The 461,373-nt window shown below is 61.7% G+C and carries 393 protein-coding genes, 4 tRNA genes, 6 pseudogenes and 1 riboswitch (1 of these 404 only partly in view); of the genes and pseudogenes, 192 read left to right on the forward strand and 211 right to left on the reverse strand.

Translation table 11 applies throughout. The features are described 5' to 3' along the window. Nucleotides 1-357: 357 nt before the first annotated feature. Nucleotides 358-1,851 carry a CoA-acylating methylmalonate-semialdehyde dehydrogenase gene (locus tag CGA22_RS11035; protein ID WP_041022562.1) on the reverse strand — a complete coding sequence of 498 codons (1,494 nt, stop codon included), beginning with the start codon at nt 1,849-1,851 and terminating at the stop codon, nt 358-360. A 70-nt stretch (nt 1,852-1,921) separates the two neighbouring features. Next, nucleotides 1,922-3,271 (reverse strand): aspartate aminotransferase family protein, encoded by a 1,350-nt coding sequence (locus tag CGA22_RS11040; protein WP_041022561.1) that lies wholly within the window; start codon nt 3,269-3,271, stop codon nt 1,922-1,924. A gap of 122 nt (nt 3,272-3,393) precedes the next feature. Between CGA22_RS11040 and CGA22_RS11045 the strand changes: the two genes are divergently transcribed. The 3 genes from CGA22_RS11045 to CGA22_RS11055 all read left to right on the forward strand — a co-directional run bounded on the left by CGA22_RS11045 (nt 3,394) and on the right by CGA22_RS11055 (nt 5,642). Continuing rightward, complete coding sequence (locus CGA22_RS11045) at nt 3,394-4,314, forward strand: LysR family transcriptional regulator (protein ID WP_041022560.1); 921 nt, start codon at nt 3,394-3,396, stop codon at nt 4,312-4,314. 88 nt (nt 4,315-4,402) lie between these two features. Then, nucleotides 4,403-5,053, forward strand: a complete 651-nt coding sequence (locus CGA22_RS11050) for a TetR/AcrR family transcriptional regulator (RefSeq protein ID WP_041022559.1) — start codon at nt 4,403-4,405, stop codon at nt 5,051-5,053. A 7-nt stretch (nt 5,054-5,060) separates the two neighbouring features. Then, nucleotides 5,061-5,642, forward strand: a complete 582-nt coding sequence (locus CGA22_RS11055; protein WP_041022558.1) for an IMPACT family protein — start codon at nt 5,061-5,063, stop codon at nt 5,640-5,642. 303 nt (nt 5,643-5,945) lie between these two features. Here the strand turns inward: CGA22_RS11055 and CGA22_RS11060 are convergent, their stop codons facing one another. Next, the gene (locus CGA22_RS11060) at nt 5,946-6,389 is read right to left on the reverse strand and encodes a hypothetical protein (protein ID WP_041022557.1); all 444 of its coding nucleotides are present in this window, start codon (nt 6,387-6,389) and stop codon (nt 5,946-5,948) included. Between the two features lie 80 nt (nt 6,390-6,469). Here CGA22_RS11060 and CGA22_RS11065 point away from each other — a divergent pair, with 80 nt between their 5' ends. The 3 genes from CGA22_RS11065 to CGA22_RS11075 all read left to right on the forward strand — a co-directional run bounded on the left by CGA22_RS11065 (nt 6,470) and on the right by CGA22_RS11075 (nt 9,136). After that, the gene (locus tag CGA22_RS11065) at nt 6,470-6,820 is read left to right on the forward strand and encodes a MerR family transcriptional regulator (RefSeq protein ID WP_041022556.1); all 351 of its coding nucleotides are present in this window, start codon (nt 6,470-6,472) and stop codon (nt 6,818-6,820) included. A gap of 24 nt (nt 6,821-6,844) precedes the next feature. Then, nucleotides 6,845-7,531: an SDR family oxidoreductase gene (locus CGA22_RS11070; RefSeq protein ID WP_041022555.1), complete on the forward strand. Its 687-nt coding sequence runs from the start codon at nt 6,845-6,847 to the stop codon at nt 7,529-7,531. A gap of 246 nt (nt 7,532-7,777) precedes the next feature. Continuing rightward, nucleotides 7,778-9,136 carry an 8-oxoguanine deaminase gene (locus tag CGA22_RS11075; protein WP_041022554.1) on the forward strand — a complete coding sequence of 453 codons (1,359 nt, stop codon included), beginning with the start codon at nt 7,778-7,780 and terminating at the stop codon, nt 9,134-9,136. Nucleotides 9,137-9,217: 81 nt separating this feature from the next. Here the strand turns inward: CGA22_RS11075 and CGA22_RS11080 are convergent, their stop codons facing one another. Beyond that, a complete protein-coding gene (locus CGA22_RS11080; RefSeq protein WP_041022553.1) occupies nt 9,218-10,309 on the reverse strand; it encodes a calcium:proton antiporter in 1,092 nt (363 codons plus the stop codon). A gap of 211 nt (nt 10,310-10,520) precedes the next feature. Here CGA22_RS11080 and CGA22_RS11085 point away from each other — a divergent pair, with 211 nt between their 5' ends. Continuing rightward, on the forward strand, nt 10,521-11,474 hold the full coding sequence (locus CGA22_RS11085) for an adenosine deaminase (protein ID WP_041022552.1): 954 nt from the start codon (nt 10,521-10,523) through the stop codon (nt 11,472-11,474). A gap of 58 nt (nt 11,475-11,532) precedes the next feature. Here CGA22_RS11085 and CGA22_RS11090 read toward each other — a convergent pair whose 3' ends face one another. From CGA22_RS11090 to CGA22_RS11100, 3 genes are all read right to left on the reverse strand, one after another. Then, nucleotides 11,533-12,912, reverse strand: coding sequence for an MFS transporter (locus tag CGA22_RS11090; protein WP_041022551.1), 1,380 nt, complete (start codon nt 12,910-12,912; stop codon nt 11,533-11,535). Nucleotides 12,913-12,998: 86 nt separating this feature from the next. After that, complete coding sequence (locus CGA22_RS11095) at nt 12,999-13,733, reverse strand: ArsR/SmtB family transcription factor (protein WP_041022550.1); 735 nt, start codon at nt 13,731-13,733, stop codon at nt 12,999-13,001. Between the two features lie 160 nt (nt 13,734-13,893). Next, entirely contained in the window at nt 13,894-14,823 is a 930-nt protein-coding gene (locus CGA22_RS11100) for a LysR family transcriptional regulator (protein WP_041022549.1), read from the reverse strand. Nucleotides 14,824-14,937: 114 nt separating this feature from the next. On the opposite strand from CGA22_RS11100, the gene CGA22_RS11105 reads away from it, so the two are divergent. Continuing rightward, complete coding sequence (locus CGA22_RS11105; protein WP_041022548.1) at nt 14,938-15,951, forward strand: zinc-binding alcohol dehydrogenase family protein; 1,014 nt, start codon at nt 14,938-14,940, stop codon at nt 15,949-15,951. 186 nt (nt 15,952-16,137) lie between these two features. Then, nucleotides 16,138-16,308 (forward strand): hypothetical protein, encoded by a 171-nt coding sequence (locus tag CGA22_RS11110; protein WP_167355722.1) that lies wholly within the window; start codon nt 16,138-16,140, stop codon nt 16,306-16,308. Between the two features lies 1 nt (nt 16,309). Here CGA22_RS11110 and CGA22_RS11115 read toward each other — a convergent pair whose 3' ends face one another. Then, complete coding sequence (locus CGA22_RS11115) at nt 16,310-17,512, reverse strand: multidrug effflux MFS transporter (protein ID WP_041022547.1); 1,203 nt, start codon at nt 17,510-17,512, stop codon at nt 16,310-16,312. Nucleotides 17,513-17,606: 94 nt separating this feature from the next. Then, the gene (locus CGA22_RS11120) at nt 17,607-17,804 is read right to left on the reverse strand and encodes a heavy-metal-associated domain-containing protein (RefSeq protein ID WP_041022546.1); all 198 of its coding nucleotides are present in this window, start codon (nt 17,802-17,804) and stop codon (nt 17,607-17,609) included. Nucleotides 17,805-17,953: 149 nt separating this feature from the next. On the opposite strand from CGA22_RS11120, the gene CGA22_RS11125 reads away from it, so the two are divergent. The 3 genes from CGA22_RS11125 (at nt 17,954) to cueR (ending at nt 21,338) form a co-directional block, all read left to right on the forward strand. Further along, nucleotides 17,954-18,337 carry a hypothetical protein gene (locus CGA22_RS11125; RefSeq protein WP_041022545.1) on the forward strand — a complete coding sequence of 128 codons (384 nt, stop codon included), beginning with the start codon at nt 17,954-17,956 and terminating at the stop codon, nt 18,335-18,337. Between the two features lie 197 nt (nt 18,338-18,534). Continuing rightward, nucleotides 18,535-20,928: a heavy metal translocating P-type ATPase gene (locus tag CGA22_RS11130; protein ID WP_041022544.1), complete on the forward strand. Its 2,394-nt coding sequence runs from the start codon at nt 18,535-18,537 to the stop codon at nt 20,926-20,928. Continuing rightward, complete coding sequence (gene cueR / locus CGA22_RS11135; RefSeq protein WP_041022543.1) at nt 20,925-21,338, forward strand: Cu(I)-responsive transcriptional regulator; 414 nt, start codon at nt 20,925-20,927, stop codon at nt 21,336-21,338. Before CGA22_RS11130 ends, cueR begins: the two co-directional genes overlap by 4 nt. A 225-nt stretch (nt 21,339-21,563) precedes the next feature. Here cueR and CGA22_RS11140 read toward each other — a convergent pair whose 3' ends face one another. After that, the gene (locus CGA22_RS11140; RefSeq protein WP_041022542.1) at nt 21,564-22,457 is read right to left on the reverse strand and encodes a PA4780 family RIO1-like protein kinase; all 894 of its coding nucleotides are present in this window, start codon (nt 22,455-22,457) and stop codon (nt 21,564-21,566) included. Between the two features lie 225 nt (nt 22,458-22,682). Next, nucleotides 22,683-23,474 carry an AraC family transcriptional regulator gene (locus CGA22_RS11145; RefSeq protein WP_041022541.1) on the reverse strand — a complete coding sequence of 264 codons (792 nt, stop codon included), beginning with the start codon at nt 23,472-23,474 and terminating at the stop codon, nt 22,683-22,685. A 79-nt stretch (nt 23,475-23,553) separates the two neighbouring features. On the opposite strand from CGA22_RS11145, the gene CGA22_RS11150 reads away from it, so the two are divergent. After that, nucleotides 23,554-24,582, forward strand: coding sequence for a bile acid:sodium symporter family protein (locus CGA22_RS11150; protein WP_041022540.1), 1,029 nt, complete (start codon nt 23,554-23,556; stop codon nt 24,580-24,582). Here the strand turns inward: CGA22_RS11150 and CGA22_RS11155 are convergent. Next, a complete protein-coding gene (locus tag CGA22_RS11155) occupies nt 24,569-25,846 on the reverse strand; it encodes an acetyl-CoA C-acetyltransferase (protein ID WP_041022539.1) in 1,278 nt (425 codons plus the stop codon). The two genes, CGA22_RS11150 and CGA22_RS11155, sit on opposite strands and share 14 nt — an antisense overlap. A gap of 147 nt (nt 25,847-25,993) precedes the next feature. Between CGA22_RS11155 and CGA22_RS11160 the strand changes: the two genes are divergently transcribed. Both CGA22_RS11160 and CGA22_RS11165 read left to right on the forward strand, forming a co-directional pair. Beyond that, nucleotides 25,994-27,346 (forward strand): 3-oxoacyl-ACP reductase, encoded by a 1,353-nt coding sequence (locus CGA22_RS11160; protein WP_041022538.1) that lies wholly within the window; start codon nt 25,994-25,996, stop codon nt 27,344-27,346. 2 nt (nt 27,347-27,348) lie between these two features. Further along, nucleotides 27,349-28,203: a MaoC/PaaZ C-terminal domain-containing protein gene (locus CGA22_RS11165; RefSeq protein ID WP_041022537.1), complete on the forward strand. Its 855-nt coding sequence runs from the start codon at nt 27,349-27,351 to the stop codon at nt 28,201-28,203. A gap of 74 nt (nt 28,204-28,277) precedes the next feature. On the opposite strand, the gene CGA22_RS11170 is transcribed toward CGA22_RS11165, so the two are convergent. The 4 genes from CGA22_RS11170 to CGA22_RS11185 are packed head-to-tail and all read right to left on the reverse strand — an operon-like array spanning nt 28,278 to nt 30,526. After that, complete coding sequence (locus CGA22_RS11170; RefSeq protein WP_041022536.1) at nt 28,278-28,832, reverse strand: DUF4136 domain-containing protein; 555 nt, start codon at nt 28,830-28,832, stop codon at nt 28,278-28,280. 21 nt (nt 28,833-28,853) lie between these two features. Further along, nucleotides 28,854-29,462, reverse strand: coding sequence for a DUF4136 domain-containing protein (locus CGA22_RS11175; protein WP_041022535.1), 609 nt, complete (start codon nt 29,460-29,462; stop codon nt 28,854-28,856). Nucleotides 29,463-29,474: 12 nt separating this feature from the next. Continuing rightward, on the reverse strand, nt 29,475-30,224 hold the full coding sequence (locus CGA22_RS11180; protein ID WP_041022534.1) for a methyltransferase domain-containing protein: 750 nt from the start codon (nt 30,222-30,224) through the stop codon (nt 29,475-29,477). Beyond that, nucleotides 30,221-30,526: a MazG-like family protein gene (locus CGA22_RS11185; protein WP_024780720.1), complete on the reverse strand. Its 306-nt coding sequence runs from the start codon at nt 30,524-30,526 to the stop codon at nt 30,221-30,223. The genes CGA22_RS11180 and CGA22_RS11185 overlap by 4 nt, the downstream gene beginning before the upstream one ends. Before the next feature lie 163 nt (nt 30,527-30,689). On the opposite strand from CGA22_RS11185, the gene CGA22_RS11190 reads away from it, so the two are divergent. The 3 genes and pseudogenes from CGA22_RS11190 (at nt 30,690) to CGA22_RS11200 (ending at nt 33,453) form a co-directional block, all read left to right on the forward strand. Further along, nucleotides 30,690-30,983, forward strand: a complete 294-nt coding sequence (locus CGA22_RS11190; protein WP_041022533.1) for a hypothetical protein — start codon at nt 30,690-30,692, stop codon at nt 30,981-30,983. 558 nt (nt 30,984-31,541) lie between these two features. After that, nucleotides 31,542-31,861 (forward strand): annotated as a pseudogene (locus CGA22_RS11195) (DUF6124 family protein). A 242-nt stretch (nt 31,862-32,103) separates the two neighbouring features. Continuing rightward, nucleotides 32,104-33,453, forward strand: a complete 1,350-nt coding sequence (locus CGA22_RS11200) for an MATE family efflux transporter (protein ID WP_041022532.1) — start codon at nt 32,104-32,106, stop codon at nt 33,451-33,453. 4 nt (nt 33,454-33,457) lie between these two features. On the opposite strand, the gene CGA22_RS11205 is transcribed toward CGA22_RS11200, so the two are convergent. The 6 genes from CGA22_RS11205 to CGA22_RS11230 form a co-directional block, all read right to left on the reverse strand. After that, a complete protein-coding gene (locus CGA22_RS11205; protein ID WP_041022563.1) occupies nt 33,458-34,255 on the reverse strand; it encodes a DUF4123 domain-containing protein in 798 nt (265 codons plus the stop codon). Continuing rightward, nucleotides 34,252-35,562 (reverse strand): type VI secretion system Vgr family protein, encoded by a 1,311-nt coding sequence (locus CGA22_RS11210; RefSeq protein ID WP_041022531.1) that lies wholly within the window; start codon nt 35,560-35,562, stop codon nt 34,252-34,254. Before CGA22_RS11210 ends, CGA22_RS11205 begins: the two co-directional genes overlap by 4 nt. A 450-nt stretch (nt 35,563-36,012) precedes the next feature. Next, nucleotides 36,013-37,926, reverse strand: coding sequence for an arginine decarboxylase (gene speA, locus CGA22_RS11215; RefSeq protein WP_041022530.1), 1,914 nt, complete (start codon nt 37,924-37,926; stop codon nt 36,013-36,015). A 211-nt stretch (nt 37,927-38,137) separates the two neighbouring features. Beyond that, complete coding sequence (locus CGA22_RS11220; protein WP_041022529.1) at nt 38,138-38,509, reverse strand: translation initiation factor Sui1; 372 nt, start codon at nt 38,507-38,509, stop codon at nt 38,138-38,140. A 166-nt stretch (nt 38,510-38,675) separates the two neighbouring features. Then, the gene (locus tag CGA22_RS11225; RefSeq protein ID WP_041022528.1) at nt 38,676-39,221 is read right to left on the reverse strand and encodes an NUDIX hydrolase; all 546 of its coding nucleotides are present in this window, start codon (nt 39,219-39,221) and stop codon (nt 38,676-38,678) included. A 3-nt stretch (nt 39,222-39,224) separates the two neighbouring features. Continuing rightward, entirely contained in the window at nt 39,225-40,292 is a 1,068-nt protein-coding gene (locus CGA22_RS11230) for a DUF2333 family protein (protein ID WP_041022527.1), read from the reverse strand. A 287-nt stretch (nt 40,293-40,579) separates the two neighbouring features. Here CGA22_RS11230 and CGA22_RS11235 point away from each other — a divergent pair, with 287 nt between their 5' ends. The 5 genes from CGA22_RS11235 (at nt 40,580) to accC (ending at nt 46,869) form a co-directional block, all read left to right on the forward strand. Then, nucleotides 40,580-42,241 (forward strand): diguanylate cyclase, encoded by a 1,662-nt coding sequence (locus CGA22_RS11235; protein ID WP_041022526.1) that lies wholly within the window; start codon nt 40,580-40,582, stop codon nt 42,239-42,241. Between the two features lie 1,231 nt (nt 42,242-43,472). Next, nucleotides 43,473-44,240: a methyl-accepting chemotaxis protein gene (locus tag CGA22_RS27435; protein WP_411157116.1), complete on the forward strand. Its 768-nt coding sequence runs from the start codon at nt 43,473-43,475 to the stop codon at nt 44,238-44,240. A 290-nt stretch (nt 44,241-44,530) separates the two neighbouring features. After that, nucleotides 44,531-44,983, forward strand: a complete 453-nt coding sequence (aroQ, locus tag CGA22_RS11245) for a type II 3-dehydroquinate dehydratase (RefSeq protein ID WP_041022524.1) — start codon at nt 44,531-44,533, stop codon at nt 44,981-44,983. A 48-nt stretch (nt 44,984-45,031) separates the two neighbouring features. Then, complete coding sequence (gene accB, locus CGA22_RS11250; protein ID WP_041022523.1) at nt 45,032-45,496, forward strand: acetyl-CoA carboxylase biotin carboxyl carrier protein; 465 nt, start codon at nt 45,032-45,034, stop codon at nt 45,494-45,496. Nucleotides 45,497-45,513: 17 nt separating this feature from the next. Continuing rightward, nucleotides 45,514-46,869 carry an acetyl-CoA carboxylase biotin carboxylase subunit gene (accC, locus tag CGA22_RS11255; protein WP_024781402.1) on the forward strand — a complete coding sequence of 452 codons (1,356 nt, stop codon included), beginning with the start codon at nt 45,514-45,516 and terminating at the stop codon, nt 46,867-46,869. A 67-nt stretch (nt 46,870-46,936) separates the two neighbouring features. On the opposite strand, the gene CGA22_RS11260 is transcribed toward accC, so the two are convergent. After that, nucleotides 46,937-50,893 (reverse strand): dermonecrotic toxin domain-containing protein, encoded by a 3,957-nt coding sequence (locus CGA22_RS11260; protein WP_188258586.1) that lies wholly within the window; start codon nt 50,891-50,893, stop codon nt 46,937-46,939. Nucleotides 50,894-51,137: 244 nt separating this feature from the next. Between CGA22_RS11260 and prmA the strand changes: the two genes are divergently transcribed. The 8 genes from prmA to CGA22_RS11300 all read left to right on the forward strand — a co-directional run bounded on the left by prmA (nt 51,138) and on the right by CGA22_RS11300 (nt 61,454). Beyond that, nucleotides 51,138-52,016, forward strand: a complete 879-nt coding sequence (prmA, locus tag CGA22_RS11265; protein ID WP_041022522.1) for a 50S ribosomal protein L11 methyltransferase — start codon at nt 51,138-51,140, stop codon at nt 52,014-52,016. Nucleotides 52,017-52,046: 30 nt separating this feature from the next. Continuing rightward, nucleotides 52,047-53,282, forward strand: coding sequence for a DUF3426 domain-containing protein (locus tag CGA22_RS11270; protein ID WP_041022521.1), 1,236 nt, complete (start codon nt 52,047-52,049; stop codon nt 53,280-53,282). Between the two features lie 184 nt (nt 53,283-53,466). Next, nucleotides 53,467-54,474 (forward strand): tRNA dihydrouridine synthase DusB, encoded by a 1,008-nt coding sequence (gene dusB, locus CGA22_RS11275; RefSeq protein ID WP_041022520.1) that lies wholly within the window; start codon nt 53,467-53,469, stop codon nt 54,472-54,474. After that, nucleotides 54,471-54,791 carry a DNA-binding transcriptional regulator Fis gene (gene fis, locus CGA22_RS11280; RefSeq protein ID WP_024781407.1) on the forward strand — a complete coding sequence of 107 codons (321 nt, stop codon included), beginning with the start codon at nt 54,471-54,473 and terminating at the stop codon, nt 54,789-54,791. The genes dusB and fis overlap by 4 nt, the downstream gene beginning before the upstream one ends. A gap of 83 nt (nt 54,792-54,874) precedes the next feature. Next, complete coding sequence (gene purH, locus CGA22_RS11285; RefSeq protein WP_041023830.1) at nt 54,875-56,482, forward strand: bifunctional phosphoribosylaminoimidazolecarboxamide formyltransferase/IMP cyclohydrolase; 1,608 nt, start codon at nt 54,875-54,877, stop codon at nt 56,480-56,482. A 144-nt stretch (nt 56,483-56,626) separates the two neighbouring features. Beyond that, nucleotides 56,627-57,922: a phosphoribosylamine--glycine ligase gene (purD, locus tag CGA22_RS11290; protein ID WP_041023826.1), complete on the forward strand. Its 1,296-nt coding sequence runs from the start codon at nt 56,627-56,629 to the stop codon at nt 57,920-57,922. Nucleotides 57,923-58,021: 99 nt separating this feature from the next. Continuing rightward, nucleotides 58,022-60,796, forward strand: coding sequence for a hybrid sensor histidine kinase/response regulator (locus CGA22_RS11295; RefSeq protein WP_041023825.1), 2,775 nt, complete (start codon nt 58,022-58,024; stop codon nt 60,794-60,796). Between the two features lie 61 nt (nt 60,797-60,857). Next, complete coding sequence (locus CGA22_RS11300) at nt 60,858-61,454, forward strand: MarC family protein (protein WP_041023824.1); 597 nt, start codon at nt 60,858-60,860, stop codon at nt 61,452-61,454. Nucleotides 61,455-61,470: 16 nt separating this feature from the next. Here the strand turns inward: CGA22_RS11300 and CGA22_RS11305 are convergent, their stop codons facing one another. Then, the gene (locus tag CGA22_RS11305; protein WP_041023823.1) at nt 61,471-62,289 is read right to left on the reverse strand and encodes a hypothetical protein; all 819 of its coding nucleotides are present in this window, start codon (nt 62,287-62,289) and stop codon (nt 61,471-61,473) included. Nucleotides 62,290-62,507: 218 nt separating this feature from the next. Between CGA22_RS11305 and CGA22_RS11310 the strand changes: the two genes are divergently transcribed. After that, a complete protein-coding gene (locus tag CGA22_RS11310; RefSeq protein WP_041023822.1) occupies nt 62,508-63,170 on the forward strand; it encodes a hypothetical protein in 663 nt (220 codons plus the stop codon). 27 nt (nt 63,171-63,197) lie between these two features. On the opposite strand, the gene CGA22_RS11315 is transcribed toward CGA22_RS11310, so the two are convergent. From CGA22_RS11315 to cobG, 5 genes are all read right to left on the reverse strand, one after another. Then, nucleotides 63,198-70,259 (reverse strand): TcdA/TcdB pore-forming domain-containing protein, encoded by a 7,062-nt coding sequence (locus CGA22_RS11315; RefSeq protein ID WP_041023821.1) that lies wholly within the window; start codon nt 70,257-70,259, stop codon nt 63,198-63,200. 316 nt (nt 70,260-70,575) lie between these two features. Continuing rightward, nucleotides 70,576-72,276, reverse strand: a complete 1,701-nt coding sequence (gene cobJ / locus CGA22_RS11320) for a precorrin-3B C(17)-methyltransferase (RefSeq protein ID WP_041023820.1) — start codon at nt 72,274-72,276, stop codon at nt 70,576-70,578. Next, nucleotides 72,273-73,004 (reverse strand): precorrin-2 C(20)-methyltransferase, encoded by a 732-nt coding sequence (locus CGA22_RS11325; RefSeq protein ID WP_041023819.1) that lies wholly within the window; start codon nt 73,002-73,004, stop codon nt 72,273-72,275. The genes cobJ and CGA22_RS11325 overlap by 4 nt, the downstream gene beginning before the upstream one ends. Continuing rightward, nucleotides 73,004-73,630: a precorrin-8X methylmutase gene (locus tag CGA22_RS11330; protein ID WP_041023818.1), complete on the reverse strand. Its 627-nt coding sequence runs from the start codon at nt 73,628-73,630 to the stop codon at nt 73,004-73,006. Before CGA22_RS11330 ends, CGA22_RS11325 begins: the two co-directional genes overlap by 1 nt. Continuing rightward, nucleotides 73,630-74,943: a precorrin-3B synthase gene (gene cobG / locus CGA22_RS11335; protein ID WP_041023829.1), complete on the reverse strand. Its 1,314-nt coding sequence runs from the start codon at nt 74,941-74,943 to the stop codon at nt 73,630-73,632. Before cobG ends, CGA22_RS11330 begins: the two co-directional genes overlap by 1 nt. A gap of 410 nt (nt 74,944-75,353) precedes the next feature. Between cobG and CGA22_RS11340 the strand changes: the two genes are divergently transcribed. The 7 genes from CGA22_RS11340 (at nt 75,354) to CGA22_RS11370 (ending at nt 81,712) form a co-directional block, all read left to right on the forward strand. Next, complete coding sequence (locus CGA22_RS11340; RefSeq protein ID WP_041023817.1) at nt 75,354-76,565, forward strand: bifunctional cobalt-precorrin-7 (C(5))-methyltransferase/cobalt-precorrin-6B (C(15))-methyltransferase; 1,212 nt, start codon at nt 75,354-75,356, stop codon at nt 76,563-76,565. Next, nucleotides 76,558-77,655, forward strand: coding sequence for a cobalt-precorrin-5B (C(1))-methyltransferase (locus tag CGA22_RS11345; protein WP_041023816.1), 1,098 nt, complete (start codon nt 76,558-76,560; stop codon nt 77,653-77,655). Before CGA22_RS11340 ends, CGA22_RS11345 begins: the two co-directional genes overlap by 8 nt. Then, nucleotides 77,652-78,377 carry a cobalt-precorrin-6A reductase gene (locus CGA22_RS11350; protein ID WP_041023815.1) on the forward strand — a complete coding sequence of 242 codons (726 nt, stop codon included), beginning with the start codon at nt 77,652-77,654 and terminating at the stop codon, nt 78,375-78,377. The genes CGA22_RS11345 and CGA22_RS11350 overlap by 4 nt, the downstream gene beginning before the upstream one ends. A 311-nt stretch (nt 78,378-78,688) precedes the next feature. Continuing rightward, nucleotides 78,689-79,087 (forward strand): DUF2946 domain-containing protein, encoded by a 399-nt coding sequence (locus tag CGA22_RS11355; RefSeq protein WP_084213799.1) that lies wholly within the window; start codon nt 78,689-78,691, stop codon nt 79,085-79,087. Nucleotides 79,088-79,137: 50 nt separating this feature from the next. Continuing rightward, entirely contained in the window at nt 79,138-79,617 is a 480-nt protein-coding gene (locus tag CGA22_RS11360; protein ID WP_041023814.1) for a copper chaperone PCu(A)C, read from the forward strand. Between the two features lie 54 nt (nt 79,618-79,671). After that, nucleotides 79,672-80,064, forward strand: coding sequence for a DUF2946 domain-containing protein (locus CGA22_RS11365; RefSeq protein ID WP_041023827.1), 393 nt, complete (start codon nt 79,672-79,674; stop codon nt 80,062-80,064). 268 nt (nt 80,065-80,332) lie between these two features. Continuing rightward, a complete protein-coding gene (locus CGA22_RS11370; protein ID WP_041023813.1) occupies nt 80,333-81,712 on the forward strand; it encodes a PepSY-associated TM helix domain-containing protein in 1,380 nt (459 codons plus the stop codon). A 7-nt stretch (nt 81,713-81,719) separates the two neighbouring features. Here CGA22_RS11370 and CGA22_RS11375 read toward each other — a convergent pair whose 3' ends face one another. After that, complete coding sequence (locus tag CGA22_RS11375) at nt 81,720-82,067, reverse strand: hypothetical protein (RefSeq protein ID WP_041023812.1); 348 nt, start codon at nt 82,065-82,067, stop codon at nt 81,720-81,722. 341 nt (nt 82,068-82,408) lie between these two features. Here CGA22_RS11375 and CGA22_RS11380 point away from each other — a divergent pair, with 341 nt between their 5' ends. The 14 genes from CGA22_RS11380 to ureC all read left to right on the forward strand — a co-directional run bounded on the left by CGA22_RS11380 (nt 82,409) and on the right by ureC (nt 95,788). Beyond that, nucleotides 82,409-83,197 carry an ABC transporter ATP-binding protein gene (locus CGA22_RS11380; protein WP_041021187.1) on the forward strand — a complete coding sequence of 263 codons (789 nt, stop codon included), beginning with the start codon at nt 82,409-82,411 and terminating at the stop codon, nt 83,195-83,197. After that, a complete protein-coding gene (locus CGA22_RS11385) occupies nt 83,194-84,141 on the forward strand; it encodes an ABC transporter substrate-binding protein (protein WP_041021186.1) in 948 nt (315 codons plus the stop codon). The genes CGA22_RS11380 and CGA22_RS11385 overlap by 4 nt, the downstream gene beginning before the upstream one ends. Next, nucleotides 84,138-85,148 carry a FecCD family ABC transporter permease gene (locus tag CGA22_RS11390; RefSeq protein WP_188258587.1) on the forward strand — a complete coding sequence of 337 codons (1,011 nt, stop codon included), beginning with the start codon at nt 84,138-84,140 and terminating at the stop codon, nt 85,146-85,148. The genes CGA22_RS11385 and CGA22_RS11390 overlap by 4 nt, the downstream gene beginning before the upstream one ends. Before the next feature lie 340 nt (nt 85,149-85,488). Next, entirely contained in the window at nt 85,489-86,754 is a 1,266-nt protein-coding gene (gene urtA / locus CGA22_RS11395) for an urea ABC transporter substrate-binding protein (RefSeq protein WP_041022515.1), read from the forward strand. Nucleotides 86,755-86,914: 160 nt separating this feature from the next. Then, complete coding sequence (gene urtB / locus CGA22_RS11400; RefSeq protein ID WP_041022514.1) at nt 86,915-88,417, forward strand: urea ABC transporter permease subunit UrtB; 1,503 nt, start codon at nt 86,915-86,917, stop codon at nt 88,415-88,417. Further along, nucleotides 88,417-89,496, forward strand: coding sequence for an urea ABC transporter permease subunit UrtC (urtC, locus tag CGA22_RS11405; protein ID WP_041022513.1), 1,080 nt, complete (start codon nt 88,417-88,419; stop codon nt 89,494-89,496). The genes urtB and urtC overlap by 1 nt, the downstream gene beginning before the upstream one ends. Beyond that, complete coding sequence (gene urtD, locus CGA22_RS11410; RefSeq protein WP_041022512.1) at nt 89,493-90,362, forward strand: urea ABC transporter ATP-binding protein UrtD; 870 nt, start codon at nt 89,493-89,495, stop codon at nt 90,360-90,362. The genes urtC and urtD overlap by 4 nt, the downstream gene beginning before the upstream one ends. A gap of 164 nt (nt 90,363-90,526) precedes the next feature. Further along, the gene (gene urtE / locus CGA22_RS11415) at nt 90,527-91,225 is read left to right on the forward strand and encodes an urea ABC transporter ATP-binding subunit UrtE (RefSeq protein ID WP_041022511.1); all 699 of its coding nucleotides are present in this window, start codon (nt 90,527-90,529) and stop codon (nt 91,223-91,225) included. A 30-nt stretch (nt 91,226-91,255) separates the two neighbouring features. Continuing rightward, the gene (locus CGA22_RS11420) at nt 91,256-92,098 is read left to right on the forward strand and encodes an urease accessory protein UreD (RefSeq protein WP_041022510.1); all 843 of its coding nucleotides are present in this window, start codon (nt 91,256-91,258) and stop codon (nt 92,096-92,098) included. Nucleotides 92,099-92,275: 177 nt separating this feature from the next. Further along, nucleotides 92,276-92,578 carry an urease subunit gamma gene (ureA, locus tag CGA22_RS11425; protein WP_003197350.1) on the forward strand — a complete coding sequence of 101 codons (303 nt, stop codon included), beginning with the start codon at nt 92,276-92,278 and terminating at the stop codon, nt 92,576-92,578. Nucleotides 92,579-92,588: 10 nt separating this feature from the next. After that, nucleotides 92,589-93,122 carry a GNAT family N-acetyltransferase gene (locus tag CGA22_RS11430; protein WP_041022509.1) on the forward strand — a complete coding sequence of 178 codons (534 nt, stop codon included), beginning with the start codon at nt 92,589-92,591 and terminating at the stop codon, nt 93,120-93,122. 6 nt (nt 93,123-93,128) lie between these two features. Beyond that, on the forward strand, nt 93,129-93,662 hold the full coding sequence (locus CGA22_RS11435) for a GNAT family N-acetyltransferase (RefSeq protein WP_041022508.1): 534 nt from the start codon (nt 93,129-93,131) through the stop codon (nt 93,660-93,662). Next, complete coding sequence (locus CGA22_RS11440; protein ID WP_041022507.1) at nt 93,659-93,964, forward strand: urease subunit beta; 306 nt, start codon at nt 93,659-93,661, stop codon at nt 93,962-93,964. Before CGA22_RS11435 ends, CGA22_RS11440 begins: the two co-directional genes overlap by 4 nt. Nucleotides 93,965-94,087: 123 nt before the next feature. Continuing rightward, nucleotides 94,088-95,788 (forward strand): urease subunit alpha, encoded by a 1,701-nt coding sequence (gene ureC, locus CGA22_RS11445; RefSeq protein WP_041022506.1) that lies wholly within the window; start codon nt 94,088-94,090, stop codon nt 95,786-95,788. Nucleotides 95,789-95,926: 138 nt separating this feature from the next. Here ureC and CGA22_RS11450 read toward each other — a convergent pair whose 3' ends face one another. Then, on the reverse strand, nt 95,927-96,226 hold the full coding sequence (locus CGA22_RS11450; RefSeq protein WP_041022505.1) for a chaperone modulator CbpM: 300 nt from the start codon (nt 96,224-96,226) through the stop codon (nt 95,927-95,929). 137 nt (nt 96,227-96,363) lie between these two features. Then, nucleotides 96,364-97,302 carry a DnaJ C-terminal domain-containing protein gene (locus tag CGA22_RS11455; RefSeq protein WP_041022504.1) on the reverse strand — a complete coding sequence of 313 codons (939 nt, stop codon included), beginning with the start codon at nt 97,300-97,302 and terminating at the stop codon, nt 96,364-96,366. A gap of 294 nt (nt 97,303-97,596) precedes the next feature. Here CGA22_RS11455 and CGA22_RS11460 point away from each other — a divergent pair, with 294 nt between their 5' ends. Beyond that, nucleotides 97,597-98,862 (forward strand): Hsp70 family protein, encoded by a 1,266-nt coding sequence (locus CGA22_RS11460; RefSeq protein ID WP_041022503.1) that lies wholly within the window; start codon nt 97,597-97,599, stop codon nt 98,860-98,862. A gap of 37 nt (nt 98,863-98,899) precedes the next feature. On the opposite strand, the gene CGA22_RS11465 is transcribed toward CGA22_RS11460, so the two are convergent. The 4 genes from CGA22_RS11465 to CGA22_RS11480 all read right to left on the reverse strand — a co-directional run bounded on the left by CGA22_RS11465 (nt 98,900) and on the right by CGA22_RS11480 (nt 101,850). Then, nucleotides 98,900-99,238: a thioredoxin family protein gene (locus tag CGA22_RS11465; RefSeq protein ID WP_041022502.1), complete on the reverse strand. Its 339-nt coding sequence runs from the start codon at nt 99,236-99,238 to the stop codon at nt 98,900-98,902. A gap of 110 nt (nt 99,239-99,348) precedes the next feature. Next, entirely contained in the window at nt 99,349-100,362 is a 1,014-nt protein-coding gene (locus tag CGA22_RS11470) for an AI-2E family transporter (protein WP_041022501.1), read from the reverse strand. A 237-nt stretch (nt 100,363-100,599) separates the two neighbouring features. Beyond that, entirely contained in the window at nt 100,600-100,896 is a 297-nt protein-coding gene (locus CGA22_RS11475) for a PsiF family protein (protein WP_041022500.1), read from the reverse strand. 63 nt (nt 100,897-100,959) lie between these two features. Next, nucleotides 100,960-101,850: an esterase/lipase family protein gene (locus tag CGA22_RS11480; protein WP_041022499.1), complete on the reverse strand. Its 891-nt coding sequence runs from the start codon at nt 101,848-101,850 to the stop codon at nt 100,960-100,962. A 189-nt stretch (nt 101,851-102,039) separates the two neighbouring features. On the opposite strand from CGA22_RS11480, the gene CGA22_RS11485 reads away from it, so the two are divergent. Next, nucleotides 102,040-102,570 (forward strand): bacterioferritin, encoded by a 531-nt coding sequence (locus tag CGA22_RS11485; protein ID WP_041022498.1) that lies wholly within the window; start codon nt 102,040-102,042, stop codon nt 102,568-102,570. 107 nt (nt 102,571-102,677) lie between these two features. Here the strand turns inward: CGA22_RS11485 and CGA22_RS11490 are convergent, their stop codons facing one another. Further along, entirely contained in the window at nt 102,678-104,753 is a 2,076-nt protein-coding gene (locus tag CGA22_RS11490; protein ID WP_041022497.1) for an AsmA family protein, read from the reverse strand. Nucleotides 104,754-105,115: 362 nt separating this feature from the next. Between CGA22_RS11490 and CGA22_RS11495 the strand changes: the two genes are divergently transcribed. The 7 genes from CGA22_RS11495 to CGA22_RS11525 all read left to right on the forward strand — a co-directional run bounded on the left by CGA22_RS11495 (nt 105,116) and on the right by CGA22_RS11525 (nt 110,324). Next, nucleotides 105,116-105,565 (forward strand): hypothetical protein, encoded by a 450-nt coding sequence (locus tag CGA22_RS11495; protein ID WP_188258588.1) that lies wholly within the window; start codon nt 105,116-105,118, stop codon nt 105,563-105,565. Nucleotides 105,566-105,720: 155 nt separating this feature from the next. Then, nucleotides 105,721-106,353 (forward strand): TetR family transcriptional regulator, encoded by a 633-nt coding sequence (locus tag CGA22_RS11500; protein WP_041020091.1) that lies wholly within the window; start codon nt 105,721-105,723, stop codon nt 106,351-106,353. 259 nt (nt 106,354-106,612) lie between these two features. Continuing rightward, nucleotides 106,613-107,113 carry an urease accessory protein UreE gene (gene ureE / locus CGA22_RS11505; protein ID WP_041020090.1) on the forward strand — a complete coding sequence of 167 codons (501 nt, stop codon included), beginning with the start codon at nt 106,613-106,615 and terminating at the stop codon, nt 107,111-107,113. Beyond that, entirely contained in the window at nt 107,110-107,784 is a 675-nt protein-coding gene (locus tag CGA22_RS11510) for an urease accessory protein UreF (protein ID WP_041020089.1), read from the forward strand. The genes ureE and CGA22_RS11510 overlap by 4 nt, the downstream gene beginning before the upstream one ends. 9 nt (nt 107,785-107,793) lie before the next feature. Next, entirely contained in the window at nt 107,794-108,408 is a 615-nt protein-coding gene (ureG, locus tag CGA22_RS11515; RefSeq protein WP_041020088.1) for an urease accessory protein UreG, read from the forward strand. 31 nt (nt 108,409-108,439) lie between these two features. Next, nucleotides 108,440-109,012: a HupE/UreJ family protein gene (locus CGA22_RS11520; RefSeq protein WP_188258589.1), complete on the forward strand. Its 573-nt coding sequence runs from the start codon at nt 108,440-108,442 to the stop codon at nt 109,010-109,012. Nucleotides 109,013-109,190: 178 nt separating this feature from the next. Continuing rightward, nucleotides 109,191-110,324 (forward strand): AGE family epimerase/isomerase, encoded by a 1,134-nt coding sequence (locus CGA22_RS11525; RefSeq protein WP_041020087.1) that lies wholly within the window; start codon nt 109,191-109,193, stop codon nt 110,322-110,324. 129 nt (nt 110,325-110,453) lie between these two features. On the opposite strand, the gene CGA22_RS11530 is transcribed toward CGA22_RS11525, so the two are convergent. Then, nucleotides 110,454-111,221 (reverse strand): SDR family oxidoreductase, encoded by a 768-nt coding sequence (locus tag CGA22_RS11530; RefSeq protein WP_041020086.1) that lies wholly within the window; start codon nt 111,219-111,221, stop codon nt 110,454-110,456. A gap of 1 nt (nt 111,222) precedes the next feature. Here CGA22_RS11530 and CGA22_RS11535 point away from each other — a divergent pair, with 1 nt between their 5' ends. Further along, a complete protein-coding gene (locus tag CGA22_RS11535; protein ID WP_041020085.1) occupies nt 111,223-111,423 on the forward strand; it encodes a hypothetical protein in 201 nt (66 codons plus the stop codon). A gap of 647 nt (nt 111,424-112,070) precedes the next feature. Here the strand turns inward: CGA22_RS11535 and CGA22_RS11540 are convergent. The 7 genes from CGA22_RS11540 to CGA22_RS11570 all read right to left on the reverse strand — a co-directional run bounded on the left by CGA22_RS11540 (nt 112,071) and on the right by CGA22_RS11570 (nt 120,488). Further along, nucleotides 112,071-112,787 (reverse strand): ABC transporter ATP-binding protein, encoded by a 717-nt coding sequence (locus tag CGA22_RS11540; RefSeq protein ID WP_041023532.1) that lies wholly within the window; start codon nt 112,785-112,787, stop codon nt 112,071-112,073. Next, nucleotides 112,784-113,656, reverse strand: a complete 873-nt coding sequence (locus CGA22_RS11545) for an ABC transporter ATP-binding protein (RefSeq protein ID WP_041023534.1) — start codon at nt 113,654-113,656, stop codon at nt 112,784-112,786. Before CGA22_RS11545 ends, CGA22_RS11540 begins: the two co-directional genes overlap by 4 nt. After that, entirely contained in the window at nt 113,649-114,953 is a 1,305-nt protein-coding gene (livM, locus tag CGA22_RS11550) for a high-affinity branched-chain amino acid ABC transporter permease LivM (RefSeq protein ID WP_041023531.1), read from the reverse strand. The genes CGA22_RS11545 and livM overlap by 8 nt, the downstream gene beginning before the upstream one ends. 3 nt (nt 114,954-114,956) lie before the next feature. After that, a complete protein-coding gene (locus tag CGA22_RS11555) occupies nt 114,957-115,871 on the reverse strand; it encodes an ABC transporter permease subunit (RefSeq protein WP_041023530.1) in 915 nt (304 codons plus the stop codon). A 171-nt stretch (nt 115,872-116,042) separates the two neighbouring features. After that, nucleotides 116,043-117,179: a branched-chain amino acid ABC transporter substrate-binding protein gene (locus CGA22_RS11560; protein ID WP_041023529.1), complete on the reverse strand. Its 1,137-nt coding sequence runs from the start codon at nt 117,177-117,179 to the stop codon at nt 116,043-116,045. Nucleotides 117,180-117,544: 365 nt separating this feature from the next. Further along, nucleotides 117,545-118,828 carry an NAD(P)/FAD-dependent oxidoreductase gene (locus CGA22_RS11565; protein WP_041023528.1) on the reverse strand — a complete coding sequence of 428 codons (1,284 nt, stop codon included), beginning with the start codon at nt 118,826-118,828 and terminating at the stop codon, nt 117,545-117,547. Nucleotides 118,829-118,997: 169 nt separating this feature from the next. Next, the gene (locus tag CGA22_RS11570) at nt 118,998-120,488 is read right to left on the reverse strand and encodes an aldehyde dehydrogenase family protein (RefSeq protein WP_041023527.1); all 1,491 of its coding nucleotides are present in this window, start codon (nt 120,486-120,488) and stop codon (nt 118,998-119,000) included. Nucleotides 120,489-120,666: 178 nt separating this feature from the next. Between CGA22_RS11570 and CGA22_RS11575 the strand changes: the two genes are divergently transcribed. The 3 genes from CGA22_RS11575 (at nt 120,667) to nadE (ending at nt 123,801) form a co-directional block, all read left to right on the forward strand. Then, a complete protein-coding gene (locus CGA22_RS11575) occupies nt 120,667-121,569 on the forward strand; it encodes a LysR family transcriptional regulator (RefSeq protein ID WP_041023526.1) in 903 nt (300 codons plus the stop codon). 173 nt (nt 121,570-121,742) lie between these two features. Then, nucleotides 121,743-122,969 carry a nicotinate phosphoribosyltransferase gene (pncB, locus tag CGA22_RS11580; protein ID WP_041023525.1) on the forward strand — a complete coding sequence of 409 codons (1,227 nt, stop codon included), beginning with the start codon at nt 121,743-121,745 and terminating at the stop codon, nt 122,967-122,969. A 4-nt stretch (nt 122,970-122,973) separates the two neighbouring features. Then, entirely contained in the window at nt 122,974-123,801 is an 828-nt protein-coding gene (gene nadE, locus CGA22_RS11585; protein WP_041023524.1) for an ammonia-dependent NAD(+) synthetase, read from the forward strand. Nucleotides 123,802-123,977: 176 nt separating this feature from the next. On the opposite strand, the gene azu is transcribed toward nadE, so the two are convergent. Continuing rightward, nucleotides 123,978-124,424 carry an azurin gene (azu, locus tag CGA22_RS11590; protein ID WP_041023533.1) on the reverse strand — a complete coding sequence of 149 codons (447 nt, stop codon included), beginning with the start codon at nt 124,422-124,424 and terminating at the stop codon, nt 123,978-123,980. Between the two features lie 351 nt (nt 124,425-124,775). Here azu and CGA22_RS11595 point away from each other — a divergent pair, with 351 nt between their 5' ends. Then, nucleotides 124,776-125,363, forward strand: coding sequence for a TIGR00730 family Rossman fold protein (locus tag CGA22_RS11595; protein WP_041023523.1), 588 nt, complete (start codon nt 124,776-124,778; stop codon nt 125,361-125,363). A gap of 26 nt (nt 125,364-125,389) precedes the next feature. On the opposite strand, the gene CGA22_RS11600 is transcribed toward CGA22_RS11595, so the two are convergent. From CGA22_RS11600 to rnr, 14 genes are all read right to left on the reverse strand, one after another. After that, a complete protein-coding gene (locus tag CGA22_RS11600; protein WP_041023522.1) occupies nt 125,390-125,767 on the reverse strand; it encodes an NUDIX hydrolase in 378 nt (125 codons plus the stop codon). A 214-nt stretch (nt 125,768-125,981) separates the two neighbouring features. Next, a complete protein-coding gene (locus CGA22_RS11605) occupies nt 125,982-126,872 on the reverse strand; it encodes a transglutaminase N-terminal domain-containing protein (protein ID WP_041023521.1) in 891 nt (296 codons plus the stop codon). Further along, entirely contained in the window at nt 126,872-129,358 is a 2,487-nt protein-coding gene (locus CGA22_RS11610) for a circularly permuted type 2 ATP-grasp protein (RefSeq protein WP_041023520.1), read from the reverse strand. The genes CGA22_RS11605 and CGA22_RS11610 overlap by 1 nt, the downstream gene beginning before the upstream one ends. Nucleotides 129,359-129,647: 289 nt before the next feature. Continuing rightward, nucleotides 129,648-132,950, reverse strand: coding sequence for a DUF2126 domain-containing protein (locus CGA22_RS11615; RefSeq protein WP_188258590.1), 3,303 nt, complete (start codon nt 132,948-132,950; stop codon nt 129,648-129,650). A gap of 176 nt (nt 132,951-133,126) precedes the next feature. Further along, complete coding sequence (locus tag CGA22_RS11620) at nt 133,127-133,588, reverse strand: membrane protein (RefSeq protein WP_041024066.1); 462 nt, start codon at nt 133,586-133,588, stop codon at nt 133,127-133,129. After that, nucleotides 133,585-134,505 (reverse strand): hypothetical protein, encoded by a 921-nt coding sequence (locus tag CGA22_RS11625; protein ID WP_041024065.1) that lies wholly within the window; start codon nt 134,503-134,505, stop codon nt 133,585-133,587. The genes CGA22_RS11620 and CGA22_RS11625 overlap by 4 nt, the downstream gene beginning before the upstream one ends. 139 nt (nt 134,506-134,644) lie before the next feature. After that, on the reverse strand, nt 134,645-136,960 hold the full coding sequence (locus CGA22_RS11630) for a YgiQ family radical SAM protein (RefSeq protein ID WP_041024064.1): 2,316 nt from the start codon (nt 136,958-136,960) through the stop codon (nt 134,645-134,647). A gap of 200 nt (nt 136,961-137,160) precedes the next feature. Then, on the reverse strand, nt 137,161-138,558 hold the full coding sequence (gene dnaB, locus CGA22_RS11635) for a replicative DNA helicase (protein WP_041024063.1): 1,398 nt from the start codon (nt 138,556-138,558) through the stop codon (nt 137,161-137,163). A 136-nt stretch (nt 138,559-138,694) separates the two neighbouring features. Then, the gene (gene rplI, locus CGA22_RS11640; protein ID WP_003186385.1) at nt 138,695-139,141 is read right to left on the reverse strand and encodes a 50S ribosomal protein L9; all 447 of its coding nucleotides are present in this window, start codon (nt 139,139-139,141) and stop codon (nt 138,695-138,697) included. Nucleotides 139,142-139,159: 18 nt separating this feature from the next. Beyond that, nucleotides 139,160-140,053 carry a hypothetical protein gene (locus CGA22_RS11645; RefSeq protein WP_041024062.1) on the reverse strand — a complete coding sequence of 298 codons (894 nt, stop codon included), beginning with the start codon at nt 140,051-140,053 and terminating at the stop codon, nt 139,160-139,162. A 36-nt stretch (nt 140,054-140,089) separates the two neighbouring features. Then, nucleotides 140,090-140,320 carry a 30S ribosomal protein S18 gene (gene rpsR, locus CGA22_RS11650; protein ID WP_002551829.1) on the reverse strand — a complete coding sequence of 77 codons (231 nt, stop codon included), beginning with the start codon at nt 140,318-140,320 and terminating at the stop codon, nt 140,090-140,092. A 28-nt stretch (nt 140,321-140,348) separates the two neighbouring features. Beyond that, nucleotides 140,349-140,777, reverse strand: a complete 429-nt coding sequence (gene rpsF / locus CGA22_RS11655) for a 30S ribosomal protein S6 (protein ID WP_003186395.1) — start codon at nt 140,775-140,777, stop codon at nt 140,349-140,351. Nucleotides 140,778-141,073: 296 nt separating this feature from the next. Beyond that, on the reverse strand, nt 141,074-141,832 hold the full coding sequence (rlmB, locus tag CGA22_RS11660; RefSeq protein WP_041024061.1) for a 23S rRNA (guanosine(2251)-2'-O)-methyltransferase RlmB: 759 nt from the start codon (nt 141,830-141,832) through the stop codon (nt 141,074-141,076). Next, complete coding sequence (gene rnr / locus CGA22_RS11665; protein ID WP_041024060.1) at nt 141,829-144,447, reverse strand: ribonuclease R; 2,619 nt, start codon at nt 144,445-144,447, stop codon at nt 141,829-141,831. The genes rlmB and rnr overlap by 4 nt, the downstream gene beginning before the upstream one ends. A gap of 227 nt (nt 144,448-144,674) precedes the next feature. Here rnr and CGA22_RS11670 point away from each other — a divergent pair. Together CGA22_RS11670 and CGA22_RS11675 are read left to right on the forward strand one after the other, a co-directional pair. Next, a tRNA-Leu gene (locus CGA22_RS11670) sits at nt 144,675-144,761 on the forward strand. Nucleotides 144,762-144,938: 177 nt separating this feature from the next. Next, nucleotides 144,939-145,025 (forward strand) — tRNA-Leu (locus CGA22_RS11675). A gap of 178 nt (nt 145,026-145,203) precedes the next feature. On the opposite strand, the gene CGA22_RS27440 is transcribed toward CGA22_RS11675, so the two are convergent. From CGA22_RS27440 to CGA22_RS11735, 13 genes and pseudogenes are all read right to left on the reverse strand, one after another. After that, on the reverse strand, nt 145,204-146,088 hold the full coding sequence (locus CGA22_RS27440) for a methyl-accepting chemotaxis protein (RefSeq protein WP_411157117.1): 885 nt from the start codon (nt 146,086-146,088) through the stop codon (nt 145,204-145,206). 21 nt (nt 146,089-146,109) lie between these two features. Continuing rightward, a pseudogene (locus CGA22_RS27445) lies at nt 146,110-147,207 on the reverse strand (methyl-accepting chemotaxis protein); the annotation flags it as partial. 79 nt (nt 147,208-147,286) lie between these two features. Next, nucleotides 147,287-148,579, reverse strand: a complete 1,293-nt coding sequence (locus CGA22_RS11685) for an adenylosuccinate synthase (protein WP_041024059.1) — start codon at nt 148,577-148,579, stop codon at nt 147,287-147,289. A gap of 54 nt (nt 148,580-148,633) precedes the next feature. After that, the gene (locus tag CGA22_RS11690) at nt 148,634-149,821 is read right to left on the reverse strand and encodes an ATP phosphoribosyltransferase regulatory subunit (protein WP_041024058.1); all 1,188 of its coding nucleotides are present in this window, start codon (nt 149,819-149,821) and stop codon (nt 148,634-148,636) included. A 313-nt stretch (nt 149,822-150,134) separates the two neighbouring features. Further along, the gene (gene hflC / locus CGA22_RS11695; protein ID WP_041024057.1) at nt 150,135-151,004 is read right to left on the reverse strand and encodes a protease modulator HflC; all 870 of its coding nucleotides are present in this window, start codon (nt 151,002-151,004) and stop codon (nt 150,135-150,137) included. Further along, on the reverse strand, nt 151,004-152,173 hold the full coding sequence (hflK, locus tag CGA22_RS11700; protein ID WP_041024056.1) for an FtsH protease activity modulator HflK: 1,170 nt from the start codon (nt 152,171-152,173) through the stop codon (nt 151,004-151,006). The genes hflC and hflK overlap by 1 nt, the downstream gene beginning before the upstream one ends. Before the next feature lie 85 nt (nt 152,174-152,258). Next, on the reverse strand, nt 152,259-153,560 hold the full coding sequence (gene hflX, locus CGA22_RS11705) for a ribosome rescue GTPase HflX (RefSeq protein WP_188258591.1): 1,302 nt from the start codon (nt 153,558-153,560) through the stop codon (nt 152,259-152,261). A 12-nt stretch (nt 153,561-153,572) separates the two neighbouring features. Further along, nucleotides 153,573-153,833: an RNA chaperone Hfq gene (gene hfq, locus CGA22_RS11710; protein WP_003186419.1), complete on the reverse strand. Its 261-nt coding sequence runs from the start codon at nt 153,831-153,833 to the stop codon at nt 153,573-153,575. Between the two features lie 91 nt (nt 153,834-153,924). Continuing rightward, nucleotides 153,925-154,896 carry a tRNA (adenosine(37)-N6)-dimethylallyltransferase MiaA gene (miaA, locus tag CGA22_RS11715; protein WP_041024054.1) on the reverse strand — a complete coding sequence of 324 codons (972 nt, stop codon included), beginning with the start codon at nt 154,894-154,896 and terminating at the stop codon, nt 153,925-153,927. Further along, nucleotides 154,896-156,809, reverse strand: a complete 1,914-nt coding sequence (gene mutL, locus CGA22_RS11720) for a DNA mismatch repair endonuclease MutL (protein ID WP_041024053.1) — start codon at nt 156,807-156,809, stop codon at nt 154,896-154,898. The genes miaA and mutL overlap by 1 nt, the downstream gene beginning before the upstream one ends. After that, on the reverse strand, nt 156,806-158,236 hold the full coding sequence (locus CGA22_RS11725) for an N-acetylmuramoyl-L-alanine amidase (protein WP_041024052.1): 1,431 nt from the start codon (nt 158,234-158,236) through the stop codon (nt 156,806-156,808). The genes mutL and CGA22_RS11725 overlap by 4 nt, the downstream gene beginning before the upstream one ends. Nucleotides 158,237-158,239: 3 nt before the next feature. Further along, complete coding sequence (gene tsaE / locus CGA22_RS11730) at nt 158,240-158,707, reverse strand: tRNA (adenosine(37)-N6)-threonylcarbamoyltransferase complex ATPase subunit type 1 TsaE (RefSeq protein ID WP_041024051.1); 468 nt, start codon at nt 158,705-158,707, stop codon at nt 158,240-158,242. Beyond that, on the reverse strand, nt 158,695-160,194 hold the full coding sequence (locus CGA22_RS11735) for a bifunctional ADP-dependent NAD(P)H-hydrate dehydratase/NAD(P)H-hydrate epimerase (RefSeq protein WP_041024050.1): 1,500 nt from the start codon (nt 160,192-160,194) through the stop codon (nt 158,695-158,697). Before CGA22_RS11735 ends, tsaE begins: the two co-directional genes overlap by 13 nt. A gap of 63 nt (nt 160,195-160,257) precedes the next feature. Here CGA22_RS11735 and queG point away from each other — a divergent pair, with 63 nt between their 5' ends. Beyond that, on the forward strand, nt 160,258-161,337 hold the full coding sequence (queG, locus tag CGA22_RS11740) for a tRNA epoxyqueuosine(34) reductase QueG (protein WP_041024049.1): 1,080 nt from the start codon (nt 160,258-160,260) through the stop codon (nt 161,335-161,337). Here the strand turns inward: queG and CGA22_RS11745 are convergent. Beyond that, nucleotides 161,319-161,933, reverse strand: coding sequence for a trimeric intracellular cation channel family protein (locus tag CGA22_RS11745; protein WP_178111847.1), 615 nt, complete (start codon nt 161,931-161,933; stop codon nt 161,319-161,321). The genes queG and CGA22_RS11745 overlap by 19 nt on opposite strands. A gap of 202 nt (nt 161,934-162,135) precedes the next feature. Further along, a complete protein-coding gene (gene orn, locus CGA22_RS11750; RefSeq protein WP_041020803.1) occupies nt 162,136-162,678 on the reverse strand; it encodes an oligoribonuclease in 543 nt (180 codons plus the stop codon). Nucleotides 162,679-162,785: 107 nt separating this feature from the next. On the opposite strand from orn, the gene rsgA reads away from it, so the two are divergent. Beyond that, entirely contained in the window at nt 162,786-163,817 is a 1,032-nt protein-coding gene (rsgA, locus tag CGA22_RS11755; protein ID WP_041020802.1) for a small ribosomal subunit biogenesis GTPase RsgA, read from the forward strand. Between the two features lie 193 nt (nt 163,818-164,010). Here rsgA and motB read toward each other — a convergent pair whose 3' ends face one another. Together motB and motA are read right to left on the reverse strand one after the other, a co-directional pair. Continuing rightward, entirely contained in the window at nt 164,011-165,051 is a 1,041-nt protein-coding gene (gene motB / locus CGA22_RS11760) for a flagellar motor protein MotB (RefSeq protein ID WP_188258592.1), read from the reverse strand. A 3-nt stretch (nt 165,052-165,054) separates the two neighbouring features. Next, nucleotides 165,055-165,906 carry a flagellar motor stator protein MotA gene (gene motA, locus CGA22_RS11765; protein ID WP_041022093.1) on the reverse strand — a complete coding sequence of 284 codons (852 nt, stop codon included), beginning with the start codon at nt 165,904-165,906 and terminating at the stop codon, nt 165,055-165,057. 154 nt (nt 165,907-166,060) lie between these two features. Here motA and CGA22_RS11770 point away from each other — a divergent pair, with 154 nt between their 5' ends. The 4 genes from CGA22_RS11770 (at nt 166,061) to CGA22_RS11785 (ending at nt 171,290) form a co-directional block, all read left to right on the forward strand. Next, the gene (locus CGA22_RS11770) at nt 166,061-167,599 is read left to right on the forward strand and encodes an HDOD domain-containing protein (protein ID WP_041022092.1); all 1,539 of its coding nucleotides are present in this window, start codon (nt 166,061-166,063) and stop codon (nt 167,597-167,599) included. 42 nt (nt 167,600-167,641) lie between these two features. Then, nucleotides 167,642-168,457, forward strand: a complete 816-nt coding sequence (locus CGA22_RS11775; protein ID WP_041022091.1) for a rhodanese-like domain-containing protein — start codon at nt 167,642-167,644, stop codon at nt 168,455-168,457. Between the two features lie 19 nt (nt 168,458-168,476). Then, nucleotides 168,477-169,337, forward strand: coding sequence for an archaetidylserine decarboxylase (gene asd, locus CGA22_RS11780; protein ID WP_041022090.1), 861 nt, complete (start codon nt 168,477-168,479; stop codon nt 169,335-169,337). A 192-nt stretch (nt 169,338-169,529) separates the two neighbouring features. Continuing rightward, entirely contained in the window at nt 169,530-171,290 is a 1,761-nt protein-coding gene (locus tag CGA22_RS11785; protein ID WP_041022089.1) for a hypothetical protein, read from the forward strand. 41 nt (nt 171,291-171,331) lie between these two features. On the opposite strand, the gene serB is transcribed toward CGA22_RS11785, so the two are convergent. After that, nucleotides 171,332-172,546, reverse strand: a complete 1,215-nt coding sequence (gene serB / locus CGA22_RS11790; protein ID WP_041022088.1) for a phosphoserine phosphatase SerB — start codon at nt 172,544-172,546, stop codon at nt 171,332-171,334. A gap of 133 nt (nt 172,547-172,679) precedes the next feature. Here serB and CGA22_RS11795 point away from each other — a divergent pair, with 133 nt between their 5' ends. Next, complete coding sequence (locus tag CGA22_RS11795; RefSeq protein WP_041022087.1) at nt 172,680-174,194, forward strand: AhpA/YtjB family protein; 1,515 nt, start codon at nt 172,680-172,682, stop codon at nt 174,192-174,194. A 254-nt stretch (nt 174,195-174,448) separates the two neighbouring features. On the opposite strand, the gene CGA22_RS11800 is transcribed toward CGA22_RS11795, so the two are convergent. The 9 genes from CGA22_RS11800 to CGA22_RS11840 form a co-directional block, all read right to left on the reverse strand. Beyond that, nucleotides 174,449-175,159: a membrane integrity-associated transporter subunit PqiC gene (locus CGA22_RS11800; RefSeq protein ID WP_041022086.1), complete on the reverse strand. Its 711-nt coding sequence runs from the start codon at nt 175,157-175,159 to the stop codon at nt 174,449-174,451. A gap of 179 nt (nt 175,160-175,338) precedes the next feature. Beyond that, on the reverse strand, nt 175,339-177,603 hold the full coding sequence (gene parC, locus CGA22_RS11805) for a DNA topoisomerase IV subunit A (RefSeq protein WP_041022085.1): 2,265 nt from the start codon (nt 177,601-177,603) through the stop codon (nt 175,339-175,341). An 84-nt stretch (nt 177,604-177,687) separates the two neighbouring features. Then, complete coding sequence (locus tag CGA22_RS11810) at nt 177,688-178,674, reverse strand: esterase-like activity of phytase family protein (RefSeq protein WP_041022084.1); 987 nt, start codon at nt 178,672-178,674, stop codon at nt 177,688-177,690. Then, a complete protein-coding gene (gene parE / locus CGA22_RS11815; RefSeq protein WP_041022083.1) occupies nt 178,674-180,578 on the reverse strand; it encodes a DNA topoisomerase IV subunit B in 1,905 nt (634 codons plus the stop codon). Before parE ends, CGA22_RS11810 begins: the two co-directional genes overlap by 1 nt. A 42-nt stretch (nt 180,579-180,620) precedes the next feature. Beyond that, complete coding sequence (locus CGA22_RS11820) at nt 180,621-181,229, reverse strand: YqiA/YcfP family alpha/beta fold hydrolase (protein ID WP_041022082.1); 609 nt, start codon at nt 181,227-181,229, stop codon at nt 180,621-180,623. 463 nt (nt 181,230-181,692) lie between these two features. After that, entirely contained in the window at nt 181,693-182,049 is a 357-nt protein-coding gene (locus CGA22_RS11825; RefSeq protein ID WP_041022691.1) for a DUF6124 family protein, read from the reverse strand. 820 nt (nt 182,050-182,869) lie between these two features. Then, complete coding sequence (gene cpdA / locus CGA22_RS11830; RefSeq protein WP_041022690.1) at nt 182,870-183,685, reverse strand: 3',5'-cyclic-AMP phosphodiesterase; 816 nt, start codon at nt 183,683-183,685, stop codon at nt 182,870-182,872. 102 nt (nt 183,686-183,787) lie between these two features. Next, a complete protein-coding gene (locus CGA22_RS11835; RefSeq protein ID WP_024781420.1) occupies nt 183,788-184,240 on the reverse strand; it encodes a DUF1249 domain-containing protein in 453 nt (150 codons plus the stop codon). Further along, nucleotides 184,231-184,848 carry an NUDIX domain-containing protein gene (locus CGA22_RS11840; RefSeq protein ID WP_041022689.1) on the reverse strand — a complete coding sequence of 206 codons (618 nt, stop codon included), beginning with the start codon at nt 184,846-184,848 and terminating at the stop codon, nt 184,231-184,233. The genes CGA22_RS11835 and CGA22_RS11840 overlap by 10 nt, the downstream gene beginning before the upstream one ends. 212 nt (nt 184,849-185,060) lie before the next feature. On the opposite strand from CGA22_RS11840, the gene CGA22_RS11845 reads away from it, so the two are divergent. Next, nucleotides 185,061-185,807: a DUF3298 domain-containing protein gene (locus CGA22_RS11845; protein WP_041022688.1), complete on the forward strand. Its 747-nt coding sequence runs from the start codon at nt 185,061-185,063 to the stop codon at nt 185,805-185,807. Here the strand turns inward: CGA22_RS11845 and cytX are convergent. Both cytX and thiC read right to left on the reverse strand, forming a co-directional pair. Next, a complete protein-coding gene (cytX, locus tag CGA22_RS11850) occupies nt 185,776-187,068 on the reverse strand; it encodes a putative hydroxymethylpyrimidine transporter CytX (RefSeq protein ID WP_041022687.1) in 1,293 nt (430 codons plus the stop codon). The two genes, CGA22_RS11845 and cytX, sit on opposite strands and share 32 nt — an antisense overlap. Before the next feature lie 168 nt (nt 187,069-187,236). Beyond that, nucleotides 187,237-189,126 (reverse strand): phosphomethylpyrimidine synthase ThiC, encoded by a 1,890-nt coding sequence (gene thiC, locus CGA22_RS11855; protein ID WP_041022686.1) that lies wholly within the window; start codon nt 189,124-189,126, stop codon nt 187,237-187,239. 161 nt (nt 189,127-189,287) lie between these two features. Next, a riboswitch (TPP riboswitch) is annotated at nt 189,288-189,393 on the reverse strand. A gap of 154 nt (nt 189,394-189,547) precedes the next feature. On the opposite strand from thiC, the gene CGA22_RS11860 reads away from it, so the two are divergent. After that, nucleotides 189,548-190,987: a TolC family outer membrane protein gene (locus CGA22_RS11860; RefSeq protein ID WP_041022685.1), complete on the forward strand. Its 1,440-nt coding sequence runs from the start codon at nt 189,548-189,550 to the stop codon at nt 190,985-190,987. A gap of 182 nt (nt 190,988-191,169) precedes the next feature. Here CGA22_RS11860 and waaA read toward each other — a convergent pair whose 3' ends face one another. Further along, a complete protein-coding gene (gene waaA / locus CGA22_RS11865; RefSeq protein WP_041022684.1) occupies nt 191,170-192,450 on the reverse strand; it encodes a lipid IV(A) 3-deoxy-D-manno-octulosonic acid transferase in 1,281 nt (426 codons plus the stop codon). Between the two features lie 22 nt (nt 192,451-192,472). Beyond that, nucleotides 192,473-193,363 (reverse strand): LysR family transcriptional regulator, encoded by an 891-nt coding sequence (locus CGA22_RS11870; protein ID WP_041022683.1) that lies wholly within the window; start codon nt 193,361-193,363, stop codon nt 192,473-192,475. Between the two features lie 102 nt (nt 193,364-193,465). On the opposite strand from CGA22_RS11870, the gene CGA22_RS11875 reads away from it, so the two are divergent. The 4 genes from CGA22_RS11875 (at nt 193,466) to CGA22_RS11890 (ending at nt 196,929) form a co-directional block, all read left to right on the forward strand. Beyond that, on the forward strand, nt 193,466-193,798 hold the full coding sequence (locus tag CGA22_RS11875; protein ID WP_024781428.1) for a DMT family transporter: 333 nt from the start codon (nt 193,466-193,468) through the stop codon (nt 193,796-193,798). 147 nt (nt 193,799-193,945) lie between these two features. Then, entirely contained in the window at nt 193,946-195,121 is a 1,176-nt protein-coding gene (locus CGA22_RS11880) for an NAD(P)/FAD-dependent oxidoreductase (RefSeq protein WP_041022682.1), read from the forward strand. Further along, nucleotides 195,118-195,930 carry an aldo/keto reductase gene (locus tag CGA22_RS11885; RefSeq protein WP_041022681.1) on the forward strand — a complete coding sequence of 271 codons (813 nt, stop codon included), beginning with the start codon at nt 195,118-195,120 and terminating at the stop codon, nt 195,928-195,930. The genes CGA22_RS11880 and CGA22_RS11885 overlap by 4 nt, the downstream gene beginning before the upstream one ends. A gap of 33 nt (nt 195,931-195,963) precedes the next feature. Next, nucleotides 195,964-196,929, forward strand: a complete 966-nt coding sequence (locus CGA22_RS11890) for a hypothetical protein (protein WP_041022680.1) — start codon at nt 195,964-195,966, stop codon at nt 196,927-196,929. A 2-nt stretch (nt 196,930-196,931) separates the two neighbouring features. On the opposite strand, the gene CGA22_RS11895 is transcribed toward CGA22_RS11890, so the two are convergent. The 6 genes from CGA22_RS11895 to msbA form a co-directional block, all read right to left on the reverse strand. Further along, nucleotides 196,932-197,738, reverse strand: coding sequence for a hypothetical protein (locus CGA22_RS11895; RefSeq protein WP_041022692.1), 807 nt, complete (start codon nt 197,736-197,738; stop codon nt 196,932-196,934). Between the two features lie 73 nt (nt 197,739-197,811). Then, nucleotides 197,812-198,513, reverse strand: a complete 702-nt coding sequence (locus tag CGA22_RS11900) for a hypothetical protein (RefSeq protein ID WP_041022679.1) — start codon at nt 198,511-198,513, stop codon at nt 197,812-197,814. A gap of 5 nt (nt 198,514-198,518) precedes the next feature. After that, nucleotides 198,519-199,493 (reverse strand): glycosyltransferase, encoded by a 975-nt coding sequence (locus CGA22_RS11905; RefSeq protein ID WP_041022678.1) that lies wholly within the window; start codon nt 199,491-199,493, stop codon nt 198,519-198,521. A gap of 104 nt (nt 199,494-199,597) precedes the next feature. Then, complete coding sequence (gene hldE / locus CGA22_RS11910) at nt 199,598-201,019, reverse strand: bifunctional D-glycero-beta-D-manno-heptose-7-phosphate kinase/D-glycero-beta-D-manno-heptose 1-phosphate adenylyltransferase HldE (protein ID WP_041022677.1); 1,422 nt, start codon at nt 201,017-201,019, stop codon at nt 199,598-199,600. A 100-nt stretch (nt 201,020-201,119) separates the two neighbouring features. Next, nucleotides 201,120-201,707, reverse strand: coding sequence for an adenylyl-sulfate kinase (gene cysC / locus CGA22_RS11915; RefSeq protein WP_041022676.1), 588 nt, complete (start codon nt 201,705-201,707; stop codon nt 201,120-201,122). Between the two features lie 164 nt (nt 201,708-201,871). Then, on the reverse strand, nt 201,872-203,674 hold the full coding sequence (msbA, locus tag CGA22_RS11920) for a lipid A export permease/ATP-binding protein MsbA (RefSeq protein WP_041022675.1): 1,803 nt from the start codon (nt 203,672-203,674) through the stop codon (nt 201,872-201,874). A gap of 154 nt (nt 203,675-203,828) precedes the next feature. On the opposite strand from msbA, the gene CGA22_RS11925 reads away from it, so the two are divergent. Further along, nucleotides 203,829-205,685, forward strand: coding sequence for a bifunctional O-antigen ligase/aminoglycoside phosphotransferase family protein (locus CGA22_RS11925; RefSeq protein ID WP_041022674.1), 1,857 nt, complete (start codon nt 203,829-203,831; stop codon nt 205,683-205,685). Between the two features lie 60 nt (nt 205,686-205,745). On the opposite strand, the gene CGA22_RS11930 is transcribed toward CGA22_RS11925, so the two are convergent. From CGA22_RS11930 to glnE, 15 genes are all read right to left on the reverse strand, one after another. After that, nucleotides 205,746-206,630: a glycosyltransferase gene (locus tag CGA22_RS11930; RefSeq protein WP_041022673.1), complete on the reverse strand. Its 885-nt coding sequence runs from the start codon at nt 206,628-206,630 to the stop codon at nt 205,746-205,748. Next, entirely contained in the window at nt 206,627-207,781 is a 1,155-nt protein-coding gene (locus tag CGA22_RS11935) for a glycosyltransferase (protein ID WP_041022672.1), read from the reverse strand. The genes CGA22_RS11930 and CGA22_RS11935 overlap by 4 nt, the downstream gene beginning before the upstream one ends. Continuing rightward, complete coding sequence (locus CGA22_RS11940; RefSeq protein ID WP_084213763.1) at nt 207,778-208,662, reverse strand: DUF6625 family protein; 885 nt, start codon at nt 208,660-208,662, stop codon at nt 207,778-207,780. The genes CGA22_RS11935 and CGA22_RS11940 overlap by 4 nt, the downstream gene beginning before the upstream one ends. A 46-nt stretch (nt 208,663-208,708) precedes the next feature. Continuing rightward, complete coding sequence (locus CGA22_RS11945; RefSeq protein ID WP_041022670.1) at nt 208,709-210,154, reverse strand: PIG-L deacetylase family protein; 1,446 nt, start codon at nt 210,152-210,154, stop codon at nt 208,709-208,711. Next, nucleotides 210,151-211,047 carry an antimicrobial resistance protein Mig-14 gene (locus tag CGA22_RS11950; protein ID WP_041022669.1) on the reverse strand — a complete coding sequence of 299 codons (897 nt, stop codon included), beginning with the start codon at nt 211,045-211,047 and terminating at the stop codon, nt 210,151-210,153. The genes CGA22_RS11945 and CGA22_RS11950 overlap by 4 nt, the downstream gene beginning before the upstream one ends. Beyond that, nucleotides 211,047-212,177 (reverse strand): glycosyltransferase, encoded by a 1,131-nt coding sequence (locus tag CGA22_RS11955; RefSeq protein WP_041022668.1) that lies wholly within the window; start codon nt 212,175-212,177, stop codon nt 211,047-211,049. Before CGA22_RS11955 ends, CGA22_RS11950 begins: the two co-directional genes overlap by 1 nt. Beyond that, nucleotides 212,161-213,918, reverse strand: coding sequence for a carbamoyltransferase (locus CGA22_RS11960; RefSeq protein ID WP_041022667.1), 1,758 nt, complete (start codon nt 213,916-213,918; stop codon nt 212,161-212,163). Before CGA22_RS11960 ends, CGA22_RS11955 begins: the two co-directional genes overlap by 17 nt. A 914-nt stretch (nt 213,919-214,832) precedes the next feature. Continuing rightward, entirely contained in the window at nt 214,833-216,275 is a 1,443-nt protein-coding gene (locus CGA22_RS11965; RefSeq protein WP_041022666.1) for a lipopolysaccharide kinase InaA family protein, read from the reverse strand. Then, the gene (locus tag CGA22_RS11970; protein ID WP_041022665.1) at nt 216,275-217,027 is read right to left on the reverse strand and encodes a lipopolysaccharide kinase InaA family protein; all 753 of its coding nucleotides are present in this window, start codon (nt 217,025-217,027) and stop codon (nt 216,275-216,277) included. Before CGA22_RS11970 ends, CGA22_RS11965 begins: the two co-directional genes overlap by 1 nt. Then, nucleotides 217,024-217,758 (reverse strand): lipopolysaccharide kinase InaA family protein, encoded by a 735-nt coding sequence (locus CGA22_RS11975; protein WP_041022664.1) that lies wholly within the window; start codon nt 217,756-217,758, stop codon nt 217,024-217,026. Before CGA22_RS11975 ends, CGA22_RS11970 begins: the two co-directional genes overlap by 4 nt. Further along, a complete protein-coding gene (gene rfaP / locus CGA22_RS11980; protein ID WP_041022663.1) occupies nt 217,758-218,564 on the reverse strand; it encodes a lipopolysaccharide core heptose(I) kinase RfaP in 807 nt (268 codons plus the stop codon). The genes CGA22_RS11975 and rfaP overlap by 1 nt, the downstream gene beginning before the upstream one ends. Further along, a complete protein-coding gene (locus CGA22_RS11985; RefSeq protein ID WP_041022662.1) occupies nt 218,564-219,685 on the reverse strand; it encodes a glycosyltransferase family 4 protein in 1,122 nt (373 codons plus the stop codon). Before CGA22_RS11985 ends, rfaP begins: the two co-directional genes overlap by 1 nt. Next, nucleotides 219,685-220,743: a lipopolysaccharide heptosyltransferase I gene (waaC, locus tag CGA22_RS11990; protein ID WP_041022661.1), complete on the reverse strand. Its 1,059-nt coding sequence runs from the start codon at nt 220,741-220,743 to the stop codon at nt 219,685-219,687. Before waaC ends, CGA22_RS11985 begins: the two co-directional genes overlap by 1 nt. Before the next feature lies 1 nt (nt 220,744). Beyond that, a complete protein-coding gene (gene waaF, locus CGA22_RS11995; RefSeq protein ID WP_041022660.1) occupies nt 220,745-221,779 on the reverse strand; it encodes a lipopolysaccharide heptosyltransferase II in 1,035 nt (344 codons plus the stop codon). Between the two features lie 286 nt (nt 221,780-222,065). Next, on the reverse strand, nt 222,066-225,005 hold the full coding sequence (gene glnE, locus CGA22_RS12000) for a bifunctional [glutamate--ammonia ligase]-adenylyl-L-tyrosine phosphorylase/[glutamate--ammonia-ligase] adenylyltransferase (RefSeq protein WP_188258593.1): 2,940 nt from the start codon (nt 225,003-225,005) through the stop codon (nt 222,066-222,068). A 382-nt stretch (nt 225,006-225,387) separates the two neighbouring features. On the opposite strand from glnE, the gene aceE reads away from it, so the two are divergent. The 5 genes from aceE to msrA all read left to right on the forward strand — a co-directional run bounded on the left by aceE (nt 225,388) and on the right by msrA (nt 235,084). Then, nucleotides 225,388-228,033 carry a pyruvate dehydrogenase (acetyl-transferring), homodimeric type gene (aceE, locus tag CGA22_RS12005; RefSeq protein WP_041024263.1) on the forward strand — a complete coding sequence of 882 codons (2,646 nt, stop codon included), beginning with the start codon at nt 225,388-225,390 and terminating at the stop codon, nt 228,031-228,033. An 11-nt stretch (nt 228,034-228,044) separates the two neighbouring features. Next, entirely contained in the window at nt 228,045-229,685 is a 1,641-nt protein-coding gene (gene aceF / locus CGA22_RS12010; RefSeq protein ID WP_188258594.1) for a dihydrolipoyllysine-residue acetyltransferase, read from the forward strand. Nucleotides 229,686-230,091: 406 nt separating this feature from the next. Then, nucleotides 230,092-231,471, forward strand: a complete 1,380-nt coding sequence (locus CGA22_RS12015; protein WP_188258595.1) for an alkaline phosphatase D family protein — start codon at nt 230,092-230,094, stop codon at nt 231,469-231,471. Between the two features lie 193 nt (nt 231,472-231,664). After that, entirely contained in the window at nt 231,665-234,358 is a 2,694-nt protein-coding gene (locus CGA22_RS12020) for a putative bifunctional diguanylate cyclase/phosphodiesterase (protein ID WP_188258596.1), read from the forward strand. A 78-nt stretch (nt 234,359-234,436) separates the two neighbouring features. Beyond that, the gene (gene msrA, locus CGA22_RS12025; protein ID WP_041024603.1) at nt 234,437-235,084 is read left to right on the forward strand and encodes a peptide-methionine (S)-S-oxide reductase MsrA; all 648 of its coding nucleotides are present in this window, start codon (nt 234,437-234,439) and stop codon (nt 235,082-235,084) included. Nucleotides 235,085-235,228: 144 nt separating this feature from the next. Here the strand turns inward: msrA and CGA22_RS12030 are convergent, their stop codons facing one another. From CGA22_RS12030 to CGA22_RS12040, 3 genes are all read right to left on the reverse strand, one after another. Next, on the reverse strand, nt 235,229-236,068 hold the full coding sequence (locus CGA22_RS12030; RefSeq protein WP_041024601.1) for a 23S rRNA (adenine(2030)-N(6))-methyltransferase RlmJ: 840 nt from the start codon (nt 236,066-236,068) through the stop codon (nt 235,229-235,231). 84 nt (nt 236,069-236,152) lie between these two features. Next, nucleotides 236,153-236,884 (reverse strand): DUF4123 domain-containing protein, encoded by a 732-nt coding sequence (locus CGA22_RS12035; RefSeq protein ID WP_041024600.1) that lies wholly within the window; start codon nt 236,882-236,884, stop codon nt 236,153-236,155. Beyond that, the gene (locus CGA22_RS12040; RefSeq protein WP_041024599.1) at nt 236,881-238,938 is read right to left on the reverse strand and encodes a type VI secretion system tip protein VgrG; all 2,058 of its coding nucleotides are present in this window, start codon (nt 238,936-238,938) and stop codon (nt 236,881-236,883) included. The genes CGA22_RS12035 and CGA22_RS12040 overlap by 4 nt, the downstream gene beginning before the upstream one ends. A 262-nt stretch (nt 238,939-239,200) precedes the next feature. On the opposite strand from CGA22_RS12040, the gene CGA22_RS12045 reads away from it, so the two are divergent. Then, nucleotides 239,201-239,695, forward strand: a complete 495-nt coding sequence (locus tag CGA22_RS12045; RefSeq protein WP_041024598.1) for a DUF2165 family protein — start codon at nt 239,201-239,203, stop codon at nt 239,693-239,695. A gap of 147 nt (nt 239,696-239,842) precedes the next feature. Here CGA22_RS12045 and putP read toward each other — a convergent pair whose 3' ends face one another. After that, on the reverse strand, nt 239,843-241,327 hold the full coding sequence (putP, locus tag CGA22_RS12050; RefSeq protein WP_041024597.1) for a sodium/proline symporter PutP: 1,485 nt from the start codon (nt 241,325-241,327) through the stop codon (nt 239,843-239,845). Between the two features lie 458 nt (nt 241,328-241,785). Here putP and putA point away from each other — a divergent pair, with 458 nt between their 5' ends. Together putA and CGA22_RS12060 are read left to right on the forward strand one after the other, a co-directional pair. Then, the gene (gene putA, locus CGA22_RS12055; RefSeq protein WP_041024596.1) at nt 241,786-245,739 is read left to right on the forward strand and encodes a trifunctional transcriptional regulator/proline dehydrogenase/L-glutamate gamma-semialdehyde dehydrogenase; all 3,954 of its coding nucleotides are present in this window, start codon (nt 241,786-241,788) and stop codon (nt 245,737-245,739) included. A 173-nt stretch (nt 245,740-245,912) separates the two neighbouring features. Beyond that, nucleotides 245,913-247,715, forward strand: coding sequence for an acyl-CoA dehydrogenase (locus CGA22_RS12060; protein ID WP_041024595.1), 1,803 nt, complete (start codon nt 245,913-245,915; stop codon nt 247,713-247,715). An 85-nt stretch (nt 247,716-247,800) separates the two neighbouring features. Here CGA22_RS12060 and CGA22_RS12065 read toward each other — a convergent pair whose 3' ends face one another. Together CGA22_RS12065 and CGA22_RS12070 are read right to left on the reverse strand one after the other, a co-directional pair. Further along, the gene (locus CGA22_RS12065) at nt 247,801-248,103 is read right to left on the reverse strand and encodes a cell division protein ZapA (RefSeq protein WP_041024594.1); all 303 of its coding nucleotides are present in this window, start codon (nt 248,101-248,103) and stop codon (nt 247,801-247,803) included. Beyond that, the gene (locus CGA22_RS12070; protein WP_041024593.1) at nt 248,100-248,330 is read right to left on the reverse strand and encodes a hypothetical protein; all 231 of its coding nucleotides are present in this window, start codon (nt 248,328-248,330) and stop codon (nt 248,100-248,102) included. Before CGA22_RS12070 ends, CGA22_RS12065 begins: the two co-directional genes overlap by 4 nt. Before the next feature lie 321 nt (nt 248,331-248,651). Here CGA22_RS12070 and CGA22_RS27450 point away from each other — a divergent pair. The 5 genes and pseudogenes from CGA22_RS27450 to selO all read left to right on the forward strand — a co-directional run. After that, nucleotides 248,652-249,308 (forward strand): annotated as a pseudogene (locus tag CGA22_RS27450) (MCP four helix bundle domain-containing protein); the annotation flags it as partial. Nucleotides 249,309-249,506: 198 nt separating this feature from the next. Continuing rightward, complete coding sequence (locus CGA22_RS27455) at nt 249,507-250,211, forward strand: methyl-accepting chemotaxis protein (protein WP_411157118.1); 705 nt, start codon at nt 249,507-249,509, stop codon at nt 250,209-250,211. 253 nt (nt 250,212-250,464) lie between these two features. Further along, nucleotides 250,465-252,207, forward strand: a complete 1,743-nt coding sequence (locus CGA22_RS12080) for a potassium/proton antiporter (RefSeq protein WP_041024591.1) — start codon at nt 250,465-250,467, stop codon at nt 252,205-252,207. A gap of 36 nt (nt 252,208-252,243) precedes the next feature. After that, nucleotides 252,244-255,606 (forward strand): mechanosensitive channel MscK, encoded by a 3,363-nt coding sequence (gene mscK, locus CGA22_RS12085; RefSeq protein WP_041024590.1) that lies wholly within the window; start codon nt 252,244-252,246, stop codon nt 255,604-255,606. A 37-nt stretch (nt 255,607-255,643) separates the two neighbouring features. After that, on the forward strand, nt 255,644-257,107 hold the full coding sequence (selO, locus tag CGA22_RS12090; RefSeq protein ID WP_041024589.1) for a protein adenylyltransferase SelO: 1,464 nt from the start codon (nt 255,644-255,646) through the stop codon (nt 257,105-257,107). A 184-nt stretch (nt 257,108-257,291) separates the two neighbouring features. Here the strand turns inward: selO and CGA22_RS12095 are convergent, their stop codons facing one another. After that, nucleotides 257,292-257,570 (reverse strand): hypothetical protein, encoded by a 279-nt coding sequence (locus CGA22_RS12095; RefSeq protein WP_041024588.1) that lies wholly within the window; start codon nt 257,568-257,570, stop codon nt 257,292-257,294. Between the two features lie 147 nt (nt 257,571-257,717). Between CGA22_RS12095 and trxC the strand changes: the two genes are divergently transcribed. Beyond that, complete coding sequence (trxC, locus tag CGA22_RS12100) at nt 257,718-258,152, forward strand: thioredoxin TrxC (protein ID WP_041024587.1); 435 nt, start codon at nt 257,718-257,720, stop codon at nt 258,150-258,152. 120 nt (nt 258,153-258,272) lie between these two features. On the opposite strand, the gene CGA22_RS12105 is transcribed toward trxC, so the two are convergent. Beyond that, entirely contained in the window at nt 258,273-259,043 is a 771-nt protein-coding gene (locus CGA22_RS12105; RefSeq protein ID WP_041024586.1) for a ParA family protein, read from the reverse strand. Nucleotides 259,044-259,391: 348 nt separating this feature from the next. On the opposite strand from CGA22_RS12105, the gene CGA22_RS12110 reads away from it, so the two are divergent. The 21 genes and pseudogenes from CGA22_RS12110 to CGA22_RS12210 all read left to right on the forward strand — a co-directional run bounded on the left by CGA22_RS12110 (nt 259,392) and on the right by CGA22_RS12210 (nt 281,185). Next, complete coding sequence (locus tag CGA22_RS12110) at nt 259,392-260,120, forward strand: beta-ketoacyl synthase chain length factor (protein WP_188258597.1); 729 nt, start codon at nt 259,392-259,394, stop codon at nt 260,118-260,120. After that, nucleotides 260,096-260,905, forward strand: coding sequence for a lysophospholipid acyltransferase family protein (locus CGA22_RS12115; protein WP_041021998.1), 810 nt, complete (start codon nt 260,096-260,098; stop codon nt 260,903-260,905). The genes CGA22_RS12110 and CGA22_RS12115 overlap by 25 nt, the downstream gene beginning before the upstream one ends. Beyond that, a complete protein-coding gene (locus CGA22_RS12120; protein WP_024779865.1) occupies nt 260,886-261,143 on the forward strand; it encodes a phosphopantetheine-binding protein in 258 nt (85 codons plus the stop codon). Before CGA22_RS12115 ends, CGA22_RS12120 begins: the two co-directional genes overlap by 20 nt. Nucleotides 261,144-261,152: 9 nt before the next feature. Beyond that, nucleotides 261,153-261,407 carry an acyl carrier protein gene (locus CGA22_RS12125; RefSeq protein ID WP_024779866.1) on the forward strand — a complete coding sequence of 85 codons (255 nt, stop codon included), beginning with the start codon at nt 261,153-261,155 and terminating at the stop codon, nt 261,405-261,407. Continuing rightward, complete coding sequence (locus CGA22_RS12130) at nt 261,404-261,964, forward strand: membrane protein (protein ID WP_041021997.1); 561 nt, start codon at nt 261,404-261,406, stop codon at nt 261,962-261,964. Before CGA22_RS12125 ends, CGA22_RS12130 begins: the two co-directional genes overlap by 4 nt. Then, the gene (locus tag CGA22_RS12135; protein WP_041021996.1) at nt 261,961-263,640 is read left to right on the forward strand and encodes an AMP-binding protein; all 1,680 of its coding nucleotides are present in this window, start codon (nt 261,961-261,963) and stop codon (nt 263,638-263,640) included. Before CGA22_RS12130 ends, CGA22_RS12135 begins: the two co-directional genes overlap by 4 nt. A 167-nt stretch (nt 263,641-263,807) precedes the next feature. Further along, nucleotides 263,808-264,542, forward strand: a complete 735-nt coding sequence (locus CGA22_RS12140; RefSeq protein ID WP_041021995.1) for a glycosyltransferase family 2 protein — start codon at nt 263,808-263,810, stop codon at nt 264,540-264,542. After that, entirely contained in the window at nt 264,539-265,483 is a 945-nt protein-coding gene (locus CGA22_RS12145; RefSeq protein ID WP_041021994.1) for a glycosyl transferase, read from the forward strand. The genes CGA22_RS12140 and CGA22_RS12145 overlap by 4 nt, the downstream gene beginning before the upstream one ends. Next, complete coding sequence (gene hutH, locus CGA22_RS12150) at nt 265,464-267,008, forward strand: histidine ammonia-lyase (RefSeq protein ID WP_041021993.1); 1,545 nt, start codon at nt 265,464-265,466, stop codon at nt 267,006-267,008. The genes CGA22_RS12145 and hutH (CGA22_RS12150) overlap by 20 nt, the downstream gene beginning before the upstream one ends. After that, nucleotides 267,001-267,426, forward strand: coding sequence for an acyl-CoA thioesterase (locus tag CGA22_RS12155; protein ID WP_041021992.1), 426 nt, complete (start codon nt 267,001-267,003; stop codon nt 267,424-267,426). The genes hutH (CGA22_RS12150) and CGA22_RS12155 overlap by 8 nt, the downstream gene beginning before the upstream one ends. Then, complete coding sequence (locus CGA22_RS12160; RefSeq protein ID WP_041021991.1) at nt 267,423-268,016, forward strand: outer membrane lipoprotein carrier protein LolA; 594 nt, start codon at nt 267,423-267,425, stop codon at nt 268,014-268,016. Before CGA22_RS12155 ends, CGA22_RS12160 begins: the two co-directional genes overlap by 4 nt. Then, a complete protein-coding gene (locus CGA22_RS12165) occupies nt 268,000-270,339 on the forward strand; it encodes an MMPL family transporter (RefSeq protein ID WP_041021990.1) in 2,340 nt (779 codons plus the stop codon). The genes CGA22_RS12160 and CGA22_RS12165 overlap by 17 nt, the downstream gene beginning before the upstream one ends. Nucleotides 270,340-270,389: 50 nt before the next feature. After that, on the forward strand, nt 270,390-271,640 hold the full coding sequence (locus CGA22_RS12170) for an NAD(P)/FAD-dependent oxidoreductase (RefSeq protein WP_041021989.1): 1,251 nt from the start codon (nt 270,390-270,392) through the stop codon (nt 271,638-271,640). A gap of 1 nt (nt 271,641) precedes the next feature. After that, nucleotides 271,642-272,370: a class I SAM-dependent methyltransferase gene (locus CGA22_RS12175; RefSeq protein WP_041021988.1), complete on the forward strand. Its 729-nt coding sequence runs from the start codon at nt 271,642-271,644 to the stop codon at nt 272,368-272,370. Next, nucleotides 272,367-272,861, forward strand: coding sequence for a DUF3261 domain-containing protein (locus tag CGA22_RS12180; protein WP_041021987.1), 495 nt, complete (start codon nt 272,367-272,369; stop codon nt 272,859-272,861). Before CGA22_RS12175 ends, CGA22_RS12180 begins: the two co-directional genes overlap by 4 nt. Then, a complete protein-coding gene (locus tag CGA22_RS12185; RefSeq protein ID WP_041021986.1) occupies nt 272,858-274,054 on the forward strand; it encodes a beta-ketoacyl-[acyl-carrier-protein] synthase family protein in 1,197 nt (398 codons plus the stop codon). Before CGA22_RS12180 ends, CGA22_RS12185 begins: the two co-directional genes overlap by 4 nt. Next, complete coding sequence (locus tag CGA22_RS12190; RefSeq protein ID WP_041021985.1) at nt 274,051-274,518, forward strand: hotdog family protein; 468 nt, start codon at nt 274,051-274,053, stop codon at nt 274,516-274,518. Before CGA22_RS12185 ends, CGA22_RS12190 begins: the two co-directional genes overlap by 4 nt. Beyond that, on the forward strand, nt 274,515-275,243 hold the full coding sequence (fabG, locus tag CGA22_RS12195; protein WP_041021984.1) for a 3-oxoacyl-ACP reductase FabG: 729 nt from the start codon (nt 274,515-274,517) through the stop codon (nt 275,241-275,243). Before CGA22_RS12190 ends, fabG begins: the two co-directional genes overlap by 4 nt. Continuing rightward, nucleotides 275,243-276,469, forward strand: a complete 1,227-nt coding sequence (locus CGA22_RS12200; protein WP_041021983.1) for a beta-ketoacyl-ACP synthase — start codon at nt 275,243-275,245, stop codon at nt 276,467-276,469. The genes fabG and CGA22_RS12200 overlap by 1 nt, the downstream gene beginning before the upstream one ends. 30 nt (nt 276,470-276,499) lie before the next feature. Then, nucleotides 276,500-276,945, forward strand: a pseudogene (locus CGA22_RS12205) (excinuclease). Nucleotides 276,946-277,165: 220 nt separating this feature from the next. Beyond that, nucleotides 277,166-281,185, forward strand: coding sequence for a dermonecrotic toxin domain-containing protein (locus tag CGA22_RS12210; protein ID WP_041021982.1), 4,020 nt, complete (start codon nt 277,166-277,168; stop codon nt 281,183-281,185). Nucleotides 281,186-281,233: 48 nt separating this feature from the next. On the opposite strand, the gene CGA22_RS12215 is transcribed toward CGA22_RS12210, so the two are convergent. Further along, the gene (locus CGA22_RS12215) at nt 281,234-281,521 is read right to left on the reverse strand and encodes an addiction module antidote protein (protein WP_041021981.1); all 288 of its coding nucleotides are present in this window, start codon (nt 281,519-281,521) and stop codon (nt 281,234-281,236) included. Nucleotides 281,522-281,621: 100 nt separating this feature from the next. Next, entirely contained in the window at nt 281,622-282,536 is a 915-nt protein-coding gene (locus CGA22_RS12220; protein ID WP_041021980.1) for a LysR family transcriptional regulator, read from the reverse strand. Between the two features lie 221 nt (nt 282,537-282,757). On the opposite strand from CGA22_RS12220, the gene CGA22_RS12225 reads away from it, so the two are divergent. Then, a complete protein-coding gene (locus CGA22_RS12225; protein ID WP_223194766.1) occupies nt 282,758-283,933 on the forward strand; it encodes an MFS transporter in 1,176 nt (391 codons plus the stop codon). Between the two features lie 153 nt (nt 283,934-284,086). On the opposite strand, the gene gspM is transcribed toward CGA22_RS12225, so the two are convergent. The 23 genes from gspM to CGA22_RS12340 form a co-directional block, all read right to left on the reverse strand. Continuing rightward, complete coding sequence (gene gspM, locus CGA22_RS12230; protein WP_041021978.1) at nt 284,087-284,542, reverse strand: type II secretion system protein GspM; 456 nt, start codon at nt 284,540-284,542, stop codon at nt 284,087-284,089. Continuing rightward, a complete protein-coding gene (gene gspL, locus CGA22_RS12235) occupies nt 284,542-285,645 on the reverse strand; it encodes a type II secretion system protein GspL (RefSeq protein ID WP_188258598.1) in 1,104 nt (367 codons plus the stop codon). Before gspL ends, gspM begins: the two co-directional genes overlap by 1 nt. Continuing rightward, a complete protein-coding gene (locus CGA22_RS12240; protein WP_041021976.1) occupies nt 285,645-286,490 on the reverse strand; it encodes a type II secretion system protein GspK in 846 nt (281 codons plus the stop codon). The genes gspL and CGA22_RS12240 overlap by 1 nt, the downstream gene beginning before the upstream one ends. Next, nucleotides 286,487-287,020, reverse strand: coding sequence for a type II secretion system protein GspJ (locus CGA22_RS12245; RefSeq protein WP_041021975.1), 534 nt, complete (start codon nt 287,018-287,020; stop codon nt 286,487-286,489). Before CGA22_RS12245 ends, CGA22_RS12240 begins: the two co-directional genes overlap by 4 nt. Continuing rightward, on the reverse strand, nt 287,013-287,396 hold the full coding sequence (gspI, locus tag CGA22_RS12250) for a type II secretion system minor pseudopilin GspI (protein ID WP_041021974.1): 384 nt from the start codon (nt 287,394-287,396) through the stop codon (nt 287,013-287,015). The genes CGA22_RS12245 and gspI overlap by 8 nt, the downstream gene beginning before the upstream one ends. Further along, a complete protein-coding gene (gspH, locus tag CGA22_RS12255) occupies nt 287,389-287,862 on the reverse strand; it encodes a type II secretion system minor pseudopilin GspH (protein ID WP_317451655.1) in 474 nt (157 codons plus the stop codon). Before gspH ends, gspI begins: the two co-directional genes overlap by 8 nt. Next, on the reverse strand, nt 287,859-288,314 hold the full coding sequence (gspG, locus tag CGA22_RS12260) for a type II secretion system major pseudopilin GspG (RefSeq protein ID WP_041021972.1): 456 nt from the start codon (nt 288,312-288,314) through the stop codon (nt 287,859-287,861). The genes gspH and gspG overlap by 4 nt, the downstream gene beginning before the upstream one ends. Before the next feature lie 3 nt (nt 288,315-288,317). Further along, nucleotides 288,318-289,526 (reverse strand): type II secretion system inner membrane protein GspF, encoded by a 1,209-nt coding sequence (gene gspF / locus CGA22_RS12265; protein ID WP_041021971.1) that lies wholly within the window; start codon nt 289,524-289,526, stop codon nt 288,318-288,320. Between the two features lie 4 nt (nt 289,527-289,530). Beyond that, nucleotides 289,531-291,003, reverse strand: a complete 1,473-nt coding sequence (gene gspE / locus CGA22_RS12270; RefSeq protein WP_041021970.1) for a type II secretion system ATPase GspE — start codon at nt 291,001-291,003, stop codon at nt 289,531-289,533. After that, the gene (gspD, locus tag CGA22_RS12275) at nt 291,000-292,913 is read right to left on the reverse strand and encodes a type II secretion system secretin GspD (RefSeq protein ID WP_041022000.1); all 1,914 of its coding nucleotides are present in this window, start codon (nt 292,911-292,913) and stop codon (nt 291,000-291,002) included. Before gspD ends, gspE begins: the two co-directional genes overlap by 4 nt. A gap of 8 nt (nt 292,914-292,921) precedes the next feature. Continuing rightward, complete coding sequence (locus CGA22_RS12280; RefSeq protein ID WP_041021969.1) at nt 292,922-293,437, reverse strand: type II secretion system protein N; 516 nt, start codon at nt 293,435-293,437, stop codon at nt 292,922-292,924. 66 nt (nt 293,438-293,503) lie between these two features. Further along, nucleotides 293,504-294,970: an N-acetylglucosamine-binding protein GbpA gene (gene gbpA, locus CGA22_RS12285; protein WP_041021968.1), complete on the reverse strand. Its 1,467-nt coding sequence runs from the start codon at nt 294,968-294,970 to the stop codon at nt 293,504-293,506. Between the two features lie 344 nt (nt 294,971-295,314). Next, the gene (gene hemE, locus CGA22_RS12290; RefSeq protein WP_041021967.1) at nt 295,315-296,382 is read right to left on the reverse strand and encodes a uroporphyrinogen decarboxylase; all 1,068 of its coding nucleotides are present in this window, start codon (nt 296,380-296,382) and stop codon (nt 295,315-295,317) included. Nucleotides 296,383-296,623: 241 nt separating this feature from the next. Continuing rightward, nucleotides 296,624-298,042: an FAD-dependent oxidoreductase gene (locus CGA22_RS12295; protein WP_024779900.1), complete on the reverse strand. Its 1,419-nt coding sequence runs from the start codon at nt 298,040-298,042 to the stop codon at nt 296,624-296,626. Between the two features lie 33 nt (nt 298,043-298,075). Beyond that, complete coding sequence (gene gltB, locus CGA22_RS12300) at nt 298,076-302,524, reverse strand: glutamate synthase large subunit (protein WP_041021966.1); 4,449 nt, start codon at nt 302,522-302,524, stop codon at nt 298,076-298,078. Nucleotides 302,525-302,874: 350 nt separating this feature from the next. Then, a complete protein-coding gene (locus tag CGA22_RS12305) occupies nt 302,875-304,446 on the reverse strand; it encodes an SPOR domain-containing protein (RefSeq protein WP_188258599.1) in 1,572 nt (523 codons plus the stop codon). A gap of 10 nt (nt 304,447-304,456) precedes the next feature. Next, on the reverse strand, nt 304,457-305,557 hold the full coding sequence (aroB, locus tag CGA22_RS12310) for a 3-dehydroquinate synthase (protein ID WP_041020549.1): 1,101 nt from the start codon (nt 305,555-305,557) through the stop codon (nt 304,457-304,459). 148 nt (nt 305,558-305,705) lie between these two features. Then, nucleotides 305,706-306,224: a shikimate kinase AroK gene (gene aroK / locus CGA22_RS12315; RefSeq protein ID WP_041020548.1), complete on the reverse strand. Its 519-nt coding sequence runs from the start codon at nt 306,222-306,224 to the stop codon at nt 305,706-305,708. Nucleotides 306,225-306,228: 4 nt separating this feature from the next. Further along, a complete protein-coding gene (gene pilQ, locus CGA22_RS12320; RefSeq protein ID WP_188258600.1) occupies nt 306,229-308,301 on the reverse strand; it encodes a type IV pilus secretin PilQ in 2,073 nt (690 codons plus the stop codon). Continuing rightward, on the reverse strand, nt 308,298-308,840 hold the full coding sequence (locus CGA22_RS12325) for a pilus assembly protein PilP (RefSeq protein ID WP_041020547.1): 543 nt from the start codon (nt 308,838-308,840) through the stop codon (nt 308,298-308,300). Before CGA22_RS12325 ends, pilQ begins: the two co-directional genes overlap by 4 nt. Continuing rightward, on the reverse strand, nt 308,837-309,460 hold the full coding sequence (gene pilO, locus CGA22_RS12330; protein ID WP_041020546.1) for a type 4a pilus biogenesis protein PilO: 624 nt from the start codon (nt 309,458-309,460) through the stop codon (nt 308,837-308,839). The genes CGA22_RS12325 and pilO overlap by 4 nt, the downstream gene beginning before the upstream one ends. Beyond that, on the reverse strand, nt 309,457-310,023 hold the full coding sequence (locus CGA22_RS12335; protein WP_041020545.1) for a PilN domain-containing protein: 567 nt from the start codon (nt 310,021-310,023) through the stop codon (nt 309,457-309,459). Before CGA22_RS12335 ends, pilO begins: the two co-directional genes overlap by 4 nt. Then, nucleotides 310,023-311,087 (reverse strand): pilus assembly protein PilM, encoded by a 1,065-nt coding sequence (locus CGA22_RS12340; protein WP_188258601.1) that lies wholly within the window; start codon nt 311,085-311,087, stop codon nt 310,023-310,025. The genes CGA22_RS12335 and CGA22_RS12340 overlap by 1 nt, the downstream gene beginning before the upstream one ends. Before the next feature lie 207 nt (nt 311,088-311,294). On the opposite strand from CGA22_RS12340, the gene CGA22_RS12345 reads away from it, so the two are divergent. After that, a complete protein-coding gene (locus CGA22_RS12345) occupies nt 311,295-313,739 on the forward strand; it encodes a penicillin-binding protein 1A (protein ID WP_370444478.1) in 2,445 nt (814 codons plus the stop codon). A 387-nt stretch (nt 313,740-314,126) separates the two neighbouring features. Here CGA22_RS12345 and CGA22_RS12350 read toward each other — a convergent pair whose 3' ends face one another. The 3 genes from CGA22_RS12350 to rpmE all read right to left on the reverse strand — a co-directional run bounded on the left by CGA22_RS12350 (nt 314,127) and on the right by rpmE (nt 316,628). Then, complete coding sequence (locus CGA22_RS12350; protein WP_041020543.1) at nt 314,127-315,395, reverse strand: malic enzyme-like NAD(P)-binding protein; 1,269 nt, start codon at nt 315,393-315,395, stop codon at nt 314,127-314,129. A gap of 181 nt (nt 315,396-315,576) precedes the next feature. Then, complete coding sequence (locus tag CGA22_RS12355; RefSeq protein WP_041020542.1) at nt 315,577-316,368, reverse strand: thermonuclease family protein; 792 nt, start codon at nt 316,366-316,368, stop codon at nt 315,577-315,579. Nucleotides 316,369-316,409: 41 nt separating this feature from the next. Continuing rightward, nucleotides 316,410-316,628, reverse strand: coding sequence for a 50S ribosomal protein L31 (gene rpmE / locus CGA22_RS12360; RefSeq protein WP_024779913.1), 219 nt, complete (start codon nt 316,626-316,628; stop codon nt 316,410-316,412). A 280-nt stretch (nt 316,629-316,908) separates the two neighbouring features. Here rpmE and CGA22_RS12365 point away from each other — a divergent pair, with 280 nt between their 5' ends. From CGA22_RS12365 to CGA22_RS12410, 10 genes are all read left to right on the forward strand, one after another. Further along, the gene (locus CGA22_RS12365) at nt 316,909-319,128 is read left to right on the forward strand and encodes a primosomal protein N' (RefSeq protein WP_188258602.1); all 2,220 of its coding nucleotides are present in this window, start codon (nt 316,909-316,911) and stop codon (nt 319,126-319,128) included. A gap of 224 nt (nt 319,129-319,352) precedes the next feature. Next, nucleotides 319,353-321,089, forward strand: a complete 1,737-nt coding sequence (gene argS / locus CGA22_RS12370; RefSeq protein WP_041024764.1) for an arginine--tRNA ligase — start codon at nt 319,353-319,355, stop codon at nt 321,087-321,089. A gap of 1 nt (nt 321,090) precedes the next feature. Next, a complete protein-coding gene (locus CGA22_RS12375) occupies nt 321,091-321,786 on the forward strand; it encodes an SPOR domain-containing protein (protein ID WP_041024763.1) in 696 nt (231 codons plus the stop codon). A gap of 221 nt (nt 321,787-322,007) precedes the next feature. Next, on the forward strand, nt 322,008-322,538 hold the full coding sequence (hslV, locus tag CGA22_RS12380; RefSeq protein ID WP_025110273.1) for an ATP-dependent protease subunit HslV: 531 nt from the start codon (nt 322,008-322,010) through the stop codon (nt 322,536-322,538). A gap of 44 nt (nt 322,539-322,582) precedes the next feature. Continuing rightward, the gene (hslU, locus tag CGA22_RS12385) at nt 322,583-323,920 is read left to right on the forward strand and encodes an ATP-dependent protease ATPase subunit HslU (RefSeq protein WP_024779917.1); all 1,338 of its coding nucleotides are present in this window, start codon (nt 322,583-322,585) and stop codon (nt 323,918-323,920) included. A gap of 88 nt (nt 323,921-324,008) precedes the next feature. Next, a complete protein-coding gene (locus CGA22_RS12390) occupies nt 324,009-324,386 on the forward strand; it encodes a gamma-butyrobetaine hydroxylase-like domain-containing protein (RefSeq protein ID WP_041024762.1) in 378 nt (125 codons plus the stop codon). A gap of 275 nt (nt 324,387-324,661) precedes the next feature. Beyond that, on the forward strand, nt 324,662-326,341 hold the full coding sequence (phaC, locus tag CGA22_RS12395; protein WP_041024761.1) for a class II poly(R)-hydroxyalkanoic acid synthase: 1,680 nt from the start codon (nt 324,662-324,664) through the stop codon (nt 326,339-326,341). Between the two features lie 224 nt (nt 326,342-326,565). Continuing rightward, the gene (phaZ, locus tag CGA22_RS12400; protein ID WP_041024760.1) at nt 326,566-327,423 is read left to right on the forward strand and encodes a poly(3-hydroxyalkanoate) depolymerase; all 858 of its coding nucleotides are present in this window, start codon (nt 326,566-326,568) and stop codon (nt 327,421-327,423) included. A gap of 109 nt (nt 327,424-327,532) precedes the next feature. Next, nucleotides 327,533-329,215, forward strand: coding sequence for a class II poly(R)-hydroxyalkanoic acid synthase (gene phaC, locus CGA22_RS12405; RefSeq protein ID WP_041024759.1), 1,683 nt, complete (start codon nt 327,533-327,535; stop codon nt 329,213-329,215). 60 nt (nt 329,216-329,275) lie between these two features. Continuing rightward, on the forward strand, nt 329,276-329,896 hold the full coding sequence (locus tag CGA22_RS12410; RefSeq protein ID WP_041024758.1) for a TetR/AcrR family transcriptional regulator: 621 nt from the start codon (nt 329,276-329,278) through the stop codon (nt 329,894-329,896). A 169-nt stretch (nt 329,897-330,065) separates the two neighbouring features. Here the strand turns inward: CGA22_RS12410 and CGA22_RS12415 are convergent, their stop codons facing one another. The 3 genes from CGA22_RS12415 to CGA22_RS12425 all read right to left on the reverse strand — a co-directional run bounded on the left by CGA22_RS12415 (nt 330,066) and on the right by CGA22_RS12425 (nt 331,935). Next, nucleotides 330,066-330,977, reverse strand: coding sequence for a phasin family protein (locus CGA22_RS12415; protein WP_041024757.1), 912 nt, complete (start codon nt 330,975-330,977; stop codon nt 330,066-330,068). 10 nt (nt 330,978-330,987) lie between these two features. Next, nucleotides 330,988-331,410, reverse strand: a complete 423-nt coding sequence (locus CGA22_RS12420; protein WP_041024756.1) for a phasin family protein — start codon at nt 331,408-331,410, stop codon at nt 330,988-330,990. A 249-nt stretch (nt 331,411-331,659) separates the two neighbouring features. Next, nucleotides 331,660-331,935, reverse strand: a complete 276-nt coding sequence (locus CGA22_RS12425; protein ID WP_041024755.1) for a polyhydroxyalkanoic acid system family protein — start codon at nt 331,933-331,935, stop codon at nt 331,660-331,662. 140 nt (nt 331,936-332,075) lie between these two features. Here CGA22_RS12425 and ubiE point away from each other — a divergent pair, with 140 nt between their 5' ends. The 13 genes and pseudogenes from ubiE (at nt 332,076) to CGA22_RS12485 (ending at nt 343,289) form a co-directional block, all read left to right on the forward strand. Continuing rightward, nucleotides 332,076-332,846: a bifunctional demethylmenaquinone methyltransferase/2-methoxy-6-polyprenyl-1,4-benzoquinol methylase UbiE gene (ubiE, locus tag CGA22_RS12430; RefSeq protein ID WP_041024754.1), complete on the forward strand. Its 771-nt coding sequence runs from the start codon at nt 332,076-332,078 to the stop codon at nt 332,844-332,846. Beyond that, a pseudogene (locus CGA22_RS12435) lies at nt 332,846-333,470 on the forward strand (SCP2 domain-containing protein). The gene ubiE and the pseudogene CGA22_RS12435 overlap by 1 nt, the downstream one beginning before the upstream one ends. Continuing rightward, complete coding sequence (gene ubiB / locus CGA22_RS12440) at nt 333,467-335,071, forward strand: ubiquinone biosynthesis regulatory protein kinase UbiB (protein WP_041024753.1); 1,605 nt, start codon at nt 333,467-333,469, stop codon at nt 335,069-335,071. The pseudogene CGA22_RS12435 and the gene ubiB overlap by 4 nt, the downstream one beginning before the upstream one ends. A gap of 81 nt (nt 335,072-335,152) precedes the next feature. Then, nucleotides 335,153-335,551 (forward strand): phosphoribosyl-AMP cyclohydrolase, encoded by a 399-nt coding sequence (gene hisI, locus CGA22_RS12445; RefSeq protein ID WP_024779928.1) that lies wholly within the window; start codon nt 335,153-335,155, stop codon nt 335,549-335,551. After that, entirely contained in the window at nt 335,544-335,876 is a 333-nt protein-coding gene (locus CGA22_RS12450; RefSeq protein ID WP_003186671.1) for a phosphoribosyl-ATP diphosphatase, read from the forward strand. Before hisI ends, CGA22_RS12450 begins: the two co-directional genes overlap by 8 nt. Nucleotides 335,877-335,900: 24 nt before the next feature. Then, complete coding sequence (locus CGA22_RS12455) at nt 335,901-336,188, forward strand: twin-arginine translocase TatA/TatE family subunit (RefSeq protein ID WP_041024752.1); 288 nt, start codon at nt 335,901-335,903, stop codon at nt 336,186-336,188. 10 nt (nt 336,189-336,198) lie between these two features. Beyond that, complete coding sequence (tatB, locus tag CGA22_RS12460) at nt 336,199-336,615, forward strand: Sec-independent protein translocase protein TatB (protein ID WP_041024751.1); 417 nt, start codon at nt 336,199-336,201, stop codon at nt 336,613-336,615. Beyond that, nucleotides 336,612-337,406, forward strand: coding sequence for a twin-arginine translocase subunit TatC (gene tatC, locus CGA22_RS12465; protein ID WP_041024750.1), 795 nt, complete (start codon nt 336,612-336,614; stop codon nt 337,404-337,406). Before tatB ends, tatC begins: the two co-directional genes overlap by 4 nt. Beyond that, a complete protein-coding gene (locus tag CGA22_RS12470) occupies nt 337,403-338,110 on the forward strand; it encodes a 16S rRNA (uracil(1498)-N(3))-methyltransferase (RefSeq protein WP_041024749.1) in 708 nt (235 codons plus the stop codon). The genes tatC and CGA22_RS12470 overlap by 4 nt, the downstream gene beginning before the upstream one ends. A gap of 90 nt (nt 338,111-338,200) precedes the next feature. Then, the gene (locus CGA22_RS12475) at nt 338,201-340,117 is read left to right on the forward strand and encodes a methyl-accepting chemotaxis protein (protein WP_041024748.1); all 1,917 of its coding nucleotides are present in this window, start codon (nt 338,201-338,203) and stop codon (nt 340,115-340,117) included. 380 nt (nt 340,118-340,497) lie between these two features. After that, nucleotides 340,498-341,478: pseudogene (locus CGA22_RS27460) on the forward strand (methyl-accepting chemotaxis protein); the annotation flags it as partial. After that, on the forward strand, nt 341,470-342,333 hold the full coding sequence (locus tag CGA22_RS27465; protein WP_370444546.1) for a methyl-accepting chemotaxis protein: 864 nt from the start codon (nt 341,470-341,472) through the stop codon (nt 342,331-342,333). The pseudogene CGA22_RS27460 and the gene CGA22_RS27465, both read left to right, overlap by 9 nt. Before the next feature lie 584 nt (nt 342,334-342,917). Further along, nucleotides 342,918-343,289, forward strand: a complete 372-nt coding sequence (locus CGA22_RS12485; protein ID WP_041024746.1) for a DUF6124 family protein — start codon at nt 342,918-342,920, stop codon at nt 343,287-343,289. Between the two features lie 205 nt (nt 343,290-343,494). Here CGA22_RS12485 and mdoH read toward each other — a convergent pair whose 3' ends face one another. The 15 genes from mdoH to hutC form a co-directional block, all read right to left on the reverse strand. Then, on the reverse strand, nt 343,495-346,071 hold the full coding sequence (gene mdoH / locus CGA22_RS12490; RefSeq protein ID WP_041024745.1) for a glucans biosynthesis glucosyltransferase MdoH: 2,577 nt from the start codon (nt 346,069-346,071) through the stop codon (nt 343,495-343,497). Beyond that, on the reverse strand, nt 346,064-347,806 hold the full coding sequence (locus CGA22_RS12495) for a glucan biosynthesis protein G (RefSeq protein ID WP_177329296.1): 1,743 nt from the start codon (nt 347,804-347,806) through the stop codon (nt 346,064-346,066). The genes mdoH and CGA22_RS12495 overlap by 8 nt, the downstream gene beginning before the upstream one ends. A gap of 350 nt (nt 347,807-348,156) precedes the next feature. Beyond that, complete coding sequence (gene dtd / locus CGA22_RS12500; protein WP_041024744.1) at nt 348,157-348,594, reverse strand: D-aminoacyl-tRNA deacylase; 438 nt, start codon at nt 348,592-348,594, stop codon at nt 348,157-348,159. Beyond that, the gene (gene pip / locus CGA22_RS12505) at nt 348,591-349,562 is read right to left on the reverse strand and encodes a prolyl aminopeptidase (RefSeq protein WP_041024743.1); all 972 of its coding nucleotides are present in this window, start codon (nt 349,560-349,562) and stop codon (nt 348,591-348,593) included. Before pip ends, dtd begins: the two co-directional genes overlap by 4 nt. Nucleotides 349,563-349,837: 275 nt before the next feature. Continuing rightward, on the reverse strand, nt 349,838-350,641 hold the full coding sequence (gene hutG / locus CGA22_RS12510) for an N-formylglutamate deformylase (RefSeq protein ID WP_041024742.1): 804 nt from the start codon (nt 350,639-350,641) through the stop codon (nt 349,838-349,840). A gap of 11 nt (nt 350,642-350,652) precedes the next feature. Continuing rightward, nucleotides 350,653-351,855, reverse strand: coding sequence for an imidazolonepropionase (hutI, locus tag CGA22_RS12515; protein WP_041024741.1), 1,203 nt, complete (start codon nt 351,853-351,855; stop codon nt 350,653-350,655). 129 nt (nt 351,856-351,984) lie between these two features. Further along, nucleotides 351,985-353,523, reverse strand: a complete 1,539-nt coding sequence (gene hutH, locus CGA22_RS12520; RefSeq protein WP_041024740.1) for a histidine ammonia-lyase — start codon at nt 353,521-353,523, stop codon at nt 351,985-351,987. Between the two features lie 131 nt (nt 353,524-353,654). After that, nucleotides 353,655-355,178, reverse strand: a complete 1,524-nt coding sequence (gene hutH / locus CGA22_RS12525; protein WP_041024739.1) for a histidine ammonia-lyase — start codon at nt 355,176-355,178, stop codon at nt 353,655-353,657. A 162-nt stretch (nt 355,179-355,340) separates the two neighbouring features. Then, a complete protein-coding gene (locus CGA22_RS12530; protein WP_052435202.1) occupies nt 355,341-356,171 on the reverse strand; it encodes a glycine betaine/L-proline ABC transporter ATP-binding protein in 831 nt (276 codons plus the stop codon). Next, on the reverse strand, nt 356,168-357,019 hold the full coding sequence (locus CGA22_RS12535; RefSeq protein WP_041024738.1) for an ABC transporter permease: 852 nt from the start codon (nt 357,017-357,019) through the stop codon (nt 356,168-356,170). Before CGA22_RS12535 ends, CGA22_RS12530 begins: the two co-directional genes overlap by 4 nt. A 71-nt stretch (nt 357,020-357,090) precedes the next feature. Then, nucleotides 357,091-358,059, reverse strand: coding sequence for an ABC transporter substrate-binding protein (locus tag CGA22_RS12540; protein ID WP_041024737.1), 969 nt, complete (start codon nt 358,057-358,059; stop codon nt 357,091-357,093). A gap of 69 nt (nt 358,060-358,128) precedes the next feature. After that, complete coding sequence (locus tag CGA22_RS12545) at nt 358,129-359,595, reverse strand: purine-cytosine permease family protein (protein WP_041024736.1); 1,467 nt, start codon at nt 359,593-359,595, stop codon at nt 358,129-358,131. A 164-nt stretch (nt 359,596-359,759) separates the two neighbouring features. Next, the gene (gene hutU, locus CGA22_RS12550; protein ID WP_041024735.1) at nt 359,760-361,448 is read right to left on the reverse strand and encodes a urocanate hydratase; all 1,689 of its coding nucleotides are present in this window, start codon (nt 361,446-361,448) and stop codon (nt 359,760-359,762) included. 380 nt (nt 361,449-361,828) lie between these two features. After that, nucleotides 361,829-362,398 carry a HutD family protein gene (locus CGA22_RS12555; RefSeq protein ID WP_041024734.1) on the reverse strand — a complete coding sequence of 190 codons (570 nt, stop codon included), beginning with the start codon at nt 362,396-362,398 and terminating at the stop codon, nt 361,829-361,831. Further along, a complete protein-coding gene (gene hutC / locus CGA22_RS12560; protein WP_041024733.1) occupies nt 362,395-363,144 on the reverse strand; it encodes a histidine utilization repressor in 750 nt (249 codons plus the stop codon). Before hutC ends, CGA22_RS12555 begins: the two co-directional genes overlap by 4 nt. A 105-nt stretch (nt 363,145-363,249) precedes the next feature. On the opposite strand from hutC, the gene CGA22_RS12565 reads away from it, so the two are divergent. Next, entirely contained in the window at nt 363,250-364,614 is a 1,365-nt protein-coding gene (locus CGA22_RS12565) for a formimidoylglutamate deiminase (RefSeq protein WP_041024732.1), read from the forward strand. A 121-nt stretch (nt 364,615-364,735) separates the two neighbouring features. Here CGA22_RS12565 and CGA22_RS12570 read toward each other — a convergent pair whose 3' ends face one another. Together CGA22_RS12570 and bamE are read right to left on the reverse strand one after the other, a co-directional pair. Further along, the gene (locus CGA22_RS12570; protein ID WP_041024731.1) at nt 364,736-365,305 is read right to left on the reverse strand and encodes a lipocalin family protein; all 570 of its coding nucleotides are present in this window, start codon (nt 365,303-365,305) and stop codon (nt 364,736-364,738) included. A gap of 31 nt (nt 365,306-365,336) precedes the next feature. Continuing rightward, nucleotides 365,337-365,591, reverse strand: coding sequence for an outer membrane protein assembly factor BamE (gene bamE / locus CGA22_RS12575; protein WP_024778082.1), 255 nt, complete (start codon nt 365,589-365,591; stop codon nt 365,337-365,339). A gap of 284 nt (nt 365,592-365,875) precedes the next feature. On the opposite strand from bamE, the gene CGA22_RS12580 reads away from it, so the two are divergent. After that, nucleotides 365,876-367,768, forward strand: a complete 1,893-nt coding sequence (locus CGA22_RS12580; protein ID WP_218187544.1) for a methyl-accepting chemotaxis protein — start codon at nt 365,876-365,878, stop codon at nt 367,766-367,768. A 105-nt stretch (nt 367,769-367,873) separates the two neighbouring features. Here the strand turns inward: CGA22_RS12580 and CGA22_RS12585 are convergent, their stop codons facing one another. The 5 genes from CGA22_RS12585 to CGA22_RS12605 all read right to left on the reverse strand — a co-directional run bounded on the left by CGA22_RS12585 (nt 367,874) and on the right by CGA22_RS12605 (nt 377,488). After that, complete coding sequence (locus tag CGA22_RS12585) at nt 367,874-368,470, reverse strand: DUF924 family protein (RefSeq protein ID WP_041024729.1); 597 nt, start codon at nt 368,468-368,470, stop codon at nt 367,874-367,876. A 3-nt stretch (nt 368,471-368,473) separates the two neighbouring features. Further along, nucleotides 368,474-369,484, reverse strand: coding sequence for a class 1 fructose-bisphosphatase (locus CGA22_RS12590; protein WP_041024728.1), 1,011 nt, complete (start codon nt 369,482-369,484; stop codon nt 368,474-368,476). A gap of 231 nt (nt 369,485-369,715) precedes the next feature. Continuing rightward, the gene (locus tag CGA22_RS12595) at nt 369,716-371,086 is read right to left on the reverse strand and encodes a DUF3999 domain-containing protein (RefSeq protein ID WP_041024727.1); all 1,371 of its coding nucleotides are present in this window, start codon (nt 371,084-371,086) and stop codon (nt 369,716-369,718) included. Next, nucleotides 371,083-374,718, reverse strand: a complete 3,636-nt coding sequence (locus CGA22_RS12600) for a DUF2339 domain-containing protein (RefSeq protein ID WP_041024726.1) — start codon at nt 374,716-374,718, stop codon at nt 371,083-371,085. The genes CGA22_RS12595 and CGA22_RS12600 overlap by 4 nt, the downstream gene beginning before the upstream one ends. A 319-nt stretch (nt 374,719-375,037) precedes the next feature. After that, nucleotides 375,038-377,488, reverse strand: coding sequence for a glycogen/starch/alpha-glucan phosphorylase (locus CGA22_RS12605; RefSeq protein ID WP_041024725.1), 2,451 nt, complete (start codon nt 377,486-377,488; stop codon nt 375,038-375,040). Between the two features lie 254 nt (nt 377,489-377,742). Here CGA22_RS12605 and CGA22_RS12610 point away from each other — a divergent pair, with 254 nt between their 5' ends. Further along, nucleotides 377,743-378,180 (forward strand): YkgJ family cysteine cluster protein, encoded by a 438-nt coding sequence (locus tag CGA22_RS12610; RefSeq protein WP_024778075.1) that lies wholly within the window; start codon nt 377,743-377,745, stop codon nt 378,178-378,180. A gap of 169 nt (nt 378,181-378,349) precedes the next feature. Here the strand turns inward: CGA22_RS12610 and typA are convergent, their stop codons facing one another. Both typA and thiI read right to left on the reverse strand, forming a co-directional pair. Next, nucleotides 378,350-380,170, reverse strand: coding sequence for a translational GTPase TypA (gene typA / locus CGA22_RS12615; protein WP_041024724.1), 1,821 nt, complete (start codon nt 380,168-380,170; stop codon nt 378,350-378,352). Nucleotides 380,171-380,308: 138 nt separating this feature from the next. Continuing rightward, the gene (gene thiI / locus CGA22_RS12620) at nt 380,309-381,763 is read right to left on the reverse strand and encodes a tRNA uracil 4-sulfurtransferase ThiI (RefSeq protein ID WP_041024723.1); all 1,455 of its coding nucleotides are present in this window, start codon (nt 381,761-381,763) and stop codon (nt 380,309-380,311) included. 329 nt (nt 381,764-382,092) lie between these two features. Here thiI and glnA point away from each other — a divergent pair, with 329 nt between their 5' ends. From glnA to ntrC, 6 genes are all read left to right on the forward strand, one after another. Then, entirely contained in the window at nt 382,093-383,499 is a 1,407-nt protein-coding gene (gene glnA / locus CGA22_RS12625) for a glutamate--ammonia ligase (RefSeq protein WP_041024722.1), read from the forward strand. A gap of 118 nt (nt 383,500-383,617) precedes the next feature. Then, nucleotides 383,618-384,172: a chorismate mutase gene (locus CGA22_RS12630; protein ID WP_041024721.1), complete on the forward strand. Its 555-nt coding sequence runs from the start codon at nt 383,618-383,620 to the stop codon at nt 384,170-384,172. 199 nt (nt 384,173-384,371) lie between these two features. Next, nucleotides 384,372-384,887 carry a DUF4124 domain-containing protein gene (locus CGA22_RS12635; RefSeq protein ID WP_041024720.1) on the forward strand — a complete coding sequence of 172 codons (516 nt, stop codon included), beginning with the start codon at nt 384,372-384,374 and terminating at the stop codon, nt 384,885-384,887. Then, nucleotides 384,884-385,504, forward strand: coding sequence for a DUF4124 domain-containing protein (locus CGA22_RS12640; RefSeq protein WP_041024719.1), 621 nt, complete (start codon nt 384,884-384,886; stop codon nt 385,502-385,504). The genes CGA22_RS12635 and CGA22_RS12640 overlap by 4 nt, the downstream gene beginning before the upstream one ends. Nucleotides 385,505-385,756: 252 nt before the next feature. Further along, complete coding sequence (gene glnL / locus CGA22_RS12645; protein WP_024778068.1) at nt 385,757-386,842, forward strand: nitrogen regulation protein NR(II); 1,086 nt, start codon at nt 385,757-385,759, stop codon at nt 386,840-386,842. Beyond that, a complete protein-coding gene (gene ntrC, locus CGA22_RS12650; RefSeq protein WP_041024718.1) occupies nt 386,839-388,275 on the forward strand; it encodes a nitrogen regulation protein NR(I) in 1,437 nt (478 codons plus the stop codon). The genes glnL and ntrC overlap by 4 nt, the downstream gene beginning before the upstream one ends. Nucleotides 388,276-388,781: 506 nt before the next feature. Here the strand turns inward: ntrC and CGA22_RS12655 are convergent. Next, complete coding sequence (locus CGA22_RS12655; RefSeq protein ID WP_041024717.1) at nt 388,782-389,222, reverse strand: hypothetical protein; 441 nt, start codon at nt 389,220-389,222, stop codon at nt 388,782-388,784. Between CGA22_RS12655 and trmL the strand changes: the two genes are divergently transcribed. Then, the gene (gene trmL, locus CGA22_RS12660) at nt 389,221-389,676 is read left to right on the forward strand and encodes a tRNA (uridine(34)/cytosine(34)/5-carboxymethylaminomethyluridine(34)-2'-O)-methyltransferase TrmL (protein ID WP_024778065.1); all 456 of its coding nucleotides are present in this window, start codon (nt 389,221-389,223) and stop codon (nt 389,674-389,676) included. The two genes, CGA22_RS12655 and trmL, sit on opposite strands and share 2 nt — an antisense overlap. A 165-nt stretch (nt 389,677-389,841) precedes the next feature. Here the strand turns inward: trmL and secB are convergent, their stop codons facing one another. The 3 genes from secB to CGA22_RS12675 are packed head-to-tail and all read right to left on the reverse strand — an operon-like array spanning nt 389,842 to nt 391,030. After that, complete coding sequence (gene secB, locus CGA22_RS12665; RefSeq protein WP_041024716.1) at nt 389,842-390,324, reverse strand: protein-export chaperone SecB; 483 nt, start codon at nt 390,322-390,324, stop codon at nt 389,842-389,844. Nucleotides 390,325-390,360: 36 nt separating this feature from the next. Continuing rightward, entirely contained in the window at nt 390,361-390,615 is a 255-nt protein-coding gene (gene grxC / locus CGA22_RS12670; protein ID WP_003186737.1) for a glutaredoxin 3, read from the reverse strand. A gap of 1 nt (nt 390,616) precedes the next feature. Further along, a complete protein-coding gene (locus tag CGA22_RS12675) occupies nt 390,617-391,030 on the reverse strand; it encodes a rhodanese-like domain-containing protein (protein ID WP_041024715.1) in 414 nt (137 codons plus the stop codon). Between the two features lie 152 nt (nt 391,031-391,182). On the opposite strand from CGA22_RS12675, the gene gpmI reads away from it, so the two are divergent. The 4 genes from gpmI (at nt 391,183) to CGA22_RS12695 (ending at nt 396,379) form a co-directional block, all read left to right on the forward strand. Further along, nucleotides 391,183-392,712 carry a 2,3-bisphosphoglycerate-independent phosphoglycerate mutase gene (gpmI, locus tag CGA22_RS12680; RefSeq protein WP_041024714.1) on the forward strand — a complete coding sequence of 510 codons (1,530 nt, stop codon included), beginning with the start codon at nt 391,183-391,185 and terminating at the stop codon, nt 392,710-392,712. Between the two features lie 241 nt (nt 392,713-392,953). After that, nucleotides 392,954-394,246, forward strand: coding sequence for a murein hydrolase activator EnvC family protein (locus tag CGA22_RS12685; protein WP_041024713.1), 1,293 nt, complete (start codon nt 392,954-392,956; stop codon nt 394,244-394,246). A gap of 32 nt (nt 394,247-394,278) precedes the next feature. Further along, nucleotides 394,279-395,595: a S41 family peptidase gene (locus CGA22_RS12690; RefSeq protein WP_041024712.1), complete on the forward strand. Its 1,317-nt coding sequence runs from the start codon at nt 394,279-394,281 to the stop codon at nt 395,593-395,595. A gap of 1 nt (nt 395,596) precedes the next feature. After that, complete coding sequence (locus tag CGA22_RS12695) at nt 395,597-396,379, forward strand: divergent polysaccharide deacetylase family protein (RefSeq protein WP_041024711.1); 783 nt, start codon at nt 395,597-395,599, stop codon at nt 396,377-396,379. Nucleotides 396,380-396,427: 48 nt separating this feature from the next. On the opposite strand, the gene CGA22_RS12700 is transcribed toward CGA22_RS12695, so the two are convergent. The 7 genes from CGA22_RS12700 to CGA22_RS12730 form a co-directional block, all read right to left on the reverse strand. Next, nucleotides 396,428-397,174, reverse strand: coding sequence for a substrate-binding periplasmic protein (locus tag CGA22_RS12700; protein WP_041024710.1), 747 nt, complete (start codon nt 397,172-397,174; stop codon nt 396,428-396,430). A gap of 63 nt (nt 397,175-397,237) precedes the next feature. Then, the gene (gene hisF / locus CGA22_RS12705; RefSeq protein ID WP_041024709.1) at nt 397,238-398,008 is read right to left on the reverse strand and encodes an imidazole glycerol phosphate synthase subunit HisF; all 771 of its coding nucleotides are present in this window, start codon (nt 398,006-398,008) and stop codon (nt 397,238-397,240) included. A gap of 9 nt (nt 398,009-398,017) precedes the next feature. Further along, nucleotides 398,018-398,755, reverse strand: coding sequence for a 1-(5-phosphoribosyl)-5-[(5-phosphoribosylamino)methylideneamino]imidazole-4-carboxamide isomerase (gene hisA / locus CGA22_RS12710; RefSeq protein WP_047699828.1), 738 nt, complete (start codon nt 398,753-398,755; stop codon nt 398,018-398,020). A gap of 42 nt (nt 398,756-398,797) precedes the next feature. Then, the gene (locus CGA22_RS12715) at nt 398,798-399,052 is read right to left on the reverse strand and encodes a DUF2164 domain-containing protein (RefSeq protein ID WP_033034336.1); all 255 of its coding nucleotides are present in this window, start codon (nt 399,050-399,052) and stop codon (nt 398,798-398,800) included. Beyond that, complete coding sequence (hisH, locus tag CGA22_RS12720) at nt 399,052-399,690, reverse strand: imidazole glycerol phosphate synthase subunit HisH (RefSeq protein ID WP_041024707.1); 639 nt, start codon at nt 399,688-399,690, stop codon at nt 399,052-399,054. Before hisH ends, CGA22_RS12715 begins: the two co-directional genes overlap by 1 nt. Then, a complete protein-coding gene (gene hisB / locus CGA22_RS12725; RefSeq protein ID WP_024778052.1) occupies nt 399,690-400,283 on the reverse strand; it encodes an imidazoleglycerol-phosphate dehydratase HisB in 594 nt (197 codons plus the stop codon). Before hisB ends, hisH begins: the two co-directional genes overlap by 1 nt. Nucleotides 400,284-400,584: 301 nt before the next feature. After that, complete coding sequence (locus CGA22_RS12730; RefSeq protein WP_041024706.1) at nt 400,585-402,246, reverse strand: OFA family MFS transporter; 1,662 nt, start codon at nt 402,244-402,246, stop codon at nt 400,585-400,587. Between the two features lie 261 nt (nt 402,247-402,507). Here CGA22_RS12730 and panM point away from each other — a divergent pair, with 261 nt between their 5' ends. The 5 genes from panM to CGA22_RS12755 all read left to right on the forward strand — a co-directional run bounded on the left by panM (nt 402,508) and on the right by CGA22_RS12755 (nt 406,735). Then, the gene (gene panM, locus CGA22_RS12735) at nt 402,508-402,906 is read left to right on the forward strand and encodes an aspartate 1-decarboxylase autocleavage activator PanM (protein ID WP_041024705.1); all 399 of its coding nucleotides are present in this window, start codon (nt 402,508-402,510) and stop codon (nt 402,904-402,906) included. A 92-nt stretch (nt 402,907-402,998) separates the two neighbouring features. Continuing rightward, nucleotides 402,999-405,224 carry an AsmA family protein gene (locus tag CGA22_RS12740; protein ID WP_041024704.1) on the forward strand — a complete coding sequence of 742 codons (2,226 nt, stop codon included), beginning with the start codon at nt 402,999-403,001 and terminating at the stop codon, nt 405,222-405,224. Beyond that, the gene (gene mutY, locus CGA22_RS12745) at nt 405,221-406,288 is read left to right on the forward strand and encodes an A/G-specific adenine glycosylase (RefSeq protein ID WP_041024703.1); all 1,068 of its coding nucleotides are present in this window, start codon (nt 405,221-405,223) and stop codon (nt 406,286-406,288) included. The genes CGA22_RS12740 and mutY overlap by 4 nt, the downstream gene beginning before the upstream one ends. After that, nucleotides 406,285-406,557, forward strand: coding sequence for an oxidative damage protection protein (locus tag CGA22_RS12750; RefSeq protein WP_024778047.1), 273 nt, complete (start codon nt 406,285-406,287; stop codon nt 406,555-406,557). Before mutY ends, CGA22_RS12750 begins: the two co-directional genes overlap by 4 nt. A 102-nt stretch (nt 406,558-406,659) precedes the next feature. Continuing rightward, nucleotides 406,660-406,735, forward strand: a tRNA-Phe gene (locus CGA22_RS12755). Nucleotides 406,736-406,930: 195 nt separating this feature from the next. Here the strand turns inward: CGA22_RS12755 and CGA22_RS12760 are convergent. After that, nucleotides 406,931-407,911 carry an arsenic resistance protein gene (locus tag CGA22_RS12760; RefSeq protein ID WP_041024702.1) on the reverse strand — a complete coding sequence of 327 codons (981 nt, stop codon included), beginning with the start codon at nt 407,909-407,911 and terminating at the stop codon, nt 406,931-406,933. Between the two features lie 249 nt (nt 407,912-408,160). On the opposite strand from CGA22_RS12760, the gene CGA22_RS12765 reads away from it, so the two are divergent. The 4 genes from CGA22_RS12765 to CGA22_RS12780 all read left to right on the forward strand — a co-directional run bounded on the left by CGA22_RS12765 (nt 408,161) and on the right by CGA22_RS12780 (nt 410,847). Then, entirely contained in the window at nt 408,161-408,490 is a 330-nt protein-coding gene (locus CGA22_RS12765; RefSeq protein WP_041024701.1) for a DHCW motif cupin fold protein, read from the forward strand. Between the two features lie 65 nt (nt 408,491-408,555). After that, the gene (locus CGA22_RS12770; RefSeq protein ID WP_041024700.1) at nt 408,556-408,960 is read left to right on the forward strand and encodes a hypothetical protein; all 405 of its coding nucleotides are present in this window, start codon (nt 408,556-408,558) and stop codon (nt 408,958-408,960) included. 243 nt (nt 408,961-409,203) lie between these two features. After that, a complete protein-coding gene (locus tag CGA22_RS12775; RefSeq protein ID WP_041024699.1) occupies nt 409,204-410,262 on the forward strand; it encodes a YhcG family protein in 1,059 nt (352 codons plus the stop codon). A gap of 138 nt (nt 410,263-410,400) precedes the next feature. Beyond that, nucleotides 410,401-410,847, forward strand: a complete 447-nt coding sequence (locus CGA22_RS12780) for a hypothetical protein (RefSeq protein WP_041024698.1) — start codon at nt 410,401-410,403, stop codon at nt 410,845-410,847. A gap of 9 nt (nt 410,848-410,856) precedes the next feature. Here the strand turns inward: CGA22_RS12780 and CGA22_RS12785 are convergent, their stop codons facing one another. Continuing rightward, nucleotides 410,857-411,294 carry a hypothetical protein gene (locus CGA22_RS12785; RefSeq protein WP_041024697.1) on the reverse strand — a complete coding sequence of 146 codons (438 nt, stop codon included), beginning with the start codon at nt 411,292-411,294 and terminating at the stop codon, nt 410,857-410,859. A gap of 378 nt (nt 411,295-411,672) precedes the next feature. Here CGA22_RS12785 and CGA22_RS12790 point away from each other — a divergent pair, with 378 nt between their 5' ends. From CGA22_RS12790 to CGA22_RS12815, 6 genes are all read left to right on the forward strand, one after another. Continuing rightward, nucleotides 411,673-412,446 carry an ABC transporter ATP-binding protein gene (locus CGA22_RS12790; protein WP_041024696.1) on the forward strand — a complete coding sequence of 258 codons (774 nt, stop codon included), beginning with the start codon at nt 411,673-411,675 and terminating at the stop codon, nt 412,444-412,446. Nucleotides 412,447-412,459: 13 nt separating this feature from the next. Continuing rightward, the gene (locus tag CGA22_RS12795; protein ID WP_188258603.1) at nt 412,460-413,215 is read left to right on the forward strand and encodes an ABC transporter substrate-binding protein; all 756 of its coding nucleotides are present in this window, start codon (nt 412,460-412,462) and stop codon (nt 413,213-413,215) included. 78 nt (nt 413,216-413,293) lie between these two features. Beyond that, the gene (locus tag CGA22_RS12800; RefSeq protein ID WP_041023463.1) at nt 413,294-413,989 is read left to right on the forward strand and encodes an ABC transporter permease; all 696 of its coding nucleotides are present in this window, start codon (nt 413,294-413,296) and stop codon (nt 413,987-413,989) included. Beyond that, entirely contained in the window at nt 413,986-414,675 is a 690-nt protein-coding gene (locus CGA22_RS12805; protein WP_041023462.1) for an ABC transporter permease, read from the forward strand. Before CGA22_RS12800 ends, CGA22_RS12805 begins: the two co-directional genes overlap by 4 nt. Beyond that, nucleotides 414,656-415,909, forward strand: a complete 1,254-nt coding sequence (locus tag CGA22_RS12810; protein ID WP_041023461.1) for a methyltransferase — start codon at nt 414,656-414,658, stop codon at nt 415,907-415,909. The genes CGA22_RS12805 and CGA22_RS12810 overlap by 20 nt, the downstream gene beginning before the upstream one ends. Before the next feature lie 416 nt (nt 415,910-416,325). Next, a tRNA-Thr gene (locus CGA22_RS12815) sits at nt 416,326-416,401 on the forward strand. Nucleotides 416,402-416,528: 127 nt separating this feature from the next. Here the strand turns inward: CGA22_RS12815 and CGA22_RS12820 are convergent. Next, the gene (locus CGA22_RS12820) at nt 416,529-417,485 is read right to left on the reverse strand and encodes an alpha/beta fold hydrolase (protein WP_041023460.1); all 957 of its coding nucleotides are present in this window, start codon (nt 417,483-417,485) and stop codon (nt 416,529-416,531) included. A 435-nt stretch (nt 417,486-417,920) separates the two neighbouring features. On the opposite strand from CGA22_RS12820, the gene CGA22_RS12825 reads away from it, so the two are divergent. Both CGA22_RS12825 and CGA22_RS12830 read left to right on the forward strand, forming a co-directional pair. Continuing rightward, nucleotides 417,921-419,528, forward strand: a complete 1,608-nt coding sequence (locus tag CGA22_RS12825) for a methyl-accepting chemotaxis protein (RefSeq protein ID WP_041023459.1) — start codon at nt 417,921-417,923, stop codon at nt 419,526-419,528. Nucleotides 419,529-419,668: 140 nt separating this feature from the next. Then, on the forward strand, nt 419,669-420,826 hold the full coding sequence (locus CGA22_RS12830) for an AAA family ATPase (RefSeq protein WP_041023458.1): 1,158 nt from the start codon (nt 419,669-419,671) through the stop codon (nt 420,824-420,826). Between the two features lie 28 nt (nt 420,827-420,854). Here the strand turns inward: CGA22_RS12830 and CGA22_RS12835 are convergent, their stop codons facing one another. Together CGA22_RS12835 and CGA22_RS12840 are read right to left on the reverse strand one after the other, a co-directional pair. Next, on the reverse strand, nt 420,855-421,532 hold the full coding sequence (locus CGA22_RS12835; RefSeq protein WP_041023457.1) for an RES family NAD+ phosphorylase: 678 nt from the start codon (nt 421,530-421,532) through the stop codon (nt 420,855-420,857). Then, a complete protein-coding gene (locus CGA22_RS12840; RefSeq protein ID WP_041023456.1) occupies nt 421,532-421,942 on the reverse strand; it encodes an MbcA/ParS/Xre antitoxin family protein in 411 nt (136 codons plus the stop codon). The genes CGA22_RS12835 and CGA22_RS12840 overlap by 1 nt, the downstream gene beginning before the upstream one ends. 380 nt (nt 421,943-422,322) lie before the next feature. Here CGA22_RS12840 and CGA22_RS12845 point away from each other — a divergent pair, with 380 nt between their 5' ends. Next, the gene (locus CGA22_RS12845; RefSeq protein ID WP_041023455.1) at nt 422,323-423,249 is read left to right on the forward strand and encodes a LysR family transcriptional regulator; all 927 of its coding nucleotides are present in this window, start codon (nt 422,323-422,325) and stop codon (nt 423,247-423,249) included. Here the strand turns inward: CGA22_RS12845 and CGA22_RS12850 are convergent. The 10 genes from CGA22_RS12850 to CGA22_RS12895 form a co-directional block, all read right to left on the reverse strand. Beyond that, entirely contained in the window at nt 423,166-423,483 is a 318-nt protein-coding gene (locus tag CGA22_RS12850; protein ID WP_041023454.1) for an AzlD domain-containing protein, read from the reverse strand. The two genes, CGA22_RS12845 and CGA22_RS12850, sit on opposite strands and share 84 nt — an antisense overlap. After that, nucleotides 423,462-424,175, reverse strand: a complete 714-nt coding sequence (locus CGA22_RS12855) for an AzlC family ABC transporter permease (protein ID WP_041023453.1) — start codon at nt 424,173-424,175, stop codon at nt 423,462-423,464. The genes CGA22_RS12850 and CGA22_RS12855 overlap by 22 nt, the downstream gene beginning before the upstream one ends. Continuing rightward, nucleotides 424,172-424,609: a GNAT family N-acetyltransferase gene (locus CGA22_RS12860; RefSeq protein ID WP_177329265.1), complete on the reverse strand. Its 438-nt coding sequence runs from the start codon at nt 424,607-424,609 to the stop codon at nt 424,172-424,174. The genes CGA22_RS12855 and CGA22_RS12860 overlap by 4 nt, the downstream gene beginning before the upstream one ends. A gap of 13 nt (nt 424,610-424,622) precedes the next feature. After that, the gene (locus CGA22_RS12865) at nt 424,623-425,369 is read right to left on the reverse strand and encodes a 2OG-Fe dioxygenase family protein (RefSeq protein WP_188258604.1); all 747 of its coding nucleotides are present in this window, start codon (nt 425,367-425,369) and stop codon (nt 424,623-424,625) included. 234 nt (nt 425,370-425,603) lie between these two features. Beyond that, nucleotides 425,604-426,890 (reverse strand): OprD family porin, encoded by a 1,287-nt coding sequence (locus CGA22_RS12870; protein ID WP_041021062.1) that lies wholly within the window; start codon nt 426,888-426,890, stop codon nt 425,604-425,606. 239 nt (nt 426,891-427,129) lie between these two features. Further along, complete coding sequence (locus CGA22_RS12875; protein WP_041021064.1) at nt 427,130-427,801, reverse strand: DsbA family protein; 672 nt, start codon at nt 427,799-427,801, stop codon at nt 427,130-427,132. A 291-nt stretch (nt 427,802-428,092) separates the two neighbouring features. After that, nucleotides 428,093-428,293, reverse strand: coding sequence for a hypothetical protein (locus tag CGA22_RS12880; protein ID WP_041021061.1), 201 nt, complete (start codon nt 428,291-428,293; stop codon nt 428,093-428,095). 244 nt (nt 428,294-428,537) lie between these two features. Continuing rightward, nucleotides 428,538-429,644, reverse strand: a complete 1,107-nt coding sequence (aguA, locus tag CGA22_RS12885) for an agmatine deiminase (RefSeq protein WP_041021060.1) — start codon at nt 429,642-429,644, stop codon at nt 428,538-428,540. Nucleotides 429,645-429,647: 3 nt separating this feature from the next. After that, on the reverse strand, nt 429,648-430,526 hold the full coding sequence (aguB, locus tag CGA22_RS12890) for an N-carbamoylputrescine amidase (RefSeq protein WP_041021059.1): 879 nt from the start codon (nt 430,524-430,526) through the stop codon (nt 429,648-429,650). A 221-nt stretch (nt 430,527-430,747) separates the two neighbouring features. Beyond that, nucleotides 430,748-433,660: an aminotransferase gene (locus CGA22_RS12895; RefSeq protein ID WP_188258605.1), complete on the reverse strand. Its 2,913-nt coding sequence runs from the start codon at nt 433,658-433,660 to the stop codon at nt 430,748-430,750. A 245-nt stretch (nt 433,661-433,905) separates the two neighbouring features. Here CGA22_RS12895 and rfbB point away from each other — a divergent pair, with 245 nt between their 5' ends. From rfbB to CGA22_RS12930, 7 genes are all read left to right on the forward strand, one after another. Further along, entirely contained in the window at nt 433,906-434,988 is a 1,083-nt protein-coding gene (gene rfbB, locus CGA22_RS12900; RefSeq protein ID WP_041021057.1) for a dTDP-glucose 4,6-dehydratase, read from the forward strand. Continuing rightward, nucleotides 434,985-435,860, forward strand: coding sequence for a glucose-1-phosphate thymidylyltransferase RfbA (gene rfbA, locus CGA22_RS12905; protein WP_041021056.1), 876 nt, complete (start codon nt 434,985-434,987; stop codon nt 435,858-435,860). The genes rfbB and rfbA overlap by 4 nt, the downstream gene beginning before the upstream one ends. Next, nucleotides 435,857-436,402 carry a dTDP-4-dehydrorhamnose 3,5-epimerase gene (gene rfbC / locus CGA22_RS12910; RefSeq protein ID WP_041021055.1) on the forward strand — a complete coding sequence of 182 codons (546 nt, stop codon included), beginning with the start codon at nt 435,857-435,859 and terminating at the stop codon, nt 436,400-436,402. Before rfbA ends, rfbC begins: the two co-directional genes overlap by 4 nt. Beyond that, entirely contained in the window at nt 436,399-437,280 is an 882-nt protein-coding gene (rfbD, locus tag CGA22_RS12915; RefSeq protein ID WP_188258606.1) for a dTDP-4-dehydrorhamnose reductase, read from the forward strand. The genes rfbC and rfbD overlap by 4 nt, the downstream gene beginning before the upstream one ends. Before the next feature lie 195 nt (nt 437,281-437,475). Then, nucleotides 437,476-439,284, forward strand: a complete 1,809-nt coding sequence (locus CGA22_RS12920; protein WP_041024611.1) for an ATP-binding protein — start codon at nt 437,476-437,478, stop codon at nt 439,282-439,284. Continuing rightward, a complete protein-coding gene (locus CGA22_RS12925; protein ID WP_041024610.1) occupies nt 439,281-440,672 on the forward strand; it encodes a sigma-54-dependent transcriptional regulator in 1,392 nt (463 codons plus the stop codon). Before CGA22_RS12920 ends, CGA22_RS12925 begins: the two co-directional genes overlap by 4 nt. Nucleotides 440,673-440,709: 37 nt before the next feature. Further along, nucleotides 440,710-441,165 carry a YiiD C-terminal domain-containing protein gene (locus CGA22_RS12930; protein WP_041024609.1) on the forward strand — a complete coding sequence of 152 codons (456 nt, stop codon included), beginning with the start codon at nt 440,710-440,712 and terminating at the stop codon, nt 441,163-441,165. A gap of 126 nt (nt 441,166-441,291) precedes the next feature. On the opposite strand, the gene cysQ is transcribed toward CGA22_RS12930, so the two are convergent. Together cysQ and nudE are read right to left on the reverse strand one after the other, a co-directional pair. Further along, nucleotides 441,292-442,119, reverse strand: coding sequence for a 3'(2'),5'-bisphosphate nucleotidase CysQ (gene cysQ, locus CGA22_RS12935; RefSeq protein ID WP_041024608.1), 828 nt, complete (start codon nt 442,117-442,119; stop codon nt 441,292-441,294). Beyond that, nucleotides 442,116-442,682 carry an ADP compounds hydrolase NudE gene (nudE, locus tag CGA22_RS12940; RefSeq protein ID WP_041024607.1) on the reverse strand — a complete coding sequence of 189 codons (567 nt, stop codon included), beginning with the start codon at nt 442,680-442,682 and terminating at the stop codon, nt 442,116-442,118. Before nudE ends, cysQ begins: the two co-directional genes overlap by 4 nt. Before the next feature lie 88 nt (nt 442,683-442,770). On the opposite strand from nudE, the gene yrfG reads away from it, so the two are divergent. Then, nucleotides 442,771-443,433: a GMP/IMP nucleotidase gene (gene yrfG, locus CGA22_RS12945; RefSeq protein WP_041024606.1), complete on the forward strand. Its 663-nt coding sequence runs from the start codon at nt 442,771-442,773 to the stop codon at nt 443,431-443,433. A 109-nt stretch (nt 443,434-443,542) separates the two neighbouring features. On the opposite strand, the gene lysM is transcribed toward yrfG, so the two are convergent. Beyond that, nucleotides 443,543-443,992: a peptidoglycan-binding protein LysM gene (gene lysM / locus CGA22_RS12950; RefSeq protein WP_041024605.1), complete on the reverse strand. Its 450-nt coding sequence runs from the start codon at nt 443,990-443,992 to the stop codon at nt 443,543-443,545. A gap of 136 nt (nt 443,993-444,128) precedes the next feature. Between lysM and CGA22_RS12955 the strand changes: the two genes are divergently transcribed. The 4 genes from CGA22_RS12955 to CGA22_RS12970 all read left to right on the forward strand — a co-directional run bounded on the left by CGA22_RS12955 (nt 444,129) and on the right by CGA22_RS12970 (nt 448,980). Further along, nucleotides 444,129-445,016 carry a LysR family transcriptional regulator gene (locus CGA22_RS12955; RefSeq protein ID WP_188258607.1) on the forward strand — a complete coding sequence of 296 codons (888 nt, stop codon included), beginning with the start codon at nt 444,129-444,131 and terminating at the stop codon, nt 445,014-445,016. A 92-nt stretch (nt 445,017-445,108) separates the two neighbouring features. After that, nucleotides 445,109-445,948 (forward strand): formate dehydrogenase accessory sulfurtransferase FdhD, encoded by an 840-nt coding sequence (gene fdhD, locus CGA22_RS12960; RefSeq protein ID WP_041024670.1) that lies wholly within the window; start codon nt 445,109-445,111, stop codon nt 445,946-445,948. Next, a complete protein-coding gene (locus CGA22_RS12965) occupies nt 445,945-448,293 on the forward strand; it encodes an FdhF/YdeP family oxidoreductase (RefSeq protein WP_041024669.1) in 2,349 nt (782 codons plus the stop codon). The genes fdhD and CGA22_RS12965 overlap by 4 nt, the downstream gene beginning before the upstream one ends. Nucleotides 448,294-448,503: 210 nt before the next feature. Beyond that, nucleotides 448,504-448,980: a glycine zipper domain-containing protein gene (locus tag CGA22_RS12970; protein WP_041024668.1), complete on the forward strand. Its 477-nt coding sequence runs from the start codon at nt 448,504-448,506 to the stop codon at nt 448,978-448,980. Between the two features lie 71 nt (nt 448,981-449,051). On the opposite strand, the gene CGA22_RS12975 is transcribed toward CGA22_RS12970, so the two are convergent. Both CGA22_RS12975 and CGA22_RS12980 read right to left on the reverse strand, forming a co-directional pair. After that, nucleotides 449,052-449,471 (reverse strand): acyl-CoA thioesterase, encoded by a 420-nt coding sequence (locus CGA22_RS12975; RefSeq protein WP_041024667.1) that lies wholly within the window; start codon nt 449,469-449,471, stop codon nt 449,052-449,054. Nucleotides 449,472-449,513: 42 nt separating this feature from the next. Then, complete coding sequence (locus tag CGA22_RS12980; protein ID WP_041024666.1) at nt 449,514-450,731, reverse strand: 3-hydroxyacyl-CoA dehydrogenase; 1,218 nt, start codon at nt 450,729-450,731, stop codon at nt 449,514-449,516. Between the two features lie 300 nt (nt 450,732-451,031). Between CGA22_RS12980 and CGA22_RS12985 the strand changes: the two genes are divergently transcribed. Continuing rightward, a complete protein-coding gene (locus CGA22_RS12985) occupies nt 451,032-452,096 on the forward strand; it encodes a S8 family peptidase (RefSeq protein ID WP_052435201.1) in 1,065 nt (354 codons plus the stop codon). A gap of 461 nt (nt 452,097-452,557) precedes the next feature. Beyond that, nucleotides 452,558-452,824 carry a hypothetical protein gene (locus tag CGA22_RS12990; RefSeq protein WP_041024665.1) on the forward strand — a complete coding sequence of 89 codons (267 nt, stop codon included), beginning with the start codon at nt 452,558-452,560 and terminating at the stop codon, nt 452,822-452,824. A 181-nt stretch (nt 452,825-453,005) separates the two neighbouring features. On the opposite strand, the gene CGA22_RS12995 is transcribed toward CGA22_RS12990, so the two are convergent. The 3 genes from CGA22_RS12995 to CGA22_RS13005 all read right to left on the reverse strand — a co-directional run bounded on the left by CGA22_RS12995 (nt 453,006) and on the right by CGA22_RS13005 (nt 456,295). Further along, nucleotides 453,006-454,550: a phosphoenolpyruvate carboxykinase gene (locus tag CGA22_RS12995; protein ID WP_041024664.1), complete on the reverse strand. Its 1,545-nt coding sequence runs from the start codon at nt 454,548-454,550 to the stop codon at nt 453,006-453,008. A gap of 178 nt (nt 454,551-454,728) precedes the next feature. Then, nucleotides 454,729-455,631: an Hsp33 family molecular chaperone HslO gene (gene hslO / locus CGA22_RS13000; protein ID WP_041024663.1), complete on the reverse strand. Its 903-nt coding sequence runs from the start codon at nt 455,629-455,631 to the stop codon at nt 454,729-454,731. Nucleotides 455,632-455,890: 259 nt separating this feature from the next. Continuing rightward, nucleotides 455,891-456,295 (reverse strand): RNA-binding S4 domain-containing protein, encoded by a 405-nt coding sequence (locus CGA22_RS13005; protein WP_041024662.1) that lies wholly within the window; start codon nt 456,293-456,295, stop codon nt 455,891-455,893. A gap of 241 nt (nt 456,296-456,536) precedes the next feature. Between CGA22_RS13005 and CGA22_RS13010 the strand changes: the two genes are divergently transcribed. Both CGA22_RS13010 and rimK read left to right on the forward strand, forming a co-directional pair. Continuing rightward, nucleotides 456,537-457,019: an ATP-dependent zinc protease gene (locus CGA22_RS13010; protein ID WP_041024672.1), complete on the forward strand. Its 483-nt coding sequence runs from the start codon at nt 456,537-456,539 to the stop codon at nt 457,017-457,019. Continuing rightward, complete coding sequence (gene rimK / locus CGA22_RS13015) at nt 457,016-457,921, forward strand: 30S ribosomal protein S6--L-glutamate ligase (RefSeq protein WP_041024661.1); 906 nt, start codon at nt 457,016-457,018, stop codon at nt 457,919-457,921. The genes CGA22_RS13010 and rimK overlap by 4 nt, the downstream gene beginning before the upstream one ends. Nucleotides 457,922-457,975: 54 nt before the next feature. On the opposite strand, the gene CGA22_RS13020 is transcribed toward rimK, so the two are convergent. Both CGA22_RS13020 and ompR read right to left on the reverse strand, forming a co-directional pair. Beyond that, nucleotides 457,976-459,289 carry an ATP-binding protein gene (locus tag CGA22_RS13020; protein WP_041024660.1) on the reverse strand — a complete coding sequence of 438 codons (1,314 nt, stop codon included), beginning with the start codon at nt 459,287-459,289 and terminating at the stop codon, nt 457,976-457,978. Between the two features lie 113 nt (nt 459,290-459,402). After that, the gene (ompR, locus tag CGA22_RS13025) at nt 459,403-460,143 is read right to left on the reverse strand and encodes a two-component system response regulator OmpR (RefSeq protein WP_025211284.1); all 741 of its coding nucleotides are present in this window, start codon (nt 460,141-460,143) and stop codon (nt 459,403-459,405) included. A 358-nt stretch (nt 460,144-460,501) separates the two neighbouring features. On the opposite strand from ompR, the gene CGA22_RS13030 reads away from it, so the two are divergent. Continuing rightward, nucleotides 460,502-461,373, forward strand: the 5' portion of a protein-coding gene (locus CGA22_RS13030) for a Tex family protein (RefSeq protein ID WP_041024659.1). The gene runs 1,453 nt beyond the window's last position; only the first 872 of its 2,325 coding nucleotides appear in the window; the start codon lies at nt 460,502-460,504; its stop codon lies beyond the right edge, outside the window.

Here is a 461,373-nt window from a genome sequence, read left to right on the forward strand (position 1 = left end):
AACCACTTGCGCTTTCGATCTCTCGTTAGCGGGAGGCGAATTCTACAGCGTTAGTCGCTGCTGTCAACACCTCTTTTTCACCGCTTTCGACCGAGAAGATCGAACCGTCAACCGGGCCCAATAACGCACCCTGCCGACTCCTTCCGGACTTCGATGAACTGAAGCCCTGCGCCGCCTTTAAACGTCTAACTCATTGAAACTCAAGGAGTTTTCCGCTTCGACTGCGCCGGAAGTGGGGCGAATTATAGAGACTCAGAATCTGCCGTCAACACCTATTTTCATGTTTCTGTCATAACGGTCAAAAACCCCCATAAACAAAGAGGCCGACGCTTACGCGCCGGCCTCTTTGTCTATCCATTACAAACTGGGAAACGCGAACTGCGAAGCTTCATGGCTGGCGCGTTGAGGCCAGCGCTGGGTGATGGCCTTGCGGCGGGTATAGAAACGCACGCCATCCGGACCGTAGGCGTGCAGGTCGCCAAACAACGAACGCTTCCAACCGCCAAAGCTGTGATAGGCCACAGGTACAGGCAGCGGTACGTTGACGCCAACCATGCCCACTTCAATCTCATCGCAGAACAACCGCGCCGCTTCGCCATCGCGGGTGAAGATGCAGGTGCCGTTGCCATACTCGTGATCGTTGATCAGTTGCATGGCCTCCTCCAGGCTGTTGACCCGGACAATGCACAGCACCGGGCCAAAAATCTCTTCTTTATAGATGCGCATCTCTGGCGTCACACGATCAAACAGGCAACCACCCAGGAAGAAGCCATCTTCGTGGCCCGTCACGCTCAGGCCACGGCCGTCGACTACCAGCGAAGCACCTGCCGAAACACCGTCCTCTATATAGCCGCTGACCTTGTCGCGATGCTGACTGGTCACCAACGGCCCCATGTCCAGACCGCAAGAAGTACCGGCACCGATTTTCAGCGCCTGGATCTGCGGCACCAGCTTGGCTACCAGCGCATCCGCCACCTGGTCGCCCACGCAGACAGCCACCGAAATCGCCATGCAACGTTCGCCGCACGAACCATAGGCCGCCCCCATCAACGCATTGACGGCGTTATCCAGGTCGGCATCCGGCATCAGCACGGCATGGTTCTTCGCCCCGCCCAGTGCCTGAACGCGTTTACCGCAACGGGTCCCCTCGGCGTAGATGTACTCGGCAATCGGTGTCGAGCCGACAAAACTCAGCGCCTTCACCTCCGGCGCCTCGATCAGTGCATCCACGGCAACCTTGTCGCCATGTACGACACTCAATACGCCCTCAGGCAATCCAGCTTCCAGCAGCAATTGTGCAATCAGCAGTGTCGAGCTTGGGTCACGCTCGGATGGCTTGAGAATGAAGCAGTTGCCGCAAACGATCGCCAGCGGATACATCCACAGTGGAACCATCGCCGGGAAGTTGAACGGGGTGATACCCGCCACGACGCCCAACGGCTGAAAATCCGACCAGGCATCGATGTTCGGCCCTACGTTGCGGCTGTATTCACCCTTCAGAACTTCCGGAGCTGCGCAGGCGAACTCGACGTTCTCGATACCCCGCTTGAGCTCACCGGCTGCATCTTCCAGAGTCTTGCCATGCTCCTCGCTGATCATCTGCGCGATACGCGATTCGTTCTGTTCCAGCAACTGCTTGAAACGAAACATCACCTGGGCACGCTTGGCAGCCGGCGTCTTGCGCCAGGCCGGGAATGCTGCGGTGGCGGCATCGATGGCCTTTTGGACGGTCGCGCGATCGGCCAGCGACACCTTGTGGATAGCCTGGCCAGTGGATGGATTGAAAACGTCCGCTGTACGCGTGTTGTCGTTTATCAGTTCGCCATTGATCAGATGCGGGATGAGACTCATGGGGACTCCAGTTTTTTATCCACAGGCTCCCGCGACCAGGCGCCTGTCGTTGAAGGTGATAGGGAGGCAGTCAGTCGAGCTTGTTCAACACTTCACCAACCGCGTCGAACAGACGATCCAGATCCTGTGGCTTGCTGTTGAACGTTGGCCCGAACTGCAGGGTGTCGCCACCGAAGCGGACATAGAAGCCTGCCTTCCACAACGCCATGCCGGCCTCGAACGGACGGACGATCGCATCGCCGTCCCGCGGAGCGATCTGGATCGCGCCGGCCAGGCCAAAGTTGCGGATGTCGATCACGTTCTTCGCGCCTTTGATCCCATGCAGAACCTTTTCGAAATGTGGCGCAACTTCGGCCACGCTCTGCACCAGGTTTTCCTTTTGCAGCAGATCCAGTGCCGCCAGGCCCGCCGCGCAGGCCACCGGGTGCGCCGAATAGGTGTAGCCGTGAGGAAACTCCACCGCGTACTCAGGCGTCGGCTGGTTCATGAAGGTCTGGTAGATCTCGCTGCTGGCAATGACCGCCCCCATGGGAATCGCACCGTTGGTGACTTGCTTGGCGATGCACATCAAGTCAGGGGTCACGCCGAAACTGTCTGCACCGAACATCGAACCCGTGCGGCCGAAACCGGTGATCACTTCGTCGAACACCAGCAGGATATTGTGCTGGTCGCAGATCTGCCGCAGGCGCTTGAGATAGCCCTCAGGCGGAACCAGCACCCCGGCGGACCCGGCCAACGGCTCGACGAAGACGGCCGCGATGTTGGAGGCGTCATGCAACTCGATCAGCTTCAGCAGCTCGTCGGCCAGGGCAATGCCACCTTCTTTCGGCATGCCGCGGGAATAGGCATTGCTCGCCAGCAAGGTATGCGGCAGGTGATCGACATCGGCCATCGCCTGACCGAACAGTTTGCGGTTGCCACTCACGCCGCCCAGGCTGGTACCGGCGATGTTCACGCCGTGGTAGCCGCGGGCACGGCCGATCATTTTGGTCTTGGTGGCCTGGCCCTTGAGACGCCAGTAGGCGCGCACCATCTTCACCGCCGTATCGGCGCACTCGGAACCGGAATCGGTGAAAAACACATGATTGAGGTTGCCCGGCGTCAGGCTGGTGATTTTTTCCGCCAGTTGGAACGACAGCGGATGGCCATACTGGAACCCCGGTGAATAATCGAGGGTGCCCAGCTGTTTGGCGACCGCGTCCTGGATTTCCTTGCGAGTGTGCCCGGCCCCGCAGGTCCACAACCCCGACAGAGAGTCATACACCTTGCGCCCGTGTTCATCGATCAGCCAACTGCCCTCGGCACCGACGATCAGGCGCGGGTCGCGCTGAAAGTTGCGGTTGGCGGTGTAGGGCATCCAGTGGGCATCGAGTTTGAGCTGACTGGCCAGAGAACTGGCCGCGTGTTCGGGCATGTTCATCGACAAAACCTCGCAAGATATGAACGGTATCGGGGCAAACGCCTGGTTGCGGCTAAGTTGCCACGACGATAAAGTCGGTGAAATCCAACTTTTCTAACCTTCAGTCAGTGGATTACTAAACTATGAGCGTTCGCCGCCCCGATCCGCTGGCCCAAGTCAGCGACTTTGATATTCGCCTGCTGCGCATCTTCCGTAGCGTAGTGGAATGTGGGGGATTTTCCGCGGCGGAAACGGTCCTGGGTATCGGTCGCTCGGCCATCAGCCAACAAATGAGCGATCTTGAACAGCGCCTGGGCTTGCGTCTGTGTCAGCGTGGGCGCGCGGGATTCTCACTGACGGAAGAAGGACGCGAGGTCTATCAGTCGGCCCTGCAACTGCTCAGTGCGCTGGAAAGCTTTCGCACCGAGGTCAATGGCCTGCATCAACACTTGCGCGGCGAACTGAACATCGGCCTGACCGACAATCTCGTCACCCTCCCCCACATGCGCATCACCCATGCCCTGGCTCAATTGAAGGAGCGCGGGCCCGACGTGCAAATCCAGATTCGCATGATCGCTCCCAATGAAGTCGAACAAGGTGTTCTCGACGGCCGCCTGCACGTCGGCGTGGTCCCTCAGGCCAGCGCCCTTTCCGGGCTGGAGTACCAGCCGCTCTACAGCGAGCGTTCGCTGTTGTATTGCGCGGTCGGGCATCCCCTGTTTTATGTGGACGACCTGCAGCTCGATGAAACCCGCCTCAACAGCCAGGATGCCATCGCCCCCACCTTTCGCCTGCCGATCGACATCCAGGCCCATTACCAGGCGCTCAATTGCACCGCCAGTGCATCGGACCGCGAAGGCATGGCGTTCCTGATCCTCACCGGTCGCTACATCGGCTACCTGCCGGATCACTACGCCAACCTCTGGGTCCAGCAAGGCCGGTTACGAGCCCTGAAACCCACGACGCGGTTCTATGACCTGAGCCTGGCTTCGGTAACGCGCAAGGGTCGCCGCCCACATCTGGTGCTGGAGAGTTTTCTCGACAGCCTGGCGGCAACCCGCTAGTGGCTTTTGTGGTGGCAACACTTGTCGGATCGGTGCCGGTGCGCTATCAACGCATTTGCTTGCCCACAGACCCAGCCCGGAAACGTCCATGACCTTTGAAGTCCCAGCCCACGGTGGCAAGCCCACCGGCCGCATTCGTCAGAAGAACGAAGAGACCATCCTCAAGGCTGCTGAAGATGAATTCGCTCGTCACGGATTCAAAGGCACCAGCATGAATACCATCGCGCTGAACGCCGGACTGCCCAAGGCGAACCTGCACTATTACTTCACCAACAAACTCGGGCTCTATGGGGCAGTGCTGAGCAACATCATCGAGTTGTGGGACAGCACCTTCAATACCCTCACCGCCGAGGATGACCCGGCCGAGGCATTGACCCGCTACATTCGCGCCAAGATGGAGTTTTCCCGTCGCCACCCCCAGGCGTCGAGGATCTTCGCCATGGAAGTGATCAGCGGCGGCGAGTGCCTGAGCGAATACTTCAACCAGGACTACCGCGCCTGGTTCAAGGGCCGCGCGGCGGTGTTCCAGGCCTGGATCGACGCCGGCAAGATGGACCCGATCGACCCGGTGCACCTGATCTTCCTGCTATGGGGCAGCACCCAGCATTACGCCGACTTCGCCACCCAGATCTGCCGCGTGACCGGTCGCAGCAAATTGAGCAAGCAAGACATGATCGATGCCGGCGACAACCTGATCCGCATCATTCTCAAAGGCTGCGGCCTGACACCCACCCTCTAAGACGCTCATGCCTTTTACTCTCGTTGGCTTTTGCGAATACCGCGAAGAAATTCGTAAAAGCCGCTTCATCACCTTCGCCGCCCCCATCACCAGCCCCGCCGATGCCCAGGCCTTTATCGAACAACACAGCGACCTGAACGCCACGCACAACTGCTGGGCCTGGAAGCTGGGCGATCAATACCGCAGCAACGACGATGGCGAACCGGGGGGCACCGCCGGCCGCCCGATTCTGGCGGCGATCGAAGCCCAGGCCTGTGATCAGGTCGTGGTGCTGGTGATCCGCTGGTATGGCGGTATCCAGCTGGGTACCGGCGGACTGGCCCGGGCTTATGGCGGTGGCGCGAACAAGTGCCTGCAGAATGCCGAGAAGCTGGAACTGATCAGTCGCGTGCCCCTGCATTGCACCTGCGGGTTCGCGGAACTGGCCCTGGTGAAACTGCGGGTTGCCGAATGCGGTGGCCTGGTCAACACAGAAGGGTTTACCGCCAACGGCGTGGAATTGCAGTTGGCGGTGGGTGAAGGCCAGATCGATACGCTGCAAAAGCAACTGGCCGATTTGAGTCGCGGCCGGATCCTGCTGGAGCGTTAAGTTTTATTTGCCCACACCTGCTGTGCACCCGACTGTGGATAACCTGAGCACATCCGCCTGTAACCCTTCTGTCATGCGGCTTTGCGAGGGTTGCTCATTTTTCGTCCAGATACTCGCCTGTCCGCTAAATGAGCCAGCAAAACAAACGCTTGCAGCGAGTTATCACCTTTGGAAGAAAGCCGCCCGGTGCTTATGCCCGAGTTCGCGGCTTGCGCACAATAACTGTGGAGCAAGCTGTGGATAACCCGTTCATGGCTCACGCGACCCCAAGAAGAGCATGGCTCCCAGGCGCTTGTTCATTTTTTAACCATTCGTTAACGAGTGATCACGCTTCCAGCTTGAATCCGTGTTCTCGCCACGCATGGGTAACAGTTGGACAACACCCCACACCAGTTCGAGGACCAGGAATATCCACACCAGCGCACTGGCGCCGTGCAGCAGCGCGTAACACATCCAGGTCGCAAACAGGAATCGCCCTGCCGCGTCATACCGTCCGTACAGGGGGCGCGGATCCCGAATTCGCAGCACCGCCCATACACAAACGATCGAGCCCAGCAGATTGGCCATCAACAGGTGCATAGGCGCAAACGTTGGCAGCTCGCCAGGCAGGTCGAGCATCTGGGTCACACCCAGCAACCAGCCGTGCAGGGCGGCGAAACTCCATGGCGTGGCAAATGCTGCGGTTACGATCAGGTCGTACCAGGCGCTACCGAGCACCACGCGACGATATTGCGGTGAAGTCCACATAGGCATTGCTCCAGATAATCAAGGAGCGAAAAGACTAAAGCCTGGGGTATGCTCCAAGGTCAAGCTTTCTGGAGATTGCCATGCGAATCGGTGAACTGGCCCAGGCCTGTGCCGTCAGCCGCGACACGCTGCGCTTCTACGAGCAGCGCGGGCTGATTGCGGCGGGACGCAGCGCCAATGGGTATCGCGACTACCCCGAAGACATGGTGCAACTGGTGCTCTATATCAAGACAGCCCAACGCCTGGGCTTTACCCTCGGCGAGATCGGCAACAGCGTCGCCTCCGTGCAGCAGGCACCCGACCCGGACCGCGCCGTGGCTGAGCTGCTGCAGAACAAATTGAACCTGATCGAAACCCGCATGACCGAACTCGACGCGTTGCGTCATGAGCTGAAACAACGGCTCGGACAACGTTGTCCATTAAATCCGTGACCTTTTCTTTCAAGGATGCCCTTCATGAATTCGGCAAAAAACGCATTGATCATCGGCGCCTCCCGGGGCTTGGGCCTTGGCCTGGTGAAGACCTTGCTGAGCGATGGCTGGAACGTGATCGCCACCGTGCGCAACCTGCAGAACGCAGAGGCATTGAAGGCGTTGGGCCCGGTGCGGATCGAGAAACTCGACATGGATGACCAGCAAGCCGTCATTGCCTTGAGCCAACAGCTCAAGGGCGAAACCTTCGACCTGTTGTTCGTCAATGCCGGCGTCAAAGGCCCGGATAACCAAGCCCCCGACGGCGCGACCCTGGCCGAGGTCGGCCAGTTGTTTTTCACCAACGCGGTGGCGCCGATCAACCTGGCCCAGCGATTCGTCGGGCAGATCCGCGACGGCAGCGGCGTGCTGGCGTTCATGAGTTCGGTGCTGGGCAGCGTGACCATGCCCGACGCCCCTGAATTGGCGCTGTACAAGGCAAGCAAGGCGGCCCTCAATTCCATGACCAACAGTTTCGTCACCCAATTGGGCGACCAGACATTGACCGTCCTGTCGCTGCATCCGGGCTGGGTGAAAACGGACATGGGCGGTGAAGGGGCGGACATTGACGTCGACACCAGTACTCGCGGCTTGATCGACCAGGTCAATGCCTTTGCCGGCCGGGGTGGGCATCACTTCGTCAACTACAAGGGTGAGACGATTCCCTGGTAATTTCACGCACAACCTGTGGGAGCGAGCCTGCTCGCGAAAGCGGAGTGTCATTCAACACCGCTGTTGGCTGATGCACCGCCTTCGCGAGCAGGCTCGCTCCCACATTTGAACTCGGTTGGAGAACTGGATATGTGCACCACAACCTGAGTAAACTCCGCACCTCGTCCCCCGCGGCGACCCTGGATCAGCAGACAGGGCATCACTGAGCTGGCTAACCTGAACCCACTTTCAGAGGAGCCGGCCACCATGCCTGCGACCCGTACCTGGTTAAAAAACCCTCTCGCCATTTTCACTGCCAACGGCCTCGACGCCCGTGGCGGCCTGGTCCTGCAGGATGGCGTCATTGTCGAGCTGCTGAGCATCGGCCAGCGCCCCGCCCAACCTTGCGACCATGTCTTCGACGCCCGTGAGCATGTAATTCTTCCCGGGCTGATCAACACCCATCACCACTTCTATCAGACCTTGACCCGCGCCTGGGCACCGGTGGTGAACCAGCCGCTGTTCCCATGGTTGAAAACCCTCTATCCGGTATGGGCACAACTGACACCGGAAAAACTCGCCCTGGCGACCAAAGTGGCCTTGGCCGAACTGCTCCTGTCGGGCTGCACCACGGCGGCCGATCACCATTACCTGTTTCCCGAAGGCTTGGAAAACGCCATCGATGTGCAGGTGCAAAGTGTGCGCGAACTGGGCATGCGAGCGATGCTGACCCGCGGCTCCATGAGCCTGGGCGAAGCTGACGGTGGCCTGCCGCCGCAGCAGACCGTGCAACAAGGCCAGGTGATTCTCGACGACAGCCAACGGTTGATCGACCGCTACCATGAACGCGGCGACGGTGCGCAGATCCAGATCGCCCTGGCGCCCTGCTCGCCGTTTTCGGTCACCCCTGAAATCATGCAGGCCAGCGCCGCCCTGGCGGAGCAGTTGGATGTCCGCCTGCACACCCACCTGGCCGAAACCCTCGACGAAGAAGATTTCTGCCTGCAACGCTTCGGCTTGCGCACCGTGGATTACCTGGACAGCGTCGGCTGGCTCGGCCCACGTACCTGGCTGGCCCACGGCATTCACTTCAATCCCGAGGAGATCGCCCGGCTCGGCGCCGCCGGCACCGGTATCTGCCATTGCCCAAGCTCCAACATGCGCCTGGCCTCGGGCATCTGCCCCACCCTCGAACTGACCGCCGCCGGCGCCCCGCTGGGCCTCGGCGTGGACGGCTCGGCCTCCAACGACGCCTCGAACATGATTCTCGAAACCCGCCAGGCGCTGTACATCCAACGCCTGCGCTATGGCGCGCAAGCGATCACACCGGAGCGGGTGCTGGGCTGGGCAACCCAGGGCTCGGCAAAATTGCTTGGGCGTAGTGACATCGGCGAGTTGGCAGTCGGCAAGCAGGCCGATCTGGCGTTGTTCAAGCTCGACGAACTGCGCTTCTCCGGCAGCCACGATCCGGTTTCAGCGCTGTTGTTGTGCGGCGCGGATCGAGCGGACCGGGTGATGGTCGGCGGGCAATGGCGGGTCATCGATGGTCAGGTCGAAGGCTTGGATTTGAAAGGCTTGATCGCTGATCACAGCCAGGCGGCGCGGGAGTTGATCGCGGGCGTCTGATCGAATGCTATCGCGGGCAAGCCTTGCTCCCACAGGTATCAGGACACATCTGTGGGAGCAAGGCTTGCCCGCGATGCTTTTCTAAAGGCCGAGCAGCGACAACATGATGAACGTCGCAAACAGCACGAAGTGGGTCATGCCTTCAATGGCATTGGTCTCGCCGTCGTTGAGATTGATCGCGCTGACGATCAGGGTGATGAAGATCATCACCGTCTGCACCGGCGTCATGGCCATCTGGAAAGGCTGGCCGGTGTAAAGCGCCATGGCCTCCATCACCGGCACCGTCAGGATCACCGTCGACAGCGACGCCCCCAGCGCGATGTTCACCACCGACTGCATGCGATTGGCGAGGGCGGCGCGCAGGGCGGTGAGAATTTCCGGTGCCGCGGAGATGGCCGCCACCAGGATGGCCGTGACCACCGGCGGCGCTCCCGAGCCCTCCAGCCCCAGGTCGATGGCCTTGGACATGACTTCGGCCAGCGCACCGATCACTACCACGCCAAACACCAGCGCACCGATGGAAAACGCCAGGCTGATGGGCTTCGGCTCGGTTTCCACCGGCTCTTTGCGGCGACGTTTTTCCGGATAGCTGTAGCTGAAAAAGTAACTGTGGGGGCCCACCTGCATACGCAGGAACAGCGTATACAGCACGAGCATCGCGCCAATGGTGAACGCCGAATATTGCTTCCAGTTTTCCTGGGGAATGAACTCCGGCACCACCATCGACACGCCCATGGCGGTGAGGATCATCACACTGTAACTGCGTGCCGAATCATCGTTGTAGACCTGCTCGCCATGCTTGAGCCCACCCATCAGCGCCGCAAGCCCGAGAATGCCGTTGATGTCGAGCATTACCGCCGAATAGATCGTATCGCGCACCAGGGTCGGCGACGCTTCGTTGCTCATCATGATCGCCAGGATCACCACCTCGACCAACACGGCCGACAGGGTCAGGATCATCGTGCCGTAAGGATCGCCGACCTTTTCCGCCAGCAACTCGGCGTGGTGGGCCACACGCATCGAGGCCGCGACGATGAAGCCGATCAGTATCAGCCCACCGATCAACGCCACGACCTGCCCACTGCCCAACAGCCAGTGTTCCAGCGGGTAGGCGACCACGGCGGCGAGCAGGGCCAGCACCAGCAGCTTTTCTTGCTTGATCAACGTGAACATCACAGGCCTATCACCGTGCACGGGGTATGACCTACTAGACTGTAGGGGGCCGTGAACGTTTCGTCCGGTGTGACGTCTCCTTAATGGATCGGCGCAAGGTTCTTCGCGGGCCCCTCCTGCTCCCACAGTGGATCGGCCGGTCAGGTTTTTCCAGACATTGCGGCCAGCCCCTGTAGAATGCCCACCATCGATTCACTGATGAGAAAAGCATATGTACGACTGGCTGAACGCCTTGCCCAAGGCAGAACTGCACCTGCACCTGGAGGGTTCGCTGGAGCCCGAGCTGCTGTTCGCCCTGGCCGAGCGCAACAAGATCGCCTTGCCGTGGAGCGATGTCGACACCTTGCGCAAGGCCTACGCCTTCAACAATCTGCAGGAATTCCTCGACCTGTATTACCAGGGCGCCGACGTGTTGCGCACCTCCCAGGATTTCTACGACCTGACCTGGGCCTACCTGTTGCGTTGCAAGGCGCAGAACGTGATCCACACCGAACCGTTCTTCGACCCTCAGACCCACACCGACCGAGGCATTCCGTTCGAGGTGGTCCTCAACGGCATCGCCGCCGCCCTCAAGGACGGTGAACAGCAACTGGGCATCACCAGCGGCCTGATCCTGAGCTTCCTGCGTCACCTGAGCGAAGAACAGGCCGAGAAAACCCTCGACCAGGCGCTGCCGTTCCGCGATGCCTTTGTCGCCGTCGGCCTGGACAGTTCGGAAATGGGCCATCCGCCCAGCAAGTTCCAACGGGTGTTCGACCGGGCCCGCAACGAAGGCTTCCTGACTGTCGCCCACGCGGGCGAAGAAGGCCCACCCGAATACATCTGGGAAGCCCTGGACCTGCTGAAAATCCAGCGCATCGACCACGGTGTCCGGGCCATCGAAGACGAGCGGCTGATGCAGCGGATCATCGACGAGCAGATTCCGTTGACGGTATGCCCGTTGTCCAACACCAAGCTGTGCGTGTTCGACGACATGTCGCAGCACAACATCCTCGACATGCTCGAACGCGGCGTGAAGGTGACGGTGAACTCCGATGACCCGGCGTACTTCGGCGGCTACGTCACCGAAAACTTCCACGCCCTGCACACCCACCTGGGCATGACCCAGGACCAGGCCAAACGCCTGGCCCAGAACAGCCTGGATGCGCGGTTAGTGAAGCCTTAGCTTTCATCAACCGTCCCTTGTGGGAGCGAGCCTGCTCGCTCCCACAAGGAAATGGTGTTTAACCGCCCACGCTCTCGCTCAACTCCTCCAGCGTCTTGCCCCGCGTCTCCATCCCGAACAACCAGACCACACCCGCCGCCACGGCGAAGCACAGTGCGCCGAGGCCGAATACGCCGCCTTGGCCGGTGATGGGAAAGACCAGCCCGGTCACCAGTGGCCCCAGCAACGAGCCGATGCGACCAATCGCCGAGGCGAAACCCGAGCCCGTTGCCCGCGCCGAGGTGGGATACAGCTCCGGTGTGTAGGTGTAGAGCACCGCCCACATGCCGAACAGGAAAAACTGCATCAGCAATCCGCTACCGATCAGCAGCCCGACGTTGCCGCCGAACACCGCACTCTGCCCGTAAAGAAAGGCCATCGCCCCGCCGCCCAACAGGGTGATGACACACACCGGTTTACGTCCCCAGCGCTCCACCAGCCAGGCAGCCATCAGGAAACCGGGAATTCCACCCAGGGAAATCAGCACGGTGTAATACACCGACTGGGTCACGGCAAACCCCGACTGCTGCAACAACGCGCTGAGCCAGGACGTCAGCCCATAGAAGCCGAGCAAGGCAAAGAACCAGACGCTCCAGATCATCATCGTGCGCTGGCGATACAGCGGCGACCAGATCTGCGCCAGCGCCGAAAAGAAAGTACCCGGCGTAGTCGCCAGCCTCGGCAGGCGAATCGGCTCCGGCAGTTCCTGACTCCCCAGCGAAGCCCGGACCTTGTCTTCGATCCGGCGCAGCACGGCGTCCGCCTCATCATCCCGTCCGGCCTGCTCCAGCCAACGCGGTGACTCGGGGATGAAGAAACGAATCGCCAGGACAAACACCGCCGGCACCGCCAGGACCAGGAAGATGTCGCGCCAGCCAACCACCGGCAGCAGGAAATACGAGAGCACGCCCGCCGCGACGAAGCCCAGCGGCCAGAACCCGTCCATCAAGGCGATGTAACGGCCCCGACGCTTGGCCGGGATCAGTTCCGAGAGCATCGACTGGGCAATCGGAAACTCCATGCCCATGCCAATACCCAGCAAGATGCGAAACAGCGTCAGCGTCTCGACATCCTGGGCCGTGGAACACAGATAACTGGCGACTCCCCAGAGCACGATGCTCCATTGGAACACCGGTTTACGTCCGAACCGATCCGCCAGCATGCCCGACAGCGAAGCGCCCAGCACCATGCCGAAGAAACTGGAGCTGGCCAGCAGGCCTGCCTGGGCCGTGCTCAAGCCAAACTCGGTTTTGATCGAGCCGAGCAGGAACGTCATCATCGCCAGGTCCATGGAATCGAAGAAGAACGCCAAGGCAATGATGATGAAGATGATTCGGTGATAGCCACTGATGGGCAGTCGCTCCAACCGTTCTGCCGCGCTGTACCCGTGATTGTCCATGCTGCATCCCCCAGTCCGATAGATTCCCGGGCGAGTGTGCGCGAACCTTGCGGGTGGCTATTGCTGAATGCGACCTGTCGACAGGCCTAGAGCGCCATTTCCAACGTATCCTGCCGGGCGAACCGATGGATTTCCTGCTGGCCGAGCACGGTCACCTGCAAGGCTCGCGAGTCATTGGGCAGGCTCAGCCAGCCGGACTGCATGAACAGTTGCAGCAACGCAGCGCCCAGCGCTCCCCCCAGGTGCGGCCGGCGTTCACTCCAGTCCGGACAGGCGCAGGCGATGCGGGCATTGCGATGGGCCAGGGCCTGGATGAACAGGCCATGCCCGGCCAACTGGCTCGCGCCTTTGTGGGTGACGATCACCCGCTGCTCGCATTGCTCGATCCACCCCGCGTCCAGCAGGCGCTGGTACAGATCGGCCGCCAGGGTGCCGCCAAGATGATCATCGCAGAGCCGCGCTCGCAACAATGAGGCGGGGGCCGATGGCGCCTTGTTCGATATGACGCCGCGCTTGAAGACATCCGGAATCTGCCGTGGCGCACTGGCCAGGGTCGCGCTGGCCAGCGCCTCGACAGCCGCGCCGATCTCCGGCGCGGCCAGGCGGAAAAACCGTTTGCGCCCCCTGGCTTCCACTGTCAACAGGCCACCGGCGGACAGGCGCCCCAGATGGGCACTTGCCGAGGACGGCGACAACCCGGCCAACAAGGCCAGTTCTTCAGCCTGCCGGGCCGTGCCGTCCATCAAGGCCCACATCATTGCGCTGCGCTTGGGGTCGGCCAGCAGCGTGGCGATCTGGCTGATGCAAGGTGCATGTTCCATGTATTCACTCCCTGTTGAATCATTCGTCTACTGCTCTTGATGCGCGATGCCGCGCCGATTCAGGCGGCCGCTAGTATAAGCGTGCAGATCAAGCTTTCCTGTCCTCCGGAAACCTTTGGAGGCGATTGTTCATGAGGGAAAATTCTCTATTTACCCGCGACTATTGGCCGACTGCCGTCGAGAGCGGAAATTGCGCCGTCAATTCACCACAACGGGCCTGGAGCATCTCCCGCAACAGCTTGACGGGCTTGCTCAACTGCGCCCGATGAGCACACAGCAGGTTGAGCGGCGCGCGCTCGCAGTGCAGGTGCGGCAAAAGGATCTTCAAACGTCCGGCCAGCACATCGGTCGACACGTCCATCCACGACTTGTAGGCAATGCCTGCACCAGCCACCGCCCAGCGCCGCACCACATCGGCATCGTCACTGAAGCGGTCACCGCTGACGGTGAGGCTCACTTCCCGCTTGCCGTCATGAAAGCACCAGCGGTCATGAACCCGTGTGCCGAGCATGTACAACAGGCAATTGTGTTGAGCCAGTTGCTCAAGCTGATGGGGTTCGCCATGGCGGGCCAGATAGTCCGGCGAGGCACACAGCACCCGCCGGTTGTCCGCCGCGACAGGCAAGGCCACCAGGCTTGAATCCTCCGGTTCGCCGTAACGCAGCGCGATATCCACCGGCTGCTTGAACAGGTCGGCAATACGGTCGCCCAACAACAGCCGCACCGTTAGCCTGGGGTGCTCGCGTTGGAAGTCATCCAGCCAGGGCAGCAGCAGGTTGCGTCCCAGGTCCGACGGTGCGGACAACTGCAAGACACCGCTGACCTGGTCCTGGCCGCGGGTCAACAGCCGTCGCCCCTCATCCAGGCTGCCCAACGCCGCCCGGGCATATTCGAGAAAGCCTTCCCCTTCGGCGGTCAGGCGCAGGCTGCGGGTGGAGCGCGCCAGCAGTCGGGCGCCGAGGTGCTGCTCGATCCGTTTCAACGCGGCACTGGCCACCGCCGCCGACAGATCCATGACCCTGGCAGCGGCAGAAAGACTGCCCAGATCCGCCGCCCGGACAAACAGCTGCAGGTCATCGAATCGAAGCATGGCGACTCCATTATCAAAAAAATATTGAAAGAGCCTGTTCTTTTAGCGGGTTTTATCGCGGTGATAAATAGCTAAACATGACTGCCATTGAACCCACCTCACGGAGCCCGTTTCATGAAAGCCATCGCGTACTACCATTCCTTGCCGATCACCGACCCGCAATCGCTGCAGGATGTCGAATTGCCGGAGCCCGTCGCCGGTCCGCGCGACCTGTTAGTAGAAGTCAAAGCCATTTCGGTCAATCCGGTGGACACCAAGGTCCGCCAGAACGTCCAGCCCGAAGGCGGCGCAGCCAAGGTGCTGGGTTGGGATGTGGCCGGCGTGGTCAAGGCCGTGGGCAGCGAAGTCTCCCTGTTCAAGGCCGGTGACAAGGTGTTCTATGCCGGCTCCATTGCCCGCGCGGGCGGCAACAGCGAACGGCATGTCGTGGATGAACGGATTGTCGGCCACATGCCCAAGACCCTCGGTTTCGCCGAAGCGGCCGCGCTGCCACTGACCGCCATCACCGCTTGGGAGTTGTTGTTCGAGCGGCTGCAGATTCAGGAAGGCCAGGACGCTTCGGACCAGAGCCTGTTGATCGTCGGCGCCGCAGGCGGCGTGGGCTCGATCCTGACCCAATTGGCCAGCCAGCTCACCGCGCTGAAGGTCATCGGTACCGCTTCCCGTCCGCAGACGCAGGATTGGGTGCGGAGCCTGGGCGCCGATCTGGTGATCGACCACAGCCAACCCTTGAGCATGGTCATGAAGGAAGCAGGCCAGCCCCAGGTCACTCACGTCGCCAGCCTGACCCAGACTGACCAGCACCTGGATCAGCTGGTCGAAGCCCTGGCGCCCCAAGGCAAACTGGCACTGATCGATGATCCCAAGTCCCTGGACGTGAGCAAGCTCAAGCGCAAGAGCCTGTCCTTGCACTGGGAGTTCATGTACACCCGTTCGCTGTTCGAAACGGCCGACATGATCGAACAGCACAAGCTGCTCAACCGTGTTGCCGAACTGATCGACGCCGGCACCTTGAAGACCACCGTCGGCGAACATTTCGGCAGCATCAATGCCGAAAACCTGCGCCGGGCCCACGCGCTGCTGGAAAGCGGGAAAGCCAAGGGCAAGATTGTGCTCGAAGGGTTCTGACCGTCCAGCCTGCACTCAGGCTCAAGGCAGACTACCTGTGGCGAGGGGATTTATCCCCTCGCCACAGTGGTTACTTAAAAAGATTGAACCGTCAGTCCGAGAATTGACCATTGTCACAATTGCGATCGCATTCCGGTCTACACTCGAGGCCTTTGCAACGCAATCTTTTACGTGAGGAGGTCAGCAATGAAGATCCTGATAAAAGAAGTGGCAAAATCCCAATGGCAAGTGCGTCTTGACCAGCACGCCGTCACCTTCCGCACCGAGGCCGAAGCCAAAGCCTTCGCCACCACGCTGCAAGCGCGCATCCATGCGCCGCACCACTTCCCCGAACAGCAACAACGCGCGGCCTGCTGAATCAGCCCTGGCGGCTGGCTTGTGCCAGCGCCCGGGCATTTTGTAGGCGGCGGGTCAGCATGGCTGCGCTCACCACCAACAGTCCGCACAGGCTGATGACCATCGCCATGGGCACCGCGGTGCCGTCGTGCAGTGCCGCCACCAGCGCGGCGGCCCCGGCGGCCACGGAAAACTGCAGGCTTCCCAGCATCGCCGAGGCACTGCCGGCCCGGGCACCCTGCCCGTTCATGGCGCAGGCGGAAGCGTTGGGAAGGATGCACCCCAGGCTGGCGATACAGATGAACAATGGAATCAGCAATGGCCATAGATGCTCAGGGTGCAGGGCGCTGACGGCCAGCAAGCTCAACCCCGCCGTGAAGTAGACCCACACAGCACGGCTCAGCAGGAAGGCCGGGCCACGCTTGGACAACAACCGGGCATTGACCTGCGCCACCAGGATGAAGCCGGCCGCGTTGGTACCGAACAGCCAGCCGAAGTGTTCGGCCGGTACGCCATAGAGCTTGATGAACACGAAAGGCGAACCGGCGATGTAAGCGAACATACCGGCAATGGCAATACCACCGGTCATGGCATGCCCCAGGAAGACCGAGTCGGTCAGCAGCCTGCCGTATTGACGCAACGCCCCTGACAACGGTTGCCGAGGCACATGGGCCGGCAGGCTCTCGGGCAGCCCCAGGGCCACAGCCGTCGCCGCCACGGCGCTGAACAGGGTCAGGCCGATGAAAATCGACTGCCAGCCATGCAGGTTCACCAGCAACCCGCCAAGCATCGGCGCGAGAATCGGCGCCAGGCCCATCACCAGCATCAATTGCGAGAACACCTTGGCCGACCCCACCGCATCGCATTTGTCGCTGACCACGGCCCGGGAAATCACCATCCCGGCACATCCACCCAGGGCCTGGACGAAGCGCGCGCCGATCAGCCATTCGAGGCTCGGTGCGTAGGCGCAAGCCAGGGAGGCCAGGGTGAACAAGCCAACCCCCACCAGCAGTGGAATCCGTCGCCCGAAGCGATCCGCCACCGGCCCGTAGGCCAACTGCCCGATGGACAGCCCGAGGAAATAAGCGGCCAGGGTCAATTGGATGTGTTTTTCGTCCGTGCCGAAGGCAGTTGCCATGGCCGGGAAGGCAGGCAGGTAGAAGTCGATCGCCAAGGGACCGAAAGCGCTCAAGGCGCCAAGAATCAGAATGGTACGAAGGTTCATCGGGCGTCCGTCGGGCATCAGTCAGCAGCCCGACAGTCTAGCCCTGCCGGGCGCTCTTGAACATTCCGATAGGTCGCTAACGATTAAAAAATATTCAGGCGGGGCTGACCTCGTAGCCTTCGTCCTGGATAACTTCGATCAGCGCGTTGGCCGGCAACGAACTCTGGACCCGGACGGTCTTGGCGCCCAGGTCGATTTGCACATCGGCCGCCGGATCCCTGGCCTGTACAGCCTGGGTGATAGCCTTGACGCAGTGACCGCAGGACATACCCTGGACATTGAACGTTTGCATCAGGTGACTCCTTGAGAATGGAAGTTGCCAGCAGTTTCAAGCTTGCCATCGTGGCAAGGTCAAGTTCTGATAAAAACTGCCGGGCTGGCAATTGCTGTCGCGCTCGGCCAAGCTGCCACTATCAAGGATTCCACACCGGAGGTTCGGCCATGCGCTGGTCAGCGTTCAGCCTGTTTTGCATGTTAGGTTTTTCAGCGATGGCCCCTCAGGCATCGGCCGCCGGCGAAGATTACGGTGTGCTGATCATTTCCCGGGAACGACTGGAAGTGTCGACGTCCTGCGAGATCGGCATCTACATCCAGGATCAGCTCACCGCCCGGCTCTTCCAGGAAGACAGCACCTCCTTCAACCTGCCTCCGGGCCAGTTCTCCTTGCGCCTGAAGCTGTTGCCTGGCCAGGCACCGGGTTGCAATCCGGGCATGCTCGCACCGGGTTCCCAGGAGATTACGATCAGGGCCGGTGACATCCTGAAATACCGTATCGCCATGAATGAACAAGGGATGTACCTCAAGCAGGCCGGGCTCGGTTACTGACCTCACCCGAATCCTTTGTGGGAGCGAGCCCTGCTCGCGATAGCGGTGTATCAGTTAAAAAAATGCTGACTGACAAACCGCCATCGCGAGCAGGGCTCGCTCCCACAAGGATCGGCGAAGGTCTTTTGGATTGGCGCTTGACCTTGCCAGCATGGCAAGGTTGATCCTGTAGTCATTCACTACAGGGAGCCCGAGCAATGTCCGAATCCACCACTTTCGACCTGCCGATTGCCGGCATGACCTGCGCCAGCTGCGCCGGGCGGGTCGAGCGGGCCTTGAGCAAAGTCGCCGGAACCCGTGCTGTCAGTGTGAACCTGGCGACCGAGCTGGCACGGGTCCAGGCCTCCGAACAGAGCCTGCCAGCCTTGATAGAGGCCGTTGAACAAGCGGGCTACCATGTTCCTGTCCAAGCCCTGGAACTGAGCATCGGGGGGATGACCTGCGCCTCGTGCGTGGGTCGAGTCGAACGCGCCTTGGGCAAAATTCCCGGCGTTCACAGCGTCAGCGTCAACCTCGCCAATGAGCGAGCCCACGTCGAACTGCTCGGACAGGTCGATCCGCAAATCCTGATCGATGCGGTGAAGCGCGCGGGTTACGAAGCCATCGTCTGGCAGGCCGAGCAGCCCCATGACACTCAGCCCCGTCACCTGAATCGCGAGCGCCTGATCCTGGTGTTGGCGATTCTGCTGTCCGTGCCCCTGGTGCTGCCGATGCTGCTGCAGCCGCTCGGGGTGCACTGGATGCTCCCGGCCTGGGCGCAGTTCGCCCTCGCGACACCCGTGCAATTCATCTTCGGTGCACGCTTTTATATCGCGGCCTTCAAAGCCGTGCGGGCGGGGGCCGGCAACATGGACCTGCTGGTGGCACTGGGCACCAGCGCCGGCTACGGCTTGAGCCTGTATGAATGGGTCATTGCCCGCCCCGGCAGCATGCCGCACCTGTATTTCGAAGCGTCGGCGGTGGTGATTGCCCTGGTCCTGCTGGGCAAATACCTGGAAAGCCGCGCCAAGCGCCAGACCGCCAGCGCCATTCGCGCCCTCGAAGCCTTGCGGCCGGAGCGGGCGGTCCAGGTGATCGACGGCGAGGAACGGGATGTCGCCATCAGCGCCCTGCGTGTGAACGACCTGGTGCTGGTCAAGCCCGGCGAACGCTTTCCGGTGGACGGCGAAGTGCTGGAGGGCCAGAGCCACGCCGACGAAGCGCTGATCAGCGGCGAGAGCCTGCCGGTGCCCAAACAGCCCGGCGACAAGGTCACCGGCGGCGCCATCAACGGCGAAGGTCGCCTGCTGGTGCGCACCCAGGCCCTCGGCGCCGAAACGGTCCTGGCGCGTATTATCCGCCTGGTGGAAGACGCCCAGGCGGCCAAGGCTCCGATCCAGAAACTGGTGGATAAGGTCAGCCAGGTCTTCGTGCCGGTGGTCCTGGTGTTGGCCTTGGCGACGCTGATCGGCTGGTGGTTGTCCGGTGCGCCGCTGGAAACCGCGCTGATCAACGCCGTCGCCGTGCTGGTGATCGCCTGCCCCTGCGCCCTGGGCCTGGCGACACCCACGGCGATCATGGCCGGCACGGGCGTGGCGGCGCGCCACGGGATCCTGATCAAGGACGCCGAAGCACTGGAACGCGCCCATGAAGTGGATACGGTGGTGTTCGACAAGACCGGGACCCTGACCTCCGGTACGCCGCGCATTGCTCATTCAAAAGCCCTGGACGGTGACGAAGCCAGGCTGTTGCAAATGGCGGGCGCCCTGCAACGCGGCAGCGAACACCCCCTCGCCAAAGCCGTGCTGGACGCCTGCGCCGAGCGTGGCCTGAACGTGCCGGATGTCAGCGACAGCCAGGCCCTGCCCGGACGTGGCATTGCCGGCAACCTTGATGGACGCCGCCTGGCCTTGGGCAATCGGCGCCTGCTGGACGAGTCGGGCCTGGACGCCGGCTCGCTGGCCGAATCAGCGCAGGCCTGGGAAACTGAAGGCCGGACTTTGTCCTGGCTGATCGAACAAGGCGCGACACCGCGGGTGCTCGGCCTGTTCGCCTTCGGCGACACCCTCAAGCCTGGCGCGCTCGCGACTGTGCAAGCTTTGGATGAGCGGCGCATCGCCAGCCATTTGCTCACAGGCGACAACCGCGGCAGCGCCCAAGTGGTGTCCCAGGCACTGGGGATCGTCAACGTGCACGCCGAAGTGCTACCGGGGGATAAGTCCGCCATTGTCCTGGAACTGAAGAAAAACGCCGTAGTGGCGATGGTCGGTGACGGTATCAACGACGCCCCGGCCCTGGCCGCCGCGGACATCGGCATCGCCATGGGCGGCGGCACTGACGTGGCGATGCACGCCGCCGGCATCACCCTCATGCGCGGCGACCCGCGACTGGTGCCGGCCGCACTGGACATCAGCCGCAAGACCTACGCCAAGATCCGTCAGAATCTGTTCTGGGCGTTCGTCTATAACCTGATCGGCATCCCGTTGGCGGCCTTCGGCCTGCTCAACCCGGTGCTGGCCGGCGCGGCCATGGCGCTGTCGAGCGTCAGCGTGGTGAGCAATGCGTTACTGTTGAAATTCTGGACCCCCGAGCATTTGGAGGACAAGCGATGAACATCGGCCAAGCGGCCCGCCAGAGCGGCCTGAGCGCGAAGATGATCAGGTACTACGAGTCCATTGGCCTGCTCAGGCCGGCCCATCGCACCGACAGTGGCTATCGGATCTATGGCACCGATGACCTGCATACCCTGGCCTTCATCAAGCGCTCCCGGGACCTGGGCTTTTCCCTGGAAGAGGTCGGCAAGCTGCTGACCCTCTGGCAGGACCGCCAACGGGCCAGCGCCGACGTCAAGGCCCTGGCCCGACAGCACATTGATGAACTGAACCAGAAAATCCGCGAACTGGCCGAACTGCGCGACACCCTTCAGGACCTGGTGGAACACTGCCACGGCGACCACCGCCCGGACTGCCCGATCCTCAAGGAACTGGCGTCGGGGTGTTGCAAGGAAACGTCTAGCGCCTGATACCCAGCTCCACAGGGGATTAGCGGTGAACACGGATGTTCTGTCCCCCCAGACCAGGGTGGGAGCGAGCCTGCTCGCGAAGACGGCGGCACATTCAACACCCATGCAAGCTGACCCACCGCTATCGCGAGCAGGCTCGCTCCCACAGGGGGTTGGTGGTGAGCATCGATGGCGTGCTCGCCCGAGATCTGCTCACAAAAAACCCGGCCAAGGCCGGGTTTCGGGTCATTGCATCCAGGGCGGAGGCGGTTCTTCGGTTTTGCCGGGGGGAGCGTCGTCCGCCGCGCGTACGGCCTGGCGACGTTCCTCGTCGAGGCGAGCGGCCTCGATTTCGCGCATGATCCCGCCGACATCCGCCAGCTCCTCCGGCTCGTCGAACTCACCGGTCAGCGCGCTGGCCGGGTGCAAGGTGCCAGCCTCATACAGAGCCCACATCTCCTTCGCATACCGGGTGCGCTTGAGCTCCGGTGCAAACCGGCCGAAGTAGGACGCCATGTTGCCCACGTCCCGCTCCAGCATGCTGAAGGCATGGTTGTTACCGGCGGCATCCACGGCCTGTGGCAGATCGATGATCACCGGCCCTGTCGGCGTGAGCAGCACGTTGAACTCCGACAGGTCTCCGTGCACCAGACCGGTACACAGCATCAGCACGATCTGGGAGATCAGGAACGCGTGGTATTCACGGGCCTGATCCGGCTCCAGCACCACATCGTTCAGGCGCGGCGCCGCATCGCCATACTCGTCGGCCACCAGCTCCATCAGCAGCACGCCCTCGAGGAAGTCGTACGGCTTGGGCACACGCACACCCGCGTTGGCCAGGCGGAACAGCGCCGCCACTTCGGCGTTCTGCCAGGCATCCTCGGTTTCCTTGCGCCCGAACTTCGAGCCCTTCGCCATGGCGCGAGCCTGGCGACTGTTGCGGACCTTGCGGCCTTCCTGATACTCGGCCGCCTGACGAAAACTTCGCTTGTTCGCCTCCTTGTAGACCTTGGCGCAACGCAGCTCATTGCCGCTGCGCACCACATAAACAGCTGCTTCTTTACCACTCATGAGAGGGCGCAGCACTTCGTCGACCAGACCGTCTTCGATCAGGGGTTCAATGCGTTTTGGAGTCTTCATCAGCTTTTATTCTGGGTCCTTTATGACCAAACACGCGAATGACAGCCGTTATACGGCAATCCTTCCTCCACGGGGAGGGGTTGCCGACCTATGAACCTTCGATGCACACACTGTGCCGATAATCGACCAAGCCGAATCATAGCTGACAGCCGCGACGCCGTTGGCATTTGGATGCGCCTGTATTTGCGACAAAATTTACGACGAACTGAAATCCGGTGAGCGGATTCAGGGCTTGAACAACTCCCCCGGCGTACACCCGAACATCCCCTTGAACGCCGCGATAAACGCCGACGTGGAATCGTACCCACACGACAACGCCGCGCCGGTCACGCTATCGCCCTCCTCCAGCAATCTCAGGGAGGACAGCAGCCGCATGCGCTGACGCCAGGCACGAAAGCTCAAGCCGGTTTCACGTTGGAACAGGCGCATCAGGGTTTTTTCCGATGTACCCATTCGCTCGGCCCACATTTGCAGGGTAACGTTGCGCTCAGGTTGTTCGATCAATTCGTTACACAACCCCAGCAGCCGGTCATGCCGTGGCAACGGCAGGGAGAAGCCCACTTCCGGCAACAGCGCCAACTGATCCAGCAATACCTGCACCAGCCGTGCCTCTCGCGTATCACCCTGGGGATAATCGGCCGGCCACTGACAAAACGCCTTGATCAATTCCCGGGCCAGCGGCGTGACCTCCAGCACCCGGCAGCGATCATCGGCCCATGGGCAACTGTCGCGGTGGATATACAAGCTGCGCATTTCCGCCCGCATCGATGTCACGACCTGATGCTCCAGGTCGGCCGGGATCCAGATCCCCCACTGTGGCGGCGCGAAAAAACTGCCGGCGGCGGTGTGCACGCCGAGAACGCCACTGATCGCGTAGGAAAACTGCACCCAGTCATGCCGATGGGCTTGGGTCCACGAACCGGCGCTCAAGCTTTCGACACGGGCATACAACGGCCTGGGCAGTTGCGCCAGGTCGGGAATACGACGTTCGAGCTGCAGGTGTCCGTTAGTCGGCATTGATTGGCCTTATGTCGCAAGACGACTGTCAGGGCCGACGTTAGGCTAAGTCACCTCTTCTGACAACCTGCGGTGCCCTATGGCTATTTTCAGACACCTCAAGCGCATGGTGACCGACTGGTTCCTGTGCGGCATGTTGCTCGCCACATTGCTGGCGTATTTCTTCCCGGGCTTTGGTGCCACCGGCGGCGCCATGCATGCCGAGTGGGTCGTCAATATCGGCATCTTCGTGGTGTTTTTCCTGCACGGGGTCAACCTGTCCGGCGAGCAGATCCGGCACGGCCTGAAGAACACCCGGCTGCACTTGATGGTGCAGGTGTTTACCTTCGGCGTGTTCCCCTTGATCTGGCTCGCCAGCAACAAGCTGCTGGGCAGTCATGTGCCGTCACTGCTGATGCTGGGGTTCTTTTACCTGTGCGCCCTGCCCTCGACCATTTCCTCCTCGGTGGCCCTCACCGGCAGTGCAGGGGGTAACGTGCCGGCGGCGATTCTCAACGCGAGCCTGTCCAGCGTGTTGGGGGTGTTCCTGACGCCGCTGCTGGTCAGTCTGGTGGTCGGTCGCGGCGATGGCGGTATCGACCTGGGTTCGACCTTGCTCGATCTGTGCCTGATGTTGCTGCTGCCGCTGGTACTCGGGCAGTTTCTGCGGCGCTGGCTGGCCGGTTTTTTCGGCCGCTACAAACGCTACACCAGCATCATCGACAAGCTGGTGATCCTGCTGCTGGTCTACGCAGCGTTCTGCAACTCCATGGTGTCCGGCATCTGGCAACAGCAAGGCAACGGCGTGCTGCTCAGTGCCGTACTCGGCAGTGCCGTGCTGCTGGCAATCATCCTCTGGATGACCACCCGCACCGCTCGAACCCTGCACTTCAACAATGCCGATGAAATCGCCGCGGTGTTCTGTGCCAGCAAGAAATCCCTCGCCGCCGGGGTGCCGATGGCGGCGCTGATCTTCGGCAACAACCCTGGCCTGGGGCTGATTCTGCTGCCGATCATGATCTACCACCCGATGCAGTTGATCGTCTGCTCGATCCTGGCCGAACGTTACGCCAGCCGCCGGCGAGCGTCGGTCACCCGGCAGGACGAAACGCTGCTCAACGCTCGATAATCGCCGTCACACCTTGGCCGGCGGCCGCGCAGATGGAAATCAGCCCCCGGCCCCGCCCTGCGGCGTCGAGCAACTTGGCGAGATTGGCAACGATACGCCCACCCGTGGCGGCAAACGGGTGACCGGCGGCCAGGGAGCTGCCTTTCACGTTCAACCGGCTGCGATCGATGGCGCCCAATGGCGCGTCGAGGCCCAGGCGGGTCTTGCAGTAGTCCGCATCCTCCCAGGCTTTGAGCGTGCATAGCACCTGGGCGGCGAAGGCCTCGTGGATCTCGTAGTAATCGAAGTCCTGCAGCGTCAGCCCGTTGCGCGCCAACAACCGGGGCACGGCATAGACCGGCGCCATCAGCAGTCCTTCGGCACCATTGACGAAATCCACCGCAGCGGTCTGGCCGTCCCGCAGGTACGCCAGGATCGGCAACCCTCGCGCCTTGGCCCATTCCTCACTGCCCAGCAACACCAACGAAGCGCCGTCGGTCAGTGGCGTGGAGTTGCCTGCGGTCATTGTGCCCTTGGCGCTTTTTTCGAAGGCCGGTTTGAGCGAAGCGAGCTTCTCCAGGGTCAGGTCCGGGCGCAGGTTGTTGTCCCGGGTCAGGCCGAGGAACGGTGTCATCAGATCGTTCTGCCAGCCTTCGGCGTAGGACGCCGCCATTTTCTGATGACTTTCCAGGGCCAGTTGGTCCTGTTCCTCCCGGGGAATCTGCCAGGTCTGGGCCATCAACTCGCAGTGCTGCCCCATGTTCAGGCCGGTGCGCGGCTCATTGATGCGCGGCAGTTCGGGGACCAGGTGTTGGGGGCGCAGTTGCAGGAATACCTTGAGTTTTTCGGCGGTGGTCTTGGCACGATTGGCTTGCAGCAGGATCCGGCGCAGTCCTTCGTTGACGGCGATGGGCGCGTCCGAGGTGGTGTCCACGCCGCCGGCTATCGCGCTGTCGATCTGGCCCAGGGCAATCTTGTTGGCCACCAGCAGCACGGTCTCCAGCCCCGTGCCGCAGGCCTGTTGCACGTCATAGGCCGGGGTGGTGGGTGACAGCCGCGAGCCGAGCACGCATTCACGGCTCAGGTTCATCTCCCGGGAATGCTTGAGCACCGCGCCGGCGGCCACTTCGCCGATGTGCAGGCCATGCAGGTTGTAGCGCTCGATCAGGCCCTCGAGGGCAGCCGTCAGCAGTGCCTGGTTGCTGGCAGTGGCATAAGCCCCGTTGGAACGGGCGAAAGGAATGCGGTTACCACCGATGATCGCGACGCGGCGTAGCTGTGTCATGAAGAACTCCCCGAGTAGGTTCCAATGCGCTGATGGTCCCGAAAACCAATATTGTCTGCGCACAAGCTTAGGCTTTATCTCGCCAATCGAACGACTGATTGCCGATCGTGGTCCACACTTGGGAGCTCATCCGCCGGAGTACGTTCCATGTCTGACCGTTATATCGACTTCGCCAATTCGCCCATTGGCCTGCGCCTGGTCGGAGCCCTTGGCCTACCATCGCCGGTTCGTCTGGAACGCTGGCAGGCCGGGCGGCTACGACCAATCGAGGGCGCGCTGCTGCTGGGCGGCGGGCCGCTGATCGAACCGATCGGCACGTTCGCCAAGCGCCTGACCGACGCGATCTTCGTCTACGGCGCCGAACCGACCCTGGCCACCGAGTGGATCCCCGGCCACGGCCCGAAAATCAAGGCTGTGGTGTACGACGCCAGCCATCTGGCCCAGGCCGACCAGCTCAAGCAACTGCGGGAATTTTTCCAACCACTGATGAAAAATCTCGACCGCAGCGCCCATGTGGTCATCCTCGGTCGCGCCCCGGAAAGTCTCACGGATCCCTTCGCCGCCAGTGCCCAGCGAGCGCTGGAGGGTTTCAGTCGCTCCCTGGCCAAGGAGCTGCGCCATGGCGGCACGTTGCAACTGTTGTACGTCGGTGACGGCGCCGAAACCCAGCTGGAGGGAGCCCTGCGGTTCTTCCTGTCGCCCAAGAGTGCCTTCGTTTCCGGGCAGGTCATTCGCCTCAATGCCTGCCAGACCCAGGTCCAGGACTGGACACGACCGCTCACCGGGCTCAAGGCACTGGTCACCGGCGCGGCCCGCGGGATTGGCGCCTCCATCGCCGAAACCCTGGCCCGTGACGGCGCCGACGTGATCCTGCTGGACGTCCCCCAGGCCAAGGCCGATCTCGACGCCCTCGCCGCACGCCTGGGCGGGCGCGCCGTGACCCTGGACATCTGCGCCGAAGACGCTGCAAGCCAGTTGATCGAACACCTGCCGGACGGCGTCGACATAGTGGTGCATAACGCCGGCATCACCCGGGACAAGACCCTCGCCAACATGACGCCGGAATTCTGGGACGCGGTGCTGGCGGTCAACCTCAACGCCCCCCAGGTGCTGACCAAGGCCCTGCTCGACAGCGGCACCCTGCGGGACAATGGCCGGGTTGTTCTATTGGCTTCGATCAGCGGCATCGCCGGCAATCGCGGCCAGACCAACTATGCCGCGAGCAAGGCCGGGTTGATCGGCCTGGCCCAGGCCTGGGCGCCGCTGTTGCAGGAGCGAGGCATCAGCATCAACGCCGTGGCCCCCGGCTTCATCGAGACCCGCATGACCGCCGAGATCCCTTTCGCCCTGCGCGAAGCCGGACGGCGCATGAGCTCACTGGGCCAGGGTGGCCTGCCCCAGGACGTCGCCGAAGCCGTGGCCTGGCTCGCGCAGCCGGGCACCGGGGCGGTCACCGGGCAGGCGCTGCGGGTCTGCGGACAAAGCCTTTTGGGAGCCTGACCATGACGATCCAATGGCATGAGGTCAGCAGTACGCCGAGTATGTCGGGGCTCTACGCGAAGGCCGCGACACGTCGCAAGATCACCGGCAAGACCTTGCCGGAGACTGGGTTGCGCCAGATGCTCCAGGTGGATCAGCAGCGCCTGGCGGCTTATCGCAAGGTCTGTGGTTTTGTCGACAACGGTCTGCTGCCACCGACCTATCCCCATGTGCTGGCGTTCGCCCTGCAGATGCAATTGCTCACTGCCCGGGACTTCCCGTTTCCGCTGCTGGGGTTGATCCACTTGAGCAACCGCATCCGCGTGCTCCGCCCCATGGGCGGCGTCAGCCAGGTACGGGCCAGTGTCAATGTCGAGCAGTTGCAGCCTCACCCCAAGGGCGCGGTGTTCAACCTCGTGACCCGTATCGAGGATCAACTGGGGCCGTTGTGGGAAGCCGAGAGCGAGATGCTCTGCAAAGGCGTGCAGCTTGACGGGGCGCTGGTAGAGCCACCACCGCAGATGACTCCGGCGTTGACCGAAGTCACGCGCTGGACAGCCCCTGCGGACATCGGCCGGCAATACGCCAAGGTGTCCGGCGACTACAACCCGATCCACCTGAGTGCCATCAGTGCGCGAATGTTCGGCTTCCCCACTGCCATCGCCCATGGCCTGTGGAACAAAGCCCGGACCCTGGCGGCACTGGACGATCACTTGCCCGAAGCCAACCTCGAAATCGCGGTGACCTTCAAGAAGCCGGTACGCCTGCCCAGCGAAGTGACCTTGCTGGCGAGCGCGGCGGGGTCCAGTGGGGATTTGCGGTTGGTGGGGTCCGGAGATCTGGAACACATGATAGGGAGCTGGCGGCCGATTGCCTGAGCCAGTCGGTGGGTCAGCCTGCACTTATGTCGAATGGGCCGCCGTCATCGCGAGCAGGCTCGCGATAGCGGTGGTCACCGCGGCGGATAGTTGGACAGGATACGCCCGACCGTCTCGCGCACCGCGTTGTCGCGATCAGCAGGGTTGGGCGAGCTGCTGAGCAGTTGCTCATCGCTGCCGCGCCAGACCAGCTTGCCGTCCTTGCCATCGAGCAAGTCGATCTGCACCGTGGCGACCTTGTAGCTGACGTTGCGGGTTTCGTTGTACATCGGCCCGCCCCAGTAACCATTCCAGGGCCCGCCCCAGCCGCCGCCATAGTTGGTGGTCACTTGTTGCTGGCGATCCTCGACGATCAGGTAGGCCTGGACCAGGACATCGCCGCGCCCACCGGCGGCAGGGCGCAGGCCGCGCTGGTCGAGTTGATCGGCCACGGCCTGACGGATCCGCTGTTCGGTCAGGTCACTCCTGATCCGCGGATCATCGGGACGGTACTGCAACGCCGGTTCTTTCCAGCTCCAGCTTCGATAGGCCGCAAAGTCGCGGCTGGTATCGAAATCATGATTGACCTGGTTGGTCGCACAGGCGCTGAGCAGCAGGGCAAAGCCCAGTAGAGCAAGACGACGGAACATCACGCTTCTCCTGTTGCGTAATCAACTGGGCGGATAGGCCGACATGGCTTTCTCCACCGCCTCACGAATGGCGTCGGTGTTATCGCCCGGCCTGCCGCGCTGAGAGGTCTCGGCGCTGGCACTCCATACCGGTTGGCCATTGCGGGCGTCGAACAGGTCGACGCGAACCACCACGACCTGCTCCTGATACGTGCGCACGACCGGCACGGTGTTGTACATGCCGTAGCCAGGACCGTAGCGGTTGTAGCCGCCGTAGTAGCCCGAATCATAATCTTCCCGAACCTGGCGCAGGCGGGTCTCCAGTCGCAGGTCGGCGCTGACGAACAGGTCGGCCGGTCGGTTGTCATGCAGCGGACGCAGGCCGCGCTGGTCCAGGGCGTTGCTCACCGCCTCGGCCACCTGAGCCGAGTCCGCCCACGCGGTACCCGCCGGCAGGCGTCCGTTGAGCCAGGCCCAACTGCGATAGCGCCCATAGTCACGAGGGGCTGCCGGGTAGGCACTGCGGTCGAACACCGTGGCGGCCTCGGGCGGGGCCGGCGGCAGCGGCCTGGAGGTAGCGACATAGGGGTTGGGACCCTGGCAGGCCGCCAGCCCCAGACATAACATCAGTAACCCTGTACGGCCTTGCATTTCGCTCTCCGATCAGAGGGGACGGCAGATCCAGTGCAGATAACGTCCCAGCCCGGCAAACGCGGGATGGCGACGGTGGGCCAGTTCCATGTCCAGCAACTGCGCCAGCTCTACCCGGCTCTGGAACTCTACCGGCATGTAGTCGTGAAAAACCCGCACGCCACTCTGGCTTTCGACCTGCCACACCCCCTCAAGTTGCGCCGCCAACTCGCGCGGATCAAGGGGTTGTTGCGGCGTCAGGCTCTGTTTTTCACCGGCCATGTCGTTGTTGCGCAGCTTGCGGAAATGCCCCTTGAGCAAGTTGCGATAAACCAGCGCGTCACGGTTGTAGAACGCCAGCGACAGCCAGCCGCCGGGCGCCGTAAGTTGATGCAGCACCGGCAGGATCGTGTGAGGCTCGGCCAGCCATTCCAGCACCGCGTGACACAGCACCAGGTCGTAAGGTTCGGTGAGCTGGCCTAGTAACTCCTGCCATGGCGCCTGGATGAAGGTGGCCTCCTGGCCGGCATCGACAAACCGTTGGCGGGCACCTTCGAGCATGGGCGCGGCCGGTTCCGCCAGGGTGACGTGGTGGCCGCGCTCGGCCAGCCACAACGACATATGGCCCAGGCCGGCGCCGATGTCGAGCACACGCAACGGGCGCTCCGGCAATACTTCGAGCAGATCGGCCTGGAGCACCGCCAGGCGGATCGCGCCCTTGGCCCCACCATAGATTTTTTCGGCAAAGCGCGTGGCCAGCTGATCGAAATGACGGTCGCTCATTGGCCGAACCGCCGCTCGCTGTCCGCCAGTTTGCTGCGTACCACCGCATCCATGTCCAACCCCAATTCGCTGCACAGCAGCAACAGGTACAAGACGATGTCACCGACCTCCTGCCCGGCGTGGGCGAGTTTGTCGGCCGGCAGCTGGCGCGACTGGTCCTCGGTCAACCACTGGAAAATCTCCACCAGCTCGGCCATCTCTACACTGGCGGCCATGGCGAGGTTCTTCGGGCTGTGGAATGGCCGCCAATCGTTGCGATCACGAATGGCGTGCAGGCGTTCAGTCAGTTCAACAAGGTTCATCGGGCTCTCCTGGATGCCCATAGCTTCCGGGGGATGACAGGGGAAGGCAAGCGTCTCGATACGAAGCGGCAATTTGCCTCATAATCGAACGATCGCGGCGCCAACAGCTCCTACAATCAGGAACCCAAGGCTCGACTCGATTCTCTTCCATCAGGATGCAAACATGCAGGTAGAAAGCTTTTTCGAATGGCTCGGCCAGGCACTCGGCTCGATAATCCGTTTCATCGTCGACCTGCTGAGCGGCCTGTTCAACACCCTGGCCAACGCCGGCGGCAACTTTGTCGACGGCCTGTCCCGGGCGCTGGGCATGGACACCTCGATCATCAGCATCATCGCGCTGATCCTCGGGCTGATGCTGCTGTACTCGGCAATCCGCGCCTTCATGCGCGCGTCGATTGTGCTGGGGATTATCTGGCTGGTGTTGGGGCTGTGGTTGTTGAGTTGGATCATTAACTAAGACTGAAATTGCTCTCACCACAAGTACCACGCCGGACATTGTGGCGAGGGGATTTATCCCCGCTCGCGTAGGAGCTGTCGAGTGAAACGAGGCTGCGATCTTTTGATCTTTCACTCGAAACTCAAGTGGCAGAGGAAAGATCGCAGCCTCGCTTCGCTCGACAGCTCCTACAGAGCCCCGCGGGGATAAATCCCCTCGCCACAAAAGCCCTCTGTTTATTCCATTCCTTCAGGTGTAGGTCCCGGCTACACCGCCTTGCGCCGCTGCCTACAACTACGCCAGAATCCGCCGGCTTGTGCGCCTTGGGGCCGGGTTTTATTGTTTCCCCGTCGCTGACAAATCAGCGATCGGGTTTAGCAGCTCGGATAACATCAAGGCACGCCAGTGTCGCCATCGGAACAGTCAATCCGCATCGGATTGTCAGCACTATGGCGGCTATGCGTGGGGCACTTCGGTGCGCCGGGTTCCTTGATGCCTGGTCTGCTAACCCGCGTATAGCTGCCACCCACCTCGTTTAGCAGCGACGGATGACGGCTCCACTCATCAAGGAGTTTCACCATGTTCAAGGTAACCCCCAACCCACCGACCACCGATCCCACCGACTCAACATCCTTCGACAACGCCGCCAAACGCGCCCTCGACTTCTACCTCAAGCCCGAACCGCCTGAAACCAAGTCAGACCCACTGTTCACCGTTGCAAACGGCATCGACACCGAATGCCTACTCGCCAACCTCAGCGAAACCCTGGCCTCGGCCAACGCCATGGCCGCTGATCTGGCCTTCGACCTCGACGGCTCGCGTCCCTGGGCATCCAGCAGTTGATCGAACTGAGCGGCTTACTGGCCAACCGGGCGCTGGACAACGTCGACCCACGCTAACCGAAACAACACATCACCTTTGTGGCGAGGGGATTTATCCCCGCTGGGCTGCACAGCAGCCCCAAAACCAGGCTCTGCGGCGCATCAGGTAAACCGCGTCAGCCGAGTTTACGACTGCTGCGCAGCCGAGCGGGGATAAATCCCCTCGCCACAATGAATTCGGAACATCCCGCGTGTTCGGCACGTACTGGAAACGATCACTCAGAGAACCCGCTACAATTGCGCTCCACCAAGGAGCCCCCATGTCCAACCTGCTCGCCGACTGGCGCGACCGTCTCACCCATCGTCGGGTCTGGGCGTTGGCTGCGCCGATGATTCTTTCGAACATTTCCGTGCCGCTGGTGGCGTTGGTGGACAGCACCGTCATCGGCCATTTGCCCCATGCCCATCAGTTGGGCGCGGTGGCGGTCGGGGCGAGTTTGTATACGGTGCTGGCCTGGGCCGTGGGGTTCCTGCGCATGGGCACCACCGGGTTCGCGGCCCAGGCGGCCGGGCGCGGTGATGGCGCGGCGTTGCGGCAAGTGTTGCTGCAAGGCCTGTTGCTGGCGATAGGGTTGGCTGTGGCGCTCGGAATCGTCGGGGTGCCATTGAGTAACGTAGCGTTGCATTTCATGCAGCCGTCCGCCGAGCTCAACCAGTTGACCCGGGACTTCTTCTACACACGGCTCTTCGGTCTTCCGGCGGCGCTGGCCAGTTATGCGCTGGTGGGCTGGTTTCTCGGGGCCCAGAATGCCCGGGCACCGTTGGCGATTTTGCTCACCACCAATCTGGTGAACATCGCCCTGAACCTGTGGTTCGTACTTGGCCTGGACTGGGGCGTGGCCGGCTCGGCCCGGGCCTCGGTGATCGCCGAGTGGACCGGGGCGCTGGTGGGCCTGGCCCTGGCCCACAAAACCCTACGGGCCTGGCCCGGACGGATTGTCTGGGCGACCCTGGGTCTATGGCAGAGCTGGCGGCCGCTGTTGGCGGTGAACCGGGACATTTTCATTCGCAGCCTGGCACTGCAATCGGTGTTTTTCCTGATCACCGTGCAAGGCGCGCGCCTGGGGGACGCAACCGTTGCAGCCAACGCACTGCTGCTCAACGGTCTGTTGCTGACGGCCCATGCCCTTGACGGCCTCGCCCATGCCGTCGAAGCGTTGTGCGGCCACGCCATTGGCGCCCACGACCGCCTGGCGCTGCGCCGCTCATTGGTGGTGGCCTGCGGTTGGTCGCTGATTGCAAGCATCGGGTTTGCGCTGTTGTTCCTGCTCGCCGGGCACCTGTTCATCGATATGCAGACCGACATCCCCGACGTGCGCGACACCGCGTACCGCTACCTGCCTTATCTCGCCGCCCTGCCGCTGATCGCAGTCTGGAGCTATGTGCTCGATGGCTTGTTCATCGGGGCCACCCGCGCCCGGGAGATGCGCAACGGCATGTTACTGACCCTGTTGCTGGTGCTGCCTTTTGCCTGGGCGCTACAAGGGCTGGGCAACCATGGGCTGTGGATCACCTTCCTGTTGTTCATGGCGTTGCGCAGCCTGACCCTTGGTGGTTTCGCCTGGCACCTGGATCGGCAGGACCGCTGGCTCGCAGTCCGCGCTGAGTGATGCTTTATTCTTCATCGCCTTGCCACAACCGCCGCAGGTGCTCGAGCCGCTCGCGCTGGGAACCGCCGGTCAACGCTGGCGTTGGTCGGGCGTCGGGATATTGCAGGCGCAGCCACAACCAGCCGTCGAGGACTTCCCGTTCGGTAAAACCCAGCGTCAAGCCTTGGTCCAGGCAGTCCCAGAGCGCGCGATAATCACGCCCGGTGGCACGGGCCCAATGCCAGGCATGGCGCTCCAGCAGGCATTGCTGCAACTTGTGCTGTTGTCGGTCGCTGAGGCTGTGCTCGTTCTCCAGCGGCGCCACGGGCAGCCCCGGGTTGGACAGTTGCTGCCAGCCCTGGCTGCCGATGGCCCGGTCGGCCCAGGTGCCGCCGAACCAGCGCAGCAGGCGAATGGGCCCCAGCCAGCAACTGAGTTCCCCGGGATCGCAGCCGTCGAAGAAATAGCTGGCGGTGTGGGGGTTGTAATAACTCAACAGCGCCTTGTAGTGAGGGCCCAGGGTCACCGTCAGCATGCGTCGCAAATGCGCCAGCAACTGCGCAGCCGGCGATTCGCTCACCAACAGCAGTCCCGGCCAGGCACCCGCGTCGACATGACACAAGCTGGCCAGCGCTGGCGATTGCTGCAAATCCACCAGCAGCGGACCGTGCTCCCTGATCCCATGCCATTCGGTGTCTTCGAACAAGGCAAAGCACTGCGCTTCGGCAAACTGCTCTTGTAGGCGCAGCGCCGCCTCGGGGACACCGGGTAGGTCGAGCAGCAGCCATTGCGGCGTTGATCCGGACAAGGTTGCAGCGCTCATGGCGCGGCACCCGCGTTGCGTCGCGTAACCAGCCGGCAGGTGCATATTGGTTGGTCACAGGCATTGAAGCTGCCACCTCCGGGCAGCAGGCAGAGCAACACCAGCGGCTCGGCCGCCTGAATCGCGGATAACAACGCCGGATCGGCTTCGGACGGCCTGGGGGTTTCGTGGATTGTCGAGTCCAAGGGCGCCGCATCGGCCAGTTCGACAGCCGCCGGCATATCAAGGAGCGCGCTGATCATGGGACGATCCGGGTCGCCCTCGCAAAAACTCACCAACACCTCGGTGCCCGCCCGGAAAGTGCCCATCGCGCAGGCGGCCAGCTCGGGCGCCAACGGCAGCCAACAATGACTGGGGGTGGCCCCCTCGCCCTGATAAACCCAATCGAGCTGCACCGCCACCCGCCCGGTCATCTGCAACGCCGGCTCGCCCACTTCCACCACCCAACCACGCTGCCGACCCGCCATGCGCGGCTTGGCGGGGAGCCCGGTCGCCACGAACGGCAACCCCCAGGGAACGGCCTGGAAATGGTTGCCATACCCCCAGGCATCAGCGCGATGTTCCACCTTCGTCAGCAGCCAACGCTGGTTCCAATCGCTAAAAGGATGGGCCGTCAGCGACAGTACCTGCCCACTGTACAGCCCCATCAGGTCACTGCTGCCTTGGGCGACCTGTTCCCCCGAGGCCGTGGTTTGCACACTGAAAGCCTGAACACCCGGAGCCGTCCCGTAGACAGCCTCGTCGACCGGAGAAAAGCCGCCCGCATTGTCGGCGAACACCAGGCAGTGCCCGTTCCGAGCCTGTTCGAAATAGAAGTGGATGCCGGCCTGGGCACACACCCGCTGGAGAAATTGCAGATCCGACTCGCGGTACTGGGTACAGAAATCCTGCGGGGGATACTCCCCCTTCAAATCCAGGCACAGCTGGCGGCCGCCGATGCCATGGCCCTTGAGTACCTGGCGGATAATCTGCGGCACCGTGCAATCACTCAGCACCCGCTGGCTGAAGCGTTGCGCGAGGCAGGCCAGCTTCGGCCCGATACGCAGGCGACAGCCGGTGTCGGGACGGTGCTGCACAAGCGCGTGGAGCTGCCCGTGGATGCCCCCGCCCGACGCCCCGAAACTCAACCAGACGTTGCGGTATAACAGGCCCGCCAGGTCCGGCGGCGTAGTGCCGGGCGACAACTCCAGCTCATAGGCAAAAGGTTCGCTGATGGCTTCGCTACCCAGGAAGGCCGACACGACAAAGGGTTCGGGCAGACCGGCTATCTCCAGACGAAATGATGACTCGTTGACTGGATCGGACATCGGCGTATCTCTACAGGAGGGGCGGCCGGGGATTCTCGCTGAGAGCCATGGCGGAGTAGAGAGCCCAAGTACAAGTTAGGAAAGGGACTACATGAAATGAGGACAGTATTGAGGAAATGACCCAGCGCTCGGAATTAACAGCGGCGCAAATAAAAATGCCCTCCAGAACTATCCGAAAAAACCCGCGATGTACGGTGAATTTTCTGACAGACCCGGAGGACAATGCCGATCGATCAAAGAGCTGCCACAGAGCCCTGATGCCGTTCAGTCAAGCCACACACCTGTGGGAGCAAAGCTTGCTCGCGATTGCAGTAAGTCTGTCAGCGACAATGTTGGCTGATCTGTCGCTATCGCGAGCAAGCTTTGCTCCCACAGGGTTTGTACCGCTTGATCCTTAACTGACTGGCATTAGCTACAGAGCCCCGTGTTCAACCGGCCCTCATCCGTGCCTCAGGACGACAAGTACGACGAACGCGTCAACCCCAGGCGCAGGGCGTCGAGGAACTGGGTGCGCTCGGCGGCGCTGATACGGGCGCTGGCACATTTGTCGCGGTAATGGGTCATCAACTCCTCCGGCGACAGGTGCACGTAGCGCAGCATGTCTTCAATGGTGTCGTGGGTCTCGATACCGGCGTGGTACACGCTACCGTCGGCATTCTGGTAGATGTTCACCGAATCGGTGTCACCGAACAGGTTGTGCATGTCGCCAAGGATTTCCTGGTAGGCACCGACCAGGAAGATCCCCAGCAGGTAGTCCTCGCCGGGATTGAGCGCATGGACCGGCAGGCTGGTCTCGATGCTCTGCTCGTCGACGTACTGCTTGATCTTGCCGTCGGAGTCGCAGGTCAGGTCTTGCAGCACGGCGCGGCGCATCGGCTCCTCGTCGAGACGATGCAGCGGCAGGATCGGCAGCACCTGGCCGATGGCCCAGGTGTCCGGCAGGCTCTGGAACACCGAGAAGTTGCAGATGTACTTGTCGGCGAGCTTGTCGTTGAGTTCATCCAGCACCTGGCGATGGGAACGCTGGCGGGCCTTCAACGAGTTGTGCAGGCGACGGCACACGGCGAAGTAGCACTGCTCGGCCAGGGCTTTTTCCGCCAGGGTCAGCTTGCCGTCGGCATACTGGGTGGCCACGTCGCTCATGTAGTGGGTGGCGCGCCAGTAGGTTTCGGTGACCATCTCGATATCGGTCGGACCCAGCAGGTCAACCAGCCACTGCACGGTTTCCGGCAGTTCCTGCTTGTTGTCGATCACTGGCATGTCGTCGACGTGCCGCTCCACGTCGGTCACCTGCACCACCAGCATCGCGTGGTGCGCGGTCAGGGAGCGACCGCTTTCCGAAAAGATGTGCGGATGCGGCAGGCTCTGGGCATCGCAGAACTCCTTGAGCATACCGACCACGACACCGGCGTAATCGTCCATGTCGTAGTTGATCGAACTGGCGTTGCGCGAATGTGTACCGTCGTAGTCCACGCCCAGGCCACCGCCGACGTCGATGTGATCCACCGGCAGGCCGAGGTTGCGCAGTTCGCCGTAGTAACGGATCGCTTCCTTGAAGCCGTGCTGGTAGTCCGCCAGGTTGGCGATCTGCGAGCCCATGTGGAAGTGCAGCAGGCGAATGCCCTGGTCCAGGCCGGCAGCGCGGAAGCGCTCGACCACCGACAGCAACTGCGCGGCGGACAAGCCGAACTTGGACTTCTCGCCACCGGTGTCGGCCCATTTGCTCGACGCCAGGGACGACAGGCGCACCCGCAGGCCAACCTGTGGCTTGACCTTGAGCGAAGCAGCCTCTTCGATCACCAGGCCGACTTCGGATTCCTTCTCGATCACGATGAACACGTTGTGGCCCAGCTTCTGGCCCATCAGCGCCAGACGAATGAACTCACGGTCCTTGTAACCGTTGCAGACAATGGTGCCGCCCTTCGGCGCCAGGGCCAGCACCGCCAGCAGCTCGGGCTTGGAGCCGGCTTCCAGGCCGATGGAGACGTTCTGGGTGGCGATGATGTTCTCGATCACCGCTTCCTGCTGGTTGACCTTGATCGGGTAGAGCGCGGTGTATTGGCTCTGGTACTCCAGGCGCGCGATGTTGCTGTCGAATGCGCCGGTGAGCTGGCGCACACGGTCTTGCAGGATGTCGGGGAAGCGCACCAGCAAGGGCAACGACAGACCGCTCTGGCGCAACTGATCGACCTGTTCGAACAGATCGATGGGCGAACTGTCGGGACCGTTCGGACGAACTTCGACGCGACCGGCGTCATTGATCGCGAAATACCCGGCCCCCCAATGGCGAATCCCGTAAACACTGCGGCTGTCCGCAACTGTCCATTGGCTGCCATCGTCTTTGCGTGTGCGTCGTACGGACATCGAAGTCCCCTATTAAAGAAGTCAAAATGCACCATCCGGTCGGAGGCTGGCGCAGTCTAGAGAATGGAAATGACGATTTGCCTGCAAGCAGGGTAGACCCTGGCTGCAGCGCTGAGTTTAGAAACCCGTTCAGAACAGGCTCTGTGAAAACCCTATGGGCGACCTCGAACATCGGGTTCGGATCAAGCCGGAGTGGTTTTCACAGAGGCTGCTAGCCGCCGGATTTTTTTGCCTTGAAACCGTGCTTGACCAGTTCCGCCAGCAACAGCTCGACGTGATCACCCTGGATCTCGATGACGCCGTCCTTCAACGCGCCACCGGTGCCACAGCGTTTCTTCAACGTGGTGGCCAGTTCCTTGAGCGCGTCTTCGGCCAACGGCACGCCGGTGATCGTGGTCACCGTCTTGCCGCCGCGCCCCTTGCTTTCACGGCGCACACGGGCAACACCGTCGCCGGCAGGGATGACGGTCTGTTTGCAGATGCAGGCATCCACCGGCTGACGGCAATCAGGGCAATGACGACCGGCGTCGGTAGAAAATACCAGGCCGCCCAGGGCGGCGAAGGATGCGGCTTTTTTGGCCACCGGCAATCCTCTCGGGAGGACAAAGACTGGTCGGGGAGAGTGCCTCGACCGCGAAGCCCCACTCAGGCAGGGGCAGCGCTACTGGACCGCAGACGTCGGTTCAGCTTGAAAAGTCGCGCAGTGTAACGGCAAAAAGCCGACTTGCTAAGGGCCAATCCGCGCCAATTTACAGCTTCTTTGCGACACCACGCAGATAACGCTCGAGCGCCGCCAACGAGTCCGGGCAATAAGGCTTGTGCCGGATTTCATCCAGTACCTGTTTGATCGGCATGAAGCGCGCTTCGAGCACCTCTTCGGGCTGCAGCACCAGTGGCCCGTCCCACACCGCCGAAAACGCCGAACACCACAGGCGACTGCCGGGGTCTTCGAAGTAAAAGTGGTCATGGGCGATGAGGGGCACCCCGCTCACGCCCAGTTCCTCTTCCAGTTCCCGGGCCGCCGACTCGGCGTAGGTCTCGTCGGCCAGCACCATCCCGCCCGCCGCCACGTCCCAGAAGCCCGGGTAGATCGCCTTGCTCAGGGTTCGCCGGTGGACACACAACTCACCCGCCGAGTTGAACAGCATGATGTAGGTGCCACGCCCGATCAGGCCACGCTCGCGCAGGTCCGAACGCACCAGGCTGCCGAGCAGGTTGTCGTGTTCATCGACCCAAGCGATCAGCTCGGCATCCGAGGCCACACGGTGAGCGGCCTCCCGGGGACTTTCGCTCATGAATCAGCCCTGGTTCAGCAATTGCCGCAAGTCGATCACCGCCGCGTTGGCCCGGGAGATGTAGTTGGCCATGACCAGGGAATGGTTCGCCAATACACCGAAGCCGCTGCCATTGAGGATCATCGGGCTCCAGACCGGTTCCTGGGAGGCCTCCAGCTCACGAATGATCTGCCGCACGCTGACCGTGGCGTTCTTCTTCGCCAGCACATCGGCGAAGTCCACCTCAATGGCGCGCAACAAGTGGGACAGGGCCCAGGCCTGGCCACGCGCTTCGTAGAACACGTTGTCGATCTGCAACCACGGGGTCTCGACCACCTCTTCATCCACCTGCGGTACCTGGCCCGGAGCCGGGACTTCGGTTTTCAGCGAGGTGTTGAGCTTGACCCGGCCGACACTGGCCGACAGACGCTGGGACAGCGAACCCAGGCGAGTACCGACGTCGCCCAGCCAGTTGTTCAGGTTGTCGGCGCGGGCGTAGAACAACGCGCTTTTCTGGGCAGGATCGGACAGGCGCGCCTGATAGCGGCTCAGGGAATTGATGCCTTCCTGGTACTCCGACTCGCTGGAGGGCAGCACCCAGCTGCGGTTATCGAAGTTGAACCGCGGCTCGGCCTTGGCCAGGTCGGCGTCCTCGGCGGACTGGGATTGGGAGCGGGCGAAGTCCTTGCGCAAGGCACGACTCAGGTCGCGGACCTGCACCAGCACGCCGTACTCCCAGCTCGGCATGTTGTCCATCCACAGGCCTGGCGGAAAACGGTCGTTGGAAATGTAGCCGCCCGGCTTGGTCAGCAAGGTCCCGGCCACGGTCTTGAGGGTCTCGACGGTGGTGTAGCCGACCACCATTTGCCGGCCGTCTCTCTCGGCCGCCGCCTGGGCATTCTGCTGCACGGGAAACAGGGCGGGCTCCTGGCTCCAGTACCAGCCGATGGCGATGGTCACCAGCAGATACAAGCCGATCAGCGTGGCCAGCGCGCGGCTGAAAAACAGCCCACCCAGGTAGCTGCGAGTGGCCGATTTCGGCTCGGCGGCACGTTCAGGTGCGCTGCCCGCGCGGTTTTTCCAGTCCAGCATGGTGATGTCCCTTCAATCACTTGAGTTCACGGTTCGACCACAACCCTACGCCATCGTGCCTGATTTGAAACGCGATAAATCCTGCGCAAATCATGCTGGCCCAGGCAAGACAGTCGGATGGCAACTATAAAGGAAGCGCGGCCATCGGCCTACGAAACCGACCGGTCACAAACTGAATGTCGCTGCTGGGTAGTTTATTGACGTATGACACTCATGCGTATGAAAAGAGATGCTAGCATAGAGCCACCAGTCGACCTCAGCATGTATCTAACTAAGTAGTCAGGATAATGACCGAGCCAGAAGACCCCAGCCGTGAGCGCCTCAAGCACCACTTTGCCCAGCGGGTAATTCATCAGGCTCGTCAGATCCTGGAGATATGGCAGCGCTTGCAACGCAGTGAATGGTCCAGCACCGATCTGTCGGAGCTCAGTGAAGCCAATCTGCGCCTGCTGCGCTTCGCCGAGCGCTTCGAACAGCCGGAGCATTCCCAGCTGGCCCAGGGCATCAGCCAGTCACTGCAAGCCGTGGACGCCAATCGCGGACGGCTGAGCAGCCATCTGATCACCGAAATCAATCGCCTGATGCAGCGCCTGTCCCGTACCGGCCTGCGCCATGGGGACCAGCTCGAACAGACTTTCCTGCCGCCGTTGCGCAAACCCATCTACGTGTTGCTGCAAGACCATGACCGCGCCGAGCGCCTTGCCAAGCAGCTGGAGTTCTTCGGCCTCAGCGCCCAGGCGTTGGAGAGTGTCGCGGCATTTCGCGCCTCGATGGTCGAGCGCCTGCCGGCGGCGATTGTCATGGACGTGGATTTCAGCGGCCCCGGCATCGGCCTGAAACTGGCGGACGAAGCCCAGCAAGGCCTGGAACAGCCCTTGCCACTGCTGTTTTTCAGCCTGCTGGAAACCGATACCCCGACACGCCTGGCCGCCGTGCGCGCCGGCGGGCAGGAGTTCCTTACCGGCACCCTCGAGGCCTCGAGCCTGCTGGAAAAGATCGAGGTGCTGACCTGCGTCGCCCAGTACGAACCCTATAAAGTGCTGATCATCGATGACTCCCGCGCCCAGGCCCTGCACACCGAGCGCCTGCTCAACAGTGCCGGCATCGTGACCCGCACACTGATCGATCCGATCCAGGCCATGGCCGAGCTGGCCGATTTCCAGCCTGACCTGATCATTCTCGACATGTACATGCCCGCCTGCACCGGTACGGAACTGGCGAAGGTAATCCGCCACAATGACCGCTACGTCAGCGTACCGATCATCTACTTGTCCGCCGAAGATGACCTGGACAAGCAGCTCGATGCCATGAGCGAGGGCGGCGATGACTTCCTGACCAAACCGATCAAGCCCCGCCACCTGATCACCACCGTGCGCAACCGTGCGGCCCGGGCCCGCAACCTCAAGGCGCGGATGGTCCGCGACAGCCTCACCGGCCTGTACAACCACACTCATATCCTGCAACTGCTCGAGGACTGCTGCTTCCGCGCCCGCCGCGAAGGCAAGCCCCTGAGCTTTGCCATGCTGGACATCGACCATTTCAAACGGGTCAACGACAGCCACGGCCACCCCATGGGCGACCGGGTGATCAAGAGCCTGGCGCTGTTTCTCAAGCAGCGCCTGCGCAAGACCGATTTCATCGGCCGTTACGGCGGCGAAGAGTTCGCCATTGTCATGCCCGACACCGATATCAAAGACGCCTGCGCGGTATTGGATGAAATCCGCCAACGCTTTGCCGAAATCCACTACCCGGCCCAGCCCCATGATCTGTGGTGCACGTTCAGTGCCGGCGTGGTGGAGATGAGCGAGGACGCCGACAGCCTGATGATGGCCAGTGAGGCGGATGAAGCGCTGTATCGTGCCAAGCATGCCGGTCGCAACCGGGTACAGAGCGCGAGGCAAAGTGCCACTTTTTCATCGGAATCCACTGACTCGGTCATAAACCTGTAACTCCAGCGCAATAAATTCAGGCACTTACGATTCTGCCCCCGGTAGACCTTTGATGCGCCTGAAACTGTTGACCAACCTCAATACCCTGCTGTTATTGGCCGTGTGCCTGGGCCTGGGCGCCACGCTCTGGTGGTCCCAGGCCGCCCTGGAACGTCCTTACCTGTTGATGGAGCGCTATCTGGGGCTGTCACGGCAATTCCAGGGCGAGGTGGCGCGCAACATCGAGGACTACCTGGCCAGTGGCGACGCCTTGCGCCTCAGCGCCGCCAGCCAAGCCCTCGACACCCTGCAAAAGGAACTGGATCAATTTCCTCCGGAACTGGCCCGCACGCTCAGGCCGAGCCTGTCGAGCCTGGATGACTTCGGCAAGACCGATCTGCTGGCCGCCGGCAAGCTGGCCGGCGATCCCCAGGCCTTGCTGTTGCAAGCCGAACGTGAACTGGGCGCCAACCTGGACCAGCTCGCCCGGTACGCCAACGGCGCCCCGAGTTACCTGCCTTTGTTGTTCAGTGCATCACAACATCTGGGCCGGCTGTCTCTTGCGCGGGACAAACTGGTCAGCAGCGGGCGCAGCGAATTGGCCGCCGATGTCGAGCGGGAAGTGGCAAGCATTCGTGCGCAGGCCGGGCAACTGGACAGCCTGCCGCTGCTGGGCGTAACAACCAGCAGCGATTCCGCTGGCGATGATTTCGCCGCGCTGATGGGCCTGGAAAATCAGGAAAAAGCCGTCACCGAAGACGCCGGTATCGCCCTCAAGCGCGAACTCAACAGTCTGCTCGGACGCTACCCCGCGGAGCTGGCGCGCACCCGCGAGCTGATCCAGAAACGCACCGAACTGAGCAACGCCACCCATGTGAAAACCGCCGATGTGCAACAGGCGATCGATGCCCTGGAGCCTGTGGTGCGTGCCCAACACGGACAGATCCAGGGCGAGGTCCGTCTGATCCAGGGTGTGATGATCGGCTTGATCCTGTTGATCGCACTGCTTATCGACACCTGGCAACGACGCCTGGCCCGGACCCTGACACACCTGGCGCCGGCCCTGTCGACCTGGGCCGAAGGCGACTTCAGCCGTGATATCCATGTAGGCGCCAGCAACCGCGAACTGCAAGACATCGAAGCGTCACTCAATCGACTGCGGGCCTATCTGGCGGACCTGGTGGGAACCATTCACCTGAACGCCGAACAGGTCGCCGGCAGCAGCCGGGCCCTGGCCGAACTCAGCGCGGAGATGCACAGTGGCGCGGAGTATCAGGCCGACGACACGGCGCTGATCCGCGACTCCCTGGGCGAGCTTGAAGCGACCATTCAGCAGGTGGCCGGCGACGCCAGCCAGGCCGCCGACGCCAGCCGCAGCGCCGGGCATGCCGTGGAACAAGGGCAGAAAGTCATCGGCCTGAGTCTTACCGGGCTGCACGCGCTGGTGGGCGAAGTACAAGGCAACGCGCAGATGATCGAACAACTGGCCGAAGAGTCGGCCACCATCGGCGGCGTGCTGACGGTGATTCGCTCGATTGCCGACCAGACCAACCTGCTGGCTCTCAATGCGGCCATCGAAGCCGCCCGCGCCGGGGAGATGGGCCGAGGTTTTGCGGTGGTGGCCGAGGAAGTCCGCTCCCTGGCCCAACGCACGGCGGGGGCCACGGCCGAAATCCAGGCCTTGATCGCTCGTCTGCAACTGGCCGCGCGTCAATCAGTCGATGGCATGCGCGCCCAAGTCGAACACGCAGAAGCCACTGCCAACCAGGCCCAAGCGGCCGACGGCGCGCTGGATAAAATCGTCGATGCCATCCAGACCATCGCCGACACCGCCATGCGCATCGCCGAAGTCACCGCCCAACAGAGCGGCGCCGTCAGCGAAATCCGCGATCACAGCGAGCGGATTCACCAATTGGGCGGGGAAAACCTGCTGCGTATCGGCCAGGGACGGGAACAGGGCGAAAACCTGCTGGTTCTGGGTGGGCGCCTGCATACGGCGGTACAGGCGTTTCGTGTTTGACTGCCACCGACAATCCCCGTGTGGGAGCGAGCCTGCTCGCGATGGCGGTGGGTCAGCTTGCATCAGTGTCGAATGTGCCGACGTCTTCGCGAGCGGGCTCGTCCGGGGCGCTCCCACAGGTTCAGGATGGTCTGCGCCGACATAGGTGACCGGATCTCTAGGCATGGTCACAAATTTTTCGCAAACATCGCTCATCGTGCTGGCTATTGCCGAGAACTGGACAGTCATTAAGGCTTTGCGGCATAGTCGCCGGGTTCTGATACCTGCTCACAGATAACAAGGAACAGCCGATGGCGACCCTTTTGGTCCTGCACGGACCCAACCTGAACCTGCTGGGCACCCGTGAACCGGGCGTCTATGGGGCCGTGACACTGGCCCAGATCAACCAGGACCTGGAGCAGCGAGCCCGCGCCACCGGCCATCATTTGCTCTACCTGCAAAGCAATGCCGAATATGAATTGATCGACCGCATCCATGCCGCCCGTGGTGAAGGCGTGGACTTCATTTTGATCAATCCAGCAGCTTTTACACATACAAGTGTCGCATTACGTGACGCGCTGCTGGCGGTGAGCATCCCATTCATCGAAGTGCATTTGTCCAACGTGCACAAACGCGAACCTTTCCGCCATCACTCCTACTTCTCCGATGTAGCGGTGGGAGTGATCTGCGGCCTTGGCGCCAGCGGTTACCGACTGGCCCTGGAGGCCGCCCTAGAGCAGCTTGAAAAACAGGCAACAGCTTGAACAACAAGCGTTAAACGCCCCTGACCGACCCTTGGGAGTTGATGATTCATGGATATCCGTAAAGTTAAGAAACTGATCGAATTGCTGGAAGAGTCCGGCATCGACGAGCTCGAGATCAAGGAAGGCGAAGAGTCCGTACGCATCAGCCGCCACAGCAAGACGCCAGCCCAGCAGTTCTACGCCCCGGCACCGATGCAGGCTCCGGCCGCCGCACCAGCGCCAGCCGCACCTGCCGCCGCCGCTGCTGCTCCAGCCGCTGCCGCCGCGCCAGCACTCAACGGCACTGTGGCCCGTTCGCCAATGGTAGGTACCTTCTATCGCAAGTCTTCGCCAACCTCGCCGTCCTTCGTTGAAGTGGGCCAGACCGTGAAGAAAGGCGACACCCTGTGCATCGTCGAAGCCATGAAGATGATGAACCACATCGAAGCTGAAACCAGCGGTGTGATCGAGTCCATCCTCGTTGAAGACGGCCAGCCGGTTGAGTACGACCAACCGCTGTTCACCATCGTTTGAACCGCGGAGAGCCTTTGATGACTGCGAAGCTGGAAAAAGTCCTGATCGCGAACCGCGGTGAGATCGCTCTGCGGATCCTGCGTGCCTGCAAAGAGATGGGCATCAAGACCGTCGCCGTTTACTCCAAGGCCGACAAAGAGCTGATGCACCTGGGCCTGGCGGACGAATCCGTCTGCATCGGCCCGGCTTCTGCCGCGCACTCCTACCTGCACATCCCGGCGATCATTGCCGCTGCCGAAGTGACCGGCGCCACCGCCATTCACCCAGGCTACGGGTTCCTGGCGGAAAACGCCGACTTCGCCGAACAGGTCGAGAATTCCGGTTTTGCCTTCATCGGCCCGAAAGCCGAGACCATCCGCCTGATGGGCGACAAGGTGTCGGCCAAGCACGCCATGATCGCAGCCGGCGTACCGACCGTTCCGGGCTCCGACGGCCCGCTGCCTGAAGACGAAGAAACCGCTCTGCGCATCGGTCGCGAAGTCGGTTACCCGGTGATCATCAAGGCCGCCGGCGGCGGCGGTGGTCGCGGCATGCGTGTGGTACACAAGGAAGAAGACCTGATTTCCTCGGCGAAACTGACCCGCTCCGAAGCAGGCGCGGCGTTCGGCAACCCGATGGTCTATCTGGAAAAATTCCTGACCAACCCACGCCACGTCGAAGTTCAGGTGCTGTCCGACGGTCAAGGCCAGGCCATCCATCTGGGCGACCGCGATTGCTCGCTGCAACGTCGTCACCAGAAGGTCCTCGAAGAAGCGCCGGCACCGGGCATCGACGAGAAGGCCCGCCAGGAAGTCCTGGCTCGTTGCGTCAAGGCCTGCATCGACATCGGCTACCGCGGTGCCGGTACCTTCGAGTTCCTGTACGAGAACGGTCGCTTCTACTTCATCGAAATGAACACCCGTGTTCAGGTGGAGCACCCGGTTTCGGAAATGGTCACCGGTATCGACATCGTCAAGGAGATGCTCAGCATCGCCGCCGGCAACAAGCTGTCGTTCACCCAGGATGACGTGGTCATCCGCGGTCACGCGCTGGAATGCCGGATCAACGCCGAAGACCCGAAAACCTTCATGCCAAGCCCAGGCACGGTCAAGCACTTCCATGCACCGGGCGGCAATGGCGTTCGCGTCGACTCGCACCTGTACAGCGGTTATGCCGTTCCGCCGAACTACGATTCGTTGATCGGCAAGCTGATCACCTACGGGGCGACCCGCGACGAAGCCATGGCGCGCATGCGCAATGCGCTGGAAGAAATCGTGGTTGACGGGATCAAGACCAACATCCCGCTGCACCGCGATCTGGTACGTGACAAAGGCTTCTGCGAAGGCGGCGTCAACATCCATTACCTGGAGCACAAGCTGGCCCACGAGGCTTGATGTCCCAAGTGATGTAAAAAAAGACCCCGGTCCGTTGGCCGGGGTCTTTTTTTTGCCTGCCGAGCGATCAGCTCAGCAGCACCGTCGAGAAAGCTTGCGCTTCGATCTGCGCCGAAGTCACCGGCCTCCCCTGCCCAGTGCTGATGGCACCACTGGGATTGGCGACCAGGGGCTCGTTGCGCACGCGCCTCATGAACCCCCGTGCCCGCACCGACACCGGATCGGCACTCTTTTTCGCTCGCGCCAGCACCGGTATGTAGTAGCGTTCGACCTGGCCGCGCGATGTCTTGAACACCGACGTCACGCCACTGCGCAGGTCCAGCGCGACACCGTAGGTACTGCCGAAACAGGAAGAGTACGACCAGTAATCCCACGTGGGTTGCAGGCCCTGGCGCCGCATCGCCGACCTGACCCGCCCGCCGATGTCAGTGCCAGTCAGCCAATCCCCACCCACCAGGGTGGCACGAATATCCTGCGCCACTCCGCCCAGACGCTGCGTTATGTCTCGCAGACAGCGCTCGATCAGCGCGCGGATATTGTGATCAAAGTGAATGACAGCCCCCATTCCAGTGGTCGGGTTGTGCAGCGAAGCGATCACGCAGGTCTGCGCGTTCAGGGAGAACAGATAATTGTCCGCGACCGCCTCGCTGAACCTCGCCACTACCGCCTCGCCCTGCAACGCCCCCCTTGAGACATCCGGAAAGACATGACCAGGAAACGCCGCCCGCAAGTCATCCACTCGCCCAAGGTAGGACACCTCGCCGTTTCCACCCAGCAAGCCCGGCTTATCGTAGATCCACTTGCCATTCGACATCCTGCGCAGGGGCTCCTGATAAAGCGCCCCGGGACTCCTGGCATCCACCAGGCGCAGACCATTAAAAGAGGGATGCGTCTTCACCTGGTAGTACCTGCCTTTATGCTTGATAAAGTGGATGTCCCGTGGTTGTGAAGCACTGGACGGGCTACGCCAGGTGCCCTTGAAAATGCCCTCTTCAGTCACCTCCACCAGGTTTTCAGGCACTCTCTTGACGGCCTGATGCGCCTTGAAGCGTATGGGTCGTAGCGTCAGATCACTCTCTTTGGTGGCGACGAGGGCTGCATACCTCAAGCGCTGGACGGACAACGATACAGGCTTCACGACGTGCCACAGATGCCTGACAGCGCCCATAATCTGCGGCCCAAACAGGGCGAACAACGCTCCCCAGGCCGCGAACATCCAATGCCACAGCGCGCTTTCCGTGTCGCCCTGGACATGCGCCTCGATGGCCTGCCCGGAACTGACGGTAATGAGGGCGATATCCAGCAGCAGGACAAAAGGGGGATACACCATGCATACCGGCGCTGACGCAAAGAGCAGACCCTTGATGACCTGGCCCTCGATCACTTCGGTACGGCTGGTGGTGACATCCTCCACATCAGTGACGCTGCGCTCGATATAGGCATCGAACTCGGCCCGGATGTCGATCACCCGATTGAGTTCGCGCAACGCATCGACGCGAGCGCTCGCCGTCGCCAGGGCCACCAGCGAGCGCCTTACCTTTTCCCTGGCGGTGAGCGCCACCCGCCCCACGACATAATCATGCAGTCGCGCTGCAACCCCTCCGGAAAAATCCCGGTACCGGCGAAAGGTGACGCCGTCCGGCGCGTCTGGCGTGTACAGCCAGGATGAACGTTTCGGATCGAAGTAGGTGAAAACGTAAACGCCCAATACGACATGCCCATCGACGGTAAACCTGACCACGCCCTCGCGCCTCACCACAGTTCCCGGATATTCAGGGCCGAACACCGGCACCGACTCCCCGAGCAGGGTGACTTGCCGGGTGAGCCACCAGAACTCCGAATCGTTCAACAGGCCCTTGCCCTTCGCGACGCGCAGGTCACGGTCCATTCGGATCAGCAGCATGTGGCGGTAGGTATTGCGACGCTTGATGTAGGCAGGCGAATCGACGTCGAGGAACTTGGCGCGGGTTTCCTTCCCATAGCGCTCGCCCACATAAGCCCGCCGGATATAGAGTGCCAGCTCGGCACTGCGGACCTGCCTCAGGTCCTGCCCGACAGAGGAACGCACACCTTTGCGGGGGTCATCGATACCCGAGTTGTCGTCATACCCATGGATCACCAGATCCAGCAGGCTCGCGGTCTTCGTGTCACGACCCGCGAGCCCCGGGCTGTAGTCGATGAGGATCGTCGCGGGATCGACCGGTTCAAGTACCCCCCTCCTGCGCAGATAAGGCGTGATCGCCTTGGCGACCGTGCGCTTGGCGAAGTCCACGAAGACTTCGAAGTCCGCAAGCTGCTCGTTGAATGCCCGCTGATGCACCAGGAGCTCCTGGCTCAAACTGCTGATGTTTCGACGGGAATCAAGCGGCAGCGCGGAGTACCAGCGAGGCGACTCGTCCAACTGCACCTGCGCCAGGTTATGGGCCAGCCCCATGGCCACGATGTTTTCCAGACATGCCCTGAACCCGGTCCCCCCGGCCCTGAGATCCTTGCCCGAGTCCCAGGAAACCGGCTTGTCCACCACGTGGGCAAAGTATTCTCGGGCCGTCTCGCGATCATCCGGGGACAGCTGCTGCGCCAGGTATTCGCGCCCAGCCTCGTTTCGGGTCCATGTGCCTATTTCCACACTCACCGCCCACAGCGACGGCAACTCGATCCATTCCTGGCCATCTGGCTTGGCGGGCGCATACAGCAACAGATCGCCCTGCATGTCCTCGCGGAAAAACAGCAGCAGATCGGCACAGCGCAAGCCGTTTGGCAGCACCAGGCCGGTGACATGCAGCAGGCGGGCGCGCCGTACCGAAGGTTCGCCCTCTCCCCACAGGGCTTTGACCGCATCATGATTGGCCGCCTTCAAATGCCCCGCGCAACGCGCAATGAATGCGCTTTGCTGCAGTCGGGCCGCGAGCCAGTCGAACATGGCGCGTTTAAGATCCGTCCGATCATATCGATCGGCCAGCGCCTGCAAGTACCCCGCAGGCGCATCCACGTCCGCCAATAACCGGCTGATGAACGCCGATGAAAGGGGCTGATTGCGCAGCATCGCGCCATTTTCCACCAGGAGCACCGACACGGCATCCGACCTTACCGGGCCGGCCACCAGCAGGTCGCTCAGACTGTGACGTTGTATCGGCTGGTCAACGACCGTTTTCCATTGCAACGTCACTCGAACGCTGTCCGGCTCGACGGCCATGTCCAGTTCATGCCTGACATACGCTTTGGCCTGTTGTCGGGCGAAGGCCCGCAGCGAGCCCAAGCCATCGAGCAGTTCGTCGACCAGCGCCTGCGCCTGTAACGTCCGCTCCTGAAGCAGCTGTAGCGACGCTCGCCCGGGCTCATCCAACACCCGCAGCCAATGAAGCAATTGCAAACGTGCCAATGCATCAAGATCCCGGCGCTCCTGCGCAGTGGCCAGTGCCGTCGCTTCACTCATGCGACCCCAACCGTCCTGGAGCTTTTCGATGCGCTCGCGCAGCTCATCGACGTCCAGGCCCACCAACTGATCGGACTGAAAAATCCTGTCGATGGCCGCCATGTGCTCATTGAGCTTCTGCTGGACCAAGCCCTCGAGCGAGACGTCGCCGGTTGTCATTCGCCAATAACGACGCAGGTAGTCCTTGTAGTGCTGAATGCCCCCCCAGGCGACAGATTCCACCACCTGGACAATGACCTCCTGACGCTCCGCCGCAAACCCCCTGTCGGGCCCGCCAGGCCAACGAAACGCCACGTCGTATTCCTGGTCAGGCTCGAGCGGTTTGTCGTCGATCATCCGTTGCAGCACCGTGTCCATCAGCGTGCCGATGAAATGCGGGTCTATATTGCCTTCCTGATAGCGGGTACGCAGTTCGACCAACAGATACTCCTCCAGCACCTCCAGCAAGGTCATCTGGGCCTGCAGTCGCGGGTCGATAACGGCCTTCCAGCGCGCCAGTCGTTCCAGAACGACGTGTGCGGTTTCCGCCTGCGGAACAGCAACCGGTCCCGCGCCATTCACCTTGCTTTGCCCTTCGGCAGTGTTGTCCATCACGTTCCTCCCTGTTGTGTGGACCCTCACCTTATCCGCCGCATAACACCTCCATGTCATACATATATATATCGAAACACCACGCCCGACAGCAGCCGCGACCTGAGCTCGAATCAGCCGCACGGGCCGCCGGGCTTATCCACTTTGACGGCGACCTGGCGTACACTGCGCAGCTTTCGCAGCCTGGTGGCCACACAGACCGCCAGGGCTGCTTCCTGTAGATTTATTTCCAAAGGTGCCCGCCATGCCTTGGCTGCAAGTACGTCTGGCCATCAGCCCGGAACAAGCCGAAACCTACGAAGATGCGTTTCTTGAAGTAGGCGCCGTATCGGTCACCTTCATGGACGCCGAAGACCAACCGATCTTCGAGCCGGAACTCAACACCACACCGCTGTGGTCCCACACCCACCTGCTGGCCCTGTTCGAAGGTGGCACCGAAGCGACCAGCGTGTTGGCCCATCTGGAACTGCTGACCGGCAGCCCGCTGCCCGAACATCACAGCGAAGTGATCGAAGACCAGGACTGGGAACGCAGCTGGATGGACAATTTCCAGCCGATGCGCTTTGGCCAGCGACTGTGGATCGTGCCGAGCTGGCACGCGGCGCCGGAGCCGGACGCCGTCAATCTGCTGTTGGACCCGGGCCTGGCGTTCGGTACCGGCACCCACCCGACCACCGCGCTGTGCCTGGAATGGCTCGACGGCCAGGACCTCAAGGGCTGCGATGTGCTCGACTTCGGTTGCGGGTCGGGCATCCTGGCCATTGCCGCGTTGCTGCTGGGAGCCAGGGAAGCAGTCGGCACCGACATCGACGTCCAGGCCCTGGAAGCGTCCCGCGACAACGCCGGGCGCAACAACATTGCCGAAGCATCGTTCCCACTCTATCTGCCGCAGGACCTGCCCCAGGTCCAGGCCGACGTCCTGGTGGCCAATATCCTCGCCGGACCGTTGGTCTCCCTGGCGCCGCAACTGTCGAGCCTGGTCAAGCCGGGCGGGCGACTGGCGCTGTCGGGCATCCTGGCTGAACAGGGCGAGGAAGTCGCCGCCGCTTATGCCGCCGACTTTGACCTGGACCCTATTGCCAATCGCGATGGCTGGGTGCGCATCACCGGACGTCGGCGCTAGAATGGCCGCCTGTATCCACCGGATTGCCGCATGACTGACAGTTTCGTCACCCAGTGCCCGCATTGCCACACCAGTTTTCGCGTCAGCCATGCTCAATTGAGCGTGGCCCGCGGGGTGGTTCGCTGCGGCTCGTGCCTGCAAGTCTTCAACGCCGCACGGCAATTGCTGGAACAACGGACAGCCAGGGAGCCCGCTCCCACCATCGCCGCGCCCATCCGACCTGCCGCCGTCGAAGCAGCCCCCCGGGCGATCAGCCAGAAGCAGTGGACCGCCGCCGAGCTGGACCTGGATGACCTGGACAAGGAACTGGCTCGCCTGGAACGGCGTGACAAACGGGCACCGGACTCCTTCGGCCGACGCCGCGAAGATAACCTGAGCGCACAGCGGGACCACCTCTCCGGCGAGCAGGAACCCTGGTCCGACAGCCTGTACAGCGAGTCTCCCGCCGAGCGCGCGGAAGCCGTGGCCCAGCCCCCCATCGAACCGTTCGCCCCCCATGAGCCCGTCCGGCCACCACGCACCGAGCCATCCCTGTCCCTGCCCCTGACGCTTGAACCACTCGAGCCGGACGATGAACCTGGCGCGCCGCTGCACCTGGCGCCGGATGATGAGCCCGACGAACACCTCGAGCGCCTGTCCGCCACCGACGATATCGACGACATCGATGAAGAGCCGGCCCCGTCGCGCAAGAAACGCGAACGCCAGGAGCCCGGCATACGCGCCGAAGTCCTTCAGGACCTTGACGACGATCCGTTGCAACTGGACTGGCGCAAGCGTCGCTCGCCCTGGGGTCGCCGCCTGTTGTGGGGACTGTTGATCCTGCTGGCCGCCGGGGCCTTGGCGGGCCAGTACATCGCCTACCATTTCGAGGAACTGGCCCGCCAGGACCAGTACCGCCCGTGGTTCCTGCAGATTTGCCCGACCATTGGCTGTGACGTGCCATCCAAAGTCGATATCGCCAAGATCAAGAGCAGCAACCTGGTGGTACGCAGTCATCCGGACTTCAGCGGCGCCCTGGTGGTGGACGCGATCATCTACAATCGTGCGCCCTTCTCCCAGCCTTTTCCGCTGCTGGAACTGCGCTTCGCCGACCTTAACGGGCACTTGATCGCCAGCCGTCGCTTCAAGCCCGGAGAGTACCTGGGCGGCGATCTGGAGGGCCTGGGGGAAATGCCGCCCCAGACCCCCATTCATATCGCCCTGGACATCCTTGACCCGGGCCCCAAGGCAGTGAACTACAGTCTGAGCTTCCACTCGCCCGAGTGAAGCCGCCGGGGCCAGTCGATTGACGGCAGCTTTCTGACCCACCCCAGCCGGACCAAACCGCTGGCGATAACAAAATAGCTGTTCAGATTTTATCCAATTCGATCTTTATCCAGTCATCGAGAGCGGGTATCATGCCAACCCTTTTTCGAAGTCTCATGATCCGGCCCCACTTCAGGGAAGTCCTATGTCGGCGGTACGCATCGGCCCATACACACTGCAGAACGGTCTGGTTCTCGCCCCCATGGCGGGCGTCACCGATCAGCCCTTTCGTCAGTTGTGCAAACGGCTGGGCGCCGGTCTTGTGGTTTCGGAAATGGTCACCAGCGACATGAGCCTGTGGAACACCCGCAAGTCACGTCTGCGCATGATCCACGAAGGCGATCCCGAGCCCCGCTCGGTGCAGATCGCCGGTGGCGATGCACAGATGCTGGCAGAGGCGGCCCGGGCCAACGTGGCGCTGGGGGCACAGATCATCGACATCAACATGGGCTGCCCGGCCAAGAAGGTCTGCAACAAGGCTGCCGGCTCGGCGCTGTTGAAGGATGAGGCCCTGGTTACCGAGATCCTGCAGGCGGTCGTCGCCGCAGTCGATGTGCCGGTGACCTTGAAGATCCGCACCGGGTGGGACCGGGAGAACAGGAATGGCCTGACGGTGGCGAAGATCGCCGAACAGGCGGGAATCACGGCGTTGGCGGTCCATGGCCGCACCCGTGCCGACCTGTATACCGGCGAGGCCGAGTACGACACCATCGCCGCGATCAAGCAGGCGGTGTCGATACCGGTGTTTGCCAACGGCGATGTCGACTCGCCAGAGAAGGCCCGGTACGTGCTGGACGCGACCGGTGCCGATGGCCTGTTGATCGGCCGGGCCGCTCAGGGGCGGCCCTGGATTTTCCGTGAGATCGAACACTTCCTGCGCACTGGCGAAAAGCTCGCTGCGCCGCAAATGTCCGAGGTGGAACGAATTCTGCTGGAGCATCTGGCCGCGCTGCATGCCTTCTACGGAGAAGTCATGGGCGTGCGCATCGCGCGCAAGCATGTCGGCTGGTATCTCGCAACCCTGCCGGGCGCCAGGGAGTTTCGCGCCCGCTTCAATCGTTTGGATGGTACGCAAGCACAATGCGCCGACGTTCAGGCCTTCTTCGCTGAACGTTACAAGAGCCTGACAGGGGACGAAGGGGTGGCCGCATGACGATGATGACCGAGACTTTAGTGAGTGGAATAACACCCGTGAGCGACAACGTGAATTTGAAACAGCACCTCAATACGCCTAGCGAAGAGGGTCAGACCCTTCGCGGGAGTGTCGAGAAGGCGCTGCACAATTATTTCGCCCACCTTGAGGGCGCTGCCGTCACGGATGTGTACAACCTGGTGCTTTCCGAAGTCGAGGCGCCACTGCTCGAAAGCGTGATGAACTACGTCAAGGGCAACCAGACCAAGGCCAGCGAGATGCTGGGCCTGAACCGCGGTACCCTGCGCAAGAAACTCAAGCAGTACGATCTGCTATAAGCATTCAATCAAACCAGAAAGGCGCCCGCGTAAAAAACGGTCGCCTTTTTTGCTGACTTCCCTTGCTTTTGATGGAAATTGAAATGACCGACCAGACCACCCGCCTGCCGATCCGCCGCGCCTTGATCAGCGTCTCCGACAAGACCGGGATCCTCGAATTCGCCCGCGAACTGCAACAGCTGGGCGTCGAGATCCTCTCCACCGGCGGGACCTTCAAGCTGCTGCAGGACAATGGCGTCGCCGCAGTGGAAGTCGCGGACTACACCGGGTTTGCGGAAATGATGGACGGTCGGGTCAAGACCCTGCACCCGAAAATCCATGGTGGGATCCTGGGCCGTCGCGGTATCGACGACGCCATCATGAACGAACACGGCATCAAGCCGATCGACCTGGTGGCGGTCAACCTCTACCCGTTCGAAGCCACCATCAGCAAGCCGGGCTGCGACCTGCCGACCGCCATCGAGAACATCGACATCGGCGGCCCGACCATGGTCCGCTCGGCGGCCAAGAACCACAAAGACGTAGCCATCGTGGTCAACGCCAGCGACTACGCCAATGTGCTGGAAAACCTCAAGGCCGGTGGCCTGAGCTACGCCCAGCGCTTCGACCTGATGCTCAAGGCCTTCGAACACACCGCAGCCTACGACGGCATGATCGCCAACTACATGGGCACTGTGAACCAGGCCGCTGAAACCCTGTCGACCGAAGGCCGCAGCGAATTCCCGCGCACCTTCAACACCCAGTTCGTCAAGGCCCAGGAAATGCGCTATGGCGAGAACCCGCACCAGAGCGCGGCGTTCTACGTGGAAGCCAAGCCTGCCGAAGTCGGCATCGCCACCGCCACCCAGCTGCAAGGCAAGGAACTGTCGTTCAACAACGTGGCCGACACCGACGCCGCGCTGGAATGCGTGAAGAGCTTCGTCAAGCCAGCCTGCGTGATCGTCAAGCACGCCAACCCGTGCGGCGTGGCCGTGAGCCCGGACGCCGAGGGCGGTATCCGCCAGGCCTACGAACTGGCCTATGCTACCGACACCGAATCGGCCTTCGGCGGCATCATCGCCTTCAACCGTGAACTGGACGCCGAGACCGCCAAAGCCATCGTCGAGCGTCAGTTCGTCGAAGTGATCATCGCGCCTTCGGTCAGCGAAGAAGCGCGCGCCATCGTGGCCGCCAAGGCCAACGTGCGCCTGCTGGCCTGCGGCCAATGGTCGGCAGACCGTGCGCCGGCCTGGGACTACAAGCGCGTCAACGGTGGCCTGCTGGTACAGAGCCGTGACATCGGCATGATCGGCAGCGCCGACTTGAAAGTCGTGACCCAGCGCGCCCCGAGCGAGCAGGAAATCAACGACCTGATCTTCGCCTGGAAAGTCGCCAAGTACGTTAAGTCCAACGCCATCGTCTACGCCAAGAACCGCCAGACCATCGGCGTCGGCGCCGGCCAGATGAGCCGCGTGAACTCGGCCCGCATCGCCGCGATCAAGGCCGAGCACGCCGGTCTGCAGGTCCAGGGCGCGGTCATGGCATCCGATGCGTTCTTCCCGTTCCGCGACGGTATCGACAACGCGGCCAAGGTCGGTATCACTGCGGTGATCCAGCCGGGTGGTTCGATGCGTGATGCAGAAGTCATCGCTGCCGCCGATGAAGCGGGTATCGCGATGGTCTTCACCGGCATGCGTCATTTCCGCCACTGATACACCCATTGATCGTACCCACGCTCTGCGTGGGCACGCAGCCCGGGACGCTCCGCGTCCCTGGACGCAGAGCGTCCGTAGAGGCATTCCCACGCAGAGCGTGGGAACGATCAGCCCCAATCAGCGTCATCCGAGGTTTTTGAAATGAATGTTTTGATCATTGGCAGCGGTGGCCGTGAACACGCCCTGGCCTGGAAAGTGGCCCAGGACCCGCGCGTGCAGAAGGTTTTCGTGGCACCGGGCAATGCCGGGACCGCCATCGAGGCCAAGTGCGAGAACGTCGCGATCGACGTGCTGGCCCTGGAGCAACTGGCTGACTTCGCCGAGAAGAACGTCTCGCTGACCATCGTCGGTCCGGAAGTGCCGTTGGTCGCCGGTGTCGTCGACCTGTTCCGCTCCCGTGGCCTGGACTGCTTTGGTCCGACCGCCGGCGCCGCGCAGTTGGAAGGCTCGAAAGCCTTCACCAAGGATTTCCTGGCCCGGCACAAGATTCCGACTGCTGACTACCAGAATTTCACCGAGATCGAACCGGCCTTGGCCTACCTGCGGGATAAAGGCGCTCCAATCGTCATCAAGGCCGATGGCCTGGCCGCCGGTAAAGGTGTGATCGTGGCCATGACCCTGGCCGAAGCCGAAGACGCCGTGCGCGACATGCTGGCCGGCAATGCCTTCGGTGACGCCGGCTCCCGGGTCGTGATCGAAGAGTTCCTCGATGGCGAAGAAGCCAGCTTTATCGTCATGGTGGACGGCAAGAACGTCCTGCCGATGGCCACCAGCCAGGATCACAAGCGTGTCGGCGATGGCGACAGCGGCCCGAACACCGGCGGCATGGGTGCCTATTCCCCGGCACCGGTCGTCACCGCCCAGGTGCACCAGCGCGTCATGGACCAGGTGATCTGGCCAACCGTGCGCGGCATGGCCGAGGAAGGCAACGTCTACACGGGTTTCCTCTATGCTGGCCTGATGATCGACAAGGCTGGTAACCCAAAAGTCATCGAATTCAACTGCCGTTTCGGCGATCCTGAGACCCAGCCGGTGATGTTGCGCCTGCAATCGAGCCTGGTACTGCTGGTCGAAGCCGCGTTGGCCCAGGCGTTGGACAAGGTCGAAGCCCAGTGGGATCCGCGCCCAAGCGTTGGTGTCGTATTGGCAGCCGGCGGTTACCCGGGCGACTACGCCAAAGGCAGCGCGATCCGTGGCCTGGAGGCCGCGGCGCAGCTGGAAGGCAAGGTTTTCCATGCCGGGACCGCGCTGAAGGACGGCCAGGTCGTCACCGCCGGCGGTCGTGTGCTGTGCGCCACCGCCATGGGCGCCAGTGTCGACGCCGCTCAGCAGCAGGCCTACAGGCTTGCCGCCGAAATCGATTGGGAAGGTTGCTTCTACCGTAAGGACATTGGTTATCGTGCCATTGCCCGCGAGCGTGGCGAAAATCTGCAATAACCCGGCCTTTCAGCCAGGCAGGGCTCCGTGGCCCTTGCCTGTCTGTCCGGGCGCCGCGCATAGTTATAATCTGGCATCAACCTACGAAGGGATTTCGCCGTGCGCTGGCTCAGGATCGCCATAGGCTTTACCGTCACCCTGCTGACGCTGCTCTGCCTGCTTCCGGCCCAGGCCGCGCCAGGCAGTGGCTGGGCGGTATTGCTCGACGAACAGGGCGACCTGAAGCTGAGCGACATCCGCTCCGCCCGCTACACCAACCAATTCAGCCCCATCGATCTCGACCGTCTCCAGGCCGCCGAGCCCGATGGCGCCCTGTGGCTGCGCTTCCGGCTGGCACCCGACAAGCATGAGCAGATCCTGCGCATCTTTGCCCCCGACCTGTCGCGCCTGAATCTCTATGTGCTGGACGGCGATGCCCTGGTCGACCAGCAGATCACCGGCAATGCCCTGGCCCGCAACGAGCACCCGGTGCCCAGCAGCGACTTCATGCTGGCCCTGCCCCGCAGCGACAAGCCACTGGACGTTTACCTGCGACTGGCATCCCGGCACCAACTGCGTCCGTACATCACCCTGCAGCCAGCCATCATGGCGGCGGCGGATCAGAACCAGACCCTGATCTATGGCTTGCTGTTCGGCTGCATTGCCATGCTGATCCTGCACAACCTCACCCGCTACGCCTATACCCGTTCTCGCAGTTGCCTGTGGCTGGCGGCCTGTGAGGGGCTGCTGATGCTGAGTCTGGCCCTGTTGCTGAACCTGGCGGGGGGCTGGCTGCCCGATTGGCCGGCGGTGCAGACGCCGGGCGCCTACCTGGCCCTGTTGTTGACCGCGCCTTGCGGCCTGATGTTCGCCTACCGCTTCTTTGCCCCCCTGGGACCGCATCCGCTGAACCGGCTGCTGCTGGGGGACATCGTATTCATCACGCTGTGCAGTCTGTTGCTGTTGTTCGTCAACACCCTGCCGCTCAATATCATGACCTATGCGCTGGTGGCCCTGGCCGGCCTGAGCATGCTGTTCGTCAGCGCCTGGCACTGGCAGAAGGGCTACCGCCCGGCACGGCTGTTTGTCGCGGCCATGGTGGTTTTCAACCTGGGTACGCTGATCATCCTGCCCGCCCTGCAAGGCCTCACGGAGGTCGCGCCCCAGGGCCTGATCGTCACGCTGCTGGTGTTCATCTGCATCAGCGGCCTGCTGATGAGCGCCGCCTTGGGTGAACGCCAGCGCTCCATCAACGAGAGCCGCTTCAGCATCAGCCGCGACCTGGCCGCGAGCAATGCCGAGATCAACGCCAAGGCGGAATTCCTGGCCAAGATCAGCCACGAGATCCGTACCCCGATGAACGGTGTGCTGGGCATGACCGAACTGCTGCTGGGCACGCCACTGTCGGTCAAACAACGCGACTACGTGCAGACCATCCACAGCGCCGGCAACGAGCTGCTGACGCTGATCAATGAGATCCTCGACATTTCCCGGCTCGAATCCGGTCAGATCGAACTGGATGATGTGCAATTCGATCTCAATGCGTTGATCGAGGATTGCCTGAGCATCTTCCGCGCCAAGGCCGAGCAGCAGAATGTCGAACTGATCAGCTTCATCCAGCCCCAGGTACCCCGGGTGATCAGCGGTGACCCGACGCGCCTGCGCCAGGCACTGCTGAGCCTGTTGGAAAACGCCTTGAAGAAGACCGACGAGGGCGAGGTGCTGATCGTCGTGGCCCTCGACGAGCGCAGCAGCGAACCGCGCCTGCGCATCGCCGTGCAGGACAGCGGACTGCCCATGGACGCCGAGGAACGCGACACGCTCATGCATGCCGAGCTGCACAGCAAGAACTTCCTGTCGGCCACGCGCCTGGGCGGCAACCTGGGCCTGGTCATCGCCCGCCAGTTGATCATGCTGATGCACGGGGAATTCGGCATCAAGAGCGGAGGCAACCAGGGCAGCACCCTGTGGCTGACCCTGCCGCTGGATCCGGATCGCCTGGAGCACCCGACCTCCGATCTCGACAGCCCGCTGCAAGGTGCGCGGGTACTGGTCGTCGATGACAACGAGACCTGCCGCAAGGTGCTGGTGCAGCAATGCAGCGCCTGGGGCTTGAATGTCAGCGCGGTGCCATCGGGCAAGGAAGCCCTGGCGCTGCTGCGCACCAAGGCTCACCTGCGGGACTATTTCGACGTGGTGCTGCTGGACCAGAACATGCCCGGCATGACCGGCATGCAACTGGCGGCCAAGATCAAGGAAGACCCAAGCCTGAACCACGACATCCTGTTGATCATGCTTACCGGCATCAGCAATGCTCCGAGCAAGATCGTGGCACGCAACAGCGGGGTCAAGCGCATCCTCGCCAAACCGGTGGCCGGCTATACCCTCAAGACCACCCTTGCGGACGAACTGAACCAGCGCAACAAAGGCCACGCACCCAATGTCCCATCGAGTGCCGGTCCCGCTGCACCGGTGAAAGTCCCCAGTGACTTCCGCATCCTGGTGGCTGAAGACAACAGCATTTCCACCAAGGTCATCCGCGGCATGCTCGGCAAGCTCAACCTGCAACCCGACACCGCCAGCAACGGCGAGGAAGCCCTCAAGGCCATGAAGGAACGGCGCTACGACCTGGTCCTGATGGATTGTGAAATGCCGATCCTCGATGGATTTTCCGCCACCCAGCAGCTGCGAGCCTGGGAAATGGGCAACCAGCGAACCCGCACGCCCATCGTAGCGCTCACCGCCCACATCCTGGCCGAGCACAAGGAGCGGGCCCGCCAAGCCGGGATGGACGGCCACATGGCCAAACCGGTGGAGCTGTCGCAACTGCGCGAGCTGATCGAGCACTGGGTCGCCCAGCGCGAGCAACAGAACCGCACGGCGCAAACGTCCTGAGCCGACAGACGCCACACTGCCTGATAGACTTCCGTCCTCTTCCCCGCCCTGAGCCCCGATCATGCTCCATGTGCTGTTCAGCGTTTACCTGAAGATGCTGGTGCTCTACAGCCCCTTCTTCGTGTTGTCATGCTTTATCGGCCTGACCCGTGGCTATTCGCGCAAGGAGCAGCGACGCCTGGCCTGGAAGGTCGCGATCGCGACGCTGGTCTCCAGCGTCCTGCTGTATTTGTTCGGGCGGGTGATTTTCAGTGTGTTCGGAATCACCGTGGATGCGTTCCGTATCGGCGCCGGCAGTGTGCTGTTCATTTCGGCGCTGGGCATGGCCCAAGGCAAGTCGGCTGTACAGACCGACAGTGTCCAGCAGGACGTGACCATTGTCCCGCTGACCATTCCGTTGACCGTCGGTCCCGGCACCATCGGTGCGCTGCTGGTGATGGGCGTGAGCCAGCCGCACTGGGACGACAAACTCATGGCCATCATCAGCATCGCCCTGGCCAGCTTCACCGTCGGTGTCGTGCTCTACCTGTCCAGCCGCATCGAACGGATCCTGGGTGACCAGGGCTTGCAGATCGTCAGCCGCCTGATGGGGCTATTCGTCTGTGCGTTGGCGGCACAGATCATCTTTACCGGCGTAAAAGGCTACCTGGCGCCATAGCCCCACCGACCTGTCGTCAGCCTTGCTTGCGGCGGTTGAAGCGCTTGCGCAGTACTTCCCTGCGATGTTCGCCCAGGTATTCCTCGATGTCCGACCTGAACTCTTCGTAACGGGCCGGGTTGAACGTCACGAAGGATTTACCGCGAAAGATTTCCCGCGCCGACGATTGCCAGTTCACGAACAGAACACCGCCGTTACTCGAAGTGCCGGTCTGCCTTATGGAGGCGGACGAGGCGATCAGGATACCGTTGGCCAACTGCTCGCAGGGAATGACGGAGAGGCGGGCGCCCTCGGGCGTCTTGACCTGGCTGTTGAACAGATTGAGGGTTTGCTTATCCTGCTTCAGCCCGTCGATCGTGGTGTTCACCACAGCACCGAGCACCGACGCTGCCGGGACACTGGCCTTCACGCCATCGATGATCCCTTTGACGATATCGCTGATCACGAAGTCCATGTCCACGCGCTGGGAGCTCTCGGAGTAGCGGGTATAGCCGTCATCGGCCACGAAACATCCGAGGTCATGCAGGCAGCGGATAAACGCGTCATACCACGCCAAGGTGTTCTTGCCGCCCGGCACCTCAAAGTTGGCCTCCATGATCGCCATGGTCATCAGGTTCTCCATGATCGCCATGTTGGTGAGCGACATGTTGGCGCCGTAGCCTACCAGCGCGTTTCCCAACATCAGCGCGTCCAGGTCCTTGGTCGGGCTGTCCAGCAACGCTGCGGATCGACGCACACGGCGGCCGGGAGAAACCAGCGCCTTGCGCCTGTTGATGCGCGCACCGATCAGTTCAATACTCTGTTCGATACTTACTTCACTTTCAAACTGTTCCATATAACTTCCTTGGTTATGTAATGACCGCTCCTGCGGACAAGCTGCAATCTAGTTCACCCTCCAGACAAACTGCAACTTCAAGCCCATTACAGCATATGTAGCTCCCTTACCTCCCGCCCACTCCCAACAAATATCCAGATTTAAATAAGCGCACTCACTCACTTGAATTCAGCGACCACCATTGTATTTATAAAGGACAACTTTTACGGAGACCATCCATGAGTAACGAATCACTGACCGGTCTGGTCACCGGCCCTAACCTGCTTTCCTATATCGAGACGCTTTCGCCGCAGGATCACAACGACATCGCGGACTGCAATAGCATTGCCACCCGATCAGCCGACCTTGGTCATAACCGCTATACCGACTCCAAAGGCTGGTTCGAAGAGTATGTCCGCACATTGAATTTCCTCGGCTGGTCGCTGTATGACGACACCATCTTCACCCGCACCCGGCACCTCGTTTCGGGCTCGGTGGCAGACTTCCTGGTTCAGGGCGCCCAGGCCATGAAGGACTCACGGCAGGCGAACGCAATGATCGATACCCTCGATGCCCTGAAAGCCGATCAGCCGGCAACGCTGTCCTTCGACAGGGAAACCCGCCAAGGCGAAACGTTTCAGATCATCCCGGCCCGCTACGACTCACGGAACGACGTCCATATCGCCGTCTACAAGCTCGAACTGAGCGTGGATATAAAGAAACACAACTTTCTCTTTTGGGACTGGGAAAAGCGCTCGGCAAAAATTACCCAGCAACAGGCATTCTTCAAACTGGACAGGATTCATTTGAACAACAAAAGAACCCTTATAAAGAAGAAGCTGGGCGAACACCTCATGCGGCGATTCAACTTGAAAAGGAATCGCCCCATGAGCATTCAATAATCAGCTCCGCTTTATTGAGCGACCTGATTAACCCACCGCATTACTTTCCACCGCTTTCGAAACGCTCAGCAGATCCTTCAGCATGATGCTGTTGCGGGGATTCGGTTGGGCGTCCAGACGCCGTATCAACTTTGAAACGGCATAACGTCGATGCCCCTCGAAACTGAGCAAGACCTCACCCCGCAAGTTGATATCGCTGGCATACACCTCACGAACAATCACACTGTGTCCACTATCAGGATCAATGATCACCAAGTGCTCATCGACAATGCTCAGCAACAGTCTGTCCGGGTCATCCAGCTCCCAGATCAACTTGCCAGGTTCGGCAGGTGCGTCGTCCAGGGAAGGCCGACAGTTGAGAACGACCGCTTCGAGCCTGAGCCAGGCCGCCTTGGTCAGCCGGTAGCTGACACTTCCCTGCCCCATGCGCAGGACCAAGGTGGTCACATCGTCCGGCAGCAGATCGTCGATCTTGATCTTTTCCCCGCTGACGACCAGTACCTCGCCGTCACGCCGGACGTAGTCGAGGGGCCCCGCCTCTTCCATGGCCGGGTAGCTCAACAGCTTGCCATGGCTGTGTTCATGAAGCAGCACGTTGCCCGGCCGCTGGGGCCCCAATAAATCGAAGGCCCCAGGGATCTCGGCCCTGGGTACCCGAATCAAGCGTTTGCGCTCAGTGACGAACCATTGCAGCTCCTTGGGATCCTCCACGGTCAGCAACGCGCTACGAAACGGCCGGTCCGCCAATTGTTCGAGCCTCTCCTGCTTCCGGCCATCCTGGGCCATGACCCATTCACGAGTCACGCCGGTGATCAACGCTGGCGCTCGATTGCGCAGCGACACCACGACACCTTCGGGCGTCACACCACGCAGCCCCGCACCTTCGACCGTCACCTCGACAAATTGCCAAGGCGCCCATTCACGCCGCGCCCTCGGCAACGCGTCGGCCTGCAACACTTGCGCGCCCCGTCCAAAGATCGACTCAAGTTTCTGCGGGTCGATGAACGCCTGGCGATGGACTTCACCCTTGGACACATCGAATAACCAGGCCGCCTCGCCATCCGGAGTGACGCTCAGCAAGCGCATTTCCCTGCCATGCCCCGGTTCAGCCAGTAGCAGCCTGTTGCCGATGTACCACGCACATAACTTCGCGTCACCGCTGAAGTTGGTCAGGCCGACAAGGGCCAGACACTCGGTGGCGCGTCGTCGGGCCAGCGGCTCCAGTGCAGACCACCAATGGGCCCGATTCTTGAACCATGGCTCGTTCATGCCTCCCAGGCTCAGCTCGCCCTGGTCCGTAAGGGTGTAGAACAGTCCGTCGGAAGTCAGCACCAGATAGCCATCGTCAAGGGCGATGATATTGTCCAGCTTCTCGTACTGCTTCCACTTGCTCGACCATTGCCACTTGCCCCCCACCAGGGTGCGCCGCCGGCGGCACAGTTCCTTTCCGGGCCTGTCGTATACGATGAACACATCGCTGCCGTCCCTCGGCGTGAGCAACGTCAGATCCGTCATGTTCTTGATCGAGTCCGGCCAGCCGCGCAGATGGTTATGTTTCGGCGCGGGGCGGATGATCAGTTGGTCACTGCGGCGAACCCAGGCGATGTCCCGCCACTGCGCATCGATTTTCCAGCAGACCGAAACAAAGGGCGCCGGCTGCCAATCGACGGTGACGTAAGTCGCCTCATTATCGACATACGGTGTGAAGGGGTAACCACTGCCCAGAACCTGGGTCCAGTCGGCCAGTGTTTCGCTGGCACTGAACACCGATTCCAGCGCCGGCCCTTCCTCCCGAGTCATCGAACTCAACAGCAATTGCCCATCATGGATGACATAGACCAGCACATCGCGGGTCTGGTCCGCACGGGTGATTTGCTGTTCGACATGAATCACCCCTTGATCATCCGCCTCGACGCTGCGGATGGTGGTCGCCGCATTCTTTGCGCTCCGTAGCCAATAACGATGACTCAATAGCCCGGTGGTCGCATCGACTTGCCAGATGATCAGGCCCTTCGGTTCATAAAAGTAGGCACTGTCGCCTGCCACCGCCCCCAGCAGCGCATCATCAGTCCCCGGGATATCGCTACGGATGTACAGGAAACGGTCCTCCTTCGCGTCATACCAGGCCGTGACGTAACGGGGCTCGTCGGACTTCTCGAAGGGAATCAGGTAGCGATGGACCGGCGTATAGGGCATCACCAGGCGATGACCTTGCGCCAGGCGCTTGAGGTGTGGCTGCAATGCCTGTCGATCCATGCCCGCAGGCACATCCTGCTCGATGAGCGTGAGTTTGCGTTCGCCCAGCTCGACATGGAACACCTGATTGCCAGCGATCCGCAGCAGCACATCATGAAGGCCCGTTCCCGTGAAGCTCACCTGGACGGCGCCCACGAACAGTTTCGCGTAACGTTCGATCCGGATGTCGCCCTCAGAGGCCCAGGGCGCATCCAGCACCCAACCCGAGCGCTGTCGGTTCAACGACTCGAGTGTGAGGCTCACGCCGGGATTGAGGCCCACTGCGCAGCGCTTGCCCGCGCCTCGGATCCGATAGCTGATCTTTCCGTGCCACACCGTCGGGAGCACCGGCACCACCAGCGAACGCTCGGTCTCGTCGAGCAACACGTCGATCACGGTTGGCCGGTAATCCGGGAGCATGCGGTACAGGATGTAGTCGCTCGGAAACGAATAGAACGAAAACAGGAACAGCCATCCGCCATCCGCCTTCTTTTTCTCCAGCCGCCGGGCCGTGTCGAACCCGGTGTCATGGCGCAATCCCGCGAATGGCAGCGCCTTGTACTCATAGCGGTAACAGGTTCTCGGCACGCAAGGCAGTACGACGGCCTGATCGGTGGACGGGGTGAACCTGACTCGCTCGGTCAGGCGCAGCTCCCGGCGGATATCGATCGCCTGGTCATAATCGTCATCGAACGTCGGCACGCCGAAATGATCCCGCAACGGATACAACCTCGGGCTATCCAGCGCCAGTTCGCCGCGGACCAGGTCCAACGTACCAACGATCAGCGACGAATGTGGCAACCAGGCGTCGCTGCGAGCGTCAAACCGATAGGCCTGGAGATGGGCCTTGGTCAGTTCGTCGAAGAACAGCCCGACCTGCCTGGCCTCTTCGGCGATGGCGGCGAAGCCCTGGGCCACTGCCGTCACGCCTACCGCCAAGCCCCCCAGGATCACGGCAGCCCCGCCAAGAAACGCTCCCGCAGTGGTAGCGCCGACCGTGAGCGCTCCCGCCGACAGCACCAGCCCGGCCGAATCGAAAGCCAGTTGAGTGCCGAACCGGGTGCGCTCGATCCCGCTGGACGCGGTCGACAACTGATAGATATCGAACCCGACATTCGCCAGTTGCAGCAAGCCTCCGGTCGCCTCGCTGACGCTGGACCCCACCGCCGCCTTGACCACTGGCGCAACCGTGCGGGCAATCAATTTCTCTTCCGCCAGCGCCTGCCGGACCAGGCCTACCAAGCCTGCCACATCGGTCACGTTGCCATGCACCAGTTGTGCGTAATTGACGTAGACATGCAGCCGCACTGCCAGGGACAGAGGGCGGTCCGGCCCTTCCCGCTCAGTCAACGCGGACATCAGCGCCTGTATGCTGAAACCGGCATTGAGGGTGTGGACGCTGCCCACTTCGGCAGGCCCGCTCGGGACCAAGGGTTTGTTGGCCAGGGCCAGAAAACGCTCCGAGAGATAGTTCTTGATCCGCAGGAGTCGATGATCGTCGGAGATGACCCATACCAGTTGCTCGGGGTCTTTCGGATCGATCAGGTTGATCCGATACGACCCGTCCGAGGTGATTTCCAGGGTTTCGAACAACGGCACAAGTTGCGGCGCCAATCGGTTCTGCTGCCGGAGCTGGGCCGTGACCTCGGCAATGCGCTGTCCCCACCAGTGACCATCCAGCGCCAACAGGCTGCTGCCGAGCCGAGGATTGTTCATGAGCGATTGCCCGCGGGCACCGGCCAAGCGCTGCCTGACTGGGGGTTGCGAATGGCCAGGCAAGGCGCCGGGTTGCAGCAGCTCCAAGACCCGGATCGAACCGGGCAATGAGGTTTTCGACACCCGCTCACCGTCCAACTCGATCAGTTCGAACGTCGGACGGGCAGCATCCCCATACGCCGCATAGTGAACAGCCATTTCCTGCTGGATAAAGAACCGCTCCAGCGCCTGCCTGAATCGAGTGGCATGCTCGAACTCGAAGACGCCGAAATTCGGATCGTAAAAGTGATAGGTGCTGCGCTCGCCGTCGAAGGTCCTGGCCACCAGCATGGCGTGGTTGTCGGAATTGAGCATCAACGTGCCGGTGGTCGTCCTGGCTTGCAGCGTCTCCACGACCCGCTTCAGATCCGAGCGCCCCAAGGCACTGCCGACGTCACTGAGCTGCACTTCGCGCAACGCTTCCACACCTTGCAGAAACGTCACGCAATCGCTTGCCTCTGGCTCTATGGCCCCCAGATAGAAGCGCTCGCGCAGGGTGTTGACTGCCGCCTTATCCGTTGCCATGGCCGCCGCCATGACCAGGGTCAGCGGATAGCAACGCCCGCCGACCCTGTCACCTTCGCCTTGAAGCAACAAGTCCTGGGGGACAAGCTTGATCGTGTCAGCCTCGAAGCCATCGAGGACAGTTGCCAGGCGCTCGGTGATCCGGTCGCGGTACTCAAGCTTCGCCACCTGCTGGATCCGGGCAACGTGCCGACCCCACTGGCGCAGTGTCAGGGGCTGCTCCAGCGCCTTCTTCTTCAAGCCCAGGGCGGTTTCGGAATGCCCGGGCGGCTCACCACTCGGGTCGGCCAACCCGGCCTGGAAAGCCGGCGCCTGAAGCTTGAACAGGACACACTCGATCGTCGCGTAGTTGCCCGCGATGCCGCGCTCGTCGAGGTTGTTGGCCAGGTTATCCAGCTGTGGGCGAGCCGCCTCGAAGCTGCGGTTATCCAGCGCCTGCGCGCCGATCAACGCCCCCACCAGCAGGCGTTGCAACGGGCTCAGTTGAGCCACTTCGAAACTGCCCTTGGCCAGACGACCCAACAGTTCAACGATCGACAAGCGCTGGGTCTGCGTATCGCTCAAGGAGGCGGGGGGCAGCAACCTCGCGCTCTGGTCGCGGATCGACTGGCGCTCGGCAAAACTCAACACGATGGCCTTATCGAAAGTCACCATGCCGGTATGACCGCGCTTCATCGCATCCATGAAGGTATCACCCAGCTCATCGGCCAGATGTTGCAGCAACTCGGTGGATAGCACATGACGGCCCTCCAGCAGCGGCCAGCCTTCATCGAACTGGAGCGAGCGGTACTTGAGCAGCTCAGCCATGTCACCGGCGTAACGGGCCGCGAAACGGCCTTCCTTCCAGCGCTTTTGCTCGTTGGCGAGCCATTGCGCGGTATCGCTTTCGTTCTCCTTCCAGGAGTGGTCCTGCTCTTCCTCGGTGGCCAGGTTAACGCTGGTGACCGCCGGGATGGCGGCTTCCGCTCGCCACCGTTCAGCCGTTCGAGGCGTGAAATGCGCTCTCAGGTGAGCCGCCATGCCCTCGAGCATGGCGCCAGGTCCGGTCAGGTAGATCGTCACTTCGCTCTGGGGGCGGATTCCATCGCTGTAGTAGGTAGCGGCGGCCTGCACCAACAAAGACGTGGTCATTTCCACTTCCGGTGGCAACTCATGCAAAGCACCAAACACCTGGGTCGCCGCCTGATTTGCAACACGGGCCATGGCGTCGACATCGGTAAAGGCGACGTTCTGCTCATCGGCCAGGCGAGCGGTGGCATCGACGATTTCATAGTTGAGCCTGAAACGATCGAGCACGGCCTTGACCATCGCCGAACCCGGGTGGGCCATCAGAAATGCGTTGCTCAACGAGTTCCGTACCACAACGGCGCGCAGCTCGTATGGACGAGCCAAGCGCTCCACCGGCATGCGGAAAACGCGGTTCAACTCGGGTTTGCTGTCCGCGAAGCCCTTGAGTGCCTCACGACTTTCCAATGGAATCTGCTCCAGATAATCCATGTACTTGTTGCGCAAGGTCTGACGACCCGGCATCCAGTCGGGATTGCGATCAAGCAGCAACTGCAGCGTGCCCAGGAGCGCATCGGTCTTGAACCCGCGAATGTCGACTGACCCCAGTTTTTCCAGCAAGGGTGGCAGACAGTCGACGTCGGCATATCGGCCGCCCTCCCTGAGCAGCGCCTCGGCGCGCACGACATCGGAGGCTGAGGCAAAATTGCCACGCAGGCTGATCTCGCGTTCGTAGATGTCTTTCAGTTGAAGCCCTTCACCCCGAGCCAGATCACGCAGCGCCAAGTTCCCTTCGGCCAATGCCTGCAGGCTGCGCTGGTTATCGGCCTTCAGGGTATTCAGCCGCGCCTTGTCCTGGCCATAGGCCCGAACCAGCAGGTCCACTCGCGCATCATCGGCACTGCCGCCGTTTTCCACGGCCTTCTTGATATGGGCATACATCTGCTGTTTGAGGACGATGGCACGTTCTTCATAAAGGTCACCCAATTCGAATGCATCGGTACTGTCCTTCCCTCCGCTGGACATGGCATCCGCCTTGGCGGCTTCGACAATAATCCGGTTGGTTTCATAGGCCAGCAGTGCATCACTGTCATACCAGAGATAAAGTTGATGCCCCTCGGCGCCCATCACGCGCTTCCAGATATTGATGTAGTCGCGTTGAATGACGCCAATACCTCCGCCGAGCCAGGCAAAGTGCAGTTTTTTCGGCACTTCCGTGGCCGCTACTTTCAATTGATCGAGACTGTTTTGCAGGCGCGTTTCAAAATCCTCTACCTGGTTTTGAATGTGCGCCAGATCCACAGCAGCGGAGCCGCCAGTTGGCGTCAGCTCAGCGGCGCGGCGCCGACGACTGCCCCGCAATGCCGTCAACGCCTGTTTGAGCAGCCCCAGCGGTTCCAACAGGTATGACGCATCCTGCACGGCAATGCAGCCGGAGTAATATCGGAGCACCGCATCATATTGATCATCACCCTTGTAGGGCACTAACGCCTGTTCAAGATCCTTCAGCTTTAGTACACCCTTGAAATCGACATAACCAGCCGTCGATGAAAACCTGCTCTCACTCATAACAACACTTCCATTTATCGTATATGAATAGCCGAAGCCACTTCCAGGCAACGGCAGCCCACACATGCACTCAGGCACCTGGGCATTAAACTTTAAAGAATGACACTCTCGATAAGCGCGAATAAAAGTAACCTAGCGCCCAGCCACGACTCAACCAATAAGAAAACCAATAAATTTCCAAATAAGAAACCAACTTCATGTTACAGGCACAGTATGCCCGTAACTTGATGTCATAGAGCGGTTATATATAACTAAAGAGATCAGTAACCAATCGATTCGAGAAACGACGGCAGCCCGAGCGGGCTGCCGGGTTGCGTCAGAGCGGCTTGCTGCCATACCAGCGCGGCGTGTACACCCACTCGCCACCGTCGGCACGGGGAAACACGCAGGTGGTCGAAGACCCGACCAGGACCATGGTGCGCATGTCGACCTGATCCGGGGTCAACTGCCCCAGCGTCGTGACGCGCAGGGTCTGGCCCGGACGGCCGATGTCACGCCCCAGCACCACCGGCGTCTGCGCGGTTCGATGCTGGGCGACGATCTCCAGCGCCCGCCCCAGTTGCCATGGGCGGGAACGGGAGATGGGGTTGTAGAACGCCAGCGCGAGATCCGCTTGTGCCGCCAGGTCCAGGCGTTTCTCGATGATCGACCAAGGCTTGAGGTTGTCCGACAGCGACAGCACGCAGAAGTCATGCCCCAGCGGCGCGCCGGCCTGGGCGGCCGTGGCCAGGGAAGCGGAGACACCCGGCAGGATCTGCAGGTCGACAGCGTGCCATTGGGCATTCGTCGACTCATGCAGCGCCTCCAGCACCGCCGCGGCCATGGCGAACACCCCCGGATCGCCGGACGACACCACCACCACGGAACGTCCCTGGGCCGCCAGCTCGAAGGCGTGGCGGGCGCGTTGCAGCTCTTCGCGGTTGTCGGTGCAGTGTTGCACCTGATCGGCCCGGAACGGCCCGGCCATACGCACGTAGGTTTCGTAGCCCAGCACATCGTTGGCGCGGTCGAGTTCGGCGCGCACCGCCGGCACCATCAACTCGGCCGCGCCCGGGCCCAGGCCGATCACCGCCAGGCGCCCACGTGGACGGCCGATCCGTTGCGGGTCCAGGGGCCGTTCGGCCACCGCGATGGCCAGGCTGCCCATGACCCGAATCGACGCCGGCTGGCCGAGGGCCTCGCTCAACCATCCCGCGATGTCGCCGTCGGCGCTGGCAAAGCGCAGCGGCACGCCCAGGCTTGCAGCGGCTTCGTGTAACTCTGGGCGTGTCATGTCGCTGTCCGCCGCCAACAGGCAGGCCAGCGACTGCACCGCGAGGCCGGCCTGACCCAGGGCATCGCCAATGGTGGCCGCTACGTCCATCACCCCGACGTCCAGCGCCACGGCTACGTTGCGTGGATAGATACGCAATTCATCGACTGCGGGCACACCGGCAGCGCTGTCGATACGGATGGCCAGGCGCGCCTGTTGGTCCTGGGGCAAGTGCGCCTGATCCAGCCACGGCGCGGCCCCTTCAATGCGCACCGGCTCACCGGCCAGCAGATCGGAGACGAAGCGCTTGCCCTGCTCCAGATCGTCGAGACGGTAGCCGCTCGGTGGATTGAGCAGGCAAGTGCCGAAACGCAATTCGCCGCTGGTGGTGATCGCCGGGGCGACTTGCAGCGCGGCAGCGATGTCCCGCGCCATGACATTGACCCCGCCCAGGCCGCCGAGCAGTGGCACCACGGCGCTGCCGTCTTCAGCCACCGCCAGCACGGCGGGCTCGACGCCTTTTTCCAGCAGCAGCGGCGCCAGGGTGCGGATGACGATGCCCGCCGCGCACAGGGCGATGATCGGCGTGTCTTGCTGATAGAGCTCGCGCAACGTCGCGCCGAACTCCAGGTAGTGACGGTCCACGCCCTCGACCCGCCCGGACAGGCCGTGGATCAAGGCGTCGGGATAGCACTGCTGGACCCGCCGGGCCGTTGCGAGGCTGCCCGGGCCGAGGATGACGATTGCCGGTGCCTTGGACGTCATCCCTGCCACCGTTCGCCCGGCACGATGATCAACGAAAAATACGGCGAGGACATCGGCTCGACTTCATCCAGCGGCACGATTTTCTGATTGGCCATGGTCGCCCGTTCGACGTACAGGGCCCGGCCATCCAGGCCCAGTTCCCCGAGCACCTGGCGGACCTTGGGGAAGTTGCGCCCCAGCTTCATGATCACCGCCGCGTCGGCATCGGCCAACCGGCGCTTGAGCTCGTCATGGGGCAGCACGCCAGAGAGCACCGACAGGCTCTGGTTGCGGTACACCAGCGGCGCGCCGAGCACCGAGGCACCGCCCAGCATCGAGCAGACGCCGGGAATGACTTCGGCGTCGTAGCGCTCGGCCAGACGATCGTGCAGGTACATGTACGAACCGTAGAAGAACGGATCGCCCTCGCAGATCACGGCCACGTCGCGACCGGCATCCAGATGCACGGCCACCTGTTCGGCGGCGGTGTCGTAGAAGTCGGCGATCACCTGCTCATAGGACAGCGGCGCCGGCAACACTTCGGTGGTGACCGGGTACACCAGCGGCATCAGCGTCTGCGTCTCTTGCAGGTGCATTTCGATGATCCCGAAGGCGTTGCCCTTCTTGCCTTTGGCGACGAAGTACGCCACCACGGGGGATTCGCGCAACAAGCGCAGGGCCTTGAGGGTGATCAGTTCCGGGTCACCGGGGCCCACGCCGAGGCCGATCAGACGTCCACGCTGCTGCATCATTCAATCTCCGTAGCGAGGGCATTGACGGCAGCCGCAGCCATGGCGCTGCCACCGAGCCGGCCTTGCATGATCACGAACGGCACGCCACGGCTGTTGGCCGCCAACATCGCCTTGGACTCGGCGGCGCCGACGAACCCCACGGGAAAGCCCAGGATCAACGCCGGTTTCGGTGCGCCGGCGTCGAGCATTTCCAGCAGGTAGAACAGCGCGGTGGGCGCATTGCCGATCACCACGACGCTGCCTTCCAGATGTGGACGCCACAGCTCCAGGGCCGCCGCCGAACGGGTGTTGCCCAAATCGCGGGCCAGCTGCGGCACGCTCTCGTCGCGCAGGGTGCAGATCACCGGGTTGTTGGCAGGCAGGCGAGCGCGGGTCACGCCTTCGCTGACCATCCGCGCATCGCACAGGATCGGCGCACCGGCAGCCAGGGCCTGACGCCCGGCCATACCCGCGCCTTCGGAAAACTGCAGCCCATCGACCGCCTCGACCATGCCGCAGGCATGGATCACCCGTACCGCGAGTTTTTCCAGATCGGCCGGAATGCGCGCCAGGTTGGCCTCGGCGCGAATGATCGCGAAGGAGTTGCGATAGATCTCCTGACCGTCGCGGATGTAATCAAGCATCAAAGGGGGCTCCGGGGGCGAGCGTCGAGCCATTGGCCGACCGCTTCAATAGTCAGATTGTGTGCCTGCAACGCGCCGAAACCCGGCAGCGTGGCATCGCGAAAATAGAGGTCGTAACGACCGGGAGCGACCGCCAGCAAGGTGACAGGCGCAATATGGGCCGCCGCGCAGGAACGCGGGCAACCGGACAAATGGACCTTGGTCCCGTGGCTATGGCGTTGCAGTACGTCGGCCAGTCGCCGGGCATCGGCCTTGGTGTCGGCCAGGGCCTTGCCGCAGCCACTGGAGCCGGTGCAGGCGATGAGGTGCGCCAACGGTTGTTGCGCCGAACACAGCAGGCCCAACCCTTCGAGCCGCGCCAGCACGTCGTCCGCGTCCTCGCGGCGTACGTTGGGCAACAACAGGCTTTGCCACGGGGTGAAACGAAGGCTGCTGTCACCCTTCTCCCGAGCCAGTTGCGCCAGGCCTCGCAGCATGACCGCGTCGAGTCGGCCAAGGGGCGCGGCGCCCCCCACGTAGACTCGTTCGTCATGTTGTGGCTGGATACCGAAGTGCAATCCATCGATGGCACCGTCGCGCTGCCAGCCGGAACACCGTTGCAGCGAGACCCGGCCGGCCAGTTGCCGGATGAATTCCGTGTCGGGAAGCTCTGCCAGCAGGTGGCGCATGCGCGTCTGGTCTGGGCGAGCCAGATCGAGAAACAGCTCCAGCACCGCCAGCACCAACCCATGTCCATCGACCAGGGGAACCGCGCCTGCCGGTTCATCCAGGGGCGAGCCCGCCAACCCGAACGCCAGCCAGGGCTCGCCGTGACCGATGAACGCCGACAACCACAGGTCATGGTGATGATCGAGCATCGCCAACGCCTCGCCGCCGTCCAGTTGCACGGCGAACTTGGCCGACAACTCATGGAATCGGTCGTGGGTCTGCAGGCTGAGCAGGATCTGCGCGGCCAACAGGCGGGTGTCCAGCAGCATCTGCCGGTCGATGCCGGCCGTGGGGCTGAGCATCAGGTTGCGTACATCGTCGCCGGCCGATGTGTGCGGGCCGAGGCCGGCGGCCAGCAATGACTCGATCAGTGCGGCGTGCTCAGGGCCGATCCCGCGGATCTGCAGGTTGGCCCGGTTGGTCGCCTCGATCGCGCCACTGGCGAACCGCTCGGCCGCCAGCGCCACCGCGTCGGCCTGATCGGCCTGGATGGCGCCGCCATCGAGCTTGATCCGGCAGATGCCCCCGTCCAGCGCCTGGACGACACGCAGCAACCCCGGGCAACCCGAGGGACGTATGGCGTTGGAGGATGGACGTTCGTTCAAGGGCAAACCGGTCAATGGGGCACGCCACATCGGCGAAGGACCGCCATTATGCCTGCTTTGCCGGGGAGCATGAAAAGCTTGCCCGTCGGATTATGTGCAGTGCCGTCGGGAATGTGAGGCGGGAGCTTGCTGGCGATAGCGTTCTGGCGGGCAAGGTGGGTTGAATGGGCCGACGCCATCGCGAGCAGGCTCGCTCCCACAGGGGATCTGCGGCTGGTACGAAATAGAAGAACAATCCCCGTCCAATGTGGGAGCGAGCCTGCTCGCGATAGCGGTCTGTCTGTGACGGTGATGTTGAATGGGCACCGCCATCGCGGGCAAGCCTTGCTCCCAGCGGCGCGGTATGATGGCGGCCCGGTTCGCGGGACTGATGTGCCCGTTAAGCAAACCTACCCATTCGAGGAACAGAGATGACCCCCTGGCTGACCGTAGTGGGCATCGGCGAAGACGGCTTCAAGGGCCTGGGCCGAACGGCCCGCCATGCCCTGTTGCGGGCGACGCGCATTATCGGCAGCGCTCGTCAACTGGCGTTATTGCCGGTGTGCATTCGCGGTGAACGGGAACTGTGGCCAAGCCCGTTTTCCCTGGAACCACTGCTGGCGCGACGGGACGAGCCAGTGTGTGTGCTGGCCAGCGGCGATCCGATGTTCTATGGCGTCGGCGCCAGCCTCGCCAAACATCTGCCAAGCGAGCAGATGCTGGTCATCCCGGCCCCGTCGTCATGTTCGTTGGCGGCGGCGCGCATGGGTTGGCCGCTGCAGGAGGTGGTGACTGTGTCGCTGGTGGCGCGCCCCTTGGCGGCACTCAATGCTCATTTATCCACAGGCGTCCGGCTGTTGTTGCTGAGCAACGACCGCCACACGCCAGGCGCAGTGGCGTCATTGCTGCGCGAACGCGGGTTCGGCCCCAGCCCCATGACCGTGCTGGAACACCTGGGCGGCCCGGCAGAGCGGCGGATCGAAAGCTGCGCGGCACACTGGTCCGAGCCGGACGTCACCGACCTGAACCTGATCGCCGTCGAATGCCGGGCCGAACCCTCGGCGTTGCGCCTGTCACGCCTGGCCGGTTTGCCGGACACCGCGTTCGAACATGACGGCCAATTGACCAAGCGCGACGTGCGCGCCATCACCCTGGCCCGCCTCGCCCCGATGCCTGGCGAATTGCTCTGGGACGTGGGCGCCGGCAGCGGCTCCATCGGCATCGAATGGATGCGCGCGCACCCGGCCTGTCGAGCCCTGGCCATCGAGGCCGACGAAGGCCGCCAAGGCTTGATCGAACGTAACCGCGACACCCTAGGCGTGCCCGGCCTGCAACTGATTCGCGGACGAGCGCCCCAGGCCCTTGAGGGACTGGAGCGACCGGACGCCGTATTCATTGGCGGCGGCGTCACCCGTGAAGGCGTGCTGGAAGCCTGCTGGGCCCGACTCAAGCCAGGCGGCCGGTTGGTCGCCAATGCCGTGACCCTGCAAAGCGAGATGACGCTCATGAACTGGCGCGAACTCCATGGCGGCGAACTGACCCGCGTCCACATCGCCCAGGCCCAACCACTGGGCGAGTTCGACACCTGGCGCCAGGCGTTGCCGATTACCCTGCTGGACCTGGTAAAGCCCCTCGATGCGTGACGAAACCGCCGAACAACCCGCGCCCCTGCGCAGCGGCCTGACCACCGGCAGTTGCGCCACGGCCACCAGCCTGGCGGCGGCGCGCCTGTTGCTGCAAGGCCATTGCGCCGATGCCGTGGAGATTGTGTTGCCCAAGGGCAAACAGGTGCAGATGCGCCTGGAGTTCTGTCGCCTCACCGGCCAGGGCGCCGAGGCCGGGACGATCAAGGACGCCGGCGACGACCCCGACGTGACCCACGGTGCGCTGTTGTTTTCCCAGGTGCGCCTGACCACCGAACCGGGCGTGCGCTTCATTGCCGGGCGCGGCGTCGGCACCGTGACGCGACCGGGCCTGGTGCTGGCGGTCGGTGAACCGGCGATCAACCCGGTGCCGCGCAAAATGATCGGCGATCACCTGGACCGGCTGGCCGAAGAAACCGGCTATACCGGCGGTTTCGAAGTCACGGTCAACGTCGAGGGCGGTGAAGCCCTGGCGTTGAAAACCATGAACCCGCGCCTGGGCATCCTCGGCGGCCTGTCGATCCTCGGCACCAGCGGCATCGTCCGGCCTTTCTCCTGCGCGGCCTACATTGCCTCGATCCATCAGGGTATCGACGTGGCGAAAACCAACGGTTACCTGCACATCGCGGCCTGTACCGGCAATGCCAGCGAAGACACCATGCGCCGGGTCTACAACCTGCCGGAAATCGCCTTGATCGAAATGGGCGACTTCGTCGGGGCCGTGCTCAAGCACGTGCGCAAGGTCCCGGTGGACAAGCTCAGCCTCTGCGGCGGCTTTGGCAAAATCAGCAAACTCGCCGCCGGTCACATGGACCTGCACAGCCGTCATTCGAGCATCGACCTGCCACAGCTGGCCGACTGGGCCGCCGCAATCGGCGCCGACGAGGCTTTGCAGCAAGGTATCCGTGGGGCCAACACCAGCCAGCAGGCCTTGGCGATGGCCAGTGCCGCGGGCATCGCCCTCGGCGACGCGGTGTGTGGGCACGCCCTGGCCTTCGCCCGCAGCGTCGTGCCGCCCCAGGTTCAAGTCGAAGTCTTCGCCATCGACCGCCAGGGCGGAATCGTCGGTCACGCCGGAGCCTTTACATGAAACGCATCCTGCTGCTGGGCGGCGTCACCGAAGCCTTGGCCATCGCTCGCACCCTCGGCCCCCAACACATCTACAGCCTGGCGGGCGTGGGCCGTGTCCCCACTGACCTGACCTGCCAGGTGCGCGTCGGCGGCTACGGCGGTGCTGAGGGCCTGGCGCAGTTCATTCGCGACCAGGGCATCAGCCTGCTGTTGGACGCCACCCACCCCTACGCCGCCCGGATCAGCCACAACGCCGCCCACGCCGCCCGCGCCTGTGGCATCCCCTGCTGGGCCCTGCGCCGCCCGGCCTGGCAGCCCCGCCAGGGCGATGACTGGCGCGAAGTGGCCGACTGGGCCGAACTGATCCAGGCCCTGAAACCCTTCCACCGTCCCCTCTTCACCCTCGGCCGCGAACCGCTGCAACACCTGCATGAAATTCCCCCGGAGCAATTCTGGACCCTGCGCGCCCTGGACGTTTACCCCGGTAACGAACGCTGCGAAGTCATCGGCGCGCGAGGGCCGTTCCATATCGACGGCGAGCGGGAGCTGTTCGAGCGGCGGCAGATCGATGTACTGGTCAGCAAGAACAGCGGCAGCACTGCAACCGAGCCGAAGCTGGAAGTGGCGCGGGAACGCGGGGTGCCGGTGTTGGTGTTGAGGCGGCCGGTGTTGGCGGGGGTGGATCGGGAATTCTGGACGCTGGATGAGATGTTGTCGGCGCTGTCGATGTTTGCACCCTGAGCCCCCTGATAATTTTTAGCGAGTGTCAGATCGAGCTTAAACCTGTGGCGAGGGAGCTTGCTCCCGCTGGGCTGCGCAGCAGCCCCAAAAAATATGAACGAGGCTCTCCTGACACACCGCAGCATCGGGTTTCAGGGTCGCTTCGCGCCCCAGCGGGAGCAAGCTCCCTCGCCACAACAGCGCTCACTTGGCGATCTATTGCTACTGTTAACACGAGCCCTGCGACCCTACACCGCACATGGCTTTTTTACTTCCAGCCTGCGATCAGGCTAAATACCGCCACCTGATCGCCCAACCGAGCGGATTCTCCCATGTCCCGACAACGGCTTGCATTTGCCTGGATCGCCTGCTTCGCAGTGCTGTTCAACATGCTTGCCATGCCGCTTTCCGGCAGCGCGGCCGCACAGGGCAATGCGCCGGCCGAGCAGTTGTTGTGGGGTAGTTTCTGTTCTTCCAGCGGCACGAAGATGGTGGCGATTTCCCTGGGCAAGCTCGAACAGGGCACGCCCCGCAACGACGACCATTCGACCATGCAGCATTGCTGGTGCTGCGCAGGCTCCGCGTCGTTAATAGCGCTCACTGGACAGGCTCCGCGGCTGTACCTGGCCCCACAGCCTGCCCACCACGGCCTTGTCCACTCAACGTTCGACAGCCCCACGCCGCGCCAGCAATGGCCGAGTCTCAATCCCCGCGCCTCGCCTCTGGTCTGATTCCCACCGCATAAAACAACTGCGTCCTGAATCGTTCCGGAGAATCACCCATGTTGAACAGACTCATCCTGCTGGCTGCCCTGCTGCTTCCCGTCGGCTTCGCCCAAGCTCATCAGTACAAGGTCGGCGACCTTGAGATTGCCCATCCCTGGTCCCAGGAACTGCCGCCCAACGCGCCGACCGTGGCCGCGTACTTCGTGATCCACAACACCGGGGCAATGGCAGACAAACTGCTCAGCGTCGACACGCCGATTGCCGGCAAGGCCGAGCTCCACGAGCATGTGAAGCAGGACGATCTGATGAAGATGCAGCCCGTGCCCACGGTTGCGATTGCCCCCGGCGCCACCGTCACTTTCGCCCCCATGGCTTACCACGTCATGCTGCTGGACCTGAAAGACCGCAGCCTGCTGAGTGACGGCAAGCGCTTCACCATGACCCTGCATTTCGAAAAAGCCGGGGATGTCACGGTCGACGTTGCGGTGCAGAAAAAAGCTCCCGACGGCACCAAGACCGAAGCCCACATGCACTGATAGCTGCCCATGGGTCTTCCCCGCGCGAGGTCTGCCATGCCCCGCCGCCAGCCGATGAGCCTGGCACGCGGCAGCTGGATCAGCCTGTTCGCCATGCTGATGATCTTTATCGGTCCACTGGTTTCCCAGTCGATGCCGATGGATCAGCGCATGTCTTCGTCCATGACGATGAGCATGGATATGGACATGTCCGCAGGTGCTCACGCCGGACATGAAGCACCGGCAGCCGAACACGACGCGCCTCGGAACGAGCATCACGCGCTGTGGGAAAAATGCGGCTATTGCAGCCTGCTGTTCAATTGCCCGGCCTTGCCCGGAGCGCAGTCCCTCGCTGTTTTCAACACCCCGACGGCCAACACCTACACCAGCCCTTCCCCACGCCTGGGCCATGCCCGGCCGTCATTCTTCCCGGGTGCCCGTACCCGCGCACCTCCCCTCGACGCATAGACCCCGACATTTACCACCCCGGTCGCACAAGACAGCCCCAGGCTGCCCGACCGTGTCGTTTACGTCTGCTCGATGGAGTCATCATGTCCAGTTCTTTGCCGTGACATGAGTCAAAAAAAATCGAGCGCACAAACCCTGTGGGGCGCGCCTGTTCGCGATGCGGTCCATCAGTCATTCCGGTGCTGAATGGACTGCCGCTTTCGCAAGCTGGCTCGCTCCCACAGGGATTTGACCGTACAAATACATTTGCCAAGCGGAGCGCTTTTCGATGAGCCAACCGAAACCGAATTTCTACAACCTGGCCTGGCGCTGGCATTTTTATGCCGGGCTGTTCGTCGCGCCGTTCATGGTGATGCTGGCCCTGACCGGCATCATCTACCTGTTCAAACCGCAACTCGATCCACTGATGTACGGCAGCCTGCTGAACGTACCGGCCGGTCATCACACGATGGCCGCGGACGACCTGCTCCAACAGGTCCGCCAGGCCTACCCCGAAGCCCGGATCAAACAGTATCTGCCACCGGCCGACGCCGAGCGCAGCGCGCAGTTCGTGGTGATCGACAAGGGACGGGAGCTGAATGTCTTTATCGACCCATACCACGGCGACGTCCTCGGCGAACAGGATGCCAAGAACAACCTGCAAGCCATGGCCAGGGCCATCCACGGCGAACTGCTGATCGGCACCGTCGGTGACCGGCTGGTGGAAATGGCTGCCGGTTGGGGCGTAGTGCTGGTGGTGTCGGGGCTGTACCTGTGGTGGCCCCGCGGGCAATCCTCGGCCGGGGTCCTGTGGCCGCGCTGGAGCGCTCGCGGTCGGCTGTTCTGGCGCGACCTGCACGTGGTCGTCGGCTTCTGGGGCGCGGCGTTGCTGCTGGTGATGCTGCTCAGCGGCATGACCTGGACCGGCTTCTGGGGCAAGCAATACGCCGAACTCTGGAACCGCTTCCCGGCCGCGATGTGGAACGACGTGCCCAAGTCCGACGTCGAAGCCGGCAGCCTCAACAACGCCCACCGCCAGACCGTGCCCTGGGCCATGGAGAACACCCCGATGCCGATGTCCGGCGACCATGCCGAACACATGGCCCACGGTGGCATGCACGAGGGCCCTGCCGCGCCGACCATCCGCCTGCAAGCGGTGCAGGACATCGCCGCCGAACACAAGGTCACGCCAGGCTACAGCATCACCCTGCCGACCACAGAAACCGGGGTGTTCACCATTGCCGTGTTCGCCGACGATCCGCGCAATGACGCGACCCTCCACGTGGACCAGTACACCGGCAAGGTCCTGGCCGATGTGCGCTGGGCCGATTACAGCGTCGTCGCCCGCGCCACCGAAACCGGCGTCATGTTGCACGAAGGTAAGATGTTCGGCCCGGTGAACCAGATCGTCGTGCTGCTGATCTGCCTGATGATCCTGCTCAGCGCGGTGAGCGGCATGGTGATGTGGTGGAAGCGCCGGCCACAGGGCCGTTTCGGCGTACCGCCCATGCGTCACGATCTACCGACGTGGAAGACCGGGGTGTTCATCATGCTGACCCTGGCGGTGGTGTTTCCGTTGGTGGGGGCATCGCTGGTGGTGATCTGGGTGATCGACCGCCTGTTGATTGCGCGCAGGACCCAGGGCATTCGCGGCGATGCAATCTCTTGAGCCACGGTCAAGGCCGGAACAGGTCGCCACAGGATTCCGGCTGGAGGACACCATTGCAGACGTGGAGTTTTTCCACGTCGACAACCTTGATGTCGTCGATCTCGTTGGGCGTGCCGCCGCCGTAGTCATTCCTGCACGTCACGGTGATCCGGCACCGCCCGTTGCCCTGCGGCTCGATCATCGGGCGAGGCGGGCGACCGGTGTCCATCGCACTCACCGTGGCCTTGCAGCTGAAGCTGATCGGGTTCTTCGCCCATGCCTGCTCACACGGATGCCCGGAGGCTACGGCCAAGCGAATAGCGATACACCCGAAGACCAGTGCGCCAATAACAGTCACAAGCCTGGTCGTGGTCATGGCGTTTCTTCCCTTTTTGGGGAATAAGCAGGCTAACCTGCCTCAACCCTTGGGGCTACTGTCAGGTCTGACAGGTCCGTGTCGGCTTGCCAGGGGAGAGGCTGGACACACAGCCTGAGGAGGTTTCATCTTCAGGCTGAAGACAGTGCGTTAACGGGAGACGGCGCGAAACCTCTACAATCGCGCCCGCTGCCGAACTAGACACAATCCGCGAATGTGGGAGCGAGCCTGCTCGCGATAGCGCTGGGTCAGCCAGAGAAGAGGCGACTGATCCACCGCTATCGCGAGCAGGCTCGCTCCCACAGGGATTGGGTCGTAACCCGATCATTTTGAGTACACGCATGACCTCGCTGACCCTCTCTCACCTCGCCTGGACACCCCTGGGCCACGGTCACTGCCATCACCAGTTCCAACTGCGTGACGCCACGTTGCAGGTGGCGGCCGGGGAGTTCGTCGGGCTGATCGGGCCCAATGGCAGCGGCAAGACCAGTCTGTTGCGGTGCGCCTATCGGTTCAGCCCGCCGGAGAGCGGCGAGGTGAAACTCGACCACCACAACGTCTGGCGCCAGTCGTCACGCTGGTGCGCGCAACGTATCGCCGTGGTCCTGCAGGAATTTCCCGACGCCTTTGGCCTGACGGTCGAGGAAGTGGTCGCCATGGGCCGCACGCCTCATAAAGGCCTGTTCGATGGCGATAACCACGAGGACCGGCGCCTGGTCATCCAGGCCCTGGAAGCGGCAGGGCTGCAAGGCTTCGGCGAACATGCCTTCGCCACGCTCTCGGGCGGTGAAAAACAGCGGGTGATCCTGGCCCGGGCCCTGGCCCAGCAACCGCAACTGCTGATCCTCGACGAACCGACCAATCACCTCGACCCGCGCTATCAACTCGAATTGCTGCAACTGATCAAGCGCCTGGGGATCGGCACCCTCGCCAGCATCCACGACCTGAACCTGGCTGCCGCCTTCTGCGATCGGCTCTACGTCATCGAACACGGCCGCATCGTCGCCAGCGGTGCCCCCAAGGATGTACTGACCACCACGCTGCTGCGTGACGTCTTCGGTGTCGAAGCCCTGGTGGATGAACATCCCCTTGCCGGCTACCCACGAATCACCTGGATAACTCAACCATGACCCTGCGTTCCCTGCTGCTTCTGTCGCTGCTGCTGTGCAGCGCCCACGCCCTGGCCGAAGCCACCCGCTATCCGCTGACGATCCAGAGCTGCAACCGTCAGGTGGTGTTCAACGAAGCTCCCCGGCACGCCGTCAGCCACGACATCAACATGACCCAGATGATGCTCGCCCTCGGGCTCAAATCGCGCATGGTCGGCTACAGCGGCATCAGCGGCTGGAAATCGGTGACGCCCGAGATGGCGAAGATCCTCGATGGCCTGCCGGAACTGGCGGCCAAATATCCCTCGGTGGAAACCCTGCTCAACGCCAACGTGGATTTCTTCTTTGCCGGTTGGGACTACGGCATGCGCGTGGGCGGCGACCTGACGCCGCAGACCCTGCAACCGCTGGGTATCCCGGTGTACGAACTGACCGAATCCTGCGCGTTCGTGATGAAACGTCCGGCGGCTTCGCTGGAAGATACCTACAACGACCTGCGTAATCTTGGGAAGATTTTCGACGTCCAGGACCGCGCCGATGCGCTGATCGCCACGATGCAGGCCCAGGTCGCCGAAGTCCGCAAAGACCTGCCAGCCAACCGGCCCCGGGTGTTCCTCTACGACAGCGGTGAAGACCGGGCCATGACTTCCGGCCGTCTGGGCATGCCCCAGGCCCTGATCGACGCCGCGGGCGGGCGCAATATCCTGGACGACGTGGAAACCAGCTGGACCCGGGTGAACTGGGAGAACGTGGTCGAGCGCAACCCCGAGGTCATCGTGATCGTCGATTACGGCGAAGTCAGCGCCGAGCAGAAACAGCAATTCCTGCTGGGCAGCCCGGCCTTGCAATCGGTGGATGCGATCAGGCACCGACGCTTCATCGTGATTCCCTACGTCCAGGCCACACCAGGCATCGACAACGTGGTGGCGGTACAGACCCTGGCGCAGGGTTTCCACCGCCGATGAACCCTCGTCGCTATGCCGGACTGTTGATCTTCCTCGGCGCGCTGATGCTTGTGTCGTGCGTGGTGTCCCTGGGCTTCGGGCCGGCGCGGGTGCCGGTGGCCGTGGTCTGGGACATCCTGCTGAACAAGGCCTTCGGCATGGGGGAAGTCTATTGGACGGCCGGCCAGGAGCACATCGTCTGGCTGATCCGCGTGCCGCGCCTGCTGCTCGGCGCGCTGGTGGGCGCGGGGCTGGCATTGATCGGCGCAGTGCTGCAAGCGGTCACCCGCAACCCGCTGGCCGATCCACACCTGCTCGGGGTCACCTCCGGCGCGACCCTCGGGGCGGTCATCGTGGTCCTGCATGTCGGGGAAATCGTCGGCCTGCTGACCCTGCCCCTCGCCGCGTTCATCGGCGCATTGCTGAGCATGCTGCTGGTGCTGGCGATTGCCAGCCGCCAGGGCCGCCTCGAAAGCGATCGCCTGTTGCTGTGCGGCGTGGCGGTGTCATTCGTGATGATGGCGGCGGCCAACCTGCTGTTGTTCCTGGGTGACCATCGCGCCAGCTCCGCGGTGATGTTCTGGATGCTCGGCGGCCTGGGCCTGGCGCGCTGGGAACTGCTGGCGGTGCCCGCCGCCAGTGTCCTGCTGGGACTGGTCCTGCTGCTGGGCATGGCTCGGCCGTTGAACGCCCTGATGGCGGGCGAACAGACCGCCGTGACCCTGGGCCTGAACGCGGCGAAGGTGCGGTTGTGGATCTTCCTGATCGCGTCGCTGATGACCGGCGTGCTGGTGTCCATCAGCGGCTCGATCGGTTTCGTCGGGCTGATGGTGCCGCACATCGCCCGGCGCCTGGTGGGTGCCGAGCATCGTCGCTTGCTGCCGGCCTGTGTACTGCTGGGCAGCCTGTTTCTGGTGTGGGTGGACGTGGCCGCCCGGACCCTCATCGCCCCGGAAGACCTGCCGATTGGCGTGGCGACGGCAGCCATTGGCGGGCTGTTTTTCATCGGCCTGATGCGGCGGCGCTGAGCTTCCGAATCTTCTATCCACAGCAATTCCCCTGTGGGAGCGAGCCTGCTCGCGATAGCGCTAGATCAGTCGCACTTTCTCTGGCTGACCCAGCGCTATCGCGAGCAGGCTCGCTCCTACATTAGGGCATCAGGGGCCTGCGATTTCTGCGCACCGATGTGGCGCATCTGATCGCACCAGCGCACAAGCGACGGTCGCTCGTGGTGCGTCGTCCTGCGCTCCCCAGCGCATCTCCCCCACATTTACCGGCCTTGCCACGACCGGGCACACCCCTTGCAAAAGCCCTGTTCAGCGTCTGCATCTGCCCTCGAAAAAAACACCAATTCACGGAGATCGCACCATGAAACGTCGTAGCTTGATCAAGGCTTTTACCCTTTCGGCCAGCATTGCCGCGATGGGCATGGCCTGGACCGTCCAGGCTGCCGAGACCATCAAGGTCGGCATCCTGCATTCGCTGTCCGGGACCATGGCGATTTCCGAGACGTCCCTCAAGGACATGGCGCTGATGACCATCGACGAAATCAATGCCAAGGGTGGTGTGAACGGCAAGCAGCTCGAAGCGGTGGTCGTGGACCCGGCCTCGAACTGGCCACTGTTTGCGGAAAAAGGCCGGCAGTTGCTGACCCAGGACAAGGTCGCCGTGGTGTTCGGCTGCTGGACGTCGGTATCGCGTAAATCGGTGTTGCCGGTGTTCGAAGAACTCAATGGCCTGCTGTTCTACCCGGTGCAGTACGAAGGCGAAGAGATGTCGCCGAACGTGTTCTACACCGGCGCCGCGCCGAACCAGCAGGCGATTCCGGCGGTGGAATACCTGATGAGCGAAGAAGGTGGCAGCGCCAAGCGCTATTTCCTGCTGGGCACCGACTACGTCTACCCGCGCACCACCAACAAGATCCTGCGGGCGTTCCTGCATTCCAAGGGCGTAGCGGACAAGGACATCGAAGAGGTCTATACCCCGTTCGGCCACAGCGATTACCAGACCATCGTGGCGAGCATCAAGAAGTTCTCGGCCGGCGGCAAGACCGCGGTCATCTCCACGGTCAACGGCGACTCCAACGTGCCGTTCTACAAGGAACTGGCCAACCAGGGCCTGAAAGCCACCGACGTACCGGTGGTGGCGTTCTCGGTGGGCGAAGAAGAGCTGCGCGGCATCGACACCAAACCGCTGGTGGGCAACCTGGCGGCATGGAACTACTTCGAATCCGTGGATAACCCGGCGAACAAGAAATTCGTCGCGGCCTGGAAAGCCTACGCCAAGGCCAAGAACCTGCCGGGCGCCGACAAGGCCGTGACCAACGACCCGATGGAAGCCACCTACGTCGGTATCCACATGTGGGCCCAAGCGGCGGAAAAGGCCAAGTCCACCGACGTCGACAAGGTTCGCGAAGCCCTGGCCGGCCAGACCTTCGCCGCGCCATCGGGCTACACCCTGACCATGGACAAGACCAACCACCACCTGCACAAGCCGGTGATGATCGGCGAGATTCAGGCCGACGGGCAGTTCAACGTGGTCTGGCAGACCGAAGGGCCGGTTCGCGCCCAGCCGTGGAGCCCGTTCATCGCCGGCAACGACAAGAAGCCCGACTATGCGGTGAAGGGTAACTGAGCCCATGGGTGTCGGCCCCGGATCCCGGGACCGACACACGACTCCCTGTGGGAGCGAGCCTGCTCGCGATAGCGCTGGATCAGTCAGCACAAACGTGACGGGTAAGGCGCTATCGCGAGCAGGCTCGCTCCCACAAAAAGCACTGCGCAAGGCCGAGCATATGCCCACTGCCCTTTACCGTCTGATTCTCGCCCTGGCGTTATTACTGCCACTGGCCACCCACGCGGGCGAAGCCGAAGACTTCGTCGCCGCCAACCCGACCCAGCAGGCCAAACTGCTGGAAACCTGGGCCGCGCAGCCCGAGCCCGGGCGTGTCGAACTGCTCAACGCCTTGCAACAAGGCCAGTTGACCGTCGACGGCCAGCCCAAGACCCTGCGCCTGAACAACCGCTTGCGCGGGCTGATCGAAACCGCCCTCGCCAGTCATCAGCTGCTTGCCAGTGATCCCGGCGTACGCCTGGGCGCAGCGCAGCAACTGCAAAAAAGTGCGCGCCCGGCGCAACTGGCTTTTCTCGACCGGCAGCTGGCCGGCGAGCAAGACGAAGATGTCCACGCCGCCCTGAGCCTGGCCTTGGCAAACCTGCAATTGGTGGACGCCAATCCGAGCGTGCGCCTGGCGGCCGTCCGGTTGCTGGGGGAAACCGGCGACCCGCTGGCCCGCACCCGTCTCGAAGGCGTCCTCGAACCTGGCGCCGAAACCGATGCCGGCGTGCGTACCGCCGCCGAGACCAGTCTCGCCCAGGTCAAGCGCAAACTGCTGGTGGGCGAGTTGCTGGGCCAGGCGTTCAGCGGCATGTCCCTGGGCTCGATCCTGTTGCTCGCAGCCCTCGGCCTGGCCATCACCTTCGGCCTGCTGGGGGTGATCAACATGGCCCACGGCGAGATGCTGATGCTCGGTGCCTATTCCACCTACGTCGTGCAGATGCTGTTCCAGCGCTTCGCGCCGAACGCCATCGAGCTCTACCCGCTGATCGCCCTGCCGGTGGCATTTTTCATCACCGCCGCCATCGGCATGGCCCTGGAACGCACGGTGATCCGCCATCTCTACGGACGACCACTGGAAACCCTGCTCGCCACCTGGGGCATCAGCCTGATGCTGATCCAACTGGTGCGCCTGGTATTCGGCGCGCAGAACGTCGAAGTGGCCAACCCGGCCTGGCTGTCGGGGGGGATCCAGGTGCTGCCGAACCTGGTGCTGCCGTACAACCGCATCGTCATCATCGCCTTTGCACTGTTCGTGGTGCTGCTGACCTGGTTGTTGCTGAACAAGACCCGCCTGGGCCTGAACGTGCGGGCCGTCACCCAGAACCGCAACATGGCGGCCTGCTGCGGCGTGCCCACCGGGCGCGTGGACATGCTCGCCTTCGGCCTCGGCTCGGGCATCGCCGGGCTGGGCGGCGTGGCCCTGAGCCAGATCGGCAACGTCGGCCCGGACCTGGGCCAGAGCTACATCATCGATTCGTTCCTGGTGGTGGTGCTCGGCGGCGTCGGCCAGTTGGCCGGGAGCGTATCCGCCGCGTTCGGGCTGGGCATCGCCAACAAGATTCTCGAACCGCAGATCGGCGCCGTGCTCGGCAAGATCCTCATCCTCGCGCTGATCATTCTGTTCATCCAGAAACGTCCGCAAGGCCTCTTCGCGCTCAAAGGACGGGTAATCGACTGATGAACCAGCCCCTGATGATCACGGCTACGCAAAAGGCCGGGCCTAAAGTCACCCTCGCCGTCGGTGCACTGATCCTGGCCGTCCTGTTGAGCCTGCCACTGCTGTCGTTGCTCGCGGTGGACCATCCACTGCATGTCTCGGCCTACACCCTGACGCTGGTGGGCAAGATTCTCTGCTACGCCATCGTTGCCCTGGCGCTGGACCTGGTCTGGGGGTACGCCGGGTTGCTGTCCCTGGGCCATGGCCTGTTCTTCGCCCTGGGCGGCTACGCCATGGGCATGTACCTGATGCGCCAGGCGGCCGGTGATGGCTTGCCGGCGTTCATGACGTTCCTGTCGTGGACCGAATTGCCCTGGTACTGGACCGGCACCGACAGCTTCCTCTGGGCCTTGTGCCTGGTGGTCCTGGCGCCGGGGCTGCTGGCGTTGATGTTCGGTTTCTTCGCCTTTCGCTCGCGGATCAAGGGTGTGTATTTCTCGATCATGACCCAAGCCCTGACCTTCGCCGGCATGCTGCTGTTCTTCCGCAACGAAACCGGTTTTGGCGGCAACAACGGCTTCACCAATTTCCGCTCGATCCTGGGTTTCGGCATCACCGAGCCCGGTACCCGAGCCGTGCTGTTCCTGCTCACCGTGCTGTTGCTGGTGGCGAGTTTGTTCATCGGCTGGCGGCTGGCGCGCAGCAAGTTCGGCCGGGTGCTGACCGCGCTGCGGGACGCGGAGAACCGCCTGATGTTCTGCGGCTACGATCCCCGGGGCTTCAAGTTGTTCGTCTGGGTCTTGAGCGCGGTCCTGTGCGGCCTGGCCGGGGCGTTGTATGTGCCGCAGGTGGGCATCATCAACCCCAGCGAAATGTCGCCGACCAACTCCATCGAGGCCGCCGTATGGGTGGCGCTCGGCGGGCGCGGCACGCTGATCGGGCCGCTGCTGGGCGCCGGCGTGGTCAACGGCATGAAGAGCTGGTTCACCGTGGCCTTCCCGGAGTACTGGCTGTTTTTCCTGGGTGCGCTGTTCATCGTGGTGACCTTGTACTTGCCCAAGGGCGTGGTGGGTCTGCTGAAGAAACGAGGCGAACAATGAGAATCACAGCGAGTGCCGAATTCATGCTCGAGCCGGCTTTTTTTCCAACCGACCCCAACAAGGACGCCGGCAGCAGCCGCGACGCCATCGGCCTCGGCCAGGCCGCGGGCGATGGCCTGAATACCCGTCACGGCACGATCCTGACCCTGGAAGACATCAGCGTCAGCTTCGACGGTTTCAAGGCCCTGAACGATCTGAACCTGTACATCGGCGTGGGCGAACTGCGTTGCATCATCGGCCCCAATGGCGCAGGCAAGACCACGCTGATGGACGTGATCACCGGCAAGACCCGCCCCAGCCACGGCAAGGCCTGGTTCGGCGAGACCCTGGACCTGACCGGCATGAGCGAAGTACAGATCGCCCAGGCCGGTATCGGCCGCAAGTTCCAGAAGCCCACGGTGTTCGAAGCCCTGAGCGTGTTCGAGAACCTGGAACTGGCGTTGAAAACCGACAAGTCGGTATGGGCCAGCCTGCGGGCAAAGCTGACCGGCGAGCAGCACGATCGCATCGGTGAAGTGCTGGAAACCATCCGCCTCACGCCATCGGTCAATCGCGCGGCCGGGCTGTTGTCCCACGGACAGAAGCAATTCCTGGAGATCGGCATGCTGCTGGTCCAGGACCCGCAATTGCTGCTGCTCGACGAACCCGTGGCGGGCATGACCGACGCCGAAACCGACTTCACCGCCGAGCTGTTCAAATCCCTGGCGGGCAAGCATTCGCTGATGGTGGTGGAGCATGACATGGGTTTCGTCGGCACCATCGCCGACCACGTCACCGTCCTGCACCAGGGCAGCGTGCTGGCTGAAGGGTCGTTGGAGCAGGTCCAGGATAATGAGCGGGTGATCGAGGTGTATCTCGGTCGCTAGCGCTGTGAACACATTTCCTCTATGGAAGAGGGCCTGTGGGAGCAAAGCTTGCTCGCGACGAACGATAACGCGGTCTTCTGCTGGACCGAGGTGCTGCTATCGCGAACAAGCTTTGCTCCACAGAAAGCCATTGCTCCACAGAGAATTTGAGGGGAATTCAAACCATGCTGCAAGTCGACAAGCTCCACCAATACTACGGCGGTAGCCACATCCTGCGGGGCCTGTCGTTTGACGTGAAGGTCGGCGAAGTCACCTGCCTGCTGGGTCGCAATGGCGTGGGCAAGACCACCCTGCTCAAATGCCTGATGGGGCTGCTGCCGGCCCGGGAGGGTGCGGTGAACTGGGAAGGCCAGCCGATCACCACCTTCAAGCCGCACCAGCGGGTCCACGCCGGTATCGCCTATGTGCCACAGGGCCGGGAGATCTTCGGACGGTTGACGGTGGAAGAAAACCTGCTGATGGGCCTGTCGCGTTTTCCCGCCTCCGAGGCGCGGGAGGTGCCGGCGTTCATCTACGAATTGTTCCCGGTGTTGCTGCAAATGAAACAGCGCCGTGGCGGTGACCTGTCCGGCGGCCAGCAACAGCAACTCGCCATTGGCCGGGCGTTGGCCAGTCGTCCACGACTGCTGATTCTCGACGAGCCCACCGAAGGCATCCAGCCGTCGGTCATCAAGGAGATCGGCGCGGTCATCAAGAAACTGGCGGCCCGGGGCGACATGGCAATTTTGCTGGTGGAGCAGTTCTACGACTTCGCCGCCGAGCTGGCCGATCAATACCTGGTGATGTCTCGGGGCGAGATCGTGCAGCAGGGGCGCGGAGAAAACATGGAAGCCGAGGGTGTGCGCGGGCTGGTTACGATCTAGTCTGTAGCGTCCGGACAATAATCAGAAATCATGAACCTACCTTTATCTGCACCTGCCCTGTTCACGCCCTGCTGGCACGCCGAGCTGGAACTGGCTTATGCCCGCTTTGGCGACAGCACGCGCCCGGTACAACGCCGCCATAAAGGCCCGCTGCGGGTGCAAAAGCATTTGTACGCCGAAGGGCCCGAGGTATGCCAGCACATCATCGTCCATCCGCCGGGGGGAATTGCCGGCGGTGATCGACTGGAGATCTCGGCTCACGTCGGCCCCGGCGCCTGGGCACAGTTGACCAGCCCCGGCGCGGCCAAGTGGTACCGCGCCACGGCGCCTGCCCGTCAGCAACTGAGCCTGAGCGTGGCAGCCGGGGCGACACTGGAGTGGTTGCCCCAGGAGACCATTGTCTTCAGCGCCGCCCAGGCCGAACTCGACACGTCCATTGATCTGCAGGGTGACGGACGCCTGTTTTACTGGGACATGGTTGCCCTCGGCCGACCCGCCAGCGGCGAGCGCTTCGACCTGGGACACTTTCAATCACGGCTGGACATTCGCCGCGACGGGCAGTTGCTGTGGCATGAGCGCCAGCGCATCGTCGGTGGTGACGGCTTGCTGGACTCACCCATTGGACTGGGCGGCGACCCGGTGTTTGCGACGCTGCTGGTGACCGGAGAAATCGATGGCGAATTGCTGGAACAGTGTCGCTCCCTGAGCCACGCCGTGCGTGGGGACCTGACGCAGTTGCCGGGGCTGGTCGTGGCGCGGTGCCTGGCGAGCGAGGCGTTGCTGGCGCGGGGGTGGCTGGTTGAGTTGTGGCGACTGCTGCGGCCGGCGCTGCTGGGTCGAGAAGCCGTGCCACCTCGGATCTGGAGCACCTGAATTGCTTTTCTGTGGAAGTAATGAGTTCTGTGGGAGCAAAGCTTGCTCGCGATGCAGGCGCCTCGATACAGAAGAAGACTGCGTTATCGTTTATCGCGAGCAAGCTTTGCTCCCACGGGTTCCCATCCAAGGGTTGAGCTCAGCGCAAATTATTTATCTGCCTTTTATGGACTGCACATGGACCTGACCCCACGCGAAAAAGACAAGCTGTTGATCTTCACCGCCGGCCTCGTCGCCGAACGGCGGCTGGCCCGTGGCTTGAAACTCAATTACCCGGAAGCCATGGCCTACATTTCCGCGGCCCTGCTCGAAGGCGCCCGCGACGGCCAGACCGTGGCCGAGTTGATGCATTACGGCACCACCCTGCTGAGTCGCGAACAGGTGATGGAAGGCATCCCGGAAATGATCCCGGAGATCCAGGTCGAGGCGACCTTTCCCGACGGCACCAAGCTGGTCACCGTCCACCAGCCCATCGCCTGAGGACCGCGCCATGACTTATCGGATTCGAGACGCACGTCCGACGGACCTGCCCGCCATCCGCGACATCTACAACGATGCGGTGCTCAACACCACGGCGATCTGGAACGAACAGGCCGTGGACCTGGGCAACCGCCAGGCGTGGTTCGATGCGCGGCAGTCCCAGGGCTACCCGGTGCTGGTAATCGTCGACGGCGAAGAACAGGTACTCGGCTATGCTGCCTTCGGCGACTGGCGCCCCTTCGACGGCTTCCGGCACACCGTGGAGCATTCGGTATACGTGCGCAGCGACCAGCGCGGCAATGGCCTCGGTCCACGGTTGATGACGGCGTTGATCGAGCGCGCAAAGGCGTGTGGCAAACACGCCATGGTCGCCGCCATCGAAAGCGGCAACGCGGCGTCGATTCGCCTGCACGAGCGGGCCGGTTTCCTCATAACCGGACAGATGCCCCAGGTGGGGACCAAGTTCGGTCGCTGGCTGGACCTGACTTTCATGCAGTTGATCCTCAATCCCGGGGCGCCCGCGCCTGTTTCCAACAAGGAGTGACATCAGATGAACGCCGCCCAGTTGCGTCGAGTCCACGCCGAAAGCTTTGCGCATTACCGCCAGGGCCTGATCGATCTGTTGCTCGACGCCGTGGGGTACGGCGCCAGTGTCGGCTTCATGGCCGATCTCGATGCGGTCCAGGCCCGCGCCTATTTCGACGAAGTCCAGGCCAGCCTCAACCAGGGCAGCCTGTTGTTGTGGGTCGTGGTCAAGGACGAACAGGTGCAGGCCAGCGTCCAGCTTGCCCTGTGCCAGAAACCCAACGGCCTGAACCGCGCTGAGGTGCAGAAGCTGCTGGTCCGGGGCGAGGCCCGCCGGCGGGGCCTGGGGCAGCAGTTGATGAGTGCCCTGGAGCTCGGTGCTCGCCAGTACAAGCGTGGCCTGTTGTACCTCGACACCGAGGCCGGCTCCGAGGCCGAGGCGTTCTACCGCGCCATGGGCTACACCCGTGTCGGTGAACTGCCCGATTACTGCCAGAGCCCGGACGGGACCTACACCCCGACCGCCATCTACTACAAGCTTTTAGGACAACCGCAATGATTCCAGGCCAATACCAGGTCCAGCCCGGCGACATCGAACTCAATGTCGGCCGCCGCACCCTGACGCTGACCGTCGCCAACAGCGGCGACCGGCCGATCCAGGTCGGTTCGCACTATCACTTCTTCGAAACCAACGACGCCCTGACCTTCGACCGCACCGCCAGCCGCGGCATGCGCCTGAACATCCCGGCCGGCACCGCGGTGCGCTTCGAGCCGGGGCAGAGCCGCGAGGTGGAACTGGTGGACCTGGCCGGGCATCGCCGGGTGTTCGGGTTTGCCGGGCGGGTCATGGGCGACCTCTAGGTCGCAGCTCGTTCCCACGCTCTGCGTGGGAATGCATCTCGGGACGCTCCGCGTCCCACAAGCGGACGCAGAGCGTCCATGGCGGCATTCCCACGCAGAGCATGGGAACGATCAGGAAAGCACATGAAGATCTCGAGACAAGCCTACGCCGACATGTTCGGCCCCACCGTCGGTGACAAGGTCCGCCTGGCCGATACCGAGCTGTGGATCGAAGTGGAAAAGGACTTCACCACCTACGGTGAAGAAGTGAAATTCGGCGGCGGCAAGGTGATTCGCGACGGCATGGGCCAGGGCCAGCTGCTGGCCGCGGAGGTGGTGGACACGTTGATCACCAACGCGCTGATCATCGACCACTGGGGCATCGTCAAGGCCGATGTCGGCCTCAAGGACGGGCGCATCGCGGCCATCGGCAAGGCTGGCAACCCGGACATCCAACCCGATGTGACCATCGCCATCGGCGCCAGCACCGAAGTGATTGCCGGCGAAGGCATGATCCTCACGGCTGGCGGCGTCGACACCCACATCCACTTCATCTGCCCACAGCAGATCGAAGAGGCCTTGATGAGCGGCGTCACCACCATGATCGGTGGCGGTACAGGCCCGGCCACCGGGACCAACGCCACCACGTGCACCTCCGGCCCGTGGCACCTGGCGCGCATGCTCCAGGCCGCCGACGCCTTCCCGATGAACATCGGCCTCACCGGCAAGGGCAACGCCAGCCTGCCGGAGCCGCTGATCGAACAGGTCAAGGCCGGCGCCATCGGCCTGAAGCTGCACGAAGACTGGGGCACCACCCCGGCAGCCATCGACAACTGCCTGAACGTGGCCGACCAGTACGACGTGCAGGTGGCGATCCACACCGACACCCTCAACGAATCCGGCTTCGTTGAAACCACCCTGGGCGCCTTCAAGGGCCGCACCATCCACACCTACCACACCGAAGGTGCGGGCGGCGGTCATGCGCCGGACATCATCAAGGCCTGTGGGTTCCCTAACGTGTTGCCCAGCTCCACCAATCCGACCCGGCCGTTCACCCGCAACACCATCGACGAACACCTGGACATGCTGATGGTCTGTCACCACTTGGACCCGAGCATTGCCGAAGACGTGGCGTTCGCCGAAAGCCGTATCCGCCGCGAAACCATCGCCGCCGAAGACATCCTCCATGACCTCGGCGCGTTCTCGATGATCAGCTCCGACAGCCAGGCCATGGGCCGCGTCGGTGAGGTCATCCTGCGCACCTGGCAGACCGCGGACAAGATGAAGAAACAACGCGGCGCCCTACCCGGCGACGGCGAAGGCAACGACAACTTCCGCATCAAGCGCTACATCGCCAAATACACCATCAACCCGGCGATCACCCATGGCATCAGCCATGAAGTGGGCTCCGTCGAAGTGGGCAAGTGGGCCGACCTGGTGCTGTGGCGCCCGGCATTCTTCGGCGTCAAGCCGACGCTGATCCTCAAGGGCGGAGCGATTGCCGCGAGCCTGATGGGCGACGCCAATGCCTCGATCCCGACACCGCAACCGGTGCACTACCGGCCCATGTTCGCAAGCTTCGGCGGCTCGCGACATGCCACCAGCCTGACCTTCATCAGCCAGGCGGCCGCCGATGCGGGCCTGCCGGAACAGTTGGGCCTGAAGAAAAGAATCGCCGTGGTCAAAGGTTGCCGGGATGTGCAGAAAACCGACCTGATCCACAACGACTACCTGCCGGACATCGACGTCGATCCGCAAACCTACCAGGTCAAGGCCGACGGTGTGTTGCTGTGGTGCGAGCCGGCCGAGTCGCTGCCGATGGCGCAGCGGTATTTTCTGTTTTGACTGGGTGGCGAAGAGACTCCGTGGGAGCATAGCTTGCTCGCGATACAAGCACCTCGACACCAGGGAAACCGAGTTGCATTCATCGCGGGCAAGCCTTGCTCCCACAGAAAGCCTGCTCCCTTCGCCCAATGAATTGCATCACTCCACCAATCGCCCCAACCGCTGCTTGAGCATGCGGTTCTCGGTGCGCAGTTGCTGCACTTCCTCCAACAGATCCAGCGCCAGGGCGACGCCTTCCCATTCCAGCTCCAGCTCGCGGCGCAGCTTGGCGGCACGCCGGGCCAGGACCAGTTCGTAGTCGGTGAAACGCCAGTCCGTCGGGGCCGCGCCGTGGGGTTCGAGGATGCCATGGGCGACGATTTCGATCACATGGACATCCTGCAATGCGGCAGCCTCGCAGAACTCCATCAGGTTCAGTTCAATGATCGGGTTGTTCATGGTCTGCTTCTCCCAATGCTTTAACTGTCAGCTGTCGAGTCTAGACCTGTGGGAGCAAAGCTTGCTCGCGACAGGGCGCCTCAAAGCCTGAAAAACCGAGGTGTCTTCATCGCGGGCAAGCCTTGCTCCCACAACGGTCAGAAATTCTCCCGTGGATCGAACGCGGCTTTCTTCGCCAGCTCTGCCCACAACGCCTTGACCGCCTCGTCGCTGGACTTGGGCATCACGGCCTTGAGCTGGACGAACAGGTAGCCACGCTCACCGGCCTTGTTGCGCAGGCCATGGCCCTTGGCGCGCATGCGCTGGCCGTTCTGGCTGCCGGCCGGGACCTTGAGATTGATCTTGCCGGTGAGGGTCGGGACGGCCACCTCGGTGCCCAGCGCCAACTCCCAGGGCGCCAACGGCAGGGTGATGATCAGGTCCTGGCCTTCGACGTCGAACTTGGGGTGCGGAGCGAAGCGAATGGTCAGGTACAGGTCGCCATTGGCCCCGCCACCGATACCCGGGGCGCCCTGGCCCTTCAGGCGGATCCGCTCGCCGTCGGTCACGCCCAGCGGGATCTTCACGTTCAGGCTTTTGCTGGTGTTGCTGACGTGCTGGCCCGCCCCGTTGTACTGCGGCACCTGGAAGCTGACCTTTTTCGACTCACTCGACAGGGTTTCTTCCAGGAAGATCGGTAATTCCATTTCCACGTCCTGCCCCCGACGGCCGGCACTGCGACCTGACTGTCCGCCCCCGAATCCTGATCCGCGATTGCCGAAGATCGAACTGAAGAAGTCTGAGAAATCCCCGGTGTCCTGGCCACCGAAACCGCCGCGGCTCTGCCAGCCCGGCGGCCCCTGGAACGGTTGGCCGTGCTGGCCATATCGCCGCAGATCGTCGTACTCGGCGCGCTTGTCGGCGCTTTTCAGCGCTTCATAGGCTTCGGAGACATCCTTGAACTTGGTCTCGGCGTCCTTTTCCTTGCTGACATCCGGGTGGTATTTGCGCGCCAGTTTGCGATAGGCGGCCTTGATCGTGCTGTCGTCAGCCGTCGGCTCCACACCCAGGATCTTGTAATAGTCTTTGAAGTCCATCTAAGCATCACCATCCGTTATCGATGTCGCACCGCCGTCCACAGCATGCCCGGATCACCGGGCACCGGGTTGATCCATCTCATGATTGGGACCGGGTGGCGCTTCAGAAGTTTATCGGCAACCGGCGGCGGTTCTTGTGTCCGCCCTGTGGCTGCCAGTCTCATGCCGACAAGTTTGGGGGTCCAACGGTGTCTTTCAAGGCCGCCGGCACGAATTAGCGGATAACCGGCCTTCGAATCCGCGCTGCACTGGCATACACTGCGCGGCCGTTTTTTCGACCGGAACCTGAAAGACATGAAAAACGTATCCCCGGCCCGTGCCTGCGGCATCGACTTCGGCACGTCCAACTCCACCGTCGGCTGGCTGCGCCCCGGCATGGAAACGCTGATCGCGCTGGAGGACGACAAGATCACCCTGCCCTCGGTGGTGTTTTTCAATCTGGAGGAGCGTCGCCCGGTCTACGGCCGCCTGGCTCTGCACGAATACCTGGAAGGCTACGAAGGCCGACTGATGCGCTCGCTCAAGAGCCTGCTGGGCTCCAAGCTGATCAAGCACGACACCAGCGTGCTGGGCACGGCGATGCCGTTCAAGGACTTGCTCGGCCTGTTCATCGGCCAATTGAAGAAGCGCGCCGAGGCCACCGCCGGTCGGGAGTTCGAGGAAGTGGTGCTGGGTCGCCCGGTGTTTTTCGTCGATGACGATGAGCTGGCGGACCAGGAGGCCGAAAACACCTTGGTAGATGTGGCCCGCGCCATCGGCTTCAAGGAAGTCTCGTTCCAGTACGAACCCATCGCGGCGGCATTCGATTATGAATCGACCATCGAAAAAGAAGAGCTGGTGCTGATCGTCGACATCGGCGGCGGTACTTCGGATTTCTCCCTGGTACGCCTGTCTCCCGAACGTCGCAGCCACGACAACCGCCACGCCGACATCCTCGCCACCGGCGGCGTGCACATCGGCGGCACCGACTTCGACAAGCAGCTTTCGCTGGCCGGCCTGATGCCGCTGTTCGGCTATGGCAGCCGGATGAAAAGCGGCGCCTACATGCCCACCAGCCACCACATGAACCTGGCGACCTGGCACACCATCAACGCGGTATACGCGCAGAAATCCACCCTGGCCCTGAACAGCATGCGCTACGACATCGAAGACACCGGCGGCATCGACCGGCTGTTCAAGTTGATCGAACAGCGCGCCGGGCATTGGCTGGCGATGGAAGTGGAAGAAACCAAGATCCAGCTGACCCACGCCGATCAACGCCACCTGGCCCTGGACCGGATCGAGCCGGGCTTGAGCGTGGACCTGAGCCGCGCACTGTTCGAATCGGCTATCGACGGTCTGCTGGAGCGGGTTCGCGCCAGCGTCACGCAACTGCTCGGTGACGCCAACATTGGCGTCGATCAGGTCGACACGGTGTTCTTCACCGGCGGTTCCAGCGGCATCCCGGCACTGCGCAACAGCGTCTCGGCCATGCTGCCCCAGGCGCGGCATGTGGAAGGGAACATCTTCGGGAGCATTGGCAGCGGGTTGGCGATCGAGGCGATGAAGCGCTACGGTTGAGCGCGACAATCACCTCGTATCCGGCGCGAGTCGATCTCTACGCGTCTGGCGCGGCCAACCCATCGACCCACGTCTTGAAGAGATCCGCATAATTGTAGAAACCGACGACCGTGCGCACCAGATCACCGCTCTTGTCCAGCATGAGAGTGGTGGGTGCGGACTGGACATCGTAGTTGCGCTCTACCTCGCCTTCGGGATCGAAGGCCTTCTCCAGGAACAGGATTTTCCCGGCCTGGGCTTGAGCAGCTTTTTCGAGACTGGCGATCATACTGTCCGAACTTTTCTTGCCTTTCGTGCAGAACAACACAACAACGGGCATGTTGGCGCTCAGTACCCGCTCCTCGAAATTGCTTTGATCCACCGATATCAAAGTCATGGCCCAGCTCCCTCAAGAGTACGAATGAATGCTTCGCCCAGGAAGCTAATCAATAACCATGAGGGCCGGTCTACTGTCAGAAATTACAGTGCAGATAAATGGTCTGCCGCCTACACCATTCCCAGCTGCTTCAACTCGCTCTTGAGGTACGCATAGTAAATCGGCCCCGCCACCACCCCCGGCAGGCCGAACGCCGCTTCGAACACCAGCATCGCCATGAGCAATTCCCAGGACCTGGCGCTGATCTGCCCACCCACGATGCGGGCGTTGAGGAAGTATTCGAGCTTGTGGATCACGATCAGGTAGCCCAGTGCCGCCACGGCGACCCAGATCGACAGCGACAGGCCGACGATGGTGATCAGGGTGTTGGACATCAGGTTGCCGATGACCGGCAGCAACCCCAGCAGGAAGGTCATCACGATCAGGGTCTTGGTCAGCGGCAGCTTGATGCCGAATAGCGGCAGCACCACTGCCAGGAAAATCCCGGTGAAAAAGGTATTGAGCAGGGAAATCTTGATCTGGGCGAAGACAATGTTGCGGAACGCCTTGACCAACAGGTTCAGGCGATCGAACAGTGCAGCGGCCAGGGGCTTGCGCTTGGTCAGGTCGGGGACGCGTTGCAAGGCGATGATCGCCCCCAGCACCATGCCGATCAGCAATGTCACGAACATGTGGGCCGCGTCCTTGCCCACCAGTTGCAGGTCGCTCAGGTGCTTGCTCATCCAGTCGCCGATTGCCACCCGGAACTCGGCGGCGCTGGCCGGCAGGTAGGCGTCGATGAAGGGGGGCAACTGCCCGCGGGCGCGGTCGACCACCGTCATGAATTTGTCCAGGGACGCACCGGGGTTTTCCGCCTCATGCAGCAGGAAACTGATTGCCCCGGCGAAGATCAACGTGAGGACACTCACCACCAGGGTGCCCAGCAACGCCACCGCGAGCCAGCGGGCACGTCGGCCTTCGATCAATCGCTGCAGTTGCGGGGTGAGCATGTTGACCAGCTCGAACACCAGCAGCCCGGCCAGCAGGCTTGGCAAGAGGCGCAGCGGCAATACCAGCAACAGCCCACCAAAAATGATCACCCAACTGATCACCAACAACACATGACGCTGAGAAAACGTTGGCATACAGCCTCAGAACCAAAACGGCGTGAAAGGATCGGCAGTCTGCCAGCCTTCCGCCGACAGCACTAGGGATTGTATCGGCCGACTTTGGTCGGGGTTCAGGGGATTTTGCAGTGCCCGTGAAGGCCCTGTGGGAGCATGGCTTGCCCGCGACAGGGTCACCTCGGTCTCAACGTAAACCAAGGCGCCTGCATCGCGGGCAAGCCATGCTCCCACAGAAGCTCGCGACAGGTACCTCCTTTATTTGTTCTTCAGGCAATTACTCATGAACGCTTTACGCTCGTCGCCCTTGAGCGCCTTGGTGGTAGCGTCGGCGTTGCAGGTCTTCATGCGTTCCTGCGGCGTTCCCCCCCGTACTTCAGGCGGCTTGGTCTTCAGGCAGGTGCTCATGAAGGCCTTGCGCTCATCGCCCTTGAGCGCCTTGGCGGTGGCATCGGCGTTGCAGGTGGTCATCTTGGTCTGTTGGGCCGTCGCAGCGAAGCCTTGGGAACACAGCAGCAAACCGATCATCAACAAAGGGACACGCAACATCTTCATGACGTTTTCTCCTGAATGCCGCACGATCGTGACGGCGATGAATCCAGTGTAGACAACGCTGCTCTATACACCGGCCGCTTTCAAGCGCTCTGCATGCTCGACAAACAACCAGATCGGCTCGGCCCCCTTGCCCACCAGTCCCAGGGACTGATTGACGATGTCGAAGTGGTCGAGTGGGTAGTCATCGCCGATGACCGTACCCAGGTGCGAACTGAAGCGCCCGACCATGCCATCGCACTGCCCCGCCTCACGCACGAACGTCCGGGCGAACAGGCGACAGCTGCGATTCGTGCCGTCGAAGAGGTTGCGCCCCTTGTCGGTCTTGCCGGGCTGCAGGATCCCGGACCAGGAGTAGTAACGCACGCCATCGACCTCTGCCGCCCCCTGTCCACCCCAGGTTTCAGGCAGTCCCTGTGGATAACGCTCGTTGAAGCGCGCCACCCCGGCGGTGGTGAGGGACTCATGGGAGGCATGAAGGTCCACCGGCAGCTTCGGCCCGCGATAGCCGGTTTCGAGCAGGCTCATCAGCGCGTTGATCAACCGCAGCACCGCGCTGAGCAGGCGCCCCCTGGCACTGTTCGGCGGGTAGTGGGCCAGCAGGTAGTCGGCCAGTTCGGAGCCGTGATTGGGACCGGCCACCGACGTGACGGACGCCACCAGGTCCGGGCGCTTGGCCGCCGCATAGCGGGCACTGAGAGCACCCTGGCTGTGGCCGATCAGGTTGACCTTGGGCGCGCCGGTCTGCCGCAGCACCTCCTCGATCCGCGCCAGCAATTGCTCGCCGCGCACCTCCGACGAATGCAGCGGCGAGACCTTCACCGCCACCACCACCGCGCCACCCCGGCGCAACGCCGAAACGATCCCATACCAGTACGGATACAACACCAGGCGAATGAACCCGAGCATGCCTGGGACCAGCACCAGCGGGTAGCGAGTGGCGCAGCGTTGCGACATGGATGGACGTCCTTGTGATCGATGATGGGTAGAAGACCAGTCTAGGCGCTCTTCATGACGCCTGATCATCATTGTAGGAACTGGCAACATTGCATAAAACTTTTGCCGCGCTCATCACTCCCAACGTTGTAAGCGATCGCGCCCCGAGAGCGTGACGCCCCCAACCGGATCAGCCTCCAGGAGAACGAGATGAGCGACATGCACTTATCCGATGTGACGACCCTGCGCGAACGTGCGCGGCAGAACGTGCAGAACGGCGCAGTGACCGAGGGCTACAACGCCGATCGACAGGAAGTCGTGCGCCTGCTCAACGAAGCACTGGCCACTGAGCTGGTGTGCGTGCTGCGTTACAAGCGCCATTACTTCATGGCCACCGGCCTCAAGGCCAGCGTGGCGGCCAGCGAATTCCTCGAACACGCCAACCAGGAAGCCGAACACGCCGACAGGCTGGCCGAGCGCATCGTGCAACTGGGCGGCGAGCCGGAGTTCAACCCCGACCTGTTGACCCGCAACTCCCACGCCCAGTACGTGGCAGGCAACACCCTCAAGGAAATGGTCTACGAAGATCTGGTGGCCGAGCGGATCGCCATCGACAGCTACCGGGAAATCATCCAGTACATGGGCGATAAAGACCCGACCACCCGGCGTATCTTCGAGGACATCCTGGCCCAGGAAGAAGAACACGCCGATGACATGGCCGATATCCTGGCCGATTTGTAACCCCCCATCGCGAGCAGGCTCGCTCCCACATTCGATAGGTGTACACCCTCAATGTGGAAGCGAGCCTGCTCGCGATGAGGCCAGCCGCCTCACCGCAACTCCCTGAACTACCGTGTCGGCTTGACCGTCACCGGTGCCTTGCCCGCCTTCATCTGCTCGAGCAGCGGCGCACACTGGTTCGGCTCGCCACCGCTGGGGGCCACCAGGGCCAGCAAGCCTGCCGCCGGTGCGGCGATCACACCCAGCGCCACCATCCCGGCACCGCGCAACATCAGCGGCACGGCCTTGACCCCGGCGGAGGGTTTGGCGAACTTGCCCCGCACATACAAGGGCGAGCGCAGGGAAATCAGCCGCCAGCCCTTGGACTCCGGAGAAATGGTCAGGTCCAGTTGTTCCGTGGCCATGTTAGCCGTGCCGTCGATGTAGATGATCGCGTTTTCCGTGTCGAACACGAACAAGCGAGTGGTTGCCAGGCCGGTCTTGATATCGAAGTCCGCCGCGGCGCAGTTGATCTTCACTTCCTTGTCGCCAAAAATTTTCCCTATCACGTAGTTACCCACGTTCAACCCCGCCAGCTCCATCAGCTCGCGACTGATGGCGCCGTCGTTGATGAGCATTTTCAGCGTGCCGTTGGAAGTCCCCAGCAACGCCGCGACCGAATTGCCGCGCCCGCTGATATCGGCGTCTCCGTTGAGCTCACCGAAACTGGTTTTCATCGGTTCGAAACCGGGGAACAACTGCTTGAGCTTGAATCCTCGTGCCGTCAGCTTCGCCTGCCCCTCAAGGGGATGGGCTTGACCGTTGAGGCGGATCTGCGCATCGAGCCGGCCACCGGCGACGCCGAAACGCAGGGGTTCGAGGCTCAGTTGGCCGTCGTTGAGCACCAGGTGCGTGTAGAGGTCGGTGAATGGCAGCTGCGCGCTGTGGACGATGCGCTTGCCGGTGAACTCCACGTCGGCGTCCATTGCGCTCCAACGCTCGGTGCGGAACTCCTCCACGGGCAACACCTTGTCCGACGGCTGTTTGCTGGCGCTGCCACGGGCCTTCTGTTCGGTGTTGGAATCAGCGCCGATCAGCGGCGCCAGATCGCTGAACAACAGTTGGTTGGATACCAGCGTGCCACTGAGTTTTGGCCGTGGCTGGCTGGCAACGTAGGCCAGGTCACCGTGGATATCGCTGTCGCCGATCTTTCCGTTAAAGGCCTCATAGCGAAACAGCGCCCCATCCGGTTCATGGAGTTTGGCAATCAGATGACCGTCGGTCTCATAGGGCGGCGAATCCGGCAAGGTCACGCCGGTCAGTGGATACAGATGAGCAAGGCTGGTGCCGGCCAGTTTCAGGCGCAGATCCAGGGCACCGAGATTCATCGGGTCGGTGAGCGTACCGGCCAGCTCGACGCGGGTATCGGCGGTCTTTACCTGAGCCTGCAAGGGAAAGGGTTGCGATGCATTCTGCAACGCCAGCAGGCCGCCGACCTTGCCGGAACCACTGAGGTTCTGTCCGTGATACTGCCCGTCGACCTTGAAGGCGAACCCATAGTCCTGAGCCGTCGCGCCTTGATCCTGAACCTTTTTCGCGGCCTTTTCGCCGACGATATCCTTGAACGGAATGGACTTCCCCAGCGGGTCGATCAGCAGGTCGAGTCGGGTCTTCAAGGTCTGGTCGTCAAGCGTGACGTGCCCCTTGTCGAAGCCGATGGCCCCGATGTCCACCACCCAGCTTGACGGTTTGGCGTCCGGGTCCTTCGGATCGAACTGGAAGGTCCAGTTGGCGCGTCCATCAGCCAGGCGTTGCAGGTTGGCGTCGGGTTCGGTCAGGTCGACTCGGGGAATCGTCACTCGCCGGGCCAACAGGGCCAGGGGGGAGATGCGCAACTCGACACGCTTGAGCGTGGCCATCTGCGGTTTTTTCGACCACTCGGGGTTGCCCAGGCTCAAATCCTCGGCCACCACATGAGGCCACGGCACCCAGGCCCGCCAGCCCCCCTCTTCGGGCTCACGTTGCCAGACCACCGCCAGGTTGCCGTTGATGGCGAACGGGCGATGCAGTTCCTCGGACACCTTGGCGTTGAGCGTCGGTTTGATCCGGTTCCAATCGAAGAACACGATGACCAGCACCAACACGGCCAGCAGGACAGCAAGGCTGGCCAAGCTCCAGGCAAGGATTTTTGAAGTGCGTGTCATGCACAAGGCTCCTGATGACAAATCGGCGTCCGTACCGCAACACCTGAAAAACCGAACCTGTCGTCGGTTCGTTATATGAGTGAGACTGGTGAAACGAGCAACAGGTTTACCCTACAGGGCGAAAAACCTGACCGATCCGCCAGCAAGTTGTTACCGCCCCCGCACATTTGCGTGGCGCCGATGGGTACGAAATACCCACCATGGTGCAAAACCGCCCCTCGGAAACGCCCGTTCTAGAGCCTTCCCACAGAACAATCAATTCCGTTGATTATTACCATTGCGTTTAGGAACTTTTATATCGACTTATCGAGAGTAGCATTGCCCTCGTACCCACTTTTTAGCCCTCCCGAGGAGCAACGATCATGAAACGCCAATTACTGATGAGTCTTTCCCTTTCACTGCTGGCCTCCACCGCTTTCGCCCTGCCAGCTTCCGAACAGGCTACACCACAGGTCAAGGACAGCCACTCGGTCTACAGCCAGACTGTTGCCGAAGACGGCTTCAACCAAACTCGTCAAGGCCAACTCGCCGAAGATGGCTACAACAACACCCCTCAAGGCCAACTCGCTGAAGATGGCTACAACAACACCCCTCAAGGCCAACTCGCCGAAGATGGCTACAACAGCACCCCCCAAGGCCAACTCGCTGAAGATGGCTACAACAACACCCCCCAAGGCCAACTCGCCGAAGATGGCTACAACAACACCCCTCAAGGCCAACTTGCCGAAGGTGGTCGCCAGCGCCTGGAAGAAAAAGGTCTGGTTGAAGACGGCAGTGAGCGGACCCTCGAACGCAACAGCAAAGTGAGCTGAGCCCATGGTGGCCCGGAAAAAAGCCCGATTCCTGCAATCGGGCTTTTGACTTTTCAAGCCCCCCGCTTCCCCGTGTAATCCCCTCTACCGTTCGACGTTGATAAAGCCGATTTGCTAAAGTGCGTCGCTCCCATGGCTCAGAAACCAGTCCTGCGATGCTGCCCCGCGCCGAACAGAAACAACAGACCCGAATTGCCCTGATGGATGCGGCCCGTCATTTGATGGAATCCGGCCGGGGGTTCGGCAGCCTGAGCCTGCGCGAAGTGGCCAAGACAGCGGGCATTGTACCCACCGGTTTCTACCGGCATTTCGACGACATGGACCAACTGGGCCTGGCGCTGGTCAGCGAAGTGGGCCAGACCTTCCGCGAAACCATCCGGCTGGTGCGTCACAATGAATTCGTCATGGGCGGCATCATCGATGCGTCGGTGCGAATTTTCCTCGACGTGGTGCAGGCCAATCGATCGCAGTTCCTGTTCCTGGCCCGCGAACAGTACGGCGGCTCCCTGCCGGTACGCCAGGCCATCGCACAACTGCGCGAAGCCATCAGCTCGGACCTGGCCGCCGACCTGGCATTGATGCCGAAACTGCAGCATCTGGACCTTGCCGGGCTGAGTGTAATGGCCGACCTCATCGTCAAGAGCGTGTTCGCCACCCTGCCCGACATCATCGACCCTCCCGCCGAAGCGCCCCCCGACCACCTCACGCCCCAGGCGAAGATCACTCAGCAACTGCGGTTTATCTTTATCGGCCTCAAGCATTGGCAAGGCCTGGGCAGCACAGAGTAATCCCCCTGCGGGAACGAGCCTGCTCGCGATGGCGGTGGATCAGTCGACTTCCATGCGGCTGATCCGCCGCCATCGCGAGCAGGCTCGCTCCCACAGGTTCGCCGAGCGCCGCAAAACAGTGCACATCTCTCGCCGCGCGCACTGGTTCGGAGCGTCCTGAAAGCCCGCCCCAATCATCCCACGCCCATTTCCTACACCATCTTCGATTGGCAAGCCCCTTGCTCTAAACACAGCACCGTTCATTGCTGGAAGCACTCCGATGCTGGTGATTCATCGCAGAATCGACACTCAACCCCGCTGGGATGCCGAGCTTCATTTGACGTTCGATGCCCGCAGCAAAAGTCGCCTGCGCTGTTTCAGTGCCGAGGGTGAAGACGTGGGATTGTTTTTGGAGCGGGGCCAGCCGCCGCTTTACGACGGCGAATACCTCCAGGCCGAAGACGGACGTATCGTGCGCGTCTGCGCCCGCCCCGAACAGCTGCTGCATGTCACCTGCGCCAATGGCTTCGAGCTGACGCGGGCGGCCTATCACCTGGGCAATCGCCATGTGGCCCTGCAAGTGGGTGATGGCTGGTTGCGCCTGCTGGACGATTACGTGCTCAAGGCGATGCTCGAACAACTGGGCGCCAGCGTCACCGCCATCGAAGCCCCTTTCCAACCGGAACACGGCGCCTATGGCGGCGGCCATCATCATTCGCGGCACGGCGACGAAGACTTCAACTATGCACCGCGGCTGCATCAGTTCGGCGTGCGCACATGAATCCGGCCTGGGCGCTGTTGCGTCTGGCCAGCCCGCAGTTGCCCATCGGCGGCTACAGCTATTCCCAAGGACTGGAGATGGCGGTGGATAACGGCCAGATCAAAACCGCCGACGACGCGCGCCGATGGATCGGCGATCAATTGCTCCTGAACCTGGCACGTTTCGAAGCGCCCCTGCTGCTCGCTCATTGCAGCGCCGCCGCAGCGGACGATTGGGACGCCCTTGGGCAACACTGCGAAGCACACCGCGCCAGTCGGGAGACTCGCGAGCTGTATCAGGAGAGCCGGCAGATGGGCTATTCGTTGCAGCAACTGCTCGGCGGCCTGCCGGAACTCGACGGTGCCGCCCGACAATTTCTCGAACAACGCAGCGAACCCCACCTGGCCCTGGGCTGGGCCCTGGCCGCCCGCGCCTGGGACATCACGCCCCAGGACGCGCTCGCCGCCTGGCTGTGGAGCTGGCTGGAAAACCAACTGGCGGTGCTGATGAAAACCCTTCCCCTCGGCCAGCAAGCCGCCCAGCGCCTGACCAGCGAACTGCTGCCGCTGCTGCAACAGGCCCAGCACAACGCCTCGAACATCAACCCCGAGCATCACGGCAGCGCCGCGTTTGGCCTGTCCCTGGCGTGTATGGCCCATGAGCGCCAGTACAGCCGTCTGTTCCGTTCCTAGGAGACCAACATGAACACACAACCCCTGCGCGTCGGCATCGGCGGCCCGGTGGGCTCCGGCAAGACCGCCCTGACCCTGGCCCTGTGCCTGGCCCTGCGCGAGCGCTACAACCTGGCGGTGGTCACCAACGATATCTACACCCGCGAAGACGCCGACTTCCTGGTCCGCAACGAAGCCCTGGCGCCGGAGCGGATCATCGGTGTCGAAACCGGCGGCTGCCCACACACGGCCATTCGCGAAGACGCCTCGATCAACCTCGAAGCGGTCGACCAGTTGAACCGGCGCTTCCCGGGGCTGGATCTGATCCTGGTGGAGTCCGGCGGCGACAACCTCTCGGCAACCTTCAGCCCGGAACTGTCGGACCTGACCCTTTACGTGATCGATGTATCGGCCGGGGACAAATTGCCACGCAAGGGTGGGCCGGGCATCTGCAAGTCCGACTTGCTGGTGATCAATAAAATCGACCTGGCACCGCTGGTAGGCGCCTCCCTGGAGATGATGGACAGCGACACCCGGCGGATGCGCAACGGCAAGCCATTCGTGTTCAGCAACCAGAAAACCGGTCAGGGCCTGGACGAGATCATCGCGTTCATCGAGCGCCAGGGCCTGCTGACAGCTGCCTGATTTTTCGAACGTTCAACAAGGAAGCCTTTTCATGACACTCAAACGTATTCTCGGCACCCTCGCTCTGCTGCTGGCCCCGACCCTGGTCTTCGCCCACCCCGGCCATGGCGACAATGGCCTGATCGCCGGCCTCGGGCACCCTATCGGCGGCCTGGATCACCTGCTCGCCATGCTCGCGGTCGGCTTGTGGGCGGCACAACAACAAGGCACCGCACGCTGGGCGCTGCCCTGCACGTTCATCGGCACGATGCTGATCGGCGGCTTGTTCGGCTTCGAAGGCCTGCAACTGCCGGCACTGGAAAGCGGGATTGCCGCCTCGGTGCTGGCCCTGGGCCTGGCGGTGGCGCTGGCCGTGCGTCCGCCATTGAGCCTGGCGGTTGCCTCGACGGCATTGTTTGCGCTGTTCCATGGCGTGGCCCACGGGCTGGAGTTGCCGGACATGTCGAGCCCATGGGCTTATGCGGCCGGGTTCGTCGCTGCGACGGCGGCGCTGCATGGCGCAGGTTTCGCCCTGGTTCGTGCGCTGCCGCGAGCCGCAGCGCCTTTGGTGCGGCTGGCGGGGGCGGTTTCGGCGGGGGTTGGTGTCTGGTTGTTGGCAGGTTGATGTATTAGTGCCTGTACGGGCCTCATCGCGAGCAGGCTCGCTCCCACAGTTGATGGACGTACGCCGTCCATGTGGGAGCGAGCCTGTTCGCGATGGCAGACTTGCAAGCGTTACCTATCTGAAGTCGGTCACTCTGCTACCATGTCGCGCATCGCCCCTGCCGTGACGACGTCCGCCCATGCCCGATGCTTCCCGCCCCGCTCCTTCGCCTGAATTGATCGCCCTGTTCGCAACGGTGCGCCAGCATTTTCACCAGGTGATCGTGCCCATGTGGCAGGGCCCGGGCTGGAATGCCGAGCTGGCACTGCCCTATGAATCCCTGGATGCCACACACACGCCGCTGCCGCCCCAGCGCTACCGCGCGATGGCCTGCGCCAGACAGCTGTATGTGTTCGCCAGTCTGATCGGCGAAGTGCCAGGGGCCGAAGAACGGGCCGCGGCGCTGTTCCGCTCGCTGCAGCGGCACTTCCACGATGCCGAACACGGCGGCTGGTTCTACAGCATCGACCCGCAAGGCACCCCGCTGGACACTGGCAAGGATCTCTACACCCACGCCTTCATCCTGTTCGCCTGCGCTCATTACTGGGGCAAGGTTCGCGAGCCGTTGGTGGAGTCGGTGCTCAACGCCGCCCTGGAAGTCATTGCCCGGCGCTTTGCCATGGGCGACGGCCTCTACGAGGCCAGCCTCAGGCGCGATTGGTCAACGCTCGGATCCGGCCCGTTGCAGAACCCCCTGATGCACCTGGCCGAAGCTTTCCTCGCCACCCTCTCGGTTCGCGAAGACGCCAGCGTTCGCCAGGCATTGCTGAGCCTGTGTGATGGGATGTTCAAGCGTTTCACTGAGCCGAAACTGGGCGTGATGATGGAGAAACCGCTCAAGGCTGTGGATAACTGGTTTGAGCCGGGACACCAGTTCGAGTGGTATTTCCTGCTGGCCTCGTCGCCCCTGCTGCAGGGCAGCAAATTGCATGCTGCCCTGGAACAAAGTTTCGGCTATACCGAGCAACAAGGTGTGAACCCGCAGTCCGGCGCGGTGTGCGCCATGCTGGGCCCGGCGCCGGACGCTGTCGCGCGCGACGCCACCCAGCGCATCTGGGCCCAGGCCGAGTATCTGCGCGCCCTCACCCTGCGCCCGGGAAGCCAGGACGTGTTGCTGCGTCAGCTACAGGCTCTGCAACAGCATTTCCTGCATGCCAAGGGGTGGAACGAATGCCTTGATGCCGATGGCCTCGTCAGTCGTCGGGACATGCCCTCCACAACCCCCTATCACCTGATGACGAGCTATCGCGGATTGGCCGATTACCTGGGCTGACCGGTCGATTGCTATCGCGGGCAAGCCTTGCTCCCACAGGTTCGAGTCATTCCCGGAGCAAAGTATGTTCCCACGGTACTGAGCTTTCCGTGGGAGCAAGGCTTGCCCGCGATGAACGATAACGCGGTCCTATCCCTTGTTATTTCTCTCAATGGCAAATCCGGCCCAGGTCTGGCTTACCGGCATCAGTTCCAGGCTGTTGATGTTGATATGCGCTGGCGTGTTGAGCACCCAATAAATCGTTTCGGCAATGTCCTGCGGCTGGATCGGCTCGGCCCCGGCATAGGTCGCGTTGTAGCGCTCCTGATCACCGCCGAAGCGCACCAGTGAGAACTCGCTCTCACACAGGCCAGGCTCGATGTTGCTGACCCGCACACCGGTACCTTGCAGGTCGCAACGCAGGTTCAGCGAGAACTGTTTGACGAACGCCTTGGTCGCGCCATACACGTGGCTACCCGGATACGGGTAGTTGCCGGCGATGGAACCCAGGTTGATGATCCCTGCGCCACGGCCGTGGGCAATCAGGCGCGGCAGCAGCAGGCGCGTGCTGTAGAGCAGCCCCTTGACGTTGGTGTCGACCATGGTGTCCCAGTCATCGAGATCGCACTTGGGCGCCGGATCGACCCCCAGGGCCAGTCCAGCGTTGTTGATCAAGCCACGCAATGTAGCGAAGGACGGCGGCAGGTTGGCGATGGCCTCCTCCATGGCCTTGCGGTCACGCACATCCAATACCAGACCATGGACTTCAGTCTGTTTCGACAGCTCGGCACACAGCGCATTGAGGCGCTCTTCACGGCGTCCGGTCAGCACCAGTTTCCAACCGGCCTCGGCAAAACGACGGGCACAGGCTTCACCAAATCCGGACGTCGCCCCGGTGATAAACAGGGTATTGGACATCATGTTCTCCTTGATTGGGCTTGAGACAGCCATTGAATGGGATCGGCCACAGCATGCCCGGCCCGACAGCGAGCGGCAACTGCCCACCGTGGATGTTGATCCGGGCGGGATTGATCATAAAACGATCAAACGGCGCCAACCCTTGCAGGGTAAGGGCTACAGCCTGTTGCCCGCACCTTATCCACAGGCACGTCCACAGTAATCGGGGGCAAGTGAAAACACCCCAGGCCGCTGTGCGTAAGGCTTTGCGAGGCATCTGGAAAATTTTTTCCCTTGACCCTGCATGTGAGCTTGTGCAGATCGGATTCTCTGCTATAAGCCACGGTCCATGGGGCGATGGCTCGAAGCCAGCAACCACGGCCCTCAGAGCGGTCTTTCCAGAGTTTAATCACAGACTTATCCACAGGCTTGCCCACAGATTTCCAAGCCTGTTCCAGCGCTCATAAAAGGGTTGACAACCTCCACTCATGCTTGCCTGAAAACGCCTGTTCAAAAAACGATCACCGCTCTGCAAGCCACGTATTTAAAGGCGTGCAGCCAGCTACTCCCACGTTACCCACAGCCGGCTCCACAGCAAACGGGGACAAGTCAAAACCGTGACAAAACAACTATTTGCGGCGACTTTATGTCGCGGTTTGGCAAGGGTTGTGGATTGTTGTCCACAATTCTTGCGCCACATCAATTTCCCTGTGGGAGCGAGCCTGCTCGCGATAGCGGTGGATCAGGCACAGAGATGCCGACTGTTTCATCGCTATCGCGAGCAGGCTCGCTCCCACAGGGGTTGGTGGGGTTCTCAAGGCAATAAAAAACCGGCGATCACTCGCCGGTTTCTTTGTTGCCCTATCGGCGTCAGTGCCCGCCCAGATACGCGTTGCGCACCTCTTCGTTGGCGAGCAGTTCCTTGCCGGTACCGGTCAGGCGGATTTCGCCGTTGACCATCACATAGGCCCGGTCCGACAACCTGAGGGCGTGGTTGGCGTTCTGTTCCACCAGGAAGATGGTCATCCCGGTGGACGCCAGTTCCCGCAGGGTGGCGAAGATCTGTTTCACCACGATCGGCGCCAGCCCCAGGCTCGGCTCATCGAGCAGCAACAACTTCGGCCGGCTCATCAACGCCCGGGCAATGGCGAGCATTTGCTGCTCGCCACCGGACATGGTCATGGCCCGCTGGTTGCGCCGCTCCTTGAGCCGCGGGAACAGCTCGAACATGCGCTGCATGTCTTCGCTGGCGTATTTGTCGCCGATAGGGATGGTCCCCATCAACAGGTTCTCCTCGACGGTCATGTCGGGGAACACCCGCCGGCCTTCCGGCGACTGGGCGATGCCGTTGGAGGCGATGTAGTGGGAGGATTTGTGGGTGATGTCCACACCCTGGTAGATGATCTGCCCACTGGCTGCGCGCGGCTGGCCGAAGATCGACATCAGCAGCGTGGACTTGCCGGCGCCATTGGAGCCGATCAGGCTCACCGTCTCGCCTTCGCCAATCTGCATCGAGACTTTCTTCAGGGCCTGGATCGGCCCGTAGAACACGTCCAGTTCCTTGAGTTCGAGGATCGGTCCACTCATACCAGTTCCTCTTCATCGGCACCCAGGTAGGCCGCGATCACCTTCGGATCGTTGCGAATCGCCTCCGGACCGCCCTCGGCGATCACGTTGCCGTGGTCCAGCACCACGATGTGGTCGGAAATGCTCATTACCATGCCCATGTCGTGTTCGATCAGCACCACGGTCAGATCGTGCTCGTCACGCAGCAGCCGGATCATCGCGCTCAGCGCTTCGGTTTCCTGAGGGTTGAGGCCCGCGGCCGGTTCGTCGAGGCAGATGACCTGCGGACGGGTGCACATGGCCCGGGCAATTTCCAGGCGGCGCTGCTGGCCATAGGAAAGCTCACCCGCCAAGCGGTTGGCACAGTCGACCAGGTCCACGACCTCCAGCCAGTAGAAAGCATGATCCAGCGCGTCGCTTTCGGCCTTGCGATACCCCTTGGTGTTGAGGATGCCGGCCACCAGGCTGCGGTTGACCCACATGTGCTGGGCCACCAGGAGGTTTTCCAGCACCGACATTTCCCGGAACAGACGAATGTTCTGGAAGGTGCGCGCCAGGCCGGCACGGTTCACCAGGTGGGTACCGCCGAACATCTTGTAGTACAGCCGACTGGCAAAGGATTTCGGCGAGACGAAGTCGGTGGGACGAAACGCTTCGCCCAACAGCTTGATGACATTGGTCCGCTCGCCGCGCACGTTGAGCTCGATCTTGCCGCCCGAGGCCTTGTAGAAGCCGGTCAGGCAGTTGAACACCGTGGTCTTGCCTGCGCCATTGGGGCCGATCAGGGCGAAGATCGAGTTGCGCTTGACCTGCAGGCTGACGTCGCTGAGGGCCTTGATGCCACCGAATTGCATCATCAGGTTTTCGACCTGGAGTACGACTTCACTCATGGCGCTGCCCTCCGTCATGCGCTAAGGCACCTTTACGCGGCTTCACACCCGTACGGCTGATGCGGATCAGGCCGCGAGGTCGCCAGATCATCATCAACACCATCAGTACGCCGAACAGCAGCACGCGGTATTCGGAAAAGCTGCGCAGCAGCTCTGGCGTAATGGTGAGCACGAACGCCGCGATCACCACGCCCACCGTCGAGCCCATGCCGCCCAGGACCACGATCGCCAGGATCAGCGCCGACTCGAAGAACGTGAACGACGATGGGTTGACGAACCCTTGATAGCTGGCGAAGAACACCCCGGCCAGGCCGGCGGTGGATGCACCGAGGGTGAATGCCGACAGCTTGACCAGTACGTGGTTAAGGCCCATGGAACGGCAGGCGATCTCGTCTTCGCGCAGGGCTTCCCAGGCGCGTCCGACCGGCATGCGGGTCAACCTGTGCTTGATGTAGAGCACCAGCAGCACAACGATGAACAACACGATGTAGATGAACAGGAATTTCAGGTTCGGGTTGTAGTCGATGCCGAAGAACTCGTGGAACGGCACGCCTCCATCCTTGGCCTTGCGACCGAACTCCAGACCGAGGAAGGTCGGCGATGGCACGGGCATGCCGTTCGGCCCGCCGGTGAACGACAGCCAGTTATTGAGTACCAACCGGATGATTTCACCGAAGCCCAGGGTCACGATCGCCAGGTAGTCACCGTGCATTCGCAACACGGGGAAGCCCAATATGCATCCCGCCAGCGCTGCCGCGAGCGCCGCCAGTGGCAGCACGGTCCAGAAACCCAGCCCCAGGTACTGATAACCCAGCGCCAGGCCATAGGCGCCGATGGCGTAGAACGCCACGTAACCCAGGTCGAGCAGGCCCGCCAGGCCGACCACGATGTTCAGGCCCAGGCCGAGCAGCACGTAGATCAGCCCGAGGATGACCACCGTGAGCACGTATTTGTTGGCGAAAAACGGAAAGACGATGGCGATCACGATCAGCGCCGGGATGATCCAGCGCAGGCGCGACTTGTAGTCCGGTGGCAGGACGTGCACGCCGGAACCGGGGCTTTCGAAGCCCTGGAGCACCTTCAGGCCCTTGGACGTTTGCAGGAACAGGCTCAAGGCAAAACGCCCGACCATCACGATCGCCACCAGCCAGCCGACGCGGGCCGGTTGCAGGTTGAAGCTGTAGCCGTCGAGCACCACGCCGACAATCGGCCCGAACACGATCAGCGAGATCAGGCCCGCCAGGATCGCGTCGATGACGCTCTGTTTGATATCAATCGGTTTATTGGCAGCAGACATTACTTATACCTTCGCCACGAGTGGGCGACCCAACAGGCCTTGGGGACGGAAAATCAGGATCATCACCAACAGGGAGAAACTGAATACGTCTTTGTAGTCGGAGTTGATCAGACCGGAGAACAGCGACTCGGAGATTCCGAGGATGATCCCGCCGAGCATCGCCCCAGGCAGGGAACCGATGCCACCGAGGACCGCCGCGGTGAACGCCTTGATGCCGATGATGAAGCCGGCATAGAAGTCGAACGTGCCGTAGTTCATGGTGATCAGCACACCGGCCAGGGCCGCCATGGCCGCCCCGATGATGAACACGTAGGAAATCACCCGGTCGGTGTTGATCCCCAGGATCGAGGCCATCTTGCGGTCTTGCTGGGTGGCACGACACATGCGTCCCAGCTTGGTGTACTTGATGATGTAGGTCAGCAAGGCCATCCCGGCGAATGCGGCGATCAGGATGAAGATCTTGGTGTAGGTGAGCTGGACGAAGCCGGTGCCGATATCGACGCGCATGGCGCCTTCAAGCAGTGTCGGCACACCCTGTTGGCGGGCGCCCTGGCTGATCTGCGCATAGTTCTGCAGGATCAGCGAAATGCCGATGGCACTGATCAGCGGTGCCAGGCGGGTGGAGTTGCGCAGCGGTTTATAGGCGACGCGTTCGATGACCCAGCCGTATACCCCGGTGACCACGACCGTGAACACGAGGGTGCCGAGGATCATAAGCGGAAAGGATTCAATACCGAAGTAAGCCAGCAGAGCCAGACTGATTGCCGCGAGGTACGCGGAAATCATGTAAACCTCGCCGTGGGCGAAGTTGATCATGCCGATGATGCCGTAGACCATTGTGTAGCCGATGGCGATCAGACCATAGACCGACCCGAGGGTCAGGCCGTTGATCAGTTGCTGCAGGAAAATACCATCCATAACGCAATCTCACGCATTTGAAAGACTGCACGCACACCGCAGCGACGGACCGGGGTTCAGCCGCCGAGGCTACACGGAGGGCGCACAGCTTTCGGGAGAAAAAGGCAGGTACTGCATGGACGCGAGGAACTGCCCGGCACCCAGGGGCGCCAGGCAGATCAACCGCTCATGTCACTTCTGTTTTTCCAACTGATGGTATTTGCCGTCCTTGTCCCACTGGTAGACCACGTAGTCGGAGATCTTCAGGTCGCCCTTCTTGTCCCATTCCTTCTTGCCCATCACGGTCTGGACCGGGTTGCTCTTGAGCCACTCGGCCGCGGCGTCGGTCTTGCTCGACTTGGCACCGTTGAAAGCGGCCGCCAGGGTCTGGACGGAAGCGTAGGCATACAGGGTGTAGCCTTCCGGCTCGGTACCCTTGGCACGGAATGCGTCTACCACGGACTTGCTGTCCGGCAGCAGGCGTGGGTCGGCACCGAAGGTCATGTACACGCCATCGACGTATTGCGCGCCGCCGGCGGTGGTCACCAGTTCGTCGGTCACGATGCCGTCGTCGGACATGAATTTCACGTCCTTGAGGCCTTGCTCACGCAGTTGGCGAACCAGCGGGCCGGCTTCCGGGTGCAGGCCACCGAAGTAGACCACGTCGGCACCAGCGGCACGGATCTTGGTGACCACGGCGCTGAAGTCTTTCTCGCCACGGGTCAGGCCTTCGTACAGCACCGGGGTCACGCCACGCTTGGTCAGTTGCGCCTTGGTGGCATCCGCCAGGCCCTGGCCATAGGTGTCCTTGTCATGCAGCACCACGACTTTCTTGCCCTTGAGCACGTCGACAATGTAGTCGCCGGCGACAATGCCCTGCTGGTCGTCACGACCGCACATGCGGAACATTGCGTTCAGGCCACGCTCGGTGACAGCCGGGTTGGTGGAACCTGGGGTGATGGCCATGATATCGGCGTCACCATAGACCTCGGAGGCCGGGATGGTCGACGAGGAGCAGAAGTGACCGACCACGGCATTTACCTTGTCCTGGTCGACAAAACGGTTGGCCACGGCCACGGCCTGCTTCGGCTCGCAGGCGTCGTCACCTTTCACCAGCACGATCTTCTCGCCGTTCACGCCGCCCTTGGCGTTGATTTCGTCCGCTGCCGCCTGCGCCCCTTTCATGTACTGCTCGCCAAACGCTGCGTTGGCGCCGGTCATGGGACCCGCTACACCGATCTTGAAGTCAGCATGGGCAAACGCGGAAACACCCATCGCTGCGGTAACGGCGAGGGCCAGAAAGCCTTTCTTGTAAAACGTCTGGGACATGAGGTGGTGCTCCAAGGTTTTTTTTAGTTGGCACTGCGACTTCACTGAAAAGCTCAGAGCAAGGGCCGTGCCATCGGTTTTTTATTCTGAAAAAAGTCGCTGCTTTATTGTTATTTCGACTGTTTCGGGCCCTTTTTCACAGGGCGTGCAACCGTCTAAATCGCACGAGGTGCAACCTTTTGCCTAGCCGAGTACAACCCTCCTTGAGCCATCATTGCAACCATCGCCCGAAAGTACGTGCAACCAGTCTGTAACAACCTGCGTCACCGAACTGCACACTGTCGGTGCACAACTGCTACAACCCGCACCATTACAGGCTAGACGTTACGCCAGAAAACGTCGGTTTCGGCAACACTTTTCAACACTCAAATGACGATCCGCAAGCACTGGCCCGCGTGATACAGCGAAAAACCCGCCTCATACAGGCAACTGCGCACCCCCGCCCCGGTCACCGGTTGCATCGGCGCAAAGGGAATCGGTAACGCTTTCGCGTCGCCATGGCACAGGTAATCGGCAAAGGCCTTGCCCACCACCGTACCGGTGGTCACGCCCCGCCCGTTGTAGCCTGTGACCGCCACCAAACCGGGCGCCGGCTCGAACAGGCGCATCAGATGGTCGGGGGTGAAGGCGATGCAGCCGGTCCAGGTGGACTCCCACTCCACCGACTTGAGGTAGGGGAAGTAGTGCTGCTGCACCCGGTCCGCCCAGGCCTTGAGGAACCAGGTGGGCTTGCGGTTGCCATTGCCCAGGCTGCCCAGCAACAGACGACCGTCCTTGTCGCGGCGAATGCTGCTCAATACCTGACGGGTGTCCCACGACCCCTGGCCGCCCGGCAAGATGCGTTGTGCCGCCTCGTCGGTCAACGGGACGGAAGCCACCTGGTAGTAATAGCCGGGGAAGAAGTTGCGCCGCAGTTCAGTCCATTCGCCTTCGGTGTAGGCATTGGAGGCGATTACCACTTGCTCGGCCAGTACCGAACCCTGGGCCGTCTGTACCGACCAGCGCTGGCCCTGGCGTTCCAGGCGGGTCACGGGAGAGTGGTCAAACAATTGGCCGCCCAGGTCCGTCGCCGCCTTGGCCAATCCGCTGACGTAGGCCATCGGATTGAGCGTACCGGCGCGTCGATCCAGCAAGGCCGCGGCGATTTTCGACGTGCCTGTGGCGTCGACACAGGCCTGGCCGGTGAGCAGTTCCACCGGCGCGCCACGGCGCTTCCATTGTTCTTCACGACTGCGCAGGTCCGCCTCGCCCCGGGCGTTATGGGCCATGTGCAGCGTGCCTTCGCGGCGCAACTGGCAATCGATGTTGTACTTGTCGACAAGGCTGAACACCAACGCCGGAGCTGCACCCAGCATGCGGTTGAGCTGGCTGCCGACAGCTTCGCCGAAGCCGGCCTCGATCTCGTCCGGCGGAATCCACAGGCCCGCGTTCACCAGCCCGACATTGCGCCCCGAACCGCCGTGTCCGGTCCGTTGAGCCTCCAGCACCGCGACACGCTTGCCTTGTTCCAGCAAATGCACCGCCGCCGACAACCCGGTGAAGCCTGCGCCAATCACGCAGACGTCTACCGTGACCGCCCCCGTGAGCGCAGTGTTTTCAGGCCTTTGCGGCGTCAGTTTTTCCCATAGACATTCTTCGCGTAACGGCATTGCCAGACTCCGGAAATGAAACCCAACCATCACACCTTTCAAGGGTGGGAGCGAGTCTGCTCGCGATGGCGACGCTCATTCAACACTGATGTCGATTGATCGACCGCCATCGCGAGCAGGCTCGCTCCCACAGGGATCTTCATGGAAGGAAGATCCCCTTCACTCAACCTCAGTCGAACGTAATCCCCTGGGCCAACGGCAACTCCAGCGAGTAGTTGACGGTGTTGGTCTGGCGACGCATGTACGCGCGCCACGAGTCGGAGCCGGATTCGCGACCACCGCCGGTTTCTTTCTCACCGCCGAAAGCACCGCCGATTTCAGCGCCGCTCGGGCCGATGTTGACGTTGGCGATGCCGCAATCGCTGCCCACGGCGGACATGAACTGCTCGGCTTCACGCACGTCAGTGGTGAAGATGCAGGACGACAGGCCCTGGGGCACGGCGTTGTTCAGGTGCAGGGCCTCGGCGAAGTCCTTGTAGCCGATCACATACAGGATCGGTGCGAAGGTTTCGTGGCGGACCACGTCGCTTTGCTCCGGCATCTCGACGATGGCCGGCGACACGTAATAGGCATTCGGGAACTGGTCTTCGAGCTGGCGCTTGCCGCCGAATACGCGGCCCCCTTCGCTCAAGGCCTGCTCCAGGGCGTCCTGCATGTTGTCGAAGCTGTGCTTGTCAATCAGCGGCCCGACCAAGTTGCCTTCCAGCGGATGACCGATGCGCACTTTCGAATAGGCGGCCTTGAGACGGGTGACGATTTCTTCTTTCACCGACTCATGGGCGATCAGGCGGCGCAGGGTGGTGCAACGCTGACCGGCGGTACCGACGGCGCTGAACAGAATGGCGCGCACGGCCATGTCCAGGTCGGCACTCGGCGCCAGGATCATCGCATTGTTGCCACCCAGTTCAAGGATGCTGCGGGCAAAACGCGCGGCGACTTTCGGCGCCACTTCCCGGCCCATGCGGGTGCTGCCGGTGGCGCTGATCAACGCCACGCGCGGGTCATCCACCAATGCTGCACCGGCATCGCGACCGCCGATGATCACTTGGCACAGATACTCGGGCGCATCGCCGAAGCTCTTCAGTGCCCGCTCGAACAGCGCCTGGCACGCCAGGGCGGTGAGCGGGGTCTTTTCCGAAGGCTTCCAGATCACCGAATCGCCGCACACCAGGGCCAGTGTGGTGTTCCAGGCCCAGACCGCGACAGGGAAGTTGAACGCGCTGATCACCCCGACCACGCCCAGCGGATGCCAGGATTCACGCATGTGGTGGCCCGGACGCTCGGAGGCGATGGTCAGGCCATACAATTGACGGGACAGGCCGACGGCGAAATCGCAGATGTCGATCATTTCCTGCACTTCACCCAGGCCTTCCTGGGTAATCTTGCCGGCTTCCCACGACACCAGCTCGCCGAGATCGGCCTTGTATTCACGCAGCAGGTCGCCAAACTGGCGCACCAGCTCGCCGCGACGTGGGGCTGGCACCTGGCGCCACAGATCGAAGGCATGTTGAGCGCGGCTGACCTGCTGCTCGACTTCGGCCGCGCCTTCCCAGTTCACCGCGCCGATGCGACTGCCGTCGATGGGCGAATGCACCGGCTGTGTGCCGTTCTGGTACAGGGCCGGGGCGACCCCCAGGCGATCAAGCAATGCAGCAACCATGGTTAATTCCTCAAGCGAAAGACAAAAAAACGGCAGCCGGACGATCACGGCTGATCAGGACTGTAGTTGTAGCTGGCCCGAGTCTTGCCAACAAACGACCTTTAAGCGAGATATCATTCCGTTTATTCATGCTGCCCCATGAACGGATACATCGAGCCACCGCAAATAGGCCTCACCGATGCTCAATAAACGCTACTTACCGTCGATTACGGCGCTGCAATGTTTCGAAGCGGTGACCCGTCACCTGAGCTTCACCCGTGCCGCCGAAGAATTGCACCTGACCCAGAGTGCCGTCAGCAAGCAGGTCGCGCAGCTCGAGGAGCTCTTGCAGCACCTGCTGTTCCGCCGCGTGCGCCGGCGCTTGCAACTGACACCGGCCGGCGACTTGTACCTGGGCGAAGTGCGGAAAATTCTCACCCAGGTCGAAATGTCTACCCACTACCTGCGCTCCTACGGTGGCGACACCGAAGTCCTGCGAGTCTCCACGCCCCCGACCTTCGGTGCACGCTGGCTGGTGCCGCGCCTCAAAGGCTGGCGCCTGCGGCATCCGAAGATCCACCTGGACCTGTGCAGCGAGCAGGAGCCCGACGACTTGCTGCAGGGGCGCAGCGACATGGCTTTCTATTTCGGCCAGGGCTCACGACCTGGCACCGAATCCCTGGAGCTGTTCGGCGAAGAACTGGTGCCGGTCTGCGCGCCGGGCTGCCTGCCGGATACCCCCTTCACCAACCCGACGCAACTGGCCGACCTGGTGCTGTTGCAGAACGCGTCACGCCCCCAGGCCTGGCATGACTGGTTCGCCGACCAGGGGCATCACACCGAACACAGCTATCACGGGCCGCGCTTCGAAACGTTCTACATGTGCATCCGCGCCGCCCAGGTCGGTTGCGGCGTCGCCCTGCTGCCGCGCTTTCTGGTGGAGGAAGAACTGGCAGACGGCAAACTGGTCATCCCGTGGCAGCACGCCATGCCCAGCACCAACGCCTATTACATGGCTTATCCCGAGCATTCGGCAGAGGTGCCCAAGGTCAGGTACTTTGTGGAGTGGATGTTGGAGCAGATGGCTGATGCGAAAAAATAACCACCCACACACCCTGGCCACAGAAGAGTCCTCTTACCACAGATAAATCTCCTGCCATCAGGAACGCTGCAACCAAAAAACACTGGCAATCACCCCAAGGGTTATGCGCCACTAGCACCACAAACCGCTGTCCGACGCTGCCCGCTGCAGCGAACTGTCTGGAGATACCCGTCATGAGCGAGAGTGTATTTGCCGATCGCATCGTGCAGAACCTGCTCGACACCGACTTCTACAAGTTGACGATGATGCAGGCGGTCCTGCACAACTACCCCAACGTCGAAGTCGAATGGGAGTTTCGTTGCCGCAACAGCGAGGACCTGCGTCCCTATCTGGCGGAGATCCGCTTCCAGATCGAACGCCTGGCCGAGCTCAACCTGAGCGCCGATCAGCTGGGTTTCCTGGAGCGCATCAGCTTCCTGAAGCCGGATTTCCTGCGTTTCCTGGGCCTGTTTCGTTTCAATCTGCGCTACGTGTACACCGGCATCGAAAATGGCGAGTTGTTCATCCGCCTGCGCGGGCCGTGGTTGCATGTGATCCTCTTCGAAGTGCCGCTGCTGGCCATCGTCAGCGAAGTGCGCAATCGCTATCGCTACCGCGAGGTCATCCTGGAGCAAGCACGGGAGCAGTTGTATCGCAAGTTCGACTGGCTGAGCGCCAACGCCAGCACCGAGGAATTGTCAGAGCTGCAAGTGGCGGACTTCGGTACCCGTCGCCGGTTTTCCTACCGCACCCAGGAAGAAGTGGTGAACGTGCTCAAGCACGATTTCCCCGGGCGCTTCGTCGGCACCAGCAACGTGCACCTGTCCCGGGAGCTGGACATGAAACCTCTGGGCACCATGGCCCATGAGTGGATCATGGCCCACCAGCAACTGGGCCCGCGGCTGATCGACAGCCAGATCGCCGCCCTCGATTGCTGGGTGCGCGAGTACCGGGGCCTGCTGGGGATCGCGCTGACCGACTGCATCACCATGGACGCCTTCCTGACGGACTTCGATCTGTTCTTCGCCAAGCTGTTCGACGGCCTTCGCCATGATTCGGGTGACCCGGTGGCCTGGGCGGAGAAAGCCATCGCCCACTACCACAAGCTGGGGATCGACCCGATGAGCAAGACCCTGGTGTTCTCCGACAGTCTGACCCTGCCCAAATGCCTGGAGATTTTCCGTGCATTGCGTGGTCGCATCAATGTCAGCTTCGGTATTGGCACCAACCTGACCTGCGACATCCCGGGCGTCGAGCCCATGAGTATCGTGCTTAAAATGATCAGCTGTGACGGGCAACCCGTGGCCAAGATTTCAGACGAGCCCGGCAAGACCCACTGCAAGGATCCGAATTTCGTCGCCTACATGCGACACGTTTTCCAAGTACCTGCCACCCTTTCTGGCATATCAAGCAAGGAGTGAATTCATGCAAGCCGTACAGCGTGAGATTGCTGAACAGCTCAAGGTCCAGCCACCGTTCGCCGATGACGCCGCCCTCAAGGCCGAAATCGCGCGCCGGGTCAGCTTTATCCAGGACTGCCTCGTCAACTCCGGGCTCAAGAGCCTGGTGTTGGGGATCAGCGGCGGGGTCGATTCGTTGACAGCCGGCCTGCTGGCCCAGCGCGCCATGCGCGAGTTGCGGGAAAAAACCGGTAACCCGGCTTACAAGTTCATCGCCGTGCGCCTACCGTACGAAACCCAGTTCGATGAGCACGAAGCACAAGCCTGCGTGGACTTCATCGAGCCGGATGAACGCCACACCGTCAACATCGGCCCGGCGGTCAAGGCCCTGGCCAAGGAAGTCCTGGCATTCGAAGGCAAGACGCCGGGCGCGCGGGATTTCGTGCTGGGTAACTCCAAGGCGCGGATGCGCATGGTGGCGCAGTACGCCATCGCCGGTGCCGAGCAAGGCCTGGTGGTCGGCACCGATCATGCGGCTGAAGCCGTGATGGGTTTCTTCACCAAGTTCGGTGACGGCGCCTGTGACCTGGCGCCCCTGAGCGGCCTGGTGAAGAATCAGGTCCGGGCCATCGCCCGTGACTTCGGAGCGCCGGAATCGCTGGTGGAAAAAGTCCCCACCGCCGATCTCGAGGACCTGTCCCCGGGGAAACCCGACGAGGCCGCCCACGGCGTGACCTATGGGGAAATCGATGCCTTTTTGCACGGCCAGACCATTCGCGAAGAAGCGGCCCGGATCATCTGCGAGACTTATCGCAAGACCGAGCACAAGCGGGTGTTGCCGTACGCTCCATAGCCGATCCGAAAAGCCTGTGGGAGCAAAGCTTGCTCGCGATTGCGGTAAGTCAGTCGGCAACAATGTTGACTGATCTGTCGCTATCGCGAGCAAGCTTTGCTCCCACAGGGTTGTACCGTTTGATCCTTAACTGACTGGCATTACCCTGCATGGGGCGCTTTTTTATGCCTGAAGAATTACTTCAGGGTCACGGTGCCTTTCATCATCGAGATGTGGCCCGGGAACGAGCAGAAGAAGCCATACTTCTCAGCGGCATCTAGCTTCGACACGTCAAAGGTCACCGAATCTTTCTCATTGGCACCGATGATCTTGGTGTGGGCGATGACACGAGTGTCCCCTTTCTTCAGGTAGTTATCGTCGATACCGGCGCCCAGGCCATCGGTCGCGATCGGCTGCATGTCGGCTTCTTTGCTCAAGACCCAGTTATGGCCCATGACATTTTTTGCCAAGTTGCCCGAATGGGTCAGCTCAACGGTGAAGGTCTTGCAGCTCTTGTCGATCTCGATGGCCTTGGTACTGAAGGACATCTGATCAGTCGAGTCGATGGTGATCTTGCACTCCGCTGCCATCAGTTGGCTGCTGGCCAGTGTCAACAGGGATACTGCTACAAGTTTGGCAAACATCATAAATCTCCAAGGCATGGTTAGAAAATTCCTTCAAAGGGGAAGACTGCCTCAATTTCAGACAAGTTCCTATGACCTGAATCAAAAATTGTATACAACTTAAGGCTATCAGCCTGATGGATACAATCAACCGGCCAGACGCACGACGTCCGCCTATGATCAGCCCCATCAACCCAATGGAGGCCTGTCATGAACTTCAACAGCCTGTTATGCAGCCTGCTCGCCGCCTATGCCTGCGGCGCCAGTGGCACCTACGAAAAACCTGCGCGCGAGGCTTGATGCCCTTGCGTACTTTGCACAGGACAGCGGCCAGGCTTTACTCTGCTGCGATTACCGACTCAGGAGTAAAGCATGTCCATCGCGTCTGTTTGTGTATTCTGCGGCGCCAGCACCGGCTCCAATCCCGCCTACCGTGAAGCGGCGCAAGCCCTGGGGCGAGCATTGGCCGAACGCAAGCTCACCCTGGTCTATGGCGGCGGCGCCGTCGGCCTGATGGGCATCGTTGCCGACGCGGCCCTGGCGGCCGGGGGCGAGGTCATCGGCATCATTCCGCAAAGCCTGAAGGACAAGGAAATCGGCCACGGTGGCCTGACCCGCCTGGAAGTGGTGGACGGTATGCACGCCCGCAAAGCGCGCATGGCCGAACTCAGCGACGCCTTCATCGCCCTGCCCGGTGGCCTCGGCACCCTGGAGGAACTGTTCGAAGTCTGGACCTGGGGCCAGCTCGGCTACCACGGCAAACCGTTGGGCCTGTTGGAAGTGAATGGTTTCTACAACAAACTCACCGGGTTCCTCGACCATATCGTCGACGAAGGTTTCGTCCGCGCAGCCCATCGCGACATGCTGCAAGTGAGCGAGTCAGCACATGACCTGCTCGATGCGCTGGATGAATGGCAACCCTCGGTACAGCCGAAATGGGCCGAGCAGAAAGCCCTCTGAGAACCGGCGCGAGGGCTCTTTGGCCCTCACCCTTGCAAGGCTTTGGCAATCGAGGCGCGGTAACCTTCAGGCAGGTTGGCCGGTAACTGGTCCGGCTTGAAGAGCCCGATCTCCTTGTGCTCATGGCTGACCGTCGGCACGAAGCCGCCCACCAATTGGCAGCGGTAAGTGGAGATGAACACGTGCCTGCCGGGGATGACTTCGAACAGATAGGAATCCAGCGACTCCCCTACGCTCACCTCCACCGCGAGTTCCTCGATGATTTCCCGGGCCAGGCATTGCGGCGCCGTTTCACCCAATTCGATTCGCCCGCCGGGCAACTCCCACTCATCCCGCTCGTTGAGCATGAGCACGACCAGGCCATCGGGGGATTGCAGCACGCCTTTGATGGAAACCGGAAACATATCGCCCTCCAATAAATCACAGCGCCTATGAACCATGCGGCCCCCATGGAAGCACGCAGTTCCTGTGGGAGCAAAGCTTGCTCGCGATGGGCCTCGCGGTTTTCAGTTCAGCCGCTACATCCCGATCGCGGGCAAGCCATGCTCCCACAGAGCAAGCCATGCTCCCACAGGACAAGCCATGCTCCTGCAGCCTTCTCTCAGACCAAGCCCTGCATCACTCCAGCGGCATCACCGTCACTCGCACTTCGGGATCGTGGTTACCGCCCCCCAGGATCACCCCGCGCAACGGCGACACGTCGGAGAAATCCCGGCCCCAGGCCAGGGTGATATGTTCCAGGGCGGGCTGTACGTTGTTGGTCGGATCGAAATCTACCCAGCCCAGCGTCGGGCAAAACACCGAGATCCAGGCGTGGGACGCATCGGCGCCAATCAGCCGGGGCTGGCCGGGCGGTGGCTGAGTCAGCAGGTAGCCGCTGACGTAACGCGCCGCCAGCCCCCGGGAGCGCACGCAGGCCAGCATCAGGTGGGCAAAGTCCTGGCATACGCCGCGCCGTCGCTCCAGCACCTCCACCAGCGGCGTCGCCACCTGGGTTGCTTCGGCATCGAACGTGAACTCGTCGAAAATCTTCTCCATCAAGGCCCGGATGCAAAGCATCAACGGGCGGCCGGGCGGAAAACAGTTTTCGGAAAACTCGACGAAGCTGCGCTTGAGGTGCACGTAAGGTGACTCGAAACGGTAGCGACACGCGTCCAGCAACGCCTCGGACAACGGCCGGCTGCTGTAGGTCAGCGCCTGGCAGGTCGACTCCCAGGCCGGCGACAGGTTGAAGTCCAGCTCGGGACGGGCCAGCACCTCGATACTCAAGCGGGCGTTGACCAGCAACTCGTCATGGGGCCGTTCGAAAGCCAGGCGGGTCAGTGGATTACCGAAGACATCCAGTTCATCCCGACGGGTCGTCGGCTCAGGGCTGATCAATAACTGCCGATCGGTGCACCGCTGCCAATCACAGGGTCGTGGCCACAGGTGGGCAAGCTGCTGGGCCAGGGACACCGGGCTGTCGTAGTGGTAATGGGTGTCGTGAAGAATCTGGTAGCGGGCGCTCATCATACGGACACCGTGCGTTGGCTGACGTCATCGACGTGGGCAAAATGACGCAAGGCCAGGCGATCCGACACCTGGCCGCTGATGTCCGCCACTTCCTGCAACAGGTCGGCCAGGCCATCGAGCGCTGCGCGCAGGCTGGCTTCGCCGAACAGCGGATTCTCCAGGCACCGCAGGTCAAAGCGCGACAGGCGCGTCACCAACTCCGGCAACGCGGTTTCCCTGGGTGCGCCAAAGTCATCGTTCAGGCGCTTGAGGGTACGGGTCACCAGTTTCAACTGGAAGAGCACCGCATGGGGGTTCTGCTCGTCCAGCAGCAACAGGTCGAGCACCGGGATCAGCTGGGCGACCGCCAGGTAACGCAAGCGGTAGGTGATGCTGCTGTTGCCCAGTTCCAGCAGCCACTCCAACCCGGCCTGATCGAACACCGCCTCGCCCCGCAGGAATGCGGCCAGACTGCTGCTGAGAAATTGCAGGCGCTCCAGGCGCCGGCCGATCATCAGGAAGCGCCAGCCCTCGTCACGGGTCATGTCGTCCAGAGCGAAGCCGGAAAGCGCCGCCAGGGACATCACCAGCCGATTGAGGAAATCCAGCAGTTCGCCGAAATCCGCTTCGTCGGTTTCCAGCTCCAGAGCCTCGCGCTGCAACTCCACCAACGCCTGCCAGTTCTCCCGGGACAACTTGCCACGCACCTGCGAGGCCGCCCACTGCAGGCGCTGCAGGTTGGAGCGCAGGCTGAACGACCAATCGTCGCCCAGCAACGCCGCCAGCAGGCGCTCGGGCAGCTCGCCCTCTTCGGGCAGCAGCATCAGGCTTTCCCCCAGGGAGACCGCCGATTGCAGGGCCTGCGGATCATCGCCATCGACATAACGCGCCAGCATGATCCGCAGCAGGCGCGCGCTGTCATCGCAGCGTTCGCAATAACGGCCGAACCAGAACAGGTTTTCCACCACCCGGGATGGCAGGTACGGATCCCGCCGGACCAGGTCGTGAACGCCCACGGTACGCTGGGCCTTCCATTGTTCACTGCCAGGTGCCTGCTCTCCCAGCACCCAGGTGTCCTTACTGGCGCCGCCACGCTGCATCGACACCACTTCGGCATCGGCCTCGGCCGCCACGCGGGTCAAGCCGCCCGGCAGCACCCGATAATCGTCCTCACCGGACACCGCATACACGCGCATGCCAATGGCCCGCGGCTGCAACTGGCCATCCTCGGCCTGCCAGATCGGGGCCTGGGACAATTGCGCCAGTTCCTGGGCCACATAGGCGTAGGGCCGCGCCTGGATCCGCGCCGCCAGGCGGTCGCGCTGCTCCTCACTCAGGTCACGACCGAACACCGGCTTGAAGCTCTGGGAAGGGAACGCCGGCTTGATCAACAGTTGAGGCAGCTTTTCCAGGGCCTGGGCCAACACCGGCGGCTCGCCGCACCACCAGGTGGCGATGGAGGGCAGCAGCAGGTCTTCACCGAACAGGAACTGGCAGATCTTCGGCAGGAACCCCAACAGGCCCGGCGACTCCAGCACGCCGCTGCCCAAGGCGTTGGCCACCAGCACCCGACCTTGGCGCACCGCCTCCAGCAGCCCCGGCACACCCAGGGCCGAATCGGTACGCAGCTCCAGCGGATCGCAAAAATCATCGTCGAGCCGGCGCATGATCGCGTGGACCCGACGCAGCCCGCTGAGGGTCTTGAGGTAGACCGTGGCGTCGCGAACGGTCAGGTCGCTCCCTTCCACCAGCGGATAGCCAAGCTGGCGCGCCAGGTAAAGGTGTTCGAAATAGCTTTCGTTGAAGCGCCCCGGCGTCAACAGCACTACCAGGGGCGGCTCGCCCTCACTGGGGGCCTGCCGGGCAAGGGTTTCCTGCAAGGTGCGAAAGAAACCGGACAGGTGCTGGACCTTCAGATCGCGATAGAGGTCGGGGAAGGCGCGAGAGACGATCATGCGGTTCTCCAGCGCATAACCGGCCCCGGAAGGTGCCTGGGTCCGATCCGCCGTGACCCACCAACGCCCGTCGGGTGTGCGCGCCAGGTCCACGGCATACAAATGCAGGAAAATCCCGTCCGGCGGGCTGATGCCCTGGCAGGGCCAGAGGAAGTTGTTGTGCCCGAATACCAGCTCCGCCGGCAACAGGCCCTCGCTGATCAGCCGCTGCGGCCCGTAGAGGTCGGCCAGCACTGCGTTGAGCAACCGTGCGCGTTGGGCAATACCGGCCGACAGTTGCTTCCATTCCTGCGCATCGACGATGTGGGGCAGCAGGTCCAGCTCCCATGGCCGGTCGGCGCCCTTCGGATCGGCATAGACGTTATAGGTGACGCCATTTTCCTGGATCTGTCGCGCCAGCAAGGCCTGGCGCTGCATCAACTGGGCCGGCGTGCTGCGCTGCAACTGGTCGAACAGCCGCCGCCAGTGGGGACGCACCGCGCCGCTGTCGTCCAGCAGTTCGTGATAAGTGCCCGTTGTCAGCGGGTAACGGTCAAGCAGGTCAGGCATGGAAAGCTCGGCAGACGGCAGTGAAAGGTGAGACTAGCGCAAGGGCGTGATGCCCGGATAGATGCCATGGCTTGGCATGTGAACCGCTGGACCGGCGCAATACCTCTGTGGGAGGAGGTTTTCTGTGGCGAGGGGATTTATCCCCGCTCGGCTGCGCAGCAGCCCCAATCCAGGTACCGCGGTGTGGCAGGCATTAATTATGGGGGGGCTTCGCCCCAACGGGGATAAATCCCCTCGCCACAATAAATCCCCTCGCCACAGAAAATCCCTTCGCCAAAGGTATACCTCTTCAGTTTCCTTGTGTGTTCAGGGCTCCTTGAAAACGTCGCAGATCAAGCGTCAGCGGGAACTCGTCATCCACCTCCAGATTGGGTATCGGCAGTTTCCCAGGTGTGTGCCCCAGACGGAAGAAACGCGCCATCCGCCGGCTCTCGGCCTCGTTGGCATTCACCGGCAGGCTATCGTAATTGCGCCCGCCCGGGTGGGCTACGTGGTACTGGCAACCGCCTACCGAACGTTGCATCCAGGTGTCGAGCAGATCGAAGACCAGCGGCGCGTGGACCGGGATGGTTGGCTGCAGGCAACTGGCCGGCTGCCAGGCACGGAAACGCACCCCGGCAACGAACTCTCCGACCCGGCCGGTGGATTGCAGCGGTACAGGTACACCGTTGCACGTCAGCAGATACCGTTGCGGGGCCAGGCCGCTGAGCTTGACCTGCAAGCGCTCCAGGGATGAATCCACATAGCGCACGGTGCCTCCGACTGCGCCCTCTTCCCCCAGTACATGCCAGGGTTCCAGGGCCTGACGCAATTGCAACTCGATACCGCCCGCCGCGTAGTCACCCACTTTCGGGAAGCGGAACTCCAGGTGCGCGGCGAACCACTCGGCCCGCAGCGGGTAACCGGCGGTATTCAGTTCGTCGATGACATCGGCGAAGTCCTGTTCGATGAAGTGGGGCAACAGGAACCGGTCATGCAGCTCGGTGCCCCAGCGCGCCAGTTTGGCCGGTGCATAAGGTTCGCGCCAAAACCGCGCCACCAGCGCCCGCAACAGTAATTGCTGGACCAGGCTCATGCGGGCGTGCGGCGGCATCTCAAAGGCGCGCAACTCCAGCAGGCCGAGACGCCCGGTGGCGCCGTCCGGTGAATACAGCTTGTCGATACAGAATTCGGCACGGTGGGTGTTGCCGGTCACGTCGATCAGCAGGTTGCGCAATAACCGGTCGACCAGCCAGGGCGGACATTCCTCGCCGGGCTCCGGCATCTGCGCAAAAGCGATTTCCAATTCGTACAGCGCGTCGTTACGGGCTTCGTCCACCCGGGGCGCCTGGGACGTCGGGCCGATGAACAATCCGGAAAACAGGTAGGACAAGGACGGATGGTTATGCCAGTAGCTGATCAGGCTGCGCAGCAGATCGGGGCGTCGAAGGAATGGTGAGTCGGCCGGTGTTGCACCGCCGAGGACGAAATGGTTACCGCCGCCCGTACCGGTGTGCCGACCATCGATCATGAACTTTTCGGTGGTCAGCCGGGTTTGTCGTGCCTGTTCGTAGAGGAATTCGGTACGCTCGACCAATTCATCCCAGGACGCCGAAGGTTGCACGTTCACTTCAATCACCCCCGGATCGGGCGTGATACGGAAGTTGCCCAGGCGTTGATCGAACGGTGGCTCGTAGCCTTCCAACAGCACCGGGCACTGCAGTTCCTCGGCGGTGGCTTCGATGGCGCTGACCAGTTCAAGATAATCCTCGACCCGCTCCAGTGGCGGCATGAACAGATACAACCGACCTTCGCGGGCCTCGGCACAGAATGCGGTGCGGGTCAGCCAGTCGGCGGACACGTCGATTTCCGGCACCCGATCCTCTTCAATCAGCGCCTCGCCGTGACGGGCCAGCTTTTCGGCACCGGGCAGCTCAGGCAAATCCTGATTAGGGTCGGTCGGGTGGATGAACGGATACTCGGCTGCCGTTACCCAAGGCTGGGACGCCAGCGGCAAGCGATAGCCCAGGGGCGAATCCCCCGGCACCAATCGGCAGTGGTTGTCCCGCAGGTACCAGCGACCGCTCTGCCATTGATCGCCCTTGGCGGTGCGGGCCAGTGGCAGGACCTGGCCAATCACTTTATCCAGGCCCTGGCTGAAGACCTTGCGCAACCGTGCCCGCTCCAGCGCATCGTCCAGGTGCGGATCCTGGGCGCTGACATTCGAAGGCAACGCGCCTTCGCGCCAGAGGTAATAGAAGTTGTCTTCGTAGGCCGGAAACACGAAGCGCGCGGGTATGTTCAAACGCTCAGCCACGCTGGTCAGAAAACGTCCGGCCATCTCGCCATCGGCGCCGTAGTCCCGCTGCTCGTCCGCGATCAAGCTGCTGTTCTGCCAGATCGGCACGCCGTCACGCCGCCAGTAGCAGTTGAGGGACCAGCGTGGTAACTGTTCGCCGGGGTACCACTTGCCCTGGCCGAAATGCACCAGCCCCTGGGGCGCGTAGTGCTTGCGCATGCGTTGGAACAACTCGGCGGAGAGCCGGCGCTTGTCCGGGCCGAGCGCCGCGGTGTTCCACTCGGCGCCGTCCGGATCATCGATGGACACGAAGGTCGGCTCGCCGCCCATGGTCAGCCGCACATCGCCTTCCAGCAGGTAAGCGTCGATCTGTCGGCCCAATGCCTGGATCGCCCGCCATTGCTCCTCGGTGTAGGGCTTGGTCACCCGCGGCGCTTCCCAGACCCGCTCCACGGACATTTCATGGCTGAATTCGCACTCGCAAGGCTCCACCAGGCCCGTGATCGGCGCCGCCGATGAAGGATCGGGGCTGCAAGCCAGCGGGATATGCCCTTCGCCAGCAAACAGGCCGGACGTCGCATCCAGGCCGATCCAGCCGGCGCCGGGCAGGTAGACCTCGCACCAGGCATGCAGGTCGGTGAAGTCCACTTCGGTACCGGACGGACCGTCGAGGCTTTTCACATCGGCGGTCAATTGAATCAGGTAACCGGAGACGAACCGTGCGGCCAGGCCCAGGTGTCGCAACAGTTGCACCAGCAACCAGGCCGAGTCGCGGCAGGAACCGGACGCTTGCGCCAGGGTATGCTCCGGGGTCTGGACACCGGGCTCCATGCGGATCAAATAGCTGATGTCATCGTGCAGGCGCTGGTTGAGCGCCACCAGGAAATCCACCGCCGGCAGCGGCGTGCGGTCGATGCCATCCAGGTACGCCTTGAATTTCGGCGTCAGCGGCAACGTCTCCAGGTACGGCATCAGCTCGTGTCTCTCATCGGCCCCGTAGGTGAATGGAATCTTTTCGGCGTAGGGTTCGAGGAAAAAATCGAACGGATTGAACACCGCCATTTCCGCCAGCAGATCGACCTCGATCCGCAATTCTTTGGTTTTCTCGGGGAATACCAGGCGCGCCAGGTAATTGCCTTGGGGATCCTGCTGCCAGTTGATGAAGTGCTGCTCAGGCGAAACCTTCAACGCATAGGAAAGAATCCGCGTACGGCTGTGGGGCGCGGGGCGCAGGCGCACGATCTGCGGGCCGAGTTCAACGGCCCGGTCGTAACGGTAATGCGTGACGTGATGCAATGCGACATGGATCGACACGGCGTGCCTCCTGCAAACCTGGGCGGAATAGAAAGCGGCGCAAGACTTATGCCATGCAGGCTGGCCGGACACTTTCTTCGTCTACTCAAGGCAGTAGAGCACTAAAACCGAACGATGCCCGACTTCCCGTGCACAGAAGTGCACATAAATGTGGCGGGGGATCGTAGCGAATCGACTCAGCGGCGCGAGCGTGAGGTCTTTATCGCTTGGGAGAGGCGTTCACGCTGATGGCGAATTTCGACCAGTTTGCTGCGCATTTCGCGGTGCCGTTTGCTGTTGAGCAACAGCAAGCCTAATAGCGGAAACAACACAGCCAGCCCATAAAGCACTTGATGAGGGGCGAAGTAAATCATCGGCAGCACAAACGCCAGGCAGGCAACAAACACCCCCACCAGCAGCCACACCCAGCGCGGTCGTCCCCACAGGACCATCAGGTTACCGTGGGCCACCAGCAGGGTGACCACAGCACCAGCCAGCATGATGTAGATGCCGCTGTCCTTCAGAGGCCATGATCGGAAATAGGTGACGAACGCCAGCGCAAGAGCCAAGGCAACGGAAAGGTAAGCGGTGAAGATGGCCGCGATGAAGCCAAGGAAGTGCCGCTGGAAGAACACCCGGAGCGTCAGTTCCTTGTTCATTCATCGAACTCTTCGTACAGACCAATGGCGATGGTTTTGACATTGCCTGACAACGCACTTCCGGTCAGTCCGATGGCAGCTCCGAGGGAGTCCTTGATCTGGGTGATGGTGCCGTGCCTGAGCTCCGCGGTCGTATAGCGCTTGGGCAAGGACCCAGCAAGTTGCTTCAGCTTGAGCATCTTTGACGTCAGGCGCGGGTCGTTGATGCTCAATAGCTCCTTGGTCAACTTGGCTCGTTCCTGCCTGTTCAATCCCCTCAGGACTTCCCGCATGGTCTTGCCCGTCGAAGCCTTGGCGACCCTCACCAACTTGATCGTCGTCAATGCCGAAGCACCCACGCCCACCAGCGACGCCGCATCCAGACCTATCGAGACGTTCTGGTACCAACCTTCGCTGTCCAGCCAGTCGTTCACTTCGGGTTTGGCGACTTCAAGCGTGGTACGAGCAAGGCCGTTGACGCATTGCAGACTGCTGGCCCCCGCCGCCGTCCAGGCAATGGCGACCATGACACCGCTGGCACCGGCACTGAAGGGTATCAACAGGGTCCCGCTGGCGATCACCGACCAACTGATCAACGCACCCGCACAAGACAGAGTAGTGTTCACCGCTTCCATAACCAGGCGCGATTCGCGGGGGTTGCTCTGCACCTGCTGGGCGAATTGCTCCGGTGTTATGTACTTCTGCGCCTCGCGCAGGATGATCCGCTTGGGCTTGATGCTGCAGATCGGCTTGAATTCCCGCAGGGTCACCACGTTGAACTCCGCATCGATATACACCACGCCAGCGCCAACGATGCCAGGGTCGGCGTCAATGGCGGCGAACAGCCTTGGCAGGTTGATCTGGCTTTCGATGCGTTGGCGGGCCATGAACTGGGAAAGGCTGTTGTCCATGCCGATGCCGGGTAACGGGGTGCTCATGGGGTCGTCCTTGGGGTCTATAAGACAAGGGTTGGCAGCACTGAACTGTGGCGGGCGCCACGATAGCAAAGGAGTAGCACTGCCGCTAGAAAGCAAAACGCCAGCACTTAGGCTGGCGTTTGCGACAGGGCTTGGGCGATCAGCGTGGCACGACCGGTTTGCGCGCCGGCTTCGGCCCTTTGCCCTTGGCGGCGTCCTTGCGCTCCTTGGCCGCCTGCTGGTTGCGGGCGAACGCGGCGGCCTTGGCCTGTTCGCGCTTGTCCCACGAGTTGCCGCCGTCGCTGGCACGTGGCGGCAGACCGGTGTGCTGGGTCAGAATCCGGGTGGTGTCCTTGCCCACCTTGTGGCTGCCGGCCGGCGTCGAGTTCTTGCGACGGGCACTCTGGTAGCTGTCGGTAGCCGGCTGGTGCAGCGGAATCAACTGGTGCTTGCCCGGCCCGATCAGGTCGGCACGGCCCATGCGGGTCAACGCTTCACGCAGCATCGGCCAGCCCTTGGGGTCGTGATAGCGCAGGAAAGCCTTGTGCAGGCGGCGCTGCTCTTCGCTCTTGACGATGGTCACCCCATCGCTCTTGTAGGTGACCTTGCGCAGCGGGTTCTTGCCCGAATGGTACATGGCCGTGGCGGTGGCCATCGGCGACGGATAGAACGCCTGCACCTGATCAGCCCGGAAACCGTTGCCCTTGAGCCACAGCGCCAGGTTCATCATGTCTTCGTCGGTGGTGCCCGGGTGTGCGGCGATGAAGTATGGAATCAGGTACTGCTCTTTCCCGGCCTCCTTGGTGTACTTCTCGAACATCCGCTTGAACCGGTCATAGGAGCCGATACCCGGCTTCATCATCTGGTTGAGCGGACCTTCCTCGGTGTGCTCCGGGGCAATCTTCAGATAACCGCCGACGTGGTGGGTCACCAGCTCCTTGACGTACTCCGGCGACTCGACGGCCAGGTCGTAACGCAGGCCGGAGGCGATCAGGATCTTCTTCACCCCAGGCAACGCTCGGGCGCTGCGGTACAGCTGGATCAGCGAGGAATGGTCGGTGTTCAGGTTCGGACAGATACCGGGGAACACGCAGGACGGCTTGCGGCACGCGGATTCGATCTCCGGGCTCTTGCAGGCGATGCGGTACATGTTCGCGGTCGGGCCGCCAAGGTCGGAAATCACCCCGGTGAAGCCCGGGACCTTGTCGCGGATCTCTTCGATCTCGCGAATGATCGACTCTTCTGAACGGTTCTGGATGATCCGGCCTTCGTGCTCGGTGATCGAGCAGAACGTACAGCCGCCGAAGCAGCCGCGCATGATGTTCACCGAGAAACGGATCATCTCGTAAGCCGGAATCTTTTCCTTGCCATACGCCGGGTGCGGAACGCGTGCGTAAGGCATGCCAAACACGTAGTCCATTTCCTCAGTAGTCATCGGAATGGGCGGCGGGTTGAACCAGACATCGACCTCACCGTGCTTCTGCACCAGGGCCCGGGCGTTGCCTGGGTTGGTTTCCAGGTGAAGCACGCGGTTGGCGTGGGCATAGAGCACCGCGTCGTTACGGACCTTTTCCACCGAGGGCAGGCGGATCACGGTCTTGTCGCGGGTCATTTTCGGGCTCGCCAGGATCTGCACGACCTTGGCTTCGCTCGGGTCTTCAACTGCACTTGAAACAGTCGCCCCTTTTTCCTGCTCGATGGCGCAGGCTTGAGTGTCCTGGGTGTTTACATACGGGTTGATGATCTTGTCGATCTTGCCCGGACGGTCGATGCGGGTGGAGTCCACCTCGTACCAGCCTTGCGGCGTGTCGCGACGGATGAACGCGGTGCCGCGTACATCCGTGATGTCTTCGATCTTGTGGCCGTAGGACAGGCGCTGGGCGACTTCGACAATTGCCCGCTCGGCGTTGCCATAGAGCAGGATGTCGGCGCTGGCATCGATCAGGATCGAGTTGCGCACCCGGTCCTGCCAGTAATCGTAATGGGCGATGCGACGCAGGGACGCCTCGATGCCGCCGAGCACGATGGGCACGTGCTTGTAAGCTTCCTTGCAGCGTTGGCTGTAGACCAGGCTCGCACGGTCCGGCCGCTTGCCCGCCAGGCCGCCCGGCGTGTAAGCGTCATCGGAACGGATTTTCTTGTCGGCGGTGTAGCGGTTGATCATCGAGTCCATGTTGCCGGCCGCGACGCCGAAGAACAGGTTCGGCTCGCCGAGCTTCATGAAGTCGTCTTTGGACTGCCAGTTCGGCTGGGCAATGATCCCGACGCGAAAGCCCTGGGCCTCCAGCAGCCGGCCGATAATGGCCATGCCGAACGATGGGTGATCGACATAGGCATCACCGGTCACGATGATGATGTCGCACGAATCCCAGCCGAGCTGATCCATCTCCTCCCTGCTCATGGGCAGGAACGGCGCCGGGCCGAAACATTCGGCCCAGTACTTGGGATAGTCAAATAACGGCTTGGCTGCTTGCATGTCGATGACCGGTATAAAAGATGAAAAATCGCGGGGGCGGAATATAGCACAAAAAATAGCCAATTCCGACGGCTATGGTCGGAAATCGGCGGCGGCGCATCGTCGGATCGCCGCCCGGAGCAGACTCGCTCCCACAGGGGGAATGCATTCCAGCGTGGGAGCGAGCCTGCTCGCGATGGGGGCCTGTCAAACGCTACAAATCATTCGTCATCATCGAAGTTATAGCTGCCCGGCGCCAGGTTCTCGAACCGCGTGTACTTACCAATGAACGCCAGGCGGATAAAGCCGATGGGGCCGTTCCGCTGCTTGCCGATGATGATTTCGGCAATGCCCTTGTGCTCCGTCTCGGGGTGATACACCTCGTCGCGGTACACGAACATGATGACGTCGGCGTCCTGTTCGATCGCTCCGGATTCCCGCAAGTCGGAGTTCACCGGACGCTTGTTGGGACGTTGTTCCAGGGACCGGTTCAGCTGGGACAAGGCCACGACCGGGCAGTTGAATTCCTTGGCCAGGGCCTTGAGGGAACGGGAGATCTCGGAAATCTCGTTGGTCCGGTTGTCACCACTGGAACCCGGGATCTGCATCAGCTGCAGGTAGTCGATCATGATCAGCGCGACATCACCGTGCTCCCGCACCAGGCGGCGGGTCCGGGCGCGCATTTCCGAGGGGCTGATGCCGGCGGTGTCATCGATGAACAGTTTGCGGTCGTTGAGCAGGTTGACCGCCGAGGTCAGGCGCGGCCAGTCGTCGTCTTCCAGTTGGCCGGAACGGACCTTGGTCTGGTCGATACGCCCCAGGGACGACAGCATACGCATGATCAGCGATTCGCCTGGCATCTCGAGGGAATACACCAGGACCGCCTTGTCGCTGCGCAGCACGGCGTTTTCCACCAGGTTCATCGCAAAGGTGGTCTTGCCCATGGAAGGACGGCCGGCAACGATGATCAGGTCGGCCGGTTGCAGGCCGCTGGTCTTTTCGTCGAGGTCGGTGTAGCCGGTCGACAAACCGGTGATGGCATTGTCGGTGTTGAACAGGGTGTCGATACGGTCGATGGCCTTGGTCAGCAACTCGTTGACCCCCACCGGACCGCCGGTCTTCGGCCGGGCTTCGGCGATCTGGAAGATCTGCCGTTCGGCTTCGTCGAGGATCTCTTCGGCGGTGCGGCCTTCCGGATTGAAGGCACTGTCGGCGATTTCGTTGCTGATACCGATCAACTGACGCAACGTCGCCCGCTGGCGGACAATTTGCGCATAGGCCTTGATGTTGGCGACGGACGGCGTGTTTTTCGCCAGCTCGCCCAAGTAACCAAGGCCGCCGACCTGGGAGGTCTGGCCTTCCTTGTCCAATTGCTCGGACAGGGTGACCACGTCGATCGGCATGTTCTGATCGGCCAGCTTGGCGATCGCACGGAAGATCAGGCGGTGGTCATGTCGGTAGAAATCGCCGTCGGAGACTTGATCGAGCACGCGTTCCCAGGCGTTGTTGTCCAGCATCAGACCACCAAGCACGGCCTGTTCGGCCTCGATGGAATGCGGCGGCACCTTCAGGGCGGCGGTTTGCAGATCGTATTGCTCGGGAGCGGTGATTTCGTTCATGGCCACTTGATTCTTTGGGAAACCCAGGGGGTTATGAAAATCAGGAATTGCAGAAAGACAAAGGGCACGACCTGTAAACAGGATCGTGCCCGATGTTACCGGCTAGCCCCCGAGGGTGCCAGCCGACAGCTATTGCTTAGGCTGCTACCACGACAACGCGTACGGTGGCTTCAACTTCGGCGTGCAGGTGCACGGCTACGTCGAATTCGCCTACGTTGCGGATGGTGCCGTTCGGCAGACGAACTTCGCTCTTCGCAACTTCAACGCCGGAGGCGGTCAGTGCGTCAGCGATGTCGTGAGTACCGATCGAACCGAACAGCTTGCCTTCGTCGCCAGCGGTGGCAGTGATGGTCACTTCCAGCTCGGCCAGTTGGGCAGCACGGCTTTCAGCCGATGCCTTACGGTCTGCGGCGGCTTTTTCCAGCTCGGCGCGACGCTCTTCGAACGCAGCCAGGTTGGCAGCGGTCGCAGCGGTAGCCTTGCCGAAAGGCAGCAGGTAGTTACGGCCGTAACCGGCCTTAACGTTTACTTTGTCGCCCAGGTTGCCCAGGTTGGCGATTTTTTCCAGAAGGATCAGTTGCATGTGAAAATCCTCTAACTTTTAACCTTCACCGTTCGCGCTGTCGGCGTCTTTCGGCGCCATACGACCGCGAAAATCAATCAGGCTGTCGACGATGGCCAGGACCACCAGCAACGGATAGATCAGCTGCATGAACAGCAACAACGTGACGTACAACCCCACCAGCCAGAACCTGGCCAGTCGCTTTTGCGCCACCAGCCCGTGAATCAGGGCCAGGGCGGCGAAGACCAGCGGTACGCTGCACAACGGCGTGAGCATGGCCATCTGCGGACCGAAGTTCGGTCCCAGAAGCATGCCCGCCAGCAGCAACATCGCCAGCCCAAGCGGGAAACGGATGGCACGAAATTCGCGACCAAAACCACCCGGGTTGTACAACAACGCCTGCCAGTAGCGCCCGACAATCAGGCTCAGCACACTGACGATCTGCAACAACGCCGCAATCAGGCCGGTCAGGACCGGTGCGATCAGGGACACGAAACGCGCCTGCTCCTCTGCCGACATCTGCCGGTAGAGATCACCGAGGGCCTCGGGCAGGATTTTTACCAAAGCCTGCGACAGCATCTCGATCTGGGGCGCGAAAGCCACCCCGAGCACCACTGAAAACACCACCCCTATCGCTATGCTGACCAGCAGCACGCGGTTCCAGGATTCGCTGGCGCGCAACACCAACGCCAGCGCCGAAGACCCCATAAGCACCATCAGTGCCCGCGGGTCCGCGGCATACAACCACCAGAGCAAAGCCGGTAGCAGTCCCAGAGCAAGAACGCCCGAGGCGTCCCTCAATCCGCGCCGCAGGAGCACAAGGCTCCCGGCGGCAGCACCCAACCAATACAACAACGGCAATGCCGCACATCCGGCCACTACCAGAGTGGCCTGCATACGGCCGCGCATGATGAACTCAGCTATGGCGCGCATGCATTCAATCCTTTGCTACTTGTCGACTGCCCGGTCTCAGCGGCCGTGGCTGTCGGTGTAGGCCAGCAGGGCCAGGAAGCGGGCGCGCTTGATAGCGGTGGCCAGCTGACGCTGATAACGAGCTTTGGTACCGGTGATGCGGCTTGGAACGATTTTGCCGGTCTCGGATACGTAGGCTTTCAGAGTGTTGAGATCTTTGTAATCGATCTCTTTCACGTCTTCAGCGGTGAAGCGGCAGAATTTACGACGACGGAAGAAACGTGCCATGTGATTGGCTCCTTAAAAGGTCCGTGGATTACTCGTCAGCGTTATCGCTGTTGTCGCTGTCGCTATCGCTGTCATCGCCATCGGCGCTGTCAGAGTGCTCAGGACGGTCGCGACGCTCACGGCGCTCACTGCGGTTTTCTTCAGCCTTGAGCATCTCGGATTGGCCGGTGACGGCTTCTTCGCGACGGATGACCAGGTTACGGATCACTGCATCGTTGTAGCGGAAGTTGTCTTCCAGCTCGGCCAGGGCCTTGCCGGTGCACTCAACGTTCAGCATCACGTAGTGAGCCTTGTGAACATTGTTGATTGCGTAGGCCAGTTGACGACGGCCCCAGTCTTCCAGGCGGTGGATTTTGCCGCCGTCTTCTTCGATCAGCTTGGTGTAACGCTCAACCATGCCGCCGACTTGCTCGCTTTGATCCGGGTGGACCAAAAAGATGATTTCGTAATGACGCATGAATGCTCCTTACGGGTTGTAGCCTGCCGCTTAAAAACGGTCAGACAAGGAGTGAATGACACTTATGGACTTGTGGACGCTAGACACATAAGTGCCTGCCATCACAGCAAGGGGCGCAATTGTAGAGAAGGGTCGAGGCAGGTGCAAGGCAATTGGTGATTATTTGAACAACCACTACAACACATGACACTGTGGGAGCGAGCCTGCTCGCGATGGCGGTGGGTCATCCAGCGCAAATGCCGACTGATACACCGCTATCGCGAGCAGGCTCGCTCCCACAGAGACTTGCAGCTGCCTTACTTTTTGGCGGCAGCCTTGACGCTACGCTGGCGCAGCGCCTCGAACAGGCACACGCCGGTCGCGACCGAGACGTTGAGGCTGCTGACGCTGCCGGCCATCGGCAGCTTGACCAGGTAGTCGCAATGTTCGCGGGTCAGGCGACGCATGCCTTTGCCTTCCGCTCCCATGATCAGGATCGTCGGGCCGGTGAGGTCCTGTTGATACAGGTCCTGTTCGGCCTCGCCCGCCGTGCCGACCACCCACAAGCCGCGCTGTTGGAGTTTTTCCAGGGTGCGCGCCAGATTGGTAACGGCCACCAGCGGAATCACCTCCGCGGCGCCGCAGGCGACTTTTCGTACAGCCGGCGTCAAGGTAGCCGACTTGTCCTTGGGCACGATCACCGCCAATGCCCCGGCCGCATCCGCCGAACGCAGGCAAGCGCCGAGGTTGTGAGGATCGGTCACGCCGTCCAGCACCAGCAGCAAAGGCGCGCCTTCGGTGCGATCGAGCAATTCTTCGAGCATCGCTTCGCCCCAGACCTGGCTCGGGCTCACCTCGGCCACGACGCCCTGGTGCACGCCTTCGACCCAGGCATCCATTTCGCGCCTCTCGGCCTGGCCGACCGCCACGCGATTTTCGTTGGCCAGTTCGACCAGGGTCTGGACCCGGGGCTCACTGCGGCTTTCCGCCAGCCAGATCTGCTTGACCCGCTTGGGGTGATGACGCAACAGGGCTTCCACGGCATGCACGCCGTAGATTTTTTCCAACTGACTCATGACTTGGCCTTGGGTTTACGGGCGCCGCCACTTTTAGCCGGGGCCGAGCCCGCTTTTGACGGGCCTTTACGGTGTTTGCTCGGTTTGCTGCTTGCGCTTTCGGGGGCCGACCGCCCGGTCTTTCCTCCCGACGCGGCCTTACCGCCTTTCTTGGCTTCGGCCAGCAATGCCTGCTTCATTTCACGACTCTTGCGCACTTCGGCATTTTTCGCCGCGGCATCGCTCGGACGATAGGCCTCACTGGCTTTTTCCTTGGCCGGGCCACGACGACCGGACTTGGTCGAGGCCGGCTCGGCAGCGGTCTTGGCCGCAGGGGCAGACGTTTCGGCACCGCGCTTCTTGCGTCCGATAGGCGCGTCGATGGTCTTTTCCGCCATCTCGAAGTCGATCTTGCGCTCGTCGAGATCGACGCGCATCACCCGCACTTCGACGGTATCGCCCAGACGGAAACTGCGCCCGGTACGCTCGCCCGCCAGACGGTGATGCACAGGGTCGAAGTGGTAGTAATCACCCGGCAGCGCGGTGACATGCACCAGGCCTTCGACGTAGATATCGGTCAGCTCGACGAACAGGCCGAAACCGGTCACGGCAGTGATCACGCCTGGGAACGACTCGCCCACGCGATCCTTCATGTACTCGCACTTGAGCCAGTTCACCACATCGCGGGTCGCTTCGTCGGCGCGACGCTCGCTCATCGAGCACTGCTCGCCCAACTGCTCCAGGGCCGCTTCGTCGTACGGATAAATGCGCGCCTTGGGGATGGTCATCGCACCGGCACGCTTGACGTGCGGGGTGTTCATCTTCGAATGGATCACGCTGCGGATGGCCCGGTGCGTGAGCAGGTCGGGGTAGCGACGGATCGGCGAGGTGAAGTGGGTATAGGCCTCGTAATTCAGGCCGAAGTGGCCCTGGTTATCGGCGCTGTACACCGCCTGGCTCAGGGAGCGCAGCATGACGGTCTGGATCAGATGGAAATCCGGACGATCCTTGATACTGGCCAGCAACGCCTGGTAATCCTTGGGCGATGGACCTTCCTTACCCTTGTGCAGGGACAGGCCGAGTTCACCGAGGAAGGCGCGCAGTTTTTCCAGGCGCTCCGGCGGCGGACCGTCGTGGACCCGGTACAGCGCAGGGATTTCGTGCTTCTTCAGGAATTCAGCGGTGGCCACGTTGGCCGCCAGCATGCATTCCTCGATCAGTTTATGCGCATCGTTGCGCACGGTCGGCCGGATTTCGGCGATCTTGCGCTCGGAACCGAAGATGATCCGGGTTTCCTGGGTTTCAAAATCGATTGCACCGCGCACATGACGCGCGCCCAGCAACACCTTGTACAACGCATAGAGCTGCTTGAGATCCGGCAGCACCTCGTTGTACTCCCCGCGCAGCTTGCGCGACTCAGCGAGCTTCGGCGTTTCCAGCATCGCGCTGACCTTGTTGTAGGTCAGGCGGGCATGGGAATGGATCACCGCCTCGTAGAAGCAGTAGTCGGTCATCTCGCCGGACTTGGAGATGGTCATCTCGCAGACCATGGCCAGGCGGTCGACATGGGGATTGAGCGAGCACAAGCCATTGGACAGTTGCTCGGGCAACATCGGCACGACGCGCTCGGGGAAATACACCGAGTTACCGCGCACCTGGGCTTCGGCATCCAGTGCCGAACCGAGCTTCACGTAGCTGGAAACGTCGGCAATCGCGACGTACAACTTCCAGCCGCCAGAGAACAGCCGCAACTTGCCCGGCCGGGCTTCACAGTAGACCGCGTCGTCGAAGTCCCGCGCATCCTCACCATCGATGGTAACGAACGGCAGGTGACGCAGGTCGATGCGCTTCTCTTTGTCCTTTTCTTCGACTTCCGGCTTGAGCTTGGCGGCTTCTTTCAGGACCGCTTCAGGCCAGACGTGGGGAATGTCATAGGTACGCAGGGCAACGTCGATCTCCATGCCCGGCGCCATGTAGTTGCCGACCACTTCCACCACATCGCCTTGCGGCTGGAAGCGCGGGGTTGGCCAGTGGGTGATCTTCACCTCGACGAACTGACCGACCTTGGCGTTGGCGTTGCGGCCCGGGGTGACCAGCACTTCCTGCTGGATCTTCGGGTTGTCCGCGACAACAAAGCCGATGCCGCCCTCTTCAAAGTAACGGCCGACGATGCTCTCGTGGGCACGGGACACCACTTCGACGATCACGCCTTCACGGCGACCGCGGCGGTCCAGGCCAGACACGCGGGCCAGAGCCCGATCACCGTCGAACACCAGGCGCATCTGCGCCGGGCTCATGAACAGGTCGTCGCTGCCGTCATCGGGAATCAGGAAGCCGAAGCCATCGCGGTGACCGGCGATACGCCCCAGGATCAGGTCGAGCTTGTCCACCGGCGCGTAGGTTCCGCGCCGGGTGTAGATCAACTGGGCGTCGCGCTCCATGGCACGCAGACGGCGGCGCAGGGCTTCGAGTTGATCTTCGGTCGTCAGCCCGAACTCTTCGACCAGCTCTTCACGGCTGGCAGGCGAACCCCGGTCGGCGAGATGCGCCAGGATCAGTTCGCGGCTGGGAATAGGGTTTTCATATTTTTCCGCTTCACGAGCGGCCTCGGGATCGAGGGACTGCCAATCGGCCATTAGAGAGTTTTCACCTTGTCTATATGCGGGTTAGTTTGGCATAGGCGTAATGAAACGGGAAATTTCAGGCATCCGAAGCCCTTTCTAAAGGTCTTTTACCCCGTTCTTCAAGCTGGGGAAGGCACCGCTCGTGAAATTTACCGGTTTTTTTATCAAGAGGGGTTTACAGTTAAAAACACGCTCCGTATAGTGCGCGCCATCGACGACGCACACACGTTGCCGATACTGCCCAGATGGTGAAATTGGTAGACACGCCAGCTTCAGGTGCTGGTGACCGCAAGGTCGTGGAAGTTCGAGTCTTCTTCTGGGCACCAATTTCGAGCGACAGATCAACGATCTGCAAGCTCCCCAAAAACCCGCGAAAGCGGGTTTTTGCATTTCTACCCTCCTGAAATCTACTTTCACAATTACTAAAACAAAAACAGGGGTTTACAGATCAAAACGCGCTCCGTATAGTGCGCCACATCAACAGCGGCAACGCTGAAGATGCTGCCCAGATGGTGAAATTGGTAGACACGCCAGCTTCAGGTGCTGGTGACCGCAAGGTCGTGGAAGTTCGAGTCTTCTTCTGGGCACCAATTCAAGCTTCAAGACAAAGTCTTGAACCTCACAGAAACCCGCGAAAGCGGGTTTTTGCGTTTCTGGCTGAGAATTGCTGAAGCAGCAGACCCAGGGGATGAGGCGGCTGTCAGGCCGCCATCGCGAGCAGGCTCGCTCCCACAGGGAAACGCGTACACTCAAAAGGCTGGTCGGCTGTCAGGCCCTGAACTGTCCCAGACTCGCCTTCAACTGCGCCGCCAAGCTGTCCAGCACCTTGCCACTCGCCGTCGTCTCGACCACAGCTTGAGCCGCTTTCTCGGCTTGGACGTGAATGGTCTCGACCCGCCCGCGCACCGCCTGCGCCCCTTGGGCCTGATGAGCCGCCGCCTGAGTCGCCAGGCCAATGGCCGCATGCACCTGCTCCACAGAGGCCTGCACCGACTGCTGCAAACGAGCACTGTCACGCAACACCAGCAGCCCCTCACTGGCCTGCCGCCCCGCCTGGCCGATCGCAGCCACCGCCTCGCGAGCCCCCTGTTGCAACGCCACGATATGGGCCTGGATGTCACCGGTCGAACTCTGGGTCTTGCTCGCCAGCGCCCGTACCTCGTCCGCCACCACCGCAAAACCACGCCCGGTTTCCCCGGCCCGCGCCGCTTCGATGGCCGCGTTCAACGCCAGCAGGTTGGTCTGCTCGGCGATGCCGTGAATGACCGTCAGCACCACTTCGATCTGTTCGCTCTGCTGGGCCAGTCGTTCGATCACCTTCGCCCCGGTGTCCACCTGCCCGGCCAGCGCTTCGATCAAACCGCTGACCTTGGCCGAAGTACGGGTGTTTTCATCCGTGGCCTGACGGATCTCCACCACCTGCTGCAAGGCCGCCTGCATCGCCTGGCTTTCCGACTGTGCTTCGTCAGCCATTTGCGACAGCGCTCGCAAGCTCTCCGCCACCTCATCACGCTGCATCCCGGCCGCCGCATCGGCGCCGGAGTTGCGTAAGGTCATGGCACCGATTTCCACACCGGTGCGCTGGGCGACATCGCCTGCCTCCCGCACGATGGGTTGCAACTTATCCACAAAGCGATTGACCGCCGAGGCCATGTCGCCAATTTCATCCTTGCTATTGATCTGCACACGTTTGGTCAGGTCACCCTCGCCCGCCGCCAGATCGTTCATAGCCACAATCAGCAGCTTCAAGCGATTGACCACCCGACGCCCCAGCACCACGGCCAGCAGCAACAGAACGCCGAAGCCCACCAGCGCCAGACCGAGGCCGATGCGCCAGCGCAAGGTACTTGCCGCTTCCTGCACCGTGCTGGAAGTGTTGGTCTGCATTTGCGTGGCGGTGGTCTGTGCCGACTGCAGACGGCCGCGCATGGCGGCGGCACTGTCGGCGGCGGCCCCCTTGAGGCTGTCACCGACCAGTTGATCGCTGCTGGCGATCAATGCCGAGAAGCGCTGATCCAACGCCTTCAGATCGGATTCCACCGAAGCTGTGGAAACCCCCATCAACACTTTGCCGATTTCCACCCCATTGGGATTGATCGACGCCTCGAGGTAGTAGACCGACGGATCAGTCTTCGCCGCGTCCAGCACCTTGTCCAGCGCCCGCTCACCCTTGCCCTTCTCCAGCAAGGCCTTGTTGATCGCGTTATCCCGGTTCAGGTAACGGGTCAGGTGCTCACCGTTGGCATCGTCATAGATGACGAACAACACGTTGGGGTTGCGCTGGGCCCGGCGGGCGAATTCGGAGAGTGTCGGTATGTCACTGTCCCACATGGCGCGGGGAGCGACGGAAGCCAGGAGCTGCGCCATATCATTGGCGGAGTCCTTGAGCGCTTTTTCCAGCGTCGTCCGCAGCTGCGACTGCTCATCTTTCAGGCGCGTGGACAAACCCGCGTTCAATCGCTGACGGGTATTGGCGGACAGACTGTCCAGGCTCGACGTGACCTCCCGCCCAGCCTGCTCCAGCTCACCGGAGAGTTTCTGGCTGTCAGCCCCCAGGCGTGCGCCCAGGTCGGTTTCAAGCGCCGTGACCGTGCTGCGAGTCAGCGCAACCGCCACCAACACCTGCACCAAAAGGGCGATACCAAGGGTAACGAACACAGGCCGTAGCAAACGGCTTTGTAACAGTGAGAGAACGGCCGACACGGAAAATCCCTCTACGAACGCCATTAAATTGATGGCACTCGTCAAGATGTGCCAGTAATGGAGTTGCATAGCAAGTGTTGTGCCGTCGGCAGGCAGAAACGACAAAGGACCCAAATCAGGGTCCTTTGTCTTTTACATCAGCGAGTTATCAGGCGAACGGGTGACGCAGAACGATGGTTTCGTTGCGGTCCGGCCCCGTCGAAATAATGTCGATCGGTGCACCGACCAACTCTTCGAGGCGCTTGATGTAGTTGCGGGCAGCCACCGGCAGTTCTTCCAGGGCCTTGACGCCCACGGTCGACTCGGTCCAGCCCGGCATCTGCTCGTACACCGGCTCCAGGCCGATGTAGCTGTCAGCGTCGGTCGGTGCGTCGATGACCGCGCCGTCCTGGTTCTTGTAGCCCACGCAGATGTTGATGGTTTCCAGGCCGTCCAGCACGTCCAGCTTGGTCAGGCAAAGGCCCGAGATGCTGTTGACGTCGATGGCGCGACGCAGGATGACGGCATCGAACCAGCCGCAACGACGGGCACGACCGGTGGTGGCACCGAACTCGTGACCACGCTTGGCCAGGAAGGCACCGACGTCGTCGAACAGCTCGGTCGGGAACGGACCCGAACCCACACGGGTGGTGTAGGCCTTGGTGATGCCCAGGATGTAGTCCACGTACATCGGACCGAAACCCGAACCCGTGGCGATGCCGCCGGCAGTGGTGTTGGAGCTGGTGACGTACGGGTAGGTGCCGTGGTCGATGTCCAGCAGCGAACCCTGGGCGCCTTCGAACATGATGTCCTTGCCCGCGCGACGCAGTTCGTGCAGCTCGGCGGTGACGTCGAGCATCATCGGCTTGAGCAGCTCGGCGTATTCCATGCACTCGTCCAGGGTCTTCTGGAAGTCGATGGCCGGCTCTTTGTAGTAATTGACCAGGACGAAGTTGTGGTAGTCCAGCAACTCGCCCAGCTTGGCGGCGAAACGCTCGCGGTGGAACAGATCACCGATGCGCAGGCCACGACGGGCCACCTTGTCTTCGTAGGCCGGGCCGATGCCGCGACCGGTGGTGCCGATCTTCATCTCGCCACGGGCCTTTTCACGGGCCTGGTCCAACGCAACGTGATAGGACAGGATCAGCGGGCAGGACGGGCTGATACGCAGGCGCTCGCGCACCGGTACTCCCTTCTCTTCCAGCTTGACGATTTCCCGCAGCAGGGCATCGGGGGCAACCACGACACCGTTACCGATCAGACACTGCACGCCTTCGCGCAGCACGCCCGACGGAATCAGGTGCAGAACGGTTTTTTCACCGTCGATCACCAACGTGTGACCGGCGTTGTGGCCACCCTGGTAGCGCACTACGGCGGCAGCATGTTCGGTCAGCAGATCAACGATCTTGCCTTTGCCCTCATCACCCCATTGGGTGCCCAGGACTACGACATTCTTACCCATAACACTTGTCCTCATTCGCGCAAACTTGGTGCCGGCCGCAGCCGGCGGGAAAACTCAAGAAGCCAGCGGCAATACTTGCCAAAGCCCGTTCTGCTGAATCAATTGCCGGTCGCAGTCCGCTTCACGGGCGGCGGCCAAAGGCTGCCCAGGCAAAGCCTGGACGACACGCTGACCTTCACTGCGCAACTGGCAGACAGCCTGCCAGAGTGCCGCATCCGTACTGTCAGGCATCCAGATACCGCCGGACGGTAGCTCGATTTCAGCACGCCCCAGGGTCACCAGGGTTTTCAAATCGGTAGAGAAACCGGTCGCCGGACGGGCGCGACCGAAGTCGGCGCCGATATCGTCGTAACGACCGCCCTGGGCAATGGACTGGCCCACGCCCGGCACGAACACGGCGAACACCACGCCGGTGTGGTAGTGGTACCCGCGCAACTCGCCCAGGTCGAAATACAACGGCAACTCAGGAAAACGCACCGACAGACGCTCGGCGATTGCCAGCAGATCGTCCAGCGCCGCCAATACAGGCGCCGGCGCATGGGCCAGGCGATCACGCGCCGCCGTCAGCACCTCACGGCCGCCGCACAGATCCACCAGCGCCCGCAGCATGTCGGACAGATCGGCCGGCAAGCCTTCGGTCAGGCTGACGACCTCATCGATGGCCTTGCGCTGCAAGGCATCGAACAATTGTTGCTCCACTTCACCGGACAGACCGGCCGCACGGGCTAGGCCGCGATAGATGCCAACGTGGCCCAGATCCATGTGGACATCCGGTACATCGGCCAGTTGCAGCATGGCCAGCATCAGGCTGATGACTTCCACATCGCTGCTCGGGCTGGCATCGCCATACAACTCGGCACCCAGCTGGATCGGACTGCGCGAAGACGACAAGGCACGCGGCTGGGCGTGCAGCACACTGCCGGCATAGCACAGGCGACTTGGCCCTTCACGGCGCAGGGTATGGGCGTCGATACGCGCTACCTGGGGGGTGATGTCGGCACGGAAACCCATCTGCCGGCCCGACTGCGGGTCGACGACCTTAAAGGTGCGCAGATCCAGGTCCTGGCCCGCGCCGGTCAGCAGGGATTCCAGGTACTCGATATGCGGGGTGACGACGAACTCGTAACCCCAGCTCTGGAACAGATCCAACACCTGCCGACGCGCTACTTCGATGCGCGCAGCTTCCGGTGGCAGTACTTCTTCGATGCCATCTGGCAGCAGCCAGCGGTCTACCGTTGCCATTACGCCATTCCCCTATGGTCCGGGCGGCCAGCCTTCGGGCAAGCCTTGAGTGAAGCAGAAAGCGCCCATGCCCTACGCAAAAAGCGCGCAAGGGCGACGTGACGAATGGCCCGGAAACGGCCTCGTCCAGCACTTTCCTCGAAAAACCTGTCGAGTCGTTCAACCCGACGCCTGCAACCAAAACCGCAATCGAACGTGCAGACGCAAAAAAGCCGGGAATTTCCCGGCTGCCGCATCATACACCCGTTTTCCCAAAGGATCACCCCGCCAGACGTTTTAGCCGCCGGGCGGAGTGTCTCAGGTCAACGTTGCATCAAGGCTTGGCCTTTTCCAGGTAGCGGAAAAAGTCGCTGCTCGGGTCCAGGACCAACACGTCGGATTTGTGCGCGAAGCTTTCACGGTAGGCATGCAGGCTACGGTAGAACGCGTAGAACTCCTGGTCCTGGCCGTAGGCCTTGGCATAGATCGCCGCGGCCTGGGCATCGCCATCACCGCGAACTTCTTCCGATTCACGATAGGCTTCTGCCAGCAATACGCGACGTTGACGATCGGCGTCGGCACGGATGCCTTCGGCCAGTTCGTTACCCTTTGCGCGATGCTCGCGGGCCTCACGCTCGCGCTCGGTGCTCATCCGCTCGAAGACGCTGCGGTTCACTTCCTTCGGCAGATCGATGGCTTTGACCCGGACATCGACCACTTCGATACCCAATTCCTTTTCCGCCATGGTGTTCAGCGAACGGGTAATGTCGGCCATGAGCGCATCACGCTCACCGGACACCACCTCATGCAGGGTGCGCTTGCCGAACTGGTCACGCAAACCCGATTCCAGGCGACGGGACAGACGTTCGTCGGCGATCTGCTTGAGACCCGAGGTAGCCGTGTAGAAGCGCTCGGCATCCTTCACGCGCCACTTGGCATAGGCATCGACCATGACCGCTTTCTTTTCCAGCGTCAGGAAACGTTGCGTCGGTGCATCCAACGTCATCAGGCGAGCGTCGAACTTGCGCACCTTGTTGACGTACGGCACTTTCACATGCAGCCCTGGCTGGACATCCGTCTCGACCACGCGACCGAATTGCAGCAACACTGCGCGCTCGGTCTGGGACACGATGTAGAAGCAGTTCCAGGCAGCGATCGCCACGACGACGCCAACAATAAGGGCGATCAGCGATTTATTGCTCATCAGCGACTCTCCCTGGTACGTGCTTGCTGTTGCTGTTCCACCGCAGCGCGAGCATTCGCTTCATTGCTGGAGGATGCCGTGCTGGCCGGCGGCGTGCTGGTGTTGCGACCGCTCTCGACCATCTTGTCCAGCGGCAGGTACAGCAGGTTGCTCTGGCCGTTCTTGTTGCCGGTCACGAGGACCTTGCTGGTATTGCTGAAGACTTCCTGCATGGTGTCCAGGTACAGACGCTCGCGAGTCACTTCAGGGGCCTTGCGATACTCGGCCACCAGCTTGGTGAAGCGATCGGCTTCACCCTTGGCGCGGGAGACCACTTCGTCGCGGTAACCGTTGGCATCCTCGATGATGCGCTGGGCCTGGCCACGGGCTTCCGGCACGACGCCGTTGGCATAGGTTTCGGCCTGGTTGCGCGAACGCTGCTCGTCTTCACGGGCGCGGATCACGTCGTCGAAGGCTTCCTGGACTTCACGCGGCGCCGCGGCGCTCTGCACGTTGACCTGGGTGACAGTGATACCGGTGCGATAGGTGTCGAGGAACCGTTGCAGGCGCTCCTTGATTTCGCTGGCCATCAGCTCACGACCCTCGGTCAGCACCTGGTCCATGGCGGTGGAGCCCACCACATGGCGCAATGCACTCTCGGTGGCATGCTGCAAGCTGACTTCCGGCTGGTCGACGTTCAGTACGAAGTCCTGCAGGTTGGTGATCTTGTACTGCACGGTCAACGGCACCTCGACGATGTTCTCGTCTTCAGTGAGCATCTGGCCCTGCTTGGTGTAGGCACGCTCACGCGTGACGTTTTCCATGTACTTCTGATCGATCGGCGGGAAATAGATGTTCAGGCCCGGGCCGACGGTTTCGTAGTACTTGCCGAAGCGCAGCACCACGGCTTGCTCCTGCTCGTCCACGACATAGACCGCGCTGTACAGCCAGATAGCCGCGAGCACGACCAGGCCGATGCCGAGCAGACCGATACCGCCGCCCTTGCCTGGACGACCACTGCCGTCGTCACCGCGTTTTTTACCACCACCGAACAAACCGTTCAGGCTTTCCTGCAGCTTGCGGAAGGCCTCGTCGAGATCCGGCGGCCCCTTGCGGTCGCCGTTGTTACGACGCTTGCCGCCCCAGGGATCCTGGTTATTCGAGTTGCCACCCGGCTCATTCCAAGCCATAGCGCTCTCCATCTGATAAAGCAAAGACGCACCCACGGCGCGCCGGCCAATGCTACAGAATGCCTGACACAGCTTTCTCAGGCTTTTATTGCAAAGTGTGTTGCTCGATGAACTCCATCGGTTTCAGTCCTTCACGACTGACCAGCCGATTCAGCTCCGACCGCGGCAGGCGAACCGCCAGCAGGCAAGTGCCTTCTTCGTCATGTTCTTCTTTTTGCACCGCGCCCAGCTCGAAGAACTGGGCACGCAGGCGGGCAAACCGTTGCGGCAACTTCAGGGTGCCAACGAACAGGTCGCTGCCCAACAGCTCCGCCACGGCCTGCTCGAGCAGTTCGAGGCCGGTACCGTCCCGGGCCGACAACCAGACCCGCTGCGGCTTGCCATCGGCATCGCGCTGGATCTGCGGCTCCACGCCTTCGAGCAAATCGAGTTTGTTGTATACCTCCAGGATCGGCAAGTCCTGGGCTCCGATCTCGCCGAGCACCACCATGACCTGCTCGATCTGCAGCATCCGGTCCGGCTCGGCGGCATCGATCACATGCAGCAACAGGTCGGAGTTGCTCGACTCTTCGAGCGTAGCCCGGAAAGCCTCGACCAGTTTATGCGGCAAGTGGCGAATGAAGCCCACGGTATCGGCCAGGACGATCGGCCCGAGGTCGTCCAGGTCGAGCCGGCGCAAGGTCGGGTCGAGCGTGGCGAACAACTGGTCGGCGGCGTAGACATCAGACTGCGTCACATTGTTGAACAGCGTCGATTTGCCGGCGTTGGTATAGCCCACCAGGGAAACCGTCGGGATGTCCGCGCGCTTGCGGCCGCGCCGCGACTGCTCGCGCTGGCTGCGGACCTTTTCCAGACGCCCCTTGATCTGGCGCAGGCGAATCCGCAACAGGCGCCGGTCGGTTTCCAGCTGGGTTTCACCCGGACCGCGCAGACCGATACCGCCTTTCTGTCGCTCAAGGTGCGTCCAGCCGCGAACCAGCCGCGTGCTCATGTGCTCGAGCTGGGCCAGTTCGACCTGGAGCTTGCCTTCATGGGTACGGGCGCGCTGGGCGAAGATATCGAGAATCAGGCCCGTACGGTCGATCACGCGACACTCGAATACGCGTTCGAGGTTACGTTCCTGACTGGGCGTAAGGATGTGATTGAAGATCACCAGATCGGCTTCTTCGGACTTGACCAGGTCGCGGAGCTCCTCGACCTTGCCGCTGCCGATCAGGAATTTGGCGGTTGGCCGATGACGCGGCACGTTGAAAAACGCGACGGTCTCGGCGCCGGCCGAAAGTGCCAACTCCTGAAACTCCTGCGGGTCTTCGCGCGCCTCAGGGTCCTGTCCATCCAGGTGAACGAGAATGGCCCGCTCACCACCACCGTGGCGCTCAAAGAACAAAGGAGACTCCTATCAGGCGTTACCCGGTTCAGCGTCACCGCCTTCGGATTCGGTTGCGCTTGGCAGACGAATTGGACGAACCGGCACGACTGTCGAGATAGCGTGTTTGTAGACCATCTGGCTGACGGTGTTTTTCAGAAGGATGACGAACTGGTCGAAAGACTCGATCGTGCCTTGCAGTTTGATCCCGTTGACCAGATAGATGGACACCCCAACTTTCTCTTTACGTAAAGTGTTCAAGTAAGGGTCTTGTAGCGAATGCCCTTTTGACATGTGCCGCACTCCTTTAAGGATCAATAATAAAAATCGGAATCAGATGGCTTTGGCCGTCACACCCCCAAGGATAGACGGCAATTGCAAGGACTCAGCTCAATATGGAGACGGTCCCCAGGTATTTCAAGGCGCGTGGCAGATTGTCGCAATCGAGACTGTCCAGCCAATGCAGGTCAGTCCAGCTGCGCAACCAGGTGAACTGGCGCTTCGCCAACTGGCGCGTGGCAATGATCCCACGTTCCTGCATCTCGGCTGACGTCAGCTTGCCGTCCAGGTAGTCCCAGACTTGTCGATAACCCACCGCACGTATAGACGGCAACCCGGGATGCAGGTCACTTCGCTCACGCAGGGCTACGACCTCGTCTATGAACCCCTGTTCCAACATTAATGTGAATCTTTGTTCAATTCGCCGGTGCAACACTTGCCGGTTCGCCGGGGCGATGGCCAGATTCGCGACAGTATAGGGTAATTGTTGCAGTCCCGAAGCGGCTGCTTCAGTACTTTGCGCAGATTGTCGCTGGCGCAGGGCCGTCATGCTCTGGCCACTGACCCGGTAAACCTCCAGGGCCCGACTCAGGCGCTGCGGGTCGTTGGGGTGAATACGCGCCGCCGACTCCGGGTCGATGAGCGCCAATTGCTCGTGCAGGGCCTGCCAACCAAGGCGTGCGGCTTCTTCTTCGATTTGCGCGCGCACGTCGGGATCGGCCGCCGGCATGTCGGCCAGCCCATCGATCAGGGCCTTGTAATACAGCATCGTCCCGCCCACCAGCAGCGGAATCTTGCCCCGTGCGGTGATGTCGGCCATGGCCTGGAGGGCATCACGTCGGAAGTCCGCCGCCGAATAGGCGTCGGCAGGGTCCAGGATATCGATCAGCCGATGGGGAAATTCCGCCAGCAATGCCTTGGACGGTTTGGCCGTGCCGATGTCCATGCCCCGGTAGACCAGCGCCGAATCGACGCTGATCAGCTCGCAGGGCAGGACCTTGGTCAGCTCGATGGCCAGGTCGGTCTTGCCGGCGGCAGTCGGGCCCATCAGGAAAATCGCGGGGGGCAGTTGGCTCATCAACGACCACGCAGGAACAGTTTGTCCAGGTCGTCCAGGCCCAGTTGGGTCCAGGTCGGCCGGCCATGGTTGCATTGGCCACTGCGCTCGGTGTTTTCCATGTCCCGCAGCAAGCCGTTCATTTCCGGCAGGGCCAGTCGCCGGTTGGCTCGGATCGCGCCGTGGCAGGCCATGGTGCCGAGCAACTCGTTCAGGTGCGCCTGGATGCGGTCGCTGGTGCCGTACTCCATCAGGTCCGCCAGCACGTCACTGACCAGTCGATTGGCCTCGGCCTGCTTCAGCAACGCCGGGATCTGCCGGATCGCCAGAGTTTCCGGGCCCAGGCGTTGCAGTTCGAAGCCCAGGCGCTGGAACCAGCTCACGTGCTCTTCGGCACAATCGGCTTCGCGCTGGCTGACCGCCAGGGACTCAGGCACCAACAACGGCTGGCCGCTCAGGCCTTCGCTGGCCATGGCAATCTTCAGGCGCTCGTACATGATCCGCTCGTGGGCAGCGTGCATGTCCACCAGGACCAGGCCCTGGGCGTTTTCCGAAAGGATATAGATGCCCTTGAGCTGCGCCAGGGCATAACCCAGCGGCGGGATATCGCCCTGGCCGTCGGGCAATGCCGCCGCCCCGGCCTCCGGCAAAGGCTTGAAGAACTCGCGATAGGCCGCCTGGGCCTCGGCCGCCGGCACGTTCGATTGCGGGCGTGGCGTGTACTGATACTGATAGCCGCTGCCGGCACCGGTGCCGGCGCTGCTATAGGTCGGCTGGGCCTGAGGCTGTTCGAGCAAGGCATTGGCCGCCAGGCTCATTTCGCCCTGGGGCCCGAACTCGCCGGCATCCAGCCCCGTTGGACGCACCATCCCCGCCACCGCAGCGGGCGCCGCGAGTTGGTCTTCGGGACGCACGTCGCCCAAGGCGCGGTGCAAGGTGCCATAGAGGAAATCGTGCACCATACGCCCATCGCGGAAGCGCACTTCGTGCTTGGTCGGGTGCACGTTGACGTCCACCACCGACGGATCGACCTCGAAGAACAGCACGAAGGTCGGATGCCGGCCGTTGAACAGCACGTCGCGGTAGGCCTGGCGCACCGCATGGGCCACCAGTTTGTCGCGCACCGCCCGGCCATTCACATAGAAATATTGCAAGTCCGCCTGGCTGCGGGAAAAGGTTGGCAACCCGACCCAACCCCACAGGTGCAGGCCGTTGCGCTCCACCTCGATGGGCAATGCCTGCTCCAGGAAGCCTGCGCCGCACACCGCGCCTACCCGGCGGGCACGGGCCGCGTCATCACGGGCCTCGTGCAGGCTGAGGATGGTCTTGCCGTTATGGCGCAGGTGGAACGCTACGTCAAAACGCGCCAGGGCCAGGCGCTTGATGACTTCCTGCAGATGATCGAATTCGGTTTTTTCGGCCTTGAGGAACTTGCGTCGGGCCGGGGTATTGAAGAACAGGTCGCGCACTTCCACCGAAGTGCCGACTGGATGGGCCGCGGGCTGGACGCGGGACGCCATGTCCCGGCCTTCGGTCTCGACCTGCCAGGCCTGCTCGGCATCCCGGGTACGGGAAGTGAGCGTCAGGCGCGACACCGAACTGATGGAGGCCAGCGCTTCGCCACGAAACCCCAGGCTCATGACCCGCTCGAGGTCTTCCAGGTCGCGGATCTTGCTGGTGGCGTGACGCGCCAGGGCCAGCGGCAGGTCGTCGGAAGAAATACCGCCACCGTCGTCGCGCACCCGCAGCAACTTGACGCCACCCTGCTCGACATCCACATCGATGCGCTTGGCCCCGGAATCGAGGCTGTTCTCCAGCAATTCCTTGATGACCGACGCCGGGCGCTCCACCACCTCACCGGCGGCGATCTGGTTCGCCAGCCGGGGGCTGAGCAGTTCGATGCGCGCGTTGCTGCCGATCACTTCATCGCTCATTGCTTGGACGCCACTTCGTTGCCGGGAATGGTCAGGGTCTGGCCGATCTTCAGCTCATCGCTCTTGAGGTTGTTGACGCTGCGCAGGGTCGCGGGCGAGACCTGGTAGCGCACGGCGATCATCGCCAGGGTTTCGCCGGCGCTGACCCGATGGTCCCGCGGCCCCTGGGCGATCTTGCCGGAGTCGCGCAGCCAGGCAATGTAGGTGCCCGGCGGTGGATTCTGCTGGAAGAACTGGCGCACGCCGCTGCTGATGGAACGTGCGAGCGCCTGCTGATGGCTGGACGACGACAGCTTGGAGGCCTCGTTGGAGTTCGAGATGAAGCCGGTCTCCACCAGGATCGACGGGATGTCCGGGGACTTGAGCACCATGAACCCGGCCTGTTCGACACGCTGCTTGTGCAGGGGCGTGACACGGCCAATGTTGCTCAAGACCTTCTGGCCGACGTTCAGGCTCGACGTCAGCGAGGCGGTCATCGACAAATCGAGCAACACACCGGCCAGCATCCGGTCCTTGTCATCGAGGCTGACATTGCCGGCACCGCCGATCAGGTCGGAACGGTTTTCGCTGTCGGCCAGCCAACGGGCAGTCTCGGAAGTCGCGCCACGGTCGGACAGGGCGAACACCGAAGCACCGAAGGCCGCCGCCGAAGGGGCCGCGTCGGCGTGGATGGAAACGAACAGGTCGGCGCCTTTCTTGCGGGCGATTTCGGTACGGCCACGCAACGGAATGAAGTAGTCGCCGGTACGGGTCAGTTCGGCGCGGAAGCCTTTCATGCCGTTGACCTGGCGCTGCAGCTCGCGGGCGATGGACAGCACCACGTCTTTTTCATGCTGGCCCCGCGAGCCGGAGGCACCCGGGTCTTCGCCGCCGTGACCGGCGTCGATCACCACAATGATGTCGCGCTTGCCGGCCGGTGCCGGTGGCAGCTTGATCGCAGGCTCGGTCGGCGTGACCGGCACCGCCGGCACCGTGGCGACATTGGTCGGCGCCGGTGGAGGCGGCGCGGCGTCGGCCGGGTTGTCGAACAGGTCCACCACCAGCCGGTTGCCGTACTGGGCATTCGGGGCCAGGGTGAAACTTTTCGGGGTCACGGCTTTTTTCAGGTCGATGACCACCCTCAGGTCAGTCGGCGTACGCTGGGCCGAACGCATCGCGGTAATCGGCGTGTTGGCGGTGGCCACGTTCAGCGGCGCGCCAAGGGATGCGCCATTGATGTCGATCACCAGGCGATCCGGGGCCGTCAGGGTGAATACGCTGTGCTGCACCGGCCCTGTCAGGTCGAACACCAGCCGAGTATTGTCCGGCGCTCGCCAGAGGCGAACGCTGTTGACCTTTGTCTCAGCCACAGCATCGACGGCCAGTGCCGTAAGCAACAGTCCTACGACAGCAACCACCGCGCGAAAGCGCATACCAAACCCCATCATCAATTAGTTTTCCAGTGCCAACGCGGCACACCACGACTCGCCTCGCGAGCCTTGCGGCGTCAGTTTCAGCGAACGCCCGCCGTTCTGCGCGCCAATGGTAATGGTCAGGTCAGGCTTTGGCAAAAAGCCTGCACCCTTGTCGGGCCATTCGATCAGGCACAAGGCGTCATCTTCGAAATAATCGCGAATGCCGAGGAATTCCAGTTCTTCGGGGTCTACCAATCGATACAGGTCAAAATGGAAGGCCCGGATATCGCCGATCTCGTAAGGCTCGACCAATGTGAACGTAGGGCTTTTCACCGCGCCAACGTGTCCGAGGCCGCGAATGATACCCCGGGACAAGGTGGTCTTCCCTGCGCCGAGGTCGCCGACGAGGAAAACCAGACCGTGTCCCGCCGTGATATTCGCGATACGGGCACCGAATGCCGTCATGGCTTGTTCGTCAGCCATGTACAGGGTTACTTCAGACAAGGTGATTGCTCCTCCAACAACTGACGAATGGCCGGAATCAGATCGGTCGCCGCCAGCCCCCGGCCCGACCGACCGGCTTGAGCACCGGCGTTGGCGTGCAGCCACACCGCCAGGCAAGCCACCTCGAAGCCCGCCAGCCCCTGGGCGAGCAACGCACCGACCACCCCGGCCAGCACATCCCCCAGGCCAGCGGTAGCCATGGCTGGATGACCCTGGCTGCAAACGGCCAGGCGACCGTCCGGGCTGGCAATCAGGCTGCCGGCACCCTTGAGAATCACCGTGGCTGTATATTTTTTGCTCAACGCGTGGACAGCCGCCGGGCGATCGGCCTGCACCTGGGCGGTGGAGATATCCAAAAGCCGTGCAGCCTCGCCCGGATGCGGCGTGATCACGCAGCCTTCGGGCAGACTGACCGCACCGACACTCAGCAGATTCAATGCATCGGCGTCCCACACCTGGGGCAACGACGCATTAGCCGCCGCCGACAACAGACTGCGGCCCCACGCAGCCTGGCCCAGCCCGGGGCCGACCACCAACACACCGGCCTGCTCAAGCAACGCCATCAATTGGTTAGCCGAATGAGTGCCCAGCACCATGACTTCCGGCAACCGGCTCAACGCGGCGCCGACATGCTCACTGCGGGTGGCCATGGACACCATGCCCGCGCCGCAACGCAGGGCGCTTTCGGCGCTCATCTGGATAGCGCCGCCAAATCCACGGTCGCCGCCGATCAACAGGACATGCCCGAACGAGCCTTTGTGGGCAGCAGGCGCGCGAGGCGCCAGACGCGGCAGATTATGGGGGGAGAGCAATCGGGCAGTGACCGGCATCGCTTCAACGATGTCAGGATCGGCGTGGAGGTCGGTGAAGACCAGTTCACCGACCCGGTCCGCGGCATCGCCGGTGAACAGGCCCAGCTTCAGGCCGATGAAGGTCACGGTCAGATCGGCGCTCACCGCTGTGCCCAGCACTCGACCGGTATCGGCACACAGCCCCGAGGGGATATCCACCGCGGCGACCGGAAGGCCACTGACGTTGATCGTGTCGATGGCCCGGACATAGGGCTCGCGCACCTCGCCGCTCAAGCCTGTACCGAGCAAAGCATCCAGCAGCACACCACGCAATTCGGATTCGTCCGACCACGGCTCCACCGGCACACCGACCGCGACGGCCTCGGCATGGGCGTTGGCGGCATCGCCCTGCAGGCGTCGGGGTTCCCCCACCGTCAGCACCCGCACCGACCAGCCTCCACGCCGGGCCAGGGTCGCCACCAGATAGCCGTCGCCAGCGTTGTTACCGTGGCCGGCGAGTACGGTCAGTTCGCTGGCGTCGGGCCAACGCCGGACGATGGCCCGCCAGGTTGCGCGGGCCGCTCGTTGCATCAATTCGAAGCCGGTGGTGCCCGCCGCAATCAGCTGTGCGTCAAGGGCCCGGACCTGCGCGGCACTGTACAGTGCGTCGGGAAAATCATCTTTAGTGTGCGGCATGCGTCTACGGGCTCCGATGTCTGGCAGAATTATACGCATCTCAGCTCCGGTTTCTCTCGCCTCATGCCTGCCATTCCTACCGATCTCCCCGCCCTCGCCCAATCCATCAAGGACTGGGGCCGTGAGCTGGGTTTCCAGCAAGTCGGCATCAGCGGACTGGACCTTGGCGAGCATGAGCAGCACCTGCAGCGCTGGCTCGAAGCGGGCTACCACGGCGAAATGGACTACATGGGCGCCCACGGCAGCAAGCGCTCGCACCCCGAGGAACTGGTGCCGGGCACACTGCGGGTGGTCTCCCTGCGCATGGATTACCTGCCGGGCGACACGCACATGGCGCAGATGCTCGGCCAACCGGAAAAAGCCTACATCTCGCGTTATGCGTTGGGCCGCGATTACCACAAATTGATCCGTAAACGCGTGCAACAACTGGCAGAAAAAATCCAGGCGGTCATCGGCCCCTTTGGCTACCGCGCCTTCGTCGACAGCGCACCGGTCCTGGAAAAAGCCATCGCCGAACAGGCCGGGCTCGGCTGGATCGGCAAGAACACCCTGGTGCTGAACCGCAAGGCCGGCAGTTATTTCTTCCTGAGCGAACTGTTTGTCGACCTGCCACTGCCGGTGGATCCGCCCCACACCAGCGAACACTGTGGAAAATGCACGGCATGCCTGGACATCTGTCCGACCAATGCGTTCATCGGCCCCTATGTACTGGATGCCCGGCGCTGCATTTCCTACCTGACCATCGAGCTGAAAAGCGCCATTCCTGAAGAACTGCGCCCCTTGATCGGCAATCGGGTGTTCGGCTGTGATGACTGTCAGATCGTTTGCCCGTGGAACCGTTTCGCCCGGCCGTCCGCAGAGAATGATTTCAAGCCACGGCATAACCTGGACAATGCCGGGCTGGCAGCGCTGTTCCTGTGGGACGAAGAAACCTTCCTCAAGAGCACCGAAGGCTCGCCGTTGCGCCGCGCCGGCTATGAGCGCTGGCTGCGCAACCTGGCGGTAGGCCTGGGCAACGCACCGTCAACGATTCCAGTGATTCAGGCACTGGAGACACGACGCGACCACCCCTCGGAACTGGTCCGTGAGCATGTGAAGTGGGCGCTGCGCCAGCACGCGCAACGTCAGACCTCGTCGTTATAGACGAACTTCGGCATTTCCCAGTGGAAGCGGATCGCCAGGAGCCGCAGCAGGAAACCGCCAAACAAGGTGATGAGCACGGCCTGTTCGCTTGGTAATGCCAGGTAGACGCACAGCAGATAACACCATGCGGCGGCAAACGAGACGCTGGCATACAGCTCGCGACGGAAGATCAGCGGAATATCGTTACAGAAGATGTCCCGCAGGATCCCGCCGAACACGCCGGTAATCACCCCACTGACCGACGCCACCAACATACCATGCCCCATTTCCAGGGCCGTCATGCAGCCGATGAGCGTGAATGCCACTAGGCCCACGGCGTCGAGAACCAGGAACATCGAGCGCAGATGACGCATCCAGCGCGCCAGGAACACCGTCAGCATCGCCGCCGCCGTGGTCAGCACTAGGTATTCCGGGTGCTTGACCCAAGTCAGCGGGTAATGCCCGAGCAACACGTCGCGCACCGAACCGCCACCCAGCGCCGTGACGCAGGCGATCAGCACCACGCCGAACCAGTCCATGCCTCGACGCCCCGCAGACAGGGCGCCGGTCATGGCTTCGGCGGTAATGGCGATCAGATAAAGCATCAACAACATGATGGCGGTCCTGGCAGAAAGGCGCGCAGTCTAGCCATTTCGGACCGGCACCAAAAGAGGGCAACCGCTGGCTGTGCCAAACACCGACCTGTGGCGAGGGGATCTGTGGGAGCAACGCTTGCTCGCGATGCAGACAACACCCTTCACTGCAGGACCGTGTCATCGTTCATCGCGGGCAAGCCTTGCTCCCACGGATCCCACACAATCAGAACTTGATGAAATGCTTGCGGTAATGCTGCAACTCGGCAATGGACTCGCGGATGTCGTCCAGGGCCAGGTGACTGCCGCCTTTCTGGAAGCTGTCACGCACCTGGGGCGCCCAGCGAGCGGCCAGTTCCTTGAGGGTAGAGACGTCCAGGTTGCGGTAGTGGAAGTAGCTTTCCAGGGATTTCATGTGGATATAGAGGAAGCGCCGGTCCTGGCAGATGCTGTTGCCGCAGATCGGTGACTTGCCCTTCGGTACCCACTGCTCGAGGAAGGCGATGGTCTGGGCCTCGGCCTCGGCCATGCTGATCTTGCTCTCGCGTACCCGCTGGGTCAGGCCCGAGCCGCCGTGCTGGCGGGTGTTCCATTCGTCCATGCCAGCCAGGATCTCGTCGCTATGATGGATCGCGATCACCGGGCCTTCGGCCAGGGTGTTGAGGTCACTGTCGGTGACGATGGTGGCCATTTCGATAATGACGTCGGTGTCGGGGTTCAGACCGGTCATTTCCAGGTCGATCCAGATCAGGTTCTGCGGATTTTGCATAGAAAGGGCTCCTCGGAGTAGCTGCGCAGTTTAGCCTAGCCGGGCCTGCGGGCGTGCTAAACTCGCCGCCGTTTTACCTAATCGCTGCATTTTCATACGGAACACCCATGGCCAAACGCCAACTCAATCGTCGTCAGAACTGGCGCATCGAAAAAATCCAGGGCGAGCGCGCAGCCCGCGCCGCCAAACGCGAGTCCAGTGCGGTGCAAGCCCTGGAAGGCGGCGACCTGGGCCCCGAACAAACCGGCCTGGTGATCGCGCACTTCGGTGTACAGGTCGAGGTCGAGGCCCGTGAAGGCGAACTGGCCGGCCAGGTATTCCGTTGCCACCTGCGCGCGAACCTGCCCGCGCTGGTCACCGGCGACCAGGTGGTCTGGCGGGCCGGCAACCAGGGTATTGGCGTGATCGTGGCACAGTTGCCACGGCACACCGAGCTGTGTCGCCCGGACAGCCGCGGCCAGCTCAAGCCGGTGGCGGCCAACGTCGACATGATCGTCATCGTGTTCGCCCCGCTGCCCGAGCCCCACGCCAACCTGATCGACCGCTACCTGGTGGCGGCCGAACATGCCGGTATCCGCCCGTTATTGCTGCTCAACAAGTTCGACCTGATCGATGAGCAGAATGCCCCGGCGCTGAACGCCCTGCTGGCGGTCTATCGGCAACTGGGTTACCCGGTGCTGGAAGTCTCGGCCCACCACGGCAATGGCATGGAGCAATTGCAACGGCAACTGGACGGGCGCATCAGCGTGTTCGTCGGCCAGTCCGGTGTCGGCAAGTCTTCGTTGGTCAACAGCCTGCTGCCGGAGGTCGAAACCCGCGTCGGGCCGCTGTCCGAGCTGTCCGGCCAGGGCACCCACACCACGACCACCGCGCGGTTGTTCCACTTCCCCGGCGGCGGTGAGCTGATCGACTCGCCCGGCATCCGTGAATTCGGCCTGGGCCATGTCAGCCGAGCCGATGTGGAAGCCGGGTTCATCGAGTTCAACGACCTGATCGGCACCTGCCGCTTCCGCGACTGCAAGCACGACCGCGAACCCGGCTGCGCCTTGCTCAAGGCACTGGAAGACGGCCGCGTGCAGCAGCAACGGATGAACAGCTATCGCTCGATCATCGCCAGCTTGCCAGAAAGCAGTTATTGATCTGAAGGTGAGCCGGGCGCAATTGTGGCGAGGGAGCTTGCTCCCGCCTGTGGGAGCAAGGCTTGCCCTAATGCCAGTCAGTTAAGCCACAAACGGTGGGAGCACAGCTTGCTCGCGATGGCGGTAAGTCAGTCAGCAACAATGTTGACTGGTCTGTCGCTATCGCGAGCAAGCTTTGCTCCCACGAGCCCAATCACTGCGCAGGCGTTCCCGGCGGTTTCGGCGCGGCGTCGTCGAACAGGTTCAGGCGTTCGCGCAACTCATGGGCCGGTACCGGCTGCTGATCGGCCGGCAAGGCGTTCGGATCAACCGCAGCACCCGGCGCCGCCGCCGGTGCTTCGCCCGGGGCGCCCTGGCCCTGGGCCGGATCGGGTGCCGGATCGTCGGTCTGCGAACCTTCGATGGCCTTCTGAGCCTTCTTGGTCAACACCACGATATCGATACGCCGGTTGACCGGGTTGAATGGGTCCTTGCGGTCGAACAACGCCGAGGAGGCATAACCGACCACCCGCGCCACCTGCTCGTCCGGATAGCTACCGGCCACCAGGGCTCGACGTGCCGCGTTGGCGCGGTTGGCCGAGAGTTCCCAGTTACCGAAGTCGCCCTTGCCGACATATGGCTTGGCATCGGTATGGCCACTGATGCTGATCTTGTTCGGCACCGCCTTGATGGTGTCGGCCATGGCCAGCAGGATGTCCTCGAAATAAGGCTTCAGACGTGCGCTGCCGGAATCGAACATCGGCCGGTTCTCGGCATCCGTGATCTGGATGCGCAAGCCATTCGGTGTGATTTCGAACAGGATCTGGTCCTTGAATTTCTGCAGCTGCGGGTTCTCGTCGACCTTGTTCTGCAACTCCTGCAACAGCAGCTCCAGACGCTCGCGCTCGACCTGCTCGGCCATGCCTTCGACCTGCTCGGAATCCACCGTCACCTTGTCGGGCTGCGGCTGGGACTTGACCTCGGGGTTGAGGGTGGTCTCCGGCGCCAGGGTCGGCGAGCCACCCAGGTCGATGATGTAGGGCGTGCCACTTTCGGTGAAGCCGACCGGGTCCTTGAAGTAACCGGCGATGGCGATCTTCTGTTCCGGGGTCGCGGTGGACAGCAGCCACAGCACCAGGAAGAACGCCATCATCGCCGTCGCGAAGTCGGCGAAGGCGATTTTCCAGGCGCCCCCGTGGTGTCCAGCGGCTATGCGCTTGACACGCTTGATGATGATCGGCTGGTTATTTTCCATAACTTAACGACCGCGAACCGCTTGTTCCAGCTCGGCGAAGCTTGGACGGTGCGCCGGGTACAGGACCTTGCGGCCGAACTCCACCGCCAGCGAGGGCGGCATGCCCGAGGCTGAGGCCACGAGCGAGGCCTTGATGGCCTCGTAGGTGTTGAGTTCTTCCTTGGCATCATGGGCCAGGGAATGGGCCAGCGGGCCGAAGAAACCATACGCAGCCAGGATACCGAAGAAGGTACCGACCAGTGCCGCACCCACGTGCAGGCCGATGGACTTCTGGTCGCCGTCGCCCAGGGAAGCCATGGTCACCACAATACCCAGTACCGCGGCGACGATACCGAAGCCGGGCATGGCGTCGGCGATGCCGGTCACAGCGTGGGACGGATGCTCCAGGTCTTCCTTGAGGCTGTACAGTTCCATGTCGAACAGGCCTTCGAGCTCATGGGGAGCCATGTTGCCGGACGACATGATGCGCAGGTAATCACAGATGAACGCCGTCATGCGGGCGTCCTTGAGCACTGCCGGGTACTTGGCGAAGATCGGGCTGGCGGCGGCGTCTTCGATATCGCCCTCGATCGCCATCATGCCTTCGCGGCGGCTCTTGTTGAGGATCTCGTAGATCAGCCCCAGCACCTCGAGATAGAAGGTGTGGTTGAAGCGCGAACTGAACATGCCCAAGGATTTCTTGAGCACGTGCATCGTCATGTAGCCGGGGTTGGCCTGCAGGAATGCGCCAAGGGCCGCGCCACCGATGATCATCACCTCGAAGGGTTGGATCAGGGCGGCAATCTTGCCATGGGAGAGCACGTATCCGCCAAGCACGCTCGCGAACACGACAATGATGCCGATAATTTTAGCCATAGATTGAAGGTACTTATTTAAGTCGGGTTCAAGGTCATATTCGGAAGCTGGAAAATCTCTTCTTCTCCTTATCGGCAAAACTGCGCCAGACTATAGCCAGTTCTGGCGAAAAGCCAGTTTGCCCCGTTGCAGCATGTGATGATCACGTCCAGCCATGGCTAACGAAACGAAGGTTCCAACCCCACGCCCAACCACGCTCGAAGGCTGGGTAAAGCTGCTCGAGGGCGTGCATTTGCCGGTGCCCCAGGCCAGTCATGACCAGGTCTGCAGAGCCATTGCCGACAGCCGCCGCTCATTGCGCGACATCGCCGAGTTCATGCAGGACAGTCCTGCCCTGGCCCTGAGCGTCATCCGCGAAGCCAACCATCACACCCACGGCAGCCTCACCGAACCGGCGGAAAACCTCGAAGTGGCGATCAATCGCCTCGGCCTCAAGCGCACCGAGGAGCTGCTCGCCCGCCTGCCCTCACTGCCGGAGCAAGAGATACCCGTTGCCCTGCGCCAGTTGCAATTGATCAGCCAGCACGCCACGCAACAGGCCAATGGCTTTTTTGCCAGCCGCCTGGCACGGCTATGGCAGGACATCCATTGGGGCAGCCTGTTGTTCTTGTCACCGCTCTGGCCCCTGGCCCTGACTCACCCGCGGTTGCTGGGAGAATGGGAGATGCGGGTGATCCACCAAGGCCAGTCGGCCAGCAAGGTGGAACGCGAACTGTTCGGCGTCAGCCTGCTGAAAATCTGTCTCGCCGTGGTAGAAGCCTGGCGCTTGCCGATATGGGTGGCGCAAGGCTATCGCCTGCTGCTCAACGAACGCCGCGAGTTGGTGAAGGTGCTGCGCATCGCCCGAGACAGCGAACACCCGCTACGTCAGCAGAACAGCCTGGACGACGACCCGACCCTGCGCCGCTGGCTCAACCAACCGGCCAACACCGTGCTGCTGGCGAATGGCCTGGCACTTTCGGCACACCAGGCCTGGGATTGCCCCCACAACGTCCGCTGGCAATACCTCACCAGCCTGTATCTGCAGATGCCCATGGATGAGCTTCAGCAACAATTGCACCAACAGGCCGCCAACAGCGCCCGCCTCCACGCCATGCCGGACCTCTGGCACCCCGCCGTGGCCCTGCTCTGGCCTCCCGGTAGCCGTCGCGTCCAGGCTACCGGGGCTTCCGTCGCCCAACCCAGCGTCGAAGACCTGGCCCTGTGGCGCAAACGATGCGCTGCATTGCTGGTGGAACCAAGCCCGTTCAGCAACGCCATGCACCTGACCACCTCGGCACGGGATGCACTGGTGGCGTGCGGCATGCGCCGGGTGATGATCCTGATGGCCGACCGCAGCCAGACCAGCGTGCGCGTGCACCAGATCGCCGGCCTGCCCCCTGAGGCAGCAGCCATGAGTTTCTCCATCAGCCAGAGCAAGGTATTGCAACGCTTGCTGGCGCAGCAGGCACAGGTTCGCCTGAACCCGCAGAACAATGCCCAGTTCTCGGCACTGCTGCCGCCGGGCCTGCGCGCCCTGTTCAAGGGCGAGCACATGCTGCTGCGCTCCCTGACCTGCAATGGCCGGGTGATCATGCTGGTGGCTGTGGACCAGGGCGGCGGGCCCTTCGCGGATATGACGGTGCAAGCCTTCGGCAGAACCGTGCAGTGCATCGAACGGGCCCTGCACACCTTTACCAACCGTGGCCGCTGAACTTGGTACAATCCCTTCTTTTTGCGCCCCTGGAGACCTCACATGCCTGACTTCTCTGGCTTGCCGCTGGTGATCGAGCCCAGCGACCTGCTCCCGCGCCTCGACGCCCGCGAATTGATTCTGGTGGACCTGACCAGCGCCGCCCGCTACAACACCGGCCACATTCCTGGCGCACGCTTTGTCGACCCCAAGCGCACACAACTGGGGCAGCCGCCAGCACCGGGACTGTTGCCGGCCAAAGCCGATCTCGAGGCGCTGTTCGGCGAGCTCGGGCACAACCCGGATGCGGTCTACGTGGTCTATGACGACGAAGGTGGCGGCTGGGCGGGACGTTTTATCTGGCTGCTGGACGTGATCGGCCATTCGAAATACCACTACCTCGACGGCGGCCTGCTGTCGTGGCTGGACGAAAGCCTGCCGGTCAACACTGAGGTACCGACCTCCGTCGGCGACCCGGTGCAACTGACCCTGCGGGACGAGCCCACCGCCACCCGCGAATACCTGCAAAGCCGCCTCGGTGCCGCCGACCTGGCGATCTGGGACGCACGTGGCCCGTTGGAGTATTCCGGCGAGAAAGTCGTGGCGGCCAGGGGCGGTCATATTCCCGGCGCGGTCAATTTCGAATGGACCGCGGGCATGGACAAGGCGCGCAGCCTGCGTATCCGCCAGGACATGCCGCAGATACTCGAACAACTGGGCATCACGCCCGACAAAGAGATCATCACCCACTGCCAGACTCACCACCGCTCCGGTTTCACCTATCTGGTGGCCAAGGCGCTGGGTTACCCACGGGTCAAGGGCTACGCCGGCTCCTGGGGCGAATGGGGCAACCACCCCGACACCCCGATCGAGATTTGAAGGTTCCTAAGGACATTTAATGAAAAACCGTTTGTTCATCATCACTCAATACCTGCTGCCCCACCACCTGCTGTCACGCCTGGCCGGCTGCATCGCCGAATGCCGCGTACGCTGGTTCAAGAATGCGTTCACCCAGTGGTTCGCCAAGCGTTATCAAGTGGACATGTCCCAAGCCCTGGTGGAAGACCTGACCGCCTACGAGCACTTCAACGCGTTCTTCACCCGCGCCTTGAAAGAAGGCGCACGGCCGCTGGACGAAACACCGGGCGCGGTCCTCAGCCCCGCCGACGGCGCCGTCAGCCAGCTCGGCCCTATCGAGCACGGCCGGGTCTTCCAGGCCAAGGGCCACAGTTTCAGCGTGCTGGAACTGCTGGGTGGCGACTCGGCCAACGCCGCGCCGTTCATGGGCGGCGATTTCGCGACCATCTACCTGTCCCCCAAGGATTATCACCGCGTGCACATGCCGCTGGCCGGCACCCTGCGCGAGATGGTCTACATTCCGGGCCGTATTTTCTCGGTCAACCAGACCACCGCCGAAAACGTTCCAGAGCTGTTCGCCCGCAACGAACGCGTGGCCTGCATCTTCGACACCGAGCGCGGGCCGATGGCCGTTGTGCTGGTGGGCGCGATGATCGTGGCCTCCATCGAAACCGTCTGGGCCGGGCTGGTCACGCCACCCAAGCGCGAACTCAAGACCTTCCGCTACGACGAAGCCGCCCGCGCACCGATCCACCTGGAAAAAGGCGCCGAACTGGGCCGCTTCAAACTGGGCTCGACCGCCATCGTGCTGTTCGGGCCAGACCAGGTGAAATGGGCCGAGGACCTGGTGGCCGGCTCGCCGGTGCGGATGGGCCAGGGCTTGGCGCTGCCCAAGGCTTGAGCCACCACCGCCCTTGTGGGAGCGAGCCCTGCTCGCGATAGCGTCAGGCCAGTCACCTCCATACCGACTGATCCGCCGCCATCGCGAGCAGGCTCGCTCCCACAGTCGCCCAAACAGATCGGGCACTTCTTTCCGCCACACCTGCTAGAGTTGGAGACATCCTTTTCATTTCCAGCCGGAGCCGTCCACGGCATGAATGAGACCAGCCCTCTCCCACTGTTGCGCGTTTCCACTCCGACGCAATCACGCCTGTCGTTCTGCGAGGCTACGCCACGGGATCTCAAGCGCTGGATTGCCAACCTGCCCAAGGCCAACATCGGCGAAACGGCTCGCCTGCTGTACCAGGCCATCGGCGAACTCAACCTGCTGCTCACCCCCAGCGAGAACCGCCTGCAATTGCTCGAGTTGCTGCGGCCCGAGGTGTATTACGTCTGCAAGCACCTGGAGCGGCATTTCCTGCAACAGGCCATCGTGCTCGATGACCGCTCGCGCAAGATCGTCAACCTGTGCCAGGCCCTGCAAAGTCATCTGGCGATGGGCTACAAACAAATCGTGGCGCGCATCGCACCGAAGTTCACCAAGGACCGGGCCCGCCTGCTGAGTACCGCATTGCAAAGGGCGATACATGCCCTCAACGGTCCGCTGCTGCGCGCCACCGAGTTGTACAGTCCGGTGCCGGAAGGTCTATGGCTTGATCTGCACCAGTTGTACCGGATCGCCTGCCAGTACCGGTTGCAACACCAGAGTGTCAACGACGACCTGGTCAGCCAGGTCCAGCAACTGAGCGCCGAGCAAACCTACGTCGTGGCCCTGCTGCTGGGCGCATCACGCAGCAACCAACTGCGCCAGGGCCAGATCGCACGACTGGCCGAAGTGCTGGAAGCCTGGAGCCAGCGGATCAAGCTGGATCCGACCAGCACCGCCACCAGCCTTTTCGCCGTCGCGCCGGAGCTGGATGTCGGGCCACGCTACCGTTCCAAGTTCAGGGCCGAGCAACAACCGGGCCTGCTGGGTGTTGACCTCGAACCGCTGGTGCGCGCCATCGCCACTCATCTGGAGCGGCCTGCCGAGCACACCCTGCCGGTACCTGGCGGCATGAGCAGCGATACCTTGCAGCATCTGCAAGCCGCCTGGGGTGAAGCCGTCGAACGCAGCTTCCAGCGCACCGAGGGCAATGGCACGCTGACCATTTGCGTGGGCATGAGCGCATTGCACTACTACCTCGGCGGCGAACGTTCCTTTAGCGAAATCCTGAAGACCCCCGTCACCCGCAAGGCCCGCTTCGAAGCCTCGCCCAGCAAGACCAGCGATACCTGGAAGCAAGCTTTCGACGCCGCCCCCACCGGGGACAGCGACATGTTGCCCTACGAAGAAATCGAGTACCCGGTCAACCCAGCCGATGAAGAGGGCAGCGGGTCGGATAACCAGCATCACTTTCCCACCTACGAACTGCCGATCGTCAATCACAGCCCCGGGGGTTACTGCCTGGGCTGGCCGAAAGAAGTACCGGAACAACTGCAGGCCGGGGAAATGATCGGCATTCGGGACACCAATGACCAAGCCTGGAGCGTCGCGGTGGTGCGCTGGATCCGCCAGGTTCGCGGCGGCGCCATGCAGATGGGCATCGAACTGGTCGCTCCCTATGCCCAGCCTTGCGGCGTGCAATTGGTCCGGGAGAAAAACGAACCTAGTCATTACCTGCGGGGGTTGTTGTTGCCGGAGATCAGCGCCATCGAACTTCCCGCGACCATGATCGCCCCCCGCCTGCCGTTCCAGGAGGGGCAGCAGGTTCTGATCAACACCAACGGCCAGGAACTCCGGGCTGGCCTGGACCGGCGGGTGACCAGTACCCACAGCTTCAACCAGTTTGCCTATCACCAGGAGGATGCCGGCCCCGCCGAGGGTGGCGATGACCGGGATGGGGATTTCGATTCGTTGTGGAAGTCGCTTTAACAGACAACCAAGCAACCCTGTGGCGAGGGGATTTCCTGGATTCAGAGCTGCCCGTCACGATCTCTGAAGCCCAGCAGGTACAACACCCCATCCAGCCCAAGGGTCGATATCGCTTGCCTGGCCGATTGCTTGACCAGCGGCTTGGCCCGGAACGCCACGCCCAGACCGGCGATCGCCAGCATCGGCAGGTCGTTGGCGCCGTCACCCACGGCGATGGTCTGTTCCAGGCGCAGGCCTTCTTTTTCAGCCAGTTCGCGCAGCAGGTCCGCCTTGCGCTGGGCATCGACGATGGGCTCGACAGCAACGCCGGTCACCTTGCCGTCCACCACTTCCAGCTCGTTGGCGAACACGTAGTCGATGCCGAGCTTGGCCTGCAACTGCTTGGCGAAGTAGGTGAAGCCACCAGACAGGATCGCCGTCTTGTAGCCCAGGCGTTTGAGTTCAGCGAACAACGTCTCGGCACCTTCCGTCAGTCGCAGGGAGGCACCGATGGCGTCCAGCACGCTGACGTCCAGCCCTTGCAGTAACGCCAGGCGTTCCTTGAAGCTGGCGCGGAAGTCCAGCTCGCCGGCCATGGCTCGCTCGGTGATGGCCGACACCTTGTCGCCTACGCCCGCAGCCTTGGCCAGTTCGTCGATGACTTCGGCTTCGATCAATGTCGAATCCATGTCGAACACCGCCAGGCGACGGTTACGACGGAACAGCGAGTCTTCCTGGAACGCGATGTCGACGTTCAGTTCCTGGGCCACACTCAGGAACTCGGCACGCAACGCCTGGGGATCGGCCGGCTCGCCGCGCACGGAAAACTCGATGCACCCCTTGCCCTTGTCGGCCGGGGTGTCCAGCGGCATGCGCCCGGACAAGCGGTCGATGTGATCGATGTTCAAGCCGTATTGGGCGGTGATCGAACTGACGCGCTGCAACTGTTCGGCGGTGACCTTGCGGGTCAACAGGGTAACGATGTGACGCTTCTTGCCCTGGCCGGCTACCCAGTGCTGGTAATCCGCTTCGGACACCGGCGTGAAACGGACCTGTTGATCGAGCTTGTAAGCGGTGAACAGGATGTCCTTGAGCACCGACTTGCTCTGTTCGGCATCCGGAATTTCAACCAGGATGCCAAACGACAGCGTGTCGTGGATCACCGCCTGACCGATGTCGAGAATGTTCACACCACCCTGGGCCAGAACGCCGGTAATGGCCGCAGTCAGACCCGGACGGTCGCTGCCAGTGATGTTTATCAGGACGATTTCGCGCAAGGCGCACCCCCGCAGGTGGAAAAAAACCGCATTCTACCCACTTTCAGTGACCATCGGGCACCGCCAGTGCTTTGCCGGTCATGGGGCTGTCGCTATACTGCGCGTCAATTTCACGGACAAAGAGCCGAGCTCAGTGAACCGGCCCACGCCAGTCAAAACCGACAACTTCTTCCTGCTGATCTTCCGTGCACTGCGCCATCGTCGCGTGCCGATTGCATTGCGCATTGCCAGCCATAACGTGATCCTGGTCGCCCTGGCCCTGGTCATCTATGCCTGCGTGATGGGGCTGCAGTTCAAGCAGGCGATGCACGAGCAGGCCGATGCCCTGGGGGAGAGCCTGACCACCCAGACCGCCACGTCCGCCACCGAGCTGCTGGTGTCCAACGACATCCTCAGCCTCAATGTGCTGCTCAACAACCTGACCAAAAACAAGCTGGTGGCCCATGCCGCCATCTACAGCGTGGACAACCGCATCCTCGCCGAGGCCGGCCAGCGTCCCAAGCCAGGCCTGCTGGGCGAATCCGGCGGCATGTACCAGAGCAAGATCACCTTCCAGGACGTGACCGCCGGACAACTGCGCATCAGCCTGGACATGGACCAGTTCCAGCAACCGATGACCATCAGCCTGCAAAGCATGGGCATCCTCAGCGCGATACTGCTGGCATTGGCGCTGGCCTTGAGCCTGCGTCTGGGGCGACACCTCTCCACGCCACTCCTGCAACTGCGCGTCTGGCTCCGGGACATCGACGAACACACCCCGGCCACCCAGCGCCAGGACGAAATCGGCGATCTGGCGCGGCAACTGCACGCCAGCTTCGCGCCGGAACCTGCGCCCGTGCCGGAGCCCGAGGACATCGACTACGTTGACGATGAAGCCGAACCGGAGTTCGAAGTGCGCAACCTGCGCGATCCCGGCTTCGACGAAAGCCAGCCGATGCCGACGTCCAGGCCCGCGCCTCGCCACGTGGTACGGGCGGTTGAAGACGAAGAGGACGACGACGCCTTCGCCGACCTGCGAGACGAGTCGATTGCCGGGCAACCGCAACCGCTCGCCAGGCCTGCCGCCTCGAACCAGCCACAACACAGCGCCGTGCTGGCCGTGCAATTGGGCGCCCAGGACCAACTGCGTCGCCTGCCCCAGGCCCGCCTGAAGGAACTGCTCGAACGCTACCGCGATTGCCTCGACCAGGCCGCCTCGCTCTACCAGGGTGAACTGCACACCCTGAACGACGGCAGCACCCTGATGCTGTTCCATACCGAGGACAGCGGTGACGATTACCTGACCAACGCCATTTGCTGCGGTGAACTGCTGCGGGCCCTGGGTCATCAATTACAGATCGAAGTCGCCGACAGCGGCATCACCCTGCAACTGCAATTGGGCCTGACCCTGGGCGACGGCCTGTTCGGCCTGAGCCAGATCGACCTGTTGCTGACCGAAACCGCCCAGGACGCCCTGGCGTTGTCGCAGCACAGCCGTAACCTGCTGCTGGTAGAGCGCAAGATCAACGACGACGCCCTGATCCGCCAGCGCACCCGCATCCGCCCCATCGCCAGCCCCGAAGGCGCGTGCTGTGTGGAGCGCTTGATGGAACCGTACCCATCGATGCTGGAACGGCAACTGGCGCGGATGCATGAGCGCCAGGCCTGAGTTCCGGTCGCTGGAATGACGAAGCCCGCAGATGAGGGATTGTCTGCGGGCTTTTTTGTGGCCTTCACCGGCCTCATCGCGAGCAGGCTCGCTCCCACAGGGACAGCGCTGAACCTGTGAAGGATTACCTGTGGTTTTGGACCTGTGGGAGCGAGCCTGCTCGCGATGAGGCCAGCACAACCGCCGAAGATCTATCCTGCAGAAAAAACAAAGCCCGCATCAACGCGGGCTTTGTCTTGCATCCAGTCCGGTGATCAGAACCTGAACACTTCCATGTCGGTACGAATCGGCAAGGCCATCGGGATCTTTGGCGACTTTTCCGGCTCGGCAGGCTTGGCCTGGGTAGGCGCCGCCTTGCGCGGTGCAGCCTCGACCAGCGGAGGCTGGTTGGCCAACGGCTTGAGCGCCACGGACAACTGCTCGGCCAGACGTTGCAGCAGAACTCCCTGGGCCTGAACCTGCGCAGCGGTGCTACCGGCATGTTGCTCTTGCAGATGAACGATACGGTTCTCACGAACTTTGCCGCGACGGTCGATCAACCGCCATTGGGCATCGAGCACCGCCGGTTGCGCTTCGCCCGAATCCAGGCGGGTGATCGACAGCAGCACCTGGACATCCGGGGTAAACCCTTGGGTGGCCGGCGCCAATACCACGCGCTGGCTGTCCAGGTGCCCGGCCACTTGGCGCAGCAGCAACTGGTCGATGTCCGAGGAGAGACTGCCGGCCCAGCGACCGTCAGTGGCGGCCTGCAAGCTACCGTCAGGTTGGCGTTGCAGCAGGGTTTCACGTTGCAGGTAGTCGGCGATCGACACCGGCCCCAGCAATACAGCCATGCCCGTGCTTTGCGCAGGCTGGGCCGGGTTGCCACTGTCCAGCTGATACAGCGACACTGGCTGATGGACGCTGCAACCCGCCAGGCCAAGCAGGCCGGCGAGCCATAGAATAGGAAGGCGCAGAGCAGTCATCGTTCCATCCAGGTGGCGGCCACAAGGCTTACCACAGTGAAAAAGTACTCGGTCATTATGAAGAACGCTCGGCCACGCCGGCGCTTGAAAGGGCCTATCATCCGTGAATATGCGTTCCGACTCCAGCGCGAAAGCATCGATCTGCGGCTTTTAATCGCAGACCGAGCCGTCTAGCACGCTTAATTGAGGTTTTCGACGAGCAGCGCATCGACCCGCTGAAAACCCCTTGGAAGCTTGTTGCCCCGCCGACCACGTTCACCTTTGTAATGCTCAAGATCGTCTGCTTTGAGTGAGAGCGTACGCTTTCCAGCCTGTAGCACAAGCGTGGCACCCTCCGGCAACACTGCAATATCCGTGACATATTCCTCACGGCTGGCGACCCGTTCGCCGGAAATCCCGATGATCTTATTACCTTTACCTTTACCCAATTGTGGCAGATCACTGATTTTGAACACCAGTAAGCGCCCTTCGGTCGTCACCGAAGCCAGCCAGTTGTTATCGCGATCGAAAACCGGGCGCGGCGCAATGACCTTGGCGTTGTTTGGCAGGCTCAACAGTGCCTTGCCCGCCTTGTTCTTGGCTTGCAGGTCTTCACCCTTGACGACGAACCCGTAGCCGGCGTCCGATGCAATAACGTATAGCCCGTCATCATCAGGCATCAGCACGCACTCAAAAGTTGCACCCGGTGGTGGCGTCAGACGACCGGTCAGCGGTTCGCCCTGGCCGCGAGCCGATGGCAGGGTATGGGCCGCCACCGAATAACTGCGCCCGGTGGAGTCGATAAACACCGCAAACTGGTTCGAGCGCCCAGGCGCCAGGGCCTTGAAACCGTCCCCGGCCTTGTAGGAAAGCCCCGCCGCGTCGATGTCGTGACCCTTTGCAGAGCGCACCCAGCCTTTTTCCGACAGCACGACGGTCACTTTCTCGTTCGGCAGCAGATCGTGCTCGCTCAGGGCCTTGGCTTCGGCACGCTCGACGATCGGCGAACGACGGTCGTCGCCATAGGTTTCGGCGTCCTTGAGCAGTTCGGTGCGCACCAGCTTCTTGAGCTTGGCCTCGCTACCCAGCAGGGCGAGCAGCTTGGCCTGCTCCTTGAGCAATTCATCCTGTTCGGCGCGCAACTTCATCTCTTCCAGCCGCGCCAGTTGCCGCAGGCGGGTGTCGAGGATGTAGTCGGCCTGGATTTCACTCAAGGCAAAGCGCTCGATCAGGCTCGCCTTCGGGTGCTCCTCGGTACGGATGATGTGGATCACTTCGTCCAGGTTGAGGTAGGCAATCAGCAAACCGTCCAACAGGTGCAGGCGCCGCTCCACCTTGTCCAGGCGGAACTGCAGACGTCTGCGCACCGTTTTGACACGGAACTCCAGCCACTCCACCAACAGCGCCCGCAGGTTCTTCAACTGCGGCTTGCCGTCCAGGCCAATGATGTTGATGTTGACCCGGTAGCTGGACTCCAGATCGGTGCTGGCGAACAGGTGTTGCATCAGAGCGTCGTGGTCGACCCGGCTGTTGACCGGAATGATCACGATACGGCACGGGTTCTCGTGGTCCGACTCGTCACGCAAGTCGGCGACTTGCGGTGCTTTCGACGGTTTTGCCTGCATCATCGCGGCAATCTGCTCCAGCACCTTGGCCCCGGAGACCTGGTGCGGCAGCGCGGTGACGATGATGTCGCCGTCCTCGATGTGATACACGGCGCGCATGCGCACCGAACCGCGGCCGCTTTCGTAGATTTTCAGCAAATCGGCGCGCGGGGTGATGATTTCCGCTTCGGTCGGATAGTCAGGGCCCTGGATGTGCTCGCAGAGCTGCTCCACCGTGGCTTTCGGTTCGTCCAGCAGACGCACGCACGCCGTGGCCACTTCCCGCAGGTTGTGGGGCGGTACGTCAGTGGCCATGCCCACGGCGATGCCGGTGGTGCCATTGAGCAGGATATTCGGCAAACGTGCCGGCAAAACCAGAGGTTCATCGAGGGTACCGTCGAAGTTCGGGCCCCAGTCCGCCGTGCCCTGGCCCAGCTCGCTGAGCAGCACTTCGGAATAACGCGACAGCCGCGCCTCGGTGTAACGCATGGCCGCGAACGACTTTGGATCGTCCGGCGCCCCCCAGTTACCCTGGCCATCCACCAAGGTGTAGCGGTAGCTGAACGGCTGGGCCATCAACACCATGGCTTCGTAGCAGGCCGAATCGCCGTGGGGGTGGAACTTGCCGAGCACGTCACCGACGGTCCGCGCCGACTTCTTGTGCTTGGAATCGGCGTCCAGCCCCAGCTCACTCATGGCATAGACGATCCGCCGCTGGACCGGCTTCAAGCCGTCGCCGATATGCGGCAAGGCGCGGTCCATGATCACGTACATGGAGTAATTGAGGTAGGCATTTTCGGTGAAGTCAGCCAGCGATCGGCGCTCTACGCCGTCCAAGCTGTCTGCAAGAATGTCGCTCATGCGGGCCTCATCAGTTCGTTGTCTGGCGCAACGGCATGCTGCCATCGCGCTGGGTAGATTCAAATAGGTTCAGGGGCAGCCGGCTCATGGCGAAGCGCTCCAGCCGCCATCGGGTGCGGCGAAGCGCCAGATGATCGGCCGCTCTTCGCCGTCGGCCCGCGGCCCGTCATTGTTGTCCAGGCCAACCCAGGCGCCCTTGGCGTCCACCACCAGGGCTTCGGCCAGCCCATAGGCCTGGGAATAGCGACGATTGTCCTGCAAGGCCTCGGCGGCGAACGACCAGCAGCGCTCGACTTCGGCGGTCTGGGGGTCGCGGCGGCAGATCTGAAAGGCGTTGCGCTCCAGGGTGAACAGCTTGCCGTCGAACAGGGACAGGTCGGCAAAATCCCGGGATACCGCCTTGGCATTGGAAAACTGCGCCGGCTGCATTTCCTGCCCTGCTTCGCTCAACAGCACACAATGACCGTCACAGTCCCACACCGTTTGCTGACGCTTGATCAACAGCAAGCCACGCCGCTCTCGCTCCGCCGCCAGCCATAGCCGATCGCCGACCGGGTTCACCGCCAGGCCTTCGAACAATGCATTGAAATGCAGCAACATCCCGCTGGCACGAGCCTCGCGGATCATTGTCGGCGCAATTCTCAACCAGGAGACGTCGCCCACCGGCGGCACCTGCAACACCGCGGCATGGGATTCACTGACCACATAACGATTACCGGCGCTGTCGCAGCTGATGCCCTCGAAATCCAGCTCGCCACCGCGCAGGAATGACGCCGCCCAGGTGCGCGATCTCAGCCCCCAGGGCAAGCCGCTGTCCGGCGCCTGCGGCACGTCGATGATCAACGCCTGGGCAGGCCAGGCCCCATCACCGGAGGTGTCGAGGCGATAAATGCGGTCATCGTCGCGATCCGACACCGTCCACATCTCATCGCCGCAGAGGGCCAGCCCGGACAGATTGCCGCCGCGCATGCCGTCGACAGCGTGCTCGGCCAGCAACTTCAATTCCGGCGCAGGCCCAGCGAAGACGGCCCCCGCCCACAGCAACAGTGCCAGGGCGAAACCCTTGCGCATCAGGCCAACACCTCGGCCAGGTCGCCCTTGGACTCGAGCCAGGACTTGCGATCACCGGCGCGTTTCTTCGCCAGCAGCATGTCCATCATCTCCGACGTCGCGGCGAAATCGTCCAGGGTCAGCTGTACCAGGCGACGGGTGTTCGGGTCCATGGTGGTTTCGCGCAGCTGCGGCGGATTCATCTCGCCCAGCCCCTTGAATCGGGTGACCTGCGGCTTGCCGCGTTTCTTCTCGGCCACCAGTCGATCAAGAATGCCGTCTCGCTCGGCTTCGTCCAACGCGTAGTAGATTTCCTTGCCCAGGTCGATGCGGTACAGCGGCGGCATGGCGACGTAGACATGACCGGCGTCCACCAGCGGACGGAAATGCTGGACGAACAAGGCGCACAGCAAGGTTGCGATGTGCAGGCCGTCGGAGTCGGCGTCGGCGAGGATGCAGATCTTGCCGTAGCGCAGTTGGCTCATGTCCTCGGCGCCCGGATCGACCCCGATGGCCACGGCGATGTTGTGCACTTCCTGGCTGGCCAGCACTTCGCTGCCGTCCACTTCCCAGGTATTGAGGATCTTGCCTCGCAACGGCAGGATCGCCTGGAATTCCTTGTCCCGCGCCTGCTTGGCCGAGCCACCGGCGGAATCACCTTCCACCAGGAACAACTCGGAACGCATCGGGTCCTGCCCGGCGCAATCGGCGAGCTTGCCGGGCAACGCCGGTCCCTGGGTAATGCGCTTGCGCTCGACCTTCTTGCTGGCCTTGAGACGACGACCGGCGTTGTTGATCGCCAGCTCCGCCAGGGCCAGGCCGGTTTCCGGGTTGGCGTTGAGCCACAGGCTGAACGCATCCTTGACCACACCGGAGACAAACGCCGCCGCTTCTCGCGACGACAGGCGTTCCTTGGTCTGCCCGGAGAACTGCGGCTCCTGCATCTTCATCGACAATACGAAGGCAATGCGCTCCCACACGTCCTCCGGCGCCAGCTTCACCCCACGGGGCAGCAGGTTGCGGAATTCGCAGAACTCACGCATCGCATCGAGCAGGCCCTGGCGCAACCCGTTGACGTGAGTACCGCCCTGGGCCGTGGGAATCAGGTTGACGTAGCTTTCCTGGACGCTCTCGCCACCCTCGGGCAGCCACAACAGCGCCCAGTCGACCGCCTCTTTGTTGCCCGCCAGGCTGCCGCAGAACGGTTCGTCGGGCAGGCGTTCAAAACCACTGACCGCGTCCACCAGGTAAGAGCGCAGGCCATCTTCGTAATGCCACTCGACTTTCTCACCGGTGGCCTTGTCCTCGAAACTGACCAACAGCCCCGGGCACAACACGGCCTTGGCCTTGAGCACATGCTTGAGGCGGCTGACGGAAAACTTCGGCGAATCGAAATACTTCGGGTCCGGCGCGAAATACACGCTGGTGCCGGTGTTGCGCTTGCCGACGCTGCCGACCACTTCCAGCTCGGTGGCCTTGTAGCCGTCGGCGAACGTCATCTGGTATTCGTTGCCGTCACGCTTGACCCGCACCCGGACCTGGGTCGACAAGGCGTTGACCACGGAAATACCCACCCCGTGCAGACCGCCGGAGAACTGGTAGTTCTTGTTGGAAAACTTGCCGCCCGCGTGGAGCTTGGTGAGGATCAGCTCGACACCCGACACCCCCTCTTCGGGGTGAATGTCCACCGGCATGCCACGGCCATCATCGCTGACCTCCAGCGAATGGTCGGCGTGCAGGATGACCTGCACCGATTTGGCGTGCCCGGCCAAGGCTTCGTCGACGCTGTTGTCGATGACTTCCTGGGCGAGGTGGTTCGGCCGACTGGTGTCGGTGTACATGCCGGGACGCTTGCGCACCGGGTCGAGGCCCGAGAGGACTTCGATGGCGTCTGCGTTATAAGAGCTAGCGCTGGGAGTGGCCATGGGGTCTCGTCGTCAGTGTTCGAATGAAAAAGGGGCGATGGTTCACAGCGAGGTGAAGTCGATCGCCTGGTACAAATCGGCGCCAATGCCGGCAAAACTCAACAGCGCCGGCAACTGTTGGGCAAACCCCTGGAAACTGTGGTCGCCGCCGGCCTGGATGCGCAAGGCACAGGCACGGTAGTACTGCTGGGCGTGGCGATAATCCAGCGTTTCGTCACCGGTTTGCAACCATACCTGATACCGCTGCGGATCCCGGGGCGCCGGCACTTCCAACGCGGCCAGGGCCGTGACGTGGTCGTGGGTCAACTCCCAGGTTTCATCGGTGTATAAATTCTTTTGCGTGCCCAGGTAGCCGTCAAACATCCGATGGGGGCTGACCGCAGGGTTGATCAACAGTGCCTTGAGGCCGTGGCGCTCGGCCAAGTGAGTCGCATAGTAGCCGCCGAGCGAGCTGCCGACCAGCAGCGGCCGTCCCAGTTGCGCAATTGCCTGTTCCAATTGGGCCATGGCTTCGCGGGGGTGGTGGTGCAGGGCTGGCACTTGCAGCTGATCGCCCAGGCCCAGGCGGGTCATCACGTCGATGAGTTGACGGGCCTTGGTTGAGGCTGGGGCGCTGTTGAAGCCGTGGATGTAGAGGATCGAAGCTGACATGCCAACTCCCTGGGTTTGGGGGCAAAGGCCGGAGTTTACGGGAGATTGGGGGTGTTTGGGGGACATGCTTTCCGTTACTAGGGATTTATCCCAGCTTTTTGTGGGAGCGAGCCTGCTCGCGATGGCGGCCTTGCGGTTGGTGAGGTTTTTTGGTCGAGTACATATCCGTTGCTGCGGTAGCGGCGGCTTACGGTTCCGCCCTTACGGCGGGTTACTTTGGCAAACGCCCCAAAGTAACCAAAGGTCTGTGCCCCACCACTCGGCACCTCGCCTACGCTCGGTGTGCCCTCACTCCGGCATTGCTCCGTGGGCCCGCCGCGAAGGGCCATCCATGGCCCAGCGCGGCTAACCCGGCATCCATGCCGGGTTACCCACTACGCAATGCCTGCGTTCGGCCAGCGTGGTTAATGGGGCGTTCAAGATCAAAAGCAAAAGCAAAAGCAAAAGCAAAAGGTTGTCTGACCTATCGAGGGTCGACGACGTCCAGCGCTCGGTTTGCCAGCAGCTCACTGAGTTCGACCATCTGCTGGACGCCGAAGGCTATATGCCGGTTGGAGCCTTCCAGGTTGAAGGCGAGGTCGCTGAGCATCGCATTGGCGGAAGCCAGGGTCTCGCTGAGGTTGGCCAGGAGGGTTTCGCTGTCCAGGTCTTCGACGAGGGTGAATAGCTGACCGGGGGATGGTTTCTTTTTGGCCTGGGGTTCTGGGGCGAGGTAGAAGTTGAGGGCGCGTTCGGCGGCTTCGTCGAGTTTTTTAGCGTCGAGACCGGTGTGGGGTGCGGTGGGATCGGTTTTTGGGGGATTGGGGGTAACTTTGAACATGGTGAGGTTCCTTTTACCAAGTGGAGCCGCCACGTCTCGTTTTCCAGTCGAGAGGTGGCAGCTATGCGAGGGCTGGAAAAACCGAGGTAAAAGGAAAACCCGGCAGACTCGAAAGTCTCCCACGCACAGCCGCCATAACGCAGAACTGCACAGCTAAAGCACGGCAGTATCTCACGTGGTGCGCTGTTACGCCTTTTACTCTTCGGGTTTTCCAGGCCCGGCCGCTGATTGCAGCGACCAAAAAAGGTTAGCGAGAACCCTTCCCACCCGGCAACCGCCAGAACTCGTCGGAAAATTCCGCCTGAATGTCCGACCATTCCCACAGATTTAGGTCGGCAGTAAAGCCGCCATCGCGAGCAGGCTCGCTCCCACAGTGGGACGAGGTATGGCCCAAGAGACAGGTCGGCCTTCAGGACGCCTTCGCGGGCAAGCCCGCTCCCACAGGGGCCCAAGGTCAGCCGCAAGAACAGGCCGGCCACAAGGCCGCCTCGCCGTTGCTTTTGCTTTGCTTTGCTTTGCTTTGCTTTGCTTTGCTTTTGATCTTCGGGCCCCGTTAACCACAACGGCCGAACGCAGGTATTGCGTAGCGGGCAACCCGGCATGGATGCCGGGTTAGCCGCGCTGGGCCATGGATGGCCCTTCGCGGCGGGCCCACGGAGCAATGCCGGAGTGAGGGAACACCTCGCCTTGGCGAGGTGCCGAGTGGTGGGGCCAAGCCTTTTTGGTTACTTTTGGGGCGTTTGCCAAAAGTAACCCGCCGTAAGGGCGGAACCCTAAGTAGCCGTTACCGCAGCAACGGATATGTCCCCGGACAACAACCTCAATAACCATTGGCCCCATAATCAACCACAAACTCAAACCCCACCACCCGCTCAACCCCCGTCTCCAACCGCCCATCCGGCAGAAGCCGCAACCACCGATACCCCGGCGCCTGCTCACCCACCGCAAAATCCACAGACCCAGGCTCAAACTGAATACAAGTCGAAGGCGAAGCCAACAGACGCACCCCCTCACGCACCTGATCGACCTCCTGATGCACATGCCCCCAAAGCACCGCCCGCACCTGCGGAAACCGATCCAGCACCGCAAACAACGCATCCGGATTGCGCAACCCAATGGGCGCCATCCACTCACACCCGATCGACACCGGATGGTGATGCAGACACACCAGATGATGCCGCTCCGGCGCCTCGCTCAAGGCATTGGCCAACAGGATCAACTGCTCCTCCGCCAGGAACCCCGGCACCGAACCCGGCACCGCAGAGTCCAGCAGCGTGATGCGCCAATTCCCGATATCCACCACCGGATCGAGCAGCATGCTCTGGACCGCGGCCTGGAGCATCACCTGCGGCTCATCATGGTTACCCGGAATCCAGCGCGCCGGCGCGTCGATCCGGGCAGTCATCTGCCGGAACGCCTCATAGGATTGCAGCGTCCCGTCCTGGGACAGATCCCCGGTGGCAAGCATCAGGTCGATGTTCGGCTGCTGCTTCAGGACCAGGTCAATGACCGCACGCAGGCTGTCGCGGGTGTTCATGCCCAGCAGCGAGGTGTCGGCCTCGGCGAACAGGTGGCTGTCGGACAGCTGGACCAGCAACACCGGATCGGCGGTGGTCAGGGTGGATACGCTCGGCAAATCGCTCGCTCCCAGGCGCGATCACGCCATTGGATGAAGTCGCAATTATGCTGGGGATGATCGAAAGGGGAAACCCGCGAACCGGAACCGGTTCACAGACAGCTAGCGAACCACTTCGAATTCGTGACCCAGCGCCAGGCAATGACTCAGCCACTCACCCAGGAACAGATTCAACTGGGCCTTTTCGTCCGGCTGATGCATCGAGGCATTGGGGTAAGGATAGATGCCACGAAAGCGTCTTGCATGCTCGGCGCTCACCACTTCGGCCATGCGCGCATCGTGATAGACCTGAACCTCCAGCTGCGGCACCGGCAGCCAGGGCAGGCTGTGTTCCTGGCGCACTTGCAAGGTGGTGGTGTACGGACAGGTCTGCAGCACTTCGAGCGCCAGCACACCGAGCATCTGGTCGCCATGGGTCACGGCGATGCGACGCGGCGCAGGGTCGTTGCGCATGTCCGGCAACAAGCGCATCAGGCGGGCGTAGTTGGCCTCGCAGGCGGCTTGCAGCCCGACCAGATCGACACGATAGCGATCGCGCAGCTTGCTTAAGACCATAGCCCCCTCACTTCATCGCGATTCAAGGCCAGCCATTGCAAGGCAATGATGCTGGCCGCGTTGCAGATACGCCCGTCGCGCACCGCCTGCAGGGCATCCTCGAAAGCCCAGGCCTTCACGCGAATGTCTTCGGCTTCCTCCAAGAGTCCATGCAGGCCACCGGCCCCCGTGCTGTCGCAACGCCCCAGATAAAGATGCACGAATTCATCGCTGCCACCCGGCGATGGAAAATATTTGGTCATCGGCCAAAGCGCAGCGAAGTCCAGCCCAGCTTCCTCCTGCGCTTCACGATGAGCAACTTCTTCCGGTTGCTCGTCCTTGTCGATCAGGCCCGCCACCAGCTCTACCAGCCAAGGGTTGGGGGTCTTGCCCATGGCGCCGACACGAAACTGTTCGATCAACACCACCTCATCGCGTTGCGGGTCGTAGGGCAAGACGCACACCGCGTCATGGCGCACGAACAACTCACGGCTGATTTCACGGCTCATGCCGCCGGCGAACAACTCATGGCGCAGCCGGACGCGATCGAGCTTGTAGAAACCCTGGTAGCAGCTGTCGCGTTTGACAATGTCCACGATGGTCGGTGTGGCGTTGGCGAAATCAGTCATGGCAGTCCTCGTCTGGAGCAATCGATTCGAGGTTCCTACCTCGGCTTCGCGCCATCCTAACGCGCCCGTACCCTTGATGCAGCCCCTTTCCTCTCATCGGGATGGACGGCGGCAGGTGAAAGAATTCTAATGAGTTTAGTGGCGAACTGATTGCCCTGCTGACAGTCGAAGCGGGTAACTTTTTGCCTTTCCCTGTTTCATGAAGGACGCCCATGTCGCTTTTCAGAATTGCTTCGCTGGCCGCCATTGCCCTGACACTGGGTGCTTGCCAAAGCCTGTTCCAACCCAACTACCGTGCGCCACTGGAAACCACCCGCGATGCCTCGGAGCAATTGCAACCAGGCTGCGCCAGCGCCGACTGCCCATTGGTGAACATCGACACCGTGCACTTTCCGGCCGAGCCCGCCCTGGACGGGATCGTCGAAAAGCGCTTGCTCCAGATGACCCGCACCACGCCTGACGCCCCGGTGGCGCCCACGCTGGCGGCGTATCGCGAGCAGTTCCTGCGCAGCGCCCCGCCGCGTACCAGCAGCTACTTGCAGGCCAAAGTACGTGAGCAACATGACGGCCTGGTGATTGTCGAGCTGTCCAGCTACCTGGACACCGGCGGCGCCCATGGCACACCGGGGCGCGGCTTCATCAATTACTCGCGCCAGCAGCACAAGGTGCTGACACTGTCGGACATGCTGCTGCCGGGGCAGGAAGAAGCCTTCTGGAAAGCGGCCCAAGTAGCCCATAACAGCTGGCTGATCAGCACCAAGCTGGATCAGGAACCGGAGTTCCTGAAGCAGTGGCAATTCCAGAAAACCCAGAACGTGGCGCTGACCTACGGCGGGGTGATCCTCAAGTACGAAACCAGCACCATTGCGCCTTACGCCCTGGGCCACATCGAACTGAAGATCGCTTACCCGCGCCTCAACGGCATTCTCAAGCCCGAGCTGTTTCCCGGCCGTAGCTGAAAGCCCGGCCCAGCACCAGTTGCAGCAGCCCTGCCAGAACCAGTGACGGCAGGGTTGCGCCGATATCCGGGTAGAAATTGGCCAGCAGGTGATAAGTGCTCACCCCACCCAGCCAGGCCAACAGCGCCGGCCAGCGCAACGAAGTGGATACCACCTGACTGCGGCGTTTGCGCAGGATGAAGTGGTCCACCAGCACCACGCCGAACAGCGGCGCGAACACCGAGCCAATCAGTAGCAGGAAGTTCTGGTACTGCGCCAACGGCGCGAAGCAGGCGATCAGGGTGCAGATGACACCAATCGCCAACGCCAGGTGCTCGACCTTCAAGCCCGATAACATGCCGCTGGACACCGCCGCCGAATGGATGTCGGCGAACGCGTTTTCCGACTCGTCCAACAGAATCAGCAGCAGTGGAACGCCCAATCCGGCGCCTGCCAGGGCCAGCAACAGCGCATTGACTTCACCGCTCGGTGCGAACGCCAGGGTATAGGCCACGCCCAGGCTCATCAGCCAGAAGTTACCGATGAAGAACCCCAGCGCCGTGCCGCCGAAGACATTCCTGGCGCGTTTGCCGAAGCGTGAGTAGTCGGCGATCAGCGGCAGCCAGGACAACGGCATGGCAATCGCGATATCGAAACCCACGGCCAAGGGCATCGAGCCGTCGCCGGCCTGGGCCCACAGCGCCGCCAGGTCAGCCTTGGCGAACAGGTTCCAGGTCAGCCAGGTGCACGCCGCCAGCAGCAACCAGATGCCCCACTTGCGCAGCACTTTACGCACGAAGGTCAGCGGCCCGCTCACCGCGAGCAAGGTGGCCAGGGCACCGAAGAACAAGGTCCACAGCAGCGGGTTCGCCCCGAGGCTGCCTTCGCTGAAGGCCCGGGCGCCCAGCAGGCTGGCGGCGTCGCGCATGACGATGATCTCGAACGAGCCCCAGCCGATCAGTTGCAGCAGATTCAACACCGCCGGCACGCTCGCGCCCTTGCGGCCCAGGCTGAGCTTGAGGGCGGCCATGGCCGACAGGCCGGTGTCGCTGCCGATCACCCCGACGGCCGCCAGCAGCAGGACGCCCATCAGTGTGCCTAGGAAGATCGCCAGCAACGAACCGCTCAGGCCCAGGCCCGGCGCCAGCAAGGCACCGACCTGCAAGACCATCAGGCCGATGCCGAGGGAGAACCACAGGGAGAATAGATCGCGGGCGCCAAAGACGCGTTTGTCCGTGGGGACGGCGATGTCGGGGGAGTAGGTGCTGGGTTGGATGTTCAAGGGGGTTGTCTCAGAGAGATATTTGTTGTTTTAGCGACCGCTATCGCGAGCAGGCTCGCTCCCACAAGGGGCCGGCGGCAGGCACAGGATTGTGCACACCGCGATCCACTGTAGGAGCGAGCCTGCTCGCGATGGCGGCGGCGAAAGCACCGCCGCCATCAGCTCGGATCACACTTTCTTGTAAAGCTGACTGCCTTCCTGCTTGAACCGCTCAGCCTGCTCCGCCATCCCTTGGGCGACGTCCACATCCACCGCCTCGATGCGTTGGTTGGCCGCGTACTCGCGGACTTCCTGGGTAATCTTCATCGAGCAGAACTTCGGCCCGCACATCGAGCAGAAATGCGCGACCTTGGCCGAATCCTTCGGCAGGGTTTCGTCGTGGTACGAGCGAGCAGTGTCCGGGTCCAGGCCGAGGTTGAACTGGTCTTCCCAGCGGAACTCGAAGCGCGCCTTGCTCAGGGCGTTGTCGCGGATCTGCGCGCCCGGGTGGCCTTTGGCAAGGTCAGCCGCGTGGGCGGCGATCTTGTAGGTGATGATCCCGGTCTTCACGTCATCCTTGTTCGGTAACCCCAGGTGTTCTTTCGGGGTCACGTAGCAGAGCATGGCGCAACCGAACCAGCCGATCATCGCCGCGCCGATACCGGAGGTGATGTGGTCGTAGCCCGGCGCGATGTCGGTGGTCAGCGGACCGAGGGTGTAGAACGGCGCCTCGTCGCAGCACTCCAGCTGCTTGTCCATGTTCTCCTTGATCAGCTGCATCGGCACATGGCCCGGACCTTCGATCATGCATTGCACGTCGTGCTTCCAGGCGATCTTGGTCAGTTCGCCGAGGGTTTCCAGCTCACCGAACTGCGCTTCGTCGTTGGCGTCGGCAATCGAGCCCGGACGCAGGCCATCGCCCAGCGAGAAGCTGACGTCGTAGGCCTTCATGATTTCGCAGATGTCTTCGAAGTGGGTGTAGAGGAAGTTTTCCTTGTGGTGCGCCAGGCACCACTTGGCCATGATCGAACCGCCACGGCTGACGATACCGGTGACGCGCTTGGCGGTCATCGGCACGTAGCGCAACAGCACGCCGGCGTGGATGGTGAAGTAGTCGACGCCCTGCTCGGCCTGTTCGATCAGCGTGTCGCGGAACAACTCCCAGGTGAGGTCTTCGGCCACGCCGCCGACTTTTTCCAGGGCCTGGTAGATCGGCACGGTGCCGATGGGCACTGGCGAGTTGCGGATGATCCACTCGCGGGTTTCGTGGATGTGCTTGCCGGTGGACAGGTCCATCACCGTGTCCGAACCCCAGCGAATACCCCAGGTCAGCTTCGCCACTTCTTCTTCGATGGACGAACCCAGCGCGCTGTTGCCGATGTTGCCGTTGATCTTCACCAGGAAGTTACGGCCGATGATCATCGGTTCCAGTTCAGTGTGGTTGATGTTGGCCGGGATGATTGCGCGACCCCGGGCGATTTCGTCACGGACGAATTCCGGCGTGATGATCTTCGGCACACTGGCGCCAAAGCTGTGGCCGGCGTGTTGCTGGTCCAGCAAGCCAGCGGCGCGGGCCACTTCCAGCTTCATGTTTTCGCGGATGGCGACGTATTCCATCTCGGCGGTGATGATGCCCTTGCGCGCGTAGTGCATCTGGCTGACGTTGGCACCGGGCTTGGCGCGGCGTGGATTGTGCACGTGGGCGAAGCGCAACTTGGTCAGCTCCGGGTCGGCCAGGCGCTCCTGACCGAAGTTGGAGCTCAGGCCGGCCAGGCGCTCGGTGTCGCCACGGGCCTCGATCCACGGCGAACGCACGTCGGCCAGGCCTTTGCGCACGTCGATGATCACGTTCGGATCGGTGTACGGGCCCGAGGTGTCATACACCGTCACCGGCGCGTTGATCTCGCCGCCGAAGTCGGTCGGCGTCACGTCGAGGCTGATTTCGCGCATCGGCACGCGGATATCCGGGCGGCTGCCCTGGACATAGATTTTTTGCGAGCGGGTAAAAGGCTGAACCGATTGCTGATCGACCTGGGCCGAATCACTGAGGTTGATCGCGTTTTTTGATTTTGTCGTCATCACGGGCTCTCCAGACACACATCCAGGCAGTGGATTTTTGTCGGAGCGAACCTGTAGCGAATGGACGCAATCCTGCACGACAGTGCGGATGCTGTGCTTGATGCACGAGTGTGTTCGAGGGTCGAACAACATCCCGGACGAAGCACAAGAGGACTCGCCGGGTGACGAGAAATCTTGTTCCCTACGCAGGCGCTAACCTGATCAGGTTCAACGGGATCCGAAATTATTCGATCTCAGCCTCATAGCAAGGCACCCCGACAAGAACCCGGCCAGTCTAGACACAACCACCGCAGAACGCCATCACCGCAGCAAAAGGCGTGATGAATGGCGCATATACAGGATTGTTGCCGTGCCCGTGCGCAACTACACTCGCTACGCCGCGCCTCTTGTGCGCAATCATTTGAGAAGTAGGGATCGCCTCATGCTGCGCAAACTCTCACTGGCCCTTGCCGTGTCTTGTGCGTCCAATGGAATGGCCTGGGCTGCCGAAGCGCCCTTATCCACCCGGACCGATCTGGTGAGCGTGTACCAGGAAGCGGTGGACAACAACGCCGACCTGGCCGCCGCCCGCGCCCAGTATGGCGCCCAGAAAGAAGTGGTGCCCCAGGCCCGCGCCGGGTTGTTGCCCAACCTGTCGGCCGGTGCCGACCTGAACAACACCCGTACCGAACTCGACCAACCGGCGCTGACCGCCACCCGCAGCGCCACGGTTTACCAGGCCACGTTGTCCCAGCCCATTTTCCGGGCCGACCGCTGGTTCCAGTTGCAGGCGGCAAAATCCGTCAACGAACAAGCGTCGCTGCAACTGTCGGCCACCGAGCAGAACATGATCCTGCAGAGCGCCGAGAGCTATTTCAACGTACTGCGCAGCCAGGACAACCTGGCCTCGACCAAGGCCGAGGAAGCGGCTTTCAAGCGTCAACTCGACCAGTCCAACGAACGCTTCGACGTGGGCCTGTCGGACAAGACCGACGTGCTGCAATCCCAGGCCAGCTACGACACTGCCCGCGCCAACCGGATCCTCGCCCAGCGCCAGGTCGAGGATGCGTTCGAAGCCCTGATCACCCTGACCAACCGCCAGTACAACTCGATCCAGGGCATCGTTCACACGTTGCCGATCCTGCCGCCGGTGCCGAATGATGCCAAGGCCTGGGTCGACACCGCGGCCAAGCAGAACCTCAACCTGCTGGCCAGCAACTATGCCGTCGACGCCGCCGAAGACACCCTGCGCCAGCGCAAGGCCGGTCATGCGCCCACGCTCGACGCGATAGCCCAGTACAAAAAAGGCGATAACGACGGCCTCGGTTTTACCAACCCGAGCCCGACCGGCCAGCGTTACGGTGGCGATGCCGAGCAGCGCACCATCGGCCTGCAGTTGAGTATCCCGATCTACAGCGGCGGATTGACCAGCTCCCAGGTGCGCGAGTCCTATTCGCAACTCACCCAGACCGAGCAGCAGCGCGAAGGCCTGCGCCGGCAGGTGGTGGAGAACACCCGCAACCTGCACCGCGCAGTGAATACCGACGTGGAACAGGTCCAGGCCCGACGCCAGTCGATCATCTCCAACCAGAGTGCGGTAGAAGCCACGGAGATCGGTTATCAGGTGGGGACTCGCAACATCGTCGATGTGCTGGATGCCCAGCGCCAGCTGTACACTTCGGTGCGCAACTACAACAACGCCCGCTACGACTACATCCTCGACAACCTGCGCCTCAAGCAGGCCGCCGGCACCCTCAGCCCGGCCGACCTGCAGGACCTGTCACGCTACCTCAAGCCCGACTACAACCCGGACCGGGACTTCCTGCCGCCGGACCTGGCGCAGGCGGCGTCGCAGCAGTTGCGTTCGCGGCCCGCGCAGTAAGCAGCAGTAACCTTTGTGGCGAGGGGATTTATCCCCGCTGGGCTGCGCAGCAGCCCCAAAACCTGATAGTGCAGTGTGTCAGGTAGTTTGAAGGGGGGGGCGCTTCGCACCCCAGCGGGGCGGTGCGACGTTTCGCTAAATCCCCTCGCCACAGATAAATCCCCTCGCCACAAGAGCAACGATCACCGTTCGGAGATCAACCGCCCCAACCCCTCCAGCAGCCGCTGCAACGCGCCCTGATTGGTGCGCATCACCTTCAGTCCCGCCTCGGCCATGCGCTGTGCATCCCGGGGCAGTTCGAACAGCCGTTGTATGGCCCAGGCCAGGCTCTCGGCATCTTCGACTTCCTGCAATGCCCCGGCGCTGCGCAGTTGCGCGGCGATTTCGAGGAAGTTGAACAGATGCGGCCCGCTGAGGACCGGTTTCGACAGCGCCGCCGGCTCCAGCAGATTGTGGCCGCCATTGGGCACCAGGCTGCCGCCCACGAACGCGCTATCGGCCAACGCATAGAGAAACAGCAGTTCGCCCATGGTGTCGCCCAGCAACACCGAGACTTGCGCGGTAACGGGCTGTGCGCTGGAACGGCGGACCGTGGCAAAGCCTTCGCTTTCACACAACCGGTGCACGGTGTCGAAACGCTCGGGATGACGCGGCACCAGGATCAGCAACGCGTCGGGATAACTGTCGAGTAGCCGACGGTGCGCGGCCAGTACCACCTCGTCTTCGCCCTCATGGGTGCTCGCGGCGATCCAGACCGGGCGATCTGTCGCCTGCCATTGGCTGCGCAAGGCACTGGCGCGTTCGAGCAGTTGCGGGTCGATGGTCAGGTCGAACTTGATCGAGCCGGTGACCTCGACGGTCTTGGCCCGGGCGCCCAACTGGCGGAAACGTTCGGCCTCGGCTTCGGTCTGGACGGCAAACAGGCTCATCTCGGCCAGCATCGGCCGAGTGAGTCTGGGGAAGCGCGCATAGCCCCGGGCCGAACGCTCCGACAAACGCGCATTCGCCAAGGCCACGGGAATACCGCGCCTGGCGCATTGATGGATGTGGTTGGGCCACAGCTCGGTTTCCATGATCACGGCCAGCGTCGGCCTCACCCGATCGAGAAAACGCCTGGCAGCGCAGGGCAAGTCGTAAGGCAAATAACAATGCTGAATGCGCGGTTCATTGGCGAATAACGCCTGGATCCGCTCCGAGCCCGTGGGCGTCATGCAGGTCACTGTGATGGGCAACTGTGGATAACGTTGCAATAGGGCGCGAATCATCGGCGCGGCGGCGATGCTTTCGCCCACCGAGACCGAATGGACCCAGATGCCGCCCTGGGCCATGACCGGCAGCCCCCAGGAAAACCGCTCGCCGATGCGCCGGGCATACGCCGGCGCCTTGCGCGCCCGCAACCACAGCCGAATCGCTACCAATGGCAGCCCCAGGTAAAACAATGCGCTATAGAGTGTTCTGTTCATGGCGGCGGAGTTTATCGGTTTTTCAGCCGATCGCCTGCAACTGCACGGCAAAACGTTCCGCCAGCCAGCGTGCGGCCGGGCCCAAGGGCTCGTCGCGACGCCAGACCAGTTCCACCACCAGGGCCGGCGGGGTCCACTCACTGTTGAGTTCGACCATGTCGCCCAGGTACGCCGGATACTGCACCACGTGCCGCGGCAGCCAGGCCCAGCCCAGGCCACTTCTCAGCCACTCGGCCAGGACGTAGAAACTGTCGGCGCGCCAGACCTGCGGGCTGGCCTGCTCGCTGCCGGGGTAGACGCTGGACTGGGTCGCCATCAATAACTGCCGGTGCCGGGCCATTTCCCGGCAGGACACGTAGTCGTGGCTGGCCAGCGGGTGCCCCTTGCTACACACGGTGACCATCTCGACGCTGCCCAACACCCGGCGCTCCAGCGCTTCGGGGATCTGGTCGTGGTAAAACAACAAGCCCAGGTCAGCGCGACGCTCCACCAGTTTGCGCGCCACATCGCCCTGGGCGGCACTGGCCAGTTGCACCTCGAGGGTGGGGAATCGCTCGGCCAACGCCGCCAGGCTGTCGATGACCGGTTGATAGGGCATGGCCTCGTCCTGGGCCAGGCGCAGCGACGCTTCCTGTCCGCGCATCAGGGCCAGGGCCCGGCCATTGAGGCGTTCGCACTGACGCAACACCTCCCGCGCTTCCTCCAGCAATGCCTCGCCGGCATCGGTGAGCTTCGGCTGGCGGCCGCTGCTGCGCTCGAACAGGCTCACGCCCAAGTCAGCTTCCAGCAAGGCAATCGCACTGCTGACGGCCGATTGGGCCTTGCGCTGATCCCGAGCCACGGCGGAAAACGAACGCTGTTCGGCAACCCCTACGAACAGTCGCAATTGCTCAAGATTCCACTCAACGTTCATGACCCAACCTATCTCTTTAACAGATAGGTAATGACTTTACCGCATCTAGCCAAGCACTAGAATGGCGACATCGAAAGACGCAACAGTCAAAGAGGTTTCGCCATGAATGCCTACTACTACCTCGCTATCGCCATCTGCGCCGAAGTCATCGCCACTGTTTCGATGAAAGCAGTGAAAGGCCTGAGCACGCCCCTGCCCCTGGTGCTGGTGATCGCGGGCTACGGCATCGCTTTCTGGATGTTGACCCTGGTGGTGCGCAGCGTCCCGGTGGGCGTGGCGTATGCGGTCTGGGCCGGCATGGGCATCGTCATGGTCAGCGTTGCGGCACTGTTCATCTACGGGCAGAAGCTGGACGTGCCGGCGATGCTGGGGATGGCGCTGATCGTTCTGGGGGTCGTGGTGATCCAGCTGTTCTCCAAGACTGCTGGTCACTAAGAAACACGAAACACCTCTGCATGAAATACGATTGTGGCGAGGGGATCTCCCTCGCCACAGTTTTGACGATTGCCCCTGAATGGGTGGCCAAACTCAGCTCATCGAGTCTGTATACTGCGCCTTCGTCTTGAACACTGAGGTCGCTGCATGCCATCCGTTATTTCCACCGACGTGCTGATTGTCGGCGCCGGAGTCGCCGGCCTCTGGCTGAATGCGCGCCTGCGTCGACAGGGTTATTCGACCGTGCTGGTGGAAAGTGCCAGCCTCGGCGGTGGGCAGAGCGTCAAATCCCAGGGCATCATCCATGGCGGCGCCAAATATGCGCTGCATGGTGCTCTGACCGGCGCCTCGGAAGCCATCGCCGACATGCCGCGCCGCTGGCGCGAAGCGCTCGCTGGCGACGGCGAGCTGGACCTGTCCGGCGTGCGCCTGCTGTCCGAGGCCCATTACCTGTGGTCTCCCGGCACCCTGGCCGGCAATCTCACCAGTTTTTTCGCTAGTAAGGCCGTGCGCGGACGGGTCGATCAGGTCAAGGGCGACCAACTGCCACCGGCCCTGCAGGACAAACGTTTCAAAGGCAAGGTCTATCGCCTGGCCGAACTGGTGGTGGATGTCCCCAGCCTGATTGCACGCCTGGCGGAACTGGCCGGCGACAGCCTGCTCGCCGGCCAGCACATCGAGCCGCTGCGCGAAGCCGGCGAACTGGTGGGCCTGAAGGTGGACGGTCGTGAGATCCGTGCCCAGCGCATTGTCCTCAGTGCCGGGGCCGGTACCACCGACCTGCTCACGGCCCTGGGCCTGGACCAGCCGGCCATGCAGCGCCGGCCCTTGCACATGGTGCTGGTCAAGGGACCGAGCCTCAAGCCGCTTTATGCCCATTGCCTGGGGGGTGGGCCGAAGCCGCGTATCACCGTCACCACTCACCCGGCCGCCGATGGCCAATGGGTCTGGTACCTGGGTGGCGATATCGCCGAAGCCGATGGCGTGGCCCGCGAACCCGCCGCACAGATCGCCACCGCGCAAAAGGAACTCGGACAATTGCTGCCCTGGGTCGACCTCACCACCGCGCAATGGGCCACCCTGCGGGTCGATCGCGCAGAACCGCTGCAATCGGGCCTGACCCGCCCGGACAACGCCTTCCTCGCCGAGCAGGATCGCCTGTTGGTGGGCTGGCCGACCAAACTGGCCCTGGCCCCGGACTTTTCCGACCGGGTGATTGCCGCATTGCAGCAGGGCGGTATCACCCCCAGCCACCCGGCCCCGCTGCCGGACCTGCCGAAACCGCCCATGGGCGTGCCAGCCTGGGAGCAGCTGCTGCCATGAGCCAGGCGACCCTGCACGATTTCTATCGCCCCCTGGGCAACCACGGACCGCTGGTCTCTCCACTGGGCCTGGGCACCGTCAAGCTCGGGCGCGACCAGGGGGTCAAGTACCCCAACGGTTTTCGCATTCCCGATGACGACGAAGCACGCATGCTGCTCAAGCTGGCGCGTGACCTGGGCATCAACCTCATCGACACCGCACCGGCCTATGGCCGCAGCGAAGAACGCCTCGGCCCGCTGTTGCGCGGTCAACGCCAGGACTGGGTGATTGTCAGCAAGGTCGGCGAAGAGTTCAGCGACGGGCAGTCGCGTCACGACTTCAGTGCCGCCCACACCCGCCTCTCGGTGGAGCGCAGCCTCAAGCGCCTGGAGACCGACCATATCGACCTGGTACTGGTGCACTCCGACGGTAATGACCTGGCGATCCTAAACGACAGCGAGGTCTACCCGACCCTGGCGGCGCTCAAGCGCGAGGGCAAGATCGGTGGCTTCGGCTTCTCCGGCAAGACGGTCGAGGGTGGCCTGAAGGCCCTCGAACAGGGTGACTGCGCCATGGTTACCTACAATCTGAACGAACGAAGCGAAAGCGCGGTCATTGACTACGCTACCGAGCACGGCAAAGCCATCCTGGTGAAGAAAGCCCTCGCCAGCGGTCACGCCTGCCTGAGCCCGGGCGTGGATCCAGTCCAGGCCAGCTTCGAACTGTTGTTTGAGCACCCAGGGATCGCCAGTGCTATTGTCGGCACCATCAATCCGCTGCACCTCGCCCATAACGTCGCGACCGTAGCCAAGGTCCTACGTAAAAACTGACGCCGCTTCACGCGGTTTTTAGCAGGAGCCGATATGCCGCGCACGCTCATCAGGAAGAACCCGAGCAACTTCAAGACCCTGCCGCTGTTCGTCGAAGCGACGCCCGAAGGCCTGACCTACCAGAGCGTCGGGATGCCGCTGAACTTCGCCCAGACCTTGCAGCGCCGCCGCCCCGTGACGGTGGCCGATGCCGAACGTTTTTCCGTGGAGCTGGCGAACCTGGGGGTCTCGGTGCGCCTGACCCTGCAGTGGCAAAACCGCGACTATTGGGTGTTGGTGCGCCAGCGTCGGCAGGATCGCGGCGACGTGGTGCTCAAGCTGATTTCCGGTTATGTCCCGGCCCACGAATTGAATCTGCCGTTACTCACTGCCATCAGTGAAATAGCCGAGGAATGCCTGCTGGAAACCCCTGAAGGCTGGCTCGGCGGACGATTCAACGACACCTGGCTGCCAGCACCCTACGCCACGGCCTTGCATTATCGCGAAGCATTGCCGTTTCGCCTGACGCCGCTGTCGGGCTCGGCCCGTCCGGTGCGTAGCGCCAATCTGCAATTGATCGAACGACCGCGGGCCTACGTGCATCTGCCGACAGCGTCACTGCAGCTGATTTACGATTTGCGCCTGGAAGTCCCAAAAGAAGCCAAGTCCCTGAGTCTGTTTCATGTGGATGAACGACTTGAGGGCGATCAACTGGTGGCGCGCCTGGATCGCAAACGGCCGGACCTGTACCTGATGCCGCTTGAGGACGGCAAGCCAACGGGTGAGCTCTACACACTCAAACGCGATCAACTGGTCCCTGCCGGCACACGCGGCCTGCATCTGGCCGAAAGCTTCGCCAGCCAGGAAGGCTGGGTGGTTCGCGAAGAGCGCATCCGCTGGAAGGACTGGACCGCGCAGCAGGGTCTGACGCCCCCTCCTCCCCATCGCCAGGGTCTGACCAAACTACGCAAGAAGGCCCTGGGCCTCATGCGCATGGTTCGCGGGACGCTGCAAAAATAGCGTCACGCCGAACGCCGTTTATCGATATAGGTACGCCAGCGGGCGAGCAAATGGAAATAGCGATTTTCGCGCTTACCCATACCCCGTTTGGGCGAGAACGATTCCTCGGCGAAGGCGCCGTCGATTCGCACCCGTGACGCGGTGGTTGGCAGGGTGCAAACCTTGACCCCTGACTGCTGAAGGGCATATTTGAGCAGTCGTTCGGAATGCAGCTTCCTGCCTGTCGCCTGGCAAAAATCGAAAATGCGCTCGATACGCTTGCCGTAGGCACGGTAGGCATCACGCCCACAGATCGAAAAACGATCATTCAGACCGCCCCACCATTGCCAATCGGGGATATAGGCGTTCGCCCTGCGGGCAACGGAATGATCGAACACGTAAGCCGGAAGCGCCGTGTGGTAGAAATTGTCGGGACGTACGAACACGACAAAATCCGGATCGAACGGCTCCATCATTTCCGTCACGGTGTGCAGGGAGTTGAGCTGATAAATCAGGTTCCTGAGCGAAGCGTATCCATCTGCCCAGGTATCGCCCAGGGACTTGACCCGCTCGAAGTCCCAACGTTCCAGAACCCCCTCGGTGGAATGGAGCTGGCCGGTCATGGTGCTGAACGGCGCGTAATTGTCGGTACTCAGCTCACCCCGCTCGCCAGAACGCGGGTTGTGCACTTCATCGATTTTGTACAGGTGGTAGAAACACTGCACTTCGCTTCCCGCAGGGATCTGCCCCAGGACGTTCTCCCGGATGGAGGGAAAGCAAATTGCCGAGTTTCTCGGGATACCAAAAAATGCCACCGCAACTTTCAACACGCGTTCTGTCCCGACCATAAAGAAGAAAATCCCCGCAGCGGCGCATCAGCTGGTTCGACGTGACCCACCGGACTCAGCGACGACGGAACCACCGATGCCACCAACGGCTACGTTGCAACGGCACGACCGTCACGTCAGCTTCCAGCAGCCATTGCCGCTCATAATCCCAGGCGTGTCCGCCCCAGAGTTTTCCTGCTTCGTTGGAGAAACCCAGGGTCATCAACTGATAGGTATAGCCTGCGTGCCCACGCAACCAATCAAAGACCACTAGCGCATTGAAGCCCGTCGAGGGACCGACATAGCGCTTGCCGCCAGGTCTGTCGACCGGGTAGTTCCACAACGGAGGCAGCGGAATGCGCTCGCGATATAAGGTGACACCCGGCAGCGGCGACATGGGCGCCGTGCACCCCACCAGCATCGTGAAGCAGCGCGCCGCGGCCAGCTCGAACAATTGCTGCACTTCGGGCTTGTACGGCAGACCAAAGAAATACGCATCGGGGGCGTTGAAACCATGCACCAACACATTAACGCTCTGTCGGTTGAGCAGCGCCGAGTTCAGGCAGGTGTTGAACGTCACGACTACATCGTCACTACCGATACCGAGCGCCTGGAAGTCCGCCGCCGTGATCGCCGGATTGTTCGCCACCAGCAGCACTCGGGATGCTTTGCCCAGGCAATCCTTCAATGCCTGGGGGATCGCGTCGAATACCGACTGATCGCCACCAGGCAGCCGGTCAAGGGCCATCTCGCCGGATTGAGCCGCGCGCTTGTCCATGTCGTCTACCCCGGCACCCGCATACCATAGCGAAGCTTGACCCACCAGCGGATGAGCGCCGAGGGCGGCTGCCAAGGACGCATCTCTCGCTGGATTTCTGCAGCCAGATCCTGCCCGACGCGAGCGAATGAATAGCGGCTTTCGGCGAAGGCCTGGCCCTTGCTGGCGATCCGCGCCGCCAGTTCCGGCTCACGCTGCAGCAACTCCAGCTTCTGCACAGCTTCGCCCTCGGAATGGTAGAACACCACGTTCTCCATGTCCTCGAAACCGAGCAACTTATCCTCTTCACCCTGGCTCCAGGCCAATAGCACACACCCGCAGGCCATGGCCTCGAAGTTCTTGATCATGAACTCCCCCATGCCCAGGTCGGCGCTGACGAAGATCCTGATGCGATTGAGGGTTTCCAGGTACTCGCGACCCGACGCGGTACGCGTCACGAGCATGCCAGTACGCCTGGCCAGAGACTCGAGCAAGGTTTTACGCTGGGCATATTCGGTGCTCTTGAGGCTTCCGAGGAACCCGACGGGAATATCGCGAACGCTGCCCGTGTTGTGCAGCATCTGTTCGTCATAACCCTTGGATACGAACACCGCATCGATGTCCTCGGCCTGCATCCGGCGGGCAACTACGGCACCCGATACCAACGCACGACAACTGGGCAACCGACGATACAAACGTGAGTAGACGCTTCTGTATTTACTTTCGCGCATATAGTTCTGATAAGCGTCATGCTCGAGGAAGATCAGACCCGGAATGCACTTCAATACGCTCAACTGCCGGACCAGGCGCTTGACCCGCGAGAAAATCACTACCCGATCGAAGTCCTGATAATTAACCGACGCCAGGAATGGGCCGAGATTCATCTGCTGCTGTTTACTCAAGCGATAGATGACGCAGTCGTCGCAATTCTCCCGTGCCACCTCATAGAGGCGATCAAGGATCACACGCTGTTCATCCATCACCAAGAGCATGACTTTCATACTAATCGACCACAAACGAAATAAGGTAGGGGGATGGACGGGGCTATCGTCCAGAGTGGACAGACGCTCCGCTCGCGCCTGCCGGGGGTGAATCCAGGTTTAATTCAACGACCGCGAATCTTCTCGACGATGGCCGTAGTCGAACTGTTTTCTACCAACCCCAAGACCTTCACGGTGCCGCCATAAGCCGCGACGATATCAGCCCCCACGACTTGATCGATCCCGTAGTCACCGCCCTTTACCAGCACATCGGGCTTGACCTGGCGCAGCAGGTTTTCCGGTGTACCCTCGCTGAAGCTGATGACCCAGTCCACCGCACCAAGGCCGGCCAGAACCGCCATTCGCCGGTCCACACTGTTGATCGGGCGGCCCGGCCCTTTTAGACGGCTCACCGACGCATCGTCATTGACCGCTACGATCAGGCGATCGCCCTGGGCCCTGGCCTGTTCGAGGTAGGTCACGTGGCCGGCGTGCAGGATGTCAAAGCAGCCGTTGGTGAAAACGATTTTTTCGTTGTGGGCACGGGCGTCGTCAACCGCCAGCAACAGTTGCTCCAAGCCCAGCACACCGCGCTCGGAACCTTCCTCGCGTTGAATGGCGCGACGTAGCTCGGGGGCGCTGATGGCGGCCGTGCCAAGCTTGCCAACAACGATGCCCGCCGCCAGATTCGCCAGGGCCACCGCGTGGGGCAGTTCCTCACCGGCAGCGATGGCAGCAGCCAGGGTCGAGATCACGGTGTCACCAGCGCCCGTTACGTCGAATACTTCTCGAGCGCGGGCTGGCAGGTGCAACGCAGGATTACCAGGGCGCAGCAGGGTCATGCCATGCTCGCCCCGGGTCACCAGTAACGCGCCCAAGTCGAGTTCTTGCATAAGCTGCGCGCCCTTGCTCACCAGCTCGTGCTCATCGGCGCAACCGCCGACGATGGTTTCAAACTCGCTGAGGTTCGGGGTGATCAAACTGGCGCCACGATAGATGGAAAAGTCCTTTCCCTTGGGATCGGCCAGGACCGGAATGTTTCGGGCACGGGCGGCCTCGATCAGCGCTCGGTGGTTTTTCAAGGCGCCTTTGCCGTAGTCCGACAACACCAGCACCTTGACGCCTTCAAGCAGGCTTTCAACATCAGCGACCAGCGCCAGGGGGTCGGTGGCAAAAGGCTCTTCGAAATCGATCCGCAGAAGTTGCTGGTGCCTGCTCATGACCCGCAGCTTGACAATGGTCGGTTGGTGCGCGATGCGTTGGAATTTCGCCCTCACGCCCGCGCCCTTGAGACTGTTACTCAGGCTGTCGGCAGCCTCGTCGTCCCCGGTCACGCCCACGAGGGAGGCCGGGGCGCCCAGGGCGGCGATGTTCAGAGCGACGTTGGCGGCTCCGCCGGGACGATCCTCAATGTGCTCGACCTTGACCACCGGCACCGGTGCCTCAGGGGAAATCCGTGAGGTACCGCCATGCCAATAACGGTCGAGCATGACATCGCCGACCACCAATACAGGGGCTTGATCGAATCGCGGCATGGACAACTTCATGGAGCATCCCACATACAAAATGAACAGGGACGCGATATTAGCACAGGGTTGAACGAAGACTTATCCGCGACTGCAACAGGATCACGGTGTGCGTGCTCGATCAGCCCAGCAGCAATGCCAATAGGCGCTGACAAGCCTGAGCCAGCTCGACCTCATCGGTATTGATTTCACAGTCAGGCTCAAGCGGCACTTCGTAAGGACTGTCGATCCCGGTAAAATTCTTGATCCGCCCAGCACGGGCTTCGCGGTACAGCCCCTTGGGATCGCGCTCGGCACAAACCCCGAAAGGCGTGCTCACATAAACCTCGACAAAGGTGCCCTGGGAGAATAATTGTCGGGCCGCTTCCCGGTCTGCGCGAAAAGGAGAAATTGCCGCAACGATGACGATCAACCCCGCATCGACCATCAGGCGCGCCACCTCAGCGATGCGCCGGATATTTTCCTTACGGGACTCGGCATCCATGCCCAACCCTCGGCACAGCCCCTGGCGCAAGTTATCGCCGTCCAGCAGCGACGTATGCAAGCCTCGCTGGTTGAGCTGCACTTCCAGGGCGTTGGCCAGGGTCGACTTGCCCGCTCCCGAGAGCCCGGTCAGCCAGATGCAACGTGGTCGCTGGGCTTTGATGAAGGCCCGATCCTGGGGCGTGACAACTGACGCAAGGGAGCGTATCCGTGACTGTTGCTTCATACCTTTGACGCCTCATCCATAGCCGTGCATCTCGTGGTCACGTGAGCGGACCCGCCGGGCCAGTTGACGGCCCGCACTCAGCATAGCTTCCCGTACCAGCAAGGCTGCGTACGGCCAGCAGGCACGGTTCAAACGACACCCCGCTGTCGAAGCGAACCTGTAGCTCAGGCAATATCCTGACCCGGGGCATCCAGCCCCATAGCATTCAAGCGCGCGTAATAGCCGTTCTGCGCCAGCAGTTCGCCGTGAGTCCCACGTTCGACGATGCGCCCCTGATCCATCACCAGGATCAGGTCGGCTTTTTCGATGGTCGACAACCGATGGGCAATCACCAAGGTCGTCCGGCCCTTCATGACCTGATCCAGCGCGGACTGGATATGCCGCTCGGACTCGGTATCCAGGGCCGAAGTAGCCTCGTCGAGAATCAACAGCGGAGCATTTTTCAAGAGAGCCCTGGCGATAGCCAGACGTTGACGCTGACCACCGGAAAGCAGCACACCGTTTTCACCGACCTGGGTATCCAGGCCTTGAGGCAATTGCCTGATGAAGTCCATGGCATAAGCGTCCTGCGCCGCCTTCTCGATATCGACGCGCGGCGCACCGGCCAGGTCGCCGTAGGCAATATTGTTGGCAACCGTGTCGCTGAACAGCGTTACGTGCTGAGTCACCTGGGCAATATGACGGCGCAGGTTCAACAATTTGTACTGCTCGATTTCAACGCCATCAAGCAGGATCTCACCGTCATTGTGGTGATAGAAACGAGGGATCAGGTTAGCCAGGGTGGACTTGCCGCTGCCCGAGCGCCCCACAAGCGCAACCATTTGTCCTGGCTCCACCGAAAAGCTGATGTCATCGAGTACCTGCCTGTCGGTGTCAGGGTAGGTGAAGCTCAGATGGCGCACATCGAGCCGCCCGCTAACGGCATCACGCTCTACGGTACCGGTGTCGGTTTCCGGCGTGACATCCAGTTGTTCGAAAATACTTTCCGCACCGGCGACGCCTTTCTGGATCGTGGAGCTGACTTCCGACAACTGGCGGATGGGCTTGGGTAGCAGACCCGCCAAGGTAATGTAGGCCACCATGTCGCCCGCCGAAGCATCGCCGCGCAGAAACAGGACCAAGAACATCAGCGCGGCCATCGCACTGTAGATCACCAGTTGCAGCAATGGCGTGTAAATAGCTCCGGTACGCGTCATTCGCAACTGTTTGTCGGTGTTGCCCTGGCTGGCCTCGAGGAAGCGCTTCTGCTCATAGACCTCACCTCCGAAACTGCGCACCACGCGATAGCTCTGGATGGTCTCGGAGGCGACATGTGTCACATCCCCCATCGCCGCCTGGATTTTTTTGCTCTGCTTGCGAAATTTCTTGCTCGCGGTGCGGACCATGACCGCAATCAGCGGCAAGATCGCCACCATCACCAGGGTCAGGCGCCAGTTCATGAACAACAGCGAGGCGAACAGGAAAACTACCGTCATGCCTTCACGGATAACGACCTTGATCGCATCTGTTGCCGCCCCGGTTACCATCGTCACGTTGAAAGTGATGCGGGAAATCAGATGACCCGAGTTATGTTTGTCGAAATAGCGATTGGGCAACGTGAGCAGGTTGTTGAATAGCTGCACCCGCAGATCATGCACCAGTCCCAGCGAAACCTTGGCCAGGAAATAGTTGCCCAGATACGAACCCAACCCCTGCCAGGCAGCAATCAAAATGATCAGCAACGGCACCGCCTGTAATAACTGCAGGTCCCGCAGGTAAGGCACTGTGGGAAACAGCACCGCGTTCGGATTGGAGAGGCCGTCGACAAAGTACTTGAGGATGTAGCCGAGCATCGGCTGGGTAGAAGCGAAAATCAGGAAACCGACGATGCTCAACCCGAACAAGCCGATGTAAGGCTTCACGTAGCCGAGCAGGCGGAAATAGACTTTCAAGCTTGAGGGGCTTGCTGGGGAACTGGAATCGGCCATATCACGCGAATGTCGATAAAAAGGTCGCTGACTTTAACACAGCTTCTTCGGTGTTCTGGCAAACCGGTAAGGCTGTTATTGTTACGCCGCTACGAAATACTCCATAGCCATCACCGAGAATGGTCCACTTGATTACAGAAATGAATTCCTGAGCATGCTATCCAAGCACTACGCCCCCGCCCATAGGGTTTTCGATTTCATCTGCCTGTGGATTCTTCCGCTCGGCTTCCTGCTGCTTTTGTGCGCCTTGTTCTTTGTGCCTGGGCGCAGCCAGCACCATAAATTATTCTATGGGCTGTTCAGCATACCTGCCCTGATAGCCTTATGCCTCAGGCCAGGCATGCTGAAAGAACTGGCCCGTGAGCCGATTTTCGTCGCCCTGGTCGTTTTCGTGAGCTGGGCGCTGATCAGCTTGTCGTGGGGGCCCGAGATCGACAATATCGGGCGCCCGATCAAAACAGTACTGCATACCCTGCTACTGTTTGCCGGGTGTCATCTACTGGTGCGCTATCGTGGAGACCTGCTTCACCCTCTGTTGTTCTGCGCAGCGACGGTAGCCCTGGTCGCCTCGCTCTATAATTTGTACATGTTTGCCAGGGTATATGAGCCGGGAATGCGCTTGATCGGCTCCGGCGCCCTCGATAATCCGCTGCTCAGCTCTCACCTGTACGGGTTCTTTTGCGTTTACTGGATCAGTCTGGGCATGCTCTGGAAAAATCGCCAGATACTCTGGCTTTCTGTGCCTGCCACCCTGGTCATGCTGGCAGCCGTCGCCGCTACCGGCTCAAGAACGCCCTTGGTCGCATTGGCCGCTGCCATTATCTGGATAGGTATCCTGTGTTGGAATCGTCGCTCGATTGCGTTGTTCGGGCTTCTGGTTCTGGGCGCAATCATCATGAGCGTATGGTTCAACAGTATGATTTTTGCCCGTGGAGACTCATTTCGCCTGGAAATCTGGCAGATAGTCCTGCAAATGATCGCCCAGCATCCCTGGATTGGGCACGGTTACGGGGCGGACCTTGAGATTGATCCAGGCTTGGGCTACATGCTCTCCGAGCCCCATAACTTTGCCCTTGGCGTGCTGTACTACGTCGGAATCGTCGGGCTGGTACCATGGATTTTCTTCCAGGCCTGGGGATTATTGAGCAGTTGGCGTTACCGGAATCATCCCTTGTTTATCGTGGCCTCCACTTGGCTGGTATACGGCATGAGCGCAGCGCTCACAGAGGGCGGAGGCATCCTGTCCAGGCCGAAGGAGCATTGGTTCCTGCTGTGGATTCCACTGGCCCTGATCGCTGCCCTGAGTATCAATTACCGCGCCAGACGCCTGCTGGATACGCCTGTGGAAAGGTTGACTCCGCAAGCCTTGGAAACGCTCTCGGCGGGGGCCCAGGTGATTGAATCTGACGGGCTTGGCCCAAAGGTCCTGCGTTTGTCCGGGGGAGATTTCCTCAAACTGTTCCGAGCACGTCGTTGGTACACCTCCGGCGGCTTCAATCCTTATTCCGAACGCTTTATCGTCAACAGTCAGTTGCTGCGAAACCTGGGCATCCAGAGCCCGACGATACTCGCGCTGTACCATTTGAACGACAGCAGCAGTGCGGTGCACTACGTCCCCTTGCCAGGAATGACCGTTCGCCAAGCGATGAAAGACGCTGCGACGCCTGCGCAACGCCACTCCCTGGTCCAGGGCTTTGGAAGATTCCTCGCGCAATTGCATGAACGAGGCGTCTACTTCCGATCCCTGCATATGGGCAATGTACTGGTCCTGGAAAACGGTGAATTCGGCCTGATCGATATTGCCGACATGTACGTATATCCGTCTTCGCTCAGGCTCGCGCTTCGCCAGCGCAACTTGCGCCATATGCAGCGCTATAAGGAGGATTACGGCTGGCTTTTTGAGCAACACCTTGATGCGCTGCTTGATGGTTACGCCATGATCGCCTCGAAACCGGCGGTCGATGACCTGCAAAAGCGCATTCTATCGAGGGACAGACCGGCCCGGGCGTGACGATCCCGTCGTTCGACGTTGAACGACGATATCAGCCATCTCGAATCCTTTGAGCGCGGTTCAGTGCTTTTCCAGCGGACAAAAAAACATGCGCCCCAGGCCGCGCCAGGTTTTTTTGTTCCAAGCCCTGAAAGGAACCTGCCTCAGTAGCTCACGAGCGAACACGTGGTCGCGGTTCGACATTTTCAGGAACATGGAATTAAGGAACTTGTAGCGCACCTCGTCATAAAGCGGATGATCGCTGAACAAGGCGTAGGTACGCAGAATGCTATCGGTCATGAACCGATGATTCTTGTAGGAGTTGGTCGCGTGCTTGCGATAGCGCGCCATCAACACACTCAGACCGTCGATAAAATAACCGGCACGGGTCACCTTCAGTTCGATCAGCAGATCCTCCAGGCGAATCAGTGGATCGAACCCTCCGACTTTCTCCAACGCCTCGCGACGAATCATCAACGTCGGCGCAGGCGGGTAGGGTTTTCGCTCCATGAACATGTCTTCGAAATCAAGCCGCCGGAAAGGCACGTCTCGACGCTGGCGACTCTCGGGATAAAGATTGCCATCAGCATCGATCAGCTCGATATTACCCGCACATATACCGACTTCAGGTTTGCCGTCCATGTACGCCACCTGAACGGCGATCCGCTCGGGCAGCATAATGTCGTCGGAACCAAACGGGACGATAAGGCTGCCGCTGGAGCGGGCAATGGCATCATTTAGCGTATTGGTCAGGCCCTGGTTCTGCTGGACGCGAAAGTCGAAGCCATGCGTCGCCTGTAATCGCTGTATACGTTCGACACTGTCATCGGTAGAACCGTCGTCGATCACCAGCAGCTCAATGTTCGGGTAGGTCTGCCCAATCACACTGAGGATGCACTCTTCGATATAGCGACCGTGGTTATAGGATGCGATGATCACAGTGACGACGGGCTGTGCGGCACTCATGGCTGCTCCTTGCGGGCTTCATCCAGGCCGCTCTCTATCAATTCAAGGTATTGCCGACGAAACACCTCAATGTCGTGCTGCGCGACAAGGTAACGGTAGGCTCGCTCGCCGCAGGCTTTGAGCTCGGCGTCCGAAAGCCCCAAGTAGGTGTCGAGCGCCACTATCAGGCTCGGCACATCGGCAGGTTTTACCGACAGGCCACCCGCCCCTTGGATCAAGGGCAACATGGCCGGCACATCCGAAGCAATCACCGGTAGATGCCCGCTCATGCCCTCCAGCAACGCCAGGCCCAAGCCTTCGGCCAGCGATGGCATGGTCCAGATATCGAATGCGCGCACATATTGCAGAGCATTTTCCTTGAAGCCTAACAGATGCACCCGATCGCTCAGACCCAACTGTTGGATCAGCGCGGCCAACCGGGACTCTTCCCGTCCGGCACCAATAATCGCCAGTTGGGCGGCAGGATACTTATCCTTGAGTGTAGCGAAAGCCTGAAGCAGGTAAGTGTGCCCCTTGACCGGCACCAGCCGACCCAGAGCACCAATCAGTCTTACCGAAGGATCGATACCTAGCAATTCACGGGCACGTTCGCGTGAATGCTGCAAGGCTTCAGCCTGCTTGACGTCGATGGCGTTGGTAATGGCATAGGTATTGGAATCGGTGAAACCACAACGACAGTCCAGCAGATATTGTTTGACCGCCGGCGAGACACCGACAAATCGCCAATGACGATCTACCTGTCGCTCGGTCTGGCGGCGGCGATAAAACCGGTCATATTCCCCGAACCCATGGGCAATACCGATGCACAACGGGATCTTCAGCCACCGATTGAGCTGCAGCATCATGTTGACGGGTTTGAACCGGTTGCACACGACCACGTCGAATTTTTCCTTGCGGCAGAATTGATACAGCTGCCACATCGCGCGAATACGCAGCCCCTTCAGAGCCTTGTCGGTAAATTCGAAATAAATCGAATGATCGGCTCGACTCACCGCGTCGCCAGGACCCGGGCGCCCACGCAGGAAAGCTGCCGTCACCTCGTAGCGCTCGCTGGGCAGTGCTTTGACGATCTGCTCCGCCAGATCCGCAAAGTCATGTTGCTTGACGTTATAGTCCGGCTGCAACTGCAGCACTTTCAACCGCTGACTCATAGTTCCCCTTGGTGAAAACCCGTCGCATCAATCGTCCAGACAGGCGTTGTCGCCAGTCGCTGGATCCAAGCAGGATCCGGCTCGGGCAATGCCGACCATTCGTTGCGCTTCCAGCATACGAAATGAAAATACGGGAAAGTACGCTCTCCATCCCGATCATTGGTCAGACAACCATCGCACCAGCGCCAGCGAAGAGGGAAGTTCTCAGAACCGTCGTGCCACTTTATGCATCCACCCGGCGTGCTGAAGGCTTCGATGAACTCACTGCGTCGACGCCACGGATTAAACTTACCCACCAGCGAAAACAGCGGTTCTGGAAAGTTCTTGCGCCACAGGAAAATCCGGCTGAACGCGCCTTCATCCAAGGCATGGTGCCGATCATCGGTAAAGCGCTCTTGCCAGTTCTTGATCAACTTGAACACTTCACGCCCTGGGGCCGTGTTGCGTATGAGGCACAAGTGCCCGGCAACGCGACGTTCATGAGTTGAAAACAGATCACGACTGGCCAGGCGCTCGACTGTGAAATATTGCCGAAGATCACCGTACACCACATCAATATCGCCAAAGCCCCAGAAATCGTAGCCTTCCAGGCGATCGACATGAATGTATCCGAGGGCCGGCTTGATGTCGCACAGTTTGTAGGCCTGCGCGGGTCTGAATTCGATATCCAATCGCTGGGAAACCAGCTGGCAATATGCGTCGAACGTCGTGGTTTCGACTGCCACGTTAGAGGGCAGATTTTCCGGAACACCGCAATCGCTGAACAACAGCCAATCTATATCGGGGTTATGTCGACAGCTTTCGAGAAATAACGGCATCCAGAAAGGCCAACGGCCAAAATATGGAATGATGAATAGGATACGGGGGCAAGGGTTGGTCACTAAAGGCTCACGTTAACCAGGACAAGGGCGTCGAGCCCGTTCTGTGTCATTTTTGTTTGATCTGCGCAGTAGAAGACGTCATTAACCAGAAAAGCTCGTGACGCCTGACGGCCTTACGAAAAAAATCGTTCTCGCCATAGGCAGAACTGACCCTGTTGGTCAAAAAGCCTTGTATCAAACGTCTCAACCGCCGCTTCAAAGGCAGAGGAGGTTGCAGATCATGCATCATGCCCAGCGCCATGGCCTTGTCCCGCTGAAGTGTCAGCGACAGTGACAGACTCAAGGGTTGCATTGTCCGATCAGGATCAAAGACCGGCGGCAACGCCACGCCTTCCCCTGTATCACCCATGGGCCAGCGGTCATTGTCATGCAGGTGATTGGCATACCCCAGCAACGTGGTTGGCTGCCATTCCAGGCCTACCAGCGCCTCCATCACTGCGTCATGGGCGCAGACGTGATCAGCATGCGGGTCGAGTGTCGGGTGCGGCAGCACAATCACTTCGGGACGCGCCTTGAGCAGCAATTCACGCAGGTCCGCTATCAGGTTATTCCAGGTGGGCGCACCGTCAGTATCGCCCGGCAGCACAAACGGATTCATCCGGCGGAACAGCCGGGTGTCACTCAGATCAGCTTCGCGAGAGCCCTGGGGTTGACCGGGCGCCGATTGCATGGCCGCTAGCTGGAGGCAGAAATAGCCCAGCTGTACACATTGCGTTTCAGGCACCCCGGCCCAACGGGGTACGGCAATGCTGTCCCAGGCTCGCAAGCGGCCTTTGAGTCGTGCCGCTTCGACACTATCCAGGCCCATCTGCTGATAATGCTCGGCTTCGATTTCACCGGCGGTCAGGGTCACGATCCAGGTTTCGTCTGCCTGACTGTACAGCCCATAGGCGGCCAACTCGGCATCGTCGGCATGGGGCGCAATGACCATCACCCGTTGACCCTGCAGTTGCGGCGAGGCGAAGGACCAGAGCGTCGGCTCCCCCCGTACTCGACAAAAGCGCCCACGCAGGCGCAACTCGCCTCTGGACAGAGCAGGTCCCTGCTCGCTGAGGTTGAGATAGCGCAGGCCATTGACACCGCGCTCGAATGTTTGTCGATCCGGGGCATCACCACCCGACAATTCGACAACCGGATCGATAAAGCGCCCCAGCCAGGTGCTTCTGACCCGCAGCGCCAGGATCAGCGTGGCGCCGTCGTCCAGCATCACGCCCTCATCCAGCCGCAGCCGCCCGGCATTCAGATGCACTTTCGGTTGCTGGGTAAATGGCGGGAAGCTGTATTGGTAATCGTCCTTGGGCGAATAGAACAGGTGATCGGCAAACCACGCTTCATGAGCGACCCAACCCAATACCGCCAGCACCAACGGCAACCACCAGGCGACCAGTACGCCCAGCAAGACCAGCGTCACAAGCGCCAATAACAACCCCACGCGCTTGTTGCGACGATGGCGCTTGAGCAATTGCTGTTTGCGACTAACGGGTGGATTCATACGGTAAACACCGGCACAGGGTTGCACCAACGGTCCTTGTACTCCCGGTCCGCCCGGCCGAACGAAAAACGCAACGGCTTGCCGGCGGCACGGGCATGCTCCCAGGCGCTTTGGGTATTGAGGAAACTCAGCACGCTGCCTGGACTGAATTCGCGGGTTTGCGGGTCCACGCCACCGTTGATGTACTCGACGCTGATCCACTCCGGCGCTTCGACCCGATACACCAGTTGAATAGCGATCGGGGCATCGTTGAGAAAGATCACCGAACCGATCAGCAGTTCCCGTAGCAGCTCGATTACCTCGCCCATGCGCTCGGCACCGGTCGCCGCAAAACCCCAGCGGCGCAGGAACAGGTCGCAGTAGATCGACGCCAGTTCCGCGCTGGAAAACTCATCGACCGAGCGCACCACTCCACCGGCCTCTTCCAGCAAACGCAGCTCGCGACGCTGGTTGTAGCGAAACTTCTTGGACAGCTCTTCCGGCGTACGCGCCATGGCCAGCTGTTCCTGCTGAACTTTCAGGCCGCTGAAACGCCCTTCGTTGAGGGCCGACAGATAACGTCCGCGATGACGCAACGGCGCCTGTGCATCGGGCGCCGCCGGCAGGATCAGCTCGGCGTTGCCCAGGTCGAACAAGCCTTTCTTGCCGCTGCGCTTGAGCACGTCCTTGGACAGCGCCAGATCCTGGCCCCAGGTCGCAATGGCCGCCTTCAACTCCCCCTGATGTTCGTATGCCAGGTAACGCACGGGAATATCGGCCAGGTCCGCCAGGCGCTCAACCACCAGGGGATGGGTCGCCACACTGCCACCAAAGCGCTGCCAGGCCTGGGCATAAGCCGAAGCGTCTATTGTCATCCAGCCGCGCTCACGCCAACCTTGGAATCGATTGAGCATCAAGCCCTCGGCGCCAGTTCGGTGACTTGGGGCAAACGCCAGAATGCCTCGCGCACCGCACGGTCGGAGAAGCGTTCACGCAGGCGGTCAAGCATCAGCTCGGCACATTGACGCCGCTGCAGATCATCCATGACCGCCAGGTGCTGCAGCCCCTGGGCCAGGTGCTCGGCGTCGCCCAGCGGAAACAGAATACCCACGCCTTCGACCACTTCCTTCGCCCCGCCACAGGCCGTGGCCAGCAACGGCACACCGGCGGCCATTGCTTCGAGCAACACCATGCCGAACGGTTCGTGATCGGAACTCAGTGCGAACACGTCGAAAGCCCGAAAGTAACGGCGCGCCTCAGGCACCAGGCCGAGAAACAGCACGCGGTCGGCGATCCCCAGTTCCAGCGCCAGCTCCCGCAGGTCCTGCTCCAGACGCCCTTTGCCGAGGATGGCCAGTTGACTGTGGTCGGGCAAATACGCCAGTGCCGCGGCAAACCCCCGCAACAACGTGGCCTGTCCCTTGTCCGGATGCAGGCGGCCGACGTTGCCGACGATCCAGGCGTTCGCCTCCAGCCCCAAGGTATGCCGCGCCTCGTCCCGGGACACCAGGCCAGCCTCAGCGGCCTCCAGGTCGATGCGGTTGTAGAGAGTCTGGATCCGGCCCGCCGGCCAATTCGGCAGACAGTGGCGCATGTCGTCACGCACCGCATCGGAGACCCCGAGCAAGCTCAGGCGCTTGCGGAAAACATGAGCGAACAGCCGGCGAGTACGCCGCCGGTAATCGCCGAAGGCATGGTGCACGCCAATCACCCGCAGCCCAGTGCCGAGCAGGGCGATGTAGATAGGCTTGAAGCGGTGGGCAATACAGAAACTGAAATTGCGCGAAGCGGCGATCTTGCGCAGATCGCCAATGGCGCCCAGCTTCAGGCCTCTCACGGCACTGGAGCTGTATTCCATGAACAGCACCTCGTCCGAGGCGCAACCAGCAGCAACCTCGGCATCGGCGACCCCGGTGAGAAACACCGTGGTCACGCGATAGCCGGTACCCGCGAACAGGCTGGCGTATTGACGGGCACAGTCGAGGAACGGCCCGTCATAACCGTGGCAGAACTGCAGCACATGTCGCTCAGCCGAGCGTGTCATAAGCGTCTACGCCGTCTTTGACCACCAGAATGTCTTCCATGATCAGGTATTGCAGATCCGAGCCATAGAACATGTTCAGCGCATCGGTCGGCGAACAGATCATCGGTTCGCCGCGGCGGTTGAGCGAGGTGTTCAGGGACACACCGTTGCCTGTCAGGACTTCCAAAGCTTTCATCATGTCGTAGTAGCGCGGATTGTATTCGCGCTTGAGCACCTGGGCCCTGGAAGTACCGTCTTCGTGGACGACTTCCGGCACACGGGTTTTCCACTCTTCGGCCACTTCGAATGTGAAAGTCATGAAGGGGGCGGGATGATCGACCTTGATCATCTGGGGCGCCACGGTGTCGAGCATCGAAGGGCAGAAAGGCCTCCAGCGCTCGCGGAACTTGATCTGTTCGTTGATGCGATCCGCCACGCCGCTGGCGCTCGGGCAACCGATGATCGAACGACCGCCCAGGGCTCGCGGACCAAATTCCATGCGCCCCTGGAACCAGGCCACCGGGTTGCCGTCGACCATGATTTTGGCAATGCGCTCGGGGGTATTGTCGATCTTGCGCCACGCCGGTTTGCTCGGATGACGGGCGCAGGCGGCGATCACATCTTCGTTGCTGTAGGCCGGGCCGAGGTAGACGTGTTCCATCTTCTCCACGGGCACGCCACGGGCATGGGACACATAGGCGGCCGCGCCCACCGCGGTACCGGCGTCGCCGGAAGCCGGTTGCACGAACAGCTCCTTGACGTCGTCACGGGCGATGATCTTCTGGTTCAGCTTGACGTTCAACGCGCAACCACCGGCGAAAGCCAGCTTGCCGGTTTCCTTGAGCACGTCGCCCAGGTAGTGATCGATCATCTGCAGCGCGAGTTTCTCGAACAGCGCCTGCATGCTGGCCGCGTAATGGATGTATGGCTCGTCGGCGATATCGCCTTCGCGCTTGGGACCGAGCCATTCGATCAGCTTCGGCGAGAAGTAGAAGCCCTTGCCCTTCTCTTTATAGCGGCGCAGGCCGATCACGTTGGCGTAGTCGGTGTTGATCACCAACTGGCCGTTCTCGAACGAGGCCAGGCGCGAGAAATCGTACTTGCTGGCATCGCCGTAGGGCGCCATGCCCATGACCTTGAATTCGCCGTCGAGCATTTCAAAGCCGAGGAATTCAGTGATCGCACCGTACAGGCCGCCCAGTGAGTCCGGGTCGAAAAATTCCTTGATCTTGTGGATCTTGCCGTTTTCGCCGTAGCCGAAGAAGGTCGTGGCGTACTCGCCCTTGCCGTCGATGCCCAGAATCGCGGTTTTTTCCTGGAAGCCCGAGCAGTGATATGCGCTGGAAGCGTGGGCCAGGTGGTGCTCGACCGGCTCGATCTTGATCTTCTTCGGATCGAAGCCCAGTTGCTCCAGGCACCAGACGATCTTGCGGCGATAGCGCTTGTAGCGACGATTGCCCATCAGGATCGCGTCGAGAGCACGGTCCGGGGCATACCAGTAGCGCTTGGCATAGTGCCAGCGCGCTTCGCCGAACAGGCTGATCGGCGCGAACGGGATCGCTACCACATCGACGTCAGATGGCTTGATGCCAGCTTGCTCCAGGCAGAACTTCGCCGACTCATAGGGCATGCGGTTCTTTGCATGCTTATCGCGTACGAAGCGCTCTTCCTCGGCCGCCGCGATCAGCTTTCCGTCTATGTACAGCGCTGCGGAAGGATCATGGCTGAGGGCGCCGGACAGGCCAAGAATCGTCAATGCCACAGGGTCTAGCCTCTTATGTCTGCATACGGGCGAAAAGCGCCGCGAAAAATTGATGTGCCACTCGCCGGGGCGCTAGGCAGCTAAAGGGCGGGATTATAGCGTAAAAGCGTCGGTAAGCCGCTAGCGGCGAAGACAGACCGGTAAGTATTTGAATACCACCAGCCGTGTGCCCTGCAACGGGTTGCTGACGATTTCAGGTGCCAGTCCGTTAGCCCGCAAAAACAGGATGCGGGCATGTTCGGCAAGGGCCCGTCCATTCACACTCATTAAAAATGACCTGACCACTCAGGTTATCTGGATGTACAACAAATAAGATCGCCCACTGATTCATTTCGTTCAAGGCGCCCCCTTCATATACCCCAACCAGCGCTCCAATAGTTGAAAATATTTTTAACTCTTATATCCATTCCGAGACTTGAAAAGCCGTCCGTCGCCACTGTCGACATTGACAGTAGCAAGTTTGAAAATCGGAAAAACCCAAAGCAACAAGACAACCTTACCAATACCAGGCCCCATTCATGACCACCGATGCGATCACTTATTGGCGGCACGGCTACCGAATCTCATGCCTATGAGCCTGACCACGGGAGCCGCCACTTAGAGTGGGACCTGAAATTGATGGATCAGTTGCTTTACGATAGATCTTTAACAGGACCAGAAGTAGCCCCATGTATTCCAGCCACTCCCTCGTCAATGCGTTCAAAAGCGGCATTCGATCAATGCCTGGTATCTTTGCCGCTTATTTCACCCTTGGCTGCTGCGAGCGTTTCGCAGCAACCATTCTTCGATTATGAATCGCATATGCCCCATAGGTAACACTTTGAAGCAAAATCAAGCAGCGCCCTGAAATTCAAGAAACCACTCCAAGTTGATGTCAGCCCAGGCAAAGACATATCTTCCCAGCCCAACTTCACTCATTCTCGTATCTTTGGTAGTCGCCCATTTATCACCCGATACAACGCACTGCCCTCAGGCCAGTTGCGCATGAATCGCGCCCGATCCCGGGCATAGGCAGGGGCGAAGCTCGCGAGGGTGCGGTGCTGGCACATGGAATCCAGGTCGATCAGTGCCCAGCGATCATGCTGCCAGAACAGGTTGTGTCCCTTGAAGTCGCCATGGCTGATGCGTTCGCGGATCAAGTCGGCGAACAATCGGTCCAGCGCCAGCAACTCGGATTCCGGCGCATCACCGCTTTCCACGTAGGGAGCAAAACGCTCGATGATGTCCGGCCCCGACAGATGCTCGGTCACCAGGTAGGCACCACGACGCAGCCACAGGAAGCGCTTTTCCAGCAACGCCAGGGGTTTGGGAGTGGCGATGCCGAGAAATGCCAGGCGATGGCCCTCGCGCCACGAGTGCCAGGCGCGGCTCGGACGCCAGAAGCGCTTGAGCCAATGGGCGAAGTTTTTGATGTTGTAACGCTTGATGACCAGGGTACGACCGTCGACCTCGACTTTGCCGACACTCGCCGCCCCCCCGGTCTTGTACAAGTGGCCCTGATCCAGCAAGGCATCCGCCCGCTCCAGCACTGGCACCATGGCCGCCTCTTCGTCGCGCCGGATCGCGCGCAGACCGAACGCCCCACGCTGCACGCTGAACAGACTGCATTCGCGCCCGACCTTTTCCATGAAGTCGTTCAGCCGCCAGGCCTGCACCTTGTCGATCTGCTTTTGCAGCGCTTCCATGGGCAGCGCGTGTTCGGCGTTGCTCAGCAGATAATGCACCAGCAACTCTTCGGTGAACGGCTCGATGGACTTGGGTAACTGGGCGAAAAACACCCCAAGATTTTCCAGCACTTTCTGTCGCGACAAGGGTTGTCCCGGCGTCTCGGCACGGATGCCGGCACCGTCGATCAGGTAAAGTTTACCGTCGTGGCGCAGCAGGTTGTCCAAGTGCAGGTCTTCCTGCCACAAGCCTTTGCCATGCAGTTGTGCGATGGCCCCCAAGGCCTCGGCCAGCACCGCCGCCTGCTCGTCGGCCAGCAGAGGCTGATGCTCGACCAGTTTCCAGGCTTCCCCCAGGCTTTCGGCGCCTTCGAGGAACTCGAACAGCAACCAACCGCCCTCGCCTTCTTTCAGGCCGTCGGCCAATAACAACGGCGTCGTCAGACCCTGTTCCGCCAGCAGGCGCACGCCTTGCAGTTCGCGTTGGAAATGCCGGGCCGCCTTGCTGCCGACCAGCAGTTTGGCCAGCACCGGCCGGCCGCGCCAGACGCCGGCGCCGACATAACGCTGGCCCGGCAACACCCGCAACAGCGACAGCAACTGCAATTGCCCCGGGCCGGCGGCGTCGGCCAGTTCCAGGCTCAGGGGCAGGTCGGGACTACGACCGACCCTTTTCAACTCGGACAAATGCATCAACGGGCTTCCTTGTGGCTGCGCCGAGCGGTCAGGCGGGTCAACCAGCGGTCGACCAGAGCGGCGTCCGGCGGCTGGTCCAGGTAGGTAGCCAGCAACTGGCGGACTTCGCCTTCATTCCAGACCGACGCGCGACGCAGCAAAGGCTCAAGATCCTTGACCCTGTCGCGCTGACCGAACAGCAGCGGACGGGTCTTCTCCAGGTCGATCAGTTGCGCCTGATAGCCGTCGGCCGTCGCTTGCAGAAAGATGTGTTTGGGATAAAAGCAACCGTGGACCTGATGCATGCCGTGCAGGCGTCGCGCCAATTGACCACAAGCCTTCAGGATGGTCGAACGTTGTGTCGCTGTCAGCGTCGGCCAGTCCTGCAACAGCGAATCCAGGTCATCCCAGCCTTCCAGGGCCCGCGTCAGCAGGATCGCCCGCACTTCACCATCGATCTTGCGCTGGCCGTAGAACACCGCTTGCAGGGCCGGAATGCCCAACTGGCGATAACGGCTGATGTTGCGAAACTCCCGAGAAAAACTCGGCTCACCGAAGGGGTGGGACAACGTCCGCGTCAGGTAATTGCTCTGGCGCTTGAGGTAATAGCCCCGCCCTTCAAGTTCCAGACGGAACACGCTGCTCCAGCCGTCTCCCGAGGTGTTGGGTTCGTCCACCGCGTCCAGTTGCCGCGCCCACAGGGCCTCGAAACTGTCCAGACCGTGGCGCTCCAGCAATGGCCGGTCTTCAGCGGCCAGAAAATCATTCATTCACGCCCCTCGAAAAATCTCACCACGTGACGGATACGTTTCTTGTCGCACGTATCGAGTCGGTCGCGTTGGCGATATTGCAGGTAGAAACGCAGGCGCTGGGTGGCCGACAAGTGATACTTGGCGACTTTGTCCAGGCACGCCAGGTCCTTGGTGATGCGGTACTTGAGCCAGAAGCCACGCCAGAAATCACCGTTCGGGCAGTCGATCAGGAACAGCTGCGACTGGTCGTCGATCAGCAGATTGCGCCACTTCAGATCGTTATGGGTGAAACGATGCTCGTGCATGGTCCGCGTGTAGCCAGCCAGTTGCCGGCTCACCCCATCGACCCAGGCGCGATCGGCCAGCCGCGGGTCGTGACGATCCGCCAGGGCCGAAAGGTCTTCGGTGTGGGGCAGTTCACGGGTGATCATTGCCCCCCGGGCATAGGCCGCGCCGTGACGCTCCAGGCCCCATGCCACGATCTCGGCCGTAGGAATGCCCCACTTGGCGAAGCGCTTGAGGTTCTGCCATTCGGACTTGACCCGCGGCTTGCCCAGGTAACGGCGCAAGCCCTTGCCGGCCCCGACGTAGCGTTTTACGTAATAGTTCACACCATTGCGCTGTATGCGGATCACCTCCGACAACGGGTCACGGGTCAAGCGCTCCCCCTGCAAGGCAAACACCGCGTCGAGGCTGCCGAAATCCTGCGCCAGCTCGACGTAGGCCGGCTCCAGTTTCCAACCCGACATCAGAGCGCATCCCCGTACCGCTGTTTGCGGGCATAGAGCTTGTTGGCCTTGGCGTCGAGCCAGTTCAACAGTGCGGCCTCTTGCGCAAGTATCTGGCGCAGCGGCTGCTGAAAGTAACCTTTCAAAAAGCGCAGCTTGTCGCGACGGGTCAGGCCAATGTCCAGCGCCGAGAAATACAGCGCAGCCAGGTCCTTGTTGCGCCAGCGGGTGGTGATGGCCGGACGGGTCTGGGCGCGGTGCAGGTCGATCACCGACAGCTTGAAATCCTGAGGGGTCACCGGCTTGTCGGTGTGCAGCAGAAAATGGCAGATGTAGCAGTCGCGATGGTTGACCCCGGCACGGTGCATCATGCCGGTCATGCGCGCCACTTCGGCGATCAGGGCCCGCTTGAGCGCCGGTTGCGGCGGATGCTTGATCCAGTCGATGCTGAAGTCTTCGAGGCTGACGGTCGGCGCCAGCTCCTCGGTGACAATGAAGGAGTGCTGGTCCGCCGGATTCTGGCCCTTCTCGCCATACGCAACAGCGGTCATGGTCGGCACACCGACTTCCTGCAGGCGCTGGATGGCCTTCCACTCCTGCCCCGCACCGAGGACCGGCAGCTTGGCGGTGACCAGGTTCTTGACGATCTCGCCCCAGCCGATGCCACGGTGGATCTTCACGAAAAAGCCGCGCCCGTCCACCTCCGTGCGCAAGGTGCGCCGGGCTTCCAGTTCACGATAGACCTCGCCCTTGAGCGCCTCGACTTCGGCGAACGCATCGCGCCCGGCCCAAAGGCTCTTGAACGGTTCGGCCAGCATCAATTTCATTACGGGTGCTCCGCCAATATCACATCGGCCGCGTGCTGCGGCATGCTGTAGAGGTCGGCCGTTTCAGCGAAGGCCAGACCATTGCGGCTCCAGGCTGCCCGCGCATCGGCATCACTCAGCATCCGCTCCAGGTATTCGGTGAGCTGTGCCTGCTCGAACGGTTCGTCCAGCACCAGCCCACTGTCGGCCTCGGCGATGTAATGGGCGTACCCGCACACCGCGCTGACCAGCACCGGCAACCCGGCCACCAGTGCTTCAAGCAGCACGGTGCCGGTATTCTCGTTGTACGCCGGATGGATCAACAGGTCGGCGCCCAGGAGGAAACGCGGGATATCGCTGCGCCCCTTGAGGAACCGCACATTGTCACCGAGCCCCAACGCGGCGCTCTGCAATTGGAATACTTTGGGGTCGTCCTGGCCGATTACAAACAGCCGGGTACGTTTTTTCAGTTCGGCAGGCAGCGCGGCGAGCGCCTTGAGGCTGCGATCCACGCCCTTGGTCTTGAACCCGGACCCGATCTGCACCAGCAGCAGGTCGTCATCGGCCAGCTCGAACTCGGCACGGAACGCGGCACGAATCGCGTCGGCATCGGCGGGTCGGCGGCGGTCCTGGGCAATGCCCGGCGGCAACAGATGGAAGCGCTCCAGCGGCGTGCCGTAATGCTTGATGAACAGCGGCTGCTGGACTTCGGAAATCATCAGCACGTCGGTCTTGGCGTCCCTGGCAAACACCGCGCGCTCGTACTCGGCGAAATGCCGGTAGCGTCCCCAGCGCCGATACAGGGAATTGCGCAGGGTCTGCGCCTTGTCTTCGAAACAGCCATCGGCGGCGTAATACACATCCAGGCCGGGCATCTTGTTAAAGCCGATCAGACGGTCCACCGGGCGCTTGGCCAGGTCGGCTTCCATCCACGCGCTGAGTTTCTCGTTGCGACGGTGGTTGAACAACGCCTTGACCGGCGCCACCAGCACTTCGAAACCCGGTGGGACGTCACCTTCCCAGATCAGCGTGTAGACACGGATCTGATGACCACGCCGCTGGCACTCCAGGGCGATGCGCATGAAATCACGTTGCAGGCCGCCGAAGGGAAAGTATTTATAAAGGACAAAAGCCAATTGCATCAGCGCGGCTCCTCAGCCAATAACGTGCTCAGGTGGCTGGCAACACGCTCGGGGTTCAGTCGCGTAAAGCACAAGGGCCGCTCGCGTTTCAGGTCAAACCGACGGGCATCTTCGGCGGTCGGCGGATAAGTGCATTGTTTCTGCATGCAGGGCGCACAGGGGAAATCGCTGGCGAGATGGATCTGGCCCTTGCCATAGGCGCCGGTCAGCACCGGGTTGGTAGGGCCGAGCAACGAAATAGTCGGCACGTCCAAGGCGGCGGCCAGGTGACCGAGGCCAGTGTCTACCGCCACACAAGCCTGGGCGCCGGCCAGTACCTTACCCATCCCGCCCAGATTCAGCTTCGGCAGCACCAGGGCGTTGCGCAGCCCCTTGGCGATACGTTCGGCCCGAGCCTTTTCCAGCGGATTGCCCCACGGCAACTTCACCACCACGCCAAACTGGCCCATACGCTCGGTGAGCTGGCGCCAATACAGCTCCGGCCAGTGCTTGGATTCCCAGGTCGTGCCATGCAGGAACACCACGTAAGGATACGCCCGCGGCAGTTCCACCAGACGATCGACGTTCAGGCCGTAGTTGCCCAGGCTCTGGGGCAAGTCATAGCCCAGCGCCACGGCGAACAATTGTCGCACGCGCTCCACCGCATGCTGACCGCGCGCCACCGCCAGGCGACGGGAATAGAAGCGCGCAGCCAAGGGCTCGCGGGCCGAGTTCTTGTCCAGGCCGGCCACCGGGGCCTTGACGTAGCGGGTCAGCCAGGCGCTTTTCAGCAGACCTTGGGCGTCGATGACCAGATCATACTTTTCGGCGCGCATGCTTTGCTTGAAGCGGCGCCACTCGCCACTCTTGATGGTTTGCCAGAGGTTCTTGCGCCAGCGACGGATTGCCACCGGGATGACTTTACCCACGGCCGGGTGCCAGGTCGGAATCTCGGCGAAACCTTCTTCCACCACCCAATCGAAGCGGATGCCGGGAATCGCTCGCGCCGCGTCGGTCAACGCCGGCAGCGTGTGGACCACATCGCCCAGCGAAGAGGTCTTGATCAGCAATACCCGCAACTTACCGGACCTCCACGGGGGTGCCCTGCAAACGTGCCAGGGCATCGTTCACCGACAGCGGCATGAGCTGACGCAGGCAATTGTAATGACCGAAGCGACAGGTACGGTCGAAGCACGGGCTGCACTCGATGCCCAGGCGCACGACTTCGACCTTATCGGCCAGCGGTGGCGTAAAGCCCGGCGAGGTGGAGCCGTAGACAGCCACCAACGGGCGGTTCAGGGCAGCGGCCACGTGCATCAGCCCGGAATCGTTGGACACCACCGAATCGGCGCAGGACAACAGGTCGATGGCCTCCGCCAGGGACGTGTCACCACTGAGGTTTACCGACTCTTCCCGCAGACCCGGAATCAGCCGCGAGCGGATGTCTTCGCCCACCGAGTGATCGTTTTTCGAGCCGAACAGCCAGACTTGCCAACCTTCGCGGATTTTTGCTTCAGCCACCTGAGCATAATGATCCGCCGGCCAGCGCTTGGACTCACCGAACTCGGCACCGGGACACAGCGCCAACACCGGACGGTCCAGGCTCAGGCCGAACTTGGCCAGCGCGGCTTCGCGGGTCACCGGGTCGATCTGCAGATCAGGGCGTGGGTAGGGCTTGGGCAATTCGGCACCCGGCGCATAGGCCAGGGCCATGAAACGCTCGATCATCAGCGGATAGCGATCTTTGTCCAGCGTGCGCACATCATTGAGCAGGCCATAGCGGAATTCGCCGCGCCAGCCGGTACGCCTGGGGATGCCGGCAAAGAACGGCACCAATGCGGATTTCAACGAGTTGGGCAGCAGGATCGCCTGGTCATATTGACCGGCCAGGGACTTGCCGATGCGCCGACGGGTCGCCAGCTCCAGCACACCGTGACCGAGCGGAAAGCTCAAGGCCTTGCGTACTTGCGGCATGCGTTCCAGGATCGGCCGACTCCACTCGGGGGCCAGGACGTCGATCTCGCATTGCGGGTGGAGCTGTTTCAGACACTGGAACAGTGTCTGCGCCATCACCATGTCACCGACCCAACTGGGCCCAACGATCAGAATATTCATGTGTTTTCCAAAAACGATACGGGGAGGCCTACGCCTCCCCGCCTCGAGAATCACTGTGGCCCAGGTCGTTGCCTTCTGCCTTCAATCTACAACACATCACGAATCCATTGTGGGAGCGAGCCTGCTCGCGATAAGGCCGGCACAGCCAACATCACTGTCGCCTGACACGCCGTCTTCGCGAGCAAGCCCGCTCCCACAGGGGCCTTCATCTACCCCCAGTGCATCAAACTCCACAAATCCATTGTGGGAGCGAGCCTGCTCGCGATGAGGCCAGCACATTCAATACTCAGCTCAGCCCCAACTCACGCCAGATCCGCAGCACCTGTCGGCGCTCATCCACAAACTGGTCGCCAGTGATCACCCCAGCCTCTTTCTGCAAGGCCTGGCGGTGGGCGGCGGAGCGGTAGGCTTTATAGGCCTCGCGCAGCAGGGTGGCATCTTCGGGTGGCATCAGGCCAACCTCTTGCAACCCCTCCAGGATGCGGATGTTATCGGTGTAGCGCGCCAGCGATGGGTGTTCCTCGGACCACGCCAGGGCCGCGTATTGCACCATAAATTCAATATCGACGATACCTCCGGCGTCCTGCTTGAGATCGAAGGGTGCCGTGGCCTCGAAAGCGTTTGGTGCAGTCCCGGCGGCCGTGGCTTTGCTACCCAGGTTATCGCGCATCTTGGCCCGCATCTCGCTGACCTCCTGGCGCAACGTCGGCAGGTCGCGTTTGCGCCCCAGCACCTGGGCCCGGACCTTCTCGAAGGCCTGGCCCACATCCTGGCTGCCCACCAACACCCGGGCCCGCACCAGCGCCTGGTGCTCCCAGGTCCAGGCTTCATTCTCCTGATAACGGGCAAACGCCCCAAGGGAACTGACCAGCAACCCCGACGCCCCGGACGGCCGCAGGCGCATGTCCACTTCATATAGCTGCCCGGAGTTGGTCTGGGCCGTCAGCAAATGGATGATTCGTTGGCCGAGCCGGGTGAAGAACTGTGCACCGTCGATGGGTTTAGGCCCATCGGTTTCCGCCTGAGGGTCGCCATCGTGAATGAACACCAGGTCCAGATCGGAACCATGCCCCAACTCCAGGCCGCCGACCTTTCCATAACCGACAATAATGAAGCCCGGATCGCACAAGCTACCGTCCGTGCGCGACGGTACGCCATGCTTGGCCGCCGTCTGGCGCCAGGCCAGGGCCAGGACTTGCTCGAGAATCGCCTCGGCCAGCCAGGTCAGGTAGTCGCTGACCTTCATCAGCGGCAGGCTGCCGGCGATTTCCGACGCGGCCACCCGCAGCCGGTGCGCCAATTTGAAATGCCGCAGGGCCTCCATCTGTTGCTCCAGGTCATCCTCGGGAATCCGCGTCAGGCGCTCGCGCAACTCCGCCGCCAGCTCCGGCGCCAAGGGCGGCTTGAACAGACGGCCTTCATTGAGCAACTCATCCAGCAGCAAGGGGAAACGGGTGATCTGCTCGGCGATCCATGGGCTCGCCGCACACAGCGTCAGCAAGCGCCGCAGAGCACCGGGGTTTTCCGTCAGCAACACCAGATAAGCCGAACGACGGGCCACCGCCTCCACCAAGGGCAAAACCCGCTCAAGCACCAGGTCTGGATCGGCATGTTCCACCGCCTGGGCCAGCAGGCGCGGAATGAAGGCATCCAGGCGTTCACGCCCCAGACGCTGCATGGCACGCAATTGCGGACTGGTGCGCAGGACAGCCAACGCCTTCAGCGCCTTGGGCGCGTCGACGAAACCACCTTCCTCCAACTGGCGACACGCGGCCTCTTCATCCTGGCTGTCTTCCCACAGCGGCAACCATTCACCGCCCACCACCACTTCGCTTTCGCTGCCCTCTTCTTCATCCGGATCAGCAATGACCTGGCCAAAATGCCAGGCCACGCGTCCACGCCAATACATCAATTGCTCGTGGAACGCCGGCCAGTCGGCAAAGCCCAGCATGAATGCAATGCGCGCCTGATCCTGGGGGCTGTCCGGCAACATCTGGGTCTGGCGGTCGGCGATGGCCTGAATCGCATGCTCGGTATACCGCAGGAATTCATAGCCCTGGCGCAGCTCGTCGATCACCTTGGCTGGCAGATAGCCTTGGCCTTCCAGGGTGCCCAGCACTTTCAGCAGTGGCCGCTGTTGCAGACTCAGGTCACGCCCGCCGTGAATCAGTTGGAACGCCTGGGCGATGAACTCCACTTCACGGATACCGCCCGACCCCAGCTTGATGTTGTCAGCCATGCCTTTGCGCCGCACTTCCTGCTGGATCAGTTGCTTCATGGTGCGCAGCGCTTCGATCGCGGAAAAATCCAGGTAACGGCGATAAACGAACGGACGCAGCATGTCGAGCAACTGCGCGCCCGCCACCTGGTCGCCCGCCACCACACGCGCCTTGATCATCGCGTAGCGTTCCCAGTCGCGCCCCTGGTCCTGGTAATACTGCTCCAAGGCGTTGAAGCTCAGCACCAGCGCACCGGCCGAGCCGTAGGGGCGCAGGCGCATGTCGACGCGGAACACGAAACCATCGACGGTCATCGGGTCCAAGGCCTTGATCAGACGCTGGCCAACGCGGATGAAGAACTCCTGGTTATCCAGCGGCCGTTTAACGCCAACGGTTTCGCCGCCCTCGGGGTAGGCGAAGATCAGGTCGATGTCCGACGACAAGTTCAACTCCACCGCGCCCAGCTTGCCCATGCCCAGGATGACCATGTGCTGCGCGGCGCCGCTGCGCCGGCCGGTGGGCGTGCCGAATTGCTGGCTAAGGCGCAGGTACAGCCATTGGTAGGCCTGGTCGATGCAGGTATCGGCCATGTCCGAGAGATCGCGACAAGTCTGGACGAGATCGGCCTTGCGGTTCAGATCGCGCCAGATGATTCGCACTTGTTGGCGGGTACGCTGGCGGCGCAGGACACGCCCCAGTTCATCCTCGCTCTCGGCGGCCTGCACCGCCGCGCCGATCTGCGTGCACATTTCGCCGGCGGCCAGACTGCGGTCCAGTTCGCCACTGCGCACCAGTTCCAGTAGCATCGACGGCTCGCGGAGGCTCTGCTCGATGACAAAATCACTGGCGGCCGCGACGCGATGAAACTCTTTCCAGCGCTCAGGCGTCCAGTTGGACAGTCCGAGGTCGTCGTCCAGCAACGCAACCGCCGCACGGAACGACTGCTCGGCACGACTGACCAATGACTGGAGAATTGCCGGTATTTCGGCAAGCAGGGGCAGGCTCATGGTCTATCCTTGATCGGCGCGGGAAAGGCTGGATGTAGTGTTTTTTCAAAAGCCACTACCTGATTGACTGTCGAACAAAGATGATAAATAGCTGAAAATCTGATTTTATTGGCAGCCGACATCAAGTTTTTACCTGTTCGAGTTAGCAAAAGACCAACAGTAACGATTATTCTCACAACGAAACGAGGGGCCAAAAGCCTTTCATGTGTAGTTTTACTACTCGTCTATACATCCGAGAGGCTGAAACAGCCGACGATTTGTAGTAAAACTACACGCCGCCGAAACAACCTTCGGCAATCCAAGAATTTATATCGTCTGCCCACAAGGCCAGTCGCAAACTCAGGCAACCGATTCTGGTAGCCTTTCCGCCCTGGAGCAAGCCATGCAAGACCTCGATCCCGTCGAAACCCAGGAATGGCTGGACGCCCTGGAATCGGTTCTCGACAAAGAAGGCGAAGACCGTGCTCATTATCTGATGACCCGTATGGGTGAACTCGCGACCCGCAGCGGTTCGCAACTGCCCTACGCCATCACCACGCCGTACCGCAACACGATCCCCGTTACCCACGAAGCACGCATGCCTGGCGACCTGTTCATGGAACGCCGCATTCGCTCGCTGGTGCGCTGGAACGCGTTGGCCATGGTCATGCGCACCAACCTGAAAGATTCTGACCTGGGCGGTCACATCTCCAGCTTCGCCTCCAGCGCGACGCTGTATGACATCGGTTTCAACTACTTCTTCCAGGCCCCGACCGACGAACATGGCGGCGACCTGATCTACTTCCAGGGTCACGCATCGCCAGGCGTCTACGCCCGTGCGTTCATGGAAGGTCGTATCTCCGAAGACCAGATGAACAACTTCCGCCAGGAAGTGGACGGCAACGGCCTGTCTTCGTACCCGCACCCTTGGCTGATGCCTGATTTCTGGCAGTTCCCGACCGTTTCGATGGGTCTGGGCCCGATCCAGGCGATCTACCAGGCGCGCTTCATGAAGTACCTGGAAGCCCGTGGCTTCATCCAGCCGGGCAAGCAGAAAGTCTGGTGCTTCATGGGTGACGGCGAGTGCGACGAGCCGGAATCCCTGGGGGCAATCTCCCTGGCCGGCCGCGAGAAGCTGGACAACCTGATTTTCGTCATCAACTGCAACCTGCAGCGCCTCGACGGCCCGGTTCGCGGCAACGCCAAGATCATCCAGGAACTCGAAGGCGTGTTCCGTGGCGCCCAGTGGAACGTCAACAAGGTCATCTGGGGCCGTTTCTGGGACCCACTGCTGGCCAAGGACGTCGACGGTATCCTGCAACGTCGCATGGACGAAGTCATCGACGGCGAGTACCAGAACTACAAGGCCAAGGACGGCGCGTTCGTCCGCGAGCACTTCTTCAACTCGCCTGAACTCAAGGCCATGGTTGCCGATCTGTCCGACGACGAGATCTGGAAACTCAACCGTGGTGGTCACGACCCGTACAAGGTCTACGCGGCGTACCACCAGGCGGTCAACCACAAAGAGCAGCCAACCGTCATCCTGGCCAAGACCATCAAGGGTTATGGCACCGGCGCCGGCGAAGCGAAGAACACCGCGCACAACACCAAGAAAGTCGATGTCGACAGCCTGAAGCTGTTCCGCGATCGCTTCGACATTCCAGTGAAGGACAGCGAGCTGGAAAACCTGCCGTTCTTCAAGCCGGAAGAAGGCAGTGCCGAGGCCCGTTACCTGGCCGAGCGCCGTGCCGCACTGGGCGGTTTCGTACCGCAGCGTCGCGCCAAGAGCTTCAGCGTTCCGACTCCGCCACTGGAAACCCTCAAGGCGATCCTGGACGGCTCGGGCGACCGTGAAATCTCCACCACCATGGCGTTCGTGCGGATCCTCGCGCAACTGGTCAAGGACAAGGAAATCGGTTCGCGTATCGTTCCGATCATCCCGGACGAAGCCCGTACCTTCGGTATGGAAGGCATGTTCCGCCAGTTGGGCATCTACTCGTCCGTCGGCCAGCTCTACGAGCCAGTCGATAAAGACCAGGTGATGTTCTACCGCGAAGACAAGAAAGGCCAGATCCTCGAGGAAGGCATCAACGAAGCGGGCGCCATGAGTTCCTTCATTGCCGCCGGTACTTCGTACTCCAGCCACAACCAGCCGATGCTGCCGTTCTACATCTTCTATTCGATGTTCGGCTTCCAGCGGATCGGCGACCTGGCCTGGGCGGCCGGCGACAGCCGTACCCGTGGCTTCCTGATCGGCGGCACCGCTGGCCGGACCACGCTGAACGGCGAAGGCCTGCAGCACGAAGACGGCCACAGCCACATGCTGGCCGGCACCATCCCGAACTGCCGCACCTACGATCCAACCTACGGCTACGAGCTGGCGGTGATCATCCAGGACGGCATGAAGAAGATGACCGAAGAGCAACAGGACGTCTTCTACTACATCACCGTGATGAACGAGTCCTACCAGCAGCCAGCCATGCCGGCCGGCGTGGAGGCGGGCATCGTCAAGGGCATGTACCTGCTCGAGGAAGACACCCGCGAAGCGGCGCACCACGTCCAACTGATGGGCTCCGGCACCATCCTGCGCGAAGTACGTGAAGCGGCGAAGATCCTGCGTGAAGAGTTCAACATCGGTGCCGACGTCTGGAGCGTTACCAGCTTCAACGAACTGCGTCGCGACGGCCTGGCCGTAGAGCGCAGCAACCGCCTGCACCCTGGCCAGAAGCCGAAACTGAGCTACGTCGAAGAATGCCTGAACGGCCGTAAAGGTCCGGTCATCGCGTCCACCGACTACATGAAGCTGTTCGCCGAGCAGATCCGCCAGTGGGTTCCTTCCAAGGAATTCAAGGTGCTGGGCACCGACGGTTTCGGCCGTAGCGACAGCCGCAAGAAGCTGCGTCACTTCTTCGAAGTCGACCGTAAGTTCGTTGTGTTGGCAGCCCTGGAAGCCCTGGCTGACCGTGGCGATATCGAACCAAAAGTGGTGGCCGAAGCCATCGCCAAGTTCGGCATCGATCCGGAAAAACGCAACCCACTGGACTGCTGAGGAGAATTTCCGTGAGCGAACTCATTCGCGTACCTGACATCGGCAGCGGTGAAGGTGAAGTAATTGAACTGTTTGTGAAGGTCGGCGACCGTATCGAAGCCGACCAGAGCATCCTGACGCTTGAATCGGACAAGGCCAGCATGGAAGTGCCTGCGCCGAAGGCCGGGGTCATCAAGAGTCTGAAAGTGAAGCTGGGCGATCGCCTGAAAGAAGGCGATGAACTGCTTGAGCTGGAAGTCGAAGGCGCCGCTGCGGCGCCTGAAGCAGCGGCGCCTGCTGCTGCCCCGGCCCCGGCTGAAAAACCTGCTGCCGCCCCGGCTGCCGCAGCCGCTCCGGCTCCAGCCGCTGCGCCGGCCGCTGCCACGGTCCAGGACATCCATGTTCCGGACATCGGCTCGTCGGGCAAGGCCAAGATCATCGAAGTACTGGTCAAGGTCGGCGACACCGTCGAAGCCGACCAGTCGCTGATCACCCTGGAATCCGACAAGGCCAGCATGGAAATCCCATCGCCGGCTGCCGGTGTGGTGGAAAGCGTCGAAATCAAGCTGGAAGACGAAGTCGGCACCGGTGATCTGATCCTGAAGCTGAAAGTGGCTGGCGCCGCCGCGCCTGCCGCTCCAGCGCCGGCACCTGCTGCTGCACCGGCCAAGGCTGAAGCCGCGCCGGCTCCGGCTGCCGCGCCTGCCGCCAAGGCCGAGGCCGCGCCAGCCCCTGCCGCAGCACCTGCACCAAGCGGTGCCAAGGTGCACGCCGGCCCTGCGGTACGTCAGTTGGCCCGCGAGTTCGGTGTCGAGCTGTCCGCCGTCGGCCCGAGCGGCCCACACGGTCGCGTGCTGAAGGAAGACGTGCAGGCCTACGTCAAGGCCATGATGCAGAAAGCCAAGAATGCACCGGCCGAAGGCGCCACCGGCGGCGCGGGCATCCCGCCGATCCCGGCAGTGGACTTCAGCCGCTTCGGCGAAACCGAAGAAGTGGCAATGACCCGCCTGATGCAAATCGGCGCGTCGAGCCTGCACCGCAGCTGGTTGAACATCCCTCACGTGACGCAGTTCGACCAGGCCGACATCACCGAGCTGGAAGCCTTCCGCGTTGCACAGAAAGCCGTGGCTGAAAAGGCCGGCGTGAAGCTGACCGTGTTGCCGTTGCTGCTCAAGGCCTGTGCGCACCTGCTCAAGGAACTGCCGGACTTCAACAGCTCCCTGGCGCCAAGCGGCAAGGCTGTGATCCGCAAGAAATACGTGCACATCGGCTTCGCCGTCGACACCCCGGAAGGCCTGCTGGTACCGGTCATCCGCAACGTCGATCAGAAGAGCCTGCTGCAACTGGCTGCCGAAGCCGCTGCCCTGGCCGAAAAAGCCCGGAGCAAGAAGCTCACCGCAGACGACATGCAGGGCGCCTGCTTCACGATCTCCAGCCTCGGCCACATTGGCGGCACCGGCTTCACGCCGATCGTCAACGCGCCGGAAGTGGCGATCCTGGGTGTGTCCAAGGCCACCATCCAGCCTGTCTGGGACGGTAAAGCCTTCCAGCCCAAGCTGATGCTGCCGCTGTCGTTGTCCTACGATCACCGGGTGATCAACGGCGCCGCCGCTGCACGCTTCACCAAGCGTCTGAGCGACCTGCTGGGCGACATTCGCACCATCCTGCTGTAAGCCAGACGGCCCTCCTCACGGAGGGCCTTCCGGATCGCTGTTTTCCGAGCCACGCTCGTACCTCAACCCCGCCGATGGCGGGGCTTTTTTTGCCCGCTATAAACGCACCAGAACCTGTGGGAGCAAAGCTTGCTCGCGATATCGGTGGATCAGCCAATATCGTTATCGACTGAACTCGCCCAGATCGCGAGCAAGCTTTGCTCCCACAGGGTTATCTGCCTTGACTGACAAGCATCAGGCCGTTTGCAGGCGACCTTTCCTACGTCATCTATCAGTCATTACCCACAACTTGTGTCCCCTTCCCTATCAGTATTTATTCAGCGTCGAGCTTTAGCATCGGCACGCAGCGACAACTTTTTGCTCGCACAAGTACTTTTAAAATGCTGCATTTCGAATGGACTCGAACATGTTCAAACCTACCGTCGGCCCAATTGTCGGCCACACCACGAGCGATCACGCCCGAATATTCCTGCGCGGCAACAACGACCCCAAGCTTCCGGTATTCGCAGGGCTTCGTTACAGGCGCCAGGGCGATACGGGGTGGACGAATGAACACTTCATTCAATTGCATGCCTATCGCGACATGACCGATGTGATCGTTATGAGGGACCTGCAAGCCGGCACCGCCTACGAATACCAGGCTGGATGGTTCACCGCGCCTCACAAACACGCTCCGCACGTGTCTCGACAATGGCCCGTGGAGATCTATCGGCTGCGCACACCGACTGCGAAAGCTGGCACTCCTCACGCTTATATCGTGGGTTCTTGCCGGTATCTGCGAATCACCGCCGGCGTTCCCTCGCTTCCAGAGCTCGGGGACCGCACGTTCGCCGGCATCCAGCGCATCGTGGACCAGGCCAATCCACCGATCAGCGGCGTATTGATGGCGGGGGACCAGGTTTATCTCGACGATCTGAACATCGTGGCCCCGGACCGGAACTACAACGACATCCTGTTCAAATACCGCACGGTCTTTTCCCAGCCCCACATCAGTAAATTGATGTCCAGCGTACCGACCTACATGATCCTCGATGACCATGAAATCGAAGACAACTGGCCCGCCAACCGACAAGTCGACGACGACATTCTCTACGCCAATGCCATGAGCGCCTACGGCCTCTATCAAGCCAGCCATAGCCCGGCCCATGCACTATCAAACGACGGCATATTGAGCAGATCGTTGCCGCACTACTGGTATCAGTTCGCTCACGGCGATATCGAATGGTTCGTCACCGACAGCCGGACACGACGCAACTTGTCGGCAGCCGACCGACGCATCCTGGATGTCGAGCAGGAGCAATCGTTGCTCGAATGGCTGGTGAACAGCACCGCCCGGGTCAAATTCATCGTGACCAGCGTCATGTTCTACCCCGACCGCACACTCAACGATGGCGACGCCTGGCAGGCCTTCCCGCAACAGCGCCTGCGACTGTTGGAGTGCATTCGTCGCCACGGGATAAAAAACGTGATCTTCGTATCCGGTGACGTCCATGGCTCCATGACCAGCCGACTGTGTCACAGCCAGGATTCCGACTTCGAGGTGCATACCATCGTCGCCTCGCCGTTCTGCAACAGCGAACTGCTGCCTTATGCCGTCGCCTCGAATTTTATTTTCAAGCCCCCCATGGCCCGGACCGAAAACGGTGACTACCACTATGAGCTGACCGGCCCAGTGATCAGCCAGGACAACTTCGCACACCTGCATGTCGCGGCCCAGAGCATTCACGTGACGTTTCACGACCGTGACGGTTACCCTTTACAGGTGGTCGATATCCCGTTGCGCTGACGAACGGTATTGCTCTCCAGGACCTCTGATCGGCTGGTGACTGGAGAAATTCGCTTTTCTGCCGATAAGGTTTATAGCACTTAGCCTTCATCTCTCTTGTCAGCCAGTGTCGCAATGATGCAACCTTGCGGCAATCCTTGATAACGAGGGGCGTCAGCCCGGCGCGATCAGCATTCTCGAAGCGAGTTTCCCCATGAAAAGCCAACCCGATGCCGCCAGCCGTATGGCGGCCGAGGTAGTGACGCAGTTACCGGTGCCCTCGCGGCTCGGTATGCTGCGTTTCGAGCGGCTGAATGAAGCGAGCTGGGCACTGCTGTTCCTCGACCCCAATTGCGAACGTTACTTCGGCCTGCCGGCGGTTGAGCTTTGCTCGCTGGTCAGCTCGCCCTACGCCAGCCTGATGGAGCCTGAAGCACGCTATCAACTGCATGATGCCATTCAGGAGCAACTGGCCCAGGCCCCGCATTACCTGATCCGCTATACGCTTCATACCGCCAAGGGGCCCATGAACCTGCTGGAAATGGGTGAAGCGTACAAACAGCACAATCGCCACCTGCTGCGTGGCTATCTGCTGGCGGTGGACAGCTTGCTGCAAAGCGAGCCATCGATGCCGGCCCTGGATCTGGAAACCCAGAACTCGCGCCTGCAGATAGCCCTGGAGCTGAACCAGCGCGCCCAGCAGGAACAGCTTCAGCATCTGGACCGCGTGCGCGCCCAGCAGGACCTCATCCTGCTGCTGACGCGCCAGCGCTACAGCGCCAATAATTCCTTGCTGGAAGCCGCTGAACTCATCACTCGCAGCGCCTGCGACATCTACCAGATCGATTGCGCCAGCATCTGGAACCTGGAGGACGGCAAACTGGTGCCGATTTCCGCCTATAACCGCGCTTCCCAGGAATACTTTCGGCCGGGCGTGATTGACGCCAACGAGTATCCCGACTACATGGAAGCGCTGCAGACCTGCCGCGCCATCGATGCCCATAACGCGACACGCGATCCACGCACCCGGGAAATGGCTGAAAGCCTGCGTGCGCGCAACGTCAACGCCATGCTCGATGCCAGCGTGCGGATCGACGGTCAGGTGGTGGGCGTGCTGTGCCTGGAGCAAGTGGGCGCCACCCGTGCCTGGCAGTCGGACGAGATAGCCTTTGCCGGTGAACTGGCGGACCAGTTCGCCCAGGTCATCAACAACCACAACCGCCGCATTGCCACCAGCGCCCTGCACTTGTTCCAGCGTGCCGTGGAGCAAAGTGCCAACGCCTTCCTGCTGGTCAACTGTGACGGCGTGGTGGAGTACGTCAACCCGAGCTTCACCGCCATCACCCAATACACCACCGAGGAAGTCCACGGCCAACGCCTGTCCGAACTGCCAGCCCTGGAAAACCTCAGCGAGCTGCTGTTCGACGCGCCCTCGGCCCTGGCCCAGAGCAATAGCTGGCAAGGCGAGTTCAAGAGCCGACGCAAGAACCTGGAACCCTACTGGGGCCAGCTATCGATTTCCAAGGTCTACGGCGACAATCGCGAGCTGACCCACTACATCGGTATCTACGAAGACGTCACCCAGACCAAACTGGCCCAGCAGCGCATTGAACGCCTGGCCTACACCGACAACCTGACCAACCTGGGCAACCGCCCGGCGTTCATTCGCAACCTCGATGAACGCTTCGCCCGGGACAGCAACTCGCCCATCAGCCTGCTGCTGGTGGACATCGACAACTTCAAGCGAATCAATGACAGCCTCGGTCACCAGACCGGTGACAAACTGCTGATCAGCCTGGCCCGGCGTCTGCGCAACAGCCTGAGCCCCAGCGGCAGCCTGGCACGCTTCGCCAGTAATGAATTCGCCGTGCTGCTGGACGACACCGACCTGGAGGCCGGGCAGCAGGTCGCCAGCCAGTTGCTGATGACGCTCGACAAACCGATGTTCGTCGATAACCAACTGATCAGCGTGACCGGCTCCGTGGGCCTGGCTTGCGCCCCGCTGCATGGCCGCGACCCGCAGACCCTGATGCGCAACGCCGGGCTCGCCCTGCACAAGGCCAAGGCCAACGGTAAGCATCAGGTCCAGGTCTTCACCGAAGCGCTGAACGCCGAGGCGAGCTACAAACTGTTCGTGGAAAACAACCTGCGCCGCGCGCTGACCCAGAACGAGCTCGACGTGTTCTACCAGCCCAAGCTGTGCCTGCGCAGCGGCCGCCTGCTGGGCATGGAAGCGCTGCTGCGCTGGAACCATCCGGAAAAAGGCATGATCCGACCGGACCAGTTCATCAGCGTGGCCGAAGAAACCGGCCTGATCATCCCCATCGGCAAATGGATCGCCCGCCAGGCCTGCCGCATGAGCAAGCAATTGACCGCCGCCGGCCTGGGCAACCTGCAGGTGGCGATCAACCTGTCGCCCAAGCAGTTCTCCGACCCGGACCTGGTCGCCTCGATCGCCAGCATCCTCAAGGAAGAACAACTGCCCGCACGGCTACTGGAGCTGGAGCTGACCGAAGGCCTGCTGCTGGAAGCCACCGAAGACACCCACTTGCAACTCGACCAGCTCAAGCGCCTGGGCCTGACCCTGGCCATGGACGACTTCGGTACCGGTTACTCGTCCCTGAGCTACCTGAAGAAATTCCCGATCGACATCATCAAGATCGATCGCAGCTTCATCCATGAGATCCCGGACAACCAGGACGACATGGAAATCACCTCCGCGGTGATCGCCATGGCCCACAACCTGAAGCTCAAGGTCGTGGCCGAAGGGGTCGAGACCGCCCAGCAACTGACCTTCCTGCGCCGCCATCGCTGCGATGTCGGCCAGGGCTACCTGTTCGACCGGCCAATCCCAGGCGCTGAGCTGATCGAGAAGCTCAAGCGCTACCCGCGCGGTCCAATTGACTGACAGCGCTGTAACACTCAGGCACACTGACAGTCTTATTGCTTGAGCTCGCTCAACTCAATCTGACTGAGAGGACTGATGATGGCCCTGCGCTCGGAAATTCTGGTGAACAAAAACGTGCTCCCTACTCAAGAACAAGCTCTGCCTGGCCGTGAAACCCCGATCAAGGTTCCGGATCAACACTTCGTCAACGGCAATCCGCTGCTCGGCCCGTTTCCGGGCAACGTGGAGTTCGCGATTTTCGGCCTGGGCTGTTTCTGGGGCGCGGAACGTCGCTTCTGGCAGCGTGACGGGGTCTACAGCACCTCAGTAGGCTACGCCGGCGGCTTCACCCCCAACCCGACCTACGAAGAGGTCTGTTCGGGCCTGACCGGCCACAGCGAAGTGGTGCTGGTGGTCTACGAACCGGAAAAGGTCAGCTACGAAGAACTGCTGGCAATGTTCTGGGAACTGCACAATCCGACCCAGGGCATGCGCCAGGGCAACGACATCGGCACTCAATATCGCTCGGTGATCTATTGCACCAAACCCGAACAACTGGAAGCGGCGAAGAAGAGCAAAGCGGTGTTCCAGGCCGAACTGACCAAGGCCGGCCTCGGGGAAATCACCACCGAAATCGATGAAGCGCCGACGTTCTACTATGCCGAGGCTTACCACCAACAATACCTGGCGAAGAACCCTGAGGGGTACTGCGGGATTGGCGGGACAGGCGTGACCTGCCCGATCTGACTTTCCAACCTCAGAAAGCTTCGCGAGCAAGCCCGCTCCCACCCGGCTCCGGGGTGAACACCCTATCCATGTTCACCACCAATCCCCTGTGGGAGCGAGCCTGCTCGCGATGGCGTCCTGCCGGACCGCATCGAACTCGCCGGATCAACTCTCGGCAATCAACCAATCCATCTGCCAGCCACCTTGGGTCTGGCCGAGCTTTTTCGACAGCCACGGCAGCAACTCACGCAATTCCTCCTCCAGCCCCCACGGCGGGTTGGCAATCGCCAGGCCGGAGCCGTTCAGGCTGTCGGGCGTGGCGAGCGGATGCACCAGCAGTTCCACTCGCAACAACTTTGGCGCGCCCGTGCCAGCCAGGTCCTGGTAAAAGCGACGCAGCATCCGCTGATCCTTCACCGGGTACCAGATCGCTGCCACCGTCTGACGCATCCGGCCAATGGCCTCCTTGAGGGAGGCGGCGCAGCGTTGCATTTCGTCGAGCTTCTCGAAGGGCGGATCGATCAGCATCAAGCCGCGCTTTTCCGCCACCGGCAGCAAGGCACGGGGCACATGCCAACCTTCACCCAGATGCACCGCCACACGGCGATCACCCTTCATGTTGTCCTTGAGCAGCACACCGTCCTCAGGGTGCTTTTCATTGAGCAAGACCCGATCCTGCGGGCGCGTCAGACGCCGCGCCAGCTCCGGTGAGCCCGGGTAATAGCGCAACTGTCCGTCCGGATTCATCTCGCGCAGCACGTTCATGTAGTCGGCGGTCAGCGGCGGCAGATCGTCCTGCCCCCACAAGCGCGCGATGCCTTCCAGGTATTCACCGGTACGATTGGCCTGGTCGCCCTGCAAGTCATACAACCCGATGCCCGCATGGGTATCGAGGTAGGCAAAGGGCTGCTCCTTGCGCGCCATCAGCGCGATAAGGCGGGTCAAGGTCAGGTGTTTGAACACATCGGCGTGATTGCCGGCGTGGAAGGCGTGGCGATAGTTCATGGCGGCTCCTGCGAAGGGCGACGAGTTTACCTCGAAGCGCGTCGAACGTCAGGGTTTCGCAGCCGAGCGGGCGCAGGCATCCGCTCAGCCGAGCTCTTGCATCAGGTACCCATGCAATTGCGCTTTTACCCCATGAACCGGTCCATGCGCCTCAAGAAAATGTGCAACCTTGCGCCGCAGGATGCGCTCATGGACCCGCTCGGACAGGTATGGATGCTCTTCGCCCAACCACCTGAGCAGGTTGTCCAGCAGGCCGTCCGTCGTGTCGCCCGCCAACGTTTTCAACAGCGCGGCCGGCACCTCCCACCAGGGAAAAGTTCGTGGTGGCCGTTGAACATTTCCCACGATTTCCAAGGCCCGACCGTTGATCAGACAACGGCTGATGACCGGCAGCAACTGTCCGGCATCGACGTCGTCGGATTGCAGGAGGGGCAGCACGAAACGTCCATCCCAGAAGCGAAAAAAAGCCGATTGGCCACCAGGCAACAATACCTGGGTGAGCCCACGCAAATGTTCGGCGAGAACCTCCTGAGCCACCGAAGACACCGCCAGCCACCCCCAATCGAGCGAATCGGTCGTCGCGATCCATTGAAGAAACACACTGTCCACAGCGACCGCGCCAACATAAGGCATGACGGGATCCCAATCAGCATAAGGCGTCTGCGCCCAGATCGGACTGGGCCCCGACGTCGTCGAGCGTCTCCAGGTCGCCAACGGCATGGCGCTGCTGGCATTGCTGAAGATGGCGAAGAGCTGTTCGGACGCTTGCAACGGGCGCTGCCGAAGCCAGGCGTGGGGCGATTGACCCGTACTCATGGACGCTCCTGAATATCAGCCAGCCTGGAAAACCCGGGCAACGGTGTGCAGACGCCATCCTTGCACCGCTCACATTCCTCGCAGAACGGTGCCTGGCCTTGCAGGCTGAGGATCTGCGCCAGCGACAGTGGAGCGGCCACGGCGGCGACAAGCTTTTCGGGGCGACCCGGCGAACCCGGCGCGGCGCTTGTGGCCGCCATCGGCCCACCCCCGACCTCGATGGGCACGCTGCTGAAAATCCCCCCCGCACCGATGCTGATCCAGTGCCCTCCGGCCTGGATGGTGGCGCTGGCGCCGCCATCCAACACAATCTGCTGGCCAGCGCTGACATGGAAATGCTGGCTCGCACTGAAGGCCTGGCTGGTCACGCGAATGTGTCGTTCGCCAGTCACCACCAAATGATCGTCCTGCCTGACTTCGACCTGGCGCCGCCCATGGGTGATACGCAATTCTTCGGCCTTGAGCTCATGCCGCGCCGTGCCGGAAACGACGACGCTGCGCTCGTGATCGACCTGCACACGCTGGTCATGGAGCACATGCTGGGTCCAGTTTCGCTGGGCCCGCAGGTAGATTTCCTCGGCCCCCTTGCGATCCTCGATGCGCAACTCGTTATAACCGCCCCCGCCGGGGCTGCTCTGGCTGCGCAATATGCTGCGGGTCTTATCCGCCGGCAAGTCCAGCGGTAAAGGGTTGGCACCGTTGGGCAAGCAACCCACCACCAGTGGCTTGTCCACATCGCCATCCATGAAACCCACCAGCACCTCCATGCCGACCCTGGGAATCATCACACCGCCATATCGATCATGGACCCAGCCGGTGGCCACCCGCAGCCAGCAACTCGAATGTTCGTCACGCTTGCCGTCGCGGTCCCAGATCATGTGCACCTTGATCCGGCCGAACTCGTCGCAATGAATTTCACTGTCGACAGGCCCGCTCACCACCGCAGGCTGATAGCCGTGGGCGGGAGGTTTCTCTTGAAGCAGCGGCGGACGAAAGAAAACGTCCCACGGCATCGCCAGAAAGGTATTGCTGTAGCCCTGGAACTCATCCTCGCCATCCGTGACCATGTCCTCCAGCACTTGCGGCTGGCGACCGCGGTGGGTGATCTGGGTCAGGAGCCACAGGTCGTTCCACTGTGCCCGCGGGTGCCCATCGATTTGCATGAAATGCCCACTGACGAGGGCGCATTGGTCGCTACGCCCTTCGGCCAGGCGGAAATCAGCGCCATGCCGCTCCAGGGCGCGCCGGGTCAGGTACCGACCCTGCTCACGGTCGGAAAAAAGACCGGGATAGCGATAGTCTTCCAGCACGGGTTGCTGCTGGCTATCGAGGCTGGTTTGCAAGGACAGGCCGGGGTTACGGAAATCGTAGTCGCTCAGTGTCACGACGCTGGTCCGGGTCTGGAGTCGAACAGCCAGCCGCTCGATCGCCGGCTCCCCGGCGGCCATGCCACTGCCTGGCAGATACCGCGTCGACTCGGGCAAACGGGGGAACACCGTCTGGTCGTCACCGAAGACCAACAGGTGGCCGTCAGGGCGGTGGCGGAAGTGGTAATGAATACCGACCTCGGCACAGATCCGCTCGATGAATGCCAGATCACTTTCACCGTATTGCACACAGTATTCCCGCTCGGGATATTGCCCGCCGAGACTGAACTGAAACGCATCGCCATGGATGCCATGGTCCTTCAAGACCCGCGTAATGATCGACGGCACACTCAAGTGCTGGAAAATCCGCCGGTTGATGCGGTGACGCAGATACGCCAGACGCGGCACCAGGCTGATCTGGTAGCGGGTCAGGCGCTTGCCCGAATCACCCTGGGCTACGCTGTAGACCTGGCCATGGATGCCACGCCCCTGTTGATCGAAGGTCAGGTAGGCCTGGCGATGCAGCAGGGTTTCCAATGCCAGGTCCGCTCGTTCACTCACCAGTTCCAGGTCGAAGCGATAAGGTTGGCTGATGGTTTCCTGGCCCGTGAACTCAAGCACCTTGAGTTCATTCGGCCCGCTGTCGAGCGTCAGGGTGAAACGCGGTTGGTTGGCAGGCGAGAACATCCGATGTATCTCAGCAGAATGAAAGGCGGGGGATTCTGCATGAGCCATGCGGAGAGTTGATGGGGGGCCATGAAAAACAGATTTGCCTTACAAGCAGGGCGATAAAAGCCGCAAAAGCGCGCTGTATTTTCCGATAGACACTTTCTGTTTCACCACCAGCCGTCGCACAGATGAATCAGCGCTTTCTTACATCATGCCGGCCCTCGGTACTTCATGTCGGCGTGATAACGTGCCTTTGTCGCAAAAAGCAAAGGACGCACCCATGACGGCTCGTTACGCAAAAATCGCAATGACCCTGGCACTCGCCGCATTCGCCTTCCTGACGGTGTTCAACAACGTCACGGACTATCGCTCCAATTTCAACTTCGTCCAGCATGTGTTGAGCATGGACACCACCTTCCCGGACAACGCCGCTCGTTATCGCGCCATCGCCCAACCATGGCTGTGGCATGGAGCCTACTGGCTGATCATTCTCGGCGAAGCGCTCACGGCCGGGCTGCTGGGCTACGGCGCCCTGAAGCTGTGGGTAGCACGCCGGGCTGACGGCAGGGTTTTCGCGCAGGCCAAACGCTGGGCTATCACCGGCCTGACAGTGGGATTCTTCGTCTGGTTCTTTGGTTTCATGGTCATCGGTGGCGAATGGTTTCTGATGTGGCAATCAGAAATCTGGAATGGCCAGGATGCGGCGTTCAGGTTCTACATGGCACTGCTAGGGGTGCTGATCTTTCTCAATCAACCCGATGCGGATCGGAGCTGAGCTGCCGCTATCGCGAGCAAGCTCGCTCCCACACGAATTAGCAGTGTTCTCGGGAAATCGGGCAATAAAAAACGGCCCGTCTCCATTGGCGACGGGCCGTTTCTTGATACAACCTTCAGCGAGCCATCAGGGCCCCGCCGAACAGACTTACTGGTTCAGGCGAAAATCTTTTTCGGCCGCTTCGAAGCGCTGCAGCATACCGGCGGTAGGCGTGCCCATCTTGCTGACGAAGTAGATGGCCAGGCTGGCGAAGATGAAGCCCGGGATGATTTCGTACAGGCCCAGCAGCTCGAAGTGCTTCCAGACGATCACGGTAACTGCCCCCACCAGGATCCCGGCCAATGCGCCGTTACGGGTCATGTTTTTCCAGATCACGGAGATCAGGACAACAGGACCGAACGCGGCACCGAAACCGGCCCAGGCGTAGCTCACCAGACCCAGTACACGGTTGTTCGGGTTGGCAGCCAGGGCAATGGCGACCAACGCCACCAGCAGCACCATGGCACGACCGACCCAGACCAGTTCCACCTGGGAAGCGCTCTTGCGCAGGAAGGTCTTGTAGAAGTCTTCGGTCAGGGCGCTGGAGCACACCAACAACTGGCAGCTCAAGGTACTCATCACGGCTGCCAGGATGGCCGACAGCAGCACACCGGCAATCCATGGGTTGAAGAGGATCTTCGCCAACTCGATGAACACGCGCTCCGGGTTCTCGGTCACAGGGCCGGCCACATCCGGATGTGCAGAGAAGTACGCGATGCCGAAGAAGCCGACGGCCACGGTGCCGCCCAGGCACAGGATCATCCAGGTCATGGAGATACGACGGGCCTTGGCGATGGACTTGACCGAATCAGCGGCCATGAAGCGCGCCAGGATGTGCGGCTGGCCGAAGTAGCCCAGGCCCCAGCCCATCAGCGAAATGATGCCGATGAAGGTGGTGTTCTTCAGCATGTCGAACGACGTCGGGTCTTTCGCCTCGATGGCCAGGAACGTGGTGTCCACGCCGCCGGTGGCCAGCAGTACGATGATCGGAGTCAGGATCAGCGCGAAGATCATCAGGGTGGCCTGTACCGTATCGGTCCAGCTCACGGCCAGGAAACCACCCACGAAGGTGTAGGCGATGGTCGCTGCGGCACCGGCCCACAATGCGGTCTCGTAGGACATGCCGAAAGTACTTTCGAACAGGCGGGCACCGGCCACGATGCCGGAGGCACAGTAGATGGTGAAGAACACCAGGATCACCACCGCGGAGATGATCCGCAGCAGGCCGCTCTTGTCTTCGAAACGGCTGGCGAAGTAATCCGGCAGCGTCAGCGCATCGCCGTTATGCTCGGTCTGCACCCGCAGGCGCCCGGCGACGAACAGCCAGTTCAGGTAGGCACCGATGACCAGGCCGATGGCGATCCAGCTTTCCGACAGGCCGGACATATAGATGGCACCGGGCAAGCCCATCAACAACCAGCCACTCATGTCCGAGGCACCGGCGGACAATGCGGTCACGACGCTGCCCAGGCTGCGGCCGCCCAGGATGTAATCGGAAAGGTTGTTGGTGGAGCGATAAGCCATCAGGCCGATCAGGACCATGGCTGCGATGTAGATCACGAAGGTGATCAGGGTGGGATTACTAACACTCATGAGTTACGCCCTGGCTTTGTTTTTATGTAGCGGTGGCAGTAGAAAGCGTCGACAACAGATGTGTGGCGACGATTTGCAGGCCCGCGAATTTATGACTGATGTTTCCCCAGGAAAGCCATCAGCCGATGCCCCTCGGCTTGGATCCGGTTGCACCTTGGCCGTGAATGCTATTCAACAAACGAAATAAGGTGCAACCAGTTTCGTTCAAATCAGTTGCACCTGATCGGTTTTCTCGAAAAAACCGGTTTTTTTGCTCCCTTTTAGTGCAGACCACCAGGTCCGGATAGAAGCCAAAGCACTAAGGCAGGGCGAGATAGACGTGCCGCGGTTTTATTCCTGACGGACTGCCTGATATTTCGTCAAAAAAAGGGTTGCACCCGGTTGCACCTCAATCAGCTCACAGCTAATCTTGCGCCAGCTGATACCACGCCGTACGTGGTAAACATGAGGATAAAAATATGGCTACCACCACCCTTGGGGTCAAACTCGATGACCCGACCCGCGAACGCCTCAAGGCGGCCGCAACCTCGATTGATCGCACGCCTCACTGGCTGATCAAGCAGGCAATTTTCAATTACCTGGAGAAACTCGAGGGTGGTGCAACCCTGACGGAGCTGAACGGCTCGGTCCGCGCAGAGGGCGACGACGCTGGCGATGTCCAGGTCGACCACGCCCACCAGTGTTTCCTGGAATTTGCCGAGAGCATCCTGCCGCAATCGGTGCTGCGCGCCTCCATCACCGCCGCTTACCGCCGCCCTGAGCCGGAAGTGGTGCCGATGCTGATCGAACAGGCTCGCCTGCCGGCCGAAATGGCCGAAGCCACCAACAAGCTGGCGGCGTCGATTGCGGAAAAGCTGCGCAACCAGAAGAGTGCCGGCGGTCGCGCCGGTATTGTCCAGGGTCTGTTGCAGGAGTTCTCCCTGTCATCCCAGGAAGGCGTGGCGCTGATGTGCCTGGCCGAGGCACTGCTGCGTATCCCGGACAAAGGCACACGCGATGCGTTGATCCGCGACAAGATCAGCACCGGCAACTGGCAGCCGCACCTGGGCAACAGCCCGTCGCTGTTCGTCAATGCCGCGACCTGGGGCCTGCTGTTGACAGGCAAACTGGTCGCCACCCACAACGAAGCCGGCCTGACATCGTCCCTGAGCCGTATCATCGGCAAAAGCGGCGAGCCGATGATCCGCAAGGGCGTCGACATGGCCATGCGCCTGATGGGCGAGCAGTTCGTCACTGGTGAAACCATCGCCGAAGCCCTGGCCAACGCCAGCAAATTCGAGTCCAAGGGTTTCCGCTATTCCTACGACATGCTGGGTGAAGCCGCCCTCACCGAACATGACGCCCAGAAATACCTGGCCTCGTACGAACAAGCCATCCATTCGATCGGCAAGGCCTCCCACGGCCGCGGGATCTATGAAGGCCCTGGCATCTCCATCAAGCTGTCGGCCCTGCATCCGCGTTACAGCCGCGCTCAGTACGAACGCGTCATGGACGAGCTGTACCCGCGCCTGCTGTCGCTGACCCTGCTGGCCAAGCAATACGACATCGGCCTGAACATCGACGCCGAGGAAGCCGACCGCCTCGAACTGTCCCTGGATCTGCTGGAGCGCCTGTGCTTCGAGCCGAAGCTGACCGGCTGGAACGGCATCGGCTTCGTCATCCAGGCGTACCAGAAGCGCTGCCCGTATGTGATCGACTACGTCATCGACCTGGCCCGCCGCAGCCGCCACCGCTTGATGATTCGCCTGGTAAAAGGCGCCTACTGGGACAGCGAGATCAAACGTGCCCAGGTCGAAGGCCTGGAAGGCTATCCGGTGTACACCCGCAAGGTGTACACCGACGTTTCCTACATCGCTTGCGCGCGCAAACTGCTGTCGGTACCGGAAGTCATCTACCCGCAGTTCGCGACACACAACGCCCATACGCTGTCGGCCATCTATCACATCGCCGGTCAGAACTATTACCCGGGCCAGTACGAATTCCAGTGCCTGCACGGCATGGGCGAACCACTGTACGAACAGGTTGTAGGCAAGGTATCCGAAGGCAAGCTGAACCGTCCGTGCCGCGTGTACGCACCGGTCGGTACCCACGAAACGCTGTTGGCCTACCTGGTTCGTCGCTTGCTGGAAAACGGCGCCAACACCTCGTTCGTCAACCGCATCGCCGACCAGTCGATTTCCATCCAGGAACTGGTGGCCGACCCGGTCGCCAGCATCGAGCAGATGGCGACCCTGGAAGGCGGTTTCGGCCTGCCGCACCCACGTATTCCACTGCCGCGCGACCTGTACGGCAGCGAACGCGCCAACTCCAGCGGCATCGACATGGCCAACGAACATCGCCTGGCCTCGCTGTCCTGCGCCCTGCTGGCGACCGCTCATAACGAATGGAAAGCCGCGCCGATCCTCGGTTGCGCCGCCAGTGAAGAAACCCCGACCCCGGTACTGAACCCATCCGACCACCGCGACGTGGTCGGCCAGGTGCAGGAAGCCACGGTGGCAGACGTCGACAACGCCATCCAGTGCGCCCTCAACGCCGCACCGATCTGGCAAGCCACGCCGCCGGCAGAGCGCGCTGCGATCCTCGAGCGTGCCGCCGACCTGATGGAAGGCGAGATCCAGCCACTGATGGGCCTGCTGGCCCGTGAAGCCGGCAAGACCTTCGCCAACGCCATCGCCGAGGTCCGTGAAGCGGTGGACTTCCTGCGCTACTACGCAGTGCAGGCACGCAACGATTTCACCAACGATGCCCACCGCCCGCTGGGCCCTGTGGTCTGCATCAGCCCGTGGAACTTCCCCCTGGCAATCTTCAGCGGCCAGGTCGCCGCCGCGTTGGCCGCCGGCAACCCGGTACTGGCCAAGCCGGCCGAACAAACGCCGTTGGTTGCCGCCCAAGCCGTGCGTCTGATGCTCGAAGCCGGCATCCCGGAAGGTGTGCTGCAACTGCTGCCGGGCCGTGGCGAAACCGTCGGCGCCCGATTGGTGGGCGACGAGCGGGTCAAGGGTGTGATGTTCACCGGCTCCACCGAAGTCGCCCGCCTGCTGCAACGCAATATCGCCGGCCGCCTGGATAACCAGGGTCGCCCGATCCCGCTGATCGCCGAAACCGGCGGCCAGAACGCCATGATCGTCGACTCCTCGGCGCTGACCGAACAGGTAGTGATCGACGTCGTGTCGTCGGCCTTCGACAGCGCCGGTCAACGCTGCTCGGCCCTGCGAGTCCTGTGCTTGCAGGAAGATTCCGCAGACCGTGTCATCGAAATGCTCAAGGGCGCCATGGCTGAATCGCGCCTCGGCAATCCCGAGCGCCTGTCCGTCGACATCGGTCCGGTGATCGACGCCGAAGCCAAGGCCGGCATCGAGAAGCACATCCAGGCCATGCGCGACAAAGGTCGTACCGTGTACCAGATGGCTATCGCCGACAGCGACGAGTGCAAGCGCGGCACCTTCGTGATGCCAACCCTTATCGAGCTGGAAAGCTTCGATGAACTGCAACGCGAGATCTTTGGTCCGGTGCTGCACGTGGTGCGCTACAAGCGCAAGGAACTGGACCAGTTGATCAACCAGATCAATGCCTCCGGCTATGGCCTGACCCTGGGCGTGCACACCCGTATCGACGAAACCATCGCCAAGGTGATCGACAACGTCCATGCCGGCAACGTCTACGTGAACCGCAACATTGTCGGTGCCGTGGTTGGTGTCCAGCCGTTCGGTGGCGAAGGTTTGTCGGGCACCGGTCCGAAAGCCGGTGGTCCGTTGTACCTGTACCGTTTGCTGTCGACACGTCCTACCGATGCGATCCAGCAGTCCTTCGTCCGTGGCGATGCCGTCAGCGCACCGGACGTGCGCTTGCGTGAAGCCATGAGCAAACCGCTGACCGCCCTGCAAGCCTGGGCCGACAGCCAGAAGCTTGCCGAGCTGAGCGCCCTGTGCGTGCAATTCGCGGCCCAGTCGCAAAGCGGTATCACCCGCCAGCTGACCGGCCCGACCGGCGAACGCAACAGCTACGCCATCCTGCCACGCGAGCACGTGCTGTGCCTGGCCGACGTCGAAGGCGATCTGCTGACGCAACTGGCTGCCGTACTGGCCGTGGGTGGCTCGGCCGTATGGCCGGAAACCGACACGAGCAAGGCCTTGTTCGCACGCTTGCCGAAGGATATTCAAGCACGCATCCAGCGGGTTTCCGATTGGACCAAGGACGATGTGGTGTACGACGCCGTCCTGCATCACGGCGACTCGGATCAACTGCGCAGTGTTTGCCAGCAAGTGGCCAAGCGCGCCGGCGCCATCGTCGGGGTCCATGGCCTGTCCCAGGGCGAAACCGGCATCGCGCTGGAACGCCTGGTGATCGAGCGGGCGTTGAGCGTCAACACCGCTGCGGCGGGCGGTAATGCCAGCCTGATGACCATCGGCTAAACGCAGCGGCGAGTTTCAAGCGGCAAGCGGCAAGTAAGAGCCAAAGCAGTCCTGCTCTTACTTGAAGCTTGCCGCTTGAAGCTTGTGCTGCTCTATCACCCCCATCAATCATCCTGTTCAGCCTCTATTCCCGGTTCTAGACTCGGCCCCATTCCAAAGAAAGGTAGGCCGCCATGTCCGAGACGCTGCTCAGTTCCCGTAATCTGGCTTTCGAGCTGTATGAAGTCCTCGATGCCGAGGGCCTGACCCAGCGCGAGCGGTTCGCCGAGCACAATCGCGAAACCTTCGATGCAGCCATTGGTACGGCTCGCAGCATCGCCGAGAAGTATTTCGCCCCCCACAACCGCAAGAACGATGAAAATGAACCGCGCTACGAAGACGGTCAGGCCATCCTGATTCCAGAAGTGAAACCGGCCGTGGACGCCTTCCTGGAAGCTGGCTTCCTCAACGCCGCACGCAGTTTCGAGGCGGGAGGCATGCAGCTGCCCACGTTGCTGTCCCAGGCCTGCTTCGCCCATTTTCAGTCCGCCAACGCCGCGTCGACCTCCTACCCGTTCCTGACCATGGGCGCGGCGAACCTGATCGAAAGCTTCGGTGACGAGGAACAGAAACGCCGCTTTCTGCAGCCGATGATCGAGGGTCGCTTCTTCGGCACCATGGCCCTGACCGAGCCCCATGCGGGCTCTTCGCTATCGGATATTCGTACACGTGCAGAGCCTGCGTCCGACGGCACCTATCGACTCAAGGGCAACAAGATCTTCATTTCCGGTGGCGATCATCCGCTGTCGGAAAACATCGTGCACATGGTCCTGGCAAAACTGCCGGACGCACCGCCCGGCGTTAAGGGCATCTCACTGTTTATCGTGCCCAAGTTCCTGGTCAACGACGACGGCAGCCTCGGCCAGCGCAACGACGTGCTCCTGGCCGGTTTGTTCCACAAGATGGGCTGGCGCGGGACCACGTCCACGGCATTGAACTTCGGCGACAACGGTGAGTGTGTCGGTTACCTCGTGGGAAAACCGCACCACGGGTTGAGCTACATGTTCCAGATGATGAACGAGGCTCGGATCGGTGTCGGGATGGGCGCGGTGATGCTCGGTTACGCCGGCTATCTGTACTCCCTCGAATACGCCCGCGAACGCCCACAGGGCCGGGTCCCCGACAGTAAGGATCCGACCACCGCCCCCGTGGCGATCATCCAGCATGCCGACGTGCGCCGCATGCTACTGACCCAGAAGGCCTACGTTGAAGGCTCGTTTGACCTGGGCCTGTACGCGGCGCGGCTGTTCGACGACACCACCACCCTAGAAAGCGAGGCCGAACGTCGACGGGCCCATGAGCTGCTGGACCTGCTGACCCCGATCGTCAAATCCTGGCCCTCGGAGTTTTGCCTGAAGGCCAACGAACTGGCGATCCAGATCCTCGGCGGTCATGGTTACACCCGCGAGTACCCGGTCGAGCAGTATTATCGCGACAACCGCCTGAACCCGATCCACGAAGGCACCCACGGCATCCAGTCCCTGGACCTGCTGGGCCGCAAGCTGGCGCAGAACGGCGGCGCCGGGCTCAAGCAACTGATCCGCCTGGTGGCCGACACCACCGAACGCGCCCAGGCGCATGAATCATTGACGCCCCTGCGTCAGCCACTGGAAGCCCTGGTGGCGCGCCTGCAATCAGTCACCCTCGGCCTGCTGACGGACCTGGCCCAAGGCAAGATCAACAGCAGCCTCGCCAATTCGGCGCTGTACCTCAAGGTGTTTGGTCATATGGTCATCGGCTGGCGCTGGCTGGAGCAGGCCATCCGTGCCGAGGAAGGCCTGATCAAGGGCAACGTTACCGATCACGACTTCTATCAGGGCAAGCTGCAAGCGGCCCGGTACTTCCTGACCTGGGAAGTACCGGGCTGCCACCACGAACTGGCGCTGCTCGAGGCACGGGATGACACGTGCCTGGCGATGCGGGACGAGTGGTTCTGAGGTGGGTCGATCTTCCTCTAGCGGCTGTACCCGATCCCACAATGGTCGCCCCGCAATAAGATCGCGGGGCGGGCAGACATAACAATCACGCCTGCTGAATCGTCTTGGAAATGACATCGACCGTGGCATTGACCTGCTCCTGGCAACGGTCGAGTTCTGCCTGGTGCTGCTTCTGCATTTCCATCTGCTGCGAGCACAGGTTCATGGCCGCCAACACCAACAGACGATCACCGATCAGCGTCGGGTATTTTCTCTTGGTATCGGCCAGGGCAGCCTTGAGCATTGCAGCGGCGTCCAACAGGGTCTGTTCCTGCCCGGCCGGCGCCTTGATCGAATAGTCTTCTCCCAGGATCGAGATAACCGTCACCCCATCGGCATGGTGCTTCATGCGCTGACAGGACCGGTGCTGGCCCGCTCGATCAACGCCTGGATACGGGCGGCGGTCGTGCCGTGGAGTTCTTCCTGTTCCATCAGGCTCAATTGCAGGCTTTCATTTTCATCCTTGGCCCTGGCAAGTTCCGCGCTCAGGGTTTCGTTCAGGCCGGTGAGGTGGCGATTCTGTTGCACCAGGTCATTGACCAGTTGCTCCAGCTGGCTGAGGGATGTTTCCAACATATTGATTTCCAGGCTTTTTCAGGGGCGCGTACGATAAAGAAAAGTCACCGCCGATACCATGCTTGCAGAGCGACGATGCTTCGCTGGCGAGCTGTAAAGACTGCGAATGGGGAATCTGGTTCCTGCCCTTCGTCGCACAGCAATGTAGCGCTGCGACAAAAGAACGCAGCGCTCTCAAGACTTCACTCCCCTGACCGATAAATCAGTGATCATCAGTCATAGACCGCACGGACGCGCCTCTTCCCGGTATCTTCCATGTCCCTACGTAATATGAATATCGCGCCGCGAGCGTTCCTGGGCTTTGCCCTGATCGGCGCCCTGATGCTGGCGCTTGGGGTGTTCGCCCTGACCCAGATGAGCAAGATCCGCAGTTCCGGCGAGAACATCGTCGAGAACAGCGTTCCCAGCATCCAGGCCCTGGACGAATTCACCCAGCTCACGCTGCGCCTGCGCGTCTTGTCCTATCGCTTGCTGGTTAACCGCGAGCCGGATATCCAACAGAAAACCTTTGAGCTGTTCGAACAACGCAACCAGCAGATCCGCGCAGCCCAGACCGCCTATGAAAAACTCATCAGCACCCCTGAAGAGCGGGCCGCTTATGAGCAATACGTGCAATTGCTGGGTCAGTACCGTCAGCTCGAAGAGCGGATGAAGACACTGTCACGTAACAATCAGATCGACGAGTTGCGCACACTGCTCAACACCGAGCTGTTGAGCAACTCCGACGCCATCAATGCCATCATCAACCGGCTGACGGAGATCAACAATCAACAAGCCGAGGCGCTCAACCAAGGTGCGGCACAGCAGTACTCAACGGCATTCAACTGGGTCGTCACCCTGCTGGTCCTCGCCACCGGCCTGACCCTGCTGTTCGCCTGGCTGCTCACCAACAGCATCACCCACCCGATTGGCAGCGCCCTGAGTGCCGCCGAGGAAATCGCCAAGGGCAACCTGACCCGACCGATCACCGTGGATGGCAATGACGAAGCCGGTCGCCTGCTGCGGGCGATGTCGAGCATGCAGGAAAAGCTGCGCGATACCCTGCAGCGGATCTCCGGTTCGGCCACCCAACTGGCTTCCGCTGCCGAAGAGCTCAACAGCGTCACCGACGAAAGTGCTCGTGGCCTGACCCAGCAGAACAACGAAATCGAACAGGCCGCCACTGCGGTCAACGAAATGACCAGCGCCGTGGAAGAAGTGGCGCGCAATGCGGTCAGCACGTCCGAAGCGTCGAAACACGCCACCACCTCCGTGGGCGATGGTCGGGACCTGGTGCAGGAAACCGTCAGTGCCATCGAGCGCATGAGCGCCGATGTACAAGGTACCGCCACCCTGATCGGCAATCTGGCCGATGAATCCCGCGACATCGGCAAGGTGCTGGATGTGATCCGCGGCTTGGCGGACCAGACCAACCTGCTGGCCCTGAACGCCGCCATCGAAGCCGCCCGCGCCGGTGAGGCCGGTCGCGGCTTTGCCGTGGTAGCGGATGAAGTACGCGCCCTGGCCCATCGCACCCAGCAGTCGACCAGCGAGATCGAACGCATGATCGGCAGCATCCAGAGCGGCACCGAACAGGCCGTGGACTCGATGCGCAACAGCACCGAACGCGCCGAGTCGACGCTGAACATCGCCCGCGGCGCCGGCATGTCCCTGGACACCATCAACACCGCCGTCGTCGAAATCAACGAACGCAACCTGGTAATCGCCAGCGCCGCCGAAGAACAGGCCCAAGTGGCCCGTGAAGTGGACCGCAACCTGGTGAACATCCGCGACCTGTCGGTGCAATCGGCCACCGGCGCCAACCAGACCAGCGCCGCCAGTGCCGAACTGTCGCGCCTGGCGGTGGACCTGAACAGCATGGTGGGACGCTTCAGTCTCTGACCTGTTCGCGTTGCGGGCTTTGCTCTCTTCTGTGGGAGCAAGGCTTGCCCGCGATGAAGGCACCACGTTTCCTGGGCCCTGCTTCGGCCTCATCGCGGGCAAGCCTTGCTCCCACAGCAGCGAAAAATCTCCGCCCCCTGAAGGCAAGCCAAAGCTTTTTTGACAGCATCACATTTCAACAGGTTAGAATCGCTGGCACGCAGACTGCATGGTCAGTTTGTGCCCGTCTTTCAGTTTTCCCGGAGTACTGCCTTTGACCGCGACGACCATCAACAGCCTGTTCTTGATCGGCGCGTTGCTGGTGGGTGCGAGCATCCTGGTCAGTTCTCTTTCGTCCCGCCTGGGTATCCCGATCCTGGTGATCATCCTGGCCGTGGGCATGGTCGCCGGTGTCGATGGGGCCGGTATTCTTTTCGACAACTACGCCACGGCCTATCTGGTCGGCAACCTCGCGCTGGCCGTCATTCTGTTGGACGGCGGCTTGCGTACGCGGGTCTCGAGTTTTCGGGTGGCCCTGTGGCCGGCGCTGTCGCTGGCGACGATCGGGGTGTTGATCACCACCGGATTGACCGGCCTGGCGGCGGCGTGGCTGTTCAATCTGAACCTCATCCAAGGCCTGCTGATCGGTGCCATTGTCGGCTCGACCGATGCCGCGGCAGTGTTCTCGCTGCTGGGCGGCAAAGGCCTGAACGAGCGGGTCAGCGCCAGCCTCGAGATCGAGTCCGGCAGCAACGACCCCATGGCGGTGTTCCTGACCGTGACCCTGATCGGCATGCTCGCCAGCGGCCAGACCGATCTGGAATGGAACCTCGTAGGGCACCTGGTGCGTGAGTTCGGCATCGGTGCGGTGCTTGGCCTGGGCGGCGGCTGGCTGATGCTGCAGTTGGTCAACCGCATCAATCTGGCCAACGGCCTCTACCCGATTCTTGTCATCAGCGGCGGCCTGGCCGTGTTCGCCCTGACCAACGCCCTTCACGGCAGTGGCTTCCTGGCGGTGTACCTGTGCGGCCTGGTCATCGGCAATCGCCCGGTGCGCAGCCGCCACGGCATCCTGCACATGCTCGACGGCATGGCCTGGCTGGCGCAAATCGGCATGTTCCTGGTGCTGGGGCTGCTGGTGACGCCCCATGACCTGTTGCCGATCGCCCTGCCCGCCCTGGGCCTGGCGTTGTGGATGATCCTGTTCGCACGCCCCCTGTCGGTCATTGTCGGCCTGCTGCCCTTCAAGGCCTTCCATGGTCGCGAGAAAGCCTTCATCTCCTGGGTCGGCCTGCGCGGCGCGGTGCCGATCATCCTGGCGGTGTTCCCGCTGATGGCCGGCCTGCCCCATGCCCAGCTCTATTTCAACCTGGCGTTCTTTATCGTACTGGTGTCGTTGCTGGTCCAGGGCACGAGCCTGCCATGGGTTGCCAAGTTGCTGCACGTCACAGTCCCGCCGGAGCCCTTGCCGATTTCCCGGGCAGCGCTGGAGGTTCATGTCACCAGCGAGTGGGAGCTGTTCATTTATCGCCTAGGGGCGGAAAAGTGGTGCATCGGTTCGCCCCTTCGAGATCTGAAAATGCCCGAAGGCACACGTATCGCGGCGCTGTTTCGTGGCCAGCAACTGCTCCATCCGTCGGGTAGTACGGTGCTGGAAACCGACGATCTGCTCTGCGTGATCGGTCATGAACATGATCTGCCAGCCCTTGGAAAACTCTTCAGCCAGGCGCCGCAACGGGGCCTGGATCTGCGCTTCTTCGGCGACTTCGTACTCGAAGGAGATGCCCAGCTGGCCGCGGTTGCCGCGCTGTACGGCCTGCAACTGGATGGCATCGATCCCGACATGTCCCTGGGCCGCTTCATTGCCCAGAAAGTCGGTGGCGCGCCGGTGGTCGGCGACCAGGTGGACTGGAACAACACCTTGTGGACCGTCGCGGCCATGGACGGGAACAAGATCGGCAAAGTGGGCGTCAGATTCCCCGAAGGAAGTCGCCCGGGTCCCGGCTTGTTCCTCTAAACTGCTCCCATTCTTTAATTTGCTCGTCCGGTCTCTATGCCTACCCTGCGCTCCTTCTTAGCCATCGCCCTGCTGGGCCTGAGTCTTTCCGTCTGCACGCTGCAAGCTGCTGAACCGCCCACGAGCGACTCGGTACAGGCCAGCCTGGACAAGATCGCCGACCGCAAGCTGCCGGAAGCCGATCAGAAAGCCTTGCAGGCCGTACTGCAAGACACCCTGGCGCAGCTCGCCAGTAAGGCCGACTACGAGCAGAAGCTGCTCGCCCTCAAGCAACAGTTGGCCAGCGCACCGAAACAAAACATCGAAAACCAACGCGAGCTGGCGCGGCTCAAGAACACCGCCGTGGTGCCCGTGGCGCAACGCTATGCCAACCTGCCGATTCCCCAGCTCGAACAAATGCTGACGGAACGTTCGACTCAGCAGGGCGACCTGCAAAAAGCCTTCGCCGATGCCAACAGCCTGATCATCACCGCCCAGACCCGCCCCGAGCGTGCCCAGGCCGAAATCGCCAGCAGCCAGACCCGCATCCAGCAGATCAATAGCATCCTCAAGGCCGGCAGGGACGCCGGCAAGACCCTGAGCGCCGAACAACGCGACCAGCTCAACGCCGAACTGGCGGCCCTCAACGCGCTGATTCCGTTACGTCGCCAGGAACTGGCCGGTAACAGCCAGCTGCAGGACCTGGGTAACGGCCAGCATGACCTGTTGATGGAAAAAATCTCCCGCATGGAGAAGGAAATCCAGGACCTGCAAAACCTGATCAACCAGAAGCGCCTGGCCCAATCCCAGGAGACGGTGACGCAGCAGTCCATCGAAGCCCAGAAGGCCGGCGGCAGCAGTCTGCTGGCAACCGAAAGTGCGACCAACCTGAAGCTCTCCGATTACCTGCTCAAGAGTACCGACCGACTCAACGAGGTGACCCAGCAGAACCTGCAGACCAAGCAGCTGCTCGACAGCGTCACCCAGACTGACGCGGCCCTGGATGAGCAGATCAGCGTGCTCAAAGGCAGCCTGTTGCTCTCCAAGATCCTCTACAAGCAGCGCCAGACCCTGCCGCGCCTGAAGCTGGACCAGAACCTCGCCGACCAGATCGCCGACATCCGCCTGTATCAGTTCGAAGTCAGCCAGCAACGGGAGCTGCTGAACAATCCGAGCGCCTATGTGGACAGCCTGTTGGCGTCCCAGCCGTCGGAGCAAGTCACGCCGCAGCTGCGCAAGACCCTGCTGGACCTGGCCCTGACCCGCGTCGACCTGCTGGAACGCTTGAGCCGCGAATTGAGCGCGGTGCTCAACGAATCCATCACCCTGCAGCTCAACCAGAAACAATTGCTCAGCACCGCGCAAAACCTGCGGGCAACACTCGAAGAGCAGATGTTCTGGATTCCCAGCAACAAACCGCTGGATTTCGAGTGGATGCGTGGCGTGCCGGCTCGCCTGGAAAAACAGGTCGACTCGTTGCCCTGGACTTCGAGCCTCAGTGAATTGGCCGACGGCCTGACACAGCGACCACTGCTGTTCCTGCCCCTGGCCTTGCTGATCGGCGCACTGCTGTGGCGGCGCAAGCATCTCTATGCCCGGTTGAACAAGGTTCACCAGGACGTGGGCCACTTCAAGCGTGACAGCCAGTGGCACACACCGCAGGCGATCCTGATCAACATCCTGCTGGCGATGCCGGTCGCCCTGGCGCTGGCCCTGTGCGGTTTTGCCTTGCAGATCGATGCCCGCGGCCAGAACGCCAACCTCGGCGCGGCGCTGCTGCAGATCGGCCAGGCCTGGCTGGTGTTCTATACCGCCTATCGCATCCTGGCACCCGGCGGCGTGGCCGAACTGCACTTCCGCTGGGAGAAACCGCAGGTCGAATTCCTCCAGGGCTGGATCCGCCGGCTCGGGCTGGTAGTACTGGCGCTGGTGGCTGTGGTGGCGGTGGCCGAGTTGCAGCCTTCGACCCTCGCCGACGATGTGCTGGGCATGCCCGTGGTACTGACCTGTTATGCCTTGATGGCCTGGCTGCTCAGTCGCCTGTTGCTCAGCAGCCCGACACACCGCAATGCCTCCCTGTTCCGCAAGGCTGTCGGGGTGATTTTCACCGCCCTGCCCATCGCGCTGTTCGTGGCGGTGTGCTTCGGCTACTACTACACCGCCTTGAAGCTCAGTGACCGGCTGATCAATACGCTGTACCTGCTGATGTTCTGGCTGGTGATCGAGGCCACGTTCGTCCGTGGCCTGTCGGTAGCGGCTCGGCGCCTGGCCTACCAGCGCGCCCTGGCCAAGCGCCAGGCGGCCAAGGAAGCCGGCGATGGCGAAGCGGTGGTCGAGGAACCGACCCTGGACATCGAGAAGGTCAACGAACAGTCCCTGCGGCTGATCCGCCTGGCCCTGCTGGGCGGCTTCATCGCCGCGTTGTACTGGGTCTGGTCGGACCTGATCAGCGTGTTCTCGTACCTGGACAACGTGACCCTCTACGAATACACCAGTGGCACCGGCGTCAACATGAGCATGGTGCCCATCAGCATCGGCGACTTGCTCGGTGCGCTGATCATCATCGGCATTACCTTCGCCCTGGCGCGCAACCTGCCTGGCCTTCTGGAAGTGTTCGTGCTGTCGAAACTGAACCTGGCCCAGGGCAGCGCCTATGCCACCACCACGCTGCTGTCCTATGTGATCGCCGGCGTCGGCTTCGTCACCACCTTGTCCACCCTGGGCGTGAGCTGGGACAAGTTGCAATGGTTGGTGGCCGCGCTATCGGTGGGCCTGGGCTTCGGCATGCAAGAGATCTTCGCCAACTTCATTTCCGGGATCATGATCCTGTTCGAGCGTCCGGTACGGATCGGCGACACCATTACCATCGGCAACCTGTCGGGCACGGTCAGCAAGATCCGCATCCGCGCGACCACCATCACCGACTTCGACCGCAAGGACATCATCGTCCCGAACAAGACCTTCATCACCGGGCAGCTGATCAACTGGTCGTTGACCGACACCGTTACCCGGGTAACCCTGAAACTGGGCGTGGACTACGGCTCGGACCTGGATCGGGTCCGGGAACTGCTGCTCAAAGCTGCACGGGACAACCCACGGGTGCTGAAGGAGCCGGAACCGATCGTGTACTTCCTGAACTTCGGCGAGAGCACCCTGGACCATGAGTTGCGCATGCACGTGCGCGATCTCGGCGACCGTAACCCGGTGCTGGACGAGATCAACCGCTTCATCAACCGTGAGTTCAAGAAGGAGCACATCAACATCTCCTTCCGCCAGATGGAAATCTACCTGAAGAACCTTAGCGGCCAGGAATACAAGCTGGTGCCCGCCGAGCCCGAGAACAAAACCATCACGCCCGCGCCTTCTTCGGTGACCAGCATCAAGCCGGTAGCGGAGCCGCCCCAGGACACACTCGACTGATCGCGGGGTGCCAGCAGGCATCGCGCCGGAGACGGCCATGAAAACGCTGGAAACCTTGTCCTTCGATAACCGCTTCGCCCGCCTGGGCGACGGTTTTTCGGCCCATGTGTTGCCCGAACCCATCGACAACCCACGACTGGTGGTCGCCAGCCCGGCCGCCATGGCGCTGCTGGACCTGGACCCGGCCGAAGCCCAGGCGCCGCTGTTCGCCGAACTGTTCGGCGGGCATAAGTTATGGGCCGAAACCGAGCCTCGGGCGATGGTGTATTCCGGACATCAGTTCGGCCACTACAACCCGCAACTGGGTGATGGCCGGGGATTGCTGCTGGGAGAGGTGTACAACGAGGCCGGCGAACACTGGGACCTTCACCTCAAGGGCGCGGGCCAGACGCCGTTCTCACGGATGGGCGACGGACGAGCGGTGTTGCGCTCCTCGATCCGTGAATTCCTGGCATCCGAAGCCCTTCATGCCTTGGGCATCCCCACCACCCGCGCCTTGTGCGTGATCGGCTCGGACACCCCGGTGTGGCGCGAAAAACAGGAGCGCGCCGCCATGGTGCTGCGCCTGGCACCGAGCCATGTGCGTTTCGGCCATTTCGAGTATTTCTACTACACCAAGAAACCCGAGTTGCATGCCACGCTCGCCGAGCACGTGCTGAACCTGCACTTCGCCGAATGCCGTGAACAGCCGGAACCGTACCTGGCGATGTTCCGCGAAATCGTCGAACGCAACGCCGAACTCATTGCGAAATGGCAGGCCTATGGTTTCTGCCATGGCGTGATGAACACCGACAACATGTCGATCCTGGGCATCACCTTCGACTTCGGGCCGTTTGCCTTCCTCGATGACTTCGACGCGAACTTCATCTGCAACCATTCCGATGACCAGGGGCGTTATTCCTTCAGCAACCAGGTGCCCATCGGCCAGTGGAACCTCAGCGCCCTGGCCCAGGCCCTGACGCCGTTCATCAGCGTCGAAGCCCTGCGCGAGACCCTGGGCCTGTACCTGCCGCTTTACCAGGCCCATTACCTGGACCTGATGCGCCGTCGCCTCGGCCTGACCACCGCGGAGGAAGATGACCAGAAACTGGTGGAGCGCCTGCTGCAACTGATGCAGAACAGCGGCGTCGACTACAGCCTGTTCTTCCGCCGGTTGGGCGATCAATCGCCTGAACAAGCCGTCGCCAGGCTGCGGGACGACTTCGTCGACCTCATGGGCTTCGACGCCTGGGCCGCACTTTATATCGCCCGCGTCGGCCGTGAAGGCAGCGTCGACCAGGAACAGCGCCAGATCCGCATGCACGCGGTGAACCCCTTATATGTACTGCGCAACTATCTGGCACAGAACGCCATCGATGCCGCCGAGTCAGGCGACTACGAAGAAGTCCGCCGTCTGTACCAGGTACTTAGCCGTCCGTTCGAGGAGCAACCGGGCATGGACAGCTATGCGCAACGGCCGCCGGAGTGGGGCAAGCATCTGGAGATCAGTTGCTCGTCGTGACCCAGCTCAATAGCTGGAATCGGCCTTGAGCCAAACGCTCCCTTGTGGCGAGGGGATTTATCCCCGCTGGGCTGCGAAGCGGCCCCAAAAAGCTGCAATTGCACGCAGCCTGACAAGACTTGATCGGTTTTAAGGAGTGCTTCGCAGCCCAACGGGGATAAATCCCCTCGCCACAAAAGCTGTCTCACCCGACTTTATCGTTCCCCTGTTCGGGCGTCTCGATTCCCGGCTCTGCCTCGGTGGCATCCTTGTCAGTGGGTTTGGCCGGCGTTTTTTTCTCGGGATAGCCGGGCAGACCGCGGGCGTCTTCGGGGGTCAGTTCGTCTCGTTCGTGACGGCGATCAATGGCATAGGCGGGAGCGGCGTTCGGGTCTTCGTCGCGACCGGCGGTGCCAAGTACCCAGCCGTCGTCGTTGGGGTTGTCCTGCGGTGCGCGCGTGACAGGTTCTCGAGGATGGCTCATGGGACCTCCTTGGGTTGCGAACAGATGCGTTGTGGTCTTTTTGAGGCCATCGAAGGGCGTCAGTGCGGCGCATCTGATGAATGGCAACCTTGATAAACCGCCTCGGCGACACCAGATCAGCGTCATGACTGTCTTTTGGAGCCCACCATGCCTGACCCGATGCTGATTCCCTGCCCCCATTGCAACGGGCTCAATCGCCTGGCTGCCGAACGTCTGGGCGACCAGCCCAAGTGCGGGCGCTGCAAGGGCCTCGTGCTATTGGACAAGCCGTTCGAACTGAAACAGGGCGACTACGCCAGCCAGATCAAGGGCGACCTGCCGCTGCTGGTGGATGTGTGGGCGGACTGGTGCGGGCCCTGCAAATCCTTTGCGCCCGTGTTCGAACAGGCCGCCGCGCAACTGAGCGGCAAATGCCGGCTGGCCAAACTCGACAGCGAAGCCAATCCACAGCTGTCGGCGCAATTGGGGATTCGCTCGATTCCCAGCCTGATCCTGTTCAGGAATGGCAAGGAGGTCGCGCGCCAGAGCGGAGCGTTTCCCTTGCCGCAATTGCTGAGCTGGTTGCGCAGTCAGGGGATCTGAAGCGACTTCATTGTGGGAGTGAGCCTGCTCGCGATGCGCAGGCACATTCAACGTCAATGTACCTGTCAGTCCGCTATCGCGAGCAGGCTCGCTCCCACATGGGCGGCAGAAGCCTGTTGATCAGGCGTTTTCCAGCAACTCATGCAACTCCACGAACTGCAGGGTCAGTTTGTGGCGCGCGTCCAGATGGATCAGCGGCAGGCTGGCCTGGTGGGATTCACGCATGCGCACCGAGCTGCTCAGGTACACCGGCAGTACCGGCAAGCCCTCGGCGATCAGTTCGTCGAGCATCTGTTGCGGCAGACTGGCCCGGGACTGGAACTGGTTGACCACGATGCCTTCAATCTCCAGGCCCTCATTATGGTCCTCCTTGAGCTCTTCGATTTCCGCCAGCAGGCCATACAACGCCTGGCGGGAAAAACTGTCGCAATCGAAAGGAATCAACACCCGATCAGCGGCAATCAACGCTGAAACCGCATAAAAGTTCAGGGCCGGCGGCGTATCCAGGTAAATCCGATCGTAATCCTCGTCCAACTCTTCGAGCAATTTGCGCAGTTTGTTGATCTTGTGCTTCGCCTCAAGCTTGGGCTGAAGATCGGTCAGTTCAGCCGTGGCGGTGATGACATGCAGGTTATCGAACGGCGTTTCATAGATATCGACCTTGTTCTTCTTCGAAAAGGGTCCGGACGACAGGGTTTGCTTGAAGAAGTCGGCAATACCCATGGGGATGTCGTCGCCGGTGAGACCGGTCAGGTATTGAGTGGAGTTGGCCTGTGCGTCCAGGTCCACCAACAACGTGCGATACCCTTCGCTGGCGCTGACCGCCGCCAGGTTGCAGGCGATGCTGGACTTGCCCACGCCACCTTTCTGATTGAATACCACGCGCCGCATGTCAAAACCTCCGTGTATCAAAGATTCCCGAGTGTAGTAGGCGATGACACCGCTTCGCTACCTTCAGCATGGATGGACTACAGCGTTAGTGGCTTTTTCCGGTAAAGAAGCGTCAATGCGCGCGGAGGATTACGGAAGCGGCCGACAGACAGGCTCGTCACAATCGCAATAATGAGATGTCCGAGCCGGGACGAACCCACCGTCAGGTTTTCCCGCTTATGTGTAACCATTGTTTGCTACAAGCCAACGGCACCGGGATAATGCGCGCCATTTGGGTCGCAAGACCATGCTGGGTTGGACGCGGCTCAAACCACTGAACCGTGACAATAAAAAGCCCGCAGGGGTGGGATGAATTTTTTGATCAATTTCAATATCGCCCAATGGCGCGCATGGGCCCCTGGGCTCGAAAGCGTGGACGACTGGCAGGCGTGGAGCCGACAGCCGGTGATATTGCCCACCAACGATGCCGCCCCTGATGTCTCGTTCCTGCCGGCCATGCAGCGCCGCCGTCTCAGCCGCCTGGCGCGGATGGCCTTCAGTGTCGGCTGGCCCCTGGCCGAAGGCCGGCCGAACCTGCCGTTGGTCTTTATTTCCCGTCACGGTGAAACCCCGCGCACATTCGAGATTCTCAAGGACCTGGCAGCCGACCAACCGTTGTCACCCACTCAGTTCAGCCTGTCGGTACACAACGCAGTGATCGGCCTGTGGTCGATCATGCGCAACGAAACCAGCGAGATGACGGCCCTGGCCGCCACGGGCGACGGGCTGGAACATGGCGTACTGGAAGCCGCCGCGCTGTTGAATGAAGGTGCGCCGGCGGTGCTGCTGGTCATCACCGAAGAACAACCACCCCAGGTCTATGCGCCTTGGGTTGACGATGTGCCGTTTCCCTATGCAATGGGGTTGCTGCTGACCCGGGGCGACGACTGGCAACTGGCCTTGTCCACCCCGCCGGTTCAACCGTCCGGCAGTGACTGGCCCCATGCCCTGGATCTGCTGCGTACGCTGCTGAACAACGAAACCACCTGCCAACATGCCTGGAAGAATCGTGTATGGACCTGGCAACGCAACCGGTGACGGGCAAGCACCGCGACGCCTATTACTGGCGCCTGCTCGCGACCGCTGCAAGCTTCGCCCTGTTCGGGCTGGGCGGGCTGTGCCTGCGGTTGCTGGTATTTCCGCTGCTGGCCTGGTGGCCCGGCGATGCCCAGGTCCATCGACAACGGGCCCGGCGCACGGTTGGACGGCTGTTCTGGTTCTTCATCCGGTTCATGACCCGCACCGGCGTGCTCACCTATCAGATCGACGGCGCAGAAAAGCTTGGCCGGCCCGGGCAGATGATCATTGCCAATCATCCATCGCTGATCGACGTGGTGTTTCTGATCGGGTTGGTGCGCGACGCCAATTGCGTGGTCAAGCAAAGCCTCTGGGACAACCCCTTCACCCGCGGCCCGTTGCGCTCGACCCAATACATCAGCAACGACGGCAGCATGGACATGCTCGACGCCGCCAGCGACGCCCTGAAAGAGGGCCAGACCCTGATCGTGTTCCCCGAGGGCACGCGCACCCAGCCCGGCCAGGCGCCGGCCTTTCATCGGGGCGCCGCGGCCATTGCCCTGCGGGGTGCGAAAATGCTCACGCCCGTGACCATCAAGGTCAGCCCGACCACCCTGACCAAGGCCGAACCCTGGTATCGCATTCCCCAACGCCGCGTGCACTTCAGTTTCCATGTGGGGGCCGATATAGATCCAAAGGCGTTCGCCACGCTCGGCCCCCCGCCCCTTGCTTCGCGCAGGCTCAACGACTTTTTGCATCACTATTTCATCAAGGAGCTCGCCGAAGATGAGCGATCTGCACCGTGACATCAAACAGCTGATCATCGACGCCCTCGGCCTGGAGGACATCGAGGTCGACGACATCGGTGACCACCAGACTCTGTTCGGCGAAGGCCTGGGCCTGGACTCTGTGGATGCCCTGGAGCTTGGCCTGGCGATCCAGAAACAGTACGGCATCAAGATCGATGCCGACGCCAAGGACACCCGCAACCATTTCAGCAATGTGGCAAGCCTTGCGGCCTTCGTCACTGCAAAACGCGCTTGAGACCGGACCATGCAAACTCGTGACGACATTTTCAACACCCTGCGCGATGCCCTGGTGGAGCTTTTCGAACTGGACCCTGAGCGCGTGACGCTGGAATCGAACCTGTATCAGGACCTGGAAATCGACAGCATCGACGCGGTCGATCTGATCGACCACATCAAGCGCCAGACCGGCAAGAAAATCGCGGCCGAAGAATTCAAGACGGTACGCACCGTCAACGACGTGGTCGAGGCGGTCTATCGACTGGTCCAACCGGCCGCATGAGCCGGCTGATTGGCCTTGGCCTGCTATTGGCGGGCCTGCTGTATCCCTTTGCGGTGTATTTCGGCATGGAGCACTTCGCCCCCTGGCAGTTCGGCCTGCTGCTGGGTAGCCTGTGGCTGGCCCGGGCATTGTTCGCTAACCGAGGGCTCGGCAAAGGCGGGCCAGGCAACCTCTGGATGGCGATCACGGCGATCATGTTCTGCGGGTTGCTCGCGCTGTTCGATAACCCGCTCCTGCTGCGTTGGTATCCGGTGCTGATCAGTGCCTTCATGCTCGGGATGTTCGTCCTGAGCCTGAAATACGGCCCGCCAATGATCGAACGCGTAGCCCGCCTGCGTGAACCGCAACTGCCGGCAAAAGCGGTGGTGTATACCCGCCAGGTCACGGTGGTCTGGAGTGTGTTTTTCCTGTGTAACGGTTTGCTCGCCGCCGCCCTGACCCTCTGGGCGCCGCTGAGTTGGTGGATGTTGTACACAGGCCTGATTTCCTACGGATTGATGGGGCTGCTGTTTGCCATTGAATGGCTCATACGACAAAGGGTAAGAGGCCGCCCATGAATTGGATAAAACTTGAGCAGATGTTGCTCAAGGCTCAGCCGGAGCGCGCAGTTGCAGTCGATCCGGTAATCAGTCATTCGCAACTGCGGGACGAGGCGCTGTGCCTGGCCGCAGGCCTGCACGCCCGCGGTGTAGAGCGCATGGCCGTGCACCTGGAAGACGCCGCCGACCTGGCCATCGCCCTGCTCGGTGCCTGGCGTGCCGGCGTGCGCGTCCTGCTTCCGGCCGACCTGCAGGCCCAGACCCGCCAGCGCTGGTCGGCCGAGGTCGACCTGTGGCTGACCGACCAGCCTGGCGACACCCATCCTGGCGACTTGCGACAGGCCCCCTTGGCGCCTGTCGAACTGGACCTCGACCAATGCTGGCTGAGCCTGTGTACCTCCGGCTCCAGCGGCGAGCCCAAGCGCATCGAGAAAAACCTGCGCCAGTTGAGCAATGAGGTCCAGGCCCTGGAGCAGTTGTGGGGCGCCGAGCTGGGCCCGGCCTGCATCATTGGCAGCGTCGCCGCCCAGCATATCTACGGCCTGCTGTTCCGGGTCCTGTGGCCGCTGTGCGCCGGACGACCGTTCGTGCGCCGGCAATTGGCGTTTCCGGAAGACCTGCAACGCGCCAGCCGCGAGCACCCGGTCTTCGCCTGGGTCGCCAGCCCGGCGCTGCTCAAACGCATGGGCGACAACCTCGACTGGACGGCCCTGAGCAGCGTGCGTCGGGTGTTTTCCTCCGGCGGTGCCTTGCCGGCCGAGGCCGCCCAAAGCCTGCAGCAGCGCCTGGGTCAATGGCCGACGGAAATATTCGGCAGCTCGGAAACCGGCGGTATCGCCTGGCGCCGGGGTGCTGAACGGTGGCAGCCCTTTGCCGGCGTCGAGCTGAGCCAGGACAGCGACGGTGCCTTGCTGGTCGCTTCGCCTTATCTGCCTCCCGCCCATGTGGAACATACCGCCGACGCCGCACGGATTGACGCCGATGGCCGCTTCGAACTGCTCGGACGCCTGGACCGCATCGTCAAGCTGGAAGAGAAGCGCATCTCCCTGCCGATGCTGGAGCAGGCACTGATGGCCCACGACTGGGTGAGCGAAGCGCGGCTGGGGGTGGTGCGAGAGAATCGTGCTTCCCTCGGCGCCCTGCTGGTACTGAGCGAAAGCGGCCTCCATGCCTTGCGTAACCAGGGTCGTCGCGCCGTGACCGAAGCCTTGCGTCGCCACCTGAGCGGGCATTGCGAAACACTGGCCTTGCCACGGCGCTGGCGCTGGCTGCGCCAGTTGCCGCTCAATGCCCAGGGCAAGCTGCCCCAGGCCGAGGTCGAAGCCCTGCTGGCGGCACCGCGTCCAAAGGCTCCCGACGTGCTGGAACAGGTCGAGACCGACGGCGAATGGAGCCTGCAACTGGTCGTGCCGCCGGACCTGGCGTACTTCAGCGGCCACTTTCCCACGGCCCCGGTGTTGCCCGGCGTGGTGCAGGTCGACTGGGCCCTGAGCCTGGGCCGACAACTGCTGGACCTGCCGCCGCGCTTCGTCGGGATGGAAGTGTTGAAGTTCCAGCAGCTGGTACGTCCCGGTGATGAAGTCCAGCTACACCTGCGCTTCGACCGCGAGCGCGGCAAGCTGTACTTCGCCTACCGCAATGATACGGCGGCGTGCTCCAGCGGGCGGATTGTACTGGGGGCCGCCCATGACTAATGCTCACACCGTCCTGTGGCGAGGGGATTTATCCCCGCTCGAGTGCGAAGCACTCGCCAACGAATTGTGGTGCTGCACAGGACTTGGGGTCGCTGCGCAACCCAGCGGGGCGGTGCGACGCTTCGCTGAATCCCCGCGCCACAAGGGCTCGGTGGAAGGCAAAAGACATGCATAACCCCTGCGCCGTCATCCCCGTCTACAACCACGAAACCGCCATCTCGGCGGTGGTCCAGACATTGCTCGCCAATGGCCTGCCCTGCGTGTTGGTCGATGACGCCAGCAGCCCAGCCTGCGCGGCGGTGCTGGAGCGGCTGGCGGTGGATGAGCGGGTTCACCTGGTCAGGCTGGCGGTCAACCAGGGCAAGGGTGGCGCCGTCATGACCGGCCTGCGGGAAGCCGCGCGCCTGGGCTTCAGCCATGCCTTGCAGGTGGACGCCGATGGACAGCACGACCTCGGCGACGTGAATACCTTCGTCGACCAGTCCCGACTGCACCCGGACGCGGTGATCTGCGGCTACCCACAGTACGACGCCAGCGTGCCGAAAGGTCGCCTGTACGCTCGCTACCTGACCCACGTCATGGTCTGGATCAACAGCCTGTCCCTGCAGATCCGCGATTCCATGTGCGGCTTTCGGGTTTACCCCCTGCCAGCGACCCTGGCGCTGATCAACTCGGCGAACATTGGCAAGCGCATGGATTTCGATTCGGACATCCTGGTGCGTCTGGCCTGGCGTAACCAGCCGATGTGCTGGCTGCGCACCCGGGTCCACTACCCCCAGGACGGGGTTTCGCACTTCCGTCTGTTCCACGATAACGTGCTGATTTCCAGCATGCACACCCGCTTGTTCTTCGGCATGCTGGTACGTGCCCCCCTGATTCTCTGGCGACGGTGGCGGACATGAGTCTCCAGGCAGATAAGACCCATTGGGCCGATCGTCAGGAGCGCGGCAGTTTCTGGCTGATGAAACTCACGGCGTTCGCTGCCAAAGTATTGGGCCGTCGCCTGCTGAGCCCGGTGCTGTACGGCATCGTCCTGTACTTCTTCATTTTCGGTCGCAGCGCTCGCCAGGCAGCCTGGCAATATCAACGGCGACTGGCCGACTGGAGCGGTCGCATCGAGTTGCGCCCCACCCATGGCAAAGTCTTCGGGCAGTTCATGGCGTTTGCCGACTCGTTGCTGGACAAGCTCGACGTGTGGAACGGCAAGCTGAGCATCGACCAGATCGAAATCGTCGATACCGCACTGCTGCGCAATCACCTGCGTGGCGCTCGCGGGCAGATGCTGGTAGGGGCGCACCTGGGCAATCTGGAAATGTGCCGAGCCCTGGCCGAACTGGGCGAAAAGGTCACCATGAACGTGCTGGTGCACACCAAGCACGCCGAACAATTCAATCGCCTGCTGGGCGAAGCCGGTGCCACGCACCTGCGGCTGATCCAGGTCAGCGAGCTGGATCCGGCGGTGATGCTGCAACTGAGCGAGCGCCTGGAGCGCGGCGAGTGGCTGGCGATTGCCGGCGACCGCGTCCCGCTGCACGGCGGGCGCAGCGTAACCGTGGACTTCATGGGCCACCCGGCCGCTTTCCCCCAAGGGCCGTGGTTGCTGGCCGGCCTGCTGAAATGCCCGGTCAACCTGCTGATGTGCCTCAAGCACGAGGGGCGCTATCGCGTCACCCTCGAGCCCTTCGCCGATGCCGTGGTGTGGAAACGCACCGAACGCGAGCACGTGATCGCCCACTGGGCCGGTCGTTACGCAGAGCGCCTGGCGCAGTACTGCCTCCAGGCCCCCCAACAGTGGTTCAACTTTTACCCTTTCTGGAAGACCGATGACGATGCCCACTCTTGAGCCGGTAACCTTCGGCGAACGCCCCCTGCGCATCGAAGACGTGCTGGCCCTGGCCAACCGTCAGGCGCCGACACAGTTGCAGGATGATCCGGCGTTTCGCCAGCGCATCGCCAAGGGTGCGCAATTTCTCGACTCCCTGTTGGACAAGGAAGGGGTGATCTACGGCGTGACCACCGGTTACGGCGATTCCTGCGTGGTTGCCGTGCCGTTGCAGCACGTCGAAGCCCTGCCGCGCCACCTGTATACCTTCCATGGCTGCGGTCTGGGCAAACTGCTGGATGCCCAGGCCACCCGCTCGGTGCTGGCCGCGCGCTTGCAGTCGCTGTGCCACGGCGTCTCCGGGGTCCGGGTTGAATTGCTGGAGCGCCTCCAGGCCTTTCTCGAACACGACATCCTGCCGCTGATTCCGGAAGAAGGTTCGGTGGGCGCCAGCGGCGACCTGACGCCGCTGTCCTATGTGGCCGCGACACTCTCCGGTGAACGTGAAGTCATGTACCGTGGCGAACGCCGGCTGGCCGCCGATGTACACCGCGAACTGGGCTGGACACCGCTGGTGCTGCGGCCCAAGGAAGCACTGGCCCTGATGAACGGCACCGCCGTGATGACCGGCCTCGCCTGCCTGGCCTTCGCCCGGGCCGACTACCTGCTGCAACTGGCGACCCGCATCACCGCGCTGAACGTCGTCGCCTTGCAAGGCAACCCCGAGCACTTCGACGAGCGCCTGTTCGCCGCCAAGCCACACCCGGGGCAGATGCAGGTCGCCGCGTGGTTGCGCAAGGACCTGGCGATCGACGCGCCGACCGCACCGCTGCATCGCCTGCAGGATCGCTATTCCCTGCGCTGCGCGCCCCATGTGCTCGGCGTGCTGGCCGACAGCCTGAGCTGGCTGCGCGCGTTCATCGAGACCGAACTCAACAGCGCCAACGACAACCCGATCATCGACGCCGAAGCCGAGCGGGTGCTGCACGGCGGGCATTTCTACGGTGGGCACATCGCCTTCGCCATGGACAGCCTGAAGAACCTGGTGGCCAACGTCGCCGACCTGCTCGACCGGCAACTCGCCCTACTGGTGGACGAGCGCTACAACCATGGCCTGCCGAGCAACCTGTCCGGCGCCAGCGCCGAGCGTGCGATGCTCAACCATGGTTTCAAGGCCGTGCAGATCGGCGCCAGCGCGTGGACCGCAGAAGCCCTGAAAAACACAATGCCGGCCAGCGTGTTCTCGCGCTCCACCGAGTGCCACAACCAGGACAAGGTCAGCATGGGTACCATCGCCGCCCGGGATGCGATCCGCGTGCTGGAGCTGACCGAACAGGTCGCCGCCGCGACGCTGCTGGCGGCCAACCAGGGCGTGTGGCTGCGCAGCCGTGCCGAGGACGCGCGACCGCTGCCACCGGCCCTGGCCGCCATGCACGAACAACTGGCGGGGGATTTCCCGCCGGTCATCGAAGACCGCGCCCTGGAAGCCGAACTGCGCCTGTGCCTGCAACGCATCGCCGAGCAACACTGGAGGCTGCATGCGTAGCCAGGGCGTGCTGCATGTCGAGACGCAGATTGTCGTGCCGTTTTTCGATGTCGATTCGATGCATGTGGTCTGGCACGGCCACTACGTCAAATACCTGGAAATGGCCCGCTGCGCCTTGCTCGACCAGATCGGCCACAACTACAACGACATGCTCGCCGCCGGGTACGCATGGCCCGTGATCGACCTGCAACTGCGCTACGTGCGCAGCGCGGTGTTCGGCCAGGCCCTGACCGTGCGTGCCAGCCTGGTGGAGTGGGAGAACCGGTTGAAGATCAACTACCTGATCAGCGACACCCTCACTGGCGAACGCCTGACCCGCGCCAGTTCGGTGCAGGTGGCCGTGGACATCACGACTCGCGAGATGCTGCTGGCCTCGCCCCGGGTGTTTATCGACGCCGTCGAAAGGAAACTGTCATGAAACGCCTGTCCCTCTGGTGCTTACTGTGCTGCCTGTCGCCCCTGGCCCAGGCCTTCGACTTGCAACAACTGAGCGAACAGCTGGCCCGCCCGGATGTCATCCACGGCCAGTTCATCCAGGAAAAACACCTGCGCGCCCTGCCCCAACCGCTCGTCAGCAAAGGCCATTTCGTTCTGGCGAAAAAACAAGGCCTGCTGTGGCTGCTGCAGACGCCGCTGCAACAGGATTACCGGATTACCGCCCAGGGCATCGCTCGAAGGGACGGCAACGCCTGGCAAATGCTGCCGAACAAGAGCGCCGGCGCCGAGCAGAACCGGCTGTTCCTGGCCGTCTTGCAGGGTGACAGCAGTGGCCTGCTGCGGGATTTCGAGCTGAGCCTGTCGGGCGAACCGCAGCAGTGGAAGTTGACCCTGACCCCGCGCTCGGTGTTGCTCAAACAGGTGTTCAACCAGATCAACATTGACGGCGGCGAACTGGTACAGCGCATCGAGCTGCTGGAAACCCAGGGCGACAGCACGGTGCTGCGCATGCAGGACAGTGTCGCCACGCAACCCTTGAGCGAAACGGAGCAACATGACTTTGCCGAGTGAACGGAGGTTGCCACGGCTGTTCCTGATACTGCTGCTGGCAGTGCTGGCGCTCGCCGGTTGGCAATGGCGCAATGGTGCGCCTCTGTCGGTCAATCTCATGGAACTGGTGCCGGGCACGTCCCCCGATGCCCTGGAGCTTATCGCTGAACAACGCATGCAGGAGCCGCTGAATCGCGAGGTGTTGGTACTGGTCGGTCATGCCGACCGTCAGCAAGCCATCGCCCTGGCGCAAACCCTTGGCGAGCAATGGCAGGCCAGTGGTCTGTTCGACAAGGTCCAGTGGACGCTGCAAGCCGATTTGCCGGCGCTGCGCACGCAACTGCTGAACGGACGACTGGCGATGCTCTCGGCCGCGGACCGTCAGCAATTGATCGAGCAGCCCCAGGCATTCATCCAGCAGCGGGTGCAGGCGCTGTTCGACCCGTTCAGCGGCTTCAGCCTGGTACCGAGCCAGGACGACTGGCTGGGCCTGACCGGGCGCATCCAGAACAGCCAGCCCCAACGCGGCGCCATACAGCTGGATGTGGGCAGCGGTGCCTTGATCGCCGACGCCGATGGCAAAAGCTGGGTGATGCTACGGGCCCGCACCCAAGGCAACGCCTTCGACATGAACCTGCCGCTGCAAGTGGCCGATCTGCTGCAACACAGCCGCGACCAGGCAGGCCTGGCCCAGGGGCAACTGTTGGCGGCCAGCGGCTTGCTGTACGCCGCCAGCGGCCAGCAACAGGCATCAAAGGAAATCACCTGGGTCGGCGGTGGCGCGACAGTGGGTATTCTGTTGCTGCTGTTGCTGGCCTTCCGACGCCTGCGGGTATGGCTGGCGTTCATGCCGGTGCTGGTCGGCATGCTGTTCGGCGCGGTGGCCTGCGTGGCGCTGTTCGGGCGCATGCATGTCATGACCCTGGTGCTGGGTTCGAGCCTGATCGGCGTGGCGGTGGACTATCCGCTGCACTACCTGTCAAAGAGCTGGAGCCTCAAGCCGTGGCACAGCTGGCCGGCCCTGCGCCTGACCCTGCCGGGGCTGAGCCTGAGCCTGGCGACCACCTGCATCGGCTATCTGGCCCTGGCCTGGACGCCCTTCCCGGCCCTGACCCAGATCGCGGTATTTTCCGCCGCCGGGCTGGTCGGCGCCTACCTGACGGCAGTCTGCCTGCTGCCGGCGCTGCTCAAGGGCACGGACCTGCGCCCTGCCCAATGGCCGCTGCGCTTCTGCGAGCAGTTGCTCAAAGCCCGCGAAGCACTGCTGGCGCGGGTTCCCACGCCGATCCTGCTGGCATTGCTGCTGATCTTCTGCGCCGGAGGGCTTTGGCACCTGAGCACGAAGAACGACATCCGCCAGTGGATCGGCACGCCCCAGCACCTGACCGACGAGGCCCGCGACATCGCCCGTATCACCGGTTTCCAGCCCACCAGCCAGTTCTTCCTGATTCGCGCCGACAATCAATCCCAACTGCTTGAACGCCAGACCGCCCTCAACGAGCGGCTGGACCAGTTGGTCGGCCTGGAAAAACTCCAGGGCTACCTGTCGCTGAACCAACTGGTCAGCCCGCCGGCCGAGCAGCAGAAAGTCCGTGAGGCCCTGGCCCGACTCCCGGCGTTCTGGCAACCGCTGCTGGACCTGGGCGTGCCGGTCGCCGCCTTGCAGGCAGAGCTGGCCCGATTGCAAACCTTGCCGGTGGAAGACATCGATGCCGCGCTGTCCGGTCCGTTGGCCGAACCGTACCGCACCCTCTGGCTCGGCCCGACCGCGCAAGGCGTGGCCGCGACGATCAGTTTGCAAGGCTTGAACAATGCCGCATTGCTGCGATTGCAGGCGGTGGATTTGCCCGGCGTGCAATTGGTGGATCGCCTGGGCGATCTGAACCAGGTGTTCGCCGCCACGCAGATCAGCGCCGCCGAGCTGAAGCTCGCTTCCTGCGTGCTGATCGTGCTGGTGTTGGTCTGGCCGTTCGGCGTCAGGGCAGCTCTGCGCATCGTCGCCCTGCCGCTGCTCGCTGCGCTGTGCAGCCTGGCGAGCCTGGGCTGGCTGGGGCAGCCGTTGACCCTGTTCAGCCTGTTCGGGCTGTTGCTGGTGACGGCCATCGGCGTCGATTACGCGATCCTGATGCGCGAGCAGATCGGCGGTGCCGCCGTGAGCCTGCTGGGGACCCTGCTCGCGGCGGTCACCACCTGGCTGTCGTTCGGCCTGCTGGCGCTTTCCAGTACGCCGGCAGTGAGTAATTTCGGCCTGGCGGTGAGCCTGGGGCTGGCGTTCAGCTTCATGCTGGCGCCATGGGCCGGGCGCCAGACGCATGCAACGCCCGCGCTGGAACCCGCCCAATGACGATTACCCACACTCTCACTCGAACATCGCTGCCTGGGCAAGGAGTCCAAATGTCTGCAACTGAAATGGAACGCCGCCAGGTCGTCATCATCGGCGCAGGGCCATCCGGCGCCATCGCGGCCGCGCTGCTCAAGCGCAAGGGCCACGATGTGCTGGTCATCGAACGCCAGCATTTCCCCCGGTTCTCCATCGGCGAGAGCCTGCTGTCCCATTGCCTGGACTTCGTCGAAGAGGCGGGCATGCTCGACGCGGTGCAGGCCGCAGGCTTCCAGCGCAAGAACGGTGCGGCTTTCGCCTGGGGCGAGCGCTACAGCGCCTTCGATTTCGGCGACACCTTCAGCGAAGGCAAACCCACCACCTTCCAGGTACAGCGCGCCGACTTCGACAAGCTGCTGGCCGATCAAGCCGCCTTGCAGGGGGTGGAGATCCGTTATGGCGAAGCCATTGCCAGCGTCGATTTCAACCTCGCCAAACCACAACTGGGCGTGCAACGCGAGGACGGCAGCGCGTACCGGATCGAGGCCGAGTTCGTCCTCGACGCCAGCGGCTATGGTCGAGTCCTGCCGCGCTTGCTGGACCTGGAGGCACCGTCGAACTTCCCGGTGCGCCAGGCCGTATTCACCCATGTCGAAGACCGCATCGATGCGCCGACTTTCGACCGGGAGAAAATCCTCATCACCACCCACCCGACCCAACGCGATATCTGGTTCTGGACCATTCCGTTCAGTGGAGGACGCTGCTCGGTTGGCGTGGTCGCGGCGGCGGAGCATTTTGCCGGCCGCACCGACGACCTCGACGCCTGCCTGCGGGGCTTCATCGACGAGACCCCGAGCCTCGCCCGGGTGCTGGATAACGCCGTGTGGGATACCCCGGCACGGACCATCGGCGGCTACTCGGCCAATGTCAAAACCTTGCATGGCCAAGGCTTCGCCCTGCTCGGCAACGCTGCGGAATTCCTCGACCCGGTGTTCTCCTCCGGCGTGACCATCGCCATGCGCTCGGCAAGCATGGCGGCCGGCGTGCTGCATCGTCAGCTGCAAGGTGAAAGCGTGGACTGGCAAAGCGAGTTCGCCGAACCGCTCAAGCGTGGCGTCGACACCTTCCGCTGCTACGTCGAGGGCTGGTACGCCGGCACCTTCCAGGACGTGATCTTCTATACCGAAGGTTCTTCCGACATCCGCCGCATGATCAGTTCGATCCTGGCCGGTTATGCCTGGGATCAACGCAATCCGTTCGTCAGCGAACCCAAGCGACGCCTGCGCATGCTCTCGGAAATCTGTGCGAGCCCGGCCCATGAGTGAGATGAACTACCTGAGCGACAGCTACGTCGAAGAAACCCGCTTCGGCTTCTGGTTCCTGCGCAGCCACACCTGGCAGCACCATGTGCTGCGCGTGGCGATAAATGACTTGCGCGGTCTGTTCAGCACGCCGTTGCCGGCCGAGCCGGTGCTGCTGGACGCCGGTTGTGGCCAGGGCAAATCGTTCCAGTACCTGCGCCAGGTGTTTGCGCCACAGCGGCTGATCGGGGTCGATGCCGATCCCCACAGTCTGGCGTTGAGCGCCGAGGAAGCGGCCCGCCAGGGCATGGCCGTAGAATTGATCGGCAGCGATTGCGCAACCTTGGCGGTACCGGATGCCAGCGTCGACCTGTTGTTCTGCCACCAGACCTTCCATCACCTGGTGGAACAGGAAAAGGCCTTGGCCGAGTTCTATCGCGTGCTCAAGCCCGGCGGCTACCTGATGTTCGCCGAATCCACCGAGGCCTATATCGATACCTGGGTCATCCGCTGGCTGTTCCGTCATCCCATGCATGTACAGAAAAGTGCCGCGCAATACCTGGAGATGATCCGCCAGCAAGGGTTCCGCTTCGACGCCGACAACGTGTCCTATCCCTACCTGTGGTGGAGCCGCGCCAGGGACTTCGGCCTGTTGGAACGTTTTGGCCTGCGCCGCCCCAGGCCGTTCGGCGAGCGGGAAGAAACCCTGGTCAACGTCGTGGCCCGCAAGCCCGTAGAAGGGGTTGGCGAATGATCCGCGCCTGCTTCAATGGCCTGCTGATCGGCTGCCTGTTGCTGCTCGGTGCCTGCGCCGGTCAGGCGCCATTGCCCGAGCGCACGCCCACCCTGGCGCTGCCGCTGCAATTGCACATCGAGCGCCAATTGGCCGGGCAGCGCCAGGACTGGTTGCTGGTGATCCAACGCGAAGACGCCGGCATTCGCTGGTCGATGATGGACCCGCTGGGTATTCCCCTGGCTCGTCAGCGCCTGATCGACGGCCAGTGGCAAGCCGACGGCCTGCTGCCCCCCAACGCTGAAGCCCGGGAGCTGTTCGCCGCGCTGCTGTTCGCCCTGACCCCTGAAACCGAGCTGCCCGGCAATTACCCGAGCGCCCGGCAACAGGCTGCGCAACGAACCCTGGATTCCCGCTGGCAGGTGCGCTACAAGCAGCCGCTGGACTTTCAACTGAGCCTGCCCCAAGGGCCCCACTACCGCATCACACCGCTGACCGAGAGCACTCCATGACCGCCTATTTGAATGCCCTCGGCGTGATCTGTGCCCTGGGCCGCGATAAACATGAAGTGGCGCGCAACCTGTTCGCCGGCGACTGCTCGGGCCTGCGTGTCGAAGCCGGGTGGGTGGCCGAGCGTGCCTTGCCGGTTGCCTCGGTAACGGGTGAACTGGCCCGCATCCCCGAGACCCTGGCCGCCCATGGCAGCCGCAACAATCAGTTGCTGCTGGAGGCCGGGTTGCAGATCCGTCCCGAGATCGACCGGGCCATCCAGGCCTATGGTCGTACGCGCATCGGCATTGTCCTGGGCACCAGCACCTCGGGGATCGACGAGGCCAGCCAGGGCATCGCCCATTATCTGCGCGAACAGCGCTTCCCGGACGGCTACGACTACCAGCAGCAGGAACTCAGCGCGCCGGCCAATTTCCTCTCCGACTGGCTCGGCCTGAGCGGTCCGTCCTATGTGATTTCCACCGCCTGCACCTCCAGCGCCCGCGCCTTGATGAGCGCCCGACGCCTGCTCGACCTGGGCCTGTGCGATGCGGTGCTCTGTGGCGGTGTGGACAGCCTGTGCAAGCTGACCCTCAACGGTTTTTCGGCGTTGGAAGCGGTATCGAACGAACGCTGCAATCCGTTTTCGGTGAACCGCAGCGGCATCAACATCGGCGAGGCGGCCGTGCTGTTTCTCATGAGCAAGACGCCAGGCAATGCAACGCCGATTGCCCTGCTCGGCGACGGCGCCAGCTCCGATGCCCATCATATTTCCGCTCCGGAGCCCAGTGGTCGCGGTGCTCGTCAGGCCATGGAAAAAGCCTTGTTCTGCGCGGGTCTCGAGGCCAGCCAGATCGACTACCTGAACCTGCACGGTACCGCCACGCAACACAACGACGCCATGGAAAGCCATGCGGTGGCCGGCCTGTTTCCCCACGGGGTACTCTGTTCCTCCACCAAACCCATGACCGGCCACACCCTGGGCGCGGCCGGAGCGTTGGAAGCGGCCTTCTGCTGGTTGAGCCTGAGCGTCGAAAACACCACCGGGGCCCTGCCGCCTCATGTCTGGGACGGTCAGGCCGATCCTGAACTGCCGGCCCTGGCCTGGACCCGCGCCGACAGCCGCCTGAACCCGACCGCCCCCCGTCGCCTGATGAGCAATTCGTTTGCCTTCGGCGGCAACAACGTCAGCCTGATTATCGGAGATGCCCCATGATTGACTGGCCACTCGCCGAACTGCTGCCCCACGCAGGCGACATGATTCTCATCGACCGCGTCGTGGCATTCGATGACGAGCAGATCCATACCCGCGCCATCGTCAAACCCGGTGGCTTGTTCAACCGCGCCGACGGTGGCCTGCCGGCCTGGGTCGGCATCGAGTTGATGGCCCAGAGCGTCGCCGCGTTTGCCGGTTGCCATGCGCGCCAACGTGGCGACGCCGTTGAACTGGGCTTTTTGCTCGGCACCCGCAAGTTCGAGTGCAACGTCGACAGTTTTCCAGTCGGTACCGAGCTGGATATCCGCGGTATGCGCTCGCTGGAAGACGACAACGGCATGGGTGTGTTCGAGTGCCATATCGAAGCGCCCGGCATCCATGCTACCGCCCGATTGAACGTGTTCCGCCCACCCCAGTCCGCCCACTACCTCCATGAACCGTCCGCAACAGGAAACCAGCCATGACTGAATCCGTATTGGTCACCGGCTCCAGCCGTGGCATCGGCCGCGCCATCGCCCTGCGCCTGGCCCAGGCCGGGCATGACATCGTGCTGCACTGTCGCAGCGGTCGTGCCGAGGCCGAAACCGTCCAGGCCGAGATCCAGGTCCTCGGTCGACAGGCCCGGGTCCTGCAGTTCGACGTGTCCGACCGTGCCGCCTGCAAAGCCATTCTCGAAGCCGACGTCGAAACCCACGGCGCCTACTATGGCGTGGTGCTCAATGCAGGCCTGACCCGCGACGGTGCGTTTCCAGCCCTGAGTGAAGACGACTGGGACACGGTGATGCGCACCAACCTCGACGGTTTCTACAACGTGCTGCATCCGGTGATGATGCCGATGATCCGTCGTCGCGCCGCCGGACGGATCGTCTGCATCACCTCGGTGTCGGGGTTGATCGGCAACCGCGGCCAGGTCAACTACAGTGCGTCGAAGGCCGGACTGATCGGCGCGGCCAAGGCGTTGGCAATCGAACTCGGCAAGCGCAAGATCACCGTCAATTGCGTCGCGCCAGGGCTGATCGACACCGCCATGCTCGATGAAAACGTCCCCGTGGAAGAACTGATGAAAATGATTCCCGCCCAGCGCATGGGCACGCCGGAAGAAGTGGCCGGCGCGGTGAACTTCCTGATGTCCGCCGAAGCCGGCTACATCACCCGGCAGGTCCTGGCCGTCAACGGAGGCTTGTGCTGATGAAGCGCGTTGTCGTCACCGGCATGGCCGGCATCACCTCCGTGGGCAGCGATTGGGAGACCATCGCCGCCAACTTCGCCGCCAACCGCAGCGGCATTCGGCGCATGGACGAGTGGGACCGTTTCACTGAGCTGAACACCCGCCTGGCCGGCCCCATCGATGATTTCCAGGTCCCGGCCCACTGGACCCGCAAGCAACTGCGCAGCATGGGCCGAGTCTCGCGGTTGGCGGTAGCCGCGGCGGAACAGGCCCTGGCCGACGCCGGCCTGTTGGGCGACGAGTCGATCAAGGACGGACGTATGGGCGTATCCTGCGGCTCGTCGACCGGCAGTACCGACGAGGTCAAGGCGTTCGGCAACATGCTGCTCAACAGCGTGGCCGAAGGCCTGAACGCCAACTCCTATGTGCGGATGATGCCCCATACCACGGCGGCCAATATCAGCATTTTCTTCGGGCTGACCGGACGGATGATTCCCACCTCCAGCGCTTGCACCAGTGGCAGCCACGGCATCGGCTATGCCTATGAGGCGATCAAGTTCGGGCGCCTGCCGTTGATGATTGCCGGCGGCGCCGAAGAACTGTGCCCGACCGAAGCGATGGTCTTCGACGCGCTCTACGCCACCAGCCTGAAGAACGATGCACCGCAGACCAGCCCACGCCCTTACGACAAGGGCCGCGATGGCCTGGTGATCGGTGAAGGTGCCGGCATGCTGGTCCTTGAGGAACTGGAACATGCCCTGGCCCGCGGTGCGCGAATCCACGCCGAAATCGTCGGCTTCGGCAGCAACGCCGACGGCCAGCATGCCACCCGTCCCGAGCTGGTCACCATGCGCCGGGCCATGGAGCTGGCCTTGGAAGATGCGGGCCTCGAACCCTCCGCCATCGGCTACGTCAACGGCCACGGCACCGCCACCGAACAGGGCGACATTGCCGAAACCCTGGCCACCAGCAGCCTGTTCGGTGAGCGCATGCCCATCAGTTCGCAGAAAAGTTTCCTGGGCCACACCTTGGGCGCCTGCGGGGCACTGGAGTCCTGGTTCAGCATCGAGATGATGAACCGCGACCGTTATGTGCATACCTGCAATCTCGACGAAGTCGACCCTCAATGCGGCCAGCTCGATTACCTGCGCAACGAATTCCGGTCGATGAGCAACGAATACGTGATGAACAACAACTTCGCCTTTGGCGGGGTCAACACTTCGTTGATCTTCTGTCGCTGGCACTGACGCCCGTTCCCTCTGGTCAAGGAGACCCTGATGTCGCTGAAGAAAATCGCCGTTACCGCCGCCCTGTTGCTCAGCACCCTGCCGACCCTCAGCCAGGCCCGTGATACGGCACTGTTCCTGCCTTTCGACAAAGTCGTCGCCGAAGCCATCCGCACCGGCAAGATCGACGGCAGCGTGAAGTTCTATCTGGCGGGCAACAAGCCCGCCGGCAACGTCACCGTCGTCAGTCCGGGAGCGGTGACCAACAAGAAGACCAACGCCTTCAACAAGTCCGACGAAGTGGCCTGTGAATGGGTGCTGCAATCGGCGCTGATCAGCCTGCACCAGGCGGCCAAGAACGCCGGGGCCAACGCCGTCACCAACATCGTCGCTTCTACAAGAGCAACGAACGCAAAGACCCTGCGACCTATGAATGCCATGCCGGCGCGATCATGGCCGGCGTTGCATTGAAGGGGGACCTGTCGAAGGTGCAATAAGCCCTCGGGCATTGATGTAGCCTGGTCTGCCGCCATCGCGAGCAGGCTCGCTCCCACAAGGGTTCTGTGCCAGGCACAGGCGTTTGGCTCACTGAGAATCCACTGTGGGAGCGAGCCCTCCTACCCAGTCAGACACCGCCCCGTGCGGTATCTATCTACCACCTCGTCATCCCCTTTCTTCAATAGGTTGTTCTTCCGCACACTTTCCCAGGAAGAACACATGTTGGAAAACACCCCCTCACGGACTGAAAGCCCCGCAAATCCGAGTACCCCGCTGATCAGCCTGCTGGAAACCTCGCAGCAACAGATGATCCGCCTGAACGACGCCGTGCCACGTGCCTCGGCGGTGCTGGCGAAGCACCTGGATGATGGATTCGGCAGGGCGTTTCCCACCCTGCCTGACGGCATCAGCGCCAAAGAGGTCTTCGTGTGTCGACGCAAGGAAGGAACCAGGACCACGATCCGTCTCGACAGGCTTTTTTGGCGCGCAATCGCGGGTAAGTTGAATGCGCAGGAGTTCTTCGACGATTCAAACGACATTGACCTCGTCACCCATAAAAACTACGCCACGGATATGCCCGCCCCCCTGAACGACAGTAACGCAAAGGAAACAATCAAGGGCCTGATCAGCATCACGCCGGGTTCGTGCAAACAACTGTTGACCCAGGCATTGGACGACTTCTGGGCCGGACCTGCCGATTTCAGTCAGGGTCGTAGCGTCAGCACCTGGCTGGCCGATGAATGGGCCGTACAGCTCAAGGCCCAGGCGGACCTTCACAAGCTGGACGGAACGCTGAGCCCGTCGATGCACAAGGCCTTGGTGGAGCGCGCCTTGTCGGCGCCGGACGCGGCGTCTCGTGGGCAACTCCCGGAATACCAGCGGCCCGGCGTCCATAGCCTGAGCGTGATCCCGCCAGGGTGGGCTGTCAGCGTCCCGGTCCCCATGGCCGTGGTGCTGACCCAACACGACAATGCCAACGAGTCGGGTGGCGCAGTGTTGTATCGCCTGGGCGAACCGCTGCACATTTACGAGGACCTTGCGGCGCTCAAGGCCGGTCTGCAAGAAGACAGCGACCCCGGAGACGAGATCGTAACGGCACCGATTGCCGAGCACTTTCTCGTCCGCTTGATCACCGAATTGCGGACAGCGCAAAGGAACGCCGTAGGCAGCGTTTTTCTCAATGGCCCTGCGGAAGCGGAGGAGATCGACGCCTGGATGAGCAGGCTGGATGCAATGGCGGAATTGGGCAATCGACTGGATCTGGCTGCCGCCATGGATGAGCGTGAGCTGCGACTGAGCCTGAAAAAGCTCGATGACTGGTTGCACGCCAATCCCCACGTCACCGGCAGTGACCGTCTGGCGTGGTGGGAGGCGACCCAGGCAGTGCAGACAACCCTGGTGGAAACGGTCCCTGCGCCAGACCCCGTGACACTGGCCACCTCGGATGCCCTGCACGCCCGGACCCGCACCTTGTTGGCCGGTGTCATCCGCGAGAAATACCCGCCGGTCGATCCTGAAGACGTGTCACTGAGCATCAGGAAACAATTGATCGATCCGCATGCCCCCACGGGCGGGTCACCGTTCGGGTCCGGGATATCCCAAGGCAGCGTCAGAGGGGTCATCGACGACCGCCGCTCCCTGACAGAGTGGGCGATGTCCAACCTGACCCTGGATGAACGCAATGCCCCTCGGCCCGCCATAGAAGGACCGCTGAGCTTCGCGCAGATTGTAGAGGTCATCGATCGGGCCAATGTCGGCGCCCGGCTGCCGACCGAGCTGCAAGTTGTAGCCCGGCAAACGCAGGCGCAATGGATGGCCTTGAAAGCCAAACAGATGCGAGCCCAGGTTTGGGCCGCCCATATCTCCGGCGACCTGAGACTCGACCGCGACAATACCGGGTTGAAACTGGTACTGGCGGCGCTGGACAGCCCCGTGTCGACAGGGCGTGTCAAGGTTGGCGGGCACGAGGTGGTGGTCCGTCAACTGCACTGGGGTGATAGCGTACTGAAAGAAATACTGGCGTTTGGGGTCAAGGCCTCGGCGAGCCGCCCCTCGCTGACGCTGTATACGCCAGGGGCGCCGGACGGCAAGACGTTCCGGGACGTGGATGCGGCCAGCAGCCGAGCACTGGAAAGCACGCTGGTGCAGACCCTTACCGCCACACCGCAGATGACCCGCTGGCTCATTTCGCACCTGCCGCTGCTGGAACAGGCCGAGCAGCTTGCCAGCCTGGTGCCGATGTCGGAGAACCTGACGTTCGAGGAGAAGATCAGGAAAGTCACGCGCTCGGTCTTCACCTGGACGAAGGAGCGGGCACAGAATGACTTCGCGAAGAAAATCGCCGCGCCGGTGGTGGAAGCGAACCTGTTCAAGGTGCTGCACGAAACGCAGATCTCCCACGGGATTAAAACCGCGGAAATGCTCACGGTGTCCAATGCCGAGCGCGACAGCGCGTCCGCACAGGAAGGGCGCCGAAACGCCGTCATGCTGTTGACGGGCGCCATGTCGATGTTCCCGGTGGGCCGGCTGGGCGGCATATTGGGCCGCGCGATCCTGCCGACCATGGCGGGCGGTGCCGCGCTGTCTGCGATTGATGATGAGGGCGGCAGCGTCCGTCAATGGGCCACCGATTTCATCGGTGGATTGGGAGAAGTCATCGCCGAAGCCGGGCAGGACCTGATCATGGCCCGCGCGGGACGTCGTCGAAAACAGGCACGCCCGGGCCTGTCGCCTCTCCCCCGCATGCCGGACCCCGAGCTGGAGCCCTATCGGCTCAAGGGCTTCAACGGGCATGGGTTGATCGCCGAGGGACGCCATCGGTACAGGGGTGCCGACGGGCAGGGCTACCTGAAGCTTGGAAACGGTTATTACAAAACGGCGATCCAGGCCGGCGAACGGATCATCTACGCGCCGGACAACCGCTCGAATCAGCGAACGGTCACGTGGGAAAATGACCGCTGGCACATTGAGAAGCGCCATGGGTTACGTGGAGGTGGCCCGTTCCACAGCCTGCTCGGGCGACGCCCTGAAACGCCACGACAACGGACCTGCAATGCCTTGGTGGAGGGCGTGCTGGTGATGAACCGCTACCCCTCCTCTGAAGCGATCAGTACCGCAGAAGCCATCTTCGACTCCATGCCTGAAGCACTGTCCGAACGCATCCTTCGCGAGAGCATGGCAGATGTCGGTGCGGCCGACATCAACGCTTACCGCACACGAATCGATGACATGACCTGGGGGCGGGGCGATCTGTCCAGACGCAAAGCGATCCAGATGCAACTACTGGACAAGATGAATACATGGAGCATCGTTGTCCTGAGCAGCAAAAGCATCGAAGAAAACGTGTCCAACATCGACCTGAGCGATACCCAGAAAATAAAAATATACGACACGATACTGGCGCACAGAGACATGTTCTTCACCGAAGACCGGATCAAGGTCAATACAACGGTCATCACCGATAACATTACCGGCGCCATATTCATGACCTTCACCTCCAAAGGCGGGCGGAAGAAGGCAGCCATGGAGAAAATAGCCAAGGATACGCGGGACATGTTGAATGCCGTGGAAACCACGATGGATGCCAGGATACAGGCGCGATTCCCGGGAAATGATCCAGAAACGAAGGCGGCCCGGGAAAAATATACCGCCTCGGAGGAGTCCTATGACGAGTTGATCGCTGCCCTGCGGGAAGAGAAGCAGCGCAGGCACAAGCCCGGCTTGCTGACGGAGATCAGAAACAATCGAGTGCCCTACATCATCGCCAACAAAGGCCGGACCCAACGCAACGTCATGTTGCTCACCGGCGAAGACATCACGAACTTCAGCCGTACACTGGCCAACTACGAACCGTTCGATATCGAGATCGTGACCCAGGCTCGAACCCACAAAGTGGAGGGTACACCGTCGGCGGTCACGCCCCCGGTTTCACCTCCTCCATCGCCGGCACCGGACACCTTCACCGTCACCACCAGCCCATTGGCCGAAACCCAGATGTCCTACGCCAGCTTCTCGGAGGCGGCTAAAACCAGAGTCCGAGTCATCACCGAAGATATTCGCGCGGGAAGGGTAACCACCAAGAAGAGCAACCGATATTACTGGTACACCATGGCCCAGCTGACCCCGGGCGGTGGCAAAGGCGCATGGCGCGCCGCGTTTGAACGCGAGGGCGATAACTGGACACTCCGAGGGTTCTACGATTACCACGCCAACGGCCCTGCGACGGTTTGGGAAGGCTAAGAAAGAGGGCGCCGAAAGGCGCCCTCTTTCTTGCAGGTTGGCCATCTATCAAGTGCTGGCATGCAGCTTCAACCCCAACGCTCTGACAACTTTCAAAATGGTTCCAAATTCAGGATTTCCTTCCCCCGACAAGGCACGATAAAGATTCTCACGTGATAACCCTGCATCACGAGCCACTTGGGTCATTCCGCGAGCTCGTGCAATGGTCCCCAGGGCTTTTGCGATGAATGCGGGATCGTCTCCGGCCTCCTCCATGCATGCATCCAGATAATTGGCCATGTCCTCTTCGGTCTTGAGGTACTCGGCAGAGTCCCAACGAGTGAACTGTTCGGTCATGGGTTTTGCTCCTGCCAGGATTTCGCTATGAGCCTGGCTTGTTTGATATCACGAGTCTGACTGCTTTTATCACCGCCACACAGAAGAATTCAAGCCAGCATCAAGCCGTCCTTTCAGAACCGGAAATACCCGTATTTTCAGCCAATAACGCCACAAACGCCTTCGCCATCGGCGAACGCTGGTCCTTACGCTGTACCAACCACACCGCCGACACCGCCGCGGGGTCGAGCAATGGCCGGTAGACCACGCCATCGACCCGTATCCGCTGGTAAGACGCCGGCAATACCGAAACCCCCAGCCCTGCCGCCACCAGGCCGATGATGGTCATGGCTTCGCCGGCTTCCTGGGCGAAGTGGGGGCTGAAACCGGCGTCACGGGCCAGGCTCAGCAGTTGTGCATAAAGGCCGCTGCCGTAGCTGCGGGGGAAAAACACAAAGGGTTCCTGAGCCAGTGCCGAGAGAAACAATCCCTCGTCGCTGCTCTGGGCCAGCGGGTGCTTGGCACTGAGCACCGCCACCAGCGGTTCGCGGCTGAGTTCGATTTCGCTCAAGGCGTCGGGCAGCGGCAGGGGCCGCATGATGCCGATCTCGATCGTTTCGTCCAGCAACGCATCGGCCACCTGGGTACTGCTCATTTCCCGCAGGTTCAGATGCACGGCCGGGAAGCGCTGGCGAAACGCAAAGATCGCCTGGGGAATGGTGGAGTTGAACGGCGCCGAAGAGGTGAAACCGATCTTCAGCTCACCCAGCTCCCCCTGTTGGGCGCGACGCGCCACGTCGGCGGCCCTGTCGACCTGGGCCAGCACCCGCCGTGCCTCTTCGAGAAACAGCCGCCCGGCTTCGCTCAACTCCACCCGACGATTGGTGCGCTCGAACAGCCGCGCGCCGATCTCCTGCTCCAGGGCCTGGATCTGCTGGCTCAGGGGCGGCTGGGAAATACCTAAAGCCAACGCGGCGCGGCCAAAATGCAGCTCTTCGGCCACGGCGATGAAGTAACGCAGGTGACGCAGTTCCATGGGCGATCCAATAGGTCGTGAAACGTCTCAAACAGGTCGAACAATATATTGGATAGAAACGTTAGCCGGCTATATGCTTTTTTCATTGCCTGCCTGATCGTGCTCTTGCGAGGTCCATCGTGAAAACTGCTGTCGCGCCACTGGCCCATGAAATCCCCTCCCGCGTGCAGGACGACGTCGTTACCGAATTGAAGGACATCTACATAGAAAAAGGCACGCCGATGTTCATGCGCACGGTACTGGCGCTGTTCTGTGGCGGCTTTGCAACCTTTGCCCTGTTGTATTGCGTACAGCCGATGATGCCGTTGTTGTCCAGGGAGTTCTCCGTCAACGCGGCGCAAAGCAGCCTGATCCTGTCGGTGGCGACCGGCCTGCTCGCCGTCGGCCTGTTGATCACCGGACCGATTTCCGACCGCATCGGTCGCAAGTCGGTGATGGTCACCGCGCTGTTCGCCGCCGCACTGTGCACCGTGGCCAGCGCCATGATGCCGACCTGGCATGGCGTATTGCTGCTCCGGGCCTTGGTGGGGTTGTCGTTGAGCGGATTGGCCGCCGTCGCGATGACCTACCTGAGTGAAGAGATCCATCCCAAGCACATCGGCCTGGCGATGGGGCTGTACATCGCCGGCAACGCCATCGGTGGCATGTGCGGGCGCCTGATCACCGGCGTGCTGATCGACTTTGTCAGCTGGCACACCGCGATGCTGGTGATTGGCGGCCTGGCCCTGATCGCCGCGGCGGTGTTCTGGAGGATCCTGCCCGAGTCGCGCAACTTCCGCCCGCGCTCGCTGCATCCACGCAGCTTGCTGGACGGCTTCACCCGGCACTTTCGTGATGCTGGCCTGCCGTTGCTGTTTCTCGAAGCCTTCGTACTGATGGGCGCGTTCGTGACACTGTTCAACTACATCGGCTACCGCCTGCTGGCCGAGCCTTATCATCTGGACCAGGCCCTCGTGGGACTGCTGTCGGTGGTGTACTTGTCGGGCATCTACAGCTCGGCCAAAGTCGGCGCGCTGGCGGACAAGCTTGGCCGACGCAAGATGCTCTGGGCCACCATTGCCTTGATGCTGGCCGGTCTCGCCCTGACCATGGCGACGCCCCTGGCGCTGGTGATCCCAGGCATGCTGGTCTTCACGTTCGGTTTCTTCGGCGCCCACTCGGTCGCCAGCAGCTGGATCGGCCGCCGTGCTCTCACCGCCAAGGGCCAGGCATCGTCGCTTTATCTGTTCAGCTATTACGCCGGCTCGAGCGTGGCTGGCACCGCCGGCGGCGTGGCCTGGCACCTGGGTGGGTGGAACGGTGTCGGCCTGTTCATTGGCGCGTTGCTGCTGGTGGCGTTGTCGGTGGCGGTAAAACTGGCGAAATTGCCAGTGTTGCCAGGAAACATGCCGGTCTGAACACCTCCTGTGGGAGCAAAGCTTGCTCGCGATTACGGTGAGTCAACCAGCCACAATGTCGGCTGGTCTGCCCCATCGCGAGCAAGCTTCGCTCCCACAGGGTTTGCGCCGTTTGATTTTTAACTGACTGGCATCAGGCACATGTCCAGCCAATCACTGCCGCAATACCACCCGCGCTTCCAGCACGCCATCGCGCGCTTCCAAGGCCAGCGATCGCACGGTCGCGCCGTCCCGTTCGTGACGATCCAGCCAATGGAGCAGCGGGTTGGCATCGCCAGTGACGGTGAGCCGTAACGAATCGCCCTCGATCTCCATTTCGGCTATTTCCAGGCCCGCCGCCGTCGCACTGTCGTTGACCCGTACCGACAATGGACGCAGCGCGGCGCTGGTGTCCCGGTCGGGTTCGGCGCGCTGGATTCGTGCATTCAGTTGCGCCTGTTGGCGATACTGTCGCTCAGCACTCTCCAAGCGTAGGCGAGTGGGTTGCCAGATCGAGGCATAACCCAAAACCACCAGGACAACCACGGCGAGGCCCAGCAACAACCGTTGCTCGCGGCCAGACATGCTTCCCCAGGCCTGCTTCAGGCGTGCCCATCCACCGAGGCTCATCAACTGTCCTCCAGGGTGAGGGTCGCCTGTACCCGGTTGTTCTGCTTGCTGGCACTGCCCAAGGTGAGGGGCAGGCCGTTCTGCTGCCCGCGTTCACGCAATTGCTCAAGCTCGATGAAGCTGTTGGCGGTCAGCTGGATTTTCCAGCCTTCGTGCTCTCGGAACTCGATCTCCTGCACCTCGACAGGGCTGGCGCCAACCACCTGCTCAGTCAGGCGGACCAACCGAGCGACCTGGGTGACCTGGTTTTGACCGCGACGCTGCTGCAACGCCTGGAACTGCGCCGCCAGGTCAACGACAGGGTCCTGCCAGGGATACAGCGACCTGAATTGCTGCTCACCTTGCGCGTACAGACGACGGGTTTCATTGTGCAGAAAACCGATGCGGGCTTCGTCGAGCGCCCAGGTCAGCACAAACATGCCCAGCACGGCCATCGCCGCACCGCGCCAGGGCAGACGCTGACGCCGCCGCCGGAACTCGCCCTGCAACAGGTTGATGGGATGTCCCTCAGTGCCCAGCAGCCACTCGTCGATGCCAGGGCGATCAGTCGCCTCGTCCAGCCAGTGGATGTCCTCGGACAGACTCGGCTTGAGCGTTGCCAAGGCTTGGGCCGACAGAGCCATCCGCGCCGGCAGCGCTCCCCCCAGCAGCCAGCGACCGAACCAGCGCACCCCGAAAGCCTTGTCCTCGGCGATCAGCTCGGCATCGACATGGATCGCCCGGGCATCGATGCCATGGGCGTCGAGCAACGCCAACAGCGCCTGGAACCGGGCCCGCTGAATCACCAGCAGCGGATAGCGTTGCTGACGATCCCGTAAACCGATGCCGATGTGCAGCGCCTCCAGGTTCTCGCTCAGTTGCTCTTCGACGGCGAATGCCAAGGCCTGGGGTCGGGGCTGGCGGCGGGAGGGCCAGGGATCGCTACGCATCCAACTGCACATTTCCATCGGCAACAACACATCGACAACCCGCCCGTTCAACTCGCGAGCGGCTTCGTGCAAAGGCAGGCAACGGCGTTCACCCGAGGGCGACCACACGCAGCAACGCCAATTGGCACAGGGGGCACCCATGCCTTCGGCGGTCAGGTAAAGCCAGGTTTTCATCAAGGAAGCTCACTGGGGCTGATGGGTAAAAAGCGGCGCTGGCGAACAGTCCAGTGCCCGGTCACAGGATCACGTTCGATGTCCGAGGCCAGGCGCAGGTGGCGGTCCGCTTGAGTCACGTTCACGGTGATCCGGAACCAGCGGCTGCTCACGCCCAAGCCATGGCTGCTCAGGCCCAGGCCGGACAACAACGGGTCGCCGGTGAACGCCTGGACACTGGCGTAGGGAGTGTCGGCACGCCGCGCGATCACGGCGTTTGCAGCGCCGGCGTCCATGCCGTCCAGGGCCATCAGGACATGCTGCGGTGCGGTGTTGATATTCAGCTGCGCGTCCATGGGCAGCACTGCCACCCAAGGTTCCAGGCGTTGCAGGGTCTGACCGTCGATACCGGGCAACAGTCGCAGCTGACTCAACTCCTGGACGGCTCCGACCTGGGGCAACGACAACTCCGGTAAATCCAGCAGGGTGAGCAACCGGGCCCAGCGTCCCAAGGTCACTTGATCGATCTGCCCGCGAGCCAATAATGGATTGAGGTTCAGACGCCCGGACAGGTCTTCGATATCAACGTCGATCCCGGTGTCGTCCAGCGCCAGGGCAGGCGCCAGCCGGGCCCAGTCCTGGCTCAGGCCGACGGGCCCGGCCTGGGCGTCCACGCTGTCTTCCAGCACGGCGCGCGCCCAGGCTTCAGCGGCCAGCCCTAGTTGACGCAAGTGGACCTGTTGCAGCTGCTGCGCGCTGCTGTGCAAAAACAGGCGATGGCTGCGCAACATCCCACCGACCAGCAGCAACGCCAGGCTCAACACCAGCAGCACACTGATCAATGCCACCCCGCGTTGATGCGTCATGGCAACGCTCCCGGCAACAGCAGGACCCGACGGATCTGCTCGAAGCGCCCCGTCGACACATTCAGTTCCAATGCCAGCGGCCAGCCATCGCCCGCGGTTTCGCCATGCCAACCCCGTTGCGAGTCAAACAGGCGCCAACTCAGGCTGCGGACATCATCGAGCAGTTTCTGCCGCTGCAGAGTGGTCGTTCCTTCGCCAAAGCTGTCGCGCCACAACGCTGCGCCTTCGAGTCGATAGCTCACCGTCTGCCGCTCGCTGCGAGGCTGGTCCAGTGGATTGCGCCAATGACTGCGTTGCAATTGCAGGTGACCCGGCCCGAGCACGACAGAGCCGGCCACGGCCTGCCACGCGTCGCGCTCGATCACGCCCACGGCACGCTGCAAGGCCCTGATTTCCCGCTCATGCTGACCGGCCCCTTGCTGAGTACGCACGACAGCGTCGAACAGGCGCCAACCGGCGAGGCCGAGCAGCGCGAAGAGGGCGATGGCGATGACCAGTTCCAACAAGGTGAACCCCGACTGTCTATTCATGATGGTTGCGGATCCACCCGGTCACTTGGTGTATGGCGGACGAGCCGGTGGCGCGGCTGACCTGGATCTCGACTTGAAGCAGACGTGGGTCGCGGGCCGGGGCGATACGCTGTTGCAGGGTCCAGTCGCGACGATCCATAGACCGGGTCAGGTGCTGTCGGCCCGGCGCGGTGGCGGCTTGCAGGCGCAGCTCGCTCAACTGGTTGTCGGCCAGCCAGGCACCGAACAGACGGTCCTCGAGCGCGACACTTTGCCTGAGCACGAACTGGCTGGCCGACAGCGCCGCCGCTGCCACCGTGGCAAAAATCGTCAGGGCGATCATGACCTCCAGCAAGGTAAATCCCTGGCAAGCGGCCGGTCTGCGAAACTCACTCATCGATCGACGGCTCCGCCAGACCATCGCTCGACACCTGCGCAATACGCTGGCCGGCGACGTTCACCCGCAACCTGAACGGACTGATCTCATCGCTGCTGAGCATCAGCAATTGCGGTGCGCCTGGCATCTCGTCGAGGACCCAGGCATGACCGTCCTGCTCCAGCCCCAGCGTCATGCCTTCCGGTAACCGGTGCATTGCCGCCACCGCTGTCCAACCTCGGGCGTCGAGTCGCAATGCCTGATAGCCGCGAGGCTGTACCCACACACCGTATTCCAGCCCATCCAGCACCGCCCGCTCGCGCAACTGCTGCACCACACGGATGAAGTCCAGGGCCTGCTGCCGGGCCTCACGCGCCGGACTCGGCCCGATGGCGAGGCTGACCGTACCCGCCAATACCCCGATCAGGACAAGGACGACCATCAGTTCAAGCAAAGTGAACCCCCTGCAGCGACGGCCCATGCTCATTCGCCCCAGTTGCCGATGTCGGCCGCTGTCCCCTCACCGCCCGGCGCGCCGTCGGCACCCAGCGAGTACAGGTCATAGCTGCCATCGGCGGCCTTGAGACCAGGGTTGAGATACTGATAGGGCGTGCCCCAGGGATCGATCGGCAGGCTTTTCAGATAGCCCTGGGGATTCCAGTTTCTCGCCGCAGGCGTGCCGGACGGACGTTTACTCAGTGCATCGAGGCCCTGTCGGGTCGACGGGTAATGGAAATTGTCCAGCCGGTACATTTCCAGTGCCGTGGAAATCGCCTGTATATCGGTGCGGGCGGCCGTGATCTTGGCTTGATCGGGTCGGCTCATGAACTGCGGCACCACCATGGCGCCCAGCACGCCGATGATGACCACCACCACCATGATTTCGATCAGCGTAAAGCCGCGTTGCAGGCATGCAGGCCGGTTGTTTTGAAGTTTCATCGATCAATTCACCAATTGGTTGAGGCTCAAGATTGGCAGGAGAATGGCCATGACGATCAGCAGCACAACGCCGCCCATCACCACCAACATGGCCGGTTCGAAAAGGCTCACCACCAGCGCAATCCGCGCTGCGAGGCTGGCCTCCTGTTGTTCGGCGGCACGGGCCAGCATGCGATCCAGTTCGCCGGCCCGTTCGCCGCTGGCGATCATGTGCAGCATCAGCGGCGGAATATCGCCGCCGAGTTCCAGGCCTCGGGTCAGGGTTCCGCCCTCGCGCACGGAACGGGCAACATCGGCCATGCGGGCGCGGATGGTCAGGTTGCCGATGACCTGTGCGGCGATGTGCAGGGCCTCGACCAGGGGCACGGCGCTTTGGCTCAGAATCGCCAGGGTGCTGGCGAATCGGGCGGCTTCCATCGCCCGCAAAACGTCGCCCAACAGCGGCAACCTGAGCAGCAGACGGTGCCAGCGCAGGCGCCATACCGGTTGGCGCAGGCTCCAGCGCCATAGCCCGAGCCCCCCGGCCAGGGCCACGAGCATCAGCACCCCATAGCGGCGCACCCCATCGCTCACCGCGATCAGCGCCTGGGTGAGCCAGGGCAACGGCTGGCCACTGTCGATGAAAATCTTCACCACATCCGGCACCACGTAGCCCAGCAGGAAAGCGACAATCGCAACGCAGGCCAGCAGCAGAATCAGCGGGTACACCAGCGCCAATTGAATGCGCTGGCGAGACGCCTGGCGCGCCTGGGTATAAGTCGCCAGTTGCTCCAGTACCTGGCCCAAGTGACCGGACTGTTCGCCCGCCGCGACGGTGGCGCAGAACAGCTCGGGGAATGCCTGGGGAAACGCTTTCAGTGCCGTGGCCAATGCGTGGCCTTCCATTACCCGAGTGCGCACCGCCGACAACAGGTGGACGACCCGACGCTTCTGGCTCTGTTGCGCCACGGCCCGCAGGGCTTCTTCGAGGGGTAACCCGGCCTGGATCAGCGTGGAGAGCTGCAACGTCAACAACGCCAGGTCAGCCGGGCTCAGACGCCCCCCGGCGAAGCGGGCGCCCAGGGTGGCTTGCCCCTCGCCCTCGCGCAGTTCCCAGGGCAGCAACCCGCGCTCGCGCAATAACTGACGGGCATGACGGGCGCTATCGGCTTCCATCCGCCCCTTGCAGCGCCGGCCCCGGGCATCCTCGGCCCGATAGTCGAAAGTCGGCATCGTGCTAATCCTCCTGGGTAATGCGCAGCAGTTCATCGACACTGGTCAGGCCTTCCAGGACTCGCTGACGCCCGTCCTGGAACAGACTGCGGGAGGTCTTGCGCGCCTCGAACGCCAGCGCCTGTTCGGTAGCCCCCTGATGAATCAGTTGCGACAACGGGCTGCTGATACTGACCAGCTCATAAATGCCGAAACGCCCTCGGTAACCTGCCTGGCATCCATCGCAGCCCCGGGCCCTGAACAGCCGAGGCCCGACATCAGCCTCGAGCCCGAGGCGCCGACAGGTGGCGGCGTCGGCTACATAGGGGGTCTTGCAAGACGGGCACAGGGCCCGCAACAACCTTTGCGCGACGATGCCGGCCAGGGACGAGGCCAGCAGATAGGCATCCACGCCCATGTCCACCAGCCGCGTGATCGCGCCGACGGCGCTGTTGGTATGCAAGGTCGACAGCACCAGGTGACCGGTCAGGGAGGCCTGGACGGCGATTTCCGCCGTCTCGCGGTCACGGATCTCGCCCACCATCACCACGTCCGGGTCCTGGCGCAAAATGGCTCGCAAGCCACGGGCGAAGGTCATGTCGACCTTCGGGTTGACCGGCATCTGGCCAATGCCCGGCAGGTGATATTCGATCGGGTCTTCGACGGTGAGGATGTTGCGGCTCTGGTCGTTGAGGCTGCTGAGCGCTGCGTACAGGCTGGTGGTTTTCCCAGAGCCCGTGGGCCCCGTCACCAGCACGATACCGTGGGGTTTGGCGAGCAACCGACGCAGGCTCGCCAGAGTATCGTCCGGCAGCCCCAGGCGCGGCAGATCCAGGCGCCCGGCCTGCTTGTCGAGCAGGCGCAACACCACCCGCTCGCCATGGGCCGACGGCAGGGTCGAGACCCGTACATCGACTTCATGCCCGGCCAGCCGCAGCGCCATCCGACCGTCCTGGGGGACTCGTTTTTCAGCGATATCCAGGTGCGCCATGACCTTGATCCGCGATACCAGCAGGCTGGCCAGCTCGCGGCGCGGACGCAGCATCTCCCGCAGTTGGCCGTCGACCCGCATGCGGACCGACAGGTATTGCTCGTACGTTTCCAGGTGCACGTCCGACGCCTGTTCGCGGACCGCTTCGCTGAGCAGCGCGTTGATCAAGCGGATAATCGGCGCGTCGCCCTGCTGCTCCAGCAAGTCGGCGGTCTGTGGCAGTTGATCGGCCAGGCTGAGCAAGTCCAGCTCCTCGTCCAGACCCTGAGCCACCTGCTCGGCAGCGCTCTGGCCCTGGCGATAGACACAGGCCAGACGCGTCGCGAATTGCGCCGGCTCCAGCACCTGGATCGGCAGTTCCCGGCCACAGAGCCGGCGAACCTCAGCCAGCGCGGTCAGCGGCGCATCGCAACGCATCACCAGGCTCACGGCAGCCCCTTCGCCGTCCAGCAGCACGCCGTGGCGCCGGGCGAAACCGAAGGGCAGCGGGGCCAGGGACTCGCTCACAGCTCACCCCGATTCTGCGGCAACGGATCTGCCGATGAAGCCTCCATGGAGGGCTCGAACAACTGGCGAGCGTCTCGGGGCAGCAACAGCGAATTATTCTGCCGCGAGCCCGGCTTGCTCAGCTCCCGGAGCGCGTCGTAGCGCTGGCGACTGACATCTGCCAGATCTTCCTTGCCGCGCACGATGGTGGGCCGCAGGAACACCATCAGGTTGCTTTTGGTCTGGGTGTCGCGGGTCCAGCGAAACAGTGCACCCAGGTATGGAATGTTGCGCAACAGCGGCACGCCGCTTTCCTGGGAGCGGACATCGTCGCGGATCAGGCCGCCAATCACGATGATCTCGCCGTCGTCCGCCAGGATCGTGCTCTTCAGGGCACGTTTGTTGGTGATCAGGTCCGAGGAATCCACGCCGGCAACAGACGGGGCAATGTCCGAGACTTCCTGCTGGACCTCAAGGCGCAGGGAGGAGCCCTGATTGATGTAGGGCTTGATCTTGAGACTGATGCCGACGTCCTTGCGCTCCACCGTGGTAAAGGGATTGTCCGCGCCGCTGCCGTTGGTGGCGTAGGAACCGGTCTTGAACGGCACGTTCTTGCCGACAATGATCTCCGCTTCCTGGTTATCCAGGGTCAGCAGGCTGGGAGTGGAGAGCAGGTTGCTGCGGGTATTGCTCGCCAGGGCCGATATCAGTGCGCTGAAGCGATCGCCGCCCAACCGCAGGAGCACGCCATCGACATCCTTGGGGTTCAGCTCGCCGATGATCGGAGTCTTGGTTCCCGAAAAACTGATGACCCCCTCCGCGCTGCCACTCTTGATCCCCCACTGCACCCCCAGCGCTTCGGCGATGTCTCCGGAAATTTCAACAATGGCGGCGTGGATGAGCACCTGGGCCCGGGGTTGGTCCAGCTCCCGGATAATATTTTCGATGGTGCGAACCTGGGCCGGCTCGGCGATCAACACCAGGGCATTCTGGCTTTCGTCGGCCTTGATCACGAACGGACTGGCGGCCGCGCTTTCCCGCAGGCCGGCCTGGGCTGGTGCGGCCTTCTTGTCTTGCCCGACGCCCTCCAGTACCTCGGCCAATTGCTTGGCATCGCTGTGGCGCAGGCGGATGACCCGTGCAGTGTCCTCGGCCGCGGAGGCTGGAACATCCAGGGTCCGAGCCAGTTCGGCCAGGCGTTGACGCACCCGCGGTGCGCCGATGATCACCAGGCGATTGCCACGCGCGTCGGCGATCACCGAACCCGCGGTGTCGCCCTCGCGCTTACTGCCGGAGGCTTCCAGGATCGACGCGATATCCCCGGCCCTGGCATGACGTAACTGCACCACCACATGATTGCGGTTATGTCCCGAGTCCAGCTGCTGAGCGACCCGGGTGATGCGCTGCACATTGGCGGCCGTGTCGGTCACCACCAGCGCGTTGGAGGAAACCGACGGTCCGATGTAGCCAGCACCCGATACCAGGGGGCGGATCAGACCGGCTACGTCGGCCGCAACGCTCGACTGCAGGTCGATGACCCGGGTGACGAACTGCGATGGCGCCGGGTCTTTCGTGTCGCCGCCGGCCCGGGTCCTGCCATCGGCAACCGGAGTGATAAGGATCCGCTCGCCTTGATCGATCACGGTGAAGTTGTGGGCATCGAGTACCGAATAGAACAGCCGACGCACGCCCTCACGGTCCAACGCCTCGCGGGACATGACGGAAATGCGCCCCGACACCCTGGGATCGAGCACCACGGTCTTGCCCAGGATCGCGGAAATTTCTTCGACCACGTCGCGCAACTCGGCATTGTTCATCGCCAGTTGCCAACGCGCCTCCTCGGCCCGTGCCACGTCGGCAAACATCAGTGGGCAGGACACGGCAAGACAGAGCAAGGCGTGGGATACACGGCTGCGGATAACGCTGTTCATGAATTCGATCACTCTGAATGCCCGGCCACCGGGCGTATGTATTGCGAGGAATGGGCTGTTGCAGGGCGCTCATCGTCGAGACCCACCCGGCGCAGCCAAGGCTTTGCCGCTTGTTGCAGGGCCAGGCGTTCTTCACGCCCGTTACGCCACAACATCACATGATCGGTCTCCACCCGGCGCAGCACGCTGCCACTGGGCAAACGCTCGCCCACCCGGTAGATGCGCGCGCCTGCGGCATCTGCCAGCAGCGCCCGCGACAAACCCTGGGCGACGACAAAACTGGCTTGCAAGGTCATCGGCTCGGCGCTGGGCGCGTGGGCGCCTGCAGGCGTGAGGCCGAATACGGTCGCCACGGCCTGGACGTTGGGCGGACTGCCAACCGGAACGACCGGCGAATCGGCAACCACCGGCACTTCACGGCCCAATGCCTGGCGAAAACGCCACTCCTGCCCGGCGAGGAATACGCCATACAACAACGGCACGAGCCACATCACGTGTCGTGCGAAGGAATAACTTGAATGCATCACCGCGCTCTCGCTTGAAGGCGCCAGTCCACCGCTACGGATTGCCTGGCGCCGTCCTGTCAGGACTTACAACTTGTCCCAGGCGCTTTGCCAGGAAGCACCGACACCGGGCTCGAAGCCATTCGCCGTCGGGCTGTATTGCTTGCAGTAGCCGGACGCGGGGAACGGCTTGCACTCGAAGACCTCGTTGGTCTTGGGCTGCAACACCTTCGTGCCGGCGGTGTATTCACCGAGGTTTTCAGGGAACACGAAATCGTATTCGACGTCTGCGCCCTCACCGGTCAGGGTGACACTGCGCGTGTCCTGGCGGGTGGTCCGCCCGTCCTCGGTGGTGCCCACCAGCGTCAGGGTGTGGGCGCCCGGGGCACTGCGCACGTCCATGCTCAGCCCGGTATTGCCTTCGCCTGCGGATTGGCTCACGACACCGACCGGCTTGTTCTTCTCATCGAGCAACGTGGCTTCCAGGTTCATCCGGCGGTTCGTCTGCGCAGCGAACGTCAGGTTGACGCGGCCCTTGTCGAGTACATAGTCCGGCTGCAGGGAAGCAATCGTCATGCTGGCGCCAGCGTCTTCCTGCATGTCCAGTTGCACTTCATACCGGCTCACGCCGCTTTCCTTCTGGGCGTACAGGTTGTTGGTACCTCGGACCGGGGTGATATTGCCCTCGTCGTCACGAATACCTGCACGAATCAGGGGGTGGGCTTCGTTGATCGCTTCAGCCAGTTTGAACGACCAGTTCTCAGGCCTGCCTTCCTCGACGGAGTCAATGCCGATCGTCACGCTGTACTGGGGGTTCTCGCCACCGGCGGAGAACGCCCGCGCCTTGACCTTGTCGCCCACCAGCAGCGGCGTCGACGATGCAATGCTGCCCACCGGCGACCAACCACCCGGCAACGCGGCTTCGGCAAGGATGTTCACATCCGCCGGGTCGTAGAATGCATTGTCGGTGTCACCCACCGTCCAGACCGCCAGGATCACATGATGTCCCGTCTTGCTGTCGGGTATGACGCAGTTGTGCCTGGCACCCGGCTTCGGAGTCTGGTTGCCGCCCTCCACGGTACAGAACGGCGTACTGTCGAACGAAGCACGCTTGAGCGCTTCATTCGGGTTCCAGCCATCGCGGGTAATGAAATACTCATGCCGGGTCGCCGGGTGCACGGCGGTATATTGCCACTGGAAGGCGATGTTGCGGTCGCGGATCTCGGTCAGGTGCCAACGGGTGGCCGACTGTGCGTCAAGGGCGGAAAACAGCGGGTGGCCACCGCTGGCAATTTTTCCGTCAAAGGGCCCTTGCAGGGGCGCACCGCCCGCTCCGTTGGGGAACCCCTTGAAGGTTTCACCCGTGCTCTGGGGCTCGAATTGCGCGCCACCGCAGTTCTTGTTTTCACCTTTCTGGCACAACAGAGCACGCGAAGGCGGTACTTCAAGGAAGCCATGGGCAAGCGCCCCCTGGGATACCATCAAGGTCGACAAGAGGACTAAGGATGAAGCACATCCCGTCAATACCCTGCTCTTGGTGAAGTTGTTTTTCATATAAGTTCCAGACTAGTCATTCGAGATTGGGAAAGACGTATCACCGTCATCTTGAAAGGCACGCAGGAGTGCTCAGCGCCGCACCTTTCAAGCGCCGAACCTTATCGAAAACTTAAAGTTTGCTATGTAGGGTAAATCTCTCTAGGTAGAAGGAAGGATCTCTGAATCCATTTTTCTTACATGACGAAAGAAATCTCTTACACATAAGACATTAACCGAAATAAACAACAAACACGCCAAGCCAAACAACCAGTTAGTTGACCTTGAATAGATAACAGCACGCATAAAAAAGCCTGTCCGACTCGGAGCCGGACAGGCTACTTTAGTGGGGTCCGCGCAGGCCGCTAGTCGTGATATTGCGCCGACAGCTCATGCACCGCCCGCAGGAATGCACCGGCATGTTCCGGATCGACTTCCGGAGTAATGCCATGGCCGAGGTTGAACACATGGCCGCTGCCCTTGCCATAGCTGGCGAGGATACGCCCGACTTCAGCGCGGATGGCTTCGGGCTTGGCGTAAAGCACGGTGGGGTCCATGTTGCCTTGCAGCGCGACCTTGTGACCGACCCGCTCGCGGGCGTTGCCGATGTCGCAGGTCCAGTCCAGGCCGAGGGCGTCGGCACCGGCATCGGCGATGCTTTCCAGCCACAGGCCGCCATTCTTGGTGAACAGGATCACCGGGACCTGGCGCCCCTCATGTTCGCGGATCAGGCCGCTGACAATCTTGCGCATGTAGGCCAGGGAGAATTCCTGGTACGCCGCCGCCGACAGGTTGCCGCCCCAGGTATCGAAGATCTGCACCGCTTGCGCACCGGCCAGGATCTGGCCGTTGAGGTAGGCCGTCACCGACTGCGCCAGCTTGTCCAGCAACAGGTGCATGGCGTGCGGGTTGTCGTAGAGCATGGCCTTGGTCTTGCGGAAGTCCTTCGACGAGCCGCCTTCGACCATATAGGTGGCCAGGGTCCACGGGCTGCCGGAAAAGCCGATCAGCGGCACGCGGCCATTGAGTTCGCGGCGGATAGTGCTGACCGCGTCCATAACGTAGCCCAGGTCTTTCTGCGGATCGGGAATCGGCAGCGCTTCGATATCGGCCAGGGTGCTGACGACTTTCTTGAAGCGCGGGCCTTCGCCGGTCTCGAAATACAAGCCCTGGCCCATGGCGTCGGGAATGGTGAGGATGTCGGAGAACAGGATGGCCGCGTCCAACTGCGGGTAGCGATCCAGCGGCTGCATCGTCACTTCGCAGGCGAACTGAGGGTTCATGCACAGGCTCATGAAGTCGCCGGCCTTGGCGCGACTGGCGCGGTACTCCGGCAGGTAGCGGCCGGCCTGGCGCATCATCCATACCGGGGTAACGTCTACGGGTTGCTTGAGCAGGGCGCGAAGGAAACGGTCGTTCTTCAGGGCAGTCATGTCGGCATCCGGAAAAAAAGTGCGGGCATTTTCTCAGAGCGCGACGCAAAAGGCACGGCAAGAGCCGTGCCTTTTATCTATCGGGGCAATTTGTCGCGGTAGAACCCGGCCTACTCAACACTTGAGTGATCGTTCCTACGCTCTGCGTGGGAATGCCTCAAGGGACGCTCCGCGTTCCAAAGGGGACGCAGAGCGTCGCGGGCTGCATTCCCACGCGGAGCGTGGGAACGATCAACGGCAGTCAGACTTGCAGGTAATCCAGGATCCCTTCAGCCGCATTGCGGCCTTCGAAGATCGCCGTCACCACCAGGTCGGAACCGCGGACCATGTCGCCACCGGCGAAGATCTTCGGGTTGCTGGTCTGGTGCTTGTACTGGCCTTGTTCCGGGGCCACGACACGGCCCTGGCTGTCGGTCTGGATGCTGAACTGCTCGAACCAGGGCGCCGGGCTTGGACGGAAGCCGAAGGCGATGACCACGGCGTCGGCCGGGATGATCTCTTCGGAGCCGGGGATCGGCTCGGGGCTGCGACGGCCACGGGCGTCCGGCTCGCCGAGACGGGTCTCGACCACTTTCACGCCTTCGACCTTGTCTTCACCCACGATGGCAATCGGCTGGCGGTTGTAGAGGAACTTCACGCCTTCTTCCTTGGCGTTCTTCACCTCTTTACGCGAACCGGGCATGTTGGCTTCGTCACGACGGTAGGCACAGGTCACCGACTTGGCGCCCTGGCGGATCGAGGTGCGGTTGCAGTCCATCGCCGTGTCACCACCGCCGAGCACCACCACCTTCTTGCCCTTCATGTCGACGAAATCTTCCGGCGACTTTTCAAAGCCCAGGTTGCGATTGACGTTGGCGATCAGGAAATCCAGGGCGTCGTAAACACCCGGCAGATCCTCACCGGCAAAGCCGCCCTTCATGTAGGTGTAGGTGCCCATGCCCATGAATACGGCATCGTATTCTTCGAGCAGTTGCTCCATGGTCACGTCCCTGCCCACCTCGGTGTTCAGGCGGAACTCGATGCCCATGCCGGTGAAGACTTCGCGACGATTGCTCAGCACGGTCTTTTCCAACTTGAACTCGGGGATGCCGAAGGTCAGCAGACCGCCGATTTCCGGGTTCTTGTCGAACACCACCGGGGTCACGCCACCGCGCACCAGCACGTCGGCACAGCCCAGGCCCGCCGGGCCGGCACCGATGATGGCGACCCGCTTGCCGGTCGGTTTGACCTTGGACATGTCCGGGCGCCAGCCCATGGCGAACGCGGTATCGGTGATGTACTTCTCCACCGAGCCGATGGTCACCGCGCCGAAGCCGTCGTTCAGGGTGCAGGCGCCTTCGCACAGGCGATCCTGCGGACACACCCGGCCGCAGACTTCCGGCAGGGTATTGGTCTGGTGGGACAGCTCGGCGGCCTGGAGGATGTTGCCCTCGGCCACCAGCTTCAGCCAGTTGGGAATGAAGTTGTGCACCGGGCACTTCCATTCGCAGTACGGGTTACCGCAACCCAGGCAGCGGTGGGCCTGGTCGGCCGACTGCTGGGGTTTGAACGGTTCGTAGATCTCGACGAACTCTTTCTTGCGTTGACGCAACAGTTTCTTCTTCGGATCCTTGCGCCCGACATCGATGAACTGGAAGTCGTTATTCAGACGTTCAGCCATTGTTAAAACCTCATCAAACTCTTCAGGCGCATATCACTGCGGGTTGGCACGAGTGCTGGAAAGCAACGACTTCAGGTTGGCAGCCTTCGGCTTGACCAGCCAGAAACGACGCACGTAGTCATCAAGGTTTTCCGCGAGTTCACGACCCCACTCGCTGTCGGTTTCCTCGACGTACTCATTCAGCACGCGTTGCAGGTGGCTGCGGTAGGCTTCCATCGCCTCGCCGCTGATCCGCTGGATTTCCACCAGCTCGTGGTTGACCCGGTCAACGAAGCTGTTGTCCTGGTCGAGCACGTAGGCGAAACCACCGGTCATGCCAGAGCCGAAGTTGTAGCCGGTCTTGCCCAATACACAGACGAAACCACCGGTCATGTATTCGCAGCAGTGATCCCCGGTGCCTTCCACAACGGTGTGGGCCCCGGAGTTACGCACGGCAAAACGCTCGCCTGCGGTGCCGGCGGCGAACAGCTTGCCGCCCGTGGCGCCGTAGAGGCAGGTGTTGCCGATGATGGCACTGTCCTGGGTCCTGTAGACGCTGCCTTTGGGCGGGACAATGACCAGCTTGCCGCCGGTCATGCCTTTGCCCACGTAGTCGTTGGCATCGCCTTCCAGGTACATGTTCAGGCCGCCGGCGTTCCAGACGCCGAAGCTCTGGCCGGCAGTACCCTTGAAGCGGAACGTGATCGGCGCCTGGGCCATGCCCTGGTTGCCGTGTAAACGGGCGATTTCGCCGGAGATCCGCGCACCGATGGAACGGTCGCAGTTGCAGATGTCCAGGCTGAACTCGGCACCGCTCAGGTCGTTGATGGCCGAAGCGGCCATGTCGACCATCTTCTCGGCCAGCTCACCCTTGTCGAACGGCGGGTTGCGGTCGACCTGGCAGAACTGTGGCTTGTCTGCCGGGATCAGATCGCTGCCTAGCAACGGGGTCAGGTCCAGGTGATGCTGCTTGGCGGTCTGGCCTTCGATCACGTCCAGCAGATCGGTGCGGCCGATCAGCTCTTCGAGCGAGCGCACGCCCAGTTTCGCCAGCCATTCACGGGTTTCTTCGGCCACGTAGGTGAAGAAGTTCACCACCATGTCGACGGTGCCGATGTAGTGGTCTTTGCGCAGCTTCTCGTTCTGGGTCGCCACGCCGGTGGCGCAGTTGTTCAGGTGGCAGATGCGCAGGTATTTGCAGCCCAGGGCGATCATCGGTGCGGTACCGAAGCCGAAGCTCTCGGCGCCGAGAATGGCCGCCTTGATCACGTCGAGGCCGGTTTTCAGGCCACCGTCGGTCTGCACCCGGACCTTGCCGCGCAAGTCGTTACCGCGCAGGGTCTGGTGGGTTTCAGCCAGCCCCAGTTCCCAGGGCGCACCGGCGTATTTGATCGAGGTCAGCGGCGATGCACCGGTACCGCCGTCGTAGCCGGAGATGGTGATCAGGTCGGCATAAGCCTTGGCCACACCGGCGGCGATGGTACCGACGCCTGCTTCCGCCACCAGCTTCACCGAAACCAGTGCCTTCGGGTTCACCTGCTTGAGGTCGAAGATCAGTTGCGACAAGTCTTCGATCGAGTAGATGTCGTGATGGGGCGGCGGCGAAATCAGGGTCACGCCGGGGACCGCGTAGCGCAGCTTGGCGATCAGGCCGTTGACCTTGCCGCCAGGCAACTGGCCGCCTTCACCGGGCTTGGCGCCCTGGGCAACCTTGATCTGCAGCACCTCGGCGTTGACCAGGTACTCTGGCGTTACACCGAAACGGCCGGTCGCGACCTGCTTGATCTTCGAGCTCTTGATAGTGCCGTAGCGCGCCGGATCCTCGCCGCCTTCGCCGGAGTTGGAACGCGCACCGAGGCGGTTCATGGCTTCGGCCAGGGCTTCGTGGGCTTCCGGCGACAAGGCGCCCAGGGAAATACCGGCGGAGTCGAAGCGCTTGAGCACCGATTCCAGGGGTTCCACTTCGCTGATGTCCAGCGGCGTGTCCAGGGTCTTGACCTTGAGCAGGTCGCGGATCATCGACACCGGGCGGTTGTCCACCAGCGCCGTGTATTCCTTGAACTTGCCGTAGTCGCCCTGCTGCACAGCGGCTTGCAGGGTGTTCACCACATCCGGGTTGTAGGCGTGGTATTCGCCGCCGTGGACGAACTTCAGCAGGCCGCCTTGCTGGATCGGCTTGCGCGGACTCCAGGCTTCGGCAGCCAGGGCTTTCTGTTCGGCTTCGATGTCGACGAAACGCGCACCCTTGATGCGGCTCGGCACGCCACGGAAGCTCAGCTCGCAGACTTCTTCGGACAGGCCGATGGCCTCGAACAGTTGCGCACCGCGGTACGAGGCGATGGTCGAGATGCCCATCTTCGAGAGGATCTTGAGCAGGCCCTTGGTGATGCCCCTGCGGTAGTTCTTGAACACCTCGTAGAGATCGCCCAGCACTTCACCGGTACGGATCAGGTCGCCGAGCACTTCGTAGGCCAGGAACGGATATACCGCCGAGGCACCGAAACCGATCAGCACCGCGAAGTGATGCGGATCACGGGCGGTGGCGGTTTCGACAAGGATGTTGGAATCGCAACGCAGACCTTTCTCGGTCAGGCGATGGTGCACCGCACCCGTGGCCAGGGACGCATGGATCGGCAACTTGCCCGGCGCGATGTGACGGTCGCTGAGCACGATCTGGGTACGCCCGGAGCGCGCGGCTTCTTCAGCCTGATCGGCCACATTGCGGATGGCCGCTTCGAGGCCGACGCTTTCGTCGTAGTTCAGGTCGATGACCTGACGCGCGAACCCCGGACGGTCGAGGTTGGTCAGCGAGCGCCATTTGGCCGGGGAAATGACCGGCGAGCTGAGGATCACCCGCGAGGCGTGCTCCGGCGACTCCTGGAAAATGTTGCGCTCGGCGCCCAGGCAGATTTCCAACGACATCACGATCGCTTCGCGCAGCGGGTCGATCGGCGGGTTGGTCACTTGGGCGAATTGCTGGCGGAAATAATCGTATGGCGTGCGCACGCGCTGCGACAGCACAGCCATCGGTGTGTCGTCGCCCATGGAGCCGACCGCTTCGTAGCCCTGCTCGCCCAGCGGACGCAGCACCTGGTCACGCTCTTCGAACGTCACTTGGTACATCTTCATGTACTGCTTGAGCTGATCGACGTCGTAGAAAGCCGAACCGTGGTCGTTGTCTTCCATGGTCGCCTGGATGCGCAGGGCGTTCTTGCGCAACCATTGCTTGTACGGATGACGGGACTTGAGGCGGTTGTCGATGGCGTCGGTGTCGAGGATCTGGCCGGTCTCGGTGTCCACGGCAAAGATCTGGCCCGGGCCTACGCGGCCCTTGGCGATGACGTCTTCAGGCTGGTAGTTCCAGACGCCGATTTCCGACGCCAGGGTGATGAAACCGTTGGTGGTGGTGACCCAGCGCGCCGGGCGCAGACCGTTACGGTCCAGCAGGCACACGGCATAGCGGCCGTCGGTCATGACGATACCGGCCGGGCCGTCCCACGGTTCCATGTGCATGGAGTTGTATTCGTAGAACGCCCGCAGGTCCGGGTCCATGGTCTCGACGTTCTGCCACGCCGGCGGAACCAGCATGCGCACGCCACGGAACAGGTCGATGCCACCGGTCACCATCAGTTCGAGCATGTTGTCCATGCTCGAGGAGTCCGAACCCACACGGTTGACCAGCGGGCCGAGCTCTTCGAGGTCCGGCATAAGGTCGTTGGCGAACTTGGTGCGACGGGCCAGGGCCCAGTTACGGTTGCCGGTGATGGTGTTGATCTCGCCGTTGTGGGCGAGGAAGCGGAATGGCTGGGCCAGCGGCCATTTCGGCAGGGTATTGGTGGAGAAGCGCTGGTGGAACACGCAGATCGCGGTTTTCAGGCGCTCGTCGCTCAGGTCTGGATAGAAGGCGGTGAGGTCCGCCGGCATCATCAGGCCTTTATAGATGATGGTCTTGTTGGAAAAGCTGCAGATGTAGTGGTCGGTGTCGGCGGCGTTGGCCACGGACGAGCGACGACGGGAGCTGAACAGCTTGATCGCCATCTCCTGGTCGCTCAGGCCTTCGCCGGCGATGAACACCTGTTCGATTTGCGGCAGGCGCGCCAGGGCCAGGCTACCGAGGACACTGGTATCGATCGGCACTTTGCGCCAGCCGACCAACTGCAGGCCGGCGGCCAGGATCTCGCGGTCCATGTTCTCGCGAGCTGCCTGGGCCTTCACCGGGTCCTGGTTGAAAAACACCATGCCCACGGCGTACTGCTTGGGCAGCGTGACACCAAACGTTTCCTGGGCAATGGCACGCAGGAACTCATCAGGCTTTTGAATCAGCAAGCCACAGCCATCGCCGGTCTTGCCGTCGGCGTTGATCCCACCACGGTGGGTCATGCAGGTCAGGGCCTCAATGGCCGTTTGCAAAAGGGTATGGCTGGGCTCGCCCTGCATATGGGCTATCAGGCCAAAACCACAGTTATCCTTGAATTCATCTGGTTGGTACAGACCTGCTTTCATAGACACTTTCTCACCAGGCTGCCCCTTATCGAGGCAAATTTCTTTTCAATTCAACCACTTGCACTCCACGCCGAACGTACGCCGGCTTTGCGGGGGCAAAAGGGAGGTCATTGTACATGCCGACACAGACGCTCACAAATTTGACGACGAAACGTCGAAAATTCATGTCGCATTTGTGAAAGGTTTAAAGCTATATGCTGTGCTAGTCAAAACTTTTTTGGGTTCGACCGCTACGACTCAAACGCTACTGTGACGCAGACACCACAAGGCGCGCGGCCTGAAAGGTCGCTCGCTCTTGCGGAAATGTTGAGGTTGCCGGGAGAGGCGGCCTGGGTAAGGCCGCCGAATCTTCAGCGAGTTGCAGCCAGTTCCTGTTGGACGCTGGCGACAGTGCGAGGCCAAGGTTTACCAGCCTGAACCTTCGCTGGCAAGGCCTTGATGGCGGAAACAGCTGCATCACGGTTGGCAAAGCTGCCGTAAGTGATGACATACAGCGGCTTGCCGTTGAGGACTTTCTTGAAATAACGATACTCGCCGCCCTGCTCCTTGACGAAGTTCTGCGCGGTGGCTTCGGAGCTGGTGCCGAGAATCTGTACGACGTAGTTGCCCGGTGCCTGGCCGGCGTACCAGCTGCCACCCGCGGCCTTGGCCGGTGCAGCAGGCTTGGCCGCCGGGGCAGGCGTCGGCTTGGCAACCGGCGCAGGGGCAGGCTTGGCCGTCGCCACCTGGGCCGGAGCCGGGGTCGGCTTGGCGGCCGGAGCAGGTGCTGGTGTCGGAGCCGGGCCGGCAGGCACGCCCGCAGGCGGGGCCGTGGTGGTCACGGTCGGCGGCGTGTCGCCATCGTCGATCGGTGGTGCCGCGCCATCGTCACCCTCGGTGATCCCACCGGCAGCTTCGGCCAGGGGCCCGCGCATGACCGGTTGCGACTGGCCGACCAACGGTAACGGCATCGGCTGGGTGCTGCCGGCGAATTCCACCGCCGGCGCGCCGCCGTTGGGTTTCGGCGCCCCCTGACCGAGGGGCAGTTGTGCCTGTTCGTTGGCAGGCGCGCCTGTGGTCGGCGCCTTGTTGCGACCCGGCATCAGCCAGGCGGCGACGACCGCGACCACGACGACGGCGGAAATCGCCAATACGTGTTTCTTCGGCATGTTGAACCCCATAGTTGGACGCTTCACCGCTGAGCGGCTGGCAATCATGACTTCGATCAAGGCATCCCGAGCGACCTGGTTGATGTTGCCAGGCCAGCCGCCGGAGCCTTCGTGAATCTCAGAGATCTGATCGGCGGTAAAAAGTTCGATACCCCGGCCCGCGCCTTCAAGGCGTTGATCCAGGTATTCACGGGTTTCTTCTTCGGTGTACGGCGCCAGTTCGATGATATGGAAGCGCTCTTCCTCGAGCTCCAGCTGTTCCAGCTCGGCGATCAACGACGACTCGCCAAACAGGAAGACATGGGGACGCCCTTCCGGCGCCCCGGCCGCCAGCGCCAGCAGGGCTTCCAGGGCCGACTCGTCGAGCTGCTCGGCGTCATCCACCAGCAGGTAGACTTCCTGCCCGGTCAGCGCCAGCTGGACGATCTGGTCGAGAATCGCACCTACTTCGGCCTGGGCCAGGTTCAACGCCTGGGCCACCTGGCGCAACACACCGGCGGCATCACCGGCGCCACGGGCCGAGACCACCACGCTTTGCACCGACTGTTTGTTGGTGCTGGCCACCAGGGCCTGGCGCAGCAAGGTCTTGCCGCTGCCCTGAGGACCGGTAACGACCAGTAGCAACTGGCTGTAGCGCGCCAGGTGATGCAACTGACCCAGCACCGGCTTGCGCTGGGCCGGGAAGAATTTGAAGCCGGGGACCCGTGGAGCGAAGGGGTCGTGACTCAATTGGAAATGGCCGAGGAAGGCCTCGTCGGCATGCAAACTAGTCATCGGAATCTTATTAACCTTTAAGCTGAGCCAGGGCGTGGTAATCCGCGCCCAGCGTGGCCTGTAGAACCTCTTTCGGATAATCGTCGGTCACCACCGCTTCGCCCATGCGGCGCAGCAGCACCAGACGCAGACGACCATCGATCACTTTCTTGTCGATTGCCATGTGTTCGAGAAAATCGGCCTCGGTCATTTCCTCGGGAGGCACCACCGGAAGCCCGGCGCGCTGGAACAGCCGAATGCCGCGATCACGCTCCTGCTCGCTGATCCAGCCCAGGCGCGCGGACATTTCCAGGGCCATGACTGTACCGGCCGCCACCGCCTCGCCATGTAGCCAGACACCATACCCCATGTGGGTCTCGATGGCGTGTCCAAAGGTGTGGCCCAGGTTGAGCGTGGCCCGTACACCCGACTCACGCTCATCGGCACCGACCACCGCGGCCTTGGCTGCGCAGGAGCGCTCGATCGCGTAGGTCAGGGCAGCCTGGTCCAGTTCCCGCAGACGGTCGACGTTCTCCTCGAGCCAACCCAGGAACGGCTCGTCGCAGATCAGCCCGTACTTGATGACTTCCGCCAGCCCTGCGGACAGCTCACGGGCCGGCAAGGTATTGAGGGTAGCGGTATCGATCAGCACCACGTTGGGCTGATAGAAAGCGCCGACCATGTTCTTGCCCAGCGGATGGTTGATCCCGGTCTTGCCGCCCACCGACGAATCGACCTGGGACAGCAACGTGGTAGGGATCTGGATGAAGTCGACGCCACGCTGGTAGCAGGCCGCGGCAAACCCGGCCATGTCGCCGATCACGCCACCGCCCAGGGCCACCACCGTGGTGCGCCGGTCATGCCGCGCGGTCAGCAGGCCGTCGAAGATCAACTGCAGGGTTTCCCAGTTCTTGAACGCCTCGCCATCGGGCAACACCACGGAAATGACCGAAAAGGCTGACAGACTGCGGGTCAGGCGCTCCAGATACAAAGGGGCGACGGTTTCGTTGGAGATGATCGCCACTTGCCGCCCGGCGATATGTGGCGCCAGCAGTTGCGGCTGGTCCAACAAGCCTTCGCCAATGTGAATCGGGTAGCTGCGCTCGCCCAGGTCGACCTTTAGTGTCTGCATGTGTCCCCACGGTGAAGATGGAATCAGGCGTCCTGCCTGCAATTAACGAAAAGTCCACGGTGTCTGCTATGACGCCACTCGAAGGCCATCTGCCACGGCCCGGCGGATGACGGCGAGACGCCGAGGATAGCGCATTTCCCGTGGCGCATTAACGGGGAGGCAGTTGCTGCAGACGTTCGAGAATCTCCAGCACCACCATTCTCGGTGGCCGCTCGTCGGTTTCCACCACCAGGTCGGCGATCTCCCGGTACAGCGGATCACGCAGCTCCAGCAGGTCCCGCAGGGTCTTGGCCGGATCGGCGGTACGCAACAGCGGACGGTTGCGGTCCCGGGCGGTACGCCCGACCTGCTGCTCGACGGAGGCGTGCAGGTAGACCACCCGTCCACCGGCATGCAGTTCCCGACGGTTGGCTTCGCGCATCACGGCGCCGCCACCGGTGGCCAGCACCACACCTTCGAATGCACACAGCTCGGCGATCATCGCCTGCTCGCGATCACGAAAGCCTGGTTCGCCTTCCTTGTCGAAGATCCACGGGATATTCGCGCCCGTGCGCAATTCAATTTCCTTGTCGGAATCTTTGAACGGCAGGCGCAGCTCTTTGGCCAGCAAACGGCCGATGGTGCTTTTTCCAGCGCCCATCGGCCCAACAAGAATCAAATTTCGCACAGAATCAACGACTCACAGCAATCGCCTGGTTGTTCATGATACGCGGAGTGAGGAATACCAGCAGCTCGGATTTTTTCTCCGAAACCAGATCACGCCGGAAAAGGCGGCCAAGATACGGCACATCGCCAAGAAATGGCACCTTATCTACAACCTTGCTCTGAGTATTTGAGAAAACCCCGCCAATCACAATGGTCTCGCCGTCATTGACCAGCACCTTCGCGTTGACTTCGTTCTTCTTGATCGGCGGTACTTCCTGCACCTTGTTCAGGTAGTCCGGCTCATCCTTGGTGACCTTGACCTCCATGATGATGCGGTTGTCCGGGGTGATCTGCGGGGTCACCTCCAGCGACAGCGAGGCTTCCTTGAACGACACCGAGGTGGCCCCACTGGAACTGGCTTCCTGGTAGGGGATTTCCGTGCCCTTGAGGATCTTGGCAGTCTCCTTGTCCGACGTCACCACCTTGGGCTGGGAGACGATTTCCCCGTTGCCGGTTTTCTCCATGGCTGTCAGCTCCAGATCCAGCAGTACGTTGTCGGTGATGAACGCAATGCCGATACCCGAGGTATTGCCCGCCGCGCCCATGTCGACGAACGGCTGATTGGTACTGGTACTGCCCGGTGTGCCGATGGTGGTGGAGCTGCCGTTGGTCACGCCCGAAGAGTTCCAGTTGCCCTGGTTCTGCACCGAGCCGCCCCAACGCACCCCCAGGCTTTTGTCGTAATCGACGTTGGCCTCGACGATCCGGGCCTCGATCATCACCTGGCGCACCGGAATATCCAGCTGGGCCACGATCCGACGCAATTCATCGAGCCGGTCCTGGGTCTGGTAGGCAATGATGTTATTGGTTCGCTCATCCACCGTGATCGTGCCACGTTCATCGGCTTTCGCTTCGGCGCTGGTCACCGATTGGAACAGCTTGGCGATGTCCGCCGCCTTCGCATAGTTGACCTGCAACAGCTCTCGCCGCAGCGGCGCCAGGTCGGCAATCTGCTTCTGGGACTCCAGCTCCTGGCGCTCGCGAGCCGCGATCTCATCGGCGGGGGCAACCAGCAACACGTTACCGACCTTGCGCTTGTCCAGCCCCTTGGTCTTCAGCACCAGATCCAACGCCTGGTCCCAGGGAACATTCTGCAACCGCAAGGTGATTCCCCCTTGCACCGTGTCGCTCGCCACCAGGTTCAGGTTGGTGAAATCGGCAATCAGTTGCAGGACCGAGCGCACTTCGATGTCCTGGAAATTCAGGGACAGCTTTTCACCGCTGTAGGCAGCCCGGTCGGTGTCGCGCTTGCGCAAGTCTTCGACCGTCATGGGCCGGACGCTGACGGTCAGTTTGTTGTCGGTCTGGTAGGTCGAGTAATCGAAGGTGCCGCCGGGCTCGATGCTGATGGTGGCCCGGTCGGAACCGGCGCTGGCATTGACGAACTGCACCGGGGTGGCGAAGTCCTTGACGTCCAGGCGCACCCGCAATGGTTCCGGCAACTGGGTCCTGGCGAAGTTGAGGATGATCTTGCCTTCCCGTTCCTGGATATCCGGCGCAATGGACGGGTCCGACAGGTCGATCACCACGTTACCTTCACCCTGGGTCCCGCGCTGGAAGTCCACGCCACGAATGGCCCGGCCCACCGGCGCATTGCTCCTGGCTGGCACCGCACTGGCAGCCGCCGGACGTGGGGCCTGGACGGTAGATTTCGGCTCCGCGCCCTTACCGACCACCACGAACAGATTATTACCCTCGACCCGAGCGTTATACGGCACCAATTGGGTGAGGCCGATGATCAGCCGGGTGCGGTCCCCCGCCTCGACCACGGTGGCGCTGCGTGCATTGCCGCTGCCCAGGTCCTGGGTCTTGCGCGCCAGCTGGTTCGTCACCCCTGGCAGGTCCAGGGCAATCCGGGCCGGTTGTTCGGTGGTATAGCCACGGGGCGTGGGGGGCGGCCCGTCGAAAGAGAGCTTCAACTCGACCCGATCCCCCGGCAAAGCCGCGACATCCAGGGTCTTCAGGTTCGCCCCGAGGACCATCGGTGACATCAGCGCCATCCATAGCGAAACACCGAGGGCGGTAAAAATCCTGTTCATTGTTCGAGTTCCACTGAGTGCTCTTTCAAAGGAATGGTCCGTGGTCGCTCCAGCCAGGCACCTTCGCCATCGGGAACGATTTCGACCACATCGACCTCGGTGGCAGTGACGGCGACAATTCGCCCGTCGTTGCGCCCCAGGTAGTCACCGACCCTGAGCCGATGCACCCCGCCCGCACCGCGCAGCAGCGCATAGGAGCCACTGGCATTGGCGATCGTGCCGACCATTTCAAACTGTTCGATATTGAAGCCTTCGAGGTACTGTTTGACCCGGTTCGGATCGGGCCGGACATTGCGCGAACCTTTTTGCCGTTCGGCCTGATCCACCCGGACCTGCCGTGAGAACGGGCTGCGCAGGTCGGACGCGCTGTAGGTGAAGGTTTCGTTTGGCTTGAAGGTTGGCGTCGGTTCGATCTTGCCGGGCGGGCGCAACCGCACCTCATTCATGTAGGCGTCCAGGTCCTCGAAGCCACTGTCGTTGTTACAACCGGCCAGCACAACCAGCCCGGCCAGCAGGCCCATGCAGCGGAGCGGCTTCATGGCTGCGCCCCCTGCTCGTTGTACCGGTAGGTCTTGGCCTGGATGCTCATGCGCAGCTTCGAGCCCGACTCAGGGTCCGCGGGGGCAATGTCAAAATCGTGCAGCGTGACAATGCGGGGCAGCCCGGCAACCCCGCTGACGAATGTCGCCAGGTCATGGTAGCCACCGGTCACGGTGATCTGGATCGGCAACTCGATATAGAACGGCTGGGTCACTTCGGGCAGCAGCTTGATCTCCTCGAACTCCAGGCCGCTGCCCAGGCCGGTGCGGGTGATGTCTTCCAGCAGCCCAGGCACCTCGGTGTCGCTGGGCAATTGCCGCAACAGCACGCCAAAGGAGGTTTCCATCTGCTTCATCTGCTCGGTGTAGCGTTCCAGGTTCGCGGCCATGTGGGCCTTGCCCGCGAACTGCGCCTTGAGGGTATTTTCTTCCTCGCGCACCTGCTGCAACTCATCCTCCAGGTCGCTCACGGCAAAGTTATAGCCCAACCCCAGGACCACAACCACCAGCAGGACGCCGGCCAACCATTTGACAGGCATCGGCCAGGAGCCGACGTTGTTGGTGTCCAGATCACGGAAGTCGACCTTGCGCAGCGCGTCGAACCACTCTCCCGGCCTCATTGGGCGTCCTCCGCGTCGGCCGGCTGGGTCTGGCGGACCGTCAGTTGGAACACATTGGCCTGGTCGACCTGTCCTGCCGTCGTGGCCTTGACCTCCGTCAGGCTGGGCGCGTCGAACAGATCCGACGCGTCCAGGTTGCGCATCAGGTCCGAGACCCGGTGGTTGGATTCCGCGGCGCCCTTGATGGAGAGCGTCTTGTCTTCCATTTTCACTTCGGTGAAATACACCCCGTCCGGCAACGTCCGTACCAATTGGTCAAAGATGCGTCCGCTGACCGGCCGATTTCCTTGTAGGTCCTGGATGATGCGCATGCGCTCCACCAGTTGTTGGCGACGGGCTTTCAGCTCGCTGATTTGCTTGATGCGCTCGTCCAGCACAGCTATCTGCTCGGAAATGTGCCCGTTACGCGCCAGCTGGTGATTAATGGCACTGTGCAGGTACTGAACCCCGATCAAGGTCACCCCCACCGCACCGACCAGCGCCCCCACCAATGCCAGCAGGAAGCGTTTGCGGCGCTCTTCACGCAGCTCTTCGCGCCAGGGAAGAAGGTTGATCCGGGCCATCAGTCAAAACTCCTGAGGGCCAGACCGCAAGCGATCATCAGCGCCGGCGCATCACTGGCCAGGGCACCGGCATTGACCTTGCTGCCCAGGGCCATGTTGGAAAACGGGTTGGCCACCTGGGTCGGCGTGCCCAGGCGCTGTTCGATCAGGCGGTCCAGCCCGGCGACTGACGCCGTGCCACCGGCCAACAGGATGTGGTCCACCGCGCTGTACTGGCCCGAAGCGAAGAAAAACTGCAGGGACCGCGATACCTGCTGCACCAGCGCCTCGCGAAAGGGCTGCAGCACCTCGCTGAGGTAATCGTCCGGCAAACCGCCCTGCTTCTTTGCCAGGCCGGCCTGCTCGAGGGTCAAGCCATAGCGCCGCTGGATTTCCTCGGTGAGCTGGCGACCGCCGAACAGTTGCTCACGGGTATAGATGATGCGACCGTTGTGCAGCACGCTCAGGGTGGTCATGGTGGCGCCGATATCGATCACCGCAACGGTCAAGCGCTCCTGGGACGCGGCCAGTTGCGTGGCGAGCAGGCCAAAAGCGCGCTCCAACGCGTAGGCCTCCACATCGACTACCCGGGCCGTCAGCCCCGCCAGTGCCAGCGCAGCCTCGCGAACCTCGACGTTTTCCTTGCGACAGGCCGCCAGCAGCACCTCGACCCGCTCGCTGTTGCGCGGCGATACACCCACGACCTCGAAATCGATGGCCACTTCATCCAGTGGATAAGGAATGTACTGATCCGCCTCGATCTTGAGCTGGTTCTCCATCTCGTCGTCGGAAAGCCCGGCATCCATCTCGATGGTCTTGGTGATCACTGCCGAACCCGCCACTGCCACCGCCACGCTTCGCGAGGGCGTCCTGGCCTTGACCAGAACCCGGGACAACGCCTGCCCGACCCCCTCGAGCTCGGCGATGTTCTTCTCGATCACGGCATTGGCCGGCAACGGTTCGACCGCATAGGATTCGACACGGTAACGGTCACCCTGGCGGCTCAACTCGAGCAGCTTCACCGATGTGGAGCTGATGTCGATGCCCAGAAGCGTATGGGCCTTTTTATTGAAGAGTCGTAGCACTACCAATTCCCTATGACTATCCGTGAGTTACGGACTCTCTAATATGCATTGCGTTCAATCACCCCAGCCCGACGGACGTCCGGATGGCGTTTCCGACGGAAAAAAATGCTTATAATGCGCAGCGTTTTTTTCGCTTTGCTGCAAGCATGGGTCCTTCCCTGCACCTGGCGCCTTTTTCATTCTTTGCCTGGATATCCAAAAGCCTTGATTCGTCTGCTGAAATTTTTCGGATGGTCCGTCATCGCCGTTTTCTGCGGACTGCTCTTGGGTCTGAGCGGTGCGTTTCTTTACCTTAGTCCGGGATTGCCATCCGTGGAGGCGCTGAGAAGTATTCAGTTGCAGATTCCTTTGCGGGTGTACAGCAGCGACAACAAGCTGATCGCCGAATTTGGCGAAATGCGCCGCACGCCGATCCGTTTCGCCGACATTCCTCCCAATTTCATCAATGCGTTACTCAGCGCCGAAGACGACAACTTCGCCAACCACTATGGCGTCGATCCGGGCAGCCTGATGCGTGCCGCCAGCCAGTTGGTCAAGAGCGGGCACATCCAGTCCGGCGGCAGCACCATCACCATGCAGGTGGCCAAGAACTTCTTCCTGACCAGCGAGCGCAGCTTCTCGCGCAAGACCACCGAAATTCTCCTGGCCCTGCAGATCGAACGGCAGCTGACCAAGGATGAAATCCTCGAGCTGTACGTGAACAAGATCTACCTGGGCAACCGCGCCTATGGCATCGAGGCGGCGGCCCAGGTGTATTACGGCAAGTCGATCCGTGATGTGAGCCTGGCGCAGATGGCAATGATCGCCGGCCTGCCCAAGGCACCGTCGCGCTTCAACCCGCTGGCCAACCCGGCGCGCAGCAAAGAGCGGCGCGACTGGATCCTGGGGCGCATGTACAAACTCGGCAAGATCAGCGAAGCCGACTACACCGCTGCGATCAACGAGCCATTGAACGCCAGCTATCACGTGCCGACGCCGGAAGTGAACGCACCGTACATCGCCGAAATGGCTCGGGCCGAGATGGTCGGACGCTATGGCAGCGATGCCTACACCGAAGGGTTCCGCGTCACCACCACGGTGCCGAGCAACCTGCAGGAAATGGCCAACACCGCGCTGCACGAAGGCCTGATGACCTACGATCAGCGCCACGGCTACCGTGGCCCCGAATCGCGCCTGCCGGGCAAGACCAAGGAGGCCTGGGCCCTTGAGCTGACCAAGCAGCGCACCATCAGCAGCCTGGAACCGGCGATCGTCACCCAGGTGGAGAAGGACGGTATCAAGGTCCTGACGCGCAACGGCGAGCTTGAGGAACAGGTGAAATGGGACACCATGAAATGGGCCCGTCCGTTCCTCAATACCAACAGCATGGGTGCCGCCCCCCGACAGCCGTCGGACGTGGCCCAGGTCGGCGATCTGATCCGGGTGCAGCGCCAGCCGGACAACACCCTCAAGTTCAGCCAGATCCCGGCCGCCCAGGGCGCCCTGGTGTCCCTCGATCCGCAGGACGGCGCGATCCGCTCCCTGGTGGGTGGCTTCGCCTTCGAGCAGAGCAACTACAACCGCGCGTTGCAGGCCAAGCGCCAGCCGGGCTCGAGCTTCAAGCCGTTCGTCTACAGCGCCGCCCTGGATAATGGCTATACCGCCGCCAGCCTGGTGAACGACGCGCCGATCGTGTTTGTCGACGAGTACCTGGACAAGGTCTGGCGACCGAAGAACGACACCAACACCTTCCTCGGCCCGATCCGTCTGCGCGAGGCGCTGTACAAGTCGCGCAACCTGGTGTCGATCCGCCTGTTGCAGGCGCTGGGTGTGGATCGCACCATCGACTACATCGCCCGGTTCGGCTTCAACAAGCAGGACCTGCCACGCAACCTGTCCCTGGCCCTGGGCACTGCAACCCTGACCCCGATGGAAATCGCCACGGGCTGGAGCACATTCGCCAACGGCGGGTACAAGATCACCCCGTACATCATCGACAAGATCGAAAGTCGCAACGGCGAAACACTGTTCGTGGCCAACCCGCCGCGGGTGCCCACCGGCGATCAGGCCAGCGACGGCATCGCCGCACCGTCCGCCGAGACGTTCACGGTGAACCCGACTCCGGGCGAAGCCTCCGCCGCCACTCCAGCGACCCAGGCACCTGCGGTCGCCGAGCGCATCGTTGACGGGCGCACCACCTACATTCTCAACAGCATGCTGGAAGACGTGATCAAGCTCGGCACCGGTCGTCGTGCACTGGCCCTGGGCCGTACCGACCTGGCGGGCAAGACCGGTACCACCAACGAATCCAAGGACGCCTGGTTCTCCGGCTACAACGGCGACTACGTAACCACTGTCTGGACCGGTTTCGACCAGCCCGAGAGCCTGGGTCGCCGCGAGTTTGGCGGCACCGTGGCGCTGCCTATCTGGATGAGCTACATGGGCGCCGCCCTCAAGGACAAACCGCCTCACACCCAGCCGGAACCGGAAGGCATCCTCAGCCTGCGGGTCGACCCGGTCAGCGGTCGTGCGGCCACTCCAGGCACTCCGGGTGCGTATTTCGAACTGTTCAAGAGCGAAGACACCCCACCGTCGGCCAACGAGCTGGGCAACGGCGTTGCGCCAGGCAGCCCGCTGCCGGCGGATGAAGCGGCACCGATCGATCTGTTCTGACGGTGGCGCCCTCAAGGTGTGATCGTTCCCACGCTCCTGCGTAGGAATGCCTCTACGGACGCTCCGCGTTCGGCTCTTGATGGAACGCGGAGCGTCCCAGGCTACATTCCCACGCAGAGCGTGGGAACGATCAATAAACGGCGTTGCGCCAGGCAGCCCGCTGCCGGCGGACGAAGCGGCGCCGATCGATCTGTTCTGACGATGGCGCCCTCAAGGTGTGATCGTTCCCACGCTCCTGCGTGGGAATGCCTCTACGGACGCTCCGCGTTCGGCTCTTGATGGAACGCGAAGCGTCCCAGGCTACATTCCCACGCAGAGCGTGGGAACGATCAATAAAAAACCCCGGCTCACAGGAGCCGGGGTTTTTCGTTGAGGCGTTACAACGGCTTAGCCGTTGAACACGTCATCCACGCTCTTGAGCGGGTAGTTTTTCGGGTACGGCAGGGTTGCCACGCCAGTCTCGATCGCAGCCTTGGCCACGGCGTCGGAGATGAGGGTGATCAGGCGGGCGTCCATTGGCTTCGGAATGATGTACTCACGACCGAATTCCAGCTTGATGCCACCGTAGGCGTCGCAGACTTCCTGAGGCACCGGCAGCTTGGCCAGTTCGCGCAGGGCGTTGGCGGCCGCGACTTTCATCTCTTCGTTGATGCGCTTGGCGCGAACGTCCAGGGCACCGCGGAAGATGAATGGGAAGCCCAGCACGTTGTTGACCTGGTTCGGGTAGTCCGAACGGCCAGTCGCCATGATCACGTCGTTGCGGGTGGCGTGAGCCAGTTCCGGGGAGATTTCCGGATCCGGGTTCGAGCAGGCGAACACGATCGGGTTCGGCGCCATGCGCAGCAGGTTTTCCGGGCTCAGCAGGTTCGGACCCGACAGGCCGACGAATACGTCGGCACCGTCCAGTGCGTCCGCCAGGGTGCGCTTGTCGGTCGCGTGGGCGAAGACAGCCTTGTACTGGTTCAGGTCGCTACGACCGGAATGGATCACACCGGTACGGTCGATCATGAAGATGTTTTCGATCTTCGCGCCCATGCTCACCAGCAATTTCATGCAGGAGATGGCCGCAGCACCGGCGCCCAGGCAGACGATCTTGGCTTCCGGCAAGGTTTTGCCAGCGATTTCCAGGGCGTTGATCATGCCGGCCGCGGTCACGATTGCGGTACCGTGCTGGTCATCGTGGAACACCGGAATGTCGCACTGTTCGATCAGAGCGCGTTCGATTTCAAAGCACTCAGGCGCTTTGATGTCTTCCAGGTTGATGCCGCCGAAGGTGATGGAGATACGCTTGACGGTGTCGATGAAGGCTTGCGGGCTTTCGGAGTCGACTTCGATGTCGAACACGTCGATACCGGCGAAACGCTTGAACAGCACACCCTTGCCTTCCATGACCGGCTTGGAGGCCAATGGACCCAGGTCACCCAGGCCGAGAATCGCGGTGCCATCGGAAATGACTGCAACCAGGTTGCCCTTACCGGTGTATCGGTAGGCCAGTTCAGGATCGCGAGCGATTTCGCGGACTGGCTCGGCTACGCCGGGGCTGTAGGCCAGCGACAGATCGCGGGCAGTAGCGGTGGCCTTGGTGAGCTCGACACTCAGCTTTCCTGGACGAGGATGAGCGTGATATTCGAGAGCGGCAGTTTTCAGATCAGACATGTGGGCATTCCGCTTTTTACTGTGTTGGACAGACGGACCGCCGAGGATACGCGCCTCGCAAAGTCCCTACAAGACTGACCGGTCACCGCTGTCAAGCGCCCTGCCCTACGACTTTGGGCCAAGGGCCGCGAAACACAAGGGCTCAATGCATACAATCGACAGAAAAAATGTCTACAATTTTTTATCCCGGCACCGGACTCAGCATCGTCGGGTCGGTCAACGGCAGCAGCCAGCGATCCTGCCCCTGCCTCTGCCCAGCGTTGCCATGGCGAGACCGCTCGACCACCCAGCCACGAGCTTCGACCTGCCTGCCGGCAAGGCGCTTGAGTGAAGCGATATCGAAGCGTTCCAGCAGATTGGGCGCAATGCGCAATACAACCGAATTCTCCAATTGCAGCCAAACACCGCCACGATTGCGCCTGACCGCGCTGACGCGCCCGCTCAGCACCGCGAAACCGGACGCCTTGACCTGCCCGGTCTTGAGCACGGGTGAACGCTTCCACAGCCCGAGACGCGCGTCACGCGCCTGGCGCTCGGCGGCCCGCTGACAATCCGCCAACCCGACATTCGGTGCCACCGCCACCTGGAAGCCCAGGCCCTCGGCGAGCATCTGCGCCTCGATATTGCGTCCATCGGCACCATAGGCATGGGCCAGCGTCCGACCGTAGCGATCCTTGCTCTCCCTGCCTGGAACCAGCCCTACGCGCCCGTCACTGGCGGCCACCAACGCTTCCAGGCGACGGCGGGCCGCAACGGCAAAGGGCTCGTCGGAACGCCCCCGCCGACCCAGCTCAGGTGTGTTGAGGCCGATCAAGCGTACGCTGCGACCATCTGCCAGGCGCAGGGTATCGCCATCCACCACCCGCCGGACCGTCACCTCGGTCGCGTCCATCGGTGCCGGGCAGAAGGCCTGGGCGCTGCCCAGCCAAATCGCGGACACAAAAAAGGCGCCCACAAGGGACGCCTTTTTCATCACTTCGCAGCCGTCGAAACGACCAGACAAAATGATCAGTCTCAGGCCTTTTTGGCGCCGAAAGCACCGAAACGGTCGGCGAACTTCTGAACGCGACCACCGGTATCCAGAGTCTTTTGCTTACCGGTGTAGAACGGGTGGCATTCGTTGCAAACGTCGATCGCCAGGGCTTTGCCGTAGGTCGAACGGGTTTCGAACTTGTTGCCGCAGCTGCAGGTTACAGCAATGGCTGGGTATTCCGGATGGATATCGGCTTTCATGGTGTTTTCCTCAGGCTAGCGTGCCGCCACCCAACACTATTGTTGAATACCGCACGTAATTAGGGCGCGAATTCTACCAGACATCGACAATCACGCAAGCTATGCCTTGTACCAACCGTCTGCTAGGCTCCCGGCCTCAAGCACAATCCTTGTGGGAGCGAGCCTGCTCGCGATGGCGGTGGATCAGCAGCATGAATGTTGACTGGCACGCCGCCATCGCGAGCAGGCTCGCTCCCACATGTGCATGGTCCTTTAACCGCTTGTGTCGAGATATCCCCGCGTGCCCGACGCCATCCTGCGCCTCGCCCTGCCTTCGCCCCTGCGCCGCCTGTTCGACTATCGCGCCCCGGCCGGAGTCCCACGTGCCCGGCTGCAACCGGGCATGCGCTTGCGGGTGCCGTTCGGTCGGCGGGAAATGATCGGCATTCTGGTGGAAGTCACCGACCACAGCGAAGTCCCCGCCGACAAGCTCAAGCCCGCCCTGGCGCTGCTCGATGCCACGCCGCCGCTGCCGGCCTCGTTGTTCAAGCTGTGCCTGTGGACGGCCCAGTATTACCAGCACAGCCTCGGCGATACCCTGAGCTGGGCGTTGCCGGTGTTGCTGCGCCAGGGCGAACCGGCCGAAGCACGCCAGGAGCGGTTCTGGTCGGTGGCGCCAGGGGCTTCGCTGGATGACCCGCGCATCGCCCGCGCGCCCCGTCAGCGCGAAGCCCTGGCGACGCTGGCCCAGCACCCCCACGGTGTGGCACATCAACTGTTGAGCAAGCTGATGCTCAGCAAGGACAGCCTCGACCTGCTGCTGGCCAAGGACCTGGTCCAGGTGGAAGTCCGCCGGCATGCCCCGGGCGCCCGTCATGAACATTGGCTGGCCCAGCCGGAGCTGCCGCTCAATGCCGAACAGCGAGCGGCTTGCGAAGCGATCCGCGCCGGCTTCGACAGTTATCACGCCTTTCTGCTGGCGGGCGTCACCGGCAGCGGCAAGACCGAAGTCTATCTCCAGCTCATCCGCCAGACCCTGGAAGCAGGCAAGCAGGCCCTGGTGCTGATTCCGGAAATCAACCTCGGCCCCCAGACCCTCGCGCGTTTCGAACAGCGTTTCAACGCCCGGATCGCCCTCGTGCATTCGGCGGTCAATGACCGCGAACGCCTGGAAGCCTGGCTGGCCGCCCGGGACGGCGAGGCCGATATCATCATCGGCACCCGCTCGGCCCTGTTCACGCCGATGAAGAACCCCGGGCTGATCATCATCGACGAAGAACACGACGGCTCGTATAAACAGCAGGAAGGCTTGCGCTACCACGCCCGCGATCTGGCCCTGGTGCGGGCTCGCCAGGAGGACATCCCCATTGTCCTCGGCTCGGCGACGCCGTCCCTGGAGAGCTTGCACAACGCCTACACCGGTCGCTACGGGCTCCTGCGCCTGAACGAACGGGCCGGTGGCGCCAAACAGCCGCGGTTCCTGCGCCTGGACGTAAAGAGCCGCCCACTGGACAGCGGCATTTCCGGGCCGATGCAGCAAGCCATCGGCCAGACCTTGGCTGCCGGCCAGCAGGTCCTGGTGTTTCTCAACCGCCGCGGGTTCGCCCCGACTCTGCTGTGCCATGACTGCGGCTGGATGTCCGGCTGCGAACGCTGCGATGCGCGGATGACCGTGCACCAACGCTACGGCGAGCTGCGTTGCCACCACTGCGGCCACACCGAACGGGTACCGAGGCATTGCCCGCAGTGCGGCAAGGTGGACTTGCGCCCGGTGGGTGCCGGCACTGAACGCGCCGAAGAACGGCTGGGCATCCTATTTCCCGATTACCCGGTGCTGCGGGTGGATCGCGACAGCACGTCGCGCAAGGACGCGATGAACCAGCTGTTCGCCACGATCCAGAAGGGCCAGCCCTGCATCTTGGTGGGCACGCAGATGCTCGCCAAGGGACATCACTTCCCCCGGGTCACGCTGGTGTCGATCCTGGACGCCGATGGCGGGCTGTTCTCCGGGGATTTCCGCGCCAGCGAACGCATGGCGCAACTGATCGTCCAGGTTGCCGGGCGGGCCGGGCGGGCCGAGGAGCCGGGCAAGGTGATTATCCAGACCCACCTGGCGGACCATCCGCTGCTGATACAACTGACCGAGCAAGGCTACTTCGCCTTTGCCGAGCAGGCCTTGAGCGAACGCCGCAGCGCCGGCCTGCCGCCGTTTGCCCATCTGGCGCTGTTGCGGGCCGAGGCCCACAAGCCGGGGCAGGCCGAAGGTTTTCTTGACGATGCCTGCAGCGAGGCCGAGCGCTTGCTGGCCGAGCAGAACCTGAGCGGAATCGAGTTGCTGGGCCCGGTACCGGCGCCGATGGAACGACGTGCAGGGCGGTATCGGGCGCAACTTTTGTTACAAGCCAATGCCCGGGCGCCACTGCATCGCCTGCTGAGCGCCTGGCTGCTGGTACTGGAACAGATGCCCAGCGGACGAGCGGTACGCTGGTCGCTGGATGTGGATCCGGTGGATTTGTACTGAATGGAATATCGCCATCGTCGGATCGCCGCCCGGAGCAGGCTCGCTCCCACAGGAAATCGCATTCCAATGTGGGAGCGAGCCTGCTCGCGATGGCGTCCGAATAGTCACCACCGGCCCCCAACCGACCCGCTACAGTTGGCAAGCCCGTCTTCCCCACGGATAATGCCCAGTTTTTCCACCAGCGCATCGAAGCGCCGCCGCGCCTGCGGTTGAAAGAGAAGACCATGAAAGACACCATTCGCCAGCTCATCCAGCAAGCCATCACCCAACTCGTCGCTGAAGGTGTGTTGCCAGAAGGCCTGTCGCCGGCGATTCAGGTCGAAAACACCCGCGACAAGACTCATGGCGACTTCGCCAGCAACATCGCGATGATGCTGGCGAAACCGGCCGGCATGAAACCACGGGATCTGGCCGAGAAAATCATCGCCGCGCTGCCGGCTGACGAAAACGTCAGCAAGGCAGACATCGCCGGTCCCGGGTTCATCAACTTTTTCCAGAACACCCAGGCCCTGGCCTCGCGCCTGGACGCCGCCCTGGCCGACGAACGCCTGGGCGTGCGCAAGGCCGGCCCGTTGCAGCGCACCGTGGTCGACCTGTCCGCCCCGAACCTCGCCAAGGAAATGCACGTCGGCCACCTGCGCTCGACCATCATTGGCGATGGCGTGGCCCGGGTCCTGGAGTTCCTGGGCGACACCGTGATCCGGCAGAACCACGTCGGCGACTGGGGCACCCAGTTCGGCATGCTGATGGCCTATCTGCAGGAAAACCCGATCACCAGCGACGAACTGTCGGACCTGGAGAACTTTTACCGCGCCGCCAAGCAACGCTTCGACGAGTCGCCGGAGTTCGCCGACCGTGCCCGTGGCCTGGTGGTCAAGCTGCAGGCCGGCGATGCCGAGTGCCTGGCGCTGTGGACCCGGTTCAAGGACATCTCCCTGTCCCACTGCCAGAAAATCTACGAGCTGCTGAACGTCAAATTGACCATGGCCGACGTGATGGGCGAAAGCGCCTACAACGACGACCTGATCAATGTGGTCAACGACCTTCGGGCCAAGGGCATGCTGGTAGAGAGCAACGGCGCCCAGTGCGTGTTCCTCGACCAGTTCAAGACCGCCGACGGCGAGCCGCTGCCGGTGATCATCGTCAAGGCCGACGGCGGCTATCTCTACGCCACCACCGACCTGGCGGCCGTGCGCTATCGCAACGGCGTGCTGAAGGCCGATCGGGTCCTGTACTTCGTCGACCAACGCCAGGCCCTGCACTTCCAGCAAGTGTTCGAAGTGGCCCGCCTGGCCGGCTTCGTGCCTCGCCCGATGGAAATGGAGCACATGGGCTTCGGCACCATGAACGGCGCCGATGGCCGTCCGTTCAAGACCCGCGACGGCGGCACGGTGAAACTGATCGACCTGCTGACCGAAGCCCAGGAGCGCGCTTACACCCTGGTCAAGGGCAAGAACCCCGACCTGGCCGAAGACGAACTGCGCCAGATCGCCAAGGTCGTGGGCATCGACGCGGTGAAGTACGCCGACCTGTCCAAGCACCGTACCAGCGACTACAGCTTCAACTTCGACCTGATGCTCAATTTCGAAGGCAACACCGCGCCGTACCTGCTGTACGCGTACACCCGCGTGGCCGGTGTGTTCCGCAAGCTCGGCAAAAGCTTCGATGAGGTGGATGGCCGGATTGTGCTGGAGGCCGCTCACGAACAGGAGCTGGCCGCGAGGCTGGCGCAGTTCGGCGAAGTGCTGAACAACGTCGCCGACAAGGGCACGCCCCACACCCTGTGCGCGTACCTGTATGACGTGGCCGGTCTGTTCTCCAGCTTCTACGAGAACTGCCCGATCCTCAGCGCCGACACCCCGGAGCAAATGCAGAGCCGCCTGCGCCTCGCCGCGCTGACCGGACGCACCCTCAAGCAAGGCCTGGAACTGCTGGGCCTGGAAACGCTGGAGCGCATGTAAGTTGGCTGCCAAGAAAAAACCTGCACCCAAACGCGGCGCCAGTCGTTACCAGGCCCCGGCCAAGAAGCCGATTCCGGGCTGGTTGTGGATGGCGATCGGCCTGAGCGTCGGCGCCTTCATCGTGTTCCTGATGAAACTGGAGCCGGGCCAGGGCGATGACGTCAAGCGCGTTCGCCAGGAGCAGCAGAAAGCCACGCGCATCGCCGAGGCCAACAAGACCCCACCGAGCCCGACACAACCGGTGAAGCCGAAATACGACTTCTACACCCTGCTGCCGGAATCGGAAGTCATCGTGCCGCCCGATGCGGTACCGGAAAAGACCCTGCCGACGCCACAAGTGCCCGCCACGCCGGTCACACCGGCCGAAGCCGCGAAGATCGACACCGCCCGTGCCCAGGCCGCCCTGGCCGGCATCACGCCGCCACCGGCGCCACCGGTGCAGAAAGCCGCGCCGGTGACGAAGTTCTTCCTCCAGGCCGGCTCGTTCCGCAAGGAGGCCGACGCCGACAAGGTCCGGGCGCAGATCATCCTGCAGGGCCAATCCGTGTCGGTGGAGTCCGGGACCGTGAAAGATGAAACCTGGTACCGGGTCATGGTCGGCCCGTTCAGCAACCGCGAAGAACTGACCAAGGCGCAGAAACAACTGGCCAGCAGCGGCTTCAGCAACCTGTTGTTACAACAACGCCAGAGCCGCTAGGGTCATGATCGTTCCCACGCTCCGCGTGGGAACGCCTCAGGGGACGCTTCGCGTCCAGTGACGCGGAGCGTCACGGGCTGCATACCCACGCGGAGCGTGGGAACGATCAACGGCCAGATGCCGCTCGTCCCCTCCCTCACCCCGCAGTTGAAAAACCCCACGCCACCCCCATATGAGTTTTCATCCGGGCATTTTCGCCCCGCTGCGTGGAGACTCTTCCCTTGACCACCATCGTTTCAGTCCGCCGTCATGGCAAAGTCGTCATGGGCGGCGACGGCCAGGTTTCACTGGGCAACACCGTGATGAAAGGCAATGCGAAGAAAGTCCGTCGCCTGTATCACGGCCAGGTCATCGCCGGCTTCGCCGGGGCCACTGCCGACGCATTTACCCTGTTCGAACGTTTCGAAGGCCAGTTGGAAAAACACCAGGGCCACCTGATCCGTGCCGCCGTGGAACTGGCCAAGGAGTGGCGCACCGATCGCTCCCTCAGCCGCCTCGAAGCCATGCTCGCGGTCGCCAACAAGGACGCCTCGCTGATCATCACCGGCAACGGCGACGTGGTTGAGCCCGAAGATGGCCTGATCGCCATGGGTTCCGGAGGCGCCTACGCCCAGGCCGCCGCCAGTGCACTGCTGAAAAAGACCGACCTGTCGGCCCGCGAAATCGTCGAGACCGCCCTGGGCATCGCCGCCGACATCTGTGTCTTCACCAACCATACCCAAACCATTGAGGAGCAGGATCTCGCGGAATGAAGCCCGTACCCCGGCTCATTCTTGCTTGAGGACCGCCAACTACTATGTCCATGACTCCCCGCGAAATCGTCCACGAACTCAACCGCCACATCATCGGCCAGGACGATGCCAAGCGCGCCGTCGCCATCGCCCTGCGTAATCGCTGGCGCCGAATGCAGCTGCCCGAAGAGCTGCGCGTCGAAGTGACCCCCAAGAACATCCTGATGATCGGCCCGACCGGTGTCGGTAAAACCGAGATCGCCCGTCGCCTGGCGAAACTCGCCAACGCGCCCTTCATCAAGGTCGAGGCCACCAAGTTCACCGAAGTCGGCTATGTCGGTCGTGACGTCGAGTCGATCATCCGTGACCTGGCCGACGCCGCCATCAAGCTGCTGCGCGAACAGGAAATCACCAAGGTCCGCCATCGCGCCGAAGACGCGGCTGAAGAACGCATCCTCGATGCCCTGCTGCCGCCGGCGCGCATGGGTTTCAACGCCGACTCCGCCGCGACCCAGGACTCCAACACCCGCCAGCTGTTCCGCAAGCGCCTGCGCGAAGGCCAGTTGGATGACAAGGAAATCGAGATCGAAGTGGCCGAAATGGCCGGCGTCGACATTTCCGCGCCACCGGGCATGGAAGAGATGACCAACCAGTTGCAGAGCCTGTTCGCCAACATGGGCAAGGGCAAGAAGAAAAGCCGCAAGCTCAAGGTCAAGGAAGCGCTGAAACTGGTGCGCGATGAAGAAGCCAGCCGTCTGGTCAACGAGGAAGAACTGAAGGCCAAGGCCCTGGAAGCCGTCGAACAGCACGGCATCGTGTTCATCGACGAGATCGACAAGGTCGCCAAGCGTGGCAATGTCGGCGGTGCCGACGTCTCCCGCGAGGGCGTGCAACGGGACCTGCTGCCACTGATCGAAGGTTGCACGGTCAACACCAAGCTGGGCATGGTCAAGACCGACCACATCCTGTTCATCGCCTCCGGTGCGTTCCACCTGAGCAAGCCAAGTGACCTGGTGCCGGAACTGCAAGGCCGCCTGCCGATTCGTGTGGAGCTCAAGGCGCTGTCGCCGGAAGACTTCGAACGCATCCTGAGCGAGCCCCATGCATCCCTGACCGAACAATACTGCGCGCTGCTCAAGACCGAAGGCCTGAATATCGAGTTCACGCCGGAAGGCATCAAGCGCCTGGCGCAGATCGCCTGGCAGGTCAACGAGAAGACCGAGAACATCGGTGCTCGCCGCCTGCACACGCTGCTTGAGCGTCTGCTCGAGGAAGTGTCGTTCAGCGCCGGCGACCTGGCGAGCAAACACGACGAAGCGCCGATCCTCATCGACGCCGAGTACGTCAACAGCCACCTGGGTGAATTGGCTCAGAACGAAGACCTGTCGCGGTATATCCTCTAAAAGCGGCAAGCTTCGAGCTGCAAGCTGCAAGCGGGGGGTGATCCGCTTGTAGCTTGTAGCTTGTAGCTTGTAGCTTTAAGCTGCTTTCATGACCAGACTCCCCACCGCCATCAACCTGCACAAAGCTTCGAAGACCCTGACGCTGAAATACGCGCCGGACGAGGAGTACCACCTGCCCGCCGAATTCCTGCGGGTGCATTCGCCTTCCGCCGAGGTCCAGGGCCACGGCAAGCCCATCCTGCAATACGGCAAGCTCAACGTCGGTTTGTCCAAGATCGAACCCGCCGGCCAGTACGCACTGAAATTGACCTTCGACGACGGTCATGACAGCGGATTGTTCACCTGGGAGTACTTGTACCAGTTGGCCGTGCGCCAGGACGAGCTGTGGAACGATTATCTTGCCGAGCTCAAGGCCGCCGGAAAAACCCGCGACCCGAACGAAACCGTCGTCAAGCTGATGCTCTAGCTCAAGGGCTGGCGCTTTAGGGCGAATTTTCTAGATTCATCTGCTTGAATGTCCACCCGGCAAGGTCAATGACTGGCCTGCTTGCGAAAAAAATTAAACTCGGGTAACCAATGGAGCTGGCAAGTTCCCTGCAAAGGAACCTGCGAGTTCCCTTGCACATGTTTCCTCATTGGCCACGATGCGGAATTAACGGTCACCCGAGCAGCGTACCTGGTATTGGCTGTGTGGCTTTATGGCACGGTTCCCGGTACTCGTCTGACAATGGAGCGTCGTAGATGAGCAACAAGAACAACGATGACCTGAAGTACCAGGCCTCGGAAAATACCCTGGGCTTGAACCCCGTCGTCGGCTTGCGCAGAAAAGACCTGCTGGCCTCTGCTCGCATGGTGCTGACCCAGACCCTCAAGCAACCGCTGCACAGTGCCAGGCATGTCGCCCATTTCGGCGCGGAGCTCAAGAACGTCCTGTTCGGCAGGTCCGCATTGCAACCTGCCGCCGATGACCGCCGCTTCAACGACCCGGCGTGGAGCCAGAACCCGCTCTACAAACGCTACATGCAGACCTACCTGGCCTGGCGCAAGGAACTGCACGCCTGGATCGATGACAGCAACCTGTCTCCCCAGGACATCAGCCGTGGGCATTTCGTGATCAACCTGATGACCGAGGCCATGTCGCCGACCAATTCGGCGGCCAACCCGGCGGCGGTCAAGCGCTTCTTCGAAACCGGTGGCAAGAGCCTGCTGGACGGCCTGTCCCACTTGGCCAAGGACCTGGTGCACAACGGTGGGATGCCGAGCCAGGTGGACATGGGCGCATTCGAAGTCGGCAAGAGCCTGGGCGTGACCGAAGGCGCCGTGGTGTTTCGCAACGACGTGCTGGAGCTGATCCAGTACCGCCCCATCACCGAACAGGTCCATGAACGACCTCTTCTGGTGGTCCCGCCGCAGATCAACAAGTTCTATGTATTCGACTTGAGTCCGGACAAGAGCCTGGCGCGCTTCTGCCTGCGCAGCAACGTACAGACCTTCATCGTCAGTTGGCGCAATCCCACCAAGGAACAGCGCGAGTGGGGTCTGTCGACCTACATCGACGCGCTCAAGGAAGCGGTGGATGTGGTCACGGCCATCACCGGCAGCAAGGACGTGAACATGCTGGGCGCCTGTTCGGGTGGCATCACCTGCACCGCGCTGCTGGGCCATTACGCCGCCCTCGGCGAGAAGAAAGTCAATGCCCTGACCCTGTTGGTGAGCGTGCTCGACACCACCCTGGACACTGACGTGGCGCTGTTCGTCGACGAGCAGACCCTCGAAGCCGCCAAGCGTCATTCCTACCAGGCGGGTGTGCTTGAAGGCCGCGACATGGCGAAGGTCTTCGCCTGGATGCGCCCCAATGACCTGATCTGGAACTATTGGGTCAACAACTACCTGCTGGGCAACGAGCCGCCGGTATTCGACATCCTCTTCTGGAACAACGACACCACACGGCTTCCGGCGGCGTTCCATGGCGACCTCATCGAAATGTTCAAGACCAACCCGTTGACCCGGCCCAATGCACTGGAAGTGTGCGGCACGCCGATCGACCTCAAGCAGGTCACCGCCGACATCTTTGCCCTCGCGGGCACCAACGACCACATCACGCCGTGGAAATCCTGCTACAAGTCAGCGCAGCTGTTCGGTGGCAAAGTGGATTTCGTGCTGTCGAGCAGTGGTCATATCCAGAGCATCCTCAACCCGCCGGGCAATCCCAAGTCGCGCTACATGACCAGTGAGGAAATGCCCGCCAAGGCCGAGGACTGGCAGGAAAACTCCACCAAGCACACCGACTCCTGGTGGCTGCACTGGCAAGCCTGGCAGGCCGAGCGCTCGGGCAAACTGAAAAAGGCCCCCACCGTCCTGGGCAACAAGACCTATGTGGCGGGTGAAGCGGCGCCTGGCACGTATGTGCATGAGCGGTAACGGATGCGACTGGCCTGCCGATACCCTGATGTGAGGCAGGGCTCGCCCGCTGCGAACCCAACCCCATACCCGCAGCAAATCCCCTGTGGGAGCGAGCCTGCTCGCGATAGCGCCAGGCCAGTCAAATCCATACCGACTGACCCGACGTCATCGCGAGCAGGCTCGCTCCCACAAGGACTCGGGAAAAAATGAAAGATCGCGACATAACCCACAGGGCTTGAAGCATGCCGCAACCGTACATCTTCCGTACCGTCGACCTGGATGGCCAGACCTTGCGCACTGCGGTACGCCCCGGCAAGCCTCACTTGACGCCGCTGCTGATTTTCAACGGCATCGGCGCCAACCTGGAGCTGGTCTTCCCGTTCATCGAGGCCCTGGACCCGGACCTGGAAGTCATCGCCTTCGACGTGCCCGGTGTCGGCGGTTCATCGACACCCAGCCGGCCCTATCGCTTTCCCGGCCTGGCAAAGCTTGCCGCGCGCATGCTCGATTACCTCGACTATGGGCAGGTCAGCGTGGTGGGGGTGTCATGGGGCGGCGCCCTGGCCCAGCAATTCGCCTACGACTACCCGGAGCGCTGCAAGAAGCTGATATTGGCGGCCACAGCCGCCGGAGCGGTGATGGTGCCGGGCAAGCCGAAGGTGCTGTGGATGATGGCCAGTCCCAGGCGCTACGTTCAGCCCTCCCATGTGCTGCGCATCGCACCGCTGATCTATGGCGGCTCGTTCCGCCGCGATCCGAACCTGGCGACGAGCCACGCGGCCAGGGTTCGCTCGGCGGGCAAGCTCGGTTATTACTGGCAACTGTTTGCCGGCCTGGGCTGGACCAGTATCCACTGGCTGCACAAGATCCATCAGCCAACCCTGATCCTGGCCGGGGACGACGATCCGCTGATCCCATTGATCAACATGCGCATGCTGGCCTGGCGCATCCCCAACTCCCAGTTGCACATCATCGATGACGGCCACCTCTTCCTGATCACCCGGGCCGAGGCCGTGGCGCCCATCATCATGAAATTCCTCGAGGAAGAACGTCAGCGTGCGGTCATGCATCCGCGTCCCACGCCGCAGGGTAGCGGCTGATAGCCCCATCGCGTCTGGCAGGACGCCGGAACGCGCAACTTCCGAAACAGCGACTATGTTGTCTGGTTCGGTGTGTTTGTTTTTAGCCTGATGATGAAGGAGTTGACTCATGCGCGACAAACCGGCGAAGGGTTCCACGCCCGCCCCTGCCAGCTTCATGAATGCGCAAAGTGCGGTCACCGGCCTGCGCGGCAGGGACCTGCTGTCCACCTTGCGCGATGTTGCCGCCTACGGCTTGCGCAACCCGGTGCACAGTGCCCGGCACGCGTTGAAGCTGGGCGGCCAGTTGGGTCGCGTGCTGCTGGGGGAAACCCTGCATCCCATCAATCCCAAGGACAAGCGCTTCGCCGACCCGACCTGGGAACTCAATCCCTTTTACCGGCGCAGCCTGCAGGCCTACCTGAGCTGGCAAAAGCAGGTCAGGAGCTGGATCGACGATTGCGACATGACGCCAGATGATCATGCACGGGCGCACTTCGCCTTCTCCTTGCTCAACGACGCCGTAGCACCCTCGAACACCTTGCTCAACCCGCTGGCGGTCAAGGAGTTCTTCAACTCCGGCGGCACCAGCCTGATCCGCGGCCTCAGTCACCTGGTCGACGACTTGCTGCACAACGATGGCATGCCACGGCAGGTCACGCCCCATGCCTTCGAGGTTGGCAAGACCCTGGCAATCACACCCGGTGCGGTAGTGTTCCGCAATGAGATGCTGGAGCTGATCCAATACCGACCCATGAGCGAAAAGCAGTATGCCAAGCCGTTGCTGATCGTGCCGCCGCAGATCAACAAGTTCTACATTTTCGACCTGACTCCTTCCAACAGCGTCGTCCAATACGCCCTGAAGAATGGCTTGCAGGTGTTCATCATCAGTTGGCGCAACCCGGATGTGCGTCACCGCGAATGGGGCCTGTCCAGTTATGTGGAAGCGACCGAAGAAGCCATGAACGTCTGCCGGGCGATCACCGGTGCCCGAGAGGTCAACCTGATGGGGGCCTGCGCCGGCGGCACGACCATCGCCGCCTTGCAGGGCCACCTGCAGGCCAAGCGCCAACTGCGCCGGGTCGCCAGCGCCACGTACCTGGTGAGCCTGCTGGACTGCGAGATCGACAGCGCGGCCACCCTGTTCCTCGACGAGCAGGCCCTCGAAGCCGCCAAGCGCCGGTCCTACCAGAAAGGCATCCTCGATGGTCGTGACATGGCCCGGGTATTCGCCTGGATGCGGCCCAACGACCTGGTATGGAATTACTTCATCAATAATTACCTGCTGGGTAAAGAACCACCGGCCTTCGACATCCTCTACTGGAACAACGACTCCACCCGGCTGCCGGCGGCCTATCACGGCGAACTGCTGGACCTCTTCAAGCACAATCCACTGACCCGCCCCGGGGCGCTGGAAGTGTGCGGCACGCCGGTCGACCTGCAAAAAGTGACGGTGGACAGTTTCAGCGTGGCCGGTATAAACGACCACATCACCCCATGGGACGCGGTGTATCGTTCGACGCTGCTGTTGGGAGGCGAGCGACGTTTCGTGCTCTCCAACAGCGGGCATATCCAGAGCATCATCAATCCACCGGGCAACCCCAAGGCCAATTACGTCGAGAACCCGCAACTGAGCGGCGACCCGCGGGCCTGGTACTACGACGGCAAACACGTCGACGGCAGCTGGTGGCCTCAGTGGCTGGAATGGATTCAGGCGCGCTCCGGTGCCCGGCGTGAAACCCAGATGGCCCTGGGCAACGCAAAATATCCACCGCTGGAGGCGGCGCCCGGAACCTATGTACGGGTGCGCTGAATGGCTCACCCCACGGTCGAGCTGTCGGCCGTGGCACGACTCCATCATTAAGAAAACCGGATGAAAACCCGCGACCGCATTCTTGAATGCGCCCTGCATCTGTTCAATGAAAAGGGCGAACCGAACGTTTCCACTCTGGAGATCGCCAACGAAATGGGCATCAGCCCCGGCAATCTCTATTACCACTTCCATGGCAAGGAACCCCTTGTCCTGGGGCTGTTCGAGCACTTCCAGGCAGAACTGTCACCGCTGTTGGATCCCCCCGCCGACGCGCAACTGGCACCGGAGGATTACTGGCTGTTCCTGCACCTGATCGTCGAACGCCTGGCCCAGTACCGGTTCCTGTTCCAGGACTTGTCGAACCTGGCCGGGCGCCTGCCGAAACTGGCCAAGGGTATCCGCCAGTTGCTCAATGCCCTGAAGCGGACCCTGGCATCCCTGCTGGCGCAACTCAAGGCCCAGGGACTTCTGGTCAGCGGCACCCAGGCCCTGGGGCAACTGGTGGAGCAGATCACCCTGACATTGCTGTTCTCGCTGGACTACCAGCGGATCCTTGATCGCGAAGGGGAGGGTCGGCTGGTGGTCTACCAGATCATGATGCTGGTGGCCCCGCATCTGTTGCCGGCGGCCAAGGTGGCGACCGAACGGTTGGCGTTGCGGTATCTGGAAGACCACGAATAGCCCTTTCTGTGGGAGCGAGCCTGCTCGCGAAGGCGGTGGGTCAGCAGCATGGAGGTCACTGATACACCGTTATCGCGAGCAGGCTCGCTCCCACAAGGGCCCTGTGACACCCATGAACAAAAACGCCCGACCTTCGCAGGCCGGGCGTTTTCTTGTGTGCCCTGAAAAATCAGGACTGACTGGTAGGCGTCGATGGAGCCGGCGCTGGAGTCGGGGTGGCAACCGGAGTCGGCGCCGAGACGGAGTTTGCCATGCTCGTCGGGGTCGCCGGTTTTGCGACGGCTGCCGGTGCCTTCGGTGCCGCTGCTTTTGGCGCGGCCGCTTTCTTCACGGCAGGCTTTTTCGCGGCGGCAGGTTTGGCTGCGGCTTTTACTGCAGGCTTGGCCGCCGGTTTCGCTGCCGCTTTGGCCGCAGCAGGTTTTGCCGCCGCGGTTTTTGTCGCAGGTTTCGCCGCGGCTTTGGCGGCAGGCTTGGCTGCCGCTTTGGCCGCTACCGGTTTGGCCGCTGCCTTGACTGCGGGCTTGGCCGCAGCGGTTTTTGCCGCTGGCTTGGCCGCGGCTTTCACCGCAGGTTTGGCCACGGTTTTTGCCGCCGCTTTCACCAATGGCTTGGCCGCCGCTTTGGTGGCCGGCTTGGCCGCTGCAGTCTTGGCCGCCACTGGTGCGACCTTGGCCCCGGTGAGTTTTTCGATCTGCTTGGTCAGGGTGTCGACCTTGCTGTGCAGTGCCTTGACTTCATTGCGGCTTGGCACGCCCAGGCGGGAGATCGCGCTGTTCAGGCGCTTGTCGAAAGCCCCTTCCAGTTCGTCCCACTTGCCCAGTGCACGATCCTTCACGCCGCTCATGCGCGACTTGGCGGACTCGGCAGAGTCCTTGGCCGCATCGACTTGTTTGCCGACCGCCGTCTTGGTGAGTTTTTCGGCCTTCTCGCCGTCCTTAACCAGGGACTCGAAGAGTTTGCTGCCGTCAGTGTCGATCTTCGAGTACACGCCTAAACCAGCAAGCCAGATTTTGCGGGAATATTTTTCAATCTTCCCGGCCCACGAGCTGCTTTCTTTCTCGGTTGTTTTTTTGCCAGCCATCCCGTTCTCCTTAATGTTTACGCGTCACACGTTCGAGCAGTGCCGTCAGCTCATCGAGCTTGGCAGAGAGTGCCTCAACGTCATGTTTAGACGGAATGCCGATACGATTCAAGGCACTTGCAACACGGGCGTCGAATACCTTCTCGACTTTATCGAGTTGTACTTCGACCCGGGCCTTGAACGTATTGACGTCGGCCCTGGCTTCAATCAATTCGCTGTTGGCCGCTTCAAGTTTCCCGGCAATATTCTTTTTGCCTTTTGTTTCAATAACTTCGCCAGCCTTTACCAACTCCTGGAAGTACTCGCTGCCTTCCTGGCCGACCTTGGTGTAGGCGCCCAGGCCAGCCAGCCAGATCTTGCGCGCGTACGTTTTCACGCCGCTGAGCGTGGAAGGTTCGACGTCGGTTTTTTTCTTCAGAATAACTTTGGCCATGGTGCACCTCACTCGAAAACGGGTTGGAGGAACTGCCCGCATGCGGACGGGCTCAGGCACAAAGTAGGGAGAATAATTAGAAAGGGCACCCTAACAACCCATCCAAATACTGAACGCGCTGACTTTCTCTGTGGGAGCGAGCCTGCTCGCGAAGGCGGTGGGTCATTCAATGATGATGTTGTGACTTTGACACCGCCATCGCGAGCAGGCTCGCTCCCACAGGGGGAGTGCCAGACATGATTTCCGGTGTCAGGCCAACGCCTTGTCCAGCGCCTTTTCAATCTCCGTCTTGATCATCCCGCTCATGGCCGACATCAACAGGCCCAGCTTCACGTCGACGCGAATCAGGTCCTCGCCGACGTCCACTGTGCCCTCCACTCCAGACCCCTTGAACTCCAGCGTGTCGCCGACCCATTGCGGCTTCAGGCCATAGCTGTCGGATAATTTCTGCGCCAACTGGTCGGCCTTCGCGCGGGCCGCTTCCTTGCCCAGGTCATGGGTACGCTCAACACTGATTTTGGCCATTTGCTGACTCCTGTTATATCGGCAATTGCCCGGACTGCGTCAAAACGTCCCGGCGGTGGTTCATCTTACCTTCAGCCTTGCCAAGACAAAGCCCTCCACCGGGATTAGAATGTCCCGCATTCTTTTTTGGTGACAGCGATATGACTGATCAGCGCAAAGGCAGCGATGCCGAACCCACCACTCACTTCGGCTTCAAGAACGTGCCGGAAAGCCAGAAGGCGGAAAAAGTCGCTGAGGTTTTCCACTCGGTAGCCGCCAAATATGACTTGATGAACGATCTGCTCTCGGGCGGCATGCACCGCCTGTGGAAGCGCTTCGCGATCGAGTTGTCGGGCGTGCGCAGCGGCAACCGCGTGCTGGACATCGCTGGCGGTACGGGCGACCTGACGAAAAAATTCTCCCACATCGTCGGGCCGACCGGCCATGTGGTGCTCGCCGACATCAACGAGTCCATGCTCAAGGTCGGTCGCGACCGCCTGCTGGACCTGGGTGTGGCCGGCAATGTCGAGTTCGTCCAGGCCGACGCCGAGAAACTGCCGTTCCCGGACAACCACTTCGATTGCGTGACCATCGCCTTCGGCCTGCGCAACGTCACCCACAAGGAAGACGCCCTGCGCTCGATGCTGCGGGTACTCAAGCCCGGTGGCCGCTTGCTGGTGCTGGAATTTTCCAAACCCACCAACGCGCTGATGTCCAAGGCTTACGACGCCTACTCGTTTGCCTTCATGCCATTGATGGGCAAGCTGATCACCAACGATGCGGAAAGCTATCGCTACCTGGCCGAATCGATCCGCATGCACCCGGACCAGGAAACCCTGAAGTCGATGATGGTCGATGCCGGTTTCGACCGCGTGACCTACCACAACATGACCTCGGGCATCGTGGCCCTGCACCGCGGTATCAAACCCTGATGCTGCTCGCCGGCCTGCTCGCCAGCGTCGAACTCGGCATCAACCGGGTATTGCGCCTGGACAGCACGGCGCTGGCGCGCCTGGCGCATCTGGGCGGCAAGGTGATTGCCGTCGACTGCCGAAGCCCGGCGTTGCAGTTGTTCATCCTGCCCAGCGACGAAGGCCTGATGCTCGCTTCCCATTGGGAAGCCGAGGCCGATTGCACCTTGCGCACCCCGGCGTCGAGCCTGCTGAACCTGGCCCTGAGCAAAGACAAGACGGCGGTGTTGCATAGCCCCGACGTCGAGCTCGAAGGCGACAGCGGCGTGCTGCTGGACCTGGCGGCCATCCTGCAGGACCTGGAGCTGGACTGGGAGTATGAGCTGTCCCGCTGGCTCGGCCCGGTGGCCACCCAGTTGATCAGCGGCCATTTGCGCAGCCGCACGCGCTGGTATCGGCAGGGCTTCGCCAGCCTGGGGCAGAATCTGAGTGAATACCTGGCCGAAGAATCGCGTACGCTCGTAGGAAAACGCGAAGCCGAAGCTCGTTTTAATGAACTGGACCAGATCAAACTTGATCTGGAACGTCTCGAGGCGCGTTTCGAGCGCCTTTCCCGATCCCTTGAAACCAAGCGATAACGCATGAAGCTGCTTGCCGTCCGCCGTTTGTTGCGCATCCAGCGCGTCGTGATCCGTTACCGCCTCGATGACCTGCTGTTCGCCCTGCCCCTGCCCTGGTTTCTCCTGGCACTGCGCTTCGCGCTGCCGTGGCGCTGGTTCCCCCGGCGAACGCTGGACCTGAGCCGTGGCGCCCGCCTGCGCCTGGCCTTGCAGGACCTGGGACCGATCTTCATCAAGTTCGGGCAGATCCTCTCGACCCGCCGCGACCTGTTGCCCGAAGACATCGCCGATGAGCTGATGCTGCTGCAAGACCGCGTGCCACCGTTCGATTCCAAACTGTCGGTGGCCCTGATCGAGGAGCAACTGGGCAAGAAGATCCATGAAGTCTTCAGCCGTTTCGATGTCGAGCCCCTGGCTTCGGCCTCCGTGGCCCAGGTTCACGCCGCGCAGCTCAAGAGCGGCGAAGAAGTGGTGGTCAAGGTCATCCGCCCGGGCCTCAAGCCGGTCATCGCCCAGGACCTGGCGTGGCTGTTCATCCTCGCCCGCGCCGCCGAACGAGTGTCCGCCGATGCACGCCTGCTGCACCCGGTCGACGTGGTGCTGGATTACGAGAAGACCATCTACGACGAACTCGACCTTCTGCGCGAGGCCGCCAACGCCAGCCAGTTGCGCCGCAACTTCGAAGGCTCGCCGCTGCTGTACGTGCCGCAGGTCTATTGGGACTGGTGCCGCCCCAAGGTCCTGGTGATGGAACGCATCTACGGCATCCAGGTCACCGACCTGGCGACCCTGGCCGACCAGCGCACCGACATGAAAATGCTCGCCGAGCGCGGCGTGGAGATTTTCTTCACCCAGGTGTTCCGCGACAGTTTCTTCCACGCCGACATGCACCCCGGCAACATCTTCGTCAGCACCGTGCAGCCGTGGAGCCCGCAATACATTGCCATCGACTGCGGCATCGTCGGCAGCCTGACGCCCGAAGACCAGGATTACCTGGCCCGCAACCTGTTCGCATTCTTTAAACGCGACTACCGCCGCGTCGCACAACTGCACATCGACTCAGGCTGGGTACCGGCCGAGACCAAGCTCAACGAATTCGAAGCGGCGATCCGCACCGTGTGCGAGCCGATCTTCGAAAAACCGTTAAAAGATATTTCCTTCGGCCAGGTGCTGATGCGCCTGTTCCAGACCGCGCGTCGCTTCAACATGGAGGTTCAGCCACAGCTGGTGCTGTTGCAGAAGACCCTGCTGAACATTGAGGGCCTCGGTCGCCAGTTGTACCCGGACCTGGACCTGTGGAACACCGCCCAGCCCTTCCTCGAACGCTGGATGCGCGAACGCGTCAGCCCCAAGGCCCTGCTGGGCAACGTGCAGAGCCAGCTCGAACAGATTCCGCACCTGGCCAACATGACCCGGGACCTGCTCGAACGCATGTCCCAGCCCCACGCCCAGGACCCCGCCCCCCCGTGGAAACGTCGCAAGGACGACTGGTTGCTGCGTCTGCTCGGCGCCGCGCACCTGGGTGGCGGCGCTGTACTGGCAGCCGGCGGACCGTTGAGCGAACTGGGGCATTGGCCTGCCGCCGTGATGGTGATCGTTGGTTTGTATCTGGTCGTTCGTCGATAGCCAGCACCGGTTCGCACTGGCACACTGTTTCAACGCTGGGCCCACCGAGTTGAGGTGCAAGGCCCATGGTCGGAGTCGAAGATGAAAAACTGGCAGGACGAAATCAAATGGGACGCTGACGGCCTGGTGCCGGCCATCGCCCAGGATCACAAGACCGGGCGCGTCCTGATGATGGCCTGGATGAACCGCGAAGCCCTGGCCCTGACCGCCAGCGAGAACCGCGCCATCTATTGGTCACGTTCCCGTGGCAAGCTGTGGCGCAAGGGCGAAGAGTCCGGCCACGTGCAGCATCTGCATGAAATGCGCCTGGACTGCGACGGCGACGTCATCATCCTGATGGTCGAACAGGTCGGTGAAATCGCCTGTCACACCGGCCGTCAAAGCTGCTTCTATCGTGTCTTCGAGAACGGCGACTGGAAAACCGTCGATCCGGTGCTCAAAGACCCGCATGCCATTTATTCAGGACATACCCATGAGTGATACCCTGACCCGCCTGGCCCAGGTGCTGGAAGAGCGCAAAGGCGCAGCGGCCGACAGTTCCTATGTCGCGAGTCTGTACCACAAGGGCCTGAACAAGATTCTGGAGAAAGTCGGCGAGGAATCGGTCGAGACCATCATCGCCGCCAAGGACGCCGCTATCAGCGGTGACTGCAGCGACGTGATCTACGAGACCGCCGATCTGTGGTTCCACAGCCTGGTCATGCTGGCTCAACTGGGGCAGCACCCACAGGCTGTACTGGATGAACTGGACCGTCGCTTCGGTCTGTCCGGGCACGTCGAAAAGGCCTCGCGCCCGTCCGCCTGATCAACTATCGAGAGGAATAGCCACATGGGTATTTTTGACTGGAAACACTGGATCGTCATCCTGGTTGTCGTGGTGCTGGTGTTCGGGACCAAGAAACTGAAGAACCTGGGTACCGATGTCGGCGAATCGATCAAGGGCTTTCGCAAAGCCATGAACGACGACGAGAAGCCGGCCGACCCGACGGCAGCCCCTGCCCAGCCTGTGCCGCCCGCCCAGCCCGTACAGCCTCAAGCAGCACAACCTGTGAATGCGCCGCACACCATCGATGTGCAGGCACAGAAAGTCGAAGAGCCGACCCGCAAAGACTCGTGAGCACTGACTAATGTTTGGGATCAGCTTCACTGAACTGCTGCTCGTCGGCCTCGTCGCCCTGCTGGTGCTGGGCCCCGAGCGCCTGCCAGGTGCTGCGCGCACCGCCGGTCTATGGATCGGGCGTCTGAAGCGCAGCTTCAATGCGATCAAACAGGAAGTTGAGCGTGAAATCGGTGCCGACGAAATCCGTCGGCAACTTCACAACGAACACATCCTGTCCCTGGAACAGGAGGCGCGCAAGATCCTCGCGCCGACCCAGCAGGAGCCGACACCGGTCCAGCCCACGGCCGAACAGGCAACGGCGCCCCAGGTGCCGGTGGCGGAGCCCGCTGCGGTGCCGGCTGAGCCAGTCGCGCCAGTAGAGACAGCCCCAACGGCGCCGACACCGGCCCCCAACGACCCCACACAGCCGCCGCGAGCATCATGAGCAATATCCCAGAGAACGATCAGCCGATGCCGCTGGTATCGCACCTCACCGAGTTGCGCACCCGCCTGCTGCGTTGCGTGGCGGCGATTTTCATCATCTTCGCCGGGCTGTTCGCCTTCACCCAGCAGATCTACACCTTCGTCTCCACGCCTCTGCGCCAGTATCTGCCGGCAGGCGCGACCATGATCGCCACCGATGTGTCGTCGCCGTTCCTGACACCGTTGAAGCTGACGATGATGGTCTCGCTGTTCCTGGCGATCCCGGTGATCCTGCACCAGATCTGGGGCTTCATCGCCCCGGGCCTGTACAAGCATGAAAAACGCGTCGCCGTGCCGTTGCTGGTTTCCAGCATCCTGCTGTTCTACACCGGCATGGCCTTCGCCTATTTCCTGGTGTTCCCGCTGATCTTCAAGTTCTTCGCCGCCGCCACCCCGGCCGGCGTAGAGATGATGACCGACATCACCAGTTACCTGGATTTCGTCATGACGCTGTTCTTCGCCTTCGGCGTGGCATTCGAAATCCCCGTGGCGGTGGTGTTGCTGGTGTGGATCGGCGTGGTCGACGTTACATACCTGAAGAAGATCCGTCCGTACGTGATCATCGGCTGCTTCGTGGTCGGCATGATCCTCACCCCGCCAGACATCTTCTCCCAGACCCTGCTGGCGGTACCGATGTGGTTGCTGTTCGAGATCGGCGTGCTGTTCGGCGGCCTGGTGCGTAAACGTAGCGAAGAGTCGGAAACTGAAACGGCCGATGATCACAACGACCAGCCGCCTGCGACCCAACCGTGAACCTGCTGCTGCTCGAAGAGGCCGATTTCATCGGCCCGGACCGGGTCGTCCTGAGCGATCGCCGCCTGACCCACATGCAGGAAGTCCATCGCAGCGCCGTCGGTGACAGCCTGCGGGTCGGGCGCATCGGCGGGTTGATGGGCACGGCCCAGGTACTGCGCCTGGAAGCGCGCGAAGCCGAACTGCAAGTGACCCTCGACCAACCGCCGCCGGCCAAGCTGCCGCTGACACTGATACTGGCCTTGCCGCGGCCGAAGATGCTTCGGCGGGTGTTCCAGACCATTGCCACCATGGGCGTACCGCGCGTGGTGCTGGTCAACAGCTATCGCGTCGAGAAGAGCTTCTGGCAGACGCCCTTCCTCGAGCCCGAGGCCATCCGCGAACAATTGATCCTCGGCCTGGAACAGGCTCGGGACAGTGTGCTGCCGGAGATCATCATCGAAAAACGCTTCAAGCCCTTCGTTGAAGATCGCCTGCCGGCCATCGTCAGTGGCACTCTGGGCCTGATCGGCCACCCTGGCGATCATCCGCCTTGCCCCCGGGCGCTGACGGAACCGGTCACGCTGGCGATTGGCCCCGAAGGCGGTTGGATTCCCTACGAGATCGACCTGCTGGGCAAGGCCGGCCTGCAACCGGTGCAACTGGGCGAACGGATCCTGCGGGTCGAGACCGCCGTTACGGCATTGCTCGCAAGACTGTTCTGATCCCCTCGCCGCTAAAGTCCTACAGATTCCGCCCAAGCTGCCGATATAGCTCCCCATAAAACCAATTTGGTCCCTCAAGGGAGTATCAGCATGTTCCGGTGGCTTGCCCAGAGTCTGGGAAACGTAAGCGTCAATCGCAAACTCGGCTTCGGCTTCGGCCTGGTGCTGTTTCTCACCTTGATGATCGCCTTCACCGGTTGGTCCGGCCTGAGCAACGTCATCAGCCGCGGTGACAAGCTGGGATTCATTGCCAGCCTGAACGACTTGAGCAAGGACCTGAGCCTGGCCAGCGGCGATTACAACGCCACCCGGGGCGAGAAAGGGCCGCAACAGGTCAACGACCTGCTGGGCAGGCTTGAGGCCGGGCTGAAGACCGCTCGCCAGTTGATCGAACAGCCGGCCGATGTGGCCATGATCGATAATCAACTGGCCGCCGTGGCCGAGTACAAAAGTGCCTTTGCCGAAATGACCCGCGCCACCGTCAGCCGTGAAGATGCCCGCAGCAAGCTCGGCGCCAGCGCCGACAATGCCGTGGCCCGAGTGGCCGAGGTGGAGAAATCACTGTTGCAAAGCGGTGACGTCACCCCATTCAACAGCGTGGTGACCCTGAGCAAAGCGGTCCAGCAAGCGCGATACCAGGTCCGCGGCTACACCTACAGCGGCAAGAGCGAAGCCCAGCAGCCGGCCCTCGAGGCTATCGATGCCGTGCTCAAGCTGCTGGCACGCCTGCCGGACCAACTGCCCCAGGAGCATGCCGCCAACCTGCAACAGGCGAGCGATTCGTTCAATCTGTACCGTGCGGCGGTCGCGCAGTTCCGTGACTCGCAGATCGAGAACGGTGCCGCTCTCCAGCGCATGAGCGAGCAAGGCCAGGTGCTGATCGATTCCAGCCAGAAGCTGACCGTATCCCAGACAGCCGTGCGTGACCACGACGTCGCCCAGGCCAAAACCGTCCTGATCGCTGCCACCGCACTGGCCCTGTTGTTCGGTGTCATTGCCGCCCTGCTCATCACCCGGCAGATCGTCCTCCCGCTCGGCCAGACCCTGCAGGTCGCCGAATGGGTGGCCGCAGGCGACCTGAGCCACGACCTGAACTCTGGGCGTCGCGACGAAATGGGCCAACTGCAACGCGCCATGCAAAGCATGACGGTGAACCTGCGGCAATTGATCGGTGGCATCGGCGAAGGTGTCACCCAGATCGCCAGCGCCGCCGAACAACTTTCCGCCGTAACCGAGCAGACCAGTGCCGGGGTCAACAGCCAGAAGGTCGAGACCGATCAGGTTGCCACCGCCATGCATGAAATGACCGCCACGGTCCAGGAAGTGGCCCGCAACGCCGAAGAAGCCTCCGAAGCCGCCGTCGCCGCGGATCAACAGGCCCGCGAAGGTGACAAAGTAGTCGGTGAGGCCATCGCTCAGATCGAGCGCCTGGCACGGGAGGTGGGCAACTCCACCGCCGCCATGGGTGACTTGAAGCGCGAGAGCGACAAGATCGGCAGCGTCCTGGATGTGATCAAGTCTGTCGCCCAGCAGACCAACCTGCTGGCCCTCAACGCCGCCATCGAGGCCGCCCGCGCCGGTGAAGCCGGACGTGGGTTCGCCGTGGTCGCCGACGAAGTCCGCAGCCTGGCCCAACGCACCCAGAAGTCCACCGAGGAAATCGAGGAACTGATCGTTGGCCTGCAAAACGGCACCGAACAGGTCGCGACCATCATGGACAACAGCCGCAGCCTGACCGACAGCAGCGTCGAACTCACCCGCCGAGCCGGCGGCTCCCTGGAAAACATCACCCGCACGGTCTCGGCCATCCAGTCGATGAACCAGCAGATCGCCGCCGCGGCCGAACAGCAGAGCGCCACGGCCGAGGAAATCAACCGCAGCGTGTTGAACGTGCGCGACGTCTCCGAACAAACCTCCGCCGCCAGCGAAGAGACTGCCAGCTCCAGTGCCGAGCTGGCGCGACTCGGCATTCATTTGCAGACGCTGGTGGGACGGTTCAAGGTCTAGAGATACACAATCCTTCCCCTGTGGGAGCTGAGCTTGCTCGCGATGAAGGCGACGCGGTCCTTCTGCAAGATCGCGTTATCGTTCATCGCGAGCAGGCTCGCTCCCACAGGATTGGGGACTGTTGTCGGGAGTTGAGCCTGAGCAAGCTGCCCCCACGGCGGACGGATTTGCGACTGATTCTTAACCGAACAAGAGCACGCCCCCTCCCATCCAATCCCTCACCTATTTCCTACAGATCTGCATTGCATGGTCGATACTCTCCTCATAAGACCTACAAAAAGGTCCGTGGGAGTATCAGCATGTTCAGTTGGCTAACCGAAAGGCTGGGAAACGTAAGTGTCAATCGCAAGCTGGGTGTCGGTTTCGGCCTGGTCTTGCTCATGACGGTCCTGAGCACTTATGCCGGCTGGAACAGCCTGAGCAGCGTGATCAGTCGTGCGGACAAGCAGGCCGCCATCGCCCATCTCAATGAGGCGGCCAAGGACCTTCGAATCGCTCGCCTCGAATACGAAATGCGTCGCGGCGAACAGGGCGCCGCCACCGTCAACGACCTTCTGGGCAAGCTCCAGGAGGGCGTACAAGCCGCTCTCAAGCAGTTTGTACGGGCCGTTGACCAGCAGATGTTCAATCAGCAGATGGCAATCCTCGATGAGTACAAACGCGCCTTCAATGACCTGACCCAAGCGACAGAGAGCCGCGAATCGGCCCGGTCCAAACTCGGTGCCACCGCCGACAACGCTGTGGCCAAGGTGGCGGACGTCGAGAAGTCCCTGCTGCAAGGCGACAGCGTCGCGCAGTTCAACAGCGTGATCGAACTGAGCAAACTGATCCAGCAGGCACGCTTCCAGGTTCGCGGCTACACCTACAGTGGCAAGGCCGAAGCCGAACAACCGGCATTGGATGCCATCGACGACGCCCTGAAAAACCTCGAAAGCCTGCCGAGCAAACTGCCGGAACAGCATATTGCCAACCTGCAACAAGCCACCGAGTCGCTCAAGGGTTATCGCGCCGCCGTCAGCCTTTTCCGCGACTCACAAGTTGCCAGCACCGCCGCGCTCAAGAAAATGGTGGATCAAGAAACCCGTCTGAACGAACTGAATAATGAACTGACTGTTTCGCAAGTTGAAAAACGCGAGCAGGAGACGACACAGGCGAAGAATACCCTGATCATCGTCGCCCTCCTGGCACTGGCGTTCGGCGTGCTTGCCGCATGGCTCATCACCCGACAAATCGTGGTTCCGCTGCAACAGACGCTGGTTGCAGTCGAACGGGTCGCCTCGGGTGACCTGAGCCATAACCTTGAGGTCAGCCGTCGCGACGAGATGGGCCAGCTCCAAGGCAGCTTACAGCGGATGGTCGTCAACCTGCGGGAGTTGATCGGCGGAATCAGAGACGGTGTGACCCAGATCGCCAGCGCCGCCGAACAGCTTTCCGCCGTGACCGAGCAGACCAGCGCCGGGGTCAACAGCCAGAAGGTCGAGACCGATCAGGTCGCCACCGCCATGCATGAAATGACCGCCACGGTGCAGGATGTGGCGCGCAACGCCGAGGAAGCCTCCGAGGCCGCCGTCGCCGCCGACCAGCAAGCCCGCGAGGGTGAGCGGGTGGTGGGTGAAGCCATCGCTCAGATCGAGCGCCTGGCCAACGAAGTCGGCAACTCCACCGCCGCCATGGGTGACTTGAAGCGCGAGAGCGACAAGATCGGCAGCGTGCTGGACGTGATCAAGTCTGTCGCCCAGCAAACCAACCTGCTGGCGCTCAACGCCGCCATCGAAGCCGCCCGCGCCGGTGAGGCCGGGCGTGGGTTCGCCGTGGTCGCCGACGAAGTCCGCAGCCTGGCCCAACGCACCCAGAAATCCACCGAAGAGATTGAAGAACTCATCCTCGGGCTGCAAAGCGGAACCGAAAAGGTTGCGAGCATCATGGACAACAGCCGTGGCCTGACCGACAGCAGCGTCGAACTCACCCGCCGGGCCGGCAGTTCCCTGGAAAACATCACCCGCACGGTCTCGGCCATCCAGTCAATGAACCAGCAAATCGCCGCCGCGGCCGAACAACAGAGCGCCACGGCCGAAGAGATCAACCGCAGCGTGCTGAACGTGCGCGACGTCTCCGAACAAACCTCCGCCGCCAGCGAAGAGACCGCCGCCTCCAGTGCCGAACTGGCACGCCTCGGCGTTCATTTGCAGACGTTGGTGGGGCGGTTCAAGGTCTAGACAATACCCCCTCGCCGGTGGGAGCAGAGCTTGCTCGCGATGAAGTCGACGCGGTCCTTCTGCAAGATCGCGTTATCGTTCATCGCGGGCAAGCCTTGCTCCCACAGATAGTCATCAGGCAACCACAATCCAACAGACAACACCGTCCCCTGTGGGAGCGAGCCTGCTCGCGATGAAAGCGCCGCGGTTCTTCCGTCAGACCGCGTCATCGTTCATCGCGAGCAGGCTCGCTCCCACAGGATTGGATGCTGTTGTCGGGAGTTGAGCAGGGCTACATCGTCTTGCGCCATTGCCTACAACTGCGCCAGAATCCGCCGGCTTGTGCGCTTGGGGTCTGGGTTCTATCGTTTGCGGGTCGCTGTCGGTTCAGCGATCGGGTTTAGCAGCTCGGACAATCCTAGACGTACAGTTCTCCACATTCGTGTTCAGACTTCAGTGTCTACACGTCTATGTCATGGCGGTTGTGCGTGGGAGACCTCAGGGTCTGCCGGGTTCTAGGGGCCGGTCTGCTAACCCGCGTACAGTCGCCACCTTTTTTGTTTAGCAGCGAATTCTGGCGGCTCCATTACCCTAGGAGCATCACCATGTTCAAGATCACACCCAATCCTCCGGAAACGGACCCCACCTCTTCCTACACCGGCTTCGACCCCGAAAAACTCCAGGAAGCCACCGAGCGGGCATTGGATTTCTACCTGAAACCGAAACACGCGGAACCCGAGAAGGCACCGCCCCCTGGCCAGCTCTTCACCGTTGTGGACGATATCGACGCCGAATGTCTGTTGGCCAACCTCAGCGAGACCCTGGCTTCTGCCAACGTCATGGCCAGCGACCTGGCGTTCGAGCTGGATGGCTCGCGACGGCATTTTGCCTTGGGCCTTCAGCAGTTGATCGAGTTGAGTGGTTTGCTGGCGAATCGGGCGCTGGATCGGGTCGACCCACGAGCTGAAGCCGAGTGATGTTGTGGCGAGGGGATTTATCCCCGCTGGGGTGCGAAGCAGCCCTGAAAGTTGGCGCCTCGGTGTATCAGATAGATTGAGGTTTATCGTTTTGGGGCTGCTACGCACCCCAGCGGGGATAAATCCCCTCGCCACAGGGGGTGATGTTCACAAGACACCCAACAAAAAGCCCCGCCTCCTTTTGGGAAGCGGGGCTTTTTGCGCATCAGGCCACTTGAGTCTGTGCACTCACCGGCTGAAGCGGTAGCAGCGGTGCATGGGGATCGGCCTTGACCGATGCACGCCATGCCGCCAGCCATTCGGGATGGCTTTCGCTCCAGATCTGCTCATGCAGTCGGGACAGGGCCACCGGATCGCTCAGCAGCGCCAGTCGCTCGCCGTTGTTGAGCCCGGCCGGGCCGACCTTCAAGGCATGACGAACACGCTCGACCCGCAGCCATTCGATCGGCTCGGCCTGGCCATGCCGGGACGTCGCCAACGCATACGCCAGGGCGTTCTGCTGTGGGTCGACCACCGCGCGAATGAAACCGTCGTTCAATGCATGCCAACGGTTCTCGTGGGTGTACTGGTCTGTCGACAGCAGCTCCTGTGGTGGTGCGTATTCCTCAGGGATCAGGAACAGGCTTTCATCACGGGACTTCAAGCCCAGGCCTACACGGCTGGAGATCACCGACACCGGGATCGACAGCATCAGAGAACCGACGATCGGCACCAGCCACCACAGGAAGCTCGGGTTCAACCAGATCACCAGCAGTGCCCAGAAGAAACCCAGCAAGGTCTGCGGACCGTGGCGCTTGACCGCTTCGCTCCAAGGCGTCGAGTCGTCGTCACGTTGCGGCGAGTTCCAGGTGGCGGCCCAACCGAGGAACGCGGCGAGCACGAAACGGGTGTGGAAAATCATCCGTACCGGCGCCAGCAACATGGAGAACAACATCTCCAGCAGCATCGACACCGTCACCTTGAACTTGCCACCGAACTCCTTCGCACCTTTGGCCCAGATCAGGATGACGCTCAACAGCTTGGGCAGGAACAGCAGCACGATCGTGGTGGAGAACAGGGCGATGGCCTTCTCCGGATGCCATTGCGGCCAGAGCGGATACAGCTGGCGTGGCTCGAGGAAGTATTGCGGCTCCATCAGTGTGTTCACCGCCAACAGCGCAGTGGACAGCACCAGGAAGAAGAACCACAAGGGCGCCGACAGGTAGGACATCACCCCGGTCAGGAACACCGCACGGTGCACCGGGTGCATGCCCTTGACCAGGAACAGCCGGAAGTTCATCAGGTTGCCGTGGCACCAGCGACGGTCACGCTTGAGTTCGTCCAGCAGGTTCGGTGGCAATTCTTCGTAGCTGCCCGGCAGGTCATAGGCAATCCACACGCCCCAGCCGGCACGGCGCATCAGCGCAGCTTCGACGAAGTCGTGGGACAGGATCGCACCGGCGAACGCGCCTTTACCGGGCAGCGGCGCCAGGGCGCAGTGCTCGATGAACGGCTTCATGCGGATGATCGCGTTGTGGCCCCAGTAGTGGGATTCCCCCAACTGCCAGAAGTGCAGGCCGGCGGTGAACAGCGGACCGTACACCCGGGTGGCGAACTGCTGCATGCGCGCATACAGCGTGTCCATGCCCGAGGCCTTTGGCGCGGTCTGGATGATGCCCGCGTCCGGCGTGGCTTCCATCAGGCGCACCAGGCTGGTCAGGCACTCGCCGCTCATGACGCTGTCGGCGTCGAGCACGACCATGTACTTGTAGTCGCTGCCCCAACGACGGCAGAAGTCGTCGAGGTTACCGCTCTTGCGCTTCACGCGACGACGGCGACGACGATAGAAGATCTTGCCCAGGCCGCCGGCTTCGCGGCAGACGTCCAGCCAGGCCTGCTGTTCGGCGACGCAGATATCGGTCTCGTTACTGTCGCTGAGCACGAAGAAGTCGAAACGGTCCAGGTCACCGGTGGCCTTCACCGACTCGAAAGTCGCGCGCAAGCCGGCGAACACACGGGGTACGTCTTCGTTGCAGATCGGCATCACCAGGGCGGTGCGGGCGTCCTTGGGGATCGGCTCGTTGCCGGCACTGGCGCCGGAAATGCGGTACTTGTCGTGACCGGTGAGCAATTCCAGGAAGCCCATCAGCGCGGTCCAGAACCCGGCCGATACCCAGCAGAACAGAATCCCGAACATGATCAGGATGCTGGTTTGCAGGGCATATGGCAGCACTTGCGTGGCCGTCTGCAGCAATGGTTGGTGCAGGACTTCGTCCAGGTCCACGAACGACCAGCCTTGATACGGCATGATGCCTTTCATGTACCAGCCGGCAACGATGGTCTGGCCCAGCATGAGAATCAGCAGGATATAACGGCGGATCGAGCCCACGGTCCGCCAACGGGCATGGGGCAGCACCCGCTCGTCCTTGGGCGGCTTCGGCGGGTTGGTGCGACCGGTCATCCGTCGCCAGCCACGCACCAGGATGTTGGTGCGCCATGGCTCCGGCACGACTTTGGTCCGACGAATCGGCGGCGTGGCTTTCAGGCGCACGCGACCGCTGGAGTCGAGCCCCAGCATCTCTGCATCCTCGAGCTCTTCGGCAGTGCTCAGGACCAGGCGACGCCCCACCGAGGCTTGCGCCGCCTCGGTGGAATCGTCAACGTCAAAGGTCGAAGACGAAAGACGTTCATGCAATTCGCTGAAGGACTTGCAGCCCGCCAACTCGGCGCGCTGCTGGTCGGTCATTGGCAAATGGGCCAGATATTCGCTGAGCGTCTCTGGCGGTACTGGCGTATTACTCATCGGCTGGCAACTGATAGCTCCAGGTCTCGGTCAGGACTTGTTCAGTCGGTTCCGGTTCCTGCGGGGTTGGGGTCGCCTCAGCGGCGTCGGACGCCTTGACGGCCTTGGCTTCTTCTTTGGCTTGTTCTTTGGTTTTGTCTGCTTCTTTCTCGCCTTGTTGCTTGGCGATCTTGTCGGCCTTGGCCAGGGTGGCGGTCACGGAGTGCGACGCGGCTGGCGCTTCGACAGGCGTCAACGGACGGACCAGTGCCGCGCGCATTTCGGTAGCCTGCTTCGCATCCTTGATCTTCAAGCGCAAGGTCAGGCGCCAGCCCTTGGTTTCAGGGTTGTAGCGCACACTGTTCTCTACGATCTCGGCGTTATCGCCGACGCTCACCTGGCTACGCACTTCGGCGTCTTCCGGCAGAGCCTGCAGGGATGGGCCTTCGAAATCCACCAGATAGGCGACGCTGCCGTCCGGCTGGCGAATCAGATTGGACTGCTTCACGTCACCTGTGGAGCGCAGGGTCTGCTTGACCCAGGCGCTGTCCGGCGAGTGCAGGCTGGCTTCGTCCAGCGTCCAGTGCAGGCGATAGGCGAAGTCCAGTGGCTGGCCTGGCTCAGGCAGTTTTTCCGGGCTCCAGAAGGCAACGATGTTGTCGTTGGTTTCATCGGCGGTCGGGATTTCCACCAGATCGACAGAACCCTTGCCCCAGTCGCCTTTCGGTTCGATCCAGGCGCTCGGACGCTTGTCGTAGCGGTCGTCCAGGTCTTCGTAATGACTGAAGTCACGACCACGCTGCAGCAGGCCGAAACCACGCGGGTTTTCCACCGAGAAGTTGCTCACGGCCAAGTGTTTCGGGTTGTTCAGCGGACGCCAGATCCACTCGCCGTTGCCGGCGTGAATCGACAGGCCGCTGGAATCGTGCAGCTCGCGGCGGTAGTTCAGCACTTTGGACGGCTGGTTGGCACCGAACAGGTACATGCTGGTCAGCGGGGCGACCCCCAGCTTGTTGACGCGATCGCGCAGGAACATGCGGGCCTTGACGTCGACGACGGTGTCGGTACCCGGACGCAGGGTCAGGCGGTAGGCGCCGGTGGCCCGAGGCGAATCCAGCAGGGCGAAGATCACCAGGTGCTTGTCGGTGGGTTTCGGACGCTGGATCCAGAACTCGCGAAACCGTGGGAATTCTTCACCGGACGGCAACGCGGTATCGATCGCCATGCCGCGGGCGGACAAGCCGTAGGTCTGGCCCTTGCCGATGACGCGGAAATAGCTCGCGCCCAGCATGGTCATGATTTCGTCCTGCTTGTCGGCCTTGTTGATCGGGTACAACACGCGGAAACCCGCGTAGCCCAATTGCTCGGTGGACTTTGGATCGAACTGGACGTCGCCGAAATCGAAGCGCGTCGGGTCGTATTTGATTTCTTCGACGTTGGTCGCGGTGACTTCGTTGATTTTCACCGGCGTATCGAAGTGCATGCCCTGGTGATAGAACGACAGCCTGAACGGCGTCTTCTGGTCGGCCCATTCGGCTTTTTCGGTGCGGAAACGTATTTTTTGATAGTCGCCGAATTTCATCTCGCGAAATTCGTTCGGCAGATTGCTGCGCGGGGCTTCGAATTTTTGCCCGGCCAGTTCTTTAGCCTTCGCCGATACATCATCCAGGCTGAATGCCCACAGCTGGCCCGCACCGAGCAGGCACAACAGCGCCGAGCCCGCTACCAGAGCGCTTTTAAACCGTTTGGCAGACATTTTTGGTGCATTACAGGGACTAACAATCACGAGCAACCCTCGCCGAAAACAGATCAAAAAACCAACGGCCAGATAAAGTATCCGCTTGGTCACGGCATTGAAAAACCGACCTTGCGGAGCACCCTTGCCAAGTTGGCGAGCATTGTTCCGACTCCGATGGGGCAAAATGATTCCCCAAACGGCTCAGGACAAGTCTCTACCTAAGTCAAATGGACCAGCGAACGCCGATCCCCCGTAGCGCGCGATTATCTAGCAGGCCGCGTGACAACGCATCAGGGGCAACGAAGTATTTATCGAGAAAACTCCCTGTTTAACCTCGAAACAGGACCGAAAAGGTGTTTCAAACGCTTTCAGACCTGTAACAGGAAGGTGACCGGGCCATCATTGACCAGATGCACTTGCATGTCCGCGCCGAATCTACCTGATGCCACAGTGCCATGCACCTCTTTCGCCTGGCTGACCAGGTAGGTGAACAGCTCCTCTCCCAACGCCGGAGGCGCGGCCGTCGAAAAACTCGGGCGCAACCCGCTTTTGGTGTCCGCCGCCAGGGTGAACTGTGATACCAGCAACAGACCACCCCCGACGTCCGCCAGGGACAGGTTCATCTTGCCGTCGGCGTCACTGAACACCCTGTAGTTAAGCAGCTTGTGCAAGAGTTTGTCGGCACTGGCCCGGGTATCCTCGGGTTCGACCGCCACTAGGACCAGCAGCCCCTGGTCCACGGCCCCCACGATATCGCCTGCGACCTCGACCCGGGCGCCACGAACCCGCTGCAACAGCCCCTTCATGCTTCTTCGGGTGGCAGGTCAAGTAAGCGCCGGGCCATTTGCCCGGCGGCGCGCACCAGTGCATCGGTAATACCCGGCTCCGAAGCCGCGTGCCCCGCATCGCGGATCACCTGCAGCTCACTGTTGGGCCAGTTCTGATGCAGTTCCCAGGCGTTGTCCAGCGGGCAGATCACGTCATAGCGACCATGCACGATGACGCCCGGCAAATGGGCGATCTTGCCCATGTCGCGAATCAGTTGGTTGGGTTCGAGGAAGGCGTTGTTGGTGAAGTAATGGCATTCGATCCGGGCAATCGACAGCGCACGCTGCGGTTCGGAGAAGCGGTCGACCACCAGTGGGTTCGGCCGCAGGGTCGCTGTACGACCCTCCCAGATCGACCAGGCCTTGGCCGCATGCATCTGGGCGATCTGGTCATTGCCGGTCAAGCGCTTGTGGAAGGCGCTGAGCAGGTCGTCGCGCTCATCCTGGGGAATGGGTGCAATGTAATCCTGCCAGTAATCGGGGAACAGGCGACTGGCGCCAGCCTGATAGAACCACTCGATCTCCTGGGGGCGGCAGAGAAAGATGCCGCGCAGGATCAAGCCGTGGACCCGCTCCGGATGGGTCTGGGCATAGGCCAGGGCCAGGGTAGAGCCCCAGGAACCACCGAACAACACCCATTTCTCGATGCCCAAGTGCTTGCGGATGCGCTCCAGGTCTTCGACCAGATCCCAGGTGGTGTTGTTTTCCAGGCTGGCATGGGGCGTGGAACGGCCACAGCCGCGCTGATCGAAAGTGACAATGCGGTATAGGTTCGGATCGAAGTAGCGACGGCTCTGCGCATCGCAACCCGCCCCCGGCCCACCATGAATGAACACCACCGGCAGGCCTTCCGGAGAGCCGCTTTCATCGACATAGAGCGTGTGGGTGTCATCGACAGCCAGATCGTGCCGGGCATGGGGTTTGATCTGCGGGTACAAAGTCTGCATTGGGCGCTCCGTAAGGGGTCGAGTCATCCCTGTAGGGACTCTATTTAATCTGCCGTCCGGCATCATAAACCCGAATCGCCTCAATGAGCATGCCCCCGCCCAAACAATGCAGCCCCTGTTTGGTCAGGGGATATGGTTAACCCTGTGGCGAGGGGATTCATCCCCGCTGGGTCGCGCAGCGGCCCCAACAGCGAGCGAGCCGCGCCGACCATCTGGGACTGCTGCGCAGTCCAGCGGGGATGAATCCCCTCGCCACAAGGGTTTTGCAATGACTTTTACTTGCCGTACGTTGTCTGCCCCCAGGCCAGCAGGCCCTCGAGCAACTCTCGGAGGACAACCCGGGTCGGGGTCGCCCGGTCTTCCCGATAATTGAAGGGTTCGAACTCTTCCATGTAGGTGCTCTGGCACAGTTCCAGTTGCACTGCGTGGATGTGTTCGGCCGGGTTGCCGTAATGCCGGGTGATGTGTCCGCCCTTGAAACGCCCGTTGAGCACATGGGTGAATGCGCCGTGACGGGCACAGATGGCTTCGAGCTGGCTCGCCAGCACCGGGTCGCAGCTGGCGCCATTGAAGGTGCCTAGGTTGAAGTCCGGCAGCTTGCCGTCGAACAGGTGCGGGATCACCGAACGGATCGAATGGGCGTCGAACAGCAAAGCGTAGCCGAACTCGGCCTTGAGCCGCGCCAGTTCTTGTTGCAGCGCCTGGTGATAAGGCATCCAGATCTGCTGCAGGTACGTGGCCCGCTCCTCGGCCGAGGGTGCCAGCCCTTCGCGAAACAGCGGCACGCCATCGAACAGCGTTGCCGGGTACAGGCCGGTGGTGGCGCCGACGTACATCGGCGTATCGTCGGAGGGTCGGTTCAGGTCGACGACGAACCGCGAGTACTCGGCGGACAGGGTACTGGCGCCCAGCTCAGCGGCAAAATCGTAGAGCCTGGGAATGTGCCAGTCGGTGTCCGGCAGGCTCTGGGCTTCATCGATCAACCCGGTCTTCACCGCCGGGGTCAGGCGCAGGCCGGCGTGGGGCATGCTGATCAACAACGGCACGCGTCCCTGGGTGAAATTCAGGACCTTCTCCACAAGTATTCTCCTCAAGCGATTTCAACGCCGTGGCGCACGACGCGTTTTTCCAGTTCACCACCCAGCCAGTACGAAAGGTCGGCCGGACGGTCGATGTGCCAGGCGACAAAATCCGCCACCTTGCCGACCTCCAGCGAACCATGGGTGCGGGCCATGCCCAGGGCCTGGGCGGCATGAATCGTTGCGCCGGCCAAGGCTTCTTCCGGGGTCATCCGGAAGCAGGTACAGGCCATGTTCAACATCAGGCGCACCGACAGCGCTGGTGAGGTGCCGGGGTTGAGGTCGCTGGCCACAGCGATTTTCACGCCATGCTTGCGCAGGGCGTCCATCGGCGGCAGTCGGGTTTCCCGAAGGAAGTAAAACGCCCCCGGCAGCAGCACGGCCACGGTGCCGGACTCAGCCATGGCGATAGCATCTTCCTCGGTCATGAACTCCAGGTGATCCGCCGACAGCGCCTGATAACGGGCCGCCAGGCTCGAACCGTGCAACGATGACAGTTGCTCGGCGTGCAGTTTCACCGGCAGGCCCAACTGCTGTGCAGTGACGAACACCCGCTCGACCTGCGCCGGGGAAAACGCCAGGTATTCGCAGAAGGCATCCACCGCGTCCACCAGCCCTTCGGCCGCCAGGGCCGGAAGCATTTCGGCGCAGATGTGCTCGATGTAGTCGTCGGCGCGGTCGGCGTATTCCGCCGGCAAGGCGTGGGCGGCCAGGCAGGTGCTGCGCACGCTGACCGGCAGTTCGGCAGCGAGACGGCGAACGACCCGCAGCATCTTGCGCTCGTTGGCCAGGTCCAGGCCGTAGCCGGACTTGATTTCCACCGTGGTCACGCCGTCGCGCATCAGGCTTTTCAGACGCTTGGCGGCACTGGCGAACAGTTCGTCCTCACTGGCGGCCCGGGTGGCGCGTACCGTACTGGCGATGCCGCCACCGGCCGCGGCGATCTCGGCGTAGCTGACGCCTTGCAGACGCTGTTCGAATTCACCGCTGCGGTTACCACCGAACACCGTGTGGGTGTGGCAGTCGATCAGGCCCGGGGTAACCCAGGCCCCCTTGAGGTCGTTGACCGCCGGATAGTCACCGGCCGGCAGTTCCGCGCGCGGGCCGATCCAGTGGATGTGTTCGCCGTGGGTGACGATGGCGGCGTCTTCGATGATCGAGTAGACGCCCTGGGCCATGGTGGCGGCGTGGCAGTTTTGCCAGAGGGTTTTCATTGACGTCCTCCGTCAGATCGTTCCCACGCTCTGCGTGGGAATGCAGTCCGGGACGCTCCGCGTCCCTTGTCGAGCGGGACGCAGAGCGTCCCATGAAGCATTCCCACGCGGAGCGTGGGAACGATCGGGTCAGCCCTGGAAACTCGGCAACAGGTTCGCCACGACCAGCTCGTTCAGGCAACGGCTCGCCAACAGCTCACTGGCGGCGTTGATGTCCGGCGCAAAGAACCGGTCCTTCTCGTAGAACGGCACTTCGGCACGCAGGAGGGCACGAGCCTGTTCCAGCTTCGGCGAAGTCTTCAAGCCGTTACGCAGATCCAGGCCCTGGCAAGCCGCCAGCCATTCCACCGCCAGGATGCCACGGGTGTTCTCGGCCATTTCCCAGAGGCGCTTGCCGGCGGCCGGGGCCATGGACACGTGGTCTTCCTGGTTGGCGGAGGTCGGCAGGCTGTCTACCGAATGAGGATGGGACAAAGCCTTGTTCTCACTCGCCAAGGCAGCCGCGGTGACCTGGGCGATCATGAAACCCGAGTTGACCCCGCCGTTACCCACCAGGAACGGTGGCAACTGCGACATGTGCTTGTCCATCATCAGGGAAATGCGACGCTCGCTCAGGGAGCCGATTTCGGCAATCGCCAGGGCCATGTTGTCAGCAGCCATCGCCACGGGTTCGGCGTGGAAGTTGCCACCGGAAATCACGTCGCCCTCGGCGGCGAACACCAACGGGTTATCCGAGACGGCGTTGGCCTCGATCACCAGCACCTCGGCCGCCTGGCGGAACTGGGTCAGGCAGGCGCCCATCACTTGCGGTTGGCAACGCAGGGAATACGGATCCTGGACCTTGTCGCAGTTCTGGTGCGAGGCGGACACTTCGCTGCGCTCGCCCAGCAGGTCGCGGTACGCGGTGGCGGCATCGATCTGGCCCTTCTGGCCACGGGCGGCGTGGATACGCGCGTCGAATGGCGAGCGGGAGCCAAGCACGGCTTCCACCGTGAGGCTGCCCAGGGCCAGGGCACCGGCAAACAGGTCTTCCCCCTCGAACAGGCCGCGCAGGGCGAATGCGGTGGATACCTGGGTGCCGTTGAGCAACGCCAGGCCCTCTTTGGCGGCCAGGGTCAGCGGCGCGAGACCAGCGACTTTCAACGCATCGACGGCCGGCAGCCATTCACCTTTGTAGCGCGCCTTGCCTTCGCCCAACAGCACCAGGGACATGTGGGCCAACGGTGCCAGGTCGCCGGAAGCCCCGACTGAACCCTTGAGCGGGATGTGCGGATAGACCTCGGCATTCACCAGCGCGATCAGCGCATCGATCACTTGCCGGCGAATGCCGGAAAAGCCCCGGCTCAGGCTGTTGACCTTGAGCACCATGATCAAGCGCACCAGCGCATCGCTGATCGGCTCGCCCACGCCGGCGGCATGGGACAGCACCAGGGAGCGCTGCAGGTTTTCCAGGTCTTCGCTGGCGATGCGGGTCGAGGCCAGCAAGCCGAAACCGGTGTTGATGCCATAGGCAGTGCGGTTCTCGGCGAGGATCTGCTCCACGCACGCCACGCTGGCTTCGATTTGTGCCGCAGCGCTGGCGTCGAGGCTCAGGGTCACCGGTTGCTGATAGATGTCGCGCAATTGAGCCAGGCTCAATTGACCGGGAATCAGGTTTAAGGCAGTCATTTATTGCTCCTTTTGAGAGTTTTGTTTTTCAACCCGCCAGTCGCTCCGGAATGTTCCGTTATCCGTCACCCCCGCTTTTTGAGCGATGCTTTATGGGCAAGAGGTGCCTTGGCACGCTGGCGCTTTTTTGATCAATTCAAATTCGGTAATACGCTGTGCAACAGGTTCGGTTCTTTAAGCAGCCCGGCGGCGCTGGCGATGTCCGGCGCCAGCCAGCGGTCCTGGTCATAGGCAGCCACGCGCTCGCGCAGCAATTGCCAGGCGATACCGGTGCCGGCGCCGAAGCGCTGCGCCTTGAGGAATTCAAAGGCCTGGGCCGCCAGCAGGTATTCGATGGCGAGAATCTGCGTGCAGTTTTCCAACGCCCTGTGCAGCTTCAGGGCCGCGTTGGTGCCCATGCTCAAGTGATCTTCCTGCAAGCCCGAGGTCACGTAATTATCCAGCACCGCCGGTTGCGCCAATTGGCGATTCTCCGCGCACAAGGAGGCGGCGACGTACTGCACGATCATCATCCCCGAATTCACGCCGGGGTTGGCCACCAGAAAGGCCGGCAGTCCGCTGACATGCGGGTTGATCAACCGGTCGAGACGGCGCTCGGCGATGGAGCCGATTTCCGCCATGGCAATCGCCAGCAGATCCGCCGCCAGCGCCACCGACTGGCCGTGGGGATTGGCCTGGGACATGACCCGGAAGTTATCCGGCGTGCCCAGCAACAGTGGGTTATCGGTGGCGGCGTTGAGTTCGGTTTCGATCTGCTGCCGCGCATGGGCCAGTTGGTCGCGAGCAGCGCCGTGCACCTGGGGAATCGAGCGGATGCTCAAGGCATCCTGGGTGCGAATGCCCAGGCTTGCGGCAATGACCTCGCTGCCATCGAGCAAGGCCCGCAGATTGGCCCCGACCTGTTGCATGCCGGGGTGCGGCTTGAGGGCGATGATCTCGGCGTCGAACGCGGCGATCTGTCCACGCTGGGCCTCGAAACTCATCGCGCCGATCACATCGGCCCATTGCACCAGCCGCGTCGCATCGGCCAGGGCCAGGCAACTGAGGCCGGTCATGCACGGCGTACCGTTGACCAGGCACAGGCCGTCCTTTGCCCCCAGTTGAACCGGTTGCAGGCCTTCTGCGGCCAGGGCCTGTTGCGCCGCAACGATCTGGCCGCGATAGCTGACCTGGCCGACGCCCAGCAGCGCAATGCTGATGTGAGCCATGTGGGTCAGGTAACCCACCGATCCTTGGGACGGCACTTGTGGGGTGATGCCGCGATTGAGCAGCGCCAGCAAGGCTTCGACCACCCGACGATGAATGCCGGACTTGCCCTGGCTGTAGTTGAGGATGGCGGCGCAGAGAATCGCCCGGGTCTGCTCGTCCGCCAGCGGCGCGCCCACGCCACAGGCATGGCTGAGCAGAGTGTTGCGCGACAGCTGGCTGAGCTGTTCATCCTTGAGCGACACATTGCACAAGGCTCCCAGGCCGGTGTTGACGCCATAGGCGCGCTCGCCGCTTTCGACGATGCGCTGCACGATGGCCTGGGCATTGTCGATCCCCGCCCAGGCCTGGGCCGACAGCTCGAGCTCGGCACCGAAGCGGGCGACGGCGACCACGTCCTGCCAACGCAGGGGGGCGTCGGCGATGATGATTTTTTCAGCCTGGGGCATCTAAAGCCTCATACACATATTAAGTTGCCAATACCCTTGAGTCGCAGCGGGATTATCCGTGGGAGCAAGGCTTGCCCGCGATGAATCCAATGCGCTCTCTGGAACCGAGGTGCCTGTATCGCGAGCAAGCTTTGCTCCCACAGATTTTGTGACCGGCGCGCCCTACACCACCGCCGCCCGACGCTGCACGAACCGATCGACATACTCATCGGCCGGCGAATGCAGGATCTCCCGGGGCGTGCCGACCTGGATCAGCTTGCCGTCCTTGAGAATCGCGATGCGGTTGCCGATGCGCACGGCCTCGTCGAGGTCGTGGGTGATGAAGACGATGGTCTTGTGCAGGGTCTTTTGCAGTTCCAGCAACTGATCCTGCATTTCGGCGCGGATCAGCGGGTCGAGGGCACTGAAGGCTTCGTCCATCAGAATGATGTCGGTATCCGCCGCCAAGGCCCGTGCCAGGCCCACGCGCTGGCGCATGCCGCCGGAGAGCTGGTGCGGGTATTTGTTCTCGTAGCCTTTCAGGCCCACGGTGTTGATCCAGTGCAGCGCCCGCTCGGCACACACCTGCTTGCTCTCGCCACGCACTTTCAAACCATAGGCGACGTTGTCCAGCACACTCTTGTGGGGCAGCAGGCCGAAGCTCTGGAACACCATGCTGATCTTGTGCCGGCGAAATTCGCGCAGGGCGTCCATGTCCAGTTGCAGGATGTCTTCGCCGTCCACCAGGATCGCGCCGCTGGTGGGATCGATCAGGCGGTTGAAGTGCCGCACCAGGGTGGATTTGCCGGAGCCGGACAGGCCCATGATCACGAAGATCTCGCCGGTACCGATGCTCAGCGACAGATCGTTCACACCGACCACGCAGCCGGTTTCGGCCAGCACCTGGTCCTTGGTCTTGTTCTGGCGGATCAGGTCCAGGGCGTCCTTGGACCGATTGCCGAAAATCTTGAAGACGTTCTTGACTTCGATTTTGCTGATGGCTGCGTTGTTCATTTGCTCACCTCATGTCGAGGGCGACCATAGGCCTGGGTAATGCGGTCGATGACCACGGCGAGAATCACGATCGCCAACCCGGCCTCCAGGCCGCGTCCGACGTTGAGGGTCTGGATGCCCACCAGCACGTCCTCACCCAAGCCGCGGGCGCCGATCATCGAGGCGATGACCACCATCGACAGAGCCATCATGGTGGTCTGGTTGATCCCGGCCATGATGCTCGGCAGGGCCAGGGGCAGTTGTACGCCGAACAGCTGTTGCCAGCGGTTGGCGCCGAAAGCGTTGATGGCCTCCATCACTTCGCCGTCTACCTGGCGGATGCCCAGGTCGGTGAGACGAATCAGGGGCGGCGCTGCATAGATCACGGTGGCGAAGATCGCCGGGACCTTGCCCAGGCCGAACAGCATCAACACCGGAATCAGGTACACGAAGCTCGGCATGGTCTGCATGATGTCCAGCAACGGCATCAGCACCGAACGCAGGCGATTGCTGCGTGCCGAAAGAATGCCCAGCGGGATGCCGATCAATACCGAAATCAACGTCGCCACCAGCATCAGCGCGAGGGTCTGCATCAGTTTGTCCCACAGGCCCACCGCGCCCACCAGAAACAGCAGGCCGACGATCACCGCCGTGGCCACGACCTTGCGGGTGGCGTGCCAGGCAATGCCACCGACGATGGCCAGCATCAACCACCAGGGCGCCATGCGCAGCAGGCCTTCGAGATTGACGATGGCCCACAGCAGGGTGTCGGAGATGTGCCGGAACACATCGCCATAATTCGTCACCAGGGCGTCGACCCAACCGTTGACCCAGTCGGCGATGGAAAAGGTAAAGCTTTCGGGAAACATAAGAGACTCTCGATCAGGGGGATGCGGTGAATGTCCCGGCCAGCCCGAGGGGTGGCCGGGAGGTATTCGACCTACAGAGCCGCGTCGATTTTCTTGGCAGCGTCTGCGCTCACCCAGGCGTGCCAGACTTCAGGATGTTCCTTCAGGAAGATCTTCGCCAGTTTCGGCGACTCGATCCGCTCTTTGGCCATGCGTCCGAGGTTCTGGTTCAGGATATCGATGGGCAGGTTGACGTTCTCCAGCACCGCCACCAGTTCCGGGGCCTCATCGTGGAAGGTCTTGGACAGGCCGACCTTGATGCTCACGCTTTTATCCACACCCGGTTTTTCTTCCAGTTTTACCAGGTCCACCTGGCCCATCAACGGGGTTGGCGACCAGTAGTAGAACAGGATCGGCTCGCCACGCTTGTAGCTCGACAACACGGCCGCATCCAACGCCGGGCCGGTACCTGGACGGAAGTTGGTGTAGGTATTTTCCAGGCCATAGCTTTTCAGCATTTCGCTGTTGTCCAGCTCACAGGTCCAACCGGCCGGGCAGTTGTAGAAACGGCCCTTGGACGGTTCTTCCGGGTCCTTGAACACGGCGGCGTACTGACCCAGGTCGGCGATGTTCTTCAGGCCCGGGGCCTTGGCTTCCAGCTTGCGCTTGGCGTCGCCTTCAACCACGTAGCGCGGCACGTACCAGCCTTCGATGGCACCCACCACCGGCGCACCGACGCCGACCACTTTGCCGGCCTTCTCGGCCTTGTTCCAGACTTCGCTGCGGCCGACCCATTCTTCGGCAAACACTTGGATGTCGTTGCTGCTCAGGGCGTTTTCCATGGTGATGGAGTTGCCCGGCAGGCTGTCGGTCTTGCAGTCGTAGCCTTTTTCCAACACCACTTGCAGGACGTCGGTCAGCAGCATGGCGCTTTCCCAGTTCAGGCCGGCGAATTTCACCGGTTTGCCCGACTCGCACCAACCCGCCGCCTGGGTGGCGCCGGCGCTGGCCAGCAGGCCCATGGAAAGCAACGTGGTCAGCAGGGTCTTGTTCGATTTCATTGTGTGACGCTCCTAATCAGTGAATTGGCTTACGGCAGTCAAGAGGCATCCAGCCCTGTCAACGTCCCATCAGACCGCTTGGATGCGGCCCGCCCTGCTCGGTTGTGCGTCAACCGCGTCCTGCTCGAGCGGCAGGATCAATTGATCGGGTACAGCGCTGTGCCACTTCTTTGCAGCGACGTAATACAACGCCGCCGGGACCACCAGGCCGATAATCCACGAGATATCCACATCGCCCATCGCTGCCACCAGTGGCCCGGTATAGAACTTGGTGGAGATGAACGGCAATTGGACCAGTACACCCAGCGTGTAAACGCTGATGCCCAGGGCGTTCCAACGGCCGTAGCGACCGTTCGGGTCAACCAGTGCCGGCACGTCGTAGCGCTCGCGAGTGATGCAGTAGTAGTCCACCAGGTTGATCGCGCTCCAGGGCGTAAAGAACGCCAGCAAGAACAGGATGAAGGACTTGAAAGCACCGAGGAACGAGTGCTGGCCAAGCAGCGCGATCAGGGTCGCGGCACCGACGATCACCAGCACGAAGAGCAGACGCTGCAAGCGCGTCACGTTCAGCTGGCCACGGAAACCGCTGATGATGGTCGCAATGCACATGAAGCTGCCGTAGGAGTTCAACGTGGAAATGGTGACCTTGCCAAACGCAATGCTGAAGTACAGCAGCGCAGCGGTGGCGCCGGTCCCTCCCAGGCCGACGATGTAGGCCACTTCGTGACCCGCGAACTGTCCGTTGGCCGAGGCGGCGGCGAATACGCCGAGGATCATCGCCACCTGGGCGCCGATGACCGAACCGGCGCCCGCGGCAAAGAAGGTTTTCACCGAGGACGTCTTGCTCGGCAGGTAGCGCGAATAGTCAGCCACGTAGGGGCCGAAGGCGATCTGCCAGGATGCCGCCAGCGACACTGCGAGCAGGAAGCTGCTCCAGCTGAAATGGCGGATTTGCAGGAGTGCGCCAACGTCCGTCTGGCTGATCAGGCGAGCGAACAGGTAAACAAAGGCGATCACACCAATAATGCTGGCGACACGGCCAATGAAGTGGATCACCCGATAACCGAGCACCGTGACCAGCACGATGACGCTGGCGAAAACGAGGATGCCGACACTGTCACTGACGCCAAATAACTGGCCCAGCGCCTGGCCGGAAAGTACGGTTCCCGTGGCGGTGAAACCCAGGTACATCAGGCACACCAGCACGATCGGAATGGCCGCGCCGTAAACACCGAACTGCACCCGGCTGGAAATCATCTGCGGCAGGCCAAGTTTGGGTCCTTGCGCGGCATGCAACGCCATGACGCCACCGCCGAGCAATTGGCCGATCAGCAAACCGATCAACGACCAGAACACATCACCGCCCAGCACCACTGCCAATGCGCCGGTGACAATGGCAGTGATTTGCAGGTTGGCCCCCATCCAGAGGGTGAATTGGCTCAACAATCGGCCGTGTCTCTCCGCTTCCGGGATGTAGTCGATCGAGCGCTTCTCGATCAACGGCTTACTGCTTGCACGTGTGCTGCTGGTGGCCATGGTTCAACCTCTGTGGATTGTTCTGGTGGTGACTCTGGTGATGCTTTTCTGTGGGAGCGAGCCTGCTCCGGGCGGCGATCCGACGATAGTGGTCTGCCAGTCGATGCATGTGTCGAATGTGCCGACGCCATCGCGAGCAGGCTCGCTCCCACAAGGGGCCTGCATTACTTGCCGGTAATCATCGGCAGGTTCAGGCCCTGTTCCTTGGCGCAGTCGATCGCGATCTGGTAACCGGCATCGGCATGACGCATCACCCCGGTACCCGGGTCGTTGTGCAGTACGCGAGCGATACGCTCGGCCGCCTCATCGGTACCGTCGCAGACAATCACCATGCCCGAGTGCTGGGAGAAGCCCATGCCGACGCCGCCACCGTGGTGCAGCGACACCCAGGTCGCGCCGCTGGCGGTGTTGAGCAAGGCGTTGAGCAACGGCCAGTCGGAGACCGCGTCGGAACCGTCCTGCATGGATTCGGTTTCACGGTTGGGGCTGGCCACGGAACCGGAGTCCAGGTGGTCGCGACCGATGACGATCGGCGCCGACAGCTCACCGCTGCGCACCATTTCGTTGAACGCCAGGCCCAGCTTGGCGCGTTGGCCCAGGCCGACCCAGCAGATACGCGCCGGCAGACCCTGGAAGCTGATGCGCTCGCGAGCCATGTCCAACCAGTTGTGCAGGTGGGCGTCGTCGGGGATCAGTTCCTTGACCTTGGCGTCGGTCTTGTAGATGTCCTGCGGGTCACCCGACAGCGCGGCCCAGCGGAACGGACCGATGCCGCGGCAGAACAGCGGACGGATATACGCCGGTACGAAGCCTGGGAAGTCGAAAGCATTCTCGACGCCTTCTTCCTGGGCCATCTGACGGATGTTGTTGCCGTAATCGAAGGTCGGCACGCCCATTTTCTGGAAGGCCAGCATGGCTTTCACGTGCACCGCCATCGATTGCTTGGCGGCTTTCACCACGGCGGCGGGTTCGGTCTTGGCGCGGGCACGGTATTCGTCCCAGGTCCAGCCGGCCGGCAGGTAACCGTTGAGTGGGTCGTGGGCGCTGGTCTGGTCGGTGACCATGTCCGGACGCACACCGCGACGAACCATTTCCGGCAGGATTTCAGCAGCGTTCCCACACAGTGCGATGGAGATTGCCTTGCCTTCGGCGGTGTATTTCTCGATACGGGCCAGGGCGTCATCCAGGTCGGTGGCCTGCTCGTCGACGTAACGGGTCTTGAGGCGGAAATCGATACTGACTTGCTGGCATTCGATGTTCAGCGAGCAGGCGCCAGCCAGTGTGGCGGCCAGCGGTTGTGCGCCACCCATGCCGCCCAGGCCGGCGGTCAGGACCCAGCGGCCCTTGAGGTTGGAGTCGTAATGCTGGCGACCGGCTTCAACGAAGGTTTCATAGGTACCCTGCACGATGCCCTGGCTGCCGATGTAGATCCAGCTGCCGGCGGTCATCTGGCCGTACATGGCCAGACCCTTGGCGTCGAGCTCGTTGAAGTGCTCCCAGCTGGCCCAGTGCGGTACCAGGTTGGAGTTGGCGATCAGTACGCGAGGGGCGTTGCTGTGGGTCTTGAACACGCCCACTGGCTTGCCGGATTGCACCAGCAGGGTTTCGTCGTCATTCAGGTTGGTCAGGCTTTCGACGATCTTGTCGTAGCACTCCCAGTTGCGCGCCGCGCGACCGATGCCACCGTAGACCACCAGCTCCTTGGGATTCTCGGCCACTTGTGGATCGAGGTTGTTCATCAGCATGCGCAGCGGCGCTTCAGTCAGCCAGCTCTTGGCGGTCAGCGTGTTACCGCGAGGGGCGCGAATTTCAACGTCACGGTATTTTTCGGGTTTGCGGGTAGCGTCGGTCACAGCAAAAACTCCTCAGCGATCAATCCAGACCAGCCCGGGCAGTGGGCAGCGATTTCTACGAACGTTGCGTTGAATATCGGTGACTCATACGCATACGTCTTTACTTGTATGTACAAGCATATGCAATCAAGCGGCCAACTCGTTGGAGGCCCGTTCAGAAATCTTTTTGGAAACAGCTGGAAAGCACGGAATTGAAGGGCTGGCGAAGGGGATTAAATTTTCGGAGGGGGATTTGCAGACGCAGGTATGAGGAGAACAAAAGCGTGACGTTGCGCCACACTGGGGCATTCGGTAACAAATTGGTGCGGCTGAAGAAACAGTAAGGCGTGCTTTTGTGGCGAGGGGATTTATCCCCTCGTCACAAGGATGTACCGCTGAGACTAGCGGGCAGTCAGTTCGATCACGCAGCACGGGCCGTCCGTGGAAATCTCCAGCAGTCCGGTGTTACCGCTCAATTGCAAACAATCGTATAGGGCCAGTTCCGCAGCGGACTCGCCGGTCTTGACGTGCAGCGCCGGGTCGGCGCTGAACACCAGCACCGTCCCCGCCTCACTGAAGAACCGCTGCTCGCCCGCCAGCCACTGTAACCGTGCCCGGTAACGCTGGGGCGAGTAGATCAGGTTGAAGTCACGAATCGGCCCGCCCAGCAACGTGCAATGAACGTGGCTCTCGCCGCTGAACGCGAAAGGGGCCAAGGGATGCAACGGCCGTGTGGCCTGACCATCGACGGTCAGGGTCATGCCATCGCCCTGCAAGACGCTGATAACGCGCTCGTAACCGGCGAAGGTGGAAAAACCGCCCGACTCACCGATGTCGGCAATCGATAGCCGCCAGCCGAAACCCTCCAGGCCGGTGCCGGCGTCGCGGGTAATTTCCTCGGTGCTGCCACCGCCGTTTTTCCACGGCATGCGCGGGTAATCCACCGCACGTAGAACCTTCAAGTCATTCACTTGTGAAACCGCCCTTCCAGACTATGACGGGAACCGGGATGAATCAGCCGCGCGGCGGTGACCGGCTGACGCCCGGACCAGGTACGACGGCGGATCAGCAGGCACGGCTCGCCTTTTTCGATCTGCAGTAACTTGCATTCATTCGGCTCGGCGAGGATCGCTTCCACCACATGCTCGCCTTCGGTCAGCGGCGCGACCTGGTTCAGATAGGCATAAGGTGTCTGCAGAGTGAAGTCCTGCTTGAGGTAGTCGGGCGCCACCAACGCGTTGACGAAGCGGTCCTCGATCTGCACCGGAATGTCGTTTTCGAAATGCACGATCAGCGAGTGGAACACCTTCTGGCCTTCACGCATGTCCAACGCCAGGGCGCGCTCGGAGCCGGCGGCCTCTTCCTCCAGGGTGATGACCTTGCAGGTGTGGCGATGGCCGCGAGAGGCGATCTCGTCAGCGATGTTGTGCACTTCGAACAGCGCGGACTGGCTCTTGGGCTCGGCCACGAACGTGCCGACGCCCTGCATGCGCACCAACAGGCCATCGGCGGTCATTTCCCGCAGGGCACGGTTGATGGTCATGCGGCTGAAGCCCAACTGATTGACCAGCTCGCTTTCCGACGGCACGCGGTAATGCGGCGGCCAGTTTCCACTGTCGATCTGCTGAGTGATCATCTGTTTGACGCGGGCGTACAAGGGTGCCGGACTGTCACCCAGGTTTGCGGCCAGCGGCGGTTTGGCAGGCGGAGTCGGCACGGCGGTTCCCTGTTCTGCTTATAAAGATTGCTAGCTTGCCGGAGTTTACCGGGCAGGCAAACGTCTGTATATGTATATACAAATTACGCACGATGAGGTTGAACCATGTCCGCCTTCTTTGCCGAACGCGCGCTGTTGCCTAGTGGATGGGCCAATGATGTACGTCTTGAAGTCGACGCCCAAGGCGTCCTGACCCATATCCAGGCCGACTCCCACGCAGACGGCGCCGAACGGCTGGACGGTCCGCTGTTGCCGGGCATGCCGAACCTGCATTCCCATGCGTTCCAACGGGCCATGGCCGGGCTGGCGGAGGTGGCGGGCAATCCCAATGACAGCTTCTGGACCTGGCGCGACCTGATGTACCGCCTGGTCGGAAAAATCAGCCCCGACCAACTCGGCATCATTACCCGACAGCTGTACATCGAAATGCTCAAGGCCGGTTACACCTCGGTCGCCGAATTCCATTACGTACACCACGACACCGACGGCACGCCTTACGCCGACCCGGCGGAGCTGGCCTTGCGCATCAGTCACGCTGCCAACACTGCCGGCATCGGACTGACGCTGCTGCCGGTGCTCTACAGCCATTCAGGTTTTGGTGGGCAGGCGCCCAATGACGGGCAGCGGCGGTTCATCAACAGCACCGAAAACTACCTGAAGCTTCAGTCTCGCTTGCAACCGATCCTGGCCGGGCAACCGCTGCAGGCGCTGGGGTTGTGTTTCCACTCCCTGCGCGCCGTCACTCCCGGACAGATCCAGGAGGTACTGGCCGCCAGCGACGCCCACTGCCCGGTGCATATCCACATCGCCGAGCAGCAGAAAGAAGTCGACGACTGCCTGAGCTGGAGCGGTGCCCGTCCACTGCAATGGTTGTATGAAAACACCGAAGTCGATCAGCGCTGGTGCCTGGTTCACGCCACCCACGCCAACGCCCAGGAAGTCAGCCTTATGGCCAGGAGCCGAGCGGTTGTCGGCCTGTGCCTGACCACCGAAGCCAACCTGGGGGACGGTATTTTTCCGGCGGTGGACTACCTCGCCCAGGGCGGGCGCCTGGGTATCGGCTCGGACAGCCATGTGTCATTGAGCGTGGTGGAAGAACTGCGTTGGCTGGAGTACGGTCAGCGCTTGCGGGATCAGCGGCGTAACCGTCTGTATCGGGCTGATCAGCCGATGATCGGGCGCACGCTGTTCGATGCGGCGCTGGAAGGTGGAGCCCAGGCACTGGGGCAACCCATCGGCGCCCTCGAAGTCGGCAAACGTGCCGACTGGCTGGTACTCGACGGCAACGACCCCTACCTGGCCACGGCCCAAGGCGACGGCATCCTCAATCGCTGGCTGTTTGCCGGCGGTGATCGCCAGGTACGGGATGTCATGGTGGGCGGCAAGTGGGTGGTGCGTAACGGGCATCACGCCGCGGAAGAAGACAGCGCCCGGGCATTTACCCAGGTATTGCGCGAACTTCTAGGCTGATCGCAAATCCCCCTGTGGGAGCGAGCCTGCTCGCGATGAGGCCTCTACATTCAACAGAGATGTTGACTGAAGGTCCGTCATCGCGAGCATGCTCGCTCCCACAGGGGTTATTTCCTGGCAGTCAATTCGACGTCCTGGCCATCTGCCGATCCGATGCGCGCCAGATCAGTCGTGTCGTGTCATAACCCTGCTGGCGTGCCTTGCTCAGCAGTTCTTCGCGCACCACACTGTTGACCGTCGGCGTACGGGACAACAGCCACATGTAGCGTCGGCTAGGGTCGCCAACGATGGCGGTCTTGTAGTCATCGCTGACGTACAACACCCAATATTGTCCCTTCGACACGCCCGGCAGGATCCGCGAGATCCAGGTGTCGAACTCGACCCAGAGCTTGTCGGTCTTGCCCGGTAGCTGGGGCGTAGCGGTGCCCTTGATTTCTTCCCACTTCCAGTCAGAGGTCAGGCAGCGATTGAACACACCCAGATTGCCGTCCGGCTTGAGGGTGTAATGAGCTTCGGATTGCGCGCAGTTGCGCTGGAAGTACATTGGCAGGCGGGCCAGCTCGTACCAGGTCCCTTGGTAACGCTTGAGATTGACACTGTCGACGGTCTTGGGCGCCAACGGGTCTTCGCCAGAAGTGGCACAGCCGGCCAATACCAGGCCAGCTAAAAGCACTAACAATAACCGCATCATTATTTTTCTCCCGTGGGCACGTAGCCCCGGTTTACTTCAGGCCTTGGCCGGAAAACATCAATACTTTCTCACCGGCATACTGCACGCTGATAAAGCTTTTCTGGTCGCCCCAGGTGCAACTGGACATGCCGAGCGCCCCCGAACAGTCGGTCGGTTTTCCCAGTAACGTTTCGACTTCGGCCTTGGACATGCCGGCCGACAGCTTGGAATAGTTTTCCTGGTTGACCTTGCTGCATGCGGTCAACAAGACGCACAAAGACAACAACGCGATAGATCGCAGGGACATCGTGAAACTCCTGGAGCGGAAGGGAGGTGGCAGGGTGCCAACCTGAAGCTTAGAAGAGAAAACCCCTATCTGGTTCCCCGGCAACCCCGGTATTTATTGGGTCAAAAGCGGGTATTTCGTCGGTAAATCAACCAGTTTGTGACTGCATCGTGCATTTCGTCGGGTTTGCGCCCTTGGCCCCTGAACCCTGGCGCTTGCGGGCCGATAAAAAGAACAGCGCGAACCCCTGCCTTATGGCAAATTGACGCCCCTTCCTGACCAGCTCCTGTGCGGTAGCGTTCTTAATGACCAGAAACATGAAATTCAGCCACAAAATCCTGCTGGCCGCAGCCCTTGTGGTAGCCGTTGCGTTCGCCTGTTTCATCCTGTTTAACGACTACCGTCAGCGTCAAAGCCTGCACAACAGCACCGAAACTTCGATGCAGGAACTCGGCAACCTGACCAGCCGTAATATCCAGACGTGGGTCGAAGGTCGTATCCAATTACTGCAATCGCTGGCCCAGCAGATCGCCGTCGACGGTAACAGCGCCGCCAGCCTCAAGCGTGCCATCGACCTGCCCGCCTATACCGGCAACTTCCAGCTCAGCTACTTCGGGGGCGTCGACGGCGTGATGTTCTCGGTGCCGGCCGGGAATCGCGCCGCCGACTACGATCCTCGCGCCCGTGGCTGGTACAAGGCCGCCAACAGCGCACAGCAAACCATCGTCACCGAACCGTATATTGCCGCCTCCTCGGGCAAACTGGTGATCACCGTCGCGACCCCGGTACAGCGTCAGAACCAGATGATCGGCGTGGCGGGTGCGGACATCGACTTGTCGAGCGTCAGCGCCATCATCAACTCGCTGAACTTCGGCGGCCACGGCCATGCATTCATCGTCAGCGCCGACGGCAAGATCCTGATCCATCCCGACAGCAAACGCATCCTCAAGACCCTGGCCGAGGCCTACCCCAACGGGGCACCGCAGGTCAGCCCGGGCATGAAGGAAGTCGAACTCGACGGCAAGACCCAGTTCATTTCCTTCACCCGGGTCAACGGCGTGCCAGGAGCCGATTGGTACGTGGCACTGGTGCTCGACAAGGACACGGCGCTGGCCATGCTCAGCGAGTTCCGTACCTCGGCGCTGATCGCCATGGTCATTGCCGTAGTGTTCATCATCACCCTGCTGGGCATGTTGATCCGCGTGCTGATGCAACCGCTGCTGACCATGGGTCGTGCGATGCATGACATTGCCGAAGGTGAAGGCGACCTGACCCGACGCCTGACCATTCATGGCCAGGATGAGTTCGGCGCCCTGGGTACCTCCTTCAACCGTTTTGTCGAGCGCATCCACACCTCGATCCGTGAAGTGGCCTCGGCCACCGGCCAGGTCAATGAAGTGGCACTGCGTGTAGTCAGCGCCTCCAACTCGTCGATGTTCAATTCCGACCAGCAAGCCTCACGCACCAGCAGCGTGGCCGCGGCCATCAACCAGCTCGGCGCCGCCGCCCAGGAGATCGCCCAGAACGCCGCCCTCGCCTCGCAACACTCCAGCGAAGCCCGTAACCTGGCCGAAGACGGTCAACAGGTGGTGGATAAAACCATCACCGCCATGCAACAACTGTCGGCCAAGATCAGCGATTCCTGTGGCAACATCGAAACCCTGAACAGCAATACGGTGAACATCGGCCAGATCCTCGAGGTCATCACCAGCATTTCCCAGCAGACCAACCTGCTCGCCCTGAACGCCGCCATCGAAGCGGCCCGCGCGGGTGAAGCCGGGCGTGGCTTCGCCGTGGTGGCCGATGAGGTGCGCAACCTGGCCCACCGCACCCAGGACTCGGCGCAGCAAGTGCAGAAAATGATCGAAGAGTTGCAAGTTGGCGCACGGGAAGCAGTGCTGACCATGACCGACAGCCAACGCCAGAGCGAGAGCAGCGTCGGTATCGCCAACCAGGCCGGCGAGCGCCTGGGCAGCGTGACCCAGCGCATCGGTGAGATCGACGGCATGAACCAGTCCGTGGCCACCGCCACCGAAGAGCAGACCGCCGTGGTGGAGTCGATCAACGTCGACATCACCGAGATCAATACGCTGAACCAGGAAGGCGTGGAAAACCTGCAAGCCACGTTACGGGCTTGTGCCGACCTTGAGCAGCAGGCGGCGCGGTTGAAGCAGTTGGTGGGCAGCTTCAGAATCTAGTGCTCTTGCGGGCCCTATCGCGAGCAGGCTCGCTCCCACAAGGGATATGCATTCCAACGTGGGGGCGAGCAGGCTCGTGATGACGGCATTAGCTATATCGAAAAATCAGAATCTGGACCTGGGCCCCTTCAAAAACTCCACTTCCTCAGCCGTAGACTCCCGCCCCAACACCCCGTTGCGATGGGGGAACCGTCCAAACCGGGCAATGATTTTCTGATGCCGCTCGGCATAGTCCAGATTGCTTTCGAACACCGCCCGATCCGCTTCCGGCTGCTCTCGAACCAGGTCGATAAACCGGGACACGGCCTCATTCTGCACGGCGAGGTTTTCGCAGTGCTCGAGCACCAGGTAGATGAATACGCGCTGGATGGGCTTGAGCTGCCGGTCGAAACCCGCCGCCAGCCCCTGGGCCACCAACGCTTGGGCGCGAAGATCGCCGGAGAAGGCCTTGGGTGTGTCGCGAAAAATCATCCGCGGGAACTGATCGAGCAGCACCACCAGGGCCAGCCAACCTTCCGGGCGTTGCGCCCAGTCGGTCAATCCGCCGGCCAGGGCCTGATCGACCTGATCGCCAAAACGCTCGCGCGCCTGGCGATCATGGTGTTTGCCGAACCACAGCTTGTTCTTTTCAGCCGCTATTTCGTCCGGTGTCTCGGCTGAACCAAACCACCAATCGAGTAACGGCTGCCAAGGCTCGGCCATGATTTATTCCTTGTGGTAGGCCGTGGCGCGGGCCACTTCTTCCTTCGAGCCGAGGAACACCGCCACGCGCTGGTGCAGGCCTTCAGGCTGGATATCGAGGATGCGCTGATGGCCGTCGGTGGATGCGCCGCCGGCCTGCTCCACCAGGAACGACATCGGATTGGCTTCGTACATCAGGCGCAGTTTGCCCGGTTTGGTCGGCTCACGACTGTCCCGTGGGTACATGAACAGGCCGCCGCGGTTCAGGATGCGGTGGACATCGGCAACCATCGCGGCCACCCAGCGCATGTTGTAGTTCTTTTTCAACGGACCTTCTTCACCGGCCAGCAACTCGCCGACGTAGCGCTGTACCGGGGCTTCCCAGTGGCGCTGGTTGGACATGTTGATGGCGAATTCCTGGGTGGTTTCAGGAATGGTGATGTTCTCGTGGGTCAGCACGAAGCTGCCCATTTCACGGTCCAGGGTGAAGCCCTTCACGCCGTCGCCCAGGGTCAGTACCAGCATGGTTTGCGGGCCGTAGATGGCATAGCCGGCGGCCACTTGCTGGGTGCCTGGCTGCAGGAAAGCCTTTTCGTTCAAGGCTTCGTTCTGGCTCAGGTACTCGTTCGGGCAACGCAATACCGAGAAGATGGTGCCGACCGGGGCGTTGATGTCGATGTTCGACGAACCGTCCAGTGGGTCGAATACCAGCAGGTAGGCACCCTTGGGGTATTTGCCCGGGATCTGGTAGGCATTGTCCATTTCCTCGGACGCCATGCCGGCCAGGTGACCGCCCCATTCATTGGCTTCGAGCAGGATCTCGTTGGAAATCACGTCGAGTTTCTTCTGCACTTCGCCTTGCACGTTTTCGGTGCCCATGCTGCCCAGGACACCACCCAGCGCGCCTTTGGATACGGCGTGGCTGATTTCCTTGCAGGCACGCGCCACCACTTCGATCAAAAAGCGCAGATCGGCAGGGGTATTGTTGCTGCGGGTCTGCTCAATCAAATAGCGACTCAAGGTAACGCGAGACATGGACGGCTCCGAAGAATAGGGGGCGGAAAAACCTGCGCAGTTTAGCGCGAGTCGGGACTTAATTCCTCCTATGAGACGGGGAATGGAGGATTGAGTTCACATCCCGCCCCACCCGGTGTGATCGGGAGCGGTGTAGGAGCTGCCGAGCGAAGCGAGGCTGCGATCTTTTCTCTGCCACTTGAGCCTCAAAAAGATCGCAGGCTTCGCCAGCTCCTACGAGATGCCATCGGCTCAGGATTTAACCGGCGGCTTGCGCAGCAGGCTGAAGGCCATCGAGCCGAGGAACAGCACGCTGAGCACCAGCACCGCCCACAGGCCGATTTTCTTCCAGTTGGTCCCGACCACGGCCGGTGCCGTCTCGGCCGCCGGCGTCGAGGTTGTGGCTCCATTCACCGTCGCCGCACCCAGGGTCGCCAGGCGCGAAGGACGGTAATCGGGCACCAGCGTCGTCAGTGGCAAGCTGGCCGCCTTCACCGTCGCGCTGCCCAGCGCCAAGCTGTAGGGCCCTTCGCCACGCGCGAGGAACACCACCTGGGTCGGGCGCACGGCAAAGCGCAGGGCCGGCGCTTCGGTACCAAGACCGCCGCCGCGCTCGTCCACCGTCAGCTTCAATTGCTGGACGGTCTGGCCGGACAACTGCAGTTGGTTCTGCACCACGTCCTGGCCATTCTGAGTCAGCCGATACAGCAAACCATTGCCCATCGGCTGCCACGGATGACTGCTCTCACGGCGCCCGGCCAGGCTCACCGGTGCCAGGCTGTTGGCCTGGTTCAGCTCGACCTGCACCTCTTCGATATTCAGCCCCATGGGCAACTGCCAGGTGTATTCACCGGCCTTCGTGGTGCTGCCGGCCAACGGCTGCGACCAGGCCAGTGGCAACGGCAGGCTTTCGCGACTGGCGCTCTGCAACTGCGCTGAAGTCAGTACCGGCGCGGAAGACGGCGAATCCCACAACAGCCGCAGGTAACGCGCCGACTGTCCTGGCAGGTTCACTTCATGCTGCTCGACCCGCTCATCGGCAAAGGTCAGGCGCGCCACCTGCCCTTCGCCCCACGCCTGCCAGTTCTGCAGGTCGTCGCTGGCTTCGATGGTAAACCGCTGGAAGCCGTCGCGTTCGCTGGTCCAGTCGAGGATCAACTGCTGCAAGGGTGCCTTGATCGCACTGGCGTCCAGCAGCCAGCCGCGCAACGCCTCTTCCCCCGCCTCGAGACGACTGGCCGGCTGGACTTCCACCAGCGTACCGTTGGCGTTCGACTGCACCCGCACGCTGGGCGCGCGCTCGTTGTCATCGGCCGCGTTGTACAACGGGAACCATTTCACGTCGGTGACGGTGCGCTGTTCCCGGCTCTGCGCCGTCTCGCGGACCAGCGCATACGCCTGGGGCTGCCCGGCCGCGTTGAAGACCCGCAGGTCGCTCAGGTCGGTTTGCCGCGCTTGCAACTGGACCTCCAGCGGCAACGGCAGGCGATACCACGGCCCTTCACCAATCAAGGTCAACGGCACCTGATGGGTGAAGTCCGCCGGTTTTTCCTGGGCCGTAGCCGACAATGCCACCCACAATCCGACCACACCCAGGCCGATCCGACTCAACTTGCGACTCAAGATGACACTCCCTCACTGACAGGCATCGGCGGCTCGGCCTCTGGAACCGTTTCCGGCCGTTTGGGCGGCAGCGGTGCGAAGTAACCCACCACCAGCAGCAATACACCCACGCCGATAAACGACACGATCCGCGCCAGACCACCACGGTTACTCAATTCGACAAAGAACAGCTTGGCCACCACCACGGCAATCAGCGCCGCACCGACCAGCCACACCTCGCGGCGATGCCGCAGGTGCCCGCCGATCATCAGGCCCAGGGCGATCAGGGTCCAGACCAGGGACAACCCGGCCTGCACGAACATGGATTCGAGCAGCGCATCGAGTTCGAACGGCACGTCCAGCCAATGGTGGGCGCTGCGCATCACCAGGGCGGTGAAGAACGCGAACAGCGAGACCCCGGCGATCAACTGGGCGACGTGCTCGGCATGGGCCCAACGGATCGCCAATTGCGCCAGCGCGCTACGGGCCCATACGTAGACACCGAACAAGGCAAACAACAGGCCCAGCTCCAATGGGTTGAGCAGCGGCACATACGGCAACGGCTCGGCGATGCCATTGCTGAAAGTGTTGGCCAGCCAGAACCACCCCAGCATCAACAGAGCCAGGGGCGCCGCCGCGTAGACGCGGTACTCCCGCGGTTGGGCCGATACTGGCCATGGCCAGGCCCGCGGCGCGGCCATCAGCACCAGGTACAGGCTCGGCAGGATCGCCCAACCCAGCCAGCGCCAGGCGTTGTATTGCTCGGACAACAGCAACAGGCCATAACGCAGCTCCAGCGCCAACACACCGATCAGCAACCAGCAACCGAGCACATGGGCGGTGCTGCGAACCGGCTCCGGGAGCATCGAGGCCAGGCGCTTGAGCGACAGGAAATGCACAGCGAACAGGATCAGCCAGGCCAGCCAGCCGAAATCCGCCGCCGGGTGATAACGGCTGTGCCAGGTCGCGACCAGCACACAGCCCGCCGCGGGAATCAGCAAGGTGCACAACAACCCCAGCGCCGGCCACTGCAAGCGCAGCGCCAGAATCGCCCACACCGCGACACTGAGGGCCGCGACAATCAGCAGCAAGCCGCCCTGCAAATGGGCCGGGGCAAAGCGCAGCACTTCGCTGACCCACGTCAGTGCCCACCAACCCGCGCCCCAGACCAACAACAGCTCGGACAACCGCTGCAAACTCAAGACATCGAATACCGCGGCCGGATGACCCCGCTGCAGACGCCACGCCCCCACCAGCGCCGCCAACCCCAGCACCATCGGCGTCCAGAAGCCACTGTGGGCCAAAGGCCGCAGACCTTCACTGTCGAGCGGTCCCAGCAAGGCCGGCCCCGCCATCAGGAAGGCCGCCCCGCCCAGCAATTGCAGGAGCAGGCCGAATATAAAACTCATGCGTTGTTTCAGATACAGGCTCAACCAGATGATCAACAGGCCACTGGCGGCCCACACGCCGCTCGCGGTTTGCCAGGGCAGGACGAACAGCACGGCGAGGTTGATCAAGGCCAGCCCCGCCAGCAACACCACCGACAGGCCACGCAGCAACCGAACGTCGTTGCGCACCATTTCGTCGCGGGCGGCCAGCAACATGCCGCCAATCAAGGCCAGGCCGATCAACGAGGCACTGAGCAAGCCGCTCCAGCCGGCGGCGAACACCGCCGCCGAATCTCCGTCAGCACCGCGCAAACGCATCAGGAACAGCGCGCCCCCCAACAGTTGCACACCGAATGCCGTAAACAGGAAGCTGCGCGATTGCAGGCGCAGGCCGACAAACAGCGTCACCAGACCGGCCAGCGCCCAGGCGATGGCGGTACCGTGGGTGAAGAAGAACATCGGCGCCAGCAGATAGAGCGAGCCCAGGCCCAACACCGCCAGCACCGGCTGCACCTGACGTTCCCAATTCGCGATGTGCCCGGGCGCCGCCTTGCGCAATTGATAGAAGCTGAACAGCAACGCGGCGCCCAGCATCAACGCCCCCAATGGGGCGCCCTGGAGCAGGCTGCTCTGGCCGATCTGCAACTCGCCGAAGAAAGCCCGCGCCGCGCCCAGCTGCAGCAACAAGGCAAACGCACGCGCCAATGGTCGCTGCTGACGCAGCCCCAGCCAGAAAATCCCCGCGCCTTCCACCGCCCATGCCGCCGTGGTCCAACGGGCGTCGAGGCCCAGAGGGATCGCCAGGCTGGTAAAAATCACCCCCAGCGCCAGGCAGGTTTCGGCCAACAACAGGGCGCGTCCCCTCATCAATACACGGGCCAGGCCCATGTAAATCATGCCCAGGAACAAGGCACTGAACGCTGCGGCCAGATCCAGGAACATCACCAGCGTGAGTTGCAAGCCGAAGCCCACCAGCGGCGGGCCGAACAGCATCGTGCCGTCCACATAATCGCCCTTGCGCGCCGACCAGCGCAGCAGCGCTTCACGGCTGTCATCCTCGGGAGCGTCGCTCATCTCCAGCAGTTTGCGCCGGGTGAACAGCAAGCCAATCGCCAGGTACATGAGGAAGAAGACGATCAGGAACGGCTCGGTGCTGAAGAACAGTGCCGGCGTGTATGAACGCAGGCCCCAGGCGATACCGATGCCGAAGGTACCGACAAAACCGATCAGGTTGAGCAGGCGCCAGGCCTTGAACCAGGCAATCGCGAGAATGCCGGTATTGAGCAGGATGAAATAGCTGAACAGCGCGACATGGTTACCGCTGCCGGTGGAGGTCAGGATCGGCGCGGCAAAGCCCCCCAGCGCGGCGGCAGCGGCCAGCCCGAGGGCGTTCTGGGTCACCGCCAGGATCGCCGAGAACACCGTGACCGCCACCAGCAACCCCAACGCAGCCTTGGAATCGAGCAGCGGGTGCAGGCGCATGGCCGCGAATACCGTCAGGTACAACACTGCGATGCCGGTGCCCTGGAGCATCAGCGCATAACTGTTGTTGCGCTGGCGCAACCACCAGCCCAGGCCCAGCAAGCCCAACGCACTGGCCGCGACACCGGCGTAACGCAGCTCGATCGGCACCACCATGCCTTCAGTGGCATAACGCAGCAGAAACGCCAGGCCGAGGAACAACAGCAGCACGCCAACCCGCAATACGGTATTGCCACCGAACAGCCAGTTACGCGCACCGGCCACGGCACGCTCGATGAAACCGGGGCCACGAGGCGTAGGCGGCGTAACAATCGGTTCCAGGGGCTCCGCTGCGCGGGCCTCGCGCCGTGAGGTGACTGGCGTGGGGGTCCAGATATCGTCGGGAAGCGGCTGACTGGCCTGGGTGACCATCGCAGGGGCCGGTGCCAGGTCGGGCGGTAGTTCCCAGACCAACTCCGGCTCGGGCTCTGCCTCGCTTCGGGCTTCGGGTTTCGGAGCCTGGGCCACCACGATTTCGGGTGCGGGTATGGGTGCGGACGCCGGTGCGCTCGGCGCCAATACCGTACCGCGCTCAAGCACGGCGAGACGTGCTTCCAGGGTCAGCAGGTCTTGCTGGGCCGCTTCCAGCAGACTCTGTTGTTTGTCGGCCTGGGCCCCAAGGCGACGCAACCGCAAGACCAGGGCGATGCCAAGCCCCGACAACGCACCTATCAGCGCATCGGCGAACGACTCATCCACCACCCAGCCGATTGCCAGGCCCAACAGCGTCAAAATCCATTGCATGGTTGATATCCCTGAGCGGCCCATTGCGGGCGTGACCGGGTGATGCGGTGCCTGGCTCAGTCTAGTGGAAACCACACAACCCTTTGTGGGAGCGGGCTCTGTGGGAGCGGAGCTTGCTCGCGATGAACGATGACGCGGTTTGCAGTTGAACCGTGTCGACTCCATCGCGAGCAAGCTTGGCTCCCACAGGGCTCGCTCCCACATGGGTCATGAGGGCTTCCAGTCCTGAGTCCGGCACACAGCCCGGCAAAACTGGCGCTCAGTATATCGACGAAGCCCACTTGCCGTTGGGCTTCGCTCACATTTCTTACAGCAAATGCTAGTCGAGGGCTTTCCAGATGTCGGTGGCGTACTCGCGGATGGTCCGGTCGGAGGAGAACCAGCCCATGCGCGCGGTGTTGAGCACCGCCGAACGCCACCACTGCTTGGAATCGTGCCAGCGCTCCTCGACCCTGGCCTGGGCGGCCCAGTAGGCATCGAAATCGGCGCAGACCAGGAAGCGGTCATAGTCCACCAGCGAATCCACCAGGCCGGTGTAGCGCATCGGATCGTCCGGCGAGAACACCCCGCCGCGAATCGCCTGCAACACATCGCTGAGGCGATGGGATGCAGCAATGTCCGGCGCGGCGCTGAATTCACCGTTGCGCTTGCGCGCTTCCACCTGCTCGGCTGTCAGGCCGAAGATGAACATATGCTCACCCCCTACCCGCTCATGCATTTCCACGTTGGCGCCATCCATGGTGCCGATGGTCAGCGCGCCGTTGAGGCCGAACTTCATGTTACTGGTGCCCGACGCCTCGAAACCGGCCGTGGAGATCTGCTCCGACAGGTCCGCCGCCGGGATGATGCTTTCGGCCAGGCTGACGTTGTAGTTGGGCAGGAACACCACCTTGAGCAGGCCACGCACGGTCGGGTCGTTATTCACCACCCGGGCGATGTCGTTGGTCAACTTGATGATCAGCTTGGCCTGGTGGTAGCTGGCGGCGGCCTTGCCGGCGAAGATTTTCACCCGCGGCACCCAGTCCACTTCCGGCTCGGCGCGAATTGCCTGGTACAGCGCCACGGTGTGCATCAGGTTGAGCAGTTGGCGTTTGTACTCGTGGATCCGCTTGACCTGCACGTCGAACATCGCCGCCGGGTTCACGGCAATGCCCAATCGCTCGTGGATCAGGTAGGCCAGGGCTTTCTTGCTGTGCAGCCGCTGTTCGGCGAACTGCTTGCGGAAGGCCTGCTTATCGGCGAACGGCTCCAGCTCGATCAGGCGCTCCTCGGGGTTGTCGAGCACGCTCGGGCCCAGGGCATCGACCATCATCGAGGTCAGTTCGGCGTTGGCCTGGAACAGCCAGCGGCGGAAGGTGACGCCGTTGGTCTTGTTGTTGATCCGTTCCGGGTAGAGCTTGTGCAGCTCGGAAAACACCGTGCTGCGCATCAGTTGCGTGTGCAACCCGGACACCCCGTTGACGCTGTGGGAACCGAGGAACGCCAGGTTGCCCATGCGCACCCGACGGCCGTTGTCTTCTTCGATCAGCGACACCGAGCGCAGCACGTCGAAATCGTGCACCCCCTTGGCCCGCAGCGAATCGATGTGCTGGGCGTTGATCAGGTAGATGATCTGCATATGCCGGGGCAGCATGCGCTCCATCAACCCCACCGGCCAGGTTTCCAGGGCTTCGGGCAGCAACGTGTGGTTGGTGTACGACAGCGTGTCCTGGGTGATCTGCCAGGCGGCGTCCCAGGCCACGTCGTAGACGTCCACCAATTGGCGCATCAGCTCGGCCACGGCGATGGACGGGTGGGTGTCGTTGAGCTGGATCGCTGCGTGATCGCCCAGGGTCAGTACCGAGGTATGCATGTTGCGATGACGGCGCAGCAAGTCCTGCAACGAGGCGGCAACGAAGAAATACTCCTGGCGCAGGCGCAGTTCCTGGCCAGCCTCGGTGCTGTCGGCCGGATAGAGCACGCGGGAAATACTTTCGGCCCGGGCGACCTCGGCCACGGCACCGAGGTGGTCGCCGGCATTGAAGCGCTCCAGGTGCAGGTCTTCCACGGCCCGGGCGCGCCATAGGCGCAGGGTGTTCACGCTCGCCCCTCGCCAGCCCACCACCGGGGTGTCATAGGCAATGGCCCGCACGGTTTCACCCGGAGACCAGACCTGCCGGGTCTTGCCGGTCTCGTCGGTGACGGTCTCGACGCTACCGCCGAATCCGATCGGGTAGACCACTTCCGGCCGTTCGAACTCCCAGGGGTTGCCGAAATCCAGCCAGTGCTCGGTCTGCTCCTGTTGCCAGCCATCGACGATCGCCTGGCGGAACAGGCCGTGCTCGTAACGAATGCCGTAACCATGGCCGGCGATACCGAGGGTCGACATGCTTTCCATGAAGCACGCCGCCAACCGGCCGAGGCCGCCGTTGCCCAGCGCCGCATCGGGCTCCAGCAGGCGGATGCGCTCCAGGTCCACACCCAGTTCGGTCAAGGCTTCGCGGGCGGTGTCCAGCAGGCCGAGGTTGCTCAGGCTGTCGTAGAGCAAACGCCCGATGAGAAATTCCAGGGAGAGGTAATAGACCCGCTTCTGGCCTTTGCGATAGATCTGCCGCGTGTGGTCCATCCAGTGCTCGACCATGTGGTCGCGGGCAGCAAGGGCAATGGCTTCGAACCAATCGTGATCAAACGCATGATCCGGGTCCTTGCCGACGGCATAAGTGAGTTTGGTCAACACGGCATCGCGAAATGCGGCCACTTCGGCCTCGCGAACAAGTGGTTCTTGAGTCATGAATAAGACCTCGAACGAGCATGGAATTGTCTGAGCCTAGACGGTCTGACAGAAGGCAAAGGCTCTTGGTTCGGTGGTTTTTCTCCCAGTGACGGAGAATTGCCGCCAGGGAATTGCCGATGGACGAATGAATGCAGGGGCCGTGCCGCCGAAGGCGGGGTTTTGCCAGGACGAAAAAAAACCGGCGGATGGTCGTTCAAAATTTCACCAGTCCCGGTATGATCGCGCGCCCTGATGCATGCTGGTACACCTAGATGATGAAGCCCAACCTGATCGCCGCCGCGGAGATCGACCGACTCGATACCTGGGCCAAGTATTCCGCCCCGATGTGCGGTTCCTGCGTGTCGAGCTGCTGCACGCTCCCGGTCGAGGTCAAGATCAAGGACCTGATCCGGATCGGCATCGTCGACGAATTCGAACTGGGCGACCCACCGAAAAACATCGCCAAGCGCCTGCAAAAGGAAGGGATCGTCGAGCGTTACAACCAGAAGTCGGAGATCTTCACCCTCCAGCGCATGAGCAACAACGATTGCCTTTATCTGGACCGCAAGAGCCGCCTGTGCACCATTTACGAGAAACGCCCGGACACCTGCCGCAATCATCCGCGGGTCGGCCCACGGCCGGGGTATTGCGCGTACAAGCCAAAGGAAGTGGAGCGCGAGCGTAATCCGCGGACGTTGGATCGGTTTTGATCGGCTGACGCTATCGCGAGCAGGCTCGCTCCCACATGGACGGTGCTGAACCTGTGGGAGCGAGCCTGCTCGCGATGAGGCCCGAATAGCCAGCACAAAATCCCAGGCATAAAAAAACGCCCCCGGTCTCGCAACCGGGGGCGTTTTTCATTCAGCCGGGGCTAGACGATCAAGCCTTGGCTTTCTTGGCAGCGCGGGTACGCTCGCTTTCGTCCAGGATCTTCTTGCGAAGACGGATGGACTTCGGCGTCACTTCGCACAACTCGTCATCCTGGATGAATTCCAGGGCCTGTTCCAGGGTGAAGCGAACAGGTGGAACCAGGGCGATGGTTTCGTCTTTACCCGAAGCACGCATGTTGTCGAGCTTCTTGCCCTTGGTAGGGTTGACACCCAGGTCGTTGTCGCGGCTGTTCAGACCAACGATCTGGCCACCGTAGACTTCCTGGCCGTGCTCGACGAACAGCTTGCCACGCGCCTGGAGGGTTTCCAGGGAGTAGGTCAGCGCCTTGCCGGTTTCTACCGAAACCAGAACGCCGTTCTGACGGCCGGACATGTCGCCGGACTTCATCACGTCGTAACGATCGAAGATCGAGGTCAGGATGCCAGCACCGTTGGTCAGGGTCAGGAACTGGTTACGGAAACCGATCAGACCACGAGCAGGGATGTTGTATTCCAGACGAACACGGCCTTTGCCATCCGGCACCATGTTGGTCAGGTCGCCCTTACGCAGGCCCATCTCTTCCATCACCTTGCCCTGGGATTCTTCCGGCAGGTCGATGGTGACGTTTTCGAACGGTTCATGCTTCACGCCGTCAACCAGACGGATGATCACTTCAGGACGGCCTACAGCCATTTCGAAGCCTTCGCGACGCATGGTTTCGATCAGTACCGAGAGGTGCAGCTCACCACGACCGGAAACCTTGAACTTGTCGGCCGAGTCACCTTCTTCAACGCGCAGTGCAACGTTGTACAGCAGCTCTTTGTCCAGACGTTCCTTGATGTTGCGGGAAGTCACGAACTTGCCTTCTTTACCGCAGAACGGCGAATCGTTGACCTGGAAAGTCATGGAAACGGTTGGCTCATCAACAGTCAGCGGCTTCATCGCTTCGACCGTGTCCGGGTGGCACAGGGTGTCGGAGATGAACAGCGCTTCCATACCGCTGATGCAAACGATGTCGCCAGCAGCTGCTTCTTCAACATCCACACGGTGCAGACCGTGGTGGCCCATCAGCTTCAGGATACGACCGTTACGCTTCTTGCCGTCGGCACCAATGGCCACGACCGGAGTGTTCGGTTTGACGGTACCACGAGCGATACGGCCAACGCCGATAACACCCAGGAAGCTGTTGTAGTCCAGGGCCGAGATCTGCATCTGGAACGGACCGTCACGGTCAACATCCGGCGCCGGTACGTTGTCGACGATCGACTGGTACAGCGGGGTCATGTCTTCAGCCATGTCGGTGTGGTCCAGACCGGCAATACCGTTCAGGGCCGAGGCGTAGACGACTTTGAAGTCCAACTGTTCGTCGGTGGCACCCAGGTTGTCGAACAGGTCGAAGATCTGGTCCAGAACCCAGTCAGGACGCGCGCCCGGACGGTCGACCTTGTTGATCACGACGATCGGCTTGAGACCGGCTTCGAACGCTTTCTTGGTCACGAAGCGGGTTTGCGGCATAGGGCCGTCCTGGGCGTCGACCAGCAGCAGCACGGAGTCGACCATCGACATCACGCGCTCTACTTCACCACCGAAGTCGGCGTGGCCCGGGGTGTCCACGATGTTGATGTGGTAGCCGTTCCAGTTGATGGCGGTGTTTTTCGCCAGGATGGTGATGCCACGCTCTTTTTCCTGGTCGTTGGAGTCCATCACGCGCTCGTCGTTGAGCTCGTTGCGCTCCAGGGTGCCGGATTGACGCAAGAGTTTGTCTACCAGGGTGGTCTTACCATGGTCAACGTGGGCAATGATGGCGATGTTGCGTAGATTTTCGATCACTTGTGTATCTCGATCAGAGGATTCGGTGTGCTGACAGGTCGTGGCAGCGATTTACGTTGAGTCCGACAAAGCCGCTACAGCTTGTCGGCGGCGTCGGGGGGCCGGTGACGCAGGCCACAGGCAAACAGCCCCGGGCACTTAGCTCGGTCGATAAACGCGCACATTGGCATGCCCCTCACTGAGCAGATGGTGGGCATGCAGGCGACTCATCACGCCTTTGTCGCAATACAGCAGGTACTGGCGAGTAGGGTCCAGTTCCTTGAAACGCGCGTTCACTGCATAGAACGGCATCGTTTGTACCTCGATACCGGCGACGCTCAACGGGTCGTCTTCAGCGTCATCCGGGTGACGGATGTCGATGATGATCTGACCGGCCAGCGCTTCGCCGACTTCTTCAATCTTGATGTCCTGGCCCAGTTCGTCGATCACTCGATCGATCGGCACCAGCCTGGCGTTTTCGAGCGCACGCTCGAGCACCGCCATGTCGAATTCTTTCTCTTCATGCTCCACGCGCCCGCGCTTGGCGGCCGTCTTCGGATTGACCGAGATGACCCCGCAGTACTCCGGCATGTGCCGGGCAAATTCGGCAGTGCCGATCGCGTTGGCGGTGTCGATGATGTCCTGCTTGTGGCTGGCGATCAGCGGGCGCAACACGAGCTTTTCGGTCACGCAGTCGATGACCGACAGGTTCGGCAGCGTCTGGCTCGATACCTGGGAAATCGCCTCGCCGGTAACCAGCGCATCGATGTGCAGGCGGTCGGCGATGCTGGACGCGGCACGCAACATCATACGCTTCAAAATGACGCCCATATGACTGTCATCGACTTTGCCGAGGATTTCTCCCAGAACTTCTTCGAACGGCACACTCACAAATAACACGCGCTGGGAGCTGCCGTACTTCTTCCAGATGAAGTGCGCCACTTCCATCACACCCAGCTCATGGGCACGCCCGCCGAGGTTGAAGAAGCAGAAATGGCTCATCAGGCCACGCCGCATGATCTGGTAGGCCGCGACCGTGGAGTCGAAACCGCCGGACATCAGCACCAGCGTCTGCTCCAGGGCACCCAGCGGATACCCGCCGATGCCGTTGTGCTGGCTGTGGATGACGAACAACCGCTGGTCGCGTATTTCAATGCGTACTTCAACTTGCGGGTTTTTCAACGAAATACCGGCGGCGCCACACTGCTGGCGCAATTGGCTGCCGACGTACCGGTCCACGTCCATCGAGCTGAACGGGTGCTTGCCCGCGCGCTTGCAACGTACCGAGAAAATCTTGCCCGCCAACGCATCGCCATAATGCAGCTTGCATTTGGCGACGATGTCGTCGAAATCCCCCAGCGGATATTCATCCACCTGCAGGAAATGCGCGATGCCTGGCATGCAGGTCAGCCGCTCCGTCATTTCCTTCAGGATCCTGGGTTCGCTGACGCGGGTTTCCAGTTCGAGATTGTCCCACACGCCATTCACCACCACGACCGGATCCAGATCACGGAGCACGGCACGGATGTTCTTGGCCAACTGCCGGATGAAACGCGTCCGGACCGGGCGGCTCTTGATGGTGATTTCGGGGAAGACTTTTACGATTAGTTTCATGAAAACAGCGCGCGAACGGCCAGCCGAAAAAGGGGGGCGCGGATTATAGCGGAAATTGCTCAAGGTTTGACCAATTAATGTGTAGATGGTTTTGAGCGCACCAAAACGGGTCGCCGACCATCCTTTGCGCTACATTACAGTGCGTAATTGTCTGACAATCCGTAGTTCAGGCCCTCTAAAGGCGTGGATTTGGTGCAAAAAACCCAAGCTGGGGCACTGGCATGCAATTTGCTCCCTTGTGAGGCAGGTTGCCATGGCAGAGTATTCGCGCCGGCATCACTCACATCTACGGGCATACCATTACCCGCCCGAAGCCACCCGGAGGACATATGTCGAAGTCGGTTCAACTCATCAAAGATCATGACGTCAAGTGGATTGATCTGCGCTTCACTGACACCAAAGGCACTCAACATCACGTAACCATGCCGGCCCGTGATGCCCTGGATGACGATTTCTTCGAAATCGGCAAGATGTTCGACGGTTCCTCCATCTCTGGCTGGAAAGGCATCGAAGCGTCCGACATGATCCTGATGCCGGACGACGAAACTGCCGTCCTGGACCCATTCACCGAAGAGCCGACCCTGATCCTGGTCTGCGACATCATCGAACCTTCGACCATGCAAGGCTATGACCGCGACCCACGCGCCATTGCCCACCGTGCCGAGGAATACCTGAAGTCCACCGGTATCGGCGACACCGCTTTCTTCGGTCCTGAGCCTGAGTTCTTCATCTTCGATTCGGTCAAGTTCAAGTCCGACATCTCCGGCTCCATGTTCAAGATCTTCTCCGAACAAGGCTCGTGGATGTCCGACCAGGACATCGAAGGCGGTAACAAGGGCCACCGTCCGGGCGTGAAAGGCGGCTACTTCCCAGTACCACCGTTCGACTTCGACCACGAAATCCGTACCTCCATGTGCAACGCACTGGAAGAAATGGGCCAGACCGTCGAAGTTCACCACCACGAAGTGGCGACTGCCGGCCAGAACGAAATCGGCGTGAAGTTCAACACGCTGGTCGCCAAGGCTGACGAAGTCCAGACCCTGAAGTATGTCGTGCACAACGTTGCCGATGCCTATGGCCGCACCGCGACCTTCATGCCGAAGCCACTGTACGGCGACAACGGTTCGGGCATGCACGTTCACATGTCGATCTCCAAGGACGGCAAGAACACCTTCGCAGGCGAAGGCTATGCCGGTCTGTCGGACACCGCCCTGTACTTCATCGGCGGTATCATCAAGCACGGTAAGGCCCTGAACGGCTTCACCAACCCGTCGACCAACTCCTACAAGCGTCTGGTCCCAGGCTTCGAAGCTCCGGTGATGCTGGCCTACTCGGCTCGCAACCGTTCCGCCTCGATCCGTATTCCTTACGTGAACAGCCCTAAAGCCCGCCGTATCGAAGCCCGCTTCCCGGATCCGGCTGCCAACCCGTACCTGGCCTTCGCCGCACTGATGATGGCCGGTCTGGACGGTATCCAGAACAAGATCCACCCCGGCGATGCCGCCGACAAAAACCTGTATGACCTGCCGCCTGAAGAGGCCAAGGAAATCCCACAGGTTTGCGGTAGCCTGAAAGAAGCCCTGGAAGAGCTAGACAAGGGCCGTGCGTTCCTGACCAAGGGCGGCGTATTCAGCGATGACTTCATCGACGCTTACATCGCACTGAAAAGCGAAGAAGAAATCAAGGTTCGCACCTTCGTACACCCACTGGAATATGAGCTGTACTACAGCTGCTGATCCAGTAGCGCTCGCACACGCGGCGTGAAACAAGAGAGGCCTCCTTCGGGAGGCCTTTTTTGTGGGTGCAGGTTACGTGCATGATGATCGCCGCCTCCCAGACAAAAAGAGACTGCTCATGAACTTGCGCCTCACACTTGGCCTTGCCCTCTCTGCCGCGCTACTGACAACCACCGCCGAAGCCACGCCCGCCCCGGACGCCCTTACGCCATTGCTTAACGCCATTGGCGAACGCATCGCCATCGCCGACCAAGTGGCACTGAGCAAATGGGATAGCCATAAACCGGTAGAAGACCGTCAGCGCGAGCGAGAAGTCATTGCCGCCGCCGTCGCCCAGGCACCGGTCTACAAGCTGTCCGGTGAAACCGTGGAAGCGTTTTTCAGCGCCCAGATAGAAGCCAACAAACTGGTGCAGTACATCGACCTGTCCGACTGGACCCTGGAAGGCAAGGCCCCGGACCTCCCACGCCCGGACCTGGTGGGGCAAATCCGCCCACAGCTTGATCGACTGCAAAAACGCCTCTTGCAACAACTGGCCGATTTCGCTCCCTACCGTACCGACCCGCAGTGCCCGCAATGGCTGGCCCGGGCCACCCACAACGACAAACAGCACCCGGTGCACCGGCTTGCCCTGATCCGGGCGACTGCGGAACTGTGCATAGCCAAAAACTGAGGCAATACACATCCCCCTTGTGGGAGCGAGCCTGCTCGCGATAGCGGTGTGTCAGGCAATAGCAATGTTGCTGAGCGATCGCCATCGCGAGCAGGGCTCGCTCCCACAAGGGGACTTCAGTGTTTGAACTCCCTGGGTTGGGCCAATCGCCGCCTTGTCCTATGCTGCATCCAACACTTTCAGTTTCCGGTCGATTTTTATGGGTCGTGTCTTTCCTGGCGTTTTGTTGCTACTGGCACTGCCCGCAGCAGCCCAGATCTACAAATACACCGACGCCGACGGCAATACCGCCTACAGCAACCAGCCACCCCAAGGCGTACCGGCACAGACGGTGGAGTTGCCGCCGCTCAACAGCATCGAACATCAACCCCCAAGCAACCCGGACACGCCGGCGACCCCCGCCAACAGTGAGGCGCCGCGCAAGGCCTACGACATACTCGAACTGACGGACATCCCCACCGAAGAAGCCCTGCGCGCCAACAATGGCACCTTCACCGTTGGCGTCCGGGCGCAGCCGCGCCTGCAAAGCCCTCATCAGTTCCGGCTGCTGCTGGACGACCAGCCCTACGGCCAGCCCTCCAACGTGCCGCGCCTGCAACTGGTGAACATCGACCGGGGCGAGCATCGTCTGGCGGTCCAGGTCATCGACGGGGATCACCTTGTGCAACAGAGCGACACCGTCACCTTTACCGTGCAGCGGGTGCACCGGCCATGATCCGTTGGATGCTTGTGCTGTGCCTGTCGCTGGTCGCCTTCCCGGGGGTAGCGCAGGTCTATACCTACGTCGACGCCCAGGGCAATCGTGTCTTCACCGATCAACCGCGCCCCGGCAATGCGAAGAAGGTCCAACTGCCACCGGGCAACCGGATGACCACGGCGCCCGCCGCCACCACCTCGGCACCGGCCTCCGCAGAGCAGCCCACGCCCCTGTTTCATTACGAAATGCTGCGGCTGCTGATCCCGGAACCGGATGCCACGATACGCAGCACAGCGGGGGACTTGATCGTCACCGCTACCAGTGAGCCGAGGCTGAAAAAGGGCCATCGCTACCGTCTGCTGCTCGACGGCCGGCCCACCGGCGAACCAGGACCAAGCCCGGTGTTTGCCTTGAACAACATCGATCGAGGCACTCATCACCTGGCGGTGGAAATCCTCGATGAGCAAGACCGCATCGTCGAGCGCACCGCCAACCAGCCCTTCCACATGCAGCGCACGTCGCTGGCGCAGAAGCGCCGTATCAAACCCTGCGCTACCGCCGACTATGGCCAGCGCCCCGAATGCCCCCTCGCCGACAAACCCGAAGAAGAAAGCAGCATCCTGCCATTCTTCTAACGCCGTCATGACGATGCACTATATTGGTGCATAACGTTGCGCCACTACTCAGCTGCCAACCCATTTTGGTTCGAAAGTACCCGGTAAAACTGGCAGAACGCCACGCAATCGGGCGAAAAAACCTCTTTTCAGGCTCTAAACGCTTCTTTTCGGAGCCTTGGTTTGGTTTTTGCATTTTCCTTCTATCAGCGCATTCATTGCGCGCGCAATTTGGGACCGGCCCCGAATTGCCACGCATCAAAAGAGGTCCCGATGACCATTAGCGACGCACTACACCGCTTGCTACTCGATAACCTCACCACCGCGACCATTCTGCTCGACGCCGAACTGCGCCTCGAGTACATGAACCCGGCGGCGGAGATGCTCCTGGCCGTCAGCGGCCAGCGCAGCCATGGACAGTTCATCAGCGAGTTGTTCACCGAATCCGCCGAGGCACTCAACTCCTTGCGCCAGGCCGTGGAGCAGGCTCACCCGTTCACCAAGCGCGAAGCGATGCTCACCGCCCTGACCGGCCAGACGCTGACGGTCGACTACGCGGTGACCCCGATCCTGAGTAACGGCGCCACCCTGTTGCTGCTGGAAGTCCACCCTCGTGATCGCTTGCTGCGCATCACCAAGGAAGAGGCGCAGTTGTCCAAGCAGGAGACCAGCAAGATGCTGGTGCGTGGCCTGGCCCACGAGATCAAGAACCCCCTCGGTGGTATCCGTGGCGCTGCGCAATTGCTGGCCCGGGAGCTCCCTGAAGAAAGCCTCAAGGACTACACCAACGTCATCATCGAGGAAGCCGACCGCCTGCGAAATCTCGTGGACCGCATGCTCGGCTCCAACAAGCTGCCCTCCCTGGCCCTGTGCAATGTCCATGAAGTACTGGAGCGAGTCGGCAGCCTCGTGGAAGCCGAGAGCCAGGGCTGCATCACCTTGGTGCGCGACTATGACCCGAGCATTCCCGATGTCTTGATCGATCGTGAACAGATGATCCAGGCCGTGTTGAACATCGTGCGCAACGCGATGCAGGCCATCGGCAGCCAGAACGAGCTGCGCCTGGGCCGCATCAGCTTGCGCACCCGCGCCTTGCGCCAGTTCACCATCGGTCATGTGCGCCATCGCCTGGTGACCAAGATCGAAATCATCGACAACGGCCCGGGCATCCCCACGGAATTGCAGGAAACCATCTTCTTTCCCATGGTCAGCGGCCGTCCGGACGGTACCGGGCTGGGCCTGGCCATTACCCAGAACATCATCAGTCAGCATCAGGGCCTGATCGAGTGTGAGAGCCACCCCGGCCACACCACCTTTTCGATCTTCCTGCCACTGGAACAAGGAGCCACATCGACATGAGCCGTAGTGAAACCGTGTGGATCGTCGATGACGACCGTTCTATCCGCTGGGTCCTGGAAAAAGCCTTGCAACAGGAAGGCATGACCACCCAGAGCTTCGACAGCGCCGATGGCGTGATGAGCCGCCTGGCTCGTCAGCAACCGGACGTCATCATCTCCGACATCCGCATGCCCGGGGCCAGCGGCCTGGACCTGCTGGCGCGGATTCGCGAGGAGCATCCCCGGCTGCCGGTGATCATCATGACCGCCCACTCCGACCTGGACAGCGCCGTGGCGTCCTACCAGGGCGGTGCCTTCGAATACCTGCCCAAGCCGTTCGACGTCGATGAAGCGGTGTCGCTGGTCAAGCGCGCCAACCAGCACGCCCAGGAACAACAGGGCCTGGAAGAAGTGCCGGCCCTGGCCCGCACACCGGAAATCATCGGCGAAGCACCGGCGATGCAGGAAGTGTTTCGCGCCATCGGGCGCCTGAGCCACTCCAACATCACCGTGCTGATCAACGGCGAGTCCGGTACCGGTAAAGAACTGGTGGCCCATGCCCTGCACCGCCACAGTCCACGGGCGGCATCGCCCTTCATCGCGCTGAACATGGCCGCGATCCCCAAGGACCTGATGGAGTCCGAACTGTTCGGTCACGAGAAAGGTGCATTCACCGGCGCGGCCAACCTGCGACGCGGACGCTTCGAACAGGCCGACGGCGGCACCTTGTTCCTCGACGAGATCGGCGACATGCCGGCCGACACCCAGACCCGTCTGTTGCGCGTGTTGGCGGACGGCGAGTTCTATCGGGTGGGCGGTCATACGCCGGTCAAGGTCGATGTCCGCATCATCGCCGCGACCCACCAGAACCTGGAAACCCTGGTTCACGCCGGCAAATTCCGTGAAGACCTGTTCCATCGCCTGAACGTGATCCGCATCCATATCCCGCGCCTGGCGGATCGTCGCGAAGACATCCCGACCCTGGCCAGGCATTTCCTCAGCCGCGCCGCCCAGGAGTTGGCGGTGGAACCCAAGCTGCTCAAGAGCGAGACCGAGGAATACCTCAAGAACCTGCCGTGGCCCGGCAACGTGCGCCAGCTGGAGAATACCTGCCGCTGGATCACGGTCATGGCCTCGGGACGTGAGGTGCACATCGGTGACCTGCCGCCGGAACTGTTGAGCCTGCCGCAGGATTCGGCTCCGGTGACCAACTGGGAACAGGCCCTGCGCCAGTGGGCCGACCAGGCCTTGGCCCGTGGCCAGTCGAGCCTGCTGGACAGCGCCGTGCCGAGCTTCGAACGCATCATGATCGAAACCGCCCTCAAGCACACCGCCGGCCGCCGCCGCGACGCCGCCGTGCTGCTGGGCTGGGGTCGCAATACCTTGACCCGCAAGATCAAGGAATTGGGGATGAAGGTCGATGGCGGGGATGATGATGAGAGCGATGAGGGCTGAGCAGCCTTTGGCTTTTCGCTGAAATCTGAAGGCCAATCGCGAGCAGGCTCGCTCCCACATTGGACATCGGTGTCCGCGCAGTTATGTGGGAGCGAGCCCTGCTCGCGATGCTTTTGAAAGCGCCATGCACCACACCGATGCACCACGAACCGCAACCGAGCGCCTCATACGGGGCCAGGCCGATCGATTCACCTCGAAAAACCCTGCCGCAAAAAAGCCAAAGCCCCGGAATACGGGGCCTTGCGCGACATCAGAAGGTTTTATGTGACAAGCCATTTAAAACTGGCACGCCCCCTGCAATAAACCAATCACTACCCAGTTTCGGGGACCTTGGTACAGGCAGGCCGGGGATTCCCCATTTTATCCGGGCTCATCCGAGCCCACCGTTTTGGGGGCCTTGATACAGGCAGGTCAAGGTTTCCCTTCTTTACACCCAGGGCTGGATCCTCTCGATCGCCCTCCCGTTTTGGGGACCTTGGTACAGGCAGGCCGGGGATTCCCCTCTTTTATTGCTCCTGGAGACGGACCTCCAGCCGCCAGCGGGCGTCCACCTCGCTGCCGGTCCACTCACCTCGCAATGGACGCGCCGCCACCAACGTCAGCAGCAACCCCTTGTCACTCAAGCGCACCCGCCAGTTCACGTCCTTGCCGTTGAGCTTCAATTGCCCCTTCTGCGCCGGACCTTCAGCTTCGAATAACAGCGCCACGGAGCCATCGACGATTTCCCCGTGCAGCTTGGGTTCGTCATTGAACCAGGCCACCAGCACCCCATCGCCCACCTCGATCCGCTCCAACACACTCGGTTCGGGGTTGGTCAGGCGACCGATCATCAAGCCAATCATCAGGCCAAAGATTGCCAGCGAGCCCATGACACGCGGGAATAGCTTCGAACGCTCATCGGTTTGCAGCGTAGAATGCGCGTCATCTTTGTTATCGGAGCCGTGCATGTTTCACGTCATCCTTTTTCAACCGGAAATTCCACCGAACACCGGCAATGTCATCAGGCTCTGCGCCAACAGCGGCTGCCACCTGCATTTGATCGAACCGCTGGGCTTCGAAATGGACGACAAGCGCCTGCGCCGTGCCGGCCTCGACTACCACGAGTATGCCACCTTGCAGCGCCATGCAGACCTCGCCAGTTGTCTGGAAAGCCTCGGTCATCCGCGCCTGTTCGCCTTCACCACCAAGGGTTCGCGGCCCTTTCATGACGCCAGTTTCGTCGCTGGCGATGCGTTCCTGTTCGGGCCTGAAAGCCGAGGCCTGCCGGCCGACGTGCTGGACGCACTACCCGCAGAGCAGCGCTTGCGCCTGCCGATGCGAGAAGGCTGTCGCAGCCTGAACCTGTCCAACACGGTGGCCGTGGCTGTTTACGAGGCTTGGCGGCAGAACGGGTTCGCCTGAACCCATAACGCCAGAAACTCCTGTGGGAGCCGAGCTTGTGGGAGCCGAGCTTGCTCGCGATGGAGTCGACACGGTTCAACTTTAAACCGCGTCATCGTTCATCGCGAGCAAGCTCGGCTCCCACAGGGCTCGCTCCCACAGGTTTTGTAGCCAGCTGTCGGACGCTTATTGAACCGTCGCGCCGCCTTCTTCCTGCATGCGCTGCAGCTCTTGGGCGTACAGGGCATCGAAGTTCACCGGAGCCAGCATCAGGGCCGGGAACGAGCCACGGGTCACCAGGCTGTCCAGCGCTTCACGGGCATACGGGAACAGGATGTTCGGGCAGAACGCGCCCAGGGTGTGGCTCATCGAAGCGGCATCCAGATTCTTGATCAGGAAGATCCCGGCTTGTTGGACTTCAGCGATGAACGCCACTTCGTCACCGTTCTTCACAGTAACCGACAGGGTCAGCACCACTTCGTGGAAGTCTTCTTCCAAGGCCTTCTGGCGGGTGTTCAGGTCCAGGCCTACGCTCGGCTCCCACTGCTGGCGAAAGATCGCCGGGCTTTTCGGGGCTTCGAAGGACAGGTCACGCACATAAATGCGCTGCAAGGAGAATTGCGGTGCGGCTTCTTCTTCGCTGGCAGCTGTGTTCTGTTGGTCAGTCATCGCAGATCCTTCTCACTTTCAGGTTCTTTAGGGGATTCAGGCCTTGAGCATCGCGTCGAGCTTGCCGGCGCGCTCCAGGGCAAACAGGTCGTCGCAACCGCCCACGTGGGTGCTGCCGATCCAGATCTGCGGCACGGACGTGCGTCCGGCCTTCTGGGTCATCTCGGCGCGCAGTTGCGGCTTGCCGTCGACCTTGATCTCTTCGAAAGCCACGCCCTTGTTCTGGAGCAGGAACTTGGCTCGGGAACAATAGGGGCAGTAATCGCTGGAATAGACAACGACGTGGGGCATCTCACTTCACCAGGGGCAGGTTGTCGGCTTTCCAGGTCGCCACGCCACCGGACAGCTTGGCGGCAGTGAAACCGGACTTCATCAGTTCGCGGGCATGGGTACCGGCCGTCTGGCCCATGGCGTCGACCAGAATGATGGTCTTGGCCTTGTGCTTTTCCAGCTCGCCGATACGTGCGGCCAGTTTGTCCTGGGGAATGTTCAGCGCGCCGACAATGTGACCGGCGGCGAATTCCTTGCCCGGGCGAATGTCCACCACCACGCCGGCATCCTTGTTGACCAGCGCGGTCAGTTCGGCGGTGCTCAGGCTGCGGCCGCCGCCCTGCATCGTATGGGCGACCAGCAATGCCAGCAGTACGACGAAGATACCGACGAGAATGTAGTGGTTAGTGGCAAATTCAATCAGGTGAGCAACCATCGAAGGAGGTTCCAGGGCGTTAAAATGTCGGCCAGTATACACAGCACTCAGGGTCGGCCAAACCCCGCCCGGCGGTGACGGCACCGGAACTTACCTTTAAACTGCCCGTCCCTTTTCCATCGTCTTCTTTTAACCAGCCACGAGTGGATTCCATGACTACCACGCCTAAACCTTTGGTCCTGATGATTCTCGACGGCTTCGGTCACAGTGACAGCCACGAATCCAACGCTGTGTATTCGGCCAACAAGCCTGTACTGGACCGCCTGTGGGCCACCGTGCCGAACGGCCTGATCTCCGGCAGCGGCATGGACGTCGGCCTGCCGGACGGGCAGATGGGCAACTCCGAAGTCGGCCACATGAACCTCGGCGCCGGCCGCGTGGTTTACCAGGACTTCACTCGCGTCACCAAAGCGATCCGCGACGGCGAGTTTTTCGAGAACCCGACCATCTGCGCCGCCGTGGACAAAGCCGTAGCGGCCGGCAAGGCCGTGCATTTCATGGGCCTGCTGTCCGACGGCGGCGTGCACAGCCACCAGGACCACCTGATCGCCATGGCCGAACTGGCCGTCAAGCGCGGCGCAGAGAAGATCTACCTGCACGCCTTCCTCGATGGCCGTGACACCCCGCCGAAAAGCGCCGCCTCTTCGATCGAGTTGCTGGACACGACCTTCCAGACGCTCGGCAAAGGCCGCATCGCCAGCATTGTCGGCCGTTACTACGCCATGGACCGCGACAACCGCTGGGACCGTGTCGCCCAGGCCTACAACCTGATCGTCGATGGCAACGCCGAGTTCAGCGCCGCCACCGCTCAGGAAGGCCTGGAAGCCGCCTACGAGCGCGGTGAAAGCGACGAATTCGTCAAGGCCACTACCATCGGTACACCGGTCAAGGTCGAAGATGGCGACGCCGTGGTGTTCATGAACTTCCGTGCCGACCGCGCCCGCGAGCTGACCCGGGTCTTCGTCGAAGACGACTTCAAGGAGTTCGAACGCGCTCGCCAGCCAGAACTGGCCGGTTTCGTGATGCTGACTCAGTACGCCGCCAGCATCCCCGCACCGTCGGCCTTCGCCGCCGGCAGCCTGGAAAATGTCCTGGGCGATTACCTGGCCAAGAATGGCAAGACCCAGTTGCGCATCGCCGAAACCGAAAAATACGCCCACGTGACGTTCTTTTTCTCGGGCGGCCGCGAAGAACCGTTTCCGGGCGAAGAGCGCATCCTGATCCCATCGCCGAAAGTCGCCACCTACGACCTGCAACCGGAGATGAGTGCCCCGGAAGTCACCGATCGGATCGTCGACGCCATTGAAAACCAGCGTTACGACGTCATCGTGGTCAACTACGCCAACGGCGACATGGTCGGTCACAGCGGTGTGTTCGAGGCGGCGGTCAAGGCCGTGGAGTGCCTGGACACCTGCGTTGGACGCATCGTCGAAGCGCTGGAAAAGGTCGGCGGCGAAGCGCTGATCACGGCCGACCACGGCAACGTCGAGCAGATGTCCGACGAATCCACCGGCCAGGCCCACACTGCCCATACCACCGAGCCGGTGCCGTTCATCTATGTCGGCAAGCGCGACTTCAAGGTCCGCGAGGGCGGCGTGCTGGCCGACGTGGCGCCGACCATGCTGATGCTGCTGGGCATGGAAAAGCCGGCGGAAATGACCGGAACTTCGATTCTGGTCTGACATCTCGGCCAACCCCAACCCACCCTGTGGGAGCAAAGCTTGCTCGCGATGGCGATCGGACGGCCAGCATTTTTGTTGAATGTACTGGCGTCATCGCGAGCAAGCTTTGCTCCCACAGAGGTTTGGCGGTGATTTGGTGCCTGACACCAGCCCAGTTATCACACAGCCCCAAATGGGCGTTTTTTTTGCGGCGTGGGGCGGGCATACTAGGCCGTCCCTTTCCCTGGTATCGCCCGCCTCTATGCTTCGCGTCCTGATAGCCCTCGCTCTGACCTGCCTGCTCCAACCGGCCTTCGCTGACGAGCGCGCGCAAACCCAACAGCAGTTGGAAGCCACGCGCCAGGACATTGCCGAGCTGAAGAAGCTGCTGGGCAAGCTGCAGGAAGAAAAAGCCGGCGTACAGAAAGACCTGCGTGGCACCGAGACCGAGATGGGCAACCTGGAGAAACAGGTGGATGCCCTGCAAAAAGAGCTGAAGAAAAGCGAATCCGAGCTGCAGCGGCTCGATGGAGAGAAAAAAAAACTCCAGAGCGCGCGCACTGAACAGCAACACCTGATCGCCATCCAAGCCCGCGCGGCCTATCAGAGCGGCCGTCAGGAGTACCTCAAGCTGTTGCTCAACCAGCAGAACCCCGAGAAATTCGCCCGCACCCTCACCTATTACGACTATCTGAGCCAGGCACGCCTGGAACAACTCAAGAAATTCAACGAAACCCTGCGCCAACTGGCCAACGTCGAAAAAGACATCGAACTGCAGCAGGCCCAGTTGCTGGTGCAGAAAAGCAGCCTCGACACCCAGCGCGAAGAACTCGAGAAAGTTCGCAAGGAACGCGCGGTGGCCCTGGCCAAGCTCAATGACGATATGAAGGCACGGGACAGCAAGCTCAAGGCTCGCGAGCAGGACCAGGCCGAACTGGCAAACGTGCTGAAGACCATCGAGGAAACCCTGGCCCGCCAGGCGCGAGAGGCAGAGGAAGCGCGACAGAAAGCGCTGATCGCCCAGCAGGAAGCCGAAAAAAAGCGCCTGCGTGAAGCCCAGGCCGATGCGGACTCGGACGATGCACCACGCAAACCCGCGAAGTCCAGCCCTGGCGCATTGGTTTCCAGCGATGGCGAAACCTTCGGCGGCGCCTTTGCTTCCGCCCGGGGCAAACTTCCATGGCCGGTCAATGGTCGATTGCTTGCGCGCTTTGGTGAAACCCGCGGCGACGACACCCGTACCAAGTGGGACGGTGTGATGATCAGCGCATCCGCCGGCAGCCAGGTGCATGCCGTTCATGGCGGGCGGGTAGTGTTCGCCGACTGGCTGCGCGGCGCCGGCCTGCTGGTGATCCTCGATCACGGCAACGGTTACCTGAGTCTGTATGGCCACAACCAGACGCTGCTCAAGTCGGCGGGGGATGTGGTCAAGGCCGGAGAGTCCATCTCCACGGTCGGCAACAGTGGCGGGCAGGATACGCCTGCACTGTATTTCGCAATTCGTCAGCAGGGTCGCCCCAGTGACCCGGCCCAATGGTGTCGTGCGCAAGGATAAGCGCGCCCATCCAATTAAGGAGTTCGTTCGACATGCTGCATTTGTCCCGCCTCACCTCGCTGGCCCTGACGATCGCCCTCGTGATCGGTGCACCCCTGGCTTTTGCCGCCGGACCGGCACCATCGGCGCCTGCCGCCACGGCCGCCACCACCAAGGCCCCGTTGCCACTGGACGAACTGCGCACCTTTGCCGAAGTCATGGACCGGATCAAGGCCGCCTACGTCGAGCCGGTGGATGACAAGATGCTGCTGGAGAACGCCATCAAGGGCATGCTCAGCAACCTCGACCCGCACTCCGCCTACCTGGGGCCGGAAGACTTTGCCGAATTGCAGGAAAGCACCAGCGGCGAGTTCGGCGGCCTGGGCATCGAAGTCGGCAGCGAAGACGGCTTTATCAAGGTGGTCTCGCCGATCGACGACACCCCGGCCTCCAAGGCCGGGATCCAGGCCGGTGACTTCATCGTCAAGATCAACGGCCAGCCGACCCGCGGCCAGAGCATGACCGAAGCCGTAGACAAGATGCGCGGCAAGATCGGCCAGAAGATCACGCTGACCCTGGTGCGCGATGGCGGTACGCCATTCGACGTGACCCTCACCCGGGCGGTGATCCAGGTCAAGAGCGTGAAGAGCCAACTGCTGGAGTCGGGCTACGGCTACATCCGCATCACCCAGTTCCAGGTCAAGACCGGCGAAGAAGTCGCCAAGGCCCTGGCCAAGCTGCGTAAGGACAATGGCAAGAAACTCAACGGCCTGGTCCTGGACCTGCGCAACAACCCTGGCGGCGTGCTGCAATCGGCGGTGGAAGTGGTGGATCACTTCATCACCAAAGGCCTGATCGTCTACACCAAGGGCCGTATCGCCAACTCCGAGCTGCGCTTCTCGGCCACCGGCAACGACCTGAGCGACGCCGTGCCGCTGGTGGTGTTGATCAACGGTGGCAGCGCCTCGGCCTCGGAAATCGTCGCCGGCGCCCTGCAGGACCAGAAACGCGGCGTGGTCATGGGCACCACCAGTTTCGGCAAAGGCTCGGTGCAGACCGTCCTGCCACTGAACAACGACCGTGCTCTCAAGATCACCACTGCGCTGTACTTCACGCCCAACGGCCGTTCCATCCAGGCCCAGGGCATCGTTCCGGATATCGAGGTGCGCAAAGCCAAGATCACCAACGAGCAGGACAGCGAGTACTTCAAGGAAGCCGACCTGCAAGGTCACCTGGGCAACGGCAACGGCGGCGCCGACAAACCGAGCGGTTCCGGCGGCAAGGCCAAGCCGATGCCGCAGGATGACGATTACCAACTGGCCCAGGCCCTGAGTCTGCTCAAAGGACTGAACATCACCTCCGGCCGCTGAGATGGGCCTGCGTTTCATCCTCGGGCTGTTGTGCTGCCTGGCAGGCGCCGCCATTGCGGCGCCCGACACGCCCGTGGCTTCACCGCACAAGGCCTACTTGAGCCTGATCATCGACGACCTGGGGCAAAACCTGCCCCGGGATCGTCGGGTATTGGCCCTCCCCGGACCGGTCGCCACCGCGATCATGCCCGACACGCCCCACGCCGCCGAATTTGCCCGCGAGGCTCACCGCGCCGGCAAGATCGTCATGCTGCACATGCCCATGGATCCGGCGACCGGGCCATTCGCCTGGCATCCCGAGCTGTCGATTGAAGAGCTGGGAAAACGCCTCGACGCCGCGTTCGCCGCCGTGCCCTATACCAGCGGGATCAACAACCACATGGGCAGCCGCATGACCGCCCAACCCCAGGCCATGGCCTGGCTGATGGCGGACTTGCAGCAGCGCCACAAGTTCTTCGTCGACAGCCGAACCAGCGCTCAGACCGTCGCGGCCGCCGAAGCCCAGAAAATTGGCCTCGCCAGTGTGTCGCGGGATGTATTCCTCGACGACGAGCGCACCGAAGCCGCCATCGCCCATCAGCTCCAGACCGCCATCGACCTGGCTCGCCGTCAGGGCTCGGCCGTGATGATCGGCCATCCCTACCCGCAAACCCTGGCGGTGCTCGAACGCGAACTGCCCCGGCTCAAGGCAAAGGGCGTCGAGTGGATCGACATCAAGTCGATGATCAGCCTGCGCAGCAATCGGGCGATGGTGGGGCATGGGAGGGATGGGGTTTATCGATAAGCGCGGCGCGGCAATCCGACGATGGGGCCAGACCGGCTAGCGCACGGCTCAGAGATAGCGCGCCATGATCGCGTCCACGGCACCTTCCTTGCGCAGCTCATCCAGGGCTTTTTGCAGCCGTGCGACCACGTCGTCGGACACGTCCTTGTTCAGCGCCAGGTACAACTCGGCACTGTTGAATCGCAGCACGGTCTTGAGATCGCTCACGCCTTCCTGACGGGCCAGGTAGCGGCCGGCCGGGTCGCCAGTGGCCCACAGGTCGATTTGACCGTTGACCAGTTTCCTGGCGTTGTCCTGGTCGCGCAGCACGACCACTGGCTTCAACCCTTGCTTGCCCAGTGTTTCGGCAATCGCATCGCCCTTGTAGGCGCCGATCCTGTATGGGCGCGCCTGCTCCAACGAGTCGAGGGCTATCTTGCTGTCCGCCCTGGCAAGCATGATCCAGTCGTCCGGACCGATGGGGCCGACCCATTTGAAAAGCGCTTCACGCTCCGGCAACCGCGCCATGACAAACACACCGTAGCCGGGATTTTCCAAGGCGAGTTTGTAGATGCGTTCCCAGGGAAAACGCAGCGTCAGGCTGTAGGTGATATCGGCGCGCTTGAAGATCTCGCGGACGATGTCCACGGCAATGCCATGAATGTTCTCGTCCTGGGCGAAGTTCTTGCCGTTCTTGGCCATGTTGTACGGTGGGAAGTTTTCCGTCAGCAGCACCAGCGACGTATCGGCCGCGCGAACGGTCCCTGCGAGCAGCAAGGTGGCGCTGGCAAAGGCAAGAACGAGGCGTTTGAGCATGTCGGGCTACCGCAATCCATGGTGTGCCCAAGAGTGCCTTGGGCCCGCCATGGTGTCCAGCAATCAGCGAATGCAGATACCGCGCTGCGCCATGTAGGCCTTGGCCTCCGGCACGGTGTATTCGCCAAAGTGGAAGATGCTCGCCGCCAGCACCGCGCTGGCGTGGCCTTCGAGAATGCCGTCGGCCAGGTGTTGCAGGTTGCCGACACCGCCGGAGGCAATCACCGGGATTCCCAGGGCATCGCTGATGGCGCGGGTGACGCCCAGGTCGAAACCATTCTTCATGCCGTCCTGGTCCATGCTGGTCAGCAGGATCTCACCGGCGCCCAGGCCTTCCATCTTCTTCGCCCACTCAACGGCGTCGAGGCCGGTTGGCTTGCGGCCGCCATGGGTGAAGATTTCCCAGCGCGGAGGCTCGCCCGGACCGGAAACCTTTTTCGCATCGATCGCCACGACAATGCACTGCGAGCCGAAACGCTCGGCAGCCTCGCCGACGAATTCAGGATTGAAGACGGCCGCGGTGTTGATGGACACCTTGTCCGCACCGGCGTTGAGCAGGTTGCGGATGTCCTGCACGGTGCGCACGCCACCGCCGACGGTCAGAGGAATGAATACCTGGCTGGCCATGCGCTCGACGGTATGCAACGTGGTATCGCGGCCATCGACGCTGGCCGTGATGTCCAGGAAGGTAATCTCGTCCGCGCCCTGTTCGTCGTAGCGACGGGCGATTTCCACCGGGTCGCCGGCGTCACGGATGTTCTCGAACTTGACGCCCTTGACCACCCGGCCGTTATCCACGTCCAGGCAAGGGATGATGCGTTTGGCCAGCGCCATGATGAGTCCTCAGCCTGTGTAGGAATCGCAGAAGGCCTGGGCCTCGGCGACGTCCAGGGTGCCTTCATAAATCGCGCGACCGGTGATCGCACCGATGATGCCGGGAGCCTTGGCGTCGAGCAGCGTCTTGATGTCGCCCAGGTTGTGGATACCGCCGGAGGCGATGACCGGAATCTTCGTCGCGGCGGCCAGGGCAGCGGTGAACGGGACATTGCAGCCCTGCATCATGCCGTCTTTGGCGATGTCGGTGTAGACGATGGCAGACACGCCGTCAGCCTCGAAGCGCCTGGCCAGGTCGATCACCTGCACGGTGCTGACTTCGGCCCAGCCGTCAGTGGCGACGAACCCGTCCTTGGCGTCCAGGCCAACGATGACCTTGCCCGGGAAGGCGCGGCAGGCTTCGGCGACGAACTCAGGTTCCTTGACCGCCTTGGTGCCGATGATCACATAGCTGACGCCGGCCTTGACGTAGTGCTCGATGGTTTCCAGCGAACGAATACCCCCGCCGATCTGGATCGGCAGGTTCGGGTAGCGCCTGGCAATGGCGGTGACCACTTCACCGTTCACCGGCTGCCCTTCGAAGGCGCCGTTCAGGTCGACCAGATGCAGGCGACGGCAGCCACCTTCCACCCACTTGGCGGCCATGCTCACCGGATCATCGGAAAATACCGTGGAGTCTTCCATCCGGCCCTGACGCAGACGTACGCAAGCGCCGTCCTTGAGATCGATAGCGGGGATAATCAGCATCTGGCAAACCTTCAAATACGAATGTTCAGCTTGGCTCGGGAATCAGTTTTTCTCGAGCGCCCACAGGTCGCTTTCGATGCTTTCGAACCTTTCCTTAAGGTGCGCCTGCACGTCGAAAATCGCCCTGTTGTAATAGTGCGGAGCAATTTCGCGGGTAAACAGGTCAAGAATTTCCGCCGCCTCGAACGAACCCAGGTCCAGTTCGAAACGATCCTCCATGAACCGCTGGATCTTGCGGTTCGCCTCACTCTCCTGCTCGGGCGTGAGGGTGAGGATGGGCGGTTTCTTGCGCGCCATTACCAGCGGCCGTCCCACGCGGCGAAATTCTGCAGCAATTGCAGGCCATGGGTATGGCTCTTCTCCGGGTGGAACTGCACGGCGAATCGCGACCCATCGGCCAGGGCTGCGGCGAAATCGACGCCATAATGACCGCTGCCCACCACCTGCCGCGCATTGCCGGCAGCGATGTAGTAGCTGTGCACGAAGTAGAAGCGCGCCAGATCCGGAATGTTGTGCCACAGCGGGTGGTCCACCGCCTGCTTCACTTCATTCCAGCCCATGTGCGGGACTTTCAGGTGTTCAGCGTCTTCATGCAGGTCCTTGCCGAAGAACTTGACCTGGCCCGGGAACATGCCGATGCAATCGACACCGGTGTTCTCTTCGCTGCGCTCGAGCAAAGCCTGCATGCCCACGCAGATGCCCAGGAACGGACGATCCTGGCTGACTTCGTGGACCAGCGAGTCGAAGCCCAGGCGACGGATCTCGGCCATGCAATCGCGAATCGCACCGACACCGGGGAATACCACCCGGTCGGCTTCGCGAATCACCTCGGCATCGCTGGTGATCAGGACCTTGCCGGCGCCCACATGCTCGAGGGCCTTGGCCACCGAGTGCAGGTTGCCCATACCGTAGTCGATAACCGCAACGGTCTGCATTACAGCACGCCCTTGGTGGAGGGCATCTGCCCGGCCATGCGGTCATCGAGTTCCACGGCCATGCGCAGGGCGCGGCCGAAAGCCTTGAACACGGTTTCGATCTGGTGGTGGGTGTTGTGCCCGCGCAGGTTGTCGATGTGCAGGGTCACGTTGGCGTGGTTGACGAAGCCCTGGAAGAACTCCTGGAACAGGTCGACGTCGAAACCGCCGACGGTAGCGCGGGTGTACGGCACATGCATCTGCAGGCCCGGACGGCCGGAGAAGTCGATGACCACCCGCGACAGCGCTTCATCGAGCGGCACATAGGCGTGGCCGTAGCGACGAATGCCCTTCTTGTCGCCGATGGCCTGGGTAAAGGCCTGCCCCAGGGTGATACCGACATCCTCCACCGTATGGTGGTCGTCGATATGCAGGTCGCCCTTGCTGACGATGTCCAGGTCGATCAGCCCGTGACGGGCGATCTGGTCCAGCATGTGCTCAAGGAAAGGCACGCCGATATCAAACCGGGCCTTACCGGTGCCATCCAGGTTGATCGAGGCTTTGATCTGGGTTTCCAGAGTGTCGCGCTCGACAGACGCCTTACGTTCGGCCATCACCAGCTCCGCAAAATCATTGGGCGAAAAAGGCAGCCATTATAGGGGCGCGAGCGACAAACAGAAACACGGGAGACGATATCACTGACGGGCTGAACCCCGCGCCGTCGGCGATAGACATGTCCATACAAGTGAGCGATGCAGTTTTTTGCCATCAGCCAGAAACAAATGTGGGAGCGAGCCTGCTCGCGATAGCGGCGGATCAGTCAACAATGATTCGACTGACACGCCTCATCGCGAACAGGCTCGCTCCCACAGGGGTCACCCGGAACCGATGGCTCCGGGATCACCTCGATGTTGCTTAGTGAAACAACACCGCCGTCTTCTGCAGGGTCACCCACACGCCCCACGCCAACGGAATACCCACCACCAGCCAAGCGGCGACTGCCAGGAGCTTGGTGCCCGGTGCGGCTTTCCATTCCAGCGAAGTGCTGCTGTCGGCGCCTTTGTCATGGCCCAGCGCCTGTTCGGCGGCCAGTTCGGCGTCGGTCATGAAGTACTTGTCGGCGACCGGGCGAACCATCAGGTTGCACAGGAAGCCCAGCACCAGCAGGCCGGAGAGGATGTACAGGGTGATGTCATAAGCGGCGGCGCGTTCTACGCCGATGCTCAACTGATACTCACGCAGGTAGTTCACCAGTACCGGGCCCAGCACGCCGGCTGCCGCCCAGGCGGTCAACAGGCGACCGTGGATCGCACCGACCATTTGCGTACCGAACAGGTCCGCCAGGTAGGCCGGCACTGTGGCGAAACCGCCGCCGTACATCGACAGGATGATGCAGAACGCCGCCACGAACAGCGCGACGCTGCCCAGGTGGCCGAGGCTCGGGATCAGCGAGTACAGGGCAACACCCAGGGCGAAGAACACGAAGTAGGTGTTTTTACGGCCCAGGTAATCCGAGAAGGATGCCCAGAAGAACCGCCCACCGATGTTGAACAGGCTCAGCAGACCGGTGAAGCCGGCGGCGATGGCGGCGATCTGGGCCAGTTGCGTGGCGTCCAGTTGACCGAATGGCAGGTCGTTGCCGAGCAATTTACCGCCGAACACTTCCTGCAGCAGTGGCGAAGCCATGCCCAGGATGCCGATACCGGCGGATACGTTCAGGCACAGCACCAGCCATACCAGGCGGAACTGCGGGGTTTTCCAGGCGACGTTCACGTGAACGTGGCGATGGGTGATCATCGCGTTCGCGGCTTTCTTCGGAGCCGGAGTCCAGCCCTCTGGCTTCCAGCCGGTCGGCGGTACGCGGTACGACAAGGCACCACCGATCATGAACACGAAATAGATCGCGGCCATGACCAGGAAGCTCTGCCATACGCCCACGCTGGTTGGCGAGGCGAAATGGTTCATCAGCGCTGCAGCCAGCGGAGCACCGACCATCGCACCGCCACCAAAGCCCATGATCGCCATGCCAGTCGCCATGCCGCGCTTGTCCGGGAACCATTTGATCAGGGTGGACACCGGGGAGATGTAGCCCAGGCCCAGACCGATACCGCCGATCACGCCGGAACCGACCCACATCAGCCAGATCTGGTGGGTATAGATACCCAGCGCGGAAATCAGCAGGCCACCGCACCAGCACAAGGCCGACACGACACCGGCCTTGCGTGGGCCGGCGTGTTCCAGCCAGCCACCCCAGATGGCTGCCGAGCAACCCAGGAAGATGAAGAACAGGGTGTAGATCCAGCCGAGCATCGAGATCGGCCAGTCGCATTGGGACGAAAAGACTTGCGAGATGAAGCTCATGTCCGGTGCGCAGGCTACCGGCTTGGTGATGCCCAAGGCCTTGGACAGTGGCAACCAGAACACCGAGAAGCCGTAGGCCATGCCGATGCAGAGGTGAATGGCCAGCGCGGCCGGTGGAACCAGCCACCGGTTGAAGCCGGACTTGGCGATGATACGTTCCTTGGAGAGGAACGCAGGCTGGTCGGCAACGCCGCCCGCCGTGATGCTCGTGCTCATTGTGTTTCCCCCAATTGTTAGAATGGTTTGCCAGCCACACATCACCCTCAGCCTTATTTGCACGCAGGCACGACTGTATTTTGCGGTGAAGCTCCCTGTTGGTGTGACATCAAGTCGCAGAAAGACGGGCGAACGGGTAAAGGTTACCATTTGCTCGTGACAGAAAAACCAAAGTGACATCACCTTTTTCATGTCATTTGTCTTATCGCGTCCTCGTTTGCTTTCTGTAGGGCGAAAGTCATTTATTTTTCAGGAATTTCCATGCCCATAATTGTCGAGCACCTGATTGAAGCCACCGGCCAGGATCGGCAGGACCTGACGAAAATCTACCTGGACGCCCCGCCACGGCTGCTCGAGCCATTCAGCGATGCCACGCAATTGATCGAGGACTACCTGCAAGATGGCTCATTGATCGCCGCTCGCTTCAACGATCGACTGCTGGGTGCTGCACGCCTGCAACGGCACCAGAACGCCTGGCACTTGTCCCAGATATGCGTACGAAATGTAACCCGTCGCCGTGGCGTAGCTGAGCGACTGGTCATCGAAGCGCAGCGGATGGCCCGGCAAGAGGGTGCCGAACTGCGCTTGCTGGCCCCGGCCGGGCACTTGATGGCCCAGGCCCTGGCAGCCAAATTGAAGCTGGCGCTGGACGAAGGTTGAGCGCCAGGGAAAACGATCACCCCAACGCACCAGCAATCCACAGCGTTATACTCGCAGGCTAAATTCTGAACTCAACCTACAAGGACTCGCCCATGAAAGCGTTCGGCAAAATCCTGGGTCTGGTACTTCTCGGGCTGTTGCTGATCATTGTGGCCTTGGGCTTTGCCCTGACCCACCTCTTCGATCCCAACGACTACAAGGAAGAGATCCGCCAGATAGCCCGCGACAAGGCCCACATTGAGCTGACCCTCAATGGCGACATCGGCTGGAGCCTGTTCCCATGGTTGGGTCTGGAATTGCACGAGGCCAGCGTCGCAACCCTGGCCAACCCGACACAACCTTTCGCCGACCTGCAGATGCTCGGTCTTTCGGTGCGAGTCATGCCGCTGCTCCGCCGGGAAGTGCAGATGAGCGACGTGCGGGTCGAAGGCCTGAACCTGCGTCTCAACCGTGACAAGAACGGCCACGGCAACTGGGAAGACATCGGCAAGGCGCCCGCTCCCACAACGACAGCGGGCACCCCGGCACCGGCCGATCAACCGGCTCCACCCGCCAGTTCCCCAGCGGAAAAACCAGCCCAGCCGACCCGCCTGGACATCGACAGCCTGACCGTGAACAACGCCCGGGTCGAATACACCGACGAGCAGACCGGCAAGCAGTTCGGCGCCGAAAGCATCCAACTGAGCACCGGCCCGGTCCACGACTCCACCAATATTCCGGTCAAGCTGACCGCCTTCCTGTCCAGCAGCCAGCCAGCGGTGCGCGTGCGGACCGAGGTCACCGGCGAACTGCGCTTCGAACGTGCCCTGCAACGCTACAAGTTCGAAGACCTGAAACTGTCTGGCGAAGTCACCGGAGATCCGCTACAGGGCAAGATCCTGAATTTCAACGCCCAGGGTCAGCTATTCCTGGACAAGGCCGCGAACGTTGCCGAATGGACCGGCATCAAGCTGTCCCTGAACCAGTTGCGCGCCTTGGGCGAACTGAAGGTCAACGACCTCGATAAAACCCCGCAGTTGAACGGCGGCGTATCGATCGCCCAGTTCGACCTGGCGAATTTTGTCGACAGCATCGGCCAGAAACTGCCGGCCATGGGCGAAGGCAGCCTGACCAAGGTCGAACTGGTCAGCCGCATCGCCGGTACCCCCACCAGCGTCGAATTCAACAACATCAATCTGAAGGTCGACGACAGCAGCTTCAGCGGTCGTATCGCCGTGGAAGACTTCGCCAAGCAGTCCCTGCGCGCACAACTCAAGGCCGACACGTTCAACGTCGACCGCTACCTGCCGCCAAAGTCCGCCGAGACCAACAGCGCCAAGGCCGCCCGCGAGGAGGAGGTCAGCAACACCGAGGCCAGTGCCATGGCCGGCGCCGGCACCACGCCGTTGCCGAACGCTCCGACTCAGGGCGCCTGGAGCAACGACCGGCTCTTTCCGGTGGAACGCCTGAGCAAACTGGACCTTGATGCCGACCTGACGTTCGGCCAACTGACCCTCGACAAACTGCCGATCCAGAATGCAGCCCTCAAGGCCACCGGCCAAGGCGGCCTGTTGACCCTGGAAAACCTGCGGGGCGACCTGTTCAACGGCAACTTCGAGGCCAAGGGCACGCTGGATGTACGCCAGCCCACGCCACAGTTGAGCCTGCAAACCCGGATCAACCGGGTACCGGCCGAGAAAATCATCGAGAGCCAAGGCAAGAATCCGCCGGTCAAAGGGCTGGTGACACTCAACAGCGCCGTGACCGCCAGCGGCAACAGCCAGAAGGCCATGATCGAGAGCCTCAACGGCAACGCCGGATTCGTCCTCAACGACGGCGTGCTGCTCAACGCCAACCTCGAACAGCAACTGTGCAAGGGCATCGCCCTGCTGAACCGCAAGAGCCTCAGCGGCGAACCCCGGGGCAAGGACACACCGTTCCAGCAACTCGATGGCAACCTGACCTTCCACAATGGCGTGGCCAGCAACCCGGACCTGAAAGTCCGCATCCCCGGCATGACCGTCAAGGGCAACGGTGACATCGACCTGCGCGTACTTGGCATGGATTACCGCGTCGGTGTCATCGTCGAAGGCGACAAGAGCGACATGCCCGACCCGGCCTGCCAGGTCAACGAACGCTACGTCGATGTCGAATGGCCGCTGCGCTGCCGTGGCCCGCTGGAGCTTGGCGCCAAGGCGTGCCGCCTGGACAACGACGGGCTGGGCAAGGTCGCGGCAAAACTGGCCGGCGACCGTCTTGGCGACAAGATCGACGAGAAGCTGGGCGACAAGGTCAGCCCCGAGTTGAAAGACGCGCTCAAGGGGCTATTCAAGCGATGAAAGCCGAGCAGTTTTCCACCGCCGTCCTGGACTGGTTCGACCGCCATGGGCGTCACGACTTGCCGTGGCAACAAGGCATCACTCCGTACCGGGTGTGGGTCTCCGAGATCATGTTGCAGCAGACCCAGGTCAGCACCGTGCTCAATTACTTCGACCGGTTCATGGCCTCGCTGCCCACCGTCGAAGCCCTGGCCGCTGCGCCGGAAGACGAAGTGCTGCACTTGTGGACCGGCCTGGGCTATTACACCCGTGCGCGCAACCTGCAGAAAACCGCGAAGATCGTCGTCGACCAGTACGGCGGCGAATTCCCCCGGGACGTGGAAAAACTCACCGAACTGCCGGGGATAGGCCTGTCTACCGCCGGCGCCATCGCCAGCATCAGCATGGGCCTGCGGGCGCCAATCCTCGATGGCAACGTCAAGCGGGTGCTGGCGCGCTTCACGGCCCAGGAAGGCTACCCGGGCGAACCCAAGGTCGCCAAACAGCTGTGGGCCACCGCCGAGCGCTTCACCCCCCAGGACCGGGTCAACGCCTACACCCAGGCAATGATGGACCTGGGAGCCACGCTCTGCACCCGCAGCAAGCCCAGTTGCCTGCTCTGTCCCCTGAAGTCAGGTTGCGAAGCCCACATGCTGGGCCTGGAAACCCGCTACCCGATCCCCAAGCCACGCAAGGAAGTCCCCAAGAAACGCACGCTGATGCCAATGCTCGCCAACCGTGAAGGCGCCATCCTGCTTTACCGTCGCCCTTCCAGCGGCCTGTGGGGCGGATTGTGGAGCCTGCCGGAACTCGACGACCTTGACGACCTGCAACATCTGGCCCTGCAACACTCCCTGGAGCTGGGCAAGCACCAGGAAATGCCCGGCCTGGTTCACACCTTCAGCCACTTCCAGTTGGCAATCGAACCCTGGCTGGTCCAGGTCCGGGAAAACGGCCATCACGTGGCCGAGGCCGACTGGCTCTGGTATAACCTCGCCACCCCGCCGCGCCTGGGCCTTGCCGCCCCGGTCAAAACCTTGCTCGAGCGCGCGGCCGCCGTATTGAACGCAGGAGAGCTGTCATGACCCGCACCATCATGTGCCGTAAATACAAAGAAGAACTGCCCGCCCTGGAACGAGCCCCCTTCCCGGGTTCTATCGGCCAGGACATCTACGACAACGTCTCGGCCAAGGCCTGGGGCGACTGGCAGAAACACCAGACCCTGCTGATCAACGAAAAACGCCTGAACATGATGAACGCCGACGACCGCAAGTACCTCCAGGGCGAAATGGCGAAGTTCTTTTCCGGCGAAGAATACGCCAAGGCCGAAGGCTACGTGCCGCCGTCCGAATAAGCTGTCCGGACCGGGGGCGAATCGTAAGCGACGGTAATAATTAAATATTTTTTGAAAACTTGCTTGACGCCCCCCTGAAAAACCCGTTTAATGCGCCCCGTTGCCCAGATAGCTCAGTCGGTAGAGCAGGGGATTGAAAATCCCCGTGTCGGCGGTTCGATTCCGTCTCTGGGCACCAAATACCGAAAACCCCGATCAAGAAATTGATCGGGGTTTTTTATTGCCTGGTGTTTTTCTCGGCGGATCATTCTGATGACAGGACCTTGGCCGTGTGAGCGACGCAAGGGGTTTCATGTTTCGCCGCTCAGAGCGTTGTTGCGCGCTCGTCTCTTCAGAGGCTGTTCAATCTACCCTTGGCGACAGGGGTAGCAGATCAACGTCCAGAAGGAACCTGCCTCCCAGGCCAAACCAAGGCAGGAATCGCGCGGATGTAGATCAACTCACTGACCAGTTCCACCAGGGTCTGAGTGATGACCGCAGCCGCTGCGAGCCCTCTGATGTCTTCGGGGAGGGCCAGCGCCAGGGGTAGCACCACCAGTGAATTACGTGTGGCACTGCTAAACGCCACCGATCTTGCCGTTGTCGCGGGCAACTTGAAGAGCCGGGCTACCCAGGCCCCCAGCAGCGGCGCCAGGAACATGAAGCCGACGTAAACGGGGATGACCGGCAATAACCTGTCCACATCCCTTACAACAAACGCAATCTGCGAAGCGATTACCACGACCAATACAGCGGCCATGGCAGGCACGGGCATCCAGGCCCAGGCGTTGTTCCATCTTTCTATGAAGGGGGACTTCTTCATCCCGGCAGCGGTGGCTATCGCCAGCACCATCGGCAAAACGATCAGCACTACAAAGGCCTCCACGAACGGACCAATAGAGATCACAACAGCTGAGTCGCCACTGAGCATGAATGCCAGGTACAGGGGTAACAGCATAAGTTGCAGAAGCAGCAGTACCGGTGTGGCTGCCAGAGTCAGCTTGGAATCACCCTTCCCGATATGAGTGAACACGACGACGTAATCGATGCACGGCGTGAGCAGAACCAGTAGGGCGCCGACAAGGATCGCCGGGTGATGGGTGAGTCCCCTGGTCAGCGCCCAGACCAGCAACGGAATGACGATGAAGTTTGCCATCAGAAGGGCCAGCATGAAGCGCCTGTTGCCAAGCCCTTCGCGAAGATCGAGAAACGGGATCTGGAGAAACATGGCGTACATGAGCACCGCGATGACAGGAGTCACCAGCGCACTCAAGACCTGGGAAGCAGCAGGCGCGACAAGGCCGGCGACGGCCGCAACGATGACAGCACCGAAGTAGATCGAAATCTGATGCTGTTCCAACTGCTCTTTGTTCAAATTATGCCCTTATGACTCGCGAGTTTCTTCGGCTGGCAACCTGAACCCAGATCCCCTCCATGGCGATGCCGGCATCTTACCTCACCCTCATCCGCACCGCGTTCGCCATGCGCTCATAGAGCCCGACCAGCTCCCGCGACGCATCGCGCAACTGGCGCGAGGCCTCGACGGCGCACTCGGCTCTTTCGCCGCCTCTGTGACTCGGCTACATTCGGCTCCCACTTGCCCTTTCCCAACAAACGAGCCGACATGGACATTACTGACCTTCCCTTTGGCACCACCGACTGGTCAACCATCGAACCCACCGAACACAAAGGTGTCACCGGAACGGCGTATTGGCGGACACAGCAGTTCGGGAATATCCGGGTGCGGATGGTTGAATACACGGCGGGGTATCTGGCTGACCACTGGTGCACCAAGGGGCACATCCTGCTTTGTCTGAAAGGTGAGCTGAACACCGAACTGGAGGATGGACGGCACTTCGTGCTCAAGCCTGGCATGAGCTACCAGGTGGCTGACCAGGCCGAGCCCCACCGGTCTTCGACATCCCAGGGCGCCACCCTGTTCGTGGTGGATTGAGGTTCGAAGCATTGGCCTTGAGGCTGTAGGATATACAGCCTTATCTCACGTCAGGAATCCGGCCCATGGCATCGGCGAACAAACAGCAGAAACGTAACCAGCGCGCCAAGGCGAAAGCCAAGCAGAACCGCGTTCAACGTGCCGCTGCGCCGAACGACTTCCTTGACCCGAACGATGAGTGCATCGATCTGGAAACGGTGGATCTGTCCGATCTGTTCAACCAGATGCGCACTGCTGAAAAAGTCAGCCAGCAGGCTATGTGCGTGGCCTTCCTCGGCCATCCACTGCTGGCGCTGGTACTGGAGCAGGAAGGTGAAGAAGAAGCCACGGATTTCATCTTCACCGCCTTGATCGAATATCGTCGCCTGACCACGGGTGTTGACGAGCAAACCGCGCTGGACTGGGTCGAAAGCCCCCAGTTCCAGGCCGATTACGTCGCTGCATCCCGGCAGTTGACGCAAGGCGCCTGATTAATTTCGCTGATTACCGCGGCTGCCTGATCGACTGGGCAGCCTGCGTCAGAATTCTCCACACACTGATACTTTCTTCGGACAGCGCCTACAGGTTCTGACGCAACTGACATAACCCCGCCTCAAACCGATCCTGCATGAATCCGTCGCTTTTCATCCAGGCCAATCAGCCTCGTCCGGCATCATCAAAATACCGATTGGAGCATCCTTTTCTGGACCGCCCACCACTTCGGCTGATATTCGATGAGTCCACTTCTACCCCAAGACGATCCAAAGCTTGCGCCGCTGATCAACGAACTCGGTGAGCTGATCCAGCAGGCACGCCGTAAAGTGCTGCGCGCCGTTGACACCCTGCAAGTACAAACCTGCTGGCAGATTGGCCGGCATATCGTTGAATTCGAGCAGCAAGGAGCAGAGCGGGCGACCTACGGGAAAAAGCTGCTGCAGACGCTGGCCAAAGAACTTACAACCAGATTCGGCAAAGGGTTTGATGAGCGCAATCTGCGGCACATGCGGGATTTTTATCAGACATTCTCAAATTGGAACGCAGTGCGTCCCGAATTGAGCTGGACCCACTACCGCACGCTTCTACGGGTGGAAAACGATAACGCCCGGCACTGGTACATGAACGAAACCGCCACGCAAAACTGGTCCACCCGCGCCCTGGAACGCCAGATCGGAACCTTCTACTACGAGCGCCTGCTGGCAAGCCGCGACCGGCCCAAGGTGAAGCAGGAGGCCTCAGCCAACCTGAAGGCATTCGATCTCGGCCCCAGGGATATCGTCAGGGATCCGGTCGTCCTGGAGTTCCTTGGGATACCCAATGCCGGCCTCCTGCTGGAAACCGACCTGGAACAGGCCCTGATCGACCAGCTACAGGGCTTCCTTCTCGAACTGGGCAAGGGCTTCGCCTTCGTTGCTCGTCAGCAGCGCATCAGCACCGAGAGCAAGGATTTCTACATCGACCTCGTCTTCTACAACTACCTACTCAAGTGCTTTGTGATTGTCGACCTCAAGCGCGGCGAACTCAGCCACCAGGACATCGGCCAGATGGACATGTACGTCCGCCTCTACGATGACCAGAGGCGCGGCCCGGACGACAAACCCACCGTCGGTATTATTCTCTGTGCACAGAAGGACGAGTCGGTAGTGCGCTACTCCGTGTTGCAAGGCAACGAACAACTTTTCGCCAGCCAGTACCAACTTGTACTCCCGACAGAAGAAGAACTACGCAATGAACTGGATCGTGAGCGGGCGCGACTTGAGGAACGACAACCGGGCACAGCGGCCGAAGGCATCTGACCCTTACGCTGATCCGGAGGTGTGTTCCAAGGCATTATCCGAGTACGAAGCGGTAAACTACCCGTCGAACAGACTACCGCCCCGCCCAAATGGCTTGAGCCGGGTACTGCCACCTGACGAATTGGAAATCGAAGCCCAATGGCCTCATTGAATAAGCAGCAGAAACGCGCCAAGCGTGCCAAAGACAAAGCAAAGCAGATCCGCATGACCGGGCGCAAATCCATTCCAATGTATGGAGACCCAGCCCACGCCACCGCTCAGCCGCCCGTGTACGTACTGGAGCTGTTCGCCAAACTGCGTGAAGCCGAAGCCATCAGCCGAAGCGAATTGCTCGACACACTGCTTTCTTCCCTGAGCGTGATGATCAGCGAACGTCCGGGTCTGCTGGACCTGAAGAACGCCGAGAACGAAAGCATGGCGGCAACCAACCTGGCCGCCGACATGCTGGTGGATTACCGCATGTGGGCCGACGACATGGACCGCGAAGCGGCACAGCGCTGGCTCAGCACCCCCGAATTCATCAAGGACTTCGGTGACGCGCTGGACCGTTATCGCCAATCGATGGAAGAGCCCGCCGGCGAGTAAGCCGATTGGTTATTCGTCACCGTTCCAATGGAACACCAGATTGCGTGCGGCCCCGCTGCCTATGCTGGCGGTGTCGCGGCGTTCCTCGCCATTGCGTGTCGCCATCACGGTGTACTTGCCCGGCGGCAGTTGCACATAAACCAGCGGCCCCGCTTCATCCAGCGTCAGCAGCGTTTGCCCTGACGCGTTATGGATCGTGACATGCACATCAGGGATGTATTTGTTTTCCGGTCCGACCGCGAAGGTCATGTGCAGGTTGTAGCCCTGCGCCTGCCCGATGGCCCGGGCTTCGTCCTCGCCGATACCACCGGAGAGATAGGTGATGCCGTTTTGCTGCAGCGGCTGAACCTGCACCCCGGCGCTGTCTATTGGGGTGAGGTTGGTGGCGTTAAGTAGGATGGGGAACAGCAGTGCACCAATTGCGATAAGACAATGGAGGGTTTTCATGATGGCAACTCCTGACTCTGGAAAGCCATCTCATTTGATTGCTTAAAAAACGTTCGGGTTTAGATCAATTGGAAGTTGGCTCAAATGCGGTTCGGAATGAAACGTTCATCCGGTTAACCCTTCCAACCCCCGCCCAAAGCTGGCACCATCGCGCCTTTTTTTACGCGACTCCCCGGGATTTTTTACCGGCAAACACGGTTCAAACAGCCGTTCGGTTGTTGATGGCGCGACAGTCTGCTGTGCCGATGCGACAAGCTGCCGCACATCACCGGTTTACCGCCCGTAGCACTGTTGGCTGCCGTTCGGACGCATGCTAGCTTGGCCGCCTCGCCAGGAAGGCTGCCAACAGCAAGGGAGCACATATCATGAGGACCGCACATGGCCCAGGCCACGCCCGCGCTTGAAATCCGCAACCTGCACAAACGCTACGGACAGCTGGAGGTGCTCAAAGGCGTCTCGCTGACCGCCCGCGACGGCGATGTGATCTCGATCCTGGGCTCCTCCGGTTCCGGCAAGTCCACGTTCCTGCGCTGCATCAACCTGCTGGAGAACCCCAATCAGGGGGAAATCCTGGTGGCCGGTGAAGCGCTCAAGCTCAAGGCCGCGAAGAACGGTGAACTGGTGGCCGCCGACGGCAAACAGATCAATCGCCTGCGCAGTGAGATTGGTTTTGTGTTTCAAAACTTTAATCTCTGGCCACACATGAGCGTGCTCGACAACATCACCGAAGCCCCACGCCGGGTGCTCGGCCAGAGCAAGGCCGAAGCGGTTGAAGTAGCCGAAGCCTTGCTGGCCAAGGTCGGCATCGCCGACAAGCGCCATGCCTATCCCGCCGAGCTGTCTGGCGGCCAGCAGCAACGCGCCGCCATCGCCCGCACCCTGGCAATGCAGCCCAAGGTGATCCTGTTCGACGAGCCCACCTCTGCCCTTGACCCGGAAATGGTCCAGGAAGTACTTAATGTGATCCGCGCCTTGGCCGAAGAAGGTCGCACCATGCTGCTGGTGACCCACGAAATGGGGTTCGCCCGTCAGGTTTCCAGCGAAGTGGTGTTCCTCCATCAGGGCCTGGTCGAAGAACAAGGATCGCCACAGCAGGTCTTCGAAAACCCGCTTTCGGCGCGCTGCAAACAATTCATGTCCAGCAACCGCTAACGGAGCAGTGCATATGCAGACTTACAAGAAATTCCTTTTGGCCGCAGCCGCCAGCCTGGTGTTCTCGGCCAACGTCATGGCGGCCGAAAAACTGAAGATGGGCATCGAAGCGGCGTACCCGCCGTTCAACAACAAGGACGCCAGCGGCCAGGTCGTGGGCTTCGACAAAGACATCGGCGATGCCCTGTGCGCCAAGATGAAGGTCGAATGCGGAGTGGAGACTTCCGATTGGGACGGCATCATCCCGGCCCTGAACGCCAAGAAGTTCGACTTCCTGATTTCCTCTCTGTCGATCACCGAAGAGCGCAAGCAGGCCGTGGACTTCACCGACCCGTACTATTCCAACAAACTGCAATTCATCGCGCCGAAGAATGTCGAGTTCAAGACCGATAAGGCTTCGCTCAAAGGCAAGGTCATCGGTGCCCAACGCGCGACCCTCGCCGGTACCTGGCTTGAAGACGAGCTGGGCAGCGACATCACAGCCAAGCTCTACGACACCCAGGAAAACGCCTACCTGGACCTGACCTCCGGCCGCGTCGACGCGATCCTGGCGGACAAATACGTGAACTACGATTGGCTGAAAACCGACGCCGGCCGTGCTTACGAATTCAAGGGTGATCCAGTGGTGGAAAGCGACAAGATCGGCATCGCCGTGCGCAAGGGTGACGACGACCTGCGCAACAAGCTGAACGCCGCGCTGAAAGAAATCCTTGCCGACGGCACCTATAAAAAGATCAACGACAAGTACTTCCCGTTCAGCATCTACTGATGCGGACATGCCTGGTCGGCGCTGCTGCACCGCAGCGCCGCCCCTTAGCAAAGCCTGCCGCGATATGAACACATACCCATGATGATCGACCTCTACGGATTCGGCCCGGCGCTTGCCGCCGGCGCACTGATGACCGTCAAACTGGCGCTCTCGGCCCTGTGCCTGGGACTGGTGCTCGGCTTGCTCGGCGCCCTGGCCAAGACCTCTAACCACAAGCCGCTGCAATGGCTTGGCGGCACCTATTCGACCCTGGTCCGCGGCGTCCCGGAATTGCTCTGGGTGCTGCTGATCTACTTCGGCACCATCAATCTGATGGGGGCCTTGGGCAAGTACTTCGGCAACCCGGACCTGGCCCTCAATCCCTTCTCCGCCGGTGTCATCGCCTTGGGCTTGTGCTTTGGCGCCTACGCCACGGAAGTGTTTCGTGGCGCGATCCTGGCGATTCCCAAAGGTCACCGCGAAGCCGGCGTGGCCTTGGGTCTGTCGAAATGGCGGATCTTTACCAAGTTGATCATGCCGCAGATGTGGCGCATTGCTCTGCCCGGCCTGGGCAATCTTTTCATGATCCTGATGAAGGACACCGCACTGGTCTCGGTGATCGGCCTGGAAGAAATCATGCGCCACGCACAGATCGGCGTGAGCGTATCCAAGCAACCGTTCACCTTCTACATGGTGGCCGCTTTCATGTACCTGGGCCTGACCGTTCTCGCCATGATCGGCATGCATCTGCTGGAGCGACGCGCCGCCCGTGGCTTTGCCAGGAGCACCCAATGAACTGGGAAGTCATCATCAAGTGGCTGCCGAAACTGGCCCAGGGCGCGACCCTGACCCTGGAACTGGTTGCCATAGCCGTGATCGCCGGCCTTCTGCTGGCGATTCCGCTGGGCATCGCCCGCTCCTCGCGCCTGTGGTACGTGCGGGCACTGCCCTACGCCTACATTTTCTTCTTCCGAGGCACGCCGCTACTGGTCCAACTGTTTCTGGTCTATTACGGCCTGGCGCAATTCGACGCCGTACGCAGCAGCGCATTGTGGCCGTACCTGCGTGATCCGTTCTGGTGTGCCACCGCCACCATGACCTTGCACACCGCCGCCTACATCGCCGAGATCCTGCGCGGCGCCATCCAGGCCATTCCAAAAGGCGAGATCGAAGCCGCGCGAGCCCTGGGCATGTCGCGGCCCAAGGCATTGTTCTACATCATGCTGCCGCGCGCCGCGCGCATCGGGCTGCCGGCCTACAGCAACGAAGTGATCCTGATGCTCAAGGCCAGCGCCCTGGCGAGCACCGTGACCCTGCTGGAACTCACCGGCATGGCCCGCACCATCATTGCCCGGACCTACCTGCCCGTGGAGATTTTTTTCGCGGCCGGCTTGTTCTACCTGGTGATAGCGTTCCTGCTGGTGCAAGGCTTCAAGCAGCTGGAACGTTGGCTACGCGTCGATGCCTGCCAGGGGCGCTGAAGCCAACGTGCTGACGGGCGCAGCGTTGCTCGCCCGTTTCATCGAGCTGGATGGATTTCTCACGACACACCAGGCGCTGTGGAAACCCCGCCCGTTTACCCACTTGCAACTGCCTTGGGAAGCGTCCTACCCGGAGCTCGCCCAGTGGCTACGCCTGCGTTCGCTGGAAGACGCGGAGAACGACCATCACCAGCCCTGGCTGATTGAACAGGCGCCAGCGCCGTTTCCGCAGTTGGCGACGCGTTCCCACGCATTGAGCGCCGTCGCAGAATTACCCGGCAGACGGCTCGAGGCGCCAGTCCAGCGCCTCAACGTCGACGTACCCGGCCGCAAGTGGCAGCAGATCGAAGCCTTCGCCAGCCGCCTGCAATTCACCACCGAACCGACCCATTGGCTCGATTGGTGCGCCGGCAAGGGCCACCTCGGCAGGCGCTTGCTGCACGGCGACCAACAGCTGACCTGCCTGGAATACGATCCCGCATTAGTCGTCAATGGCCAGCAACTGAGCCAGCGTCACCACCTGGCCGCCACGCACCTGCAACAAGACGTACTGGCACCGGAGGCGGCCCAGGCGATCCAGGCCGAGCACACGCCAGTAGCGCTACACGCCTGCGGTGACCTGCATGTCAGGTTGATGCAACTGGCCAGCACCGCCGGTTGTACCCAGTTGGCTATTGCCCCTTGCTGCTATAACCGCATCAACGCTGACCGGTATCAGCCGCTGTCCGACGCCGCCCGGGGCTCCGCCCTGCAGTTGTCCGTCGACGATCTCGGCTTGCCACTGACCGAAACCGTTACCGCCGGGGCCCGTGTGCGCAGACAACGCGATCTGTCCATGGCCCGGCGCCTGGGTTTCGACCTGCTGCAACGGCAGATCAGAGGCCGCAACGAGTACCTCCCCACCCCCTCGCTACCCACCGCGTGGCTGGATAAATCCTTCACTCAGTACTGCATCGATCTGACAGCCCTGAAAGACCTGCCCCTCGTCGGCTCGCCGGATTGGGCCGCTTTGGAAGCAGCGGGTCATCAGCGTTTGGTCGAGGTACGTAACCTGGAACTGGTGCGCGGACTTTTCCGACGGCCACTGGAGCTATGGCTAGCGCTGGATCGAGCACTTTTCCTTACTGAAAAAGGCTACAAGGTTCGCCTTGGCACTTTCTGCGAAACGCCCGTTACACCGCGAAACCTGATGTTGCTGGCAGAGCGTTGCCAAGGTAAAACAGCCTGTGGATAACTCTGTTGATGGAATATGCCAGGGTCCAATAAATCCGCGTTTTCTTGAGCAAATCACAACTGGTCATTTTTTGTTCATCAGAATAAAAAACCATTAAAACAGTCATTTGCATGCAAACGAGAAGGCTGTCACAAAATCGCAAGACGCCATCCGTCCAGTCGTCTCTGTTGTGCATAAGCGCCCAAGCTAATCGGCATAACGGTCGAAATCAGTGCAGGAAATGCGCCTGCAATTACATCTCTACCGGCACCAAACAGGTCGAAGCCCGCTACAGGACATCTCGAACAACCGCACCTGCCAAGCCCTATACCAACCCCGAAAGCTTCCGGTTCGCACCCGACCTGCGGTCCCGGCAAAAATAGTCAGAATTCAGGGGTTTACAGAAATCACTCAATCGCTATAATCGTCGCCCACACGCCGGTATAGCTCAGATGGTAGAGCAACTGACTTGTAATCAGTAGGTCCCGGGTTCGATTCCTGGTGCCGGCACCATACAAGACGAAGCCCTCGCAGAAATGCGGGGGCTTTGTTTTTATCCCAACGTAACAAACGTCATACTTTCCGAGTTCCCTTTCGCCCACCAGTCCATGCCGCTGCACAGTGGCGTCATCGACACTCGCTATTGGCGATCTTGCAGAAAATCCAGAATTGCCTGAGTAGTAGCCTCCGCTTTTTCTTCCAGTACCCAATGACCCGTGCTCTGTAAAATCAGTGAATGCGGTCGGTAACTGATATGGCTTACCTGCTCGGCCAATGTCTTGCCTCTTGAGTGATCTCCGCCGATGCTGAGAACTGGAATGGCCAGTTTGTTCTGAGCAAACGCCTGGTTGTCATTTGCGTCGCTTTCCACCCAGGCTGAATAGAGTTTGAACGCCGCCTCCATTCGTCCAGGCCGGGAGTAATCCATTACCAGTGCGTTGCGCACCTCTTCATCAACTTTAGGGTTTCCTGGATATACGAACTCATCAAAGAACATATCCAGATAGTTTTTTTCCTGCCCTCGAATCATCTTTAAAGCGGTTTCGCCGAAGAAGCGAAAATGCCATTTACTGGCGATACCATTCGCTGGATTGCCGTTATAGGGGATTTCCCACCCTGGAATGCCCGGGATGAATCCATCCATTAAGATGAGACGTTTGGTCTCCTGTGGATATTGCGCCCCATAGGCATAGGCGATGATCAGCCCCATGTCGTGACCGATAACATCCACCCGCTCCAACTTCAGGACGGCGACCAACTCATGAAGGTCGCGCGCCATATTCTTTTTATCGTATCCATCCTTCGAAATATCCGTTTCCCCGGCGCCACGATAGTCTGGAACGACAAGCGTATAGCCCTCGCGCAGAAGCCTTGCCATTAACGGCTCCCAATTTCGCCAGCTTCCCGGAAATCCGTGAATCAGCAGAACCGGCCTTTCGCCATTGCCACTCACCAGGTAGTGCATGCGGATACCGTTTACATATGCGTATTCACTTCTGAATGTCGCACCGTCAACGACGATGTTACCTGCTGGGTCTGACGGAGCGGACGTTGCTGATGTAGCCAATAAAACGCTTGGATGAATAAGCGTGCTCATTCTGACACCTTACTTAGGCCAGACGCTCCGGAACGTGACTCCCACCTTGACTCCTTAAACTAACCAAGCGGATCGAGCGTTAGCGGCGAGGCCTTAACAAATTGGAATGTTTTCAAGTGACTAGCGTGGGGAGTTAATCAATCTACTGCCACTGTCAGAAATGACAGTGCCGATAAACGGCAGAAAGGACACTGGAACACGCTCAGCATGGACTATCCGGCACGCTTTTAGCGCTCCCAGGCCTCCTGAATATGCAAGCGATCCGCACGTCGGAACTCAGGGCTATGAATGCCCAATCCCTCACCGCAAATCGCCGGGCGGGATTCATTTAATTTTTTCCTGGCCGATACTCTCAATAGACGCATCACCCGTCCCAAGGCCCCGCTGCCGCTCGACTACACTTGCCCAGACATCCCGCTCCAGGAGCAATCGACAATGAAGATCCGCACCAAGATCATAGCTTCTGGGTTGGTCAGTCTTTTCTTTGCTCTTCTACTCGGCGGTATCGGGTTGTGGGGGCATCACTCCATGACCGAGTCCCTGGTGGAGAACGAGACCAGTATTTCAGCCATGCGCAAGCACATGGAAGCGGACATGATGCACGATGCTATTCGTGCCGATGTCTTGGCTGCGCTGGTGGCAACGCCTGGGAACGCTCAGGAAGCCAAGGAAGTGCAGGAGGCTTTTGACGAGCATTCGCAACGGATGCGCAAGGTAATTGCCGAGAATGCCGAGGCGAAGCTGCCGGAGGTGGTCGCCAAGGCCATTGTCGAATTGAAACCGCAGGCCGATACCTACATCGAGAAAGCCCGGCAGGTGATCGGTAAGGTGCTCGGTGGCGCCAAGGATGTACAAGCGCTGCGGACGGAGTTCAACGCAGCGTTTTCGGCGTTGGAGGAGCGCAATGAAGCAGTGAGCGAGTTGATCGAGAATCAGGCCCAGGCTTCTCGCGAGCATCAGGATGACAGCATCCAGTCTTCGGGGCGCTGGCTGGTGGTGACGTTACTGGCCACCTGCGTGGCACTGATACTGTTGTCCTGGAGCTTGCTCAAGGCTGTGCTCACACCGTTGAACAAAATCATCCTCAATACCCAGGCGATTTCCCAGGGCGATCTGCAACGGTCCATGGGGGCGCATGGCAGGGATGAGCTGGGTCAATTGCAGAGCGTCATTGAACAGATGCAAGCCAACCTGCGGCAGATGATCGCCACGATCCGCAGTCAGAGCGACGAGTTGCACGGCACGTCCCGGACCTTGGGCGACACCGCCAGGCAAATTGTCTCCAGCGCCGATCAACAAGCCCAGAGCGCGACCAGCATGGCGGCGAGCATGGAGCAGATGATGGCAAACATCAGCCAGATCCATCAGCACGCCGACAGCGCCCGGACGATTTCGGCGCAGTCGGAACAACTGGCAAGCAGCGGCGGACAAGTGATTCTCGGAGTGGTGGAAGGCATGAGCCGCATCGCCGAGGTGGTCAATCAGTCCTCCAGCAAAATTACGGCCCTGGACGCTTCGTCCGAAGACATTCATTCCATCATCCAGGTGATCAAAAGCATCGCCGAGCAAACCAACCTGTTGGCGCTTAACGCCGCCATCGAAGCCGCCCGCGCCGGTGAGGCAGGCCGTGGTTTTGCCGTGGTTGCCGATGAAGTGCGCAACCTGGCGGCGCGCACCACCCAGTCCACCCAGGAAATCACTGCGATGATCGAGCGCATCCAGACCAGTGCCCGGGATGCCGTGTCCAACATGCAGGCTTGCGTCAGTCGCGTGGATGAAGGGGTGAACCTGGCCCAGCAGGCCGGGGTATCCATCAGCGAAATCCGCACCGGCGCCCGTCATGCCGCCGAAGTGGTCGAGGAAATTTCCCAGACGATTGCCGAACAATCGAAGGCCAGTGATGAGATGGCTCAGCGGGTGGAATCGATTGCCGCCCAGTCACGGGAAAACACGCTCTCTATTCACCACCTGCAGCAAACCGCCAACCAATTGAACACTGCGGCGGGGTCGATGCAGTCTTCGGTGCAGCAGTTCAAGATCTAGTAGCCTCCCCCAAGGGCTGCATGGCAGCCCTTCTGCCTTCTACTGAGCCACTCCGAGTGTCGTCCTCAATCCGATAGAAAAACCTATGCTAAATTATGGGCGAGCAATAATTATGGCTGATCCATAAACGGAGTAATTGCATGAGCAGCATTTTTCAGCGCCCGGAACTGGCTGAAAGCATGGCAAATCAGCTCCTCAATCCGGGGGTCCTTGATGAAGGTTTGCGCTCAGGCTTGTTCCTATCCGGGCTGCGTAGAACCGGTAAAACCACGTTCTTACGGAACGATCTGATTCCGGCTCTCGAAAGAGAAGGTGCGCTGGTTATTTACGTGGATCTATGGAGCAATACCCTCGCCAACCCGGCCACATTACTGCATGACGCTATCCGTAAAACGCTGCAGGAGTTGCAAACACCCGCGTCGAGCCTGCTTGAGCAGCTCAAGCGGGCCAGTGCTGTCGATGTCGGCGCGGCAGGGTTCAAGTTCGGATTCAAACTTGAGAGTATCGGCGACGTCGAAGGTACGACCCTCGCCCAGGCCTTGACCGAGGTGGTCGACCAGGCGCGGGTAGATCTGGTACTGATTGTTGACGAAGTGCAACACGCTATCGCCTCAGAAGACGGTAATCAGATGTTGCTTGCACTGAAAGCCGCACGTGATGCTATAAACCCTCGCCCCAACACACCAGGGTACTTTCTATTTATTGGCACCGGCTCCCATCGAGCCCAAGTCAGCGAGCTCACCGCAAAACGTAATCAAGCATTTTCCGGAGCGACTTCCACACCCTACCCAGTTCTGAAGGCCGACTATGTCGAATACCTTCTGAACCGCCTGGCGGTCACCGTTAGCCGACATAAACTGCCGTCGCTGGAGATTGCCGCTGAAGCCTTCAATACGCTCGGCAATCGTCCGGAAGAAATGCTCAAAGCACTCCGCCAGGTACTGCAGCAAGACGGAAACCCAGATCTGTTCCTGCCCGTCATTGCCAGCACACTACGCTCTGCGGCGGCAAATATAGAACTGGAAAAGGTTGAACAGCTGGGCAGTTTGGCTCAGGCCATTTTCAAAAAAATCGCTTCGACAGAAGGCGATGCTCGTGGCATTTTTTCCGCTGACGCTGCAGCGGAATACTCAAAATTCGTAGGTCGCGACGTCCGTATCGAGGAGATTCAACCCGTGGTGATTGCGCTGGTGGCAGAGAACATCATTATGCGCCGCGGACATGGAATCTATGCGATTACCGATCCGTTTGTTCAAGAGATTTGGCAGGAAGAACAAACGTTGATTGACGCGAGTTGACCCAGCGCTACCAGCACCAGCACTCAGCTCATACCTGACTTACCTCAAACACAAACGATATCTCCCGCTTCTGGGCGCTCCAGACATACCGGATATGCTTGCCCTGCACCGGAATCGAAACCGCTGGCGGGCGAAATGCGGCGACGCATTCGTGACCGGGCAGGCGGACGCTGTTGTAGAGCAGGCCCCAGGATAATGTTTCTCGCAGTTGCCGGGCGAATACCTGGGACAGGCCGTAAGCGGTGGGGTCCGGGTCGTGGAGGTGGGGGTAGTCGTGGCGGATGTCGTGCAAGGGCTTGATGACCTGGTTGACGTAGGTGCGCATGGTCAATTCCAGGTCCGGCTCATTGGTTGCCCCGAGAAAACGCGCCTGGTGATAGCAGGTCTCGGCAATGGCGGCTTCCTGGCTGCTGGCGGCATAGTAGACACCGAAGGTGCCGTCGCTGAAGCGACTGCTTTTGCCGATGTGGGTGAATGCAGCCATCACCGGCGAGGAACCGGGTCCGGAAACCCGGTCTTCGGGACGTACCCGTGACAGCACGCCGGCCTCCTCCATCAATCGATCGTTGGTCAGCGCTTCAAGGGCATAAGCCGTGGGCAAATCCTCGGGGTCGAGCACGTCTTCGAATAGCGTGATCGGCGGGAAGCAGCTATTGACGATCCGATAGGCACCCTTCCATTGCGGCTCCGTCAGAGGTGGTGTCATCAGCCTCGCACTCCGTCGAGGTAGCGCCGCACATCGGCTATATCCACCACCCGCCCGGCCAACATGTAGGACAGCGCCGACTGGCCATTGAACGGCGCAGCGGCGTTGGGACTGCTGACCCATTGATAGGCCCGGTCCCGGCTGTTGCTGAAGATGATGCTCAGCGCCTTGTGGATCCCCATGAGATAGGAAATACGCTCCAAGGTGTCACGGGGCAACCTGACGTTGGCGGGTAATTGTTTGTACTTGTAGAAGGTCGTGTTCCCCACCTTGCCCAGCAACGTGCGCTGTTGCTCGACGCTGCAGCCCCACAACTCCATGAGGTTGAAGAAAAACTTCAACGCGATTCGCCCCGCATCCGGGGAATCCAGTTGTTGCTGTGCGTTGAGGGTGATAGAGGAAGTAGCCATGGGATTTGGGCTCCTTTTTACGGGTGATGCTTAGAGAATAGTACACATATGGATATAAATTAAGATTTAATTCGCAAACAAACAACTCAAAGTTGAATTTCAGGTTCTGCTGATACCCGTCAGTTGAAATCAAGGCTCCGACGGGTTTTATCGCTTTATTGCCTGGCCTCAGCCCTGACAAGAAGAATTACACAAGCCAACACACGCCAAATCAGCAAAAAACCAAAATCCCACATAAGCTCCAGACAGCACCTCCCGGAGCTTTTCACCATAAAACCGCGACAACCGTGGCAAGCTGCACGATGATAGCCGCATGCACTGCCTGACCCGGGCCAGGTGCACAACAATAGCGAGCCCACTTAAGCAGAGGGCATTACCTCATGGATAGCAGAACCCTACGCAACCTCATGCGCATCGTGCAGACCGGCTCGTTGTCGGCGGCAGCGGAACATTCGTGCCTCACGGTGCAGGCATTGGCGGCGCAGTTGAACAAGGTCGAGGAACAATTCGGTTTCCGGCTGTTCAGGCGTTCGAACAAGGGCCTGACGTTGACGAGCCAAGGCTCGGAACTGACCCCTTTCATGGATCAGGTGCTGGTGGCCACACGGCAGCTCGAAGAAAAAGTCACGGAGCTCAAGAAGCCGCGACAGCGCACGTTGAAAATGGCGCTCAATACCACCCTGCCGGCGGAGTTCAACCGGCGGATGATCGATCGGTTGATAGCCGTCTTCCCCCAGTATCAGCTGGAATTCAGTTACGCCGAATCGATGGAGAACCTGAGCAAACTCAAGAATGAAGATTTTGACCTGGCCATCCTGATCGGGGCGCAGCAGAGCGGCTTTTCCAGCATCACGATGCCTGATGTGCAGGTGCGGGTGGTGGGTGCCCATTGTGGCAATGAAGGCGATTCCCTCGGTTTGCTTGGAGACAGGTTTCAGGTACGTCCCGCCGAAGAGTGTCCGTACTCCCACAGCTTCCTCCGTTTTCTCGATGCGGGGCTGGGCGAATACGGCTCAAGTCAGCGGATGGTGTATTCCTGCAGTGAAACGCTGACGTTGTCGTTGATTACCCAACTCGATGGCCTGGGGCTGGTATCCCGGGATGCGGCACTGCGCAATGGCCTGACGATCTTCCCGGACTTCGAGGACTATCTCGAGGTTCGCCTGGCGGTGAACAATCCTGAACTGTCCGGCCAGGCGCTGCACGATGTGGTGGACCTGGCGCTACAGGAACGAACCGAGCGCGATATACGCCGCCGTGCCCACCGCCACACTGAGAAACAGGTTACGGCTGAAATACGCACATAGCAGCGTCGGAATCGCCGCGTAGAACTCCGGGCGGTCGAGTTGTATCTGCTGATCCTTGATCAACAACGGGGTGAGGCTGATGGCAGCGACGATCGCCACCGGCAGGTATTCCAGGGCACGGGCGATGAATGGCGGCCAGTGTTCGGTGTTGACCTGCAACGGCAAGGCCCGCGGCAGGAAAGTCACGACCATCATCAGGCCCACGACCAGGATCAGGAACGTTTGGTCAGGCATACGCCCACCCCGCAGCCAACGAACGTGGCAATGAAGACATTGAACGGCGAACTGCCCAGCAGGCTCAGCCCGCCCATGCAGACAACAGCCGCCAGGGCTGCGATCAGCTTGTTACGGGTATTGCACAGCGAAACCAGCACGTAGAGCATCATCGCGGTCAAGGCATAGTCGAGCTGATACTTGATCAGGTGCGCCGCGTATTGCGCGCACACGGCGCCCAACAAGCCGCCAAGCACCCATGACGTATGGCAAAATAGGTTGAAGCCGATCAGATAGCGCACACTCACCGGCGCTCCGCTACCCAGCTTCACGCTGTGGAACGCGAACGACTCGTCCGTAAGCCCGGACGCATAGCACCAACGCTCGAAACGACTGAGCCCCAACGCACGCAATGCCTTGGCCATGTAGACCGACATCAGCATGTGTCGCGCATTGATCAGGAATGTAGTGAGCACGATGGTGGTCAGCGACGCCCCGCTGGAAATCAACGCCAGCGCCGCGAACTGCGAAGCGCCCGCGTAGACGAACAGGCACATCGCCACCGGCAACCACAAGGGTAGCCCGGCATTGACCGCCATCAGACCGAACACAAACGAAACCGTAAAATAACCCGCTACCACCGGACTGGCTTCGGCGAAGGTACGCGAGGCTTGTGGTTCGACCACCAGCGGCTGGCTGGAAGTCTTGCTCATAGATCCCTCTCGAAAGTGATTTCACCCCGCGGTTCGCAGAACCCCTGGGCTGCCCAGAAACGCTTGCCGGCCAGGTTAGCATCGTCGACGAACAGGAACATGCGCAGCACGCCCACCCGTTTCATGTCGGCGGATGCCGCTTCCACCAGGCGCTGGCCCAGGCCCCGGGTGCGATGCCTTGGGCTGACCGCCAGGTGATTGATGGTGCCACGGGTACCGAGCATGCCGCCAATCACCGCGCCCACCACGCTGCCACCGGCATCGATGGCCAGGTACGCTGTGGTGGTTTCCTGCAACAACACCCCTCGCAGGAACCGGGCATCCTGCCATTCGCAGAACGACACTTCGTCGAAACCGCGAAAAAACTGCTCCATTCGCTCGGCATCCCTGACCATCGCCCGGCGCAACAGTACCTGCGGCTCCGGATCGTCCATGGGTACCAGCTGTTCAGCGAACAATGTCAAAAGCGGTCCCGGGCCGCGAGAAGGAAATCGCCAGGATCTGCCTGAACGCCATTTCATGACTGTGGATATTGCGAGCCGGGGTCACGTAGTGACGCATGTCGCGATCGAGGAAAAACGTCGTATCGAGGATGTCCTCATAGGTCATCGCCGCCAATTGTTCTTCCTGGGCGGTATACAACCGGCTCTCCGCGCCCGCCACATTGTGACGGCCCCAGAAATGTACGCCACTGAACGGATACCCGTCGCAGTGAATCCCTTCGGGAGTGATTTCCAACTGTTTGCCCGGCTTGATCTCGATGCGGATCTGATGGATCTGGCACTGCCAGATTTCATCATGCAGCTCTTGCGGCAGGACGTTCTTGTACACCTCGAAGTCCGTGTCGATCAGGCTGCGCATCACTGGCGAATTGATCACTTCGTTGGAGAAATCCTGGAAGTGCCGCTCCAGCCCGCCGACGTAGCTGTTGTTGGCCTTGGACTGGATATAAGCCCGATGTTCGAGCTGCTTGAGCTCGCGGGTCTGGGGGTTGTATTCGAAGTCGCTGTAACGGCGAAAACGCATGCCTGACTCGGCCTGGCCGTAGTAGCTGTCCGGTTCCATGTTGTCCCAGCTTTTGGTCAGCCGGACAAAGTCGCCGAAATGACCGTAGAGATTGAAGTCTCCACCGCGGACGTTAACGTATTTGTCACGTCGTAGCGCTTCGCCCACTTCCCTGTTCAGAACGATCATTTTTATTAGGTCTCCACTGCATTGAGCGGCCTAATCTAGTAGGTGCAGAATTTCCGTCCATGAAAAAGAATTTGAGTCACTTCAAGTCGCACTTGAAACGAAGGGTGAAGAGCCACTAGTACGACTTTTTATCGGGAAAACAGTCGATTACAGCAATATTTCTGGCGCCAAAAGCCAGAAACCCCCGAATTTGGATTCGAGGGTTTTTTCTGGCTCAGCTGATGCGATCAAGCCTCAGAAGACATTGATCGGGTAATCCACGAACACTCGCAGCTCGTTGCCGCTGACGTTGTACTCGCTGGATTTTTGCGAAACACGCAGGACGGAACTGCGCAACCTCACGCTGAGATCCTTGGCCGGACCGTTCTGGACCACGTATTTGAGCTGGTTGAAAATCTCGCGCTCGGTGCCTCCTTCACTGGTGGAGGTGGTGATGTTATCGCCACGCACGTAAGCGACGTTATAGGTCAGGCCGGGAACGCCGAACGTGGTGAAATCCAGGCCGTAGCCCAGTTGCCAGCTACGTTCATCTTCAGCGTTGAAATCGGACCAGTAGGAGTTGGCCAGGTAGATCGTGTTACCGCCGTCCCCCACCCGATTCTGTTCACGCTGATAGCCACCGTAGGCATACCCCAGGTTGCTGTCGCCCGTGCTGCGCTGGTGAGCGAGCGTGAAGCTGTGCGGCCCGGTAGCGAAGGTGGCGGCCAGACTCCAGATCTTGTTGTCATCGCCAGTGACGTTGTTCTCACGAACGTAGTCGTTGTCCAGCTTGGTGCGGTAGCCATTGAAGTCCAGCGTCAGGGACTGATCCTTCGCCAGTGGGAACACGTAGTTGGCGTTGACGTATTGCTTCTTCAGCACATCTTCGACATCCGAGGCGTAGAGCGCGGCCTTGAATTGCTCGGTGAACTGATAACTGCCGCCCAATACGTTGATCGACTTCAGTCCGCCGCTGTCGCGACCTTCGGCGCTCTTGCGCGATTCAGCGGTGAAACGGCCGGCGTTCAGTTCCAGGCCCTTGATCTCTTTGGACGTGACCAGCGTGCCGGTATAGCTTTCCGGCAACAGCCGCGAGTTGTCGTAACTCAACACCGGCAAGGCCGGCATCTGGTCACCATAGGCCAACACCGTGTTGGAGACGCGGAACTTCACCGCTGCACCGAACTTGGACAGATCATCCGCCGCGTTACCGCTATCGCCTTGCTTGAAGAAGTCGATGCCGCCCGCACCGCTGCGGCCTTTGCCACCATCCAGACGCAATGCGTACAGGCCAAAGGCGTCCACCCCCACACCGACGGTGCCTTGGGTAAAGCCGGACGAGAACGTACCGATGGCCGCCTGTCCCCATTCGGCTTTGTCCCGGTTGCCATCTTTGTAGTCACGATTGATATACGCGTTGCGCAACAGCACTTTCAGGCTGCTGTCTTCAACGAATCCATTGGACTCAGACTGGTCGCTGGCCATGGCTTGGGTCGTGCTCAAAATCCCCAGTGCGATCAAACCGATGCGCGTGTTCAACATAATTGTTTTCCTTGTAATGGGTTGATACGCACTGCGACCGGCAGCCGAAATGGCGCTTTTTGCGCTCTTTTCGAACTCTTGCCCCTGAAATAATGAAAAGGCCCGCCCACGAGAAATCGTGTCGGGCCTTTTTATTATTTAAGAGTCATGGCTGTTAGCCACAGGCGTGGGACGAATCCTAGCCGCGCCTTCAAGAATGTGTCAATTTCGTTAATCGTCTGTAATCAGGCGAAAAACGTCTAAGACCCCGGACATCCATCCAGGCTGCAGACCGGGGTCGGAGAAGAGGCCTGCACCGGCAAGGACAGATTCAACCACTCGGCGAATGCCTCGGGTTTGCCAAGCCAAGGACCAATGTCCACTCGTGTGAACTGCCCATCCTGTTGCAGGACCAGGGTCGGGAAGCCCTGGCCACCGACCTGGGCCAGCAAGGCACGGCTGGCCTTGATATGAGCCTCCACATCAACCACGGTGAAAACCGACTGGAATGCCTCGGATTCAAGTCCGATGGCCTGGGCCAGTTCCAGCAGCACCGCTTCATCGGCAATTCTGCGGCCTTCAACGTAATGTGCGGTTTGCAAGCGCTCCAGCAGGTCCAACCCCCGTCCACCCAGTTGCTCGGCAGCGAGAATCGCTGCGATGGGTGGCGCCGAGTCGAACACCGCACGTTCGTCCCGCAGCAATCCCTCGAAATAGGCCTCACCAAACGGCTGGCCGGTGTATTCGGCGATCCGCCGGTCATGGGGCATGACGTAATTGCGCAATTGGGGTGAGACCGGTTGGCGATTGGCACCGGTCATCATGCCGCCGCCATGGGCGATCACCGGCAGTACCGCACGGGCGGCTTGCACCAGCGGCTTGGCACCGTAGCACCAGCCGCAGAGCGGGTCGTAGATGTAATGAAGGGTGATCATGGAAACTCCGCTAGCCGTCAGGACTGAGTAACGGCAGCGTAGCCTCAGGGAGGTCGCGGAAAAACGTCGGAATGGCTTTCAGTCTGTTTCGTGAATCGGTCGAATCCCGTGCCCCCCTGTGGGAGCGAGCCTGCTCGCGATAGCGGTGTACCAGCTGGCATCGATGCAGCTGATCCGTCGCTATCGCGAGCAGGCTCGCTCCCACAGGGTCTGTTTCAGTCTCTGGTCCGTGCACACAAAAAAAGCGCTGCCATCCCGGCCAGCGCTTTTTATCAATCCGTCGAATTCTTATCCTTGCATGACATCCCACAACGCTTCCAGCTCCGCCTCGCTGAACAATCCAGCGGGGTAGCGCTCCATGATCAGCCGACGCGGATCAGGTTCTCTGATCTGACGCGTTCCATTGGACTTCAACCACTGCGCCAGGGCTTGAAGCGACTCACCATTAACGGCCAAGGGATGGCATGTGCGCTCGCTTATCATATTCATTCCAGCGCCCTCTCCTGGTTGATGAGCGGCAAATTTATCCAAGGTTTATTACAAATCAACGCAGCTCCGCTCTTCGGAACTGCCGGGATGCAGATACAAGAGCTATGCCAATGTATCCGGTACCGCCAATAAACAGGCGCAAAAAAGCCCGCACCCCAATCGGGCTGCGGGCTCGCTTGAATGGATCCAAAAACGCCGACGCAGAGCCGGCGCAGTCAATATCATCAAGCTGTTACATCGCCACTCATTTTGTGTACGGCGCCGGTTGCTGTTGAGTAAGGCAATGGATATTTCCGCCCCCCAGTAACAGTTCACGACCCGGAACCATGACCACTTCGTGCTGTGGAAACAGGTCCTGCAGAATCTCCCTGGCCGTGGCATCCAGCGGATCGTCGAAGCTTGGCGCGATGATGCCGCCATTGACGATCAGGAAGTTGACGTAGGAGCCGGCCAGTCGCACGCTCGGATTGCGCTCCTGGGAACCCTCCACCGCATCCACGCCGGCGCATTCTGCCTCGGTGGCATACAACGGCCCCGGAATCGGCATTTTGTGCACCATGAAAGAGCGCCCTTTGGCGTCGGTGCTGTTTTGCAACACATCCATCGCAGCGTGACAGCGTGCGTAATTCGGATCCTGTGGATCGTCGGTCCAGGCGAGCAACACTTCCCCTGGACGCACGTAGCAGCAGAAGTTATCCACATGGCCGTCGGTTTCGTCATTGAACAGGCCATCCGGCAGCCAGATGATCTTGTCCACCGCCAATTGGGCGCTGAGCACCGCCTCGATTTCCTCGCGGCTCAAGTGCGGGTTACGGTTGCGATTGAGCAGGCATTCCTCGGTAGTGATCACGGTGCCTTCGCCATCGACGTGGATGGAACCACCCTCGAGCACGAAACCTTCAGTGCGGTAACGCGGGCTGCGCTCGATCTCGAGGATCTTGCTGGCTACTTGCGAGTCCCGGTTCCACGGTGAGTACAGCCCGCCGTCAAAACCGCCCCAGGCGTTGAAATCCCAGTCGACACCGCGTACGTCGCCATTGTCATTGATAACGAACGTCGGGCCGGTGTCCCGGACCCAGGCGTCGTCGCTGGACATCTCCACCAGGCGGATATTCGGTACGTCGAGGCGCGCCCGGGCGTTTTCATATTGAGCCGCAGACACCGCCACGGTCACCGGTTCAAAGCGGGCGATGGCCTTGGCGACCGCGACGTGGGCAGCCTGCGCGGGCTTGCCGCCCAGGCGCCAGTTGTCCGGGCGCTCGGGCCAGATCATCCAGACCTGGGTCTGGGTTGCCCACTCGGCAGGCATGTAAAAACCATCCGCGCGGGGAGTGCTGTGCAACGTTGTCATGAATCAGGACTCCAGTGAGCCATCGAGGGTTTTGATCGCTCCGTACAGGTTCGGACGGCGATCCCGGAAAATGCCCCAGGCACTACGAATACGCTCCAACTCATCGAGATCGAAGCTGTGTACCAATACACCTTCTTCGGTCTCGTCCAGTTCCTGGACTTTTTCACCGAACTGATTGGCGATGAACGAAGAGCCGTAGAAGGTGATGTCGTAACCGTCCTGTTCCTCATTGCCGATACGGTTACTGGCCACCAGCGGCATCACGTTGGCGCCCGCATGGCCTTGTTGCACACGCTGCCAGTGATCCCGGGACGAAATGGTCTTGTCGTGCGGCTCACTGCCGATGGCAGTCGGGTAGAACAATATTTCCGCGCCCTGCAGCGCCATGCTGCGGGCACATTCGGGAAACCACTGGTCCCAGCAGATGCCCACGCCTATCTTCGCATAACGGGTATTCCAGACCTTGAAACCGGTATCCCCAGGGTTGAAGTAATACTTCTCATGGTAGCCGGGACCGTCCGGAATGTGGCTCTTGCGGTACACACCCAGGTTCCGACCATCGGCGTCGATGATTGCAACGCTGTTGAAACGCGCACGTCCGGCCAGCTCGAAGAAGCTGATCGGTAGCACAACCTGCAGCTCTTTCGCCAGCTTCTGGAAATGCTTGATGGCTACGTTCTCTTCAACCGTGGTGGCCAGCAGCAGGTAGTCCGGATTCGTCTTCTGGCAGAAGTACGGTGTCTCGAACAGTTCCTGGATCAGGATGATCTGGGCGCCTTTGGCTGCGGCCTCGCGAACCCGATTTTCAGCGGTCTCGATGTTGGCTTCAAGGTCCCAGGAACAGGCCATCTGGGTGGCGGCGACGGTAACGATACGGCTCATGAATCATCTCCGGGCGATGTGCAGCGGACGACAAAGAGGATTACAGCGGGCACGAAGCAACCATAGCTCCGGCAACGGAGACTTTATAGCCGATAAAAATCGAACTTTAAAGTTGAAAAATTATTCAAGGCAAAAAAAATCGCGAATATCACCGATAAAAATCGGAAAATATTCGCGATCAATCTGGAGAAGCAAGCCTGCCGGGAAGCATCAGCCTCGGGTCAGAGTCCTTCGTCCAACACTTTCGCCAGCATATCGACGAAGAAATCCACACTCTGACGGGTCGTGACCATCGGTGGCTTGATCTTGAGAATGTTCAGGTAATCACCGGTGGGTTGCATGAAGATGCCCAACTCCCGAAGACGGTTGCACAGCGTCGCGGTTTCTTCGGTCGCTGGCTCCAGGGTTTCACGGTTGCGGATCAGCTCCAGGCCCAGATAGAACCCGGAACCATGCACCGCGCCGACCAATGGGTATCGATCGATCAGGGCTTGCAGTCGTGCCTTGAAGTGACCGCCCACCACCCGGGCGTTCTCCCATAGCCCTTCTTCCTCCATGACATCCAGCACGGCAATGCCGATCTGGCAACTGACCGGACTGCCACCGGACGACGAGAAGAAATAACCTTCGGCTTCCAACGCCTCGGCGATTTCCCGGCGGGTGATGACCGCACCCAGCGGCTGCCCATTACCCATGCCCTTGGCCATGGTAATGATATCCGGCACCACGCCCTGCTCTTCGAAGCCCCAGAAAAACTCGCCCATACGCCCGTAGCCGACCTGCACTTCGTCAGCGATGCACACGCCGCCTCGCTCGCGAACCAGATCATAGACCTGCTTCAAATAGCCAGGTGGCAACGCGATACCGCCGGCATTGCCGTACACCGGCTCGCAGATGAAACCGGCCAGCTGGCGCTTCTGCTCGGCAATTTTCGCCAGGTTGTGCTCGACACTGCGCACGTAGTCCGGCGCGCTGTCGGGGCCACGGAATTCACCGCGATAAGTATTGGGCGCGGTCACCGGGTGCACCCAGTCCGGGCGGCTGCTCAGGGCTTTGGGGTTGTCGGCGATGGACGTCGAGACCGCATCCGCCGCCACCGACCAGCCATGGTAGGCCTCCAACACACTGAGCATGTCCCGTCCGCCGCTGTAGGCCCAGGCCAGGCGGATCGCCAGGTCGTTGGCCTCGGTGCCGCTGTTGACCAGGAACACCCGATCCATGTTCGACGGCGCCAGTGACAATAACCGTTCGGAAAACTCGGCAATCGCCGCGTAGTGAAAGCGGGAGTTGGTATTGAGCAGCGACCACTGCCGGGCAGCCACGGCCGCCATGCGTGGGTGGCCGTGCCCCAATACCGCGACGTTATTGAGCATGTCGAGGTAGGAGCGCCCCTGCATGTCGATCAGGTGGTTGCGCCAGCCACGCTCGATGCGCGGCGGGTCGACGTAGTAATGTTTCTGGGTACGGGCGAAGCTGGCATCGCGACGGGCCAGCAACACCTTGGCGTCGACTTCCTCCTCGGCATCGCAAGCCAGCCCGAGCAATACCGCCGGTGAAGGGCACAACGCCTGCCAGGCGGGGGCTGCGGACGGGGTGCAGAACAACGGAGGGTTCAGGTGCGCGCCTCGGCATAACTGCACCCGCAACGGGCCAGCCACTTCGCCCAATACCTGTCCCTTCACCAGTGCGGCCCCGGCATGCAGCGGCGATGCCACACCCCATAACCGAATGCTCAACTGTGCACTGTCCAGTTGCAGCATGCCGTCGGCGGTCTTGTGCAATACCCCGGCAAACGGAGACTCGAGCGGCGTGCCGTGAGGTACATGCAGCTCCACATGCAGCGGGCAGGTATCGGGCTCCACAGCACTGTCCGGCCGGGTGCGCGACAGCCGGTACTGGCCGTAACGGCTGGCGGCCAATCCGTGAACGGTGGCGGCTTCGCTTAACAGACGCTGGTCGATACCCGGCTGCTCCCAGTTACCAGCCTCGAAATGCGGGCTCAGCACCCCCAGGTCGATCAGGGCGAACTCGCGGCCCACCAGGGTCGGCAACAGCGGTACAAAACCTTCACTGACAATCGGTGGCAGATTCTGGCCAACGGCGCTCAGGATTGCCGCTTCCATCAGTTCGAACGGCACCGATTGGGCAACCCGGAAGATTTCCCATTCATGCTCCAGATTAGCGCGGCTGTAGGCGTTGTCCGGGTCGATGGAAACCTGTTGTTCGCCACTGAGCACCAGCACGGCGGCGCGCGCCACAATGAGTGGCCAGAGCGCCAGCAATTCTTCACGCTGCAACGGGTTCGTCCCGTGATAAGCCTGGACCGCCGGCAGGATGAAGAGCGGATCCCCATTGGCGTGATGCAACAACGCAGCACACGTCACTGACAGCTCGGTGATGCGCCAGGTGCGGATCAGGTCGCCGAAATCGATTACGCCTTGCAATTGCCACTGGCGCTGGGCATCGCGCTGCCAGACGACATTGTCATCGGTCAGGTCCATGTGGATGGCTTGCACCGGCAGGTGGGCCTTGAGCGGATGCAGGCGTCGTTCGGCCTGTTGCGCCACCTCGGCGATCAGACCGCGACGTTGATCGTCCTGAATGACCGGCAGCAGATGGCCGATCAGCGCATTGGCATGGCGGGCGTCCCATTGCAGGGTGCGCTCCAGGCCCGGATGATCGAACGTGGCCAAGGCCAGATCGACTTCCGCACACAAGCGACCCAGGCCGCTCACCAGCTCCAGCCCCAGATGCTTGAGTTGGGTCAGGGGCTGGCCGTCGATGTACTCCAGCAGCCGAACGTGAACCGCCTGCCCGTCGACGTCGAGCGTCAACAGATCCTGGCCGTTACTGGCCACGATCACCCGTGGCACTTTTACCGCACCGTGGCTGGCCAGTTGCCTGAGGGCCGCATGCTGGGCCTGGAGCTCCTGGACAGCGTAGTCGCCATGGCAAATTTTCAACACAAACCGCCCGCGCTCGCTGTCGACGCGGTAATTGAGATCCTGCTGGCTGCCAAGGGGTCGCAGGTCACCGCTGAGTCCATAGTTCAAGCGCAGCAGCACCAACGCCTGCTCGGCGCTGATCTGTGGGCTTGGCAAACTGGCACGGTGAACCAACGTAGCGAGCGGCATACAACGACCCCTGATGTGGTTTTTATTGAACACCTATCACGCCATTGAGTTGGAGAATAAGCAACCCCTCTTTGTTGGAAGAGCGGGCGTCCGCAGGTCTTCTTGCCTACCTTTGGCAAGTTCCATTACAGGGGCGACCTCCAGATTCGGGGACACCGCCCGAAATATCCCACTTGCACCGTCATCCGCATGTCGACAAGCTATGCTCCATATTTTGTCGTTTCATGGAAAAAAGGCTTAACCGGATGCGCATTCTCATCACTGGCGGTGCCGGTTTCATCGGCTCGGCCCTCGTAAGGCATTTGATCCTTGATACCGAACACCAGATCCTGAACCTCGATAAACTGACGTACGCTGGCAATCTCGAATCGCTGAGCAGCGTCGATCACAACAGTCGTTATGAGTTCGTACAGGCCGATATCGTCGATCAAGCCACAGTCAGTGCAGTGCTGGCGCGGTTCAAGCCCGATGCAGTCATGCATCTGGCAGCGGAGTCCCATGTGGACCGTTCCATTGATGGCCCGGCGGACTTCATCCAGACCAATATCGTGGGCACCTACAGCCTTCTGGAAGCTACCCGTGCCTACTGGCAGACCCTGCCTGAACCGCAGAAACAGGCGTTTCGTTTCCACCATATCTCCACCGACGAAGTGTACGGCGACCTGCACGGCGTAGATGACCTGTTCACCGAAACCACCCCGTATGCACCCAGCTCCCCTTATTCCGCCAGCAAGGCGGCGTCCGACCATCTGGTCCGTGCCTGGCAGCGTACCTACGGCTTGCCCGTGCTGCTGACCAACTGCTCCAACAACTACGGGCCGTTCCACTTCCCTGAAAAGCTGATTCCGCTGGTGATCCTCAACGCCTTGGCCGGCAAGCCATTGCCGGTCTACGGCGACGGGCAACAGGTGCGGGATTGGCTGTATGTCGAAGATCATGCCCGGGCACTGCTGAAAGTCGTCACCGAAGGCGTGGTCGGCGAGACCTACAATATTGGCGGCCACAACGAACAAAAGAACATCGACGTCGTGCGCAGCATCTGCGCGTTGCTCGAAGAGCTGGCGCCGAGCAAGCCCGACGGGATCGAGCACTATGTCGACCTGATCACCTTCGTCAGGGACCGCCCCGGCCACGACCTGCGCTATGCCATCGATGCAGGCAAGATCGAACGGGAACTGGGCTGGACGCCCAGGGAAACCTTCGACACGGGCCTGCGCAAAACCGTGCAGTGGTACCTTGAGAACCTGCAATGGTGCCGTCGTGTCCAGGACGGCAGCTATCAGGGCGAGCGCCTCGGCTCGCTCGACGAAAAGGAATCCATCGCATGATGAAGGGCATTGTTCTGGCAGGTGGTTCCGGCACACGCCTGCACCCGATTACCCTCGGGGTTTCCAAGCAACTCTTGCCGGTTTACGACAAACCGATGATCTACTACCCGATCTCGGTACTGATGCTTGCGGGTATCAAGGACATCCTGGTGATCTCCACCCCGCAGGATCTGCCGCAATACCGCAACCTGCTGGGCAATGGCAGCCAATTCGGTGTGCAGATCAGCTACGCCGAACAGCCGTCACCCGATGGCCTGGCCCAGGCGTTTCTGATCGGCGAACAATTCATTGGCAGCGATCCAGTGTGCCTGATCCTGGGCGATAACATTTTCCACGGACAGCATTTCGGCGAACAACTGCAGACCGCAGTCAATCGGCAGCAGGGTGCGACCGTATTCGGCTATTGGGTCAAGGATCCGGAGCGTTTTGGCGTGATCGACTTCGACGCTGAAGGTCATGCCCTTTCCATTGAAGAAAAACCCGCCGAGCCCAAGTCCAGCTATGCGGTCACCGGCTTGTATTTCTACGATAACGACGTGATCCAGATCGCCAAGTCGATCAAACCCTCCAAACGCGGCGAACTGGAGATCACCGACGTCAACAACGTCTATCTGCAACGCGGCGACCTGCATGTCGAGCGATTCGGTCGTGGTTTCGCCTGGTTGGACACCGGCACTCACGACAGCCTGCTGGAAGCCTCGCAATACGTGCAGACCATCGAACATCGCCAAGGCCTGAAAGTAGCGTGCCTGGAAGAAATCGCCTACCAACAGGGCTGGGTCAGCCGCGAGCACATACTTGAGCGTGCCGAGTACTTCGGCAAGACCGGCTACGGCCAGTACTTGTTCAAGATCGCCGGAGAAACACGTTGAACGTCATCGCCACCCGATTGCCGGAAGTCCTGATCATCGAGCCGAAAGTCTTCGGCGACGACCGCGGCTTTTTCTACGAAAGTTTCAATGCCCGGGCATTCGCAGAAGCCACTGGCTGTGACCTGCAGTTCGTCCAGGACAACCATTCGCGCTCGACCAAGGGTGTGCTGCGCGGCCTGCATTATCAGATCGAACAGGCCCAGGGAAAGCTCGTGCGTGTCATCGCCGGCGAGGTACTGGACGTGGCGGTGGACATTCGCCGCAGCTCGCCCACTTTCGGCCAGTGGGAGAGCGTGCATCTGTCGGCGCAGAACCAGCGGCAGCTGTGGGTTCCGCCAGGCTTTGCCCACGGTTTTATGGTACTGAGCGAGTCAGCGGATTTTCTCTATAAAACCACGGACTACTACGCGCCTTCGGCCGAACGTTGCATCCGTTGGGACGATCCCGACCTGGCTATCGACTGGGAATTGGCGGGGCGACCCACCCTGTCGCCCAAGGACCAGAACGGCAAGTCCCTGTATGAAGCCGACCTGTTCCCATGAGTAAGTCCTTGCGAATCCTGATCATTGGCAAGAACGGCCAGGTGTCCCGGGCACTCCAATCGCGCCTGGCAGACAGTGGCGAGATGATTGTCCGCGGCAGCGATCAGCTTGACCTGGCACGCCCGGATCAACTGCGCTCCCACATCGGTGCCCTGCGCCCCGACCTGATCATTAACGCCGCCGCCCACACAGCCGTCGACCAGGCCGAGAGCGAGCCGGAACTGGCCTTTGCCATCAACGCCACCGCACCGGGAATCCTGGCCCTCGCAGCAAACGAGCTGGGCGCCCCGCTGATCCACTACTCCACCGATTATGTCTTCGATGGCCGCAAACCGGCGCCCTACACAGAGGAAGACACACCCAACCCGTTGAGCGTCTATGGGCGCAGCAAACTGGCCGGCGAGGAGGCCATCCGCCAAGCCGGCGGCCAGCACCTGATATTGCGCACCAGCTGGGTGTACTCGACCGAAGGCCGCAACTTTCTCCTGACCATGCAGCGTCTGCTCCAGGAAAAACCACACCTGCGGGTGGTAGCCGATCAGGTCGGAGCGCCAACCTGGGCTGGAACCATCGCCGACAGTACTGCCAAGCTCATCGAGCATTGGCAGGCCGGTCGGTGCGGCACCTGGGGCACCTATCACCTGACCGCCCAGGGCGAGACGTCCTGGTTCGGCTTTGCCCAGGCCATCGGTGAACGATTGATCGAACAGCACAAGTCTTGTGCGGTCATTGAGCCCATCCCGTCCGACGAATACCCGACGCCGGCCCCACGCCCCCTGAACTCGCGCCTGGATTGCACACGTCTGCTCCAGGAATGGGGGGTGAGCCAGCCAGACTGGCGAAGCGCGTTGCAGCAGTGTCTTGCCGAGCGACACTAGTGTCCGGTCTCGGAAATAAGCTGTTCATTTTTGGCGGCGTCTTGGGTGCCCGGCCGGCGTTGCCACTCCTCGCCATAGCCCTGCTATGACTCGTCGCGGCGCCCTGGCCGAACACCCAAGCCACTCGCCAAAAAAGAACGTATTTCCGAGACAGGACACTAGGCATAATGCGCTTGTTCCTACAGGCGCACGCTCATGAATTCAACGCTTCCCCGCAGACCCCGCTGGCGCAGCCTGGCCTTGCTTGCACTGTGCCTGGCACCGTTGCTTTGGCCGCTGGAGCATCTGGCCGAGCGCTATTACCGTAGCGAACTGGCCGGGCAGAATCGCCAGACCCTGGACCTTTACGTCGCCAACCTGCTGGGCACATTGCACCGCTATGAAGTCTTGCCGCAGATTCTCGGCGACCTGCCGGCACTGCGTGCGACGCTATCTGCCCCGAACGATGAATTCGCCCAAAGCAACGCCAACCAGCTCCTGAAAAACATCAGCACCCAGACCGGCGCCGAGGTGATGTACCTGATGGACGCCACCGGCAAGACGCTGGCGGCCTCGAACTGGGACAAGCACGACAGTTTCGTCGGGCGCAATTTCGCCTTCCGGCCGTACTACATCGAAGCCATGGCCGGACGCCTGGGGCGCTTCTTCGGCCTGGGCACCACGTCGGCCAAGCGTGGTTATTTCTTCGCCGCTGCCGTGCGTGAGCGCGACCGCGTCATCGGTGTGCTGGTGGTCAAGGTCGACCTGGACCACACCGAAAGCCTGTGGGGCAAGACCCCGGAACAGTTGCTGGTGACCGATCACAACGGGGTGGTCATCCTGACTTCACGACAGGAATGGCGATTCCGCTCGACCCGCCCATTAAGCGACGAAGAACACAACGCAATCAGTGCCGTGCAACCCTACCCGACCCGCGATCCGAAGCCGCTGAACCTGGATCCACAGGCCTGGCTGACCCAGACCCAGACCATCGAAGAAACGGGATGGAGCGTCAGCATCCTCGCTCCACGTACCCTGATCGACCGCCCTGTGCGCACCGTCGTCGCCACCGGCGGTGCAGCGCTGCTGGTCTTGATGCTGTTGCTCGGCTTGATGATGCAACGCAGGCGGCACTACCTGGACCGGATTGCCTTCGAAGGCAAGGCGCGCCACGAGCTGGAAGGCCGGGTGGCCGAGCGCACCAGCGATCTGGAAGGACTGAACCGGCGGCTGAAGCAGGAAGTCCTGGAACGCGAGCAGGCGCAACAGGAGCTTGTCCGCGCCCAGGATGACCTGGTGCAGGCCGGCAAGCTGTCGGCATTGGGCACCATGTCGGCCAGCATCAGCCACGAACTCAACCAGCCGCTGGCAGCGATTCGCAGCTACGCGGAAAACGCCGAGATATTGCTCGACCATCAGCGCACCGAGGACGCCAGGGGCAACCTCAAGCTGATCAATGAACTGACCGGGCGCATGGCGTCGATCATCGCCCACCTGCGGGCCTTTGCCCGCCGCGACCGCCATGCGCCGGAAAGCGTTGCCCTGCAACCGGCCCTGGACGATGCCCTGGCGCTGCTCGCCAAGCGCCGGCGCAGCATGGAAGTGGAGCTGATCCGCGACCTGCCGGCTGCCACGCTGTGGGTCGAGGCCGGAGAGACCCGCTTGCGTCAGGTCCTCGGCAACCTGCTGGCCAATGCCCTCGACGCCCTGACCGAAAAAGGCCCTCCACGCAAACTCTGGCTCAGTGCCCAGGCCACCGAAACCGGCGTCAACCTGTACATCCGCGATAACGGCCCGGGCTTTTGCATGGAAGCCCTGGGCCGTGCCGGCGAACCCTTCTACACCACCAAGACCCGTACCCAGGGCCTGGGGCTGGGGCTGGCGATCTGCGACACCCTGATGCGCGCCTTCGGTGGCGAACTGTCGTTCGCCAACCACAAGGAGGGCGGCGCCCTGATCACCCTCAAATTGCGTGCCGGCGCGCCTGGGGTAAGCTTGCAACCATCCGAGGACCGTAGCGTATGACCATCGACAACCGGATTGAGGTGGTGCTGATCGACGACGATCCCCACCTGCGTCAGGCCCTGAGCCAGACCCTCGACCTGGCCGGCCTGAGCCTCCTGTCCCTGGCCGAGGCCAAGGGCCTTGCCGGGCAACTGCCCCGAGACTGGCCGGGTGTGGTGGTCAGCGACATTCGCATGCCGGGCATCGACGGCCTCGAACTGCTGAATCAGCTCCACGCCCAGGACCCGGAACTGCCGGTGCTGCTGATCACCGGTCACGGCGATGTGCCGCTGGCGGTCCAGGCCATGCGCGCCGGCGCCTATGACTTCCTGGAAAAACCCTTCCCCAGCGACCATCTGCTCGACAGCGTGCGCCGGGCCCTGGCCTTGCGCCGCCTGGTGTTGGACAACCGCAGCCTACGCCTGGCCCTCAGCGACCGTCATGAACTGAGTGCCCGCCTGGTCGGCCAGTCAACACCGATGCTGCGTCTGCGCGAGCAGATCGGCGCATTGGCGGCGACCCGCGCCGACGTACTGATCCTCGGTGAAACCGGCGCCGGCAAGGAAGTGGTGGCCCGCGCGCTGCATGACCTTTCGAGCCGACGCAACGGCCCGTTCGTGGCGATCAACGCCGGGGCCCTGGCCGAATCGGTGGTGGAAAGCGAACTGTTCGGCCACGAGCCAGGAGCCTTCACCGGCGCGCAGAAACGTCGCATCGGCAAGTTCGAGTTCGCCAATGGCGGCACACTATTTCTCGATGAAATCGAAAGCATGAGCCTGGACGTCCAGGTCAAGCTGCTACGGTTGCTGCAAGAACGCGTGGTAGAACGCTTGGGGGGCAATCAACAGATCCCGCTGGACATCCGCGTCATCGCCGCGACCAAGGAAGACCTGCGCCAGGCCGCCGACCAGGGACGCTTTCGCGCCGACCTGTATTACCGCCTCAACGTCGCACCGTTGCGTATACCGCCGTTGCGCGAACGGGGCGAAGATGCATTGATGCTGTTCCAGCACTTCGCCGATGAAGCCAGTGCGCGCCATGGCCTGCCACCCCATGAGCTGCAACCGGCGCAAAGGGCGCTGCTGCTGCGCCACAGCTGGCCGGGCAACGTCCGGGAATTGCAGAACGCCGCCGAACGCTTCGCCTTGGGCCTTGAACTGGCTCTGGACAACAGTGCGCCGGATGGAACGCCCGGCGCACCGGTGGAAATGATCAGCGGCGGCTTGAGCGAACAGGTCGAGAATTTCGAGAGAACCCTGATCGCCGCCGAGCTGGCCCGCCCCCACAGTTCGGTACGCAGCCTCGCCGAAGCCCTGGGTATTCCGCGCAAGACCTTGCACGACAAGCTGCGCAAGCATGGGCTGACCTTCGGTGACAACAGCCATGGCGTGGCCGATGAGTCCGATTGAATTATCGTTGTCCTCCCTTCAAGCAAGAGGCCCCGCAATGAACCGCGACAGCCGTTACCTGGAATCGATCCTGCACCACGACATCCCGTTGACCCGCGACATGGGCCTCAAGGTGCTCGATTGGCAGGCCCGACAACTGCGCCTGTTCCTGCCGCTGGAGGCCAACGTCAACCACAAGAGCACCATGTTCGGCGGCAGCCTGTATTGCGGCGCCGTGCTCGGCGGCTGGGGCTGGCTGCACCTGGCCCTGCGCGACGAAGGCATCGAGGACGGGCATATCGTGATTCAGGAAGGACAGATCAGCTATCCGTTGCCGGTCACCCGCGACGCGGCGGTTCTCTGTGACGCGCCTGAGGAGAAGGTCTGGAAACGCTTCCTCGCCACCTACCAGCGTTACGGACGGGCGCGGTTGACCCTGCAAACGCGAGTGGTGAATGAGGGCAGCGAAGAAGCGGCGGTGCGGTTTGAAGGGCAGTACGTGTTGCACCGCTGACCGGGCTGTCAAAAACCTTTGTGGCGAGGGGATCTCCGTGGGAGCAAGGCTTGCCCGCGATAGAAACGATGCGGTCTTTCGGACATCGGGGCATTCGTTTCGCGAGCAAGCTTTACTCCCACAGACTCAGGAACGAGCGAGCGCCAGCAGTTGCTCACGCCACGCCGCTTTCGCCGGCAACGCCAGGAACGACGCATTCAACAGCGATTCCCGCGGCGGATAGCAGAACCGCTCGCCGCTCAAGTCCAACACCTCGCCGCCCGCGCCTTCCAACACCCCCTGGGCCGCGGCAGTGTCCCACTGGGACGTCGGCGCCAATCGTGGATAGCAATCCGCCGCGCCTTCGGCCACCAGGCAAAACTTCAATGAACTGCCGATGCTGGTGAGCTGCAACTCCCCCAGGCTCTGGCTCAGACCGCTCAAGAGACGCTCCTGCTCCGGGCTGCTATGACGGCGGCTGGCGACCACGGTGAGCGCTTCGCCCGGCGCCGGTACGTTGCGCACCGCTACCGGCACAGGCTCGGCGCACTTGTCGCCACGCCAGGCGCCCAGCCCCGCGCCGCCAACGTAGAAGCGGTCGCTGGTGGGCATCGATACCACGCCAAACACCACGTGCCCCTGCTCGACCAGCGCAATGTTGACGGTGAACTCCTCGCTACCGGAAATGAACTCCTTGGTCCCATCCAGCGGATCCACCAACCACCAGCGTTGCCAGCCGGCGCGCACATCCTGGGCGATATTGGCGTCCTCTTCGGACAGGATCGGGATCTCCGGGGCCAGGGCCGTCAGCCCGGCCACGATGACATCGTGAGCGGCCATGTCCGCGGCGGTAACCGGCGACTCGTCGGCCTTGTGGACAACCTGCACGTTGGCACGCCAGAAAGGCAGGATCGCCGCCCCGGCCTTGAGCGCCAGTTCGACCACCGGGGCCATCAGGGGATGAGGGTAATTCATGCCAGGAACGCTCCGCGCAGGGTCAGCAAGTCACGAGCCAGGTACAACGCCGCCAAGGCGCGGCCCTCGGTGAATTGTGGATTTTGCGCCAGGGACGACAATTCGCGCAGGTTGACCTTGTCCACGCGCATCGGCTCAGGCTCATCACCTTCCAGCCGTTCTTCGTACAGGTCCGTCGCCAGCACCACTTGGATTTTCTGGCTCATGTAGCCGGGAGACAACGACAGCTCGGTCAGATGCTCCAATTGGCGCGCGCCAAAACCGGCCTCTTCCTTGAGTTCCCGCTCGGCCGCCGCCAGCACGTCCTCACCCGGCTCGATCAAGCCCTTGGGCAGCGACAGCTCGTAAGCGTCGGTACCGCCGCAATACTCTTCCACCAACACCGCGTGGTCGGCATCGAGCATCGCCACGATCATCACAGCGCCGTAACCCGGCCCCTTGCCCGCCAAACGCTCGTAGGTGCGCTCCACGCCATTGGAAAAACGCAGCTTCAGCTCCTCCACACAAAACAAGCGGCTGGTGGCGACGATCCGTCGATCGAGTATGGTGGGTTTCTGGCGCATAAACGGCTCCCTGGGCGATAGCAGGCTACTATACCCGGCCTATCCTGATTGTTTGTGGCGGATATCCGATTACCGCTGGAGAAGTTTTATGGCCTTGCTGCCCTGGCACGAGATCGACACGGTGCTGCTGGACATGGACGGCACCCTGCTGGACCTGCATTACGACAACCACTTCTGGATGGAACACCTGCCCCAGCGCTACGCCGAACTGCATGGCGTGAGCCGGGCCATGGCCGAGATGGAACTGCAACCGCTGTTCGAACGCAACGCCGGCCAGTTGCAATGGTACTGCCTGGATTTCTGGAGCACAGAGCTGAAGCTGCCGGTGCGCGAACTGAAACTGGAAACCGCGCACCTGATCGCCTTGCGCCCGGATGCCGATACCTTCCTGGCGGCGATCCAGCGAGCCGGCAAGCGCGTGGTGATGATCACCAATGCCCATCGCGACTCGCTGTCCCTGAAGCTGGAACGCATCGAGCTTGCCCCTTATTTCGAGCGCTTGATCAGCTCCCACGACTACGGCTTCCCCAAGGAAAATCCGCAATTCTGGGACGCGCTGAAAGCCGACCTGGACTTCGACCCGGCTCGCAGCCTGTTCATCGACGACACCCTGCCGGTATTGCGCAGTGCCCGGGATTTCGGCGTAGCACACCTGCTGGCCGTCAGCGAACCGGACAGCCGCAAGGGACCGAAGGATACGGGGGAGTTCGAGGCGCTGGGGGACTATCGGGATCTGATTGCAGGACTTTGAACAGCGTTGCTCCCATCGCGAGCAGGCTCGCTCCCACAAGGGATCTTCGGTTTCCAGCGATCCCTGTGGGAGCGAGCCTGCTCGCGATAGGGGCTATACGGTCCTGGATCTACTCAGGAATGCGCAACGACTGTCCCGGATAGATCTTGTCCGGGTTCTTGAGCATCGGTTTGTTGGCCTCGAAGATTTTCATGTACTTGTTCGCATCGCCATAGACCCGCTTGGCAATCGCACTCAAGGTGTCGCCTCTTTCGACCGTGACGAATCTGGCCTCCTTCGCCACCGGGCCGGTCACCGTGATCTGGTCATCGACACCGCTGATACCGGCCACATTACCCAATGCCAACAGGATCTTTTCCTTCTCTTCCTGACTCGCGGCTTCACCCGTGGCTACGACTTTTTCGCCCTCGACCTTCACCTGGATCTTCGAAGTATCAATGCCCGTCAGCGCGTCCCGCACGTGCCGGGTCAGCGCTTCACCATTGGCCTGGGCCTTGTCGGGTGTCAACGCATCAAGAATTTTCTCACCGGCATCTTTCAAAAAACTGAAAAGGCTCATCGTATTCTCTCCCTGGGTTTGAATGTCCAGACGTAACAGCCTAGACCCGAACGAAACGAACCTCGTGCCCGGCCGACCAATGACCGCGTCACGCGCAAACGCTAGAATTCAAATCTCCCCGCGCCCTGGAGCGAAGATGGACATCAAGCAGCTGAAATTTCTCATCGCGCTGGACGAAACCCGCCACTTCGGCCAAGCCGCCGCACGCTGTCACATCACCCAACCGACCTTGTCGATGCGCCTGCGCAGCCTCGAAGAGGAACTTGACCTGCCGCTGGTCAATCGTGGCCAGCGCTTCGAGGGCTTCACCGCGCCAGGGGAACGAGTGCTGGCTTGGGCGCGAACGGTGCTGGCGGCTTATGACGGCCTGCAGGCCGAAGCGGCAGCCTGCCGTGGCAATCTGGTCGGCACCTTGCGCCTGGGTGTGGTGCCGCTGTCCGACTTCGACCCGTTGTCGATGATGCAACGCCTGCACGCCGAGCACCCGGACCTGCGTTTCGAACTATCGTCCCTGAGCTCCGAACAGATCCTCGAACAACTGGCGAACAACCGCATCGATCTGGGCGTTTCCTACCTCGAGCGCCTGGACAACGAGCGCTTCGAATCCTTGCCGTTCAGTCCTACCCGCATGGGCCTGCTCTACGATCAGCGCTTTTTCTTTTTCGGTGAACAACCACTGACCTGGCAAGCACTGATCGAATTGCCCTTGGGCATGCTTACCAGCGGCATGCATTTTCGCCAGTCCATCGACCACAACTTCCACAGCCGCGGCCTCGCACCCCGTCCGGTGTTGCAAACCGACGCGGTGCACCAGTTGCTGCAAGCCGTCCACGGCGGGTTGTGTTGCGCGGTGATGCCATTGAACAGTGGCCTGGATGTGCTGACCGAAGACCTGCGCATGCAACCCATCGTTGACGCGCAAACCCTGGTCCCGCTGGGGCTCATCATGCGCCGCGGTGCCCCACGCTCGGCGTTGGCAGAGGCCTGTTTCGCCCCCTATCAGAAATCAACAGTTACAACTTGATCGACGCCATCTATCGATAGATCGGTAATAGCGATTAGACGTGGCAGATTGCCGCATTTAGTCTTATCACTATTCGAATCGTCGGTGATGCCATGAAAGCCAAGCCTCCGGTCTGTCCGGTGCCCGCCGCGCAAACGCCCGCGCCCAGCGCCAGCCAGAGCTATCACTACAGCAACCTGGATCATTCCCAAACGGACAGCACAGCCCTGGCCGAGGAAGTGGCGCTGGCGATCGCCTATAACGGCATCAGTCAGGCAGTCATGCTGGTCACCCCCACCGATCTTGAGGATTTCATCATCGGTTTCAGTCTGGGCAGCGGCATCATCGAAGACCCGTCGGACATCTATGACCTGCAACTGAGCGGCACCGGCTCCGCACAATATGCCCAAGTGACCATCGCCAACCGCGCCTTCTGGAACCTCAAGCAACAACGCCGGCAACTGGCCGGTACCAGTGGCTGCGGCCTCTGCGGCGTGGAAGCCGTGGAGCAAGCGTTGCCGGACCTGAAAGTACTGCCCGGCGCACCGCTGCCACCCGCGCAATGGCTCGATGGCCTGCGCCAACGCATCGGCCAATTCCAGCCCCTGGGCCAGCACTGCGGCGCCGTCCATGCCGCGCTGTTCATGAATGGCCAGGGCGAGTTGCTGCTGGGCCGCGAAGACATCGGCCGCCACAACGCCCTCGACAAACTGATCGGCGCCTTGGTCCGGCAACAGATTCCGGTGGTCGATGGCGTTGCGATCGTCACCAGTCGCTGCAGCCTCGAACTGATCCAGAAAGTGTTACGGGCCGGCATCCAGACGCTGGTGAGCCTGTCGTCGCCCACCGGCCTTGCCGTGCAATGGGCCCGTAGACACAACCTCAATCTTATTCACCTGCCGCAAAAAAGTGCGCCGCGGGTCTACAGCCCTGCGATGGAGAAACACGCGTGAGCAAGCATCAACAAGCCGACCAGAAACCCGTACCGCGCTATAAGCCCTACAGGGGCCCGGCCGGTGGTTGGGGAGCGCTGATCAGTGTTACCCAGGCCTGGCTGACCAGCGATAATGCGCTGAAAAACCTCCGCATGATGCTCAAGACCAACCAGAACGGCGGCTTCGACTGCCCGGGCTGTGCCTGGGGCGATTCGCCGGAAAGCGGCATGGTCAAGTTTTGCGAAAACGGCGCCAAGGCGGTGAACTGGGAAGCGACCAAGCGCCGTGTCGATGCTGCATTTTTCTCCCGGCACAGCGTCACGTCATTGCTGGAGCAAAGCGACTACTGGCTCGAATACCAGGGCCGCCTGACCGAGCCGATGAGCTACGACGCCGAAACGGATCGCTACAAGCCCATCAGCTGGGAAGCGGCGTTTGCCCTCATCGCCAAGCACTTGCAAGGGCTGTCCAGCCCGAACCAGGCCGAGTTCTACACCTCCGGCCGGGCCAGCAACGAAGCGGCGTACCTGTACCAATTGTTCGTGCGCGCTTTCGGCACCAACAACTTCCCCGACTGCTCGAACATGTGCCACGAAGCCAGCGGCGTAGCGCTGTCGCAGAGTGTCGGCGTGGGCAAGGGCACGGTGACATTCGATGATTTCGAGCATTCCGACGCGATTTTCGTCTGGGGCCAGAACCCCGGGACCAACCACCCCAGGATGCTCGAGCCGCTGCGCGAAGCAGTGAAACGCGGTGCCCAGGTGGTTTGCATCAATCCACTCAAGGAGCGTGGCCTGGAGCGCTTCCAGCATCCGCAGAACCCGTTCGAGATGCTCACCAACGGCAACAAACCCACCAACACCGCGTTTTTCCGGCCAGCCCTGGGCGGAGACATGGCCATCTTGCGCGGCATGGCGAAATTCCTGCTTCAATGGGAACGTGAGGCGCAAAACACCGGCGCTCCCGCCGTGTTCGACCACGCGTTTCTCAACGAGCACAGTGCCAATGTGCTGGAATACCTGGCCGTAGTCGACGACACCTCATGGGAGCAGATCGTCGAGCAGTCGGGCCTGACCCTGGTGGAAATCGAGCAGGCGGCGCGCATGTACGCCAACAGCAAGAACGTGATCATGTGCTGGGCGATGGGCATCACCCAGCATCGCCACTCGGTGGCGACCATCCAGGAAATCGCTAACCTGATGATGCTGCGCGGCAATATCGGCCGGCCCGGCGCGGGCCTGTGCCCGGTTCGTGGCCACAGCAACGTGCAGGGCGACCGGACCATGGGCATTAATGAGCGCCCACCCGCGGCGTTTCTCGACACGCTGGAGCGGCGCTTTCAGTTCAAGGTACCGCGGGAAAACGGCCACAACGTGGTCGAGGCGATCCATGCCATGGCCGCGGGTCAGGCGAAAGTGTTCATCGGTCTGGGTGGCAACTTCGCCCAGGCCACCCCGGACAGTCACCGGACTTTCCAGGCCCTGAGCAACTGCGACTTGACCGTACAGATCAGCACCAAGCTCAACCGCAGCCACCTGGCCCACGGGAAGGAAGCATTGATTCTGCCGTGCCTGGGGCGCACCGACATCGACCGGCAAGCCGCCGGCTCGCAAGCGGTCACTGTTGAAGACTCTTTCAGCATGGTCCACGCGTCCAATGGGCAACTGGAACCCCTGTCGAACCAGATGCGCTCCGAGCCCTGGATCATTGCCGGCATGGCCGCCGCCACCCTGGGCGCCCGCCCGGTGGACTGGAGCTGGCTAGTGGCCGACTACAGCCGCATCCGCGACCTGATCGCCGACACCATCCCAGGCTTCAGGGATTTCAACGAGAAACTGCACAACCCCGGCGGTTTCTACTTGGGCAACAGTGCCAGCGCACGTCGTTGGAGTACCCCGTCGGGCCGCGCCAACTTCAAGCCCAACCGATTGCCAGCTGATCTGGTGCATGAGCGCACCCGCGCCACCGGTCAGTTACCGGACCTGATCCTGCAATCCATGCGCTCCCACGACCAGTACAACACCACCATCTACGGCCTCAATGACCGTTATCGTGGGGTGAAAGGTCAGCGTGACGTGCTGTTCGTCAATGAAGCCGACATCATTCGCCTGGGCTTCAAGCCAGGGCAGAAGGCCGATATCGTCTCGCTCTGGGATGACGGTCGTGAGCGGCGGGTCAAGGGTTTTACCTTGCTGGCATTCGACATCCCTGCCGGACAGGCTGCCGCCTACTACCCTGAGGTGAATCCATTGGTACCGCTGGAAAGCACAGGCGACGAAAGCGATACCCCAACCTCGAAGTTCGTGGCAATCCGTCTGGAGGCGGCGAGTGAGGATGGGTTGATCCTGGCCAAGTCGGCCTGACCATTTCTTTTCACCCGCCCACAAAAAAGGCCGTTTTCCATAGAAAACGGCCTGTCCGAAGTAGCTAAAGACCGGTGCAAATACATTAAGTTCCGACCGAAAAACAATAACTTAGAGAATTGTGCACAACTCGTGTTACTCGTCGGATTTCGATTGTCACCAAGCGAAGCCAGCCTCAGGATCGCGCCGTCATCCCTTTGAGGCTCCTCTATGAAGTTCTCCTCCATTCTCTTGTTGTCCCTTGGCCTGATCAGTGGCGTCGCGTCTGCCGGCGGCACCGCCGAAGCAGGTGTGGGCGGCGCATTGGGCGGGGTTTTGGGTTCGGTTGTTGGCCAGTCCCTGGGCGGCAATACCGGTTCGACCATCGGTGCGGCCCTGGGCGGCGCGGGCGGTAGTGCCGTCGGCGCAGACAAGCACAGCCGTGGCGAAGCGGCGATCGGCGGCGCGCTGGGTGCGGCCGGCGGTAACGTGGTTGGCCGTAGCGTCGGTGGCAGCACCGGCAGCCTGATCGGTGCGGCAGCAGGCGGTGGCGCCGGCGGCGCACTGGGTAACTACATGGGCAAGGACGATGACGATGATCGTCGCTATGAAGGTCGCCGCGGTGACCGCCGCTACTACCGTGACGGCCATCCGGGTCGTGGCCATGCCTACGGGCATCGCAAGCATCACCGCTACTACCGCGACTAACCAAGCGGGCTGATACCAGCCGAATCTGGAGATCGCAGCCTACCGCTTGCCGGAGGCTGCGATTTTTCGTTTCAAACCAGCAACTGTTCCAGGGCTGCACGCAACCGATCCGGAATCGCCACCGGCCGATTCGACGCCCGGTCCACGAACACGTGGACAAAGCGCCCCGCTGCGCAGGCCTCTTCCTCTCCCGCCTTGAATACCGCCAGTTCATACTGCACCGAACTGCTGCCCAACTTCCCGACCCGCAGGCCCACGTCAATTCGCTCGGGGAATGCGATGGACGCAAAGTAGTCGCAGGCCGAACTCACCACAAACGCCACGACCTCCCCACCCTGGATATCCAGGCCGCCGACCTCGATCAGGTAGGTGTTCACCGCCGTATCGAAGAAGCTGTAGTAGGTGACGTTGTTGACGTGACCGTACACGTCGTTGTCATGCCAACGCGTAGTGATGGCTTGCAGGTGAGGGTATTCGGTACGTTGGGGCATCAGTTGTCCTTTTCGGTTGTCAGTGGTCGTTGCGGGGGGTGGTTACCGCTGCGCGAATCCCTTGCCTTGGGCCGCCAGCTCCCCGATCAGACGCGCAGGCCTCCACTGGTCTCCCTGCTTGGTTTCGAGCTCCAACAGTCGCGCGTGGATATCCTCAAGTCCTTGCTGGTCAGCCCAGGCCATCGGACCACCTTTGTCCGCCGGAAAGCCGTAGCCATTGAGGTACACCAGGTCGATGTCGTGGGCCGACCCGGCAATGCCTTCCTGCAGGATCTTCGCACCCTCGTTGACCAATGCCAGCAGGCAGCGCTCGAGAATTTCCCCACTGTCGATCTCCCGGCGCTGAAAACCCAGTTCCTCACTGACTCGCTGCACCAACGCATCGACCTCTACGTCGTGCTCGGCCTGTCGGCTGCCGGGCTCGTAATGGTAATACCCGTTGCCGCTTTTCTGACCGAACCGTCCGAGCTCGCACAAGCGGTTGTCTACCTGCACCTCAGGGGCATCCTGGCCTTTGCCCGCCAGTTCCCGTGCACGCCACTCCAGGTCGATCCCGACCACGTCGTACATCCGGAAGGGCCCCATGGCAAAGCCGAAGCCCTGCAACGCCGCGTCGATCTGATGAGGAAACGCGCCCTCCAGCAACATCTTGCGAGCTTCCAACACATAGGGGTGAAGCATCCGGTTGCCGATGAATCCATGGCAATTGCCCGACACCACACTGACCTTGCCCATGCGACTGCCCAGCGCCAGGGCTGCGTCCAGCACCGACCTGGAGGTCTGCGCGCCGCGAACGATTTCCAGCAGCTTCATGATGTGCGCCGGACTGAAGAAATGCAGGCCCAGAACCTGGCTTGGCCGGCGCGTCGCGGCGGCAATGGCATCGATGTCCAGGGCCGACGTGTTGCTCGCCAGGATGGCCTCGGGTTTGAGCAAGCCATCCAGCTCTCTGAAGATCTGCTGCTTGAGCTCAAGGTTTTCATACACCGCTTCGATCACCAGATCCACGTCACGGATCGCCGCGTAGTCGCCTGCGCTGATCACTCTGGCAATACGGGCATCGGCTTCACCCTGGTCGATACGGCCCTGGCGCACGCCATGGGCATAGGTCTCGGCCACGGCTGCGAGCGCCTGTTCGAGCATTTGCGGATTGTTGTCGACCCACCGCACCGTCACTCCGGCATTGGCCAGGCACATCACGATGCCCCGCCCCATGGTGCCTGCACCGATCACGGCGGCGTGCTCAATCGTCTGGCTCATGTCTGTTCTCTCGTCGGCGATCCAAAGACAGCCTTCACCTTAGTCAGCCGCAGGCAGTTTTTGAAATTTATTCGTGTGATGAGCGGCATTCAGCGGATGGATGCAGATCACAGGCGCACTGGTGGATGTTGCCCTTGAAAACAGCCACGGCTGCCTTTTCCTTTGCCATGAGGTGATACAAAACCGAGCACTTTGATGCCTCGTTCCGGCGCCGTTCGCGGGTTAAGGTGCACCGTCAATTCACGCGCTACATCGGGCCAGGAGGCCCGATGATCAAGAGCTCTGTTCAAGGACCGAACCATGCCACATCTGTTTTCCGCGCTACGCGTCCTGGCCATCACGTCAGCGTCACTGCTGGCCGGCTGCCTGACCATTCCTGAACAATCCGGCGTGGAGCCGGCCGTGTTCGAAACCCCCGAGTATCTCGCGCAACAAGGCCTGTCCGTCGTGAAGGCTTCGGCTTTGTATGCTCGTGGCGGCACCGGCCAGAACGTGACCGTGGCGCTGGTCGACTCGGGACTCAACACCCACCTGCAAGAGTTCGAAGGCAGGTTGGATGATCCGGGATACGACTATGTCGAGGATCGTCCCGGCACGGTCGACCGCGTCGGCCACGGCACCCAGATGGCGGGCATACTCGCCGCCAACAAGGACGATCAGGGCATGCACGGGATCGCCTTCAACGCCCGGCTGATCCCCTTTCGCTTCGGCGACAACAACGAGCCATTTTTCTTCGACAGCGAGATTGCTCGATCCTGGCAAAGTGGCTTCGACAAGGGCGCCCGCCTGTTCAACAACTCGTGGGCCAACGCCATTCCCGCAACCGAAATCAACGAATCACGTTACAACCAGGTAATGCCTGACTCACTGGGCGTTGCCCGAAAGCTGGTATCGGAAGGCGCCGTGTTTGTCTTTCCGACTGGCAACGAACTCAAGCGCGAGCCCTTGGCCGAACCAGGGTTGCCGGCGGCATTGCCTGAGCTGGAAAAAGGCTGGATCGCGGTCGTCGCACTGAAGAACGACGGCAGCGCCATCAACGGCAAATCCAATTATTGCGGGGTCGCGGCGGCGTGGTGCATCGCCGTTCCCGGTGGGGACGCAGGTGCCCAGGCAGGCCTGCTCACCGTTGCCAAGGATGGACGTTACGTACATACCGCCGGCACCTCCCCGGCTGCCGCGTTAGTCACCGGCGCATTGGCTGCGCTGCAAAGCCTTTATCCACAACTCAGTCCGCAGCAGGTACGTGAGCACCTGCTGGCGACGAGCAATCGCACGGGTATCTACGCCAACAGCGAGGCCTATGGTCGAGGGTTGATGGACCTTGAGGCGGCTTCTCTACGCGCTCCTGAATCAATGGTTGATTGATAAACTTCAAAGGGAAAAAACCATGTCACACAAACTGACCATCCTCGTCATCACCGCATCCCTGCTATTGGGCGGATGCATGAAAATTCCCGAGATACCGCCACTGCTTGCTCACTGTACAGCCCCGACCATAGCGCCTACGGCTTCTTCATTGCTTGGCTGACCCTGCGCAGCGTCATATTTCGTTCACCGAGTGTCTGGTAGGGCCGTGATCTATGACGGCCTTATCAGAAGCAGCCTACCGCCTCTTGGGCAGTACCTACAGCGCACCTGTAGGACCTCATGGAGAACGACGCAGAAAATGGAGACAGCCAGCAAGCATCACGAATAAGGTGCTCATCCAAGCGTCAGACGCCGGTAAACGTCCTACGCAACCTGTCCCTCCAGGCCATATTGCAGCCCTCGAATAGAGCTCTCTATAGTCCACGGCGCGATTCAAAAGTCGTACCGAAGAGGCTCAAATGCAAATACCCAACCCGCCCGTCGAGCAATACCAGCGGCTCAACAGCACACCTGTGCTGGTCATCGACACCGAGGCCGATCTCCAGCACCTCTGCGACGCCGCCGCCCAACGAATCCAAGCCTCCAGCAACCTGCTGGAGACCCTGCATTGCCTTTGCTTCGAGCATGCCGATGTAAAGGACATTCCCAGCATTGTCCATGCGCTTTATCTGTTGGTTCAGGACGGCAGCGAACTGCTGGAGGTGGTACGGCAGCGATTGCGCTAGGCACAAGGGCCTGCGGGATCGCCAGAGGGCCAAGTAGCAATATCCTGGCTGTTTCTCGCTTCCTGACAGATGGAATAATTCCAGTCCTCAGCCAAAGCAGACGTGCGTGAGGGATGGACACGAATAGCCGCCCACAAAAAAACCGCCCCGAAGGGCGGTTTTTCTATTCACGGACCAAATCTTACAACTGCGGACCAGCCGCCTTGATCGCGTCGCTCACTTCGAACTTCTTGAAGTTTTCGATGAACAGGCCAGCCAAGGCCTTGGCGGCTTCGTCGTAGGCGGCCTTGTCGGCCCAGGTGTTGCGTGGGTTCAGCAGGCCGGTCTCAACGCCTGGAACGGCCAACGGCACGTCCAGATTGATGATGTCCAGGTGTTCGGTTTCGGCACCAATCAGCGCGCCGCTCTGGATCGCCGCGATCACCGCACGGGTGGTCGGGATGTTGAAGCGTTTGCCGACACCATAGCCACCGCCGGTCCAGCCGGTGTTGACCAGGTAGACCTTGGAGCCAAAGCCACGGATACGCTTGATCAGCAATTCCGCGTATTCACCGGCCGGACGCGGGAAGAACGGCGCGCCGAAGCAGGTGGAGAAAGTCGACTTGATGCCGCTGCCCGAGCCCATTTCGGTCGAGCCTACCAATGCGGTGTAACCCGACAGGAAGTGGTAGGCAGCTTGTTCTTCGCTGAGGATCGACACAGGTGGCAGCACGCCGGTCAGGTCGCAGGTCAGGAAGATCACAGCGTTAGGCTCGCCACCGAGGTTCTTCGGTGCGCGTTTTTCGATCAGTTCGCGCGGGTAGGCGGCGCGGCTGTTCTGGGTCAGGCTGTCGTCGGCGTAGTCGGCTTTCTTGGTGACTGGGTCCAGGACGACGTTTTCCAGTACGGCGCCGTGCTGGATGGCTTTCCAGATCACCGGCTCGTTCTTCTCGGACAGGTCGATGCACTTGGCATAGCAACCGCCTTCGATGTTGAAGACCACACCCACGCCCCAGCCGTGCTCGTCGTCGCCAATCAGGTAGCGGCTTTCGTCGGCGGACAGGGTGGTCTTGCCGGTGCCCGACAGGCCGAAGAACAGGGTCACATCGCCCTCTTCGCCCATGTTCGCGGCGCAGTGCATTGGCAGTACGTCAACGGCCGGCAGCAGGAAGTTCTGGACGGAGAACAGGGCCTTCTTCATTTCACCGGCGTAGCGCATGCCGGCGATGAGGACTTTCTTGGCCGCGAAGTTGATGATCACGGTACCGTCGGAGTTGGTGCCGTCACGCGCAGGCTCGCAAACGAAGTTCGGCGCGTTGAGGATCTGCCATTCATCCTTGCCGCCGGCGTTGTACTGCTCGGGGTTGATGAACAGGCAACGACCGAACAGGTTGTGCCAGGCAGTCTCGGTGGTCATCTTGACCGGGAGGTAGTGCGCAGGATCGGAACCTACATGCACGTGGGACACGAAACGCTCACGCTCGCCCAGGTAGGCTTCAACACGGTTCCACAGGGCATCGAACTTGTCGGCCGGGAACTTGCGGTTGATCGGGCCCCAGGCGATGGCGTTCTGGGTGCTCGGTTCTTCTACGATGAAACGGTCGGCTGGCGAGCGACCGGTACGATGACCGGTACGAACAACCAGCGCGCCAGTATCGGCAAGCTCGCCTTCACCGCGATTCAGGGCTTCTTTGACCAGATCATCGACACTCAGATCGGTATACACGGCGTTATTGGCTTGCGTCATGTGGTTCCCCATCGGCCCTTGGCCGAGTGCTCCAAACGTTTTGTAGTAGGAAGTCGCGCACTACTACCCGAAAAAAGTGGGCCGGATTATGCCAGAAAAGCCCAAAAAGAGTAGGGCCCTCCCGTCAGTACGGCGTAAATCCGGCGTTTGTCAGGAGATTTACCTGCACTGAACCGATTCAGTGTCGAGTATCTGACGGTGCATCGACGCCCGCTCCGGCGAACAATTGAGCAACGTCCGCCCCATCGAACAGGTAACGCTCATTGCAAAACTGACAATCGATCTCGATGGCGCCGCCATGTTCGATGACCAGTTGCTGCGCATCTTCCAGACCCAGACTGACCAGCGCATTGCCGGATCGTTCACGAGAGCAACTGCATTGGAAGCGCAGCGGCAACTCGTCGAACAGCCGCACGGCTTCTTCATGATAGAGACGATGCAAGACCGTTTCGTTGTCCAGGCTCAGCAATTCATCGGCGCTCAAGGTGCTGGCCAGAGCGGTGATGTGCTGCCAGCTGGCATCCCGTTCTTCAGGATCTCGAATGCGGTCGACGGGCAACTGTTGCAGCAACAGGCCGCGGGCGCGCCGCCCGTCGGCATAGAGCCAGAATTTTGTATTGGTCTGCTGGGACATGACGAAGTAATTGGTGAAGCATTCGGCCAGGGACGCGCCGTCGAGATCGACAATGCCCTGATAGCGCTTGCCATGGGTCGGATCGACCGTCAGGGCCAGCACACCATCGGGCATCAGGTCGGTCAGCGTCGCTTCAGGGGCAATCTGATCGGCGTGATAGCGGGCCAGGCCTCGAATCTCGCGCTCGCTGGAGCATTCGATCATCAGCATCGGCACCGGGCCTTCAGAGCGAGCCTGGAGGATCAGCAAGCCATCGAATTTCAACGTACCGATCAACAGCGACGCAGCCGCCATCAACTCACCGAGCAGTTGCGCGACCGGCTCCGGATAGGGGTGCTTGGCAAGGACTTCGGCATAGCTACGCTCCAACGCCACCAGTTCGCCACGAGCGTCGATGTCATCAAAGATGAAACGTTGGGTGCAGTCGTTATCCGGTAAATCAGTCATAAGGGTGGGTATCTGAGGTGATGGCAAAGGATGCCGAACATTTTATGGGCATTCGGAGGAGGTTCCAAGCAAGGGAGGGATTGGGGCTGGACGGCCACACCGTTCGTGGCATCCAACACCTACCTGTGGCGAGGGGATTTATCCCCGCTGGGGCGCGCAGCGGCCCTGTCTTTTTGGGGCCGCTACGCAGCCCAGCGGGGATAAATCCCCTCGCCACAGATAGATCTCCCAGCCATCGCCGATTACGCCGGGAGCACTTTTATTCGCTGTTACTGCCACGAAACTTGAACAGATCCCGACGCTGTTTCTTGCTCGGTTTGCCGTCGGTACTGACGCCCAGGGCACCAGCCTTGCGCTGGGCAGCGGCGGCTTCGCGCCTGGCGACGCTGGCTTCGGTTTCACGATACAGGGTCTGCGCTTCAGGCGCCCCACGCCGCACAATCGACAACGCCTCGACCACTACGGTCTTTTCATCGAACCCGGCGCGAATGACATACTCGTCCCCGACGCGGGGCTCTTTGCCCGGCTTGCAACGTTCGCCCCGATGGTGGACCTTGCCGCTTTCGATGGCGGCCTTGGCGAGCGCACGTGTTTTATAGAATCGCGCCGCCCACAACCATTTATCGAGACGGACCTTGTCGTCCTCTTCCTGTTTTTGTGCCACTGCAATTCCTCTTTCTGCCAATAGCCAGAACTGTACTACCGTTTTTGTCGGGCGCACGAATCCACGCCGACAGATAGAATGCCGACCGAACCAGCCTCATCGGCAAATCTTGCACTGAAGTCGAGCGCACGAATCAGCCACACAGGCCACTGGATAACTGTCGCCATTTTGTGATTATTCTGTACCCATGCCGCGACTCGCGGGCTCCCTGATCCGAAGTACCGATCACAGGTTGTTTTTATTGAAGACTTTTGACCATTTGACCGTTGTCGGTCTGCGCGAGTGGGTGGCGCTCCCGGATCTGGGAGTCGCGGGTCTACGGGCAAAAATAGATACCGGCGCCAGTACCTCCAGCCTGCACGCCACCGACATCGAGCCATTCGAGCGTGACGGTGAAAAATGGGTACGCTTCACTGCGCACCTGGGCACGGTGGTACAACTGCGTCATCGCCGCTGCGAAGCCCCGCTGGTGGCGCGCAAGACGATCAAAAGCTCCAACGGTCATGCCCAGGTCCGCTACGTGATCAGCACCACGCTCGCGCTCGGGGATCGGATCTGGCGGGTCGAGTTCACCCTGGCTTGCCGCAAGTCCATGCGCTATCGCCTGCTGTTGGGTTCCAAGGCCTTGATCGACGGCCAGTTGGTGGTCAATCCAGGCATCAAATACGTCCAGGACAAGCCGGCATTCCCGGTGTCCACTACCTCTGCCACAGGTGTTGCATGAAGATCGCTGTGCTGTCGCGTAATCCGCGTCTGTATTCCACTCGTCGCCTGGTTGAGGCCGGGACTGAGCGTGGCCATGAAATGGTGGTGATCGACACCCTGCGCGCCTATATGAACATCGCCAGCCACAAGCCGCAGATCCACTATCGGGGCCAGCCACTGGAAGGATTCGATGCGGTGATCCCGCGCATCGGTGCATCCGTGACCTTCTATGGCTGCGCCGTGTTGCGCCAGTTCGAAATGATGGGGGTATTCCCTCTCAACGAATCCGTGGCGATCGCCCGCTCCCGGGACAAGCTGCGTTCGCTGCAGCTGCTGTCGCGGCGCGGTATCGGCCTGCCGGTCACCGGTTTTGCCCATTCACCCGACGACATTCCCGACCTGATCGCGATGGTCAATGGCGCACCGCTGGTCATCAAGGTGCTGGAAGGCACTCAGGGTATCGGCGTGGTCCTGTGCGAAACCGCGACAGCGGCAGAATCGGTGATCGAAGCATTCATGGGCCTCAAGCAGAACATCATGGTCCAGGAATACATCAAGGAAGCTGGCGGCGCGGACATCCGTTGCTTCGTGGTCGGCGACAAGGTCATCGCATCGATGAAGCGTCAGGCCCGGCCTGGGGAGTTTCGCTCCAACCTCCATCGCGGCGGCAGCGCCAGCCTGATCAAGATCACGCCGGAAGAACGCATGACCGCCCTGCGCGCCGCAAAAGTCATGGGCCTGGCCGTGGCAGGTGTCGACATTCTGCGCTCCAATCACGGCCCTCTGGTGATGGAGGTCAACTCCTCGCCCGGCTTGGAAGGCATCGAGACCACCACGAGCAAGAACGTGGCAGGAATCATCATCGAGCATCTGGAAAAGAATGGCGGGCCGAACATGACCCGGACCAAGGGCAAGGGTTAACACAGCCCCCTTGTGGGAGCGAGCCTTTGTGGGAGCTGAGCTTGCACAAGTTTGCTATACCGCATCCCTGGGCAACATCAACCCCAACGGCAACCGCACCCGCGCTTCCAATCCGCCACCGACACGGTTGCGCAGCTCGACGTTGCCACCGTGCATCGAGGCAATGCGCTTGACGATCGCCAGGCCCAACCCCGTGCCCTTTCCGCCCCGGGCACGGTCGCCACGGGTGAAGGGGTTGAAAATGGCTTCCAGCTCCGACGGATCGATGCCGGCGCCACGGTCCATGACGCTCAGCACCACATAAGGCGCGTTGGTGTCGCCAGAGACGTAGGCCGCTACCTCGACCCCGGCGCCGGCATGGTTCAAGGCATTGCCGATCAGGTTGTTCAGCAACCGCTTCATCGACACCCGACGCAACGGAAACGGCTGGATCGGCTCCAGCTGCAGGTGCACTTTTTCGTCGCCCTGGTTATAGGGGGCGACCACTTCCCGCACCAACTCGCTAAGGTCCACTTCCTCCACCGACTCGTCCCGTCCGTCGCGGATGAACGCCAGGAACTGGTCGAGAATGGCATCCATGTCCTCGATGTCACGGACCATTTCATGGGTCAGGTCGGTGCGTTCGCCCATCAGTTCAAGCGAAAGCCGCAACCGGGTCAGCGGTGTGCGCAGGTCGTGGGAGACTCCGGCGAGCATCAGCTCACGCTCGCGTCCGGCCTGCTCGACGTCTTCGGCCATCTGGTTGAAGGCTCGGTACACTTCGGTCATTTCACTGGGCGTATCGCTGATGGGCAGCCGCACGCTGCGCCCCTGGCCCAACTGACGGGCCGCGTAGACCAGGCGTTTCAACGGTTGGTTGAGCTGGCTGACGAAGATCCAGGCCGACGCCGTAGACAGCAGGCCGATGGCGAGGAACCAGCCCAGTACGTTCCAGATTTTCTGGCCTCGCAGGGGATGCGGGTACAACGGCACCTTCAGCCAGCCGTCCCCCAGGCTTGGGGCACGCACCCACAACGCCGGGGGCGAGTGCATGCGCAGGCGCACCTCGGTATCGGCGCCCAGTTCGGCCTGCATCTGCCGTTGATAGATCTCGCTGTAGGGCCAGTGCTGTTCGCCTTCCGGTACACCGGCACCGACGACCCGGATCAGCGTCGCCGCCTCGGCGATCTTCGCCCGATTGGTTTCATCGGCCGCCCAATAGGCCCGCAGGGTCAAGGCAACGCCGTGACTGTACTGGCGGTCCACCAGGACGTCTTCATTCATCAGCAGGTAGACCAACGTCAATGCCTTGGAAAAGAGCACGACGATCAGCACCAGCCAGAGGGTGCGGGAGAAGAAACTCTGGGGGAACCAAACCGGGGTTTTCATGGATAACCGCTACACACTTGCAGGAGCGAGCGATGCTCGCATACTGACGGACCGCGAGTCGCCTGGAAGAAGAAATTCAACCTGCCAGGCCACCCGCTCCTACAAATCGCCGATCACTTGCTGGCGGCACCATCCGGCACGAATACATAGCCCACGCCCCAGACGGTCTGGATATAGCGAGGTTTGGAAGGATCCGGCTCGATCATCCGGCGCAGACGGGAAATCTGTACGTCGATGGAACGCTCCAGCGCATCCCACTCGCGACCACGGGCCAGGTTCATCAGTTTGTCCCGGGTCAGCGGCTGACGGGCGTTCATCACCAGGGCCTTGAGCACGGCGAACTCGCCGGTGGTCAGCATGTGAATTTCATCACCACGCTTGAGCTCACGGGTGGCCAGGGACAGCTCGTAGTCGCCGAAGGTCACGCTTTCGTCTTCGCTGCCCGGGGCACCCGGCACCGGGGCCGACTGACGACGCAGGACCGCCTTGACCCGGGCCATGAGCTCGTCGGGATTGAATGGCTTGGCCAGGTAATCGTCGGCGCCCAGTTCCAGTCCCTTGATACGGCTCAGCTCGTCGCCCTTGGCAGTGAGCATGATGATCGGGATCTGGTTGTTCGCGCCGCGCAGGCGGCGGCAGGCCGTCAAGCCATCCTCGCCAGGCAGCATCAGGTCGAGGACCACCAGGTTGAAGACTTCACGGGCCAGCAGCCGATCCATCTGTTCGGTATTGGGTACGGTGCGGGCCCGGTAGCCCTTGCTGACGAAAAAGCGCTCCAGCAGGCTGCTCAGCCCCGGGTCGTCGTCAACGATAAGAATTTTTTCGCCTTCAGCAGTTTGTGCAGTGCTGCTCATAGGAAGCTCCTTTGATCTCGGCGCGCATTATGGCCTAGCTGCCGTTATACGCACCGTGTGCATTGTTAGCAGATTTTTCCTCCATCTCCACCAATACGGGTATCGGACCTACAGACCATGACCCCCCCGAAGGACAGAACGCTGGTTATAATGCGCGGCCTTTTGTGCCTTGGGATGTCGAATCGTTACCCTCGACGGGCCTTTTTCCCTTTGGCCAGGCAGCACTTTTTGAATTTCGCGGGTCAACAGGCAGCCTCTTTTGACCCAGGCAGCGGCCCACGCCAGGCCGCTCAACCAGTCTCGCTGAGCCCTGTTCCTGCGCCGGCGAGCCTGATTTCATAATTTGTCAGGTGGTTTTATGGACAGCATCAACAGCCGCATCGCCGAGGAACTCGGCGTACGCCCGCAACAGGTCGAAGCGGCCGTCGCGCTACTCGATGAAGGCTCCACAGTGCCTTTTATCGCCCGTTACCGGAAAGAAGTGACCGGCAGCCTCGATGACACCCAATTGCGTCATCTGGAAGAGCGCCTGCGCTACCTGCGTGAACTCGACGAACGGCGTATCAGCATCCTGGCCAGCATCCAGGAACAGGGCAAGCTGACCCCGGCACTCGAACGCGACATCAAGCTGGCGGACACCAAGACCCGCCTCGAAGACTTGTACCTGCCCTACAAGCAGAAGCGTCGCACCAAGGGCCAGATCGCCCTGGAAGCCGGGCTTGGCGAGCTGGCCGACGGGCTGTTCAACGACCCGACCCTGGCGCCAGAAGCCGAAGCCGCGCGTTTCGTCGATGCCGAAAAGGGCGTGGCGGACGTGAAAGCGGCGCTGGAAGGCGCCAAGTACATCCTTATGGAACGCTTCGCCGAAGACGCCAACCTGCTGGAAAAGCTGCGCAACTTCCTTAAACAGGAAGCCATCCTCAGTGCCCGCGTGATTGCAGGCAAGGAAGAGGAAGGGGCGAAATTCCGCGATTACTTCGAACACGACGAACCGCTCAAGAGCGTGCCGTCCCACCGCGCCCTGGCGATTTTCCGTGGCCGCAACGAGGGCATCCTCAGCTCCGCGCTGAAGGTCGGCGATGAGTTGCCCGGCACCATGCACCCCTGCGAAGGCATGATCGGCCAGCAGTTCGGCATCCAGAACCAGAACCGCGCCGCCGACAAATGGTTGGCAGAGGTGGTGCGCTGGACCTGGAAGGTCAAGCTCTACACCCACCTGGAAACCGACCT

This window comes from Pseudomonas sp. PSB18 (assembly GCF_014596565.1).
Taxonomy (GTDB): Bacteria; Pseudomonadota; Gammaproteobacteria; order Pseudomonadales; family Pseudomonadaceae; genus Aquipseudomonas.

What these genes read in the sequence shown, in the direction of transcription:
- CGA22_RS12035 (WP_041024600.1), bottom strand. Translation starts at nt 236,884, where the DNA reads ATGAGTACGGGTCAATCGCCCCACGCCTGGCTTCGGCAGCGCCCGTTG.
- CGA22_RS11365 (WP_041023827.1), top strand. Translation starts at nt 79,672, where the DNA reads ATGAGCCTGGCACGCGGCAGCTGGATCAGCCTGTTCGCCATGCTGATG.
- CGA22_RS12675 (WP_041024715.1), bottom strand. Translation starts at nt 391,030, where the DNA reads ATGGTTGCTCACCTGATTGAATTTGCCACTAACCACTACATTCTCGTC.
- secB (WP_041024716.1), bottom strand. Translation starts at nt 390,324, where the DNA reads ATGACTGACCAACAGAACACAGCTGCCAGCGAAGAAGAAGCCGCACCG.
- CGA22_RS12700 (WP_041024710.1), bottom strand. Translation starts at nt 397,174, where the DNA reads ATGCTCAAACGCCTCGTTCTTGCCTTTGCCAGCGCCACCTTGCTGCTC.
- CGA22_RS11340 (WP_041023817.1), top strand. Translation starts at nt 75,354, where the DNA reads ATGACCCCCTGGCTGACCGTAGTGGGCATCGGCGAAGACGGCTTCAAG.
- accB (WP_041022523.1), top strand. Translation starts at nt 45,032, where the DNA reads ATGGATATCCGTAAAGTTAAGAAACTGATCGAATTGCTGGAAGAGTCC.
- putA (WP_041024596.1), top strand. Translation starts at nt 241,786, where the DNA reads ATGGCTACCACCACCCTTGGGGTCAAACTCGATGACCCGACCCGCGAA.
- CGA22_RS12855 (WP_041023453.1), bottom strand. Translation starts at nt 424,175, where the DNA reads ATGAGCAAGACTTCCAGCCAGCCGCTGGTGGTCGAACCACAAGCCTCG.
- hfq (WP_003186419.1), bottom strand. Translation starts at nt 153,833, where the DNA reads ATGTCAAAAGGGCATTCGCTACAAGACCCTTACTTGAACACTTTACGT.
- parC (WP_041022085.1), bottom strand. Translation starts at nt 177,603, where the DNA reads ATGAGCGACATTCTTGCAGACAGCTTGGACGGCGTAGAGCGCCGATCG.
- lysM (WP_041024605.1), bottom strand. Translation starts at nt 443,992, where the DNA reads ATGAGCCTTTTCAGTTTTTTGAAAGATGCCGGTGAGAAAATTCTTGAT.
- CGA22_RS11525 (WP_041020087.1), top strand. Translation starts at nt 109,191, where the DNA reads ATGCCCGATGCTTCCCGCCCCGCTCCTTCGCCTGAATTGATCGCCCTG.
- hisI (WP_024779928.1), top strand. Translation starts at nt 335,153, where the DNA reads ATGAAAAACTGGCAGGACGAAATCAAATGGGACGCTGACGGCCTGGTG.
- CGA22_RS11065 (WP_041022556.1), top strand. Translation starts at nt 6,470, where the DNA reads ATGCGAATCGGTGAACTGGCCCAGGCCTGTGCCGTCAGCCGCGACACG.
- CGA22_RS11115 (WP_041022547.1), bottom strand. Translation starts at nt 17,512, where the DNA reads ATGAACCTTCGTACCATTCTGATTCTTGGCGCCTTGAGCGCTTTCGGT.
- CGA22_RS12825 (WP_041023459.1), top strand. Translation starts at nt 417,921, where the DNA reads ATGAAGATCCGCACCAAGATCATAGCTTCTGGGTTGGTCAGTCTTTTC.
- CGA22_RS12475 (WP_041024748.1), top strand. Translation starts at nt 338,201, where the DNA reads ATGTTCCGGTGGCTTGCCCAGAGTCTGGGAAACGTAAGCGTCAATCGC.
- motA (WP_041022093.1), bottom strand. Translation starts at nt 165,906, where the DNA reads ATGGCTAAAATTATCGGCATCATTGTCGTGTTCGCGAGCGTGCTTGGC.
- CGA22_RS11100 (WP_041022549.1), bottom strand. Translation starts at nt 14,823, where the DNA reads ATGCTTCGATTCGATGACCTGCAGCTGTTTGTCCGGGCGGCGGATCTG.
- CGA22_RS12180 (WP_041021987.1), top strand. Translation starts at nt 272,367, where the DNA reads ATGATCCGCGCCTGCTTCAATGGCCTGCTGATCGGCTGCCTGTTGCTG.
- tatC (WP_041024750.1), top strand. Translation starts at nt 336,612, where the DNA reads ATGAGCAATATCCCAGAGAACGATCAGCCGATGCCGCTGGTATCGCAC.
- phaC (WP_041024759.1), top strand. Translation starts at nt 327,533, where the DNA reads ATGCGCGACAAACCGGCGAAGGGTTCCACGCCCGCCCCTGCCAGCTTC.
- CGA22_RS11840 (WP_041022689.1), bottom strand. Translation starts at nt 184,848, where the DNA reads ATGACTGATTTCGCCAACGCCACACCGACCATCGTGGACATTGTCAAA.
- CGA22_RS12895 (WP_188258605.1), bottom strand. Translation starts at nt 433,660, where the DNA reads ATGCCGCTCGCTACGTTGGTTCACCGTGCCAGTTTGCCAAGCCCACAG.
- CGA22_RS11495 (WP_188258588.1), top strand. Translation starts at nt 105,116, where the DNA reads ATGAAACGCCAATTACTGATGAGTCTTTCCCTTTCACTGCTGGCCTCC.
- CGA22_RS11725 (WP_041024052.1), bottom strand. Translation starts at nt 158,236, where the DNA reads ATGATGGGGTTTGGTATGCGCTTTCGCGCGGTGGTTGCTGTCGTAGGA.
- msbA (WP_041022675.1), bottom strand. Translation starts at nt 203,674, where the DNA reads ATGGCCGATTCCAGTTCCCCAGCAAGCCCCTCAAGCTTGAAAGTCTAT.
- CGA22_RS12125 (WP_024779866.1), top strand. Translation starts at nt 261,153, where the DNA reads ATGCAAACTCGTGACGACATTTTCAACACCCTGCGCGATGCCCTGGTG.
- argS (WP_041024764.1), top strand. Translation starts at nt 319,353, where the DNA reads ATGAAAGACACCATTCGCCAGCTCATCCAGCAAGCCATCACCCAACTC.
- CGA22_RS11950 (WP_041022669.1), bottom strand. Translation starts at nt 211,047, where the DNA reads ATGCTCAATCGATTCCAAGGTTGGCGTGAGCGCGGCTGGATGACAATA.
- rfaP (WP_041022663.1), bottom strand. Translation starts at nt 218,564, where the DNA reads ATGAAATTGATGCTGGCCGAACCGTTCAAGAGCCTTTGGGCCGGGCGC.
- CGA22_RS11860 (WP_041022685.1), top strand. Translation starts at nt 189,548, where the DNA reads ATGCTGCGCAAACTCTCACTGGCCCTTGCCGTGTCTTGTGCGTCCAAT.
- CGA22_RS12580 (WP_218187544.1), top strand. Translation starts at nt 365,876, where the DNA reads ATGACCAGAAACATGAAATTCAGCCACAAAATCCTGCTGGCCGCAGCC.
- queG (WP_041024049.1), top strand. Translation starts at nt 160,258, where the DNA reads ATGCCTGCCATTCCTACCGATCTCCCCGCCCTCGCCCAATCCATCAAG.
- CGA22_RS11500 (WP_041020091.1), top strand. Translation starts at nt 105,721, where the DNA reads ATGCTGCCCCGCGCCGAACAGAAACAACAGACCCGAATTGCCCTGATG.
- CGA22_RS12690 (WP_041024712.1), top strand. Translation starts at nt 394,279, where the DNA reads ATGCTGCATTTGTCCCGCCTCACCTCGCTGGCCCTGACGATCGCCCTC.
- CGA22_RS12640 (WP_041024719.1), top strand. Translation starts at nt 384,884, where the DNA reads ATGATCCGTTGGATGCTTGTGCTGTGCCTGTCGCTGGTCGCCTTCCCG.
- CGA22_RS12785 (WP_041024697.1), bottom strand. Translation starts at nt 411,294, where the DNA reads ATGAAAACCCTCCATTGTCTTATCGCAATTGGTGCACTGCTGTTCCCC.
- hisF (WP_041024709.1), bottom strand. Translation starts at nt 398,008, where the DNA reads ATGGCGCTGGCCAAACGCATCATCCCTTGCCTGGACGTGGATAACGGC.
- CGA22_RS12130 (WP_041021997.1), top strand. Translation starts at nt 261,404, where the DNA reads ATGAGCCGGCTGATTGGCCTTGGCCTGCTATTGGCGGGCCTGCTGTAT.
- fabG (WP_041021984.1), top strand. Translation starts at nt 274,515, where the DNA reads ATGACTGAATCCGTATTGGTCACCGGCTCCAGCCGTGGCATCGGCCGC.
- CGA22_RS12040 (WP_041024599.1), bottom strand. Translation starts at nt 238,938, where the DNA reads ATGTTCTCGCCTGCCAACCAACCGCGTTTCACCCTGACGCTCGACAGC.
- CGA22_RS11035 (WP_041022562.1), bottom strand. Translation starts at nt 1,851, where the DNA reads ATGAGTCTCATCCCGCATCTGATCAATGGCGAACTGATAAACGACAAC.
- hflK (WP_041024056.1), bottom strand. Translation starts at nt 152,173, where the DNA reads ATGGCTTGGAATGAGCCGGGTGGCAACTCGAATAACCAGGATCCCTGG.
- rfbA (WP_041021056.1), top strand. Translation starts at nt 434,985, where the DNA reads ATGATGAAGGGCATTGTTCTGGCAGGTGGTTCCGGCACACGCCTGCAC.
- CGA22_RS11925 (WP_041022674.1), top strand. Translation starts at nt 203,829, where the DNA reads ATGCTATCCAAGCACTACGCCCCCGCCCATAGGGTTTTCGATTTCATC.
- CGA22_RS11470 (WP_041022501.1), bottom strand. Translation starts at nt 100,362, where the DNA reads ATGCCAACGTTTTCTCAGCGTCATGTGTTGTTGGTGATCAGTTGGGTG.
- fdhD (WP_041024670.1), top strand. Translation starts at nt 445,109, where the DNA reads ATGAAAGCCAAGCCTCCGGTCTGTCCGGTGCCCGCCGCGCAAACGCCC.
- CGA22_RS12590 (WP_041024728.1), bottom strand. Translation starts at nt 369,484, where the DNA reads ATGTCTCGCGTTACCTTGAGTCGCTATTTGATTGAGCAGACCCGCAGC.
- CGA22_RS11040 (WP_041022561.1), bottom strand. Translation starts at nt 3,271, where the DNA reads ATGAACATGCCCGAACACGCGGCCAGTTCTCTGGCCAGTCAGCTCAAA.
- CGA22_RS12695 (WP_041024711.1), top strand. Translation starts at nt 395,597, where the DNA reads ATGGGCCTGCGTTTCATCCTCGGGCTGTTGTGCTGCCTGGCAGGCGCC.
- CGA22_RS11845 (WP_041022688.1), top strand. Translation starts at nt 185,061, where the DNA reads ATGTCGCTTTTCAGAATTGCTTCGCTGGCCGCCATTGCCCTGACACTG.
- CGA22_RS11825 (WP_041022691.1), bottom strand. Translation starts at nt 182,049, where the DNA reads ATGTTCAAAGTTACCCCCAATCCCCCAAAAACCGATCCCACCGCACCC.
- parE (WP_041022083.1), bottom strand. Translation starts at nt 180,578, where the DNA reads ATGGCCACTCCCAGCGCTAGCTCTTATAACGCAGACGCCATCGAAGTC.
- CGA22_RS12545 (WP_041024736.1), bottom strand. Translation starts at nt 359,595, where the DNA reads ATGGCCACCAGCAGCACACGTGCAAGCAGTAAGCCGTTGATCGAGAAG.
- CGA22_RS11820 (WP_041022082.1), bottom strand. Translation starts at nt 181,229, where the DNA reads ATGTCAGCTTCGATCCTCTACATCCACGGCTTCAACAGCGCCCCAGCC.
- CGA22_RS12115 (WP_041021998.1), top strand. Translation starts at nt 260,096, where the DNA reads ATGGACCTGGCAACGCAACCGGTGACGGGCAAGCACCGCGACGCCTAT.
- CGA22_RS11905 (WP_041022678.1), bottom strand. Translation starts at nt 199,493, where the DNA reads ATGAAAGTCATGCTCTTGGTGATGGATGAACAGCGTGTGATCCTTGAT.
- rlmB (WP_041024061.1), bottom strand. Translation starts at nt 141,832, where the DNA reads ATGAGTCAGTTGGAAAAAATCTACGGCGTGCATGCCGTGGAAGCCCTG.
- CGA22_RS11270 (WP_041022521.1), top strand. Translation starts at nt 52,047, where the DNA reads ATGACTGACAGTTTCGTCACCCAGTGCCCGCATTGCCACACCAGTTTT.
- CGA22_RS11225 (WP_041022528.1), bottom strand. Translation starts at nt 39,221, where the DNA reads ATGAGCGAAAGTCCCCGGGAGGCCGCTCACCGTGTGGCCTCGGATGCC.
- CGA22_RS12610 (WP_024778075.1), top strand. Translation starts at nt 377,743, where the DNA reads ATGATGAAGCCCAACCTGATCGCCGCCGCGGAGATCGACCGACTCGAT.
- CGA22_RS11170 (WP_041022536.1), bottom strand. Translation starts at nt 28,832, where the DNA reads ATGTTCCGTCGTCTTGCTCTACTGGGCTTTGCCCTGCTGCTCAGCGCC.
- aguA (WP_041021060.1), bottom strand. Translation starts at nt 429,644, where the DNA reads ATGACAACGTTGCACAGCACTCCCCGCGCGGATGGTTTTTACATGCCT.
- CGA22_RS12190 (WP_041021985.1), top strand. Translation starts at nt 274,051, where the DNA reads ATGATTGACTGGCCACTCGCCGAACTGCTGCCCCACGCAGGCGACATG.
- mutL (WP_041024053.1), bottom strand. Translation starts at nt 156,809, where the DNA reads ATGAGCGATGAAGTGATCGGCAGCAACGCGCGCATCGAACTGCTCAGC.
- CGA22_RS11875 (WP_024781428.1), top strand. Translation starts at nt 193,466, where the DNA reads ATGAATGCCTACTACTACCTCGCTATCGCCATCTGCGCCGAAGTCATC.
- CGA22_RS11450 (WP_041022505.1), bottom strand. Translation starts at nt 96,226, where the DNA reads ATGAACAACCCGATCATTGAACTGAACCTGATGGAGTTCTGCGAGGCT.
- CGA22_RS11300 (WP_041023824.1), top strand. Translation starts at nt 60,858, where the DNA reads ATGCTCCATGTGCTGTTCAGCGTTTACCTGAAGATGCTGGTGCTCTAC.
- CGA22_RS12810 (WP_041023461.1), top strand. Translation starts at nt 414,656, where the DNA reads ATGCCTGCCAGGGGCGCTGAAGCCAACGTGCTGACGGGCGCAGCGTTG.
- CGA22_RS11625 (WP_041024065.1), bottom strand. Translation starts at nt 134,505, where the DNA reads ATGAGCACCCCGTTACCCGGCATCGGCATGGACAACAGCCTTTCCCAG.
- CGA22_RS11735 (WP_041024050.1), bottom strand. Translation starts at nt 160,194, where the DNA reads ATGCCGCACACTAAAGATGATTTTCCCGACGCACTGTACAGTGCCGCG.
- CGA22_RS12805 (WP_041023462.1), top strand. Translation starts at nt 413,986, where the DNA reads ATGAACTGGGAAGTCATCATCAAGTGGCTGCCGAAACTGGCCCAGGGC.
- asd (WP_041022090.1), top strand. Translation starts at nt 168,477, where the DNA reads ATGAAAAACCGTTTGTTCATCATCACTCAATACCTGCTGCCCCACCAC.
- CGA22_RS12220 (WP_041021980.1), bottom strand. Translation starts at nt 282,536, where the DNA reads ATGGAACTGCGTCACCTGCGTTACTTCATCGCCGTGGCCGAAGAGCTG.
- CGA22_RS12870 (WP_041021062.1), bottom strand. Translation starts at nt 426,890, where the DNA reads ATGTTGAACACGCGCATCGGTTTGATCGCACTGGGGATTTTGAGCACG.
- hflC (WP_041024057.1), bottom strand. Translation starts at nt 151,004, where the DNA reads ATGAGCAATAAATCGCTGATCGCCCTTATTGTTGGCGTCGTCGTGGCG.
- CGA22_RS12830 (WP_041023458.1), top strand. Translation starts at nt 419,669, where the DNA reads ATGAGCAGCATTTTTCAGCGCCCGGAACTGGCTGAAAGCATGGCAAAT.
- CGA22_RS11460 (WP_041022503.1), top strand. Translation starts at nt 97,597, where the DNA reads ATGAAAAACGTATCCCCGGCCCGTGCCTGCGGCATCGACTTCGGCACG.
- cysC (WP_041022676.1), bottom strand. Translation starts at nt 201,707, where the DNA reads ATGAAGCAACAGTCACGGATACGCTCCCTTGCGTCAGTTGTCACGCCC.
- dtd (WP_041024744.1), bottom strand. Translation starts at nt 348,594, where the DNA reads ATGAAGGGGCTGTTGCAGCGGGTTCGTGGCGCCCGGGTCGAGGTCGCA.
- CGA22_RS12865 (WP_188258604.1), bottom strand. Translation starts at nt 425,369, where the DNA reads ATGATCGTTCTGAACAGGGAAGTGGGCGAAGCGCTACGACGTGACAAA.
- rplI (WP_003186385.1), bottom strand. Translation starts at nt 139,141, where the DNA reads ATGCAACTGATCCTTCTGGAAAAAATCGCCAACCTGGGCAACCTGGGC.
- CGA22_RS12795 (WP_188258603.1), top strand. Translation starts at nt 412,460, where the DNA reads ATGCAGACTTACAAGAAATTCCTTTTGGCCGCAGCCGCCAGCCTGGTG.
- CGA22_RS12540 (WP_041024737.1), bottom strand. Translation starts at nt 358,059, where the DNA reads ATGAAATCGAACAAGACCCTGCTGACCACGTTGCTTTCCATGGGCCTG.
- CGA22_RS12565 (WP_041024732.1), top strand. Translation starts at nt 363,250, where the DNA reads ATGTCCGCCTTCTTTGCCGAACGCGCGCTGTTGCCTAGTGGATGGGCC.
- CGA22_RS11985 (WP_041022662.1), bottom strand. Translation starts at nt 219,685, where the DNA reads ATGCAATTGGCTTTTGTCCTTTATAAATACTTTCCCTTCGGCGGCCTG.
- CGA22_RS11465 (WP_041022502.1), bottom strand. Translation starts at nt 99,238, where the DNA reads ATGACTTTGATATCGGTGGATCAAAGCAATTTCGAGGAGCGGGTACTG.
- CGA22_RS11205 (WP_041022563.1), bottom strand. Translation starts at nt 34,255, where the DNA reads ATGAGCGCTGCAACCTTGTCCGGATCAACGCCGCAATGGCTGCTGCTC.
- CGA22_RS12685 (WP_041024713.1), top strand. Translation starts at nt 392,954, where the DNA reads ATGCTTCGCGTCCTGATAGCCCTCGCTCTGACCTGCCTGCTCCAACCG.
- CGA22_RS11775 (WP_041022091.1), top strand. Translation starts at nt 167,642, where the DNA reads ATGCCTGACTTCTCTGGCTTGCCGCTGGTGATCGAGCCCAGCGACCTG.
- CGA22_RS11435 (WP_041022508.1), top strand. Translation starts at nt 93,129, where the DNA reads ATGAACGCCGCCCAGTTGCGTCGAGTCCACGCCGAAAGCTTTGCGCAT.
- CGA22_RS12095 (WP_041024588.1), bottom strand. Translation starts at nt 257,570, where the DNA reads ATGAGCCATCCTCGAGAACCTGTCACGCGCGCACCGCAGGACAACCCC.
- rpsR (WP_002551829.1), bottom strand. Translation starts at nt 140,320, where the DNA reads ATGGCACGTTTCTTCCGTCGTCGTAAATTCTGCCGCTTCACCGCTGAA.
- mdoH (WP_041024745.1), bottom strand. Translation starts at nt 346,071, where the DNA reads ATGAGTAATACGCCAGTACCGCCAGAGACGCTCAGCGAATATCTGGCC.
- CGA22_RS12655 (WP_041024717.1), bottom strand. Translation starts at nt 389,222, where the DNA reads ATGCACGGCTCCGATAACAAAGATGACGCGCATTCTACGCTGCAAACC.
- trmL (WP_024778065.1), top strand. Translation starts at nt 389,221, where the DNA reads ATGTTTCACGTCATCCTTTTTCAACCGGAAATTCCACCGAACACCGGC.
- CGA22_RS11935 (WP_041022672.1), bottom strand. Translation starts at nt 207,781, where the DNA reads ATGAGTCAGCGGTTGAAAGTGCTGCAGTTGCAGCCGGACTATAACGTC.
- hisB (WP_024778052.1), bottom strand. Translation starts at nt 400,283, where the DNA reads ATGGCCGAACGTAAGGCGTCTGTCGAGCGCGACACTCTGGAAACCCAG.
- CGA22_RS11455 (WP_041022504.1), bottom strand. Translation starts at nt 97,302, where the DNA reads ATGGACTTCAAAGACTATTACAAGATCCTGGGTGTGGAGCCGACGGCT.
- thiI (WP_041024723.1), bottom strand. Translation starts at nt 381,763, where the DNA reads ATGAAACTAATCGTAAAAGTCTTCCCCGAAATCACCATCAAGAGCCGC.
- cobJ (WP_041023820.1), bottom strand. Translation starts at nt 72,276, where the DNA reads ATGACGTCCAAGGCACCGGCAATCGTCATCCTCGGCCCGGGCAGCCTC.
- CGA22_RS11645 (WP_041024062.1), bottom strand. Translation starts at nt 140,053, where the DNA reads ATGCGCGCCATAGCTGAGTTCATCATGCGCGGCCGTATGCAGGCCACT.
- CGA22_RS12630 (WP_041024721.1), top strand. Translation starts at nt 383,618, where the DNA reads ATGAACTTGCGCCTCACACTTGGCCTTGCCCTCTCTGCCGCGCTACTG.
- CGA22_RS11060 (WP_041022557.1), bottom strand. Translation starts at nt 6,389, where the DNA reads ATGTGGACTTCACCGCAATATCGTCGCGTGGTGCTCGGTAGCGCCTGG.
- CGA22_RS11090 (WP_041022551.1), bottom strand. Translation starts at nt 12,912, where the DNA reads ATGGACAATCACGGGTACAGCGCGGCAGAACGGTTGGAGCGACTGCCC.
- CGA22_RS12295 (WP_024779900.1), bottom strand. Translation starts at nt 298,042, where the DNA reads ATGGCTGAACGTCTGAATAACGACTTCCAGTTCATCGATGTCGGGCGC.
- CGA22_RS12135 (WP_041021996.1), top strand. Translation starts at nt 261,961, where the DNA reads ATGAATTGGATAAAACTTGAGCAGATGTTGCTCAAGGCTCAGCCGGAG.
- CGA22_RS11155 (WP_041022539.1), bottom strand. Translation starts at nt 25,846, where the DNA reads ATGACACAGCTACGCCGCGTCGCGATCATCGGTGGTAACCGCATTCCT.
- gspL (WP_188258598.1), bottom strand. Translation starts at nt 285,645, where the DNA reads ATGAAAACCTGGCTTTACCTGACCGCCGAAGGCATGGGTGCCCCCTGT.
- CGA22_RS12355 (WP_041020542.1), bottom strand. Translation starts at nt 316,368, where the DNA reads ATGAAAAAGGCGTCCCTTGTGGGCGCCTTTTTTGTGTCCGCGATTTGG.
- ureG (WP_041020088.1), top strand. Translation starts at nt 107,794, where the DNA reads ATGAACACACAACCCCTGCGCGTCGGCATCGGCGGCCCGGTGGGCTCC.
- urtD (WP_041022512.1), top strand. Translation starts at nt 89,493, where the DNA reads ATGAGAATCACAGCGAGTGCCGAATTCATGCTCGAGCCGGCTTTTTTT.
- rfbD (WP_188258606.1), top strand. Translation starts at nt 436,399, where the DNA reads ATGAGTAAGTCCTTGCGAATCCTGATCATTGGCAAGAACGGCCAGGTG.
- miaA (WP_041024054.1), bottom strand. Translation starts at nt 154,896, where the DNA reads ATGAGCCAACTGCCCCCCGCGATTTTCCTGATGGGCCCGACTGCCGCC.
- CGA22_RS11880 (WP_041022682.1), top strand. Translation starts at nt 193,946, where the DNA reads ATGCCATCCGTTATTTCCACCGACGTGCTGATTGTCGGCGCCGGAGTC.
- CGA22_RS11305 (WP_041023823.1), bottom strand. Translation starts at nt 62,289, where the DNA reads ATGGAACAGTTTGAAAGTGAAGTAAGTATCGAACAGAGTATTGAACTG.
- mscK (WP_041024590.1), top strand. Translation starts at nt 252,244, where the DNA reads ATGCCTACCCTGCGCTCCTTCTTAGCCATCGCCCTGCTGGGCCTGAGT.
- CGA22_RS11260 (WP_188258586.1), bottom strand. Translation starts at nt 50,893, where the DNA reads ATGGACAACACTGCCGAAGGGCAAAGCAAGGTGAATGGCGCGGGACCG.
- CGA22_RS11230 (WP_041022527.1), bottom strand. Translation starts at nt 40,292, where the DNA reads ATGCTGGACTGGAAAAACCGCGCGGGCAGCGCACCTGAACGTGCCGCC.
- putP (WP_041024597.1), bottom strand. Translation starts at nt 241,327, where the DNA reads ATGAGTGTTAGTAATCCCACCCTGATCACCTTCGTGATCTACATCGCA.
- ompR (WP_025211284.1), bottom strand. Translation starts at nt 460,143, where the DNA reads ATGAGCAGCACTGCACAAACTGCTGAAGGCGAAAAAATTCTTATCGTT.
- CGA22_RS12820 (WP_041023460.1), bottom strand. Translation starts at nt 417,485, where the DNA reads ATGAGCACGCTTATTCATCCAAGCGTTTTATTGGCTACATCAGCAACG.
- aceE (WP_041024263.1), top strand. Translation starts at nt 225,388, where the DNA reads ATGCAAGACCTCGATCCCGTCGAAACCCAGGAATGGCTGGACGCCCTG.
- CGA22_RS12225 (WP_223194766.1), top strand. Translation starts at nt 282,758, where the DNA reads ATGTTCATGCGCACGGTACTGGCGCTGTTCTGTGGCGGCTTTGCAACC.
- CGA22_RS11235 (WP_041022526.1), top strand. Translation starts at nt 40,580, where the DNA reads ATGACCGAGCCAGAAGACCCCAGCCGTGAGCGCCTCAAGCACCACTTT.
- CGA22_RS11190 (WP_041022533.1), top strand. Translation starts at nt 30,690, where the DNA reads ATGCAGGTAGAAAGCTTTTTCGAATGGCTCGGCCAGGCACTCGGCTCG.
- CGA22_RS12325 (WP_041020547.1), bottom strand. Translation starts at nt 308,840, where the DNA reads ATGAAGCCGCTCCGCTGCATGGGCCTGCTGGCCGGGCTGGTTGTGCTG.
- CGA22_RS12305 (WP_188258599.1), bottom strand. Translation starts at nt 304,446, where the DNA reads ATGACTAGTTTGCATGCCGACGAGGCCTTCCTCGGCCATTTCCAATTG.
- CGA22_RS11510 (WP_041020089.1), top strand. Translation starts at nt 107,110, where the DNA reads ATGAATCCGGCCTGGGCGCTGTTGCGTCTGGCCAGCCCGCAGTTGCCC.
- CGA22_RS11125 (WP_041022545.1), top strand. Translation starts at nt 17,954, where the DNA reads ATGCGCTGGTCAGCGTTCAGCCTGTTTTGCATGTTAGGTTTTTCAGCG.
- CGA22_RS11485 (WP_041022498.1), top strand. Translation starts at nt 102,040, where the DNA reads ATGAGCGACATGCACTTATCCGATGTGACGACCCTGCGCGAACGTGCG.
- CGA22_RS11535 (WP_041020085.1), top strand. Translation starts at nt 111,223, where the DNA reads ATGTTCTCCTTGATTGGGCTTGAGACAGCCATTGAATGGGATCGGCCA.
- CGA22_RS12955 (WP_188258607.1), top strand. Translation starts at nt 444,129, where the DNA reads ATGGACATCAAGCAGCTGAAATTTCTCATCGCGCTGGACGAAACCCGC.
- rpmE (WP_024779913.1), bottom strand. Translation starts at nt 316,628, where the DNA reads ATGAAAGCCGATATCCATCCGGAATACCCAGCCATTGCTGTAACCTGC.
- CGA22_RS11370 (WP_041023813.1), top strand. Translation starts at nt 80,333, where the DNA reads ATGAGCCAACCGAAACCGAATTTCTACAACCTGGCCTGGCGCTGGCAT.
- CGA22_RS12780 (WP_041024698.1), top strand. Translation starts at nt 410,401, where the DNA reads ATGGCCTCATTGAATAAGCAGCAGAAACGCGCCAAGCGTGCCAAAGAC.
- glnA (WP_041024722.1), top strand. Translation starts at nt 382,093, where the DNA reads ATGTCGAAGTCGGTTCAACTCATCAAAGATCATGACGTCAAGTGGATT.
- CGA22_RS12210 (WP_041021982.1), top strand. Translation starts at nt 277,166, where the DNA reads ATGTTGGAAAACACCCCCTCACGGACTGAAAGCCCCGCAAATCCGAGT.
- CGA22_RS12605 (WP_041024725.1), bottom strand. Translation starts at nt 377,488, where the DNA reads ATGACTCAAGAACCACTTGTTCGCGAGGCCGAAGTGGCCGCATTTCGC.
- fis (WP_024781407.1), top strand. Translation starts at nt 54,471, where the DNA reads ATGACGATGATGACCGAGACTTTAGTGAGTGGAATAACACCCGTGAGC.
- gbpA (WP_041021968.1), bottom strand. Translation starts at nt 294,970, where the DNA reads ATGAAAAACAACTTCACCAAGAGCAGGGTATTGACGGGATGTGCTTCA.
- CGA22_RS27455 (WP_411157118.1), top strand. Translation starts at nt 249,507, where the DNA reads ATGACCAGCGCCGTGGAAGAAGTGGCGCGCAATGCGGTCAGCACGTCC.
- CGA22_RS11165 (WP_041022537.1), top strand. Translation starts at nt 27,349, where the DNA reads ATGACGATCCAATGGCATGAGGTCAGCAGTACGCCGAGTATGTCGGGG.
- CGA22_RS12215 (WP_041021981.1), bottom strand. Translation starts at nt 281,521, where the DNA reads ATGACCGAACAGTTCACTCGTTGGGACTCTGCCGAGTACCTCAAGACC.
- CGA22_RS11945 (WP_041022670.1), bottom strand. Translation starts at nt 210,154, where the DNA reads ATGAATCCACCCGTTAGTCGCAAACAGCAATTGCTCAAGCGCCATCGT.
- aroQ (WP_041022524.1), top strand. Translation starts at nt 44,531, where the DNA reads ATGGCGACCCTTTTGGTCCTGCACGGACCCAACCTGAACCTGCTGGGC.
- pilO (WP_041020546.1), bottom strand. Translation starts at nt 309,460, where the DNA reads ATGAGGCCGGGAGAGTGGTTCGACGCGCTGCGCAAGGTCGACTTCCGT.
- CGA22_RS11685 (WP_041024059.1), bottom strand. Translation starts at nt 148,579, where the DNA reads ATGGGTAAGAATGTCGTAGTCCTGGGCACCCAATGGGGTGATGAGGGC.
- gspI (WP_041021974.1), bottom strand. Translation starts at nt 287,396, where the DNA reads ATGAGTGAGTTTCGCAGACCGGCCGCTTGCCAGGGATTTACCTTGCTG.
- tatB (WP_041024751.1), top strand. Translation starts at nt 336,199, where the DNA reads ATGTTTGGGATCAGCTTCACTGAACTGCTGCTCGTCGGCCTCGTCGCC.
- hemE (WP_041021967.1), bottom strand. Translation starts at nt 296,382, where the DNA reads ATGACTGCCCTGAAGAACGACCGTTTCCTTCGCGCCCTGCTCAAGCAA.
- pncB (WP_041023525.1), top strand. Translation starts at nt 121,743, where the DNA reads ATGAGCGAGAGTGTATTTGCCGATCGCATCGTGCAGAACCTGCTCGAC.
- azu (WP_041023533.1), bottom strand. Translation starts at nt 124,424, where the DNA reads ATGTTTGCCAAACTTGTAGCAGTATCCCTGTTGACACTGGCCAGCAGC.
- CGA22_RS12245 (WP_041021975.1), bottom strand. Translation starts at nt 287,020, where the DNA reads ATGAATAGACAGTCGGGGTTCACCTTGTTGGAACTGGTCATCGCCATC.
- pilQ (WP_188258600.1), bottom strand. Translation starts at nt 308,301, where the DNA reads ATGAACAGGATTTTTACCGCCCTCGGTGTTTCGCTATGGATGGCGCTG.
- CGA22_RS12175 (WP_041021988.1), top strand. Translation starts at nt 271,642, where the DNA reads ATGAACTACCTGAGCGACAGCTACGTCGAAGAAACCCGCTTCGGCTTC.
- CGA22_RS11160 (WP_041022538.1), top strand. Translation starts at nt 25,994, where the DNA reads ATGTCTGACCGTTATATCGACTTCGCCAATTCGCCCATTGGCCTGCGC.
- CGA22_RS11145 (WP_041022541.1), bottom strand. Translation starts at nt 23,474, where the DNA reads ATGCCGACTAACGGACACCTGCAGCTCGAACGTCGTATTCCCGACCTG.
- CGA22_RS11630 (WP_041024064.1), bottom strand. Translation starts at nt 136,960, where the DNA reads ATGCAAGCAGCCAAGCCGTTATTTGACTATCCCAAGTACTGGGCCGAA.
- CGA22_RS12165 (WP_041021990.1), top strand. Translation starts at nt 268,000, where the DNA reads ATGACTTTGCCGAGTGAACGGAGGTTGCCACGGCTGTTCCTGATACTG.
- hslU (WP_024779917.1), top strand. Translation starts at nt 322,583, where the DNA reads ATGTCCATGACTCCCCGCGAAATCGTCCACGAACTCAACCGCCACATC.
- CGA22_RS12970 (WP_041024668.1), top strand. Translation starts at nt 448,504, where the DNA reads ATGAAGTTCTCCTCCATTCTCTTGTTGTCCCTTGGCCTGATCAGTGGC.
- CGA22_RS12185 (WP_041021986.1), top strand. Translation starts at nt 272,858, where the DNA reads ATGACCGCCTATTTGAATGCCCTCGGCGTGATCTGTGCCCTGGGCCGC.
- CGA22_RS12030 (WP_041024601.1), bottom strand. Translation starts at nt 236,068, where the DNA reads ATGAACTATCGCCACGCCTTCCACGCCGGCAATCACGCCGATGTGTTC.
- CGA22_RS12415 (WP_041024757.1), bottom strand. Translation starts at nt 330,977, where the DNA reads ATGGCTGGCAAAAAAACAACCGAGAAAGAAAGCAGCTCGTGGGCCGGG.
- bamE (WP_024778082.1), bottom strand. Translation starts at nt 365,591, where the DNA reads ATGTCCCTGCGATCTATCGCGTTGTTGTCTTTGTGCGTCTTGTTGACC.
- CGA22_RS11955 (WP_041022668.1), bottom strand. Translation starts at nt 212,177, where the DNA reads ATGACACGCTCGGCTGAGCGACATGTGCTGCAGTTCTGCCACGGTTAT.
- CGA22_RS12995 (WP_041024664.1), bottom strand. Translation starts at nt 454,550, where the DNA reads ATGACGCAAGCCAATAACGCCGTGTATACCGATCTGAGTGTCGATGAT.
- CGA22_RS12335 (WP_041020545.1), bottom strand. Translation starts at nt 310,023, where the DNA reads ATGGCCCGGATCAACCTTCTTCCCTGGCGCGAAGAGCTGCGTGAAGAG.
- CGA22_RS12835 (WP_041023457.1), bottom strand. Translation starts at nt 421,532, where the DNA reads ATGACACCACCTCTGACGGAGCCGCAATGGAAGGGTGCCTATCGGATC.
- CGA22_RS11570 (WP_041023527.1), bottom strand. Translation starts at nt 120,488, where the DNA reads ATGGTTGCTGCATTGCTTGATCGCCTGGGGGTCGCCCCGGCCCTGTAC.
- CGA22_RS11440 (WP_041022507.1), top strand. Translation starts at nt 93,659, where the DNA reads ATGATTCCAGGCCAATACCAGGTCCAGCCCGGCGACATCGAACTCAAT.
- hutH (WP_041021993.1), top strand. Translation starts at nt 265,464, where the DNA reads ATGACGATGCCCACTCTTGAGCCGGTAACCTTCGGCGAACGCCCCCTG.
- CGA22_RS11140 (WP_041022542.1), bottom strand. Translation starts at nt 22,457, where the DNA reads ATGAAGACTCCAAAACGCATTGAACCCCTGATCGAAGACGGTCTGGTC.
- CGA22_RS11175 (WP_041022535.1), bottom strand. Translation starts at nt 29,462, where the DNA reads ATGCAAGGCCGTACAGGGTTACTGATGTTATGTCTGGGGCTGGCGGCC.
- CGA22_RS12840 (WP_041023456.1), bottom strand. Translation starts at nt 421,942, where the DNA reads ATGGCTACTTCCTCTATCACCCTCAACGCACAGCAACAACTGGATTCC.
- CGA22_RS12775 (WP_041024699.1), top strand. Translation starts at nt 409,204, where the DNA reads ATGAGTCCACTTCTACCCCAAGACGATCCAAAGCTTGCGCCGCTGATC.
- CGA22_RS12860 (WP_177329265.1), bottom strand. Translation starts at nt 424,609, where the DNA reads ATGGACGATCCGGAGCCGCAGGTACTGTTGCGCCGGGCGATGGTCAGG.
- orn (WP_041020803.1), bottom strand. Translation starts at nt 162,678, where the DNA reads ATGCAAAATCCGCAGAACCTGATCTGGATCGACCTGGAAATGACCGGT.
- CGA22_RS11620 (WP_041024066.1), bottom strand. Translation starts at nt 133,588, where the DNA reads ATGAACAAGGAACTGACGCTCCGGGTGTTCTTCCAGCGGCACTTCCTT.
- CGA22_RS11605 (WP_041023521.1), bottom strand. Translation starts at nt 126,872, where the DNA reads ATGAGCGCCCGCTACCAGATTCTTCACGACACCCATTACCACTACGAC.
- aroB (WP_041020549.1), bottom strand. Translation starts at nt 305,557, where the DNA reads ATGCAGACACTAAAGGTCGACCTGGGCGAGCGCAGCTACCCGATTCAC.
- CGA22_RS12455 (WP_041024752.1), top strand. Translation starts at nt 335,901, where the DNA reads ATGGGTATTTTTGACTGGAAACACTGGATCGTCATCCTGGTTGTCGTG.
- CGA22_RS11075 (WP_041022554.1), top strand. Translation starts at nt 7,778, where the DNA reads ATGCCTGCGACCCGTACCTGGTTAAAAAACCCTCTCGCCATTTTCACT.
- CGA22_RS11575 (WP_041023526.1), top strand. Translation starts at nt 120,667, where the DNA reads ATGCTCAATAAACGCTACTTACCGTCGATTACGGCGCTGCAATGTTTC.
- CGA22_RS12535 (WP_041024738.1), bottom strand. Translation starts at nt 357,019, where the DNA reads ATGTTTCCCGAAAGCTTTACCTTTTCCATCGCCGACTGGGTCAACGGT.
- CGA22_RS12060 (WP_041024595.1), top strand. Translation starts at nt 245,913, where the DNA reads ATGTCCGAGACGCTGCTCAGTTCCCGTAATCTGGCTTTCGAGCTGTAT.
- CGA22_RS11150 (WP_041022540.1), top strand. Translation starts at nt 23,554, where the DNA reads ATGGCTATTTTCAGACACCTCAAGCGCATGGTGACCGACTGGTTCCTG.
- waaF (WP_041022660.1), bottom strand. Translation starts at nt 221,779, where the DNA reads ATGAATATTCTGATCGTTGGGCCCAGTTGGGTCGGTGACATGGTGATG.
- CGA22_RS11835 (WP_024781420.1), bottom strand. Translation starts at nt 184,240, where the DNA reads ATGGTCTTAAGCAAGCTGCGCGATCGCTATCGTGTCGATCTGGTCGGG.
- CGA22_RS11530 (WP_041020086.1), bottom strand. Translation starts at nt 111,221, where the DNA reads ATGTCCAATACCCTGTTTATCACCGGGGCGACGTCCGGATTTGGTGAA.
- CGA22_RS11770 (WP_041022092.1), top strand. Translation starts at nt 166,061, where the DNA reads ATGGCTAACGAAACGAAGGTTCCAACCCCACGCCCAACCACGCTCGAA.
- CGA22_RS11095 (WP_041022550.1), bottom strand. Translation starts at nt 13,733, where the DNA reads ATGGAACATGCACCTTGCATCAGCCAGATCGCCACGCTGCTGGCCGAC.
- urtE (WP_041022511.1), top strand. Translation starts at nt 90,527, where the DNA reads ATGCTGCAAGTCGACAAGCTCCACCAATACTACGGCGGTAGCCACATC.
- CGA22_RS12750 (WP_024778047.1), top strand. Translation starts at nt 406,285, where the DNA reads ATGACCCGCACCATCATGTGCCGTAAATACAAAGAAGAACTGCCCGCC.
- CGA22_RS12390 (WP_041024762.1), top strand. Translation starts at nt 324,009, where the DNA reads ATGACCAGACTCCCCACCGCCATCAACCTGCACAAAGCTTCGAAGACC.
- rimK (WP_041024661.1), top strand. Translation starts at nt 457,016, where the DNA reads ATGAAGATCGCTGTGCTGTCGCGTAATCCGCGTCTGTATTCCACTCGT.
- phaC (WP_041024761.1), top strand. Translation starts at nt 324,662, where the DNA reads ATGAGCAACAAGAACAACGATGACCTGAAGTACCAGGCCTCGGAAAAT.
- cysQ (WP_041024608.1), bottom strand. Translation starts at nt 442,119, where the DNA reads ATGAATTACCCTCATCCCCTGATGGCCCCGGTGGTCGAACTGGCGCTC.
- CGA22_RS11520 (WP_188258589.1), top strand. Translation starts at nt 108,440, where the DNA reads ATGACACTCAAACGTATTCTCGGCACCCTCGCTCTGCTGCTGGCCCCG.
- CGA22_RS11380 (WP_041021187.1), top strand. Translation starts at nt 82,409, where the DNA reads ATGACCTCGCTGACCCTCTCTCACCTCGCCTGGACACCCCTGGGCCAC.
- CGA22_RS11385 (WP_041021186.1), top strand. Translation starts at nt 83,194, where the DNA reads ATGACCCTGCGTTCCCTGCTGCTTCTGTCGCTGCTGCTGTGCAGCGCC.
- CGA22_RS11610 (WP_041023520.1), bottom strand. Translation starts at nt 129,358, where the DNA reads ATGCCTGACCTGCTTGACCGTTACCCGCTGACAACGGGCACTTATCAC.
- CGA22_RS11355 (WP_084213799.1), top strand. Translation starts at nt 78,689, where the DNA reads ATGTCCCGACAACGGCTTGCATTTGCCTGGATCGCCTGCTTCGCAGTG.
- CGA22_RS11375 (WP_041023812.1), bottom strand. Translation starts at nt 82,067, where the DNA reads ATGACCACGACCAGGCTTGTGACTGTTATTGGCGCACTGGTCTTCGGG.
- CGA22_RS12485 (WP_041024746.1), top strand. Translation starts at nt 342,918, where the DNA reads ATGTTCAAGATCACACCCAATCCTCCGGAAACGGACCCCACCTCTTCC.
- prmA (WP_041022522.1), top strand. Translation starts at nt 51,138, where the DNA reads ATGCCTTGGCTGCAAGTACGTCTGGCCATCAGCCCGGAACAAGCCGAA.
- thiC (WP_041022686.1), bottom strand. Translation starts at nt 189,126, where the DNA reads ATGACGACAAAATCAAAAAACGCGATCAACCTCAGTGATTCGGCCCAG.
- gspH (WP_317451655.1), bottom strand. Translation starts at nt 287,862, where the DNA reads ATGAGCATGGGCCGTCGCTGCAGGGGGTTCACTTTGCTTGAACTGATG.
- accC (WP_024781402.1), top strand. Translation starts at nt 45,514, where the DNA reads ATGACTGCGAAGCTGGAAAAAGTCCTGATCGCGAACCGCGGTGAGATC.
- rfbB (WP_041021057.1), top strand. Translation starts at nt 433,906, where the DNA reads ATGCGCATTCTCATCACTGGCGGTGCCGGTTTCATCGGCTCGGCCCTC.
- aguB (WP_041021059.1), bottom strand. Translation starts at nt 430,526, where the DNA reads ATGAGCCGTATCGTTACCGTCGCCGCCACCCAGATGGCCTGTTCCTGG.
- CGA22_RS11970 (WP_041022665.1), bottom strand. Translation starts at nt 217,027, where the DNA reads ATGAATGATTTTCTGGCCGCTGAAGACCGGCCATTGCTGGAGCGCCAC.
- purD (WP_041023826.1), top strand. Translation starts at nt 56,627, where the DNA reads ATGAATGTTTTGATCATTGGCAGCGGTGGCCGTGAACACGCCCTGGCC.
- CGA22_RS12200 (WP_041021983.1), top strand. Translation starts at nt 275,243, where the DNA reads ATGAAGCGCGTTGTCGTCACCGGCATGGCCGGCATCACCTCCGTGGGC.
- ureC (WP_041022506.1), top strand. Translation starts at nt 94,088, where the DNA reads ATGAAGATCTCGAGACAAGCCTACGCCGACATGTTCGGCCCCACCGTC.
- hisA (WP_047699828.1), bottom strand. Translation starts at nt 398,755, where the DNA reads ATGCTGATTATCCCCGCTATCGATCTCAAGGACGGCGCTTGCGTACGT.
- selO (WP_041024589.1), top strand. Translation starts at nt 255,644, where the DNA reads ATGAAAACGCTGGAAACCTTGTCCTTCGATAACCGCTTCGCCCGCCTG.
- CGA22_RS11045 (WP_041022560.1), top strand. Translation starts at nt 3,394, where the DNA reads ATGAGCGTTCGCCGCCCCGATCCGCTGGCCCAAGTCAGCGACTTTGAT.
- CGA22_RS11975 (WP_041022664.1), bottom strand. Translation starts at nt 217,758, where the DNA reads ATGTCGGGTTGGAAACTGGAGCCGGCCTACGTCGAGCTGGCGCAGGAT.
- CGA22_RS12420 (WP_041024756.1), bottom strand. Translation starts at nt 331,410, where the DNA reads ATGGCCAAAGTTATTCTGAAGAAAAAAACCGACGTCGAACCTTCCACG.
- CGA22_RS12495 (WP_177329296.1), bottom strand. Translation starts at nt 347,806, where the DNA reads ATGTCTGCCAAACGGTTTAAAAGCGCTCTGGTAGCGGGCTCGGCGCTG.
- CGA22_RS11490 (WP_041022497.1), bottom strand. Translation starts at nt 104,753, where the DNA reads ATGACACGCACTTCAAAAATCCTTGCCTGGAGCTTGGCCAGCCTTGCT.
- CGA22_RS12770 (WP_041024700.1), top strand. Translation starts at nt 408,556, where the DNA reads ATGGCATCGGCGAACAAACAGCAGAAACGTAACCAGCGCGCCAAGGCG.
- purH (WP_041023830.1), top strand. Translation starts at nt 54,875, where the DNA reads ATGACCGACCAGACCACCCGCCTGCCGATCCGCCGCGCCTTGATCAGC.
- CGA22_RS11480 (WP_041022499.1), bottom strand. Translation starts at nt 101,850, where the DNA reads ATGTCGCAACGCTGCGCCACTCGCTACCCGCTGGTGCTGGTCCCAGGC.
- CGA22_RS12985 (WP_052435201.1), top strand. Translation starts at nt 451,032, where the DNA reads ATGCCACATCTGTTTTCCGCGCTACGCGTCCTGGCCATCACGTCAGCG.
- CGA22_RS11810 (WP_041022084.1), bottom strand. Translation starts at nt 178,674, where the DNA reads ATGCGCAAGGGTTTCGCCCTGGCACTGTTGCTGTGGGCGGGGGCCGTC.
- CGA22_RS12740 (WP_041024704.1), top strand. Translation starts at nt 402,999, where the DNA reads ATGAAAGCGTTCGGCAAAATCCTGGGTCTGGTACTTCTCGGGCTGTTG.
- CGA22_RS12160 (WP_041021991.1), top strand. Translation starts at nt 267,423, where the DNA reads ATGAAACGCCTGTCCCTCTGGTGCTTACTGTGCTGCCTGTCGCCCCTG.
- cueR (WP_041022543.1), top strand. Translation starts at nt 20,925, where the DNA reads ATGAACATCGGCCAAGCGGCCCGCCAGAGCGGCCTGAGCGCGAAGATG.
- CGA22_RS27440 (WP_411157117.1), bottom strand. Translation starts at nt 146,088, where the DNA reads ATGGCCTCGGCGGTCAATCGCTTTGTGGATAAGTTGCAACCCATCGTG.
- CGA22_RS11885 (WP_041022681.1), top strand. Translation starts at nt 195,118, where the DNA reads ATGAGCCAGGCGACCCTGCACGATTTCTATCGCCCCCTGGGCAACCAC.
- CGA22_RS12280 (WP_041021969.1), bottom strand. Translation starts at nt 293,437, where the DNA reads ATGCATTCAAGTTATTCCTTCGCACGACACGTGATGTGGCTCGTGCCG.
- CGA22_RS11690 (WP_041024058.1), bottom strand. Translation starts at nt 149,821, where the DNA reads ATGGCAACGGTAGACCGCTGGCTGCTGCCAGATGGCATCGAAGAAGTA.
- CGA22_RS12170 (WP_041021989.1), top strand. Translation starts at nt 270,390, where the DNA reads ATGTCTGCAACTGAAATGGAACGCCGCCAGGTCGTCATCATCGGCGCA.
- CGA22_RS12800 (WP_041023463.1), top strand. Translation starts at nt 413,294, where the DNA reads ATGATGATCGACCTCTACGGATTCGGCCCGGCGCTTGCCGCCGGCGCA.
- ubiB (WP_041024753.1), top strand. Translation starts at nt 333,467, where the DNA reads ATGAAGCTGCTTGCCGTCCGCCGTTTGTTGCGCATCCAGCGCGTCGTG.
- CGA22_RS12020 (WP_188258596.1), top strand. Translation starts at nt 231,665, where the DNA reads ATGAAAAGCCAACCCGATGCCGCCAGCCGTATGGCGGCCGAGGTAGTG.
- CGA22_RS12530 (WP_052435202.1), bottom strand. Translation starts at nt 356,171, where the DNA reads ATGAACAACGCAGCCATCAGCAAAATCGAAGTCAAGAACGTCTTCAAG.
- CGA22_RS12600 (WP_041024726.1), bottom strand. Translation starts at nt 374,718, where the DNA reads ATGCAATGGATTTTGACGCTGTTGGGCCTGGCAATCGGCTGGGTGGTG.
- phaZ (WP_041024760.1), top strand. Translation starts at nt 326,566, where the DNA reads ATGCCGCAACCGTACATCTTCCGTACCGTCGACCTGGATGGCCAGACC.
- CGA22_RS11360 (WP_041023814.1), top strand. Translation starts at nt 79,138, where the DNA reads ATGTTGAACAGACTCATCCTGCTGGCTGCCCTGCTGCTTCCCGTCGGC.
- msrA (WP_041024603.1), top strand. Translation starts at nt 234,437, where the DNA reads ATGGCCCTGCGCTCGGAAATTCTGGTGAACAAAAACGTGCTCCCTACT.
- gpmI (WP_041024714.1), top strand. Translation starts at nt 391,183, where the DNA reads ATGACTACCACGCCTAAACCTTTGGTCCTGATGATTCTCGACGGCTTC.
- motB (WP_188258592.1), bottom strand. Translation starts at nt 165,051, where the DNA reads ATGGAAAATAACCAGCCGATCATCATCAAGCGTGTCAAGCGCATAGCC.
- CGA22_RS12015 (WP_188258595.1), top strand. Translation starts at nt 230,092, where the DNA reads ATGTTCAAACCTACCGTCGGCCCAATTGTCGGCCACACCACGAGCGAT.
- CGA22_RS12570 (WP_041024731.1), bottom strand. Translation starts at nt 365,305, where the DNA reads ATGATGCGGTTATTGTTAGTGCTTTTAGCTGGCCTGGTATTGGCCGGC.
- CGA22_RS13020 (WP_041024660.1), bottom strand. Translation starts at nt 459,289, where the DNA reads ATGAAAACCCCGGTTTGGTTCCCCCAGAGTTTCTTCTCCCGCACCCTC.
- CGA22_RS11105 (WP_041022548.1), top strand. Translation starts at nt 14,938, where the DNA reads ATGAAAGCCATCGCGTACTACCATTCCTTGCCGATCACCGACCCGCAA.
- grxC (WP_003186737.1), bottom strand. Translation starts at nt 390,615, where the DNA reads ATGCCCCACGTCGTTGTCTATTCCAGCGATTACTGCCCCTATTGTTCC.
- CGA22_RS12140 (WP_041021995.1), top strand. Translation starts at nt 263,808, where the DNA reads ATGCATAACCCCTGCGCCGTCATCCCCGTCTACAACCACGAAACCGCC.
- CGA22_RS11180 (WP_041022534.1), bottom strand. Translation starts at nt 30,224, where the DNA reads ATGAGCGACCGTCATTTCGATCAGCTGGCCACGCGCTTTGCCGAAAAA.
- CGA22_RS12850 (WP_041023454.1), bottom strand. Translation starts at nt 423,483, where the DNA reads ATGCCTGACCAAACGTTCCTGATCCTGGTCGTGGGCCTGATGATGGTC.
- CGA22_RS11330 (WP_041023818.1), bottom strand. Translation starts at nt 73,630, where the DNA reads ATGCTTGATTACATCCGCGACGGTCAGGAGATCTATCGCAACTCCTTC.
- rnr (WP_041024060.1), bottom strand. Translation starts at nt 144,447, where the DNA reads ATGGCCGATTGGCAGTCCCTCGATCCCGAGGCCGCTCGTGAAGCGGAA.
- ureA (WP_003197350.1), top strand. Translation starts at nt 92,276, where the DNA reads ATGGACCTGACCCCACGCGAAAAAGACAAGCTGTTGATCTTCACCGCC.
- gspF (WP_041021971.1), bottom strand. Translation starts at nt 289,526, where the DNA reads ATGCCGACTTTCGACTATCGGGCCGAGGATGCCCGGGGCCGGCGCTGC.
- CGA22_RS12410 (WP_041024758.1), top strand. Translation starts at nt 329,276, where the DNA reads ATGAAAACCCGCGACCGCATTCTTGAATGCGCCCTGCATCTGTTCAAT.
- CGA22_RS12120 (WP_024779865.1), top strand. Translation starts at nt 260,886, where the DNA reads ATGAGCGATCTGCACCGTGACATCAAACAGCTGATCATCGACGCCCTC.
- CGA22_RS12845 (WP_041023455.1), top strand. Translation starts at nt 422,323, where the DNA reads ATGGATAGCAGAACCCTACGCAACCTCATGCGCATCGTGCAGACCGGC.
- CGA22_RS11080 (WP_041022553.1), bottom strand. Translation starts at nt 10,309, where the DNA reads ATGTTCACGTTGATCAAGCAAGAAAAGCTGCTGGTGCTGGCCCTGCTC.
- nadE (WP_041023524.1), top strand. Translation starts at nt 122,974, where the DNA reads ATGCAAGCCGTACAGCGTGAGATTGCTGAACAGCTCAAGGTCCAGCCA.
- CGA22_RS11350 (WP_041023815.1), top strand. Translation starts at nt 77,652, where the DNA reads ATGAAACGCATCCTGCTGCTGGGCGGCGTCACCGAAGCCTTGGCCATC.
- CGA22_RS12425 (WP_041024755.1), bottom strand. Translation starts at nt 331,935, where the DNA reads ATGGCCAAAATCAGTGTTGAGCGTACCCATGACCTGGGCAAGGAAGCG.
- CGA22_RS11110 (WP_167355722.1), top strand. Translation starts at nt 16,138, where the DNA reads ATGAAGATCCTGATAAAAGAAGTGGCAAAATCCCAATGGCAAGTGCGT.
- gspM (WP_041021978.1), bottom strand. Translation starts at nt 284,542, where the DNA reads ATGAGCCTCGGTGGATGGGCACGCCTGAAGCAGGCCTGGGGAAGCATG.
- panM (WP_041024705.1), top strand. Translation starts at nt 402,508, where the DNA reads ATGCCCATAATTGTCGAGCACCTGATTGAAGCCACCGGCCAGGATCGG.
- CGA22_RS12920 (WP_041024611.1), top strand. Translation starts at nt 437,476, where the DNA reads ATGAATTCAACGCTTCCCCGCAGACCCCGCTGGCGCAGCCTGGCCTTG.
- urtC (WP_041022513.1), top strand. Translation starts at nt 88,417, where the DNA reads ATGAACCAGCCCCTGATGATCACGGCTACGCAAAAGGCCGGGCCTAAA.
- CGA22_RS27465 (WP_370444546.1), top strand. Translation starts at nt 341,470, where the DNA reads ATGGTCGTCAACCTGCGGGAGTTGATCGGCGGAATCAGAGACGGTGTG.
- CGA22_RS11130 (WP_041022544.1), top strand. Translation starts at nt 18,535, where the DNA reads ATGTCCGAATCCACCACTTTCGACCTGCCGATTGCCGGCATGACCTGC.
- CGA22_RS11050 (WP_041022559.1), top strand. Translation starts at nt 4,403, where the DNA reads ATGACCTTTGAAGTCCCAGCCCACGGTGGCAAGCCCACCGGCCGCATT.
- CGA22_RS12155 (WP_041021992.1), top strand. Translation starts at nt 267,001, where the DNA reads ATGCGTAGCCAGGGCGTGCTGCATGTCGAGACGCAGATTGTCGTGCCG.
- hslO (WP_041024663.1), bottom strand. Translation starts at nt 455,631, where the DNA reads ATGACTGATTTACCGGATAACGACTGCACCCAACGTTTCATCTTTGAT.
- dnaB (WP_041024063.1), bottom strand. Translation starts at nt 138,558, where the DNA reads ATGAACGAAATCACCGCTCCCGAGCAATACGATCTGCAAACCGCCGCC.
- CGA22_RS11785 (WP_041022089.1), top strand. Translation starts at nt 169,530, where the DNA reads ATGAATGAGACCAGCCCTCTCCCACTGTTGCGCGTTTCCACTCCGACG.
- CGA22_RS12145 (WP_041021994.1), top strand. Translation starts at nt 264,539, where the DNA reads ATGAGTCTCCAGGCAGATAAGACCCATTGGGCCGATCGTCAGGAGCGC.
- CGA22_RS11055 (WP_041022558.1), top strand. Translation starts at nt 5,061, where the DNA reads ATGCCTTTTACTCTCGTTGGCTTTTGCGAATACCGCGAAGAAATTCGT.
- mutY (WP_041024703.1), top strand. Translation starts at nt 405,221, where the DNA reads ATGAAAGCCGAGCAGTTTTCCACCGCCGTCCTGGACTGGTTCGACCGC.
- CGA22_RS11390 (WP_188258587.1), top strand. Translation starts at nt 84,138, where the DNA reads ATGAACCCTCGTCGCTATGCCGGACTGTTGATCTTCCTCGGCGCGCTG.
- gspD (WP_041022000.1), bottom strand. Translation starts at nt 292,913, where the DNA reads ATGAACAGCGTTATCCGCAGCCGTGTATCCCACGCCTTGCTCTGTCTT.
- CGA22_RS11800 (WP_041022086.1), bottom strand. Translation starts at nt 175,159, where the DNA reads ATGACTGCTCTGCGCCTTCCTATTCTATGGCTCGCCGGCCTGCTTGGC.
- CGA22_RS12980 (WP_041024666.1), bottom strand. Translation starts at nt 450,731, where the DNA reads ATGAGCCAGACGATTGAGCACGCCGCCGTGATCGGTGCAGGCACCATG.
- rsgA (WP_041020802.1), top strand. Translation starts at nt 162,786, where the DNA reads ATGGCCAAACGCCAACTCAATCGTCGTCAGAACTGGCGCATCGAAAAA.
- CGA22_RS11595 (WP_041023523.1), top strand. Translation starts at nt 124,776, where the DNA reads ATGTCCATCGCGTCTGTTTGTGTATTCTGCGGCGCCAGCACCGGCTCC.
- CGA22_RS11325 (WP_041023819.1), bottom strand. Translation starts at nt 73,004, where the DNA reads ATGCAGCAGCGTGGACGTCTGATCGGCCTCGGCGTGGGCCCCGGTGAC.
- ntrC (WP_041024718.1), top strand. Translation starts at nt 386,839, where the DNA reads ATGAGCCGTAGTGAAACCGTGTGGATCGTCGATGACGACCGTTCTATC.
- hutI (WP_041024741.1), bottom strand. Translation starts at nt 351,855, where the DNA reads ATGAAAACCCTCTGGCAAAACTGCCACGCCGCCACCATGGCCCAGGGC.
- CGA22_RS12975 (WP_041024667.1), bottom strand. Translation starts at nt 449,471, where the DNA reads ATGCCCCAACGTACCGAATACCCTCACCTGCAAGCCATCACTACGCGT.
- gltB (WP_041021966.1), bottom strand. Translation starts at nt 302,524, where the DNA reads ATGAAAGCAGGTCTGTACCAACCAGATGAATTCAAGGATAACTGTGGT.
- CGA22_RS12065 (WP_041024594.1), bottom strand. Translation starts at nt 248,103, where the DNA reads ATGAAGCACCATGCCGATGGGGTGACGGTTATCTCGATCCTGGGAGAA.
- CGA22_RS11555 (WP_041023530.1), bottom strand. Translation starts at nt 115,871, where the DNA reads ATGGATGGTATTTTCCTGCAGCAACTGATCAACGGCCTGACCCTCGGG.
- CGA22_RS11600 (WP_041023522.1), bottom strand. Translation starts at nt 125,767, where the DNA reads ATGTTTCCGGTTTCCATCAAAGGCGTGCTGCAATCCCCCGATGGCCTG.
- urtA (WP_041022515.1), top strand. Translation starts at nt 85,489, where the DNA reads ATGAAACGTCGTAGCTTGATCAAGGCTTTTACCCTTTCGGCCAGCATT.
- ubiE (WP_041024754.1), top strand. Translation starts at nt 332,076, where the DNA reads ATGACTGATCAGCGCAAAGGCAGCGATGCCGAACCCACCACTCACTTC.
- CGA22_RS12730 (WP_041024706.1), bottom strand. Translation starts at nt 402,246, where the DNA reads ATGAGCACGAGCATCACGGCGGGCGGCGTTGCCGACCAGCCTGCGTTC.
- CGA22_RS11310 (WP_041023822.1), top strand. Translation starts at nt 62,508, where the DNA reads ATGAGTAACGAATCACTGACCGGTCTGGTCACCGGCCCTAACCTGCTT.
- waaA (WP_041022684.1), bottom strand. Translation starts at nt 192,450, where the DNA reads ATGAACAGAACACTCTATAGCGCATTGTTTTACCTGGGGCTGCCATTG.
- CGA22_RS12930 (WP_041024609.1), top strand. Translation starts at nt 440,710, where the DNA reads ATGAACCGCGACAGCCGTTACCTGGAATCGATCCTGCACCACGACATC.
- nudE (WP_041024607.1), bottom strand. Translation starts at nt 442,682, where the DNA reads ATGCGCCAGAAACCCACCATACTCGATCGACGGATCGTCGCCACCAGC.
- CGA22_RS12585 (WP_041024729.1), bottom strand. Translation starts at nt 368,470, where the DNA reads ATGGCCGAGCCTTGGCAGCCGTTACTCGATTGGTGGTTTGGTTCAGCC.
- CGA22_RS11890 (WP_041022680.1), top strand. Translation starts at nt 195,964, where the DNA reads ATGCCGCGCACGCTCATCAGGAAGAACCCGAGCAACTTCAAGACCCTG.
- CGA22_RS11475 (WP_041022500.1), bottom strand. Translation starts at nt 100,896, where the DNA reads ATGAAGATGTTGCGTGTCCCTTTGTTGATGATCGGTTTGCTGCTGTGT.
- CGA22_RS11345 (WP_041023816.1), top strand. Translation starts at nt 76,558, where the DNA reads ATGCGTGACGAAACCGCCGAACAACCCGCGCCCCTGCGCAGCGGCCTG.
- CGA22_RS12990 (WP_041024665.1), top strand. Translation starts at nt 452,558, where the DNA reads ATGCAAATACCCAACCCGCCCGTCGAGCAATACCAGCGGCTCAACAGC.
- CGA22_RS12765 (WP_041024701.1), top strand. Translation starts at nt 408,161, where the DNA reads ATGGACATTACTGACCTTCCCTTTGGCACCACCGACTGGTCAACCATC.
- hutH (WP_041024739.1), bottom strand. Translation starts at nt 355,178, where the DNA reads ATGCCCCAGGCTGAAAAAATCATCATCGCCGACGCCCCCCTGCGTTGG.
- CGA22_RS11930 (WP_041022673.1), bottom strand. Translation starts at nt 206,630, where the DNA reads ATGAGTGCCGCACAGCCCGTCGTCACTGTGATCATCGCATCCTATAAC.
- CGA22_RS11210 (WP_041022531.1), bottom strand. Translation starts at nt 35,562, where the DNA reads ATGTCCGATCCAGTCAACGAGTCATCATTTCGTCTGGAGATAGCCGGT.
- CGA22_RS11430 (WP_041022509.1), top strand. Translation starts at nt 92,589, where the DNA reads ATGACTTATCGGATTCGAGACGCACGTCCGACGGACCTGCCCGCCATC.
- yrfG (WP_041024606.1), top strand. Translation starts at nt 442,771, where the DNA reads ATGGCCTTGCTGCCCTGGCACGAGATCGACACGGTGCTGCTGGACATG.
- hldE (WP_041022677.1), bottom strand. Translation starts at nt 201,019, where the DNA reads ATGAAGTTGTCCATGCCGCGATTCGATCAAGCCCCTGTATTGGTGGTC.
- CGA22_RS11870 (WP_041022683.1), bottom strand. Translation starts at nt 193,363, where the DNA reads ATGAACGTTGAGTGGAATCTTGAGCAATTGCGACTGTTCGTAGGGGTT.
- rpsF (WP_003186395.1), bottom strand. Translation starts at nt 140,777, where the DNA reads ATGCGTCATTACGAAATCATCTTTTTGGTCCACCCGGATCAAAGCGAG.
- dusB (WP_041022520.1), top strand. Translation starts at nt 53,467, where the DNA reads ATGTCGGCGGTACGCATCGGCCCATACACACTGCAGAACGGTCTGGTT.
- urtB (WP_041022514.1), top strand. Translation starts at nt 86,915, where the DNA reads ATGCCCACTGCCCTTTACCGTCTGATTCTCGCCCTGGCGTTATTACTG.
- CGA22_RS12715 (WP_033034336.1), bottom strand. Translation starts at nt 399,052, where the DNA reads ATGGCGCGCAAGAAACCGCCCATCCTCACCCTCACGCCCGAGCAGGAG.
- CGA22_RS12450 (WP_003186671.1), top strand. Translation starts at nt 335,544, where the DNA reads ATGAGTGATACCCTGACCCGCCTGGCCCAGGTGCTGGAAGAGCGCAAA.
- CGA22_RS11560 (WP_041023529.1), bottom strand. Translation starts at nt 117,179, where the DNA reads ATGTCCCAGACGTTTTACAAGAAAGGCTTTCTGGCCCTCGCCGTTACC.
- CGA22_RS11315 (WP_041023821.1), bottom strand. Translation starts at nt 70,259, where the DNA reads ATGAGTGAGAGCAGGTTTTCATCGACGGCTGGTTATGTCGATTTCAAG.
- CGA22_RS11420 (WP_041022510.1), top strand. Translation starts at nt 91,256, where the DNA reads ATGAACCTACCTTTATCTGCACCTGCCCTGTTCACGCCCTGCTGGCAC.
- CGA22_RS11540 (WP_041023532.1), bottom strand. Translation starts at nt 112,787, where the DNA reads ATGAGTGGACCGATCCTCGAACTCAAGGAACTGGACGTGTTCTACGGG.
- CGA22_RS11565 (WP_041023528.1), bottom strand. Translation starts at nt 118,828, where the DNA reads ATGCCGTTACGCGAAGAATGTCTATGGGAAAAACTGACGCCGCAAAGG.
- hisH (WP_041024707.1), bottom strand. Translation starts at nt 399,690, where the DNA reads ATGCAGACCGTTGCGGTTATCGACTACGGTATGGGCAACCTGCACTCG.
- ureE (WP_041020090.1), top strand. Translation starts at nt 106,613, where the DNA reads ATGCTGGTGATTCATCGCAGAATCGACACTCAACCCCGCTGGGATGCC.
- livM (WP_041023531.1), bottom strand. Translation starts at nt 114,953, where the DNA reads ATGTCTGCTGCCAATAAACCGATTGATATCAAACAGAGCGTCATCGAC.
- pip (WP_041024743.1), bottom strand. Translation starts at nt 349,562, where the DNA reads ATGCAGACTTTGTACCCGCAGATCAAACCCCATGCCCGGCACGATCTG.
- CGA22_RS12110 (WP_188258597.1), top strand. Translation starts at nt 259,392, where the DNA reads ATGAATTTTTTGATCAATTTCAATATCGCCCAATGGCGCGCATGGGCC.
- gspG (WP_041021972.1), bottom strand. Translation starts at nt 288,314, where the DNA reads ATGAAACTTCAAAACAACCGGCCTGCATGCCTGCAACGCGGCTTTACG.
- CGA22_RS12105 (WP_041024586.1), bottom strand. Translation starts at nt 259,043, where the DNA reads ATGCGGCGCGTGGTATTCAATCAGAAAGGTGGCGTGGGCAAGTCCAGC.
- CGA22_RS11120 (WP_041022546.1), bottom strand. Translation starts at nt 17,804, where the DNA reads ATGCAAACGTTCAATGTCCAGGGTATGTCCTGCGGTCACTGCGTCAAG.
- CGA22_RS11085 (WP_041022552.1), top strand. Translation starts at nt 10,521, where the DNA reads ATGTACGACTGGCTGAACGCCTTGCCCAAGGCAGAACTGCACCTGCAC.
- CGA22_RS11185 (WP_024780720.1), bottom strand. Translation starts at nt 30,526, where the DNA reads ATGAACCTTGTTGAACTGACTGAACGCCTGCACGCCATTCGTGATCGC.
- CGA22_RS12635 (WP_041024720.1), top strand. Translation starts at nt 384,372, where the DNA reads ATGGGTCGTGTCTTTCCTGGCGTTTTGTTGCTACTGGCACTGCCCGCA.
- CGA22_RS12070 (WP_041024593.1), bottom strand. Translation starts at nt 248,330, where the DNA reads ATGTTGGAAACATCCCTCAGCCAGCTGGAGCAACTGGTCAATGACCTG.
- CGA22_RS11900 (WP_041022679.1), bottom strand. Translation starts at nt 198,513, where the DNA reads ATGGACAAGCGCGCGGCTCAATCCGGCGAGATGGCCCTTGACCGGCTG.
- CGA22_RS11965 (WP_041022666.1), bottom strand. Translation starts at nt 216,275, where the DNA reads ATGCATTTGTCCGAGTTGAAAAGGGTCGGTCGTAGTCCCGACCTGCCC.
- glnL (WP_024778068.1), top strand. Translation starts at nt 385,757, where the DNA reads ATGACCATTAGCGACGCACTACACCGCTTGCTACTCGATAACCTCACC.
- CGA22_RS12880 (WP_041021061.1), bottom strand. Translation starts at nt 428,293, where the DNA reads ATGAATATGATAAGCGAGCGCACATGCCATCCCTTGGCCGTTAATGGT.
- hutH (WP_041024740.1), bottom strand. Translation starts at nt 353,523, where the DNA reads ATGACTGCCTTAAACCTGATTCCCGGTCAATTGAGCCTGGCTCAATTG.
- CGA22_RS12240 (WP_041021976.1), bottom strand. Translation starts at nt 286,490, where the DNA reads ATGACGCATCAACGCGGGGTGGCATTGATCAGTGTGCTGCTGGTGTTG.
- CGA22_RS12350 (WP_041020543.1), bottom strand. Translation starts at nt 315,395, where the DNA reads ATGTCTGATCTGAAAACTGCCGCTCTCGAATATCACGCTCATCCTCGT.
- CGA22_RS12790 (WP_041024696.1), top strand. Translation starts at nt 411,673, where the DNA reads ATGGCCCAGGCCACGCCCGCGCTTGAAATCCGCAACCTGCACAAACGC.
- speA (WP_041022530.1), bottom strand. Translation starts at nt 37,926, where the DNA reads ATGTCCGTACGACGCACACGCAAAGACGATGGCAGCCAATGGACAGTT.
- CGA22_RS12045 (WP_041024598.1), top strand. Translation starts at nt 239,201, where the DNA reads ATGACGGCTCGTTACGCAAAAATCGCAATGACCCTGGCACTCGCCGCA.
- CGA22_RS27435 (WP_411157116.1), top strand. Translation starts at nt 43,473, where the DNA reads ATGCACAGTGGCGCGGAGTATCAGGCCGACGACACGGCGCTGATCCGC.
- glnE (WP_188258593.1), bottom strand. Translation starts at nt 225,005, where the DNA reads ATGAGCCTGCCCCTGCTTGCCGAAATACCGGCAATTCTCCAGTCATTG.
- CGA22_RS12925 (WP_041024610.1), top strand. Translation starts at nt 439,281, where the DNA reads ATGACCATCGACAACCGGATTGAGGTGGTGCTGATCGACGACGATCCC.
- CGA22_RS11200 (WP_041022532.1), top strand. Translation starts at nt 32,104, where the DNA reads ATGTCCAACCTGCTCGCCGACTGGCGCGACCGTCTCACCCATCGTCGG.
- CGA22_RS11070 (WP_041022555.1), top strand. Translation starts at nt 6,845, where the DNA reads ATGAATTCGGCAAAAAACGCATTGATCATCGGCGCCTCCCGGGGCTTG.
- trxC (WP_041024587.1), top strand. Translation starts at nt 257,718, where the DNA reads ATGCCTGACCCGATGCTGATTCCCTGCCCCCATTGCAACGGGCTCAAT.
- CGA22_RS11545 (WP_041023534.1), bottom strand. Translation starts at nt 113,656, where the DNA reads ATGAGTGAAGTCGTACTCCAGGTCGAAAACCTGATGATGCAATTCGGT.